370 protein-coding genes, 4 tRNA genes and 3 pseudogenes (2 of these 377 only partly in view) are annotated in these 461,373 nt (G+C 68.9%); 211 read left to right on the forward strand and 166 right to left on the reverse strand.

Annotated features, from left to right (window positions below):
• Window positions 1-619, forward strand: the final stretch of a protein-coding gene (locus GTZ93_RS06755; RefSeq protein ID WP_167547943.1) for a DEAD/DEAH box helicase. 1,982 nt of this gene lie to the left of the window's left edge; only the last 619 of its 2,601 coding nucleotides appear in the window; its start codon lies beyond the left edge, outside the window; the stop codon is at window positions 617-619.
• 23 nt (window positions 620-642) lie between these two features.
• Here GTZ93_RS06755 and GTZ93_RS06760 read toward each other — a convergent pair whose 3' ends face one another.
• Window positions 643-1,503 (reverse strand): haloalkane dehalogenase, encoded by an 861-nt coding sequence (locus GTZ93_RS06760; RefSeq protein ID WP_139914796.1) that lies wholly within the window; start codon window positions 1,501-1,503, stop codon window positions 643-645.
• Between the two features lie 151 nt (window positions 1,504-1,654).
• Between GTZ93_RS06760 and GTZ93_RS06765 the strand changes: the two genes are divergently transcribed.
• Window positions 1,655-2,566 (forward strand): LysR family transcriptional regulator, encoded by a 912-nt coding sequence (locus GTZ93_RS06765; protein ID WP_139914795.1) that lies wholly within the window; start codon window positions 1,655-1,657, stop codon window positions 2,564-2,566.
• A 3-nt stretch (window positions 2,567-2,569) separates the two neighbouring features.
• Here GTZ93_RS06765 and GTZ93_RS06770 read toward each other — a convergent pair whose 3' ends face one another.
• From GTZ93_RS06770 to GTZ93_RS06780, 3 genes are all read right to left on the reverse strand, one after another.
• The gene (locus GTZ93_RS06770; RefSeq protein ID WP_139914794.1) at window positions 2,570-3,253 is read right to left on the reverse strand and encodes a hypothetical protein; all 684 of its coding nucleotides are present in this window, start codon (window positions 3,251-3,253) and stop codon (window positions 2,570-2,572) included.
• Window positions 3,254-3,399: 146 nt separating this feature from the next.
• The gene (locus tag GTZ93_RS06775; RefSeq protein WP_139914793.1) at window positions 3,400-3,888 is read right to left on the reverse strand and encodes an SRPBCC family protein; all 489 of its coding nucleotides are present in this window, start codon (window positions 3,886-3,888) and stop codon (window positions 3,400-3,402) included.
• A 5-nt stretch (window positions 3,889-3,893) separates the two neighbouring features.
• Window positions 3,894-4,229, reverse strand: coding sequence for an ArsR/SmtB family transcription factor (locus GTZ93_RS06780; RefSeq protein WP_139914792.1), 336 nt, complete (start codon window positions 4,227-4,229; stop codon window positions 3,894-3,896).
• A gap of 148 nt (window positions 4,230-4,377) precedes the next feature.
• Here GTZ93_RS06780 and GTZ93_RS06785 point away from each other — a divergent pair, with 148 nt between their 5' ends.
• Entirely contained in the window at window positions 4,378-5,967 is a 1,590-nt protein-coding gene (locus GTZ93_RS06785; RefSeq protein WP_161662686.1) for an endo alpha-1,4 polygalactosaminidase, read from the forward strand.
• A gap of 41 nt (window positions 5,968-6,008) precedes the next feature.
• Here GTZ93_RS06785 and GTZ93_RS06790 read toward each other — a convergent pair whose 3' ends face one another.
• Complete coding sequence (locus GTZ93_RS06790; RefSeq protein WP_139914790.1) at window positions 6,009-6,749, reverse strand: endonuclease/exonuclease/phosphatase family protein; 741 nt, start codon at window positions 6,747-6,749, stop codon at window positions 6,009-6,011.
• Window positions 6,750-6,845: 96 nt separating this feature from the next.
• Window positions 6,846-7,781, reverse strand: a complete 936-nt coding sequence (locus GTZ93_RS06795) for a bestrophin family protein (RefSeq protein WP_126933972.1) — start codon at window positions 7,779-7,781, stop codon at window positions 6,846-6,848.
• A 121-nt stretch (window positions 7,782-7,902) separates the two neighbouring features.
• Here GTZ93_RS06795 and GTZ93_RS06800 point away from each other — a divergent pair, with 121 nt between their 5' ends.
• Window positions 7,903-9,033 (forward strand): hypothetical protein, encoded by a 1,131-nt coding sequence (locus tag GTZ93_RS06800; RefSeq protein WP_139914789.1) that lies wholly within the window; start codon window positions 7,903-7,905, stop codon window positions 9,031-9,033.
• A gap of 309 nt (window positions 9,034-9,342) precedes the next feature.
• On the opposite strand, the gene GTZ93_RS06805 is transcribed toward GTZ93_RS06800, so the two are convergent.
• Window positions 9,343-10,752 (reverse strand): delta-60 repeat domain-containing protein, encoded by a 1,410-nt coding sequence (locus GTZ93_RS06805; protein ID WP_161662687.1) that lies wholly within the window; start codon window positions 10,750-10,752, stop codon window positions 9,343-9,345.
• Window positions 10,753-11,050: 298 nt separating this feature from the next.
• Here GTZ93_RS06805 and GTZ93_RS06810 point away from each other — a divergent pair, with 298 nt between their 5' ends.
• From GTZ93_RS06810 to GTZ93_RS06820, 3 genes are all read left to right on the forward strand, one after another.
• On the forward strand, window positions 11,051-11,377 hold the full coding sequence (locus GTZ93_RS06810) for a transposase (protein ID WP_139914787.1): 327 nt from the start codon (window positions 11,051-11,053) through the stop codon (window positions 11,375-11,377).
• Window positions 11,378-11,428: 51 nt separating this feature from the next.
• Entirely contained in the window at window positions 11,429-12,118 is a 690-nt protein-coding gene (locus GTZ93_RS06815; protein WP_139914786.1) for a lecithin retinol acyltransferase family protein, read from the forward strand.
• Between the two features lie 305 nt (window positions 12,119-12,423).
• Window positions 12,424-13,578 (forward strand): TPM domain-containing protein, encoded by a 1,155-nt coding sequence (locus GTZ93_RS06820; protein WP_121751526.1) that lies wholly within the window; start codon window positions 12,424-12,426, stop codon window positions 13,576-13,578.
• Between the two features lie 14 nt (window positions 13,579-13,592).
• Here the strand turns inward: GTZ93_RS06820 and GTZ93_RS06825 are convergent, their stop codons facing one another.
• Together GTZ93_RS06825 and GTZ93_RS06830 are read right to left on the reverse strand one after the other, a co-directional pair.
• A complete protein-coding gene (locus tag GTZ93_RS06825) occupies window positions 13,593-14,351 on the reverse strand; it encodes a 2OG-Fe(II) oxygenase (protein ID WP_120574738.1) in 759 nt (252 codons plus the stop codon).
• A 70-nt stretch (window positions 14,352-14,421) separates the two neighbouring features.
• On the reverse strand, window positions 14,422-14,790 hold the full coding sequence (locus GTZ93_RS06830; protein ID WP_120574737.1) for a hypothetical protein: 369 nt from the start codon (window positions 14,788-14,790) through the stop codon (window positions 14,422-14,424).
• A 138-nt stretch (window positions 14,791-14,928) separates the two neighbouring features.
• Between GTZ93_RS06830 and GTZ93_RS06835 the strand changes: the two genes are divergently transcribed.
• Window positions 14,929-15,708: a DUF1801 domain-containing protein gene (locus GTZ93_RS06835; RefSeq protein WP_139914785.1), complete on the forward strand. Its 780-nt coding sequence runs from the start codon at window positions 14,929-14,931 to the stop codon at window positions 15,706-15,708.
• A gap of 111 nt (window positions 15,709-15,819) precedes the next feature.
• A complete protein-coding gene (locus GTZ93_RS06840; protein WP_139914784.1) occupies window positions 15,820-19,374 on the forward strand; it encodes an ELWxxDGT repeat protein in 3,555 nt (1,184 codons plus the stop codon).
• An 89-nt stretch (window positions 19,375-19,463) separates the two neighbouring features.
• Here the strand turns inward: GTZ93_RS06840 and GTZ93_RS06845 are convergent, their stop codons facing one another.
• Window positions 19,464-20,657 (reverse strand): macrolide family glycosyltransferase, encoded by a 1,194-nt coding sequence (locus GTZ93_RS06845; protein ID WP_139914783.1) that lies wholly within the window; start codon window positions 20,655-20,657, stop codon window positions 19,464-19,466.
• A 117-nt stretch (window positions 20,658-20,774) separates the two neighbouring features.
• On the opposite strand from GTZ93_RS06845, the gene GTZ93_RS06850 reads away from it, so the two are divergent.
• On the forward strand, window positions 20,775-21,383 hold the full coding sequence (locus GTZ93_RS06850; protein ID WP_139914782.1) for a TetR/AcrR family transcriptional regulator: 609 nt from the start codon (window positions 20,775-20,777) through the stop codon (window positions 21,381-21,383).
• Here the strand turns inward: GTZ93_RS06850 and GTZ93_RS06855 are convergent.
• Window positions 21,346-22,065: a DUF2306 domain-containing protein gene (locus GTZ93_RS06855; protein ID WP_139914781.1), complete on the reverse strand. Its 720-nt coding sequence runs from the start codon at window positions 22,063-22,065 to the stop codon at window positions 21,346-21,348. The two genes, GTZ93_RS06850 and GTZ93_RS06855, sit on opposite strands and share 38 nt — an antisense overlap.
• A 139-nt stretch (window positions 22,066-22,204) precedes the next feature.
• Here GTZ93_RS06855 and GTZ93_RS06860 point away from each other — a divergent pair, with 139 nt between their 5' ends.
• The 3 genes from GTZ93_RS06860 (at window position 22,205) to GTZ93_RS06870 (ending at window position 25,617) form a co-directional block, all read left to right on the forward strand.
• The gene (locus tag GTZ93_RS06860; RefSeq protein ID WP_139914780.1) at window positions 22,205-23,368 is read left to right on the forward strand and encodes a sensor histidine kinase; all 1,164 of its coding nucleotides are present in this window, start codon (window positions 22,205-22,207) and stop codon (window positions 23,366-23,368) included.
• Window positions 23,365-24,012: a response regulator gene (locus GTZ93_RS06865; protein WP_139914778.1), complete on the forward strand. Its 648-nt coding sequence runs from the start codon at window positions 23,365-23,367 to the stop codon at window positions 24,010-24,012. The genes GTZ93_RS06860 and GTZ93_RS06865 overlap by 4 nt, the downstream gene beginning before the upstream one ends.
• A 501-nt stretch (window positions 24,013-24,513) precedes the next feature.
• Window positions 24,514-25,617: a hypothetical protein gene (locus GTZ93_RS06870; RefSeq protein WP_257978885.1), complete on the forward strand. Its 1,104-nt coding sequence runs from the start codon at window positions 24,514-24,516 to the stop codon at window positions 25,615-25,617.
• A 55-nt stretch (window positions 25,618-25,672) separates the two neighbouring features.
• On the opposite strand, the gene GTZ93_RS06875 is transcribed toward GTZ93_RS06870, so the two are convergent.
• Window positions 25,673-26,923, reverse strand: coding sequence for an MFS transporter (locus GTZ93_RS06875; RefSeq protein WP_139914774.1), 1,251 nt, complete (start codon window positions 26,921-26,923; stop codon window positions 25,673-25,675).
• Between the two features lie 103 nt (window positions 26,924-27,026).
• Here GTZ93_RS06875 and GTZ93_RS06880 point away from each other — a divergent pair, with 103 nt between their 5' ends.
• The 3 genes from GTZ93_RS06880 (at window position 27,027) to GTZ93_RS06890 (ending at window position 29,026) form a co-directional block, all read left to right on the forward strand.
• Complete coding sequence (locus GTZ93_RS06880) at window positions 27,027-28,007, forward strand: LysR family transcriptional regulator (RefSeq protein WP_257978884.1); 981 nt, start codon at window positions 27,027-27,029, stop codon at window positions 28,005-28,007.
• An 80-nt stretch (window positions 28,008-28,087) separates the two neighbouring features.
• A complete protein-coding gene (locus GTZ93_RS06885; RefSeq protein ID WP_139914772.1) occupies window positions 28,088-28,480 on the forward strand; it encodes a hypothetical protein in 393 nt (130 codons plus the stop codon).
• 6 nt (window positions 28,481-28,486) lie between these two features.
• Complete coding sequence (locus GTZ93_RS06890) at window positions 28,487-29,026, forward strand: hypothetical protein (RefSeq protein ID WP_139914771.1); 540 nt, start codon at window positions 28,487-28,489, stop codon at window positions 29,024-29,026.
• A gap of 13 nt (window positions 29,027-29,039) precedes the next feature.
• Here GTZ93_RS06890 and GTZ93_RS06895 read toward each other — a convergent pair whose 3' ends face one another.
• Together GTZ93_RS06895 and GTZ93_RS06900 are read right to left on the reverse strand one after the other, a co-directional pair.
• A complete protein-coding gene (locus GTZ93_RS06895; RefSeq protein WP_139914769.1) occupies window positions 29,040-30,173 on the reverse strand; it encodes a 50S ribosomal protein L11 methyltransferase in 1,134 nt (377 codons plus the stop codon).
• Between the two features lie 18 nt (window positions 30,174-30,191).
• Window positions 30,192-30,710: an endonuclease V gene (locus GTZ93_RS06900; RefSeq protein ID WP_257978883.1), complete on the reverse strand. Its 519-nt coding sequence runs from the start codon at window positions 30,708-30,710 to the stop codon at window positions 30,192-30,194.
• 104 nt (window positions 30,711-30,814) lie between these two features.
• Here GTZ93_RS06900 and GTZ93_RS06905 point away from each other — a divergent pair, with 104 nt between their 5' ends.
• Entirely contained in the window at window positions 30,815-32,770 is a 1,956-nt protein-coding gene (locus GTZ93_RS06905) for a DUF4185 domain-containing protein (RefSeq protein ID WP_139914767.1), read from the forward strand.
• 57 nt (window positions 32,771-32,827) lie between these two features.
• Here the strand turns inward: GTZ93_RS06905 and GTZ93_RS06910 are convergent, their stop codons facing one another.
• Both GTZ93_RS06910 and GTZ93_RS06915 read right to left on the reverse strand, forming a co-directional pair.
• Window positions 32,828-33,118, reverse strand: coding sequence for a hypothetical protein (locus tag GTZ93_RS06910; RefSeq protein ID WP_120575358.1), 291 nt, complete (start codon window positions 33,116-33,118; stop codon window positions 32,828-32,830).
• A 74-nt stretch (window positions 33,119-33,192) separates the two neighbouring features.
• Window positions 33,193-34,458, reverse strand: coding sequence for an amidohydrolase family protein (locus GTZ93_RS06915; RefSeq protein ID WP_139914765.1), 1,266 nt, complete (start codon window positions 34,456-34,458; stop codon window positions 33,193-33,195).
• 92 nt (window positions 34,459-34,550) lie between these two features.
• Here GTZ93_RS06915 and GTZ93_RS06920 point away from each other — a divergent pair, with 92 nt between their 5' ends.
• Window positions 34,551-35,123: a hypothetical protein gene (locus tag GTZ93_RS06920; RefSeq protein ID WP_139914763.1), complete on the forward strand. Its 573-nt coding sequence runs from the start codon at window positions 34,551-34,553 to the stop codon at window positions 35,121-35,123.
• A gap of 37 nt (window positions 35,124-35,160) precedes the next feature.
• On the opposite strand, the gene GTZ93_RS06925 is transcribed toward GTZ93_RS06920, so the two are convergent.
• Genes GTZ93_RS06925 through GTZ93_RS06935 form a run of 3 tightly spaced genes read right to left on the reverse strand, consistent with a single transcriptional unit; the run spans window position 35,161 to window position 37,035 of the window.
• Window positions 35,161-35,715: a non-canonical purine NTP pyrophosphatase gene (locus GTZ93_RS06925; RefSeq protein WP_139914761.1), complete on the reverse strand. Its 555-nt coding sequence runs from the start codon at window positions 35,713-35,715 to the stop codon at window positions 35,161-35,163.
• Window positions 35,716-35,722: 7 nt separating this feature from the next.
• On the reverse strand, window positions 35,723-36,580 hold the full coding sequence (locus tag GTZ93_RS06930; RefSeq protein WP_139914760.1) for an SIR2 family protein: 858 nt from the start codon (window positions 36,578-36,580) through the stop codon (window positions 35,723-35,725).
• Between the two features lie 44 nt (window positions 36,581-36,624).
• On the reverse strand, window positions 36,625-37,035 hold the full coding sequence (locus GTZ93_RS06935) for a CHAT domain-containing protein (protein WP_161662688.1): 411 nt from the start codon (window positions 37,033-37,035) through the stop codon (window positions 36,625-36,627).
• Between the two features lie 166 nt (window positions 37,036-37,201).
• Between GTZ93_RS06935 and GTZ93_RS06940 the strand changes: the two genes are divergently transcribed.
• Together GTZ93_RS06940 and GTZ93_RS06945 are read left to right on the forward strand one after the other, a co-directional pair.
• Window positions 37,202-38,773 (forward strand): PKD domain-containing protein, encoded by a 1,572-nt coding sequence (locus tag GTZ93_RS06940; protein ID WP_139914756.1) that lies wholly within the window; start codon window positions 37,202-37,204, stop codon window positions 38,771-38,773.
• A 97-nt stretch (window positions 38,774-38,870) separates the two neighbouring features.
• Window positions 38,871-40,304, forward strand: a complete 1,434-nt coding sequence (locus tag GTZ93_RS06945) for a glycoside hydrolase family 43 protein (protein WP_126933960.1) — start codon at window positions 38,871-38,873, stop codon at window positions 40,302-40,304.
• Window positions 40,305-40,362: 58 nt separating this feature from the next.
• Here the strand turns inward: GTZ93_RS06945 and GTZ93_RS06950 are convergent, their stop codons facing one another.
• A complete protein-coding gene (locus tag GTZ93_RS06950) occupies window positions 40,363-41,085 on the reverse strand; it encodes a TetR/AcrR family transcriptional regulator (RefSeq protein ID WP_139914754.1) in 723 nt (240 codons plus the stop codon).
• A gap of 124 nt (window positions 41,086-41,209) precedes the next feature.
• Here GTZ93_RS06950 and GTZ93_RS06955 point away from each other — a divergent pair, with 124 nt between their 5' ends.
• A complete protein-coding gene (locus tag GTZ93_RS06955; RefSeq protein ID WP_139914752.1) occupies window positions 41,210-42,073 on the forward strand; it encodes an SDR family oxidoreductase in 864 nt (287 codons plus the stop codon).
• Between the two features lie 3 nt (window positions 42,074-42,076).
• Here GTZ93_RS06955 and GTZ93_RS06960 read toward each other — a convergent pair whose 3' ends face one another.
• Complete coding sequence (locus tag GTZ93_RS06960; RefSeq protein ID WP_139914750.1) at window positions 42,077-43,207, reverse strand: hypothetical protein; 1,131 nt, start codon at window positions 43,205-43,207, stop codon at window positions 42,077-42,079.
• Window positions 43,208-43,360: 153 nt separating this feature from the next.
• On the opposite strand from GTZ93_RS06960, the gene GTZ93_RS06965 reads away from it, so the two are divergent.
• The gene (locus tag GTZ93_RS06965) at window positions 43,361-44,173 is read left to right on the forward strand and encodes a GNAT family N-acyltransferase (protein ID WP_121751505.1); all 813 of its coding nucleotides are present in this window, start codon (window positions 43,361-43,363) and stop codon (window positions 44,171-44,173) included.
• 79 nt (window positions 44,174-44,252) lie between these two features.
• On the forward strand, window positions 44,253-44,963 hold the full coding sequence (locus tag GTZ93_RS06970) for an iron-containing redox enzyme family protein (protein WP_139914748.1): 711 nt from the start codon (window positions 44,253-44,255) through the stop codon (window positions 44,961-44,963).
• Between the two features lie 81 nt (window positions 44,964-45,044).
• Here GTZ93_RS06970 and GTZ93_RS06975 read toward each other — a convergent pair whose 3' ends face one another.
• From GTZ93_RS06975 to GTZ93_RS06985, 3 genes are all read right to left on the reverse strand, one after another.
• Window positions 45,045-46,121, reverse strand: coding sequence for a helix-turn-helix transcriptional regulator (locus GTZ93_RS06975; protein WP_257978882.1), 1,077 nt, complete (start codon window positions 46,119-46,121; stop codon window positions 45,045-45,047).
• A 508-nt stretch (window positions 46,122-46,629) separates the two neighbouring features.
• A complete protein-coding gene (locus GTZ93_RS06980; RefSeq protein WP_139914745.1) occupies window positions 46,630-47,208 on the reverse strand; it encodes a hypothetical protein in 579 nt (192 codons plus the stop codon).
• Between the two features lie 144 nt (window positions 47,209-47,352).
• On the reverse strand, window positions 47,353-47,907 hold the full coding sequence (locus GTZ93_RS06985; RefSeq protein ID WP_139914743.1) for a hypothetical protein: 555 nt from the start codon (window positions 47,905-47,907) through the stop codon (window positions 47,353-47,355).
• Window positions 47,908-48,290: 383 nt separating this feature from the next.
• Here GTZ93_RS06985 and GTZ93_RS06990 point away from each other — a divergent pair, with 383 nt between their 5' ends.
• Window positions 48,291-48,605, forward strand: a complete 315-nt coding sequence (locus GTZ93_RS06990; RefSeq protein ID WP_139914741.1) for a hypothetical protein — start codon at window positions 48,291-48,293, stop codon at window positions 48,603-48,605.
• Between the two features lie 55 nt (window positions 48,606-48,660).
• On the opposite strand, the gene GTZ93_RS06995 is transcribed toward GTZ93_RS06990, so the two are convergent.
• Entirely contained in the window at window positions 48,661-50,052 is a 1,392-nt protein-coding gene (locus tag GTZ93_RS06995; protein ID WP_139914739.1) for an APC family permease, read from the reverse strand.
• Window positions 50,053-50,117: 65 nt separating this feature from the next.
• Between GTZ93_RS06995 and GTZ93_RS07000 the strand changes: the two genes are divergently transcribed.
• Complete coding sequence (locus tag GTZ93_RS07000; RefSeq protein ID WP_139914737.1) at window positions 50,118-51,107, forward strand: hypothetical protein; 990 nt, start codon at window positions 50,118-50,120, stop codon at window positions 51,105-51,107.
• A 20-nt stretch (window positions 51,108-51,127) separates the two neighbouring features.
• Here GTZ93_RS07000 and GTZ93_RS07005 read toward each other — a convergent pair whose 3' ends face one another.
• Window positions 51,128-51,532 (reverse strand): RidA family protein, encoded by a 405-nt coding sequence (locus tag GTZ93_RS07005; RefSeq protein ID WP_120575343.1) that lies wholly within the window; start codon window positions 51,530-51,532, stop codon window positions 51,128-51,130.
• A 104-nt stretch (window positions 51,533-51,636) separates the two neighbouring features.
• Here GTZ93_RS07005 and GTZ93_RS07010 point away from each other — a divergent pair, with 104 nt between their 5' ends.
• On the forward strand, window positions 51,637-52,542 hold the full coding sequence (locus GTZ93_RS07010) for a LysR family transcriptional regulator (RefSeq protein WP_139914735.1): 906 nt from the start codon (window positions 51,637-51,639) through the stop codon (window positions 52,540-52,542).
• An 18-nt stretch (window positions 52,543-52,560) separates the two neighbouring features.
• Here GTZ93_RS07010 and GTZ93_RS07015 read toward each other — a convergent pair whose 3' ends face one another.
• Together GTZ93_RS07015 and GTZ93_RS07020 are read right to left on the reverse strand one after the other, a co-directional pair.
• Window positions 52,561-52,974 carry an immunoglobulin-like domain-containing protein gene (locus GTZ93_RS07015; protein WP_139914733.1) on the reverse strand — a complete coding sequence of 138 codons (414 nt, stop codon included), beginning with the start codon at window positions 52,972-52,974 and terminating at the stop codon, window positions 52,561-52,563.
• Between the two features lie 190 nt (window positions 52,975-53,164).
• Window positions 53,165-56,050 carry a YncE family protein gene (locus GTZ93_RS07020; RefSeq protein ID WP_139914731.1) on the reverse strand — a complete coding sequence of 962 codons (2,886 nt, stop codon included), beginning with the start codon at window positions 56,048-56,050 and terminating at the stop codon, window positions 53,165-53,167.
• A 236-nt stretch (window positions 56,051-56,286) separates the two neighbouring features.
• Here GTZ93_RS07020 and GTZ93_RS07025 point away from each other — a divergent pair, with 236 nt between their 5' ends.
• On the forward strand, window positions 56,287-59,001 hold the full coding sequence (locus tag GTZ93_RS07025; protein ID WP_139919307.1) for a LuxR C-terminal-related transcriptional regulator: 2,715 nt from the start codon (window positions 56,287-56,289) through the stop codon (window positions 58,999-59,001).
• Here GTZ93_RS07025 and GTZ93_RS07030 read toward each other — a convergent pair.
• Entirely contained in the window at window positions 58,998-59,258 is a 261-nt protein-coding gene (locus tag GTZ93_RS07030) for a hypothetical protein (RefSeq protein WP_139919306.1), read from the reverse strand. The genes GTZ93_RS07025 and GTZ93_RS07030 overlap by 4 nt on opposite strands.
• Window positions 59,259-59,267: 9 nt before the next feature.
• A complete protein-coding gene (locus tag GTZ93_RS07035; RefSeq protein ID WP_139919305.1) occupies window positions 59,268-60,146 on the reverse strand; it encodes a tetratricopeptide repeat protein in 879 nt (292 codons plus the stop codon).
• A 134-nt stretch (window positions 60,147-60,280) separates the two neighbouring features.
• On the opposite strand from GTZ93_RS07035, the gene GTZ93_RS07040 reads away from it, so the two are divergent.
• From GTZ93_RS07040 to GTZ93_RS07055, 4 genes are all read left to right on the forward strand, one after another.
• Entirely contained in the window at window positions 60,281-61,162 is an 882-nt protein-coding gene (locus tag GTZ93_RS07040) for a hypothetical protein (RefSeq protein ID WP_139919304.1), read from the forward strand.
• 41 nt (window positions 61,163-61,203) lie between these two features.
• Window positions 61,204-62,094 (forward strand): hypothetical protein, encoded by an 891-nt coding sequence (locus tag GTZ93_RS07045; protein WP_139919303.1) that lies wholly within the window; start codon window positions 61,204-61,206, stop codon window positions 62,092-62,094.
• Between the two features lie 150 nt (window positions 62,095-62,244).
• A complete protein-coding gene (locus GTZ93_RS07050) occupies window positions 62,245-64,530 on the forward strand; it encodes a Kelch repeat-containing protein (RefSeq protein WP_139919302.1) in 2,286 nt (761 codons plus the stop codon).
• Window positions 64,531-64,564: 34 nt separating this feature from the next.
• Complete coding sequence (locus GTZ93_RS07055) at window positions 64,565-65,506, forward strand: macrolide 2'-phosphotransferase (RefSeq protein WP_139919301.1); 942 nt, start codon at window positions 64,565-64,567, stop codon at window positions 65,504-65,506.
• Between the two features lie 10 nt (window positions 65,507-65,516).
• Here the strand turns inward: GTZ93_RS07055 and GTZ93_RS07060 are convergent, their stop codons facing one another.
• The gene (locus tag GTZ93_RS07060; protein WP_139919300.1) at window positions 65,517-66,302 is read right to left on the reverse strand and encodes an AraC family transcriptional regulator; all 786 of its coding nucleotides are present in this window, start codon (window positions 66,300-66,302) and stop codon (window positions 65,517-65,519) included.
• A gap of 70 nt (window positions 66,303-66,372) precedes the next feature.
• Here GTZ93_RS07060 and GTZ93_RS07065 point away from each other — a divergent pair, with 70 nt between their 5' ends.
• The gene (locus GTZ93_RS07065) at window positions 66,373-67,317 is read left to right on the forward strand and encodes a DMT family transporter (protein ID WP_139919299.1); all 945 of its coding nucleotides are present in this window, start codon (window positions 66,373-66,375) and stop codon (window positions 67,315-67,317) included.
• 65 nt (window positions 67,318-67,382) lie between these two features.
• On the opposite strand, the gene GTZ93_RS07070 is transcribed toward GTZ93_RS07065, so the two are convergent.
• The 4 genes from GTZ93_RS07070 to GTZ93_RS07085 all read right to left on the reverse strand — a co-directional run bounded on the left by GTZ93_RS07070 (window position 67,383) and on the right by GTZ93_RS07085 (window position 71,282).
• Window positions 67,383-67,847, reverse strand: coding sequence for a protein-tyrosine phosphatase family protein (locus tag GTZ93_RS07070; RefSeq protein WP_139919298.1), 465 nt, complete (start codon window positions 67,845-67,847; stop codon window positions 67,383-67,385).
• A 42-nt stretch (window positions 67,848-67,889) separates the two neighbouring features.
• On the reverse strand, window positions 67,890-68,390 hold the full coding sequence (locus GTZ93_RS07075) for a hypothetical protein (protein ID WP_139919297.1): 501 nt from the start codon (window positions 68,388-68,390) through the stop codon (window positions 67,890-67,892).
• Window positions 68,391-68,403: 13 nt separating this feature from the next.
• On the reverse strand, window positions 68,404-70,209 hold the full coding sequence (locus GTZ93_RS07080) for a peptidoglycan-binding protein (protein WP_161662689.1): 1,806 nt from the start codon (window positions 70,207-70,209) through the stop codon (window positions 68,404-68,406).
• Window positions 70,210-70,427: 218 nt separating this feature from the next.
• A complete protein-coding gene (locus GTZ93_RS07085) occupies window positions 70,428-71,282 on the reverse strand; it encodes a hypothetical protein (RefSeq protein WP_139919295.1) in 855 nt (284 codons plus the stop codon).
• Window positions 71,283-71,438: 156 nt separating this feature from the next.
• On the opposite strand from GTZ93_RS07085, the gene rph reads away from it, so the two are divergent.
• On the forward strand, window positions 71,439-74,081 hold the full coding sequence (rph, locus tag GTZ93_RS07090; protein WP_139919294.1) for a rifamycin-inactivating phosphotransferase: 2,643 nt from the start codon (window positions 71,439-71,441) through the stop codon (window positions 74,079-74,081).
• Here rph and GTZ93_RS07095 read toward each other — a convergent pair.
• The 5 genes from GTZ93_RS07095 to GTZ93_RS07115 form a co-directional block, all read right to left on the reverse strand.
• Window positions 74,045-74,383 (reverse strand): hypothetical protein, encoded by a 339-nt coding sequence (locus tag GTZ93_RS07095; protein ID WP_139919293.1) that lies wholly within the window; start codon window positions 74,381-74,383, stop codon window positions 74,045-74,047. The two genes, rph and GTZ93_RS07095, sit on opposite strands and share 37 nt — an antisense overlap.
• Window positions 74,380-75,216 carry a DUF2092 domain-containing protein gene (locus GTZ93_RS07100; RefSeq protein ID WP_161662690.1) on the reverse strand — a complete coding sequence of 279 codons (837 nt, stop codon included), beginning with the start codon at window positions 75,214-75,216 and terminating at the stop codon, window positions 74,380-74,382. The genes GTZ93_RS07095 and GTZ93_RS07100 overlap by 4 nt, the downstream gene beginning before the upstream one ends.
• Before the next feature lie 113 nt (window positions 75,217-75,329).
• On the reverse strand, window positions 75,330-75,923 hold the full coding sequence (locus GTZ93_RS07105; RefSeq protein WP_139919291.1) for an HMA2 domain-containing protein: 594 nt from the start codon (window positions 75,921-75,923) through the stop codon (window positions 75,330-75,332).
• A gap of 9 nt (window positions 75,924-75,932) precedes the next feature.
• Entirely contained in the window at window positions 75,933-76,172 is a 240-nt protein-coding gene (locus GTZ93_RS07110; protein ID WP_120600028.1) for a hypothetical protein, read from the reverse strand.
• The gene (locus GTZ93_RS07115; RefSeq protein ID WP_139919290.1) at window positions 76,169-79,126 is read right to left on the reverse strand and encodes a cation-translocating P-type ATPase; all 2,958 of its coding nucleotides are present in this window, start codon (window positions 79,124-79,126) and stop codon (window positions 76,169-76,171) included. The genes GTZ93_RS07110 and GTZ93_RS07115 overlap by 4 nt, the downstream gene beginning before the upstream one ends.
• 192 nt (window positions 79,127-79,318) lie before the next feature.
• On the opposite strand from GTZ93_RS07115, the gene GTZ93_RS07120 reads away from it, so the two are divergent.
• From GTZ93_RS07120 to GTZ93_RS07135, 4 genes are all read left to right on the forward strand, one after another.
• A complete protein-coding gene (locus GTZ93_RS07120; RefSeq protein ID WP_161662691.1) occupies window positions 79,319-79,471 on the forward strand; it encodes a hypothetical protein in 153 nt (50 codons plus the stop codon).
• 173 nt (window positions 79,472-79,644) lie between these two features.
• The gene (locus tag GTZ93_RS07125) at window positions 79,645-80,178 is read left to right on the forward strand and encodes a hypothetical protein (protein WP_139919374.1); all 534 of its coding nucleotides are present in this window, start codon (window positions 79,645-79,647) and stop codon (window positions 80,176-80,178) included.
• Between the two features lie 23 nt (window positions 80,179-80,201).
• Entirely contained in the window at window positions 80,202-81,218 is a 1,017-nt protein-coding gene (locus GTZ93_RS07130; RefSeq protein ID WP_169822395.1) for a hypothetical protein, read from the forward strand.
• A gap of 1 nt (window position 81,219) precedes the next feature.
• Complete coding sequence (locus GTZ93_RS07135; RefSeq protein ID WP_139919375.1) at window positions 81,220-82,533, forward strand: Dyp-type peroxidase; 1,314 nt, start codon at window positions 81,220-81,222, stop codon at window positions 82,531-82,533.
• 27 nt (window positions 82,534-82,560) lie between these two features.
• On the opposite strand, the gene GTZ93_RS07140 is transcribed toward GTZ93_RS07135, so the two are convergent.
• Entirely contained in the window at window positions 82,561-83,541 is a 981-nt protein-coding gene (locus GTZ93_RS07140) for a M91 family zinc metallopeptidase (protein WP_139919376.1), read from the reverse strand.
• A gap of 259 nt (window positions 83,542-83,800) precedes the next feature.
• A complete protein-coding gene (locus GTZ93_RS07145) occupies window positions 83,801-84,613 on the reverse strand; it encodes a hypothetical protein (RefSeq protein ID WP_139919377.1) in 813 nt (270 codons plus the stop codon).
• Window positions 84,614-84,753: 140 nt separating this feature from the next.
• On the opposite strand from GTZ93_RS07145, the gene GTZ93_RS07150 reads away from it, so the two are divergent.
• Both GTZ93_RS07150 and GTZ93_RS07155 read left to right on the forward strand, forming a co-directional pair.
• Window positions 84,754-85,575, forward strand: a complete 822-nt coding sequence (locus tag GTZ93_RS07150; RefSeq protein ID WP_139919378.1) for a TIGR02452 family protein — start codon at window positions 84,754-84,756, stop codon at window positions 85,573-85,575.
• 104 nt (window positions 85,576-85,679) lie between these two features.
• Window positions 85,680-87,317: a choice-of-anchor D domain-containing protein gene (locus GTZ93_RS07155; protein WP_161662692.1), complete on the forward strand. Its 1,638-nt coding sequence runs from the start codon at window positions 85,680-85,682 to the stop codon at window positions 87,315-87,317.
• 10 nt (window positions 87,318-87,327) lie between these two features.
• Here the strand turns inward: GTZ93_RS07155 and GTZ93_RS07160 are convergent, their stop codons facing one another.
• On the reverse strand, window positions 87,328-87,576 hold the full coding sequence (locus GTZ93_RS07160) for a LysR substrate-binding domain-containing protein (RefSeq protein ID WP_161662693.1): 249 nt from the start codon (window positions 87,574-87,576) through the stop codon (window positions 87,328-87,330).
• Here GTZ93_RS07160 and GTZ93_RS07165 point away from each other — a divergent pair.
• From GTZ93_RS07165 to GTZ93_RS07175, 3 genes are all read left to right on the forward strand, one after another.
• Window positions 87,575-87,826, forward strand: a complete 252-nt coding sequence (locus GTZ93_RS07165) for an alpha/beta hydrolase (protein WP_161662694.1) — start codon at window positions 87,575-87,577, stop codon at window positions 87,824-87,826. The genes GTZ93_RS07160 and GTZ93_RS07165 overlap by 2 nt on opposite strands.
• Before the next feature lie 62 nt (window positions 87,827-87,888).
• Window positions 87,889-88,722: a HEAT repeat domain-containing protein gene (locus tag GTZ93_RS07170; RefSeq protein WP_139919382.1), complete on the forward strand. Its 834-nt coding sequence runs from the start codon at window positions 87,889-87,891 to the stop codon at window positions 88,720-88,722.
• Window positions 88,723-88,896: 174 nt separating this feature from the next.
• Complete coding sequence (locus GTZ93_RS07175) at window positions 88,897-89,715, forward strand: carbonic anhydrase (RefSeq protein ID WP_139919383.1); 819 nt, start codon at window positions 88,897-88,899, stop codon at window positions 89,713-89,715.
• A 97-nt stretch (window positions 89,716-89,812) separates the two neighbouring features.
• On the opposite strand, the gene GTZ93_RS07180 is transcribed toward GTZ93_RS07175, so the two are convergent.
• The 4 genes from GTZ93_RS07180 to GTZ93_RS07195 all read right to left on the reverse strand — a co-directional run bounded on the left by GTZ93_RS07180 (window position 89,813) and on the right by GTZ93_RS07195 (window position 93,393).
• The gene (locus GTZ93_RS07180; RefSeq protein WP_139919384.1) at window positions 89,813-90,202 is read right to left on the reverse strand and encodes a hypothetical protein; all 390 of its coding nucleotides are present in this window, start codon (window positions 90,200-90,202) and stop codon (window positions 89,813-89,815) included.
• 9 nt (window positions 90,203-90,211) lie between these two features.
• A complete protein-coding gene (locus GTZ93_RS07185; RefSeq protein WP_139919385.1) occupies window positions 90,212-90,847 on the reverse strand; it encodes a glutathione S-transferase family protein in 636 nt (211 codons plus the stop codon).
• A gap of 435 nt (window positions 90,848-91,282) precedes the next feature.
• Window positions 91,283-93,052: a cytidine/deoxycytidylate deaminase family protein gene (locus tag GTZ93_RS07190; RefSeq protein WP_139919386.1), complete on the reverse strand. Its 1,770-nt coding sequence runs from the start codon at window positions 93,050-93,052 to the stop codon at window positions 91,283-91,285.
• A 95-nt stretch (window positions 93,053-93,147) separates the two neighbouring features.
• On the reverse strand, window positions 93,148-93,393 hold the full coding sequence (locus GTZ93_RS07195) for a hypothetical protein (RefSeq protein ID WP_139919387.1): 246 nt from the start codon (window positions 93,391-93,393) through the stop codon (window positions 93,148-93,150).
• Between the two features lie 411 nt (window positions 93,394-93,804).
• On the opposite strand from GTZ93_RS07195, the gene GTZ93_RS07200 reads away from it, so the two are divergent.
• A complete protein-coding gene (locus tag GTZ93_RS07200; RefSeq protein ID WP_139919388.1) occupies window positions 93,805-95,427 on the forward strand; it encodes a sigma 54-interacting transcriptional regulator in 1,623 nt (540 codons plus the stop codon).
• Window positions 95,428-95,953: 526 nt separating this feature from the next.
• Here the strand turns inward: GTZ93_RS07200 and GTZ93_RS07205 are convergent.
• On the reverse strand, window positions 95,954-99,535 hold the full coding sequence (locus GTZ93_RS07205) for a serine/threonine-protein kinase (RefSeq protein ID WP_139919389.1): 3,582 nt from the start codon (window positions 99,533-99,535) through the stop codon (window positions 95,954-95,956).
• A gap of 280 nt (window positions 99,536-99,815) precedes the next feature.
• Here GTZ93_RS07205 and GTZ93_RS07210 point away from each other — a divergent pair, with 280 nt between their 5' ends.
• Entirely contained in the window at window positions 99,816-100,331 is a 516-nt protein-coding gene (locus tag GTZ93_RS07210) for a hypothetical protein (protein ID WP_139919390.1), read from the forward strand.
• 92 nt (window positions 100,332-100,423) lie between these two features.
• Here GTZ93_RS07210 and GTZ93_RS07215 read toward each other — a convergent pair whose 3' ends face one another.
• From GTZ93_RS07215 to GTZ93_RS07230, 4 genes are read right to left on the reverse strand one after another with little or no spacing between them, the layout of a single operon-like run.
• The gene (locus GTZ93_RS07215) at window positions 100,424-100,864 is read right to left on the reverse strand and encodes a S26 family signal peptidase (RefSeq protein ID WP_257979259.1); all 441 of its coding nucleotides are present in this window, start codon (window positions 100,862-100,864) and stop codon (window positions 100,424-100,426) included.
• Entirely contained in the window at window positions 100,861-102,726 is a 1,866-nt protein-coding gene (locus GTZ93_RS07220) for an ABC transporter ATP-binding protein (RefSeq protein ID WP_161662695.1), read from the reverse strand. Before GTZ93_RS07220 ends, GTZ93_RS07215 begins: the two co-directional genes overlap by 4 nt.
• Window positions 102,723-103,244 (reverse strand): TlpA family protein disulfide reductase, encoded by a 522-nt coding sequence (locus GTZ93_RS07225; protein WP_139924203.1) that lies wholly within the window; start codon window positions 103,242-103,244, stop codon window positions 102,723-102,725. Before GTZ93_RS07225 ends, GTZ93_RS07220 begins: the two co-directional genes overlap by 4 nt.
• Before the next feature lie 8 nt (window positions 103,245-103,252).
• Window positions 103,253-103,804, reverse strand: coding sequence for a MauE/DoxX family redox-associated membrane protein (locus tag GTZ93_RS07230; RefSeq protein WP_261778026.1), 552 nt, complete (start codon window positions 103,802-103,804; stop codon window positions 103,253-103,255).
• 659 nt (window positions 103,805-104,463) lie between these two features.
• On the opposite strand from GTZ93_RS07230, the gene GTZ93_RS07235 reads away from it, so the two are divergent.
• A complete protein-coding gene (locus GTZ93_RS07235; RefSeq protein WP_139923946.1) occupies window positions 104,464-105,432 on the forward strand; it encodes a hypothetical protein in 969 nt (322 codons plus the stop codon).
• A 490-nt stretch (window positions 105,433-105,922) separates the two neighbouring features.
• Window positions 105,923-106,795, forward strand: a pseudogene (locus GTZ93_RS43395) (Kelch repeat-containing protein); the annotation flags it as partial.
• Here the strand turns inward: GTZ93_RS43395 and GTZ93_RS42625 are convergent.
• Complete coding sequence (locus GTZ93_RS42625; RefSeq protein WP_257979426.1) at window positions 106,717-106,959, reverse strand: hypothetical protein; 243 nt, start codon at window positions 106,957-106,959, stop codon at window positions 106,717-106,719. The pseudogene GTZ93_RS43395 and the gene GTZ93_RS42625 sit on opposite strands and share 79 nt — an antisense overlap.
• Window positions 106,960-107,568: 609 nt before the next feature.
• Window positions 107,569-107,838, reverse strand: a complete 270-nt coding sequence (locus GTZ93_RS42630) for a hypothetical protein (protein ID WP_257979425.1) — start codon at window positions 107,836-107,838, stop codon at window positions 107,569-107,571.
• Between the two features lie 1,502 nt (window positions 107,839-109,340).
• Here GTZ93_RS42630 and GTZ93_RS07245 point away from each other — a divergent pair.
• Window positions 109,341-109,595: a hypothetical protein gene (locus tag GTZ93_RS07245; RefSeq protein WP_158624542.1), complete on the forward strand. Its 255-nt coding sequence runs from the start codon at window positions 109,341-109,343 to the stop codon at window positions 109,593-109,595.
• Between the two features lie 436 nt (window positions 109,596-110,031).
• Here GTZ93_RS07245 and GTZ93_RS07250 read toward each other — a convergent pair whose 3' ends face one another.
• Window positions 110,032-111,762 (reverse strand): serine/threonine protein kinase, encoded by a 1,731-nt coding sequence (locus GTZ93_RS07250; protein ID WP_139921709.1) that lies wholly within the window; start codon window positions 111,760-111,762, stop codon window positions 110,032-110,034.
• A 124-nt stretch (window positions 111,763-111,886) separates the two neighbouring features.
• Here GTZ93_RS07250 and GTZ93_RS07255 point away from each other — a divergent pair, with 124 nt between their 5' ends.
• From GTZ93_RS07255 to GTZ93_RS07265, 3 genes are all read left to right on the forward strand, one after another.
• The gene (locus tag GTZ93_RS07255; protein WP_139921707.1) at window positions 111,887-113,848 is read left to right on the forward strand and encodes an ABC-F family ATP-binding cassette domain-containing protein; all 1,962 of its coding nucleotides are present in this window, start codon (window positions 111,887-111,889) and stop codon (window positions 113,846-113,848) included.
• A 68-nt stretch (window positions 113,849-113,916) separates the two neighbouring features.
• Entirely contained in the window at window positions 113,917-114,654 is a 738-nt protein-coding gene (locus tag GTZ93_RS07260; protein ID WP_139921705.1) for a phospholipase D-like domain-containing protein, read from the forward strand.
• Between the two features lie 7 nt (window positions 114,655-114,661).
• Window positions 114,662-115,180, forward strand: a complete 519-nt coding sequence (locus tag GTZ93_RS07265; RefSeq protein WP_139921703.1) for a hypothetical protein — start codon at window positions 114,662-114,664, stop codon at window positions 115,178-115,180.
• 5 nt (window positions 115,181-115,185) lie between these two features.
• On the opposite strand, the gene gspC is transcribed toward GTZ93_RS07265, so the two are convergent.
• The 4 genes from gspC to GTZ93_RS07285 all read right to left on the reverse strand — a co-directional run bounded on the left by gspC (window position 115,186) and on the right by GTZ93_RS07285 (window position 120,838).
• Window positions 115,186-116,061, reverse strand: a complete 876-nt coding sequence (gspC, locus tag GTZ93_RS07270) for a type II secretion system protein GspC (protein ID WP_139921701.1) — start codon at window positions 116,059-116,061, stop codon at window positions 115,186-115,188.
• A gap of 162 nt (window positions 116,062-116,223) precedes the next feature.
• Window positions 116,224-117,753: a M35 family metallo-endopeptidase gene (locus GTZ93_RS07275; RefSeq protein ID WP_139921699.1), complete on the reverse strand. Its 1,530-nt coding sequence runs from the start codon at window positions 117,751-117,753 to the stop codon at window positions 116,224-116,226.
• 90 nt (window positions 117,754-117,843) lie between these two features.
• Window positions 117,844-118,545 carry a TFIIB-type zinc ribbon-containing protein gene (locus tag GTZ93_RS07280; RefSeq protein ID WP_139921697.1) on the reverse strand — a complete coding sequence of 234 codons (702 nt, stop codon included), beginning with the start codon at window positions 118,543-118,545 and terminating at the stop codon, window positions 117,844-117,846.
• Between the two features lie 49 nt (window positions 118,546-118,594).
• On the reverse strand, window positions 118,595-120,838 hold the full coding sequence (locus tag GTZ93_RS07285; RefSeq protein ID WP_161662698.1) for an ATP-binding protein: 2,244 nt from the start codon (window positions 120,836-120,838) through the stop codon (window positions 118,595-118,597).
• Between the two features lie 110 nt (window positions 120,839-120,948).
• On the opposite strand from GTZ93_RS07285, the gene GTZ93_RS07290 reads away from it, so the two are divergent.
• The 13 genes and pseudogenes from GTZ93_RS07290 to GTZ93_RS07345 all read left to right on the forward strand — a co-directional run bounded on the left by GTZ93_RS07290 (window position 120,949) and on the right by GTZ93_RS07345 (window position 135,719).
• Window positions 120,949-123,381: a transglycosylase SLT domain-containing protein gene (locus GTZ93_RS07290; RefSeq protein WP_139922989.1), complete on the forward strand. Its 2,433-nt coding sequence runs from the start codon at window positions 120,949-120,951 to the stop codon at window positions 123,379-123,381.
• A gap of 93 nt (window positions 123,382-123,474) precedes the next feature.
• The gene (locus tag GTZ93_RS07295) at window positions 123,475-124,905 is read left to right on the forward strand and encodes a hypothetical protein (protein ID WP_257979499.1); all 1,431 of its coding nucleotides are present in this window, start codon (window positions 123,475-123,477) and stop codon (window positions 124,903-124,905) included.
• A gap of 148 nt (window positions 124,906-125,053) precedes the next feature.
• Window positions 125,054-126,202, forward strand: a complete 1,149-nt coding sequence (locus tag GTZ93_RS07300) for an oxygen-binding di-iron domain-containing protein (RefSeq protein WP_139922985.1) — start codon at window positions 125,054-125,056, stop codon at window positions 126,200-126,202.
• A gap of 13 nt (window positions 126,203-126,215) precedes the next feature.
• Window positions 126,216-127,250: a serine/threonine-protein kinase gene (locus GTZ93_RS07305; protein WP_161662699.1), complete on the forward strand. Its 1,035-nt coding sequence runs from the start codon at window positions 126,216-126,218 to the stop codon at window positions 127,248-127,250.
• A 26-nt stretch (window positions 127,251-127,276) separates the two neighbouring features.
• Window positions 127,277-127,657 (forward strand): VOC family protein, encoded by a 381-nt coding sequence (locus tag GTZ93_RS07310; RefSeq protein WP_139917816.1) that lies wholly within the window; start codon window positions 127,277-127,279, stop codon window positions 127,655-127,657.
• Window positions 127,658-127,790: 133 nt separating this feature from the next.
• Window positions 127,791-127,919: pseudogene (locus GTZ93_RS42635) on the forward strand (IS30 family transposase); the annotation flags it as partial.
• A gap of 251 nt (window positions 127,920-128,170) precedes the next feature.
• On the forward strand, window positions 128,171-129,298 hold the full coding sequence (locus GTZ93_RS07315) for a toll/interleukin-1 receptor domain-containing protein (protein WP_139917818.1): 1,128 nt from the start codon (window positions 128,171-128,173) through the stop codon (window positions 129,296-129,298).
• A 123-nt stretch (window positions 129,299-129,421) separates the two neighbouring features.
• Window positions 129,422-130,807 carry an L-seryl-tRNA(Sec) selenium transferase gene (gene selA, locus GTZ93_RS07320; RefSeq protein WP_390624854.1) on the forward strand — a complete coding sequence of 462 codons (1,386 nt, stop codon included), beginning with the start codon at window positions 129,422-129,424 and terminating at the stop codon, window positions 130,805-130,807.
• Complete coding sequence (locus tag GTZ93_RS07325) at window positions 130,804-131,397, forward strand: HNH endonuclease (protein WP_014396030.1); 594 nt, start codon at window positions 130,804-130,806, stop codon at window positions 131,395-131,397. The genes selA and GTZ93_RS07325 overlap by 4 nt, the downstream gene beginning before the upstream one ends.
• Before the next feature lie 122 nt (window positions 131,398-131,519).
• The gene (locus GTZ93_RS07330) at window positions 131,520-132,566 is read left to right on the forward strand and encodes a MinD/ParA family ATP-binding protein (protein WP_257979137.1); all 1,047 of its coding nucleotides are present in this window, start codon (window positions 131,520-131,522) and stop codon (window positions 132,564-132,566) included.
• Window positions 132,563-134,341 (forward strand): helix-turn-helix domain-containing protein, encoded by a 1,779-nt coding sequence (locus GTZ93_RS07335; RefSeq protein ID WP_139917822.1) that lies wholly within the window; start codon window positions 132,563-132,565, stop codon window positions 134,339-134,341. The genes GTZ93_RS07330 and GTZ93_RS07335 overlap by 4 nt, the downstream gene beginning before the upstream one ends.
• Before the next feature lie 77 nt (window positions 134,342-134,418).
• Entirely contained in the window at window positions 134,419-134,682 is a 264-nt protein-coding gene (locus GTZ93_RS07340; protein WP_120580122.1) for a hypothetical protein, read from the forward strand.
• Window positions 134,683-134,693: 11 nt separating this feature from the next.
• Window positions 134,694-135,719: an RluA family pseudouridine synthase gene (locus GTZ93_RS07345; protein ID WP_139917824.1), complete on the forward strand. Its 1,026-nt coding sequence runs from the start codon at window positions 134,694-134,696 to the stop codon at window positions 135,717-135,719.
• On the opposite strand, the gene GTZ93_RS07350 is transcribed toward GTZ93_RS07345, so the two are convergent.
• Together GTZ93_RS07350 and GTZ93_RS07355 are read right to left on the reverse strand one after the other, a co-directional pair.
• On the reverse strand, window positions 135,700-137,010 hold the full coding sequence (locus GTZ93_RS07350) for an HD-GYP domain-containing protein (RefSeq protein WP_139917826.1): 1,311 nt from the start codon (window positions 137,008-137,010) through the stop codon (window positions 135,700-135,702). The genes GTZ93_RS07345 and GTZ93_RS07350 overlap by 20 nt on opposite strands.
• Window positions 137,011-137,014: 4 nt before the next feature.
• The gene (locus GTZ93_RS07355) at window positions 137,015-138,781 is read right to left on the reverse strand and encodes a HEAT repeat domain-containing protein (protein ID WP_139917827.1); all 1,767 of its coding nucleotides are present in this window, start codon (window positions 138,779-138,781) and stop codon (window positions 137,015-137,017) included.
• Window positions 138,782-138,981: 200 nt separating this feature from the next.
• On the opposite strand from GTZ93_RS07355, the gene GTZ93_RS07360 reads away from it, so the two are divergent.
• Window positions 138,982-139,314: a hypothetical protein gene (locus tag GTZ93_RS07360; RefSeq protein WP_120580126.1), complete on the forward strand. Its 333-nt coding sequence runs from the start codon at window positions 138,982-138,984 to the stop codon at window positions 139,312-139,314.
• Window positions 139,315-139,360: 46 nt separating this feature from the next.
• Here GTZ93_RS07360 and GTZ93_RS07365 read toward each other — a convergent pair whose 3' ends face one another.
• The 7 genes from GTZ93_RS07365 to GTZ93_RS07395 form a co-directional block, all read right to left on the reverse strand.
• Window positions 139,361-141,826 carry an OPT family oligopeptide transporter gene (locus GTZ93_RS07365; protein WP_139917829.1) on the reverse strand — a complete coding sequence of 822 codons (2,466 nt, stop codon included), beginning with the start codon at window positions 141,824-141,826 and terminating at the stop codon, window positions 139,361-139,363.
• Between the two features lie 70 nt (window positions 141,827-141,896).
• Window positions 141,897-142,784, reverse strand: coding sequence for an RNA polymerase factor sigma-32 (locus tag GTZ93_RS07370; protein WP_120557449.1), 888 nt, complete (start codon window positions 142,782-142,784; stop codon window positions 141,897-141,899).
• A gap of 418 nt (window positions 142,785-143,202) precedes the next feature.
• Window positions 143,203-145,272 carry a transglutaminase TgpA family protein gene (locus tag GTZ93_RS07375; protein ID WP_139917831.1) on the reverse strand — a complete coding sequence of 690 codons (2,070 nt, stop codon included), beginning with the start codon at window positions 145,270-145,272 and terminating at the stop codon, window positions 143,203-143,205.
• Window positions 145,269-146,249 carry a DUF58 domain-containing protein gene (locus GTZ93_RS07380; RefSeq protein WP_120579621.1) on the reverse strand — a complete coding sequence of 327 codons (981 nt, stop codon included), beginning with the start codon at window positions 146,247-146,249 and terminating at the stop codon, window positions 145,269-145,271. The genes GTZ93_RS07375 and GTZ93_RS07380 overlap by 4 nt, the downstream gene beginning before the upstream one ends.
• On the reverse strand, window positions 146,246-147,226 hold the full coding sequence (locus GTZ93_RS07385; protein WP_120579620.1) for an AAA family ATPase: 981 nt from the start codon (window positions 147,224-147,226) through the stop codon (window positions 146,246-146,248). Before GTZ93_RS07385 ends, GTZ93_RS07380 begins: the two co-directional genes overlap by 4 nt.
• A gap of 136 nt (window positions 147,227-147,362) precedes the next feature.
• On the reverse strand, window positions 147,363-147,689 hold the full coding sequence (locus tag GTZ93_RS07390) for an STAS domain-containing protein (RefSeq protein ID WP_120579619.1): 327 nt from the start codon (window positions 147,687-147,689) through the stop codon (window positions 147,363-147,365).
• A 221-nt stretch (window positions 147,690-147,910) separates the two neighbouring features.
• Window positions 147,911-148,648: a lytic transglycosylase domain-containing protein gene (locus GTZ93_RS07395; protein ID WP_120579618.1), complete on the reverse strand. Its 738-nt coding sequence runs from the start codon at window positions 148,646-148,648 to the stop codon at window positions 147,911-147,913.
• Between the two features lie 292 nt (window positions 148,649-148,940).
• On the opposite strand from GTZ93_RS07395, the gene GTZ93_RS07400 reads away from it, so the two are divergent.
• The 14 genes from GTZ93_RS07400 to cglE all read left to right on the forward strand — a co-directional run bounded on the left by GTZ93_RS07400 (window position 148,941) and on the right by cglE (window position 165,163).
• Entirely contained in the window at window positions 148,941-149,099 is a 159-nt protein-coding gene (locus tag GTZ93_RS07400) for a lmo0937 family membrane protein (protein WP_120525751.1), read from the forward strand.
• On the forward strand, window positions 149,096-149,665 hold the full coding sequence (locus GTZ93_RS07405; RefSeq protein WP_120579617.1) for a hypothetical protein: 570 nt from the start codon (window positions 149,096-149,098) through the stop codon (window positions 149,663-149,665). The genes GTZ93_RS07400 and GTZ93_RS07405 overlap by 4 nt, the downstream gene beginning before the upstream one ends.
• A gap of 40 nt (window positions 149,666-149,705) precedes the next feature.
• On the forward strand, window positions 149,706-150,359 hold the full coding sequence (locus tag GTZ93_RS07410) for a HupE/UreJ family protein (RefSeq protein WP_139917833.1): 654 nt from the start codon (window positions 149,706-149,708) through the stop codon (window positions 150,357-150,359).
• Window positions 150,360-150,474: 115 nt separating this feature from the next.
• Window positions 150,475-150,888: a hypothetical protein gene (locus GTZ93_RS07415; RefSeq protein WP_223743187.1), complete on the forward strand. Its 414-nt coding sequence runs from the start codon at window positions 150,475-150,477 to the stop codon at window positions 150,886-150,888.
• Between the two features lie 77 nt (window positions 150,889-150,965).
• A complete protein-coding gene (locus tag GTZ93_RS07420; RefSeq protein WP_139917835.1) occupies window positions 150,966-151,736 on the forward strand; it encodes a hypothetical protein in 771 nt (256 codons plus the stop codon).
• A gap of 143 nt (window positions 151,737-151,879) precedes the next feature.
• Window positions 151,880-152,548, forward strand: coding sequence for a 50S ribosomal protein L3 (gene rplC, locus GTZ93_RS07425; RefSeq protein WP_120579614.1), 669 nt, complete (start codon window positions 151,880-151,882; stop codon window positions 152,546-152,548).
• A gap of 330 nt (window positions 152,549-152,878) precedes the next feature.
• Complete coding sequence (locus tag GTZ93_RS07430; protein WP_120579613.1) at window positions 152,879-153,697, forward strand: outer membrane beta-barrel domain-containing protein; 819 nt, start codon at window positions 152,879-152,881, stop codon at window positions 153,695-153,697.
• Window positions 153,698-153,706: 9 nt separating this feature from the next.
• Window positions 153,707-154,918: an outer membrane beta-barrel domain-containing protein gene (locus GTZ93_RS07435; RefSeq protein ID WP_139917836.1), complete on the forward strand. Its 1,212-nt coding sequence runs from the start codon at window positions 153,707-153,709 to the stop codon at window positions 154,916-154,918.
• Between the two features lie 2 nt (window positions 154,919-154,920).
• Window positions 154,921-156,459 (forward strand): tetratricopeptide repeat protein, encoded by a 1,539-nt coding sequence (locus tag GTZ93_RS07440; RefSeq protein WP_121754119.1) that lies wholly within the window; start codon window positions 154,921-154,923, stop codon window positions 156,457-156,459.
• Between the two features lie 259 nt (window positions 156,460-156,718).
• Complete coding sequence (locus GTZ93_RS07445) at window positions 156,719-160,375, forward strand: tetratricopeptide repeat protein (RefSeq protein WP_161662700.1); 3,657 nt, start codon at window positions 156,719-156,721, stop codon at window positions 160,373-160,375.
• Window positions 160,372-161,835 (forward strand): tetratricopeptide repeat protein, encoded by a 1,464-nt coding sequence (locus GTZ93_RS07450; RefSeq protein WP_139923526.1) that lies wholly within the window; start codon window positions 160,372-160,374, stop codon window positions 161,833-161,835. Before GTZ93_RS07445 ends, GTZ93_RS07450 begins: the two co-directional genes overlap by 4 nt.
• Before the next feature lie 159 nt (window positions 161,836-161,994).
• Entirely contained in the window at window positions 161,995-162,279 is a 285-nt protein-coding gene (locus tag GTZ93_RS07455; protein WP_014396056.1) for a hypothetical protein, read from the forward strand.
• A gap of 56 nt (window positions 162,280-162,335) precedes the next feature.
• Window positions 162,336-164,399 (forward strand): TonB family protein, encoded by a 2,064-nt coding sequence (locus GTZ93_RS07460; RefSeq protein WP_139923415.1) that lies wholly within the window; start codon window positions 162,336-162,338, stop codon window positions 164,397-164,399.
• Between the two features lie 164 nt (window positions 164,400-164,563).
• Window positions 164,564-165,163 (forward strand): adventurous gliding motility protein CglE, encoded by a 600-nt coding sequence (gene cglE, locus GTZ93_RS07465; protein ID WP_120580183.1) that lies wholly within the window; start codon window positions 164,564-164,566, stop codon window positions 165,161-165,163.
• On the opposite strand, the gene GTZ93_RS43205 is transcribed toward cglE, so the two are convergent.
• Window positions 165,160-165,975, reverse strand: coding sequence for an AraC family transcriptional regulator (locus GTZ93_RS43205; protein ID WP_139923417.1), 816 nt, complete (start codon window positions 165,973-165,975; stop codon window positions 165,160-165,162). The two genes, cglE and GTZ93_RS43205, sit on opposite strands and share 4 nt — an antisense overlap.
• Window positions 165,976-166,134: 159 nt before the next feature.
• Here GTZ93_RS43205 and GTZ93_RS07475 point away from each other — a divergent pair, with 159 nt between their 5' ends.
• The gene (locus GTZ93_RS07475; protein WP_139923419.1) at window positions 166,135-166,941 is read left to right on the forward strand and encodes a hypothetical protein; all 807 of its coding nucleotides are present in this window, start codon (window positions 166,135-166,137) and stop codon (window positions 166,939-166,941) included.
• Window positions 166,942-167,020: 79 nt separating this feature from the next.
• Here GTZ93_RS07475 and typA read toward each other — a convergent pair whose 3' ends face one another.
• The 3 genes from typA to GTZ93_RS07490 form a co-directional block, all read right to left on the reverse strand.
• Window positions 167,021-168,871, reverse strand: coding sequence for a translational GTPase TypA (gene typA / locus GTZ93_RS07480; protein WP_161662701.1), 1,851 nt, complete (start codon window positions 168,869-168,871; stop codon window positions 167,021-167,023).
• A 166-nt stretch (window positions 168,872-169,037) separates the two neighbouring features.
• Window positions 169,038-169,961 carry an alpha/beta fold hydrolase gene (locus GTZ93_RS07485; RefSeq protein ID WP_139922717.1) on the reverse strand — a complete coding sequence of 308 codons (924 nt, stop codon included), beginning with the start codon at window positions 169,959-169,961 and terminating at the stop codon, window positions 169,038-169,040.
• A complete protein-coding gene (locus GTZ93_RS07490; protein ID WP_120580176.1) occupies window positions 169,958-171,547 on the reverse strand; it encodes a sigma 54-interacting transcriptional regulator in 1,590 nt (529 codons plus the stop codon). The genes GTZ93_RS07485 and GTZ93_RS07490 overlap by 4 nt, the downstream gene beginning before the upstream one ends.
• A 113-nt stretch (window positions 171,548-171,660) precedes the next feature.
• Between GTZ93_RS07490 and GTZ93_RS07495 the strand changes: the two genes are divergently transcribed.
• From GTZ93_RS07495 to GTZ93_RS07520, 6 genes are all read left to right on the forward strand, one after another.
• The gene (locus tag GTZ93_RS07495) at window positions 171,661-172,656 is read left to right on the forward strand and encodes a cation diffusion facilitator family transporter (protein ID WP_120580177.1); all 996 of its coding nucleotides are present in this window, start codon (window positions 171,661-171,663) and stop codon (window positions 172,654-172,656) included.
• A 47-nt stretch (window positions 172,657-172,703) separates the two neighbouring features.
• Entirely contained in the window at window positions 172,704-173,747 is a 1,044-nt protein-coding gene (locus GTZ93_RS07500; RefSeq protein WP_139922720.1) for a hypothetical protein, read from the forward strand.
• Between the two features lie 10 nt (window positions 173,748-173,757).
• Window positions 173,758-174,315 (forward strand): 16S rRNA (guanine(966)-N(2))-methyltransferase RsmD, encoded by a 558-nt coding sequence (gene rsmD / locus GTZ93_RS07505; RefSeq protein ID WP_139922723.1) that lies wholly within the window; start codon window positions 173,758-173,760, stop codon window positions 174,313-174,315.
• Window positions 174,316-174,362: 47 nt separating this feature from the next.
• A complete protein-coding gene (gene coaD, locus GTZ93_RS07510; protein WP_014396068.1) occupies window positions 174,363-174,845 on the forward strand; it encodes a pantetheine-phosphate adenylyltransferase in 483 nt (160 codons plus the stop codon).
• Between the two features lie 69 nt (window positions 174,846-174,914).
• The gene (locus tag GTZ93_RS07515; protein WP_139922726.1) at window positions 174,915-176,108 is read left to right on the forward strand and encodes a pyridoxal phosphate-dependent aminotransferase; all 1,194 of its coding nucleotides are present in this window, start codon (window positions 174,915-174,917) and stop codon (window positions 176,106-176,108) included.
• A 143-nt stretch (window positions 176,109-176,251) separates the two neighbouring features.
• Window positions 176,252-176,440, forward strand: coding sequence for a hypothetical protein (locus GTZ93_RS07520; RefSeq protein WP_139922727.1), 189 nt, complete (start codon window positions 176,252-176,254; stop codon window positions 176,438-176,440).
• 49 nt (window positions 176,441-176,489) lie between these two features.
• Here GTZ93_RS07520 and GTZ93_RS07525 read toward each other — a convergent pair whose 3' ends face one another.
• Window positions 176,490-177,245, reverse strand: coding sequence for a hypothetical protein (locus tag GTZ93_RS07525; RefSeq protein ID WP_161662702.1), 756 nt, complete (start codon window positions 177,243-177,245; stop codon window positions 176,490-176,492).
• A 142-nt stretch (window positions 177,246-177,387) separates the two neighbouring features.
• Between GTZ93_RS07525 and carB the strand changes: the two genes are divergently transcribed.
• The 3 genes from carB to GTZ93_RS07540 all read left to right on the forward strand — a co-directional run bounded on the left by carB (window position 177,388) and on the right by GTZ93_RS07540 (window position 181,844).
• On the forward strand, window positions 177,388-180,639 hold the full coding sequence (carB, locus tag GTZ93_RS07530) for a carbamoyl-phosphate synthase large subunit (RefSeq protein ID WP_120580238.1): 3,252 nt from the start codon (window positions 177,388-177,390) through the stop codon (window positions 180,637-180,639).
• A gap of 116 nt (window positions 180,640-180,755) precedes the next feature.
• Window positions 180,756-180,911, forward strand: coding sequence for a hypothetical protein (locus tag GTZ93_RS07535; RefSeq protein ID WP_161662703.1), 156 nt, complete (start codon window positions 180,756-180,758; stop codon window positions 180,909-180,911).
• A gap of 159 nt (window positions 180,912-181,070) precedes the next feature.
• A complete protein-coding gene (locus GTZ93_RS07540) occupies window positions 181,071-181,844 on the forward strand; it encodes a pentapeptide repeat-containing protein (protein WP_139920656.1) in 774 nt (257 codons plus the stop codon).
• Between the two features lie 9 nt (window positions 181,845-181,853).
• On the opposite strand, the gene GTZ93_RS07545 is transcribed toward GTZ93_RS07540, so the two are convergent.
• The 10 genes from GTZ93_RS07545 to tssK are packed head-to-tail and all read right to left on the reverse strand — an operon-like array spanning window position 181,854 to window position 199,394.
• On the reverse strand, window positions 181,854-183,707 hold the full coding sequence (locus tag GTZ93_RS07545) for a lipase family protein (protein WP_139920655.1): 1,854 nt from the start codon (window positions 183,705-183,707) through the stop codon (window positions 181,854-181,856).
• Between the two features lie 47 nt (window positions 183,708-183,754).
• A complete protein-coding gene (locus GTZ93_RS07550; RefSeq protein WP_139920654.1) occupies window positions 183,755-184,735 on the reverse strand; it encodes a hypothetical protein in 981 nt (326 codons plus the stop codon).
• Window positions 184,735-186,504 carry an alpha/beta fold hydrolase gene (locus GTZ93_RS07555; RefSeq protein WP_139920653.1) on the reverse strand — a complete coding sequence of 590 codons (1,770 nt, stop codon included), beginning with the start codon at window positions 186,502-186,504 and terminating at the stop codon, window positions 184,735-184,737. Before GTZ93_RS07555 ends, GTZ93_RS07550 begins: the two co-directional genes overlap by 1 nt.
• Window positions 186,501-192,350, reverse strand: coding sequence for a choice-of-anchor D domain-containing protein (locus GTZ93_RS07560; protein ID WP_139920652.1), 5,850 nt, complete (start codon window positions 192,348-192,350; stop codon window positions 186,501-186,503). The genes GTZ93_RS07555 and GTZ93_RS07560 overlap by 4 nt, the downstream gene beginning before the upstream one ends.
• A gap of 9 nt (window positions 192,351-192,359) precedes the next feature.
• Window positions 192,360-192,872, reverse strand: a complete 513-nt coding sequence (locus GTZ93_RS07565) for a hypothetical protein (protein WP_161662704.1) — start codon at window positions 192,870-192,872, stop codon at window positions 192,360-192,362.
• Window positions 192,869-196,570: a type VI secretion system membrane subunit TssM gene (locus GTZ93_RS07570; protein WP_139923725.1), complete on the reverse strand. Its 3,702-nt coding sequence runs from the start codon at window positions 196,568-196,570 to the stop codon at window positions 192,869-192,871. The genes GTZ93_RS07565 and GTZ93_RS07570 overlap by 4 nt, the downstream gene beginning before the upstream one ends.
• A 3-nt stretch (window positions 196,571-196,573) precedes the next feature.
• Window positions 196,574-196,888 (reverse strand): hypothetical protein, encoded by a 315-nt coding sequence (locus GTZ93_RS07575; protein WP_161662705.1) that lies wholly within the window; start codon window positions 196,886-196,888, stop codon window positions 196,574-196,576.
• Window positions 196,885-197,523, reverse strand: coding sequence for a DotU family type IV/VI secretion system protein (locus GTZ93_RS07580; protein ID WP_139919668.1), 639 nt, complete (start codon window positions 197,521-197,523; stop codon window positions 196,885-196,887). The genes GTZ93_RS07575 and GTZ93_RS07580 overlap by 4 nt, the downstream gene beginning before the upstream one ends.
• A gap of 11 nt (window positions 197,524-197,534) precedes the next feature.
• Window positions 197,535-198,113 carry a hypothetical protein gene (locus GTZ93_RS07585; protein WP_139919669.1) on the reverse strand — a complete coding sequence of 193 codons (579 nt, stop codon included), beginning with the start codon at window positions 198,111-198,113 and terminating at the stop codon, window positions 197,535-197,537.
• Window positions 198,114-198,140: 27 nt separating this feature from the next.
• Complete coding sequence (gene tssK / locus GTZ93_RS07590; protein WP_121759474.1) at window positions 198,141-199,394, reverse strand: type VI secretion system baseplate subunit TssK; 1,254 nt, start codon at window positions 199,392-199,394, stop codon at window positions 198,141-198,143.
• 309 nt (window positions 199,395-199,703) lie between these two features.
• Between tssK and tssB the strand changes: the two genes are divergently transcribed.
• Genes tssB through GTZ93_RS07605 form a run of 3 tightly spaced genes read left to right on the forward strand, consistent with a single transcriptional unit; the run spans window position 199,704 to window position 202,512 of the window.
• Entirely contained in the window at window positions 199,704-200,264 is a 561-nt protein-coding gene (gene tssB, locus GTZ93_RS07595) for a type VI secretion system contractile sheath small subunit (protein ID WP_120574479.1), read from the forward strand.
• Window positions 200,265-200,314: 50 nt separating this feature from the next.
• Window positions 200,315-201,832, forward strand: a complete 1,518-nt coding sequence (gene tssC / locus GTZ93_RS07600) for a type VI secretion system contractile sheath large subunit (RefSeq protein ID WP_139919670.1) — start codon at window positions 200,315-200,317, stop codon at window positions 201,830-201,832.
• 32 nt (window positions 201,833-201,864) lie between these two features.
• Window positions 201,865-202,512: a hypothetical protein gene (locus GTZ93_RS07605; protein ID WP_120574481.1), complete on the forward strand. Its 648-nt coding sequence runs from the start codon at window positions 201,865-201,867 to the stop codon at window positions 202,510-202,512.
• A gap of 62 nt (window positions 202,513-202,574) precedes the next feature.
• On the opposite strand, the gene GTZ93_RS07610 is transcribed toward GTZ93_RS07605, so the two are convergent.
• On the reverse strand, window positions 202,575-203,174 hold the full coding sequence (locus GTZ93_RS07610; RefSeq protein WP_120574482.1) for a hypothetical protein: 600 nt from the start codon (window positions 203,172-203,174) through the stop codon (window positions 202,575-202,577).
• A 55-nt stretch (window positions 203,175-203,229) separates the two neighbouring features.
• On the opposite strand from GTZ93_RS07610, the gene GTZ93_RS07615 reads away from it, so the two are divergent.
• From GTZ93_RS07615 to GTZ93_RS07635, 5 genes are read left to right on the forward strand one after another with little or no spacing between them, the layout of a single operon-like run.
• On the forward strand, window positions 203,230-204,216 hold the full coding sequence (locus tag GTZ93_RS07615) for a type VI secretion system protein IglI family protein (protein ID WP_139919671.1): 987 nt from the start codon (window positions 203,230-203,232) through the stop codon (window positions 204,214-204,216).
• Window positions 204,217-204,229: 13 nt separating this feature from the next.
• Window positions 204,230-205,174: a type VI secretion system baseplate subunit TssG gene (locus tag GTZ93_RS07620; RefSeq protein WP_120574484.1), complete on the forward strand. Its 945-nt coding sequence runs from the start codon at window positions 204,230-204,232 to the stop codon at window positions 205,172-205,174.
• 14 nt (window positions 205,175-205,188) lie between these two features.
• A complete protein-coding gene (locus GTZ93_RS07625; RefSeq protein ID WP_120574485.1) occupies window positions 205,189-205,575 on the forward strand; it encodes a GPW/gp25 family protein in 387 nt (128 codons plus the stop codon).
• Window positions 205,572-207,203: a hypothetical protein gene (locus GTZ93_RS07630; RefSeq protein WP_139919672.1), complete on the forward strand. Its 1,632-nt coding sequence runs from the start codon at window positions 205,572-205,574 to the stop codon at window positions 207,201-207,203. The genes GTZ93_RS07625 and GTZ93_RS07630 overlap by 4 nt, the downstream gene beginning before the upstream one ends.
• Window positions 207,204-207,206: 3 nt before the next feature.
• Window positions 207,207-208,874, forward strand: a complete 1,668-nt coding sequence (locus tag GTZ93_RS07635) for a type VI secretion system baseplate subunit TssF (RefSeq protein ID WP_139919673.1) — start codon at window positions 207,207-207,209, stop codon at window positions 208,872-208,874.
• 1 nt (window position 208,875) lies between these two features.
• On the opposite strand, the gene GTZ93_RS07640 is transcribed toward GTZ93_RS07635, so the two are convergent.
• From GTZ93_RS07640 to GTZ93_RS07660, 5 genes are all read right to left on the reverse strand, one after another.
• Entirely contained in the window at window positions 208,876-209,262 is a 387-nt protein-coding gene (locus GTZ93_RS07640) for a DUF4280 domain-containing protein (protein ID WP_120594175.1), read from the reverse strand.
• The gene (locus tag GTZ93_RS07645; protein WP_139919674.1) at window positions 209,262-210,944 is read right to left on the reverse strand and encodes an AMP-binding protein; all 1,683 of its coding nucleotides are present in this window, start codon (window positions 210,942-210,944) and stop codon (window positions 209,262-209,264) included. The genes GTZ93_RS07640 and GTZ93_RS07645 overlap by 1 nt, the downstream gene beginning before the upstream one ends.
• Window positions 210,941-211,981 carry a hypothetical protein gene (locus GTZ93_RS07650; RefSeq protein WP_139919675.1) on the reverse strand — a complete coding sequence of 347 codons (1,041 nt, stop codon included), beginning with the start codon at window positions 211,979-211,981 and terminating at the stop codon, window positions 210,941-210,943. The genes GTZ93_RS07645 and GTZ93_RS07650 overlap by 4 nt, the downstream gene beginning before the upstream one ends.
• Before the next feature lie 165 nt (window positions 211,982-212,146).
• Window positions 212,147-214,468 (reverse strand): PAS domain-containing sensor histidine kinase, encoded by a 2,322-nt coding sequence (locus GTZ93_RS07655; RefSeq protein WP_161662706.1) that lies wholly within the window; start codon window positions 214,466-214,468, stop codon window positions 212,147-212,149.
• A gap of 201 nt (window positions 214,469-214,669) precedes the next feature.
• Window positions 214,670-215,044, reverse strand: a complete 375-nt coding sequence (locus tag GTZ93_RS07660; RefSeq protein ID WP_139919677.1) for a DUF1622 domain-containing protein — start codon at window positions 215,042-215,044, stop codon at window positions 214,670-214,672.
• A gap of 273 nt (window positions 215,045-215,317) precedes the next feature.
• On the opposite strand from GTZ93_RS07660, the gene GTZ93_RS07665 reads away from it, so the two are divergent.
• The 22 genes from GTZ93_RS07665 to GTZ93_RS07770 all read left to right on the forward strand — a co-directional run bounded on the left by GTZ93_RS07665 (window position 215,318) and on the right by GTZ93_RS07770 (window position 250,246).
• A complete protein-coding gene (locus GTZ93_RS07665) occupies window positions 215,318-217,276 on the forward strand; it encodes a hypothetical protein (RefSeq protein WP_161662707.1) in 1,959 nt (652 codons plus the stop codon).
• 16 nt (window positions 217,277-217,292) lie between these two features.
• Window positions 217,293-219,614, forward strand: coding sequence for a phage tail sheath subtilisin-like domain-containing protein (locus tag GTZ93_RS43210; protein WP_161662708.1), 2,322 nt, complete (start codon window positions 217,293-217,295; stop codon window positions 219,612-219,614).
• Window positions 219,614-220,177, forward strand: a complete 564-nt coding sequence (locus GTZ93_RS07675) for a phage tail protein (protein ID WP_139921736.1) — start codon at window positions 219,614-219,616, stop codon at window positions 220,175-220,177. Before GTZ93_RS43210 ends, GTZ93_RS07675 begins: the two co-directional genes overlap by 1 nt.
• Window positions 220,178-220,201: 24 nt before the next feature.
• A complete protein-coding gene (locus tag GTZ93_RS07680; RefSeq protein ID WP_120574497.1) occupies window positions 220,202-220,693 on the forward strand; it encodes a phage tail protein in 492 nt (163 codons plus the stop codon).
• Window position 220,694: 1 nt separating this feature from the next.
• On the forward strand, window positions 220,695-221,570 hold the full coding sequence (locus GTZ93_RS07685) for a hypothetical protein (RefSeq protein ID WP_139921734.1): 876 nt from the start codon (window positions 220,695-220,697) through the stop codon (window positions 221,568-221,570).
• Window positions 221,571-221,588: 18 nt separating this feature from the next.
• The gene (locus GTZ93_RS07690; RefSeq protein ID WP_120574499.1) at window positions 221,589-221,801 is read left to right on the forward strand and encodes a hypothetical protein; all 213 of its coding nucleotides are present in this window, start codon (window positions 221,589-221,591) and stop codon (window positions 221,799-221,801) included.
• Entirely contained in the window at window positions 221,798-222,526 is a 729-nt protein-coding gene (locus GTZ93_RS07695; RefSeq protein ID WP_139921732.1) for a CIS tube protein, read from the forward strand. The genes GTZ93_RS07690 and GTZ93_RS07695 overlap by 4 nt, the downstream gene beginning before the upstream one ends.
• A gap of 10 nt (window positions 222,527-222,536) precedes the next feature.
• The gene (locus tag GTZ93_RS07700) at window positions 222,537-222,815 is read left to right on the forward strand and encodes a LysM peptidoglycan-binding domain-containing protein (RefSeq protein WP_120574501.1); all 279 of its coding nucleotides are present in this window, start codon (window positions 222,537-222,539) and stop codon (window positions 222,813-222,815) included.
• Window positions 222,815-224,002: a phage late control D family protein gene (locus tag GTZ93_RS07705; protein WP_120574502.1), complete on the forward strand. Its 1,188-nt coding sequence runs from the start codon at window positions 222,815-222,817 to the stop codon at window positions 224,000-224,002. The genes GTZ93_RS07700 and GTZ93_RS07705 overlap by 1 nt, the downstream gene beginning before the upstream one ends.
• Window positions 224,002-224,376: a GPW/gp25 family protein gene (locus GTZ93_RS07710; RefSeq protein WP_121751450.1), complete on the forward strand. Its 375-nt coding sequence runs from the start codon at window positions 224,002-224,004 to the stop codon at window positions 224,374-224,376. Before GTZ93_RS07705 ends, GTZ93_RS07710 begins: the two co-directional genes overlap by 1 nt.
• On the forward strand, window positions 224,373-228,140 hold the full coding sequence (locus tag GTZ93_RS43215) for a baseplate J/gp47 family protein (protein ID WP_139921731.1): 3,768 nt from the start codon (window positions 224,373-224,375) through the stop codon (window positions 228,138-228,140). Before GTZ93_RS07710 ends, GTZ93_RS43215 begins: the two co-directional genes overlap by 4 nt.
• Window positions 228,137-230,653, forward strand: coding sequence for a baseplate J/gp47 family protein (locus GTZ93_RS07720; protein WP_161662709.1), 2,517 nt, complete (start codon window positions 228,137-228,139; stop codon window positions 230,651-230,653). The genes GTZ93_RS43215 and GTZ93_RS07720 overlap by 4 nt, the downstream gene beginning before the upstream one ends.
• A 361-nt stretch (window positions 230,654-231,014) precedes the next feature.
• Window positions 231,015-234,785, forward strand: a complete 3,771-nt coding sequence (locus tag GTZ93_RS07725) for a phage tail protein (RefSeq protein WP_139921252.1) — start codon at window positions 231,015-231,017, stop codon at window positions 234,783-234,785.
• Window positions 234,782-242,389, forward strand: coding sequence for a hypothetical protein (locus GTZ93_RS07730; RefSeq protein WP_161662710.1), 7,608 nt, complete (start codon window positions 234,782-234,784; stop codon window positions 242,387-242,389). The genes GTZ93_RS07725 and GTZ93_RS07730 overlap by 4 nt, the downstream gene beginning before the upstream one ends.
• A gap of 31 nt (window positions 242,390-242,420) precedes the next feature.
• Window positions 242,421-242,762 (forward strand): hypothetical protein, encoded by a 342-nt coding sequence (locus GTZ93_RS07735; RefSeq protein ID WP_139916140.1) that lies wholly within the window; start codon window positions 242,421-242,423, stop codon window positions 242,760-242,762.
• Window positions 242,762-242,971 carry a hypothetical protein gene (locus GTZ93_RS07740; RefSeq protein WP_120565664.1) on the forward strand — a complete coding sequence of 70 codons (210 nt, stop codon included), beginning with the start codon at window positions 242,762-242,764 and terminating at the stop codon, window positions 242,969-242,971. The genes GTZ93_RS07735 and GTZ93_RS07740 overlap by 1 nt, the downstream gene beginning before the upstream one ends.
• The gene (locus GTZ93_RS07745; protein WP_139916139.1) at window positions 242,968-244,155 is read left to right on the forward strand and encodes a phage baseplate assembly protein V; all 1,188 of its coding nucleotides are present in this window, start codon (window positions 242,968-242,970) and stop codon (window positions 244,153-244,155) included. Before GTZ93_RS07740 ends, GTZ93_RS07745 begins: the two co-directional genes overlap by 4 nt.
• Window positions 244,156-244,159: 4 nt before the next feature.
• The gene (locus tag GTZ93_RS07750) at window positions 244,160-244,354 is read left to right on the forward strand and encodes a hypothetical protein (protein ID WP_120594156.1); all 195 of its coding nucleotides are present in this window, start codon (window positions 244,160-244,162) and stop codon (window positions 244,352-244,354) included.
• On the forward strand, window positions 244,323-245,933 hold the full coding sequence (locus tag GTZ93_RS07755) for a hypothetical protein (RefSeq protein ID WP_139916138.1): 1,611 nt from the start codon (window positions 244,323-244,325) through the stop codon (window positions 245,931-245,933). The genes GTZ93_RS07750 and GTZ93_RS07755 overlap by 32 nt, the downstream gene beginning before the upstream one ends.
• Complete coding sequence (locus GTZ93_RS07760) at window positions 245,930-248,092, forward strand: hypothetical protein (protein WP_139916137.1); 2,163 nt, start codon at window positions 245,930-245,932, stop codon at window positions 248,090-248,092. The genes GTZ93_RS07755 and GTZ93_RS07760 overlap by 4 nt, the downstream gene beginning before the upstream one ends.
• 1,204 nt (window positions 248,093-249,296) lie before the next feature.
• Window positions 249,297-250,028, forward strand: coding sequence for a hypothetical protein (locus GTZ93_RS07765; RefSeq protein ID WP_139916136.1), 732 nt, complete (start codon window positions 249,297-249,299; stop codon window positions 250,026-250,028).
• The gene (locus GTZ93_RS07770) at window positions 250,025-250,246 is read left to right on the forward strand and encodes a hypothetical protein (protein WP_139916135.1); all 222 of its coding nucleotides are present in this window, start codon (window positions 250,025-250,027) and stop codon (window positions 250,244-250,246) included. Before GTZ93_RS07765 ends, GTZ93_RS07770 begins: the two co-directional genes overlap by 4 nt.
• A 209-nt stretch (window positions 250,247-250,455) precedes the next feature.
• Here GTZ93_RS07770 and GTZ93_RS07775 read toward each other — a convergent pair whose 3' ends face one another.
• From GTZ93_RS07775 to GTZ93_RS07795, 5 genes are read right to left on the reverse strand one after another with little or no spacing between them, the layout of a single operon-like run.
• Complete coding sequence (locus GTZ93_RS07775; protein ID WP_139916134.1) at window positions 250,456-251,970, reverse strand: SUMF1/EgtB/PvdO family nonheme iron enzyme; 1,515 nt, start codon at window positions 251,968-251,970, stop codon at window positions 250,456-250,458.
• Window positions 251,970-252,740 carry a hypothetical protein gene (locus tag GTZ93_RS07780; protein ID WP_139916133.1) on the reverse strand — a complete coding sequence of 257 codons (771 nt, stop codon included), beginning with the start codon at window positions 252,738-252,740 and terminating at the stop codon, window positions 251,970-251,972. The genes GTZ93_RS07775 and GTZ93_RS07780 overlap by 1 nt, the downstream gene beginning before the upstream one ends.
• Window positions 252,741-252,755: 15 nt before the next feature.
• Window positions 252,756-253,280: a hypothetical protein gene (locus tag GTZ93_RS07785; protein WP_126932714.1), complete on the reverse strand. Its 525-nt coding sequence runs from the start codon at window positions 253,278-253,280 to the stop codon at window positions 252,756-252,758.
• A 12-nt stretch (window positions 253,281-253,292) separates the two neighbouring features.
• The gene (locus tag GTZ93_RS43220; protein WP_161662711.1) at window positions 253,293-261,305 is read right to left on the reverse strand and encodes a hypothetical protein; all 8,013 of its coding nucleotides are present in this window, start codon (window positions 261,303-261,305) and stop codon (window positions 253,293-253,295) included.
• Window positions 261,306-261,336: 31 nt separating this feature from the next.
• The gene (locus GTZ93_RS07795) at window positions 261,337-263,685 is read right to left on the reverse strand and encodes an AAA family ATPase (protein WP_139916131.1); all 2,349 of its coding nucleotides are present in this window, start codon (window positions 263,683-263,685) and stop codon (window positions 261,337-261,339) included.
• Window positions 263,686-263,831: 146 nt separating this feature from the next.
• On the opposite strand from GTZ93_RS07795, the gene GTZ93_RS07800 reads away from it, so the two are divergent.
• A complete protein-coding gene (locus GTZ93_RS07800) occupies window positions 263,832-264,332 on the forward strand; it encodes a flavin reductase family protein (RefSeq protein WP_120595125.1) in 501 nt (166 codons plus the stop codon).
• A 45-nt stretch (window positions 264,333-264,377) separates the two neighbouring features.
• Window positions 264,378-264,962: a superoxide dismutase gene (locus GTZ93_RS07805; RefSeq protein WP_139916130.1), complete on the forward strand. Its 585-nt coding sequence runs from the start codon at window positions 264,378-264,380 to the stop codon at window positions 264,960-264,962.
• A 72-nt stretch (window positions 264,963-265,034) separates the two neighbouring features.
• Here GTZ93_RS07805 and GTZ93_RS07810 read toward each other — a convergent pair whose 3' ends face one another.
• From GTZ93_RS07810 to GTZ93_RS07820, 3 genes are all read right to left on the reverse strand, one after another.
• Window positions 265,035-267,779, reverse strand: a complete 2,745-nt coding sequence (locus GTZ93_RS07810) for a serine/threonine-protein kinase (RefSeq protein WP_139916129.1) — start codon at window positions 267,777-267,779, stop codon at window positions 265,035-265,037.
• A 30-nt stretch (window positions 267,780-267,809) separates the two neighbouring features.
• A complete protein-coding gene (locus tag GTZ93_RS07815) occupies window positions 267,810-268,772 on the reverse strand; it encodes an SMP-30/gluconolactonase/LRE family protein (protein ID WP_121714372.1) in 963 nt (320 codons plus the stop codon).
• 76 nt (window positions 268,773-268,848) lie between these two features.
• Complete coding sequence (locus GTZ93_RS07820; protein WP_161662712.1) at window positions 268,849-269,670, reverse strand: sigma-70 family RNA polymerase sigma factor; 822 nt, start codon at window positions 269,668-269,670, stop codon at window positions 268,849-268,851.
• 211 nt (window positions 269,671-269,881) lie between these two features.
• On the opposite strand from GTZ93_RS07820, the gene serC reads away from it, so the two are divergent.
• The 3 genes from serC to GTZ93_RS07835 all read left to right on the forward strand — a co-directional run bounded on the left by serC (window position 269,882) and on the right by GTZ93_RS07835 (window position 273,357).
• Complete coding sequence (gene serC, locus GTZ93_RS07825; RefSeq protein WP_139916127.1) at window positions 269,882-270,970, forward strand: 3-phosphoserine/phosphohydroxythreonine transaminase; 1,089 nt, start codon at window positions 269,882-269,884, stop codon at window positions 270,968-270,970.
• Window positions 270,971-271,053: 83 nt separating this feature from the next.
• Window positions 271,054-271,800: a class I SAM-dependent methyltransferase gene (locus tag GTZ93_RS07830; protein WP_167547944.1), complete on the forward strand. Its 747-nt coding sequence runs from the start codon at window positions 271,054-271,056 to the stop codon at window positions 271,798-271,800.
• A gap of 54 nt (window positions 271,801-271,854) precedes the next feature.
• Window positions 271,855-273,357: a lipopolysaccharide biosynthesis protein gene (locus GTZ93_RS07835; RefSeq protein ID WP_139916126.1), complete on the forward strand. Its 1,503-nt coding sequence runs from the start codon at window positions 271,855-271,857 to the stop codon at window positions 273,355-273,357.
• Window positions 273,358-273,360: 3 nt separating this feature from the next.
• Here the strand turns inward: GTZ93_RS07835 and GTZ93_RS07840 are convergent, their stop codons facing one another.
• From GTZ93_RS07840 to GTZ93_RS07850, 3 genes are read right to left on the reverse strand one after another with little or no spacing between them, the layout of a single operon-like run.
• Window positions 273,361-274,353 carry a WecB/TagA/CpsF family glycosyltransferase gene (locus tag GTZ93_RS07840; protein ID WP_139916125.1) on the reverse strand — a complete coding sequence of 331 codons (993 nt, stop codon included), beginning with the start codon at window positions 274,351-274,353 and terminating at the stop codon, window positions 273,361-273,363.
• Window positions 274,350-275,492 carry a glycosyltransferase family 4 protein gene (locus GTZ93_RS07845; protein WP_139916124.1) on the reverse strand — a complete coding sequence of 381 codons (1,143 nt, stop codon included), beginning with the start codon at window positions 275,490-275,492 and terminating at the stop codon, window positions 274,350-274,352. The genes GTZ93_RS07840 and GTZ93_RS07845 overlap by 4 nt, the downstream gene beginning before the upstream one ends.
• On the reverse strand, window positions 275,489-276,010 hold the full coding sequence (locus tag GTZ93_RS07850) for a serine O-acetyltransferase (RefSeq protein WP_158627507.1): 522 nt from the start codon (window positions 276,008-276,010) through the stop codon (window positions 275,489-275,491). The genes GTZ93_RS07845 and GTZ93_RS07850 overlap by 4 nt, the downstream gene beginning before the upstream one ends.
• Window positions 276,011-276,393: 383 nt before the next feature.
• On the opposite strand from GTZ93_RS07850, the gene GTZ93_RS07855 reads away from it, so the two are divergent.
• On the forward strand, window positions 276,394-277,809 hold the full coding sequence (locus tag GTZ93_RS07855) for a sigma-54-dependent transcriptional regulator (protein ID WP_161662713.1): 1,416 nt from the start codon (window positions 276,394-276,396) through the stop codon (window positions 277,807-277,809).
• Between the two features lie 26 nt (window positions 277,810-277,835).
• Here the strand turns inward: GTZ93_RS07855 and GTZ93_RS07860 are convergent, their stop codons facing one another.
• Together GTZ93_RS07860 and GTZ93_RS07865 are read right to left on the reverse strand one after the other, a co-directional pair.
• The gene (locus tag GTZ93_RS07860; protein ID WP_139916122.1) at window positions 277,836-278,768 is read right to left on the reverse strand and encodes an LbetaH domain-containing protein; all 933 of its coding nucleotides are present in this window, start codon (window positions 278,766-278,768) and stop codon (window positions 277,836-277,838) included.
• A gap of 79 nt (window positions 278,769-278,847) precedes the next feature.
• A complete protein-coding gene (locus tag GTZ93_RS07865) occupies window positions 278,848-280,707 on the reverse strand; it encodes a GumC family protein (RefSeq protein WP_139916121.1) in 1,860 nt (619 codons plus the stop codon).
• Window positions 280,708-280,842: 135 nt separating this feature from the next.
• Between GTZ93_RS07865 and GTZ93_RS07870 the strand changes: the two genes are divergently transcribed.
• Genes GTZ93_RS07870 through GTZ93_RS07885 form a run of 4 tightly spaced genes read left to right on the forward strand, consistent with a single transcriptional unit; the run spans window position 280,843 to window position 285,333 of the window.
• On the forward strand, window positions 280,843-282,066 hold the full coding sequence (locus GTZ93_RS07870; RefSeq protein ID WP_139916120.1) for an alkaline phosphatase family protein: 1,224 nt from the start codon (window positions 280,843-280,845) through the stop codon (window positions 282,064-282,066).
• Entirely contained in the window at window positions 282,051-283,238 is a 1,188-nt protein-coding gene (locus GTZ93_RS07875; protein WP_161662714.1) for a glycosyltransferase family 4 protein, read from the forward strand. Before GTZ93_RS07870 ends, GTZ93_RS07875 begins: the two co-directional genes overlap by 16 nt.
• Window positions 283,235-284,443 (forward strand): hypothetical protein, encoded by a 1,209-nt coding sequence (locus tag GTZ93_RS07880; RefSeq protein WP_139915462.1) that lies wholly within the window; start codon window positions 283,235-283,237, stop codon window positions 284,441-284,443. The genes GTZ93_RS07875 and GTZ93_RS07880 overlap by 4 nt, the downstream gene beginning before the upstream one ends.
• On the forward strand, window positions 284,440-285,333 hold the full coding sequence (locus GTZ93_RS07885; protein ID WP_139915461.1) for a glycosyltransferase family 2 protein: 894 nt from the start codon (window positions 284,440-284,442) through the stop codon (window positions 285,331-285,333). Before GTZ93_RS07880 ends, GTZ93_RS07885 begins: the two co-directional genes overlap by 4 nt.
• Here GTZ93_RS07885 and GTZ93_RS07890 read toward each other — a convergent pair.
• Entirely contained in the window at window positions 285,306-286,511 is a 1,206-nt protein-coding gene (locus GTZ93_RS07890) for a glycosyltransferase family 4 protein (RefSeq protein ID WP_161662715.1), read from the reverse strand. The two genes, GTZ93_RS07885 and GTZ93_RS07890, sit on opposite strands and share 28 nt — an antisense overlap.
• Before the next feature lie 170 nt (window positions 286,512-286,681).
• Between GTZ93_RS07890 and GTZ93_RS07895 the strand changes: the two genes are divergently transcribed.
• The 3 genes from GTZ93_RS07895 to GTZ93_RS07905 are packed head-to-tail and all read left to right on the forward strand — an operon-like array spanning window position 286,682 to window position 290,171.
• Window positions 286,682-287,935: a glycosyltransferase family 4 protein gene (locus GTZ93_RS07895; RefSeq protein ID WP_257978948.1), complete on the forward strand. Its 1,254-nt coding sequence runs from the start codon at window positions 286,682-286,684 to the stop codon at window positions 287,933-287,935.
• The gene (locus tag GTZ93_RS07900) at window positions 287,932-288,765 is read left to right on the forward strand and encodes a PIG-L deacetylase family protein (protein WP_139915458.1); all 834 of its coding nucleotides are present in this window, start codon (window positions 287,932-287,934) and stop codon (window positions 288,763-288,765) included. Before GTZ93_RS07895 ends, GTZ93_RS07900 begins: the two co-directional genes overlap by 4 nt.
• Window positions 288,765-290,171 (forward strand): hypothetical protein, encoded by a 1,407-nt coding sequence (locus GTZ93_RS07905; RefSeq protein WP_139915457.1) that lies wholly within the window; start codon window positions 288,765-288,767, stop codon window positions 290,169-290,171. Before GTZ93_RS07900 ends, GTZ93_RS07905 begins: the two co-directional genes overlap by 1 nt.
• Before the next feature lie 43 nt (window positions 290,172-290,214).
• Here GTZ93_RS07905 and GTZ93_RS07910 read toward each other — a convergent pair whose 3' ends face one another.
• The 3 genes from GTZ93_RS07910 to GTZ93_RS07920 all read right to left on the reverse strand — a co-directional run bounded on the left by GTZ93_RS07910 (window position 290,215) and on the right by GTZ93_RS07920 (window position 298,304).
• A complete protein-coding gene (locus GTZ93_RS07910) occupies window positions 290,215-293,286 on the reverse strand; it encodes a Kelch repeat-containing protein (RefSeq protein ID WP_139915456.1) in 3,072 nt (1,023 codons plus the stop codon).
• Window positions 293,287-293,601: 315 nt separating this feature from the next.
• The gene (locus tag GTZ93_RS07915) at window positions 293,602-297,003 is read right to left on the reverse strand and encodes a kelch repeat-containing protein (RefSeq protein ID WP_139915455.1); all 3,402 of its coding nucleotides are present in this window, start codon (window positions 297,001-297,003) and stop codon (window positions 293,602-293,604) included.
• Between the two features lie 140 nt (window positions 297,004-297,143).
• Complete coding sequence (locus tag GTZ93_RS07920; RefSeq protein WP_161662717.1) at window positions 297,144-298,304, reverse strand: acyltransferase family protein; 1,161 nt, start codon at window positions 298,302-298,304, stop codon at window positions 297,144-297,146.
• 340 nt (window positions 298,305-298,644) lie between these two features.
• Between GTZ93_RS07920 and GTZ93_RS07925 the strand changes: the two genes are divergently transcribed.
• The 3 genes from GTZ93_RS07925 to GTZ93_RS07935 all read left to right on the forward strand — a co-directional run bounded on the left by GTZ93_RS07925 (window position 298,645) and on the right by GTZ93_RS07935 (window position 302,395).
• Complete coding sequence (locus GTZ93_RS07925) at window positions 298,645-298,947, forward strand: hypothetical protein (RefSeq protein WP_139915453.1); 303 nt, start codon at window positions 298,645-298,647, stop codon at window positions 298,945-298,947.
• Complete coding sequence (locus tag GTZ93_RS07930) at window positions 298,944-300,752, forward strand: glycosyltransferase family 39 protein (protein WP_161662718.1); 1,809 nt, start codon at window positions 298,944-298,946, stop codon at window positions 300,750-300,752. The genes GTZ93_RS07925 and GTZ93_RS07930 overlap by 4 nt, the downstream gene beginning before the upstream one ends.
• Before the next feature lie 578 nt (window positions 300,753-301,330).
• Window positions 301,331-302,395: a HEAT repeat domain-containing protein gene (locus tag GTZ93_RS07935; protein ID WP_139915451.1), complete on the forward strand. Its 1,065-nt coding sequence runs from the start codon at window positions 301,331-301,333 to the stop codon at window positions 302,393-302,395.
• Window positions 302,396-302,660: 265 nt separating this feature from the next.
• Here GTZ93_RS07935 and GTZ93_RS07940 read toward each other — a convergent pair whose 3' ends face one another.
• From GTZ93_RS07940 to sitA5, 3 genes are read right to left on the reverse strand one after another with little or no spacing between them, the layout of a single operon-like run.
• Window positions 302,661-303,257, reverse strand: coding sequence for an imm11 family protein (locus GTZ93_RS07940; RefSeq protein ID WP_139915450.1), 597 nt, complete (start codon window positions 303,255-303,257; stop codon window positions 302,661-302,663).
• 22 nt (window positions 303,258-303,279) lie between these two features.
• Window positions 303,280-303,630: a DUF2019 domain-containing protein gene (locus GTZ93_RS07945; RefSeq protein ID WP_128796658.1), complete on the reverse strand. Its 351-nt coding sequence runs from the start codon at window positions 303,628-303,630 to the stop codon at window positions 303,280-303,282.
• Complete coding sequence (gene sitA5, locus GTZ93_RS07950; protein WP_139915449.1) at window positions 303,630-304,985, reverse strand: SitA5 family polymorphic toxin; 1,356 nt, start codon at window positions 304,983-304,985, stop codon at window positions 303,630-303,632. The genes GTZ93_RS07945 and sitA5 overlap by 1 nt, the downstream gene beginning before the upstream one ends.
• A 163-nt stretch (window positions 304,986-305,148) precedes the next feature.
• On the opposite strand from sitA5, the gene GTZ93_RS07955 reads away from it, so the two are divergent.
• A complete protein-coding gene (locus GTZ93_RS07955) occupies window positions 305,149-305,496 on the forward strand; it encodes a transposase domain-containing protein (protein WP_390624856.1) in 348 nt (115 codons plus the stop codon).
• A gap of 194 nt (window positions 305,497-305,690) precedes the next feature.
• Here GTZ93_RS07955 and GTZ93_RS07960 read toward each other — a convergent pair whose 3' ends face one another.
• From GTZ93_RS07960 to GTZ93_RS07970, 3 genes are all read right to left on the reverse strand, one after another.
• Complete coding sequence (locus tag GTZ93_RS07960) at window positions 305,691-307,289, reverse strand: DUF262 domain-containing protein (protein WP_139915448.1); 1,599 nt, start codon at window positions 307,287-307,289, stop codon at window positions 305,691-305,693.
• Between the two features lie 84 nt (window positions 307,290-307,373).
• A tRNA-Sec gene (locus tag GTZ93_RS07965) sits at window positions 307,374-307,472 on the reverse strand.
• Between the two features lie 42 nt (window positions 307,473-307,514).
• Window positions 307,515-308,483: an SAM-dependent methyltransferase gene (locus GTZ93_RS07970; protein ID WP_139915447.1), complete on the reverse strand. Its 969-nt coding sequence runs from the start codon at window positions 308,481-308,483 to the stop codon at window positions 307,515-307,517.
• 178 nt (window positions 308,484-308,661) lie between these two features.
• Here GTZ93_RS07970 and GTZ93_RS07975 point away from each other — a divergent pair, with 178 nt between their 5' ends.
• A complete protein-coding gene (locus GTZ93_RS07975; protein ID WP_161662719.1) occupies window positions 308,662-311,061 on the forward strand; it encodes a DUF3857 domain-containing protein in 2,400 nt (799 codons plus the stop codon).
• 5 nt (window positions 311,062-311,066) lie between these two features.
• On the opposite strand, the gene GTZ93_RS07980 is transcribed toward GTZ93_RS07975, so the two are convergent.
• Both GTZ93_RS07980 and GTZ93_RS07985 read right to left on the reverse strand, forming a co-directional pair.
• Window positions 311,067-311,360, reverse strand: coding sequence for a hypothetical protein (locus GTZ93_RS07980; RefSeq protein ID WP_120576624.1), 294 nt, complete (start codon window positions 311,358-311,360; stop codon window positions 311,067-311,069).
• A gap of 29 nt (window positions 311,361-311,389) precedes the next feature.
• Window positions 311,390-312,463, reverse strand: a complete 1,074-nt coding sequence (locus tag GTZ93_RS07985; RefSeq protein ID WP_167547945.1) for a metallopeptidase family protein — start codon at window positions 312,461-312,463, stop codon at window positions 311,390-311,392.
• An 88-nt stretch (window positions 312,464-312,551) separates the two neighbouring features.
• Between GTZ93_RS07985 and GTZ93_RS07990 the strand changes: the two genes are divergently transcribed.
• Entirely contained in the window at window positions 312,552-312,908 is a 357-nt protein-coding gene (locus tag GTZ93_RS07990) for a response regulator (protein ID WP_120576603.1), read from the forward strand.
• A gap of 179 nt (window positions 312,909-313,087) precedes the next feature.
• Window positions 313,088-314,731, forward strand: a complete 1,644-nt coding sequence (gene groL / locus GTZ93_RS07995; RefSeq protein ID WP_139915445.1) for a chaperonin GroEL — start codon at window positions 313,088-313,090, stop codon at window positions 314,729-314,731.
• Window positions 314,732-314,816: 85 nt separating this feature from the next.
• Here groL and sinK read toward each other — a convergent pair whose 3' ends face one another.
• The gene (gene sinK, locus GTZ93_RS08000; RefSeq protein WP_158624395.1) at window positions 314,817-316,334 is read right to left on the reverse strand and encodes a hybrid histidine protein kinase/response regulator SinK; all 1,518 of its coding nucleotides are present in this window, start codon (window positions 316,332-316,334) and stop codon (window positions 314,817-314,819) included.
• 168 nt (window positions 316,335-316,502) lie between these two features.
• Here sinK and GTZ93_RS08005 point away from each other — a divergent pair, with 168 nt between their 5' ends.
• Window positions 316,503-316,892 (forward strand): demethoxyubiquinone hydroxylase family protein, encoded by a 390-nt coding sequence (locus GTZ93_RS08005; RefSeq protein WP_120576606.1) that lies wholly within the window; start codon window positions 316,503-316,505, stop codon window positions 316,890-316,892.
• 14 nt (window positions 316,893-316,906) lie between these two features.
• On the opposite strand, the gene GTZ93_RS08010 is transcribed toward GTZ93_RS08005, so the two are convergent.
• The gene (locus tag GTZ93_RS08010) at window positions 316,907-318,295 is read right to left on the reverse strand and encodes a GGDEF domain-containing protein (RefSeq protein ID WP_120576607.1); all 1,389 of its coding nucleotides are present in this window, start codon (window positions 318,293-318,295) and stop codon (window positions 316,907-316,909) included.
• Between GTZ93_RS08010 and GTZ93_RS08015 the strand changes: the two genes are divergently transcribed.
• From GTZ93_RS08015 to nadC, 4 genes are all read left to right on the forward strand, one after another.
• Window positions 318,294-319,160: a chemotaxis protein CheW gene (locus GTZ93_RS08015; protein WP_120576608.1), complete on the forward strand. Its 867-nt coding sequence runs from the start codon at window positions 318,294-318,296 to the stop codon at window positions 319,158-319,160. The two genes, GTZ93_RS08010 and GTZ93_RS08015, sit on opposite strands and share 2 nt — an antisense overlap.
• Before the next feature lie 117 nt (window positions 319,161-319,277).
• Window positions 319,278-320,540, forward strand: coding sequence for a response regulator (locus GTZ93_RS08020; RefSeq protein ID WP_120576609.1), 1,263 nt, complete (start codon window positions 319,278-319,280; stop codon window positions 320,538-320,540).
• 53 nt (window positions 320,541-320,593) lie between these two features.
• Window positions 320,594-324,091, forward strand: coding sequence for a valine--tRNA ligase (locus GTZ93_RS08025; RefSeq protein WP_139915444.1), 3,498 nt, complete (start codon window positions 320,594-320,596; stop codon window positions 324,089-324,091).
• Between the two features lie 9 nt (window positions 324,092-324,100).
• The gene (nadC, locus tag GTZ93_RS08030; protein ID WP_169820991.1) at window positions 324,101-324,979 is read left to right on the forward strand and encodes a carboxylating nicotinate-nucleotide diphosphorylase; all 879 of its coding nucleotides are present in this window, start codon (window positions 324,101-324,103) and stop codon (window positions 324,977-324,979) included.
• A gap of 69 nt (window positions 324,980-325,048) precedes the next feature.
• Here nadC and GTZ93_RS08035 read toward each other — a convergent pair whose 3' ends face one another.
• A complete protein-coding gene (locus GTZ93_RS08035; protein ID WP_120576611.1) occupies window positions 325,049-325,276 on the reverse strand; it encodes a hypothetical protein in 228 nt (75 codons plus the stop codon).
• A 94-nt stretch (window positions 325,277-325,370) separates the two neighbouring features.
• Complete coding sequence (locus tag GTZ93_RS08040) at window positions 325,371-326,120, reverse strand: hypothetical protein (RefSeq protein ID WP_139915443.1); 750 nt, start codon at window positions 326,118-326,120, stop codon at window positions 325,371-325,373.
• A gap of 249 nt (window positions 326,121-326,369) precedes the next feature.
• Between GTZ93_RS08040 and GTZ93_RS08045 the strand changes: the two genes are divergently transcribed.
• From GTZ93_RS08045 to GTZ93_RS08055, 3 genes are all read left to right on the forward strand, one after another.
• Window positions 326,370-328,646 carry a hypothetical protein gene (locus tag GTZ93_RS08045; protein ID WP_139915442.1) on the forward strand — a complete coding sequence of 759 codons (2,277 nt, stop codon included), beginning with the start codon at window positions 326,370-326,372 and terminating at the stop codon, window positions 328,644-328,646.
• Window positions 328,647-328,740: 94 nt separating this feature from the next.
• On the forward strand, window positions 328,741-329,757 hold the full coding sequence (locus tag GTZ93_RS08050) for an HmuY family protein (protein ID WP_139915441.1): 1,017 nt from the start codon (window positions 328,741-328,743) through the stop codon (window positions 329,755-329,757).
• Window positions 329,757-331,325, forward strand: coding sequence for an MXAN_6640 family putative metalloprotease (locus GTZ93_RS08055; RefSeq protein WP_139915440.1), 1,569 nt, complete (start codon window positions 329,757-329,759; stop codon window positions 331,323-331,325). The genes GTZ93_RS08050 and GTZ93_RS08055 overlap by 1 nt, the downstream gene beginning before the upstream one ends.
• On the opposite strand, the gene GTZ93_RS08060 is transcribed toward GTZ93_RS08055, so the two are convergent.
• The gene (locus GTZ93_RS08060; protein WP_257978946.1) at window positions 331,322-332,320 is read right to left on the reverse strand and encodes a hypothetical protein; all 999 of its coding nucleotides are present in this window, start codon (window positions 332,318-332,320) and stop codon (window positions 331,322-331,324) included. The genes GTZ93_RS08055 and GTZ93_RS08060 overlap by 4 nt on opposite strands.
• A 229-nt stretch (window positions 332,321-332,549) precedes the next feature.
• Here GTZ93_RS08060 and GTZ93_RS08065 point away from each other — a divergent pair, with 229 nt between their 5' ends.
• Window positions 332,550-334,163 (forward strand): LysM peptidoglycan-binding domain-containing protein, encoded by a 1,614-nt coding sequence (locus GTZ93_RS08065; RefSeq protein ID WP_121753553.1) that lies wholly within the window; start codon window positions 332,550-332,552, stop codon window positions 334,161-334,163.
• Between the two features lie 102 nt (window positions 334,164-334,265).
• Here the strand turns inward: GTZ93_RS08065 and GTZ93_RS08070 are convergent, their stop codons facing one another.
• The 4 genes from GTZ93_RS08070 to GTZ93_RS08085 all read right to left on the reverse strand — a co-directional run bounded on the left by GTZ93_RS08070 (window position 334,266) and on the right by GTZ93_RS08085 (window position 338,694).
• Window positions 334,266-335,861, reverse strand: coding sequence for an aromatic amino acid hydroxylase (locus GTZ93_RS08070; protein ID WP_139915438.1), 1,596 nt, complete (start codon window positions 335,859-335,861; stop codon window positions 334,266-334,268).
• Window positions 335,862-335,954: 93 nt separating this feature from the next.
• A complete protein-coding gene (locus tag GTZ93_RS08075) occupies window positions 335,955-336,875 on the reverse strand; it encodes a LysR family transcriptional regulator (RefSeq protein WP_139915437.1) in 921 nt (306 codons plus the stop codon).
• A 14-nt stretch (window positions 336,876-336,889) separates the two neighbouring features.
• Window positions 336,890-337,711, reverse strand: coding sequence for an SDR family oxidoreductase (locus tag GTZ93_RS08080; RefSeq protein ID WP_120576627.1), 822 nt, complete (start codon window positions 337,709-337,711; stop codon window positions 336,890-336,892).
• Window positions 337,712-337,803: 92 nt separating this feature from the next.
• The gene (locus GTZ93_RS08085; protein ID WP_139915436.1) at window positions 337,804-338,694 is read right to left on the reverse strand and encodes a hypothetical protein; all 891 of its coding nucleotides are present in this window, start codon (window positions 338,692-338,694) and stop codon (window positions 337,804-337,806) included.
• A 162-nt stretch (window positions 338,695-338,856) separates the two neighbouring features.
• On the opposite strand from GTZ93_RS08085, the gene GTZ93_RS08090 reads away from it, so the two are divergent.
• Window positions 338,857-341,541 carry a M1 family metallopeptidase gene (locus tag GTZ93_RS08090; RefSeq protein WP_139915435.1) on the forward strand — a complete coding sequence of 895 codons (2,685 nt, stop codon included), beginning with the start codon at window positions 338,857-338,859 and terminating at the stop codon, window positions 341,539-341,541.
• 18 nt (window positions 341,542-341,559) lie between these two features.
• Here the strand turns inward: GTZ93_RS08090 and GTZ93_RS08095 are convergent, their stop codons facing one another.
• The 3 genes from GTZ93_RS08095 to GTZ93_RS08105 all read right to left on the reverse strand — a co-directional run bounded on the left by GTZ93_RS08095 (window position 341,560) and on the right by GTZ93_RS08105 (window position 343,504).
• Window positions 341,560-341,958: a hypothetical protein gene (locus GTZ93_RS08095; RefSeq protein WP_120576622.1), complete on the reverse strand. Its 399-nt coding sequence runs from the start codon at window positions 341,956-341,958 to the stop codon at window positions 341,560-341,562.
• Between the two features lie 83 nt (window positions 341,959-342,041).
• Window positions 342,042-342,386: an antibiotic biosynthesis monooxygenase family protein gene (locus GTZ93_RS08100; RefSeq protein WP_120580272.1), complete on the reverse strand. Its 345-nt coding sequence runs from the start codon at window positions 342,384-342,386 to the stop codon at window positions 342,042-342,044.
• Window positions 342,383-343,504: a cytochrome P450 gene (locus GTZ93_RS08105; RefSeq protein ID WP_139923904.1), complete on the reverse strand. Its 1,122-nt coding sequence runs from the start codon at window positions 343,502-343,504 to the stop codon at window positions 342,383-342,385. The genes GTZ93_RS08100 and GTZ93_RS08105 overlap by 4 nt, the downstream gene beginning before the upstream one ends.
• Before the next feature lie 63 nt (window positions 343,505-343,567).
• Here GTZ93_RS08105 and GTZ93_RS08110 point away from each other — a divergent pair, with 63 nt between their 5' ends.
• A complete protein-coding gene (locus GTZ93_RS08110; protein ID WP_139923906.1) occupies window positions 343,568-344,251 on the forward strand; it encodes an ArsR/SmtB family transcription factor in 684 nt (227 codons plus the stop codon).
• Here GTZ93_RS08110 and proC read toward each other — a convergent pair.
• Both proC and GTZ93_RS08120 read right to left on the reverse strand, forming a co-directional pair.
• Window positions 344,233-345,084, reverse strand: a complete 852-nt coding sequence (gene proC / locus GTZ93_RS08115; RefSeq protein ID WP_139923908.1) for a pyrroline-5-carboxylate reductase — start codon at window positions 345,082-345,084, stop codon at window positions 344,233-344,235. The two genes, GTZ93_RS08110 and proC, sit on opposite strands and share 19 nt — an antisense overlap.
• Before the next feature lie 550 nt (window positions 345,085-345,634).
• Window positions 345,635-346,411, reverse strand: coding sequence for a DUF481 domain-containing protein (locus tag GTZ93_RS08120; RefSeq protein WP_139923644.1), 777 nt, complete (start codon window positions 346,409-346,411; stop codon window positions 345,635-345,637).
• Window positions 346,412-346,555: 144 nt separating this feature from the next.
• Between GTZ93_RS08120 and GTZ93_RS08125 the strand changes: the two genes are divergently transcribed.
• Together GTZ93_RS08125 and GTZ93_RS08130 are read left to right on the forward strand one after the other, a co-directional pair.
• Window positions 346,556-347,443, forward strand: coding sequence for a PhzF family phenazine biosynthesis protein (locus tag GTZ93_RS08125; protein ID WP_139923642.1), 888 nt, complete (start codon window positions 346,556-346,558; stop codon window positions 347,441-347,443).
• A 211-nt stretch (window positions 347,444-347,654) separates the two neighbouring features.
• A complete protein-coding gene (locus tag GTZ93_RS08130) occupies window positions 347,655-348,266 on the forward strand; it encodes an Hsp20/alpha crystallin family protein (RefSeq protein ID WP_161662720.1) in 612 nt (203 codons plus the stop codon).
• Between the two features lie 16 nt (window positions 348,267-348,282).
• Here the strand turns inward: GTZ93_RS08130 and GTZ93_RS08135 are convergent, their stop codons facing one another.
• From GTZ93_RS08135 to GTZ93_RS43225, 3 genes are read right to left on the reverse strand one after another with little or no spacing between them, the layout of a single operon-like run.
• Complete coding sequence (locus tag GTZ93_RS08135) at window positions 348,283-348,978, reverse strand: hypothetical protein (RefSeq protein WP_121754755.1); 696 nt, start codon at window positions 348,976-348,978, stop codon at window positions 348,283-348,285.
• A complete protein-coding gene (locus GTZ93_RS08140; RefSeq protein WP_139923638.1) occupies window positions 348,975-349,640 on the reverse strand; it encodes a hypothetical protein in 666 nt (221 codons plus the stop codon). The genes GTZ93_RS08135 and GTZ93_RS08140 overlap by 4 nt, the downstream gene beginning before the upstream one ends.
• Entirely contained in the window at window positions 349,637-350,314 is a 678-nt protein-coding gene (locus tag GTZ93_RS43225; protein WP_222595318.1) for a Fic family protein, read from the reverse strand. Before GTZ93_RS43225 ends, GTZ93_RS08140 begins: the two co-directional genes overlap by 4 nt.
• Window positions 350,315-350,472: 158 nt before the next feature.
• Between GTZ93_RS43225 and GTZ93_RS08150 the strand changes: the two genes are divergently transcribed.
• A complete protein-coding gene (locus tag GTZ93_RS08150; RefSeq protein WP_139920172.1) occupies window positions 350,473-351,393 on the forward strand; it encodes a diacylglycerol/lipid kinase family protein in 921 nt (306 codons plus the stop codon).
• On the opposite strand, the gene GTZ93_RS42115 is transcribed toward GTZ93_RS08150, so the two are convergent.
• The 3 genes and pseudogenes from GTZ93_RS42115 to GTZ93_RS08160 all read right to left on the reverse strand — a co-directional run bounded on the left by GTZ93_RS42115 (window position 351,383) and on the right by GTZ93_RS08160 (window position 352,989).
• The gene (locus GTZ93_RS42115; RefSeq protein WP_167547940.1) at window positions 351,383-351,586 is read right to left on the reverse strand and encodes a hypothetical protein; all 204 of its coding nucleotides are present in this window, start codon (window positions 351,584-351,586) and stop codon (window positions 351,383-351,385) included. The genes GTZ93_RS08150 and GTZ93_RS42115 overlap by 11 nt on opposite strands.
• A 13-nt stretch (window positions 351,587-351,599) precedes the next feature.
• Window positions 351,600-352,016: pseudogene (locus GTZ93_RS43400) on the reverse strand (Hpt domain-containing protein); the annotation flags it as partial.
• A 49-nt stretch (window positions 352,017-352,065) separates the two neighbouring features.
• On the reverse strand, window positions 352,066-352,989 hold the full coding sequence (locus GTZ93_RS08160) for a PAS and helix-turn-helix domain-containing protein (RefSeq protein WP_161662722.1): 924 nt from the start codon (window positions 352,987-352,989) through the stop codon (window positions 352,066-352,068).
• 286 nt (window positions 352,990-353,275) lie between these two features.
• Between GTZ93_RS08160 and GTZ93_RS08165 the strand changes: the two genes are divergently transcribed.
• Genes GTZ93_RS08165 through GTZ93_RS08175 form a run of 3 tightly spaced genes read left to right on the forward strand, consistent with a single transcriptional unit; the run spans window position 353,276 to window position 354,955 of the window.
• Complete coding sequence (locus GTZ93_RS08165; RefSeq protein ID WP_139920165.1) at window positions 353,276-354,334, forward strand: DUF72 domain-containing protein; 1,059 nt, start codon at window positions 353,276-353,278, stop codon at window positions 354,332-354,334.
• A gap of 38 nt (window positions 354,335-354,372) precedes the next feature.
• The gene (locus GTZ93_RS08170) at window positions 354,373-354,684 is read left to right on the forward strand and encodes a hypothetical protein (protein WP_139920163.1); all 312 of its coding nucleotides are present in this window, start codon (window positions 354,373-354,375) and stop codon (window positions 354,682-354,684) included.
• On the forward strand, window positions 354,617-354,955 hold the full coding sequence (locus GTZ93_RS08175) for a Smr/MutS family protein (RefSeq protein ID WP_139920161.1): 339 nt from the start codon (window positions 354,617-354,619) through the stop codon (window positions 354,953-354,955). The genes GTZ93_RS08170 and GTZ93_RS08175 overlap by 68 nt, the downstream gene beginning before the upstream one ends.
• A 6-nt stretch (window positions 354,956-354,961) precedes the next feature.
• Here the strand turns inward: GTZ93_RS08175 and GTZ93_RS08180 are convergent, their stop codons facing one another.
• The 4 genes from GTZ93_RS08180 to GTZ93_RS08195 all read right to left on the reverse strand — a co-directional run bounded on the left by GTZ93_RS08180 (window position 354,962) and on the right by GTZ93_RS08195 (window position 360,907).
• Complete coding sequence (locus tag GTZ93_RS08180) at window positions 354,962-357,682, reverse strand: SNF2-related protein (protein ID WP_233597378.1); 2,721 nt, start codon at window positions 357,680-357,682, stop codon at window positions 354,962-354,964.
• A 242-nt stretch (window positions 357,683-357,924) separates the two neighbouring features.
• Window positions 357,925-359,250, reverse strand: coding sequence for a DUF58 domain-containing protein (locus tag GTZ93_RS08185; RefSeq protein ID WP_139920160.1), 1,326 nt, complete (start codon window positions 359,248-359,250; stop codon window positions 357,925-357,927).
• Window positions 359,247-360,182 (reverse strand): AAA family ATPase, encoded by a 936-nt coding sequence (locus GTZ93_RS08190; RefSeq protein WP_139920157.1) that lies wholly within the window; start codon window positions 360,180-360,182, stop codon window positions 359,247-359,249. The genes GTZ93_RS08185 and GTZ93_RS08190 overlap by 4 nt, the downstream gene beginning before the upstream one ends.
• Before the next feature lie 56 nt (window positions 360,183-360,238).
• Window positions 360,239-360,907 carry a hypothetical protein gene (locus tag GTZ93_RS08195; RefSeq protein WP_120580225.1) on the reverse strand — a complete coding sequence of 223 codons (669 nt, stop codon included), beginning with the start codon at window positions 360,905-360,907 and terminating at the stop codon, window positions 360,239-360,241.
• 402 nt (window positions 360,908-361,309) lie between these two features.
• On the opposite strand from GTZ93_RS08195, the gene GTZ93_RS08200 reads away from it, so the two are divergent.
• Window positions 361,310-363,406: a peptidylprolyl isomerase gene (locus GTZ93_RS08200; RefSeq protein WP_139920155.1), complete on the forward strand. Its 2,097-nt coding sequence runs from the start codon at window positions 361,310-361,312 to the stop codon at window positions 363,404-363,406.
• Window positions 363,407-363,423: 17 nt separating this feature from the next.
• Here the strand turns inward: GTZ93_RS08200 and GTZ93_RS08205 are convergent, their stop codons facing one another.
• Entirely contained in the window at window positions 363,424-364,545 is a 1,122-nt protein-coding gene (locus GTZ93_RS08205) for an HD domain-containing phosphohydrolase (RefSeq protein ID WP_139920153.1), read from the reverse strand.
• 246 nt (window positions 364,546-364,791) lie between these two features.
• Here GTZ93_RS08205 and GTZ93_RS08210 point away from each other — a divergent pair, with 246 nt between their 5' ends.
• The 4 genes from GTZ93_RS08210 (at window position 364,792) to GTZ93_RS08225 (ending at window position 369,001) form a co-directional block, all read left to right on the forward strand.
• A complete protein-coding gene (locus GTZ93_RS08210) occupies window positions 364,792-365,793 on the forward strand; it encodes an NAD(P)H-dependent amine dehydrogenase family protein (RefSeq protein ID WP_120580222.1) in 1,002 nt (333 codons plus the stop codon).
• A gap of 20 nt (window positions 365,794-365,813) precedes the next feature.
• Window positions 365,814-366,263: a MaoC family dehydratase N-terminal domain-containing protein gene (locus GTZ93_RS08215; RefSeq protein ID WP_014397671.1), complete on the forward strand. Its 450-nt coding sequence runs from the start codon at window positions 365,814-365,816 to the stop codon at window positions 366,261-366,263.
• Window positions 366,263-366,958: a MaoC family dehydratase gene (locus GTZ93_RS08220; protein ID WP_161662723.1), complete on the forward strand. Its 696-nt coding sequence runs from the start codon at window positions 366,263-366,265 to the stop codon at window positions 366,956-366,958. Before GTZ93_RS08215 ends, GTZ93_RS08220 begins: the two co-directional genes overlap by 1 nt.
• A gap of 198 nt (window positions 366,959-367,156) precedes the next feature.
• Window positions 367,157-369,001: an acyl-CoA dehydrogenase gene (locus tag GTZ93_RS08225; RefSeq protein WP_120581455.1), complete on the forward strand. Its 1,845-nt coding sequence runs from the start codon at window positions 367,157-367,159 to the stop codon at window positions 368,999-369,001.
• 82 nt (window positions 369,002-369,083) lie between these two features.
• On the opposite strand, the gene GTZ93_RS08230 is transcribed toward GTZ93_RS08225, so the two are convergent.
• Window positions 369,084-369,539, reverse strand: a complete 456-nt coding sequence (locus tag GTZ93_RS08230) for an ExbD/TolR family protein (RefSeq protein WP_120565608.1) — start codon at window positions 369,537-369,539, stop codon at window positions 369,084-369,086.
• A 15-nt stretch (window positions 369,540-369,554) separates the two neighbouring features.
• The gene (locus GTZ93_RS08235) at window positions 369,555-370,286 is read right to left on the reverse strand and encodes a MotA/TolQ/ExbB proton channel family protein (protein WP_139923631.1); all 732 of its coding nucleotides are present in this window, start codon (window positions 370,284-370,286) and stop codon (window positions 369,555-369,557) included.
• 42 nt (window positions 370,287-370,328) lie between these two features.
• On the opposite strand from GTZ93_RS08235, the gene GTZ93_RS08240 reads away from it, so the two are divergent.
• The 20 genes from GTZ93_RS08240 to GTZ93_RS08335 all read left to right on the forward strand — a co-directional run bounded on the left by GTZ93_RS08240 (window position 370,329) and on the right by GTZ93_RS08335 (window position 391,744).
• The gene (locus tag GTZ93_RS08240) at window positions 370,329-371,159 is read left to right on the forward strand and encodes a DUF4292 domain-containing protein (RefSeq protein WP_139923633.1); all 831 of its coding nucleotides are present in this window, start codon (window positions 370,329-370,331) and stop codon (window positions 371,157-371,159) included.
• A gap of 59 nt (window positions 371,160-371,218) precedes the next feature.
• Entirely contained in the window at window positions 371,219-371,968 is a 750-nt protein-coding gene (locus GTZ93_RS08245) for a GspE/PulE/PilB domain-containing protein (protein WP_121752075.1), read from the forward strand.
• 9 nt (window positions 371,969-371,977) lie between these two features.
• Window positions 371,978-372,988: a GspE/PulE/PilB domain-containing protein gene (locus GTZ93_RS08250; protein ID WP_161662724.1), complete on the forward strand. Its 1,011-nt coding sequence runs from the start codon at window positions 371,978-371,980 to the stop codon at window positions 372,986-372,988.
• Window positions 372,985-374,016, forward strand: coding sequence for an ABC transporter ATP-binding protein (locus GTZ93_RS08255; protein ID WP_139918464.1), 1,032 nt, complete (start codon window positions 372,985-372,987; stop codon window positions 374,014-374,016). Before GTZ93_RS08250 ends, GTZ93_RS08255 begins: the two co-directional genes overlap by 4 nt.
• Window positions 374,013-375,068, forward strand: coding sequence for an ABC transporter ATP-binding protein (locus GTZ93_RS08260; RefSeq protein ID WP_139918462.1), 1,056 nt, complete (start codon window positions 374,013-374,015; stop codon window positions 375,066-375,068). Before GTZ93_RS08255 ends, GTZ93_RS08260 begins: the two co-directional genes overlap by 4 nt.
• Window positions 375,037-375,444, forward strand: coding sequence for a DUF2085 domain-containing protein (locus GTZ93_RS08265; protein WP_120599419.1), 408 nt, complete (start codon window positions 375,037-375,039; stop codon window positions 375,442-375,444). Before GTZ93_RS08260 ends, GTZ93_RS08265 begins: the two co-directional genes overlap by 32 nt.
• 64 nt (window positions 375,445-375,508) lie before the next feature.
• Entirely contained in the window at window positions 375,509-376,156 is a 648-nt protein-coding gene (locus GTZ93_RS08270; RefSeq protein WP_120565707.1) for an RNA polymerase sigma factor, read from the forward strand.
• A complete protein-coding gene (locus GTZ93_RS08275; RefSeq protein WP_139918460.1) occupies window positions 376,153-377,583 on the forward strand; it encodes a zf-HC2 domain-containing protein in 1,431 nt (476 codons plus the stop codon). Before GTZ93_RS08270 ends, GTZ93_RS08275 begins: the two co-directional genes overlap by 4 nt.
• 60 nt (window positions 377,584-377,643) lie before the next feature.
• Complete coding sequence (locus GTZ93_RS08280; RefSeq protein ID WP_120580964.1) at window positions 377,644-377,904, forward strand: hypothetical protein; 261 nt, start codon at window positions 377,644-377,646, stop codon at window positions 377,902-377,904.
• Window positions 377,905-378,136: 232 nt separating this feature from the next.
• The gene (gene cpaB / locus GTZ93_RS08285) at window positions 378,137-378,955 is read left to right on the forward strand and encodes a Flp pilus assembly protein CpaB (protein ID WP_120565598.1); all 819 of its coding nucleotides are present in this window, start codon (window positions 378,137-378,139) and stop codon (window positions 378,953-378,955) included.
• Between the two features lie 78 nt (window positions 378,956-379,033).
• On the forward strand, window positions 379,034-379,879 hold the full coding sequence (locus tag GTZ93_RS08290; protein WP_120580963.1) for a type II secretion system F family protein: 846 nt from the start codon (window positions 379,034-379,036) through the stop codon (window positions 379,877-379,879).
• Between the two features lie 13 nt (window positions 379,880-379,892).
• On the forward strand, window positions 379,893-380,783 hold the full coding sequence (locus tag GTZ93_RS08295; protein WP_120580962.1) for a type II secretion system F family protein: 891 nt from the start codon (window positions 379,893-379,895) through the stop codon (window positions 380,781-380,783).
• A gap of 73 nt (window positions 380,784-380,856) precedes the next feature.
• Window positions 380,857-383,982: an FHA domain-containing protein gene (locus GTZ93_RS42665; RefSeq protein WP_390624857.1), complete on the forward strand. Its 3,126-nt coding sequence runs from the start codon at window positions 380,857-380,859 to the stop codon at window positions 383,980-383,982.
• Between the two features lie 36 nt (window positions 383,983-384,018).
• Window positions 384,019-385,758, forward strand: coding sequence for an FHA domain-containing protein (locus GTZ93_RS08305; protein ID WP_167547947.1), 1,740 nt, complete (start codon window positions 384,019-384,021; stop codon window positions 385,756-385,758).
• On the forward strand, window positions 385,755-387,485 hold the full coding sequence (gene xseA / locus GTZ93_RS08310) for an exodeoxyribonuclease VII large subunit (RefSeq protein WP_139918458.1): 1,731 nt from the start codon (window positions 385,755-385,757) through the stop codon (window positions 387,483-387,485). Before GTZ93_RS08305 ends, xseA begins: the two co-directional genes overlap by 4 nt.
• A 41-nt stretch (window positions 387,486-387,526) precedes the next feature.
• The gene (gene xseB, locus GTZ93_RS08315) at window positions 387,527-387,865 is read left to right on the forward strand and encodes an exodeoxyribonuclease VII small subunit (protein ID WP_121781679.1); all 339 of its coding nucleotides are present in this window, start codon (window positions 387,527-387,529) and stop codon (window positions 387,863-387,865) included.
• Between the two features lie 27 nt (window positions 387,866-387,892).
• Window positions 387,893-388,282: a response regulator gene (locus GTZ93_RS08320; RefSeq protein ID WP_014397650.1), complete on the forward strand. Its 390-nt coding sequence runs from the start codon at window positions 387,893-387,895 to the stop codon at window positions 388,280-388,282.
• A gap of 5 nt (window positions 388,283-388,287) precedes the next feature.
• On the forward strand, window positions 388,288-389,181 hold the full coding sequence (locus tag GTZ93_RS08325) for a polyprenyl synthetase family protein (protein WP_139918456.1): 894 nt from the start codon (window positions 388,288-388,290) through the stop codon (window positions 389,179-389,181).
• Window positions 389,181-391,007 carry a 1-deoxy-D-xylulose-5-phosphate synthase gene (locus GTZ93_RS08330; protein ID WP_139918454.1) on the forward strand — a complete coding sequence of 609 codons (1,827 nt, stop codon included), beginning with the start codon at window positions 389,181-389,183 and terminating at the stop codon, window positions 391,005-391,007. The genes GTZ93_RS08325 and GTZ93_RS08330 overlap by 1 nt, the downstream gene beginning before the upstream one ends.
• Entirely contained in the window at window positions 391,004-391,744 is a 741-nt protein-coding gene (locus GTZ93_RS08335) for a TlyA family RNA methyltransferase (RefSeq protein ID WP_120598235.1), read from the forward strand. The genes GTZ93_RS08330 and GTZ93_RS08335 overlap by 4 nt, the downstream gene beginning before the upstream one ends.
• A gap of 9 nt (window positions 391,745-391,753) precedes the next feature.
• Here GTZ93_RS08335 and GTZ93_RS08340 read toward each other — a convergent pair whose 3' ends face one another.
• Entirely contained in the window at window positions 391,754-393,316 is a 1,563-nt protein-coding gene (locus tag GTZ93_RS08340; protein ID WP_126935824.1) for a hypothetical protein, read from the reverse strand.
• Between the two features lie 459 nt (window positions 393,317-393,775).
• On the opposite strand from GTZ93_RS08340, the gene GTZ93_RS08345 reads away from it, so the two are divergent.
• From GTZ93_RS08345 to GTZ93_RS08385, 9 genes are all read left to right on the forward strand, one after another.
• A complete protein-coding gene (locus GTZ93_RS08345; RefSeq protein ID WP_139918467.1) occupies window positions 393,776-396,274 on the forward strand; it encodes an ATP-binding protein in 2,499 nt (832 codons plus the stop codon).
• Window positions 396,275-396,279: 5 nt separating this feature from the next.
• Complete coding sequence (locus GTZ93_RS08350; protein ID WP_315967317.1) at window positions 396,280-398,166, forward strand: tetratricopeptide repeat protein; 1,887 nt, start codon at window positions 396,280-396,282, stop codon at window positions 398,164-398,166.
• Window positions 398,167-398,178: 12 nt separating this feature from the next.
• Window positions 398,179-399,015, forward strand: a complete 837-nt coding sequence (locus tag GTZ93_RS08355; protein ID WP_120598237.1) for an alpha/beta hydrolase — start codon at window positions 398,179-398,181, stop codon at window positions 399,013-399,015.
• Between the two features lie 53 nt (window positions 399,016-399,068).
• Window positions 399,069-399,410, forward strand: coding sequence for a bactofilin BacN (bacN, locus tag GTZ93_RS08360; RefSeq protein WP_120537550.1), 342 nt, complete (start codon window positions 399,069-399,071; stop codon window positions 399,408-399,410).
• A 63-nt stretch (window positions 399,411-399,473) separates the two neighbouring features.
• Window positions 399,474-399,797, forward strand: a complete 324-nt coding sequence (locus GTZ93_RS08365; RefSeq protein ID WP_014397641.1) for a bactofilin family protein — start codon at window positions 399,474-399,476, stop codon at window positions 399,795-399,797.
• Between the two features lie 3 nt (window positions 399,798-399,800).
• Window positions 399,801-400,514, forward strand: a complete 714-nt coding sequence (locus tag GTZ93_RS08370; RefSeq protein ID WP_161662725.1) for a bactofilin family protein — start codon at window positions 399,801-399,803, stop codon at window positions 400,512-400,514.
• Window positions 400,515-400,638: 124 nt separating this feature from the next.
• The gene (locus tag GTZ93_RS08375) at window positions 400,639-401,901 is read left to right on the forward strand and encodes a ParB/RepB/Spo0J family partition protein (protein ID WP_139923790.1); all 1,263 of its coding nucleotides are present in this window, start codon (window positions 400,639-400,641) and stop codon (window positions 401,899-401,901) included.
• A 3-nt stretch (window positions 401,902-401,904) separates the two neighbouring features.
• Entirely contained in the window at window positions 401,905-402,480 is a 576-nt protein-coding gene (gene pyrE, locus GTZ93_RS08380; RefSeq protein ID WP_120581549.1) for an orotate phosphoribosyltransferase, read from the forward strand.
• Window positions 402,477-403,106: a hypothetical protein gene (locus tag GTZ93_RS08385; RefSeq protein WP_139923792.1), complete on the forward strand. Its 630-nt coding sequence runs from the start codon at window positions 402,477-402,479 to the stop codon at window positions 403,104-403,106. The genes pyrE and GTZ93_RS08385 overlap by 4 nt, the downstream gene beginning before the upstream one ends.
• A 17-nt stretch (window positions 403,107-403,123) precedes the next feature.
• Here the strand turns inward: GTZ93_RS08385 and GTZ93_RS08390 are convergent, their stop codons facing one another.
• The 3 genes from GTZ93_RS08390 to nadB are packed head-to-tail and all read right to left on the reverse strand — an operon-like array spanning window position 403,124 to window position 406,086.
• Window positions 403,124-403,726 carry an LOG family protein gene (locus GTZ93_RS08390; RefSeq protein ID WP_120581551.1) on the reverse strand — a complete coding sequence of 201 codons (603 nt, stop codon included), beginning with the start codon at window positions 403,724-403,726 and terminating at the stop codon, window positions 403,124-403,126.
• Between the two features lie 2 nt (window positions 403,727-403,728).
• Complete coding sequence (locus GTZ93_RS08395) at window positions 403,729-404,493, reverse strand: rhomboid family intramembrane serine protease (protein ID WP_186820045.1); 765 nt, start codon at window positions 404,491-404,493, stop codon at window positions 403,729-403,731.
• Window positions 404,494-404,499: 6 nt separating this feature from the next.
• Window positions 404,500-406,086: an L-aspartate oxidase gene (nadB, locus tag GTZ93_RS08400; RefSeq protein ID WP_139917812.1), complete on the reverse strand. Its 1,587-nt coding sequence runs from the start codon at window positions 406,084-406,086 to the stop codon at window positions 404,500-404,502.
• Between the two features lie 89 nt (window positions 406,087-406,175).
• Between nadB and GTZ93_RS08405 the strand changes: the two genes are divergently transcribed.
• From GTZ93_RS08405 to GTZ93_RS08430, 6 genes are all read left to right on the forward strand, one after another.
• Window positions 406,176-406,865, forward strand: a complete 690-nt coding sequence (locus tag GTZ93_RS08405; RefSeq protein WP_139917811.1) for a transglycosylase SLT domain-containing protein — start codon at window positions 406,176-406,178, stop codon at window positions 406,863-406,865.
• Window positions 406,822-408,588 (forward strand): tetratricopeptide repeat protein, encoded by a 1,767-nt coding sequence (locus GTZ93_RS08410; RefSeq protein ID WP_139917809.1) that lies wholly within the window; start codon window positions 406,822-406,824, stop codon window positions 408,586-408,588. Before GTZ93_RS08405 ends, GTZ93_RS08410 begins: the two co-directional genes overlap by 44 nt.
• 11 nt (window positions 408,589-408,599) lie before the next feature.
• Window positions 408,600-409,289, forward strand: a complete 690-nt coding sequence (gene pgsA / locus GTZ93_RS08415) for a CDP-diacylglycerol--glycerol-3-phosphate 3-phosphatidyltransferase (RefSeq protein WP_139917807.1) — start codon at window positions 408,600-408,602, stop codon at window positions 409,287-409,289.
• 85 nt (window positions 409,290-409,374) lie between these two features.
• A tRNA-Gly gene (locus GTZ93_RS08420) sits at window positions 409,375-409,449 on the forward strand.
• A gap of 30 nt (window positions 409,450-409,479) precedes the next feature.
• A tRNA-Gly gene (locus tag GTZ93_RS08425) sits at window positions 409,480-409,554 on the forward strand.
• Window positions 409,555-409,584: 30 nt separating this feature from the next.
• Window positions 409,585-409,659 (forward strand) — tRNA-Gly (locus tag GTZ93_RS08430).
• Window positions 409,660-409,786: 127 nt separating this feature from the next.
• On the opposite strand, the gene GTZ93_RS08435 is transcribed toward GTZ93_RS08430, so the two are convergent.
• Genes GTZ93_RS08435 through GTZ93_RS08455 form a run of 5 tightly spaced genes read right to left on the reverse strand, consistent with a single transcriptional unit; the run spans window position 409,787 to window position 423,823 of the window.
• Window positions 409,787-411,517: a hypothetical protein gene (locus GTZ93_RS08435; protein ID WP_139917805.1), complete on the reverse strand. Its 1,731-nt coding sequence runs from the start codon at window positions 411,515-411,517 to the stop codon at window positions 409,787-409,789.
• Between the two features lie 11 nt (window positions 411,518-411,528).
• Entirely contained in the window at window positions 411,529-415,233 is a 3,705-nt protein-coding gene (locus GTZ93_RS08440) for a hypothetical protein (RefSeq protein ID WP_161662726.1), read from the reverse strand.
• Between the two features lie 20 nt (window positions 415,234-415,253).
• Window positions 415,254-417,548, reverse strand: a complete 2,295-nt coding sequence (locus GTZ93_RS08445; RefSeq protein ID WP_139917801.1) for a hypothetical protein — start codon at window positions 417,546-417,548, stop codon at window positions 415,254-415,256.
• 9 nt (window positions 417,549-417,557) lie between these two features.
• Window positions 417,558-422,234, reverse strand: coding sequence for a DUF6603 domain-containing protein (locus GTZ93_RS08450; RefSeq protein WP_139917800.1), 4,677 nt, complete (start codon window positions 422,232-422,234; stop codon window positions 417,558-417,560).
• Window positions 422,231-423,823, reverse strand: a complete 1,593-nt coding sequence (locus GTZ93_RS08455; RefSeq protein WP_139917798.1) for an exonuclease/endonuclease/phosphatase family protein — start codon at window positions 423,821-423,823, stop codon at window positions 422,231-422,233. The genes GTZ93_RS08450 and GTZ93_RS08455 overlap by 4 nt, the downstream gene beginning before the upstream one ends.
• Window positions 423,824-424,112: 289 nt before the next feature.
• Between GTZ93_RS08455 and GTZ93_RS08460 the strand changes: the two genes are divergently transcribed.
• From GTZ93_RS08460 to GTZ93_RS08485, 6 genes are all read left to right on the forward strand, one after another.
• Window positions 424,113-424,892 carry an ABC transporter permease gene (locus GTZ93_RS08460; RefSeq protein ID WP_121752067.1) on the forward strand — a complete coding sequence of 260 codons (780 nt, stop codon included), beginning with the start codon at window positions 424,113-424,115 and terminating at the stop codon, window positions 424,890-424,892.
• Entirely contained in the window at window positions 424,889-426,199 is a 1,311-nt protein-coding gene (locus GTZ93_RS08465) for an ABC transporter ATP-binding protein (RefSeq protein ID WP_139917796.1), read from the forward strand. The genes GTZ93_RS08460 and GTZ93_RS08465 overlap by 4 nt, the downstream gene beginning before the upstream one ends.
• A 50-nt stretch (window positions 426,200-426,249) precedes the next feature.
• On the forward strand, window positions 426,250-427,047 hold the full coding sequence (locus GTZ93_RS08470) for a glycosyltransferase family 2 protein (protein WP_257979136.1): 798 nt from the start codon (window positions 426,250-426,252) through the stop codon (window positions 427,045-427,047).
• Window positions 427,044-428,465, forward strand: coding sequence for a glycosyltransferase family 2 protein (locus tag GTZ93_RS08475; RefSeq protein ID WP_139917792.1), 1,422 nt, complete (start codon window positions 427,044-427,046; stop codon window positions 428,463-428,465). The genes GTZ93_RS08470 and GTZ93_RS08475 overlap by 4 nt, the downstream gene beginning before the upstream one ends.
• Before the next feature lie 4 nt (window positions 428,466-428,469).
• Window positions 428,470-430,794 carry a glycosyltransferase gene (locus GTZ93_RS08480; RefSeq protein WP_161662727.1) on the forward strand — a complete coding sequence of 775 codons (2,325 nt, stop codon included), beginning with the start codon at window positions 428,470-428,472 and terminating at the stop codon, window positions 430,792-430,794.
• A 150-nt stretch (window positions 430,795-430,944) separates the two neighbouring features.
• Complete coding sequence (locus GTZ93_RS08485) at window positions 430,945-434,562, forward strand: glycosyltransferase (RefSeq protein ID WP_139917788.1); 3,618 nt, start codon at window positions 430,945-430,947, stop codon at window positions 434,560-434,562.
• Window positions 434,563-434,625: 63 nt separating this feature from the next.
• Here GTZ93_RS08485 and GTZ93_RS08490 read toward each other — a convergent pair whose 3' ends face one another.
• The 6 genes from GTZ93_RS08490 to GTZ93_RS08515 all read right to left on the reverse strand — a co-directional run bounded on the left by GTZ93_RS08490 (window position 434,626) and on the right by GTZ93_RS08515 (window position 440,375).
• The gene (locus GTZ93_RS08490) at window positions 434,626-436,023 is read right to left on the reverse strand and encodes a DUF2142 domain-containing protein (protein WP_161662728.1); all 1,398 of its coding nucleotides are present in this window, start codon (window positions 436,021-436,023) and stop codon (window positions 434,626-434,628) included.
• A 26-nt stretch (window positions 436,024-436,049) separates the two neighbouring features.
• Entirely contained in the window at window positions 436,050-436,460 is a 411-nt protein-coding gene (locus GTZ93_RS08495; RefSeq protein WP_139919175.1) for a DUF2304 domain-containing protein, read from the reverse strand.
• 5 nt (window positions 436,461-436,465) lie between these two features.
• Window positions 436,466-437,164, reverse strand: a complete 699-nt coding sequence (locus tag GTZ93_RS08500) for a glycosyltransferase family 2 protein (protein WP_139919174.1) — start codon at window positions 437,162-437,164, stop codon at window positions 436,466-436,468.
• A 59-nt stretch (window positions 437,165-437,223) separates the two neighbouring features.
• Window positions 437,224-438,135, reverse strand: a complete 912-nt coding sequence (locus GTZ93_RS08505) for a class I SAM-dependent methyltransferase (protein WP_139919173.1) — start codon at window positions 438,133-438,135, stop codon at window positions 437,224-437,226.
• A gap of 64 nt (window positions 438,136-438,199) precedes the next feature.
• On the reverse strand, window positions 438,200-438,739 hold the full coding sequence (locus GTZ93_RS08510; protein ID WP_139919172.1) for a hypothetical protein: 540 nt from the start codon (window positions 438,737-438,739) through the stop codon (window positions 438,200-438,202).
• Window positions 438,729-440,375: a glycosyltransferase gene (locus GTZ93_RS08515; protein WP_139919171.1), complete on the reverse strand. Its 1,647-nt coding sequence runs from the start codon at window positions 440,373-440,375 to the stop codon at window positions 438,729-438,731. The genes GTZ93_RS08510 and GTZ93_RS08515 overlap by 11 nt, the downstream gene beginning before the upstream one ends.
• 114 nt (window positions 440,376-440,489) lie before the next feature.
• Here GTZ93_RS08515 and rfbB point away from each other — a divergent pair, with 114 nt between their 5' ends.
• The 5 genes from rfbB (at window position 440,490) to GTZ93_RS08540 (ending at window position 445,122) form a co-directional block, all read left to right on the forward strand.
• Window positions 440,490-441,515 carry a dTDP-glucose 4,6-dehydratase gene (gene rfbB / locus GTZ93_RS08520; protein WP_120576677.1) on the forward strand — a complete coding sequence of 342 codons (1,026 nt, stop codon included), beginning with the start codon at window positions 440,490-440,492 and terminating at the stop codon, window positions 441,513-441,515.
• Between the two features lie 4 nt (window positions 441,516-441,519).
• Window positions 441,520-442,419, forward strand: a complete 900-nt coding sequence (locus GTZ93_RS08525) for an SDR family oxidoreductase (protein WP_120565563.1) — start codon at window positions 441,520-441,522, stop codon at window positions 442,417-442,419.
• A gap of 72 nt (window positions 442,420-442,491) precedes the next feature.
• Window positions 442,492-443,373: a glucose-1-phosphate thymidylyltransferase RfbA gene (gene rfbA / locus GTZ93_RS08530; protein WP_120576678.1), complete on the forward strand. Its 882-nt coding sequence runs from the start codon at window positions 442,492-442,494 to the stop codon at window positions 443,371-443,373.
• Window positions 443,370-443,915: a dTDP-4-dehydrorhamnose 3,5-epimerase gene (rfbC, locus tag GTZ93_RS08535; RefSeq protein WP_121752054.1), complete on the forward strand. Its 546-nt coding sequence runs from the start codon at window positions 443,370-443,372 to the stop codon at window positions 443,913-443,915. The genes rfbA and rfbC overlap by 4 nt, the downstream gene beginning before the upstream one ends.
• Window positions 443,916-444,060: 145 nt before the next feature.
• Entirely contained in the window at window positions 444,061-445,122 is a 1,062-nt protein-coding gene (locus GTZ93_RS08540; protein WP_139919170.1) for a YihY/virulence factor BrkB family protein, read from the forward strand.
• 53 nt (window positions 445,123-445,175) lie between these two features.
• Here the strand turns inward: GTZ93_RS08540 and GTZ93_RS08545 are convergent, their stop codons facing one another.
• The 3 genes from GTZ93_RS08545 to GTZ93_RS08555 are packed head-to-tail and all read right to left on the reverse strand — an operon-like array spanning window position 445,176 to window position 446,851.
• Complete coding sequence (locus GTZ93_RS08545; RefSeq protein WP_139919169.1) at window positions 445,176-445,661, reverse strand: hypothetical protein; 486 nt, start codon at window positions 445,659-445,661, stop codon at window positions 445,176-445,178.
• A gap of 39 nt (window positions 445,662-445,700) precedes the next feature.
• The gene (locus GTZ93_RS08550) at window positions 445,701-446,321 is read right to left on the reverse strand and encodes a hypothetical protein (RefSeq protein WP_139919168.1); all 621 of its coding nucleotides are present in this window, start codon (window positions 446,319-446,321) and stop codon (window positions 445,701-445,703) included.
• A 23-nt stretch (window positions 446,322-446,344) separates the two neighbouring features.
• The gene (locus GTZ93_RS08555; protein ID WP_139919167.1) at window positions 446,345-446,851 is read right to left on the reverse strand and encodes a winged helix-turn-helix transcriptional regulator; all 507 of its coding nucleotides are present in this window, start codon (window positions 446,849-446,851) and stop codon (window positions 446,345-446,347) included.
• Window positions 446,852-446,948: 97 nt separating this feature from the next.
• On the opposite strand from GTZ93_RS08555, the gene GTZ93_RS08560 reads away from it, so the two are divergent.
• Window positions 446,949-447,608 carry a glutathione S-transferase family protein gene (locus GTZ93_RS08560; protein WP_139919166.1) on the forward strand — a complete coding sequence of 220 codons (660 nt, stop codon included), beginning with the start codon at window positions 446,949-446,951 and terminating at the stop codon, window positions 447,606-447,608.
• 7 nt (window positions 447,609-447,615) lie between these two features.
• Here GTZ93_RS08560 and GTZ93_RS08565 read toward each other — a convergent pair whose 3' ends face one another.
• Window positions 447,616-449,112: a serine hydrolase domain-containing protein gene (locus tag GTZ93_RS08565; RefSeq protein ID WP_257979234.1), complete on the reverse strand. Its 1,497-nt coding sequence runs from the start codon at window positions 449,110-449,112 to the stop codon at window positions 447,616-447,618.
• A 276-nt stretch (window positions 449,113-449,388) separates the two neighbouring features.
• On the opposite strand from GTZ93_RS08565, the gene GTZ93_RS08570 reads away from it, so the two are divergent.
• Complete coding sequence (locus tag GTZ93_RS08570; protein ID WP_257979233.1) at window positions 449,389-450,486, forward strand: serine/threonine protein kinase; 1,098 nt, start codon at window positions 449,389-449,391, stop codon at window positions 450,484-450,486.
• Here GTZ93_RS08570 and GTZ93_RS08575 read toward each other — a convergent pair.
• From GTZ93_RS08575 to GTZ93_RS08595, 5 genes are all read right to left on the reverse strand, one after another.
• Window positions 450,473-451,930, reverse strand: a complete 1,458-nt coding sequence (locus GTZ93_RS08575; protein ID WP_139919165.1) for a hypothetical protein — start codon at window positions 451,928-451,930, stop codon at window positions 450,473-450,475. The genes GTZ93_RS08570 and GTZ93_RS08575 overlap by 14 nt on opposite strands.
• Window positions 451,931-451,960: 30 nt before the next feature.
• Complete coding sequence (locus tag GTZ93_RS08580; protein WP_161662729.1) at window positions 451,961-452,485, reverse strand: IS630 family transposase; 525 nt, start codon at window positions 452,483-452,485, stop codon at window positions 451,961-451,963.
• Between the two features lie 11 nt (window positions 452,486-452,496).
• Complete coding sequence (locus tag GTZ93_RS08585) at window positions 452,497-452,925, reverse strand: helix-turn-helix domain-containing protein (protein WP_139919164.1); 429 nt, start codon at window positions 452,923-452,925, stop codon at window positions 452,497-452,499.
• A gap of 60 nt (window positions 452,926-452,985) precedes the next feature.
• Window positions 452,986-453,660: a ComEC/Rec2 family competence protein gene (locus tag GTZ93_RS08590; RefSeq protein WP_257979232.1), complete on the reverse strand. Its 675-nt coding sequence runs from the start codon at window positions 453,658-453,660 to the stop codon at window positions 452,986-452,988.
• 630 nt (window positions 453,661-454,290) lie between these two features.
• Window positions 454,291-454,947 carry a hypothetical protein gene (locus GTZ93_RS08595; protein WP_139919163.1) on the reverse strand — a complete coding sequence of 219 codons (657 nt, stop codon included), beginning with the start codon at window positions 454,945-454,947 and terminating at the stop codon, window positions 454,291-454,293.
• Window positions 454,948-456,806: 1,859 nt separating this feature from the next.
• Between GTZ93_RS08595 and GTZ93_RS08600 the strand changes: the two genes are divergently transcribed.
• Entirely contained in the window at window positions 456,807-457,043 is a 237-nt protein-coding gene (locus tag GTZ93_RS08600) for a hypothetical protein (RefSeq protein WP_139919162.1), read from the forward strand.
• A 98-nt stretch (window positions 457,044-457,141) separates the two neighbouring features.
• Here GTZ93_RS08600 and GTZ93_RS08605 read toward each other — a convergent pair whose 3' ends face one another.
• Window positions 457,142-458,740, reverse strand: coding sequence for an ABC-F family ATP-binding cassette domain-containing protein (locus GTZ93_RS08605; RefSeq protein WP_139919161.1), 1,599 nt, complete (start codon window positions 458,738-458,740; stop codon window positions 457,142-457,144).
• A gap of 282 nt (window positions 458,741-459,022) precedes the next feature.
• Between GTZ93_RS08605 and tgt the strand changes: the two genes are divergently transcribed.
• Complete coding sequence (tgt, locus tag GTZ93_RS08610) at window positions 459,023-460,192, forward strand: tRNA guanosine(34) transglycosylase Tgt (protein WP_120580612.1); 1,170 nt, start codon at window positions 459,023-459,025, stop codon at window positions 460,190-460,192.
• Between the two features lie 109 nt (window positions 460,193-460,301).
• A protein-coding gene (locus GTZ93_RS08615; RefSeq protein WP_139920791.1) for a nuclease crosses the window boundary here: on the forward strand, window positions 460,302-461,373 show its 5' portion. It continues 113 nt past the right edge of the window; the window shows 1,072 of its 1,185 coding nt (coding positions 1-1,072); the start codon lies at window positions 460,302-460,304; the stop codon falls past the right edge of the window.

Raw genomic sequence — 461,373 nt, forward strand, 5'->3', positions numbered from 1 at the left:
GGGCGAGGCGCCGCATCCCGCGGTGGACCGGCACCGGGTCGCCATCGCCGAGGTGCGCGAGCTGTGGCGGCGCTCGGGAGGAATGACCGCGCCGCTCGGGTTCCCGGAGCTCACCGCGCTCTACGAGGCGCAGCTCGATGGCGTGGACACGCTCGACGACTTCCGGGAGCGCCCGCTGCGGCTGGACCTGGACGCGCTCGTGCCGCCCGTGACGCGCCGGGCACTCCTGGCGCTCCCGGACAACGTGGAGGTCCGCGAGCAGGCGGTGCCGCTGGAGTACGACGTGGAGGAGCTGTCGGACGGGGCCCTGCGGGGCGTGGTGCGGCTGCACCTGCCGGAGAAGCTCGCCCGCACCCTGGTGGAAGAGGAGCTGCCGGTGCTCGACCGCTCCCGGCGCTTCAGCGTGGCCCGGGGCCGGCGGGGTGTGCTCCAGGCCCGCTCGCTCCTGGAGCTCCAGGAGCTGCTTGACCGACCCTGGATGCCAGACGAAATCGCCGAGGCCACCCGCGAGCGTCGGCCCCAGGTGCAGGACCCGGAGCGTGGGGGCAACCGGGGCCATCATCATGGCAAGGGCTCAACGTACGGAGGAAGGCGGGGAGGCGGCAGGCGGAGGCGCTGACCTGGCGCACGGGCCCGGGTTGCTCACCACGCGGAGCGGTCCATCCAGGCCTGGAGTGCGCGCACGATGTCCTCCGGCGCGTCTTCCGGCGCATGGTGCCCCGCGCGACGGAGTGGGACGATTTCGAGGGACCGGAGATTGGCTCGTGCCCACTCGATGATGCTCGGAGCGTTCAGCCCCGTGTCGCCGAACGTCAGCAGGAGCACCGGCTTCACGGACGGCTGCGCGAGCCACGTGTCATAGCGTTCGATGACCGCGGCGACGTCGGCGGGCTCACCATCGATTGGAATCTCCCGAGGCCACTGCAGTACCGGGCGCCGCGACGCCGCATCTGGATAGGGGGCCTGGTAGACGGCCCGATCACCCTCCGCGAGGCCACGCTGGACCCCATTCGCGAAGGACTTCTCGAGGAACGCGTTCTGTTCGAGCACGAGCTGCTCACCGACCCCTGGCGTGCGCAGGGCGCGGAACAGCTGCTCGCCCTGGGGAGGCCAGTCGCTCCAGCGCATGGGGCGGAGGAACGTCTCGAACACGGCTACGCCCCGCACGCGGTCCGGATGCCGCCGCGCCCAATCCAGGGCCAGCACACCGCCCCAGTCGTAGCCGACGAGCACCACGTCCCGCAGGTCGAGCGCGTCGAACCACGCATCGAGGTACCTCGCGTGGTCCGCGAACCGGTAGGAGATGTCCGGCTTGCCCGAATCCCCCATGCCGATGAGGTCGGGCGCGAGGCAACGGCCCCGGCCGGCGAGCGGCGGAATGACGTTCCGCCACACGTGTGAGGACGTGGGGTTGCCGTGAAGGAACACGATGGGCGAGCCCGTCCCGGCCTCGCGGTAGGAGATGAACGAATCCAGGACCTGGACCTGGTGAACCATGGGCATGGGAGTGCTCCGGGAAGGAGGCGGCGAAGAGGCGCGGCATGCGATGAGCACGCCCGCGACGAGACAGCCGAGCAGTCTGTGCATGCACCCATGATGGGGAAGGGGACACCTCCCTGGTAGTGATGGTTCGTGAGGTCTAGGCTCACCAACCGTGAGCATTTCGATCGCCGCCCTCGACCTCAACCTCCTCCTGGTGCTCCACACCGTCCTCACCGAGCGCAGCGTGGTGCGCGCGGCCGAGCGGCTCCACGTCACGCCCTCCGCCATCAGCAACAGCCTGGCGCGCCTCAGGTCCGCGTTGGGCGACCCGCTGGTCACGCGCAAGGGCCGTGGCATCGTCCCCACGCCCCGCGCGCTCGCGCTGGCGCCCGCCATCGCCCGAGGCCTGCGCGAGCTGGAGTCCGGGCTTCACGAAGCCCCCTTCGAGCCAGCCCGCTGCACGCGCACCTTCACGCTCGCCGTCGCCGATGCGGGGCAGGTCACATGGGGACCGCGAATCGCCGCCCGGATGGCTGGAGAGATGCCGAACGCACGCCTCGCCGTGGTCGGCATCGCTTCGCTCGTGGCGCTCGGGGACCTGACCTCGTCACAGGTCGACCTGCACATCGGCCTCGCCGGACGGGGCGCGGGCCTGCACGTCGAACCGCTGCTGGACGAGCGCACAGTCCTCGTGGCCCGCGACGACCCCCCTGGACTCACGAAGCGCCTGGCGGCGCGTGCGCTCGGCTCGCTCCGTCACGTGGGGGTGGAGATGGTCCCGGGCAAGGGCTTCCGGGACCTCGTTGGCGCCGCGTACGCACGCGCGGGCATCCGCCGCGAAGTCGCCATGACGGTGCCCTCGTTCCTGACGGCGGCGGCGATCGTGGCCGCGACCGACCTCGTCGCGACGTTGCCGGAGTCACTCGTCGCGGCGCAGGGCGCGCGCCTGGGCGTTCGCTGCGTCAACGCGCCGGTCCCCGCGCACACCGTCAAGATGGCCCTGTGCTGGCACGACCGCACGCATGCGGACCCGGCGGCGCGGTACTTCCGCCAGTTGGTCCGGCGTGCGGTCCTGGACGCGTGAGCATCAGAAGCTGAAGCCCACCCGCAGGATGTCCATGTTGATGTCCACGATGCGCCCGTTCCTGCGCGTATCACCCCACGGCAGGCTGTACTGGCCGCCGAGGTCCAGCTCCTTGCGCTGCTGGTTCCAGCTGTAGCCCACGGCCGCGCCGAACACCGCGGCGAGATAGAAGTTCGTGCGTGCGAACGTCTTCCGGTAGCCCAGGTCCAGGCCCAGGGTGAGCTGGCCTCCCGTCGTGCTTCGATTGGCGGGCTGGCCCTTGTCGGCGTCGGGCCGGTCCTTCTCGTTGCTCACCATGCCGCTCAGCTTGGGCTGGAGGAAGAAGCCGTCGCCCCGTGCGCGGGGCCACGGCGTCCAGGCCACGCCCGTGGAGACGGTGAGAGCCCGGCCCGTACCGCAGTTGCCGATGTCATCCGTGCAGCGCCGGCGCGCGTACCGGGGCGTGACTTCAATGACCAGGTCGGTCTGGTCCGACAGCTGGAGGTTCGTGCCGACAGGGAGCGCCACGTGGAGCGTGCCGCCCACGAGTGGCCCCGTCAGCAGGAGGGAACCCGTCACCAGTGGCGAGATCCAGAGCGCGTGCGCGGGCCGCTCTCCCACGGAGGGCCGCGGCCCCGGCGGCTCCACGGCCTGGGCCTGGGTCGCGGTGAGGAGAAGGAGCACCGGAATCAGCATCGCCTTGTTCAACGCATGCCTCCTGCTGCGAGTGGGGACGGGCCCTTGCTGGAGCAAGGGTCGTTCCACCCGAGTGGCTGAGGCCCGCTCAGAGTGCCTTCGCGCCCGCGCACGACAAGGTTGTCAGAGCTCGCGCCCGCGGATGCCGGACACAGGTGTCACACGCGCCGTTCGGCGATCGCCGCGAGCTGCGCCGTGACGGTGCCCCAGCCTTCGTGGAAGCCCAGGTCATGGTGCATGTTTCTGTCCGCGCTGTTCTTGTGCATCACGTGGGCGTTGTAGTCGGTGCCCTGCGGATGATCCTTCAGCGTGATGATGGCGGTCATGAGCGGCATGCCGGACACGTCCGCGGGCCGCCAGCCGGCGACCATCACGTTCGTGAACACGATGCGCTTGAGCGAGTCGACGGCGAGGAAGCACGCGCTGAGGTGAGGCCCGAAGTCGCTGGTGGCCGTCTCGCTGAAGTGCGTCACCAGCGCGCCGCCGGGCCGCAGGTCCATCTCCAACACCTTGCACCGCGACGGCGCGGGCACCCACCACTGCTCGAAGCTGGCAGGGTCCGTCCAGGCCTTCCAGACGACAGCGCGCGGCGCCTTGATGATGCGCGAGATGCTCAGGTCGAGCTCGGGATTCAGGGCAGGGGACATTCGACTCACTCCTTGGATGATGCGGCGGTGACAAACTGCTCGAGCCGGTCCGTGCGGGCCTCCCAGAGGGCGCGCTGAGCGGACAGCCACGACTCCACGGCGCCGAAGGGCTTCTTCTCCAGCGCGCACGTGCGCACACGCCCTTCCTTGTGCGTGCGGATGAGCCCGCTGTCCTCCAGGAAGTGGATGTGCTTCATGAAGGACGGCAAGGCCATGTCGAAGGGCTTCGCCAGGTCACTGATGCTGGCGGGGCCCTTTCCCAGACGCGCAATCACCGCCCGGCGGGTCGGATCCGCGAGCGCCTGGAAAATTCCATTCAGCGTTTCCGGATGCTTTTCCACGAGGCTAAGTAACGTCTTCAGACACTTAGCGCAAGAGCTAAGTGATGAAGTGGCCTTTTGTGATAGCCGGGCCCAAACCCCTGGAGGCGCAATGTCGAACTGGAGTGCCTGGCTGTTCCCCTGCCTTGCCTTGCTGACACCTGGATGCATGCCATTGGAGGCGGACGACGTGCGGGAGCCGGAGGCTCAACAGCAGTCGCTGCCGGGCTCGGAGGTCATCGACTTCGCTTCCGCGAGCACGCAGGCGAACACGGACGCGTCGGGCAAGAGCGGCGGCATGGCCGTGCTCAAGGCGAACAGCGCGAACTGCACGGTGGGCGCGTACGCGGACTGCTATGCGCAGTACATCGAGTTCAGCCCCAGCTACACGGGCTCTCTGTCCTTCAATCTCTCCAGCCTCACCCAGGCCGCGCCCACTCCGGCCCAGGTCACCCAGCTCAGCCTGCTGACGAAGTACCAGGGGCCCGGCGTCGCCGCGTCCTACTACCAGTGGCAGCTGTACAGGTTCTCCACCTCCAGCTGGGTCAGCATCGCCAACTCACAGGGGCGCGGCGACTGGGTGTGGACGCCAGCCCTGACGCTCGCGCTCCCCACCACCGAGGCCGCGTCGAACTTCGTGTCGAGCACCGGGGAGATCCGCGCGCGCATCATCAAGGGCGCGGGGACGGACGCGGCGCAGCTGGACAGCCTCCGGCTCCAGGTGGCGTGGGACATCTCCACGACGTGCACCGCTGAAACGGACGCGGCCTTCTGCGCGCGGCAGGGCGCGAGCTGCGGTCAGGTGACCGGCACCGACAACTGTGGACAGGCCCGCACGGTCGCGAGCTGTGGCGCCTGCCAGAGTCCTCAGACGTGCGGCGGTGGCGGCACTCCGAACGTCTGTGGTGAGGCTTCCTCCTGCACGGTGGCGGCCTTCCCCAAGGGCACCACCTGGATGTGGGACCTGGAGCACAACGCCATTCCCACCAACCTCAACGCCCAGGTCTACGTCGTGGACCTCTTCAACACGAGCACCGCGAAGATCCAGGAGTACAAGACCGCCGGCAAGAAGGTGGTCTGCTACTTCAGCGCGGGCTCCTATGAGGACTGGCGGGAAGACGCGAACCAGTTCCCGCAGGACACGTACTGCACCCCCGGGGAGAACTGCGCGCAGTCCGTGCACATCATGGGCGACTGGTGCACGGCCGGCGGCGGCTGTGAGTGGTGGTTGGATCACCGCAAGCAGGGAGTGCGGACGGTGATGACGTCGCGCATGCAGCTGGCGAAGAACAAGGGCTGCGACGCGGTGGAGCCGGACAACATCGACGGCTATTCGCACGACGACGAAATCAACTGCACCGACCAGGCCTGCTGGGGCCTGACGGCGGCGAACCAGCTCGAATACAACCGCTGGCTGGCCACCACCGCCCACTCCCTGTGCCTGGGCATCGCGCTCAAGAACGACGTGGACCAGGTCCCCGCGCTCGCGGACTCCTTCGACTTCGCCATCAACGAGGAGTGCCAGAGGTTCAACGAGTGCGGCGCGTACAAGACCTGGTTCACGAACAAGAACAAGGCGGTCTTCAACGCCGAGTACCGCAAGGACTCGGGCGGGGACATCACCAACTGGACGTCGTGCACGGGCACCGGGGCGACCTGCGCCTGCGGTGAGAGCGGCTTCGCCCAGGGTGACATGCGCACCCTGGTCTTCAGCACCGCGTCGGTCCGTTACGACAACCTCCAGTTCACCTGCTGGTAGCGCGGGCGGGCCGGGGCGGTCCTCCCGCCCCGGCCTTCTCCTCAGTACGAGACGGTCGCGGTGTAGGCGAAGTGGTCGGAGCCGTACTTCTCCAGGCGCTCGGCGGGACCGGTGCCGATGCCCACGCTGACGTAGATCTGATCAATGGGCACGCCGCTGACGCCCGCCGTGTTCAGGTGGTTCATCCCGGGGATGTCCTGCGACAGCGCGCGGTTGAAGTCCCCCACCAGGACGACGGGCAGGCCCCGGCCACGCAGCTCCGCGACGACCTCGCGCACCACGGTGTTGTGCGTCCGCCAGCGGTCCTGACGCTCCGGGTGCTCGCCGTTCCAGGCGCCGGAGATGTAGTGGGTGTTGATGAACGCCAGCTTCTCGCCGGTCGCCAGGTTCTTCAGCACGCCCCAGTTCACGAAGCGCGACGGCGTCACGTTGGCCTCACCGCCGTGCGTGAGGCGGGAGCCGTCGCCCGTCTTCTCGAACTTGTTCTTGCGCCAGGAGATGGCGATGGAATTGCGCGCGTCCAGCCGGCCGTCACCGGGCCGGAAGTGGGCGTAGGCATCCATCGCATCGAGCTTGGAGTGGCCCTCCGCGGTGTCCACCTCCTGCCAGCCGATGATGTCCGCGAGCGGCCTCGTGTTCGCCTGCCCGTGCCACGTGTTGTGCGTCGCGACCGTGGTCGTCGTGGCGGCGAGCGCCGCCGGTGCTGGCTCCTCGGATGGAGCGGGCACGAGCCCCAGCGACAGCAGCAGGCTGAGGACGGCCGACGACAAGAGCTTGAGCATGGTTCCCTCGGAATGCGCGCCAGGGTCATTCCTGGCGCTTCCGTGGGAAGCTAGCTAAAGCAGTTTTCACTGAAAATACTGCGAAGAATGTTTCCGTCAGCCGAGGACGAAGTCCTTGGGGCGCAGCGGCTCCGGCTGGGGCTCTCCCAGCGATTCCAGCATGTTGATCTCGGCCGTGCGGGACATCGCGAGCAGGGGCAGATCGTTGGGAGCTTCTCCGAAGGGCTCCTCCAGCTCCTCGCTCAGGAGGTCCAGGCCGAAGAACGTGTAGGCGATCATGGCCGTGAGCACCGGCGCGAACCAACCCATCGACTCAGCGAGGCCGAAGGGCAGCAGCAGACAGAAGAGGTAGGCCGTGCGGTGCAGGAGCACCGTGTAGGCGAAGGGCAGGGGCGTGAGGCGGATGCGCTCGCAGGCGGTGAAGATGCTCATCATGGAGTGCACCCGTTCGTTCAAGGCGGCCCAGGTGATGTCGGTGAGGCGGCCCTCACGGAGCAGGCGGGCCAGCTCCAGCTGGTGCTCGCGCAGGAGGGCATTCGGGCGGTTGCCGCTGCCCAGGACGCGCGAACGCTCGGGCTCCTCCAGGTGGCGGCCAATGGCCTCTCCGGCGTCTTGCGAGCGAAGGTGCGCGGCGAGCGCATAGGGGAAGGCGATGGTGCGGTGCACCAGTCTTCGTGCCGCCTGCCGTCCCACGACAGGCAGCTCGGCGCGTCCGTCGTCCAGCAGTGCGATGGTCGCGTGGGTGAAGGCGCGCACCTCGATGATGAGCGCGCCCCACTGCTTCCGTCCCTCCCACCACCGGTCGTAACAGGCGTTGTTGCGGAAGCCGAGGAAGATGGAGAGCGCGATGCCGAGCAGCGATAGCGGTGCGGGCGAGGTGATGGGAAGCCGGATGTAGCCCTGCTTGAGCGTCAGGACGACCAGCGTGGCGAGCGCCGCGACCCCCAACACGTGAGGAAGGACGCGCGGGAGGATGGTTCCGCGCACGACGAACAGGAGCTTGAAGAAGCCAGGACGGGGACGGACGATCACAGGCGCGTCTCGTGCCCCAAATCCCCAACTGCCGCAAGCGGTCCTCGCTGTGACGCCGGGAATGACCCTTGTTCATCCCGGGTGCGCCGTCGCCCTAGACTGCCTCCCTCCTGGAGGCTGAATGCACCCGAAGAGATTTCACCGGTTCCCCATGTCCACGTTGCGCTCCCTGACCGTGGGGGTCGCGCTGGTGTGCGCCGCTGGCTGCTCGGACGATGAGGGCGTGGACGTGCCCAATCCGCTGACCAACCCGAAGGACGGTCCCCCGGCCGGCAACCCGAACGCCGAGGCGACGTGCACCGTACCCGCCGAGGCGGGGCTCGCGGATGTGTCCCGGCCCACCACCGTCGTCGGGACGGGGACGCCGGCCAGCTGTACCTCGGACGCCTTCGTCAATGCCGTGGCGAAGGGTGGGGTCATCACCTTCGACTGCGGCCCGGAGCCCGTCGTCATCACGCTGGACCGGACGGCGAAGGTCTTCAACGACAAGGGGCCGGAGATCGTCATCGACGGCAAGGGGCTGGTGACGCTCAGTGGCGCGGGAAAGCACCGCATCCTCTACATGAACACCTGCGACCAGGCCCAGGTGTGGACGACCTCTCACTGCCAGGACCAGGACCACCCGCGGCTGACGATCCAGAATCTCACCTTCGTGGACGCCAGCTCCAAGAGTGAGAAGGAGTACGACGGCGGCGGCGCGGTCTGGGTGCGCGGTGGGCGGGTGAAGGTCCTCAACTCCCGCTTCTTCAACAACCTGTGCGCGGACACCGGCCCGGACGTCGGAGGTGCGGCGCTGCGGGTGTTCGACCAGTACGACGACCGGCCTGTCTACGTGGTGAACACGACCTTCGGCGGCAAGGAGGGCTACGGCGGGGTCGGCTCCAACGGCGGCGGCATCAGCAGCATTGGCGTGTCGTGGACGATCATCAACAGCCTCTTCTCCCACAACCGGGCCATCGGCAACGGCGCGAATCCCGCCCAGCCGGGCACGCCGGGTGGTGGCAGCGGCGGGGCCATCTACAACGACGGCAACACGATGACGCTGTCGCTCTGTGGCACGCGAATCGAACACAACGAGGTCAACGCGCACGGCAGCGCCATCTTCTTCGTGACCAATGACCACTCGGGCGACATCCGCATCGACCGCTCGGTCATCCAGAACAACAAGGGCGGCTCCTGGTACGTGACCTATCCGCAGATCTCGAACCATTCGGACACGCCCATCCGGGTGACGAACTCCACGATTGAGTGATGGCCGCCGTGCTAATGCCTTCGGCACGGTGAATCGCCAGCGAATCCGGAGTTGCTGGCGATTGGCCCACTTCTGCCATGCCTGCGTTTCGCAGAGAGGCTTGTCGAGCGTGGGGATGCGCCGCGTCCCCAGGCACTGACGAGAGATCTTGGCGCGTCCGTTGCCTTCCCGTCTGTCTCGGAGTCCCTGACGCCCACCCTCCTGGTAGAGCCTTACCGCTACCACCACCGATGGGACTGCGGAGCCCGCGCCCCTGGACGGAACGCGGGCTGGTGAGCGCTGGGGCCGGAGGGCGCCTCGGCTCAGGGCTCAGTTCCCGTGACGGGAGATCCGGATGTATTTGTCGCTGAGACCACCCGCGATGAGCTTCCCGTCCGACTGGAAGCCGAGGCCTCCGGTCAGGTCATGGCTGTCCACGAAGCCCTCGTACATGAACCCACCGCCGCCCGCGAAGGTGGAGTCCAAAGGTCCCGTCGGGAGGAACCGCAGCAGGGCCGCGTCGTAGTTGTTCCCGCGAGAGGTGAGGCTCGTGTAGCCGCCCGCGACGATCTTCCCGTCCGCCTGGACTGCCAGCCGGGAGATGATGTTGTTGGTAGGACCGAAGCTGAGGTAGGCCTGCCCATTGCCGTTGAAGGTCGAGTCGAACGCGGTGCCGTTCGCGTTCAGCCGGAGGAGCGCCATGTAGTACTGGCTTCCCGAGGGATAGTAGGCATTGCCCCCGACCAGGATCTTGCCGTCGGTCTGCACCGCCACCGCCATGGCCTGGTCGGTGCTCCCGAACACGTCGATCTTCAGAGCGCCTCCACCTCCGAAGGACGAGTCGAGCGCCCCCGAGGCGGTGAATCGCACCAGGCCAAAGTCCGGCGACGCCCCTATCGCGTAGGTGAGCCCCACGGCCAATACCTTGCCGTCCGGCTGCAGGGCCATGTCCGTCATCGAGTCGTTGCGGCCCGAGGGGAAATCGTAGGTTGCCCGGCCTCCGACTCCGAACGTGCTGTCCAGGGCGCCCGTGCTCGTGAACCGGGCCACCACGAAGTCCAGGTTGGTGTTGTTGGAGGAAGACCCCGCCAGGAGGATCCGGCCGTCCGGCTGGATGGCCACATCGATGGCATGGTCAAACATCACGTAATTATAGATGACCAATCCTCCCGAACCGAACGTCGTGTCGGGAGCCCCGCTGGCCGTATAGCGGACCAAGGCGAAGTCCGTCGCCGCCCCCTGGTCTCGCGTGGACGCAATGACAATCTTCCCATCCGGTTGCAGCGCCCCACGCGCGGAACTGGCATTGCATAAGCCCGAGGCGAGCGTCGTCGTCACCAGGCCCATGCCTCCCGCGAAGGTTGTGTCGACCGTCCCATCGGCGTTGTACCGGGCGGCGTACACGCCACAGCCCGTGTTCGTCCGGAAGCTGCCGGTGACCACGATCCGATCGTCTGGCTGCACCAGGACCGAGTCGGTTCCCAGCGTCGCGCCGCTGAGCTCGTAGAGGGCGATGCCCCCCGCGCCGAACGATGGATCGAAGTCACCCGGCGGGACGAAGGAGGCCAGGGAAGGGCTGCTTCCCGCGAGATCGGCGGAAGCGCTCAGGTCCACGACACGGGACGGAGCGCCCGCATGGAGGGTCAGCGGTGCCTTCGCCGTCTCGGCGAAGGCGGTCGTCACTGGCGTGGACAAGGACAAGGCTGCCGTTGCCAGCAACGACGCGGTTCCTCTCGACATAGACACTCCATTGGGACGCCTACGGGTTATGCAGGAGCGGCGTTCGCATGGCTGTCTGGATTCACCAAAACAGTCCAAGGGCCGTGAAGCCTGCTCATTCATATTAACTTTTGAGAATTGGATTTCAAGATGATTCCTGCAGTCCCAGCTGTGCCAGTCACTCGCATCGCCTCAAGGGTCGTTCATGACTCCGTGGGTCTCAACGGAGGGCACTTGGCTGGGTGGAGATTGATGGGCGGGCTGCCGCTGTTGCTCCAGATATGAAGGGGCATGCGAAAAGCCAAGGGTTGAAAATGGGGTGCGTGCCAAAGCTGGACGCCCAGCCTACTTCCGCTGTGGCACGGCCAATCTTTTCTGCGCGGTGGAGCCCAAGGCGGGGTGGCATTTCGTGAAGGCCACACCCAATAGAAAGAGTCCAGCGTTTGCCGAAGCTCTCCAGGACATCGCCAAGAAGTACCCGGAGGCGAACACCATCCACCTGGTGCTGGACAATCTCAGTACCCACAGCCGCCAGGCATGGCAGAAGTGGGCCAATCGCCAGCAACTCCGGATTCGCTGGCGATTCACCGTGCCGAAGGCCCGAGCGAAGTTCCATTACCAACCCGCAGACTTCACCCGGTCATAGGACCAGGTGCCTGCTCTCTATCGTGCAGCTGAAAGACCGTGAGGACAGACCATGGCGAAAGATTGGGCCAGCACCCTGGTTGAACTGTTGACGTCACCTGTCTCATTGGTAACGGACGTCGTGGATGTTCTCATGGACACGCCTGTTCACGAGCGGTTCTCCAATTCCATCAAAACCGATGTTTTTCAGGATTCACACCTGCGAGACCTGGAAAGGGTCAGCACCGACCGAAAGCTCCGCCCTGGAACGATCCTCCGGGTGGGAAGAACAGGCTTTTGGCACTACGGCGTATATATCGGTGGTGATGAAACGGTTCACTTCACCTCGGAGGAAAGTGACACCTCTGAAGACAACCGAGTCATGCGGACCAACATGTCGAAATTCCTCGGTGATGCCGAGGAATTTCAGACATTGAGATTTCCCAAAAAAGTCTGCGGGCAGCGGGTGTATAACGGGAAAGAGACCTGTGCCAGGGCCATCGAAAAAATCGGCTTGGGTGACTACTCCTTTCTCGGTAATAATTGTCAGCACTTTGCCGTCTGGTGCAAGTCCGGAGTCGCGATTTCCGGGCAGACTGTTGTTGTGAATGGAGGCGAATCAGATTCGCCCGTCTATCGCGCCAGGATTGAAGCTTCCACCTCGGCGATGGGGTTGCTGGGCTGGGTCAAAGTTCCGGACCTCATTGAGGTGTTTGGTATTGAAGTGTCAAGAACCCTCTTTGCCTCCAATTACCTGCCGTAGTTGAGAAGACGCGTGGAACGAGCCCTGTACCCTGGTGGCGCGCAAAGGGGGGCGTGCGGCCACCAGCTCATCAGGACAGTTGAGGAGCGAGGCGCCCGCAGCTGCCATCGTCGGCACACACCACCATCAGAACCTGGGGCGAGGACGTCATGGATGGCAGCCGACGTTGCTCGGCGCAGCTGGCTTTGAGTCTTCGAGTAGCGATGCCCAGGCCCGAGCCTTGCCGGCCTTCTCTGACGCAGGTTGGCGCTTCAGCGCAGGCGTCGTTCCTTCGGGGCATGGCGCCATCTGTTACATTCGGCGCCATGCGTGCATGGCTGGGCTTCGTGGTCCTGTTCTGCGCCCTCGGCACTCCGGCCCTGGGCGTCACGGTGGAAAGGGTGCCCCGGCCCGCCGCGGGCTCCTGGACGGTGGACCTCACGCCGTCCCACGTCCTCACTCCAGCCGTGAGGGCGGAGGTCGACGAGATGGCCCGGTCGCTGAACGACCGCGGGCTTGGCCAGCTCATGGTGGTGATGGTGGACACCACGTCGCCCAGGCGCTCGCATGAGTTCGCGCTGGAGCTCTTCAACCGCTGGGGCATCGGTCATCCCGGAAGGGACGACGGCGCGCTGCTCTTCATCGCGTACGCGGACCGCAAGGCGGAGATCATCCTCGGAGATGGGGTCGATGAGCCCGACGACCAGGTGGCCAGCGACGTGGTGATGGCGGAGGAGATCGTGCCTGCCTTCAAGCGTGGCGACCCGAACGAGGCCGTGCGCGGGGGCGCGAAAGGCCTGAAGGAGCTCATCGAGGACTCGCGGCTCAACAACCCTGTCGCCGCCGCCGATGCCCCGAGCGCCGCCAGTGACGATGTCGAGCTCACGGACTGGGACCGGGAGGCGTTCCTGAGCACTCCACGGATACACGTGAGCACAGCGGAGGAGTCCTCCTCGTCACCGAACGTCGGCCTCTTCGCGGGCGCCGCGGGCGTGCTTGGCGCGGCGGGGCTCGCGGGCAGTGCCTGGCTCCGCCGTCGTCCGCGCAAGTGCCGGACGTGCGGCACCCTCCGGGTGCGGTTGGGCGAAGCCGAGGATGACGCCCACCTGGACGCGGGCCAGCGGTCCGAGGAGTCGCTGGGCTCCGTGGACTACGACGTCTGGTGGTGCAGTCCGTGTGAGGACGCGAGCGTCGAGCGCTACGGCCGGTTCTTCTCGGGCTTCAAGCGCTGCAAGCGGTGCAGCTACGTGACGGGCAAGCAGACCTCGCGCACGCTGCGGAGCGCGACCTACGACCACGGTGGCGAAGTGGAGGTGACGGTGCGCTGTGGGCACTGCGACTTCGTGTCCACCTCGCGCCACTCCACGCCCCGACGTACCCGGCCCTCGTCGTCGAGCTCCTCCAGTTCTTCGAGTTCCTCCCGCTCCTCGTCGTCAGGAGGTGGGCGCTCGTCGGGAGGCGGCTCCAGCGGAAGCTGGTAGGGACTCCCGGCCGCTCAGGGGCGCGGTGTCGCCCAGAGGGCGCTGTGGGCCTCCGGCGCGTCCGGGGATTCCTCCGCCGTGTAGAAGTAGGCCGCGACCGTGGCCCGGCCCCGTCCTTCGGGACACGCCAGCGCGGCGGGGTGGCCGTGCCAGTGGGTGTCGCCGTGCGCCATCACGACCAGCCGATCCAGGACCGGAGCAATGCGGGCCTCGCACCGGGAGAGGTCGGCGTTCCACAGCTCCAGGTCGCCGCCCCATTCGGGCTCCCAGCCCGGGTTCAAGTAGTACAGCACCGTGAGCCGCCGTGTGAGCGCACGCATGCGATCGCGGTTGAAGTCGGCGTGGAGCGCCAGATGGCCCCCGCGCAGCGTGAGGTGCAGCCCGGCGCCCCGGAAGTGCGGATCCGCGATGAGCCCCTTGATGCCGGTGATCGTCTCCAGGAAGTCGAGGAACGACAAGCCCGAGAACTCCGCGAGCAGGTGCCGGAGCGCGCCGTGCACGCCCTCGAAGGCCTTGCGCTGAAGCTGTCCCAGGCGGGCCGCCTGTTCCGGATGATCACGGCGCAGCCAGGGGGCCCCGGTCGCGCCTGGAAAGACGCCGGCCAGCTCCGTCGCCAGCCGCTCTCCCAGGAAGCCGTCGATGACGACGTGTGGATGGGGCCGGGCGGCGCCGTAGGTGTCTCGATGCGCCAACCCGAGCGAGCGGAGCGCCGTCCGGCTGAGGAAGAAGCTCGGGCCCAGCAACGGGCCTTCATCGACGGTTGCGACGCTCACGGGACCTCTTCCTCGGGGGGGGCTGGCCGCCGATGATGCCATGCGCACGAAACGCACGTCTCTTCCGGCCTCACCCGGGGGCGTCGCCTTCGGTCTCGAGGAGTGCCGCGAGGAACAACGCATACGTCAGCTCGGCGACGGGCCGACGCTCCCGCCGGGCCTGGAGGCGCAGCGCCTTGGGCAGGGAGCAGGACTGGCCCCGTTCACCGTCGCGCATCTGGACATAGCCTCGCGGGGAGTAGCCCATCACCTGCCAGCCCATTTGACACAGCGCCCGGCTGAGGTCGTCGGTGAGCTGGTGATGGAGGGCGCGAGCGATGGGGACGGGGCGGAAACGCTCGCTCGACCAGCCTTCCGTGTCCTCGTGCCAGCCGCGCGCGCGCAGGTAGTTCACCTTGCGCGCAAGCGACAGTCCGCCGACGTGGCGCTCGAGTTTCATGGGACCCCTTTGGAGCGGGCGTGGAGCATCGCTCCCTTGCCTGGCGTTGCCATATTCCACACACCCACAGCGTCCCCTACAGTCCAAGATTCTCGTTCCACATCGACCGGGACGAACCGCCCCGGAGGCCCGAAGACCATGGCGACGACGACTCGAGTCCCCCAGACGATTGACGCCTACCTGGCGGCCGTATCCGATCCAGCGGCGAAGAAGACCCTGAGCGCCTTGCGCACGCAGCTACGCAAGCTGCTCCCCAAGGCCACCGAGACCATCAGCTACCAGATGCCCGCCTTCAAGGTGGACGGGGACATCGTGGTGGGCTTCGCGTTCTTCAAGAACAACTGCGGCTTCTACCCCGGCAGCGGCAGCGTGGTGCCGGCGCTGAAGTCGGAGCTGGAGGGCTACACCACGTCGAAGAGCGGCGTTACCTTTCCCCCGGACGAACCGCTCCCGGCGAAGCTGGTGAAGAAGCTGGTGCAGGTGCGGCTCGCGGAGATCGCCGCGAGCGCGAAGAAGCCCGCAGCCGCGAAGAAGTCTCCCGCCAAGGGCTTTCAGGTGGGCGTGGTGCGCACGCTGCCCATGACGGCCCCCGCGCTGTGGAAGTGGCTGACGACCGGGGCGGACGCCTGGCTGGGCGCGGGCGCGACGCTGAAGCCCAAAGCCGGCACGCCCTATTCGGTCCCCAAGCGCCGCGGAGCCCCTTCCGTGAGTGGCGAGGTCCGGTCGGTGATTTCAGGCCGGCGCCTTCGCATGACCTGGCAGCCGGAAGGCTGGACGAAGCCGGCGACGTTGCAGTTCACGGTGACGCCCAAGACGAAGGGCGCCTCCCTGCTCGTGCAGATGGAGAATCTCCCGGACGCGGAGACCCGCGAGGCCATGCGCGAGCGCTGGTCGGACATCCTTGCCCGGGTTGCGTAGAGGCCACCGGGGTGGGGGATTGACGTTGCGTCCACCCACCCTGTACCTCCAAGCCCTCACCGCCGAGACGCCGCCCTGGGGGGCTGGCCGGTGGTGGAAGAGGGGACTCACATGCAGGCCGTGGCGAAGTGGGGGGCTCTCCTGGTGGTCCTGTGGTTGGGCCTGGGAGGGTGCTCGGACGCGGGGCGTCCGGGGGCTGGAGTGTCCCAGAAGCAGAGCTCACGCGCCCAGGCGCTCGCGGCGGGGCAGGCCCGGCTCCTGCGCGACATTCACGCGGGAACGGCCGGCACGACCTACGGAAAGAGCGGGGGCGAGGGCCTGCGTGTGGGCCGCACGCTCTTCTATGTCGCATCCGACCTGAGCAACGGGGGCGAACTCTGGAAGAGCGATGGCACCCCCGAGGGCACGGTCCTGGTGAAGGACATCCGGCCGGGGCCCAACAGTTCGAACCTGGCCTACTTCGTGGAAATGGACGGCATCCTCTACTTCTCCGCCACCGACCACTCCGGCGCCGAGCTGTGGCGCAGTGACGGCACCCCGGAGGGGACCTGGCGGGTCAAGGACATCGCCCCGGGGCCCGACAGCGGCGGGCCGAGCTTCCTCTCCCGCGTGGGCCACCAGCTGTTCTTCATCCGCACAAGCGAACTGTGGAAGAGCGATGGCACCGAGGCGGGCACCGTGCTCGTGCGCTCCTTCGAGGGCTCCATCTATGACACCATCGGGGAACCCACCGTCTCGGGCGGGACGCTCTTCTTCTCCGCGAACGAGCCGGGCTACGGCTGGGAGCTCTGGAAGAGCGACGGCACTCCCGAAGGCACGGTCCTGGTGAAGGACATCCAGCCCGGCGAGGGACATTCCCAGCCCACGAACCTGAGGGATGTGAAAGGGACGCTCTTCTTCACCGCGGATGATGGCGTGCACGGCAACGAGCTGTGGAAGAGCGACGGCACGCCCGGGGGCACGGTGCTCATAACGGACGCGCGCCCCGGGGTCGGTGGCCTGTTCATCTACGATCCAGGGGTCGTGGGCGGGACGTACTACTTCGGGAGCGATGGGCTGAAGGGCGAGGGTGTCGAGCTGTGGAAGAGCGACGGGACGCCCGAGGGCACGGGGCTGCTCAAGGACATCAACGAGTGGGACAACAGCTTCCCTCAGTCCTTCATCGAGCTGAACGGGGTGACCCTCTTCATCGCCGAGGGCAAAGGGATCGGGTACGAGCTGTGGAGGACCGATGGTACGCCCGGGGGCACGGTGCTGGTGAAGGACATCTGGCCCGGGGGGTACTCCTCCTTGTCCTGGTCCTACTTCCGGGTGGTGCTGGACGGGGTCCTCTACTTCGTCGCGAATGACGGCGTGTCCGGCATCGAGCTGTGGCGGACCGATGGCACGTCCGACGGCACCTGGCGGGTGAAGGACATCAACCCGGGCTCCGAGGGAAGCGGACCCAGCAAGATGCTGATGCTGGAGGGCCGCCTTTATTTCTTCGCCTTCGACGCAGCGGTGGGCTCGGAGCTGTGGACGAGTGATGGCACCGAGGCCGGCACCGTACGGCTGACGTACCGGGGCCCCGCGACGGTCGGCTCTACTCCCCAGAGCTTCGTGGACATGGGCGGCACGGTGTTCTTCTCCGCGGATGATGGCGTGCACGGCAACGAGCTGTGGAAGAGCGACGGCACGCCCGAGGGCACGGTGCTGGTCAAGGATGTGTCACCGGGCTCGAATGCCTCGTTGCCGGTGGTGCTCACCCGGGTCGGAGAGACGCTCCTCTTCTTCGCCTACACGCCCGCCACGGGCCATGAGCTGTGGAGGAGCGACGGCTCCGCGGCCGGCACGGTGATGGTGAAGGAGATCCGCCCCGGGACGGAGGGGTGTGAATGCAGCGTGCTCGGGGTCTACCAGGGGATGCTCTATTTCCTGGCCCATGATGGCGTGTCCGGCGTGGACCTCTGGCGCAGCGACGGCACCTCCGAGGGCACGGTGAAGGTGCAGGACTGGCCCTACGGCCTGTCCAGCGGCGTCAACCCCGAGCCGGTCCAGATGGGTGGCGTCCTGTACTTCATCCGTTACACCGCGCTGTGGCGCACGGACGGGACGGACGCGGGGACGTGGATGGTGAAGCAGCTCGCCACGGATACGCGCCGTGATGCCTACCAGCTCACCGCCGTGGGGAACCGGCTCTTCTTCCGCTCGTTCGACTACAGCTACGGCTCCGAGCTGTGGACGAGCGACGGCACGCCCGAGGGGACCGCGCAGTTGAAGGACCTCTGGCCCGGCATCTATGGCTCCAAGCCCTCATCGTTCGTGGGCCTGAACGGAAGGGTCTACTTCGCCGCGAACGACGGCATGTCTGGCAACGAGCTGTGGACGAGCGATGGGACGCCCGAGGGCACGGTGAAGGTGAAGGAGCTGGTGCCGGGTTATGGCGGCACCGGGCCCATGTTGCTGACGCGCGTGGGCGGGACGCTCTACTTCGCCGCCACCGACGCTTCAGGCGCCCCCGTGCTGTGGAAGAGCGATGGCACCGAGGCGGGCACCGTGCGCGTCAAGGGACCCATGCCGGGCCTGCTGGGCACCGGAGACCCGATGTCGTTTCTCGCGCTCGAACCCGAAGGCATGTTGCTGTTCGCCGCCGCGGATGCCGCGTCCGGTGTCGAGGTGTGGAGGACGGACGGGACGGAGGCGGGCACCGTGCGAATCACGGACATTGCGCCGGGGCCAGGCTCTTCGCGCCCGCGCATGTTCACGCGCAGCGGCAACCGCATCTTCCTTTCCGCGAATGACGGCTGGACGGGCTTGGAGCCCTGGCTCATCCCCCTGCGGGCGGTGACCGGCCCCGTACCGCCGACCGTCACCTGCCCCGAGGATGTCACCGCCGAGGCCACCGGTGTCGCGGGCGCGGACGTGAGCCTGCCGGAGGCTCGGGCCTCGGACGACACCGCCCCGCCGCAGGTGACGTACAGCCCCGAGTCGGGCAGCACCTTCCCGCCAGGCGACACCCAGGTGTCGGTCACGGCGCAGGATGAGGAGGGGCTCACGGCCACGTGTACCTTCCATGTGCTCGTCCGCGACACCACCGCGCCCCAGCTGACGTGTCCGGAGGACGTCTCCGTCACCGTCGAGGACGAGGCTGGGAACACCGTGGAGTTTCCTCCCGCCATCGCCGTGGATCTCGTCACGGCCTCGCCCGTCCTGACGTACAGCCGGGCTTCGGGCAGCACCTTTCCGCCCGGGACGACGCCCGTCACCGTCACCGCCGAGGACGCCGCGGGCAACCGCGCCACGTGCGACTTCCAGGTGTCGGTGAACGTGAAGCCAGCCCCCTTCGATGCGGGGACGGAGCCGGACGCAGGGATGGAGTTGGACGCAGGGACGGAGGTGGACGCAGGGACGGAGCCGGACGCGGGGATGGAGCTCGACGCAGGGATGGAAGTGGACGCAGGGACGGAGGTGGACGCAGGGACGGAGCCGGACGCTGGCCCGCAGATGCCGGACGCGGGGACGGAGTCGGACGCGGGGACGAAGCCAGACGCGGGTGTGCCGCCCATCCCGGATCCAGATGGCACAGGGTGCGGATGCGCGGCGGGCAGTGGTGTGCCCGTGAGCGCTGTCTGGGGGATGCTGGGGCTCCTCGGCGCGATGGCGGCCCGGCGGCGCTCCATCTCCTGAGCGCCATTCGAGTGGTGCGGACCCGGGATGCCCTGGCCCGTTCCGGCCGGGGCCCCCGTGCTCAGGTCGCATGGGAACCCCGGGTTCATCTACAGGCGGAACTCCTTCTCCAGCAGCTCCGCCGCGCGCGCGGCTCCAGCCTCCGCTCGCAGCTCCATCCGAAGGGCCGCGAGCCGGGTAGCAACAGCCGGGTCCTCCGTGAGCTGTAGCAGCGCGGAGCGCAATGCGTCGGGCGTGGCGTCATCCGTGTCGATCCGCCGCGCGATGCCGAGCGCGACGAGCTGGTCGGCATTGGCGAACTGGTCCGTCGCCTGAGGCACGGCAATCATGGGCACCCCGCAGTACAGGCCTTCCTGCGAGCCGCCCATGCCCGCATGGGTGATGAACGCATCCGCCTGTTCGAGCACCGCCAGCTGTGGCACCCAGCGGTGGACCTCCACGTTGTCTGGGATTGTTCCCAGGTCCTCCAGCGCCACGTGCTTGCCGATCTGCAGCACGACGTGCCAGCCGGGAAGCCCTCCAAAGGCAGCGAGGCATGCGCGGTAGAAAGCGGGCTGGCGGGTAAAGGTCGAGCCGAGCGACACCAGCAGCACCTTCCGCGCGCCTGGCGGACGCTGCCACGAGCCCTGTGCCGAGCGATCCCCGAAGCACGGCCCCACGAAGGTAAAGCGCTTGCGGTCCACCCGGTCCGCCTGGGGTTGGAGCGCGCGTGGGATGAGCACCAGCCCGCGCGCAGGCTTCCCGACGAAGAGCATGGCGTCGGTCTCCGCAACGCCGCACTCCTTCAGCCAGGCGGAGTAGCGCTGGTAATGCGCCACGGCGCGCGGCTCGGTGCGCAGCATCTCCACCATTGCGGCCATGTCCTGCTCGTAGCCTTCCCAGGCGACGGAGGAGGGTGAGAGCTGGACCGCGGGGATGCCCCAGTTCTCTCCGAGGATTCGCGCCGTGGAACAGCCGATGTCGTAGAGGAAGAGATCCGGACGGTCGTGCTCATAGGCCGCGCGCAGCTGCGGAAGCATGGACATGGCGTCATCCAGGAACATGTCCAGCTGTCCCACCAGGTCGTCGGGCCAGCGTGTATCCGGCGCCCCTTCGCGGGGGAGCAGGGAGCGGTAGGGGCGAAGTTCCGCGCCCGTGCGGCTGATGGGCTCGGCGAAGGCCGCGTCGTTGGCGTACGTCACCCGGTGGCCTCGGGACGCCAGCTCCCGGATGAGCTCCAGGCTCGGATTGACGTGGCCATGGGCGGGGATGCTGACCATCGCGATGTGGGCACGGCGAGACATGGCACTCTCCTGGCGGAAGTTGGCGAGACGAACCGTCTCGTTTCGATAAGGTCCGCCGGGAGTGGGTGAATGTCAAGACGAGACGGTCCGTCTCGTTTGATGGTAGGCTGGCGGCCGATGGCTGACCCGAAGACCCCGGAACCGTCCCGCCGCAGTGAGCGCTCCCGCCAGGCCATCCTCACGGCCGCCGTCGAGCTCGTTGGGGAGGTGGGCTATGCGCGTCTGACGGTCGAGGCGATCGCGGCGCGCGCGGGGGTGGGCAAGCAGACCATCTACCGGTGGTGGCCCTCCAAGGGGGCGGTGGTGCTGGACGCCTTCGTGGAGCTGAGCGGCGGCAACCAGCCCGCGGCGCTGCCGGACACCGGCAACCTCAAGTCCGACCTGAGGGCGGTGCTGCGCGCCACGGTGCAAGAGCTCACGGATCCGCGCTTCGAGGTGCCCTCGCGGGCGCTCACCGCCGAGTCCCAGTCGGACCCCGCGCTGGCCCAGCAGTTCGTGGAGGCCGTGCTGCGACCCCACTTGAGGGCGGTCCAGGAGCGGCTGCGCTCGGCACAGCAAGCAGGCCAGGTCGCGAAGGGGGTGGACCTGGACGTCGCGGTGGAGCTGCTCGTCGGGCCGCTCTTCCATCGGTGGCTGCTTCGCACCGCGCCCCTCACGAGCGCGTACGCAGACACCGTGGTGGACCTGGTCATCGCCGCGCTGCGGCCCCTGCCCAAGGGACGCTAGCGGGACCTGGGGCGGCCTTCCGTGCGAAGCGCTGGCGGTAGTAGCGCGTCCACAGGTTCAGTCCCACCACGCCCACCACCGTGGGCCCCAGGAAGATCGCGAGCTGCAGGCCTTCGATGCCCACGTGCCTGGCGTTCACCACCAGGGCGGCGGTGATGGTGCCGATGCCCGAGGCCACCATGGCGGCCATGTGCTGGAACCACCAGTGCATGCGGTCCTGGGGCGGCCGCATCCAGTACCAGAGCCCGGTCAGCCCGGAGAGGATGCCCACCGGCGCGAAGCCCCACAGCAGCGGCACGCCCATCCGCAGTCCGTACGCCTCGGTGAAGAGCCCCATGCACAGCAGCAGCGTGGACAGGCCCACGTCCAGCGGATGCGTGCTCGCTCCGGTGCGCGCCTTCGTCCGGATCACGCGCACCCCCATGGACGCGGAGGCCGCGCTCAGCACCGCGATGTAGATGAAGAAGAGGTCCATGGGCTGCTCGCCCGGCGCCTGGACGAAGCGCCATCCGGAGATGGCCAGCGCGGAGATGGCCGCGGAGATCATGGCGCCCACGTAGGCCCAGCCCACGCGGCGGTGCAGGGCGCCTCCCTTGCGCGCCACCAGGGGCAGCCAGAGCGTGACGAACGCGACGACTCCCGAAGCGATATGGAGCCAGCGGGCGAGCAGATAGAACGACACGGGTGCCTCCGACGTGCTGCGAGTTCGAGAAGCAAGGTACGTGTCGGCGCGTGTGCCTCCATCTGGCGGAAGTCATACGGCCCGCATGTGACTTCCGGCACATGGCCCCTGCGTCCCGGGTGGCCTAGGGTCCTCCGCCATGCCCGCGCGGTCTGCCGTGACGAAGCCCGCCACCACCCATCGCATGCTGCTCGTCGCCGGGATGCTGACCTGGGCCGTGGTCGGCTTCGCGCACGTCGAGGACCTGGCGCGTGTGCCCGCGCGATGGATGGCTCCGGACACGCTGCTGTGGGGCCTCGCGCTCCTCACCTTCGGTGGGACCTTCTGGTTCCAGACGCGGGTGCAGGGCCGGGGAGAGCTGCCGCTGCTCGTCGCGCAGACGCTCGCGGCGCTCGTCTGCCTTGCCACGGGGGAGAGTGGGCTGGACGGCGCGCTGCTCGCCATCACCGCCGGGCAGGTGCCGGAGATCCTCTCCCAGCGCCGGGCGCTGACATGGGTGGGGGCCCAGGTCCTGGGCATGCTCGTCGTGTTCGCGGTCCAGCACCCGCTGGTCCAGGCCCTGGTGCAGACGCTCCTCTACACCGGCTTCCAGGGCTTCACGTTCGGCACCTCGCTGGTGATGGTCCGGGAGGCCGAGGCCCGCCGCGAGCTGGCCCGGGTCCACGCGGAGCTCCAGGCCACCCAGGTGCTGCTCGCCACGCGTGAGCGCGAGGGCGAGCGGTTGCGCATCGCCCGCGAGCTTCACGACTCCGTGGGGCACCACCTCACCGCGCTCAGCCTCAACCTGGAGGCCGCCGCGTACACCGCGAAGGATACGGCCGCCGCCGAACACCTGCGCCGCGCGCGAGAGACCGCCCGCACGCTCCTGTCCGAGGTGCGGCGCACGGTGACGGAGCTGCGCGAGGCGCCCATGCCGCTCCTGCCTTCGCTGCGCGCGCTCGCGGAGGGAGCCCCTGGACTCTCCGTCCACCTGGACGTCCCCGGCGAGCTGGCTCTGGAGTCCACCGAAGCGGCGCACTCGCTGTTCCGCTGCGTGCAGGAGGTCCTCACCAATACGCTGCGCCACGCCGGGGCCCGCAACCTGTGGATTGTCATTTCGCCCACGGAGGACGGCGGGGTGCGGGTGCATGCGCGAGATGACGGAAGTGGCGCGGCGGGGGTGACGCCCGGCGCGGGGCTCACCGGCATGCGGGAGCGGTTCACCCGGCTGGGCGGGCGCGTGGAGTGGCGCGCGACGGCGGGGCAGGGGCTGGAGTTGGAGGCGTGGCTGCCGGCCACGCAGGAGCGTGGGGTGGGGACATGAACACGGTCCGCCTGGTGCTCGCGGATGATCACGCCCTGGTGCGCCAGGGCTTGCGCAGCCTGTTGGAGCTCACGCCCGACCTGCGGGTGGTGGGTGAGGCCTCGGACGGCGAGGAGGCGCTGCGCAAGGTCGCGGAGCTGAACCCGGACGTGGTGCTCCTGGACGTACGCATGCCACGCATGACGGGACTGGAGGCCCTGCGTGCGCTGCGCCTCACGGACGCGGGCCGGCGCGTGGTGCTGCTCACGACCTTCGACGAAGACGCCGTCCTCATCGAGGCCCTCCGCCTGGGAGTGCAGGGCTTCCTCCTCAAGGACGTGTCCCTGGAGGAGCTGGCGGAGGCCATCCGGCGCGTCGCCTCCGGTCAGACGCTGCTGCCGCCAGGAGTCGCGGAGCGCGTGGCGCGCGGCATGGCGGAGCTGCCCCGCGACTTCCCCCACGCGGACCTGCCGGAGGGACTCACCCGCCGCGAGGTGGAGGTGCTGCGCCTCATCGCGCGGGGACTGAGCAACCGGGAGATCGCCGACGCGCTGGGGACAGCGGAGGGGACGGTGAAGAACCAGACCTCCAGCATCCTCTCCAAGCTGGGCGTGAGGGACCGCACCCGCGCCGTGCTCCGCGCCATGGAGCTGGGCTGCCTCTAGGCGCGGAGCGGTGGGCGGGGCACGGCGCGGAGGAGTCGGCCGGCACCACGCAGATGAAGAGATGGCCCACGGCCTCACCGTCGTGGCCTGCCCCTCGTAGGTCTTCTTGTTCGTGCTGTTGGCTGAAAATGAGGCAGCCCGCACCCACCGCCAGCAAGGGGCATGTCTGGACTTTCGAACCGCGTCCGTCGAGAGCGGCCGGTCCTGGACATGGAGTCTGTCCAACCCCGGACGTCACGACGTGAGGAGGCAAGCGTCCAGGGCACGTGGAAGTCCGGTCCTGGATGGGCGGCCATTCCCGTGGGGGCATTGGGAGGGTCCGCTTGCGCCCATACCCTTTCAGGCCACATCGACCTGAAGCGAGGACCCCCGATGTCAAACCCCCGCTGCTCGTGCCGCTCTCGTTGGATCCGTCTCCCGGTCTTGGTGCTTTCGCTGCTGCTGTGCAGTGCATGTGAGGCTGTGGGTCGGATCGAGTCCCCTGAAGTGCAGGCGCTTCCCATGGAGCCTGCTTCTGCCCCCGAAGAAGATGCGCTTCCCGCGACGCCCCCCACGCTGCCTCCGACTCCCGCGGGGCTTCGGCCCGTCGCGGTCTGGGAGGGGATGTTCGTGGAGGAGTGGGGCCGCGAGCACATGCAGACCTTCCTGCCCTGGAGCAACTCACGCGACAGCTGGGACTTCTACAACCTCGCCTACGGCCTGGACGCCAACACCGCGATGTACCGGGCCACCGGGAAGCGGGCGTACCTGGACCGGGCCCTGCTCTACGTCAACAACCTGGTGGCCTCCGCCCGCGTCTCCTCGGCGCTTCCCCAAAGCCAGTTCAAGGACGGATACCTGGGCTGGTCCTCGACCCTGACGTCCCCCGCCGGGCAGGAGGTGCCGCTCTATGAGAGCTATTGCTGGCGCTACGTGACGCGCATGCTGCGCATCATCCGCGAGACGCCGGACCTCTACGGCTCCAGCAACTACCGCAGGCAGTACGACCGGCTGCTGGCGTTCACGGAGCGGAACATCTTCGACAAGTGGTTCCTGCGCGGGGCGAACGACTTCGTCTACCGCAACCGCACGCACATGGCCGCGCACTGGGCCTTCATCGCCATGGACCTGTCGCGGATGACCACCGACCCGGAGCGGAAGGCCCGCTACCTGGAGGTCTTCAGCAACATCAACCACGGCATGCCGAACTTCCCGTCCTCGCTGCGCGACAAGATCGCGCCCAACCCCGACCACCCGGCGGCCTGGTTCTGGAACGACAAGTGGGACACCAACGCCCAGCCCGGCCAGGACGTGGCGCACGCGAACAACGTGGTGGCCTTCATCGTCGAGGCCCACGACGCGGGCATGGAGTGGACGGACGCGGACATCCGCAGGTTCGTCGCGACGCTCAACACCGTCATCTGGCCCTCGCCCAGGGTGTATGCGGAGTTCGTGGACGGCACCGGGCCGGGGGATGGCTGGTTCAACGACGGGCTGATGAAGCTGGGCCGTTACGACGTCAACCTCCAGCGCCGGCTGGAGCAGCACCGCGTGGGCCAGAACAGTCAGTTCTTCGCCAACGGTGCGCTCAACGTGCGGATGCTGTCCGAACAGGCTGTGCAGTAGGTGGGGGAGGGGGGCCCCGTCCTCGGACAGAGGACGGGGCGCGGTTTCGGAACCGTCAGCGGACCGTGCGGGCCGCCGGGAACATGCGGACCAGCAGGGCCGCCAGCGCGGAAGCCGTCGCCAGCAGCGTCACGCCCACCCAGCCCCACTGGGACAACACGAGGCTGCCGCTCGCCGCGCCCACGGACATGCCGATGAACACGCCGGCGAACAGCAGGGCGTTGAGGCGGCTGCGTGCGGCGGGCTCGATGCCGAAGACCAGCGTCTGGTGCGCCACGAGCGTCACCTGCGCACCCAGGTCGAAGCCAATCGCGCTGGCGCCAATCAGCCACAGCCGGTGATGGGGCTCGAGCCACGGCGCCGCGAACATCGTGGCGAAGGAGAGGACGGTCAGACCGGCGCCCAGGCGGGTGACGACCTCCGGCCCGTAGCGATCCGCGATGCGGCCCGCCACCGGAGCGCCCAACGCCCCCGCCGCGCCCGCCAGACCGAAGGCACCCGCGGCCGCGCTCCCCAGGTGGAACGGGGCGCCATGCAGCATCACGGCGAGGGTGGACCAGAACGCGCTGAAGCCAATGGAGATGAGTCCCTGGGCCAGCGCCGCCCGGCGCAGGGCGCCATGCTTGCGCCACAGGCCCGCCAGGGAGCCGAGCAGGGCGCCGTAGGAGAGCGTGTTGGTCGGATGGAAGCGGGGCAGGCCGCGCCAGGCCGCCACGCCGACGAAGGCCACGCTGGCGGCGGCGACCATGAACATGGCGCGCCAGCCGAAGCGCTCGGCGACCACGCCGCTGATGACCCGGGACAGGAGGATGCCGAGCAGCAGGCCCGTCATCACCGTGCCCACCACCTTGCCGCGCTCGTGCTCGGAGGCCAGGGTCGCCGCGGCCGGGACGATGTCCTGCGCCACGGTCGCCGTCAGGCCCACGGTGAAGCTCACCACCAGCAGCAGTTGGATGTCCGGAGCCAGTCCGCCCAGCAGCAGGGCCACGCTCAGCAGCGCGGCCTTGATGAGGATGATGCGGCGCCGGTCGAAGCGGTCACCCAGCGGCGTCAGCAGCAGGATGCCCAGCGCGTAGCCCAGCTGCGTGAGCATGGGCACCAGACCCACCGCGGTGTCGGAGGCGCCGAGCGTGGCCCCCATCACCCCCAGCATCGGCTGGCTGTAATAGATCGCCGCCACCGACAGGCCGGCGCTCGCGGCCAGCAGCAGGCGCAGACCGTGCGACAGGGAGTTGCTGGCGGCGGAGACCGGTGAGGGGAGGGCGCCATTTCCGGCGGTCCCATGTACGGCGCGAATGAAGGACATGATGTTCACCTCGGGTGATGCGCGATGAGGTGACAGTGCGCCAGAGGGGGAGGGGACGGTAGACGCCTGCTCCGTACAGCGGTTATACGCGTTGCGTATCACCATGCCCAACCTCTCGAAGCCTGCCCGTCGGCGTGGGTCGCCGCCGAAGATTCCCACGTCCGCCAGCGCCGACCGGCTGGAGCTGATGCAGACGTTCATCCGCATCGTGGACGCCGGGAGCCTGTCCTCCGCCGCCGCGCAGCTGGGCACCACGCAGCCGACGGTGAGCCGCCGGCTCCAGGCGCTGGAGCGTTCACTGGGGCTGCGGCTGCTCCAGCGCTCCACCCACGCGATGAAGCTCACCGAGGACGGGACGCGCTGCTACGAACGGGCGAAGGAGCTGCTGGCCAGCTGGGACATGTTCGAGTCCGACCTGCGCGGCGCGAGCGACGAACCCGAGGGCACCCTGCGCGTCGTGGTGCCTCACGCCTTCGGTCAGGAACTGCTGGTGGACCCGCTGACGGAATACCTGGGCCGCTACACGCGGGTCTCCGTCGAATGGCTGCTGCATGACCGGGCCGTGGACTTCATCGCGGACGGCATCGATTGCGCGCTCCACGTCGGCGAGGTGAAGGACCCCAGCGTGGTGGCGATCCGCGTGGCGGAGGTGCCTCGCATCGTCGTGGCCGCGCCCTCGGTGCTGACAGGGGGACGCGTACCGGTGCATCCCGATGAGCTCGCGAGGCTGCCCTGGCTGTCCCTGCGCACGTTCTATCGCAACGAAATCTCACTCACCCATGTGGCCACCGGTGAGGTCCAGCCCATCGTCTTCCAGCCGCGCGTGAGCACGGACAGCCTCTACGCGCTGCGCAGCGCCGCGGTGAAGGGCCTGGGCGTATGCGTGGGCTCGTCCTGGGTGCTTCGAGAGGACCTCCAACGCGGCCGGCTTGTGCACCTGGTACCGCGATGGCAGGCGGCTCCGCTGCCCATGTACCTGCTCTATCCCGCCGCGCGCTTCCATCCGGCGAGGCTGCGCAGGTTCGTGGAGTGGATGCGGGAAAGGATTCCAGCGGCCCTGGCGGTGGCCACGAGCGCGGGATGAGCCAGCTCTTTTCTGGACAGACTTGACATACGGAAGGTGAATCCAGTGCGTAACTCCTACCAGATGCAAAGGACTCCAGGATGCATAAGAAGCTGCTTGGCTTTGGCTTGGGATTGGCGTTGCTGACGGGAAGCACCGCGGCGTGGGCGGGAGGCAAGGGCTACTCCCCCGTCTACATCAGCGTCTTGTCCCGCTACGCCACTGGGAGCATGGGAGATGCACGCAACTCCACGGACACCCTGCAGGGCATCAGCATCACCTTTGATGCCTCGAGCAACTCGGAGTTCGCCTACGTCAATATCAGTGACTCGACCGGTCTCTGGGCCTTCTGCTCCACTTCCAGTTCCACCATGATCTCGGCCATGAAGGCGGTGAACAGCGACGCGCGTGTCACCGTCAGTTGGGATCAGAACGGGGTTTGCACCAGCTTCACCGTGGACAACAGCTCCTGGTCCAGCCCCAAGCTTCCGTAACCGCGCATGTCCCTGCCCACCATCGGACGTCAGTTGGGACTGATGCTGCTCGCCGGAATGGCGGGCATGGGGCTGGCGCGCTGGATCGCCTCCGCGCCGCTGGATGAGGAGGCGCTGCGGCGGCTGGAGCGACAGGAGGCCCGGTGGGAGGCGCTGGCGCGCAGGCTGGAGGCATCCACTCCAGCGCCCCCGTCATGCCCCGGAGTCGCGGCACAGGACGTCGCGGCGACGCGGGAAGACCTGCGCCGGATGCTCCAGGAGGAGCTCCGCACGGCCCTCGCCTGCGTCCCGGCGGGCGAGCCCGAAGCGAAGAAACCGGAGGCCGCGCCCGCGTCGCCGGAGAGCCTGGCCCTCCAGGCGGAGGCCCATCAATGGATGGACGCACGCCTTGCCTCCGGCCGATGGGGCAACGCGCAGCGCGAGGAGCTCCGCGCCTACCGCCAACGACTGACAGGCGCCCAGTACCACGAGCTGTTCAAGAAGCTGGCGGTCGAGGTCAACAGTCAGAGGCTGCGCGTCGAAACGACGGACGGTCCTCCCTTCTGAGGGCGCGCCCTGGCTATCGGGTGGCGGTGGTCACGAGGCCGTAGAGGGTGGTGACCTCCTGGGAGCGCGCGGCGTGCAGGGGGTCCGCCTTGTCCTTCGCCTTGGAGTGCCGTGCCGGGGTGGACTTCCGCCACGCCACCGTCAGGCCGCAGCGCTCGAACTGCTCCTCGATCCACCCGGCCGGACGCAGGCCCAGCAGCACCGCCAGGTCCGAGAGGATCAGCAATCCCTCTCCCCCCGGGTTCAGCGCGGAGGGGAGCCCTTCGAGGAAGCGGCGCAGGAACTGGCTGTCCTCGTCGAACACCGCGCGGTCCACCCGGTTCTTGGGAGGCTCGGGAATCCACGGCGGGTTGCAGACGACGAGGTCCGCCTTTCCTTCCGGGAACAGGTCCGCCTCCGTCACCTGGAATTGCTGCGAGAGGCCAAGCCGCTCCGCGTTCTCCCGTGCGCACGCCACCGCGCGGGAGTCGCAGTCCGTGGCCTGCGCGAACGCCGCTCCGCGCTGCAGCAGCAGGAAGGACAGCACGCCGGTGCCGGTGCCCACGTCGAACACGCGCTTGCCCTTCACGTCCGACACGGCCGCCAGCAGCTCCACGTAGTCCGTGCGTGTGGGCAGGTAGACGCCGTAATGCGGATGGAGCAGCCCCTTCAGCCCCGGGACCTCCAGGCCCTTGCGCCGCCACTCCGCGGCCCCGAGCATGCCGAGCAGCTGCTTGAGCGGCACGACGGTGAAGTCCTCCGTGGGCTCGCCCCAGACCTGACGGCACGCCTCCGCGACGTCCGGCGCGCGCGCGAGGTCCAGGCGGTAGCCTCGGTCCAGCGCGACGACGATGCGCGACAGCGTCGCATGCTCCTGCTGCCGCGCGCGGCGTTCGGCCCGGAATGCCTCCAGCGGTGAGCGGGCCCGCCAGGGCTGTTCGAGCCGCCGGCCCAACGCGCCCAGCAGCTGCTTCGCGTTGTGGAAGTCGCCGGAATAGCGCAGGAACTCGCCCCGGCGGACGCGCTTGAGCGCGGTGTCGGCGCTGAGGCCGTCGTCCACGGGCGACAGGCGAGTGGGCGCGGGCTCGTCACTCTCCGAATGCCAGGTGAACGCGGCTTCGGGCGGAAACTCGAAAGGCGAGGCGGTGGGGCGGCGGGGGCGATCCATGGCCCTGGGGTAGCACGGTCAGGACTCACGGCACAGCCGGTCCACGAACTTCAGCATCGTCGGCAGGCGCGAACTCCCGTGCATCCGCCGGATGTGCTCCGCGGCGGTCGCGGTCTCCATTCCAATGGCCGTGACGAGCAGGGGCCGCAGGCTCCCTCCCCGCACGATGGGCAGCGCGGGCCCGGTGGTGACATAGGGCGTCTTGGCCACGCCGATGACGGGCACCGTGCGACAGAGCGCCTCGTACAGGTGCGCTCCCAGTCCGGGTACGTTCTCCCCCAGCCACACGTAGCCGTCCACGACGATGGCCTCCAGCGGCTCCTGCACGTCGGCGAGCACCCGCAGCAGGTGCGGCAGCTCGCGGCGGTAGAACTGACCGGGCTCGTAGGGGGCCGCGATGGGGCCCCGGTCCACCAGGTGCCCGGCCTCCTTCGCGTCCGTCCACCCGCGGAAGAGGACGCACGCGGCCACGGTGACGTCGGGGCGGTAGTCCACGTCCACGCAGGCGAGCATCCGGTTCTCCTTGGGCGACCCCAAGCTACAGCTGATCCACCGGACACTGGAGTCCTCAAATCAAGGTTAGGTATTTCTTGATTTGGAGCTTTTGCTGTTAATGCAAATTCCTTGCCGGAGGGGTCCAGATGATGAGGCGTGCGGTGGTGTTTCAGGCGGTGTGTCTGTTGGGAGGCGCGGGGACGGCCGGGGCGGTGACGCCCACGAACGTGACGAAGGTGGCGCGGGTGACGGGCGCCACGCCAGCGGGTGAGACGTTGCCCAACCCGAACCAGACGCACACGAACTACGAGGTGTATGGCACGGACCTGGGCATCGTCTGGGACAAGGGCGGCGGTGAGGTGTTCGTCCTGTTCGGGGACACCTTCGGCGCGGGCTGGTGCGGCAACGGCGGGTGTGGCGGCGGCTGGCGCAGCAACGTGCTGGCGCGCTCGGCGGACACCACGCTGTCCAACGGCCTGTCCTTCACCACGATGATCCAGGATCGCACCCGCCACGCGAAGGAGGTGCTGGCGTCCCGGAAGGTGGACAACGACGAGATGACCGTCATCCCCACCGCGGGCGTCAGCGTGGGGACGCGCCACTTCATCCACTACATGTCCGTGAAGCACTGGGGTGACCCGGGGCAGTGGACCACCAGTTACTCGGGCATCGCGTACTCGGATGACAACGGACAGAACTGGGTGAAGCACCCGTCGGCGCGCTGGGTAAACAACGCGTCCTTCACGAATCCGTTCCAGATGGGCGCCTTCGTGAAGAACGGCGGCTTCGTCTACCTGTACGCCACGCCCAACGGACGCTTTGGCAACGTGCACCTGGCTCGCGTGCCGGAGGGCGCGCTGCTGGACATCAACGCGTACCGGTATTGGGACGGCAATGGCTGGTCCGCGTCCCAGGCAGCGGCGCGCCCGGTGGTCATCGGCATCGCGGGGGAGTTGTCCGTCGCCTACAACGCCGCGCTGGGCCGCTTCCTGATGACGTATCTCAACGAGCACCGGCAGGCCGTGGTGATGCGCGACGCGGGCACGCCCACCGGGCCGTGGAGCGGGGAGAAGCTGCTGGCCACCGGCGCCGCCTTCCCCGGTGTCTACAACGGCTTCATCCACCCGTGGGGCAACAGCGCCAGCGAGCTGTACTTCATCACCTCGCAGTGGACGCCCTACAACACGTTCCTGCTGCGCGCGACGCTCACGGCCGACGCGGAAGGCAACAACCTGCTGTCCGAGCCGGGCTTCGAGACGCAGGCCGCGACGCCGACGATGGCGCCCTGGTACCTGGCTGGCGCGGGTGGCATCGACCGGGCGATGGGCAACGCACGCTCCGGCCAGGACAACGGCTACGTGTGCGCGTCCAGCGGCTGGAACGCGCTCAAGCAGAGCGTCGTGGTGCAGCCGTACACGGACTACACGCTCAAGGGCTGGCTGCGCTCCTCGTCCAACACCACCCGGGGCTACTTCGGCGCTCGCGCCGCGGGCAATGGCCCCATCCTGGGGGAGACGCAGTACGGCTCGCTGCCGTCCTGGGCGGAGCGCACCGTCACGTTCAACTCCGGCGCGAACACCGTCGTGGAGGTGTACAGCGGCGTGTGGGCGGACGCGGGCGACACCTGGGCTCAGCTGGACGACGTGAGCCTTACGCGGGGCGCGAACCTGGTGGCTCAGGGTGGCTTCGAACAGCAGTTGTCCACCACCGCGACCTCGCCCTGGTACGTGCAGGGCAATGGCGGCGTCGACCGGGGATTGGGCTTCGCGCGCACCGGCGCCAACAACGGCTTCGTGCGCAACAACACCGGCTGGAACGCCCTCAAGCAGGAGGTCGCGGTGACGCCCAACACCATCTACACGCTGACCGGTTGGGTGAAGACGTCCTCCAACCAGAATGACGGCTACTTCGGCGCGCGCATGCTCAACGGTGGCCCCGTCCTCAACGAGGTGCACCTGACGCAGCCGCTGGGCGGCTACACGCTCCAGTCCGTCACCTTCAACTCCGGCGCCAACCACAGCGTGGAGGTCTACGCCGGAACCTGGGCGAACACGGGCGACACCTGGCTGCAGGTGGACGACGTGGCCGTGGTCCGCGACTGAAGCCTCGGGATGCAGGGCACCTCCGTGCCCTGCATCAGCTGGTGCGCTTCCGGACGCTCAACCCTCGGCGGTCTGGGGCTGCTCGCCGTCCAGGCGCTCGTCGCGACACACCTGGGGGGCTTCTTCGGTGGACATCACCGAGGTCGTGGGCTCGGAGTTCACGCCGACCGTTTCGACGCAGCGGTAGTTCGCCGCACCGCAGTTCGTGTCCTCGCCGTTGACGCTGCAGGCGGTCTCGCAGAGCGGGAACCTCTGCGCGCAGACGATGCTGCACGGGGTCTCCGCGGCGAGGGCCGTCGCGGAGGTGAGCAGGAGGAGGGCAGCGGCGAACGGGGCGGGGATGCGCATGCGGAGCTCCGGGGGAGAAGGGGGAGTGTGGATGCTCGCCCCGGACATGCCGCGTGGGGAATCGTGGCAATCCGCTACTCGGCGGAAGCGCGGACGAAGAGCGCCTTGCCCGTTCGAATCGTGCACTTCACGTCCGCGAACCGCCGGACATCCGTGGAGGGATCTCCGTTGAGCACCACGAGGTCGGCGTCGAAGCCCGGCTTGACGCGGCCCCGGCGCTCGGTGGCGCTCCAGCGCGCAGCGGGGGCGGAGGTCAACGATGCGAGGATCTGCATCGGGGTCAGCCCCGCGTGGGCCATGAGGACGTACTCCTGCGTCGGATCCAGGTCCGTCATGTAACCGACGTCGGTGCCGAACAGGACCTGGCCACCCGCGCTGGAGAACGCCGCGAGCTGCCGTTCAGCGCCCCCCACGAGGCGGTCGCGCACGTCCGTGGGCACGTCCGCCTTGGCGAGCTCGTACCCCCAGAGCTGCAATGTGGGCACCAGGGAGACGTGGCGCGCGACCATCTGGCCGACGAGCGCCTCGCTCCACCCGGTCTTCGGTGAATCGATGGTCGTATGCACGACGACGTCGACGCCAGCCTGCACGGCCGCGCTCACGCCTTCGGGGTCGGTGGGATGCACCATGACCAGACCCCCGCGCTGGTGGGTTTCATCCGCCGCGGCGCGAGCGATTTCCGCCGCCATGCGCCGGATCTCCCCACCGCCCTGGGGCGTGGCGACGAACAGCTTCGTCCCCTTCGCGCCGCCCTCGGCATTCGTGCGGACGACGGCGCGGGCCTCCTCCATCGACGCGGGTTGCGGAAGCTGCGCCAGCAGCTCGGGCGGCAGGTCCCGCAGGTAGAAGGGAATGCCGTTCCGCGGATACAGCGGGGACCCAACGGTGAGGATCGCCGGCCCCTGCAGCTCGCCTCGCTCGATGCGCTGGCGAAGGGCCTCGGTGTTCGTGGGGTCGGAGCCGGTGTCGACGACCGTCGTGAAGCCGAAGCGCGTGGTCATCCCGCTGAGCGGTGGCTGAAGCTCGTCGCGCGGACGGCTGACGGCTCCGGCGAACGCGGCATCCGTGAAGTGGACGTGGCTGTTCTGGAACCCCGCGGTGATCACCCCACCGCTGCAGGTGTCCTCGATCCGCACTCCGGGAGGCGGAGCAACCGGCGCGGAACCCATGGCTTCGATTTTCCCGCCGCTCACGACCACCCAGGCGTTGTCCAACGGGGGCGCGTCCGGAGCGACATAGAGCCGCGTGCCCGTGAGGAGATAGCGATCCGTGGGAGCCGGACGCTGGCTGGACGCACAGCCCGCGGTGGCCAGGGAGAGAATCAGAGTGACCCGTTTCATGTTGTTCACCTCGCTGATCCGAACCGTGCTCCCAAGCGCGGAGCCCGTCAAACGGTCGATGGACTGGACCCGCGCCTGATATGACTTCAGCCATGTCCTTGAAGCACGCCGCGCCCCTCGTCGCGCTCCTGCTGTCCGTGCCTGGCGACGCACCCCGGGCGGGGGCTCCGGTGTCCTCCAGTTGCGCCCAGGCGCCCCTGTTCCAGCGCTACGCGCGCAACGGCATGGTGGAGTCCCTGCCTGGAAACAAGGTGCGCCTGACGGCGGTGGCGGACGTCCACAGCGCGGACTGCGGCACCCCCGACTGCTACTTCACGAAGGTGCGGGCGGTGTTCCACTTCGCGGAAGGCAAGGGCTGCCGTGTGCGCGAAGTGGAGGTCTCCACGGAGGATGGCGGCTGCATCCCGGAGGGCGACCGTGCTCCGCCGAAGCGAGAGGCCTTCTTCCCGAAGGGGCCCGCGGACGTGGCCGAACCGGCGTTGGCGCAACTCACCCTGCGCACGCGCAAGGCGGACCGTGCGCTCGTCCTCCTCCCGAAGAACCTCTTCTACTTCGAGGACGTGAAGGCGGGCGCTCCGCTCCACACGACGCTGCCCACCGGCGAGGAAGGAGATGACGCCTGCTGCTGGGGTGCCTCCATCGCGGAGTCGCACTTCCGCGACTGACGAAGGCAGGAAAAGATGGGCGCCACCTCGGGCCTGTCTACCCGAGCAGCCGTCCCAAGGCCTTCCGCAGCTTCCCATAGGCCTGGGCGCTCCCGCTGCATGCCAGCTTCTCATCCAGGGGCATCTCGCCCATCGTTCGTGTCTGCCCCGCGGGGATGAAGACGGGCTCCCAGTGCAGGCCCGTGCCCTTCTGCATGGGGGCGATGCTGCCCTCGATGCGTCCCTCGAAGACCTGGAGCTTCTGGCCGTCGCAATAGCAGACGCGCTGGATCACATGGGCGGCGCGCGAGGCCCCTGGGGGGATCAAGGTGCAGAGGTCTCCCTGGAGGGCATTCCAGAACGGCTTCACCAGGGGGCCCGGCAGCTGCTTGAAATGGTCGATGTAGAGCCCGCCGTGTTCCACGAAGAGGTGGACCGGTGTCCTCCTGTACGCCTCGAAGGCCTTCTCGCGGACGACGAAGTCCAGGTCGTGGGAAAGCACCTCCGGGACTTCCTGTTTCAGGAGCCGCGGAGGCGTCCTGCTGCGGTGGAAGAAGCGCTTCACGGCCTCGAACTTCTCCGCGTTCGACGTGCTGAAGTAGACGGGGGTCATCCTTCCCTCACGCATGCAATTGGTTGAGCAACTCGGCGACGCTCGCGGACTTGTCGCTTGCATCCAGCTCGATGACGTCGATGTTCCATTCCTCGAGCAGCCGTGGCTGGACGCGGCCCGCGCCAAAGGTGACCCAATAGGACTTCAGCGGGGCGGAGGTTGAGCTCGCGCCGGTTCCTTTCCGGCTCTCCTTCCGGAGCCGATCCATCCGGTGCCAGATGTACCGGATGTTGGGGTCGCTGAAGCTGTAGCCCACGAAGAGGAACACGTTGCCCAGCAGGTCGCTGCGCAGCCGTTGATCCGGCGCGGCCTCCAACCGGTGGCGGTCGAAGAACTGGCTTTCCGTCAGGACGATTGTCTCGGGGTGCGCGAGGTCGCCGTGGAACTTGATGACGCTGCAGGCGGTCGGGTCCACGGGCTTCATGAAGTCCTCGAGCCGGGTCAGCGTGAGGACCTTCCGCTTCTTGTTCCGGTCGCGCAGGGCTCTCTCGATATGGTGCTCGAAGTTCGTCGTGTAGAGGGTCCGGAAGTCACAGCCCGCGAGCGCCTGGTGCTGGATGGACGTGCGCCGCTGCTTGTCGACGTCGCGGTGGTGGAAGCGCTCCCTCATCTCTTGGATGAAGCCCATCAGCCGCTCCGGATGCTCGAGCTCGAAGTAGCCGGCGAGTTGCTGCGCGTTGCCGTGGACCTCGAAGAGCTCCGGAGGGTCGAACCCCAGGTTGCCTCCCATCCACCGCATGAGTCCGCTCCAGGTGGGCAGCCGGAGCGGCGCGGAGAAGCCCGCCCCGAGGAAGGGAATCAGCCGGTGCTCCTGATAGGCCTTCTGGAGCCGGGGCAGAGCCTTCGTGAGCGTCAGCACGGTCATGGCCCGCATCCAACTCCATCCCTGGACCCGGCACCATCACCGCCTCAACGCGCGTCTCCCACGAGCACCCACGCGGCCCACACGCTGGCGGGTTCCTGCCGCTCGCGGGCCAGTCGCCGCGCGACCGTGAGTGCCCGCGCCTTCCGCAAGGCGGGCGGCGTCTCCAAAGGCTCGCGATATGCGCGATAGAAGTCCACGAGGAACCGGGTCGTGGCCTCGTCCTCCGCGACCTTCCAGCGGGTGGCGAGGACCGCGCTGGCGCCCGCGATGAGGAAGGCCCGAGTGAAGTCCAGGCGCTCGTCGCTCAGCTCCGCTTCACCCCGGGCCGTGTCACATGCCGCCAGCGTGACGAGCGTGGCCCGCTGGAGGGGCAGGGTGGCGATCTCCGCGGGTCTCAGCCGGCCATCGTGGGCCTGGGAGGGTTCGAGCTCCAGGTCGGCGCGGGCGATGCGCACTCGCCCGCCTGGAACCCCCAGGGCGGCACGCTGGCATACCTGGCGGAGCTCCCCCGGTGGCCTCTTGAGGATTTCTGGTTAATGCAGTTTGTCTGACTAGTATTGACATTCGTGTTTATGTGCTCGCAATGTCCATGGCCTCGCGTCCATGACTGGGGAGCACACCATGCCGAAGTCGAAGCAACTCGCGTCCTGCCTTGCCCTCGCGCTGGCCACGGTCTCGCCAGTGGCCCTTGCCGACTCCGCGATCTACGGCGGCGGCCCGTTCTATTCCGGCGGCACCGCGGTGATGAACGACCTGCGCGGCTCGGGTTTCACCACCGTGATCCTCTGGAGCTTCCACATCGAGGACAACGGCGACCTCGTCTACAACGACATCCCGGTCGTCAGGAACGGCGCCTATATCGGCGACCCGGCCTGGCCCACGCGGCTGGCCACGCTCAAGACGGCGCCGACCTCGGTCAATCGCATCGAGGTGTCCATTGGCGCCTGGAGCGTCCCCGACTTCGAGCGCATGGCCCGGCTGGTCAACGGCACCGCCGCCGGCTGCGGCAGCACGCTCGTCTGCGGCACCGGCACCAACAGCATCCTCTACCGCAACTTCCAGGCGCTGAAGGCCGCCACCGGCGCCAACGCGGTCAACTTCGACGACGAGAGCGCCTACGACCTCGCTCCCACCACGCAGTTCGGGCAGATGCTCATTGGCCAGGGCTTCAAGATCACCTTCGCGCCCTACACCCAGCAGACCTTCTGGCGGAACCTCAAGGACAACCTCGGCAGCGCGGTCGACGGCATCTACCTGCAGGTCTACGACGGCGGCGCTGGCAACAACCCCGCGAGCTGGAACACCGCGATGGGCATGACCGTCGACCCGGGCCTGTGGTCTCGCCACGGCACCAACTGCGCCAGCGGCGACAGTCCGGCCTCGGTGCGGAGCCGGATGAGCACCTGGAAGAGCAGCGCCGGCATCAACGGCGGCTTCATGTGGCTGTATGACGACATCCAGAAGTGCGTGGCGCAGGGCACGAGCGCGCAGTACGCGGCGGCCATCAACTCGGCGGTCAGCGGCAACACCCCTCCCGTGGCCAACTTCGGCGTCACCGTGAGCGGACTCACCGCGACCTTCAGCGACGCCTCCAGCGACAGCGACGGCACCATCACCTCACGCAACTGGAGCTTCGGCGACGGCAGCGGCTCGACCGCGACGAATCCCAGTCGTGTCTATGCCAGCGCTGGCAATTACAACGTCAGCCTGACCGTGACGGACAACGGCGGCGCCAGCAATACCAAGACCCAGGCCGTCTCGGTCGGCTCGGGCTACGCCAACCTGGCGCTCAACAAACCTACGACCGGCTCCACCGCCTGCAACAGCAGCGAAACGCCCGCCAAGGCGGTCAACGGGAGCGTCTCCGGTGGCACCACCGACAAGTTCTGCTCGTTGGTGTCGGGCGCCTGGATGCAGGTGGATCTCGGCTCGGCGCAGACGGTCAGCAGCTTCACGGTCCAGCATGCCGGCGCGGGCGGCGAAGCGAGCACCTGGAACACCCGGGCCTTCACCCTCCAGACCTCCACCAACGGCACCAGCTGGAGCACCCCGGTGACGGTGACCAACAACACCGCCAACACCTCCACCCACGCCATCAGCGCCACGTCCGCGCGCTACGTCCGGCTCAACATCACCACCCCCAGCCAGAACGGTGACCCGGCGACGCGCATCTACGAACTCGAGGTTCGCTGACCGACCCTTCCCATGCCCGGGACGGGACGGAATCTCGACAACTGGTAAAAGCTGATAAATAGGACTTCCGAGTCTTCGCAAACTCGGAGGTCCATCGATGAAGAACCCCTCGTTGTTTTCCGCCGTCGTCCTCGCCGCGCTCGCGGCGGGTTGTGGTGAAGAGCGTTCCGACGCTCCCCTCGTGGACGAGGCCCCGGTGGGCACGTCCAGCGGGGCGCTCGCGTGCACCACGCGCATCACCTACGGGGACCGGTGGATCCACCCCGGGCACCCGGAGCAGCACGACACCGCGAGCGGTCTGGTGACCTGGGACGGCAGCTGCGTCAACGAAGGCAGCAACTCCTACGCCGTGTTGTCGAACGGCTGGAAGCCGTACTTCACCGGGCCCAACGCCTGTGTGCTGGCGCTCGACACGGACTGTTCCGGCGCCACGACCTGCGCGACGCGCGTCACCTACGGTCCGGCGTGGTTGCACCCCGCGGGACACGCGGCCCAGTACGACGACGTGGGCGGCCGCGTGACGTGGGACCGGGGCTGCACCAATGCCTCTCCCAACTCGTACACGGTGCTGTCGAACGACTGGTCGCCGTACTTCAGCGGCACCAACGCGTGCGGCATCTCGCTGCGCTACACGGGCTGTGGAGGGCTCTACCAGAACCCCGTGGTGCCCGTGGACTGCGCGGACCCGGGCGTCATCCATGACGGCACGCAGTACGTCGCGGCCTGCACGTCCGGGGGCGCGGCCAACGCGTTCCCGCTGCGGACGTCCAAGGACCTGGTCACCTGGACGGCCGCGGGCAACATCTTCCCCTCCGCGCGCCGGCCGACGTGGGCCACGGGAGACTACTGGGCGCCGGAGCTCCACAAGGTGGGCACGCGGTACATCGCGTACTTCACCGCGCGCCACCAGGACGGGAAGCTGTCCATCGGCGCCGCGACGGCCACCAGCGCGCTGGGGCCCTTCACGGACCTGGGCCATCCCCTGGTGCATGACGCGGGCATGGGGATGATTGACGCCACGTTCTTCTACGACACCGCGGGCGTGCCGTACCTGGTGTGGAAGGCGGATGGGAACGCGGTGGGGCAGCCCACGCCCATCTATGGCCAGACGCTGTCGGCGGATGGGCTGTCGCTCACCGGCACGCGCCGCACGCTGATGAGCAACACGCTTGGCTGGGAGGGCGGCGTCGTCGAGGCGCCGTGGGTCGTCGCGCGGGGCGGTTACTACTACCTCTTCTACAGCGGCAACTCGTACGCCAACAGCACCTACGCCGTGGGCGTAGCCCGGGCCACGAGTCCGCTGGGGCCCTACACGAAGCTGGGCAACCCCATCCTCAAGACGGGCGGCGGTTGGGTGGGGCCCGGCCACAACTCGGTGGTCACTGGACCCGGTGGGGACACGGTCATGGTCTACCACGCGTGGAACAGCGCCCACACGGCCCGGGTGATGCTCGTGGATGCGATGACGTGGCCCAACGGCTGGCCCGCGGTTCCGGAAGCTCCGTCCTCCGGTTCGCGGCCCATGCCGTAACGGATTTCACCAGGTGGGGGACCGGCGGCTTCCGGCCCCTACCTGACGACGCGCGCTGTCACCCGGCATCCGTGATGCGCGCCAGCAGTTCGCTCAACAGCGCGCTTTCGCCTGGGGTCAGGACGGTGAGCCGGTCCAGGGAGGCTCGCAGCGTGGTGGCCGCTGAACGGACCTCCGTATTCGCCGGAGGCGCCGTCTCGCTGGAGATGGCGGCCATGACCGTCTCTCGCGCGGCCTCGGACAGTCCGAGGTCGCGTTGCCCTTCGGGCTGGCGCAGGAGCGTGAGCACGGCGCCGTTGCACATGGACGACACGAGGCCGAGCGCCCGCTCTTCACTGACCCTCAGGCGGCCCGCGAGCGCGATGTTCCGGATGCGGCGCCGCAGGACCTCATTCCCCGTGCCGACCACGGAGGGTTGGGGGGCCGGCTCCAGGTCGCTGCACATGAGCGCGAACAGCCCTGGATGGCTGAGTCCGAACGCGACGTGCATGTCCCAGCCCATCCGCAGGTCCTGAAGCGGATCCGGGTGCGGCTTGCGCGCGGCCTTCTTCGCCACGTAGCTCGTCAGCTCGTGCTCGACGACGGCCGATAGGAGCCCGTGCTTGTCGCCGAAGAGCCGGTAGAGCGTGGGTGCCTGCACGCCTGCCGCGGCGGCGACGGCACGCGTGGTCGCTGCGTCGGGTCCTCCAGAGGCGATGAGTTCCGCGGCGGCCGCCAGGATGCGCGCACGCGTATCGGGGCCCTCGGCGTCTTCGGCGGTGACCTTCTCCCGGTCCTTCATGCGCCTGACTTAACACGCGGCTTCCGGAACGACGGTAACGAACGCTTGATAACGGCGATAGCGGTCGCTACGTTATCGTCGGTATCTCGATTTTGTTTCCGTCGATAAGGAAGAGGGGCGCTCGATGATCGTCGTGACCGGAGCAACGGGGCAGCTTGGCCGCCTCATCGTGGAGAAGCTCATCGCCCGCGTCCCGGTGGACCGGGTCGCCGTCAGCGTCCGGGACGTCCAGAAGGCCCAGGACCTGGCGGCACGCGGCGTCCGGGTGCGGAGCGGGGACTTCGCGGAGCCGAAGAGCCTCGCGCATGCCTTCGAGGGCGCGACCCAGGTGCTGATGGTCTCGTCGAACGCGGCCGCGCATGGGGGCGATCCCCTGGCCCAGCATCGCTCCGCCATCGACGCCGCGCGGTCCGCCGGCGCGCGGCGCATCGTCTACACGAGTCACATGGGCGCGAGCCGTACGTCGGCGTTTCCACCGATGCTCGACCACGCGGCGACGGAGCAGATGCTTGCGGAGTCCGGCATGGCGTGGACCTCGCTTCGCAATGGCTTCTACGCCTCGAGCGCGGCGTTCCTGCTGGAGCGGGCCCTGTCCTCGGGCGTGTTCGAGGCCCCCGCGGACGGGAAGGTCTCCTGGACCACGCACGCGGACCTCGCGGAGGCGGCGGCGGTCATCCTCACGAACGAGGGGCGGTTTGACGGGCCGACGCCGCCGCTCACGGCGTCGCAGGCGCTCGACTTCGGAGTGTTGTGTGACATCGCGTCCGGCATCCTCGGACGTCCCATCCGTCGAAGCACCGTGTCCGAGGACGAGATGCGCGCGAAGCTCGTGGCGAGCGGGATGCCCGCGCCCGTGGTCGGCATCTCGCTCGGCCTCTACCGCGCGAGCCGCGACGGCGAGTTCGCGGCGGTCGACCCCACGCTGCGGCAGCTGCTCGGGCGTGAGCCGGTGAGCATGCGCGAGCTGCTCGCCGGCAAGCTGCGCTGATGCTCAGGGCGCGGGGATGAACCGGAGCTCTCCGGGACGCAGCGGCCCCAGGTACTTCAGCCACTTCTCGTACTCGCTGTCGTACGCCGCCCGGCGCACGTAGACGTCTCCGAAGTTCCCCGAGGTGGGCGTGGCGCGCAGCCACAGGTCCAGCGCGCCCGTGTCGTCCATCCGCGCCACGCCGACGTCTCCCGGCGACGGCGTTCCCGGCAACGGGGGCAGCGGCTCCACGCCGTCGTCAGGCTTCGTCTGGAGGCTCTGGATGCGGTCTCGAATCGCGTCCAGCACCCAGGGGTCCATGCCCGGCAGGGCGCGCAGGCGGGGCTCCTGGGCCTCCAGCCGCGCGCTCAGCGTGGGGAGCACCTGGGTGCGGAGGGTCTCCACGGCCCGGGCATCCCAGCCCAGGTAGCGGGTGCTGCTCTGGAGCGCCAGCTGCAACCCGCCCAGGTCCTCCAGGGTTGGCAGGTCCTGTATCCGGGCCAGCCACGTTTCATAGAACGTGCGGAGGAACCACTCCTGGTCATACCGGATGACCGGCACCGTCCTGCCCCATTCCCAGTCCGGCGCGAGCCCCGTCTGCCCCAGGTGCCAGGTGTTGAAGCCGCCCCGCGCGTCGGCGAACTTCGCGAGCTCGGTCCAGCGGGTCTCGGCGTCGGGGCGGGACTCGATGAACGCGCGGCACCGGCGCATGTCCTCGGCCGAAGCGCGCGGATCCGCGGCCACCAGGTCGCACGCCTTGTCCGACGCGCCCCCTTCGACCGCCGCGCGCAGCGCGAGCCGCGCTTCCAGCTCCTGCCGTGCGCGGTGACGCGACGTCGACCACTCGCCCCCCATGATGGCCAGGGCGGCGGTGATGGCGCACGCGACCAGCGCCACCATGGGCAGGCCCATTCCCAGCGGGAGCGAGTCGAACGGGCGGTCCGACAGGAAGCGCCGCCAGCCGACCCAGAGGGTGAGGAGCAGGGGGAGCACCGCGAGCACGAAGGCCAGCCCGTTCAACGCCTGATGCAGCGGCGTGGCGGAGTGCCGGTACGACTCGCTGCTGAAGGCGAGGGTGAAGAAGGTGCCGACCAGCAGCGCCACGCCCAGCCCCAGCTCCACCAGCAGACACACTCCCGCTGCGACCGCGCTCATCCTCGATGCCCCCATCCGTCGCGGTCAGGGCCCCATGCTCCCGGCCGCATGTTTCAGCGTAGTCGAATCCGCGCTCGAACTCGGGTCACCCGCGACGAAATAACGTGTGAGGGCGGTGAGACACCGGCCCGTTTCCCTACCGGGAGAGGACCCATGAGCTGCATTCACTGGCGCTGGCGTGTTGCCACCACACAGCGGGATCTCGATGACGTGGCTCGCATCCGCTGGGCCGTCTTTGGCGGAGAGATGGGATTGCTGCACGCGCAGTGGTCGGTGTCGCGGCGGGAGATGACCTGCATCGACACGCTCGACACCACGGTGCACCTGCTCGTCCATGCCGGCTCGGAGGCCGTGGCGACCATGCGGGTGGCGCTGCCCAACGCGGAGGTGGCGGCGAACCTGGGCGGGACGGTGGGGCTGGAGATGGCTCAGCGGGTGGACCTCTCCAGGGTCATCCAGCCGGGCATGTCGTTCGCGGAGCCGTCGCGCTTCTGCGTGCTGCCGAAGTGGCGCCGCACGGAGGCCGTCACGTGGCTGCAGACGGCCATGTACACGGAGAGCCGGCGGCGCGGGGTGACGCACTGGATTGCGTCCGCGAACCTGGAGACGGACTCGCCCGAGGACGCGCTCTTGTCGTGGCAGGTGGCGGCCAGCCGCGGATGGCTCAGCCCTCGCTGGCGGGTGGACGTGCCCGACCCGTGGCAGGCGCCGGTGCATCCCCGCAACCGCTTCTATACGCCCGAGGAGCGGGCCAGGGCGGAGCAGGGGCAGCTGGACGGACTGCGGCTGCCCCGGTCGCCCTCGCTCTTCGCCAGCACGATGGGGGCTCGCTTCATCTCGGAGCCGCTCTACGACGCGTACTTCCAGTGGTTCACGCTGCCGCTCGTCATGGCGCTGGATGAAATCCCCGCGGACAGCCTGGCGCGCTTCCACGCGCTGGAGTTCGGTGTGAGCCCCGCCGCCTAGGCCGGGGCCGTTCCTTCCTTCCCTTCACCTTCCACACGCAACAACCGGGAGCCCGAAAGGCCCCGGACAGGAGACGTACGTGCAAACCCAGACGAAGCAGCAGACGGCAACGAATTGGCTGGCGGCGCTGGACGAAGAGGCGCGGGGGCTGGTGGCGGCGGTGGATGCGCACCCGGACGCCCGCGGCCTCCTCGACGGCACCCTCGACGTGGAGGGCTACATCCACTACCTCGTCCAGACGTATCACTACGCCCGCTGGAGCACCCCCATCCTCGCCGAGGCGGGCCACCGGCTGAACCGGCTGGGCCGGCACCCGGAGCTGGCGAAGCTGTTGATCCAGAAGGGGGAGGAGGAGCGGGGTCACGACATCTGGTTGCTGACGGACCTGAAGAACCTGGGCGTCCCGGAGGCGCAGGTGGAGGCGGCGGCGCACAACCCCGCGGTGGATGCCTACACGGGGTGGAACTTCTTCACGTCGCTCTCGGGCGTGCCGACGGCGGTGCTGGGGACCGCGTACGCGCTGGAGTACCTGTCGCAGACGCGGGCGGGCGTGTGGGCGGAGCGGCTGCAGGCGGTGTCCACCATCCCCAACATCCGCAAGTCCGTCACGTTCCTGCGCAGCCACGGCGCGCTGGACGGGGGCCACGTGGCGGAGATGCAGAAGATCCTGACGCCGCTGACGGACCCGGAGGACCAGGAGGCCATCCTCTTCTCCGCCCGGGTCGCCCGGAGCGTCTACCCGCGCATCTTCCGTGAGGGCGCCACCGTCGGCCACCCCCACACGAGGTAGAGACAAACAGACGCAAGCTGGGAGAGCCTCCCGTTCGAGCCGTGGCCCTTCGGGAGGCGTCTTCTCTTGCGTTCGACTTTCTCAGACAGGCTTGTTGAGGCGCGCGGCCTGGTAGATGAGGTCCGCGCGGCCGTCGATGCCCAGCTTGTCGAAGATGTTTCGCACGTGGGTCTTCACGGTCAGGACGGAGAGGTCGAGCTCATCCGCGATCTGCTCGTTGTTCCGATTGCGGAGCAGGCACTTCGCGACGGTGACCTCGCGCGTGGTGAGCTCGCACTCCATCTCCGCGGGGAGCGGGATGGAGTGGGGCGTCTCGTTCAGCAAGAGGGCCCATCGCCGGGGGCCTTCCTCGGTAGGCAGTTCGACGAACCGGCACGTGCGGTTGCCATCCTGATGGTTGGAGACCCAGCGGGTGTTCCCAAGCCGGGCGTCCGCGCCCAGCGCAACCAGGGCGTCCAACTGCTCCTTCAGGGCGCGCGGGAGTCCGGAGGAGTCGAGGTCCGACCGGGTGAACCAGCGATCCAGGAGGGCGGCGGCGTGCTCGGAGCGCATCGCCTCCTTGGAGGAGTTCTCCACGACGAGGAAGGCGGAGTCGTTGCGGCGGTAGAGCTCTTCGAGGAGGCTGGCTCCGGTCATGAGGGTCTGGACGTCACTGCAGTTGCGCACCGCGTTCACCAGGTGCGGGTTGAGGCTGGAGAGGACGGCGGCGTTCTCGGTCGTGAAGGCGCGTCGCCGGTTCCGGTAGAGCGCGAGCGCGGCGACGAGACCGGGGCGGATGTGGAGGAGCACGGCCATGATGTGCTCGAAGCGCGGGTCCAGCTCCTGGCTGCGTTGATAGATGAGGGTTCGCTCATACTCCCCGCGGGTGAGGAGCTGCGTGTCGCGGACGGGCACGTTGGGCCGGGCGAAGATGGGGGCCCGGAGGAAGTCATGGTCAATCAGGCTGGCATACTCATCGAGGATGCGGAGCGGGTGGCCCGGGACGTACCACCGGAAGTCCGCCTTGGGCGCGACGTGCATGAGGCATAGCGCCATGGCATCGGCCTGAACGAGCTCGAGGAAGGGAGCGCGTGCGGCCTCGAGGGCCTGGGGGAGGAACAGGGAGCTGTTGAGGGCCACGATGGCCCGGTCCTTGATCCCGTCGGCAGTGCGATTCATGGGACTGAACATCCACCCTCCTGGGGCAACCCTGCGGGTTTGTACGTCGCGACCGCTCATCCATAGCTACGTGCTGAAAACCTGTCCCTCACCCTCAAGAGGTATTGCCCGGCCCTTTCGGTTCGGGCGGGCGCCGCCCCCGCCACAGCCACCACCCCAGCCCCGCGAGCCACATCCAGCCACCGGTGCCCTGCGTCGCGCCGCAGCCACAGCCTGACTCCAACTCCGTCACCTTGACCTTGAACGAGGGTGAGGGGCGGCTCGGCGGTGACGGCATCCGTCGCGGTGGCCGCGAAAGTATACGGGAGACTCCTTCCGCCCTCCGCCACCTGCGTCTCGATGTCCGCCGGGCACTGGAGCGTGGGCGCCGTGGTGTCCTTCACGGTGATGAGGAAGGTGCACGCCGACGGCGGTAGGCCCGCCTCCTCGACCTCCGCGATGACCCGGGTGACCCCCAGGGGGAGGAGGGTTCCGTCGACGGGGCTGTAACGCACCCTCGTTCCAGGCTTCACGTCTTCGTCCAGTCGCACGCCCGCATACGTGGCGACGGCTCCTGCGGCTTCAATGATGGCTGGCGGGGGGCAGAAGAGGGGGGTGAGCGACAGGTGCCAGAGCTCCCGACCCGTCGTCCCATCGCTCCCGGATCCACCTGCCCCGGCGCGGTGCCATCCGTGCTCCAGAGGCCATGCACGCCCATGCTGAAATTGGCGCGTCCACCCACGGCGGGGCCCAGTGGGAGAGTCCCGTCCAGGCGCACCAGGTCATGGAGGTTGTTGGCGACGAAGTAGAGGGCGTTCCCCACCACGAGACCGCGACCCCCAGGCTCCTGGCCTGTGTGGGCTGACGGTGGATTGGACACGCTCACGGTGCCCAGGGTCGTGCCATCCGACCTCCAGACGTCGATGCGGCCGTGGGTGTTCGCGAAGAAGAACCGGGTGTTCCCCAGGGACGTGAAGGTCGAGGGAGAACCCGACTGCGTCCCAGGAGTCAGGTCGCGGACGAGGGCCGCCAGCTCCTTCGCCTGGGCCTGCTGCAATGACGGGAGGACACACAGCAACGGCAGCAGGGCTATGACAGCTCGGCGCATGCCTTCTCTGGGGCGAGGACCCAGCGAACCTTGCCACGGCCGGCTGGATCATCTCCAGAGCTGTCAGTGCGCGCCAGGATGTCGCGATTGACCCTGCACCGCCCGAGGCCTCATGCAAAGGCCTCGGGCGGCGTGAAGCTCACGTCACTGCATGATGGTGACGATCTGCGCCTGGCAGGTGTTCACGTCGATGAAGGAGTTGATGGTGTCCACGGCACAGACGGCGCCGCCGTAGGTGCCGTAATAGATCGTCGCGGTGCAGGTCCCGGCGTTGTCCGCGATGTCCACGCGCCAGACACACGTCTTCGACGTGGACGGGGCCGACGGGTTCACCGTCCAGTAGTACTGCTGGGAGAACGACGGGGCCGGCGCGGGGGCGTTGATCTGGAACCCGCCCAGGGTGGCGGTGGGCACGGGATAGGGCGTGAACACGCCGTTGAACGTGCCGGTCACGGTCTGGAGGCCCAGGGAGATGGTGGCGCCGCTCTGGTTGGAGACGAAGAAGTTCTCCAGCGCCGGGCCAATGGAGGCGCCGCTCCGCACCTGGGGAAGTTCGACCGCGCCCTCGCGAACGCTGACGTACTCGTTGCGCTGGGACAGGTAGTCGGGGAACCCGAGATCGGCCGGAGCGGCAAAGGCAACCGACGGCGCGAGGGACAACAGGGAGGCGGCCAGGAAACGCTTCACGTTCCTCGTCATGGACTACTCCTGAGTTGATTGTGTGGGGTTGGCCGAAGCCGAGGCATTCCTAACACTGGTCTTGATTTAACTGCAAATCAGAACGAGCAAATCAGGTGATTCCCGTGGGTGCGGACGATTGCGCCCGGGTCGTGTTGCACATTGCGTTGGACGCCTGGCTAGGGGGTTTCCACGGGTCTGCCCATACACGTCACCTGGGTTCGGCGTGCCCCCGCTCGCCGGGTAGGCGGGCGAGCGTGGGGCGACCCTACTGACAATCAGCCGCAGGCTTTCGTCAGCTCCCCGATGTCGTTGAGCGACTGAGAGCAAAACAAATACGTGTTGTATTCGTAGTCAAACAACATCATACACTGGCGGGGCAGTTCTTCTCAGACGGAGCACGCATGCGCACGCTGCAGAAGTCCCTCCTGGTTGCCCTGGCTGTTGTTTCCCTTTCACCCGCGGCGGCCCTGGCCGCGAAGCCCCAGTGTGAAGACATCTGCTATGAAAGGCCCTGCAGCATGGTCTGTGATGTCTGGGGACGCACGACCACGTGCGCCGAGAACGCGATGTTCTGGGGCTGCGTGGATGGCATTGGCGGCTCCAGCGACTCCTCCGCCCCGGCGACCCCGGAAGCGGTCCAGCAGGCCGATGCCTCCTCGCTGGTGTGCAGCGAGCAGAACCCGGCCGCTGAGCAGTCCGCCGCCGTCGAGAGCTGAGTCGCGAGCGTGAACCGGGGCTCCTGGCGATCGCGATGGAGCGCCGGGCCTCCCATCAAGGCGCGCCCAGGGCCGGCGGGGTCTCTGTCCGCCGGATGCGCCGGCGCCAGAACAGGAACACGGGCACGCCCGCGCCAAACAGCAACGTGCCCTTGAGCGCGTTGAGCGGGTTGGAGGCCGTGGAGCCCAGCAGGACGTACAGCGCCGCCGCGATGAAGAGGAGCGGGGTGATGGGATAGCCGGGCACCCGGTACGCGGCGCGAGGCACCAGCCCCTGGCGTTCGCGCGCTCGGTAGACGAACAGCGTCGCGGCCGTGGCGCCGAAGATGAGCCAGTCGGCGAAGACGACGTAATCGAGCAGCTCGCCGTACGTGCCCGTGCCCGTGAGGAGGATGGCCCAGGCCGCCTGGAAGAGGATGGCGTTGGAGGGCGTGCGGTAGCGCGGGTGCAGCCGGGCCATCCACGGGAAGAACAGTCCATCCGCGGCCATGGCCTGGTAGACGCGCGGAGATACCAGGATGACGAGGTTGAGGAACCCGAAGGTGGAGAGCGCCACGCCCAGGGTGATGAACGTGCGGCCCGCGGGCCCGATGAGCTGGCCGAGCGCGTCCGCCGCCGGGGCGCTGCTCGCCGCGAGCCCCACCGCGCCGAGCGTGCGCAGGTAGGTGAGGTTCGCGAGCAGGTACACCGTCACCACGCCGATGACGCCGAGCAGCAGGGCGCGCGGCAGGTTGCGCTCGGGGTCGACCATCTCCTCGGCCACGAAGTTCGTCTGTTGCCAGCCGCCGTAGCTGAACAGCACCGGGACAAGCGCCGCCCCCAGCGCGAGCACGAGGTTGTCGGGCGCCACCGGAGCGGCCACGACCTCCACCGCGGCGGGATGGGCGCTTTCGAGCAGGAGCCCCGCGCCCACGAGCCCCGCGAGCGCCAGCAGCTTGAGCACGGTGAAGACGTTCTGCGTGAGCGTCCCGGACCGCACGCCGAAGTAGTTCACCCCGGAGAGCAGGAGGATGGCGCCGACGGCGAGGGGGAAGCGGAAGCCGGGCCCCAGGCCGGTAAGCGCGAGCGTGTAGTTGGCGAAGGTGACGGCCACCGCGGCGATGGCGCCGGTGGCGATCATCAGCATCAGTCCCCACGCATTGAGGAACGCGGGCAGGGGACCAAAGGCATCGCGCAGATAGACATAGCTGCCGCCCGCCTTGGGGATGCGCTGGCCCAATTCCCCGTAGATGAAGGCGCCAATGAGCGCCACGACTCCGCCGAGCAGCCACACGGCCAGGGTGAGCGCGGGCGTGTGCACGCGCTGCGCGACGATGGCCGGGTTGAGGAAGATGCCCGAACCGATGATGCCGCCAATGACGAGCATCACCCCCGAGAACAATCCGACGCGCCGGGCGTAGCCGTCGCGGCGGGCTCCAGCTTCATCCTGTGGGTTGGAGGGGCTCATGGGCCCCCAGCATATCGGCTAGCATGGCTGCTCCCGAACATGTCCATGTTGGAAGGAGGGGCCCCTTGGCGACTTCGGATGTCATCGACCCGGCGCTGGATGCCCTGGCGGTAGAAGGCCCCCTGTCAGGCGTGGAGAGTGCCCTGCGCGCGCTCCCCGCGGCCCAGCAGGCCCGTCGCTTCAAGTACCGCCTGATGTCCGGGGCGCGGTCCCTGGCGCCGCTGGGGGGCGTCATCTTGTGCCTCGGGATTGCTGGCACTGTCGAAGGCCCGCTGTCCGTCGTGGCGGGAGTCCTGGGGCTCGGGCTGGCGGCCACATTGGGGATTCGCGGGATGTTCTCCACCCGCTTTCGCGTGCCCGGGCACGCTGGCGACGATCCGGGCCGCCGGCCGGAGCTGGTGGTCCGGGTGCTTCAGCGCCTCAAGGCGGACCTCGCGCCGGATACGCCTGTGCGCCTGCGGCTTCGTCCCGACCCCCGTCCCCAGGGGCCTGGTTCGAGCCTGTATTTCCTCAAGGGCATCAAGACGGCTCCGCCGGATGTGTTGGACCCGTGGCTCACGTTGGAAACGCGGCTGGCGGATGGCTCGCACCTGCGGCTGAGCGCGGTGGAGCGACGCCGGGTCCGGGTCAGCGACCGTGGACCCAACGGGCCCCGGCGGCGCACGCGGATCAAGGAAAACGATGCGCTGTTCCTGGAGGCCCGGCTGCGAGTGAAGGAGAAGCGGCACCCGCGGCTCGCGGCGCTGTCACTCGACCGGGCCCGGGCGGCTGTGCGCCTTCCTCCCGGCGCGAAGCTCCAGCGGCTGCGCATCACCGGAGAGCACCTGCGGCTCCGGATCCAACTGGAGGAGACCTGGCGTCCCTTTGTCCCGAAGGACACGGGGGAGGAGAAGTCCTCCACCCCGGATGCATCCCGCGCGGTGACGATGATGCTGCTGAGCCTCTACCAAATGCTCCACCTCGCCCGGACGCCCGTGGCCCCCAAGGTCGTCAAGCCGCCGCGCGAGAAGCCGCCACACCCGAGCTCCAGGTCGCGGCGCCGCCGGTCCGGGTGACCCCTGAAGCGGGAAGCGGCTCAGCCCACGATTGCCGTGGCTTCGATCTCCACAAGGACGCCCGGCTCGTAAAGTGCCGAGACCCCGATCAGCGAGGCCGGCGCTGGCGAGATCCGCAGCTCCCTGGCGGCCTGCTCGATGCCGGCGATGAAGTCAGGCATCGCTTCGCGCTTCCAGTCGACCACGTAGAACGTCAGCCGGACGACGTCGTCGAACGTCGCCCCGGCGGCCGCGAGGGCGATGGCGACGTTGCGGTAGGCTTGCGCAACCTGTCCGGCCAGGTCGCCGCGAGCGACCAACTGGCCCTCCGCGTCGTACGCGACCTGTCCCGCGATGTGCACCTGCCGGGTGCCGGTGGCGATGGCCACCTGCCGGTACACGTCGGGCTTCATGATTCCGTCGGGGTTGAGCAGGGTCACGGGCATGGGTGATCTCCAGGGAGAGGTGAGTGCCGGACTCGTATACCGGGCCCATTGACGAACAGCGTTCCCCTCTGCCGCGACGCGGTCGCTACAATCGAGCGCCCTCGATGAAACGCGCCCACCTGGATGAGATCTTCGCCTTCATGTCCGTCGTGGACGCGGGCAGCTTCGTGGGCGGCGGAGAGGCGCTCGGCCTGACGCGCTCGGCGGCGGGCAAGGCCTTGGCCCGGTTGGAGTCCCGCCTGGGGGTGCGCCTGCTCAATCGCACCACACGCCAGCTGAGCCTCACCGACGAGGGCCGTGTCTTTCATGAGCACTGCCTGCAGGTCCTCGCGGCCCTGGACGACGCGGAAGCGAGTGTCGGGCAGCGCACGGGGACTCCCCGAGGGTTGCTGCGGCTCACGCTGCCCGCCGCGTTCGGCAGACTGCATGTCCTTCCCTTGCTGCGGGACTATCTGCGGACCTGGCCCGAGGTGCAGGCGGAGGTGAGCTTCTCCGACCGCGTCTCGGACATCATCGAGGAGGGCTACGACCTGGCAGTGCGCATCAATGCCTCCAGCACCGATACGCGCCTGGTTTCGCGGACCGTGGCCCGATACCCGGTGTTCGTCTGCGCGGCGCCCGCCTACCTGGAGGCGCGCGGCGAACCTGGCACGCCGGAGGATCTGGCGGAGCATGAGTGTCTGGTCTTCAGCAGCCGGACGCGACGGCAGCATTGGCACCTGCGCCAGAAGGACGGCGCCATGGTGAAGGTGGAAGGACGAAGCCGCCTGCGGCTCGACAGTGGCGAGGCGATCCGGGACGCAGCCGTCGCGGGGCTGGGCATCGCCTATCTTCCCGGCTTCCTGGTCAACGAAGACCTGGCGAGCGGACGGCTCAAGGCACTGCTTCCGTCCTGTGAAACAGAGCACGTCCCGATCATGGCGCTCTACCCGAGCAGACGTCACCTGCCGGCGAAGGTGCGGCGCTTCATCGACCTGATGGTCGAGCAATTGAACACGCAGGCGCGCTGAGCCGACCCGCCCACATCATCACGGCTCGATGCGGAAGGGATTGCTGAACACCTGCTCCTGGACGGTTCGTCCGTCGGAGTCGGTTCGGAGGGTGTCCACGTTGTGCGCGATGCGGTACTCGCCGGCAGGCAACTCCGCGGGGAGCCTCAGCGTGCCATGGGCCCGGGCACCGGCCTTCAGCGTGTGCAGCATGAGCTGACATGCCTCGGTCTCGTTCAGGTGCGGAGTGGCGCCCCACCCGCTGTCCTCCCTGCGCTCGAGCCGCACGGTGCAGAGGTTGTAGCCCACCTCGCGAGTGCCCTCGTTGCGCAGCTCGAGCTGGACGGTGTCACCGGGCCGATATGCCGTGGCGTCCGTGGCGAGGGAGACCTCGACCTCCCCACAAGCCATCAGCAGCAGGGTGAGGGTCATCAACGGAACGGTGAGTCGCATCTGCATCCTCCTGGGATCGGGCCTTGGCGCAAATGCAGCTGCCAGGCCATGGGCATCCCATCGTTTTCCCTAGACTGCACTCGCAGCCGTGCCGACAGGCATCTCAGTTATTTGAGAGCGGACACGAAAAAGCCCCACCTCCCCGGGTGGCACCGGAGAGGCGGGGCAGAGGGCCATCCACCTCAGTCCATCACTGACCGTCGAGTCTGCCGTCCAGGTTCCGGTCGAGCGCGATGCGCGTGCCGGAGCCTGGAGGCACCGCGGTGAAGGTCACCTCCTGGCCCAGCGTGTTCGCCAGCGCGCGCAGGGCCGTGGTGGTGAGGTTGGCGGTGCCGTCGTCCGGCTTCCACGTTCCGGCCCCGCGGTCGAAGAGGAATCCCTTCACGCGCGTGCCGATGGCGGCCTTCGCCACCAGGTCGGCCTCATACGTGGAGCCGCCGAGGATCTTCGACACGAATGGAGCCTTGGCGCGGGCGATGAGCAGGTCGATGCGCGCTCCCACCGCGGAGGCGTTCGTCGACGTGAGCGTCACCTGCTGTCCAACGATGGGCGCCAGGTCGGAGTCCACCGCCATCATGTAGGCCTCCACCTCGCGGCGATCGGTGTCGCCGCGGAAGCCCACCAGCGGCCCGCCGATGCTGGTGTTGGAGAAGACGATGGCGCTGAAGAAGCGGAACAGCGTGTCCACCGCGCCGTCGTGCGTGTAGCCGAAGCCGCGGATCTGGTCGCCCGTGGGGCCGGTCTCCGAGTGCTGGAAGAAGCTGCTGTCCGGGAAGCCGAACATGCCGACCTTCGTGTACATGTTGCGCACGTGAGGAATCTTCATGATCTGGCTGATTCCCTCGAAGCTGGCCTGACCGTCGGTGCCGAAGTGGCCCTGTGCGGCGTCGATGGTGTGACAGCCATTGCAGTTGAAGCCGGTGTTGGTGCCAATCGCCAGGCCGTCCACGCGGCGGCTGCCGAAGTAGAAGTCGCGGCCGGATGCCTGGGTGGACGTGAGCGAGTTGTCCAGCTTGCGGATGGGGTTGGGCGGCAGCTGCACCTGGAGCTGGTAGTTCGTGAACTGGTTCATCTCCGCCTCGGTGGGCTGATCCACGCGGCCGAGCAGCCCCGGGAAGGCGACGACGAAGTTCTTGAACGACAGGGCTTCGTCATACGAGCCCGAGCCGAAGAAGCCCGTCGACCGGTCCCCGCGCCAGTGCATGGCGCCCGAGGTGGACATGCCGCGCAGGGTCTGCGTCGTCATGGGCCCCTTCATCGGGTGGAAGGAGTTCTGGTTGCCGGTGCCGTTGACGTCCGAGCTCGGGTGGCCGGTGAGCAGACGGAACGCGCCAATCTCCAGGCTGCTCGCGAGCCGCTTGTCGATGGCGTTGGTCGTCACCGGGTCATCCGGGTTGCCCAGGTCCCAGGCGAGCTCGTCCTTGTCGCCAAAGATGTGGCAGCTGGCGCAGGAGGCCTCTCCGTTGGCCGAGGAGAAGTTCGCGTCGTAGAGGAACGGGCGGCCCTGCACGACGGAGGCGGGCTCGGGGTTGAAGAGGGCCGCCGAGCCCACCTGGCTCTTCGTGGACAGGTCGATGACCTTCACCGCGTTGTCGAAGCGGGTCATCACGTAGAGGCGGTTGCGCGCCTCGTCCAGCACCAGTCCGCTGGGGCCGCCGCCGCTCACGGGGATGTAGTTGGCGCTCGCGGTCCGGGGATTGAAGGTGTCCGCCTCCAGCGCCGCGGTGTCGAACACGCCGACCTTGCTGGAGCTGAACGCGGCCACGTACAGCTTCGCGCCGTCGCTGGAGATGGCCATCTCCGTGGGCGTGGAGAGGCTGTGGTTCTTCGCCGTGGAGTCAAAGCCGGGGGCGCCGGCCAGCTTCGAATAGTCGATGTGCTTGTTCAGGTGGCGCGGAGACACCGTCGTCCCCTTGATGACGGTGATGCGCATCTTCGCGATGTTGCCCTGCACCGTGCTGCCGCCGAAGGTGCCGGGGCCCTCGAAGCGGGTGTGGTTGTTGGCGTCGCTGTTGGTCGCGTACAGCGCGCCCGTTTGCGGGTTGGTGGCCAGGTTGAAGACGGTGGTGCCCACGCCCGTGTAGAACGCCTTCTGCTGCAGGCCGTCCGCGTCGATGGCGAAGACGTCCTTGTCCGGCAGGTTGAAGCGCACGCCGTTGTTCCAGTTGCGGCCGAGCGTGTCCTCCCAGCGGCTGAGGGCGCTGTTCCATTTGACGATGAGGCCCGTCTCCGGCGCCTTCGCACCCTGGGCGTTCGTGGACGGGCCGGGCAGGCCGCCCAGGAAGAGGTTGTTGCCCCACGGGAACGAGTCCGGCTGGACCAGGCACACGCCCGCGCTGCCAAAGCCGTTGCACACGCTGTCCATGTTGATGGTCGTCGTCCGGTTGCCGGACTGCGCGATGGCCGCATAGACCGTCTTCTTGTCCGGGCTGACGGCGAGGCCTCGCGGCGTGTCGCCGAAGAGCGTCAGGATGCGGACGGGCGTGCCTCCCAGCGTCGCCCCCAGGGACGCGGGGTTGAAGACCCAGATGTCCGCGCGGCCCACGCCCGGCGTGGTGAGCTGCGGGTCCCCCGCGCCGGGCACGGAGGCGATGGATGGATCCGTGCGCTGCTGGCCCCGGTGCGCGGTGGTGATGAACGCATTGCCGTTGGCGCCGGCGAACACGATGTCGCGCGGCTCGTCACCCACGAGCAGCGTGCGCACCACGTGCGGCGTGCCGCTCACGCTCACCACGCTGATGCTGTCGGACAGGTGGTTGACCACCCAGACCTCGGTGTTGTTGCGCACGGCGACGGACACGGGCTCCAGGCCCACCGGCACTTCCGCCGCGAGCGACAGGCCCGCGCTGGTGACGTTGAAGACCTCCAGGCGGTTGTCCGGCGTGTTGACGGCGAACAGCTTCGTCCCGTCCGGAGAGAGGGCCAACGGACGCACGTGCGCGCTCTCGAACTCGATGAACGAGGGCGCCTGGGCTGCGGCGGGGGATGCGGCGAACAGCGATGCGGCGGCGCACAGCAGACCGGCTCGGGTGCGCCACCGGTTCTTGCTCGGGCCCACTTGCGGGGTACGGACCATGGGGATCTCCTGGGTGAGCGGGTAAGAGCTGCGCACTCGGTATTACCAGTGAGGCCCGCGACATCGCCCCCTCCGAAGGGAGGGGGTGGGGGAGGGCAATGCACGCATGGGGAGTGTGGGGATGAGACGCACTTCGGTGTTCGCTGGTTGACGTTGGAGGCGTCCCGGCCCCGGTCCCCGCCCGAGTGGCGCGTGGTCTACTTGGGCAATCAATCGGTCACAGGGGGAACGTGCCCATGGGCGATCCGCTCTCGCACCTGCTGCCGACGAAGCTCACGCCGCCGCGGACGGCGTCGGTGCTCGTGTCGCGGAGCGCGGCGCTCCGGAAGATTGAACGGGGTGTTGGCGGCACGCTCGTGCTGGTGACCGCGCCGCTGGGCTCGGGCAAGACGACGTTGCTGACGCAGTGGTACCGCGAGGTGGGCGGGTCGCGGTTGCTCGCGTGGCTGTCGCTCGACGAGCGGGACAACGCGCCCGAGCGCTTCTTCTCCTATCTCGTCGGCGCCATCCGCCGCGCGGCCCCGGAGTTCGACGCGTACATCGCGAGCCAGCTTGACGAGCAGGTGGCGCCCCCGCTCGACCATGCGACGACGGTGGTGCTGCGGAGTCTGTGGAACCTGGGGCGCGAGCTCGTCGTGGTGATTGATGACTTCCACGTGCTGCGGGAGCGCTCGTTGGTGCGGGCCTTCTCGTACCTGCTGGACCACGCTCCACCGCACGTCCACTGGATCGTCTCGTCGCGCAGCCCGCCGGAGCTGGACCTGGCGAAGCTGAAGCTCACGGAGCAGTTGGTGACGCTCGACGGCCGCGACCTGGGCCTGGACGGGGAGGCCATCCACGAGCTGGGCCAGCGCCTGTGCGGCGCCGCGCTCAATCCCGAGGACGTGGAGTACCTGCGCGCGCGCACCGAGGGCTGGGTGGCCGGCGTGAAGCTGGCCCTGCTGACGGCAGGCGAGCACGCCAGCGTGAGCGACGCGCTCCGCAAGGCCGTCGGCTCCAACCACGACGTGGCGAGGTACCTGGCGGACGTGGTGCTGCGGGAGCAGACGGAGGAGGTGCACGCGTTCCTGGTGTTGAGCTCGGTGGTGGACCGGCTCAACGGGGAGCTGTGCAACGCGCTCCTGGGCATCACCCAGGGGCCGGCGCTGCTGGCGGAGCTGGAGCGGGCGCAGCTGTTCATCCAGTCGCTCGACACGCAGCAGCAGTGGTACCGGTACCACCCCCTGTTCCTCGACTTCCTGCGCACGCAGCTCGCGTGCACGTATGGCGACCGCATCCCCCGGCTGCATCGCGAGGCGAGCGCGTGGTTCGCCGCGCACGCGCTGCCGGACGAAGCGCTGACGCACGCGTTCGCTTCGGGGGACCGGAGCTGGTGCCTGGAGCTCACGGCCCGCTGCGCGGAGGAGTGGATGCGCGAGGGAGAGATTGCCTCCGTGCTCCATTGGACGGCGAAGCTGACGGCGGAGGAGACCTTCCACGCGCCGGCCATCTGCGTGGCGCGCATCGCGTGCCTCATCCTGTCCCGAGGCTTCGCGCCCGCCTCCCTGGCCCTGCAGGACGCGCAGCGCCGGCTCCAGACGGCCGCGGCGGACCCGGAGCGCGAGCGGCTGTCGCGACAACTCTCCAGGCTCGCGCTGCTGCACGCCGTCCTGTCGGACTCGGCCCCGGCGTCTGGCATCGAGCTGGAGGCATCACCGGGGGACGAGGACCCGGACGTCTTCATGGCGGGCGCGGTGCTGGCGGCGAAGGCCTACCAGGCGCTCCGGCAGAACCGGTTCGATGCGATGCGCCGGCTCGCGTCCGTCGCGCGCGAGACGCTGCAGGGGCTGAACAATCCCTACATGGTGGGCTACACGGACGTCCTCATCGTGCTGGCGGACCGGGCGCAGGGGCACATGAAGGACGCATCGGACCGGTGCGAGGCGGCGTTCGAGCGCGCGAGCCGGGGACGGCGCAACCCGGTGTGGGTGAACGCGGCGACGGCGCTGGCGAACACCCGCTACGACCAGAACCGGCTGGACGAGGCCGAGGCGCTCTGCATCGAAGTCCTCCCCCTCATGTCACAGGCGGCGGTGTTCGAGACCTTCGCGGTAGCCTACCTGGTGCTGGCCCGCATCAAGGCGATTCGAGGCAAGTACGCGGAGGCCTGGCAGCTGCTGGACTATCTGCACAGTGTGCTCGAATGCGGGCACCAGACGCGCTTCCTGGCCCATGTCTGCGGCGAGAAGATCCGCCTCGCGCTGGTGGAGCAATCCCCCGCGAGGCTGAAGGCGGTGGCGCGGGAGTTCGACCTGGGCGAGCGCATGCGCCGGGGCGAATGGAGCGAGCGGCGCTTCTACGACGAGACCTGGGAGCAACTGGGCGTGGCGCAGGCGTGGGTGTTGATGGCGAAAGGGCGGCATGACCGGGCGCACGGGCTGTTGGAGACGCTGAGAGCCAGCGCGCATGACGCGGGCTGCGTGGCCCGGGAGACGGCGCTGCTGGCCGCGCTGGCGGTGTGTCACTGGCGAGCGGGGGACCCTGCTGCGGCGTTCGCCGCGGTGAACCGGGGGTTCGCGCTGGTGCCGCGGTTCGGCTTCAGCCGGGGCGTGTTCGACGAGACGCCAGGGTTGCAGGAGGTCATCGTCGCGGCGGCCACGCAGCGCAAGCTGAGCCACGTGCTGCCGGCCCGTTACGCCGAGCGGTACCAGGACCTGCTGTCCCTGGGCCCCAGCGGGCCGGCCGGAATCGCGCCCCTGCCGAGCGCGCCTCTGGAGCCGCTGACCGAGCGGGAACTCCAGATGCTCAAGCTGCTGGCGCAGGGATTGAGCAACCAGGAGATCAGCGAGCGCTCCAACGTGGCGCTCTCCACGACGAAGTGGCACCTGCGCAACGTGTTCTCGAAGCTGGAGGTGACGACGCGCACCGCGGCCATCGTGAAGGCGCGGGAGCGGCTGGCGCGGAACCTCTAACCGCGCTCATCCTTGACCGTCGCGGCGTTCAAGAGCCTGGTGGCATCTGAGTTGGCGAGCGACACCAAGCCGGCAATCTCCTCGACATGTCCCTCCCTGGCGCAGAAGACAATGGCGCCCAGCAATCGGTCGGTGGGATTCGAGACCTGGCTCAACTGCTCGAGCACGGGTTCCACCTGGTCGCGTCCGAACTTCCGCTCGATTTCCGCGACGCGGTCCGCGTGACTGAGACCGTACTCCTGCTTCTTGCGTGGCATCCGCCCCCCTTACGCCGCGCGGGAGAGTCCCCGCCGCTCCATGAAGGCTTGCATCTCGGGCCACCGGGCGGAGAGGAGCTCGAAGTCGCCAGGGCGCACGGGCTGCAGAGCCGCGAGGCTCGCGTCGATGGCCGCCGCGTGGCTCGCCGGATCCAGGGCGTCCAGGGCGAAGGCCCGGAGGAGCTTGAGCCGACGGGCATCCCGCCCCACCAGTGAATCCGCTTCGCCCGCCCGCGCATCCAGCGTGGACACGGCGGCGGCCGGGTTGCCATCGCGGCAGAGGAGCGCGACCTCCGGCAGCAGCGCGTAGATGGGTGGCAGGTCGCCGTTGCGCTTGCGTCCCTCCTTCACCCAGGCGCGCGCGGAGGCCAGGTCTCCCTGGGCGAAGCGCACGGTGGCGATCAGGTTGGGAATCCACCGGTACATCGCCGGGATGGAGCTCCGGAGCTTTCCGGAGCGCTCCGCCGAGCCGAAGAGCTCCAGTGCGCGCCCGGTGTCCCCCAGCGCCAACTGGCACTGACCCATCATGGCGACCGACAGCGCCCGCTGTGCCCCCTGGGTGGCGCGGCGGGCAGCCTCCTCGAACCTGCGGGAGGCTTCCTTCTCGTCCCCCGCGCTGTGGAAGGCGATTGCCTGATTGTAGGTCGTCAACCAGCGACGGATCCGCCAGTAGAAGAAGGCGAACAGCGTCAGGAAGACCGTGACGATGAACGGGATGAAGAAACGTGGCTCCCTCAAGGCCTGCCGAGCCGCATCACCGCCGCGGCTGAAATAGTTGTAGGCGACGAGGAAGATGCCGACCCAGACGAGCCATGCGACGACCCGGTGCGGCGCGACGAGTGGAAAGGGTTTGAGGTGGGGCTCTTTGGGCAGGGGCAGTTCGTTCACAGGGCCTTCCACCCTAACACCCCCTGGTCCTCCGTTCAGTCACGCGACTTTCTCGTGAAGGGGGTGAGGGAAATTCCGCCCGGATTTCGTTGATGGGCCATCACCGACACCCCAGACGGGGAGAAAGACGGACCATGAGACTCCGGAAGCAGACCCACCAGTGGACGGGCGCGGCGCTCGCGCTGCTCCTGCCCGCGGCGGCGCTGGCGAACGAAACCCATGTCTACGGCATCGCCAACTTCGGCGGTGCGGGGCAGTGCAATGCCGACTCGCACTCCGTGCATACGAAGACGGCGGCGGCGTTCGCCAACTACTTCAACACGCTGATCAGCTCCGGGCTCTGGACGGACGTCCGCACGATCAACAACTCAAGTGCGCGCGCCGACCTCTGGACCGATGCTTCGAAGGGGGCCGCGGCCGATGCCAAGGACACCCAGGCCAATGCCGGCGTGGACGACGCGGACGTCCTCTTCGTGCACACCCACGGCGGCCACAGCGAGGCGAACCTTCGCAGCTGGCTCGTGATGGGGACCAACGCGGATGCGTGCTCCGCCGTCACGGACACCCACATGAGCTTGGGCAACGGCAAGCTGAACATCGCCGTCGTGAAGGCCTGCCAGTCTGGCGACTACCAGGTCTGGAAGCAGGGTGGGTACCGGACGTCGCTCGTGACGCCCACGAGCGGCTTCAGCATGTGGAATGCCTTTCACGGCAACTCGTCGTGCGGCAACTTCGTGACGGACTACGTGAAGCGCTACGTGGCGAACTCGCGGGGCGATGGCGCGGGCGAGAACTGGATCGACGAGGCCTACGACTGGGACGACGGCTCGGACAACGTCGCGGACAACGACGACTGCCCGGTGTCCATCGTCTTCGGTGAAACCAAGGCGCAGCGCGTGGCGATGTTCGAGGCCGGCGGCTGGCGGGACCGCAAGCCCACCGGGCGCAAGGTCGCCTCCACCATCTTCTACGTGGGGGGCTGCGACCCCTCCGGCGGGCAGATTCTGCCCGAGTGATCACCGCCCCCCTCGACTTCGAACAGAAAGAACGAACCGCCATGAAAAGCCATCTCCTCATCCGATTCCTGACCGTCCTGCCGCTCGCCGCCGTGTCTGGCTGCGACGACGGTGCCTTCATGGATCCCGCCGCCGTCACCACGCAGTCCGCCCGTGCGACCGTGGGCTTCATCTTCGACTCCACGGCGATCGCCACGCCGCCCACCGGAGGAATTCCCACCGCGCTGCTTCCCAGCACCGCGTTTGGTGACGCCGCGTTGCAGGGTTCCCTGGTGGGGACGACCGAGCCCTTCACCCAGACGGACACGCTGGGCTCCCGCGCGGATCTGGAGTCCCAGTCCTGGAAGCTGGAGCGCGACCCGTCCGAAGGCCAGGTGCTGGTGCTGAACAAGGTCGCCAGTGGCCCGGAGACACCGCAGGAGCCCGCGATCCTGCAGCGCACCGCCCTGGCCCGCCTGCAGCGCTGGGGCATCCCCACGTCTGAGATTGGGGCGGTGCGGCAGGTGAAGTCGTTCACCCAGAGCGAGGACCCCGCGGGCCTCGAAGTGCCCGCGCTCCACCGCCACAAGACGTTCGTGATGCGCGCCATCAATGGCATTCGCGTGGAGGGCCACCGCGCGGTGGTCTCCCACGGGCCAGACGGCAGCTTCCAGCGCGCGCTCATCGCCTGGCCGGCCCTGGGTCGCTCGGGCCACCTGCTCCGGACGCGGCTGACGACGGCGCAGATCGAGGAGCGGGCGCGCACGGCGCTTCAGTCCGAGGGCGAGACCACGGGGCCCGTGCACCTCTCCTGGAAGTACGTGCCCACCCAGCTCGCCACGGGCGGATGGGCGCTGACGCTCAAGGTGGCCGCCAAGATGCCCTCGGTTACCAGCACGACGAGCACCGAGGAGCCACGCGTCATCGACGTGGACGTGAGCGCCGTCCCCTGACGGAACCCAAGCAGGCGTCCGCATTCGTCTGACAAACGATGGCGCGTGCGCTAGCGGGGTAATGTCCGGCGCCGCCTCCCATTGCCAATACTCCGCGCCACGCCAGCACGTCAGCTGGCTGCAAGGGATTGGCAAGAGGGGGGCGGTCGCATGAAGATGGCATTCACTCCGTTGGTGCTCGCGCTCGCAGTGTCGTTGTTGGCGGGCTGCTCGGATTCCTCGAAGGACACCGGCTCGGTCCGCTTCGCTGTCTCCGCCAACCAGGCGCTCGCCCCAGACATTATTTACGTCCTGGTCACCTCGAGTGGCCCGGATATCCCCGCAGTGACCGTGGAGCTGACTGCGACCAATGGCGTGTGGGGCGGCATCATTGGCAACATCCCCGCGGGCTCCAGTCGCACCTTCCTGGCCCAGGCCTTCGACTTCTCCGGCAACCTGGCCTACGAAGGGACCGCGACGGGCGTCACCATCAACGCCAACCAAAGCACCCTGGTCGCCATCACCCTTCAGCAGCTCAACCCTCCGCCTCCCTTCGACAATGAGGCGCCCGTCATTGACTCCCTGGTGGCTTCCTCCACCTCCGTGGCGGTGGGCGGCACCATCGCCCTGACCGCCACCGCGCATGATCCCAATCCGGGCGATACGCTCTCCTACGCCTGGAATGCGACCGCGGGTTCTTTCTCCGATACCTCGGCTGCCGCCACGTCGTGGACCGCGCCTGCGTCCACGGGCCTTGCGACCCTCATCCTGACCGTGACGGACTCGCGCGGCCTGGCTTCCAGCGTCTCGCTGGCGGTCAACGTCACCGCGGACGGGGAGGGGGAGGCGGAGCTGTCCATCTCCTTCAACAGTTTCCCGGTGGTGACCGCTCTCAGTGCCAGCCCCACGTCCCTGGCCGTCGGGGAGACGACGTCTGTCTCCGCCTCGGCTTCCGACCCGGACGGTGACAGCCTCTCCTACGCCTGGAGCGCCTCCTGTGCCGGGACCTGGGCGCAGGCCTCCTCCAGCGCTGCTCAATTCACGCCTTCGGCCCTGCCCGCGGGTGCCTGTAACAACTGCCGTCTGACCGTCACCGTCACCGATGGGCGCGGCGGACAGAACACCGGCACCGTCGCGCTGTGTGTCAGCGACACGCCCCCGGCCAATCACTTCCCTCCCGCCATCATCCGCTCCTACCGCTCCTCGGACACGGCCTCCTCGGGCCAGGAGTTCACCTACGAGGTGAATGCCATCGATCCGGAGGGTTCCGCGCTCACCTTCTCTTGGGAGGCCACCGCCGGCTGGCTGGAACTGCCGCTCAGTGACCCCTTCCGCAGCCGCGTCACCTGGACGGCTCCTTCCTGTGCCAGCGCTCCTCCTTCCATCACCGTGACTGTCACCAATGCGTTCAACCTGACCGACACCCAAACCTTCACCGCGACGGGGCTGCCGGCCTGTTCGGGGAGTTGGGCCCTGACGGACTCCCTGGCGGGGCCTCGCGCCGACCAAAGGGCAGCGCTGCTGCCCAACGGCAAGGTGCTCGTCGTGGGAGGGCTCGCCTCGGATGTCGACTACCTCGCGACGGCGGAGCTGTACGACCCGGCCCTGGGGACCTGGAGCAACACAGGCGCCATGGCGGAAGGGCGTTGGCAGTTCACGGCGACATTGCTGCCCGATGGCAGGGTGCTCGCCGTCGGGGGACTCAACTCCAGCGGCTTCCTCGCGACGGCGGAGCTGTACGACCCGGCCACGGGCACCTGGAGCCCCACCGGCACCATGGCCGAACCTCGCTCCAGCCAGACGGCGACGCTGCTCCCTGATGGCAGGGTGCTCGTCGCGGGAGGCAGTGACGTTCCCGGCGCGCCCCCGACGGCGGAGCTGTACGACCCGGCCACGGGCACGTGGAGCTACACCGGCTCCATGGCGGAGTGGCGTCGGAACCACACGGCGACGCTGCTTCCTGATGGCAGGGTGCTCGTCGCTGGGGGATTCACTACTTCAATTGGCAGCACCAGGACGGCGGAGCTGTATGACCCGGCCACGGGCACCTGGAGCAACACCGGCTCCATGACTGAAGCCCGCGCCCTCCAAACGGCGACGTTGCTGCCCGATGGCAGGGTGCTCGTCACGGGAGGCGTGGACGAGTTTGATTCCAGTCTCGCGACGGCGGAGCTGTACGACCCGGCCACGGGCACCTGGAGCCCCATTGCCCCCATGCTCGAACGTCGCGCCCTCCACACCGCGACGCTGATGCCCGGTGGCAGGGTGCTCGTCGTCGGGGGCCGGTTTCCGCAATTGTACGACCCGGCCACGAGCACCTGGATCCCTGCCGGAACCATGGTCGTACCGCGCTCGGACCAGTCCGCGACGCTGCTGCCCGACGGGCAGGTCCTCATCGCGGGAGGATGGGGGGGCTCCCTCGGGTATCTGTCAACGGCGGAGCTATACACACCCTGAGCCCGGAGCCGGCGGCCGGGTGCGAGGTCACGCCATGTCGAAGCCCCAAAGCCCGCCGTCCGAACCGAGCAGTTCCTCCCTCTCCGACGCAGACGACCTCCGGGTGCGTGAGCTCGCGGCCCGGCATGGGCTGTCACTGTCCGGCCCCATCGCGTTCAATGAACTGGGATTGGACTTCCGGGTTGCCATCGCCAGCGCGGGCGATGGCACCCGCTGGGTCCTGCGCATCCCCCGGCATGAGCACGCGACACGCAAGGTCCAGGTGGAGGTGCGCACGCTCGCGTTCCTCAGGGCATCCCGACTGCCGTTCGCGGTGCCGGACTGGCGAGTGGTGGCGACGGACCTCATCGCCTACCCGCTGCTGGTGGATTCCCCCGCCCTGGTGGTCCCGGAGGGCTCCGCCACTCCGGAGTGGAGGATCGACCCGGGCTCGGACGCCTTCACCGGCAGCTTCGCCCGGGCCCTGGCCGCGCTGCACGCGCTGTCAGGGGAAGCAGCGGCCCAGGCGGGGATGCGGACACGGACGCCCCAGCAGGCCCGTCAGGCCGTCGCCGACGACGTGGCGCGAGTCTCGCGGGAGCTCGACGTGAACCCGGCGCGGCTGCGGCGCTGGCGGACCTGGCTGGACGACGACGCGTGCTGGCCGGACTTCTGCGTGCCCACCCATGGCGACCTGTATCCCGGCCACGTCCTGGTGGATGGCTTGGGACAGGTGTCGGGGATGATCGACTGGACCGAGGCGCGTGTGGACGATCCGGCCATCGACATGAGCGCGCACCTCCAGCTCTTCGGTGAGCCCGGCCTGGAGCGGCTCCTCCGGGACTACGCGGCGGCGGGGGGCCGGGTCTGGCCTGGAATCGTCCGGCACGTCGCGGAGCGGCTGTCCACGGCGCCGGTGGTGCTGGCCCTGTTCGCGCTCGATACCGGCAACGAGGACTGGCTGACCGCCGCGAAGGAACAGCTGCTGGCGGATTGACCGTCTCTCCTCACGACGCCACGAAGCCGTGGCCGCGGACCTTGTCCGGCGTGGTGCCCGTCATCCGCCGGAACATCGCGATGAAGGCGGAGGCGCTGCTGTAGCCCAGGTCCAGCGCGATGGCCTCCACCGCGTGTCCCTGCTCCAGCATCGCGAGCGCCTTCACCACGCGCAGCCGCTGGCGCCATTCGCTGAACGACAGCCCCAGGCGCTGCTGGCAGCGACGCTCCAGCGTGCGCTCGGTGGTGTGCAGTTCCTTGGCCCATTCCGCCAGGGAGCGCTCATCCTCCGGGTGTCGCTCCAACGCCGTGAGGACTGGCCGCAGGAGCGGATCATCGGACATGGGCAGGTAGCTCCCATGGGCGGGGGCCAGCGCCAGCTGGTCGATGAGCACCCGGAACAACCTGCGCTCGGCGCTGGTGCGTGGCTGCGCCAGTTCATGGGTGCGCAGGTGTTCCATCAGGGACTTCATCAGCGGGCTGACCGCCATCGCGCACGCCGTCTTGGGCAAGCCCCGGCACCACGCGGGGTCCAGGTAGAGCGAGCAGTGGCTCGCCTCGAAGCGGTTCATGCCCCGGTGCTCCAGGTCGGGCGGCAGCCAGATGCCGTACTGCGGAGGGGCGAGGTAGTGGCTGCCCGCCAGCTTGAGCTCCATCACCCCGCTGTACGCGTAGACGAACTCACCCCAGGGATGGCGGTGCCGCGGATAGGCCGCCTCCGCGGGCAGGATCGCCGCCCGGAAATACACGGGGTGTGGAAGCTTTGAGGTGAAGGGAACCTGCAGCTGCTTCGCCATGGCGGCTTCTCGGGATGGGTTGTCGGAATCTCGCTATATCCATCCGCCCCGTCAGCCGCAGGATGAAGTCATGAGCTCCCAACGAAAACCCGCGGATGGCTTCGCGCTCGCGACCATGGTCGTGCTGTGCGCCATCTGGGGCTTCCAGCAGGTGGCCGTCAAGATGGCCGCTCCCTACGTCCCCAACCTCATGCAGATGGCGCTGCGCTCGGGCGTGGCCGCGCTGCTCGTGGCGCTGCTGTGCTGGGTGCGGGGCGAGCGGGGGCTGCTGCGCCGCGGGCCGTGGCGCGCCGGCATGCTCGTGGGCGTGCTCTTCTCCCTGGAGTTCCTCTTCGTGGCGGAGGGGCTGCGACACACGAACGCCTCGCATATGGGCGTCTTCCTCTACACCGCGCCCGTCTTCTCCGCGCTGGGCCTGCACTGGTTCGTGCCCTCCGAGCGGCTGAAGCGGACGCAGTGGCTGGGAATTGGCGTGGCCTTCGCGGGCATCGCGCTGGCGTTTGGCGGCGGCTGGCTGCGAGGAGGCCTCAGCCCGAGCGTGCTCCGCGGAGATGCGATGGGACTGCTCGCGGGCCTGGCCTGGGGTGCCACCACGGTGGTGATTCGCGTCTCGTCGCTGTCCGACGCACCGCCCACGCAGACCCTGCTGTATCAGCTGGTGGGCGGCGCCGCGCTGCTGCTGCCCGTGGCCTTTCTCACGGGCCAGGCCGGCCCCATCACGATGGTCCCCGTGGCCTGGGCGAGCCTGTTCTTCCAGTGCGTCATCGTCTGCTTCGCCACCTACCTCGTGTGGTTCTGGCTCCTGCGCCACTACCTCGCCTCGAACCTGTCGGTGTTCTCGTTCATGACGCCCCTGTTCGGCATCAGCGCGGGCATCCTCGTGCTGAACGAACAGGCGGACATCTCCTTCGCGGTGGGCGCGGTGCTGGTCCTCACCGGGATCCTCATCGTGAGTGGTGCCGGCCTGCTGCGCTCCGCGTCCGCGTGGAAGCCGGGCGCGAACCCCCAGCTGTGAGCCTGATGTGGCCGGCTCCGCGCTACTCCAGTTCGTCGAGTCTGGCCTCACCCAGAAGTGCAGGATCAGGGCTCTACCAGCGCATCCCCCCAGGCCAAGCGGTCTGGGCCTACGCCCTCCGCGGTGACCTGACGCAACTCTGCGAGCCTTGCGCGCGCAGCCTCGGCGCTCAGTCCGAGCTGTCGCAAGAGCGCATAGCCGAACATGCCCGTGCGGTGAATCCCCGCCGAGCAGTGGATGACCACCTTGCCGCCACCCTCGACGATGGCGCTCAGTTGGCGCAACACCTGCCTGAGCTCCTGGGTCCGCTCGGGGGCCGGGACCGCTCCGCCGTGAAACGGAACCCAGATCCAACCAAGGCCCGCTCGGGTCGCGGCCTCGCCAAGCTGGCGTGCGCCCTCGGCCTCTGCAAGCAGGGTGACGACGTGAGTCACCCCTTCGGCACGCAGCGTGGAGAAGTCCTTGAGCTTGGGGCGATGTGTCAGCGAGATCGCACCGCCGCCAATGGAGACAAGGTGGACATCACTCATGGGGCAGTCCTCGTCACCGGGTGCCGGAGAAGGGCCTTCGCGCTACTCCAGCTCCGAATATGCCTCGTCTAGACCCTCAAGGCTTTCGGCCACATCCTTCGCAGGGCATTTGGGGAGGTGGTCCACCAGCTTGATGACCAGCTCGTCCACCACCTCAAGGCTGACCTCACCCAGCTCGGTTTCACCCGCCTCAACGAATTTCGTAGGCGCCCAGTCCAGGTAGATTCGAACCCGCTCGCCGTCGGCCTTCTCCAGCACGAGCCGCGCGGCATCGTCAGGATGCTGATAGACCCACTTCTTCTCGGAGGATTCGAGCCAGGGAAACACACTGGACCACGCCATCGCGAAGTCGACTCCTGGCACGACGAACAAGGACTTGCTGAAGTCACCCGACTCCGCAGCCGTCACATCCCCAAAGGCATTGGGATGGGAATTCGTACCGAAGAAGATGGCTGTCTGGAAAAGATGGTACCCCACCAGCAAGTCGTCGGCTTCGGACGAGGTGCTTCGCTTGAGCTCCTCGTCAGACAGTACGCACTTCATCCACATGGTGTCCTCACGGAGGAGCAGGGAAGGAGGTGATTATAGCGCCGTCATCGCTAATGGCGACCAGAATGGAGTGAACGGGTTGGCCATCGGGGGTGAATCCCACGGAGTAGGGATACGTCTTCTGCACGCAAAACGAACCGTCAAGACGGACTTTCGTGCCCCACTTGTAGTTGGGACCTATTGTTCCCGTGCGGGCTGAGTCGATGATGGCTTCGAAGATGTCGAAAGATGCCTTGAATTTGCTTTTGCCAGGTTTCGGCGAGTTCGGTCCATGTCCGCCGCCCCACTTGTCGCCATGGATGATGTGATGCAAGCGCTTTCGCGACATTGCCGGAAACCTCCGGAGTCTGTTCGCACGACGTATGTCGACGGGGTTGGCTTGTGTCAGTCTCGAAAGACGAGCCTTCTTATTCGCCTGATGTTCCTGGAGGCGAGCCTTCCCTAATTGGACGCGAGTGTCCTTTAGTTTCGTACGCAGTAATGCTCGGCGTGTCCGAGCCTGAGCCAGCTTCGAGGGATGAAGCCGTGACCAGAAGGATTTCACCTTCCCCTGTGCCTTCACCGCGGAACGGACCCCTGACTTCTTAGCCGCCTGGATCGCCTTGTCCAGGGGCTTCGTGAGGTCTTTCGCCTTCTCCGCGAGCTTCACGAACTTGGGGAATTTCGAGAGGAGCTTGCCAAGCTTTCCAGCCTTGCCTGCCCACTTCACAATGGCGGCTCCCGCAGTAGCGACCGCCAACACGATCTCGACGATGACGTACCCGATAAGCCAGCCCCGGAAGTGCTCGCGGCGAAGGAGATTTGGATCGTTCCAGCGGTTGGCGAGAGCCTGGAGGCCTGCCTCGGTCAGCGTCTTCAGGTTCAACGATGCAGCCAGATCCCACAGGCCCTTCAAGTCCGATAGGATCTCGCCGCTCAGCAAGCTGTAGACGAGCTTCCATACCAACTCCAGCAGATCAATGAACCCTGTGAGGAGATCCCAGACGGATTCGAGCGCGCCGTGAATCAGGCCCGCGGAAAAGGCCAGATTCCCCAGGTAGGCGTTCCCAACGTTCGTGGCGACAGCTTTGACGTCCTGCCACAGTTCATACGAGATGGATCCTGAGCCCACCTTGCCTCGCAGGCTCTTGGCGAACTCCATGCTCGGAATCCAGATGAGGTAGCCTTCACGCGTCTGGGTCTTATCCCAGGCCGCGTCCTCGGTCGGCTTGTAGATTCCGCGGAGCCCCTGGCCCCGATTCGCCTCGACAAGGACATTGGCATAGTAGCGCTCGTCCTGCCCCCATTGGATGGCGGACCCCTTGTAATGCTGCTTGACGATGGCCAGCGCGCCTTCGTTCTTCTTGATTCGATGAAGGGTGGATCCGGGGTCAGGTGGGTTGATGCTGATGTACTTCTTGTAGACGAAGCCGGAGTTTCCATCCTCAGTCGTCACGAAATACCAGTCGCCTGAGAGTTCACGGCTTACGAAGACGCGTGTGTTGAAGGAGAGTTTCTTCTTGAACGTGCCGGCAGGTTGGGGCTGGGCTCGAAGGTTCACTCCATCGCCGTTGGACACCCGGCCAACACCGTAGACTCCTCTGCCCATCTCGAACGGGAAGCCCCTTGGGCTGTTGGCGTTGCCAACTGTTGAGACAGGAGTGGAGATGGTGCTCAGGGCCGCCCAGGTCGAGGGGCCCACGATCCCGTCCGGGCTCAGCTTCCTGTCGAACTGGAACTGTCTGACGGCATAGGCTGTGTCCGTTCCAAAGCAACCATCAATGGGCCTTCGATAGAGTCCAGCCAGCCGGAGGTGATTCTGGAGGTTGGCCACCGCGGACCCCGTAGAGCCCAATCGAAGCAATTCCTCGGAAACCTCAAAGCTTCCTGTGGGTTGGCCCATCTCTCACCCCTGACCTGAAGTCGCGGTGCGTGTGGGCTTGAACTGTATGAAGACGCATCAATGCGAACGAAGAACCCGGGGAGAGGGATTGGGTCTTGTCGCGCAGTGCCCTGGCGCGTTGGGTGAGGCAGGACCTCCGATGAGTCTTTTCAGAGAGCCTTGACGTAACCCGAGACCTTCGGATTGCAGGCGCCGATCTTCTTCAGCGCGGTCTCGGCTGCTTTCTTCTCCGGGTGGATGCTCGTCACGATGAACAGCCCTGGCGTCAGGCGCTTGTGCGGCGTGCTTTCGAGGACCAGGAAGCCGCTCGCGCAGGCTTGAGCCAGCTGCGCGCTGTCGCGGGACGCGATGGCCTCCTGGACCGTCTTGAAGCTTCCGATGATGGCCGCGTAGCGCGCGGGCCGGTTCCGGAGCTCCTTCACCACTTTGTGGCCAGCGGCATCCCAGCGGTAGGCATCCAGCTTCCACTCGTCGGGCTCGGCGGAAAGAAACGCATACTCCCGATAGAAGCCCTCGACCGGTGAGCCCGATGTCAGCGGATACGGGCCGACGTGGGAACTCTCCGGACCCGCGAAGTTCTCATCCCCGTTCCAGGCTTCCGCCACCCCGCCGTCCTTGACCACGTAGAGACGGTGGTGGCGATGGACGTGTTCGAACCCGCCCTGCTGGGTGACGAGGAGTCCCCACTGCCCGGCCTCCAGTCGTACCGGTTGGACGGAGGTTGTGACGTTCTGTTCTTCCTCGCCGGAGGTCCAGCTCTCAGGGGGCGCGGCTTGAATCCCGTAAGCCATGCCTGCGGGCAGCTTCGCCTTGCGCTTCCCGCCAGCTGCGTCACTCGACTCGAGCTCGAGCTGGCAGGTGTCGCCCGCCTTGTGGCAGCCCGTCGCGCGCAGGACGAACATCGCCCCGGTCGTCTCGCTCGCCTTGAAGCGCTTGAGCTCCTGTGCCGCGGGCTCGGCGTTGACCGCCCGCGGAACGCTCGCGCCCAGGAGCATGATGAACACCGAACCCAGCGCGGACTGACTTCCAAAACCCATCTCTCCTGCCTCCCTGATTGCGACCTCAGTGTCCTCCGCCAGAGAGTTTCACGCCGCCGGTCGGGCCTCCAGGGGGCACCCAAGGAGTACAGTGCCGCCCTTTCGCGAGAGGGAGGGGAGCGCATGGGCTGCTACGTGTTGGGTCTCCAGGAGATCGACCAGACGCAGGTCGCGGTCGTGGGCGGCAAGGGCGCGCATCTGGGAGAGCTTTCGCGGATCGACGGCATCCGCGTGCCGGCTGGCTTCTGTGTGACGACGGACGCCTTCCAGCGGATCCTGGCGGAAGCGCCGTCCATCGACGAGCAGCTCCAGCAGCTGTCGCGCCTGAAGCCGGACGACCGGGAGCGGATCCGCGCACTCAGCGCTGAGATCCGCCAGACCCTCGAAGGGACCGCCATCCCTGACGATGTGGCGGCGGCGATCACCCACGCGCTCGCCCGGCTCGGCGAGCACGCCGCCTACGCCGTCCGTTCGAGCGCGACGGCGGAGGACCTGCCCACGGCTTCCTTCGCGGGCCAGCAGGACACGTACCTGAACATCGTGGGGACGGCGGCGATCCTCCAGCACGTCAGCCGGTGCTGGGCCTCGCTCTTCACCGAGCGGGCTGTCATCTACCGCATGCGGAATGGCTTCGACCACCGCAAGGTCCGCATGGCGGTGGTCGTGCAACAGATGGTCTTCCCGCAGGCGGCTGGCATCCTGTTCACCGCTGACCCCATCACCTCCCACCGGAAGGTCGCCTCGGTGGAGGCCAGCTTCGGCCTCGGCGAGGCCCTGGTCTCCGGACTGGTGAACGCGGACTCCTACAAGGTGCGGGACGGTGAGGTCATCGCCAAGACGGTCGCCACCAAGCAACTGGCCATCCACGCATTGCCGGCAGGCGGGACTCAGGAACAGGCGATTGCTCCGGACCGGCAGCAGCAGCCCGCGCTGACGGATGAGCAGGTCGTGCGGCTCGCTCAGTTGGGCCGGCGGATCGAAGCGCACTTCGGCCGCCCCCAGGACATCGAATGGTGCCGGGTCGATGACGCGTTCTTCTTCGTCCAGAGCCGGCCCATCACCACGCTGTTCCCCATCCCCGTGGCCAGCGACCCGGAGAACCACGTCTACGTCTCCGTCGGTCATCAGCAGATGATGACCGACGCCATGAAGCCCCTGGGGCTCTCCCTGTTCCAGCTGACGGCCTTGCGGCCGATGTTCGAGGCCGGCGGGAGGTTGTTCGTCGACGTCACCCAGCTCCTGGCATCGCCAGCGGGCCGCGCGGTCCTCGTGGAGGGCCTGGGGAAATCCGATCCGTTGATCAGGGATGCGCTGCAGACCCTCCTCGGACGTGGCGACTTCATCCGGCCGCTCCCGGACGCGAGTCCCGTCAGGCCTCCGGCTGGCGGCGCACCCGCCCCGATTGAAACCGATCCGGCCATCGTCGACGAACTGATTGGCCGCAATCAGGCCTCCATCGCCGCCTTGAAGCGCGACATCCAGACGAAGTCCGGGGCGGCGCTGATCGACTTCATCCTGACGGACATCCAGGAGCTGAAGCGGCTCCTGTTCGAGCCGCGAAGCCATCAGGTCATCATGGCCGGGATGGAGGCCACCTGGTGGCTCAACGAACAGCTGCAGGCGTGGCTGGGCGAGAAGAACGCCGCCGACACGCTCACGCAGTCCGTCCCCAACAACGTCACGTCGGAGATGGGGCTGGCGCTCCTGGAGGTCGCGGACGTGATCCGCCCGCATCCGGACGTGGTGTCCTTCCTGCGCCAGGTCGAGGACGAGGGCTTCCTGGACAGGATGGACACGCTCGCTGGCGGCCGGGAAGCGCGAGACGCCATCCGCGCCTGGCTCGACAAGTACGGCATGCGCTGCCCCGGCGAGATCGACATCACGAAGCCGCGCTGGAGCGAACGGCCTTCCACGCTCGTGCCCATTCTCCTGGGCAACATCCAGAACTTCGAGCCGGGTGCCGGCGCGCGGCGCTTCGAGCAGGGACGTCAGGAGGCCTGGAAGAAGGAACAGGAGGTGCTGGAGCGCCTGAGGGCCTTGCCGGACGGAGAGGGGAGGGCCGAAGAGACAAAGCGGATGATCGACCGGGTCCGGACCTTCATCGGGTACCGGGAGTATCCGAAGTACGGCATCGTCAACCGATACCTCGTCTACAAGCAGGCCCTGCTGGAAGAAGCCGAGCGCCTCGTGAAGGCCCGCGTGCTTCGCGAGAAGGAAGACATCTTCTACCTCACGCTCCAGGAACTCCACGACGTCGTGCGCACGAGCCAGGCGGATGAGCTGCTCATCCGTCAGCGCAAGGACGCGTTCAGGTCGTATCAATCACTCACACCGCCCCGGGTGCTCACGTCGGACGGCGAGGTCATCGCCGGGGCATACCGACGCGATGACCTGCCGGCCGGCGCGCTGGTCGGCCTGGCGGTCTCCGCCGGGACCATCGAGGGGCGGGCCCGCGTCATCCTGGACATGGCGGAGGCCAGGCTCGAAGCGGGCGACATCCTGGTCACCTCCTTCACGGACCCGAGCTGGACGCCCTTGTTCGTGTCCATCAAGGGCCTGGTGACGGAGGTCGGCGGCCTGATGACCCACGGTGCGGTGATCGCACGGGAGTACGGCTTGCCAGCCGTCGTGGGCGTGCAGCAGGCCACCCGGCTCATCCGGGACGGGCAGCGGATCCGTGTGCATGGGACGGACGGCTACGTCGAACTCCTGTCATCGCCAGACAGGGACTACTCGGCGACGTACACGAGGGTGTCCCCCTGGTAGAAGGGGCGGTAGCGAACGCCGCCACACTGCTGGTAGGCGACGCCGCCCACCGTCGTGGCCGCGCAGCCCGCGGGGAGCGTCGTGACGGTGGCTGCGCCCACCGGCGCCGCCACCACGGTCGTGTTGTTGCCGTAGACGGCGTCCTGACGGGCGGCCGTGCGTCGTGAGGTGCGCCGCGCCACCCGGCGCGACGTGCCGTAGTACTGGGCCAGGGCCACCTCCGGGAGCACCCCTCCCAGGAAGAAGAGCCCCAGCAACATCGCCGCCGCCCGCTGGCGGGGCTTGCGCGTGTGCGTCGTCATTTCGAGCCTCCTTGCTGCGCTCCGCCCTTCGAGTCCGGTGCGAGGAACGACACGCGCGTGGCATCGCGTGGGGGCGTGAACTGGAACTGGTCCGGGGTGAGCTTGGGCGACAGGTTCCACTCGGACAGGGTCACCGAGTACTGCGGTGCTCCCGGCAGGTCTCGCGAGGTGATGACGTACTTGAGCGGCAGGGGCCGCGGGCCGTCCTCGACCCACAGTTCCCAGTCCACGCCGTCGCGGTTGCGGAACGCCAGGTGGTGCACGGGCACGCCGTTCACCTTGGCGCGGCCGAGGTATTTCCCCGAGCGCACGTCCTCGGTGAGGGCGGTGTAGGGATTGCTGACGAGCAGGTCACCCCCGGGCGCATCCAACCCGAGCTTCTGCGAAGCCATGTCCAACGTGGCATCCAGGGTGGAGGGGGCGGGCGTCGTCGCATAGACGTTGGCCTGCTCGCCTTGAACCGTGAGCCGCTGGCCGTCGTAGAAGAGGTGGAGCCTGGCCAGGTCTCCGGCGCGGTCCACGCGGAGCCGGTTGGGCCGTTGCAGGCGCACGTCGCCCGCGCGCTGCAGTTGGATCTTCTGCCCCGAGTCGAGCACTTCATCGAGCGTCCCCTCGGTGCGGACGGAGAACTCGCGCTGCTCGGCCAGGAAGTCGCTCATCTGGCGCAGGATGCGCTGGGCCTGGGAGTCGATCCGATCGTCGGACCCGGTGCGCTCGGCGGTTGCCTGGTCCTGCTGTGCCCCCGCGAGCAGGGGTGTTGTTCCCAGGAGGAGGGCGAGCAGGGGCCCGCACCACCTCTTCCTCAACCTCGCGCTGCTACCTGCGCCTGTCATGAACCCCTCCAGTCCCCAGGACGATGGGGACATGGCCGTGGGGCTCAAAGGCTCACCGGTTCAACCGCCGCGCTGTCTGGTGCCTTGCAAAAGGCCGCCACCGCGGACCGACCTCAGTGGGCGGTCTTGCCAGGCGGGTGCGCGTCGCCGTTGTTGTGGCGCACGTGGGCGGAGGTGTTCCGGATGGCCAACTCCTCCATGGTTGCGAAGGTGCGGAAGGCCCACCAGCCCAGGCTGAACCACGGAGGGGAATCGAGCTTCCCTTTGACGGCGATATCCACCGCGCCCGCCGCCGCGAAGCCCAGCGCCGCCAGCGCGCCCAGGTCCACGTGGCCCTCGGTGGCGCGTAGCACCTCCACGTTGAGTCCCTTGATGAACAAGGTGGCCGCTCGCGCCACGCCGCTGCCCTTCTCGAGGGACCGCAGCAGGGCGTCCCCGTCGGGCAGTTCCTCTCCAGGGCGCACCACCGTGTCCACTCCGGTGCTCCGGCACACCTCCTCTATCAGGCGCTCGACGCCCATTTCCTCGGGGTCGTGCATGCACAGCACGCTGCCGGTGAAGGGCCGCACCTGCACTTCGTTGATGCCCTCCACCCGCAGCAGGTCGTCCGCCAGCGACGCAGCCTCCTTCCCGTCGCGCCGCAACCACGGCAGCCGCAGGCGGATGCGTCCCGGTGACGTGTGGATGACGTGGATGCTCTTCGTCATGTGCGCCCCCTAGGCCCGGGCCTCGTCCGTGGGCCGCGTGCGGCCGCCTCCGCGAGCCCTCGCTTTCGCCTCCGCCATCAGATCCTCGACGTCCTCGTGCTTCATCGCGACGCGCGCGAGCACCATGTCGACGAAGTGGTAGGCCGAGGTGGCCACCTCCACGAGGAGCGGCCGCAGATGCTTGGTCATCAGCACGGTGCTCGCGCCCGCGCCGTAGCCCATGAGAAAGGAGGGAAGGTCGAACTTCATGAAGGTGTCTCCAGGGAAGAGGTTGTGTCAGTCATCCGCCGCGCCCGGTGCACCACCTGCGCGCCCCACGCGGGCGTCGCGCCCACCAGGGCCGGTAGGAACAGTCCCGCGGCCAGCCCGCCGAACGTCAGCGGCGTGGGCGCTGGAAGGCGCAACACCCGCCGCAGCGGAGGGAGGGTGAGCGCCGCCGTGTGCAGGGCCGTGGCACCGCCGACGAAGGCGTACATGCGCCACTCGCCGTCCGCGGGGACATGCCGCCGCGCCTCCCGGGGCGCGCGGCACACGGCCGAATAGCCGAGCTGCACCGCGGTGAGCATCCCGAACGCCAGCGGAGGGCCTCCCAGTGCCATCCCCAGGGCTCCGAAGCCCGCCATCAGCGCGCCGTCCCGCGCCACCCGGCGCACCGCCCGTCTCGTGAGCAGCGGCATCCCCGGTGGCGCCGGAGGCCGGTCGAGGATGGCCGGGTCTCCGGGCTCCAGCGCCAGGGCGATTCCCGGCAGCGTGTCCGTGAGGAGGTTGATCCACAGCAACTGCAGCGGCGAGAGAGGCTCCCGCACCCCCAGCAGGCTCGCGCCCAACACCAGCGTCATCTCCGAGAGGTTGGTCGCGAAGAGGAAGCGCAGCGCCCGGCGCAGGTTGTCCTGGACGATGCGGCCTTCGCCCACCGCGGACATGATGCTGCGCAGGTCCTCGCTGGACATCACCACGTCCGCCACCGCGCGCGCCATGTCGCTGGAGCGCACGCCCACCGCCACACCCACGTCCGCGGCCCGGAGCGCCGGGGCGTCGTTGATGCCGTCTCCCGCCATGGCGACGATGGCTCCCTGCGCGCGCAGGGCCTTCACCAGCTTCCGCTTGTCCTCCGGTGTCACGCGCGCCAGCACCGAGGTGCGGGCGAGCCCGTCCGCAAGCGCCTCGCCCGACAGCTCGAGCAACTCCGCCAGCTCATGCGGGGTGAGGGTGTCCCCCTCCAATCCCACCTGCCGGGCGACGGCCTCGGCCGTGCGGGGCTGGTCTCCCGTCAACACCACCGTGCGGATGCCCGCGCCTCGCGCCTGGCGCACCGACTCCGCCGCGCCCTCGCGGAGCGGGTCCCTCAGCCCCACGAAGCCGATGAAGGTGTACCCCTCCGTCGGCGCGGGGTCTTCGTCCCCGGCGAGCCGCCGCCAGGCCAGCGCCAGCACGCGCAGCCCGTCCGCCGCCAGCGCGTCGTTGCACCTCGCCAGCCGCTGCCGCTTCCGCGCGTCCAGCGGCCCTTTCGAGTCCCGTTCGCAGATGTCCAGCACCTGCTCGGGAGCTCCCTTCATGAAGGCCACCGCGCCATCGCCGGGCGCATGGTGGACGCTCACCACGTAGTGGATGGCCTCGGAGCGCTCGTGGAGGTGGCGGCGGGGAAAGGCGCGGCGCAGCGCGGCCCCGTCCAGCCCCGCGGCATGCGCGGCGGCCACCAGCGCCTTCTCCGTGGAGCTGCCGGACACCTCCAGCGTCTTGCCCCGGTGGTGGATGTCCACGTCGCTGTTGAGCAGTCCCAACGCCAGCGCCAGGGTGGGGGGATCCTCCAGCACGGCCTGGGGGCGCGGACGCAGCGAGGACAGCTCCAGGGGGCCATCCCCCAGGTCCAGCACCTCCAGCCGCATCTCGTTGCGAGTGAGGGTGCCCGTCTTGTCCGTGCAGATGATGGTGACGCCTCCAAGCGCTTCAGCGGCCGCCACGCGCCGCACCACCATGCCGCGCGCGTGCAGCCGCTGCATGGCGCGCAGCAGCGCCGCGGTCGCCACCAGGGGCAGGCCCTCGGGAAGCGCCGCCACGCCCAGCGCCACCGCGCCGCGCAGCACCTGGGGCCCGGAGCGGCCGTGGGCCAGGCCCGCCAGGGCGGACAGCGTCGCCGCGCCCACGGAGGCAGCCGCCACGCGCCGGTCCAACTGACCCATCTTGCGCGTCAGCGGCGTGGACGGCGCGGACTCCTGCGCCACCAGCTCCCGCACGCGCGCCATTTCCGTGTCCGCGCCCGTGGCCACCACCAGGGCGCGCCCACGTCCCGAGGCCACCGCGGTTCCCGCGAACAACATCGGCGTCCGCTCGGCCATCGGCGCCCGTTCATCCACCGGCGCGACCTGCTTGGGTTGCGGCTCGCTCTCGCCGGTGAGGGGCGCCTCGTCCGCGCAGAGCCGGTGCGCCTCCAGGACGCGCATGTCCGCGGGCAGCACGTCGCCCGCGCGCAGCAGCACCACGTCCCCGGGTACGAGTTCCGCCGCGGGCACCGTGAGGAGGACGCCGCCGCGCAGCACCTGCGCCTCACCCGCCTCCAGCTTCTGCCACGACGCGAGCAGCTCCTGGTTGCGGCGCTCGATGCGGTAGCCAATGCCCGCGTTGAGCCCCACCACCGTGAGGATGGCGGACGCCTCCAGCCCGTCTCCCGCGAGCGCAGACGCCCCCGCCGAACCCAGAAGCAGCATCGTGGGCACGGTGGCCAGCTGCGAGCCCATCATGGCCAGGCGCGAGCGCGGTGCCTCCTCTTGCATGACATTGGGGCCAAAGCGCTTGAGCCGCCGGGCCGCCTCCTCGGAAGCGAGGCCTTGATCCGTCCCGTCCAGCCGGGCCAGCACCGCGTCCACGGCCATCGCGTGCCACGGCTCCCGCGGTCCGCGCTGCACGCGTTGCGTCGGGCGGGCCTTGCTCGGAGTGGGGCTTGCTGCGGTCTGTGCGTCGGGCTCCTGGCGCAGCCGGGCCAGCAGCGGGGCCTGCGGCGCGTAGCGCACCAGCAGTCGTCCCGTGCGGGGTTCCGCGCTCACGTCCACGACGCCGGGCCAGGTGGCGAAGGTTCGCTCCATCCGCCTGCAGAGGGAGGTGTTCCACCGCAGGTTGGGGACCTCCAGGCGCAGCCTGCGCGCCGCTGTCGAGTGGCGCACCACCCTCGCGGTCGCGCACTGCCCATCCATGAGGAACACCATCATTCGCGACCCCCACCCGGGTTTCCGAACGTGGGGATGGCGGCCCTCCGGAACAACACGGCCAGGTGGGCCAGCGAAGGCCGTGGGGGTGACACCCGGTCCACCCTCAGGGCGGATGGGCCCGCGTTGGGGGCAGGGTCAACCGGAGGAGCGGCGGCGCCTGACGGCCTTGGGGGGCTCGGGGGGCCGGGCGAGGTGGAGCATCTGGTAGAGGCTCAGCCCGGAGCGCTGTCCACGCCGCGCTACAACCAGGCGACCACCGCGCTGAGCACGGGCGACATCCTGGTCGCGGGCGGCTACCTGAGCCCCAGCGTGCTCAACCCCTCGGTGGAGCTGTACCGCCCGTGACGTAACGGTGACTCACCGCCGCCTTCGACGGGGGGTGAGTCCTTGATGCGTCTGTTCCTCAGCCTCAAGAGGTCTGGCGCTCGAAGCACAGCCTGGCCGCTGGAGGTCGGCGGCCCTTGCATGCGCCGGGCCCCGTCCCGAGCTTGAGCCTTGAGCGTCAGAGGAGCTTCGCGATGGAACTCACACCCCAGGCCATGGCCATTCCCAAGTCGACGGAGCACCTGGAGAAGGGGAAGTACGGCCCCATCTTTCCAAAGACGCCCGCCTGCTACGGCTTCACCATCGTCGCCAACGTCAAGCCGGGGCGCGCCGAGACGCTGCGCGGCTACGGACAGCGATTGGCCGAATCCCTCAAGAAGGAACCCTACCTGCTGGCGCCGCTCAAGCTCCATTACCTGCGCTGGGTGCTCTTCGATAACGATACCCGGTTCATGTATCAGGGCATCTTCGACACCGATTTCGACAAATACACCGAAGACGCGGTCGTCATCTTCACGCGCTCCGGAATCAACACGGCCTTCGAGAACCTCGAGGGCTTCCCCATGGACTGGAAGACCAACACGCAGGCGTTCATCCAGTTCCTCCGGGACCACCAGTGCAACAGCTTCCTCGAATACGGCGAATACCCGTACTTCAGCAGCGATGAGATCAAGAAGGCCCTGAAGCTCAAGGCCGCGTTCACCGAGATGCTCGAGCAGATGCAATAGGACCGCAGCGAGAAGGGCCTGCCATGAGCAAGACGCCCGCACGGACGTACAACCAGGACCACGCGCCGAGGCGCTATTCGAAGGGGCACCGGCGCGTCAGTGTCTACACATCCTGGAGCTACCCCGGAGAAGCCAATCGGGAACCGACTGGAATGGACAACCGGTTCTCGACGATGACCGAGGTCCGCCGGGTGCTCTGGCCCACGTACGAGTCCCCGCAGTGGGCGGACCCGCGGAGGTTCCAGCAGGGAATCTCTGGCTCCCTGGAGCTCTTCTTCTGGGCCTGGGTGCGGTTCCAGAAGCTCGTCGAGGAGGTCACCGGATACGCGGTCCCCATGTTCCAGCGGGTGGACCAGGCGGGCTTCGCCTTGCCGCTCGACGAGCGGGTCCTCGCTGACGCCGACACGCTGCTGGTCTTCAGCCTGGACCACAACGTCACCGAGCAGGTGGCCACGCCGGAGGAGGTTGAAGCGGTCCGAGCATTCCTCGCGCGCGAAGGCACCTGTCTGGTGATGGGCCCCCACCATGACGTCGGGCACTCGGAGGACATGCAGGAGCGCGCCCTCGAATACGCGCACCATGGCGACGCGCTGGTGCCTCGCCAGCAGCGCTTTGGCAACTATGCTCGCTCGTTGATGAAGGGATTGGGAATCCCTGTCGAGAATCGTTGGGGCCTGCGCCCCGCGGTCGTCAAGGGAACGAACCGCAGCGCCCCCCTGCGGGTGCGCGAGGACCTGGACACCCGCGGCTGGCTCGCCGGGGTCCAGAACTTCAACTTCCACATGCACCTGCCGCACTACGCGGTCACGACGGACGACACCCGTTCGGTTCGCGTCCTGGCGACACAGCCCATTGATACGTCCCGGCCCCATCCCTTCACGAACGCGGGGAACACCGAGTTCAACGCCCTGGTGTGGATGCCGCCGGGCGACGGCAGGGCCGGCGACGTCCTGGTGGCGGACTCCACCATCTTCAGCACCCTGTTCGGGGCGGACGAGAGCCTCGAGCGCTTCTGGAAGAACCTGGCCACCGACCACTGACATGCTCGAACTGGACGACATCCAGAGCGGAGTGCTTCGGCCCCGGCCCACGCCGTACGTCGCGACCTACATCCTCCTGCGCATCGACGACCGGAAGGCGGGTCGGGAGCTGATGCGCCGGCTCTGCTCGGTGGTGTCCTCGGCCGCGCATCCGGAGCGGCCGGCCGCGGAATGCTGGGTCAGCGTCTCGCTCACGCATTCCGGGCTCGAGGCGCTGGGCGTGCCACGGGACTCCCTGGACAGCTTCGCGTGGGAGTTCCGGCAGGGGATGGCTGCCCGGGCGAAGGCGCTGGGGGACGAAGGTGAGAGCAGCCCCGAGCATTGGGAGTCACCGCTGGGAACCTCCGACGTCCATGTGGTGCTGACGGCGCTCTCGCCGGACCAGGCCCGGCTCGACGCCGCGCTGGAGCGCGCGGGTGTGGCGCTGCGCGAGCTGGGCGGCGTCCAGGCCCTCTGGCGTCAGGATTGCCACGCGCTCAGCACGGAGCGGGAGCCGTTCGGGTTCAGGGATGGCATCAGCCATCCGGCCGTCGAGGGGAGCGGCATTCCCGGAAGCAACCCCCACGAAGCGCCGCTCAAGGCAGGCGAGTTCGTCCTGGGCTACCCCGATGAGACCGGCAACCTGCCCCCCATGCCCCAGCCCGACGTCCTGGGCCGCAATGGGACGTACATCGTCTTCCGCAAGCTCCATCAGCGGGTGGCCGCGTTCCGGCAGTACCTGAGGCAGAGCGCGAGCAGGCCTGGGGACGAGGAGCTGCTGGCGGCGAAGATGATGGGGAGGTGGCGCAGCGGCGCGCCATTGGCGCTGTGTCCGCACCATGACGATCCCGCGCTGGGCGCCGACCCCCGGCGCAACAATGACTTCCACTACGCGGACGATGCGACCGGCTACAAGACGCCTCCCGGGTCACACGCCCGGCGCGCGAACCCCCGAGACGCGTCCGTCGCGGGCGTGGTGAGACTCCACCGGATGATCCGGCGCGGAACCGCCTACGGCTCCGAGCTTCCCGAAGGCGTCCTCGAGGACGACGGCGCCGAGCGGGGGTTGATGTTCGCCTTCATCGGCTCGCACCTCGGACGGCAATTCGAGTTCGTGCAATCGGAGTGGATCAACGGCGGTGAGTTCCTGGGGTTGGGCGAGGCGAAGGATCCGCTCGTTGGCGCCCACGACGGCAGCGGGGAGTTCACCTATCCAAGGCGGCCCATCCCCCGGTGCCTGAAAGGCCTGTCGCGGTTCGTGGTCACACGCGGAGGCGAGTACGGCTTCATGCCCGGCCTTCGCGCGTTGCGGTGGCTGGCGGACCTGCGGACCTGAACGGGCCACGGAACGCCAGCCAGTGCCTCACTTCTCCAGGTCGCCGACGATCTTCTGGAAGGGCGACGGCTGGCCGGACAGCTTCTGGAAGAAGTTCCGGGCGTCGGTGCCTTCGTCGTAGTTCTTGAAGGCCTGGTCGTTGCTGTTCTTCCCGTCGGGCTTCAGGCCCGAGTAGTCCTGGCGGGACGGCAGGCCGTGCTCGGCGCGGATGGCGTTCTCGGACGGGGCCCAGTTGTTCTTCGTGTGCGGCGTGGGGCGCAGGCCAACGGTCTCGAACTCCTCCGTGAGGCGGAGGCGGTTGTCGACGGTGTCCTTCATGTTGGCCGAGTGCGACGGGTGCTGCTTGAAGACGTCCGCGTTGCTGTGCTTGCTCGCGGCCAGGGGGCTCACCTGGACGCCGTTGGACGCGCGCCAGGCGTGGACCGACTCGTGGCCCAGGCTGTTGAAGCGCTGGCCGCCGCCGTTCTCGTTGTACTTGACGTCGCTGGCCGTGCCGGCGCCGGGCTGGCCGTCGTAGCGGTACGCCGGGCGGGTGGACGACAGGGTGCCGTCGTTGCGCGGGACATGCGAGTTGGGCATCGCCGAGTTGCGGCCCGAGTAGATGTCCATCGCCGTCAGAGGCTTGCTCTGCGTGCCCGTGGCGCCAGGGTTCACGGCCTGGGTGCGGCCGTTGATGTCGTTCAGCATCTGGTTGCCCACGGGCTTGCTCGTGAGGCGGTTGGTGGACTGGCGCACGTCCTGCGTGAAGTCCGCGAACTGAGCGCCAGACTGGCCGTTGTCACGGCGGGTCCGGATGCCCTGGAGATTGGGGTCCACCACGCCGTAGTCCGTGGGCTTGAGGTTGTTCTTGCCCGCCTGCAGCTGCGCTGGCGTCGCCACCGGCTTCGGCTTCGCGGTCTCAGGCTTCGCGGGCAGGCTGTCGCTGCGGGGGCGGGAGGTGGAGGGGGAAGGGGAGCTGGAGCCGAACGACGAAGAGGGCTTGGAGAACGAAGAGGAGCGCAGCTTCATGGGAGGGCCTCGAGAGTGAGTGCAGCGACGGACCACCCCTATTGCACCCCGCGTGCCCACCGTTTCACGGCCCCGGGTTCCGCCGGCCCTTCCTGATTCCAGGGGGTTACGTCGAAGCAACAGGCCTTCCCGGAGGCGGCCCTGGTGACTGGAGTCGAGGGCCTGATGTCTCCAGACATCAGGCCCCCGGTTCACCCCGTAGACATGTCGCTGGGGCCGTAGCGCCGCGGGGAGGTGTCACCCGAGTCGCTGCTTCAGCCTACTGGCACCACGCTGGATACGACGGAGTGATGACGGTCCGCCCCGACTCCGTGATGGTCAGGATGGAACCCTCCGTGGCGCCAGTCACTGCCTTCGCCGTGGCGGTAAAGCCAGTCGTTCCGTTCAGCGTGACCTTGTAGATGAACCGGCAGCCTCCCACCCAGGACGCGTCCGGGACGGCGGCGCGGGTGCCATTCGGACAGCCCTCCGGCATGAAGCCGATCAGCGGCAGGTTGGTGGAGTACTGGTCCCTCTCCGCGAAGTACGACTGCTCCACCACGTGGATGTAGCCCATGTTGAACCGCGCCTCCCGCAGCTCGGCCTCGCAGGTGAAGGATTGCGGCGACTGGCACTCCGCGGAGTCCACGTAGCGGCGCACCCCCTGGCGCTCCAGCCAGAAGAGGCGGCCGGAGACGGGGTGGGTGCCAATCTGGAGGGTGATGCCCGCGGACGCCGTCCCCGTCACGCCCTGCGCCACCGCCGTGAAGCCCGGCGACGGATTCGGCGTGATGCCGGTGACCTTGTAGGAGAAGTTGCACCCGGACACCCAGCCTGCTCCCGGCACGGGGGCGCGGCTGCCGTTCGGACACGCCGCGGGCGCGAAGCCGATGCTGGCGAGGTTCAGCGTGAAGACATCATACTCTCCGAAATACGAGGACTCCGCCGCGTAGATCGACCGCATCTCGCGGATGGCCTCGCATTCCACCGTGCCGCAGTCGACCGGCGTCCCCACGTCCGCCCAGGCGGTCGCGGACACTCCTGTCATTCCCAGGCACAGCACGGACAGCCACTGCTTCAGGTTCGGCTTCATGAGGCGTGAGCTCCTTTTCGGGAAAAAGTCGCGCCTTGGACACGCACGCCCTGTCACAGGTTCCGTTCGCCGGTCACATGTCAGTTCCTGGGGGCAATCTTCGTGTTGTTCGAACACGAAGACTTTCTGGGGAGACGGACATGTCGCTGAAGGGGATTGCGCAGGAGACGGTGGGAATCGTGGAGCGGGGCGAGTACATGGCGCCGTCCGGGCGGCCGGTGCGGTTCCGCGAGCAGGTGGAGCAAGCCCTGCGCGGGACGGTGCTCTACCGGCCCGGAGACTTCGCGCGGCTGCCCCGGCCCGAGCCACGCGTGGGCGGCTCCGCACCGCGCATCGAAGTCACACCCGAGAAGACCGGCGCCGCCGCGCGCCGCTGCGTGGAGGTGGAAGGTGTGGCGGACCTCGTCGCGCTCAACTTCGCGTCCGCGAAGAATCCAGGCGGCGGCTTCCTGGGCGGAGCGAAGGCCCAGGAAGAGGACCTGGCGCGCTGCTCGGCGCTCTATCCATGTCTGCTCACGCAGCGCGAGTACTACGACGCCAACCGCGCGCAGTCCTCTCCACTGTACACGGACCACGTCATCTACTCACCCCAGGTGCCCTTCTTCCGCGACGAGGGACTCACGCTGCTGGAGAAGCCCTTCAGCGTGTCCCTCATCACCGCGCCCGCGCCCAACGCCGGTTCGGCGGAGCGGAATGCGCCGCACCTGTTGCCCCGCATGGGCGAGGCGCTGCACGCGCGGGCCCTCAAGGTGCTCCAGGTGGCGGCGCACCAAGGTCACCGCACCGTGGTGCTGGGCGCATGGGGCTGCGGCGCCTTCCGGAACAATCCCCTCGACGCGGCGGATGCCTTCGCTCGAGCCCTGGACGCGTTCCCAGGCGTCTTCGAGCGGGTGGTGTTCGCGGTGTGGGAGCGGGGAGGGGACGGACCCAACCTGCGAACCTTCCGCGAGCGATTCGCCTGACGCGACGACTTCGTGCGTGTCGTTGCTCCTCTGCGCCGACTTGTCACGATGTCTGGGAGTTGACTAGAAGTCCGCCCCCTATGTTCCGAAAGTCTTTGTCCCTCATGCTTCTCCTCGGCGCGCCCATCCTCTTCGGCGCGTGCTCCGACGAGCCCTCAGCGGCGCTCGTCATCGACCGGAAGTCGTTCGACTTCGGGGATGTGGAGGTGGGGACGGTCACCGTCGAGCAGCTCTTCACGGTGCGCAACGCTTCGCCACAAGACGTGGAGTCGGTGTCGGTGTCCGTCGAGGGCTCCGAGTTCTTCTCCATCACCTCCAACACCTGCGAGAAGTACCTGGCCGCGGGCATGGAATGCGAAGTGCGCGTGAGGTTCGCACCCCTCCTGGCCGGCACGCACGCCTCGCGCCTCAAGGTGACAGGGGCGGACTCGGTGAATCCGGCGGAGCTCCAGGGCACTGCCTTCGTGTGGGTGGACGTGACCTCCATGCCGCCGGGCACCCGCGTCGTGGCGGGGGATGACTCCTTCACGTGTACCCAGCCGTGCAGGCACGCGGTGCGCACGACGGAGCTGACCCTGTACGCCGGCCCGGAAGGGTTCCCGACGTGGAGCAAGGCCTGCGCCAATGCGCCCCGCGGCGGTTGCCTGCTCCGCCTGGATGCGTCGAGGTCCGTCGCCCTGGTGGCGTTCTCGCCTCTCTATCAGTGGGAGGTGCTGCGCAGCAGCCCGCCCATGACCGTGGCGCCGCTGGCCGACGGCAACATCGTCGTGCAGGACGCCCTGGGGGTGACGTCGCTGGACAGGTTCGGATATGAGCGCTGGTCAGTCCCCGTCAGCTCCATGTCGAAGCTCGTCGTCACCAGCGACTGGTACCTCTCGGTGCTGAGCTACAACGGTACGGTGACCCAGTACGACGGCGACGGGCGGGTGCGGTGGACGTACACGCCGCCCCAGCAGTCCTCGAGCGAGGGGCACGTGGTGGCGGACGTCTTCGGTAACACCTACGTGCTGATGACGCAGGGGAGCCATGACACCGCGCTGGCGATGAAGCTCGTCGCGCTGTCGCGCGAGGGCGTCGAGCGGTGGAGCACCGTCATCAGTGAAGCTCAGCTCAACTTCCCCTTCGGCTTGGGCGTCATGGGGGACGGGAACTCCGTCTACGTGGGCGGCACCGCGTACAACCGGGGCACCAACCCACAGGACCTGGTGTTCGTGAAGCGCTTCATCCGGAAGCTCACCCCTGTTGGGGGGACGCAGTGGACGAAGGAGGGCAGCTGGGGCGCCGTGGCCTTCACCCTCTCGGGTGAGATGGTCTCGTTCATCAACAACGGCACGCCGCCGGGAGGCTTCATGGCCTCGTGGTTCGACTCCGCGGGCAACGTGCTGTGGAATACGCAGACGTCACCAGGCCAGGGGCCGGGCCAGGTCGACGCGTACGTTTTCCCCTCCAACTTCAACCTCGCTCCCAGGTTGCTCCTCGGCGGCCATGAGGTGGGTCCCGGCACCAATGTCTACACCTACGGCCGGGGCTGGTTCGCCGATATGGGCGACAGTTCGAAGCTGGCTCCGGGGCCCATCACATACATCGACTCGCCGCTTGGAAATGGGGCCTGGGTCAGCACCCTGGCCTATGCGGACCTCGATCGTCATGTGGTGGTGGGCGGCGGCTTCGGCACTCTCTCGGAACCGGCGGGGGGCTTCATCCGCCTGTACGACCCCCGCACGCTCACGATGGAGCGGTGACGCCTCCGGTTCAGCTGGGACTGGGGGGCCCGGAGAGGGGCCGCGCCTGGAGGAAGTCGATGAGGACGTCGCGGAAGGCGGACACCTTCCGCGGCGCGTGCTGGGCGCGGGGGTGGAGCATGGTCAGGGACGTGGTGGACAGCGTGTAGCGCGGCATCACGCGGACCAGCTGCCCGGAGGTCACGTTCGCCAGGGCGAGGAAGGAGGGGAGCAGCGCGATGCCCGCGCCCGCCTTGGCCGCTTCACGCAGGAAGAGCATGTCGCCGTCCGGACGGCTCGCGGTGGATGCGCCCGCGGTCCCGGGGGCGACCTCCGTGCCCGTCCTCCTGGTGCACGGCGCGAGGGATCCGGTCATCCCCGTGCGGTTCTCCGAGGAGGCCGCCCGGGAGCTCGAGGCGCGCGGAGCCCGCGTCCGCCTGCGGTTGTTCCCCTCGCTCGCGCACGGCGTGGACGCGGCGGTGCTCGACGAGGTCCAGCGGTTCCTGGCGGACACGCTGCCTGCTGACTGAAGTCAGACAGGGCAGGGGCAGATCCTGGGATGGCACGGGCGTCCGGCGCTAGGCTGCCCGGCATGGATTCCCCGCCCGAAGCCGACCTCTCCACCGATGAATTGTTCGCCCGCACGCTCCAGGGCGGCGAAGAGGACGAGGGCGCGTGGAGGGCCATCTGGCAGCTGCACTACCGCGGTGGGGAAGAGGTCTTCCAGCGGGCCGCGGCCTGGCTCCAGTCGCCCTCGCCGAAGGAGCGGGGCCGCGGCGCGAACGTCCTCTCCCAACTGGATTTCCGGCACCGGTCCAGGGAGCGCATCGCCCGCTTCCTGGACGCGCTCCTGCCGGCGCTCGCGAAGGAACAGGACGCCGCCGCGTTGGTGGCGATGACCGCCGCCCTGGGCCACCTGGGCGCTGATCGCCGCGGGCTGCCCGCCCTCCTTTCCCTGCGGGAGCACCCCAACGCCCAAGTCCGGTTCGGCGTCGTCATGGGGCTGTCACGGTTCCGGGACGCCCAGGCGCTCCAGGCATTGATTCAGCTCTCCCGCGACGCCGACGACGCCGTGCGCGAATGGGCCACGTTCGCGCTCGGCTCCCAGGCGCGGGAGATGGACACGCCGGAGCTGCGCGAGGCGCTGGTGGATCGGCTCTCCGAGGCCCACGTCAAGATTCGCGGGGAGGCCCTCTTGGGATTGGCCCTGTGCAAGGACGCGCGAGTCCTCGAACCGCTACGGCGCGTGCTGGAGGGGCCCGTGGTCACCACGCTGGACGTGGAGGCGGCCCAGGCACTGGAGGACGTCTCGCTGCTCCCCCTGCTGCTGGGGCATCGTGAGGCCTGCGACGAGGAAGACGACGACCCCGAGTTCCGCGCGGCCCTCTTCGAAGCCATCCACGTCCTGGAGTCCCTTTCCCGCTGACGGTCGTCACACTTCGCGCCGTCGCCGTTTCGTGACAAAGCGGACTAGCTGGAAATAATCAGAAATCTGCACATATCCGAGCCTCAGGTTATAGGGCGCACCGCGGGGCATTCCGGGTCCAATGCCGGGGTGCTCCTGCTTGTGATTGACGCCTGTATCAAAGGACTCCACACCATGTTGCTCTCCCGCGCCGACTCCGTGCGTGCCCTTCGGGGCGCGTTGCTGTCCTCCCTGTTGCTTGCTCCGAATGCCTTCGCCGCCGACGGGGCCCCCGCCTCGCTCACGACGAGCAGCGAGGATGTGCACTGGGGCTACGACCAGACCCTGAGCCCGGAGCACTGGGGCGAGCTGCCGGGCGACGCGGTCTGCGCGCAGGGCGAGGCGCAGTCGCCCATCGCGCTGGTGACGGCGGGGGCCGCCCACCCTCACCTGGACGTTCCCAGCTTCCACTACGCCACCAGCCGCGTGCGCATGCTCAACACGGGGCACACGGTGCAGTTCACCTACGACGGCGGCAGCACCGTCCGGGTGGGGGCCAGCGAGTACAAGCTGGCGCAGTTCCACTTCCACACGCCCAGCGAGCACACGAAGGACGGCGTGGAGTATCCGCTCGAGCTGCACCTGGTGCACACGGACGCGAATGGAGCTCCCGCGCTGGTCGTCGGAGTCCTCATTGAGGAAGGCGCGGTGAACGCGGCCCTGTTCACGGCCTTCCGGCACCTGCCCCGGCACATGGGGGAGGAGAGCGCGCCGGCGGGGGCTCTCCTCAACGCGAGCGCGCTGCTGCCGCGCGACAAGGCGTTCTTCCAGTACGCGGGTTCGCTGACCACGCCCCCGTGCACGCAGGGGCTCCAGTGGTACGTGATGAAGCAGCCCATCCAGATGTCCGACGCGCAGATCGCCGCGTTCGAGCGGCTGCCGCACCTCAACCCGAACAACCGCCCCCTGCAGCCGCTGAACGGGCGCACGGTCAGCGCGCACTCCGGGCGCTGAAGTCCAGTCGCTCCCGCGACTTTTCGCCGCGCCGTAGGTTGGTCCCCATAGGCAACGCCATGAACGCAGGGCGTACCCACACGGATGGCGGCTCACCTCACACGGGCTCCAGGTCCGCCTCGGTGATGAGCCGCGCCGGAGTGTCCGTCACCGCGTCGAGCAGGAAGGATTGCCATCTGGCGATCGCATAGCCACCGTATCCGTTGCGGTTGAGGTAGGCCTCAATCGCAACGGCCCGCTCCAGCGCTTCGGCGATCTGCCAGCGAACCCCACTGGGAGGGATGCTGGCGCCTTCGCGGATACTGCTCACCTCGAAGGAGATGTTCGAGCCGAGCAGCGCCGGATCCCCTCGGAAGACGCGTGCGACACGCCCTTCAACGACGGCCTCTCCGAACACTTTCGAGGGAAGCACCACGCGGTCAATCTCAACCTGGACGTGGAACTCCGCATCCAAGGCGGCTTGGGTGTAGTCGTCGGGAAGTAGCATGCCCCCAGGCTACTCCGCTTCCGGGGCCGGTGGCGCCTTGAGGACGTCGGTGATGCGCACGTGGCGGGGCTGGGCCTGCACCCGCTCGAACCAGGCGCGGATGGCGGGATAGCGGCCCAGGTCGAACCGGCCCTCTTCCGCCACGTGCGTGTACGCATACAGCGCGATGTCCGCGAGGCTGTAGTGCTCGCCCGCGAAGAAGGGCCGCTTGCGCAGCTCGCCCTCCATGATGTCGAGCGCGGCGTAGCCCTTCTGGATGCGCTCCTCCAGCTCCTTCTCCTTGCCGGAAGGGACACCGAAGAAGGTGAGCCACGCCCGGGCCACGGCGATGTAGGGCTCGTGGCTGTACTGCTCGAAGAACATCCACTGGAGCATTCGCGCCCGCTCCAGCCGGTCGGAGGGAATGAACGGCGTGCCCTCGGCGAAGTACCAGAGGATGGCGTTGGACTCGGCGAGGAAGACACCGGGCTCAAGCTCCACGGTGGGGGTCCGGGCAATGGGGTTCATCGCCTTGAACTCCGGCGTGCGCGTCTCTCCCGCGGAGAGGTCCACCTCCCGCGTCTCGAACGGAATCTCGAGCTGATGCAGCAGGAGGCGGACCTTGTAGCAATTCCCAGAGGGGTTGAACTGGTGGAGCTTGATCATGGGCGGTAAGTCTATGACATTTCGAATAAAGGCGAACGCGGTCCAACCGATGAGGGGCGCATGGAGCAAACCGGCCGGAAGAAGAGGGTGGGGCGCGGCATGACCCTTGCGATTGCATTATTGGCGAGTGCTGTCCTCGGGGCCGCAGCGCTCCTGGTCAATGAGCTGAGAGACCCCTGGGCGCAACCCTGTGATTCTCTCAGATGCAACATGAGCTGCCTTCTCGTCGAGGGAAAGATGCCCAGCCACAAGTGCATCTATGGGGAATGCAGCTGCAGCCACTGAGGCCATGGTTTGTAGGGATTGTGGATGTCTCGCGTTGGCTCCAGGGGCGCCACGCCGTCGCGAAGGGATTGGGGGCGGTTCACGGAGAGTGGCGTAGACGGTCACGCCGAGCCTACCGCCATGTACGACGCGCTGGCTGGAGCCGCGCGCCTACACGCTCTCGTAGAGCTTCAGGCAGCGCTGTGCCTCAGCTTTGAAGTCCGTCCTGGGCGACTGCCGCTCCTTGTCCTGCGGGTAGGGATGCTTGCCCCGTGACGCATCGAGGAGCCCCGCCGTCTTCTGGAGCATCGCGTCCAAATCCGACTTCCGGATGCTCTGCAGCAACTGAAGGGTGTTCTTCCAGAGCTTCAAGAGGAACTGCTGCTCTTCGGTCGTGGTGACCCCATTGATGCGGGGGAGGAGATCGATGAGCCGGAAGAGCGCCTTCAGGAACCGGCGGCGGTAGGCCGGCTGTCCCAGCGCCTGCATGACCGAATTGGCGTACTTGTTCTTGAGGGTCTCCTTGACCTTCTTGTCCTCTCCCAGGGACTGCTTGTGGAGCCGGTCCAACTCCTGGCGCTTTCCCTCCAGCCGGGTCGAGAACCCGGTCGACGAGGACTCGTCGTAAGGGGCCTCCATGAGCAGCGATTCAATGTGTGAATGCCACATCACGGGCGTTGGCTCGGCCTCCACACGCCCCTCGGCCTGGGCGCTGAAGACCTCGTGCACCGCGGGGTCCACCTGGCCGTAGACGACCGCGAGCTTCCGGGTCGCGCCGAACTCCGCCAGCAGCCCCGCGCACATGAAGCAGGGTTCGAGGGAGGTGTAGACCCTGCAGGATTCCAGCTCCTCGCGCATCCCGTTCCGGAGCTCCTGCGTCAGCAGCTTGAGGGTGCTCGTCTCGGCGTGAATGCACGCGCTCTCGTCGATTCCCCAGCTCAGGAGGTCTCCCGCCTCGGACACCAGCAGGGCGCCCACGGTGTGGGGCTTCTCACCATCGAACAACTCCGAGCCCAACACGAACGCGGCGAGCAGGAAGATGTCGTCGAAGAGCTTCTTGCCCGTGGGGGAGAGCTTCTCGTATCCGCGCGTGGAGCCGCTCCGGATGACGAAGTCCCGTGCATCCGCCCGGGGCAGGGCATTGACATACTTCTTCTTGGGCTCGGCTTTGATCGCCTTGCAGACCTTGCTCTCCGGGTCGTCCTTGCCGTTCTCCGAGGCCACGGCCTTGGGCTTGTTGGACACGGTGGGGTCCGCCTTGAAGGCCTTGAGGAGGCCCTTGCGGTTCTCCTTGCTCGGCTGCATGAGATAGAGGACCTGCGCCTCCCAGTCCCTGCAGATGAGCCGGTCGTCCCGCGCCGTGAGCTGCTGGATGCTGATGCCCAGGTCGGACTCCGTGGGCCAGTAGTTCAGATACAGGTAGCAGCCCTTGATCTTGTCCCAGACCTTCGCGACGCCTGAATCCCCATCCAGGACGTTCTGGACCACGTTGACCAGTGGGCTGTGGCCCAGCAGCTCCTCGGAAGCATCGAACGCCAGGAAGTAGAGACCGCTCTTGGGGAAGACCAGCATCGCCGCGGGCTGGCCCTCCGCCAGCTTGTCCAGCCGGATCATCGCCTCATGGTGATAGGTGTACTTGTCCTCGATGGTGACCCCGCGGCCCCCCATCTTGACGAAGTTTTGACCCACGAACTCCCGCTGAGAGTGCAGCGCGCGAATCGTCTTGGTGAACTGGTAGCTGCTCTTGTCCGTCGGGGTGAGTCGCGCCAAGTCCCTGTTGGGAAGGAACGAGGCGATGTGACTCTGGATCTCGAAGGGGAGCGTCTGGGCGAGAGGATTGCCTTCGCCAAACTCGATGACCTGGCCGAAGCAGGAGCAACGCGGATTGTTGCAACGACTGCTGACCAGCGGTTTGCAGCACTTCCAGCAACTGAATGCCATGTCGTGCCTTCTGGAGGAAGCGGGGAAGAGGGGGGCAGAGCCTACGTTGGATGCCGACCAGGCCCCCAGGAGCTTCCTCAACTACAAGATCCGCGTCACCCCGGGTAATTGGGGGCCGTGAACTGGTAGTCGTCGGACCCCACCTTCTGGAGGAAGCGGTTCGGGTGGGCATCTTGTACGGGCCGTAGCGTCACCACGTTCGGAGCTTGGGGCTCCGAGCGGATGATTCGCCCGAGCCCGAGCATTGACACCTTGGCACTCGCCAGCAGGTGGGAGCGCCCGTTGATCGTGACCAGCACGTCCTGGGTGGTCCTGTGAAGGTCCAGGAGCCTCGCCTTCATGAAGGGTCTCCACGGACCTTCGGTCGCTCCGCAGCCTCTGGCGTGCACGCTCATCGCCTACCTCAACGGCGGGCAAGGTGCGTCGGCCACCCCCAGCCTCTCGCTGCCGGCGCCGACTCAACCTGGGACTTATACACTTCGCGCCGCCATCGATTCGTGGAGCGGCTCCTCCTCCCGCAACCCGCAGGAAGGTTGGAATTGAGGGGGCCAGGCCGCAGCCATCGTCGGTGAGGTTCAGGTCAACTGATCGCGACAGTGGAATTCAGGGCTGCAAGTGCGTGAGTCAAGGCCCTGCGTTTCCGAACGGAGACGCGGGGTCTTTTTTCATCCACCGCTTTGGGCAATGGACTCTCAGTGCGGGTCACAATCCGGCGGCGCCTCCGATGCGGCGAGCCGGATACAGTAGCGGGGATGTCCCGCCCTGGTGCCCGCGATCCCCATGTCCCCCTGGCGACGGCTGATGTGTCCACTGCCGCGGATCCGAAGCCGCGCGGGCAGCGACCCTTCGCGCGCCTCGTTCCCGCGCTGACCATCGTCTCCCACACGCACGCCACCCGCATCGGCGAGCGGCTGCTGCTGCACGGGCTGCTTGCCGGCCGGGAGGTCACGCTCTCCCGAAACTCGCCGGACTTCACCCGTCCCGGCGAGCCCCTGGGCCTGCCGCTGGGCGATCCCTTCATGAGCCGCAAGCCGCTCCTGTTCGCTCCCGCGGGCGAGGGCATCCGACTCATCCCGGCCGACGGGGGGCGCTGCACCTGCGCGGGCGAGCCGCTCGACCGCGGCCGGGAGTTCGGCCCGGAGGAGCTGGCGCGGGGAATCCCGCTCGAGTTCACCGGGAGGGTGGTGCTCCTGCTGCACCTGACCGCGCTCCCTGAAATGGACGCACCCACCTCCCTGGGCATGGTGGGCGAGAGCACCTCCCTCCGCCTCATCCGCAGGGACATCGGGCGTGTGGCCGACCTGGACGTGCCCGTCCTGATTCGCGGCGAGACGGGCACGGGCAAGGAGCTGGTCGCCCAGGCGCTCCACGCGCGGAGCCGGCGCGGCGGACGCTTCGTCAGCGTCAACCTCGGCGCCATCCCCAAGGAGCTGGCCGCCGCGGAGCTCTTCGGCAGCGTCCGGGGCGCCTTCACCGGTGCACAGCGCGACCGCGACGGCTTCTTTCGTGCGGCCGAGGGCGGCACGCTCTTCCTCGACGAGGTGGGCGAGGCCTCCCCCGAGGTGCAGGTCATGCTCCTCCGGGTGCTGGAGACAGGGGAGCTGTACCCGGTGGGCGCCAGCACCCCCGTGAAGACAGACGTCCGCCTCGTCGCCGCCACGGACGCGAATCTGGAGGCCCAGATCTCCGAGGGACGCTTCCGCGCGCCGCTGCTCCACCGGCTGGCCGGCTATGAAATCCATCTGCCCCCACTGCGTGAGCGCCGGGAGGACATCGGTCCGTTGTTCCTCCACTTCGCCCGCCAGGAATTGGAGGCGCTGGGGGAGGCCCACCACCTCACCCCAAGCGATCCCTATGCCGAGCCGTGGCTGCCGGCGGCCCTGGCGGTGCGGCTGTTGCTACACCCGTGGCCCGGGAACATCCGCCAGCTGCGGAACGTGGCCCGGCAGCTGGTCATTGGCAGCCGGGGACAGCCCTGTCTGGAGTTGGATCCACGCCTCGCCCGGGAGCTGATGCTTCCCGTGGCGCCGCCGTCTCCAGTCCGCGCTCCCGAGCCGGAGCCCACTCCGGAGCCCACGGCCCGCCGCAAGTCCACCGAGGTGGGCGAGCCGGAGCTGCTCGCGGCCCTGCGCGCGCACGGCTGGGATGTGAAGAAGGCGGCCCAACACCTGGGGATCGCCCGCTCCTCCATCTACGATCTCATCGAGCGCAGCCCCAGCATCCGCCTGGCCGGGGACCTGGGTGTGGAGGAACTCATCCGCTGCTTCCACGCGTGCCAGGGCGACCTGGACGAGATGGCGAAGCGCCTGGAGGTCTCCAAGCGGGCCTTGAACCGGCGGGTCAAGGAACTGGGCCTGGTGCCAAAGCACTCCTGAGCCTGTGGCGGCATGCTGGCCCATCGTGTGCAAATGGCGAGCACCTGCCCCGGTACACCGCCGGGGACGACCCCGGAGAACATCATGGCAACCACCAGGTTGGCGAAAGGCAAGAAGCCGTCCCAGAAGACAGGCAGGGTGACACGGAAAATCGCCGCGATACCTCCACAGCCGCAGGTGATTGATTTCTTGCTCGACTCTCCGTCTCGTCTCAGGGTCAAGCATCCCATCACGATCAACGTCAGGCAGACGCTCCTCTTTGTTGTGTGGACCCCCTCGAAGCTGTCTGCCATTCGTGCTCCTAGAATCACGTGGACGCGGGGGCCCTCGGTCGATCGAGCAGTCATTCAATGTCGGCGGGTCGCCAAGACACCCCAGCTCAACGCCTACGTGGGGGCGTTCACGCCGGAGGTGCCGGGTTGCCACGAATATCAGGTGAAATTGTTCGACGACACGGCGGAAGGGCCCAGGGTCGCCACCGGCACCATCGAAGTATCAGGCGGCGGCGAGCCCGACGGCACGCGCGCTAAGGGCCCCCGCCGGGCCGCCGTGCGGCGGCGAGCAGCCCGCTCCACTCGTGGCTGAGGTTTGGATTGATCGCGAGCGCCTGGGTCAGTTCCTCCAGCGCCTGGTTTTGCCAGGTGAGCCTGTCCCCGGGCCTCGCGGTCTCGTCCAGCTCCAGGCGGATGCTGGCGCGGAGTGCCCGCGCCACGGGCCAGTCCGGCCGGGCCCTCAGCACCTGCTCGGCGAGTTCGAGCCCCCGCTGGAACCGGGGGCCGTCCTCATGGCCCGCGCGCTTCTGTTGTCCCGCCCAGAGGCGGTAGAAGCGGCCGGCCTCCAGGCGATACCCAGGGTCGTCAGGGGACAGCGCGATGGCTTTCTCGAAGGACTTCGCCGCTTCTTCCATGGCCCCGGGCGGGAGTGGCCCATGCCGCTCCTCCCATCGGGCCTGGAGCGCCTGCGCCTTGCCGAGTTGGAGCCACAGCTCCGCGTCCCGCGAGTTCTGCTCCATGGCCGCATGGAGATCCTCCCGGGCGCGCGCGAGTTGGGCGCCAGGGGATCGCGCGTGCTCCACCTCGAAGCGGGCCTGGGCGACGCGCACCGTGCCCACGAGGCCCCGGAGCCAGGCGGCGCCCGGCATCCGCTCACGACCCTGTTCGAGGACCTCCTCGGCCTCACGCGCGCTCGGGCGAGGGTCTTCCCCCCGCGCGAGCAGGTAGTCGCAGCGCCTGGCGAGCAGGGCGCCCAGATTGGCGTAGCCGAAGCCCTGTCCGGGGGCGACCGCGATGGCCTGTTCGAAGCTGGCTCGGGCCTGCTGGAGCACTGGCAGGGGATCTCCTCCCCGATTCCATAGCTCCTCGGCCCGCAGGAGGAGCGCGATGCCCATGCCGTTGTGGAGGTGGGGGAGGCTCGGGTTGATGGCGAGCCCCCGCTGGTACTGCTCCAGGGCGAGCTCCAGCTCCAGCCGGGAATCCTCACCGCGAGCGTACCGCCGCCGGGCCCATTGCTCGTGGACCTGGCCCGCGTAGAAATACGGCACCACGTGCTGGGGATTGAGCGCGCGCGCCTGCTCGAGCGCCTCCGCGGCCTTCTGGAGATCCTGCTCCGGCTCCGCGTTTCGCGGCAGCGATGCCCGGGTCAGCAGCGTGCTCCCCAGGTTGATCCAGTCTTCCGGAATGGGGTCAATCGCCAGGGCCGCCCTGTAGGCGCGAATGGCCTTGTCCCGGTTGCCCTGTGAGGCCACCCCCAGCTGATCCTCGTAGTCGGCCCATGTCTTGAAAACCAGGCCGGAGTCAGCGTGGCAGGCGCGATCCCGGTCCGCCTCGGGGATGCTCTCGAACAGCGCGGCGGCCTTGCCCAGCAGTTCTCGCGGATCCTCTCCCTTCTCGAGCCGGTAACGCGCCTGGAGCCAGGTGCTCCGCGCCAGGGTGTACGTGGCCTCCGAACGCGCGGGGTCCACGGCACGGGCACGCTCGGCGGCCTCCAGGGCCTTGGCGAGGGGCTCCGCGCCAGCGCCTCCCTGGGTGAGCCGATGTTCGGCCAGACGGTGATTCACGCGCGCCATGCGGATCAGGCACGCAGCGTCGTCCGGCATCGCGGTGAGGCAGCGCGACAGGGCCTCCAGGGCCCGCTGGTAGGCGGGCATCACCTCTCCCTTGCCATACAGTTCCACCACCATCGCGCTGTTCTCCAGCCCGGCCCAGGAACGGTACACGGACGGGTCGCTCTCGGCGGTGGCCGCGGCGGCGGCGAAGGAGGTGCGGCCAGACTCGAAGTCGTTCCGGGCGCCCTCAAGGTCTCCCGCGTTCCATCGCGTGAGCGCCCGGGCCTGGAGGATGTCCCCGCGCAGCAGGGGCACCTCATGGAACCAGGGCACCCGGCGGCTGGCGTTCTGCAGCAGGGAGAGTGCGTCGTCGAGGCGACCCTCGTAGAAGGCAACCAGCGCCGACACATATTCCACCGACGGCATCTGGGCGCCCCGGCTCTGCCGGAGCCAGGCGAGCGCCGGATCGCGGTAGCGGCGTTCCGCGTCACGCGTCGAGGACTCTCGCTGCTGTGGGTTGCGCAGCCGCTGTGCCTCCAGGAGCTTCTGCTGGTAGAGCCGCCCGGTCACCAGGGCGAGCGCGTACGCGGCCCGCGGATCATGAAAGCCGTTGCTCCAGGCGGACTCGAGCAGTTCGGCGGCCTTCGTCTCATCCCCCAGCGCGAGGTAGCCGCGTCCCAGCGCGTAGTGTCCAGGGCCCAGGGCTCGTGGGCCGGCGCGTTGGATCTCCGCCTCCAGCTCCGCCATGCGCTCCTTGATGGCCTGGCGGTCCTCGCGCGTGTCATGCAGCCGCGAGAGCGAGGAGTAGCGCACCATGGACTCGATGTGGCTCACCAGCTCGGTGAACCGCTGGACGGTCCGTTCGCGCTCGGCGGCCTCACGGCGCCCCAGCGCGCCCCATCCCAGTGCCACTGCCACGGAGAGCAACGCCGAGGCGCTCACGGAGGCCAGCAGCCGGTATTTGCGCAGCCGCTTGCGTACGCGGTACCCGAAGCCCGTGCGTGCCAGGACGGGCTCGCCGCCGAGGAAGCGCTCCAGGTCCTCCGCCAGGGCGCGTGCCGAGTCGTAGCGAGCGGAGCGGTCCTTCTCCAGGCACTTGAGCGCGATGGCCTCCAGGTCCGCCGGGACATCCGGGTCCACCCCGCGCGGCGGCCGGGGCTCCACGGTCGCGATGTTGTTGAGCACCTCCAGACCGTTGTCGCCGGGGATGGGCGCCTGTCCGGTGAGCAGGAAGTAGAGGCTGGCGCCCAGGCTGTAGACATCCGCGCGGCGGTCGAGCCGGCTCACCTCGCCGCGGGCCTGCTCTGGGGCCATGTAGTGGGGCGTGCCCAGCACCGCCCCGGAGGCCGTCACGGATTCGTTCCACTCGCGTGCCAGGCCGAAGTCCATCACGTAGGGCCTGGGCGTCCCATCCTCGGCGCGCTCGACCATGATGTTGGAGGGCTTGATGTCCCGGTGGATGAGCCCCACGCGGTGGGCTTCGTGCACGCCCAGGGCGGCCTCGCGAAGCACCAGGGCCTTCTGCTCGACGGTGAGCGCGCGCACCAGGGCGCTCAGCGGCTGCCCGTCGATGTACTGCATGGCGATGAAGACCTTCCCGTCGACGTGGCCGACCTCGTACACCTGGCACACGCGCTCATGCTTCACCTTGGCCTGGGCACGGGCCTCGGAGATGAAGCGGCGGGTGTGCGCATCGTCGTCGTCGCGGACGAACTTGAGGGCCACCGGGCGGCGCAGCCGCGGATCATCCGCCAGGAACACGCGCCCCATGCCGCCCTGTCCGAGGAACCGCACGAACTGGTAGCGGTCCCAGTGGGGGAGGGGAAAGGCCGGAGTGCGGGCCTCGGTCGGGGCAGGCTCGACGGGTCTGTGTTCGGGCGTGGCCGGGCCTTCCTTCACGAGCGAGGTCAGGGTCTCTTCGGAGATCCGGCCCCGCTCACGCAGCAGCTCCAGGGGGCTTCGTCCCAGGCGCAGCGCCTCCTCGAGCAGGGCCGCTGACTCCTCGCGGGACAGGATGCCCTCGTCGAGGGCGAGCCATATCTGCGTCTCGTAGCCGTGGTGCATTGGAGGGCATCGTACCCGGTTCCAGGGGGATGGCCGTCGCGGCATGCCGCCGACACGCCGCCGGCCTGTCGCCGCGTCGTCCCGGAGCACAGCTCAGGCTTCACCTCTCAGCAGCCCTCCACGGCCTCATGGGTCCAGCCGATGGCACCTGCGTTGCAATGGCTTGGAGTGCAATCCAATCGACGCAGCGCCTTGCAGTGATAAGGCGCCGCGCTCGCGCGAATTGCCAGCAATTGAAGGCAGCTCAAACACGCAGTTCATTCCTGGAGGATAGGCAACAATGTTTCAGACCTCGAAGAATCCGGCGGACGTCAAGATTGAGAAGGACCGCGGCACCGTGTGGACGCTCCTCAACGGAACCAACGCGCTCGCCAATGACCCGGCCAGCCCGCAGCATTACGTCACCACTCGCACATCCGTTCCCTCGGACCCGAATCAGCAATGGATCATGTCCGCTGCGGACACCAATCCGCAGGCCTTCTACTTCATGAACAAGGCAAGCGGGCTCTACCTGTGCGCACCATTGCCTGGGAGCGGATCCAATCTGGTCTTTCAGATCAAGAAGAAGCAAGGGGTGGTGGGGCCCTATGACTACATGGCGTGGGCGGTCCAGCAGCCCAACGGCTCCCTTCCGGGCTACATCGCGGAAACGGCCTCCCCCGGCCAGGTCATCTCGTGCTCGTTGAACTTCGAGGTCTACATTTCCGGCTGGCAGGACGATCCAAAGCAGCTGTTCCTGGTGTCGGCGCAGGCTTCCCCTGAGGGAATGCAGGGCGCGTACGGCTCTGCGGCCTGAGCGTCGGCCCTGCTCATCCACCTCGGTAATATGACGGTGCCGGAGTGGAGCTTGCCCATGGGGTTGTCGTGGGGGGGCTCCACCTCCGCGCGTCAGCGCCGCACGACGGCGATGAGGGTCTCCGCGTCGATGTAGCCCAGCTGCCGTGAGTCCTGGCTTACTGCATTGTCTCCGGACACCACCACCTTGCCCGGAGGGACTCGCGTCTCGCTGTCGGCACCGAGGGCCGCCCTGGCCCAGTCCGGCACCGGGTCTCCCGCCACGGCGGCCAGCCGCTTGACGAGATAGGGCAGCGCCTGGTCGCCCAGCGTCGCGCGCTGCGCCGCGGGCATCAGGAAGACGACGACATCTGAACGCGCATAGCCGTTCGAACGGTCCAGCCGCCTCGCGACGAGCCGCTGCCCGTCATGCAGCGTGGGCGACATGCTGTTGCCTTGCACCGCGACGACAATCCAGCGGCGTCGCGCCCATGCCGCGCCCCCAGCACCCGCCACGAGCAGCGCGGCCCCCAGGCTCATCGCCGTGAGCATCATGCGACCTCCTTCGGGCCCGCCCGGGATGCGACGCGCTCGTCCTGATAGCCGCTCGCCTGGAGTGTGAACAGGCGCGCGTACTCGCCGCCCGCCGCCATCAGCGCGTCATGCGAGCCCTGCTCGATGAGCTGGCCCCCGGAGAGGACGAAGAGGGTGTCCGCGCCCCGCAGCGCGCTCATCCGGTGGGAGATGAGCAGCCGCGCCCGCCCGGCACCGTGACGCGCCAGGGTCCGGTGGATGTGGAACTCGGCGGCAGCGTCCAGGCCGGAGCTCGGCTCGTCCAGCACCAGCAGGTCGACGTCCTCGCGCATCAGGGCCCGCGCCAGCGCCAGCCGCTGCCACTGGCCTCCGGAAAGCGAGACGCCCGCTGGCATGTCCTCGTCCTCCCCTTCGAGCACGCGGCTGAGCAGCGTGTCGTAACCCGCGGGGAGCGAGGTGAGCTTTTCGTCGATCTCCGCCAGCCGCGCCACCTCGCGGATTCGCGCCGGGTCCTTCAGCCGGTCCAGGTCCCCCAGGCCGATGTTCTCCGCCGCGGTGAAGTCATACGTCATGAAGTCCTGGAAGGTCGCCGTCATCCGCCGCCGCAGCGCCCGGGCATCCAGCTCGCGCACGTCCACGCCGTCCCAGAGGACCTGGCCGCGCTCCGCGTCGTAGAGGCGGCACAGCAGCTTCACCAGCGTGCTCTTGCCGGCACCGTTGACGCCCACGAGCCCCACCGAGCCCCCCGCCGGAATGAAGAGGCTCACCCCCCGCAGCACCCACGGCCCACTGGCGTCGTAGCGGAACCAGACGTCGCGCAACTCCACGCCGTGCCGCAGCCGCGCCACCGGGCGCGAAGCCTCTGGCGCGCGGACCGGCAGGTCCATGATGTCGAGGTAGTTCTTGAAGGTCTGGACGCTGCGGCTCGCGAACTCGACCTGCGAGAGCAGCCCGTTGAAGGCGCCCTGGATGCCCGCCACGGCCGCGAGGAAGAGGGAGACGTCTCCAATCTGGAGCCGACCCTCAATCGCGCCCCGCGCGACGATGAAGGCCCCTGCCGCCGCCACCGCTGCCGTGAGCACCGACAGCGACGCCTGCACGGCCAGCCCCTTGCGCGTAACCGCCATCTCGCGGTCCGCCGCCTTGCGCAGCGACGCCACCATCCGCTCCAGCAGCAGCTCCCCCAATCCGAACAGCCGGCTCTCCTTGGCCGCCCGCACGTCCACCAGCAGCGAATGGTAGAAGTCGCGCCAGCGATACGTCGGCACCAGCGCCGCTGACAGCTCCACCAGCCACCGGCTGCGCACGAGCTGGGCCATCAGGGCCACGCCCCCCGCCAGCACCAGCAAGAGCGCCATGGGGGGCGACACCATCAGGACCACGGCGCTCAGCGTCCCCACCGAGACCAGCATGCGAAGGAGGGCCCTGACGAACTCGATGAGCTGCTGGGGTGCGTCCCGGGCGGCCTCCTCCGCGAGCCGCAGGCGGCCGTGGAAGGCGGGATCCTCGAAGTGGTGCAGGCCCTCCAGGGCCGCCACCTTCGCGAAGAGGGAGCGCTCGACCTCCAGGGTGACACCCCAGCGAATCACTCCGGACAGGTACTCGGAGACGTTGAGGATGGCCATGGCGCCACCGGCCACCGCGGCCGCGCCCACCGCCAGCGTGAGCGCCCGCTGCGAGTCGGCGAGGGCCCCGCGGCCCAGCTCATCCAGCAACTGCTTGGTGAGCCAGCCGCCCACGGCGGCCACGGAGCCGGTGCACAGCGTGAGGAGGAGGGCGAACCCGGACGCCAGCGGCGCCGCGCGCCACTGGAGCGCCACGGCCGCGCCCACCGTGCGCGACACCTCGCGCAGGATGCCCCGCCCGGGGCGCGGCTCGCTCATGACAGGACTTCGTGCAGGTAGTGCCCCGAGGCCGCGACCACGCCCTTGTCGACGAGGACGAGCGTGGGATAGCCCGCCTGTTTGATGGCCCGCGTGACGGAGTCACCCTCGGACAGCAACGCCACCCGGGCCACATGCTTCAAGGACGCCCCCAGCGCCACCGTGTCCGGGTCGCCAGGGTCTCCTTCGATGAACGCCATGAGCGGCATTCCGGGAGGCGATTCGAGCAGCTGCTTGCGCACCGAGGCGCAAGGCCGGCAGCCCGCGGCGAAGAAGCCGACCAGCGTCCTTCCCTCCCGCAGGGCGGCATCCGTAAAGGCCTCGCCCTCCACGGTGGTGGCCTCGAAGCGGCCGACCTCATCCCCCTTCAGCGGCAGTGCCGGGTCGCGCAGGACGACCTGGTTGGCCACCATCTCCTGAAGCGTGCGCAGCCGCCCGACGAGCGCGAGCGTCAGCAAGAGGTTGGCCACCACCAGCACGGCGAGGACGACACCACCCACGACAAGCGTTTCGACCATCGGCTGCCTCAGTTTCGGCGGGTTCGGGACAACGCAGCCAGCGACTGCGGTCCTCGGAACAAGAACACCAGATCATCCCAGCGCGTGACGAAGAGCCCCGCCAGGACCCCGACCGTCCCCGCGATGACGCCCATCCCCACCGCCAGCCCACCCGAGGCGGCCTCGTGGCTCACCGCTCCGACGACCGTGATGGTCAGCAACAGCCCATTGCGAACCAGGTGCGCCGCGCTGACGGGAGCGTTGCTGGCACCGAAGCACCGGCACGCGACCTTCTTTCCCCGGCGAATCACCCACGCGATCCCCAGCGTGAAGCCCACCAGGAGCAGCAGCGCCAGCACATACCCCGCCCCCATGCCCACCAGGAGCAGCAGCGCGGAGGCGGCTTCCGCCAGGATCAACGTGGCCGCCAGCGGCGCCCCAGCCAGGGCGCGCGGAAGACCAAAGCTCTTGAGTGTCTGGATGAAATCTTCAAAAGGTTTGCGTCCGCGCGCCTTTCCCAACGCGGCGAGCGCGAACACCATGGCCAGCATCAGTCGACAGCCTAGATTGACCGCGTTCAACGGAAGCCCTCGCGAAAACCACGGCTGGACGTGAATGGCTCACGTCCAGCCGCGGCCGTGAATCAGGAATCAGCAGACAGTGGACTTGACGCAGGGCCCGGTGCAGCTGTGGGACATCCGCTTGGCGGAACAGCACTCGCCGTGGTTCGGAACACAGGCACCTGCGGGAAGCTCGGACAGGAACAACTTCAGGAAGCGGTCACTCAACGCCTTGAGGATCTTCATGGTGTCTCCCTTTCGGTCTGCGTCGAGGGGAGTCGTTCCCTCGGCGCGACATTCGGGTAGGAGGAGGGCCAGGTGGGCGCGGACGGAGCCTCGGCTGCAAACGAGGCCCCGTCCGCTGTGCCTCGGCGGCTGCACGTTTATTTCTCCGGCGCGGACCGCGCGGCCGCGTTGCACGCGAGGGTGAGTGCGGCTTCGGATGGGAACGTGACCGTCACCCTCCAGCCGGGGCAGGCCAGCTACACGGACACCACGCGCAGGCGGACAGGGATTGCCTCCGGGGAATTCGGGTTGTGGCAACTCCGGTCACATTTCGTCCCGCTTTGCGAGAGGATGTTCTTGGGAGGTCTACGACACCTTGTTCGTGTTCCGGAGTCCATGTGACAGTCTCCGCGCGGCGGCTCACGCCGCTGAACCCAAACCATGGAGCTTTGGACATGCGTCTCCCCAGTGCAACGCCTGAGGTGAAGTCCAAGCAGAACGGGACCGATCTTCTGCGGCGACTCATCGCCGGGGAGCCGGTGCCGGACGTCTACCCCCTGGGAAGCCTTCGGCACGGCGGCCACAACCTCTTCGTCAAGAAGGAGAAGACGGAGGAGGAGCTCGCCAAGGAGAAGCTGGCGAAGGAGAAGAGGGAGGCGGAGGCCGCGGCGCTCGAGTTGGCGAAGGCGAAGCTCAAGCAGGGCCTCATCGCGCAGGGGACACAGCAGGTCCAGGGGTTCGTCGCGGCGTTCCTGCAGAAGCTGGCGGGGCCGCGGCTGGCGGTGTTTCGCGAGGGCACAAAGGATGGCCACAAGCACGAGCGGGGGTACCAGAGCTGGGGCAGCGGCACCTCCAGCCTGGGGAGCGTCTATGAGTTCACCTCCGCCGCGAAACCGCTCGAGGACTACTTCCGCAAGGTCTTCATTGCGATGAAGAACTCCCTGGAGGGGGCCCAGGGGCTCCCGTACCCGTTCCAGATCCGGCTGAGCAAGTATGACACCCAGCACGCGCACCTCTTCTACAACCCGGTGCTCGACGAGATGGGTCTCATCTTCCACTCCAAGGAGTATCCGAAGGACATCCCGAGCCTGAGCGACCCGGGCAAGGCAGGGGACACCTACAACGACTGCGAGGTGCGGGATTCCACCAAACAGCGGTATGCGGAGACCTTCTACGGCCGCAACCTGCTCTGGCTCCACAGCACCCAGTCCCTCTACATGCTGGACGGAGCGCCAGACAGCAGCATCTTCAAGGACCTGATCTGGGTCGGCTGGATCGCCGACATGTTCCTCGAGGACGGTATCCGTGACAGTGACCAGCTCTTCGGCCAGTTCGCCTACAAGGTTGACCAGAGCCTGTTTGGCGTGACGTGGCTCCATATCAACTTCTTTGACTACAACATGTTCGTGGGCGTCGCGGCGTAACCGGGTGCCGCCAAGCGGCGACCCGCCAACGACTGTTGCTTGCGCGTGGGGTCGTCGCTCGTCCCGAGGTGGGTCACGCAGACCTTGTCGCTCTGGGAACCCGCTGGAAGGCCCAGAGCCTGAACATACGCACACAATGGGCGCGCGGCCTGGGGTGGCGTGTAACCCAACGGGGCTCCAGTGACCTGTCCACCGGCCGGGAGCATTGCTTGGGCGGTCCCTCCGCACCCTCCTTCCTCTTCAACAGGGCCCTGTCCCTTTTGTGCGTTTCACGGGAAGTGGGGCATTGTGACTGACTGAAACAAGCCAGTGGGGGGCGCGGCGACAGCCTCCATTCAATGGGAAATTCATGCACGCAATGAGAGCCAGCAGGGTTCTGCTGTTGGGATTGGTATGTGTTGCCTTGAGCTGTAGCAGCAAGGCGCCGGAAGACAAGCCGTTGGCCCGCAGTGCTTCTCCATTGGTGGAGGAGTGGACGGCCACCGGCACCATGGCTGAGTCGCGCAAGTACCACGCAGGCGTGGTGCTGCCGACGGGCAAGGTGCTGGTGATGGGCGGCTACAACGTCAGCGGCTACTTGTCCTCCTCCACCGTTTATGACCCTGCGACAGGCACCTGGACGGCCGCCGCCCCCATGCCGGCGCCTCGGCAGGTGCTCACCGCCACGCTGTTGAGTTCAGGCAAGGTGCTCGTGGCGGGCGGCGAGAACGCGACGGGCCGCCTGGCTTCCACGGCGGTCTATGACCCCGCCACCAACACGTGGGCTTCCGCAGGGAGTCTTGCCTCGGGTGTGGCTCGCGATTCCCTGACGGCGACGCTGCTGCCTTCGGGCAAGGTGCTGGTCGCGGGCGGAGGCAACACCAGCGGCGCCAAGGTCAATGTGGATGTGTATGACCCGGTGGCGGGAACCTGGAGCGTGGGCCCGAATCTGGGAACGGCGCGGCGCAATCACACGGCAACGCTGCTGACGACGGGGCAGGTGTTGGTGGTGGGAGGCGTCGTGAGCGCGAGTCTGGCGACGGCGGAGGTGTATGACCCGACGAGCAATGCCTGGGCGGCGACGGGAGCGCTGGCGACGGCGCGCTACAACCATACGGCGACGCGGTTGCCCTCGGGCAAGGTGCTGGTGGTGGGCGGGCGTGGCAGCGGTGTGGGGGTGGTGGGGACGGCGGAGCTCTACGACCCGAGCGCGGGGACGTGGAGCGCGACGGGCGCGCTGGGGAGTGCGCGGGAGCTGCACACGGCGACGCTGCTGAGCACGGGGAAGGTGCTGGTGGCGGGAGGTCAGAATGGGAGCGCGTTGAGCAGCGCGGAGCTGTACGACGAGGCCAGCGGGACGTGGAGCGCGACGACGCCGATGGGAGGCGCGAGGTACGTGCACGTGGCGGCACCGCTGGAGGGGAAGATTTTGGTGGTGGGAGGAACCGGGAGCGCGAGCCTGGCGACGGCGGAGGTGTATGGGTATGACGCATGCGCCGGGGTGATCTGCAACAGCGCGCCGGGGTCGTGCCACGAGGCAGCGGGCACGTGTAGCAATGGGGTGTGCAGCTACGCACCGAAGGCTTCGGGCGCGGCCTGTGATGACGGGAATGCCTGTACCGGAACGGACGCGTGCAACGGCGCGGGTGTTTGCGCGGGAAGCGCCACCCACTGCGACAGCCCGCCCGGGCAGTGCTACGAGGCGGCGGGCGCATGCAGCAACGGGACGTGCTCCTACACGTACAAGGCGGCCGGCGCGGGGTGTGATGACGGGGATGCATGCACGGTGGGTGAGACGTGTAACGGGAACGGAGGGTGCGCGGGGACGCCGGTGAGCTGCACCAGTCCGCCCGGGCAGTGCTACGAGGCGGCTGGCACGTGCAGCGCTGGAGCGTGCACCTATGCGCCGAAGGCCGCGGGCACCGCCTGCAATGATGGCAACGGGGGGACCCTCAACGACGTGTGCAGCGGGACGGGGGCGTGCGCGGGAGTGCCGGCGTGCACGACGCCTCCGAGCGCATGCCATGACTCCCCGGGCACCTACGCCAACGGGGCCTGTACGTACCCGGTGAAGGCGGCTGGGACGGCATGCGGCGCCGGTCAGGTGTGCAACACGACGGGACAGTGCCTGAGCGGGTGCTGGATTGGAGGGGCGTACTACGCGGCGGGGACCACCCACCCCAGCGTGGCCTGCCAGGAGTGCAACCCGGGCATGACGACGAGCGGTTGGAGCAACAAGGCCGTGGGAAGCACGTGCGCTGCCCCCGCGTACGGAAACTGGGGGAGCTGCGATGGATTCAGTGACACGTGCGATGAGTCGGGGAGCCAGTCGCGCACGGTGACGGCGTCTGCCTGCACCAGCAGTGGGGCATGCGCGGGCACGGGCTCGAGCGAGACGCAGGCGTGCACGCGAAGCACGGGAGGCACGGCGTGCGGTACGAGCTACGGAGGCTGGGGAAGCTGCGAAGGCTTCAGTGACTTCTGCGACACGACGGGGACGCAGTCGAGGACGGTGACGGCTTCGACGTGTGGCTCCGGGACGTGCAATGCGTCGAGCAGCAGCACGGAGACGCAGTCGTGTACACGGGCGGCCCCCAACACGAACTGCGCGGCGCCCAGCTACGGGGCGTGGGGCGCGTGCAGCTTCAGCGATGCCTGTGCGCAGACGGGGACGCAGTCAAGGACGGTGACGAGCTACGGCTACAGCTGCGCCAGTGGGCAGTGCGTGGCGTCCACGAGTACGGAGACGCAGGCGTGCTCGCGCAACACGAATGGCGCCAGCTGCGGTGCTCCCAGCTACGGAAGCTGGGAAAGCTGTGGTGGCTATAGCGATACCTGCGACCAGACGGGAACGCAGTCACGCTCCGTCACTTCGTACACCTGCTCCAACGGGACGTGCGGTTCCTCCTCTAACTCGGAGTCGCAGGCATGCTCGCGAAACACGGAGGGTACGTATTGCGGTACCACCGCCGGCGGTTGGGGAAGCTGCGGAGGATTCAGTGACTACTGCGACGCGTCAGGGTCACAGTCGAGGACCGTGACGGACTACGCGTGCGGAGGTGGATCGTGCAACCCTTCGAGTAGCAACCCTGAGTCGCGGACGTGCACACGGACGGCACCCGGTCCACAGTCCTGCCAGGCTGGCTCCGAGAGTTGGGGCAGCTGCGGCGGGTTCAGCGACTTCTGCGATTCGACGGGTACCCGTTCGCACACCGTGACCAGCTATAGCTACAGCTGTTCCACCGGACAGTGTGTGTCCTCGACCTCGACGGGTTCGGAGTCGTGCTCGCGGACTGCCCCCGGTCCCCAGCCGTGCCCTTCGAGCTATGGGAGCTGGAGCGCCTGTGGTGGATTCAGCAGTGCATGCGACGCGACGGGCACGCAGTCTCGCCAGGTGACTCACTACACCTATAACTGCTCGACGGGACAGTGTACGCCAACCTCCAGCAGCTCGGAGACCCAGGCGTGTACGCGGAATCCCGGTCCGGATGCGTGCGGGGCGCCAGTCGTCGGGCCGTGGGGCACGTGCAACATGGTCACCCCCTGTGGGCAGGGGCTCCAGACAAGGAATGTGACGAGTTACAGCTGCTCAAGTGATGCATGCGTGTCGTCCACGACCACGCAGACGCAGGACTGTTCAGTCCCCGCGATTCCGGGTTGGACGCTGTGCGGCGATGGCTCGTGCTCGACCCTGGAGAACAACAACAATAATTGTGGCGCTTGTGGGAATGCCTGTACGGGCCCCAAGTACAATGTGTGCATGGGCGGGGCCTGCTGCAATTCGCCGACCAATTGTTTGTAGGTCCGCTCTCTTCAGCATGAGGAGCGGTGGCTGTCGGTGAACCCACGCGGAGAGACTTCACCCGTCTCTCCGCGTGGGAGCCCGCGGCCTGATGCGGCGCGGCTAGTAATTGAGCCAGCGGTAGCCCGTGGTCGCCGAGCCCGAGCACAGCAGGGAGTTCGGCTTCTGGGTCGTGGCGTTGCAGCAGTCCTTCGTGGCGTTCGGGGTCGTGCACCGCTGGTTCACGTACTGGCTGCATGACGGCAGCCCGCTGCACGATGCCGGACACGCGGTCGACACGCCGTCGCACGTCACGCCCTGGTTGTTCGTCGACGTGCAGGTGGTCCCCGTACAGGAAACCGACGTTCCCCCAGCGCAAGTCGCCGTACAGGTGGCGAACTGAGACACCGTCCGCGCTTCAGCCTCGGGGGCCATCGTGTCTTCGAGGGCCGGGCCGCCGCAGCCCAGGAGGGAAAGGCCAACCCACGTCGCCATCGCTGCAAGAGAGATCTTCATGAGAAGCCCCTGGAGGTCCTTCGAGTGAGCCTCAAACGCTATCATGGAGACTGCGGAGTCCACCTTGAACCGCGACTGTCAACCATTTCCACGTGCGGCTCTCATGAGCCTTGCAAGACGATTCTCTGGGAACGCATATCCGCCGACGTAGGCATCTGCTCGTCAAAGGCGTTCATCACCCAGAAGACCTTGTTGAGGTGGAATGGGGGGCGTCACAGCACGAGCTGTAGTCGAAAGCGCAACCGCCCGGATGACGAGTTGTGGGGACGCTTCGGCCTGTCGGCGCTTCCAGCTGTGGAGGTGGCGGGACTTGAACCCGCTGCCTACTCGAACACGCCGATGCCCGGGTCGCTGCCGCCGGGCTTCGTGGGCTTCGTGGGCCGGGGCGTCGGAGCGGCACGCACCGGCTCCAACCGCACGCTCACGCGCTGCTCCGCCATGTCCGCGAGCCGGCTGTAGTCCAGGGTCTTCTCCTGGTCCTGATGCCCGGAGAGCTTGAAGCGCAGCTCGGTGACCTTGGAGCGCGGCATGCGCAGCTTGGTGGGCGTGGTGCCGATCTGCGCATCACCATCGAAGATGGCCGCGCCGGACGGCGAGGAGGTGAACTCCACCGTCACGTCCTGCGGCAAGGCCGCCGGAGGAGGCGTCGCCGGCGGATCCTGCACCCGCGTGGACGGCGGCGCTTCCACAGGCGCCTTCGGAGGCGTCATCGCCACGGGGGCCTGCGGCGTCTCACCACCCCCGCGCGCCATCACCACCGCCACGCCCGCGCCAATCAGCAGCAGCGGTACGCCGATGATGGCCGCCTTCACACCTCCGGACATGCCCTTGGGCGGCGGCGGAAGCTCCGGCTCCACGTGGCGGGGGGCAGGGGGACGCGGTCTGCTCGAGGCCACCGGCGCCGGGCTGTTCCCATTGGACGTCGCTCTTGGAGCCGCTGCCTGCGCTCCCGCCGACGTGCCGCCCCGAGGCGGAGCCATGCCCACTCGCGACCCCGTCTTGCCCGTGGCCGGAGCACGGCCCGCGCGGCTGCCGGAACCCAACCGGCTGCCAGAACCCGCGCGGCTGCGGCTGCCCGTTCCTCGCTCGGCGCCGGGCGTGCCGCCCGTGGGGTGCGCGTCCAGCTCCTCGGGGGACAGGCCCTCCACCGCGTCCAGCAGCGAGTCGATGAACTCCTGCGCGTTCTGGTGCCGGTCCTCCTTCTCCGGCGCGAGCGCCTTGGTGAAGAAGGCGTCCAGCTCCGGCGGCACCGGCGCGCCCTGGCGCTTGCTGTTCACCGGGGGCACGGGCTGCGTCAGCGACGCCGTCAGCGCCTTGCGCACCGTGTTCGCGCCGTAGGGCGAGCTGCCCGTGAGGCAGAAATAGAGCACGCCCGCCATCGAGTAGAGGTCGGAGCGCTGGTCCACGGACTCGCCGCCGGCCTGCTCGGGCGGCATGTACTGCGGGGTGCCCAGCACCTGGCCGGTGGAGGTGAGCTGCTCCTCCTCGTCCTGCTCCAGGGCCTTCACCAGACCGAAGTCCAGCACCTTGACGAAGTCCTTCCCGTCGAGCGCCTGGACCATGATGTTGTGCGGCTTCAGGTCGCGGTGGACGCAGCCCTCGTCGTGCGCGTGCGCCAGTCCCAGCGTGGCCTGCTCCAGCAGGTTCACCGCGCGGCGCAGCGTCATGGGCCCTTCGCGCTTCACCAGCTCCTTGAGGCTCTCCCCCTTGAGGAGCTCCATCACGTAGTAGCAGGTGCCGTCCGCGGCCCGGCCGAAGTCGAAGATGGTGATGACGTTCGGGTGGCGCAGGCGGCTGGCGATCTCCGCCTCGCGGCGGAAGCGCTCGAAGAACTGGGGCGCCGCGGCGAGCGACGGGTTGAGCGTCTTCACGGCTACAGGCCGCTGCACGGACGTCTGCGTGGCGCGGAACACCATGCCCATGCCGCCCTGGCCCAGGACGCTTTCAATCTTGTAGCGGCCGTCCAGCACCTGGCCCAGGAGCTGGAGGCTCTGCGCTGAGCACAGGTGATCTTGACCTTCGGTACTACCGCAGTGGGGACAGGGGGCGGCCATGGGTGCCGGGAGTATAGGCAAGCCCCGCCTTCCGCCCAACCGGGGAGATGTGCCCCCTGGGCAGTCAAGCAGGCATCAGAACCGTTCCCGAAGGGCTTGCGGGCTGTTATCTCCCCCCTCCGCCATGAGCCTCGTCATCGCCCAGGACATCAGCCTCGCCTACGGAAAGAAGGTCCTCTTCGACGAGGACAATTTCACCCTCGGTCCCAGGGACCGGGTGGGCCTGGTGGGGGCCAACGGGACGGGAAAGTCGTCCCTCATGAAAATCATCGCCGGGGCGAGCCTGCCGGACGGGGGCACCGTCCAGTACAGCCGCCGGGCCCGGGCGGGCTACCTCCCCCAGGAAATCGCCGGCCTGCCGGAGGGCACGGTGGTGGAGGCGGTCATGAGCACCGTCCCCGGCCGGGACTCCCTGGAGGTCCGGCTGAAGGACACGGAGGCGGCGCTCGCCGGCAGCTCGGACGAGGAGGAGCAGCTGGAGCTGGCCCAGACGCTGGCGGACCTCCACGCGGAGCTGGACGACTTCGAGAACCGCTACGGCCGGCACCACGCCGAGCGCATCCTCAAGGGCCTGGGCTTCAAGGACGCGGACCTGTCCAAGCCCACCCAGGCGCTGTCCGGCGGCTGGCGCATGCGCGCGGCGCTGGCGGGACTGCTCCTCCAGGACCCGGACCTGCTGCTGTTGGACGAGCCCACGAACCACCTGGACGTGCCCACGCTCGCGTGGTTCGACGGGTTCCTGCGCCGCTCCAACAAGGCGATGGTGCTCATCTCCCACGACCGCGACTTCCTCAACCGGCAGATCAACCGGGTGGTGTCCCTGGAGATGGAGGGCGTGCGCGAGTACGCCGGCAACTACGAGGACTACAAGCGCCAGCGCGCGGAGGAGATGGTCCTCCTGCAGGCGCGGGCGGAGAAGGTGGAGCAGCGCCGCGCGGAGCTGCAGGGCTTCATCGACCGGTTCGGTGCGAAGGCCACCAAGGCGAAGCAGGCGCAGAGCCGCGCGAAGATGCTGGCGAAGCTGGAGAAGGTCCAGGTCCTGGAAGAGCGCCAGACGATGAAGTTCCGCTTCCCGGAAGTGGAGCGCAGCGGCCGGGACGTGGTGTTGATGGAGGACATCACCAAGCGCTACGGCGCGCTCACCGTCTACGACGGGCTGAACGCGCGGCTGGAGCGCGGCCAGCGCATCGCCGTGGTGGGCGCGAACGGCGCGGGCAAGACGACCCTGCTCAAGATGGTGGCGGGGGAGCTGGCGCCGGACAGCGGCAAGGTGACGGTGGGGCACAACGTGGTGGTGGGCTATTACGCGCAGCACCACGCGGACAAGCTGGACCGCCGCAACACCATCATCGAGGAGGTGCGGCCCCTGGCCGAGGACAAGCCGGAGAGTTACGTGCGCGGCGTGCTGGGCGCGTTCCTCTTCAGCGGCGACGACGTGGACAAGCCCATCGGCGTGCTGAGCGGTGGCGAGCGCGCCCGCGTGGCGCTGGCGAAGCTGCTGCTGGTGCCGTCCAACTTCCTCCTGATGGACGAGCCGACGAACCACCTGGACCTGGACTCGTCGGAGATGCTGATTGAGGCGCTGAAGCTGTACGGCGGCACGCTGCTGTTCGTCAGCCACAACCGCAGCTTCATCAACAACCTGTGCACGCACGTCTGGGAGGTGGCGGACGGCAAGCTCACGTCGCACGCGGGCAACCTGGACGAGTACCTCTACCACCAGGAGCAGCTGCGCCTGACGGCGGAGGGCGCGGACACGGGCTCGCCGAGCGGGAAGGGCGGGGCGCCGGGTGCGGGTCCGGTGTCGGAGAAGGACCGCAAGCGCCTGGAGGCGGAGGCCCGTCAGCGGCGCTCCGTGGTTGAGGGCCCCATCAAGAAGGAGATCGCGAAGCTGGAGGAGCGCATCGCGAAGGTGGAGGCCGAGCAGAAGGAGCGCGAGGGCCAGCTGGCGGACCCGGTCCTCTACAACGACTTCGCCCGGGCGAAGCCGCTCATGGACGCGCACCGGACGGGCAAGGAGGAGCTGGAGGACCTCTATGCCCGCTGGGAGGCCGCGCAGGAGAAGCTGGCGGCGGCGCAGGCCTGACGCGGGAGGGCTGGACAGGGGAGGGGCCTTGGAATCCAATCCAAGGCCGCCCGAAGTCCGGAGCCTCCATGTTCTTTGGCCGTTCCAACGAAAACCCGACGTTCATTCCACACAGCAAGATTTCAGCGGCGGTCCAGGACCTGATTGAAGGTGCCAAGCGCGAGCTGACGCTGGTGACACCCTATTTCAAGCCCTGGAATCACTTGCAGAATGCCATCCGTGGCCGGCTGAAGGAGCATGTCGCGGTCACGTTGGTCATCCGGGCGGATGAGCTCACCAAGACCTCGGCGCACCTCCAGCCGTTTGCTGCGGAGGGGGCCCGGATCATGAGTCTGGATCGACTGCATGCGAAGCTCTACATGAGCGAGAGGTGCGCCGTCCTGACATCCATGAATCTCCTTGAGACGTCCGCACTGAACAGCTGGGAATGTGCGTTGCAGATCTCAGCCGAGGACTCGCCCACGCTGTTCAAGCAGTTCGCGGAGCAGGTACTTGCTATTCGCAATGCCGCGAACCTTGTGCCGTCTTCGGCGCTCACCGGGACGCCTTCCCCGGCTCCTGCGTCGCAGCCTGCTGCGAAACAAGAGCCCAACCTCATCCAGCACTTCGGCATCTGGAAGACCGACCTGAAGCCCGAGATGATTGAGGCGCGTCGTACCTATCCGCGTGCCTATGAGGGGTGGTCAGACGAGGAGTTGGGTGTCGTGAAGCTGCTCGGGCAGCGCGGAGAAGATGCCGAAACCATCGCCAAGCGATTGGGCCGCCAACCCAGCTCTATTGAGCGGAAACTGAAGGAACTGCTTTAGACCTGCCATGGCCCACATCTCCAAAGAGGTTGCGTACAACCTCATCGTCGAGTTGGGGCTGCCTCAGGTCATCCTGGACATCTTCGAGGGCAATCCACCGGAGGACTGCAGCTACCGGTACGGCCGTCCGGATGAGTACTACCGGATGACCGAAGAGCATCAGGCGAACTACGGCGCGGACGCCGTGGTGCCATTCATGGACAACAGCAACTTCGACGTTCTGTTCGCCTATGATCGACAGCGGCATGCATATCTTCGCTTCTACGTGGAAGCGCCAACGGAGGGCCTCGCCCAGCCCTTCTGCTCATGGCAGCAGCTCATGGCTCAAGAGTTCATCCGTCACTACGAAGATGAAATGGACAACGCCCTCCTTCGTGATTTCGCGAAGCGGTTCGACTTCCATTTCGTAGAGGAGTTGATCGAACTGGGAGAGCGGAACTGCCGGGAGGACGACGAGAGGTGGCTCCCGGAGTGCGAAAAGTTCGTCGCCTGGGTTGGCGAACGAGGGGACAAGGCACTGCCGTAGGCGGGTTATTGAACATCGAAGACCTTCCGGACCGGGGCGCCGCCGCGCTCAATCTGGAGTTCGATGCGCCGGGCGTCCCGTAGCTTCGTGAAGGCCTCCAGCGCCTTGTCGGGGCTGTCCAGGTCCAGGCCGTTGATGCGCTGGAGCACGTCTCCGTTGCGCAGCCCCATCCGTGAGTAGAACGACTCCTCGCGGATGGAGAACAGCTTGAAGCCCACGGGGCGGCCGTCCTTGAAGGCGGGCACCACCCGGGCCTGCATCGACAGCTCGGGCAGGTGCGTGAGTGCTTCGGTGACGTCCTCGCGCGGCACCGCGTAGGTGTCTGGCCCCGTCTCCCGGATGCCGCGGCCCAGGCCTGAGCCTCCGGGCTGCGCGGCCCCCGGATGGGCGTTCACCGCGACGGGCGGCACGCTCCCGAATCCGTCGACGTACTCGAGCCGCCCGTCCACCAGCAGCAGGATGCGCTCCCGCTCGATGGCGAAGACCCTCGCCCCTTGGATGAGGTCGCTGACCATCAGGCTGTGCGCGCTGCCGGCCGGCAGCTCGTGGATGGAGGCCATGGACCACCGGGGATCCTGCGCCACCAGGGTGCCCAGCAGCCGGATGGCCAGCGTGCTCCGGCGCAGGTCCTGCTCTGGCGCTGGAGCCACCTCCACGTGGGGAGCGGATGAGAGCCCCGTCAGCTGCGCCAGTCGCGTCCCATCCAGCGCCGTCGAGGGAGGGACGTTCGATGGCACAGAGGCCGCGGCCCAGGTGTCGCGGATGCCTGGCAGCACGAAGGCGCTGGTCACCTGATTCGCGATCAGCGCGGCTGTCAGGGCACACGAAAAGACAAGCAGGACGAACAGGCCCTGAACGGGCCGCTGCATTCCATCATTCATGACAAAGGCCTCCCTGTTTGGAACAGGGAGGCCTTGAGCAAACCAGGGGCCAGCGGCTCCCCAGAGGGAGCGCGGTGGGCGCTGAAGCCCGGTCAGGGACCTCGTGTCAGGAATCGCGGTGCCAGCAATGACAACCCGTCATGACACGGTGTCCGTCATCCCTCAGTGGCCGTAATAGAAGGACGAGCCCCAGAGGTAGGCGGTCCGGCTGGCGGGAGCCGTGCCCACCAGGCAGTGCGCGCCGTCATAACCGCCGATGACGCAGTGGGGAGTCGGCGTGATGTAGAGGTTGTTCGCCCACTTGAACGGCGTCGAACCCCAGGGCAGCGGCATGACGAAGCAGTTGGCCCCGTCGAACGTCGACGGCGCGGGGCACGCGTTGCCGGGGCCGGGCGTCAGGTAGAGGTTCCCGGACCAGACGAAGTAGCTGGTGCTCCAGGAGGGGTAGGGGAGGATGTAGCAGTTCGCCGTGTCCCAGCCGGAGGGCGCCGGGCAGTAGGTGCCGGGCAGCGCGTTGACGTAGTAGGCGTTGTTGTGGACGAACGCCGTCAGCCCGGAGGGCACGTTCATCACGTGGCAGTTCGCCCCGTCCCAGCTCGCGGTGAGGGGCGCGCCCGTGTGCGACGTGACCTTCGGCGCGCAGGGGTTGTAGGGGTTGTAGGGCGTGGCCGCTGAGAAGAACGCGTACGAGTCCGCGTTGCGGATGGCGCTGCTGGGATCGCTGCTCGCGAGCACCAGGTTGGCGGAGTAGCCGTACTGGACGTCATCCGTCTTCGCCACGACCCGGAAGTGGCTGACTTCATGAATCAGGGTGTCTGCCTTGGAGCCCGCCCCCGTCATGGGCGCGGGCCAGAATCCGGAGCACAGGTGGATCTTGTATTCCTTCCGGGGCTTGACGTAGGCGTAGGCGTTGCTCTGGTTGCAATCGCAGTAGAACTTGAACGTCTCGTTGTCCACGGCGTTCCGAATCTTCCGGAAGTTCTCACGGACGGTGCTGTAACGAGAGCTGTCGTAGGCGCCGAACCATTGGGTGTAGCGAGTCACCGGGTTCCCCGCCACCAGGTAGTCATAGGAGTCGTTCGCGTAGTTGAGGGCGTGCTGCCGGGCGTCGATCAGCGCGTTCTTCTGCGAGCTGCTGCACTGCTTCCACTTCTCGTTGCTGCCACTGACGATCTTGGTCTGCGGCTCGTCGTCGTCCAGGTCGTCCGGATCCAGGGGCGGCTCGCGACCCTCGATGTCGAGGAAGACGACGTTGGAGACCGCCGTCCCCCGGCCCATCCTCGCGTCCAGGAGCTCGGTCTTGAACTGGACCGCGTAGGTCCCCGAGACGGAGAGGTCGTAGTTGTCCCAGAGCGAGGCGATGCCCGAGATGCTCTCTCCCGGCTTCAGCGTGAGGTAATCGCTGTCCGAGGGCGCGTCGCGCCGGTAGAGCCGGCCGATGTAGTCCACCGGCTTGCGCTCCAGGGCGACGGTGAAGATGTCCGCCTGGATGCCATCCACGACAGGCGTCTGGTAGCCGAGGATCCGCACCGGCTCCTTCGATACGTTCGTGAACGTGACCGCGAGGTCCACGGGCGCGTCCGCCGGAAACTTCGCCACCTTGGACGTGAGCTTGATGTCGATGGCCTCCCCGGCGCTTGCGTGTAATGGGATTGAAACGAGCGCGGCCACGATGAGACAGATCAATTTCATCCAGACAGGGTGCAATATCCTGGGTGAAATTTTCAACGTGACAAATGCGTCGTGCGAGACGCTGATTTGTAACCTGAATTGCTACAGCGGCTATTTGAAGATCTTCGACAGGAGCCACACGACGGCGGATTCGGCGGCGCTGTTGTTCAGGTGCCGGGCCCGGCGGCCGTAGGTTTCGCTGGGCTGGGCCTTGGTCAGCTCGTCCGTATACGGCGCGGAACCGTCCGGCGCGCAGCTTCCACAGTACAGCCGCTCCTCCCAGACGAATCCGTAGCGCACGTCCATCCTCCGGCCACACGTCACGCAGGCCGGCTCGTCACCCACGCGCACCTTGGGCAACAGGCTCAGGCTTCGCTTGGGGTCGTACTCGTGCTCGAAGTCAGCGGCGATGGGCTGTGGCTCATGGCGGGCTTCCGGCTCCGCGGTCTTCTGGAGCCGGGCCAGCTCCTCCGCGTTCAGGGCCACACCCCGGCACTTCGTGCAGACGTCCACCGCCACGTCCCGCAGCTCCACCATGGACAGTGGCGCGCTGCCGCACGTGGGGCAGGTGGGCGCCTGGCGCCCGCAGGACGGACAGCCCGGGACGTACTGGAGCGAGGCCTCACAGCCCTTGCAGCGCCCGGGTTTGCCCTTCGCCTGTTCGAAGACGGCCGTCAGCGTGGGCGCGCCGACGACGCGCGCCAGCATCTCCTCCTCGAACCAGGCGGCCCCGCAGGCTCCGCACTCGTCGCGCACCAGCCCCCGGGCGTAGGTGTTGCGCATCGTCGTCTGGCAGAAGGGGCACGCCTGCATGGCGCCCTCAGCCTACCGGGTCTTTCCCGGAAACGGGATGCCGCGGGACTCACCCCGTGCGGCGGCGCTTCTCCTTCTTCGGCTTGGGCTCGGGCGTCTTCGGGGCCGGCGCGGGTTCGCGCAGCTCCTCCGGGACGGGGAGGGCGGGCTGGGAGGGACGCGTGGGCGGCGCGGGGGTGCCGTCCGGCAGCGCGCCCTCCACCTGCTCGGAGGGCAGGGCCGGCAGGCGGATGATGAACGTGGTGCCTTCGCCCGACTTGCTCAGCACGCTGATGCTGCCGCCATGGTTCTTCACGATGCGCTGGCTGATGGCGAGCCCCAGGCCCGTGCCCTTCTGCTTCGTCGTGAAGAAGGGCACGAAGATGTGCGGCTGTTGATCCGCCGGGATGCCCGGGCCGGTGTCGGAAACGCGCACCTCCACGAACTCGCCGCCCGCGCTGCGCAGGTCGCCGAAGCGCTCCGGCTTCTCCGTGCGCACCGTGATGCGGCCCGGCTGCGGCCCCATCGCCTGCACCGCGTTCTGCACCAGGTTGATCAGCACCTGCTTGAGCTGCTCCGCGTCGCCTTCCGCGCGCGGAAGGCGCAGGTCCAGCTCCACCGCCAGCTCCGCCGTGGGCGGCATGTCGTTCTGGATGAGCCGCATCGTGCGCGTCACCACCTCGTTGAGGTCGGTGGGTCCGAAGTTCTGCTTCAGCGGGCGCGAGTAATCCAGGAACGCCGTCACCACGCCGTTGAGGCGGTTGACCTCCTCCACGATGACGTCCAGGAACTCGCCGTCCTCGCCCGGCAGCTTCCGAGGGTCCAGGCACTGCGCCGCGCCCTTGATGGCGCCCAGCGGGTTGCGGATTTCATGCGCCAGGCCCGCCGCCATCTCACCCAGCGCCGCCAGGCGGTCCCGCTCGCGGATCTTCTCGTACAGCTTGGAGTTCTCCAGCACCGTCGCCATCCGCTCGGAGACCTCCAGGATGAGCGCGATTTCATCCGACGCGTACGCCTCTGGCACCCGTTCGTCCCACAGGTTCAGGAAGCCGATGACGCGGTCATTGCCCATCAGCGGCACGCTGATGCCGGCCTTCATCTGGAGCAGCGCGGCGCGCGTGTCGTTGAGCCGCTTCAGTTCGTCGCGGAAGCGCTTGCCCTCCACCGCCTGCACCCGCATCACGGAGATGCGCCGCTCGATGTTCTCCAGCAGCACCGCCTTCTGCCCGCTGGCCACCGCGAAGAGCACGCCGCGCGCGGCCGCCGTGTCCAGCAGCGCCACCGGCAGCGGGCCTCGCGAGTCCAGGAGCCGGTAGCCCGGCCGGTCCTCCGCCATCAGGTACACCGACGCGTGCGTCACGCGCCCCGTCTCGTGCAGCGCGTCCAGCACCACGCGCGCCAGTTCTGAAATCTCGATGACGGACGCCATGCGCACGCGCAGGGTGCTCAGCGTGCCCAGCAGCGCGAAGCGCTCGCGGAAGAAGATGCGCACCACCATCTCCTCCACCTTGGTGCGCAGCGGATCCAACAGGATGAGGATGACGAACGCGGCCACCACCGTGTTGAAGACGAAGAGCGACGTGTTCTCGTCCACCCACGCCGTCAGCACCGTGAACACCGACGCCAGGATGACCGCCAGCACCGTCTGCGAGGCGATCTTCCCCAAGAGCTCGTGCAGGTCCATCAGCCGCAGCCGCAACAGCGTCTGCGCGAGGAAGAACAGGTAGAGCGTCGCGAAGACCGGGCCCAGCGTGGGGAACGGGATGTCGTTGCGCGACAGGAAGTCCAGCCCGTTGAACAGCACCGCCGCGCCCGCGCCAATGGCCAGGTACGCCAGCCGGAACTGCTCGATGCGCGACTCCGTCGTGCGCACCCGGTGCACCAGCAAGGACACGGAAGTGAACAGCGTGCCCAGCACCCAGGCGCCCAGCGCCAGCCGGGCCCACCCATTGTCCGCCAGGGGTGTAACGGCGACGGTCAAGCCCAGCACGCCGGACAGGAGGGCGAGCCGCCGGCCGACCTGGTGGGCTCCCTTGCTGACCCCCAGGAACTCGAGGAAGAAGGCGACCGCCGCCCCGGGCACCAGGGAGACGACGAGCACCGTCGCCCCGAGGGCGATGCGGGACACCCAGGGGTAGTCCTGCGAGGGAAAGATGCTGTGGAAGAAGAGGCTGAGGTAGTACCCGGCGACCGTCAGGGTGAAGACGGAGTAGAGCGTGAGGACCCGGGGTCGTCCGGGGCGCAACAACATGGACACGCCCAGCGCCAGACCGATGATGGAAGCAAGCAGTGCGCTCTGGGTGCGGATATCCATGTGCAGGCGGACAGTCTAACCTCTGTCAGGGGCTGGAAATTTTCCAACCACCCCCAGTTGTCCTCGGGCGTGCCCGAGCGCATCTCCCAGGGTCCCCGAGGCCCCCGCGAATGAAAGTGTCCCTCCAGCATCTCGCCCTCCTCGCCTCCGCGGCCCTGTTGTCCGCGCAGGCTCCCGCCCCCTCGGTCCCCAGCACCGCCCCGGTGGCTCCGGCCGCCACGGCCCCGGCTCCCAGCGACGACACGGATCAGGCCCCCACGACGCGCACGGACAACGCGCCGTCGGAGGCGCAGCTGACGCCGCCGCCGGACGCGGACAAGGCGCCGTTGCCGGTGGGCTACGTGCAGGTGTTCAACCCGGCCTTCCCGGGGATCGTGCCGCCCACGCCAGTGGTGCACCGCGGGCGCCGCTACGGGCTGGAGGACCTGACGCCGTACTTCGCCGACGGCAAGAAGCGGGACGCGAAGGACGCCTTCGACAAGGGCCAGTACACCAAGGCGCGCGCGCTGCTGGAGGGTGAAGGGGACAGCCCGCCGGTGCGCTACCTGCGCGCGCTGTCCGCGGTGCGGGCCGGGGACGACAAGTCGGCGGCGACGGAGATGGCGGCGCTCGCCAACGACTACCCGGCGCTGAAGGACCGCTGCCTCACGCACGCGGGCGTGGCGCTGGAGTCCCAGGGCCGGCTGGACGACGCGGCGGCCAGCTTCAAGCAGGTGCCGGAGGGCTCGCGCATGTACGTGGACGCGCGCCTGGGCCTGGCGCGCGTGCTGCGCAAGAAGAAGGACTACGACGGCGCCATGGAGGCGCTGACGCCGCTCACCCAGCGCATGATGACGGGCTGGGGCCGCAACGTGGGCGCGGAGGCGCTCATCGCCACGGCGGACCTGGCGGTGGAGAAGAAGGACAAGGCGGCGGAGAAGGCCGCGCTGTGGAAGCTGTGGGCAGCCCAGCCCCTGTCGCCCATCGTCAAGCAGGTGGAGAAGCGCCTCAAGGGGCAGACGCCGCCCCTGGACGCCAAGGTGGGCCGCGCGGAGGCGCTCATCGAAGCGCACCGCAACAAGCAGGGCATGGCCATCCTGGAGCCGATGCTCAAGACGATGAAGCTGCCGGACACGCTCGCGTGCCGCGCGCACTTCGCGTTCGGCAAGGGTCAGCGCAAGGAGCGCCAGCACACGGCCGCCATCCAGATCCTCACGCCGGTGGTGGAGCAGTGCAATGACCGCGACCTGCTGGCCCGCGCGCTGTACGTGCTGGGCTCGTCGCGCTCCATCGTGGATCAGCAGCACGGCCCGGACACCTACGAGCGGCTGGCGAAGGAGTTCCCGGACCACTCGTTCGCGGACGACGCGCTCTTCTACGCGGCCGACCTGTACGTGAAGACGAACCGCCCCAAGGAGGCCATGGCGCGCCTGGACGAAGTCGCGCGCCTGTACCCCAAGGGCGACTTCCTGGGCGAGGCGCTCTTCAAGGCCTTCTGGGTGGCGCGCACGTCGAAGGTGGAGGACGGGGGCTTCTCCTTCCTGGACCGCATCGAGGCGCAGTTCGCCAACGCGGACGAGTCCTACGACGTGGAGCGCGCGCAGTACTGGCGGGCTCGCACGCTGGAGGAGCGCGGAAACATCCAGGGCGCCGCGGAGCTGATGGAGAAGCTCGCAGTGGAGCACCCGGCGACGTACTACGGCCTGATGGCGCGCTCGAAGCTGGGCGAGCTGGACCCCAAGCGGCTGGAGGCCGTGTCGTCGTCCATCTTCGACGTGCCGGAGGCCGCCAGCCCCTGGCCGATGTTCGCGGGCCCCATGGGGGACGACCCCCACTTCCGCGCGGGCGTGGAGCTCTTGCGCCTGGGCTTCGCGGACTCCGTGTCGTCGGAGCTGATGCTGGTGAACCGCGCCAACCAGCCGCCGGAGTCCATGCGGCTGCTGGTGATGGTGCTGTCGCAGTCCGGCGACGCGCGGTCGGCGCACGCCATCGCGCGGCTCGCGCTGCGCAAGGACCTGAGCGGGCGCATCACCGCGCAGACGCGGCCCGTGTGGGAGGTGGCCTATCCCAACGCGTTCCGCGATCTGATTGAGAAGCACACCGTGCCCGCGGGCGTGGAGCCGGACCTGCTCCAGGCGCTGATGCGCGAGGAGAGCGCGTTGGACCCCAAGGCCCTGTCCTGGGCCGGCGCGCTGGGCCTCACGCAGCTGATGCCCTCCACGGCGAAGGGCGTGGCGCGCGAGCTCAAGGTGAAGCACTTCACCGTGGACTCGCTGCTCCAGCCGGAGCTGAACATCCGCTTCGGCGCGCACTACCTGGGCGGCCTCATCAAGCAGTTCAAGGGCCACACGCCCTACGCGGTGGGCAGCTACAACGCGGGCTCCGGCGCGGTGAACCGCTGGCGCGCGGCCAGGCCGGACCTGGCGCTGGATGCGTGGGTGGAGGAGATCCCCATCGCGGAGACGCGCGGCTACATCAAGCGCGTGCTGCGCTCCTACAACACCTACCAGCTGCTCTACGGCCGCGTGCCGAAGGTGCCGGTGATGCCCAGTGCATCGCGTTAGTGCGTAATCCTGGCTGAAGCCTGAATTCGAGTTTTCTTTGTGGAGGGGGAAGGGCGGGCCGTGATTTCGTCGGCCGCCATGCTCCCCCTCCGAATGAGAATCGCTCCCCTCGCCGTCGCTGTCTTCACCCTGGTGGCTTTGTGTCTTCCGGCTGAAGCCGAGGCGCAGGCCTGGTCGCTGACGAACGCGCAGCGGCAGGCGTTCCTGCGCTACTACGCGCCGGTCATCTTCAAGCGCGCGAACGCGAACGACAACAAGCACGGCTACGACTGGCTGACGAACTTCGACTTCGACCAGGACGGGGACTTCTCCAACAACAAGCTGCACTGGAAGCAGATCAACCAGTACGTGGACGCGTCGCGCGTGGGCCCCAGCGCGTTCGACAAGTGGCGCATCCGGCCGACGCTCTACACGTCACTGATTGAGTACATGGACGGGGGGAAGAACCTCACCCTCGTGTATCACCTGTATCACGCGCTGGATAAGAACGCGGCGGGCAACTGGCAGCTGCACGACTGGGAGCGCGTCGAGCTCCAGGTTCGCAACGTGGTGGGCAACCCGGGCAGCGGCGAGACCGTGGCGTACGCGGTGGTGACGCAGCACAAGCGCAACGTCGTGCGCCGGGCGGGCAGCGGCGACCTCCAGTTCATGCAGACGGGCACCGGCAGCCACCTGCTCATCTGGCAGGCGGAGTGGTCCGACAAGCTGCTGGCGCCGCACGGGCAGGAGCTGCGCTTCGTGACGGATTCGTACTCGTTCTTCGCGGGCCGGATGGCGTCTGGCGGGAAGGCGGAGGCGGACGTGAACAACGACGACGGGCGCAAGAAGCTGCACTTCGTCTTCGTGCCGGAGGACGACGGGGCGGCGGTGACGGCGTTCAACGCGCAGCCGGTGCGGTACTCGACGGCGGACGCCCAGGCCAGCCGCTATGACAACGGGTCTTCGGCCAATTGGCCCGCGGTGAAGCGCGTCACGTACGAGCTGCAGGACCTGGCGGACATCCTCCCCACGCACTGGGAGCACGGGGGCTATGCGACGCACTGGCTGCCGGACGCGCCGCAGTTCTTCTTCCTGGAGAGCCCGGTGGTGAACGAGGCGGGGCAGGCGGAGGTGAGCGTGGGGATGCAGCGCTTCTTCTCCAAGACGCGCGACGTGGAGGGGCAGGACGACCGCGAGGGCTACCCGTCGAAGAAGTGGCTCTTCGGCACGTTCGAGCTGAACGACAAGGCGTCGGACACGGGCGGTGGCGGGTCCAGCGAGTTCCACGACAAGTCGTGGGCGGGCACGGTGGCGGACTCGCGGGGGCAGACGCGCATGAGCGCCAGCGGCTACCCGGCGTCGGTGAATTCGTACTGGTGGCAGCACGACTACTTCGTGCACTCGGGCGTGACGGACGACACCGACGGGCGAGAGCAGGGCTTCTGGCTGCAGGGCGGGTGGTACCTGCCGCAGAACGGCGGTTTCGACGGACGCTGGGTGCAGCTCTTCGACGACCGGCCGGGCAAGGAGTCCGGCGAGTACTGAATTGGTCCTGATTGCCGGGGGGTGGCAGAGCGAGAAGCGGCGCTCATGTCCCCCCGTGCAGGAGCACTGGAAGAATCTCGGGATCGGAGTGGGACTGGTAGGATTGAGGGGCAGTCCCACCCCCTCGTTTGCGTGAAGGAAACACGCCATGAGTCAGCCCAGCGCCCCCAGCCCTCAACAGATAGACCTCAACCGCACCGCCGTGGAAATCGCCCCGGAGACCTTCTGGGTCGGGAAGCGCGAGCCCGGCGGCATCTTCTTCGCCAACCCGTACCTGCGCCGCTTTCGGGGCACGGACACCCGGACGAAGAAACCCTCTGAGTTCAACCTCCTCATCGACCCCGGGTCGAGCAGCGACTTCTCCACCATCCACACGAAGGTGGTGTCGCTGATTGGGGGGATGGACCGGCTGTCGGCGCTCTTCATCAACCACCAGGATCCGGACGTGGGCTCGTCCGCGAACATCATCTCGGCGCGCTACTCGCCGCGCGCGAGCATCCTGTGCTCCGAGGACACCTGGCGGCTCATCGTCCACTTCAACCTGCCGCGCAACCGCTTCATCCCGACGGAGAAGTTCTCGCAGGGGTTGAGCGTGCCCACGGGCCACAAGCTGCTGCCGGTGCCGTCGCCGTTCTGCCACTTCCGGGGCGCGGTGATGCTCTACGACCCGCAGACGCGGGTGCTCTTCACGGGCGACCTCTTCGGCGGCCTCACGGACAGCAAGGCGCAGGGCCTGTGGGCGGAGGAGTCCGACTGGACGGGTATCCGGGCGTTCCATCAAATCTACATGCCGGTGAACTCGGCGCTGGTGCGCGCGGTGGCGGCCATCCGGAAGCTCACGCCCGCGGTGGAGATGATCGCCCCGCAGCACGGCCGCGTCATCCGGGGCAAGCTGGTGCAGCAGTTCCTGGAGCGCATGGAGCGCCTCCAGGTGGGCCTGGACATCATCGACGAGGCGCAGGACCGCACGCACCTGCAGGCCTGGAGCGCGGTGATTGATCGGGTGCTGAACCTGGCGCGCGGCTACCTGGGGGATTCGGTGGAGGCCAAGCTCACCGCGAGCGATCAGCTGGCGGACACGGCGAAGTTCAACGGCAAGCAGCTGGAGGTGAGCCGCATGGGCAAGTGGACGCTGGAGCACGTGGTGGAGGTGCTCTGCCAGGGCGAGCCCACGGAGATTTCCGGCCCCATCATGGTGGAGGCCACCATCGCCGCCGCTGAATACAACCTGCCCACGCCCCACCTGGACATCGAAGGCGCAGGCGCGCCGGCCCCCGTCTCGCTGCTGGAGTCGTGAGAGGGGAGGGCGGGTGCATTCCAAGGACCGTGACAGCGGAGGGTTGACCTACCTGGGCCCGGAGGCGCTGAACGCGCGGCCGGGCAACGCCGTGGCAGAGGACGGCTCGGAGCCGACGCTGCCGCAGGTGCGGACGCCCGTGTCTCCGGGCGGCACGTTGATCCAGGGCGCGGTGACGCCGCAGCCCCTGGTGCCCACCAGCCAGGGCCTTGTCCCCGGGCAGGTGGTGGCGGGGCGCTACCGGGTGGAGAAGTGGCTGGGGGTGGGTGGGACGTCGGCGGTGTATCAGGCGCTGGATGTGAAGAAGCACCAGCGCGTGGCGCTCAAGGTGTTGGCGGTGCCGTACGCCGACGAGGCGATGGTGACGCGCTTCCGCCAGGAGGTGGACCACGCCCGGGCGCTGGAGCACGTGAACATCCTGCATGTGTTTGACGTGGGCTCGGATGGGGACCGGCACTACCTGACGGTGGAGCTGCTGGAGGGAAGGGACCTGCGTCAGGTGATGATGGAGGGCCGACCTACGTTGGCCAATGCCTTGCGGTGGCTGACGCACGCCACGGTGGCGCTGGAGCACGCGCACGCGCAAGGGGTGCTGCACCGGGACGTGAAGCCCGGGAACCTGTTCATCACGCGCACGGGCGTGCTGAAGCTGATGGATTTCGGGCTCGCCAAGAGCGCGCATGTGATGGGCAACACGGCGCAGGGCGCGACGCTGGGGACACCGGAGTACATGGCTCCGGAGCAAGTGACAGGTGTGCCCGTGTCGCCGGCCACGGACCTGTATGCCCTGGGTGTGGTGGCGTACGAGATGATCACCGGGCAGCTGCCGTTCCGGCATGCGCAGCCTGTCCCGCTGATGCTGATGCACGTGCAGGAGACGCCTGTGCCTCCGAGGAAGCGGTGTCCAGAGCTGCCGGAAGCCTTCGAGAAGGTCGTCCTCACGCTGATGCGGAAGCGACCCGAGGAGCGTTACGCCAGTGCAACGGTGCTGCGCGCTGAACTGGCGAAGCTGTGGCCGCTGGCACTCCAGCACGGGCGCGCGTTATAGGAGGGCTCATCCGCAGGGGGGCCTCCATGTCTGTCAAATTCAATCACACGATCATCGCCGCGAAGGACAAGGTCGCGTCCGCGCAATTCCTCGCGGAGTTGCTCGGGCTTCCGGAGCCCAAGCCCTTCGGTCACTTCCAGGTGGTGAAACTGACGGACGGCGCGTCGCTCGACTACGTCACCACTCAGGACGCGATCCACGGGCAGCACTACGCGTTCCTGGTGACGGAGGAGGTCTTCGATTCGCTGATCGCGAAGATCCGCGACCGGAAGATCCAGCATTGGGCCGACCCGCGCGGCCAGCATGAGAATCAAATCAACACCCATGACGGAGGCCGCGGGGTCTACTTCCAGGATCCCAGCGGCCATTTCATGGAGGCCATCACCGTGCCCTACGGCGGTTGGTGAGCCTCGTGCCTAGATGGAAAGTGGCCTGGGCGTTCATCCAGGGCCGGTTCCGGGCATCAAGGTTCCAGCGTTTGGCAGAAGCCGCCTTAAGGTCCATGCGCAACCTGATCCAGATGCGCAGCTTCGCCTTCTGGACCTGAGCGCCCTCTCCAGCAAGCAGCTCGATGCCATCGCGCACGAACTTAACGGGCGCCCACGTCAAACGCTTGCATGGCGAACGCCTGCCGAAGTATTCGCGTCAGCTGTTGCGACGACTGCTTGAGAGCGCCGACTTTAGCTCAGCCGTTTTCGATGTCAGCTTGCTCGCAGGGGAAACCGAGGCGCTTCTCATGTGCCGATGCGGAATTTCCTGCAGGGGCAGTTCCTCAGTACACTCGCTCCTATCGAATTAGGCTCTTGCGGAGGGAGGAGCCTGTTCGTGTGTTCAGTTGTCCTTGCCAGGTTTTTGGAGCACCTGCTTGGTCGACTATAATGGATGAATTACCGATCTGTCTGCGCGCCCACGAGCATTGAATGTCTTCTAAGTCCCCAAATGCTGTCACTCCGGAACCGGTGTTCATTAGCCATTCCTCTGTCGACGGAGCCATGGCTAACTATTTTGTTGAGCAGCTTCTCGTGGCTGGAGCCGGACTCTCGGCGTCACAAATATTCTGCACTTCGGCAGCAAGTAGCCCAATTTCTGCCGGCACAAACTTTAATCCGAGAATCCGACAGGCAATTTCGCACAGTAGAATTGTCATCGCTCTTGTTTCCCGGAATTATTACAGAAGCCCCTTTTGCATGAGCGAACTGGGGGCTGCATGGGCTGCAGAAAAACTCCTCCCTATACTGGTTCCGCCGGTTGATTTTGGAGATCTGGAAGGGGTCCTCCATGGAGTGCACTGTCTCAGGTTGGAGGATGAGAGGAAAATTTTTGAGATCTACGATCGCTTGCGTGAAGCCAACTGGCATCGACCAAACCCTGCTGGGGTTTACGCAGCGAAAGTCAAGGAGTTCTTGGCTGGCTTAGGTGGCCAACTCGCGAAGTTGCCTTCTCCTGATGTCGTGGACCGCTCTGAATATAAAAAGCTCGAGAATCAAGTGGAAGAGCTTACTTCGAAACTAAAAGCCAGCATTGTCTCGGCTGAGGGTTTGCGTGCGGCGGCAAAGCCCGCTGTGCTCGAGTTGGCCAGGAAAGTCATATTCTCAGTTCCGCCAATTGCGGCCAATGGAACCACTACTGGAGCCGTAAAGCCCTCTGGCGGGGATACTGAATTTAGCGATTTGGTTGAGCGAGTAAGTCGAATTGGAAAGACTGTGCCTAGCGTTATTTTCCGTATGGTCTATGCAAGAGCTGTTGGCAGCGAAGCGCATTTTCGGGTGTTTGAATCCGAGGCCGCTGACTGGGAAGCCGCTGTTGATCAGGGGTTGGTGAGACCTTATGACGATGGCGAGTTCTATTTGAACTTTCAGAGCGCAAGAGTTTCTCAGTTGCATGAGGCACTGCGGGCTGTTGATGATTTTTGGGCTGCCGTGGATGTTGAGTATCGGCTTGACTATGAAGTGTCGTGCCGCCATATCCCGTCTATTCGCGAAATTGATTTTTCGAGAAAGTGGTTCGGGTTTTGGTGGGAGGAAGATCCGGAGGATATTCCGTTTTAATCGGACGGCATGAAGTAATGAGGCTGGAGCACGCAAAAAGGGGGAGCCAAGTTCCAGCACGCATAGAACGAGGCTGGAGAACAGCTGACAGGTCTTGAGTCGAGTAGAGTCTTGACTATGGACGTGAGGATCTCACTAGACGCAAAGAACGCACTGCTGCGCGGCCTTCCGTCCATCGAACAACTCCTGCGGCGGCCGTCGCTGGAGTTCCGGCTCGCGAACCTTCCCCACGCCCGCGCGGTCGCGGCGCTGCGGCTCGCTGTTGAACGCGTGCGTGCCCGGCTCCTCGCCGGTGACCTGCGTCCCTTCGAAGACGCGGACGTGGAAGCGGCGCTCGCGTCCCTCTCCACGCCAAACCTCCGGCGAGTGATCAACGCCACCGGCGTCGTGCTCCACACGAACCTCGGCCGCGCACCGCTAGCTCCAGAAGCCGTGGAACGAGTCGTCGCCGTGGCCCGGGGCTACTCCAACCTGGAATACGACCTGGACGAAGGCGAACGGGGCAGCCGCTACGCCCCGCTCATCGGCCACCTGCGCACGCTTACCGGCGCGGAGGACGCCATCGTCGTCAACAACTGCGCGGGCGCAGTGCTGCTCGTCCTCGCCGCGCTCGCCTCCGGCCGCGAATGCATCGTCTCCCGCGGCGAGCTCGTCGAAATCGGCGGAGGCTTCCGCATCCCCGACGTCATGCGCCAGTCCGGCGCGAAGCTCGTCGAAGTGGGCACCACCAACCGCACCCGCCGCGCGGACTACGCCAACGCCCTGAGTCCAGACACCGGCCTCATCGTGAAGGTCCACCGCTCCAACTTCGCGCTCGTCGGCTTCACGGAAGAGGCGTCCCTCGCGGAGCTCACCGAACTGGGACGCTCCCGTGACGTGCCCGTGTTCCAGGACCTGGGCTCCGGCGCACTCATTCCGCTGTCCGGCCCGGGCCTCACCCCGGAGCCCACCGTGGGCCAGGCCATCCGGGACGGCGCGGACGTCGTCGCCTTCTCCGGCGACAAGCTCCTCGGCGGTCCCCAGGCGGGCGTCATCGTCGGCCGCGCGGACCTGCTCCAGCGCATCAAATCCCACCCGCTCACACGTGCGCTGCGTGTCGACAAGATGACGGTCGCGGCCCTGGAGGCGACGCTGGAGCTGTACCGGGATGGCCGCGCGGACGCGGTCCCCACCCAAAGCCTGCTCACCCAGCAACCGGCTTTGTTGCAATCCCGTGCCGAACGCCTGGCGGCCTTGCTCGCGGCGCTGGGCGTGGAGGGCCGTGTCGTGTCCGTGGATGGACAGGTGGGTGGAGGTGCCATGCCTCTGTCCCGGTTGCCTTCCTACGCTTGCAGCCTCACCGTAGAAGCGCCGAAAGTATTCCTGGAACGTCTGCGCGAAGCCGAGGTGCCGGTTATTGGCAGGATTGCGGATGACGAGGTCGTTCTCGACGTCCGGTGTCTCTCAGAGGAGGACCTGGGGCAGGTCGCGCAGGCTGTGGCGGCCGCCCGTTCGGGAAGCCAGCCATGATCAACAGCGCCGTGCTCGTTTTAAACCGGTACTACCAACCGGTTCACGTGACGTCAGTCAAACGGGCCTTTTCCCTGCTGTATCAGGGCGTCGCCAAAGCCATCGACGAACAGTACCGGCTGTATGAGTTCGAGGACTGGGCCGCCCTCAGCGCCACCCAGGACAGCATCACCACCATCGACCGCACCATCCGCGTGCCGCGCGTCCTCGTGCTCGGCGCGTATGACCACCTGCCTCGCGCCAAGGTGCGCTTCTCGCGCCTCAACATCTACGCGCGCGACAACGACACCTGCCAGTACTGCGCGAAGCAACTGCCCCGCAGCGAGCTCAACCTGGACCACGTCAGCCCGCGCACCCAGGGCGGCAAGACGACGTGGGAGAACGTCGTGTGCTCCTGCGTGCCCTGCAACCTGAAGAAGGGCGGGCGCACGCCGGAACAGGCCGGGATGCGGCTGCTCAAGAAACCCGTGCGCCCGCGCTGGACGCCGCTGTTTCGCGGCGCCATCCGCAAGATCACCTACCGGGAGTGGCTGCCGTTCCTCCACCTCGCGGACGTGTCGTACTGGAACGTCGAGCTGCTCGACGAGTGACAGCGAACGGCTCCCCGGCCGCCTGCTCCCCGAGCCTCCTGGCTCCGGGGCGCGGGCTCCGGGCGCTACAGGGTCGGCCGTGAAATGGCGGGGTGTCGACTCGGGCGGTAGGACGGGCTTTGATGCGAGCCTTCGTGAAGCCCGCCCCCTTGCCTCCATCCGCTCCCGCCCCCCTGGCTGGCACTTCGCCGCGTGCAGGCAATGACGCATCGCCCTCGGGTCCAGCGGGACTCGCGCGGCGCGCCCGCGCGCGGCGGATCATCGCGGTGGGTGGCGGCAAGGGCGGCATCGGCAAGTCGATGGTGTCCGCGAACCTGGGCGTCGCGCTCGCGCAGGCAGGCCAGAAGGTGCTGCTCGTGGACGCGGACCTGGGCGGCGCCAACCTGCACACGTGCCTGGGCGTGGGCCCTCCGGAGTCCACGCTGTCGGACTTCCTCCGCCGTGGGAAGGCGAACCTCGAAGAGGTGATGGTCTCCACCGGCGTGCCGGGACTGTCGCTGATCGCCGGCGCGCAGGACTCGCTGGACGCGGCGAACCTCAAGTACGCGCAGAAGCAGAAGCTCTTGCGCACGCTGCTGTCCCAGACGACGGCGGACTACCTCATCCTGGACCTGGGCGCGGGCACCAGCTTCAACACGCTCGACTTCTTCCTCATCGCGGACCACGGCCTGCTCGTCGTGCTGCCGGAGCCCACGTCCGTGGAGAACGCGTACCGCTTCGTCAAGGCGGCCTTCTTCCGCAAGCTCCAGCAGACGGAGGCGCGCTACGGCATCCAGGACATGGTCGAGGGCGCGCTGTCCACCCGTGAGGGCGCCCTGCGGACGCTGCACGACATCGTCGCGCAGGTGCGGCGCAAGGCCCCTTCGGACGCGGAGCGGCTGGAGCGCGAGCTGGCGGCGTTCCACGTGCGGCTCGTCGTGAACCAGGCGCGCACGGACGCGGATGAGAAGGTCGGCGCCGCGATGGTGTCCGCGTGGAAGAAGTTCTTCGGTATCGACATGGATGACCTGGGCGCCCTGCGCCACGACGATGAAGCGTGGCGCGCGGTGCGCAAGCGCAAGCCGGTGCTCCTCGAGCGGCCCGATTCGCCCGTATCCCAGGGACTCCAGCGCATCGCCGCGCGTATCCTGACGCTCGACGGCATTTCCCCCGAGTCCGCCATCCCATGAAGCCCTTCGCGCAGCAGACCTATTACGAGATCCTGGAGGTGCCGCCCACGGCGAGCGACGCGGACATCCGCGCGGCCCACCAGCGCCTGATGGAGCTGTATTCGCCGGATTCCATCGCGGTGTACGCGCTGGGGGATCCGGATCAGGTGGAAGCGCTACGTGACCGGATGAACGAGGCGATGGAGATGCTCACCGACGCGGACCTGCGCGTCGAGTATGACCGCTCCATCGGGCTGACCACGGAGCGGCTGGCGAAGGCCGCCGCGACGGCGGAGGCCGCGGGTGCGGTGGACTCGGCCGCGCGTGTCGCGGAGGCCCTGGCCACCGCGGCGGCGGCGCTGGCGAAGGCCGCGGGCGCGGTGGATGCCGAAAGGCTGGAGGCGGAGTCGCGACTGAAGGCCGCGACGTCCGTGAACGACGATGAAGGGGAGGCGGCTCGCGCGAGCGGGACGCCTGGAAAGAGCGAGGAGCGGATGCGGGGTGAGGAGTCGAAGCGGCAGGAGTCCTCGGGGATGGACGCGCCCGGCGTGCCCTCCGAGCCGGTGATGGTGGGAGGCGTGGCGGTGGTGGAGGCCTTCCGTGCCTCGTTCACCCGGAGCCTGTCGTTCGTCTACGTTCCCGCGAGTCCGCTGCGCGGCCAGGGCAGGGGAGTCATCGAAGCGCCGGCCCCCGCCGTGGACGCGAAGTCCTCCATCGCCGAGAACGCGCCGGCTGCCTCGGCACCCAAGGACGAGGCACCTGCCCCGGCCGAGACCCCTGCCAATGCGGTCGCGTCCCCTTCGGAAGCCGAGCCTCCGGCTGGATCCGTTTCCGCGCCCGCGAGCTCCTCCGTCGAGCCCCCGGAAGCCGCGGATCCTTCCGCAGCGGTCGCGCCAGACCGCGTGGAGGCCCTCGATGCGCCTGTTGTCTCCGAGGCAACAGAGGTCCCGGCTCCCCAGCCCGTGACGGACCCCCATCCCGTGGCCGCGTCGCCCGTGGCCGAGGTCAGCGCCACGCCCGCCGCGCCGCTCACGCCGGAAGAGAGCGCCACGCCCTCCGCGCCAGTTGCCGAGCCTCACGTGCCTGAAGCGGGCGCCGCGCCGGAAGCCAGCGCCACGCCTGTCGCCGAGCCCCAGGTCCCGGAGGCCGGATCCGTGGCCACCAGCCCCGCGCCCGCCTCGGACGCGGCCGCGGTGACGACCACCCAGGGCGAGTCGGATCCGAACCCCGCCCCGGGCACTCCGACCCTGGACTCCAGTACCACCGCGCTGGCCCGGATCCCGGCCACCGGGGCCTCCCGCGCCGCCGTTCGACCCCTGACGTCGTCTCGCCCCATCGACTCGCGTTCGCCGCAGAAGGGCCCCACGGGGCCGGGCACCGTGAAGAGCCCCACGGTGAAGGGCCCCACGGTCCGCAAGCTCGGGGACGCCCAGGTCCTGGCTCAGGATTCCGCCATCGCGACCGCTGAGTCCGCGCTGGCCCAGGTGGCCGCCAAGGTCCGCGAGGCCCGCCCCCGGGGCGTGGACATCCCCTCGGACGCCGAGTTCAACGGCGAACTGCTCCGCCGCGTCCGCGAGGCCCGGGGCCTCTCCATCCAGCAGCTGGCCGACCGCACCCGCATCTCCGTGCGTCACCTGGAGAACGTGGAGGCGGACCGCTACACCGCGCTCCCCACCACCGTGTACCTGCGCGGCATCCTCATGAACCTCGCCCGCGAGCTGGGTCTGGACCCCCTGCGAGTGTCCAAGAGCTACCTCGCGCTGTTCTCCGAGAAACCCGCCAAGTCGGGCCGTTGACCGGGAGTCGGCCGGGCCCCCTGCCATGCGACGGGAAAAGTTGACTCGCACGGGGTGGGTGCCTAAGTAGTGGCACGATGACGGAAGAGGAAAAGGTCAAGGCGATGCGACTCGCTCGCGCGATCGCCTCCGATATCTCGCTCTACAACGAGCAGAAGATCATCAAGGGCATCGAGCAGGACAACCTTTTCGAGGTCCTCAAGGAGGAACTGGAAGAGGGGCGCGCGCTCTACAAGAGCCGCGTGAGCGTGGAAATCAGCACCCAGGCGAACTTCTTCGAGCGCGCCATCAACGACATCGTGTTGCGCTCCAAGGCGCACGTGAAGTCGAAGATCTGGTAGCGCCCTCCGCCGTGGCCGCACCCGACACGCGCGAGCACCGTGCCCTCCCCGAAGCCCGGGGTGAGCGGCTGGATGCGTACCTGGCCCGCGCGTTCCCGGGCCTCACGCGCTCCCGCCTCCAGGGCCTCATCGCCGACGGCCACGTGCTGTCGGACGGCAAGCCCGCCAAGGCCGCGCAGCGTCTGCGCGGAGGGGAGCTGCTGTCCCTCCACATCCCCGCGCCCGTCGCGGCCATCCCGCAGGCGGAAGCCCTGCCCGTGTCCGTGCTGCACGAGGACCGCGACCTCGTCGTCGTGGACAAGGCCGCCGGCATGGTGGTGCACCCGGGCGCGGGCCACGCGTCCGGCACGCTGGTCAACGCGCTGCTGCACCGCGTGAAGGACCTGGCCGGCGTGGGCGGCGAGCTGCGCCCCGGCATCGTCCACCGCCTGGACAAGGACACCACCGGCTGCCTCGTCGTCGCCAAGCACGAGCAGGCGCTGGTGGCGCTCCAGAAGGCCTTCAAGACGCGCGAGGTCCAGAAGACGTACCTGGCCCTGGTGCACGGCGTGCCGCCCGCGGAAGGGCGCATCGAGACGCTCTACGGCCGCCACCCCATCCACCGGCAGAAGTTCACCGGCAAGGTGAAGGAGGGCAAGACCGCCATCACCCTGTTCCGCGTGCGCGAGGCCTTCGACGGCGCCGCGCTGGTGGAGGTGGACCTGCTCACCGGCCGCACGCACCAGATCCGCGTCCACCTGGCGGAAGCCGGACACCCGCTCTTGTGCGACGCGCTCTACGGCGCCGGCCGCAAGGCGAAGGGCGCGGTAGCGGACGCGCAGGAGGCGGTGGGCCGCCAGGCGCTGCACGCGTGGCGCCTGGCCTTCGAACACCCGCGCACCCACAAGGCGCTGGACCTGGAAGCCCCCCTCCCGGAGGACTTCCAGAAGGCGCTCACGCGCTTGCGCGAGGCGAGCGTCCCCGCGGGCCCGCCCACGAAGGCGAAGCCCGCGGCGAAGAAGCCGGCGGCGAAGAAGGCTACAGGCCGGAAACGCTGATCTGCTGCTGGCGGCGGGAGAGGACCTTGATGGGCTGGATGGCCATCACCCGCATGAAGACGGACAGCAGCTCCGGGTCGAACTTCTGGCGCATCTCCGTCCACATCAGCATCAGCGCCACCTCCGGGCCGTACGCGTCCCGGTAGGGCCTGCGGGAGGTGAGCGCGTCGTACGCGTCGCAGATGGCGATGATCTTCGCGTACACCCCCAGGTTCGTCTTGGGGATGATCATCTGGATGTTGCCGCGCGCGTCCCGCACGGCGGTGCCGTAGTCCGTCTTGTGCTCGAACGTCGTCACCACGCGCAGGAGCGTGGAGCGGCTGAAGCCCTTCTCCATCAGGATGTTGCGCACGCTGATGAGCGGCGCGCGGGCCACCGTCGTCTTTTCGTCCGCGGTGAGCGCGCCGCGCTTGGTGGCCAGCTCCTCCGGCAGCGTCGTCATGCCCGCGTCGTGGAAGAGCGCGATGTAGCCCAGGTCGCGCAGCTGCGGCTTGGTGAGGCCCAGCTCCGCGCCGAACACGATGCACATCAGCGCCACGTTCACCTGGTGGTAGACGAGGTAGTCCTCCTCGCGCTTCTGCGTCGTCATGCCCAGGAAGTGGGTGCGCTGATCGTAGGAGATGTCCACGAAGTCCTGCACCAGGCGCAGCGCCCGCGAGGAGCCGATGGGCTTCCCCGCGCGCACGGACTCCAGGTACTTCTGCAGGAAGAACACCGCGCGGGCGTACACGGTCATCGCGTACTTCTTGCGGTCGACCTTCTGGTCGCCCGGCGTGTCCATGTCCTTGTTCATCTTCTCCTTGAGCTTGGAGAACTTGGCCACGCGCATGTTGAGGAGCTTGCGCCCCTGCAGGCCGTCCTCCTCCGCGGTGGAGGACTGCTCCTTGCTGAAGATCCAGACGAAGTTCTTCAGCTCCTGCACCGTGACGGGCTTGGTCAGCGTGATGCCGCCCACGTCCTTGGCGCGCATCTCCGACAGCAGGTAGCGCTGGTTCTCGATGGAGTTCAGGTCCACCTTCACCAGCATGCCGTTCAGGTAGTACGAGTCCTTGACGCCCGTCAGCTCCAGCCGGCCTTCCTTGCCGATGATCTGGTTGATGATGTCCTGGAGCTGGTGGAGCGGCTTTTCGAAAACGGCGTTCTCCGGGTCATACATCTTCACCGAGCGCACCAGCATGTAGAGGCCGGCGAGCATGGAGCGCGACAGGTTCTGGAGCTTCTCGTTGTGCTCTCGACCGTACTCGCCCAGGTTTTCCTCCTGGGTCTGATTGATCTTCAGATTGTCGGCCATGGTGTCAGCTCGCCTCTTCCGGCAGCGCCGAGTCCCCGAACAGGGCCTTGCGCGTCTGGTACATCGCCTTGCGGGCCGCGGTGAGGACGTCCAAGGGCTGCGCCTTGTCCTCCAACACGCCCTGCAACATCTTGTAGGACTGGATGGAGCCCGCGCCGCCCAGGCCCATGATCGCCAGCAGCTTGTCCTCCATCACGCGCCGCTTGTTCAGCAGTGACGGCTTCACCGTCAGCAACTGCTGCATCATGGACAGCGCGGCGGGCAGGTTGGTGGCCCCGATGGCGGAGTAGAAAGCGGACTTCTCGTCCGTCGTCTTCTTGTCCCAGCCCGGCTCGCGCACCTGCCGCACCAGGTCCGTGAAGGCCCGCTCGCGGTCGAACTCCGGCAGCAGCTTCGCGGCCAGCATGCGCACCTGGGAGACGCCGTCGGTGAGCGCATCCTGGATGATGCGCCGGGCCTCCGCCGTGCGGCCCCGCCCGATGATCTGCATGACCTCCAGCTTCACCACCAGGTTGGGGCTCTTCATCACCTGGCCGAACATCTTCACCCGCTCCGGGTGGTTGCTCTTCTCCAGGATGTAGACCATGTCGCGCACCGTCTGCGGCCGGTCCGACAAGAGGCGCGCGACGAAGGGCTCCGGCAGGTCGCGCGCGAACGTGGCCAGCACGTCGCCAATGAGCAGGCGGTTCTCCGGCAGCTCAATCGTCTCCAGCACGCTAAGCAGCGGCAGCACCGAGTCCACGCCCAGCGCCTGCAGGTAGCGCGTCACGTCCTGCGGCTGCCGCGTGCGCGTCGTCTTCAGCGACTCGCCCAGCCGCGTGAGGCGCTGCTCCTCGCCCATCTTGTGGAGGAAGTTGTTGAGCATGCGCCCCAGGTCCTCGCCGCCTTCGCGCTGGGAGAGCGCGCGCAGCTTGAGGACGATCTGGTTCACCGTGGCGAAGTCGTCCTGGAGCAGCAGCATGTCCAGCAGCTGCAGGAAGATTTCCTCCAGCAGCGCCGCGTCATCCACGCCGCCTTCCACCACCTGGAACACCGCGCCCACCAGCTTGGGGAAGAGGCGCGCGTTCTCCTCTTCGGTGATGTCGCGCTGGATGCGGGCCTTCAGGTCGTCCGAGGCGTGCCGGCCGCCCACGACGAGGCCGCGGATCTGCTCCACGCCGTCCAGCTTCGCGTCCAGGTCCTCCGCGGACACGCGCGCGAAGCGCAGGAAGTCGTCCGAGTTCGTCTGGAGGCGGGAGTAGAGGTAGCCCACCACCTTGTCCACCTCCACCTGGACCTCGTCCTCGGAGGCGCCCTCCATGGAGAAGCCCTCCACCACCACGTACTCCACCTGCTGCATGCCCGCGCGCCACAGCTGCGCGAGCACGTCGTCCGCGCCGCGCTCCGGCTCCGACAGCGCGATGAGCGTGAGGGTGACCAGCTCCTCCAGCGGCAGCCCCGGCCGGAAGATGAGCTGGCGGATGCCGTCGCGGAAGAACTTGTAGGGGAGCGGCGACTCTTCGGAGAAGAGCGGCTCGCCATGCAGCATGAAGTTCTGCTGTTCCACCTTCAGCGAGAGCGGTCCGAACTTCTCCGTGTACGTGGAGATGGCCTCCTGCGCCTTGGAGAGGAACTCCGGGAAGCGCGCCTCGTTGTGGCGGTACATGCCAATCTGCTTGATGCCCTTGAGCAGGTGGAACGCGAACGTCTTCGCCAGCTCCACCTTCTCGCGGACCTCCGGTGACTGCTCCGGCTCCGCGGTCGCGTCCGTGACTTTCTGGGGCTGTGCCATGAATCCTGGAAGAATCCGGAGGGGGTGGAAGGCCCCGGTGGGGGGAGCCTGGAGTGTACTCCCGTCCAGGTCCGGCTCCCAATTCGACAATTGCCCAGAATCCAGGGGGTTGGCGTGACACCTGGGCAACATGGGGCGGACTGGCGGTGAAGCCCCGGTGTGTTACGCAAGGAGTCCCTTTGCAGCCTGGAGTCCCGTCCATGAAGCGACTGGCCGCGTCCGCCCTGGTCCTGGCGTCCCTCACGGGCTGCTTCCGCATGAGCGTGCGCAGTCCGGCGCCGCGCGATGGCGCACCGGAGGCCCAGACGGGTGTGAGCCTGGTGGAGGGGCTGACGACGTCCAACGTGGCCGCGGCGGAGTGCCGGCATGGCCTGTCCCGGGTGGACGTGTACTGGCCGTGGTGGAGCCCGTTCGTCTACGCCTTCACCTTCGGCATCGTGACGCCGCTGCGCGCGGAGTACGTCTGCGCGAAGGGGTCCGCGGACGCTGCCGGCGGCGACACGGAGGTGCCGCCGTCGGTGCCTGGGCTGTGACGTAAACCTCCCCGCGAGCACGAAGCGGGGAGGGTGCTTCAAGCCGTCAGTGCGACGGCGGCGGGGCTTCCGCGCCGCTCTGGCCCTTGACGGCCGAGCGGAACAGGACCGCGGTGAGGACGGCGAAGAACGCCAGGCCCCAGACGTTGGACCACGTCGGGTGCGCCAGCTCGCTCTCGCCCACGGCGTTGAGGAAGGAGCCCACCGCGCCTTCATGCCCGAAGAGGGCGGGCAGGTTGATGGCGCGCGTCCAGGCCCCGTCGCTGGCGATTTCCAGGAACGCGATGAGCACGCCCGCGATGGAGCCGCCCGCGATGTAGCCGGACGACATCAGCGTGCCGGGGGAGAACTCGGACTCCGCCGCGCTGCCACCGCGCAGCTTGTCCACGAAGTGGCGCACCATGCCGCCCACGAAGATGGGGGCGCTGCTGCTGATGGGCAGGTACACGCCCACCGCGAAGGGCAGCGAGGACACGCCGCACAGCTCCAGCATCAGCGCGATGAAGACGCCCAGCAGCACCAGGTCCCACGGCAGCCGCTGCGTGAGGATGCCGTCGATGATGAGCGCGAACAGCTGCGCCTTGGGCGCGGAGTAGCGGGTGAGCGTCTGGCCCTCGTACTCGCTGATGCGGCCGCCGATGCCCGGGTCCACCACGTACTGGATGGCGCCCTGGTCATCCACCAGGTAGCGGCCGGCGGGCACGGGCGTGTCCGCGCCGCGCACGAAGCCTTCCTTGTAGACGCGGTCCGGACCGGCGGTGATGGCGCCCGCGTCCGACAGCTTCAGTGACGGGCCGTTGGCCGGCGTCAGCGTGAGGCCGGACAGCTGCTCGGGCGGCATCGGGCGCCAGCTGCGCAGCTCCAGCGCTCCGTCCACCGGCGTCGCGTCCAGGCGCTCCGCCCACAGCGAGCGCTTGAGCTTTTCGGGCGTCATGCCGCGCTGGGTGAGCGCGTCCTGGGACACCGACCAGCGGTAGGTGTGCTGGGTGCGCGTCTCCTGCGTCAGCTCCGTCACCTGCACACCCGGGTGCGCCTCCGGGATGACCGCAGTGGCGCCCTGGTTGAGCAGCACCAGCACCAGGCCGATGAACATGGCGCTGGTGAGCACGCCGACGAAGAGGGCGATCTGCTGCTTCTTGGGCGTGCCGCCCACGAGGAACGCCGTCTTCAGGTCCTGCGCGGTGGTGCCGCCGTTGGACGCGGCGATGCCCACGATGGCCGCCGTGGTGAGCGCCATGAAGCGGTCCGGCGACGACGTCCACCCGAACAGCAGGTACACGAGGCAGGTGACGAGCAGCGTGGCCACCACCATGCCGGAGATGGGGTTGGATGAGGAGCCAATCTCACCGGTGATGCGCGCGCTCACCGTCACGAAGAAGAAGCCGAAGATGACGATGAGGATGGCGGAGATGAAGTTCACGTGCAGCGGCGGCGCCAGCCAGATGGCGAGGATGAGCAGCGCGCTTCCCACCAGCACCACCGTGATGGGCAGGTCCTGATCCGTGCGCAGCACCGTGGGCAGGGCGCCCTGCGTGCGCGACTGGCGCAGCGTCTCCACGCTGCGCTTGAAGGCGCCCACGATGGTGGGCAGGGAGCGGATGAGGCTGATGAGGCCGCCCGTCGCCACCGCGCCCGCGCCGATGTAGAGCACGTACGCGTTGCGGATCTGATCCGGCGACATGTCCTTGATCAGCATCCCGTTGTGCACCAGCAGCGGCGTCTCCATGCCGCTGCCGAAGAAGGAGATCATCGGGATGAGGATGAGGTAGCTGAGCACGCCGCCGGCGAAGGTGATGCCCGCCACGCGAGGCCCGATGATGTAGCCCACGCCCAACAGCTCCGGGGACACCTCCGTGGAGAGCGTCGCGGCCTTGAGCCCCTTGATGGGCGTGCCGATGGCCTCCTTGAAGAGCTTCATCCCGGAGTAGGCGAACTTGTAGACGCCACCGATGATGAAACCCAGGATGACCGTGCGGGCGTTGGTGCCGCCCTGCTCTCCGACGATGAGCACGTCCGCGCTGGCGGTGCCCTCCGGGTAGGTGAGCTTGCCGTGCTCCTGGACGATGAGGCCCTGGCGCAGCGGAATCATCATCAGCACGCCCAGCACGCCTCCCAGCGCGGCGGTGAGGAACGCGTGCGTGAGGCTGATGTCGTAGCCCAGGATGAGCAGCGCGGGCAGCGCCGCCGCCACGCCGAACGCGAGCGACTCACCCGCGGAGCCCGTCGTCTGGACGATGGTGTTCTCCAGGATGCTGGAGCGTCCCAGGGCCCGGAAGATGGCGATGGAGAGCACCGCCACCGGGATGGACGCGGACACCGTGAGGCCGACCTTGATGGCCAGGTACACGGACGACGCCGCGAACACGATGCCCAGCACCGACCCGAGCACCAGACCGCGGATGGTCAGCTCCGTGGGCGACTGCTCGGGGGGCACATAGGGTTTGTGCGGGGCACCATGCGCCTCCGCGAGGGGGACGCGATCATCGACGACCGGCGGGGAACCGTGGGACAAGCAGGCACTCCTGACAGGAAATCAGGGGGCCCGTTCTAGCAGGGTCTCCGCCGGGGCGCGAAAACAGCCCTCAGCCCTGGGCGGCGAGCGTCTCCGGATCCACCTCCGCCATCAGGGCGGCCAGCTCCGACTTGAGCTTGTCCTTGGCGCGGATCTCCAGCTGGCGCGCGCGCTCGCGGGAGAAGCCGAAGTGCTCGCCCAGCTCCTTGAGCGTCATGGGGCGCTCGTTCATCACGCGCTGCTCGATGATGAAGCGCTCGCGCGGGTCCAGGCGCATCAGGGCGGTGCGGACGCGGTTGTTGATGAGGCCCGCCTCCTCCTTGTCCGCGAACTCGTCGTCCTGGGGCGCCGCCGCGCTCACCACGAAGTCCACGTGGCTGTTGCCGCCGTCCTCGCCCATGGGCGCGTCCAGGGACAAGTCCCGGCCACCCATGCGCTGCTCCATCTCACGCACTTCGCCGGGCTTCACATGGAGCTTGCGGGCAATCTCATCCACGTTCACCACGGTCTCGCCGCTGCCCAGCTTCTCCAGCTCCCGGCGGGTGCGTGCCAGACTGAAGAACAGCTTGCGCTGCGCCTGCGTGGTTCCAAGCTTCACCAGGGACCAGCTCTTCAGGATGTAGTTCTGGATGTACGCGCGAATCCACCACACCGCGTACGAGATGAGGCGGATGCCCTTGTCCGGATCGAACTTCTGCACGGCCTTCATCAGGCCGATATTTCCCTCCTGGATGAGGTCCGACATCTTGATGCCGTAGGAGCGGTACTCGTAGGAGACCTTCACCACGAAGCGCAGGTTGCTCGTCACCAGGCGGTGGCCCGCGGCCAGGTCACCCTTGATGAACCGGCGCGCCAGCTCCTGCTCCTCCTCCACCTTCAGGAGCGAGTACTGGTTGATCTCCGAGAGATACATCGCGAGGGAGCCAGAATTGGACGACTGCTCGGTCGAAGCCTGCATGGATGGATTCTCCAAATCGGGCCTCCTGCCGCGGCGGAGGCGCTTGAAAGGTGCTCTGGGTTCAAGTCCTACAACTTGACGTGTCTGCCCTGAGCAACCGGGATGCCAACCAGGGTTGGATGTATTCGCGTGTGTCTCCGAGGGGTTGGAAGGCGCAGATGGGCGTCCCCTGGCAACGGTCTGTAACCGTTACCCGTGGCCGGTAGGAAAACCGCGGGTCTGCGAGGGGAGAAAATGCACGGCGCGGTGCCCTCGAGCGCACGTCGCCATGACGTTCGCGAATGGGGTTTCGTGAAACGCTTAATGGCGACGGGTGGCGGCTGTGGAGACATTTCTCCACCTCGGCCGGGCGTTCCTGGGGAGGGCGAGCGACCGGCGACGGAAGCCCGCTTCCCTCCAGAGGGCACTTCTCTTCCGCTCAGGAGGCGCGGGCGGTAGGGCCCGCCTGTCCGGCCGGCTTTACTGCTCGACGGGAGGCTTCCGCATCCAGCGCGCGGCGCAAGGTGGCGAGCAGGTGCTCGGCCTCTCCCTCGCGCAGGGCACGGCCGCCGAAGCGGGCCTCCAGGTAGCGGCGGGTGAGGGGCGTCAGCGCCAGCGCCAGCGGATGGCCTTCACGCGCCAGGCGCGTGGTCAGGTCCTCCAGCGTCTCGTGTTCAAAGCGCGGCACATGGGCCTTCTGGAGCGCCGTGTCCACCCGGTCGAGGAAGCGCGTGGCCTCCAGCACCGGGGCGCGGCCCGTCCAGCGGGAGACGAAGCGGCCCGCGCGCCAGATGACGAAGGCCACGACGGCGGCCGTCACCCACGCGCGGGGCGGGGGCAGGCGGCTGGGGCCTTCGTTGGCGGGGGCGCCGGGCGCACGGCGCGGCGGGCGGACCAGGGCGCTCGCCAGCTCGAACTGGTCGCGGAAGGAGTAGTCGACGACGGAGTTGCGCCAGCGCGACTCCACCGCTTCATAGAGCGCGAGCACCTTCTCCAGCAGCACGGAGCCCTGGCTCGTGCGGTTCGACGGGGGCGTCGCGTCCACGGTGACGAAGCCCCGCCCCGGGACGAGCACGTGCGTCCAGGCGTGCGCGTCGCCCGCGCGCACCAGGTAGCCGCCGTCCATGCGCGCGCCGCCATAGAAGCCCGTGGCGAGCCGCGCCCCGATGCCCTGTGTGCGCAGCATCAGCGTGAGCGCGGTGGCGAAGTGCTCGCAGTGGCCCGCCTTGCGCACGAAGAGGAACTCCGCCAGCGGATCCTCCGGCGTGCCTGCCTGCTCCAGCGTGTACCCGTAGTCGCGCTGCAGGAAGGTGGCGAGCTTGCGCGCGGCGGCCAGCGGCTCCTTCTCTCCCTGGAGCACCTGCGCCGCGAGCTGCGCGACGCGCGCGTCCAGGTGCTCGGGCAGCGCCAGGAGCTGGTCGCGCTCCGCCTGGACCAGGCCGTCGGACATGCCCTTCTTCGCGTCCGGCGGCAGGCTGTAGGCCTCGTAGGTGTACGAGGGCGCGGTGACGGTGAAGCGCACCTCGCCCCCGCCCTGGAGCTGCACCGGGCTGTTCCGGGTGCCGGTGGGCGTGTGCGCCATGGCGTTGCCCAGGCGCGAGGGCGTCTCCAGGGCAATCAGCGTGCGGGCGCCGTACGCGGGCAGCAGCTCGATGCGCTGGTGGAGGAGCGTGTCGCTGGCGGGGCGCAGGGTGATCTGCCGCTCCGTCTGCTGCGCGCCGACGACGTTCGTCCACTCCATGCCGTCGAAGGTGTCGTAGGTGCGGCCCACCCAGTAGGCGTCCAGCGCTTCGCGGCCCGGATCCGGCGTGAGCGTGGCGCGCAGCACCACGCGCGGGTTTCCCTTGATGGTGCCCGCGCCGCCCAGCCGCACCGTGTTGGAGTAGCCCGCGCTGCTCACCGCGCCGAAGCCCGGCGCCGAACGGGGCCCCACCATGGCCCAGTTGAGGCGGGGGAAGAGGACGAAGAAGGCCACCGCGCCAGCCACCGCGAACATCACGCCCACGGACAGTGGCCGCAGCACCGCGCGCACCGGCACGGGCTCGCCGTCCGGCACCGCCGCCTCCACCACGCCCAGCGCCAGCGCCAGGCTGGCCAGCACCCCGAAGGCGATGAGGCACAGCGCGTACGTCATGTCGCCCGACAGCGCCGCGCCACCAGCCACCATCAAGAGGCCCGTCAGGTGCGTCTGTCCCTCCGCCGCGGCGTCCGGCGTGGACAGCATCCGCTGCGCGGCGATGAGGCTCGCGAAGGCGCACGCCGCCACCACCGCGTTCATCGCGCCGGCCGTCAGCTGGAGGCCCAGGAGCACCGCCGCGACCAGCAGCCCCAGCGCGGACAGGCGGGAGAAGCGCGCGACGAGCCGCACGTCGCACAGCGCCAGCACCAGCGCTCCGATGAAGACGCCCAGCACCCACACGGGCAGCTGGCCGGACATGGCCATCGCGGCGAAGGCGAAGCCCACCGCCAGGTCGCGCAGAGCGAGCCGCAGCCTCAAGGGGCGCTTCACGCCGCCTCCCGGGAGTCCGTCCCTGCGTCCACGCCCTCGAAGCCCACCCACGCGAGCGCCTGGAGGATGCGCCGCTCCTGCGAAGCCCCCGCCGCCGGCCGCAGCGCGCGCTCCGGCAACTGGAGGCCGACCTCATGTCCCGCGTCCAGCAACTGGTGCGCCTGGGCGGCGACCTCTTCACAGCGGCGCTCCAGCGCGTCACCCGTGAGGCCCGTCTCCAGCGCGAGCTTCCAGATGCGGCGCTCCTCGCGCTCGCGCTCCACCTTCAGGAGTCGCCCCGCCGCGGCGCTCTTCAGCCAGTGGATGCGGCGCGCGTCCTCGTTCGGGGCAAGCTCGCGCAGGCCCGCCACATCGCCGGTGCCGTCCAGGTGGCGCGGGCTGCCTGACTCGCCCCGGGGGCCCTTCTCCGCGGGCCCCGGTTCCTTGCAGGCGTAGCCGCGGCGCGGATACACGAGCAGCGTTCCCTCCAGGGAGAACACGCGCGTCTTGGCGAACAGGCCCAGGGGCCACGTGGTGGTGACGCGCACGCCGGACAGGCGCACGGGGCCCCGGTGCGGCGCGGCCAGGTCCGCCCGGACGATGTGCTCCTTGCCCGCGGACAGGTGCCCCAGCTTCCCGGTGCCGGTGAGCGGGGAGAGGTCCTCGGAGAACGTCAGCGCGAAGCCGTGCCCCTTCTTGCGCGACACCGCCCAGCGGTAGGCGAAGGGCTCGCGCGCGAAGGCCGCGTCCGCGCCCACCCGGCGCACCGTCAGGTCGCGCAGGCAGCGCTCCGACAGCACGCCGGACACCACCACCATGCTGAGCAGCAGGCCCAGCAGCAGGTAGAGCAGGTTGTTGCCCGTGTTGAGCGCGCCCAGCCCCACGCCGAACGTCACCACCAGGTACGTGCGGCCCGTCTTCGTCACCGACAGCGTGCGCGGCGGACGAAGGAGGGCGCGCAGCCGCGCCTTGAGTGGGGGGCGGGCAGGGGCCTTCACCGGGGCGCCGCCACCTTGCGGGCGATCTCCTCCACCAGGTGCGCTGCCTCGTCCCGCGCGGACACGCCCTGCACGGCGCTCCTCAAGAGCACGCGGTGCGCCCAGCAGGGCACCATCATGGCGCGCACGTCACCGGGGGTGACGAAGTCGCGCCCTTCCCACAAAGCCTGCGCCCGGGCCGCGGACCCGAGCGCCAGCACCGCGCGGGTGGACGCGCCGCGCTCCAGGTCGCCGTGCTCGCGCGTGGCCCGAGCCAGCCGCACCACGTAGTCCGCCACCGTCGCGTCCAGCTTCACGTCCTGGGTGAACTCACGCAGCGACGCCAGCTCCTCCGGCCCCGTCACCGCCTCCACCGACGGCAGCGGGGACGCCGCGCCGCGCGTGGTGAGCAGGCGCGCCTCCACGTCCGGCGCCGGGTGGCCCAGGGACAGGCGCACGAGGAAGCGATCCAGCTGCGAGTCCGGCAGCGGATAGGTGCCGGAGAAGTCCACCGGGTTCTGGGTGGCCACCACCGTGAAGGGCGAGGGCAGCGCGTGGGTCTGCCCGTCCAGCGACACCTGGCCCTGGGCCATGCCCTCCAGGAGCGCGGACTGGGTGCGCGGGGGCGCGCGGTTGAGCTCGTCCGCCAGCACCAGCTGCCGGAACAGCGGCCCGGGCCGGAAGGAGAAGGTGGCCGTCTGCGCGTGGAACACCTGCGCGCCCAGGATGTCCGCCGGCAGCAGGTCCGCGGTGAACTGGATGCGGGCGAAGGACAGGGCGCACGCTCGGGCCAGGGCCTCCGCCAGCGTCGTCTTGCCCACGCCGGGCATGTCCTCCAGGAGCAGGTGCCCGCCGGCCACCACGCAGGTGACGACGCGCCGCACCTCCTCCGGTTTTCCCTGCACGGCGCGGCCAAGCTGGGCGGCGAGCCGCTCCATCACCGCGCGCGCGGAAGCAGGGGAGGGAACTGGACCGAGGACGCGAGCGGGCTGGGTCATCTGGGCGCGGACTCTAGCCCAGGCAAACGCCCGCCGGCACCCCTCCAGGCCGCCCGTGTTCCACGCCGGATGCCCGCTTGCCTTGGAGGCGCGGGCACTTGCCGGGGATGCACACGGCCCGGAGGGCCCTTCATCCTCAGACGGAGAGGATGTCCTCGGGCGTGTAGTACGCCCGGTGCGTCGTCGGCGAGGCCAGCACGCCGAAGTAGCGGAACATCCGCTCGTGGTGCGTCGCCAGCCCGCGCAGCTGCACGGCGCCGTCCTTCAGGCCGTGGGTCAGGATGCCCACCGCGCTGTCCTTGAACTCACGCAGGTGCGCGAAGTCCAGGACCACCTCGCTCTGGCCCAGCGCCTGGAGCGAGTTGCGCAGCTCCTGGGCCGTACGGCCGTCCAACGTTCCTTCCAGGCGAAGCGTGATCCGACCCGCCGCCTCCTCCTCCCGATGAATCTGAAGCCCCGTCATGATCCGCGCTCCCGCTAAGGTGTGCACGTGTGTGCCGCCCCGCGATGTGATGGCGGCTGCCGCACGTTTCCGGACCACAGGAGTGGTCCGGGTTCCCACCGTGGGGTGGGGGTGCACAGCCGGAGCCGGACATTGCACCTTCACCTGCGATCAGGTCAGTGCCGGGCATGCAACTTCGGCTGGAGTGTTGGCGACCGGGCGGAGTTCATGTCACGCAGCGGTCAACCCTTGCGGTCGGCTGTCGGCTGCTCGGCACGCAGGCTGATGGCGCGCTCCTGCTGGGCCTTCAGCTTGCGGAACTCCTTCACGACCTTGGCGGGGTAACCGGCCATGAACTTCACCCGGTTTTCCTTCTTGGCCAGGATGCGCTTGGCCAGCCCCGGGCCTGCGTTGTAGGCGACGAGCGCGCCCTCCACGGAGCCGAAGCGGCTGATGAGGTCCGCCAGGTACGCGGTGCCCAGGTTCACGTTCGTCTCGAAGTCGAACAGGTTGGTGTGGCGGCCCAGCCGCCAGCCGGACTTCTCCGCCAGGTACTTGCCCGTGTCCGGCATCACCTGCATGAGGCCCATGGCGCCCACGCCGGACACCGCGTAGTTGTTGAAGGACGACTCGCAGCGGATCAGCGCCACCACCAGCAGCGGATCCAGGTTGTTGCGCTCCGCCTCGCGGACGATGGAGACCGCCAGCCGGCGCTGCTGCCGCTCCGGGAGCCCGGAGGCGCGCACGGCCTCGGCCACGCCCATCTGCTCCGCGCGGAGGTAGTCCGCCTCGTCCTCATAGTGCTGCAACCGGGCCAGGGCGGCCTTGAGCTGTGCGTCCTTCTCCGCCAGCTGCGCCCTCAGGGCCGCGACGTCCGGCGCTTCCCCCTGCGCACCCACCGGAACCTGCACCGGGAACGCCACCGCGTTCGTCCCCATCAGCACCACCGCCGCCGCCATCGCCACCGTCCAACCCCTCATCACGCCCTCCCCTGGCGCCCGACCACACGCGCCCGCTGACTCGCCCACACCCAGCGGCTAAGCAGGCAACGTGCCAGCGTACGTAGCGTGCGCCAGCTGCCTCACGGATCCTTAAGAGAGGGGCTGAAACAGGGCCGGCATGGCCCTCGGCGTCCGGAAAAAATGCCCGGCCTGGGAAGTTTGTTTCCCAACCTGACCCTGCAGAAAGCTCCACCTGTTGCCGCGCTGCCTCCGCGTTCCTAGCTTGCGCCCGGTCTGATTATCCGAGGCCCTGTGTGGCGGGAGGCGTGGCGTGTACTGGACCATGGGCATCATCTTGATGGTGTTGTGGGTGATGGGGCTGATCACCGGTTCAACGGAGGGGCAGTGGGTGCACCTGCTCCTGGTGTTCTCGCTCATCGCGTTCGTGCTGGCCGTCGCGTCGCTGGGGCGCCGGCGGGGGCTGGCATGAACCTGCCGGAGCTGGACATGGCGTGGCTGGAGCTGCCGCGGGACAAGGCGGGCTTCGTGCGGCGCGAATGTCCCCGCTGCCAGCGCTCCTTCAAGACGCGGCCCAGCCGCCACGACGCGGGGATGCTGCAGCGGCTGCTCGCGGGCTACTTCCCCTTCGAAAACCTCCACGAGGCGTACACGCCCGAGGAGCTGCCCGCGTGGCACTGCCTGTACTGCGGCCACCGCGCGCTGCCGGACGCGTGGCTCACGCCGGATCAGTCCGCGCACGTGGAGCAGATGGCACGCGCGTGGGCGAACCACGTGCGGTACGAGCAGCTGGCGTACGTGCAGCGCACGCTGTCCCAGAACCCGCGGCCCACCTTCATCTCCGTGGCGCCGGAGCCGCTGCCCCGGCCGCTGCCTCCGGACGAGGAGATGCTGCGCACGCTCCCCATGGTCTGCTGCGGGGACGAGGTGCAGGCCCAGTGGGAATGGGATCTGCCGATGGTCTGTCCGCGCTGCGGCGCGCACCACGGCGGGCTTTCGGGCCGCCACCAGGTGCAGCTGGAGTTCGTGCACGAGTAGTGGACGGGCAGGGCGCGCGGAGGGCAGGCTCCTTCGCGCGATGAAGCCGTTCCCCCCGGTCCGGGTGGTGTTGCTGGCCCTGCTCCTGCTGGGCCCGGCCGCCGCCCATGCCCACGAAATAGAGGTCGCGCCCGGAGCGGTGGACGGCTTCGCCGGCTGGGTGGGCGAGGGCATCCGCCACATCCTGGCGGGGGCGGATCATCTCCTGTTCCTCCTGGCGGTACTGCTGGTGGGCGGCTCGTTCCGGCGGATCCTCTTGTTGGTGACGTCCTTCACGCTGGCGCACTCGCTGACGCTCGGGCTCACGGCCCTGGGCGTGGTGACGCTGGGCGCGCGGGGCACGCGGTGGGCCGAGGCCGCGATCGCCGCTTCCATCCTCTACATGGCGCTGGAGAACCTGCTCTTGCGCCGGCACGGGCACCGCGCGGGGCTGACCTTCCTGTTCGGCCTGGTGCATGGGCTGGGCTTCGCGAGCGTGCTCGGTGGCTACGGGTTGGGGACGGACGCGGTGCCGGCGCTCGTGGGCTTCAACCTGGGGGTGGAGATGGGGCAGGCGGTGGTGGTGGCCTTCCTGGTTCCCGTGCTGCGAATCGTTCAGCGCAGGCCCCGTCTGCACTCGAAGGTTGTGTGCCTGTCGTCCATTGGCCTCGCGGGAGTGGGGCTTTATTGGATGCTTGCCCGCGCGGTCGGTTGAATTGCACCAACAGCGTTCCTAGCTTGCGTCTCACGAGGGTGGGGGAGGGACGCTGATGGGAGCGAGGCATACCCGGCTGGCAGCCGCATTGGCCGCCGCGTGGGAAGCAGAAGTGGTGTCGGCCCGTCGCATGACGGGGCTGGCGGAGCGCATGAACGACGCGCGGGTCCGGGCGCGCCTGATGGTGCTGGCCGCCTTCTGCCGCGCCCATGCATCACGGCTCCTGGCCCGCCTGGCGGCGCTGGGACGAGGGCCGCTGCCGGTGCCCCCAGAGGAAATCGATCTGGATCCGGACACGGTGCTGGAGCTGCGCCGGGAGGGGGCCTTCGCTCGCGCGTCGGCCGCGCGCTACGAGACAACCGCGGAGATGGCGCGCCAGCACGCGGACCTGTCCTCCGCCTGGGTGTGCGAGCTGAACCGGACCGAGGAGCAGGATCGGGCCCGGGAGCTGCTCGCCCTGGCGGAAGGGGCCCTGGCGGCGGTGCGGCGGGGCGAGTCCCAGGCCGTCGCGGCTCCCGCGGATTCCTGAGGGAGCAAAGAGGGCCGGGCGCGGGGAATGCGCTCGGCCGGTGACAGTCCTGGCGTCTTGGGCGTATGAATCCGCCCATGGCGAAGGAGAGCTACAACGATCTCATCTTCCAGCTCGGCGACCTGGCCCGGGACGTCCTCCCGGGCAAGCCGAACTGCCCCCGCTCCATGGAACGCGTCTACCGCGCCGAAGAGGTGCTGGAGGCGCGCCGGGACGAGCTGGCGGCGCTGGAAGCGGAGATGAACGACGAGGACGTGGCCTATCAGGACTTCCTGGCGCAGCATGAGGACGACTGCGGCGCCCAGAAGGAGATCACCGGCCGTTTCCAGAAGGCCGTGACGGCGGTGGAAGGCAAGGTGAAGGGTCTTCGCAAGACGCTGGCCACCCGCCGCGCCGACCTGCGCTACGCCATCGTGGGCCTGAAGAAGCTGGAGGCGAAGCTCGCGGACCTGGAGATGACCACCCAGGATCCGGTGAAGCTGGACGCCGCCAAGCAGAACCTCAAGAAGAACCGCATCGCCCAGATGCGCCTGGCGCGCGAAGTGGAGGACTGGGAGGCCCAGCTGGCGGCCTCCCTCACGCCCACCCCCGGCCAGCCCGGCGCGGCCGGCATCCTGGCGCACAAGCGCCTGATCGAGCTGGAGGACGCCGCGGAAGAGCAGAAGACGCAGCACGACGCCCGGATGGCGGAGCTCGACCAGGCCATCGCCACCAAGGAGGAGGAGATCAAGGGCGCGGAAGATTATCTGGATCAGGCCCTGTTCCTCCTCGGCGAAGAGGTGTATGCCCAGCGCATCGCGGACGGGCAGCTCAACCCCTTCTACAAGCGGTTGGACGTTGCGCAGTGAGGGGTACGCCCACCCTTGGTGCTTGACGTTGAGGACGTGTTTGCTATCTTGCGCCGCTTCCTGGCGGCCGCAGGTACGCGTGTAGGCCAGTTCATTGAATTCATTGGGCTTTCAGCGCCACGGGCGCTCGCTGTGAGGACGACGTGAAGGGTCTGATTGGCAAGAAGATCGGCATGACCCAGGTGTTCAACGACGAGGGCAACCTCGTTCCGGTGACGGTCATCGACGTCAACACCTGTCTGGTGGTCGGCAAGCGCACCCCGGAGAAGGATGAGTACTCCGCGGTGACCGTGGGCTTCGGCGAGATCCGCGAGAAGCTCTTGAACAAGCCGCAGCTCGGCTTCTTCAAGAAGGCCAGCGCCACGCCGCGCCGTCACCTGCGCGAGTTCCGCGTCACGGCCGAGGAGGCCGCGGGCTTCAACGTGGGCGACGCCGTCAAGGCGGACATGTTCACCAAGGGCGAGCTGGTGGACGTCACCGGCGTGACCAAGGGTCGCGGCTTCTCCGGCGTCATGCGCCGCTGGAGCTTCAAGGGTTCGCAGACCAAGACCCACGGTACGCACGAGTATCAGCGTCACCCGGGCGCCATCGGTCAGCGTAAGACGCCGGGCCGTACGTACCCGAACAAGAAGATGCCGGGTCACTACGGCGTCGACCGCGTCACCACGCAGAACCTGACCGTGGTGGACGTGGACGTGGAGAAGGGCCTCGTGCTCGTGAAGGGCGCGGTCGCCGGCCACAACGACGGCATCGTCATCGTGCGCCCCTCCATCAAGGTGGCCATGCGCGCGCAGCACAAGGCCGCGCGCTGATTCGCAGCCACTGACGCCGGGGCGCTTCACCGCGCCCCGTCAGACGCCCCGCTTCCAGCACCTTCGGGTTGCTGGGCGGGGCGTTCGTCGTTTCCGGGTGCGGTGTCCGCGCGTGCGTGCGGGGCCTGAGGCCGCGTATCCCCGTGGAAACGTTGAGTGCTGGTCGCCCTGGGGACAAAGGGCGAAAACTTTACCGACTGCCGCTGGGATCCGCTTGCGGTGAATGGGCGCCGTGCTCACATCGCTGTCCCACGCCGGAGCCTCGCCGTCCAAGCAGACGGGTTGCCATCCGGATCACCCAACGGCCCACCCCCGGGCCGGGCAGGAGATATGAACGCACGCACGCTTCGCGTCTTCGCCGCGCTGAGCCTCTCGCTGACGGCTCTCGGCGCCGCCGCACAGGAAGACGGCGTCCTGGACTCGGCGGTCGTCCGCAACCGGCTCTACAAGCCCGCGGGCCATCCGGAGCTGTCCCTGTCCGTGGGCCTGCCAGTGCAGACGCACCTGACGGCGCACTACTTTTTCGACGTTGGGCTGGCCTACAACCTGTTCGACACGTTCGCGCTGGAGGCGCGCGCGGGCTACGCCGTCAGCCGCCACACGGGCCTGGCGCGCTCCATCTCCGAGTCCTTCCTGGACCGCGAGGACAAGCGCGTCACGGACGAGTTGGAGGACATGTGGCGGATGGGCCTGCACGGCGTCATCGGCGCGCGGTGGGCTCCCATCTACGGGAAGATCAGCCTCGTCGCGGACATCCCGGTGCACTTCCAGACGTACCTCTGGGCGGGCGGTGGCCTCACCAACCTGAAGCGCCAGTCCGTCATCCAGTGCTCCCAGGTGGTGGACCGGGCCGCGGGCGTCTGTGACAACCGCACGGCCGTGGATGACCGGGGCAGCGCCACGGAGAACTACTGGGTGAAGGAGTCGCGCGTGGCGCCGGTGGTGTCCGCCGCGCTGGGCTTCCGCTTCTTCATCAAGGAGCAGCACGGCATCCGGCTGGAGCTGCGCGACTGGATCTTCAAGGACAGCTACCGCGTGAACCTGCTGCGCGACGACTGGGAGGCCGGCAATCCCACCGGCGAGCCCGCCGGCAGCCCGGGCCTCACGCACCTGGTGCAGTTCGACCTCGGCTACACCTTCTCGTTCTGACCCATTCCTATGCGACCCTTCCGTTCCATCGCGCTCCTCGTCGCCGCGGTGCCTGCCCTCGCGTTCGCGCAAGGCGCCTCCCCGGCGCAGCCGCCGGCCGCTCCGGGTCCGGATGCGACCGCGCCGGCCTCTCCTTCACCGGCTGAACCGCCGGAGCGCCAGCGCACCGAGCGCGACGCGCCGGCAGTGCCCCAGTCCATTCCTGAAGCCGCGCCGGCCATGCCGTCCGCGCCCGCCGTCACCGGTGAGGACGACGCGGACAGCGCGCCGTCCTCCGAGCCGCCCACGGCCCAGGCTCCAGCGGCCACTCCGACCACGGACGCGCCGGTGCTGGACACCGGTGAAGCGCCGCGCACCACGGACGCGCAGCAGCAGCGGCTGGTGAATGGCGCGCCGCTCTACAACCCGAACGTCAACGTCCACATCGTCCAGAAGAAGCGCTTCGCGGACGAAGGCAAGCACGAGCTGGTGCTGTACCCCGGCGTCGTGCAGGTGAACGGCAAGTTCACCAACCACGTGGGCACCGGGCTGAACTACGTCTACCACCTGCAGGAGAACTTCGCCCTCCAGGTGGGCGGTCAGTACAACTGGTACTCCGACGAGAGCGACTTCAACCTGGAGCTCATCGACAAGGTGCGCGAGCAGGCCCAGGCCGCGTCGTCACTGCTGCTCCAGTGGGGCGCGTACGCGGGCGTCGAAGTCACGCCGCTCTACGGCAAGTTCGCCTTCTTCAACAACTCGCTGGCGCAGTTCAGCGTGGTGCTCAGCGGCGGCGCGGGCATCGGCAAGACGCGCCACCTCATCCGCCCGGAAGTGGCGAACGAGGTGGAGGGGCAGACGTTCCAGGTGCCCGCGCGCTTCGGCGACACGGGCAACAAGTTCCTGGGTGAGGTGGGCGGCGGCTTCCGCGTGCAGTTCGGTGAGCACTACGCCCTCCGCCTGGAGGTGCGCGACCTCATCTACACCGCGCGCGTGGACAAGGTGGATGGCTGCAACCTGGCGGACTTCGAGGCGCTGGAGGCCGCGCGTGCCGCCAACCAGCCCTTCGACGGTCTCAGCCTGAGCGGCAGCTGCAAGGTGGCGAAGTTCGACGGCGTGGACCCGAAGACGAAGAAGAACTACCGCGAGGACATCATCCTCGGGAGGGACCTCGTCGCCGAGCCTTCGTCGGACGTCCTCAACAACGTCAGCTTCTACGCTGGCTTCTCGGTGCTCTTCTAACCATGTCCCGACTGCTCCGACTCCTCGTCGTCCTCGGGCCCCTCGCCGTGTCCCCGGTGGCCCTCGCCCAGCAGGACGTGGGCACCTACAACCGCGCGCTCTCCGCCTTCAACGAAGGCAAGCTCGACACCGCGGCCCCTCTCTTCGCGCGGCTGGCGGAAGGGGAGGACGCGGACCTGAAGGGCAAGGCCGAGTTCTACCTGGCGCAGACCTTCGCCAAGAAGGACCTGCCCGTCGCGGCCTTCATCTCCTACGCGGCCATCGTCAACGCTGGCCCCACGCACCCCTCGTACCTCAAGGCCATCGAGGGGCTGGTGGACATGCAGCAGCGGCTGGATGAGCAGAACCTCATCCCCAGCATCCTCAACCAGGCCTACACCGACGAGGTGCGCGACCGCTGGGTCACGCTGCCCAAGGAGGTGCTGGCGCGCATCAACTACCTGGTCGGCACCGCCAGCCAGCGCCGCATGCGCTTCGAGGAGTCCCGCTCGCTCCTGGAGGCCGTGCCCGCGGACAGCCGCGTCTACGCGAAGGCCCGCTACCTGCTGGGCACCGTGCTCGCCGACCCGCGCTTCCCGGGGCGTCCCGGGGAAGGGGAGACGCTGGACAAGGAGGCCATCGCCGCGTTCCAGGCCGTGCTCAACACCCGGGAGCCGCAGGTGGAGCTGCCGGAGACGCGCGAGCTGGCGCTGCTGGCGCTGGGCCGCGTGCACTACCGCCGGGGCGAGTACGCGGACGCGGTGAAGGCGTACGAAGGCGTGCCCCGCTATGCGCGCTTCTGGGACCAGGCCCTGTTCGAGAACGGCTTCGCCCGCTTCCAGAACGAGGACTTCGGCGGCGCGCTGGGCAGTCTCCAGGCGCTGCACGCGCCGCAGTTCGAGGGCGCCTTCCAGCCCGAGTCGTGGATCCTCAAGGCGACCGTCTATTACTACTCGTGCCTCTACGACGAGGTGAAGACGACGCTCGCCGCGTTCGACGAGCGCTATGGCCCCATGGCGAAGCAGCTGGAGCCCTTCACCGGCGAGGACGTGGCGCCCATCCAGGCCTTCAACCTGGTGGCCTCCGAGAACCGCCGCCTGCCGCGCGCCGTCTACCTGTGGATCCGCAACAACGAGCGCATCCGTGAAGTGATGCGGACCCTGTCGCGCGTGGACCAGGAGAAGCGCGCCATCAGCGAGGGCCCGTGGCGCGGGACGCCGTTCGCCGCGCAGACGGTGGCGTCGCTCGAGGACATCCGCACCACGCTGCTCCAGGTGGGCGGCACGCTGGCGAAGAACCGCATCAAGGAGGCCGCGGACAACCTCCGCACCTTCTCCGACCAGGCGGAGATCATCCGCGTGCAGACCGCGCTGGATGAGAAGGACCTCTTCTCCGAGGGCGTGGACCAGAAGGCGCTGCTCACCCGCCAGACGCTCTACCGCCCGAAGATGCCCGGCGCGGCGTGGAACTACTGGCGCTTCCAGGGCGAGTTCTGGATCGACGAGATCGGCTACTACCAGTACACGCTCAAGCGGGGCTGCCCCGCACGGCAGGAGAAGTAGGCAAGTAGGAGCCGGGCACACCCGGCCGCCAGGAGCAGCACCCAAGAGGCCCCGCCACCGTGCGTTTGTCACGGGGGACGGGGCCTCTTCGCGTGATGTTGAGTCCTGGAAGGTGGCTCGGCGTGATCGCGTACGCCGGGGCACAAGGCACGTTCCGGGCCACTTCTCAATCTGGGTACCCGCGTCTACTTTCCGTCGTCCCTCCCAATTGGGCAGAAGTTTTCCCAGGCAGGCGAGGCGCGGTTCTCCAGGAGCTCGCATGAAGGTGGTTCTTCGGTTCGGTGCACTGGCGGTGGGCGTCGCGCTCGCGGCTGGTGGGGTGGGGGAGGCGGCGGAGGAGACGGCACCGCCGCGGAAGGTGGCGACGAAGAAGTCCTCTTCGAAGGCAGCGGCCAGGAAGGCCGAGGCCGCGAGCAAGAAGGACAAGGAGGAGGCGAAGAAGGCGGAGCTGCCACCCGGCGTGGCGCCCCAGGACATGCGCAAGGGCCCGGCGCGGGTGAAGCCCGCCACGGCCAAGTTCGCGGACATGCCGCGCATCGCGGACTCCAAGAAGGACGCGCTCGCGGACAAGAAGCGCGACGAGGCCATTGAAGGCTTCAAGCGCCTCATCCCCAAGCTGCAGGAGACCTCCACGCAGAAGGCGGAGATGCAGTACCGCCTGTCGGAGCTCTACTGGGAGAAGTCCAAGTACCTCTACCAGCTGGAGATGGAGAAGTTCCTCACGGCGGAGAAGGCCTACGACGCCGCCGTGGCGCGCGGTGAGAAGGCCACCGCGCCGGAGCAGGACCACCGCGACTCCGAGCGCTACCGCGCGGAGACGATGCGCATCTACGAGGCCATCCTCAGCGAGTACCCGGACTATCCGGCCCGCGACGAGGTCCTCTTCTCCCTGGGCTACAACCTCTACGAGCTCAACCGCCGCGCGGACGCGGTGGCGCGCTACGAGGAGCTGATCCGCGACTTCCCGAAGTCGCAGTTCGTCCCGGACGCGTACATCCAGCTGGGCAACCACTACTTCGAGAACAACAAGCTCGCGCCCGCGAAGGAGAACTACGAGAAGGCGCGCGCCTCTGGCGTGCCCAAAATCTACGCCTACGCCACCTACAAGCTGTCCTGGTGTGACTTCAACGCGGGCGACCTGGACGCGGGCCTGAAGAAGCTCCACGAGGTGGTGGACTACGCCAGCCAGCGTGGCGAGGAGCTGGGCGACCTGCGCACGGAGGCCCTCAACGACCTCACCGTCTTCTACGTCCAGCTGGATCAGCCGAAGGAGGCGCTCGCCTACTTCAAGCAGAAGGCTCCGGCCAAGCGTCAAGGCCGGCTGCTCGCGAAGACGGCGGCGGGCCTGGTGGACGCGGGCCACTTCGACAGCGCCATCCTGGTGTACCGCACGCTCATCGACGACTCGCCCATGGGCGCGAACGCGCCGGAGTACCAGCAGGCGGTGGTGCGTGCGTTCGAAGGCCTGCGCCAGCGCCAGCAGGTCCGCAAGGAGATGAAGCGGATGGTGGACCTCTACCGCCCGGGTGGCGAGTGGTGGACCGCCAACGCCAGCAACGCGGGCGTGCTGCGCAACGCCTTCAGCGTCACCGAAGAGGCCATGCGCGTGATGGTCACCGAGTACCACCAGGAGGCGCAGAAGACGCGCCAGGTGGAGACCTACCGGCTCGCGCGCGACATCTACAAGCAGTACGTGGACGCGTTCGCCTCCAGCGACAACCCGGAGTTCGTGGCGGACTCCGCCTTCAACATCCGCTTCTTCTACGCGGAAATCCTCTGGGCCCTGGAGGAGTGGGAGGCCGCCGCCGGTGAGTACGACGCCGTGGTGGCGTTCAAGATTCCGGACCGCGACTCCGCGAAGGAGGTCTCCAACGAGGCCTACCGCAAGAGCGCCTCGTACAACGCGGTGCTCGCGTACGACAAGCTGGTCAAGATTGAACGCGGCCAGCTCTCCAAGAGCGACCTGAAGGACGGCCAGAAGGTCGACGAGAAGAAGGACAAGGGCGACGTCGCCAAGCAGAAGCTGGTGAAGCGCGACGCCAAGGAGCAGGCCGAGCAGTCGCTCACGAAGTTCGAGGACCGGCTGGTCGCCGCGTGCGACACGTACAACAACCTCTACCCGGGCAACCAGGATGAGATCGACCTGCGCTACCAGGCCGCCGTCATCCTCTACGACCGCGCGCACTTCGTGGACGCGGCCCGCCGCTTCGGGGAGATCATCGAGAAGTTCCCGGAGGAGCGCCGCTCGCGCGACGCCGCGGACCTGACCATGTACGTGCTGGAGAGCCGCGAGGAGTGGCAGGAGCTCAACACGCTCTCGCGCAAGTTCCTGGGCAACAAGAAGCTGTCCAAGCCCGGTTCGGACTTCGCCCTGCGCGTGTCCCGCGTGGTGGAGGGCAGCCAGTACAAGTACGTGGATGAGGTCGTCTACAAGAAGGAGAAGAACCCGGCGAAGGCCGCCGAGGAGTTCCTCACCTTCGTGACGGAGTTCCCCAAGTCGGAGAACGCGGACCGCGCGCTCACCTACGCGATGGTCATCGCGCAGGAGGCCGGTGAAGTCGACAAGGGCATCATCGCTGGCGAGCGCGTCCTCAAGGAGTACCCGAACAGCAGCTTCGAGCTGAAGACGCGCTACACGCTGTCCGGCCTCTACGAGAAGGTCGCCGAGTTCAAGAAGGCCGCGGCCATGTCCGAGTCCTTCGTGGCCGAGTACGACGCGGCGGTGAAGGCCCGCGAGACTCAGTCGAAGAAGGCCAAGGACAAGAAGGCCAAGGCCACCACGGTCGCGAAGAAGGACGACACGCCGGGCGCCGTGGAGGACGTGGAGTCCAAGCGCGCGCAGAAGGCCGCCGAGCTCAAGGCGCAGGTGGACGCGGCGGGCGAGTGGGTGGCGGACGCGCTCTTCAACGCGGGCGTCTGGTACGACGGCCTGGGCGAGTCCCAGAAGGCCGTCACCGCCTGGAACAACTACCTGGCGCGCTTCAAGGACCGCAAGGACGTGCCGCAGGTGGCCTTCTCCATCGGCCTCGTCTGGGAGAAGGAGAAGAAGTGGGGCGACGCGGCCCGCGCCTTCAACCGGTTCGTGGAGGACTACGGCCGCGACTCGCGCACCGCCGCGGGGCAGGCGTACCTGGCGCGGTACCACGAGCTGCTCTCGTACCAGAAGCTGAAGGACGTGCGCGGCCAGGAGAAGGCGCAGGACGAGCTGGTGCGCGGCTGGAACAAGCTCGCGGAGGGCGTGCGCAAGGACACCGCGGTGCTCAACGCGTACGGCCACGCGCGCTTCCTGGCGCTGGAGCCCACGTGGAAGCGCTTCTCGGACATCAAGTTCACGCGCGTTTCCACCATCCGCCGCGACCTGACGAACAAGCAGAAGGAGATGCAGCGCGTGGAGAAGGAGTACGCGGCGGTGCTCGCCACGGGCTCCGGCGAGTGGGGCATCGCGGCGCTGACCCGCATCGGCCTCGCGTACGCGGACTTCGCTCGCAACATCATGGACTCGCCGGACCCCTCCGGTCTGGATGAAGAGCAGCTCAGCATGTACCGCGGCGAGCTGGAGAACCTGGCGCTTCCGCTGGAGGACAAGTCCAGCGAGGCCCTGGAGAAGGGTCTCCAGAAGGCCTACGAGCTGGGCATCTACAGCGAGTGGACCCTGGCCGCGCAGGATCAGATCAACCGCCTGCGCCCGGGTGCCTACGCCCAGGTGAAGCCGGTGACGTACCGGGGCAGCAGTGATTCGCGCATCGCCTCGGGCGTGCTGAAGGACCTCAACGGCCCCATCAGCGCCTCCGCGGAGCCGAAGCCCGCCGCGCCGGAAGCGGTGCCCGCCGAGGGCGCGAAGCCCGCCGCCACGCCGGAGGGCTCGGAGCCCGCGAAGTCCGAGCCCACCGCGTCGCTCGAGGGGGTGCGGCCGTGAAGACGAACCACAGCATCGACATCAGCAGCCAGTTGAAGGGGATGGGGACGACGGGGATGAACGGCTTTCGCACCAAGCGCATGTTCCTGGCGGGGGCCTTCGCCTTCGCCTTCACCACGGCCTGCGCCACGGGCCCCAGGCCCACGCCCGTCGCGATGAACGCGGTGGAGAAGCCCGCCGTCACGGTCCCCGCCGCCGCGCCCCCTCCCGCTCCGGCGGACAAGGGCGACGCGGACGGCCAGTTCGCGCAGGCCCTGAAGGCCTACGAGGCCGGGGACCTGGACGCCGCTCGCAAGGGCTTCGAGGCCGTCGTCTCCCACGAGCCCAAGGCGCTCAACGCGCGCTTCAACCTGGGCGTCATCGCGGAGAAGCAGGGCCGCCCCGCCGACGCCCGCGTGGCGTACGAGCAGGTGCTCGCCCTGAACCCGGCGCACACGCCGTCCGTGATGAACCTGGGGCTGATGCACCGGCACGCGGGCCAGCTGGACGAGGCCCTGTCGCTGTACATGAAGGCGCTCCAGACGCCGGGCCATGAACACGATGAGCCCGTGCTCAACGCGCTGGCCGCGACGTACCGGCTGGCGGGCAAGCTGGACGAGGCGGAGGCCACCGGCCGGCGCGTGCTCGCGCGCAGCAAGGACAACCCGGAGGCGTACAAGACGCTGGCGCTGGTGGCGTACGACCGGGGCCAGTACCGGCTGGCGGAGCTGCTGGTCATCAACGCGCGCAAGGTGGCGCAGGACGACCCGGCCATCTCCAACACGCTGGGGATGATCTACCTGAAGATGGACGACCGCCCGCGCGCCCTGGCCCAGTTCCAGAAGGCCGTGTCGCTGGATGACACCTTCGCGCCCGGCCACCTCAACCTGGGCGCCCTGGCGCTGAGCTACCGCGACTACGTGGGCGCGGAGAAGGCCTTCACCAAGGCCCTGTCCCTGGAGCCGGACGGCCTGGAGGGCCAGCTGTACCTGGCGTACGCGCTGGACGGGCAGAAGGGCCTGGATCCGAAGAAGGGCGTCGCCGCGGGCGAGGCGTTCGAGAAGGTGCTCGCGCGCTCCGCGGACAAGCCGGAGGCGGTGTGCGGCGCGGGCTGGGCGTACGCGACCGAGCGCGGGGCCTTCGAGAAGGCCATCGCATTCCTGGACCGCTGCAAGGAGCTGTCGTCCACGACGGATCAGGACAAGCAGCTCATCACCGCCAAGGTCAACGGCCTGCAGAACATGCTCAAGAACCCGCCGCCCGCGCCGGCTCCGGCCGCCACCGCGGAGGCCGAGGGCGAGGGCGAGGAGAAGAAGGACGCCGCCGCTAGCGGGGGCGCGGGCTCGTCCGTGATGAACCAGCTGCCCCAGGACACCAGCGCTCCCGAGCAGGAGGCTCCGGCGGAAGAGCCGGCTGCCCCCGCGTCCGACGATGCGTCCGGCAATGGACAGACGGCCCCGACGCCTGCTCCGACGCCCTGAAGAAACAACAGTCGTCCCGGCGGGAGGGATGAGAACTTTCTTCCCGCCTTTAGCCGCCCAGGTGCAAGCGACCGGGCGGCTCCCTTAGAATCCAGGGACTTGGAGTTGGTGCGAGCCCTGCAATGGAATTCGCGAAGCGGGCCTCGGCGGAGACATCACATGAAACGACTGCTGGCAGCGATGGTGATGGTGGGGGGGCTGGGGGTGGCGGCTCCCGCCCTGGCGCAGGACAGCAAGGACTCGGTGAAGATCATCCAGGAGGAGGATCGCACCGTGTACCGCAAGAAGACGGTGATTGATTTCACGGATGTGGCGGTGGAGGGCGAGCTCACCAAGCCGGAGGGCTCCTACGTCCTCAACCGCAAGAAGACGGATTTCCAAAGCCTCATCAAGGTCCGGGAGAACTTCGACCCGGAGCTTCAGAAGTCGGCGGACAATCTCTAGACGACACAGGTGGCGTTGAACGTTTTCGGGACGGGAAGGGAAGAAGGAAGAACTTCATGGCGGCGGCGAGAAAAAACGGTTTGACGCTTCGGATCACCACCCCGGACGGCTCCATCCAGGAGACGGTTTCGGAGGCGGAGAGTGTCATCGTGGGGTCGGGCGCCCAGGCGGCGGTGAAGATTCAGGATCCGCGCGTGTCCAACCTCCACGTGATGCTGAAGGTGGACAACGATGGCTCCGTGACGGCCATCGACCTGGGCAGTGAAGGCGGCACCCAGGTGTCCGGGCAGAAGCTCATCATCCCCACGGCGCTCAAGCCCGGGGACGTGCTCACGGTGGGCACATCAAAGGTGGAGGTGCTCTTCGGTGAGGTGCCCCGGCCGGTGGCTCCGGCGGCGGCGGTGGCGCAGCCCGGCGTGTTCCAGCAGCGCCCGGTGATGCCCCCGGCGGCTCCGGCGGCGCCTCCGGTGGCCCACTCGGCTCCGGTGCCTCCCAACATGCGGCAGGCTCCGCCTCAGCGGCCCGCGATGAACGCGGCGCCCACGAACGTGGTGGGCACGGTGAGCACGCCGCGCTCCGCTCCGGCGGGCGCGCTGGGCACGCAGGTGTCCCAGAACGTGACGTCCACCCCGGTGTTCGGCCCTCCGCCGCCTCCGGTGGCGGCGCGCAAGGCCACGCCTCCCCAGGTGGCCGCGGCCCGCAAGCCGCAGCCTCCGCCGCACCTGCAGGAGCCGCTGCCCCGGGACGCGCAGCCCACGCCGGACGCGAAGGTGCTCCAGGTGTCCATGCTCTGGGGCGACCAGATGCTGGAGGTCCAGCACTTCAAGGACGGCGCGCCGGTCACCATTGGCGAGGGCGCGAAGAACACCTTCACCGTCTTCTCTCCGCAGGTGGGCAAGCGCCACGTGCTCGCGGTGAGCAAGGGCGACAAGCTGGAGCTGCGCGCTCCGGCGGGCTCTGGCGTCTTCGTCACCAACAACGGCGATGTCCGCACGAAGGACGCGCTACGCGCCGCGGGCCAGCTCAACAACGCCGCGTCGGAGCAGGAGCAGCTCTTCACCCTGGGCCTGCATGACCGTGCGGAGGTGTCGCTGGGCACGGTGGCGTTCGTGATGCGCTACGTGAAGCCGTCGCCGGCCATCCTGGCGACGTCGCTTTCGGACCGCGACTTCGGCTTCTTCAAGATCGCCGCCATCTGCATCCTCGCGGCGGCGGCGTTCGTCACCGCCATGCTGCTGACGCCGCACACGGAGACGAAGTCCGCGGACGACGTCTTCGAGTCCCAGCAGCGCGTGGCCAAGTTCCTCATCACCCCGGAGAAGAAGGTGGAGGCGAAGAAGCTCCAGCTCTCCGGCGTGGAGGAGGGGGCCAAGGCCAAGGACGAAGAGGGCAAGTTCGGCAAGGAGGAGGCGAAGCAGGAAGAGGCCGCGCCCTCCAAGCCGGGCACCCAGGTGGTGGACAAGTCCAAGAAGGAGAAGGACCGCCAGGTGGTGGGCAAGGTGGGCCTCCTCGGCGCGCTCAAGGGCATGAAGGGTGGCGCTTCCGACGTGTTCGGTCCGGGCGGCATCGGCACGGGCATCAACAACTCGCTGGGCGGCCTCAAGGGCGGCGCGGCCATGGGTGACGCGCACGGCGTGGGCGGCATGGGTTCGCGCGGCACGGGCAACGGCGGTGGCGGTACGGCGCTGGGCATCGGCGGCCTGGGCACCCAGGGCAATGGCCGGGGCACGGGCGGATCCGGCGGCATCGACCTGGGCGGCCGTGGCAAGTCCGTCACCAAGGTCATCCCCGGCAAGACGACGGTGATTGGCGGCCTGGACAAGGACGTCATCGCCAAGGTCATCCGGCGGCACCAGAATGAGATCAAGTACTGCTACGAGTCGGAGCTGAACAAGAACCCGTCGCTGGCCGGCAAGGTCGCGGTGGCCTTCACCATCGACCCGGCGGGCGCGGTGGCGGACGCCAGCGTGTCCGAGTCCACGCTGGGCAGCTCTCCCGCGGAGCAGTGCATGATCTCCCGCATCCGCCGCTGGAAGTTCCCGGAGCCCAAGGGCGGCGGCGTGGTGAACGTGACGTACCCCTGGCTGTTCTCGCCCTCGGGTGCGGACGCCGCTGAGTAGTCCGGGGCGCACTTCGTAGACTGGAAGACCGAAATGGCGTGGACGAAACGGTCCACGCCATTTTCGTTTTTCCCCGCTGCCGTTTCGTGCCGGGCGTCACTACTGTCCGTGCCACTGCTGCCAGGCGTGCGAGGGAGCAGGAGGACAACGTGACGGGAGGAGTCGTGAGGAAGTCGCTGCTGTTGGCCGCGCTCGCGCTGGCGACGCCGGCCCTGGGGGCCACGCCGCCGGAGGGCGTACCGTTCGAGCCGCGCCGGGGGTTCTTCACCGAGACCGACGTCGGGGTGTTCTTCACGGTGGGCGGCGAGAACAGCTACTCCAACGCGCAGTCGTACGTGCAGTTGGGCATTGGCTATGACTTGACGGAGCGGCTGTCGCTGGGCGCCCACTTCGCGCTGGGCTCCTCCGCGCAGAACTGCTTCGCGGGCTACCTGCCGGACTCCAACGTCTGCGCCCTGTCCGACAACTTCACCGTGGCCTTCGGCGACCTGACGGCCGCGTACCACGTGCGGCTGGCCAACCGCTTCTACCTGACGCCCAAGGTGGCGGCGGGCTACACGCGGTTGGATCCCACGCCGGTGGATCCGGACCAGGGCGACCCGGGCCGCTCCATCAACGCCTTCAACGCGGGCCTGGGCGTGGGCGTGGAGTACGCCACGTCCTTCGACCACTTCTCCGTGGGCGCGGATCTGCTCGGGCGCTACATCTTCGGGCCCAACATCATGACGTTCGCGGTGTTCCCGCGCGTGAAGTACACGTTCTAGCGCGCCACCTGCCGGGCGTATCCGGCGGGTGTGCAGCCCACGATGCGCCGGAAGTCGCGGATGAAGTGCGCCTGATCGAAGTAGCCCAGTTCCAGCGCCAGCCGAGCCAGCTCCGGAGGTGGCGTTTCGCGCAGCCGCTCCGCGGCTTCATGCAGGCGGTAGCGCTGGATGACCCACTTGGGATTCACGCCCACGTAGCGGTTGAACAGCCGCTGCAGCGTGCGCAGGCCCGGGCCTCCGGGCGTGAGCAGGTCCTCCACCTTCGTCACCGCGCGGTCCTCCAGGATGCGCGTGACGAGCCCCTGCACGAGCGCCACGTTCGGATCCGGCGCGGGCATGCGGGCCCGCAGGAAGGCCTCCGCCAGGGCGATGCGTTCGCGGTCCGCGTCTCGCGCGACGTCGGTGGTGAGGATGGCCGCCTCCAGCTCCAGCGCCTCCGGGCCCAGCAACGCACCGGGTGAAGCGGTTCGTCGCGTGAGGGCGGACACGGGCGTCCCCACGAAGGGGAAGAAGCCACCGGGCCGGAACTTGATGCTGAACACGCCGCCCAGCCCCTCCAGCGTGATGGAGAAGCGGCCCGGGTGCGGGCCACCCACGCGCGACGTGCCGTCCTGGAAGGCCCAGTGCACGGAGGGGTGGCTGAGGCTCTGCTGGAGGTAGGGCGGCTGTCCGCGCAGGTCCCATCGCACGGCCCAGAAGTGTTCGACCCACGGGCGCAGGTCCTCCGCGGGCAGGACGCGGACGTGCTCGAAGTGCCGGGGATCCGGGCGGGGATACAGCAGGCCCCGAGGCTTGCCCGCGTTCGACTCCACCCGCCTTGCCGCCTCCTTCAGGACGTCCGTGTCCTGGCGCGCTTCTACTACCGCTTCGACTGACGCCGGACAGGTGCCCCGGCCCGGCGGGCGGATTCAGCTCCGTCGCTCGTGTGCTCACCCTGAAAGTCACCCTCGCGGTTCTTTCCAGGTAATCACATGACCCCCGTTCTCCGTTCCCATGCGCGTGTGTGGGTGCTGGTGCTGTCGTTGCTGTCCGTCCCCGCGCTCGCGCAGGGCATCCCGAACCTGCCGTCCGCGGAGGAGTGCTGGGGCCAGTCGCCGGACGCGGACCACGACGGCGTGAGCGACAGCTGCGAGCTCCAGGTGGCCGCGGCCTTCATGCCCACGCTGTGGATTGCCCAGGGGGAGAAGGGCGTGGCGCGCCGGCCGTACTTCGCGGCGCGGCCGTTGAACTCCGCCCTGCGCACGCTGCGCATCTTCTACCTGGCCGCGTACTCCGAGGACCACGGCATCCCCAGCCTGGGCATCTTCAACGTCTTCGCCCACGACGGGGACTCCGAGTTCCAGGTGCTGGACGTGCACTACGCCGACGGCCGCTGGTACCTGGACCAGGCCTTCCTGTCCGCGCACCTGGAGACGGCGTGCGACGCGTCGGGCTGGTACGGCTACGCGCAGCTCGAGTACGCGGGGGCGTACCGGGGCGCGCCGCGCATCTACGTGGCTGGGAACAAGCACGGCTCCTACAACTCGAAGGCCACTTGCGACCGGGGCTGCTACTTCACCGACAGCTGCTCCCAGGGCCGGCAGGAGTTGTTGGATCCCGGCAACCGGCTCGCGGGCCGCAACGTGGGCTCCATCAGCCTCCCGTTGATCAACGCCGTCACCGTCAATGGACAGACGGAGCGGCTTTGGGACGACGTGGAGTTCAAGGGCTGGGACGACCAGGGGAACCGGAGCAACTCCACGCCGTACCGCGCGCGGCTCGTCCGCTTCGGCTTCTGACGCCGGAACGAAGAAGGGGCCGCCACCCGCGTGTGCGCAGGTGACGGCCCCTGGAAGCTTCAGGCGCTCAGCGGAAAGACTACTCCCCGTCGGCGCGCTCTTCGCGCTTGCGCTCGCGCTCGGCGCGGTAGCGCTCGCCCACGGCCAGCGCCTTCTTGCGCATGCGGATGGACTTGGGCGTCACCTCGACGAGCTCGTCGTCGGCAATCCACTCCAGGGCCTTCTCCAGCCCCATCTCGCGCGGCGGGACGAGGATGACGTTCTCGTCGCGGCCGGCGGCGCGGATGTTGGTGAGCTTCTTCTCGCGGCAGCAGTTGACGTTGAGCTCGGACGGGTGCGCGTTCTCGCCGATGATCATCCCCTCGTACACGGTGGTGCCCGCGCCGATGAAGAGCTGGCCGCGCTCCTGGATGCTGAACAGTGCGTACGGCACCGTGTCGCCCAGGCGGTCGGAGACCATGGCGCCGTTGGCGCGCTTCGGGATGTAGCCGAACCACGGCTCGAAGCCGTCGAACTGGCTGCTCATGATGCCCTCACCGCGCGTGATGGTGAGGAACTCCGAGCGGAACCCGATGAGTCCGCGCGCGGGGATGCGGAACTGGAGCCGGGTGCGGCCCGAGCCCAGCTGCTGCATGTCCGTCATGCGGCCCTTGCGGGGCCCCAGGCGCTCCGTCACCACGCCCACGCTGTTCTCCGGCACGTCGGCGAAGAGCAGCTCCATGGGCTCGTGGAGCTGGCCGTCCACCGTCTTGGTGATGGGCTCCGGGTTGGAGGCCGTGAGCTCGTAGCCCTCGCGGCGCATGTTCTCGATGATGACCGCCAGCGCCAGTTCGCCACGGCCCACCACGCGGAACGCGTCCGGCGTCGCGGTGTCCTCCACGCGCACGGCCACGTTGCGGTAGGCCTCGCGGTACAGACGCTCGCGCAGGTTGCGGGAGGTGACGTACTTGCCCTCCTTGCCCGCCAGCGGCCCGTCGTTGACCTTGAAGATCATCATCATCGTGGGCTCGTCCACGGTGATGCGCGGCAGCGCCACGGGCTTCTCGAAGTCCGCGATGGTGTCGCCGATGCTGATTTCCTCGATGCCCGCGATGGAGACGATCTCACCCGGGCCCGCGTCCGGGATCTCCTGGCGCTTCAGGCCGGAGAATCCGAACAGCTTGACGATCTTGCCCTGCTGCACCTTGCCGCCCTCGCGGACGACGGACACGGGCATGTTCGGGGTGATGCGGCCCGCCTGCACGCGACCCACCGCCAGACGGCCGACGTAGTCGTCGTAGTCCAGGTTGGCGACGAGCAGCTGCAGCGTCGTCTGCTCCGCCGGGGGCGGGGGCGGGGGCGGGATGTGCTTGATGATGGCGTCGTACAGCGGCTCCAGCGTCTTGCCCGGCACGTCCAGCGACGTGGAGGCCTGACCCTGGCGGGCGACGGTGTAGAGGACGGGCATCTCCAGCTGCTCTTCGTTCGCGCCCAGGTCGATGTAGAGCGAGTACACCAGGTCCAGCACTTCCTTGGCCCGGGCGTCCTGACGGTCGATCTTGTTGATGACCAGCACGGTCTTCAGGCCCATGGCCAGCGCCTTGGTGAGCACGAAGCGCGTCTGGGGCAGGGGGCCTTCGGCGGCGTCCACCAGCAGGATGACGCCATCGACCAGGCGCAGACCGCGCTCCACCTCGCCACCGAAGTCGGCGTGGCCCGGCGTGTCGATGATGTTGATCTGCATCCCCTTGTAGGAGACGGCAGTGTTCTTCGCGAGAATGGTGATGCCCTTCTCGCGCTCGAGGTCGTTCGAGTCCATGACCCGCTCGGCCACGTGCTCATTGGAGCGGAAAGTCCCCGCCTGCCGGAGCAGGTGGTCGACGAGGGTGGTCTTGCCGTGGTCGACGTGGGCGACAATGGCGACGTTGCGAATGTTTTCGCGAGAGATCATGCGGACCAACTGACGGAAAAGAAGGTGCGAGGAGAGACGCCCAGAACGGGGGTTTCTCAATCCCACCGGAACCCGGAAGGCGGGGGCTTATATGCCGGGGGCTTCCCACCTGCAATGAAGGCGGGTGTCCAGCAGGCAAACAATCAGCCCCCTGCCTGCTGGGCGCTTATCCCACCTTTGGCGGAATTTCCGCGGTCTCCACTCCCAGACGCTCCCTCAGGAAGCGCTCCACCCGCAGCTCCACCAGGCCTGGAACTTCCAGTGGGGCGGTATGGGTGCCCTCGGAAATCATCAGGAGCTCAGAGGAGGGGATGCGCTCGGCCATCTTCCGGGACAGCCAGCCGGGGGTGAAGCGGTCCTTCTCCCCGGCGACCACCAGGGTAGGTACGTCCACGTGGTCCAGGTGGTCCTCGGCGGTGTGGCTCGCCAGAGAATCCAGGGTTCGCACGAAGACGACGGGGTCCATGCGTGCCAGATGCGTGAAGTAGGGGGCCAGGTCGTTGCGGGCGATGAGGTCCGGGTTCATCTCCAGGCGGATGGCCAGCTGCACCACCAATTCCGTGGTGAGCGCCCCGTGCACGATGCGCGCGGTGTGCCGGGGGAAGCGCTCCACCGCGGCCCTCAAGGTGGGGAAGAGGCGCTTGAGCATCGTGGAGTCATGGAAGGTGTCCAGCGGCAGGCCGTAGCTGCCGCACACCAGCACCAGCCCCTCCACGCGCCGGGCGTAGCGGCGATGGAACTCCAGCGCCACCTGCACGCCCATGGAGTGGCCGAAGAGGACGGCCTTGTCCATGCCCGCCGCGTCCATCACCCGCGCCAGGTCGTCGCAGGTGTACGCCATGCCGATGCGCGTGCGGTCCGTGGGGACGGTGCTCTTGCCGTGGCCCCGGTAGTGCCAGCGCAGCACGCGGTGGCGCCGGCCCAGGTAGGGCAGCAGGTACTTCCAGGCGAAGCCGTCACAGCCCAGGCCGTCGCACAGGACCGTGCCCGGGGCCCCGTCCCCCCGCACCTGGTAGTAGAGGTCCGCGCCGTCCGGCACCCGCAGCGAGTCCTGCCGGAAGGAGACCGCCTGTCCGTGGGGTGCGCTCACGCCTCCACCTCTTCCGTGTCCAGCCCCTCGGGGATGCCCTTGTCCAGCCCGTAGCGGGAGATTTTCAAGAGCAGGTTGGAGCGGCTGATGCCCAGCTCGCGCGACAGCCGGCTCTTGTTGTAGCGGGTGCGCACCAGCCCCTGGTGGATCATCTCCTTCTCCAGGGACTCCACCGCTTCGTGCAGCTTGCCGTGCGCGCGCGGGGCGATGAAGGGCCCGCCGCCGGGGACGACCGCGTCGCGGATGCGGCTGGAGAGCAGGTCCGCGGGGATGACCTCCAGCTCGCCTCCCAGCACCAGCAGCCGCTCGATTTCGTTCTCCAGCTCGCGGATGTTCCCTGGCCACGCGTACGCGCCCAGGATGCCCAGGGCCTCCGGCGCCAGGCCCCGCGCGCGCTGGCCCTCGCGGTGGTGCTTGCGCAGGAAGTGGTCGATGAGGACGGGCAGGTCGTCCTTGCGCTCGCGCAGGGGCGGCAGCTGCAGGCGGATGACGTTGATGCGGTAGAAGAGGTCCTCGCGGAACTCGCCGCGCTTCACCATCTCGCCCAGGTCCTTGTGGGTGGCGGCGATGACGCGCACGTCGACCTCGCGGGAATGGGTGCCGCCCACCGGCAGGAAGGTGCCTTCCTGGAGGACTCGCAGGAGCTTCACCTGGAGGGCGGGGGACATGTCGCCCACCTCGTCCAGGAAGAAGGTGCCCTGGTCCGCGACCTCGAAGAGGCCCTTCTTGTCCTTGAGCGCGCCGGTGAAGGAGCCCCGGGTGTGACCGAAGAGGGCGCTCTCCAGCAGGTTGTCGTTGAAGGCGGAGCAGTTCTGCACGACGAACGGCTTGTCCTTGCGCGGACCGTTGTGGTGGATGGCGCGCGCCACCAGCTCCTTGCCCGTGCCGGACTCGCCGTTGATGAGGACGGTGGAGTCGGAGTGGGCCACCTTCTCCATCAGGCGGAACACTTCGTTCATGGCCCCGGAGCGGCCGATGATCTTCTCGAAGCGGTAGCGGTTGGACAGCTCGGAGGCCATGGACTGGATGGTCTCTTCCTTGCGCGTGAGCTCCACCTCCTGGTTGGCGATCTCCGTGACCGCGAACTCCAGCAGGTCCGACAGCTTGCTCAGCTCCGAGCCGTCCAGCACCGGCACGCGCTCCGCCGCGCCCTCCAGCTCCAGCATCGCCCCGGGCGCGATGTCGCGCATCTTGCCCAGGAGCACCTGTCCGTCTCCGGGCATGAGCGGCTGCCGGGCGAAGCCCTCCACGAAGAGGAAGCCCTCGTACTCGTTGCGGATGTAGAGCGGCGCGCCCACGATGGACAGGCGCAGGTGGCAGTCGTGGAAGAGCGAGCGGCGCAGGTTCTTGGCGGCCTTGAACTTCTCATGCAGCACCCGCACCGACTGGGCACACCGCCGCATCCCCTCCCGCGCCCCCAGCGAGTGGCGGCAGAAGTCGTTGGGCGGCGGGATGAAATCCCCGCGCTGCCAGTCGTGAACCAGGCCGTTGCGATCCGCGAACGAAAGCTCCACCTGCCACCACTTGCGGATGACATCCCTCAACATGACAATGGTGTGCAGATTCTGATGCTTCTCGAAGTCCATCCCCGCGTCCCTCGGCCTGTTGCGGATCAGGACAACGGATCTACGGGGTTGTCCGAAATCAATCCAGCGGCACCTGTCCGAATGAAGGCGCTGTTGGCGTACCCTGGTTCCCTGTGAGCGCACCCCCACATACACACGGCAGGGCCGGGCACGGTCATTCGCACGACCACGACCATGACCACTCGCATCATGGGCATTCGCACGGCCATTCGCACGGTCCCCGCAAGGGCGGGCTGGCGGAGGAGCGGCGCAAGGACCGGCGGCGGCTGCTGTTCGCGCTGGGGCTGACGGCGACCATCATGGTGGCGGAGGCGGTGGGCGGCTTCCTCACCAACTCGCTGGCGCTGCTCTCCGACGCCGGGCACATGCTGACGGACGTGTCGGCCATGGTCCTGAGCCTGCTGGCGCTCTGGTTCGCCGGGCGGCCCGCGGACCTGAAGAAGACCTACGGCTACTACCGGATGGAGATTTTGAGCGCGCTCCTCAACGGGGTGCTGCTGCTGGTCATCACCATCTTCATCCTGATGGAGGCCTGGCAGCGCATGCGCACGCCCGCTCCGGTGGAGTTGGGGCCCATGGCGCTGGTGGCGGGCATCGGCCTGGTGGCGAACCTGGCGGCGCTGGGCTTCCTGCACCAGACGCACTCCATGAACGTGCGCGGTGCGTTCCTGCACGTGCTGGGGGACACGCTGTCGTCGGTGGGCGTGCTGATTGGCGCGGGCGTGATGTGGTGGACCGGCTGGTACGTGGTGGACCCCATCATCTCCGTGCTGATTTCGATGATCATCGTCGTGGGCGCGCTGCGGCTGGTGAAGGACGCGGTGGACGTGCTCCTGGAGGCGGTGCCCGCGCACGTGGACCTGGAGCAGGTGCGCGACCTCATGGGAAAGGTGCCGGGCGTGCAGGCGGTGCACGACCTGCACGTGTGGACCATCTCCAGCGGGATGTACGCGCTGTCCGCGCACCTGGTGGTGGCGGACCCCATGGTCTGCAACAACGACGACATCCTGTCCGCGGTGAAGCACGACCTCTTCGACCGCTTCGGCATCGACCACACGACCATCCAGATTGAGAGCCAGTCCTACGCCCACCTGGGCGAAGTGCACTGACTCACGCTTGCGAAAGGCGCGCGGGGAGGGAATCCTCGCGGGCCTCTATGAGCGTGCTGGACAAGGTGTTGTCGCTGCGGCCGGGCAACGTGGTGGCGCGGGTGGGCCCGGGCTCCCGGGTGCCCCTGTTGGATCCACGAGAGTTGCTTGCGGCGCTGGAATCCACGCCCATGGCGCTGCCGTGCCTGCCGGTGCTGTCCAAGGGCGCGCTGCCGGGCCTGTTGGGCGCGGCCCGCGCGGAGGACTCGGTGCTGGGCCTCTCCTGCCCGCACCCCCTGGCGGACCGGGGCGCGCCGGAGCGCTTCGTGAGGGCGGTGCACGCGGCGGCGCAGGAGGCCGAGCACACCCGGCCCCTGTTCCTCCAGGCCGGCCCACTCCGGGTGAGCTCCACGGACGCGGACGTGCTGGACGCGCTCCATGACGGCATCTTCCGCGTGGTGGACGCGGGCTTCGCGCTGGTGTCGCTGGACCTGTCGCGCCTCACCTCCTACGAGGCCGTGGAGGCGGTGAACGCGCTGGTGGGCCCGCTCAAGGAGCGCGAGCTGTCGCTGGAGGTGTCCCCGCCCCAGCTGTCTTCCGGCGGGCTGGTGGACGCGTGCGCGACGCTGCTGGAGGGGCTGGCGCAGTGGCAGGTCCCGCTGCGCTTCCTGCGCGTGTCGGACGCCCAGCTGGGAGAGGGCGAGCTGGACGTGGAGCTGCTGCGGCAGGTGGTGGAGACGGCCGCGGGGAAGGGCGTGTCGGTGTCGGTGGCGGAATCCTCCACGGGGCCCGCGCGGGGGCTGTCCAGCTACGTGGCCGTGGGTGTGCGCAAGGTGGACCAGGGAGGGCCCTTCGGTCCGCTGGCCCTGCGCGCCTGGCCTCCGGAGGTGCGCGAGGCGGTGGTGGCGCGGGCCCAGGCGGCGGGCATGCCGGCCGGGGAGCTGCTCTCCGTGCTGGAGGAGGGGCTGCCGCCCCTGACGCCCTCGGCCCGGGAGACGCTGGAGGCGCTGTCCTTCGCGGAGGCCACGGAGGCCCTGGTGGCGCTGGGGGCGCACCGGTCCGCTTCGGTGGCCATGGCGTTCCTCGCGAAGCCGGGCGGGGACCTGGGCTAGAAGGGCGCGCATGCGCATCGTTGCAGGCAGCGCGAAGGGTCGGGCCCTGACGGGGCCCAAGCCGTCGTCCGGACACATCCGCCCCACGGCGGACCGGGTCCGGGAAACCATCTTCAACATGCTGGGCCAGTTCCTGGACGGCCAGGCCGTGCTGGACCTGTACGCGGGGACAGGCGCCCTGGGGCTGGAGGCCCTGTCGCGGGGCGCGGGCCGGCTGGTGCTGGTGGACCAGGACCGCGAGGCCCTGGCCCTGTGCCGGAAGAACACCGACGCGCTGGGCTTCGCCGCCCAGGTGTCCATCCTGGCGCAGCCCGTGGTCCGCGCGCTGGAGACGCTGGGCAAGCAGGGGGCGAAGTTCGACCTCGTCTTCGCGGATCCACCCTACGCGGCGCGCGTGGTGGAGACGGTGCTGGAGGCGGTGGTGGCCGCGGGCGTGGTGACGCCGGGCGGCATGGTGATGGTGGAGCACGACAAGCGGGAAGCGGCCCCGGAGGCCCACTCGGGGCTCGCCCTGGAGGACCAGCGCCGCTTCGGGGACACCCTGGTGAGCTTCTACCGGGCCCCGTGACGTGCGCTTGACCGGCCCCGTGGGCCCGCCGAGACTTCAACGCACCCATGCCGGTCGCCATCTATCCTGGTTCGTTCGATCCGCTCACCAACGGGCACCTGAGCCTCATCCAGCGCAGCCTGAAGATGTTCGACCGGCTCATCGTCGCCATCGCGGTGAACCCGAAGAAGACGCCCCTCTTCAGCCAGGAGGAGCGCATCGAGCTCATCCGTGAAGCGGTGAACGACCCCCGCGTGGAGGTGGACGCCTTCCACGGCCTGCTGGTGGACTACGTGCACCAGCGCAACGTGAGCGTCGTCATCCGCGGGCTGCGCGCGGTGTCGGACTTCGAATACGAGTTCCAACTGGCGAACATGAACCGCAAGCTGGCGCCGGACATCGACACCGTCTTCATGATGACGGGTGAGGACTACTTCTACATCTCCTCGCAGCTGGTCCGGGAGGTCGCGACCTTCGGGGGGAACGTGGATGGGCTCGTCCCCCCGAACGTCAACGCGGGGCTGAAGAAGAAGTTCGGCCCGAAACCGTAGCGGCAGGCGGGCGACGCAGGACGTCCGGGAGGCTTGTCCGCTTCGGACGTTCCGCGCTAGGCAGGACGCATGAAACTCGCCCGCCGGCTGCAAGCCATCAAGCCCTCCGCCACCCTGGCCCTCAACGCCCGCGCCAAGGCGCTCGCGGCGAGTGGGAAGGACGTGGTGGTGCTCGCCGCCGGTGAGCCGGACTTCGACACGCCGGAGTTCGTGAAGCAGGCGGCCATCGACGCGCTCCGCACGGGCTTCACCAAGTACACCGCCACCGCGGGCATGCCGGAGCTGCGCGAGGCCGTCTGCCGCAAGCTGGAGAAGGACAACGGCCTGAAGTACGCGGTGGATCAGGTGGTGGTGACGGCGGGCGGCAAGCAGTCGCTCTACAACTGCTTCCAGGCGCTGCTGGACGAAGGCGACGAGGTCATCATCTTCGCGCCGTACTGGGTGAGCTACCCGGACATGGTGCACCTGGCGGGCGGCACGCCGGTCATCGTCCCCACGCGCGAGGAGGACGGCTACGCGCCGGACCCCGCCGCCATCAAGAAGGCGCTCACCCCGCGCACGCGCGCCATCGTGCTCAACAGCCCGGCCAACCCCACGGGCGCGGTGTACTCGCGCGCCACGCTGGAGGGCATCGCGGACGCGGTGCGCGGGCACGACTGCATCATCGTCACCGACGACATGTACGAGAAGCTCCTCTACACGGGGGAGCCGTTCCTCAACCTGGGCAACGTGGCGCCGGACCTGGTGCCCCGGCTGCTGCTGTCCAACGGCCTGTCCAAGTCCCACGCGATGACGGGTTGGCGGCTGGGCTACGCGGCGGGCCCCAAGGCGCTCATCACCGGCATGCAGCTGGTGCAGGACCAGTCCACCTCCAACGCGTCCTCCATCACGCAGAAGGCGGCGCTGGCGGCGCTCAACGGCCCCACGGACACCATCACCGCCATGGTGAACGAGTACCGCGAGCGCCGGGACTTGTTCGTCGCGGGACTCAACGCCATCCCCGGCATCCGCTGCCGGCTGCCGGAAGGCGCCTTCTACGCGATGGCGGACGTGCGGGGCCTGATGGGCAAGACGTACAAGGGCAAGCCGCTGACGGACTCGCTCCAGCTCTCCGAGGCGCTGCTCAACGACTTCCTCGTGGCGGCGGTGCCGGGAGATCCGTTCGGTGCGCCGGGCTACATCCGCATGAGCTTCGTCACCTCGCGCGAGGTGCTGCAGAAGGGCCTGACGCGCCTGCGGGATTTTGTCGCGGCGCTGGGTTGAGGTGAAGAGGCGGTCTGGGACAGTGAATTCCCAGGCCGCTTCGTCGTCTGGAAAGCCACCGGACGCACCGACGAGCCCCCACGCGGGCCAGGTGCGGAAGGCATCGCGCCGGCCGGAGCGCGCTTTCCCTGAAGAACCCACCCATGATGGCCCTGAAGACTCGAAGCAGCGTGCTCTGCGCGCTCCTGATGGCCGTTGTGTTGTCCGCGTGCGATCCCGACGCCGGGTCCTCCATTGAAGCCGAGCGCGATGGCTTCAAGACCGCGTCCGAAATCCTGATCGTGATCCAGGACCCGGATCCCGTGAGCATCACCCTGCAGCCGGCGCCTTGACGAAAGCAGCGGGGCGCCCGGGAGTAACGCCGGGCGCTCCTTGGCGTCTTCAGTCCGTGTACGCGAAGGCGTGCCAGCTCAGGTCCGGGCTGCCGCGGAAGAGGAAGATGGCCGCGTGGCCGGAGAGGTTGCCCACCGCGGCCCAGGTGTCCTTGAGCGCGCGCGGATCCAGGCCCAGGCGCGCGGGTGGCTTGCCGTACTTCTTCTCCATCTCCGCGATGGGCAGCACTTCGATGTCGTAGAGGGTGACCAGGTCCGTGCGGCGCGAGCGCAGCTGCTTCACCCATGCCTGCACCAGCTCGTCGGGCGTGTTGAAGCGCTTGTCCTCCAGCTGGAACGGGAAGATCAGCTCCGTGGACGCGTTGCGCACATCCCCCGTCAGCAGGCTCTGGAAGAGGAAGCGCGCCTCGTTGTGGATCACCGAACGGGCGATGCCCTCGGGGGACAGGTCCTCTTCGGTGGGGCGCGCGGCTTCGCGACCCGGGGCCAACTGGACGGTGCCCGCGGAGGAGGGGGTGGGCGGCGTGGGCGGACGCGCCGTGGGGGACATGGGCACGGAGCCCGGAGGCGGGGTGGGAGCCGGCGTGGGCTTGCGAGGGGCCGGAGTGGGAGCCGCCGCTGGAGCCTGGGCCGCGGGGGGCTGCTGGGCCTCCGGGGGGGCGGGCGTCGGAGCCGGAGTGGGCGCGGCGGGGGCTGGCGCCGGGGTGGGCTCGGCGGGGGCGGGCGTGGCGGCGGCCGGAGCGGTGTCCTGGGCGAGGGCGGGCGCGGAGAGAAGGACGAGCAGGGCCAGGGGCCAGCGACGCATGAAACCTCCGGAGGGAAGCGCGGCAGCGTAGCAGAGGACGCCGGGCCGGGGTCTCCCGAGCAAGCAGGCATCGGACGGTCTCTTCGCATGCCACAACGCACCGCGTGCATGTGGCGGCGGACGTTGGTATGGGGGGCGCCCGATGCCCAAGCGTACCGATATCCGGAAGGTTCTCGTGATTGGCTCGGGCCCGATTGTCATCGGGCAGGCCGTCGAGTTCGACTACTCAGGCACCCAGGCGATCAAGGCGCTTCGGGACGAGGGCGTGGAGGTGGTGCTGCTCAACAGCAACCCCGCCACGGTGATGACGGACCCAGAGTTCGCGCACCGCACCTACATTGAACCCATCACCGTGGAGGCGGCGGAGAAGATTCTCGCCGCCGAGCGCCCGGACTCGCTGCTGCCCACCATGGGCGGGCAGACGGCGCTGAACCTGGCCAAGGCGCTCGCGGAGAAGGGCATCCTGGAGAAGTACGGGGTGCGGCTCATTGGCGCGTCCCTGGAGGCCATCAACAAGGCCGAGGACCGCCAGCTCTTCAAGGCGGCCATGCAGAAGATTGGCGTGGCGCTGCCCAAGAGCGGCTACGCGACGACGCTCACGGACGCCATGGCGCTGGTGGAGGAGATTGGCTTCCCGGCCATCATCCGTCCGTCCTTCACGCTGGGCGGCACGGGCGGCGGCATCGCGTACAACCGCGAGGAGTTCGAGGCCATCTGCCGCTCGGGCCTCAAGGCGAGCCCCAACTCCACCATCCTCGTGGAGGAGAGCGTGCTCGGCTGGAAGGAGTACGAGCTGGAGGTGGTCCGCGACTCCGCGGACAACGTCATCATCATCTGCTCCATCGAGAACCTGGATCCGATGGGCGTGCACACCGGTGACTCCATCACCGTGGCGCCGGCGCAGACGCTGACGGACCGCGAGTACCAGCGCATGCGGCAGGCGTCGCTGGCCATCATCCGCGAGATTGGCGTCGACACGGGTGGCTCCAACATCCAGTTCGGCATCCACCCGCGCGACGGCCGCATGGTCGTCATTGAAATGAACCCGCGCGTGTCGCGCTCCAGCGCGCTGGCGTCCAAGGCGACGGGCTACCCCATCGCGAAGATCGCCGCGAAGCTGGCGCTGGGCTACACGCTGGACGAGCTGCGCAACGACATCACCCGCGACACGCCGGCCTCCTTCGAGCCGACGCTGGACTACGTGGTGGTGAAGGTGCCGCGCTTCAACTTCGAGAAGTTCCCCAAGGCGGACCGCACGCTGACCACGAGCATGCGCTCGGTGGGCGAGGTGATGGCCATTGGCCGCACCTTCCCCGAGGCGTACATGAAGGCGCTGCGCTCCATGGAGCTGGGGCGGGTGGGCCTGGAGTCGCCGGAGCTGCCCACGGAGAAGGAAGAGCGGGAGAAGGTGCTGCACGAGGGCCTGCGCGTGCCCCGTCCGGAGCGCCCGTGGTTCGTGGCGCAGGCCTTCCGCGAGGGCATGACGGTGGAGCAGGTGCACCAGCTCTCCGCCATCGACCCGTGGTTCCTGCGGCACATCGAGGCGCTGGTGCACGAGGCGCAGTCGCTGGCGGACATCGGTCGCCTGGATCACCTGGCGGACGACGTCTTGCGTCAGGCGAAGGCGCACGGCTTCTCCGACAAGTATCTGGGCAACCTGATGGGCTACCCGGAAGCGGAGGTGCGGGCGCACCGGCACTCGCGCGGCATCCGTCCGGTGTTCAAGCGGGTGGACACCTGCGCCGCGGAGTTCGAGGCGTACACGCCCTACCTGTACTCCACCTACGAGGAGGAGGACGAGGCGCCCCCCACGGACCGGCAGAAGGTCCTGATTCTTGGCAGCGGTCCCATCCGCATCGGGCAGGGCATCGAGTTCGACTACGCGTGCGTGCACGCGGCCTTCGCGCTGCGCGAGGCCGGGTACGAGACGGTGATGGTCAACTGCAACCCGGAGACGGTGTCCACGGACTACGACACGTCCGACCGCCTCTACTTCGAGCCGCTGACGATTGAGGACGTGCTGGAGGTGTCCCAGCGTGAGAAGCCGGTGGGCGCCATCGTGCAGTTCGGCGGGCAGACGCCGCTGCGCCTGAGCGTGCCGCTGGAGCAGGCGGGGCTGCCGATCCTGGGCACGTCGCCGGACGCCATCGACCGGGCGGAGGACCGCGAGAAGTTCTCCAAGCTGATTGAGAAGCTGGGCCTGAAGCAGCCGGAGAACGGCGTCGCGCGCAGCCACGCGGAGGCCTTCAAGGTGGCCGAGCGGATTGGCTATCCGGTGATGGTGCGTCCGTCGTACGTGCTGGGCGGGCGGGCGATGGAGACGGTCTACGACGCGTCCAGCCTGGAGCGCTACATGCGCGAGGCGGTGAGCGCGTCGCCGGAGCACCCGGTGCTGATCGATCGCTTCCTGAAGGACGCCATCGAAGTGGACCTGGACCTGGTGGCGGACCGCACGGGGCAGGTGCTGATTGGCGGCGTGCTGGAGCACATCCAGGAGGCGGGCGTGCACTCGGGTGACGCGGCGGCGACGCTGCCTCCGCACTCGCTGTCGCCGGACCTGGTGGAGCGGATGAAGGACCAGGCCATCTCCATGGCGCGCGAGCTGGGCGTGGTGGGCCTGATGAACGTGCAGTTCGCCATCCAGGGGAAGAACATCTACATCCTGGAAGTGAACCCGCGCGCGAGCCGCACGGTGCCGTTCATCTCCAAGGCGACGGGCGTCCCGATGGCGAAGATTGCCGCGCTCTGCATGGTGGGCAAGACGCTGAAGGAGCTGGACCGCACGGAGGAGCCGGAGTTCCGGCACGTGGCGGTGAAGGAGAGCGTCTTCCCGTTCGCGCGCTTCGCCGGGGTGGACGTGATCCTGGGCCCGGAGATGAAGTCCACGGGCGAGGTCATGGGCCTGGCGGAGGACTACGCGTCCGCGTTCGCGAAGAGCCAGCTGGCGGCGGGCGTGAAGCTGCCCAAGAGCGGCCGGGTGTTCATCTCCGTGAAGGACGAGGACAAGCCGGCGGTGGTGGACCTGGCGCGGCGTCTGCGGTCGATGGGCTTCACCCTGACGGCGACGGCGGGCACGCACGACTACCTGCTGACGAAGGGCATCGAGTCGCAGCGGGTGCAGAAGGTGAAGGAGGGCCGGCCGAACATCGTCGACAAGATCGTCGACGGGGAGATCGTCCTGGTCATCAACACCACCTTCGGCAAGCAGGAGATCTCCGACAGCTTCTCCATCCGCCGTGAGGCGCTGATGCACTCGGTGCCGTACTACACGACGGTGCAGGCGGCGCGCATGGCGGTGGGAGCGCTGGAGTCGCTGAAGCGCTCGGACCTCGCGGTGAAGCCGCTGCAGAGCTACCTGTACGGCGAGAACGGCGTGCCCCCGGCGCGCCGGTAGTCCCGTGAAGACTCGCGGCCCCTGGGTGTTGGGGGGCCGCGTGTTTCACTCGCGTCGCGACCCGGGGAAAGCACCCGCCTTGCGATGAGTCGCATGGCCTGGCTGTTTTCACGCATTTGAAGACATGCCCTGGAGGGCTCGGGCTGCCGGAGCACTCCCGCGCCAATGCCCTGCCGGACGCGCCCATGCTGGCCGAGGGCCGTTATCCCCGCTTCGCCACCGAGGGCGAGCTCACGGCGCACTGCTATGGGCAGGAGTCCGCCGCGGCCTGATGCTGGAATGGAGCGGGTTGTAGGTGCCTGGAAGCACATGGCCTCCTGTTCAATCCAGCTCCCTCCGTGGTATCCGCATACTTTTGCGCCCCGCGAGGCCGGGGGCTCGGTCTGCTCCCGAGACGTACGAGTGCTCCCACTGACACGAGGGGTCTTGTCATGACGTCGGCATCTATTCTCCGCTGGCGGTCCCCCTCGTTCCTTCTCTTGATTCCCGCGGCGTTGTCGGTGTGCCTGCTGACCAGCTGCGAAAGCCCCCAGGACAAGGTTGTTCGTGGCTTGATGGAAACCAAGGCGTGCAACGGCTGTCAGTTGGTCGGGGTGCGACTGGAGGGGGCCGTTTTGCCAGGGGCTCAGCTCCGGGACGCCGCCCTGCGGGAAGCACAGCTTGCCCGGGCGAATCTGCGTGGCGCGGACCTGAGTGGCGCCTCCCTGGCTTCGACCGACCTGCGGCACGCCGAGTTGCAAGGCGCCCTCTTCGAAGGGGCCTATCTGACGGGCACCCAATTCCAGGACGCCAATCTGGAAGGGGCGGACCTTCGTGCGGCACGCTCCCTGGAAAGCGCTGACTTCACAGGTGCGAATCTGCGGAAGGCTCAGCTTGCAGGCAGCAGGTTTTTTGGCCCAGCCGGTCCGTATCAGCGCACCGAGCGCTCCCACTTCTACTCTGTCCCCAGCGGTGGGGCGAGCTTGCCTCGGGCGGACCTGCGAGCCGCGGACTTGAAGAACGCGGTCCTCGCATCCTGCAACCTGCAAGGCGCCCAACTTCAGGGCGCCAGCTTGCGCGATGCTTCGCTGGAGGGCGCTGACCTTCGCGGAGCGAATCTCCAGGATGCGGACCTGCAAGGGGCCCAGCTTGAGCGTGCCATCTGGGTGGATGGCACCCGCTGTGGGCCTGGCTCTATTGGCCGCTGCACCCCCGAGAAACCATGACCGTCCGTCTCAGCGTCTCAGGCTGTTGATCTGCTCCTCGATGAGGGCGCGGACCTTGGGATACAGCTCTTGTCGGCTGACGGAATGTGAAACCCGCATGAAGTAGGACAAGCCTCCGTAAGAAACGGGAGGCGTGAACTCCAGCTTGTTCGAAGCAAGGGGGTACGGTTCAGCAGGCTTATAGGGAACGTGCATGCCGCTCGCTTTGGGGAGCGCCTGCATGGACGGAGAAACTCTCAGGGTGACCTCCAATTGCCCGACGCTCCGCTCCTTGAGGATGCCAACATGGGTCTCGAGCACCGCGCACAGCTCCGCGAGGGCCGCGACCGCTGGAATGCTGATCATTCCGCTGGCCTCGCGGAAGAGTCTTCCCGGATCGGTTGGAAGCGCCATCAGATTGGTCGGCAGGTACTTGTTTGCTTTCAGCCAGACCACCAGCCAGTCAAGTGTGCGCCGGATCGTGGTGACGGTTTTCCCCTGTTCGGCGATCAGCGTGCTCACAGGGGCATGATTCGCAAGAAGGGTGAAGACGAGGTTCATCAAATCGGTTCGAGCGGCGGTACTGGCGTACCTGGCTTCACACTTTTCCAGCCGGCCAACGAAGTTGTCGAAGTTGGCATCCAGATGGAACTGCGCGTACGCGTCCTCCTTGGTGATGTCGACGTCGACGATCCGGTTCGCGAAGGGCGATTGCGCGTACTGGGCCTTGGGGGATGAAGTCGTGTTGTCGAATTTGTGGATCTGTTGCTCAAGGACCTGGGCAAGCAGGTCCCATAATGGGCCGCTCAGGGTCTTCGGATTGATTTGAAGGAGTTTGGAGATGGCTCTCAGGGGGCTTGAGACATTCAAGTCGTCGAAAAAGCCCATGAGCGGGTAGCGTCCGCTGGCCTTTCGGGCTTGGAACGCCTTGAGCGCTGGCGACAGACTGGTCTCGACTTTGTTCAGCTCGGCCTGAAGCCGATTGGCGAGATCGTTGCTGATGATCTGTCGATTCTTTGGGGCATCGCCCGTCATCTCGACTGGCACGTCGAAGGTGATGACGTTGTTGAGCGCGCAGATGACCTCGCGGGCCTTGGCAAGGGCGGTCTTGACGCTGTTGAGGGTGTTGATGCAGCTGTCGTAGAGCGCCTTCCCCTTGGCCGGATCCATCAACAACTTCAAGTCAATCCATAGGGAAGGGTCGGCATCCTTGAGTCTCGTGGACTTGACGGCGTCCTCAAACACACGGGTGTCGAACTTTATCTTCTTGAGCTGGGCGCCGAAGTCGTCGAATTCGGACCGCTTGAAGGCATCGTGAAAAGGGAGGAGTGAGAAGTCGGCAACGACCCTCTGGGTCAGGTCGTATTTGTTGTAGACGTTGATGATCTTGCACTCCTTGTGGAGTGCCTTGGTGTTGACGTGGTGTTGCTTCGTGAAGAACGGTGTCGAGAGATAGGTGATGCTGCGGATCTTCCAGCGCTGGGGCCATGCGACGGCTGCCTGGGCCGTCAGCTCGTTGATGACATTCCCGCCATGTGAATGGCCGATGAGATGGAATGCGACTTCCTGGTTGAGGAAGCCCTTGTAGTAGGCGCTTTGTCCGTTGGCGCCACAGAGGCGGTTGGCCAGGTAGGTCCCCGCGATCGTACGGTTGGAGGAACCATTGTCCCCCGTCCATCCGTGAGCCGTGAAGATGTGGACATGGGTGTAACGCTTGTGGATTTCGTCGATGGTCTGCCGCAGGGCGGGGTTTTCCTGCCAGTACCAGTCTGGGTCGTTGATGCTCTTCTTGCGCTGATAACTCGCGGAGCGCGCCTTCAAGTCGCTGTTGACCGGGTCTACTGTTCCGCTCACCAAGACGATGATGTTGGGAATGTCGGACATGGCTTTCCTCGTGTCGTGAACTGGGAACAACAGGGCCAGGTCCGCGCTCACCACTCGCCGCTGGCGCCACCTCCGCCGGAGCGACCGCCCATTCCCTTGAACGCGGTCTCCGTCAGCGGCTGGCTCTTCAACGCGGGGTGGAGATCCAGCAGGTACTGGACCCACTTCTTCGCGTTGAGCTCCCGCGGCGTTTCGAATTCCGCCTTCCGGCGATACACGCCCCGCCATTCAGGTTGGGTTGACCACAGAGAGGCACCGTCATCCGTGCCGTAGGTCTTGGGGTGGCCTACGTTCAGACGGAAGCCCTTGGCGTGGACGTAGTTCGCGAGCAGGTTGCTCCAGAGGGAGATGATGGTCTCGCGGATGTCGACGAAGATCCCGGGATCCACCTCCATGAGCTTGAACAGGAGCAGCGAGGAGCGCTCGACCGCCGAGGACTCCAGGTAGAAGACGGGGGTGGGGCCGCCACTGTAGGGCGTGAACTTGCCGCTCTCGACCTTGCCGACCTGGAGACTTCCTGCGTTCCATCCGGGCATCCCCGGCTGCAAGAGGCCGAAGACCCAGGACCGGCGGCCCGCGAGGAAGTGATACGCATTGTATTGAATCAAGACGGAGAGCGCCGAAAGCGGCAGGATCGACAGGGGCTTCTCCAGACCCTCGGAGAAGTTGCGCTTGAGCGTCTGCGCGGCGAACCCCTTGTTGGGATCCTGCCAGAGGACGTGGACCCAATCGCTGTGGAAGTCAGGCAGGTTGATGCCCAGCGCCGCGAGCTTGACGTCGAGCAGGAAGCGAAGCGTCCGGGTTTGCTCGAACTGCCGGGTCGACCAGGCGACGCTCGCCTGGTTCTCCTGCATGTTCTTACCGAGCCCATTGAAGAACTTGGGAAAGTCCTTGGTGAACTCCGCCACGAGCACCGGGAGTTGCTTCTGCGGATCGCCCTGGAGCCCAGGAACGCTGAAGTGGATCCGGAATTGATTCACATGGAAGTTGCCACTGCCCCTGGCGATCTTGAGCTCCGTAAAGTCCATCACCTACCTCCTGGTGAAGAGCGCTGTGCCGAGCTTCTTCCCAGGCTCCCCTGGTTGATGAGAGGGAGCCTCGTCGCCACGTAGGTGTTGTCGCGGTCCATGGTCAGCCGATCCGGCTGAAGCATCTTCACGTCGAACTTCGGAGGAGGAAGATGCAGCGACTTGATGGCAAGGCCTTGCAGTCCCCCCACTTCATCGAGTGCGACCTTCAGCGTCACAAGCGGAGGAAGGAGTGTGCGAGCGAGTTTGGGCAGGGGAGAGTCGTAAGACATAACCTCTTTCATGAAGGATTTGACCGGAGCCCCCATGATCGCGTCGATCTGCTTCATCACCGACCGGTAGAGTCTCGGGATATTGAGCACCCCCAGGCGCTTCTTGCGCATCTCCTCGACGATGGGGCTGTGGATGTTGTCGCTGGACTGGCCGGATGACTGGGGGCCTACCGTGAGCCGGGTGCGTTTGGTGGTCCCGTTGGGGCCCAGCAATCGCTGGCTGTGGAGAGCCCCAAGCGCCGCTCCCACGCTCTTGGCGGCCTGGGCGTTCCCTCCGGCATATGCGATTGCCACCGCGGCGAGCAGTTGCTTGATGTTGGAGGTCCTCATCACCGCTGGGAACAGCTCCTTCTTGACGACGATCATGAAGAGGATGCCCAGCACGTCGGTGAGGAGATCATCCACCTTGTGCAGAGAGCCATTCTTGAGAAGCCTCCGCAGCTCCGCCGTGGCGGCTCCCTCCAGGATGGTGGCGTTGCCTGCAAGCAACGTCTCGCCTGCGAGTGAGACGACATCTCCCTGGGTGAGATAATGAGTCGCCAGCGGGCCCTTGGGGGCCTTGAGGCGGTTCGCGGTCTTTCTATCGACGCCGGGTGAGTTGAAGGTCACCACCTGGAGAACCGAGTCCCCGAAATCGACCGCCACCCGCTGCGCCATGGCGCCACCCAGGCTGTGTCCGACGACAACGACGTCCTTCCTGCCAATGCGCGTCAGCAGTGTCTGGAAGAGCGCGCGGGTCTGCTTGAAGGCAGTTGCGCCAACCCCCGCGGGGTCCATGTCCGCGACGGCATCAGGTGCCTTCTCGAACTCGGTGCCGCGGACCGCGATGATGGGATGGTTTCCACGGGATGGCTGCAGCCAGTAGGCGAACACGCCATGGGTCTTGTTATGGGGGTCGCTGCCCTCCATCTGGACAATGGTGTAGTACAGGGGCTGTATGCCCGGCTTCTTGGAGTAGGGGCGTTTGGTTGAGACGGCATAGGTCGCCGGGAACTTCAGCTCGGGCATTGCCCAGAGCTCCGGCGTTTCAGCGCGATACAGGAACCTGTCGACCTGGATGCCAGCCTGTGCGCCGCCGCCCTGGTTGTTCAGATAGGCGAAGTCGTGAGCCAGGTACTCGTAGAACTCGTGGTCGGGCGTGAAGTCCTCGGCCCATGGCTCGGGTGGCGCCTTGGGCATGACGATGGGCCGCGTGGCAACCCGGGTGTTGTCCTGGAGGATGTGCTGGGTCTGGAGACGCAGTGCGTTCAGATCAATGTGAAGCGCATTGGAAGGCGACGCGTGTGTCTTTGCCGCTCCCGAGCCGGACGCCACCGCCAACACGTTGGACTCCGGGATGTAGACCTTGTCACCTGGTTTGATGTGGTCAGGATCGGGCCGTGTCTTCCGGAGCGCGGCGTTTCGTGGGTCTTTGTAGACGACGCGCCAGTCCGCGATCCGGTAGGACGCGGCGATGCTGTACAGCGACTCTCCGGCCTTGACGACATGCTGGGTCATGACACCCGCTCCTGCTGGGACTGAGCCCGCCGTCCCTGGCGCGCCAGCCCCAGGCCCAGCAGGAGCAACAGGGCCAGCGCCGCGCCCCCATCCCCGCTGGTTCCACAGGCGCAGCCGCCGCCCGTGCCTCCCAGGGTCCTGGCCTGTGCCTTCAGTGTGAGCGAGGCCTCCGTCGTCGTCTCTCCTCGCAGGCGCAGCTTCAGCGTTCCCTCCGCGGGGCCTCCCACCTCTCCGTGGAAGGTGACGCTCACCGTCGTCTGGGCTCCCGGCGCCAGCTCCGCGTCCAGGGCGCTCGCGTCGATCACGAACGCCGGGTTGGTGTTCTCCACCACGCTCAACCTCGCCGGCGACGCGGACTGGTTCGTGAGCGTCACCGTGCGCGCCGTGCTGGTGGCGCCAATGTCCACCCAGCCCAGATCCAACTCCATGGGCTCGATGGTCAGGAAGCTGGCCACCGAGATGCCCGACAGGGCCACCAGCGCCGCGCGCTCCTGGTCCTTCGTGCCCAGCACCAGCGTCGCCTTCGACGCGCCAATCACTGACGTGTCGTACTTCAGATCCAGCGTCAGCGAGTCACCCTGCGGTAGCGCGCGGCCCTCCGCGCCCAGGACGGGAGACACCACCACGAAGTTCGTGGCCTGGGGTCCCTCCACCTTGGGAGGCATCACCACCAACTCCTGGGTGGTGTCATTGGTGAGCACCACCTTCGTCGTCGCCGGCTCCGCCTGGCGCACGGTGCCGAAGTCCACCGTGCGATTGAGCGCCCGGAACACCGTGGAGAGCCCCCGGCCCGACAGCGACACCTGCGCCTCCGGCGACTCCAGGTCGTTCGTCACCACCAGGAGGTTGGCCTTGGACGTGACGTCCGGACGGGGGACGTACTTGACGAAGACGTCCTTCGATTCCTGGGCTGCCAGCGTGAAGGGGAGCGTGGGCGCCGAATCCAGGCTGAAGTGCGAGGGCTCGGAGTTCTCCGAAGCGGCGATGATCTCCAGCCCCCGCACCACCAACGGCTGGAGGGACTCGTTGGTGAGCTTCACGAAGCGGATCGCCGAGGCGGAAGACTCGGCCACCCGGGCGCCAAACTCGAGCGTGGGAGTGGACAGGCTGAGCTGGCTCGTCCGGCCCTGGCCCCCCAGCTTCACGAGCATGGTGCTCGCCTGGCTGTCTTCGGAGGTGATGCGCAGGTCCGCGTTGAAGCGCCGCTGGGCGTCAGGACGGAACTGGATCGACACATCCAGGCTTCCTCCCGGGGTCAGCGCCAGGGGCAGCGTTGGCTTCTGCAGGATGAACACTCTCGCATCCTCCGCCTCCAGCGAGATCTCCTTCACGGTGAGCGTGTTGGCTTCCGAGCCGCTCCCGGCGTCCGGGGACCCAGCTGGCGCAACATGCGTCAGCCTCAGTCCAATGCCTTCCGAGGTCGCGTTCACCCGGGTTCCTCCAAAGTCCAGAGAACCGTCGAAGGTCTGGCCGTCACGGCGCGCCACCGCGAGCCTTGCCAGCGTGGCCGTTCCCTGAAGGGTGAGCTCCAGCGGAAGCTGGGAGGACGCCTCCACCCGCACCGTGGCCTTGGCCGTCCGGAGTCCGCCCGTCGACCCCTGCGGAGTGAAACGGAGTTTCACCGTGGCACTGCCATTCGCGGGCACCTTGGGCAGCGTCTCCTGCACGGAGAACTCCGAGTTCCCCGCGGGGATCGTCACGGAAATGTTCGCGTCGGTGATACCGGTGTTGTTCACCGTCACCGTCTTTTCCAGGGACGAGCCGAAGTTCACGCGCCCGAAGTCGATGGTAGAGGGCGACAGACTCACGCCACCCACTCCATCCACGATCAGCTTCACGACGGTGGACGACGGATCCGCGTTGCTGGAGATGACCAGGTTGCGCTCGATCTTGAGGAGCTGGGTGGGCTTCGCGGTGACGTAGAAGGCATGCGCGGCGCCGGGCTCCACCGTGAAGGCGGGCACGACGGGACTCAGGGTGGAGGGGCAAACCGCGGTCTTCTGCGTGTCCACGCGCAGGCAGAATTGATCCGGAACGGACACGGAGTAGATCACCAGCGGGGCCTTGCCTTCGTTCTTCACCACCACCGGCTGGGGATCCCCTTCGACCGTGATGGCTTGAGGCGCGAATTCAGGTGTGCCACCGGGCAGTGCCAACACGGGGATGGTGCCCCGGCCCGAGACCGTGATGGTCTGGTCCGTGCTTTCGTTCGAATTGCTCAGCACGTGCACGGCGCCAGTCACTTCCAGCGCGGACTCGGGACGGAAGGTGACATCGAGCTGAAGGGGCACATTTCGCTCAATGGTGACGGGGAACTGCTGGTTGTTCTGCAGCCTGGCTGTGAAGGGACCGCTCCCCGTCGCATTGGTGATGGTGAGGGGGGCGGAGCCGATGTTCGTCAAGGTGACGGTCTGGGTGCTGGAGGACAGCCGAGGGATGTCATTGAAGACAAGCTGATTCTTGTTCATCTGCAGTTGCGCGACCGCGGCGACGCCGGACAGCTTGACGATCAGCCTGGCCGTGGCCGGTGCCTTCGCGGCGAGCTCAAGGTCGCCGAAGTAGTTGCCCGGGCGCTGGGGGACGAACGTGATTTCGATCTTGCGAGTGCCATTCACCGGGATGGTGGAATTGGATCCACCAATCAGATCGATGTTGAAGGTTCCAACGCTGGTGGCCACCTCCGCCAGGTCAACCTCCACCAGCCCTGTGTTGATGATGTCCACGGGCAGCATGAGCGAGCCTCCTGGCTGCGTGGCGGGGAAGACCACGGCAGCCAATGACGTGGAGAACTTGGCCTCCGCGCCAGTCCCCTGCAGTGGGAAGCTGCGCTTCGTCTCGATATTGCTGAGAGTCCCCCGGTAGGTGATCTCCAGGCTGGCTTCGTACTCCTGGTCCTCGATGTTGGGACTGAAGGTCACCCGGAAGGGCTGGGGCCGCTTCGCACCCTTCTCGAGCACGGGCTCGGAGCTGGTGACGTTGTCCACGGAGAACGCCGTGCCGGACGGTTCAATGTGGACATCGGTGACCTTCAGCGGCTCGGACGCGGAGATGCTGTTGCTCACGTTGAGGCTGAGGTTGACGTGGGTGCTCCGGTTCTGCTTGTGGCCGAAGTCGATCTCGCTCGCGGTGAAGATGGCGTTGGGGCCATTGGAGTTGCCCTTGACGACGAGCACGGGCGGAAGTTGCCGGTCATTCGTGGTGTAGAAACGCAGCCGCGCCTCCAGGTCGCCCGTGTTTGTCTTTGGACGGAAGAGCACCTTCACCTTGGTTTCCCCGCCCGGTTGCAGGGTCTGGGGCGGGAAGTCGACGACCTGGAACAAGGTGTTGTTGTCCTCCGGGACGACCTTCGAGAGGAACAGCGCCTGGTTGCCGCTATTGCGCAAGGTCGCTTCCTTCGTGGATTCACCTCCGGGGGCCACGTTGGGCATCACCAGCGGGTTTGTGACCAGGGTCAGCTCCGCGGCGAACGCCCGGCCGGTGATTGTCACGGGGGGCACGGCCTGCGAGGCATCCGTTTGGAGTTGGAGCGTCTTCGAATAGTTGCCCGAAGTGGTCGCGGCGAAGGTCACCGTCACCGGGGCGGTACCCCCGTTCTTCTGGACGGTCAGGCCTTCCGCCGGAATGCCAGAGATCGTGAAGGGGTCCAGGAGCCCGGATGCGACGGGGAACACCTTGATGGGCCAGTTGGTGCCGTTCGAGAGGATCAGCTGCTGGGGCTGGGGCTGATCGCCGACGGTGTAATCAGGGAAGGTCAGCGTGCCCGTGCTGATTCCCAGGGAAGTCTTGCGCGCGGTGCCATGGAGGGGCACGTTGGACACGCAGGTCGTGGTGGGCGACGTACCGAAGGAGAGCACGCCATCCACTGCGCCGCTCTCATTGGCGCCGGGGTTGAAGGTCACGAAGAGCTCACGTGCCGCGGAGCCCGGTGCCAGGGTGAACGGCGTGGTGGGGCTCACGGAATAGGAACTGCCGCCCATCGTCACGGCGGGCGTCACCGTCAGCGCGACCGTCCCCGTGTTGGTCACCGTCACCTTCTTCTGCTCACTCCCCACGTCTCCTGCCTCCTGTTCGGCGAACTCGAACGAAAGGGGGACGATGCCCAGGCAGACATTGCCCGGCGTCTTGGCTCCGGACAGGGAGAGTTCGGGTGCGGCGGGGTCGTTGCTGGTGAAGGTGAGCTTGCCGGTCGTGGCGCTCGTCTGCGTCGGGCGGAACGTCAGCTGGAGGCGCTGGGTGTCTCCGGGCGCGAGGTTGAAGGGGCCCGAGGGATTCACCCGGAAGGGGGAGTCCTGTGGCAGCGTCAGTGCGGTCACCGTGAGCAGGCTGTCTCCGCCGTTCTTGACCGTGACCTCCTGGGGCGCGCTGTCGGTGTCGAAAGGCGTCTGCTCGAAGGCCAGCGTGGTGCGGCTCAAGACGAGCTTCGGGCTGGACGGAGTCGTGCCTGAGAGCGTTACGGATTGATCCGCGACATTGCTCTTGAAGACCAGGGTGTCGGATGGAGTCCCGGTCGGACGCGGTCGGAACGTCACTTTCAGGCGTTGGGTTCCTCCGGGGGCGATGCTGAAGGGGGCCGCGGTATCGACCCGGAAGAAGGAGTTCTGGGCCAACGCCAGTTGGGTCACGGTGAGCACACTGCCGCCTTCGTTCCGGACCGTGACTTCCTGGGGGGCACTGTCGGTGTCCAGGGGCGTCTGCGGGAAGACCAACGCGGTGAGGCTCAGCACGAGCTTGGGCGGGATGACCGCGGGCGTGGCGCCAGACAGGGAGACGCCTGGCACGTCAGTGCCGTCGATGGTGAAGGCGAGGGTCTCGTTCCAGCTGCCCGTCACCGTTGGGCGGAACGTCAACTTCAGACGTTGGGTATCTCCCTTCGCGAGACTGAAGGGACCCACGGTGTCGACGCTGAACGGTGAGTTGGCGGGCAGCTTCAACTGGCTCACCGTGAGCAGGCCGTCGCCGTCGTTCCGAACGAGGACCTCCTGGATATCACTGGCGGTGTTCACAGGCGTCTGCGCGAAGGCCACCGCGGTGCGGCTCAAAACGAGCTTCGCGGGGGACAGCCCCTCACCCGTGAGCAAGGCGTATGGCGGAGTGGGGCACACGGCGGACGCGGTCGTCAGGAAGAGCGCGCTCGAGCGGGGGCCCAGGTGGTCAACGGTCAGGGGGTTGAAGCTCACCTCGAGCGTCGTCGAGCTCGCGGGCGGGATGGTCACCGAGGTGTTGGACACACTGAAGGGGGCGGTGGCGGAAGGCTCCATCGTGAAGTTCACAGTGCCCAGGTTCATCACCGTGACGCTTCTCGATGTCGAAGACCCCAATTCATGGGCGCCGAACGCCACGGACGTTTGTCCGAGGACGATCAGTGGGCCCGAGGCCTTTCCTTCAAGCTCCACGACAATCGTCGGGGCGGCTGGATCATTCGTGTGCAGCGTCAGCGTGCCGCGGAAGGTACCGGGCTGGAGCGGCGAGAATCCGAACCGCACGGTCATGGCTTCCGTGCTGCTCACGGGCGTGATCGGGACGGAGCAGTTGGTTTCACAGCGGTTGGCCGCCGTGTCGTACAGGCCGTTGAAGGTGAAGGCCCCGGTGACGCTCACCCGGTAGATCGTGAGCGCCGTGCTGCCGGTGTTGAACAGCTTGATGGAGTCCTGCTGCGGCGAACAGGAAGGCTGTTCGCCGAAGTCGATGGAGGTGTCCGACACGCTGAGCCCAGGCGTGCCAGTCGCGGGTAGCAACGCCTCGATGGGGGCCTGGGTGGTGCCGAGCTCCGGCGGTTTCTCCGATTCAGGACCGCAGGCAGTGAGGACGCACAGTGCAGCCGTCAGGATGAGCAGGATGCGTTGCATGAGGCGACCTCAGTTCTCGGCGTGGAGGGCCGGGGCCTTGGCGGTGGAGGAGGGTGGGGGCTTCGGGGCGGCGGGCGGTTCGGGCGGCTTCGCCGCGTCGTCGCCTTCCTTGGGGGCCGCAGGCTGGGTGCCCGTGCGGATGCGGCCTTCCAGCAGTTCGATTTCCAGGGAGCCGGGCGCGGGCGTGTTCACGAACTGCTGCCAGGTCCCGTCCGGGGCGGTGAAGAGGAACGACACCGCCACCGGCGTGTTGTCCGGCAGCGGCACCTTCATGCGCTGCAACCTGCCCGGATAGATGACCTCCGAGAGCAGCACGTCCGCGTCCGGCTGGAAGATGCGCGCGGACACCTCACCGTAGGACTCCACGGCGAACTGCTTCGGATCGACCTTGCGCACCAGCATGTACATCGGCCGGCCCTGGTTCGTCCCTGAGGGGGCCTTCACGCTCAGGTGCAGCGTGCTCGGCTGACACGCGGCCAGGAAACACAACGCCAGGGGGATGCAGCCTGCCCACGGTTTCATCGCGGCACCTCGCGGAACGGGATCCAGGGCTCACCCTTGAGCCCGACGCGCAGCTCCATCACCCCGTCCGGGGGCGTGGCGGCTCGCGCTCTCAACGACCACTTGCGGTGCTGCGGGTCTTCCGTGGCCTGGGATGACTCCAGCAGCCGGAAGCAGCTCCACGCCGAACGCGACTTCTCCAGCGACGCGTACTGCACCGCCTGCTCCGTGGGCGCACGCAACTCCAGCATCAGCGACGCCGTCTGCTGGTCCCACCACGCCAGCGGGAACTCCTGCCACGACGGACTCTGGTTGTACGCGAGGAACGTCGTCTTGCCGCACTTGAGCGAACCCAGCGTCACGAAGCTGCCCGGTACGGGCGCCTTCGGCAGCGGCAGCGGCATCACCTGCAACATCAGCGGCCGGGGCCTGCCCTCCGCGTCCCACAGCACGCGGGCCAGCCGCGACAGCTTCCCCAAGGAGGGCAACATCCCCTGCGGGAACGCCAGCCGCGACTGGAGCGCGCTTCGCGGTACCCACTCCGAGCCTCGCTCCTCGCACACCGGTGTCAGCACCCGAGTCACGAAGTCCCAGAAGGCTCCGTCGAGCCGGCGCAGCACCTCCAGGTCTTCCTGCGCCACCTCCTGCGACGCGTCCGGCGTGAACGGATAGTGCTTCAGCAGCGGACGCAGGAACCGGCCCGAGGCCTCGTCCCACTGCCGCTCCAGGGTTCGTTCAATCTCCCGCTGGCCCAGCTCGCGCACCGCGAGGAACGGCTGGCGGAAGGGCTGCCGCAGCTCTCCGATGAGCCCCTGCTGGTCCAGCCACGCGTCCACCTTGCGCAGGTAGGACGTGTCGTCCTCCATCATCATCGCGAAGGCCAGCCTCCCCAGCGGCGTGAGCAGCTCCTGGAGCTTCGCGGCCCCGCCGGCCGGCTGAGCGCTGCCAGTGGCCAGGCCTCCCGTGAGCGACGCTGTCGCCTCCGCGGGCACCATGCCCGGACGGGGCACCGCGTTCAGCTCGTCCGACATCTGGGCCACCAGCGCCCGGTAGGGGTTGAGCGCCGTGTAGTTGCCCGTCTCGTCCGGCTTCATCACCGTGGCGATGGGCTTGAAGGGCGCCACCGCGTTGCGCAGGGATTCGTAGAAGGGCCCCTCCAACGGCTCCAGCGCCACGCTCTGGGCGACGTCGCGCAGCATGTCCACCAGGTCCGAGGACGGCTGCGTGAGACGCGACAGCTCCTCCGCCAGGAGCGCGGGAATCACCGCCTGGAAGCGGTAGCCGCCCACGCGCTGGAACAGGCGGTTGCGGTACTGGACCGCGAACTGGTTCACCTTGCGGCGCACGTGCTCGTGGCGCTGCAACACCTCCTCCACCGGCAGCCCCGAACCCTTGATGCGCGTGGTGAACTCATCCACCAGCGGGCGCAACCGCGTGTCGAATTCCAGCCGGTCCGATGCCAGGCTCGCGCCGCTCCGCGCCGCCACCGCCTCCTCGCCCTCCACCACGCCAAAGGGCATGCGCCCCGTCTTCTCGTGGTAGCGCAAGAGCGCCTGGTGCAGGAGCCGCGAGCTGTCCTTGGGCCGGAACTCGAAGGTGCTCTGGAGCACCGGGACCTGGAGCACCGAGGGGCCGTTGCCCGGCAGCCACAGGCCGTCGCGCACCAGCAGCTCCGCCACGTTCATCTTCTGAACCGCCTTCACGCCCAGGAAGGCCTCTTCCTCCATGCGCAGCACGTTCGTCAGCACTTCGCGGTGGTCGTTGATCCACGCCACCGTCCTGATGGTGGAGGGGATGCCCCGGAAGCGGCTGGTGTCCACTCGCGCCTCGGAGGCGGCCAGGAGCTCCAGCGCGCGCGGCAGACTGCTAAAGCGCGCGCTGTCATCCAGCAGCGTCTGGAGCCTCCGTCGCTCGTCCTGCATGGACTCCAGCTCCGCGTCCAGCTGCTCCAGCGCGCGCGGCTCCACGGCCCGGTTCGCCAGCAGGTCCTGCAACCGCCGCAGGTGCGCCTGCCACGGCATCAACTGGGACTCCTGCGTGAGCGGCTCCGGGTAGGGCCAGCGCGCCCAGCTGGCTTCGGGCGTGTCCGGCGCGGACCACGGCGGATTGCTCATGACGACGTAGTCGGCCACCAGGGAGTCGTTCAGCCCCACCGCCGTCACCCACGAGCGCCCTCCCTCCAACGCCGCCGCGTCCGCGGCAGGCTCCGCCGAGCCGTCCTCCGACACGAAGCCCCAGTTCGGACGCGTCTTCAGGCTGGACAGCACCAGTTGGCCCAGCGGCTCCTCGCGCGAACCGTGCAACGCGGCCAGCAGGTAGACGACCTGCTCCGGACGGCACGTGTCCGGCTGGCGGTGGCACTTCTCCAGGGCGGGCCGGATGTGGGCCTCGCGGATGCCTCGCGCCAGGCGTTGGCGCAGGTCCTCTCGCGCGTCGGTGAAGCTGTAGCGCAACAGCGGCCACGTGTTCATGGCCCGCCACAACGAGTCCAGAGAGTGGCCCGCGGCGACCACCGGTTCCTGCACCGCGGCCCCGGACACCTCCTGCCCCTGGTCGCGGATGCGCTGGACCATCTCCTCGAAGCGCTGCACGCGTGTGCGCGCCTGGCCCAGCCTCCACGCGAAGTGCCCGTACACGGCCAGGAGCGGCAGCGCGCACGCCAGCCCCAGCAGCACCGCCCGGCGCAGGTGGATGTGCAGGTAGCGCTCGTGGACCGCTTTCGCCGTGCTGGCCTCGGCGGACACCGAGAGGACGTCAGGGTCCCTCGTGTCCTTGTCCGCGGACGACAGCGACACCGTGGCGAGCCGGGGCGCATACGCCAGCGTCTGGCCCTCCATCAGCGCCGTCACGAAGCGCGACAGCGCCTCGAAAGGGGCGTGGCCCTCCGAATAGAAGTGCTCCAGCCGTTCGAAGGACTCCACCGGAAGCGACGTGAGACCCAGCGCCAGGTAGTGCTCCTGCGCCTTGAGCAGCGAGCCCACCTGTCCCTCCTGGCCCGACGGGGGCAGGGGGAAGCGCAGCGGCACGTGGTAGGCGCGCAAGAGCTTCGCGAAGTCCGCGTAGCCCTCCCGCTCATCCAGGTGGGTGAGGCACAGGCGCGTCTCCAGCTCGCCCCCGCGCACCTCCGACAACAGGTTGAGCCTGCCTCGCAACAGCTGCGCCGCGCGGCGCACCTCGTCCGGGGGCGTGTCCTGCAGCCAGCGCGCGTCCAGCACCAGCACCGCCAGCGCCTGCTGGCCGCTGCCGAAGCTGTCCTTCCACAGCCGGCGCAGCGCCTCTCGCGCCTGGGGCGACTCGTCCTCCACGAGCTGCGCGGACAGCTCCTGGGCCACCACGTCCGCGCCCAGGTAGATCTGGAGCAGCGAGTCCGTGAGGAGGCTGGGCAGGAACTGCCGCGCCTGCCGCTTCCAGTCCAGGTCCAGCTCGATGAGCCGCGACTTGCCCGCGCCCGCAGGGCCCAGCACCACCACACCTGGCAGGTCCCGTACCGCCACGCGGTGGCGCAGCGGCAGCCCGGCCAGGAACTTCTCGCGCACCTTGCGCAGCCGGTTCTTCGCCAGGGGCTCCGGCGCGGCGGCCCCTCCGGCCGGCGTGCTCTTGCGCTTCGCGCGCCACACGAGGAACAGCGGCACGAAGAGGGCCAGCAGCGCCAGGAGGATCAGCGCGTACGGCTTCCACTTCGGCGGAATGAACGCCGTCAGCTTCTTGAGGACATCCATGGTTCAGCGCTCCCCCCAGCCCAGGACGCGCCCAGCCCGGCCCGAGCGATGCAGGGCCTCCAGGACGTCCTCCAACGTGTCCACCATGCCCGCGAACGACGCGCGCGCCTTCTCCTGCTCCTCCGGTGACAACCGCGCGTCACCCGGCCCCGGCATCAGGCGCGCCAGCGTCTGGCCCAGCTCGTCCAGCATGGGTTCCAGGCCAAAGGTCCCGACCCCCAGGCGCGCGGCGATGAGCCGCCGCACCTCCTGGAGCAGGGCGGGCGCGGCGTCGATGGGGGGCGCGGGCGGAGCCTGGGGGGCCGCTTGTGGCTTCACCGGGTCACCCACCAGAGCAGGCACTGCAGCCCCAGCACGCTCGCGGCGCTGATGGCGTAGTAGCGGGCGGGAAAGGCGTAGAGCAACGGCCCAAGGGACTCGCCGGACGCGGCGGAGGCGGGCGCTGGCGGGGGCGTGACGATGCGCGCGGACAGCCGCTCCTGGTACTCACGCAGCTTCGCCGTATGGCCCAGGTAGCGGCCTCCGAAGCCCGCCGTGATGCAGAAGTGGAGCATCTCGAAGAGCAGCGCGGGCGAGCCCGGCTGATCCAGGCGCTGATCCGCCAGCGTGTAGAAGGCCTCACCGCCGCCGTCCTCGCCGAAGAGGCGGTACTGCAACAGCGGCCACAGCGGCTGCTCCGAGTCCGCGAGCCGCAGGAGGACGCGCTCGTCCACCAGGTACGTGAAGGGCCTCAGCGCGTCCTGCACCTCCTCGTCGCGGGCGTGGGCGCCCAGGCCCGCGCGCAGCCGCTCAATCACCTCCAAGAGCTCGTCGTGGAGCCTGCGCAGGCCCTCGCGGCCCAAGAGCCCCGCCGCCGCGGCCGACCCGGGCGCGGCCTGCGGCAGCCACCCGTCCAATACGGACTGGGCCTGCCGGTACTGCGTGAAGACGACCTGCCAGTGCTCGAGCTTCATCGCGCCCCCCGTCAGCCCACGTTCACCATGCCGCCCTTGATTTCCGCCATGCCGTCCGCCTTGAGCGCCAGCTGCGCCTTGGCGGTCACCTTCACCTGCGGCCCCTCCATGGCGATGTCCTTCTTGCCCTCCGCCTTGACGGACGGGGCATTCAGGGAGAGCACTCCGCTCTTGGCCTCCAGCTGGACGTCGGCGCCCTCCACGCTGAACAGCTTCGCGGCCTTCATCGTCACGGCCTTGTCCGAGGAGAGAGTCGCGTCCTTGGTCGCCGTCTGCGTCAGCTCGTCCTTCGTGGTGACCGTGAAGGCCTTGGCGCTCTCCAGCGCGAACGTGTCGTCGCTCTTCCACGACGAAGCCTTCGTGGACGTCACCTCGATGGTCTCCGCCTTCAGCACGAAGGACTTGCAGGTCACCGTGACGCTGTCCTGCTTCTGCACGATGGTGCTGGTTGCGCTGTCACCCTTCACCTCCAGGGTGATGGACTCACCGTCCATCTTCACCGTCTGGAGGATCTTCCCGTCCTTGTCCTCCGTGGTGAGGGTGAGGCCCTTCTCCTTGTCCATGTCGATGATGCAGATGAGCTTGGGCATGCGCGCCGTTCCCCCGTCGGTCCGCCGTCAGGCCCTGCGCCAGTAGAGGAGCACCTGCGCCCCTTCGAGCGCGGGCGTGGCGAAGAAGGTGAGCCCGTCCTCGCGCGTCGCGGACTGCCATTCCTCGCTCTGGGGCGTCAGTTGGTACCAGTCGATGTCCGCGTCGAAGGCGTGGGGGAACGACGGGAAGGCCACGTGCCGGTACGGCACGCCCTTCAAGGCCTGGCGACGCACCGCCGGCAGCCGCAGGGGACTGGCCAGCTTCACGCCCTCCATGGAGCGGGGCCGGTCGCGCTCCTGCCGGCGCACCAGCAGGTAGAAGTCATCCGGCGCCGGCGTCTCCCTGGGCAGCGGTGTCAGCTTGAAGTGGCCGTCCTGGAAGTCGAAGACCCGGTAGGACAGGGGGCTGGCCTGCGGGCGGAACCCGCGCGTGAGCAGCTCCATCCACCGCGCGATTCCCGGACCCGGCGCTTCGTGCTCGTACGCGGGCAGCTCGTCGTCCGGCTCCGCCTCCAGGTAGCAGCACGTCTCGAAGTACAGCCGCCGCAGCGCCTGCACCAGCGGGTACGGCGGCGGCTGCAGGCCGTGGCGCATGTCCTGGCGCAGCACCTGGAGGCTTCGCACCTCGCACAGCGCCCGCCGCGCGCTGGCCAGCCGGTCGCCTCGCACCAGACCCTCGCGCAGCGACGTGCGCAGCTGCCCCTGCGCCTGCTGGAGCAGGCCGTCCAGCTGCTCGAACAGGGGCTCCAGGAACGGGTGGGGGCCCACGCTCAAGAGCGGCGGCAGGTGCGTGGCGGACAGCTGCCAGGGCCCGTCCGCGTTCCGGGTGAAGACGGCCAGCGACAGGCTGCTCACCGTGTCGTCCACCACCGGCTCCAGCGACAGGCACAGCCTGCGTCCCGCGCGCACCACGCTGGGCGCTTCACCGCCCGCGGGCGCCATGTCCTCGCGGGGCTCCAGCACGCCCAGCAGGTGCAGATACACCGTCACCCGCATGCGCCCCGTCTCCTCGAGCGACAGCGGTGTTACCTCCGCGTTACCCGGCACCTCCACCAGGTGGCCTCCCGGTAACACCGCGGTCAATTCCTCCAGCGCCACCGAGCCCTTGGCGAGCAACACATTGTTGAAACGCAGCGCGCTCACGCCCACCACCGGAAGGCCCGCGAAACCCGCGTAGCGCCGGGCCTCCGTGGAGAGGGATTCCTCCTGCGCCCGGAAGTGTTCGGGCAGCAGGGTCTGCCCCTCCTGCCACAGGACTCGTGCGAGTGTGTCTGGGTTCATGGCAGGGGCGGCGGGAGCGGGTTTCCTGTCACGGGGACCGCCGGGAGCAAAAACTTGCTCGGGCTGGGTGACAGTGTTTAGAAAAAGCTACCGGCCTGGAGCCTGTGACGTCAAGTCAGCCTGGATGATCCACCGTGTCTGGTTTCGTGCCCTGGAGGGCAGGGGATTCCATGGGTTGGGTCCAACTTGTCTCACCGGGTATCGACGCGCCCATCGTGACAGGTCGTGTGTCGGGGGTGTATTGCTTTTGTGTATTGGTATGGTTTATCAATTCCTTCACAAACGGCGGTTCAGTTCTTGGGGGTACTCATGGCCATCACCGACGAAATTCCCAGATCACGCATCACGCTGACCTACCGCACCCAGGTGAATGGCACCCGGGCGGACAAGGCGCTTCCGTTCCGGCTGCTGGTGATGGGGGACTTCTCCAAGGGCACCTCCATTGACCGCAAGAAGGACCTGGATCAGCGGGAGATCCGCAACCTGGATGGCAAGAACCTGAACCAGGTCATCCAGAACATGGGCATGACGCTGAACTTCAGCGTGCCCAACCGCGTGGACAAGAAGGACCCGGTGGATGGTTCGGCGCCGGCGCCGCTGCAGGTGAGCCTCAAGCTGGACTCGATGAAGTCCTTCAGCCCGGTGGACGTGGCGCGTCAGGTTCCGAAGATCAACGCGCTGCTCACGCTGCGCAAGCTGCTGCTGGAGCTGCAGGGCAACCTGGACAACCGCAAGGAGTTCCGCCAGCTGGTGCGCCAGCTCGCGCAGAACCCGGAGGCCGTCCAGAAGCTGAAGACGGAGCTGGCCGCGTTCAAGTCGATGAGCCTGCCGAAGCTGGCCGCGACGAACCCGCAGCCGCCGACGACGTGATGCCGGGCGCAAGCCCCTCCCCACGACCTTCCTGAACGAGAGCTCCTGCCATGCCCACCACTCCTGCGTCTTCCACCACCGCGACGACCGCCGTGGCCGATGTGCCCCTGGACCTTCCGCTGTTCCTCAACAGCGTGCGCCTGGGCTCCGTGCCCACCGCGCGCGACGCCTCCACCCAGACCGACCTGCTGGTCATCCCCGACGACGCCACCCCCGAGGAGCGCTTCGTCTCCAGCCTGGCGGCCATGGTCCACAACATGGACACGGACGAGGGCCGCTTCGACAAGCAGACGGTGCAAGAGCTGGTCGGCACCATCGACGCGCTGGTGTCGGATCAGCTCAATGCCGTGTTGCACGCGCCGGAGTTCCAGGAGGTGGAGGCGCAGTGGACCGCGCTCAACGACCTGGTGCGCAACACCAACTTCAAGGCCAACGTCGAGCTGAGCCTGCTGGATGTCTCCAAGGAGGAGGCCTACAGCGACCTGGAGACGAACGCGGCGGACGTCGCCGGTTCGGAGTTCTTCAAGAAGCTGTACGTCGCTGAGTACGACCAGTACGGCGGCGCCCCCTACGGCGCGCTGGTGGGCATGTACGAGTTCGCCAACACGCCGCAGGACATGCTGTGGCTCAAGACGATGGGGAAGATCGCCGCGGCCAGCCACGCGCCGTTCGTGGCGTCCGTGTCCCCGCGCTTCTTCGGCTGCGACACCATGAAGGAGGTGTCTCAGCTGCGTGACGTGGCCAGCCTGCTGGACTCGCCCAAGTACTCCGCCTGGAACGCGCTGCGTGACACGGACGAGGCCGCCTACGTGGGCCTCACGCTGCCGCGCTACATCGTCCGGCCGCCCTACAACCCGGAGACCTACCCGGCCCCCGGCATGAACTTCACGGAGGCGGTGAAGGGCGACAAGGAAGAGGAGTACCTCTGGGGCAACGCGGCCATGCTGTTCGCGCGCAACCTGGTGCGCTCGTTCGCGGGCTCCGGCTGGTGCCAGCACATCCGCGGCCCCAAGGGCGGCGGCCTGGTGGCGGGCCTGCCCGTGCACCTGACGCACCTGCGCGGCGAGGAGGAGATGAAGCTGCCCGTGGAGATGTCCATCCCGGACTTCCGCGAACTCGAGCTGGCCAACGGCGGCTTCATCCCGCTCATCCACAAGAAGGGGAGCGCGGAGGCCGTCTTCTTCAGCGTCCAGTCCCTCAAGAAGGCCAAGGTCTTCGAGGACACGAAGGACTCGGAGAACTCGCAGCTGGTGACGAACCTGGCCTACACGTACTCCATCAGCCGCATCGCGCACTACGTGAAGGCCATCATGCGCGAGAACATCGGCAGCACGGCCAACGCGGCGTACATGCAGCAGCAGCTGGACCGGTGGATCTCCCGGTACGTCACCACGCTGGTGAACCCGGATGACCTGACGCTGCGCTACTACCCCTTCAAGGCCTACAACCTCACCGTGGCGGAAGTGCCCGGCAAGGTGGGCTGGTACCACTGCAACCTCTCCGTCCTCCCGCACATCCAGTTCGAAGGCATGAACGTGGACCTCCGCGTGGATGCGCGGCTCGGCTGACAAACCCCGCAGCAAAATGGAGGACCGAAACCATGGGTGATGGACCGCTTGGCATTTCGTGTGACTGGCAGCAGACCATCCAGCAGCGCCCCCAGAAGAACATCCCGGTGGGCTACCTGCTGGACATCAAGGGGATGGGCAAGGACGACGGCTCGTTCCCCAAGAGCAGCAGCCTCTTCTACACCCCGTTCGTCGGCGATCCCGCCTACGCCGGTGTGGCGTTGGAGGACGTGGGCGCGAAGAAGGCCGTGCGCGCGGTGGGCCTCATCACCCAGCTCCAGTGGGAGGGCGGCAAGCTCGACCCCATTGACTTCACGGTGCTGATCTCGCCGGAGAACAAGGCGGACTTCACCGGCATCACCAACACGGAGATCCGTCAGCTCAAGTTCTGGATCTGCGAGTGGGACAGCGCCCAGGGCAAGTGGTTCGAGAAGTGCTATCCGCTCGGTGACGAGGCCGGTGGCCCCGCCAACGAGATGTCCGCCCGGCTGAACCAGAAGGGCAGCGAGGTGATGATGCACGTGGGTGATCCGGAGAACGTGGGCGTCACGGACGTCAAGTTCTGCCAGATGACCTTCCAGCTCATCCCGGACAAGGCGCACCTGTGCAACATCCACTACGGGCACAACTCGCTGGACAAGGACGTGTACGCCTGGGGCTACGTCGAAGGCAAACAGTAGTCAGCGGTTGAAGCAGGACGGGGAGGGCGGGAAAGCGCCTTCCCCGTTTCCGCGTTAGGGGGCTACTTGTCAGAGCCCCACTTGGTGACGCGGCGCTCCTGGGAGTTGGTGGCGAACTCCAGGGTGGTGCTCTTCTTGGGCGCGGGCACCACCCGGAACTGGAAGCGGTGGAAGCGGATGTCCAGGTCCTCGGCCAGCGTGGCGGGCTGATTGTCCAGGAAGACCTTGGGGCGGCCCTTCTCCGTGTCCATCAGCGCCTCTGCGGAAGCAGGGCTCTTCAGCTTGGCGGCTTCGAACCAGGTGTCACCCGCTTCATCGAAGTCGATGATGGCCCACGCCAGCTTCAGCCGCAGGTTGTCCAAGGGCTTGGCGAAGTGGTTGAGCACGTTCGCGGCCGTGACGCGGCCCACGTACACGGTGAAGTCCATGGGGCCGGAAGCACCATTCATGGCCAGCCGTTCAATGAGACCAATGCATTGCGCCTTGGGCCCGAAATCACCCACCGTGGGGGAGAACAGGGTGAGGTCCTTCGCCAGGTTGAGCCCCCCGCAGCCGTTCCATTCCAGCAGATATCCCAGCGCTCCACGAAAGCCGGGCCGGTATTGAAACCCGGTCTGCCAATTGCATTCGAGTTCGAGTACGTCGGGCTTGGCGATGGGCATGGGGTGTCTGTCCTTGTGAATGAAAGACATGTAACATGAAGTGGAAAGACAGACCATGAGAGACCTGAGCCTGTGCCTGCGCCCCGTGGAGGGCGGATCGCTGGAGCGCCTGGAGTCGCATGATCCGCGCTTCCTCACGGTGGCGGACCTGGTGCAGCGGGAGGCCTACGTCGAGGCCGCGGACGCCATCGAGGCCCTGGACGGTGAAGGGGTCTACGAGGTCCGGCTGTCGGCCTACTACCTCTTCGCGACGCTGCGCGAGGACGGGCTCGCGCGCCTGCCGGAGGTGCTGGAGGTGCTGGTCGCGCTCTCGCGCGCGGCGGCGGAGGAGGCCGCGCAGGGCGAGGGGAAGGACAAGTCCAAGCCCGCGGTGCTGCTCAACAAGGCGCTGACGTGGCTGTTCCAGATCCTGGTGAGCGCGCTGAAGTATCACCACGGCAAGCGGGACGCCGGCTGGGAGGCGTGGACCAAGGGCTTCACGGACGGCAAGCGCAAGGACGCCCTGCGCGGCATCCAGACCCTGCAGGGCGTGCTGGAAGGCCCCGCGTTCCGCAACGGGGCCCAGGGCCTGGCGGGGCTGGGACAGTGGCTGCGGGAGACGACGCAGGAGCGCGCGGCCGCTCCCGCTCCGGCCCCGGAGCCCGCGAAGCCGGCCGCCCCCGCGAAGGGGCGCGGCGCGAAGACCTCCGCGGCTGCGGCGGCCACGCCGCCATCGCCGTTCCCCCGCACGACGGGGCCGCTGCAGCTGCGGGGATCCGTGCACCTGCTGGAGCTGTGCGACAAGCTCAAGGCCTTCGAGGTGCTGGTGGAACGCGGCGACTTCCAGAAGGCCGCGATGGTGAGCGACGACGTGCTCCGGACGCTGGAGGAGTTCGACCCGCGGCGCTACCTGCCGGAGCTGTTCTCGTCGTTCGGTGCGCTGCTCAACCGCCACGTGGGGGACATCCAGGAGCACTGGGAGCGCAAGGACACGATGGAGTGGCGCACGCTGTCGCAGTTCTACCAGGTGGACCTGGGCGCCTTCGTGGGGCCGGGCGAGTGAGGCGGCTCCGGTCATGATCGGCGCCTCGCCGCTGCTGTCCCCGCTGGAGCGGCGCATCCGCGCCCGCGCGAAGGACTTCGACCTGGGACCGCTGCTGCGGCTCTTGGAGACGCAGGGCTATGGCCGGGACCGGGTGCTCTTTGAGAGCAACCCGGAGCCGGTGGCGTCCGCGTCGCTGGTGGAGGCGGTGACGTTCCACCTTGCCCCGGTGCGCCGGGTGGTGGTGACGCTCAACCTGGGCCTCCTGGCCACGCCGGGCCTGTTGCCCAGCTACTTCCTCCAGGTGGCCGAACAGTTGCCGGAGCCGGAGCCGTTCCTCGACTTCATCCGCTTCTTCGACCACCGGCTGCTGCTGGCGCTGGTGGACGCGCTGCACCCCGAACGGGACGCGAGCCTGGTGGGGGACTGGGAGCGCACGAAGGGCTTCTACCTGCGCATGGTGGGCGTGGATTCGCAGGCCACGCTCCAGTGGCTGTTCCAGCAGGTGTTCCCGGAGCTGCGCGTGACGTGTGTCCGCCGCTCCTTCCGCACGCGCTTCTCCGGCATGCGGCCCGCCTTCGGGCCCACGCCGCTGGATGGCACGGGCATCCTGGGCCAGACGTACGCGACGGACATCGGGGGCTTCCAGGTGGAGGTGTTCGCGGACGAGGAGGCGGACATGCGCGGGCGGGACTGGCCCGCGCGGGTGCGCCACCGCTTCCACCGGCACATCCTGCCGCTGCTCGTGCCCGCGCGGATGCAGCTGGAGGTGGTGCTGACGGTGCTCGCGCACGGGCGGACCGTGCGCCTGGGGCCTCGGGGGCAGCTGGGCTACGAGCGGCTGCCGGGCGCGGAGGGCAAGCCGCTGCGGCAGCTCATCTTCCTGGGCGACACGTCCGTGCCGGTGGCCGCGCCTCCGCGTGTCGAAGGCGACCGGCAGGGCATGGCCATGGGTACGCCGAAAGCAGCTGGACGTTAGGAGGGGAGGGGACCGTGGGCTTTCTGCACCGGAAGTTCCTGGGGGTGGTGGAGACGCCTCGTGAAGCCGTGCTCCGCAACCTGGGCCACCTGCTCCAGGCCAAGCGTGGCGCGGCGTCCGTGCTGCCCGGCTTCGGGTTGACGGAGACGGGGTTCCGCTCGGACGCGGAGCGCCTCGCGGGCCTGGGCCTGGAGATCCGCGAGACGCTGTCGCGCTACGAGCAGCGCGTGGAGGTGGTGTCCATCGACGAGGCGCCCGCCACGGCAGGCGGCGCGCCCGGTCTGGTGGTGCGCCTGCTCCTGCGTGACTCCCACGAGCCCATGGACCTGCTCCTGGACCCGGGCTCGCGCCGCCTGCGCGAACGGCCTCCAGAAGAGGCAGCTGGGGAGGACGACCCATGAAGTTCACCGAACAGCTGAAGCTGACGCTGGACCTCAAGGCCGGCGACGAGTCCTTCACGCTGCCCGCGGGCAGCATCAAGCGCCTGTCGGTGAAGGCGCGCTCCTACGGCTTCGAGGCCCAGGTGGAGTGGTGGGTGATGTGCAAGGAGAGCGGGGACGAGGACACGCTCTTCGCCCCCTTCACCGACACCAAGCCCCTGACGGCGACGCTGACCGTGGACCGCCGCTACGGCGCGCAGTCGGAGGGGCGCGAGGGCGCGGAGGCCCTGCCGCTGAAGTTCATCGGGCGGGTGGAGGAGCGCCACGTCCGCGAGCGCTCGCTGGCGAACGTGAAGGACGCGCCGGTGATGCAGCGGCGCTACCGCATCCGCCTGGTGGACCCCGCGGCGATGCTGTGGCGCCGCCACTTCCCCAGCGGCGTGTGGGTGGACGAGACGCTGCAAGCGGTCATCCAGGCGAACACTCCTGGAGGCCTGGACGTGGCCTACGAGTGGGAGGCGGCGGGGACGAAGCACGGCCTCCACGCGCTGGGGCTGGGCGCGGACGACGACTCCGGCGCCAGCTTCCTGGACTTCCTGCACTGGGTGCAGGCGCGCATGCATGCGGGCATGTTCCTGGACTACGCGGAAGGGAAGTACACGCTCGCGGCCGCGAAGCCCGAAGGCGGCGAGGCGCTGGTGTTCACCCGCGACGAGGTGGCGGAGGTGGACCTGCGCTACCCGGAGCCGCGGCGGGACGCGCTGTCGGTGCTCAACAGCTACGTGGACGCCGGCACGAAGCGCAAGGCGGTGGAGAACGCGGACGCCATCGCTGGTGTCCTCACCGAATGCCTGGTCACCTCCACGCTGGAGGGCACGCTCACGGACCGGGTGACGCTGGAGACGAACCGCCAGCAGCTGGAGGGCCCGGAGGTGCGGCTGTCCTTCGCGGGCTATCCCCGCGCGTCGCTGGTGCTCAACGGGCTCTACACGCTGGGGGACTTCAGCACGCAGGCCGCGACGCACGGCAAGCAGTACCGGCTGCACACGCTGGAGCTGGAAGCACGCGCCGTTGAGGCCGACGCCGCGCACGACCCGGACAGCGACGCCAACGACTACGAGCTGAAGTTGAAGGCCACGCTGGAGGAGGCGGCGGACCCCACCTTCCGGCGCCCTCGCTTCCGGCCGCCGCGCTGGCCCTTCCTCGCGGAGGGGCGGGTGGTGAGCGAAGAGGGCGGGGATCCGGACCGCACGTATCAGATCCGCCAGGACGACGAGACGTCGGTGGAGTCGTACCGGGTGAAGCTGCCCTTGTGGGACAAGGAGGTGCTCGTCCCCTATGAGCCGCACCAGCAGCCCGGGCACTTCTACTTCCCCATGGACAAGGGGACGCGGGTGCTGGTGTCGCTGGGCTACCAGCACGCGCGCATGGACCGCTTCCTGGAATGGCGTCCCGGCGCGCGGCTCCCCAAGGAGTCGCAGGGCAACCACCTGCTCCTGGGCAAGACGGACAAGAGCGAGACGTCCATCCAGCACCTGTACCAGGACTCGAAGCCCATGCTGCGCATCCAGCGCACCCTGGAGAAGGACACCCAGCTCATCGAGGTGACCGAGGGCCGGATGTTCCTGCGCGTGCAGGAGGGGGATTAGGCCATGCGGATGGATGAAGCGCTCTACGCGTCGTTCCTGGAGGAGCTCCAGGCGCTGGAGAAGTTCCGCCTGGGCTACACGGCCCTGCACCCTTCCGCGCCGCTGGACGGCGAGGACGCGGACGTGCGGCGGCTCACGGAGGCCATGGCCCTGTTCACCGCGCGCACGCGCCGGGCGGGGCAGCGCGCGTTGGAGCGGAGCACGCTGCGGTTGTTCCAGCAGCACTTCGCCTACCTGCTCAATCCCATTCCCGCCATGGCCATGTTCCGCGCGGAGCCGGACGCGCGCTTCGTGGACGCCGCGGAGCTGCCCCGGGGCACGCCCTTCCTCCTCAACCCGGGCCTGGGCGGCGGTCCCACCGGGCCGCTCTCCCTGCGCACGCTGGCCCCGCTGCGGCTGTTGCCCGTGCGGCTCACCCAGGCGCGGCTGGAGCGACAGGGCGAGGACGGCGCGCTCCTGCGGCTCGTCTTCGAGGGCGGCTTCCCCCGAAACGATTCACCGGGCGAGGTGCGGCTGCACATCAACCACCTCAACGACTTCCGGGCGTCGCTGGCGGTGTTCTTCCAGCTGAAGAGCGCCGTGCGCTCCGCCACCGTGAGCTTCGACGACGGGGCGATGGAGCAGGAGGTGAAGCCCTTCGACGCGCACTCGGGCCCGGTGCGCTTCGGCGCGCCCCGGCCGGTGGCGGCGGATGGCGAAGCGTCCGAACACCCGCTGCAGCGGCTGAGGCAGTTGCTGCACTTCCCGCAGCAGGAGTTGTTCCTGGAGGCCCGCATCCCGCCGGCCCCCCGCAACTGGCAGGGCTTCACCCTGACGCTGCGCCTGACGGGCCGCTGGCCGTCGGAGCTGGTGGTGGGGCCGGACTCGTTCGTGGCGCACGCGGTGCCGGTGGTGAACCTGCAGCGCGCCATGGCGGCGCCCGTGGAGCACGACGGCACGAAGGAGCGGCACGCGGTGCAGCACCCGGATTCGTCCATGGGCTTCCGGCTGAACGCTGCCACGGGCGTGTACCAGCTGACCCCGAAGGGCATGGTGCCCCTGCGCCCTGGAGCCATCTCCGGAGGCGCGGACACGTACGAGCTGGAGCACGAAGGCCAGGCCCTGGCGCGCACGTCGTGGCTGGCGCTGGACATGCCGGACGCGTTCCTCAAGCCGGTGCGGCTGGGCGTGGACGGCCTGTGGCACCAGCCGCTGCCGCCGCGCTTCGATGCTCGGGGCTACCGGCCGGTGCTGGCGGACCGCTTCCTGGAAGGCGTGCCGTGGAGCCTGGTGGGCGCGGTGGCGCCCGGCGGGGACAACCCGGTGGAGCACGGGCAGCAGGCCCTGTTGCAGCTCCTGGCGCTGCGCACGCAGCGGTTCCTGGGGCGCGAGGACCTGCTGTTCCTCCTGGATGTGCTGGGCGTGCGGACGCAGCGGCACTTCCGGGATCTGCTGCCGTCCCTCACGGAGGTGTCCGTGAAGTCCAAGCCCTTCGCCCGGAGCGCCGCGGGCTTCAAGTACGTGTACCAGCTGGGCTTCGGGCCCATGGACGCGTCGCTGTTGCCGCTGGTGGACCTGTTGTGCGGCCGGCTGGTGGAGCTGTTCGCCGTCTGGAGCGCGGAGGACGTGGTGGAGCTGGAGGTGCGCCTGCCGCAGCGGGAGGCGCCCCTTCGCTACGTGCCCCTGCCGTGAGTCACTTCACCTGGGTCTTCGTCTGGGCGGTCATGTTGATCTTGATCATGCCGCCATAGGCGCAGGTGCACGTGCACGTGTCGGTGAGCGCCGGCTTGCCCTTGATCACCACGGTGGGCGAGCCCGGCGTCCACGGCGCGGGAATCACCGGCAGGCACGGCATGGGCGTGAGGACGCCCATCGCGGCGGCGGTGGCGGTGGCCACGGTGGGGTTCGCCATGGACTTGCACATGACGAAGGGCGGCACGTTCATGCCCGGGACGTTGTCCATGATGGTGGCCGCCGGCGCGGTGGAGTTCACCTTGTTGGCGGGCAGCACCGACAGCGTCGAGGGCGCCATCCCGAAGCTGCACTGGAGCATGGCTCCGGACACGACCTGGATTCCCATCAGCGTGACTCCACCCGGGCGCGCAGTGACGTGAGCGCCTGGAACAGGGGGTCTCCTGATTTCAGCTTCAGGGAGCCCATGAAGTACTGCGCACGGCACCACTCTTCATCCAACGGCCCGTCCTGCTGTCCGTTCAGGCGCCGCGCGTGGAGCGCGAAGCGCTCGATGCGGTCCGGCAGTGCGTCCGCGCCCAGGGCCTGTTCAATGCGGCGGCGCACGTCCGCCTCGCTGACCTCCACGCCGGGAGGCAGGTCGCCGGTGAAGACGACCAGCACGCTGCGATACGCGCCCGCCAGGCCGCTCTCCGGCACGGCCAGCCCCACCGTGTCCAGCCGGGGGCCGGGAGGCTCGCGCAGCGCGTTCGCGACCTCCTCGAAGAGGAACACCCGTCCCTCGCGCCGGGGCTCGCGCACGCCCAGGTGGTGGTACTGGCCGCGCACCCGCGTCAGGACGACGTGCGCGAGCGGCCGTCCGGCGTCCGGCAGGGGGGTGAAGAGCCCCGTGTCTCCCACGGCGTCCTGCCCGCTGTCGGTGAAGTCGCGCAGCGCCCAGGCGCGCCCGGGCGCGGGGGCGATGTCCGTGTGCACGTCCGCCGCCACGCGCCGGTGCGAGCACAGCACCGCGCCTCCCAACGCCGGGTCCACGCACACGTTGCCGCCGGGCACGCTGGCCAGCCCGCAGGCCTTGAGCGCGTCGCGCCAGGCGTAGAAGTCGAAGGGCGCCTGCGGATCCCTGAACCACAGGCCCACGTTCTTGAGCGGAAGGCGCGCGCGGGCCACCAGGTCGCGCACGGCGGGCGTGAGGCCCAGGGCCCGCACGGGGTGCTCGGTGAGCAGCGTGGGCGTGACGTCCAGGTCCGCGGGCTCCACGTGCAGGTACGTCGCGCCGCGCAGGAGCGTGGTGAAGTACAGCGCCGGCAGGTGCTGGAGCGGGTGGAAGCCCGGCGCCGCCAGGTGGTCCCCCGGGTTCAGTCCGAAGGTCAGCAGCCCGTCCACCAGCGCGCTCCGCCACGCGTCTCCGGCGGTGAGCGGCACGGGGACGTCGCTGGGTTTGGCCAGCGGAGAGAAGAGCAGGCCCACCGGCTCGGAGGGCTTGTACGTGTACGACGCGAGCGCGGGCGGCACCTGCGTCTGCATGGGCAGGAGCCGCGAGGCGTGCTTGCCCAGGAGCGGCGCCTGGTGAGGCTCGGCGGCGATGTGTTGGGGCGCGAGCGCGTCCAGCCGGCGCGCCACGAAGGCGCGGGCCCCGGGCGGCAGGAGGCTCACGCACGCGCCCAGGCCCAGCGCGGCGCACAGCGACACCATCAGCTCCGCGCCCGGCGGCAGCATCAGGCACAGCTTCGCGCCCGGCTTCACCCCCAACCCCGCCCAAGCGGTGGCCCGCCGCGAGGCCTGCTCCTGGAGCTGGCGGTAGCTCAGCGTGCGCCAGCCCTGCGTCCGGGAGTACGCGCGCAGCGCGATGCGGTCCGTGGTGGCGTGGCGGGCCACCAGGTCGTGGAAGAAGTCGTGGTGCTGGCCGGTGCGGCTCTTGAAGGGCGTGCTCCGGCCGGCGTGAATGGGGGCCATCGCGGCGGCGAAGCCATCCGGATCCTCCCAGCTTCGCGCAAGCCACGCGGGCACGCTGTCCGGAGGCGGCTGGGTGCCGTCGAACGCGGCGAGGACGATGCGTGGCTCGAAGGTCATGGCGAGGGTGACGGCGCGGGTTCAGGGGGGAGCAGCTCGCGGGTGGGCACCGGCTCCACGCTCGAGTCCGGGACGTACTCCGGCTTCTTCTGGAACTCCTCCAGGCGCAGCTGGGGCACGGGCTCCGGGAGCACCTCCATCCGGGGAGGAGGCTCCTGGCGGAACGACACGCCCAGGAGCACCCGTGCGATGGGCGTGCCCGGCGTGCGTCCCAGGCCAGGCCCCGCGAGCGCGTGCAGCTCCAGGCCCTCCGACAGGGGGATGCGTCCGCCGGCCAGCACCTCCACCGCGGGCTGGTCCATGTCCGCCGCGAAGGCGGCCTTCACCGCCAGCTCGCCGCGCAGCCCCTGTCCGGCCGTCGTCAACCCGGCGCCCAGGCGGACCTCCAGCATCTGTCCGGAGGCGCTCGGCCCGGAGAGCGGGTTGCGCGAGCGCAGCAGCACGCCGGCCTCCAGCGCGGGCTTGAGGAACCCCACCTGCGTGCCAATGGCGGCCAGGGCTCGCACGCGGATGCCCGAGTCCCGGCCCAGCACCGCCGCGCTGCCAATGGGCAGCCCCACGCCCAGGTCCATGGAGAGGTCCACGGGGTGGTCGTCACGGCGCGACAAGAGCCCCAGGCGCGCCTGTATCTCCGGGGTGCCCAGGCCCTGCGAGGCCAGCGGCGTCAGGCCCAGGGGCGCTGGATCATCCCCCTGCTGCCACAACACCACGGGCACCTGCGCGCCCACCTCCAGCCACGGCAGCACGCCGTAGCTGCCCGCCAGGACGGAGGACGCGCGGTTGCGCACGGCCTCCAGGCGGCGCTCGCCGTTGAGGAGCACGAGCGGCAGCTGTTGGTACTGGCCCACCAGCCCCAGGCTCATGCCGCCGGGCACCAGCAGTTCGCCGCTGCGCATCACCGCGGTTCCGCGGCCAGGGTTGATCTCCAGGTGCTCCAATTCAAAGCCGGGAAGGGCGGACTGGGCCCAGGCGGGCAGGGCGCTCAACAGGACCGCGGCGGCGGCGCCGTGCACTGACAGGAATTTGGGCATGGGCATGATGGCGCTCTGACCCGCTTCTGGCGGGACGCGCTCCCCCGGCCGACATCATACCCAGACAGCGATACGAAACATAGGCGTGCCCAGCGGTACGGATGAGCAGGAATGGGTCGGCGCGGCCCTGATGCACGGGGTTGGCGACCTGCTCGGTCCTGGTGTTCCGGGTCAGGGGACCGGCAGCTCCACGATGAACGTCGCGCCATGGCCGGGCTGACTCTCCACGCGAAGGGTGCCGTGGTGGGCTTCGACAATCTGTTTGGTGATGAAGAGGCCCAATCCCAGACCGCCGTAATGCCGTGTCGACACGGCGCGGGTGAATTTCTCGAAGATGGCCTGGAGGCTCCCCGGTGAGATGCCGATGCCTTCGTCCCTCACGCTCAGCCTCGCCCGGTCGCGGACCTGCTCCACGCGAATCGTCACCGGGTGGCCCGGGCCGTATTTCAGCGCGTTGGACAGCAGGCTGCTCGCCACCTGTTCCAGCCGGTGGGGGTCCCAGCGGCCCACGACGCCCGGTGTTTCGTGGACGATGAGCTCGCAGCCCACCTTCGCCGCCTGGGTCTGGAAGCGCTCCACCGCGTCGCGCACCACGTCCGCCAGATTCACGTCCTCCAGTTGCAGCGGTGCGGAGGGGCCGGTGAGTTGTGTCACCTCCAGCAGGTCGTTGATGAGCGTGGTCATCTTTCTTATCTGCCCGGAGATGGTCTCCGCCGTCTTCACCACGCGCTCCCGCAGTGACTCCAGCGTCTGTTCCGCCTGCGCGTCCTTGACCAGGGATTGGAGCTTGAGCTGCAACGGCGTCAGCGGCGTCTTCAATTCATGCGACGCCACCGTCAGGAATTCATCCCGGAGCGACACGGCGTGCTGGAGCTGGGCCTGTGTCTTTCTCAGCTCGGTGACGTCCTGGAGCGCCAGGAGGACCGCCTCCGGATGGCCGTGCTGGGCGGGCAGGGTGCCCGCCTCCATCAGCAGGGAGTAATGCCCCGTGGGCGTGTGCCAGACGACCGGCTCCCCGTGAACGGGATTGCCCAGGATCGCGCGGATGCCGGGGATCTCCTCCATGGTCAGCTCGCGGCCCGCTTCGTCCGTGAAGTGGTGCGCGCCGTGCGTGTAGCTCTCCTCGCGCAGGCCCTCGGGGAAATCACCACCGGCCATCTGCCGGGCCGCCTGGTTCGCGAAGATGATGCGGCCAGTCACTGGCTCCACCAGGATGATGGCCACGGGCGTCTGGTCCAGCATCGCCTCCAGCCACTGCTGCTGGTTCCTCAATGACGCAGCGGACTCCTCCAGCTTCTTCCGGGCCTCCACCCGATCCGTCACGTCGACGGCGAACGACAGCACGGAATCCACCTGGCCCCGCACGTCGCGCAGCGGCTGGTACGCCACGTCGAATGGCCGCGTCGACTGGACCCCGTCGCCCTGGAAGTCGGTGGTGACCGGGACCTCTCTTTCGATGAACGACTCTCCCTGGCGATAGGCCTTCTCCAAGAGCCGCGAGTACTCGACCCCCCGTTCGTCCTCGACGTCCTTGATGGAGGTGCCCAACAGGTCCGCGCCTCCCGACAGCACCTTGTAGAGGGGGTTCACCAGCGTGAAGACCTGCCGCTCGCCGGAGAGGATGGCGATGGAGGCCGGGGCGCTCGTCAGCACGGAGCGCAGCCTCGCGCGTTCGTTCTCCGCCTGGGCCTCCGCCTGCTTGCGCTCGGTGATGTCCTCCGCGGTGGACACCCACTCCCGGATGACACCGTTGTCACCGAACACGGGCACCGCCCGGCCCACGACGTCCCGGTAGCCCCCCGCGTGGAAGCGCAGGCGGAACTCGCCGCGGTAGGACGCCTTCGTGCGCAGGGACTCCACCCAGCTGCGCACCACGCGCTTGCGGTCGTCCGGATGGATGGCGGAAAGCCAGCCCAGCCCCAGGTGCTCCGCGTGGGTCTGGCCCGTGAAGGCCAGCCAGCGCGGCGCGGGCTCCACCACCTCGCCCCGGGCATTGGTGGACCACACCGGCTGCGCCATGGCCTCCACCAGTGAGCGGTAGCGCTGCTCGCTGGCCTGGAGCGCGTCGTGGGCCCTGCGCTGTTCGGTGACCTCCGACACGATGACGCCGATGCCCAGCAAGACGCCGGAGTTGGTGCGCACCGGGTAGTAGCTGACGAGGAAGTGGCGCTCCACGCCCGCGTCCTTGGAGGTGGCGCCCACCACCTCCACCGTCTGCGCGCTCCCTCCCTCCAGGACGCGCTGATACTGGGGACGAAGCGTGGGCCACATCTCCGGGACGATGTCCTGAACCTTGCGCCCCAGGTGCGCGGCGCGCGGGATGCCATTCATGACGGCGAGCGCTTCGTTGACCTGGACGAAGCGCTGCGCCATGTCCACCACCGCGAGGCCCACCGGCGTGCTCGCCACCAGCGTCTCGAGGAGCAGCCGGGAATGCGCGTCGGAGAGGGTCTCGATGGCTTCCGGGTCGAAGCTTGCGCTGGGGCTCTCCACGCGCGCCTCCTTTGACCCCGGCCCTTCCCGGCGAGCTTGGAGGCAGGGCCCCGTGACGCCGCTTCCCACCATGGGAGTGGCCTGACTTGGAGAGTGTGCATTCTCGACCCCGGGGGGCAATCCACACCGGTCCGGAGGCGCGGCTGCCGCCTGGTCGGCACCCAATGACAGACAGGCGGCGGGCCGAGCCCTCCCGCCGGCTCATGCACGCGGAGGGCCGGGCCCCTCCTCGTCAGCTGGCTTGGATTGCCAGGGCCAGCGCCTGTCGATCTCCACCTCCAGGGTGAAGCTGAGGAAGGTCCGGATGAGGACGATGAGGCCCAGGATGAGCACCTGCCGCAGCGTGGGCGCCCCCGCGACCGTGCGGATGATGTCCGCCGCCACGAGCAGCTCCAGTCCCAGCAGGATGGCGCGGCCCAGGTAGTGGCGAAGCTGCCGGTACGCCTCCCCCCGCCGCGGTCCCCGCACGTCCTGGAGGACGAGCGCCACGGACACCACCGTTCCCACCACCATCACGCCCACGCCCGAGGCGTCGAACAATTGGGCGGCCAGGGCCACCAGATCCTCGAATCGCATCCACCGCTCCCTCTCCGGCAAAGGTGGTTTGCGACGCAGCGGACAGCCACCGCGATCCACCCTCCCCTCGGGATGGGAGGCCCGTCGGAATAGACACATAAAATATCAAAGCAATACATGCGTGCAGTGTTGACGGCGGCTGGGTTCCTGATTCATTGTCGCCGCCCTTCGCGTGTCACAGCGGGAGTCGGGCGGTTTCCGAGGGGTGCCGGGGGGTGCCGTGACGCTGCAGCTTGAAACCAGACATGACATTGCCCTGGAGGGTCGTTTCGCGTGATTCGCGAGATCCTCAGCGGACTGCTATGGCAGGGCCGGGTGGCCTTGCGCAGCGGCGACGTGCGCGTCTTCGCCGCGCATGGCTACGTGGATGAAGGCTACCGGCCTTCGCGCGTGCCATTCCTCTCCGTTGTCGGCCCGCTGGGCTTGTTCCCCGAACCCGAGCGAGAGAACGGCCGCACGGGCGTCGCCACCTTCCGTGTGCCGGGCCACCTTGTCGGCAGGCCTCGCGCTTCCGCGGACAGCGTGCCGCCCAATGGCTCGCTCAAGCTGCGCCTGGATGGCCGCGCCACCGTCACCCTCACGGGGTTGCCGGGCGGCTCGTTTGCTTCCACCGCGACGGGCCCCGCGCTCGCTGACGCCATCAACGCGCGGCTGGCGGATGCGCTCACCGGTGGACTCTTCCAGGAGCCCACGGGCGCGCCGCTCACGGACCCGTTGCTGCTGGAGGCGCTCGCTGGCGTCATCGCGCGCTGGGACGTGGAGGGGAGCCGGCTCGCGATCAGCTCCGACGCGGGCATCCCCTCCATGGAGTTCCGCTCCAGCGTGGAGGTGCTGCCCGTCGCTGGTGGCATCGAGGGCCCTCTGGGCCTGGAGCCTCCGGAGCGCTCTCAAGAGGGCAGGGTGTTCCTCAGCAAGATCCGCGCGCCCAAGGCCATGGCCATCGACGTGCAGGTGGACCTGTGGGCGGGCTCGCAGGTGGACCTGGCGTCCATCATGGACACGGTGGCGCTCTCCATCCCCACGCGCGGGCAGCTGGTGCTGCGCCCGTCGCTGCTGGCCGAGGACGTGCCCGAAGGCGCCACGACGGTCCGCCTGCTGACGCGCGGTGAGCCCACCACGGCTCTGTCCCTGGTGCACCTGGAGGCCAGCGACCAGAACCTGGAGCGCGCGCGCGGCGGACGCGTGGACCTGACGCCCGGCGCGTCCTTCCTTCCCACCGCCGAGGGCCTGCGCCTGTCCGGCACCGGCACCGCCTCCGTCCTCGTCTACCCGATGCCCGCCGTGCCCGACCCCTTCCACGCCGACAATCCGGCCCCGGACGGGCTGGCGCTGTCGGTGGGGCTGCGCGTCGCCGCTGGCGCCGTGGCCGCGCAGTCGCTGCCGGTGGCCGTGCTGATGGCGCAGGGGCAGCCCGTGCTGCGGCTCATCGTCCGCTACGAGCAGGTGGACACCCGGCTCATGGGCGAGGTGGTGGCCACCGCGACGCTGGCGCAGGCCACCGGGACGCAGGTCGCGGAGACGCGCTGGCGGCTTCCGGTGGAGCGGCTGGAGGCCGGCGTGGTGCTGCACGCGCGGCTGGAGGCGGGGGAGGGCGTGGTGTGGCTGTCGGCGGACGGGGTGCCGCAGCCGCTCCAGGATGCGGAGGCCACGCCCGCGCCGCCCGTCGCCGCGCCGGGCGTCACCGTCGCCGCGAGCGACATGGTGCTCACGCTGGGGGCGCAGACGGGCACTCCGCTGGACTTCACGGTGGACCACGTGCACCTGGTGGCGGAGCCCGTGGGGCCGTTGGATCCGGCGCTGCGCCGCTCCGTCACGGCGGCCTCGCGCCTCAAGCCCGGTGACGTGGTGGTGCTGGGCTCGAGCGACGACGGCTACCGCGTGGGCAAGCAGCGCTTCCAGGCGCTGGTGCTGGGGCTGGATGGCGACCGCGTGACGCTCAGCCGTCCCGTGGAGGGCGCCTGGGCCCGGGGCCGCACGCTTGTGTTCCAGGAGGAGTGCTTCTTCTTCCAGACGCAGCTGCGCCGCCGCGACGACCTCTTGAACCACCTGTACCGCTGCTGCGTGGACTACCGGGTCTCCGCGCTGATGGACGAGCCGAACGCGCGCAGCACCGCCCGCCTCGTCGAGACGCCGCGGGTGGACCTCATCGCGCGCGGTGCTGCGCGAGGCGCCAGCGGCCATCCGGGAACATCTGTCACCGAAGTCGATACCGCCAGGCGCGGGACCATCTGAAACCAGGAGGATGAACGTGGCTGAGCGACTGCATCCGGGCGTCTATGTCGAGGAAATCAGTGCCGGTGCGCGCCCCATCGAAGGGGTGGGCACGTCCACGGCGGCGTTCGTCGGACGCACGGCGCGAGGCATCCCGGCCCTGGCCTCGTTCGTCACCGGCTTCGCCGAGTACGAGCGGGCCTTTGGCGGACACGAGCCCGGGGAGGCGGGCCTCGTCGCGCAGGCGGTGGAGGCCTTCTTCGATTCGGGCGGGCGGCGCGCCTACGTCGTGCGCGTGCTGCCCTCCGACGCGGTGGGCGGCGTGTCCACGCCCCTGGTCGCCAGAGCGGGCGGCAGCCTCAACGCCCTCACGTTCCTGGCGCGGGGCGCGGGCGAGTGGTCCGACTACTTGCGCGTCAACGTGAGCGACTCCCTCAACTTCCCCAGCGAGGCGTTCCGCGTGGAGGTGATGTGGACGGAGGCCGGGGCCACGCGCCGCCTGGAGACGTTCGAGGACGTGCGCATGGACCCGTCCAGCGAGGACTATGTCGGCGACCGCATCAACGACATCTCCCGCTACCTCCGCGTGCGCGACGAGTTCCAGGTGGCGCTCGCCGCGAGGGCACCCGGCGCGGTGCTCGTCCCGGGCGTGCCTCCCCGGCTCAAGGCCGCCGTGCTGGCCAGCACGAAGTACAGCCTCTATGACGGCGGCAAGCTCCAGGTCTCCGCCTGGGACGAGGCCCAGCCGGACCTGCCCCGCACGACGCTGGACGTCTCCATCACCCAGGCCCTGGTGGTGGCCGCCGTGCCGGCCGCCGCGTTCGTCAACGGCCGAGCGCAGCTGACCGCCACGGAGCTCAAGGCCTTCCTCACCCAGGCCGTTACCGCGGCGGGTCTCACCAACACCTTCGTCATCGGAGGCACGGACTCGCCGGAGATTTCGCTGAAGGTGGCCACCGGGCCCACGCTCACCATCCCCAAGCCCACGGGCGCGACGTACGACCTGGACCCGGAGGACGCGAAGGTCACCGTGGGCTCGCCGAGCGGCACCACGGTGGTGCCCATCCCCATCCTGGCGGTGGACAAGGGCGCGGTGACGCCCGCGGAGTTGAACCACTCGCTGAGCGTGGCGCTGGTCGGCAAGGTCGCGTCGGTGGTGACGGATGCGCAGGGCAACACCGTCATCACGGGCCTGGCCACGGCGGCGGGCACCTCCACGCTGTCGCTCTCCGCCACCGGCTTCACCGGCACCGCCGCCGCCGGCACGGCGGGCACGAGCGCGGAGTCCTTCGACGGGCTCCAGCTCTCCATCAGCGAAACGCTCCAGCCCACGGTGCCTACCATGCTCCGGCAACTGGGCTTCGCGCCGCGCGCACGTGGTTACTCGGATGATTCGCCCGCGAACCCGGTGGTGCGGCCGTCTTCTGTGACGAACCTGCGCCTCCTGGGCGGCGACGACGGCGCGGGCCTCCTGGACACGTCCGACTTCGCGGGCGACGCGAAGCTGCGCACGGGCTTGCACGCGCTGGACACGGAGGACGTCAACATCGTGGCGCTGCCCGGCAAGAACGAGGTGTCGTTCATCGCCGCGGGCGTCGCGTACTGCGACAACCGGGGCGACTGCTTCTTCCTCGCGGACGGCCCCGGCGGCGTGGACAAGGACTTCGCGGTGGTGCCGGACGACGCGAAGCAGTTCGTGGAGGGGTTGCCCTCGCGCTCGAAGAACTCGGCCATGTTCTACCCGTGGATCCGCGTGGCGGACCCCGTGGGCGTGGGCCGCAATCCCACGCGGCTGGTGCCTCCGTCCGGCCACGTGGCGGGCCTCTTCGCGCGCACGGACACCACACGCGGCGTGTGGAAGGCGCCCGCGGGCATCGAGGCTTCTCTCGCCAATGCGCTGGGCCTCCAGTACCCCGTCATCGACGCGGAGCAGGATCTGCTCAACCCGGCGAGCCTCAACTGCCTGCGCCAGTTCCCCGGCGTGGGACTCGTGTCGTGGGGCTCGCGCACGCTGGGGCCGGAACCCGAGTGGCGTTACATCCCGGTGCGCCGCACCGCGCTCTTCCTCAAGGAGTCGCTGAGGCGCGGCCTGATGTGGGCGGTGTTCGAGCCCAACGACGAAGAGCTCTGGGGCCGCATCCGCGTCGCCATCGAGTCGTTCATGCTGGGGCTGTTCCGGCAGGGCGCGTTCCAGGGCAGCACGCCGGAAGAGGCCTTCAGCGTCGTCTGCGACCGGAGCACCAACCCGCAGGAGAACGTGGACGCGGGCATCGTCACCGCGCAGGTGGCGTTCGCGCCGCTGAAGCCCGCGGAGTTCGTGGTCATCGAAATCAGCCAGAAGAGCCTGCTGGCGGCCTGATGCCCACGCCCGTCCCCGCCAACGCCCGCAACCCGCTGCGGACCTTCCAGTTCCGGCTCCGGATGAGCACGTCCGCGGCCGGCGACTACGTGGCGGGAGTGCGCACCGTGTCCGGCCTGTCCGTCAGCGTGGGCGCCTATGAGACGTGGGAGGGCGGCAACAACCTGCACCGCTACGCGCAGCCCCACAAGGTGAACTGGGAGCCGCTCGTGCTGGAGCAGGGGCTGGCGCTGGACGACACGCTGGAGCGCTGGGCGCGCGCGGTGCTGGAGTTCGCACGCACCGGCAAGGCGCCCGGCGAGCCGGTGAAGCGCGACCTCTTCATCGACGTGTGGGACGCCTACGCGCACCCCACGGCCGTGCCGCCGCCCGGAGGCATGGAGGCGCGCATCCGCAGCTTCCACGTGCACAACGCGTGGGTGAGCAAGCTCCACGCCCTGCCCAAGCTGGACGCCATGGCGGGCGAGGTGGCGCTCCTGACGCTGGAGCTCACCCACGAGGGCTGGGAGCCGGTGCCCCGGCCCGTGCTGTCCATGCCCGCGACGAGCCTCCCGACGCCCTGACGTCCCCATTCGAGGAGTGAAGCCATGCCCCGATTCGTCGAATCCACGAAGCGCGACCCGTACCGCAACTTCAACTTCCGCGTGCTCTTCAACAACATCGAGGTGGCCGCGTGCCGGAAGATTTCCGGCATCACCGGCACCGTGGAGGTGGTGAAGTTCCGCTCCGGCAACAGCCCGTCCTCCGTGGACGAGCTGTCCCCGGGCCGGGTGCACTACGAGCCCCTCACACTGGAGGCGGGCCTCACCCAGGACACGACGTTCCGGGACTGGGCCACCCAGCTCATCCGGCACGAAGCCACGCCCGGATTCCGCTCGGCGGAGCCGGACTTCCGGCGCACCGTGGAGATTCTCGTCTTCGACCTGGACTTCAACCGCGCGGTGAAGAAGTTCGTGCTGCGCAACGCGTGGGTCTCGAAGTTCACCGCGATGTCGGAGCTGGCCGCGGAGGCGAACGAGATCCTCATCGAGTCCCTGGAGGTCCAGCACGAGGGCTTCACGCTGGAGCCGGTGGTCTGACGTGCTCCTGGAACCTCCCATCCCGGTGCTGCTGCCGCACGGCCTCTTCGACGAGGACGGCCGCTGCCACCGCCAGGGCGAGCTGCGCCCGCTCACCGGCCGCGAGGAGTGGGCGCTGGCCCAGGCCGGCGAGCGTCCCGGCCCGCGCGCGGTGAGCGGGTGGCTGGCGGCGTGTCTGGGACGGTTGGGGGATTACTCGCGCGTGGACGAGGAGCTGGCGGCCTGCCTCACGCGCGGAGACCGGCACCACCTGGCGCTGCACCTGCGGGCCCGGATGTACGGGGACCGGGCGACGCTGGTGGCGCGCTGCCCCGCGCCTGGATGCGAGGCGATGGCGGACGTGGACGTGCGGCTCTCCGCGCTCTCTCCGGAGCGGGTGGACGCGGCGCCGGAGGTGCTCATTGTGGCGCTGCCAGAGGGACGGGCGGAGGTGCGCGAGCCCACGGGCGAGGACGACGCGCTGCTCGCGGAAGTGCAGGGCACGCGGGAGGAGCGGTCCGCGCTCCTGTGGTCGCGGCTGGTGGTGGTGGATGGGCAGACGCTGACGCCTTCCGCGTGGCTGGCCCTGCCCGCGCGCTCACGGCACGCGGTGGCGCTGGCGTTGGCGGACGGCACGAGCGCGCCGGATCTGGGGCTCCTGGCGCGCTGTCCGAAGTGCGCCGCGTGGTTGGAGCTGGAGCTGGATCCGTTCGCACTGCTGGCTCGCGAGCTGCGGGGTGGGGCGGCGCGATTGGAGACGGAGGTGCACGTGCTGGCCTTCCACTACCACTGGTCGGAGGCGGACATCCTGGCCCTGCCGCGGGCCCGGCGGTGGCGCTACCTGGAGCTGCTTCGCAACGAGCTGGAAGGCCGTCCGCTGGTGGATGGCTGGAGCTGACGAGAGGACGCGCACGCCATGGCCCCACCCCCGGTGCAAGGACAGGTCGGACTCACCCGCCGCGAGCTGGAGCGTGAGCTCGCGTGGATGCTGCGCAGCGTGCCGGACAACCCCAAGGAGTTCGTGAAGCTGTTCACCCAGACGGTGGTGGCGCTGATGGACAAGAACAACGAAGCCATTGCCCGGAGCCTCGCCCAGCGCGAGCCGCCCGGCGCCCGGGGCAACGGATGACGCGCAACCTGGACCCGACGCTCATCGCGTTCGATCAGCAGCTCCAGAAGGGCATGCTGGTGACGCTGCCGCCGTCGTCCGCCGACCCGAAGGCCGAGTCGGGCGTGATCGCGCTGCGCTTCCAGTACAACCCGGAGACGGTGACGCGCACGCGCGCGGGCCAGTGGGAGACGAAGCCCGGCAAGACGCCCGAGCAGACCAAGATTCTCACCGACGGTCAGCGCGGCGGCGGCCTGCACGCCAAGAGCGAGACCATTGCCCTGAAGCTCGTCTTCGACGTGACGGAGGCGCTGCTGCGCGACACGAAGGGGGAGGGCATCCAGGGCGTGCTGCCGGAGCTGGCCATGCTGGAGGGCATGGCGCTGGGCAAGGACCAGACGGGGGACGAGGAGAAGAAGCCCGCGACGAAGCTCGTCTCGCTCAACCCCACGGAGCTGCTCTTGATGCTGGGGCCGCGCACCTTCCCGGTGGTCATCACCGGGATGACCATCGTGGAGCAGCGATTCGACCCGTCGTTGTTCCCACTGCGCGCGGAGGTGGACCTGCGCATGCGCATCCTGGAGGTGGGGGAGAACGCGGCGAACAGCAAGGTGGAGCAGGCGTTCGCGAATCTGCGCGACCAGCGCCTGCGGATGGAGGACCTGGCGGCGGTGAAGGGCGCGGACGCGAGCACCCTCATCGCGCAGGCCCTGGCGCCGCAGGTGAAGCTCAACGGGGCGAGCTGAAGAGACGGCCATGAGCGACCCTTCCTCGCGACACAAGGACCTGCCGACGTACGCGGTGCCGCTGGGGCCGGAGGGCGCCACGGTGTCGCTGTACGTGCCCCGCGTGGCGCCGAGCGTGCCCACGTCCCTGTTGCACAAGGTGGTGGCGGGGGACCGGTTGGACCTGCTCGCGCAGCGCTACTTCAGCGACCCGTATCAGGCGTGGCGCATCGTGGACGCCAACCCCACCTTCGAGCCCGAGGCGCTCCTGGAGCCGGGAACGGTGCTGTTCATCCCGGAGAAGCCCTGATGGCGGATCAGCGCGCGGCGTTCCTCCAGCTGTGGATCGACGGGCAGCCCATGACGGACGCCCGCGGCAGGGTGTCGCGTCTGGAGGTGGACGAGCGCACCGACGACGCGTCCTCCTTCCACCTGTCCCTGGACATGGCGCCCACGAACTCGGGGGACTGGGACGCGCTGGCGGACGGGCGCTTCGCGCTGCTCAAGCGCGTCACCATCAGCTTCGGGCTGGGCGCTCCGGACAGCGAGGCGCCGGACGTGCAGGACGTGGTGTTCGACGGGTACATCACCGCGGTGGAGCCGTACTTCGGCCCCTCCCGCATGCCGGACTCGTCGCTGGAGGTGTACGGGCTGGACGCGTCGTGCCTGATGCACCTGGAGGAGCGCACGCGCTCGTTCAGCGGGCTGTCCGACGCGGGCATCGTGCGGCAGCTGTACGGTGAATACGGCTTCGCGCTGGACGTGCAGGAGACTGCGCCCGTGCGCGACCCGGCGCGGGCGGTGGTGCTCCAGCGCGGCACGGATGCGTCGCTCCTCCGGTGGCTCGCGCGACGCAACGGCTTCGAGGTCTTCGTGGAGCGCAAGCAGGGGCCGGTGGGCGCGGGCGCCAACGCGGCGCCGGAGAGCGTGGGCCATTTCCACCTGCCCCGGCCGGACGGAGCGAAGCAGCCGGACCTGTCGCTCATTCCTCGCTCCACGCCGACCGTCATCGAGCTCAAGGCGCGCTGGGAGAGTCACCGCCCCACGGAGCTGCATGGCGAGCACATCGACGAGCGTACGCGGCGGATCCGCTCCGCCACGGTGACGGCGCCGCGCTTCCCGCGCATGGGACCCACGAGCCGCGCGGACATCCTGAAGGCGCGCATGGCGGCGGTGCTGCCGAAGCGGCCCCAGACGAAGGCGGTGGGCCTGCAGTACGTGGACGTGCCGCACGACGTGCCGGAGGTGGAGAACCTGGCGTGGTCGGACTACCGCGAGGCGGACTGGCTCGCGGAGGCGAACGGCACGGTGCAGGGCCTGCGCTACGAGCGCATCCTCCGCGCGCGGCGCCCGGTGGGGCTCGTGGGGGCGGGCAAGCTGATGGATGGCACCTGGTACGTGCGCGGCGCGCGGCACCGCTGGGTGTGGGCGGAGGCGCTGGCCCGCTACGAAGTGGACGTGGACCTGGCGCGCGACGCGCTCAACGGGGTGGCGTGATGGGGCGCGGCCTGAACTTCCCCTTCCAGCTGGGAGACCTGGGCACGCCGCGCACGGTGGGGCCCTCGCAGGTCATCCGCCAGCAGTTGGAGCAGCTGCTCTTCACGCTGCCCGGGGAGCGGGTGAACCGGCCGCGCTTCGGGTGCGGCGTGCAGCGGATGGTGTTCGGCGCCGCGAGTCCGGAGGCCGCCGCCACGGCCGAGTACATCATCCGCCTCAATGTGCAGGAGTTCATGCGCGACCAGGTGCGCCTGGACGCGGTGAAGGTGAGCGCCGAGGACGCGACGCTCTACGTGGACATCCTCTACACGCTGCTGGCGACGGGCGAGGAACACGCGGAGTTGTTCCGCCGGGACCTGGAGGCGCCGCCGTGAGCGCGCGGGTCCTGACATTGCCGCTGGAGGCGTCGCTCGCGGAGGCACAGGCCGCGTTGGAGACCACTCCGCCGGGCGAGGTGGAGTGGGTGCTGCCCGTGGGCGAGGGCGTGCTCACTGCGGACTTCGTCATCGGAACGCCCGCGCACGCGCTGCGGCTCACGGGCGGCCCGGGCGTGACGCTGAAGCTCGACGGCGGGACGCTCGAAGTCACCGGGCTCGTCACCGGACTGTCGGGCGTGACGGTGGTGGCGTTGGACGCCGGGTTGGTCCTCCTGGGGGCGCGGGTGGAGGTGTCGGACGTCACGGTGAGCGCCACGGCGTCGGGGGATTGCGCGGCGATGAGCGTGGAGACGCCGGACGGCACGGTGGTCATCGACTCGCTCACGGTGACGCAGGCGAAGGGCGAGGTGGCGACGGGGCTCCGGTTGCTGGCGACGGAGGCCCGCGTCACGGGCCTGTCCGTGGACGGCGTGAGGGCCACGGTGGGGGAGGCCTTTGGCGTGCGGGCGGTCTGCCAACGTTCGCAGTGGGCGGACGTGTCGGTGCGCAACGTCATGGGCATGGAGATGGGCGTGGGCCTGGAACTGGCGGGCTTCACCCATGCGGACCTGTCCGGGCTCACGGTGTCGCAGGTCTCCGGGCCGAACGCGACCGGAGCTCGGGTGCTGGTGGCTCGGGAGGAGGGCGAGGGCCTGTCCATGGTGGACGTGTCCGTGAGCGAGGTGGATGCGTTCGGGGTGCAGTGGAGCATCGGGCTCTTGGTGGCCTCGGCGGGCGCGCTCCAGGTGCGTGGCTTCACCGTGCAGCGGGTGCAGGGCGGGTTCCCGATGGGCGTGCTCGCGCTGGGCGGGCGGAGCATCGAAGTGGCCATGGGCCAGGTGGAGGATGTCTCCGCCGGAACGCGCGCCACGGGCATGCGGGTGCTGGGGGGACCTTCGCTGGAGCCGGTGGTGGTTCGTGACGTGGAGGTGAGCCGTGTGTCCGCGGCGCCTGTTCCGGTGTCCGCGCAGCCCGAGGCGTCCTGGTCGGACTGGCTCATCGCCGCATTGGATGCACTGTCTGCTTCGGTCGTGGGGCCGCTGACGCTGCCTGCGTTTCCCACCGATGCGGACGTCGTGGGCCTGCACGTGGCCGCGCCGCTGGGCGGCCTTGAGCCGGTGCTGGACGTGGGCACGCCGGGGGAGATCGCCATCGAGGACTGCTCCCTCTTCGTCATCACCGGCACCGCGTTGCAACTGGAGGGCGGACTGCGCACGGCGCTGGTGCGACGCACCGAGGCCTGGACGTCCGTGCATGCGGGCTGGCTCCAGGCGGAGCAGCTGTTGCTGGCACAGCTCACCTGGCACCGGCATGCGCATGGGCTGCGGCTGGGGCCTGGAGAGATTCGCGCCTACGACTCGCTCTTCACGGCCATCGTGGGCGCGCCGTTCGTGCTGGAGCCGGACGCGGAGCTGTCTGCCTCTCCCGCGCTGTTCGCTCAGGGCGCGGCCCCGCCGTTCCTGGAGGTGGGGCCCCTGCCGTACCGGACGCCGGGGACTCCGGAGGTTCCGCCGGTGTTGCTCACTGGCGGCCTGCCGCCTCCGGAGACCGTGGATCTGCGGCTGGTGCCGGATGCGGCCATCTCGCGCGCGGCCGTGCCGGTTCCGGGCGACGGTCCTCGCGACCCGGCGCCATTCATTGGGGCGTGGGCTCCGGACGTGGTGCCGGGATGTGACGTGAGGGATCCTCAGCCGCGCCCGTGGCTCGCGGCCCCGGAGCGTCCGGCGCCTGGCGCGCTGGTGGACTACCAGGCTCGCGACGCGCAGTCGTTGCTGGCGGTGATGCTGGAGCGGGCCCGCACGGTGATGGCGCCGTGGGAGGACCGGGGGCCCGCGGACTTCACGACCATGTTGCTGGAGGCCGTGGCCGCGCAGCTGGACTCGCTGGCGTACCAGCAGGAGCGCGCGGTGGTGGAGGGCTTCCTGGAGGACGCCCGGTTGCGGCGCTCCGTGGAGGACCACGCGCGTGGACTGGATTACGTGCCGGATCCGGGGCTCTCCGCCACGGTGATGCTGCGGTTCCGGTTGGATCCGGAGGCGCTCGCGGCGCTGGTGAAGGCGCGGTTGGATGAACTGAACCTGTCGGTGCTTCCGCCCGGCACCACCGCGCTGGAGTTCCTTACCGGTGGCGGCGTGCTGGAGATTCCCGCCGAAACGCTGGTGGCGAATGTCTCCACGGACGAGCACTCGCTGGTGTTCGTCACCGAGTCGCCCCTGTCGTACTTCCCCCGGCTGGAGATCGTGACGCTCGCGGAGTCCGTGCAGCCTGGGGACACGGGCGCGACGCTCGCGGGGCTGTACCCGGAGCTGGATCCCGGCCGGTGGCTGATCCTCTACCGGGGCCGCGGCGAGAGCGGGCACGTGGTGCGAGTGACGTCTGTAGCGCTCGCCACCGATACGACCTTCGTCGGGTGGGATCCCCGCAGGTTCGCGCCGGAGGTGTTCCTGGCGCCGGGAGACCCCGCACCCGGGCCTCGCGCGACGGTGCTGGGCAACGTGGTGCCCGCGCATCACGGGCTGCCGGTGACGCCGCTTCCAGAGGGCTTCGAGGCGGACTCGGCGGAGCCCTTCGCGCGCAGCCTCGCGCAGTGGCGTGCGTTGCTGTCCCCGGTCGTGGACGGCAGCGAGGAGCGCGAGTTCGCCCTGCCGTTCCATCCGGTCAGCGTCCAGGCCTTTGGGTATCCACTGCCGGAGGAGACGTCGCGGCGCGGGACGCCCCAGCTCCAGGTGAGCGTGGAGGACGACCCCTGGACGCTGGTGGACGACCTGTCCGTCCAGGGGCCGGGGGATGAGGTGTTCGTGCTGCGCGCGACCCCCACGGGTGGCGCCAGCCTGCGCTGGGGCGACGGCGTCAACGGCGCCGTGCTTCCGCCCCGGGAGACGACGCTGGGACTGTCGCTGCGCGTGGGGCTGGGGACGGTGGCCAACGTGGGGGAGGGCGTGCTCACGCGGTTGCTCCAGGTGCCGTTGGATCCGCAGCGCTCCGCGTCCGCGGGCGAGCTGCTGGCCCAATCGATGGACGACGTGCGCGCGTTGGTGCGCGTGGACAATCCGCTGCCCGCGGTGGGGGGGCGCGACGCGGAGTCGCTCGACTCCATTCGCTATCGTGCACCGGCGGGTGTGTCGCAGCCGCTGTCCGCCGTCACGGTCGACGACTACGTGCGGATGCTCCAGCAGATGCCGGAGGTGGCGGGGGCCTCGGCGCGCGCCGTGGACCGGGACCTGCGCACGGTCATCCGTGTGACGGTGTTGCTGCGCGACGAGGACACGCTCGACCGCGACGAGCTGCTGCGCCGATGGGCGGGGGTGCGCAGTCGCCTGGAGGAATTCCGCCTGCTGGGCGTGGACGTGGAAGCGCTGCCGCCCAAATGGGTGCCGCTCGACTTGGACCTGGAGGTGGATGCCTCGCCGCATGCGCAGGCCGACCAGGTGCGCGACGCGGTGGTGGGCGCCATCGCTGGGGACGGCGGCCTGTTGGATCCGGACCGCTCTGGCCTGAACGGCGATGTGCAGCTCGCGGACCTGTACCAGGCGGTGCTGCGCGTCCCGGGCGTGACGGCGGTGCGGGTGAAGCGCTTCCGCCGGCTGGAGCCCCAATCGCAGGAGCGGCTGGAGGCGGGCGTCATTCCCATTGGACCCGACGAGGTGGCCACTGCTCGGGGTGGTTACTGGCCGGGTTCGGAAGGCGTCCTCACCGTGCAGGTGTGCGGAGGGCTGCGATGAGCCGCGTTCCCTCCACGCACCAGGCGCTGACGCATGAGCAGCTCCGCACCCGGCTGGGCGAGTCGGCGCGCATCGTCTTCACCCGGCTGGACGAGGCGCCCACGTGGAATCCGCTCGCGTACGCGGCGCCATCGTCGGTGGACCTGGGGCGGGGACTGCTGGACAGCGTGGCGCTCGCGCTGCACGTGCTGTGGACGTATCAGCAGGCGTGGGCGGAGGAGGGCTTCCTCGCCACCGCGCGGCTGGAGGACTCCGTCTCCAAGCTGCTCGGGCACATCGGTTATCGGCCGAGTCCGGGCACCGCGGCGGTGGGGCTCCAGCACTTCCGCTGCAAGGCGAACGTGCGCGGCACGCTGTCGCCGGGAACGGCGGTGAATTCAGCGGCGGAGGGGGAAGAGACCGCCGCTGTGTTCGAGACGCTCGCGTCGCTGCGCCTGCTGCCGGAACTCAACGAACTGCGTGCGTTCCTGCCTCCTCTGGTTGGAGCGGGGACAGGAGCTGGAACCGGGACGGAGACGGGCGGAGGAGCGGGAACAGGTGGAGGCACGGGGACGGGTGGTGGGACCGGTGCGCCTTCCGGCGAGGCGGGTGAGCCAGGGGCTCCGGCTCCCACGGGCGGCATCTTCGGGCCCGGCTCGGTGGTCGCGGGGCTCCAGGATCGCATCGAGGTGCAGCGCCACGGTCCGCTGGAGGAACGGCAGGTGGCTCGAGCGAAGCAGGATGCTCGCAAGCTGGCGTCGTTGATGAAGACGTTGGACCTGGGCGGGGATGCGGCGTGCAAGAGCACGCTGGACGCGCTCTGCGAACAACTGTGCGAGGCCCAGAAGGTCGTGGCGCAGGCCGTGCCTCCGCCCGGCCGTCCCGTGGGTGCGTTGTCCGAGTCGCAGGAGATCCTCGCCCGCCAGCTCCGCAACTTGCAGAAGCGGCAGGCGGACGCACTGGCCGCGTTGGAGGAGGCGCTGGCCCCGTGCGCGGACGAGGACCCGGCCGTGCACGCGGTCCGGTTGGACAAGATGGTCACGTTCCTGGATGCCTTCGTGAACAGCCTCATCCAGGAGGCGCGGGATCAACTCGTCATCCTCAAGGGCAGTGAGGCGCTGAACCGGGCGGACCAGGCCTTCGGCGCGGACGCGGGAGTGGCCCGGCCGTTGGGCGTGGCGGCATCCGGTACGGACACGCTCTATCTGCTGCCGCTGACGGATGCCTCCGGGCTCACCTCGCAGGAACCGCCGGTGCGGCCGGGAGACTGGTTCGTGCTGGCCGAGGACGTGGAGCGTCTGGGCCCCGGAGGCGCGAAGGGCACGGAGCGGATCTACCGCGAAGCACTGCGAGTGCTGCGTGTCCGCACGGAGGTTCCGCCCGGCCAGCGAACGCCGATGACGCAGGTGACGTTCCAGCCGCCGCTGTCGCGCGCGTACGCGTTGGACGGCGTGGTGCTGCTGGGAAACAACACGCTCGTCAGCGAGGGCTCCACGGTGGAGGAGGTCGCCGTGCCTTCGCTGGATCTGCGCACGGTGTCGCTGCTGCATGGGCCGGTGACCTGGCTGCGCGACCCGAGCCGCGCGGGAGGCCGCCGGCCGGAGGTGTCCCTGACGGTGGGGGGACGCGCGTGGCATCCGGTGGATTCTTTGTTGGACGCCGCGCCTGATGAGCTGGCCTTCGCGGTGGAGTCGCTGCCGGCCGGGGCCGCGCGGCTGCGCTTCGGGGAAGGGGACCACGGTTCGGCGTTGCCCCTGGGCACGGAGGTGCGGGTCCGCTACCGGGTGGGCAGAGGGACGGGAGGCAACCGGGCCGCGCTGCGGCTGCTGGCGATGGCGAGCCCGCATCCCTGCGTGGAGAAGACGTTCAACCCGCTGCCGCTGGCCGGAGGAACGGATCCGGAGGCACCGGCGCTGGCGCGCGTGCGAGGGCCCGCCACGGTGGGCGCGATGGACCGCGCCGTGTCGCTCTCGGACGTGCAGGCGCTGACGTTGGTGTTCGACGGCGTGCACCGCGCGAACGTGTTCCGGGATGGCGTGCGCCGCCGTTCGTTGAAGGTGGTGGTGGCCGGGCCGGAAGGAGCAGCCCTGGGCGCAGCCGATCTGGAAGAACTCCACGCGCATCTGGCGGCACGGGTGGCGCCGAAGGTGGAGCTGAACCTGATCAACCGGCAGCGTGTGGAAGTGCGGCTGCGGGTGCTGCTGCGCGTGGTGAAGGGGGCTGATCCGGTCGCGGTGCTTCAAGAGACGCGCCTGCGGCTGGGCGTGGACCGAGACCCGGAGCGTGAGCCTGGTCTGCTGGATCCGGATCGCGTGGAGCTGGGACAGGATCTGCAGCTGTCGGACGTATACGGCGCGCTCGCGGAGATCACGGGCCTGCGCTCGGTGGTGGTGCAGCGGCTGCATCGCGAAGGCACGCCGCCAGCACTCTTCGAGCGCATCGTCACCGCGCCCGGCGAGCTGCTCGCCTGGGCCCCGCCGTCCGGAGAAAGCGATGGCGTCGCGCTCACCTACGAGGAGGCCCAGGATCTATGAGCCCCGCCTCGACGCGCCCGACCGGCCCCCGCCCCAGGCCCGCGGACATGGGGTCAGTCTCCGTGGCTGAGAAAGAGGGAACCCTGCGGGGACTCCCGGCTGCGGCGCACCGCATGAACCTGTCCGACAGTCGGACAGGATTAAAGGACCCAGGCCGGGGACCTCCGTGCCAGCCGAGCCGTGAAAACCTGTCCGACAGTCGGACAGGTTTGGAGGACCGAGGCGGGGGACCTCTGCTCCAGCCGAGCAGTGAAAGTTGGGACCGTGTCGGGCGGAAGGTGCACGGCACTGATGTTCGGGCGCTTGGCGTGGCGCGTTACGGCGTGGCCGCGACGCTTCCGGTCGTGGAGGGGCAGGCCCCATGAGCCCTCCTTCTCAGCGGCTGAGCCAGCTCCTCCCGGGTCTCTACTCGGCGCGGGACTTCACGCTCGCGGATCAGCCGCTCCTCAAGCTGCTCGCCGTGCTGGGCATGGAGCTGGATGCGTTCGCGCGCGCGGTGGATCAGCTCTGGGATGATCATTTCGTGGAGCGTGCGGGTCCGCAGGCGCTGCCGTTGCTCGCGGAGTTGATGGGCGCACGGCTGATCACCGACGACCCTCGCGTGCAGCGCGGTGTGGTGGCTCGCGCGGTGGCGTGGCGCCGACGGAAGGGCACGCTCGCGTCGCTGGAGGAGGTGCTCTCCGTCACCAGCCTCTGGGATGCGGAAGTGGACGAGTCCTTCCGTTCGCTGCTGGAGACCCAGGACCTCAACGACTTGCTGCCCTGGCGCGGCCGCAGCGCGGTGATGTGGGATCCCATCGGCCTCGCGGATCCGCTCACCCGCCGCTCGCCTGGCATCGAGCGTCCCCGCGATGGTGTCCCGGAGCGTGGCCCGTTCATTGGCATCGCGCCGGGGGAGACGCTGGACCAGGCCTTGCGTCGGCTGGGGAGCGCGGATGCGGGCCGTGTCGCCGCGACGCCGCGCACGTTGGATCTGCTGGGCTGGGCGCGTCCCGATGTCGCCCTCATCCGCACCGCGCGCTTGACGCTCGTGGAGTTGGAGGAAGTCACCCCGGCCACCGTGCTCACGCTGCCCAACGGTTACCGGGGCTTTCGCGTGGATCCACTGGACCGCGATGGTCCCCTGGTTTGGCTCAAGCCTCTGGAGCGCGCGGATCTCACTGGAGGCCTCACTGCTCGCCATGAGCCCGCGCCTCCGTCGCTCGTCACGGGACGCACGGCGGCGATGCTGCTCACCCCTACCTCGCTGGCCGAGGACGCCGACGCCGCTGAACGCGCGGATGCCATCACCATCTCTGTCGACGGCATTCCGCTGGTGGGTCCGGAGTCCCTGCCGCTCCTGCGCGGACCCCTGCCCACCGCACCCGTGGGGCCCGCTCCCACGCTGCGCTTCGCGGACCGGGGCAGGCCTTCGCCTGGAGACACCTGGCGACTGACGCTGCTGGCCGCGCGTGAGAACTCGGACACGGTGCTCCTGTCCACGGAACTGGTGTCGGACGCACTGAACGCCGTCACCGTCTCGCCGGAAGCGAACCAGCTCCTGGGCGGCACCACGGCGGCGTTGCTCGTGGAGCGGGTGAGCGGTGAGCCGCGCCTGCGCGACGTGGACGGAACGTGGCGCACCCTCACCGTGGGTCTGCGCCAGGGGCCTCCTCGCAGCAATGCCATCCGCGTGGACCTGGCCGGTGCGCCGTGGGTCGCTCGCATCGAGCAACACCTCGCGGATGGCAGCCTGCGCCTTGCCCGCTTCGACGCGAGCGCTGACGGTGCGCCCTGGCAGGTGGCGGAGCTCATCGGCGCGTTGCCTCCAGACGGTCCAGGCATGTCCCTGGCCATCGCTGGTGACGCACTGTTGCTGGTTGCGCCGGACGGCACGGGGAAGCTGGGCGTGTGGTCGGTGACGGGCCTGGACACCGCGACTCCGACGGGGACGCGGTTGGACACCGCGAGCCCACGGCAGCCCTCGGCGCGACTGGCTCCCAGCCTGTGCGTGCGCGGCGGCCGGGTCTTCGTCTTCGGCGGTGACCTGGGCGGTGCGCCCACTGGAGACCTCTGGTCGCTGCCGGTCACGGGCGGACCGTGGCGGCCCCATGCGGTGCGCAACCGCCAGGAGCGCAAGGCCGCGACGCTGCTGAGCACGGCACAAGGACTGATGCTCGTGGGCGGCGAGGCCGTGACGGGAGAACTGGCCGTGCCGGTGATGCTCTGTGATCCGGCCTCCGCGAGCCCTGTCTGGCGCCCCCTTGCCCCACTGCCCATCACCGCGAACCTGCCCGGCACGCTCGTGGCAACCACCACCGCCGACGGCGTGGAGGCGCTCGTCTGGGCGGACACGACGCGTCCTCAACGGATGACGCTGAAGGCAGGCGAGGATGCCTGGGTCGCCGGACTGCTGGAGGCCTCGGGGACGAACCCGCCGGTTCCGGGCGAAGCGCTGTACGTCGACGGGCGCGTGCTCCTCACGGATCCGGCGCCGCTGCCCGCGTCGGAGGTCGTCTTCTCACTGGGCGGGCGGGGCTACCTGGCCTTCCTGCCAGAGTTGGCCCTGCTCCCGGATGAACTCCTGCGTTTCAACGTCGCCAACGACGGCGCCGCGTTCATCGAGCCTCGCGAGGGCCAGCCGCTCCCGCTCGATTCCCGGCCCGGTGGTGCGTACCACTCGCGGGATGCTTCCGTGGCCGGCGGTGCGCGGCGCTACTCGGTGCCAGGACGGCTGAGTCGCCACCCGTTCCAGCTGCGCCAGCGAAGCCTGGGCCCGTGGACGACGCTCGCTCCGAGCATCGCCTCCGGCATCGTCGCGGTGGATCCACGCCTGGGCCGCGTCGTGCTCCAGGACGACGCACCCGTGGGCCGCGTCACCGTCTCCGCGCGGGTAGGGCGGGGCGCCTCATTGGGAGCGGGGCTGCTTCCGCCGGACCGCCGTCCGCCCGCCGCGTGGGCGGAGCCGGACTTCCCATTCATCGATCCGCCGGACCGTCCTGGCGACCGCTCCGGCGCCGGCCTTCCTGTCACCGCGTGGATCTCCCCGGAGCGCGCGGGCGGAGTGCTGGCGGCCGGAGGCCAGGAGCGGCCCATCGTCGCCACCGTCGCGGATGGACTCCAAGCCGTAGCGCTTCCGGCGCTGGCGACTGGAGGCCAGGCGCGCCCCATCGTCGCAAGCGGCTCGCCGTCGGTGCTGACAACCGGAGGCCAGGCACCGACGGACATCGTGAACGTCACGGAAGGAAGCCCATCCGGATCACCTCCGGTGCTGGGCCTCATCGGTTCGCCGCGCCTGGCTCCAGAGCGTCTGTCACAGGGGCTGGACAACGGGCTGTCCCTCTTCGCCGCGGACACGGGCGCGGCGCCCTGCATCGGCGCGGACGAGCACGGCCTCTCGTTGGCGCTCTACCCAGGCTTCGGAGGCAGCGCGGCCACGCGCGTGTGGCTCGCGGGTCTGTGGCTCGCGGGACGGCTGGATCTGGTGCTCGCTCGGGGGCAAGCGGATCTGCGCTGGTGCAACCTGGGCGTCCCCGGACAGGTGGGCCTGTGGATGCCGGGCGGTGGGCACCAGGACATCAGCGCGCGGCGTTCGCTGCCTCCCGCCGACGTGGAGCTGCGCCTCTACGGCTGCATGGTGGGCGCCATCGAACTGCCGCCCTGGGTGCACCTCATCGCCGCGGGCTGCACCTTCGACGCCGGAGACCGCGACGCCGTCGCCATCCGAGCGGCGGGCGCGACCGTGCGACTGCGGCACTGCACGGTGCTCGGGGCCACGGAAGCGGGCGTGCTGGAGGCTTCCTCCTGTGCCTTCGCGGGCGAGGTGCGCACGGACCGGCCGGACCTGGGCTGGCTGCGCTACAGCCTCCTCGCACGCGGCGGACAGCCTCCGGTGTCGCACCAGTCGCGGGTGCACACCGTGTCCTTCCAGTCGAACCGCCAGACGGACCCGGGCTACCTCGTCCTGGGCGACAACAACGGCCCCGACGCGCTCCACGCCTCCGAGCGCGGCGGAGTCCCCGGTGCCCACGACGAGCGCTCCGACCACGAGCGCGAACTCTCCGCGCGCACCGACGACAGCATGCCCATTGGCATCACGCCCTTCCACGCCGACCGCAGCCAGGACGACCTCGTTCGGATGAGCCGACCATGACCGTGAAAGCGTACACCTCCAGGTCCCGCTTCGACGAAGCCCGGCGATTCTCCGGCGTCTATCAGCAGATGGGGCGCATGAGCCTCGACGCTGACTGGAACGAGGAGGTGCGGCTGCGCACCGTGGACTCGCGCCGCCGCTCCGCCGACGTCGCCGAGGGCTCGCCCGACGACGGCTTCCGAATCGTCGACACGTACCTGGTGGATCCCATCCGCAACGTGCTCGGCTGGACGGGGCAGGGCCTGCCCGCGGACGACGAGCGCATCATCCCGCGCGAGCTGCGCCTGGACCGTTACGACTCGGAGACGCTGCCGTTCGTGGTGCGCAGCCGGGGCCACATCGCGCTGCGCCGCACGCTGCCCGCGCCGTTGGATCTCACGGCAGTGCCTCGCTCGGACAGCACCACCTTCACCGCCTCCGTGCTCGTCATCGGCCTGCGCTTCGAACGGCCACTCACCGACGATGAGTTCATCGACCTGCGCGTGGTCGTCGCGGACACGGAAGGGAATGAAGCGGTCCTCTCCGCCGGTCTGGGGCAGCGGCCCACGGGATGGAACGACGTGCGCTTCCCCGTCGCCGCGTTCGCGGGCGTGGACCCGACGAAGCTGAGCTCCTGGGGCGTGCTGGGCCTGCCGCCCGTGGCCCGCACGTGGGTGGCCGCGCTGCGTGTGGAGGACGCGGCGCTGGGCGCCGATATCATTATTAGGGGTGGTGACGGGACGCTGCCGGGCGCGGGCCGCATGCTGCTCGACGGCGTGCGCATCTTCCTGGAGCAGGACCTGCGCTACTCCGTGCAGCTGGATCTACCGGAGGCGGATCCGCTGGCGGCGCTGCCCACGGACGGCTCGCGGCACCACTTCTTCTTCCTCGACTGCTGGGAGCAGACCACCACCCAGTACGACGACGCGTTCCTGGAGGAGCCCGCGCTGGACGGCCAGGACACCACCGTGCGCCTGCGGCTCGTCACCCAGGTGCGCGCGCTCCAGGGGCTGTCTGACACCGACGCGGAGGTCCTGCCCACGCCCACCAGCGGCGCACGCCTCACCACCAACATCCCGAAGGGCGCGCTGCCGGACCGCTTCCCACCAGAGCCGCTGGATCCCTGCCGAGACCGCTGCCTGTCCACGGAGAACGCCTCCACGGGCGAGGGCTACACAGGCTCCGACAACCTCCACTTCCGCGTGGAGTTCTTCCGGGGCGGAGCGCAGCCGGTGGTGCTGTGGTCGCGAGACAACGGCTCCACGGTGCTCCCGCTGACCGCGCCCGCGGCGGCGGATGCGATGACGCTCCAGGTCTCCCCCGCGAGCGCCGCGAAGCTGCGCGCGGGAGACCTCGTCGTCATCGAAGACCGGGTCACCCGGCTCCAGCCGGAAGGCCCGTCGCTGCCAGTGCTGCGGCGGCTGCGAGGCGTCCAGGCGGACACGGGCAAGCTGGAGCTGGCGGACGCGAGCACGGTGCTCACCACGGACCCCGTGCCGCTCCCCGTGGGAGGAACGCTGGGCCGGGCCTTCAGTCCGGAGCAGGGCGCGGTGGTGCGCCGGTGGGACGGCGGCGACCTGGTGGTGCCCAACACGCGCTACCGCTTCGACGATGGCATCACCCTGGCCTTCGGCAACACGGAAGGACGCGCGACCGAATACTGGTCCTTCACCGTGCGAGTGCGCGCGGCGGACGGCGCGGCCCGGGGTGAAGTCGAGCAGCTCACGGACGCGCCCGTGCACGGTCCGGTGCACCACTGCGTGCCCCTGGCGCGAGTGACAGGAGGCGAGACGCGAATCTTCGAGGACCTTCGTCCGCGCTACCTGCCGCTCGCCCAGGTGCGAGACAGGTTGGTGGAGCTCTCCGAGCGCGTCATCGGCCCGGGCGTCTTCACGGTGGTCGTGGGCGACGGCGTGCGCAGCTTCGGCGACGTCGACCAGGACCTGCTCGAAGGCATCACTGGCGACGAGGCGCTCCAGGCGGCGGTGGACCGGATGGGAGGGCAGGGCGGCTCCATCTTCGTGCGAGCCGGCCGCTACAAGCTGGAGCACCCCGTGCTGCTGCGCAACCTGTCCTCCGTGCACCTCCTGGGCGACGGAGAGGCCACCGAGCTGCGCACCCAGGGCTCCGGCGGAGCCTTCTTCTTGGACCGCTGCGGCCTGGATGGCGATGTGCGCATCGAGGACCTCAAGCTGGTGGAGGCCCCCTTCGAGGACGTGGTGATTGGCGGAGGCCTCCAGCCCGTGGTGAAGGCGGTGAAGACGAGCGTGGCCCTGTCGAACGGCCAGCGCTTCGTGCCGCTGGTGGAGGTGGACGACGACCGGGTGCTGGAGGAGGACGACGTGAAGCACCCGTCCGCCGAAGCCGACTTCGTGGACGTGGTCGTCGACCGCATCAAGGCCATCGTCCCGGGCCAGGGCCGCGCGGCGGGCTCCGTGGTGGCCACCCTGGTGCAGCTGCGCAAGCTGCAACGCCAGCATCCAGGCCAGCCGCTGGAGGACGTGCCGGAAGCGAAGCCGCTGCTCGACGCGCTGGCGGCGCTGCCTCACGGCGTGGTGACGCTGGCGGACTCCAGCGGCGTGACGCTGCGCCGCTGCCACATCCAGGCGAACCAGGCCGGCTCCGAGGCGACAGGCGTGCTGGTGACGGGCACCTGCGCTCGCATCGTCATCGACGAGAATCGCGTCGGCGCGGCGACAGGCATCGCGGTGGCGCCGTATGCCCCGTATCTCGCGGAGCGCTTCCTCGCGTCCTTCCCGCGCGCGGGCCTCTTCGTGGACGCGCTGGCCATCACCAACAACCGGCTCCAGCCGCTGGGGGACGCGACCACGGGCATCCACGTGGCGGACGGGCGGCTGGCGGGCGTGGAGGTGCGCGGCAACAGCGTCCAGGGCTTCCAGGTGGGCATCCTGGTGCAGGACCTGGCGGAAGGGGGACTCGCGGGGCCGGTGGACCGCGTGGTGGTGGCGGAGAACCAGATTCTGGGATCCGCGGCCGTGGGCATCCAGGTCGCGGGCGATGGCGTGGACGTCGTGGGCAACGAGATCCGCAACGCCGTGTCGGACAGCCTGTTCCAGGTGGGCATCCAACTGGTGGGCCGGGCGCTGCGCGTGCGCGAGTCGTGGATCTCCCTGCCGGCCGTGCCCGCCGCGTCCGTGCTGGGCGTGGTGGCCGGCATCGTCGTGGGCGACGGCCTGGATGACGGCGCGTCCAACGGCCGCCCCGCCTCGGACGTGGAGGTGGTGGACAACCGCATCGAAGGCGACGGCGAGTCCACGCCGGGCTTCGGCATCCTGCTGGGCGGTCCGCAGCCGGTGTTCGACGTGCGCATCCGAGGCAACGTGGTGCGCGCGCTGGGGGACTCGGCCGTGCGCACCTGGGGCACGGGCGGCGCGGTGGGACGCCTGCGCGTGGAGGACAACCGCTTCGAACAGGTGGCGCTCGCGGACGTGCCGTCGCAGGAGGACAACACGCTGGCGCTGTCCCGCCTGGACCCAGGCCTGGAGGCCGTGCTGAGCGCGGACGCGAAGTCCCGTCCCCGGCCGCTCGTGGAGGCGCTGCTCGCCAACGCCACGACCCGCGTGCGCGCTCCCCTGGACGCGGCGCTGCGCTGGCTGGAGCGGTTGACGCTCCGGGGCGCGGTGGTGCTCGCGGGCGTGGACGAGGCGCAGGTGCGCGGCAACCGGCTGCTCCAGGTGGGGCGCACGGAGGCCTACGGCGCGCCCGGACTCCCGGACGCGGAGGTGCGAGCTGCGGGTATCGCGGTGGTGTCCGGCTCCGGCATCACCGTGGAGGGCAACGAGGTGGACGGCGTGCACGCGCCGGTGACGACGACGCAGCCGCCGCCCGTGACGGGCCCGGTGAAGCTGCCGCCCATCACCGTGGTGCTCCAGCAACTCAGTGTCACGAGCTCCACGGTCCGCCCGGAGCGCGCGGACGTGCACGGCGCCGTGGTGGGCCTGTACGCCATCGTGTTGCAGTACACGGGCGCGAACGTGGACGGACGCCAGAAGGCTGGCCGGGGCCTGTACGGCCCGCTCGACACCCTGGTGGTGGAGCTGGAGGACCTGGGGACCGTGCCCGACTCCATTCTCTCCGCGCTGGAGAACGACGTCGCGGAGCTGCGCGCCGCCCAGAGCTTCAACGACCACACCCAGACCGCGCACGCGGTGCGCTCGTCGCTGAGCCGCGCCTCCAGCTTCACCGCGCCGGACCCCGTGTCCCAGGAGGCGTGGGACATGGTGGCGCAGTTCGATCTGGCCACTGTGTCCGGCAAGGACGCCGTGGTGGCGACGGCGGACCGCATCAAGGGCGCCTTCGACTCGCTGGTGCAGGGCCTGCCCTCCGACACGCAGGAGGGCCTCCTCAAGGCCCTGGCCCGGGTACAGGGCGGGCCGACTGACCTGACCGCGCTGGTCACGCTGGCGGGGGCGTTGAGCCAGGTGGCCCAGCTGCGCGAGGCGCAGGCGCAGCGCGCGAGGCAGCCCGTCATCGGCCAGGCGGTGGGGCCCAAGAAGACCATCATCGGCACCTTCGCCCAGGCCGCGCTGCAACAGCTGCCGCTCCAGCCGGGAACCCGGGACGCGAAGGCCAACACGGACGTGCTCGTGCAGCTGCGCCTGTCCAAGGAGGCCCTGACGGATCAGCTCCAGGAGCTTCACCCCGCGCTGGCCTCGCAGGTGGAGGCGGACTACCGCGACGTGGAGCGCACCGGCGGCAAGATGCAGCCGGTGGTGGACCGCATGCGCGCCACGCTCAAGCAGGTGCTGGACTTCACCACCGGCGTGCTGCCCCCGTCGGACGTCGCGCCGGAGGACGGCACGCGCATCGCGGCGCAGGGGATCACCGCCACCATCGGCCTGTACGCCACGAACCTGGACCGGCAGGCGGCGGGCCTCGTCACGGAATCCGACGACACGGTGGAGAAGCAGCTGCGCGCCTTCGGCACCGCGGTGGGGCAGCTGGGCGAGCTGGTGAGCGGCGACGCGGAGCTGTCCGCGCTCTCGTTGCAGGCGCACCAGGCGGTGGTCGACGCCATCGCCCAGCCGCAGAAGCGCATGGAGCAGGTGGCCATCGCCCGGAGTCTCCTGGACCGCATCCGCGTGCAGACGCTGGAGGTGCTGCCCATGCCCCTACCGCCCGTGCCGCCGAAGGCAGAGCCGCTGGAGCGCTGGGTCTCCGCCCTGGGCGCGCTGGTGCTGGCCGTGCGCGACATGGCGCCGGGGCCGGTGCTCAGCGGCTCGTTGCAGCTCTACCTCTCCCAGTACGACCGCGTGCTGGATATCGCGGGCATCCAGGGGAGGCTCCGCACGCTGGCGCTCCAGCGCGTGAGCGACGCCATCACCGCGCTCACCAGCGGCAACGGCGGCGTGCCCGCGCGCCAGGCCCTGCACCTGCTGGTGGACGAGCCCGCGACCACCGCCGCGGAGGCCGTCGCCAGATCCAGCGCGGTGACGGCCGAGCTGGACGCCGCCGCGGTCCTGCTGCGCGCCGTGGAGCAGGCCCTGGATCCCGACGAGGACGACGCATCACGAGTCGCGCGGCTCCAGGAGTACCTGCGCCAGCGCTCCGACAAGGTCTCCGCGTCGCTCGTCGCCGTCGTCACCGGCATGCAGGAGCTGGACGGCATCCTGGACATGCTGAGCAAGTCGCTGGAGCAGCTGGCGCGCGGCGAGGCCCCGGACCCCGGCGACCTGGTGGACCCCGTCTTCGACACCTTCCCGTTGCCCGCGGACGGCCTCTTCGTGTCCGGCGTGCAGGGCCGCGTTCGGCTGGCGGACAACACCGTGCGCGACACCGTCACCGGTATCACCGCCCTGGGCGCTGCGGGGCACCTGCTGACGGAGGCGCCCACGGATCCAGGCTCGCTGCTGGATGTGGACGGCAATCGGCTGGAGGGCTGCGCGGTGTCGGGCCTGCGGCTGCGGCCGGACCTGTCCGTGACGGTGGTCTCCGACAACCACCTCTTCGCGTGCGCGGGCCTGCCCACCGCGGGCGAGCCCGGCCTGGGCCAGGCGGTGGCCTCGTTCGTGGGCTCTGGCGAGCTGGTGGTGAAGGGCAACGTCTTCCTGGAGAGCGGCAACACGCTGCCGCAGGCGGTGCTCCACGAGGTGGCCATCGACTGGCGAGGCGAGACGGTGGTGCGCGGCAACACCGTGCGCCACGCGGGCGGCGGTGGCGGAGGCGCGGGCGTCCTCGTCGTCACCGACACGCTGCCTCCGGACCTGGTGGCGAAGCTGTCGCGCGTACCCTTCCTCGCCACGGACCCGGTGCCCAAACCGAGCACGGATGGCCGCACGGTCCCCGGCAACTCCGCGCCGTCCTCCATCGCCACGCTCGCGTCGGTGCCCCGCGTGGAGGACCTGGTGCAGCTGGGTTCGTTGAAGCAGAAGTTCGCCGCGGGGCCGGTGCTCAACCGCGCGCTCACGGTGACGGCCGCGGACTTCGCGCCCACCCTGAGCGCCAGCGCGGCGGCCTCGCGCTACCTCTCGGCGACGACGGCGCTCGTGCAGCCCGCGTTGGTGGACTTCCTCGTCAAGCCCATCCCCATCCTTCCGAAGCCGGTGGTGAAGGAGAAGCGGGGCGTGCAGGTGGAGGGCAACGACATCACCGCGCGAGGCCCGGCGCTGCTCCTGCTGGGCAATGGCGGCGCGGTCATCTCCGCGGCCGTGTCCGGCAACGAGCTGCGCAGCGAGGGCGGCGTGGGCGCGGTGTACCTGCGCCGCGCGGACTCCACCGTCTTCAGCGGCAACCGGTGCCAGTGCCTGGACGCCGTGAACGTCGTCGTCCTGCGCGTGGAGAAAGCGCCGGTGACCTTCACCGGCAACGTGGTGCTGGGCGCGGAGACGGTGACGCCGCCCCCGCCGGTGGTGCGTCCCCAGTGGCTGATGCCCTCGGACAGGCTGACGCTCCAGATTCCCGTGGGCGGAGGCTCCACCCTGGGCGTGCCCCTGGACCAGGAGCTGCTCCTGGGTGGCCTCCAGCGCCGCCGCGACGTGGCGAGCGATGCCTTCTCCACGCTGCTCGCGGAGCTCGTCTTCCAACCCACGCCCCTCCCGCCCCAGGCCCGGGCGGAGATCCCCGCCAAGGGCGTGCTGGACAACACCACGATGCAGGACGTCCGCTCGAAGCTGCCCGCGACCATGGACGTGAGCATGGCGGCCCGGACGCTCTACGGCATCGCGGTGACCAAGGACGACTCGCCCACGAGCGCCCTGCGGGACCTGGTGGACCGCGTCGCGATGCACGCGGACAAGCCCGAGGACGTGCAGGGCCAGGTGCGCTCCGTGCTGACCGCGGCGGACGGCGACCCGAAGAAGGCCCTCCAGCTGGTGGACAAGAGCGTGCTCGGCATCGACTCGGCGGCGTCCACGGTGAAGGAGAGCATCCTCAACGTCTCCGTGCTGCACGAGGTGCTGGCGGACTCGTTCTACACGGGCGGCACCACCGGCCCCATCCCGGTGCAGGACGCGGGCATCCGGCCCCTCCCGCCGGAGCCGCTACCGGATCCGTATGCCCACTCCGTCATCATCCTGGGCGGCTCGCGCGTGGCGGCCGTCGGCAACGCGACCACCTCCGGTGTGCACGTCCAGGAAGCCGACGCCGTGGTGGAGCTCAACCCGTAGCGCTGGAAGTCCCTTTCGCGAGGACACCCCCATGCCCGACCCCTTCGCCCTCAGTGGCCTTGTCGCCCTCCAGCGCACCGCGCTGCCCGAAGTCTCCCTCTCCGCCACGCCGGACGCGCCCGACGCGAAGGCCGCGACGCTGGAGAACCTGGCCGGCACGCGCGCGAAGCTGGACCTGGACACCTCCGTGCTCCGGGCGCTGGACGTGCGCATCTCCCGTCTGCCGCCGGTGCCCACGGTGCCCGTGACGCTCCAGGACCTGGTGCGCGCCGCGCGCCGCAGGCTCGCCTCCGAGCGCCAGCGCGACGTGGGCGTCTGGGTGGACACGCGCGTGAAGCTGGCCACGCGGCTGGTGCAGAAGCTGGAGGAGTGATGCGCAAGCTGCTCGAAGCCAGCATGGGGCAGCGCTGCTACCTCTTCACCACGCTGGGCCAGGTGTACGTGGGCCTGGTGGTGGAGCTCATCGACGACGTCGTCCACCTCACCGGGCCGGATGGCGCCACACCCGTCTACATCAACCTGTCGGACGTCTCCGGCGTGCGCCAGTACGACGAGGACGACGACCTGGGGAGCGCGCGATGATCGAACAACTGCTGCAGCAGCTCATCGAACGCACGGAGAGCCGCTACTTCGGCAAGTACCGGGGCTATGTGACGAACGTCTCGGATCCGCTCAACCTGGGGCGCATCCAGTGCGTGGTGCCGCGCCTGATGGGGGACGTGGCCACGGGCTGGGCCATGCCGTGCACGCCATACGCGGGACCGGATCAGGGCCTCTTCGTGGTGCCGGACGTGGGCGCGGGCGTCTGGGTGGAGTTCGAGGGCGGAGACCTATCCCAACCCATCTGGAGCGGCATGTGGTGGGGGCAGCCCGCGCTCGCGGACCTGGGCCAGCCGGACTCCACCGCGCGAGTGGCCCCGGACGTCAGTGAGATTCCCAAGCACGATTACCCGCCCCAGTCCGCGGTGCCGGGCGTGCGGATGCTCAAGTCCGCCACGGGCCACTACATCGTCCTGGACGACCGGCCGGAGACCGCGCGCGTGGAGATCCACGACCGGCAGGGCAACCGCGTCATCCTGTCCGCGGAAGGCCTGGACCGGCTCATCAGCAACGAGCGCACGGTGAACGAGGGCAACCGCTCCGCGGAGGTGGACGGCGACGACCACCTGGAGGTGGCGGGCAAGCAGGACGAGACGGTGGACGGCAGCCACACCCGCGACGTGGGCGGGGACGTGTCGCTGCACGTGACGGGGTCGCTGACGGAAAAGGTGGACGTGGCGGGCTACTCGCGCACGGTGGGTGGCAGCGGCCTGAAGGAGATCGTCGGCGGCCCGCGTGAGGACCGCATCCAGGGCAGCCACACGCGCATCGTCTCCGGCGCGTCGCAGGAAACAGCGGTGGGAGGCTACGGCGTCACGTCCGGCGGCAACGTGAACCTCGCGGCGGGCAAGGCGGTGACGGTGGCCGCGGCGATGCCGGACATGCCGGGCCCGTCGCTCAACGCCGTCTCCATCGACGCGTTGGCAGGCAACGTGTCCATCAACACGATGCTGGGCGTGTGCCAGATGGGAGGCCTCACCGCCATCTCGCCCATGGTGTTGGGGGACGGGCTGGCCATCCACTTCACGATGCTGGCGCAGATCCTCAAGGCGGTGAACCCGATGACGGTGGCTGCGTACGGGCCGCTCCTGGATGTCTGGGCGGCGATGACGCCAATGCTGGACTGGTCCTACTTCGGCTTCGTCAAGCGCATGCCGGTGGGGTGACGCGATGAAGGCTCCCGACTGGAAGCCACTGGAAGCCTCGGTGCTGCGCGAGCGGCTGGAGGAGGTGAAGGCCCTGCTGCTCCAGGCGGCGGCGGTGGGCGTGGCCCAGGACGCCGAGCGGCTGGAGAAGCTGATGGAGCTGGAACAACGCACCCGGGAGGACGCGCGTGGCCGAGTTCAACGACGCCGCTATCGCTGAGCTCCACGGCGCGCTGGAGGCCTGCTGCGAGGACCTGGCGAAGGCATTGGAGGATGCGGAAGGCACGGACGCCACCGGCACTGAGGCCGGGGGCGGGCCCGCGTGGCGGCCGCTGCTGATCGGCGTGCCGCCGGGGTTGGAGCAGCTGGTGGGCATCATCAAGCCGCCGCTGCAGATCATCATCGCGGTGCTCCAGTTCGTGCAGGCGCTGCTCCAGGCGCTGGCGGCCATCCTCCTGGGCCTGCCGGATCCGTTCCGGGCGCTCATCCTCGCGGCCTACGAGCTGCTCAAGGACATCATCAACGACCTGCTCAACGCGGGCGCGTACCTCTACGCCGACGCGCCGGGCATCGGGCCCACGGAGACGAACCTGGCGGAGACGGGCTTCATCCCGAACATCCCCAAGGACTTCAAGGCGGGCTTCGCGCTGGAGCGCCCGCCAGTGACGCCGGACGGCTTCGCGCGCTGGGCGGGGCGGTTCGTCGCGTCCTTCGATGATCCGGGGGACGACTCGCGCCCGACGGTGACGGACGGCGCGCCGGTGCAGGCGGTGTTCATCGTGATGGCGGCACCGTCGCTGGATGCACTCCGGCAGGCGCTGTACCTGCTGGGCAAGCTGCTCAACATCAGCGCGTTCAAGAAGGCGTTCGAGAAATACCCGAAGGGCGCGCTGGATCCGCGCCGCAGCCGGGCGCGTGGCAGGTCGGTGAAGCCGGACTGGAAGTCCGCGCGCATGCGCGACCTGTTCCCGGACCTGGAGAAGCTGCTCATCCTCCCGGAGGCGCTGAGGGCGCTGCTCCTGTCGGTGGACAACCTGGCGACGCTTCTGCGGAGTCTCGCCGCCGCGATGCAGGACAAGGTGCAGGTGTTGATGAAGCTGGCGCAGGCGGTGCAGGCCATCATCGACCTGCTGAACGCGCTCAAGTCCGCGGGCATGTACGCGCTGCCGGTGTCCACGACGGGCGGAGTGGCGGGGCTGAAGCAGGCCTTCCTCACGGCGACGAACCGGCCCCCGGGAGGCTACGTGGGAGGCATCTGCCTGCTGGCGGCGGGGCCCAACCTGGCGAAGGCCGCGATGCTCTGGGAACTGCTGGGCCTGTCCGCGGCGATGGAGCTGGCATCGGGAGACCTCACGCTCCAGGACGTGAAGAAGGCCCTGCTGGAGAGCGAGGCCGCGCAGGTGCTGGAGGCGAGCGGTGACGAGGTGAAGGACGCCTGGGGCAACCTGAAGACGAAGGCCCAGAAGCAGGCGGACAAGTTCGTGAACGCGGTGGAGAAGGCGCCCGAGAGGTTCGTGAAGGCGGTGGGGCGCACGCCCGATGAACTGAAGGCCGCGGCCGAGCGGAGCCGCTCCGCGCTGGTGGAGGTGCTGGACCAGTCGAAGGAGCACGTGGAGGAACAGAAGGAGATCCTGGAGGGCATGGCGTCCACGAAGCACTCCCAGCGCCGGGGAGGGCGTTCACTGGCCATCGGCTTCGGAGGTCCAGGCGCGTCCGAACGTCCGCCGAGTCCGCAGCCCCCCGCGGCTGACACGTCCACGCCGCCACCCGGCACGCCGAAGAAGGGAAACGGCCCGTGAGCGCGGTGACGCGCCTGAGCGCGGAGCTGGACGGCTGGACGGCGGCATGGAAGCAGCTGGAGGCGTTCCTGGACCGCATGGACGGCGTGGCGGATCAGGACGCGCCACACGTCCAGACGGTGTGCGCGCTCCTGCCCGTGTTCAACGTCATCGAGCGGGCCCGTCGTCGCGCGGTGGGCATCGCGCTAGCGCCAGCCCTGGCCGCCGCGCCCCGGGGCGAAGGCCTGCCGAATGTGTCCGTCGGTTCGCTCGTGGGGAGTGAGAGCCGGCTGCCGGGCGCGGAGGAGCTGGAGTTCGCGGTGGGCACCATCGGAGCGGATGGAGACGGGAAGCTCACGGGAGCGGCGGTGCTCGCTGGCACGGTGACGCTGTTCGCGTTCCGCGACGAGAAGCACGGCGGCGAGGTGGCGGTGCGAGTGCCCACGTATGACTTCGGGCCCCTGTCGGCGAGCGGCACCGTGGAGGACGCCATCGACGCGGGGCTGTTCACCACGGACCAGCGGAAGGATGCGGCGGAGAGCGGCGTCGCGGAGCTGGGGACCTGGACGGGCCTGCGCACCACGAGGCGGGCGGAGCTGAAGACGACATCGGAGACGGTGTCCCTGAGCAGCGTGCTGGATGGGCTGAGCGTCTCGTCGACATCCAGCGCCTTTGATCCGGTGGCGTCCGGGGCCTCAACCCGCCAGAGCGAGTGCCTGGCGGACCGGAACGTGCTGCTCCAGGCGAAGGCCACGCTGGAGGAGCAGGGCGCGGCACCTGAGTTGACGGATGCGCTCCAACGCGCGGCGGACTCACTTCAGGCGTCGGCGACGGACTACGGAGCGGTGGCCACGGCGCTCCAGCCGCCACGCACCGTGACTGCGTCCGTGTCGGGGCTTGCGTCGTTGAAGACCACGCTGCGGAGGGCGGATTCACCCGGCATCCCCGGACAGCTGTCCAACGAGCTGACGACGTTGGACATCGAGGCAGGGAAGGGAATGGACGAGGCGGTGGCGTCGCGGCTGGCATATCCGGACGGGTCGCTGCGGATGCTCCGGACGTTGGAATGGTCGCTGCGCTTCCACTGGGTGTTCCGTCAGCGATGGTTCGACGTGCGCAACCGGGCTGCTCTGGCACCGCTGCTGAAGCTCGTGCTGAAGCCATTCTGCGACAGCCTGACGCGAGTGCTCGCGGGACAGTCCACGGGAATCCCGCTGGTGGGACCGGTGGCCCTGGTGAAGGACACGCTCACGCAGGCGACGGTGTTGTCGGTGACGCCCACGGTGGACCTGGGACAAGTGCAGCCGGGACATGTGGCGAACGTGGGAGGGGACCGGCCCACGCTGGCGCTGGTGCTGGGCTGGGAGGTGAAAGGAGCCGAGAAGCGACTGCGAATCGCACCGCTGAATGTGTCCATCGCGACGGACGCGAAGCTGCCGGGTGTCGCCGGGCTGGTGAGGAGTGGCTCGCCCGTGAGTGGAAGCGCGGTGTCCATCTCCACGCAGGAATTGATGGAGGGACACGCGGCGGCGGGTCCGCAGGCGGACGGGGTGGTGCAGGAGATCATCGCTCTGGGAGCGAAGCTGAGCCTGATCCTGGGGCAGGTCGGAGGCGCGCTGGGACTGGTGCCGTCATCGGTGGCCGCGCCGTATCCAGGCCAGACGTTCAAGTTGCTGCCGCCGGTGGAGGTCGGCGCGACGCGACTGTTCCTGGATGGCGTTCCGCTGACGAGCACATCTGGCTCAAGCAAACCGATGCAGGTTGCAAGGCCCGGGGAGCTGTTGCTCGTGCGCGGAGCGGATGATGAAGGAACGTGGTGGCAGGGAGTGGCCACCGTGGACACGGTGGACGTGCGCACGGGCGCGGCGGCCCGAGCGGACGACGAGGTGACAACGACGCCCACTCCGCTGTGCTGCGAGGACGACGAGGAGGTCGTGGTCATCACGCTGCGCGACCTGCAGATGCCCAAGGCGCTGGTGCGCGACGTGACGCTGCGGCGCGACTTCAAGGGCTTCGGAGGCCCAAGTCTCGCCACGGGAGTCATGCTCCCCATCGAGCTGGATTCAGGCACGGCCAACATCACGGTGCAGGACGGCGGCGTGACGAAGACGGTGTTGAGGGACCCGGAGTTGAGAGCCGCGACCACGGTCCTCAAGTCCTGGCTGGGAGTGCCGACATGAGCGAAGCCAGAGACGACCTCTTCGCGGTGGCCGCGCTGCTCGCGGAATTGGACCGGGTGCTCCATCCCCTGGAGAGGGGGGAGCGCGGAGACTTCAAGGTGGATCCACCGCTGCCACCGTCCCTGCCAACGCCGGGTGCGCGAAGGCGGGAAGGGGAGCCAGGCCGCGCGGTGAAGACCGCCTCGCCCTCGACAGGCCCCAGGTCCATGGGGCTCATGGAGTCTGACAACGCGGCACCACTTGTGCTCAAGCGTCCTGAGCGGGTCGAAGTCCCGGCCGTAACGGAACCCATCGCACCCATCCGCCGTCGCGTTCCCCGACCTGTCGGCACGTCGGCACAGCTCAAGGAACCAAGGCCACCGGTCGAACTCGTGACCCGAAGCCCAGATGGGCAACTGCCTTCCACGCTCGCGCTCCCCGTTGTCCCCAGCGCCCCAGAGTTCCAGACGGAGGTCGCGGAGCCACGACCACTTCGTCCTCGCACCGCGGGCGGGGATGTCACTTCACAACGAAGCGACCGGCCCGAACCTGAAAGCCAGAAGGCCCTTGCGGTCCCTCGCGCCGTCGAAACACGCGTGAATGCTGCAAGTCCTCGAAGGAGCCGGGTGCCGAGACCCTCCGTGGAGAGGAACGCCGAACCCCCACGGATCAGCGCACGGGTCCCGGAGTCTCCAACACGCCGCCATCGCGTCGCGCGCGCCACCACCCAAGCGCCACCACAGGCGCTCCCAGTGGAGCAAAGGGAGACGCCCGTCAGGGCATCGCCACGGAGGAGACGGACACCCCGAGCCCTGGACCGACGGCCAGCACCGGACACACGAAAGGTCCCACAGTTCCAGGAGGAACTCGGACCACGTCGTCACGACAGACCTGAGCCACGGACTCCGCATCCATCTCAATCGGAGGAACGGGGCGAATCCATCCTCTCCCCATCACGGGCTACGAGGCACACCACACCAGGCCCGGTGCACATCGAAGTGAAGACGTTGCTTCCTCCGCCGCGAGTCCAGGCACCGCCACGACCCGAAGTCCCTGATGAAGAACCCGTGTGGGAAGAAGCCCCGGGACGCGAACTGGAACCCAGCACACGGGCCTTCTTCATGAACGGTCGCCGACTCACGGCGAGGGACGCTGAAGCGCTCCATCAAGCAGAACAGCGACTGCGGCGCCGGATGGTCGGCCGTTCGCTGTGGAGGAGGCGAGGATGAACGCACTTCCTCCAAGACAGCGATTGGGCCACCTGCTGCGCTCCCTCGCGAAACAGCTTCCGGACCAGCTCGACGGCCTGTTGGAGAACGCCCGGTTCCGGGACGGCGCCTCGGCGCTCCAACGACTGGCGGATCCGGCGCACGTGGAGAAGGCCCTGGAACGGATGTCGCCAGAAGAAGCCGGCTGGCTCGCGGACCTGCTCACAGAGCGCTGGTCCTGGATCGCGGACGTCCAACTTGAGCCCGAAGTGGCCATCGTCGCGCCAGACGAACTCTGGCTGGGCGCGGAACCCATCCGCGTGCCGTTGTCGCTCGCGGCGGTGGGGCTGGACGAAGGATTCGAAGCGGTCTGGGAAGGCGCGGTCCTCCCAGGCCCACCCTCGGCCAGTGCCACGCTCCTCGCGAGACCTCCCGAAGACAAGACACCCGGAGTCGCCCGGGTCCGCGCCCAGGTCCGAGCGAGCGTGAAGGGTCAGCGCTGCGTGCTCATCGCGCAGGCGCAGGTCACATTGAGGCGCCCGTCGGTGGTGGTGAGCGACGACCGGCGCAGGCTGCTGGTCCAGGACCACACGGGACGCCCGGCCGTGGGCTGCCGTCTGGAGATTGGCCCGGACGTGCACCTCACTGGCGCAGGAGGCCTGGTGGACCTGGAAGTCCCAGCGCAGCCCGGTGTGTCGCTCAAGCTGGAAGGCATCCCCGCCGGACGCATTCCCGGAGGCAACCCATGAAGACAATGACGTCCCAGACGCGGAAGACACCCGACCGCAAGCCCGCCATGAACAAGGCCATCGCGCCGTCGCAGCAGCCCAAGACGGACACAGCCAGGGCCCAACTGGGAACCGCGGCCAAGGGGCCCACGATGAAGGCCGCGGCTGGCGGCAGCTTCAAGGCGAAGAGCGCCCCCCGAGTCACGGCGAACCCCAACATCCGGATGCCAAAGAAGTAGCCCGCCCCGACTCGACGGACGAGGACAGTGGCCGGTGGCTCCACGGGGAACGGGCCCCGGGCCTGCGGCCTCGGGAAACCTGTCCGACAGTCGGACAGGTTTGAGGCGCTTCGTCCCCGGAGGTGGCCGCCGGCCTGAAACTCCCCGCCATCCCAGGGGGCCCAGCTTCGTGCGCGGCAGTCCCGGCGTCCTCGCACTGCCAGTCAGCTTCAGGAGGCCAGCACCCACCGCACGGCGCCCACCCCCGCCGACACCTCGCGGCGCGAAGCGCACAGCGGCTGTTCCCGTCCCCCGCACAGCAGTCCCGCCCGCGCCCACTGCGGAAGCGAAGCCACGAGCTTCTCCACGCCCCAGGGGGAAGCCCGCGTAGCCCCGTCGTCCCGCATCGAATTACCCCAGGGGAACAGCCGCCCATCTGGCCCACGGGCCGCCATCTCCCATTCCTCGCTGGAGGGCAGCCGCAGCGCCACGCCTTCAATGCGTGACAGCGCCGAGCACAGCTCCTCTGCCTCCACGAGAGTGCACGGCAGTGGTTCCTCCGCGTCCGGCCCCGCGGTCCCCATCGGCCCCTGTGAAGCCGCCATCGCCCAGGCCGCCGCGGCCCGGCTCACGGGTACCCGAGCAACGAAGAACCCCGGAGACATCACCCGCCGCAGCGTCGGCCCTGTCCCCAGCCAATGCTCCACCGGAGGCACCCAGCGCGCCTCCAACCCGGACCGGCGTAGTCTGTACGTGCCGTCCCGTTCCACCACTGCTTCGGGCAGTCCCACCGGGCGCGGCCCCGGATCCACCGGCGTCGTGAGCGCATGCAACAGCAGCGTGGGGTCGTCCCGAACATCCGCGGGACCCGACAGCGCGCGCAGCAGCGGAGCCATCCGCTCGCGCTTCGGTGAGCCCTCTGGAGGCAGCGGCCGGCCCGCGAGCACATGGACCACCAGGTCCCGCAGGTTCGAATAGAACTGCCGGTCCCTCGGGTCCGCGCCCTCCCGCGTCGACGTAGGCATCCGAGCCTCGCGCAGCGCCGGAAGCACCTCCCTCGCCTGGAGCCGGGCCGCCGCCATCACCGCCGTCACCCGCACCTCCGCGTCCGCGTCCACCAGCGCGGAGCGCAGCACCGCGTCGACGTCCGGATTGGACGCCGCCTGATCATGGATGAGCCAGCGCAATACCTGCCGCCGCTGCTCCTCCCCTGGCAGGTGCGCGAACAGCACGGAGCGGTCCGGGTGCGCCTCCTTCTCCGCCTTCAACCGCGCGAACGCTTCCTCCGTCCCATCCGGCACCAGCGACGCCAGCACGCGCTCCGCGGTCCGAGACACGCTGAACTCCGGATGGAAGCGCAGCGCCGCCACGCGCTCCATCGACGAGCGCTCGCGCAGCGTCTCCGTGGCCAGTAACCCCAGCAACACTTCCCGCGTCTCCGACGAAGCCAGCAGCGCCGCGAGCGCCGGGGCCTCCATCACCGGCACCGCCTTGCGCACGGCCACCCATTCCCCCACGGCGTCAGGTCCGGAGAACTCCAGCACCCGAAGCCGGAGCACCGGGTTGAACGTGTAATGGATCGCCGAGTCCGTCCCGCGCTTCACGTACACCGCGAACTCCGGCTCGCCTGGGATGAGCGGAGGCGTCTGGCTTTCGGACTGGAGGAACCAGCCCAGCGCGGACAGCACCCGGTCCATCACCTCGAAAGAAACCTCAGGCCGGGCGACAAGGGCAGGGGAGCGCATCAGGCCGGTTTCACGAGCGCATGCAGCGACTCACCCACCCGCGCCACCGGCCGCCCCTCCACGCCCACGAAGTACGCCCGAGCCGCCCAAAGCAGGTCACTCCACGAGACCTGCTCCGCGGCCTTCTTCTTCGGAAAGCCCTCCACGAAGGACTCCCACGCGGGCCGCACCGCTTCAGACGGTGCCCCGACCTTCATCGCCGTCGCCAGGTAGCGCACGAAGCCCTGGACGTTGAAGCCGAACTGCTCCCCGGGCGTGAGCGTCGCCGGAAGCGTCCCACCCCCCACCAGCTTCGCCGCCAGGTCCGGTTCCCCCAGGCAGAGCGCCACCAGCCCGCAGCGATAGAGCAACACGTCATCCAGCTTCTTCACCTTCTTCGCCAGGGCCTCCAGCCACGCCTTCGCGGGCGACGCCTGCACCAGCCCCTGCGCGGCCCCGCACGCTTCCGCCGCGTTCACGAAGGACAGCACCTGGAGGGCGACTCGCGGCGGATCCACCGAATCGAAGAACCCCCCGGCCTGCTCGATTCCAGCCGCACACAGCGGCACCAGGGGCGCGGCCGCCGCGCGGGCCTCCTCGGCTCCCGTCAACACGATGAGCGACGCGAGCACATCCGCCAGCGTCCGCAGGTATTGAACGGGCGTGTTCGCCTTCGTCAGCGCGATGGGCGAGAAGCGCTTCATGAGCTCGCGCGCGTGGGTGTTCTCTCCCCACTCGGCGGAGAAGAGCCCGGCCCAGGTGCCTGGAACGTTCACGGGGATTCCAGCCATGTCACTCCGCCTTGTTCACGGCTGCTGCCGTTGCTGGAAGAGGGCCATGTGGTGCTTCCACAGGGCGCGGTGCGCATCTTTGACGGTCGTCGCGGCGCGCTGCAATCGCTCGAAGAGGCCACCGTCCTCCGCCTCCTCGCGGAGCTTCGAGACGAACTTCGTCTCCGTCTTCAGCCCCGCATCCTTGCTCCGCTGGAGCCGCGCCAGGTTGCCCGACTCCCAGGCCTCCAGGTCCAGTTCGCGCGCCAACGTCAGCAGCGTGTCCACCTCCGCCTCCGTGCGGGTGAAGCGCTCCAGGAACCGCTCCACCGTTCCGTATGTCTTCTTCTCCTCCGGCGCGCCGGCCTCGGTGAGCAACAGGCTCTTGGCCACGCCCACGTCCAGCTTGGGGATGCTCCGCAGGGGCGCATCACAGAAGGGACAGGCCGACGGTTCCTGGAGGACGGTCCGCCGGCCTCCGGTCAGGTCCACCCGGTTGTGGACGGTGAACGTGGAGCCGCACACGAAGCAGGTGACGGAGGTGGAAGGAGCGACGCGCATGTCGGAACCTCATCATGGAGGAGGCCAGCGGGGCGGCAAGAGATCGATGACGCGGCGGCCGAAGCTCTCCGCGTCCGTTTCAATGGGCTGCCGGAAGTACCGGGGGTCTCCCGGCCCGTAGTAGTGGCCGCCGGAGCCAGGCAGGTTGCGCCACCACCGGCGTGAGAACGGATGCGACTGTCGGCCTATCGAGTACTGGTAGGCCTGATACGCCTGATAGTAGTGACGCGACTCATGGACGGCGGTGCCCACCGCGTCGCCCACGTCCAGGTTCTCGTTGATGACGATGACGCCACGCCGGCTCACGGGCGCGAGCCGGCCCTGGTGCGTCACGTTGAAGTCCCATTCCATCCATCCGTAGTCCCCAGCCGGCAGGTTCTGGAACTGGACTTGTGGACGGCGCGACCGGGGGATGCCCATTGCGTCCATGGCCGCGCCCACCGACTTCTTGAGGGCCTGCTGCCGGTCCCGGAGCGACAGCGTGCCGAACGTCGAGGGGTCCAGCTCCGGGATGTCCTCCAGCCCCGCTTGCAGGTCCCGCATCTGCGCCAGCTCGAAGCGCTTGAACCGGCGGCTGCTCCAGCTGCGAGAGACGGTGATGTCGAAGTCCCCCCAGCCCAGCACATTGCCGGTGGGACCTATCGTGCGAATGCGCTTCGCGGTCTCGAACGGTTCGATGATCCGGGCGATCTCCCCCGGCTTCACGTTCGGGTCCAGGCTGTGGATGAGCCCCTTCAGCTGTTTGGGATCGATGTTGTACTGGGCCAGCAGGCCTGGCTTGCGCTTCGTGCCCTTGAGCGCTGACTCCACCTTCTTCAGCACCTTCAGCGTGGCCCCGACGCGGCCCTTCTTCAGCTCGTCCCTGAAGACACCCATCAGGGCATCGAGCTCCGCGCGGGGGGCCGAACCGTGGGGCATGACCTCCCGGACCAGCGACATCTTGCGCCACGCGTCCGCGATGCGTTCGACGCGGTCGACGAGCTCCCAGCCCGGCGGAGGCATGGGGGTGATGGGCCCCACGCGCAGCTCGATGGAGACCCGCCACTCGTCGATGGCCTTGGTCAGCGCCTCCAGGTGCGCCGGCCCCAGGCCTCTCGCCCGGGCCCAGGCCAGGTCCGACAGCTGCGCTTGCAGGTCGTCCAGGTTCTTGCGGAGGTTCTCTCCCACCGCAGTGAAGTCCTTGAGCCTGGGGGCGTGCTTGCCGCCCTTCACCTCGACCAGGTGGAGCTTCGCGCTCGTCGGATCCGCGGCGTGGTCGAACTCGACGATGATTTCATCGATGCCACTGCCTTGCTCCGCGCCCCTGGGCTTGAAGTCCAGCCGCCGGAATCGCTCCGTCGGCCCCAGCCGCTCGCCGAGCAGCGCCTCCGTGAACGCCAGGGATTTCTGCTTCTCCACCACCTCGCCCGCCTCGGTGGTGATGAAGCCGCGCGGCTCCCAGCGATTGCCGGAGCGCTTGGACAGGATGAGCTCGATGTATTCCGTCTCACCGCTGGCGCGCGTCACCTCCACCAGCTTGTAGTAGCGGAGCTCCTTGGGGCGGTACTTGACCTCCTGCCACGCGGGGCCGATCTGCGCCACCGTGTCCGACGGATCCAGCACCAGCGTGGTGCGCGCCCGCTGCGCGTCGGTGAACACCTGGCGCGGCGCGCTCTTGATGAACGGGTCATCCAGCTCCGGCCCCCCCTTCGAGAACGGCCCCACCTCCGGGTGGTCGGCGTGGAGCACGGTGTTGGGCCACACGTCGTTGGGCCGGCCTGACTGCCGGATGACCGGCTCCGTGTCCGTCACGGTGAGCACCAGGGCCTTCTTCTTCCCACCTCCGCGCGTCGTGACCGCCGGCGGCTTCGTTTCCGGAACGACCACCTCCGGTGGCTTCGCCGGGGTGAATTCCATCTCCAGCTGCCTGGCCCCCTCCGCCTCCGGCGGAGGCACGGGCGGTTTCTTCTTGCTGAACAGCCGCGGAGGCTCATTCAGGTACTGCGGCTTCGAGCGCACGCCCTGGCCGAACTCCGCCATGTCCAGGGGCGTGAAGGCATCCACCTCCTTCATCCGCTGGCGCAGGTTCTCCAGCGTCTTCTTGCCCTGCCGGATGCGGCGGGTCGCCTCCTCCGGCTCCATGGACACGCCGCGCTTGCCCTCCAGCGACGTGAGCAGCGACTCCTGCGCATCGATCTCCAGGAGCAGCTTCTTGCGATAGAGCTCGAACTGCTTCTCGATGGGCAGCTTGTCCCAGTGCCGCAGCGCCCGTTCGTCCAGGGCCTTGATCAGGTCGCGCGTCGCCTTGTCGTGGCGCTGGAGCAGGTGCAGGCCCTCCTCGCCCAGGTCGGACAGGTCCGCGCCCGCCTTGACGATGATGGTGGGCTTGCCGCGCCGGAACATCGTGACGGCCTGCGCGGACTTGCTGCCGGTGAGGGCTTCGAAGTCCGCCTCGGAGATCAGCTCGATGGGCGTGTTCGCGAACGCCTTTCGCTGCGCGGGCGGGATGTGCTCCAGCAGCTCCTTGCGCATGGCGCGCTGGAGCTGCTGCCGGTCGAAGTCGCCCGACATCTGCTTGAGCAGGCCCTCGTCGAACTCGCGCAGGAACTCCTTCATGTTCCCGGCGGGGTTCTCCGCCTTCCACTTCTTGAAGAGGGTCAGCCGCTCCTTGGGCGTGCCCCGGAAGTTGAGCAGGTCCTGGGTGCGCGGTGGCACGTGGGGCTTGGAGATGCCGCCCAGCGCGCCCAGCCCTCCGGCCATCACCGCGCCCGGCGCCGCCTGCAGGGCGGTGCCGGCCAGCACGTTGAAGAGCGCGTTGCCGCCCTTGTAGTTCGCGTCGTTGAGGACGTTGCCCAGGAACGCGGAGGGCACGGACTGCGCCAGGCCTTCCGCGCCCTGGGCCAGGCCGTGCGCCGTCATCCGCGCCAGCACGCCGCCTTCCTCCGCCATGCGCGCCAGGAACCCCAGCTTGAGCAGCTTCGTGCCCATGCCGGCGGTGGCCGCGGCGGTGAGGGCGTCCACCGCGCCCATGCCCGCGTCGGTGGCGGCCTCCTCCCAGCCGTAGGCGCTGCCCTTCATGGCGGCCTTGGTCACCATCGTCACCGCGGCCGTCGCCACCGCCGTGCCCACCAGCACCGGCGTGCTGGCCATGAACGCGCCGAACGCGGCCCAGAACCCCGCGCCCGCGGGCGGGAAGAAGATGCTGACGATGACGCCGATGATGACCACCACCGCCATCACCACCGCGGTGAGGACCATCACCAGCCGGTCGGTGATGAAGTCCACCTGCTCGCGGTGCATCTGCACCGACTCGTCGGCGTACTCGCCCTGGCGCTGCACGCGCTCGGACTTCTTCTCCCAGTCGTCCTGCCACTTGCGCAGCCCGTCGGCGGTGTAGTTCTTGTCCCCGGGCTTGGGGCGCATCCGCTCGTGCAGCTCCAGCGCGCTCACCTCGGCGTCGAGCGCGGACGCCTGGTCCAGCACCAGCTGGTACTCCGAGGACGCCATGCTGTTGGTGGAGCTCGCCTCGAAGTGCACCCGGCGCCAGGCGCGGTCCGCCTTCTCGCGGGGTGTGACGGGCTCGCCGTAGTCCACCATGTCGAGGATGTCGAAGGCCTCGCGTCCGCTCAGCTCCTCGTCGATGCGCGCGCGGAAGCGCTCGAAGGGCGTGCGCGTGTCGCCAGGGTCGGCGGGGTGGTCCTTGGCCCACTCCTCGGCCATGGCCTGGATCTCCGCCTTCGACTTCCCGGCGAAGACCTCCTTGAGCGCGTCCTCGTCCGTGCCCACGCCCTGCACGGCGTACTGAACGATTTCCGCGTCGGTGAGGTAGCCCTTCTGCAGCATCGCCGCGACGGCGTCCCGGTCCGCGCCGGACGTGTCCATCAGGACGGCCTGCTCGAAGCTCGCCTGCAGGTGCGTGCCCTCCACGTAGGCGCTGTCGTACTCGGCCGCCAGCGCCTTCATGTTCGCCATGGCATCGGCCTGGGCCTGGGCCTTCGCCTTGACGTCCACCTCCTTGTGTTCCTTCGCGATGCGGGCCTGGACCTTCTCCGGGCTCCACTTCTCCAGGAACTCCAGCTCGCTGATGCGGCCCTTGCGGCGGTCCTCCTCGGTGAGCGGGCCTTCGCTGGCGGGCTTGACCTTCGCCTCGTCCAGGCCGCGCTCGATGTCCATCCGTTCCTGGATGTCCAGGTAGCCGTCGCGGCGCGCGTCGGCGACCTGCCGCTTGCCCTGCGCGGACATGGCGTCGCGGATGATCTTGTCGTCCGCGTAGATGATGCTGGTGTGCTCGATGCGGATGCGCGCGGCATCCACCTGGAGTCCCTTGTCGTCGCGCAGGCCCTCGATGAGCTTGAGGTCCTCGCCCTTCATCTCGTCGTGGAACGCGGCGCTGAGCGCGCTCTCGCCCGCGGTGCGCTGGGTCCAATCCGTGCCGTATTGCTGCTCATACGACGCGTCGATGGCCTGGTTGCGCTTGAGCAGCTCCGCGCGGAACGTCTTGGTGTCCCAGCCGTACTGCTGGGCGTCGGCCTCCGTCTCCTTGCGGATGCGGTCGTAGACGCCCTCCATGGCCTTGCGGTCGGTGCCCAGGCCGAAGAACCACCCGCCGCGCATGGCGCGGTCCATCTCGATGGCGCGCGCGTCCTCGGTGCGGCCCTCCACCAGGGCGTGCATCTCGTCCGCGTCGTGCGTCGTGCGCGCGCCGCTGCGCAGCTCGTCGTCCATCTGGGCGACGAGGTCCTTGCCGTACTTCAGCTGGTAGGCCTTCTTGATGGCCTCGATCTGCTCCGGCGTCTTGCCGCGAAGCAGGTTGAAGATGGCGTCCTCGTCCGTGCCCCAGCCGGTCCCGAGGAAGGTGCCCTCCATGGCGTCGTTCAGCTCGACGGCGGCGGCCTTGGAGGCGTTGCCGGAGAGCAGCGCCTCCGCCTTGTCCCAGTCGTGCGTGGTGGTGCTGAAGAAGTCGTCCAGCTCGCTCTTGAGCCGCTCGCGCAGGTTCTCGTTGTGCTCCTGCTGGTAGAGGACCTCGATGTAGTGGCCCTGGAGCGGGTTGAGGTTGGCGAGCGCGTCGAAGATCTTCTTCTCGTCCGTGCCCCACTGGTCCACGCCCTCCCAGACCTTGAGGGAGATGTTGCGAGCGCGGTTGCTGAAGAGGGGCTCCTGCTGGTCGACGACGGTCTTGAGCCGCTCCAGGTCCGTGGACGCGAGCAGCTCCTTCTCCAGGGCCTCCATGAGCGGCTTGCGCCGCTGGCCGATGATTCGCACGGCCAGGCCCTCCGCGAGCGCCTGCACCGCGTCCTTGCCACCCTTGCCGTAGTAGGAGAGCAGGATGGCCTTCTGCTCCTCGCTGAGGGCGTTGTTCCCCTTGATGGTCTCCGCGTCCAGCTCCTCGCCCTGGCGCAGGCGCACCTCCGCGAGGAACAGCATGTTCTGGTCCAACGACGTCTTGTTCTCCGCCGCGCGAGCGGTCTCCCACGCGCGGCTCTCGTCGTGGGCGGCCTCCAGCCAGTCGATGATCCACCCGAGCAGCCGGTCCCAGAAGCCGCGCTCGTAGCCGACCTGCTTCGCGTGCCAGTCGCGGATGACGTCCCGGGCCTCCCTGCCGGCGTCGCGCAGTTCCTGCTGATAGCGCTCCACGCTCTGGTCGATGTCGCGCTTCGCCTTCGTGACGACGGCGCCAATCTCCTTGCGCCGGTCGTCCATCCACTTCTTGGTGGGGCGGTACGCCTCCGTGGCGGTCTTGAGCTTCACCGGATCATCGCCAGCGTCCTTCTTGAGCTCCCACTCGTCCTGGAGGGCGGCGAGCTCGTAGGCGTGCATCTGGTCGCTCGCGGCCTTCGCGAAGGCTTCCTTGAAGCGCTTGCCGTTCTGGTCATACCGGACGACCCAGTTGCTCACCTTGGTGTCCACGGCCGCGATGAGCGCGTCGCGCTTGCGCCGGGCCTCGGTCAGGTCGACGCCGCCCTTGATGGCGGCGGCCTTCGCCTCGGACTGCGCGTCGAGCGACGCGCGCATGCGCGACAGGGAATCAGCGAACGACTTGCCGCCCTCCTCCAGGCTCGTCTTCGCATCCTCGTGGGCCTTGCTGAGCGTGCCGGTGGTGGCGGCGTGTGAGTCCACCAATTGCTTGCGGCGGGCCTCCACCTTCGCGTCCAGGTCCTCCTTCTTGATCTGAGCGGCGTCCGCGACGCGCTGGAGCTCCGCGGCGAAGATGGGGCGTTCGGCGGCGATGAGCGCGATGCCCCAGGACGCATCCAGGCCGCCCGGGACATAGGCCTCGCGGGCCTTCTGGACGGAGGCGTCCGCGTACTTGTCCGGAGCGACGAGCAGCCGAGCCAGCACGTCGCCAATGTCCACGCGAGCGAAGTCAGGGACGTTGATGGGCGCGGGGGCGGCCTGTTCGAGGACGGTGATGCCCTTCGCGGGTTCCTTGGGCTGGACCTTCGCCTTCTTCTGCTTGTCGGCCTCGGCGGTGATCTTCTTCTGGAGACGCGTCCAGTCCTTGAGCTTCTCCGGGTCGGTGGGCTTGGGACCGCCGGGCTTGTAGACGAGGTCGCCGAGCGGGCCCTTGATGAGCATGTGCCCGCCGTCGTCGCGCACGAGCTGCGCGCCAATCTCCGGCACGTGGCCCAGCGGGCTCTTCTGCAGGTCGGGGAGTTTGGCCTCCTTGACGTCCAGCTTCCGGTCGCACTTCGCATCCACCAGCGAAGAGGCCTTGCCGGTGGGATCATCCGGGATGGCTGGAAGGTCCTTCGGCTGCTTCGCCGGGGTGATGGCCTTCTTGCCTTCGTCCTCCAGTTGCTTGAGGCGCGCGGCGCGGACCGCGTTGGGGTCCACGGCGGCCTGGGTGATCTTGAACGTGTAGCGGGGCGCCGGAGGAAGCTGTGGCTCCGGCACCTGCGCCGTGCTGCTGGCGATGCGGCCCTTCCATGCGGCGACCGGATCCGCGTCCGCGCTCACCGCTGGCGCAGCGGGGATGGGCCCCGCCGTGACAGGTGCTGCCGGAGCAGGAGGCGGCGCGGGAAGGCTGGCAGGAGGCTCCACCGCCGCGACGGCACCCGTCGGATCCGGAGCGGTTTCGAGACCGTGCTTGATGCCTTGGACGCCCTGCGCATGGGCCGCGGCCAGCTCCTTCTGCCACTCCATCGCGGCCGGAGGCACGGGCACCCTGGGGCCTGTGTCGACCGTGGCATCCGTCTGGATGGGAGGAGGCTCCTGGGGCCCTGCGCCAGGGGAGGCCTGACGGACGACGATGTGGACATCGCTCTGACTCGACAGCGCGGACACCCGCGTGTCGATGCGCGCGGCGTCGTCCATGCCGCCGGGAGCGGTCCCCGTGGGGATGGATGCCGGCGCGGGAGCTTGCTCAGGCGTTGCCACGTCGCCGCCCGCGCTGGGCGCTTCGACGGTGGTTGCTGCAATGGCATCAGGCGCTGGAGAAGTGCTGCCCCCGAGTCCCGCTGCTTCCGACTCCTCAGTGACCGTAGAGGGTTCGAGGTCTGAAGCACGGGCCTCGGCGAGCCGCGCGGCGGTGTCTCCGAGTTGCTCAGCGGAACCCAGAGGCAGGACGGCCATGCGCGCCGCATCACGCCGTCGAGCATCCTCTTCCTGCTGCTCGAGGGTCGCGGGCTGGGACGCGCCAGCCGCCTGCGCGAGCCCGGTGTTCGGCTGTGGCGCGAGCCCATGGATGCCCAGCTCCGCCTCGACGGCGCCGGGCGTGGAGAGCAGCGCGACCTCCGGTGGGTGGACCGGGCACGGCTCGAAAAGATGCGAGCGCGGACCGCCCAGCGTGCGCCACGCCGGGTCGCTCCACCGGCGCTCCAGGTCGCGAGCGGCATCACGGAGCACAGGCCCGTGGAGAGCAGGGGCCGCGCCCTTCAGCGACGCGAGCCGCGCCGCCAGCTCACGCGCGGGATTGGACGAGGAAGGGCCCCGGGGAACGACACCCGGAGCACGAGGAAGGGCCGCGGAGGACGAGGGAGTGCGCCCGGAGTTCTTCCGGAGCATGGCCTTGGCGGAGGCCTTCGGGCCCTGGTCACGGATGCGCACGGTCCCCCCCGCACCATCAGCGCGAGGAACGCTAGGTCATCTCCACATCGAGGACCAGCGAGGCCCGGATGGGATGTCCATGACTGCTCCAGAAGCGATGGAGCAGGTCAAAGTCATAACTCTCCTGGACGCGAGGTGTGAGCTTGCGGCCATCCAGCTCGTGCGGGAGTCCACGTGAGAGCAACCCATGCAACACGCCAAGCAGCTCATGTTCCTCCTCCGCGCGGTGGGACCACGCGGAGACGATGAGCCCCAGCCGCAGCGCACCGTTCTGGGTGACAGCCAGCCGGTAGAGCGCAAGCGACACGGCGGGCCGCTTCCCCGCGAGCGCCTCCCGGGTGGGAGAGCCGTGGAGGATGTGGACCTCCTTGAGGAAGTGTTGTCTGAGCTGCGAGTCCAGTGCCTCCTGGAACACTTCCGCCACGCGGCGCAAGCGTGTGCCCGCGTCCGAAGGAGCCTCCGCCTCCGGACGCCGCGAGAGCCGGCCCAGCTCGTACAGCTCCAGCGCGACCGCGCGCTCCAGGTGCTCCTGAGACAGCGGAGCACCCGCCTGTTCGGCGAGGAAGATGGCCTTGAGCGCGGCGTTGCGGATGTCGCCGCCCGCCAGCCGGTGCCGCTGCGCCAGGCCCGCCAGGTCGAGCGCCCCCGCGCGAGGCACACCCTCCGGAAGCATCAGCTCCCAGATGCGGCGGCGCTCGTCGACCTCGGGGAAGGGGAACTCGATGCGCGCGTGGAAGCGGCGCAGGAAGGCTTCATCGATGGCCGTCTGCAGATTGGTGGCGAGGATGATCAGCCCGTCGTGACGTTCGATGCGCTGGAGGAGGAAGCCGACCTCCAGGTTGGCGAAGCGGTCATTGGCGTTGCTGACCTCCGTGCGCGCGGAGAACAGCGAGTCCGCCTCGTCGAAGAACAGCACGGCGCCGGAGCGCTCGCCGTGGGACAGCACCTCGTCGATGTTCTTCTCCGTCTCACCCACGTACTTGCTGACGAGCCGGGACAGGTCGATGACATACAGCGGCCGGCCCACCGCATGGGCGATGACCTCCGCCGCCAGGGTCTTTCCCGTGCCGGAGCGTCCAGAGAAAAGCGCCACCGGGCCCGTGTGCAACCGGAAGCGGCGAGACAGGCCACGCTCTTCGGCGACGCGGTCGCGCTGGGCCACGTAGAACAGCAGGCGCTCCAAGGCCGCGCGAGTGGTGTCACGCACCACGAGGTCCTCGAACGTCCGCGATGTCTCCAGCCGGTAGCCATGGCGCAAGGGCACCTGGACCAGCCGAGATGCAGCGGCACGAAGCGCATCCGCGTCACCGCCGGGAGCCGAGTCGAACACGCGGCGGATCTCCTGAAGCCCGCCCCGAAAGCCAGACGCCAGCCGTCCCGCATCCGCCTCCGTCAATGACAGTCCCCGAACCTGGGCCTCCTCCAGCCACAGGGTCCGCCGCTGGACGAAGCCTGGCGCGGGAGCCTCATGGTGCGGCACGGCGAAAGGCTGCGCGGAGTCCGCGAGCACCAGGGCCCGCCCGCCAAACCGTTGGCACAACCCAGACAGCGTCTCCGTGACGGAGAGTGCCAGCCCCCGCTCACCACCGGACATGTCCACGGCCAGCATCGCGCCGCGCACCGACGCCAGACGCCACAGGGCCCGGGCCATGGAAACCGGCTCCGGTGCCCCAGCCCACCGAGCGACAACCAGCGGCACACCGGCTTCGTCAGCGAGGCTCATCGCCACGCCCAGCCGCTCCCCCTCGCCATGCACGACAGCGAACGTCCCGAGTGACGAAGACGGCAGCACCTCCGGTCCATGCCACTCCAGCGAGAGCTCGCCCAGCACGGAGGGCCGGGGCAGCTCCAGCAGGGCCTCGCGGACCTCCGGAGCCAGGTCCACGGGCCGGAGCATGGGAGGAAAAGCGCCAGCGCCCGTCTGCAACAATCCTCCGCCCACCAGGAGTCCGCTGTCGGTCAGGGACGCCAGCAAGCGCTGCGCGCGAGCAGGCGTGCGTCCCAGGACGGTGAGCAGCAGTCGCTCCACGTTCCATCCCTGCGCGGTCTCGTCCTGGAGCACGGCGAACAGGCGCGAATACCGGGGCTCCAGCCACGTCGCGAGCAGGAGCAATAGCGCCTCCTCCTCCACGGTGTCGACGCGAAGTGAAGCCCGCAGCCGCGCGAAGGGAAGGGGAGGCGAAGTCCCCAGGAGCGGCGTCTCCGCGAGCGCCGAGCTGAAGGCGAGCTCGGCGGTGGAAGGGCGCACGGTGGTGCGCACGGCATCCCAGCCATTCTCCTGTTCCCCCCGGAGCTTCGAAGCGCGGGCCTCCTCCAGGTCACACACCTGGACGAGCAGCGCATCCAGACGCCTCAGCGTCTCCCCCCACAACGGATCCATGGGCGCCTCCAGCCGGCCAGCATACGGAGGGCGGGTGGATCCGGCCATGGACGGGCCCGGAGGGCAGGTTCCACTGCGTTGGTATTCCGCCAATGGATTGGAGGAAGTGCTGACCGGGTGGCGGGGCGGGTGGTAGAGACCGGCACATGACTCAGAGTGGTACTGAAGGGGTGTCGGCCCTGGACTTCCGGGAGGCGATGTCCCGGTGGGCGAGCGGGGTGGCGGTGGTCTCCGTCCGTGACGCGGACGGGATCGCGGCGACGACGGTCAGCTCCTTCAGCTCCCTCTCCCTGACGCCTCCGCTGATTGCCCTGGCGCTGCAGCAGTCCTCCCGCACGCTCAAGCGCGTGGAGGCCGCCCGCCGCTTCAGTGTGAGCGTGCTGTCCACCATCCAACGCGACGTGTCGGTCCGCTGCGCGAAGGGGGAGGCCGAAGGCCGGATGTTCGACGAAGGTGCCTTCGTGCAGGACAGCCTGGTGGGTCTGGCGTGCGCTCTGTTGGATGTGCACCGTTACGGCGATCACCTGTTGCTGGTGGGCCGTGTGGAGCGCATCCAGCGGGGAGTGGACGAAGAACCGTTGCTCTACTGGAACCGGGGGTATCGCGCGCTGACGGCGCACCCGGAGCCAGGGCCCGCCCCGAAGTAGCGAACGAGTAGCCGAATCTCACTGAACCCGGAAAGGACGCACCCGATGCCCTTCACTCTGCCCGAGCTCCCGTACAAGAAGGACGCGCTGGCCCCTCACATGAGCCAGGAGACGCTGGAGTTCCACCACGACAAGCACCACGCCGCGTACGTCAACAAGCTCAACGAGCTGACCGCAGGCAAGCCCGAGGCCAGCAAGTCGCTGGAGGACGTCATCCTCAGCAGCGACGGCCCCGTGTTCAACAACGCGGCCCAGGTGTGGAACCACACCTTCTTCTGGAACTGCATGAAGCCTGCCGGCGGTGGCAAGCCGACGGGTGACATCGCGGCCGCCATCGACCGCGACTTCGGCTCCTACGACGAGTTCAAGAAGCAGTTCACCGAAGCCGCCATCACGCAGTTCGGCTCCGGCTGGGCCTGGCTGGTGAAGGACGGCAACAAGCTGGCCATCATGAAGACGTCCAACGCGGACCTGCCGCTGAAGCACGGCAAGAAGGCGCTGCTCACCATCGACGTCTGGGAGCACGCCTACTACATCGACTTCCGCAACCTGCGCCCCAAGTTCATCGAGACCTTCCTCAACAGCCTCGTGAACTGGGACTTCGTGAACGAGAACCTGAAGAACGCCTGATGTGAAGTGAAGTGACGGGAACCGCGCGGCCCGGCTCGGCACGGTCCGGAGCGGCGCGGTTCTCGGATGTGTTCAGTGCCGCTCCGGGGCAGACCGGGCTTGCGCCAGTCCCTCCACCAGGAACAGCCGCGAAAGCGCTTCGTTGTAGCTGTATGCGTAGGACCTTCCGTCCTCGGAGATCGCCAGCGTCATCACGGAGATGAGGCCCGGCTTGATGCCTCCCGCTGGAAGGGTCAGGTGCGGTGTGCTCACGCCGGTCTTCACGTCGACCCTGGAGACGCGCACCGGGAGCGAGACGCTTCGCAGATAGAGCGCCGTTCCGCTCGCGTCCCAGCCCGCCACCCATTGATCCGTGAACCGGCCGGGGACGGTGCCTTGCGCCTCACCCGTCTGGGAGAACAGGCGGAGGCTTCCCTCCGCGTCCACGGTCGCGAGGCGGAGGCCATCGGGTGAGATGACCGTGTGGAAGCCCGTGCCTTCCTCCGTGATGGGCCTGGGGGCTCCGGAGCCGGGTTCGAAGACCCAGAGCCGGGCAGGACGTCCCTCTTCGTGCGCGCGAAGGAGCAACCGCTTCCCATCCGGGAACCAGCGCGCCGTGAGCACCGTGGTGACAGGAGCGAGCGACAGCGACCGAGGCTCGCCCGCGCCCGTGGGCAGCAGCAGGAACTCCATCTGTTCGCCGTAGCGCACCAGCAGCACCTGCTTGCCGTCCGGAGACAGCGCCATGGGGATGCCGTCGCCCAGGCGGATCGGTGGTGCGCCATCGGAGGTGCGCAGATAGGCGCCGTAGGTGGGGCCCTCCACCTCCGCGCCCTCGGTGAAGAGGAAGGTCCGGCCATCGCGGGACATGTCCGTCATGAACGACGAGTCCGACCACGTCAGGTCCCGCTCCGTGCCCGCGTGCCCGAACGCCAGCCCCGTGCGGATCATCGGGTGATCCACCAGGACGGAGCCGTCCTGGGAGATGTCATGCAGCACCATCCGCCCGGCGATCCGATCCACCGGCCGCGTCGTGCCGCGCAGGTCGACCGCGAACAGCTCGGAGTCCGCGCCTGTACGCGAGGCGGTGAACCACACCTCGCTTCCATCGGGAGACCACGCCAGTCCCCGGATGCTCGCCCAGTCCGACGAAAGCTCGCGGGGCGGACCGTCCTTCTCCAGCACCCAGACCCCGCCCCGGTCGTCCTTGGGATGCGCATGGAACAGGAAGGCGATCCGCGCTCCGTCGGGGGAGACGCGTGCGTGGCTGATCCATCCCTGGGATTCGAAGCGCACCGTGCCGGGGGGCTGCTCCAGCCGGAAGTTCTCGCCCACGCGGCGCACCACCGCGAGCGGTCCATCCGCACGTCCCCAGTCCGCCTCCAGCACGCCATCGAGCACGGCTCGGGGCGCGCCGCCCGCGAGCGGCATCAAGCCGAGCGTCCCGCTGCCATGCTCGGCGTCGAAGAACCGGGGCTCGAGCAGCACCGCCAGCTCCCCCTTCGAGGACGCGGCGAGCACATCCGCGTGCTGCCCCAGCGGTTGTGACAGCGGGCGCTCCGTGCGCGCGCTGTAGAGCTCCGCGGGTCCTCCCTCCCACGCCGCGCCATAGAGCAACGTGTGTCCGTCCGCGGAGAACCGGGCGTTGAGCACGTGGCCCCGGCGGAACGTGACGGGGCGGTACGTTGGGCGCGATGACTGCGCCGTTGGCACCGCCACAGTCGCCGTCCGGCGGTCGAACGCCAGGAAGCCAACGACGACGAGCAGCAGCAGCACAGCCGCCGCGGCCGCCAGCAGGGCAGGGCGTGGGAACACCTGGCGCCGCACGGCCAGGGGCGCACCGCGAGCCGCGATGGACTCCAGGGCGAAGGCCAGGTCCTGCGCGGACTGGAACCGGTCGCCTGGGTCCTTCGCCAGACAGCGGGCAATCACCGTTCCCAGCTCACCCGGCAGTACGGGTGGAGCATCGCGGAGCGAGGCGCTCATCCGCTCCACCGGGCTGTCACCGCCAAAGGGAGCCTGACCGCTCACGGCCTCGTAGAGCACCGTGCCGAGCGAGAACACATCCGCGCGAGCATCCACGCCCTGACCGCGGATCTGCTCCGGAGCCATGTACCCGGCGGTGCCCACCACCGCGCCGCTCTGGGTGAGCGAGGCGTCCTCGGTGTGCTCGACGCGCTCGGTGAGCCGGGCCAGCCCGAAGTCGAGGATCCTCGCTCCGCCGTTCGCGCACAGGAAGATGTTCGCGGGCTTGAGGTCGCGGTGGATGACACCCCGCGTGTGCGCGGCCGCGAGCCCCTGGGACAACTGGATGCCCAGCCGCAGTGCCTGCTCCGGTGGCAGCGGCCCACGCATCAGCCGAGCCCGCAGGGTGACGCCCTCCAGCCACTCGGTGACGAGGTAGGGCACGTCCTCGTGGGTGCCCACGTCGAACAGCGTGAGCAGGTTGGGATGGGACAGCGCGCCCGCGGCACGAGCCTCCTGTCGGAAGCGGGCCAGTCGCTCCGGATCCCGGGCGAACCGGACCTGGAGCACCTTCAGCGCCACCTCCCGTCCCAGCCGCCCATCGCGTGCCCGGTACACGTCCCCCATCGCGCCACTGCCCGCATGGTCGACGATGACGTACGGCCCCACCTGCTCCGCGGGCGCGAACGTGCGGGGTGGAGGCGCCGCTTCCACGAACCGGCCCTCCGCGTGCCACGTCGCCGCGACGGCCGCGAGCAGCGACCCACAGGCGTCGCAGCGGGACAGGTGTGCCTCCGCGAGGGCGCGCTGCTCGTGCGGCAGGCGGTCCTCCACGAAGGCGAGAATCGTTTCCTCGGAGGGACATCCCGACATGGTGGGATGCAACTCTAGGAGCGTTCGCGCTCAGGGCAGAAGAGGGGGGACCGCGACCCGGTACGCGCGGAAGGGCAGGGCCGGGGTCCCCGGCGTGCCGAAGAAGAACCCCATCTGCGACTCCAGCACCCACGCGCCGTCCTTCGTGATCGCGGCGGCGGTCGGCTCCACGAAGCCGTTGGCGAGCACCTCCTTCGCGCCAGCGCCTTCACCCAGCGTCACCAGCGAAGCCCGCCCCACCGTGTTCTCCACGACGAACAGCCGGCCCGAATCCACCCACTCGACCCCGTCCGGCGTCTCCAGCGCCGGCGTCACCGGGATGTTCACGGGCGCCGCCGCGCTGCCATCCGGCTGGATATCGATGGAGAACAGCGCGCCCGTGTCGCTCTTCACGACGTAGAGCCGGTTCGCCCCGTCGTAGGCGATGCCGTTGAGCGTGATGAGGCCCGGCTCGGAGGGCTCGTACGCGGCATCCGAGGACCACGTGTCGAGCGCCGTCCCACCCACGGCCAGCCGGAAGACCGCGTTCCCGAACGAGTCCGTCACGTACACGTTGCCCGCGGCATCGACGGCGACGTCGTTGCAGAAGCTGACCTGGCTGGGCATGGCATGGCTGGCCTTCAGGGCACCCGTGGAGAGCGCATACCCGTTCAGGTACGAGGCCTGCGCGGGCAGCAGCAGGTCGTCGTAGGTGCAGGCCCAGAGCGTGTCGTGGGCCTCATCCACCTCGAGCCCGTAGACGCCGAATGAGGCCCGGCCCGGGACGAAGACCTCGGCCCCCAGCGAGCCCGGCTTGACGCGCGCGATGGCGCCGGTGCCCAGGCTGCCCGCGTAGAGCGTGCCGTCCTTCGAGGCCGCGATGCCCTCTGGAAAGAAGGCCTCGCCGGGCCACTGCACCTCGGTGGGGATGGAGGGGGCATCGTCGGGGAACGGCTCGCAGGCGGAGACGGTGGCGGCGAGGGTGACGACGGACAGCCAGGAAGAGACGCGCATGGGGCTTCCTCGGTGAGGCCCGGAAGGGGCCTTTCGACGCCCTGACACCGGCCGGGAAAAACCTTGCAGCGAAAGTTCAGCCCCCCGGACCGAGCAGCCGCGTCAGGCTGAGGTCCACCTGGCTCACGACCAGCGCCGCGATGCTGTCCACCGAGGACGCACCCACCCCCAGGCGTTCGCACAGCCGCCGCGTCGTGGTCTCCGCCACCTGCTCACGCGCGCGGCTGAGCCAACGTGAGACAGTGGACATGTGCACGCGGTAGAGCGCCGCGATGGCGTCCAGGGACAGCGCCTCCACGTGATACAGGCGCATCAGCGTGCGGTCCCGGTCGGACAGCTCACCCAGCGCCGTGCGCACGGCCTCCGTGAAGGCCTCGCGGTATCGCGAGCGCAGGTGTTCGAGCTCCGGCCCCAGCTGTTCACCGAACGCGGACTCAACGGAGTCCTGCGCGGCGGTGTCGGCCCGGGCCTCGGAGCGCTTGAGGTTGAGCGCGATGCGCAGCGCCGCCACCCGCACCCATCCCCCCAGCGCGCCGCCGCCGGTGAACTCCGAAATCTTCGGCTCACAGCCAGCGGCCGCCGTGAACAGCTTCTCCCGGAGCACCTGCCGCACCTCCGCGACGAAAGCGGGCGAGCGGTCCACGCCGGACACGAACGCGCCGACATCGCGCAGGTAGCCGTCCTCGAAGAACTGGAGCGCGGCGCGGTCGTGCCGCAGGCACCCGAAGGCCAGATACAACTCCGAGAAGGCAGGCGAGGCCCCTTCGAGCGCCTCCAGCAGCCCCTTCGGAGACGTCAATCGCTCAGCGACGAACACCACGAAGGCGAGCGCCTCCAGCTCCAGTCCGGGCCAGCGCGACCGGGCGCGCTCGAGCGACGCGCGGAGCAGCTCCTCCAAGCGCGAGGGCTCCGCAAGCGAAGCAGGCGCGTGGCCAGGAGCCGCGAGAAAGGCGGAGGCCAAAGGAGTGGGAGCCGGGGACACGCCTGGGACGCTACCACCCCCACCGGGCGGACGAAGGCCACCGCCCGCCCGAGCCCACGTTGCTCGTGACCCCCGGAGTTCCACCGGCGAGAATGCCGGAGCGGTTCACTTGCCAGAGGACACTGCCATGCGCGTCATCAACTTCAATCCCGGCCCGGCCGGTCTTCCCACGGCAGCGCTGGAGCGGGCCCGGGACGAGCTGCTCGACTTCCAGGGCACGGGGATGTCGATCATCGAGCACAGCCACCGGGGCAAGGCGTTCGAGGCCGTCCACAACGAGACCCTCGCCCTCGTGAAGGAGCTGCTGGCGGTTCCGGACACCCACGAGATCCTCTTCCTCCAGGGCGGCGCCTCGCAGCAGTTCGCGCAGGTGCCCATGAACTTCATGCCCCAGGGCGGCTCCGCGGACTACGTGGTGACGGGAGGCTGGAGCGAGAAGGCGGTGGACGAGACGCGCTACTACGGCACGCCGCGCATCGCCGCGAACACGGTGGACAAGGACAAGCGCTTCACGCGAGTCCCCACCCAGGCCGAGCTCCAGTTGGATCCGAAGGCCGCCTACGTCCACATGACGAGCAACAACACGCTCTTCGGGACGCAATGGCACACGTTCCCGGACGTGGGTCAGGTGCCGCTGGTGGCGGACATGAGCTCCGACATCCTGTGGAAGCCCATCGACGTGAGCCGCTTCGCGCTCATCTACGCCGGAGCCCAGAAGAACATCGGGCCGTCAGGCATCGTCCTGGTGCTGGTGGAGAAGTCCTTCATGGCGAAGGGCCGCAAGGACATCCCGAAGATCTTCCGCTACACGACCTACGCGGAGAACAACTCGCTCTACAACACGCCCCCGACCTTCTCCATCTACCTCTGCCGCAACGTGCTCTCGTGGATCAAGGGCGTGGGCGGCCTGAAGCAGGTGGAGGCCTGGAACCGCGAGAAGGGCGACCTGCTGTACACGGCCATCGACCGCAACGCGGGCTTCTACCGGGCCCCGGTGGAGAAGGCGTCGCGCTCGTACATGAACGTCGTGTTCCGCCTGCCGGATGAAAAGCTGGAAGAGGCCTTCGTGGCCGAAGGCGCCAAGGCCGGCATGGTGGGCATGAAGGGCCACCGCATCACGGGCGGCATCCGCGTGTCGCTGTACAACGCGGTGACCGTGGATCACGTGAAGACGCTCGTCTCATTCATGGACGACTTCGCGAAGCGCAACGGATAGCTCGCTCACCGGTCCACGTGTCTCAATTCGAGACACGTTCCGGTGAAGTTGCTCCCTGTGGCTGTGTTTGATTGTATTGCCCAATGACTCCCACAGGGGCGAAGCGACTCTTCCGGGCCGTGGTGCCCGACGGCATCTATCAGTGGCTGTCTCATCACAAACGCCAGGTCTCCAGGGGGCGGGTGCGGTGGGGCAGCCTGGGCCGGCAGACGCCCATTGGCACGCACTGGGGGCACGACCGCGGTCAGCCCATTGATCGCTATTACATCGAGCGCTTCCTGGCGCGGCACGCGGCTGACGTCCAGGGCCGAACGCTGGAGGTCGGGGACGCGCGCTACACGCGGCGGTTCGGCGCCAGCCGCGTCACCCGCTCCGACATCCTCCACGCGCTTCCTGGGAACCCGGAAGCCACCTTCGTGGGAGACATCGCCCACGCGGTCGACATCCCCTCGGATGCGTTCGACTGCGTCCTCTTCACCCAGGTGCTGCAGTACGTCTTCGATGTCCAGGCCGCAGTGCGGGAACTGCACCGCATCCTCCAGCCTGGCGGCGTGGCGCTGCTGACCGTGCCCGGCATCATCAAGGTGGACTGGGGCGCGATGGAGCAGTGGCCGGACTGCTGGCGGTTCACCTCCCGCTCCGTCCACCGCCTCTTTGAGCAGTCCTTCGGCCCCGGCAACGTGCGGGTGGAGTCCTTCGGGAACGTCCGCGCCGCGGTCGCGACCCTGCACGGCCTGGCCCGGGAGGACCTGCGAACCGCCGACCTCGACGTGCATGACCCCCACTACGAAGTCGTCATCGGCGTCCGCGCCGTGAAGTCCCGGGGCTGAGCCACCGCGTCGGCCCACGCGCTACGGCATACGGGCTGCAATGGTCAGGGGTGCATGGCCCCTGAGAGATCGCTCCTGAGGATGAGCGTCGACGTGCTCGCGTCGTGCGCTCGGCACGTGGTGCAGATCGTGACGGGGCTGGCGACGGTCGCGCTGGTGGTGCGTCTGCTCGGTCCGGAGAGCCTCGGCGCCTGGGGCGTCCTTGGCACGACGGGCTTCCTCCTCGGGTTGTCGGACCTGGGCCTCAGCATCGCCGTCCAACGCACGGCGGCCAGACCGGACGATGCCGCCACGCGCCAGCTCATCCGCCTCACGCTGCTGGTGGTGACGCTCGTCTGTCCCTGTCTCTGCGTCTGTGCGTACGTGTTCTTCCTCCACCTCCCGTCCGCGTCCGAAGCGCTGCGGGCGGACGTGGCCCGCGCCGCGCTTCCGGTCCTCTCGGCAGGACTCGCGGGCTCGCTGGCGGCACCGTTGCGTGCGTTCCTGCTGATGCGGGGCGCCAACACCTCGCTCGCCTGGGCGCGCGCCATCGGAGCCGCGAGCCAGATTGCGTTGACGGCGGCGGTGCTCGGCACCACGCGCTCGTTGCTGGGGCCGGCGCTGGGGCTGTTCGCGGGAGGCACGCTGGAGCTCCTGCTCCTAGCGGCGGTGTCCAGGCGCATCGACCCGCACCTCTCGCTGCGTCCTGGATGGCCGGCGGATCCGGCCCAGGTGCGCAGCGCGTTCCGGCAGGGCGCCGCGGCCCTGGCCATGAACGTGGGCATCGCGGCGGCGGTCCGCGCGGATGTCCTCATCCTGACCCGCTCCGCGTCCCTGAGTTCGGTGGGCGCGTATCAGGTGGCCTCCCGCGCCGTGGAGCAGATCCTCGCCTTCGCGAAGCAAGCGGGCGGATGGCTCATCCATCGCCTCGGAGATGCCCGGCACCGCTCCAGCGCGCTTCGCCTTGGCACGGCCCTTCTGGGCGGCCTGGCCTCCAGCGGTGTCATCGCGCTGGCCCTGGATGGCACCGCCCTGCTGGAGGCCTGGGTGGGCGCGCTCGCGCACGACTCCGTCACCATGCTCGCGGTCGTCCTCCTGGGCACCGCGGCGGTCATCGCGGCCGCCGAGGAGAGCGCGTCCTCGGCCCTGGCCGTGAGCGGTGAGACGCCGTGGCACCTGACCCACCCGGTGCTCATCGGCCACGCGCTGAACGTCGCCGTCTCCATGGCTGGGGTGCGGTACGCCGGTGCGTGGGCCGTCGCCGGGGGCACCGTCCTCGGAAACGGGGTCATCGCCGTGCTCGTCTGGCGCAAGGTCCGCGCCCTGGTCCAGTGGACCGTCCGGGAGGTGCTCTGGGCACTGGCCCCGGTCGGAGCCGCGGGCCTCGTGTCGTTCGTCGTGGGCTGGGGGCTCGCGCCGTTCGCCTCGCGGGGTCCGCTGGGGAGCGCCTGCGTCTGCGCGCTCGTCACGCTGCTGGGGACCGGGATGGCGCTGCTCGTCTGGTGGCGGCGGGATGCACGCCTCGCGGCGGCGGCATCCACTCCGGTGGGCGGCGCGGTGCCGACGTACGCGCCCTGAGGACTACCGCAGCTTCTGCCAGAGGATGCGGAGCAGGAAGAGCGGATTGCCCAGCAGGTAGCGGACGGCCATCCGGCGGGGCTCCTGGAGCAGGCGATACATCCACTCCAAGCCCAGCTCACGCCAGGCGATGGGCGCGCGTTGGATCCGGCCCGAGTAGAAGTCGAACAGCCCTCCCACCGTGAGGATGACGGCCTGCGCGGCCCCGGAGAGGTACTCGCGCGCCCACAGCTCCTGCCGGGGGCTGCCCATGCCCACCAGCACCAGGCAGGGGCCCAGCCGCGAGATGGACTCCGCCAGCGCGCGGGAGCCAGCGGCGGTGAGGAAGCCGTGCGAGACGATGGGGAGCTCCAGGCCCGGGTGGGCCCTTCGCAGGTTCTCCGCGCAGGCCTCCGCCACGCCGGGGGCCGCCCCCACCAGCACCACGGGCCAGCCTCGCGCGGGTGCGTGCTTGCAGAGCAGCGGCAACAGGTCCGTGCCGTTGAGGTTGTGGCGCATGGCCACGCCGAGCAGCGCCGCGCCCACCCGGATGCCAATGCCATCCGGAAGCACCATGTCCGCTTCCGCCAGCGCCCGCGCGAGCGCCACGTCGCGTGCCGCCAGGTTCAAGGCGTGCGGGTGCACGATGGACACCAGCTTCGCGCGGCCACCTTGTCCTTGCGTGAAGAGCTGCTCCACCGCCTGTTCGAGCGTGAGGTTGTCCACGCGGGCGGAGACGATGAACGGGCGCACTTCGGGCTGGGCGCTCTCGGGCGGTGCCAACGCGCGAGCCACCGACGTGCGCAACATCACTCCGAAGTCCGTCGCGGGGGTGCGGCCCTGGAGATAGCGCGCCTCCTCGGCGGCAAGGTCTCCATAAGGCAGTCCGAGCAGCCACCGCGCCTCCACCGGCGACAGGTAGCCGCGCGGCAGCACCTCGTTGAAGCGCGCGCCCACCAGCGGAGCGCGCCCGCGCAGGACGTCTCGCAGCGAGGCTCGGGGAAGGGGTGCCTTCATCGAACACCTCCCACGGCGCGGCACAGGGCCAGCAGGTCGTCGCCCGTGCGGTCCCAGCTGCGCTGGCGGGCGTGCCCTGGACCTTCGCGCCGCACCCGCGCGGCCAGTGGCTCATCCCGCACCACCCGCGTCAGCGCCGCCGCCATGTCCCGCTCGTCGAGCGGATCGCACAACACCCCCAGCTCGCCCACCACCTCTGGAAGCGCACCCGCCCGGGCCGCCAGCACGGGCTTGCCCGCCGCGATGGCCTCCAGCGCTGGCAGGCCGAAGCCCTCGCACAGTCCCACCGCGATGAGCGCCTCCGCGCCCGCGACCAGGCCCGGGATGAGGCCGTCCTCCAGGTAGCCCAGGATCCTCACGCGCTCCTGGAGCCCCAGCCGCTGGAGCTCCTCCCGGATGAGCTGCTCGGCGCCCCAATCCGCGCCGGCCAGCACCAGCTGATGGTCCTGACTCACCGGGGACGCGGCGAAGGCCCGCAGCAGTCGCAGGTGGTTCTTCCCCGGGTGCTCCAGGCGCGACAGGTACAGCAGATACGGCGCCTTCAAACCCAGTCGCTCACGGGCCCACGCGGCGCCAGCGCCGTCTCCGAGCGCGAAGCGGTCCGCGTCCACTCCGTTGGGAATGACGTGGATCCGCTCGGGCGCGCAGGACAGGAAGCTCACCATGTCCCCGCGCGTGGCCTGGCTGACGGCGGCCAGCGCCTCGAAGGACCTCAGCGCCTTGGGCAGAAGCCATCTCACGTAGGTGGTGCGCAGCCGGTCGTACTTGTCCGGCACGTTGAACTGGGCCAGGTCGTGCACCACGCCCACCGTGGGCAGGCCGGGCCGCAGCGCGACGCGGCGGTTGGCTGCGGGCAGCAGCAGCACGTCCGCCCCGGCCCCGCGCGCATGCGCTCCGCAGCGGGCGAGGTACCAAGATGCACCCAGCGCGGGCGTGTCGACGACGGCCGGTGCCACGGCCCGCTCCGCGCCCACGAGCTCCGTGTCATACGCGGCGAAGTCCCGGGCCGTGCCGAGCGCCACCAGCCGGCCTCCGGTTCGCGCAAGCCCTCGTGTCAGCCGGGGCAGCATCGCGCGCACATACGTGCCAATGCCCGAGCGCCCCCAATCCGTTCCCCCCAGCGCGACGGCCAGCCTCACGGAGCGGCCTCCCCGGGACGGGACGCCCGCACCACGCGCGCCGGCACGCCCACCGCCACGGACGCAGGGGGAATGGCCCCACGCACCACGCTGGCCGCGCCCACCAGGCACCCGTCGCCCACGGACGCGCCCGCCAGCACCGTCGTCCCGTTGGCCAGCACCACGCCCCGGCCAATGCGCGTGCCCGCGCCCCGCTGGACGGTGACGCCGTGGAGCAGGGTGCACTCCGGGCCAATCTCCACCCCATCGCCAATGACGATGTTGAAGGGGTGCGGCAGCCTCAAGCCGGGGCCGATATCATCCGTCCACACATCGATGTGGAAGCCCACGCGCAACAGCGTGGACAGGCCCAGTGAAGTGCCCAGTCCGCGCCGGAGCACCGCCCCCCACCGCAGCAGGCCCACCGCCCATAAGGACGGATCCGCCAGGGCCGCGGCTCTGGGAAAGCGCGCCCCCCGGTCCCTGACCGCATCCACCACCCGGGCCCTGTCCGAACGCAGGGCGCGCAACGGCTCCATGCAGGCATGGATTGACTTCGCTGACGCACGCATGGGCGGCTGCCGCTTGCAAGGCAGGAACCATGGCGTCGCACGCGCTGCCGGTGCGTGTCAGGTCGCCTCGGGCCTGTCTGCGTCCCGAACTGGGATGTCTCATCTGGGGACGCCGGGATGTCCCAAACGTAGACAACGCCGGGATTTGTCAAACAGGCCAGAGGACAAGTCGTTGGCCGAGCGCATCCGGATCAACCAGAGGGGATGTCTCGACATGCGGGAATGGTCTGTGCAAACGGATGCGTTTGCTGTCCCGCGTACTCCGATGTGCGAGTGCCCGGCCTCGCGCATCACCGGGACCGGAGGCGTGCTCCCGTCAAGCGCATCCCCCTGTCAGGAGACCCGAAACCGTGAATGTCCTGGACGTGAACCGGCAGTCCCCCGTGGTGATTGTCGACTGGGATGACGTCGCCAGACGTCGCCTGGGCGCCTGGCTGGAGGCGGCGGGCTACGCGGTGCGCGAGTACGCCACCGCGCGCGAGGCGTTGGAGGCGGACAGCGCCGAGTGGCTCGCGGTCTGCCTGGAGCTGGTGTTGGACGACATGGCGGGCCTGGACGTGCTGCGGCATCTGCGCGCGCGGGACACGACGCTGCCCGTCATCGTCCTCACCCGGAACCTGCAGCTCGACACTGCGGTGGATGCCACCCGGATGGGGGCCTTCGCCTTCCTGGACAAGTCCTCCGAACCGGCCCGGCTCGAGCGGACGCTGCAAAGCGCCGCGAAGACGCGCCGGCTGACCTGGCGGGCGCCGAGGGGCGCGCAGGAGGGCGGAGCGGAGCGGCTCATCGGCGCCATCGTGGGACGCAGCGCTCCAATGAGGACCTTGGCGCGCCAGTTGGATCGCATCCTCCAGTCCGACGTGCCGGTGTGCATCTTCGGAGAGACGGGGACGGGCAAGGAGCTGGTGGCGCGCGCCATCCACGAACAGGGCGCGCGGGCCAAGGGGCCCTTCGTGGCGGTGAACTGCGCGGCCTTCTCCGAGGCGCTCCTGGAGTCGGAGCTCTTCGGCCACGAGCGCGGCGCCTTCACAGGAGCATCGGCCCAGCACCGCGGCTGCTTCGAGCAGGCCCAGGGCGGAACGCTCTTCCTGGACGAGGTGGGCGAGATGAGCCCCGCCACCCAGGTGCGCCTCTTGCGCATCCTCCAGGAGCGCACGCTGCGCCGGGTGGGCAGCACCACGGAGGTCCGCGTGGACGTGCGCATCATCGCCGCCACGCACCGGGACCTGGTGGCGGAGGTGAAGGCGGGGCGCTTCCGGGAGGACCTGTACTACCGGCTGGCGGTGTACCCGGTGAAGGTGCCCGCACTGCGCGAGCGGCCCACGGACATCCTCTCTCTCAGCGACCACTTCCTGGAGAAGTTCGGCGGCGCATCACTCGTCCTGGCCGACGAGGCCCGCGAAGCGCTCGTGCGCCACCGCTGGCCCGGCAACGTGCGCGAGCTCCAGAACGTCATCCAGCGCGCCATCCTCTCCTGCGATGGCGAGCGCATCGAGCTGGCGGACCTCCCACCGGAGCTGCGCGTCCTGGTGCTGCCGCCCGTCCCCGTGGCGCCTCCACCGCTTCAGCGGATGTCCGAGGACCTGCCGCCGTCACCCGACGTGGTGGTGCCGCTGCGTGAACTGGAGCGCCGGGAGATCCTCAAGGCCCTCACGGTGACGAACGGAAGCATCACCCATGCGGCCCGGCTGCTCGGGCTGGGCCGGGCCACGCTCTACCGCCGCGTGGCGGAGCTGCGCATCCAGCGGGAGCCGGAGCCGGGGTGACACGCTCCCCGGTGCGCGAGGCGTCGTCATCGGGAGAGCCCCAGCAGGCGCAACGCCGCTCGCGACAGGAGCCGGCGCCGCGCGAGCAACAGGGGATCTCCCAGCGGGAGCAGGGGACCGGTGCCCTCCAGTGAGGCCAGTCCGTCGGGGGTGGCGATGGCATCGCGCACCTCCAGGCCCTCGCCCACCACGGTCTCCTCTTCCACCACGGCGTTCACCAGACGGGTGCCGCGCTCGATGATGGCGCGCGCTCCAATGAGCGCCCCCGGACCGATCCGCGCTCCGGCGCACACGAGCGCCTGGGGGCCGATGAGCACGGGAGGGTTCACCTCGGCGCCGCGCTGGAGGAGGGCGCCGCGCGCCACCCAGACCCCCGGTGCCCGCTCAGCCGCGTGGATGAGGAGCCGCGAGGTTCCTTCCGCCCGCGGCAGCCGCCCCAGCAGCGCCTTGCAGGCCAGCCGCAGGGCCGCGCCCGGAGTCTCCAGGCGCGCGCCCCACCCGGGCAGCTCCTCCTCCGTGACGGGACCGGTGGCAGCGGTGATCAGGTGCACCTCGGCTGGCGCGAAGGGCTCCACGGCCGGTGGTGGCGTCAGCCGGCCCACGCGCACGCCCCGCTCTGGCGCCCGGCGGTAGAAGGCCGCGAGGTCCGCGTTGCCCAGGACGGTGTCCGGCACCACGAGGAAGGGCGCGTGGGCGGGAAAGCCCGCCGAGTCCGCGATGACGCCCGGCGGAAACAGCGAAGCCGTGGGGACGAAGACGACGTTGCGGGCCAGCGACTCCTGCTGTGAGACGAGGCTGCGCAGCTCCTCTCCATGGGCGCCCGCGCCGATGTCGATGGCCACCTTCTCGAAGCCCGACGCGCGCAGCCACTGCAGCTGGCGGGTGACGAGCGGGGGCCCGGCCACGGACAGGAACCCGGCGCCAGGAGCCGCGGCGCTGCGATGGATGACGGCGAACATGGTGTCGTCGGTTCCGTTCCTGGGGGGCCCGCCGGACGGAGGGCTGCCCTGTGATGACGCGCGCGAAGGCGTCTTCCTCTCAGCGCGGCTCCTTTCGCGGGAAGGGCCCTTCCATGCCCCTCGACGCTCCGGAGCCGGACCAGAAGCCCATGACGTCGCCCACGCGATCCGGATGGGTAGCAAGGTCGGTGCCGAGCCCCACCACCACGAAGCCGACGCACGCCTCGCTCCCGAGCAGGCGCCGCAGCGCCCACACTTCGAACACGGAGTGCGCGCCGGAGCTGGCGAGGACGAGCACCCGCGCTCCCTTGCGGACCGCTAGTCGCAGCGCCTGCGGACGCCGAGCCTCCTCCCAAGACACGAGCGTCGCGCCTCGTCCCGGGACGTCATCCCGGGCTGGGACGTCCGTTGCCCCAAGCCGGGACAGCAGCTCCCGGGTCCGCTCCTGCTGCGATTCCCCGAGCGGCAACACCCGCGTCACGCCGCTCGCCTCGTCCAGCGCGGTCCGGAGCTCCACGACGAGCTCCTCCAGGCCTTCAGCGGTGGCGGGCCAGGGAGTGGCGGCCACCACCGGGCCGCGTCCCCAGAACGAGAACTCGGCCGGCGTCCACAGCTTGAAGCCGCGCAGCGAGGAAGCGGTGAGGGCCACCACGGCTAGCAGCGCGAAGAAGGGAGGCAGCAGCAGGGCCACCGCGCGCCGGTAGGACTTCGAGGGACGCGTCGGCGGGGTGGCGGAGGTGAGCACGCGCAGCTCCATCTCGGGCTGGCGCACCTCGCCCTCCACCACCTTCTGACGCTGCTGGAGTTCGGTGAGGCGCGTCTCGGTGATGTGGATCCGCGCGAGCAGCGCACTGGCCTGGCCCTCCAAAGCGGAGAGCCGTGCGATGCGCTCCTTCGCGGCCTCCTCCGCTTCGGCGTAGGCGCGCCACTTCTTCTGGGCCAGCTCCCGCTGCGAACCGGCGTCCAGCAGGCTGTTCTGGAGGAAGGTCCAGGAGGGGTTGGTCCCCACGACGCGGTCGGAGACGGTGCCACCCGCGGGCCGGGACTCCAGGGCCCGCACGGCGGCGGTGAGCTGCACCACCTCGGGATGTTCCATGGAGAGATTGGCTCCGCGGGCGGCGAGCTCCGCGCGCAGCTCGGCCAGCTTGCGCAGCTCGAAGTAGCTCTCGGTCTCCGACAGCACCATCCGGCTGGGCTGCTCACGGGCCGCCTGCTTCAGCAACAGCGCCCTGGCGTCCGAGGACTCCGCTTCGATGCGGAAGCGGTTCTTCTCGGTGCGCAGCCGCGCCGCCTCCTCGATGGAGGACTGCCGGTCGAGCGTGAGCTCCGCGATGCCGTTCTCCTGGCGGAAGCCGTCGTAGTGCGCCCGGGCCTCCTCCAGCTGCGCCTGGACCTTGAGCACCTCCTCGCCCAGCGCCTTCAGCTGCGCCTCGGCCCGAGTCCGCTCCGAGTCCCGCTGATGGTCCAGGAACACCTGGGTCATGGCGTCGGAGAGCCGGACGGCCTCCTCGGGGCTCGCTGCGGTCGCGGAGAGGGTGAGGATGTTGGAGCCGCGGGACACGGCGATGTCCACCCGCCGGGCCAGCGCCTCCAGGGTCACCGGCAGGCCCGTGCGCGTGCGCAGCGCCTCCAGGTTGTTGGGGAGCTTGAGCGTGTCCATCAGCGTCTGGATCTCCCGCTCGGGGTTCGCCGCCGCGCGCGAGCCCGTGGGCTCCCAGACGAGAATGGTGCGAGCGGTGAACTCGCGGGGCATCACGGTCTTGGCCAGCAGCACGCCCAGGACGATGCCCGCGACGAAGCACCCGCCGATGATCCGCCAGCGGCGCCGCAGCACCCGCGCGATGCGCAGGGGATCAACGGGATACCCGGAGCGCACCGACTCCTGTCGCACGGGCGCCGTCTGCGTTTCGGGCTCCGGGCCCTCTTCCAGCGAGAACATCCGGTGAGGACGGCTGCACGGTGGATGCCAGTGTCCAGCCAGCTTGGGTGGGCGCGGGTGGCGGAGCTCTTGCAATGCCAGACACCGTCGCGGACGGCGGGAGCGCTCGGAGCCGTCTCACATTGAGACAGAACCATGTCCCGGGAAGAGATGACACCAGGAGGAGACAGCGCCGGGGCACGGCACTTCCGGCCGCGTCGTGTGCTCGTGGTCTTCGTCGATGCGCTGGGCCCGTCCCAGCTGGAGACCTTCGAAGGGCTGCGTGGGTTGCCGCACCGGGGCCGCCTGCGCGGCATCCTCGGCTATTCATGTGGAGCCCTGCCGACGATCCTCACCGGCGCGCCGCCGGAGCGGCACGGGCGGATGTGCCTCTTCGCGCACGCGGAGCGCGAGGACGAAGGCGTGCTGTCGCCGCTGAGGTGGCTGGGGCTGTTGCCGCGCCAGGTGCATGAGCGGGGCATGCTGAGGCGTGCCGCGGCGCGGGTGCTGAAGAGGACGGAGGGGCTGACCGGGTACGTGGACCTGTACCGAGTCCCTCCGGAGCTGTTCCGCTGGCTCGACCTGCCGGAGCGTGAGGACCTGTTCAACGCCGAGCGCATCGGCGGGGTGGAGACGTTCCTCACGAAGGCGAGGCGCGCGGGCCTGCGCGTGTTCGCGGCGCCGTGGCAGATGCCGGAGGAGGAGCGCTGGGCGCACACCTGCGCGGTGTTACGGGCGAGCAAGCCGGACCTGGCCTTCGCGTACGCCACCGCCCTGGACGGCGCCCTGCACCGTACGGGCAACGGCAGCCAAGACGCGCTCGCGACGGCCCGGCGGCTCACCGAGCGGATCGAACAGACGGTGGATGCGATGCGCGCGGGCGGAGGTGACGTGACGACGGTGATGGTGGGGGACCACGGGATGGCGGACATCCACGAGGTGGTGGATCCAAAGCGGATGCTCGGGGAGCTGCTAGGTACGCGGCTGTTCGTGGACAGCACGATGCTGCGGGTCTGGGGTGATGAGCGGACGCGCGAGAAGGCCCGCGAGCGGATGGTGGCGCACGGGCTCCCGGGGAGATGGCTGGACACGGAGGCGCTGGTGGAGCGACAGGCGCCGGTGCGGGGTGCTCCTTACGGACAAGCCCTCTTCGTGCTGCGGGAAGGAGCCCTGTTCGCCCCCAGCTTCGTGGGCGGCAACGTGCGAGGCATGCACGGCTACGACGTGGACAGCCCCTCGGCGTATGCCGCCATCGCCTCGGATGCGCCGCTGCCCCGGGACCGAGGCGCGCTGATGGACGTGGCCGGATGGGTGTGCGCGATGCTGGGGCTGGAAGGGGAGACGAACCCGGACGGGAGGCCGCCATGGGCCGCGGCTTGAGGGTCGCATGGCTCAACGACGCCGCCACCCCCGTGGGCGGCGCCGAGCGCTACGTGCGAGAGACCGCGCGGGAGCTGCGCGGGCGGGGAGTGACGTCGCTGCTCTTCTACGACGTGAACGTCTCGCCGGATCCGCACCCGGTGATGCGGGAGCCGTTCGAGGGCATCTTCCCCATCGTCGACCTGGCGCGGCAGCTGAGGGAGCTGGCGCCGGACGTCGTCTACGTGCACCAGCTCGCGAGCCTGAACGCGCAGCGCGCACTGTTGGATTCGCCAGCGCCGGTGGTCCGCTTCTTCCACGACCACCGGCTGTTCTGCCTGCGCGAGCACAAGTACACGACGCTGGGAAAGGAGCCCTGCACGAAGCCGGTGGGCGCGGCCTGCTACCCATGTCTCGGCTTCGTGGGCCGTTCAGGGGACTGGCCCGGGCTGAAGTGGGCCTCGCTGGGGAGGTTGCGGGAGGAGCAGGCGCTGGCCCGGAGTCATCACGCCTTCGTGGTGGGCTCGCGGTACATGGCGGACCACGTGGCGGCGCATGGCTTCCCGCGCGAGCGGACGCACGTCATCCCGCTGTACGCGCAAGCTCCGCTTCAGTCGCAGGTGCAGGTGGAGCGAGAGGAGGACCTGCTCCTGTTCGTAGGGCAGCTGACGACAGGCAAGGGCCTGGATGTGCTGTTCCACGCGCTGACACGCACCACTCAGCCGTGCCGACTGGCGGTAGTGGGAAGGGGCCGGCAGGAGGAGGAGCTGCGCGCGAAGGTGGACGTGCTGGGGTTGTCGAAGCGGGTGGCCTTCCTGGGCCCGATGGCGCCCGAAGCGCTCTCCGAGCAGTACCGGCGGGCCGCGTGTGTCGTCTTCCCCAGCCGAGCGCCGGAGACGTCCGGACTGGTGGGCATCGAAGCACTGGCGCACGGGACGCCAGTCATCGCCAGCCAGGTGGGCGGAGTGGGGGAGTGGCTGACGGAAGGCGAGACGGGGCTGGGCGTGCCGCCAAATGATCCGGAGGCGCTCGCGGAGGCGATCGACAGGCTGATGGCGGCGCCGGGCCTGAGGAGGACGATGGAGGCACACGCGCGAAGGACCTACGAGGAGCGCTTCGTCCCCGAGCGGCACGTGACGAGGCTTCTGGCTCTGCTGGAGTCGGTGGCGGGCGCGGGAGGGAGGGCGGCGTGAGGGACGGACGCTTCACGTTGAAGGGCTCGCCCGAGGTGGAGGCGAGGATCTCCCAGGTGGTGTCAGAAGCGGCGGCCGTCATCCACGGGCACGTGCGCCCGGACGAGCTGCGGACGCTGGCCCTCATTGGCGGCTACGGGCGCGGTGAGGGAGGAGTGGAGAAGAGGGACGGCGTCGAACGGCCGCACAACAACCTCGACTTCCTCCTGGTGCTGGAGCGAGCCCCGCGAGAGGGGCTGAAGGCGCGGCTGGACCTGGTGCTGGAGCCGCTGCGCGAGCGGCACGGGCTGGGGTTGGACCTGGGCGTGACGACGGTGCGGGCGCTGCGAAGGTCCCCGTGTCAGGTCATCTGGTACGACATGCGGTTCGGCCACAAGACGGTGGCGGGGGATGCGTCGTTCCTTCCGGGGCTCGAGCACTTCACGCGAGAAGCCATCCCACCCGACGACGTGCGGAACCTGGCGGTGAACCGGGGCACGCTGCTGATCATCAACCAGGTGCTGCGGGACCAGGGCGCACTGGGCGAGGACGCGCGCCGCACGATCCTCCGGCACACGGCGAAGGCCATCATCGGCTACGGCGACGCGCTGCTGTACTTCCTGGGTGCATACGACTGGAGCTACGCGGAGAAGCGGCGGCGGATGGCGCTGCGGCACGACGTGCCGGCCGGATTCCGCAAGCTGTACGACGAGGCGAGCGCCTTCCGCTTGGAGCCGGACTACGCGCGCTTCGCCCCAAGCGAGCTGGGGCCCTGGATGGACGAGGGGAGGGCGAGGCTCGCGGAGGTGCACCTTACGTGTGAGGCCGCGAGGCTATCGGTGCCCGGGCTGAAGTGGTCCGGATACGCGGAGCGGGCGTTGAAGCACTCCCTCAAGGAGGGCGGCCTCCAACCGAAGGTCTGGCTGCGTCGGGTGCGCAACGGCGTGAGGTTCCGGCCAAAGGCTTCACCCGAGCTGGGGCTCCGAGCGCGGTTGGGGCTAAGGCTCGGAGGGCCGCGAGGGGGGTTGGCGGCGGCGTTCCCCTTCGTGGCGTTCGAGGTGGGCGGGCCCCAGGACGCCGAGTTCGCGCGGCAGCTGCTGCGAGCCGCGAGCCGCGAGCCAGCGGACTTGCGGCGCGCCTATCTGAGGTACTGGGGCGAGTCGGGAGACCCCAACTTCGCGCACGTGGCGAGGAAGCTCGGCCTGCGCCTGGGGGACCAATCATGAGTCGCAAGGTCACTGTCATCATGCGCTCGAAGGACTCTGCCTGGGTCATAGGCCAGGCGCTCTCCGGCCTGTTCTCGCAGGCGCGCAAGGACTTCGAGTTGCTCGTGGTGGACTCGGGCTCCAGGGACGCGACGCTGGACATCGTCTCGCGCTTCCCCTGCCAACTGATCCGCATCGACGCCGGGGCGTACTTCCCAGGCGTGGTGCTCAACCGGGCCATCCGCGAAGCGCAAGGCGACATCATCGTCTTCCAGAACTCCGACGTGGTGCCGCTGACGCCGCAGGCGCTGGACCGGTTGCTGGAGCCCATTGAGCGCACCGATGCGGACGCGACCTTCGCGCGGCAGCTGCCGAGGCCGGAAGCGCACACGTGGGTGCGAAGGGATTACGAGGTCGCGTTCCCGGAGCAGGGAACTCCGCCGCCGTGGATGACGTACTCGCTGCCGTTCGCGGCGATGACGCGGGATGCGTGGCTCAAGCACCCGTTCTACGAGGACGCGTGGGGCTCCGAGGACACGGAGTGGGGACACCGGGCGCGAGGCGACGGGCTCCGGGTGCGCTACGTGCCGGACGCGTGGGTGATGCACTCGCACAACTACACGCTGAAACAGTTGTACGGGCGCCGCTTCATCGAAGGAGAGGCGGATGCCTTCATCCGGGAGGAGCCCGCGTCGCTGACGGGACTGGCCCGGAAGCTGGGCGCGTCATGGGCAAGGGATGCGGTCGTGCACATCCGGGCGCGCGACGCCGCGGGCCTGGCGCTCTCCGTTCCCCGGAGGCTCGTGTACCACTGGGCTTATTGGAAGGGACACCAGTGGGGAGAGCAGCGCCTGCGGAGCGGGAACGCGGACGCGAGCGTCGGTCAGCGGGTGGTGCTGCGGAGGCAGTGAGCTTGAGCCGCATCGAGTAGCAGTTCCTCGATGCCGCGAACGTAGGCGTCGAGTGACGCGTGTTCTCGCACGATGTCGAGCGCCCGCTGGACGAGCACCTCCTGTGCCGCCGCGTCCCGGTGGAGGGCCGCCAGCGCCTCGGCGAAGGCTTCACCCGTGCACGCCTTCACCAGCAGCGAAGCGTCGTGCCGATCAAGGAAGTCACGGGCACCGCCGCTGGGGGACGCCGCCACCGGCAGGCCGCAGGCCATGGCCTCCAGATACGTGAGGCCCTGGCCCTCGTGCTCCAGCTTTGACGCGAACAGGAGCGCATCCGCATCCTGATACAGCGGAAGCAACTGCTCGCGGGGAAGTTGCCCGGCCCATGCCACGCGTCCGTCTACCCGCAGCACCCGCGCCCGTTGCCGCAAGGACGTGAGATAGGCCGGATCGTCCGCCGCGCCCGCGAGCGTGAGGGTGGCCTTGACGCCGCGCTTCTCCAAGGCCGCCAGGGTGTCGATGGCCGCATCGGGGGCCTTGCTCGGATGGAGCCGGCCGACGAAGAGCAGCCGAGGCTCCGGGCGCATGGGCCGGAAGGGACGAGGGGTGAAGCGCGACAGGTCCACGCCCTGTGGCCGCACGACACCGAAGTCCAGCGGCACACCCGCCGCGAGGCACGTGCGCCGGACCGCGTCCGAAAGCCACGCGACCCCTGCGGGCTGGATGCCGGTCCAAGTTCGTGAAGGCACCAGCAGCGAATCGAGCACGCTGCCCAGCCGAGCCCAGGGCCGCGCGTCGCGCCCCACGCTGAACGCCACCGGCCAGTCGTCGTTCACCGTGACGATCGCGGGGACGCCTGCCTCGTGGAGCACCCGCAGCGGCGCGAGCCCCAGTCTCCGCAGGCTCATGACCAGCACCGCATCCGGCCTGCCATGGTCCTTCAAGTAGCGGCGCACCGCCGCCGTGTTCCGCGCACCAGCCGCGAAGTGACGGAGGCGATCCCGTCCCGCGGGCCGGCCGAAGCGGCGAGCCAGGCGCAGGGACCGCAGCACGCGCCCGTTCTCGGAGCCATCGCCGCTGGTGAGGACGTCGACCTCGTGGCCGCGTCGCTCCAACCCCTCCACCACATCTCGTGCGAGCAGCTCGTAGCCGCCGAGGACGTCGGGCGGGTACAGGTTGGTAAGGACGGTGACTCTCACGGGCAGGCCCTTCAGCTTGCAGGGGACATGCCTCCCCGCGAGCTGACTCCTTGCCCATGCACCGCCCGGATGTCTCGCATTGAGACGTCTCGGAATGGGAATGGGGAAGGAGGGACGCCGCGGGTGGGGCGCGGAGTGTCTGGTCCATGAATTGCGTCTTGCCCGTGCATATGACGGCTGTGGAGCGCCCCGGGCGGCGCGTGGTGCATGTCCTTCGCAAGTACGACCCGCGTGAGTGGGGCGGGACGGAGACGCACGTCGTGGAGGTAACGCGGCGGCTGGCGGCGTTGGGCTGGGGGCCGGAGGTGCACGCACCGGCGGGGCCCTCGGAGCCGGATCGAGCGCTGGGCCCCGAGGTGCCGCTGCTGCGCTATCAGGCCTTCTGTCCGTTCCTGGGCCCGGCCGAGAAGCGAAGGGCGCTCGTCGCCAATGCCGGCAACCTGGCCACCTTCGATGAGCCGCTCCGGCTCGCGAAGGACGCGGGCCTCGCCCTGGCGCACCTGCACACGGCGGGGCGCATCGGCGGAGCCGTGCGGACGGCCATGCGTCTCACGAGGCGCCCCTATGTCATCTCCGTGCATGGGCCACTGCTGGCGCGGAAGTCCTGGCTGGAGCAGGACACCGCGCGGCGGCTGTCAGGGCTCATGGATATGGGCCAGCCCATTGGATGGCTATTCGGCGCCCGGCGCGTCATCCAGGACGCCGCGCGAGTCATCACCTTCAACGAAGAGGAGCGTCGCGCCCTGTCCGAGGTGGTCGGGGACCGGGCCGTGAGATTGGATCAGGGGGTCGACCTGAAGCGGATGGCCACGGGAAGCGCGCAGCGGGCGAGAGAGCGTTGGCCCCGGTTCGCCCGCGCACGTGTGGTCACCCTGGTGGGGCGCATCTCTCCGCAGAAGAACCAGGTGCTAGCGGTGAGGGCCTTCGCCGTGGGGGCGCCCGAGGATCATCACCTGGTCCTCGCCGGCGCGACGGTGGACGCAGCCTATGGAGAACAGCTGAAGCAAGAGATCCAGGCACTGGGGCTCGGCGAGCGCGTCCATGTCCTCGGCAACCTGGACGCGGCCCGCGAGGTTCCGGATCTGCTGGCGCTCTCCAGGCTCGTGCTGGTGCCCTCGGCGCACGAGGCCTTCGGACTGGCGGTGTTGGAGGCGTGGGCGGCGGGGAGGCCGGCATTGCTGGCGGTGCACTCGGGCCTGGCGGATCTCGCCGGAGCCATTGGTCCGGAAGGGCTGAGCGTGCCGACCCTGGAGGTGGAGGACTGGGCCCAGGCGCTGCGGCAGGCACTCGCCAACCCCGTGCGGCTGGACGTGGCGGCGCGAGCGGGTGCCGCGCAGGTGCGTCAGCGCTTCAGCTGGGACGTGGTGGCGAGCAAGGTCGCGGAGCTCTACCAGGCGGTCCTCGAGGAAGGAGCGCGGCGATGATGGACGGAAGCCCGGTGAGGAGGGGACTTCGTCGCTTGCAGCGGCTGGCGCTGGGACGGCGAGCCCGCACGTTCAACGAGGACGAGCTCCGGTGTCCCGCGATGGTGTTCGCGCCGCACCCGGATGACGAGACGCTGGGGTGTGGGGGCGCCATCCTCCAGAAGCGGCGCGCGGGAGCGGCGGTGCGGATCGTCCTCCTGACGGACGGCGCCAGCTCACACGCGCACCTGATCTCACGCGACGAACTGAAGGCGCAGAGGGCGCAAGAGGCGCTGGGCGCGGCGAAGGTTCTAGGTGTGGAGGAGGCGGACGTCTTCCTGCTGGGCTTTCCCGACGGCGCGCTGGACTCGAACCGGGAGGCGGCAGTGGCCAGGGTGGAGGACCTGCTGCGGAGGCACCGGCCGGAGCACCTCTTCGTCCCGTACGCTCGGGGCGAACACGCGGACCACGTGAGCACGAACCACCTCGTGCATGAGGCAGTGGCAAGGGTAGGGCGGCCCGTCACGGTGTTCGAGTACGCGGTATGGGCCTGGAGGCACTGGCCCATGGTGGGCTTCGGAAGGACACGAAGGCAGCAGCGGTCGGTGCTCGCGGGGACGGTGTCGACGAGGCTGGGACTGCGGATCCTCAAGGACTTCCGGACGAAGGTGTCCCTCCGGGGCGTGGTGGAGCAGAAGCGAGCCGCGCTGGCGCTGCACGCCTCGCAGATGGAGCGCCGAGACGCGGAGCCTCGCTGGCACACGCTGCACGACGTGGACGGAGGCGAGTTCCTCCCGTGCTTCTTCGAGGAAGAGGAGCTCTACCGGCGCATCGACATCGCGGCGCGCTGATGGAGACGAAGTTCCTCCTCTTCCTGGGCCTGTGTGCGGTCGTCATTCCCGCCGGGATTCACGCCGTCGGGAGGTCCGAACGCCTGAAGCACCTCTGCGTCATCCTGCTCGTCTGGGGCACCACCCACGCCTCGGCGGTGTCCCTCAACTTCTTCAGCCGAGCCTGGTATCGCGGCACCACGCGTGGCTTCGAGTTCAGCTGGCTCGACTTCCTATGGATCTTCCTGTGGGTGGACGAGCTGCGGCACCGCAAGCCAGGCCAGCGGCGCGAGTGGCCCCACGGGCTGGCCATCATGGGAGTGTTCCTCGCGTACAACGCGGTGAACGTCCTGCTCTCCGAGCCCCGGTTGTTCGGCCTGTTCGAGCTGTCGAAGATGTTCCGCGCCATCATGGTGTACGTGACGATCGCGGCCTGCGTGAAGAACGAGCGGGACCTCCGGCGCCTCGTCGCGGCGCTGGCCATCACGGTCATCTACGAGTGCTTCTGGGTGATCCACTCCCGGGTCGTGTTGGGGCACAGCCGGGCGGACGGGACGCTGTTCCACCCGAACACCGTGTCGATGTTCAACCTCATCGCGGTCCCGGTGCTGCTCGCGGTCGCGCTCTCGGACGTAGGGCCACGCCTCAAACGTCTGTGCGGCGTGGCCACCTTCCTGGGCTCCATCTCGGTGCTGTGCACCGTGTCGCGAGCGGGACTGGTTTCGCTAGGACTGCTCCTGGTGGCGGTGGCCTTGACGTGTGGGGCGTTGAAGCCAACGCCGAAGACAGCAGGGGTGGCGCTCCTGCTGTTGCTCGCGGCCATTCCCGTGGGCCTCAAGCTGGCACCGGCCTTCCAGGCCCGCTTCGATTCCGAAGGAGGACTCTCCAGTGAGTTCGGGGGCAAGGAGCACGAAGGGCGCGGCGCCTACGTCCACCTCGCCCGGTTGATGCAAGAGGACCATGTCTTCGGAGTCGGGCTGAACAACTGGTCCTACGCGGTGTCCAACCAGTACGGCCGGATGATCGGCTTCGGTTACATCCCCTACACCGGCACGGAGGAAGCACCGCCCAAGGGCCCCATCCCGGCGGGCTCGAACGTGGACGCGGCCCAGGCCCCCCCGGGACACAGCCTGTATCTCATCACGCTGGGAGAGACAGGCTGGCCCGGGGTCATCCTCTTCGCGGCGGTCTGGCTGAGCTGGTTCAAGATGGGAGCCAGCTTCTTCCTCAAGCGTTCGCCCGCGCTGCGCTCACGCTTCGGAGTCGGAGTCTTCTTCGGACTGCTGGGCGCCTTCGCCCAGAGCTTCTCCGAATGGGAGTACCGCCAGACGCCACTGCTCTTCCTGCTGCACATCCTCTTGGGCGCATTGGCGGCCGTGTACCCGGCCCGTCCGTCGGTGATGGCGAAGCGGGCCTCCGCGACATGACGGCTCCGTGTTGGAGCATGGAGCCGTCAGCGCGGGATGGCTCCTACAGGCACACCCACTGGTATCTGGGGCTGCTGCCGACGGCACAAGCAGAGCCCAGCTGTGCGCAGGGTCCATCCGGGGAGAAGTTGTTGCAGTTGACGGTCCGGCAGGCGCGGGAGCCATCGTCGCACGTACCCGTGTTGACCCATCTCGCACCGGAACTGACGCACGTTCCGCCGCTGCACGTCTGGCCACTGCCACAGGTCTGGACATCGGTGACGACTGTGCCAATACAGCCGCCGCCGGCGATGCAAAGGCCGCTGGTGATCCTCTGAATGGTGTTGCCGCTGCAGGTGTAGACGTCATAGGGCGTGCACGTCGTGACGTCGGTGGTGGCGGAGGAACCATTGCAGCCATTGCCAAGGCAAATGCCTCGGGTGGTCTTCTGAACGGTGTTGCCGTTGCAGGTGTAGGTGTCCACGGGCGAGCACGTCCTGACGTTGGTGGTGCTGCTGCCACCGCAGCCGCTGCCGCTACAGAGGCCGTTGGTGGTCTTCTGGACGGTGTTGCCGTTGCAAGAGTAGGTGTCGAAGGGGGAGCACGTCGTGACGTTGGTGGTGGTGCTGCCACCGCATCCACCACCGCTGCAGAAGCCGCTGGTGGTCTTCTGGACGGTGTTGCCGCTGCACGAATAGCTGTCCACCGGGGAGCACGTCTGGACGGCGGTGTCCGTGGAGCCGCAGGAGCCGCCGCTGCAACCGGTGCCGGTGGTCCTGCGGACGGTGTTGCCGCTGCAGTAGTCGTTGCTCGCGGTGGAGCACGTCTGGACGAGGGTGTCGGTGGAGCCGCAGTTGCCGCCGCTGCAACCGGTGCCGGTGAGCTTCCGGACGGTGTTGCCGCTGCAGTAGTTGCTGCTGGAGGTGGAGCACGACTCGATGAGTTGCTGGGAGGATGTGCAGGCCCCGTTGGAGCAGCCGCCGTAGACAGTCTCGTAGGCGCCGTTGCCGCTGCAGTAGGGTCCGCTGCTGCCGGTCTGGCATGTCTGCACGAGGACGTCGGTGGACTGGCAGGAGCCGCCGCTGCAGGTGCCAGTGCCAGTGGTCCGCCGGATGTCATTGCCGCTGCAGTAGTTGTTGCTGGCGGTGCTGCAACTCAGGGGGGAGCCGCCACAGGAGCCCGCACCGTTGCAGACATCGCCCGTCGTGCACGAGTTGCTGTCATCGCAGCTGGCGCCCGCGGCCTTCGGCACATAGGAGCAGGTGCCGTTTGTGCAGGTGCCTGCGGACTGGTAGCACTGATTGGGAGGGTTGTTGCAGCTCAGTTCCGAGCCGCGACAGATGCCCGCACCGTCGCAGACGTCGCTCGTCGTACACGAGTTACTGTCATCGCAGAGGGTGCCCGCGGCCTTCGGCGGGTAGGTGCACGCTCCGTTGGAGTACGTGCCCGGGGAGCCATGGCAGGCGTCCGGCGGTGTCGTGCAGGCCGGCACTCCGGCGCAGACGCCCGCTCCGCTGCACACGTCGTTGATGGTGCCCCCATTGTTGTCATCACAAGCCGTGCCCGCCGCCTTCGGAGCATACGTGCACGCCCCGTCGCTGCACGTCCCCGCCAACTCGAAGCACTGGCTCGGCGGGCTGTTGCAGCCCATGGGCGTGCCTGAGCATCCGCCCGCCCCATTGCACGTCTCGCCCACCGTGCACGCATCCCCGTCGTCACACGCGGCGCCCGTCGCCTTGTACGAGTAGGAGCACGTCCCCTCGCTGCACGTTCCCGCCGTCTCATAGCACTGCCCCGGAGGACTGCCGCACTGGGTGGCACTTCCCGCGCAAACCCCCGCGCCGTTGCACGCGTCCGCGGTGGTGCACGTATCCCCATCGTCGCAGGTGACTCCAACGGCCTTCGGCGCATAGCTGCACACCCCATTGCCACACGTCCCCGTCGCCTCGTAGCAGGGCCCTGGTGCGCTGTTACAGGTCACCCAGGTGCACGCGTCGTAGCCATACAGCTCCGCCGTCTTCAGGCTCGTGCCGCTGGAGCCCAGGCCGCCCACCACCAGCACCTTGCCCTGCGCCCCCAGCGACACCGCCACATGCGAATACCGAGCACCGACCATGGGAGTCGCCGCGCTCCATTGCCGGGTGACAGGGTCGTACACCTCCGTGCTCGCGAGTGCGGCCGTCGCGGCGCTGCCAAACATTCCGCCAGTCACCAGCACATGTCCCGTGCTCAGCAGGGTGGCGGTGTGCAACTCCCTGGCCGTGCCCAGCGCGCCCGTCGCACTCCACTGTCCGGTGCTCGGGTCATACTCCTCGGCCGTCACCAGCAGGCCGGTGCCGTTGCGGCCACCCACCACCAGCACCTTGCCCGAAGGCAGAAGCGTCGCCGTGTGGTTGTAGCGCGCCGCCGCCAGGCTGCCCGTCGCCGCCCAGGTGTTGCTTGTAGGGTTGTACACCTCCGCCGACGCGAGGCTCATGCTCTCTACGCCGCCCGCCACCAGCACCTGGCCCGAAGGCAGCAGCGTCGCCGTATGGTTGCGACGCGGCACGCCCAGATTGGGGCCGGCACTCCAGCTTCCGGAGGCCGGGTCATACAGGTCCACCTTGAAGTAGGCCCCCGTATTGTTTCCACCGCCGGCCACCAGCACCTTGCCCGAGGGCAGCACCGTCGCCGTCACGGCAGCCCGAGCCACGCCCGTGGCGAAGCTCCCCGCGGAGGCCCATGTATTCGTGGCGGGGGAATACACCGCCGCGGAAGCCAGGCGGCCCGTCGCATTCTCTCCGCCCACCACGAGCACATTGCCCGAAGGCAGCAGCGTCAGGGCGTGGATCTGCCGGGCCTCCGGCATGGACGCGGCCGCCGTCCAGGAGCCCGTCGCGGGGTCGAAGAGGGTGGAGGAGGAGAGATAGCCACTGGCGTTGTAACCGCCCGTCACCAGCACCTTGCCAGACGGCAGCGCGACGCCTGCGTGGTACTTGCGAGCCTCCGCCATGGGCGCGGTCTCGGTCCACCCCTCTACCGTCAGTGGCGAAGCCTGGTGAGCCAGCGTCTTCTCTTCCGGTGGTTTGCTACTACAGCCCACGACGACACAGACCAGCCCCAACAGCAGAGCCCTGCTGACTCTCCACGCGTCCATGACAACTCCAGGGAATGGAGGCGCACAGAGGGGCCTCCATGAAATTTGGTTTAGCCCGCCAGCATGGCGATCCGCTTTTGAAACACAATCATTTCGCCATGCGGCCGACGCTCTACATGAGATCGTGCATTGGCCCCAATCACGACCATGGAGTCGTCCCCTGCGAGCCGGGTGTCGACAGACTCATCCACGCCGAGCTCTTGGGCGCCGCGGAGCACCCCGTCGAGGCGAAGCCTCCGTGCGTTGGGGGCGCACGGAGGCTTCCACGCTGAATTCAACAGGTGTGAGTGGGCGGACTGCTACTCACACATTCATTCAGTACGGTGCGCACTTCCATTCGTTACGACCGGTGGGACCGCCGTAAGCGAAGCAGGTGGAACCCACCGGCCTGCAGTCCTGACCGTCCGGGTTGACGGGGGGCCAGCATTCATTGGATGGGCACCGCGTGCTGCACGAACCCACCAACTGCCAGAGCCCATCGTTGGAAACGCATGCGCCGTCGCTGCACATCTCGAACTGGCTGTTGCACGTCTGGACCAGGGTGTCCGTGGAGCCGCAGGTACCACTGCCGCTGCAACCCGTGCCAGTCGTCCTCCGGACGGTGTTGCCGCTGCAGTAGGTCGTGCTCGCGGTGGAGCACGTCTGGACCAAGGTGTCGCTGGAGCCACAGTTGCCACCGCTACAGCCGGTGCCAGTGGTCCTCCGCACGTTATTGCCGCTGCAATAGGTCGTGCTCGCGGTGGAGCACGTCTGGACGAAGGAGTCGGAGGACCCGCAGGAGCCGCCGCTGCAACCGGTGCCGGTGCTCTTCCGCACATCATTGCCGCTGCAGTAGTTCGTGCTCGTGGTGGAGCACGTCTGGACGAGCTGCTGGCTGGACGAGCAGGAGCCTCCGCTGCAGCCGCCATTGACGGTCTGGTAGACGCTGTTGCCGCTGCAGAATGGGCTGCTGGTGCCCGTCGCGCACGTCTGGACGAGCGTGTCGGTGACGCCACAGGAGCCACCGCTGCAACCGGTGTAGGAGGTCTTCCGGACGGTGTTGCCGCTGCAGTAGTTGCTGCTCCCGGTGGCGCAGTTCTGGACGACGGTGTCGGTGGAGCCGCAGGAGCCGCCGCTGCATCCAGTGCCGGTCAGCTTCCGGACGGTGTTGCCGCTGCAGTAGTTGCTGCTGGAGGTGGAGCACGACTCGATGAGCTGCTGGGTGGACGTGCATGCACCGTTGGAGCAGCCGCCGTAAACGGTCTGGTAGGCACCATTGCCGCTGCAGAAGGGGCCGCTGGTGCCTGTCTGGCACGACTGCACGAGGACGTCGGTGGACTGGCAGGAGCCACCGCTGCAGGTGCCCGTGCCGGTGGTCTTCCGGACGTCATTTCCGCTGCAGTAATTGGTGCTCGCGGTGCTGCAACTCAGCGCCGTGCCGCCGCAGGTGCCGGAGCCATTGCACACGTCACCCGTCGTGCACGCGTTGCTGTCATCGCAGCTGGCGCCCGAGGACTTCGGCACGTAGGAACAGGTGCCGTTGGAGCAGGTGCCGGCGGACTGGTAGCACTGATTGGGCGGGCTGTTGCAGCTCAGCGCCGAGCCGCCACAGGTGCCGGTACCGTTGCAGACGTCGCCGGTCGTGCACGCATTGCCGTCATTGCAGCTGGCCCCCGAGGCTTTCGGCACATAGGAGCAGGTGCCGTTGGAGCAGGTTCCCGCCGCCTCGTAGCACTGGCTGGGCGGGCTGTTGCAGCTCAGCTCCGAGCCGCCGCAAGTACCGGCCCCGTTGCAGATGTCGCCCGTCGTGCACGCGTTGCCGTCATCACAGATCGCACCCAAGGACTTCGGCGCATAGCTGCAAGTGCCGTTGGAGCAGGTGCCGGCGGCCTGGTGGCACTGGCTGGGAGGGCTGTTGCAGCTCAGGGCCGCACCACCGCACGTGCCAGCACCGTTGCAGACATCGCCCGTCGTGCAGGCGTTGCCATCATCGCAGAGGGTGCCCGTGGCCTTCGGCGGGTAGGTGCACGCTCCGTTGGAGTAGGTGCCCGGCAAGCCATGGCAGGCATCCGGCGGCGTCGTGCAGGCCGGGACGCCCGCGCAGACGCCTGCTCCGCTGCACACGTCGTTGATGGTGCCGCCATTGCCGTCATCACAGGCCGTGCCCGCCGCCTTCGGCGCATAGGAGCACGCGCCCTCACTGCACGTCCCCGCTGCCTCGAAGCACTGGCTCGGAGGGCTGTTGCAAGTCACCGGCGTGCCCGCGCACCCGCCCGCTCCGTTGCACGTCTCATCCACCGTGCACGCATCCGCGTCATCACACGAGGCACCGGCTTCCTTGTACGAATAGGAGCACGTCCCGTCGCTGCACGCCCCCGCCGCCGCGTAGCACTGCCCCGGAGGACTGCCGCACTGGGTGGCGCTTCCCGCGCACACGCCCGCGCCGTTGCATACGTCCGTCCCGGTGCACGCATCCCCGTCGTCGCAGGTGGCCCCAGCCGCCTTCAGCGCGTAGCTGCACACGCCATTGCTGCACGTCCCCGCCGCCTCGTAGCAGGCCCCCGGAGCGCTGTTGCACGTCACCCCAGCGCACGCGTCGTACCCGTAGACCTCCGCCGTCTTCAGGCTCGCGCCGGTGGCGCCAATACCGCCCACCACCAACACCTTGGCCTGCGTCGCCAGCGAGACCGCCACATGCGAATACCTCGCACCGACCATGGGGCCCGCCGCACTCCACTGCCGGGTGGCCGGGTCGTACACCTCCGAGCTCGCCAGTGCGGCCGTCGCTGCGCTGCCATACATGCCGCCCGTTACCAGCACCTTGCCGGTGCTCAGCAGGGTTGCTGAGTGCAGCTCCCTGGCCGTGCCCAGCGCGTCCGTCGCGCTCCACTGCCCGGTGCTCGGGTCGTATTCCTCCGCTGTCGCCAGCAGCCCGCTGCTGTTGCGGCCACCCACCACCAGCACCTTGCCCGAAGGCAGCCGCGTCGCCGTGTGGTTGTAGCGCGCCGCCGCCAGGCTTCCCGTCGCAGCCCACGTATTGCTCGTCGGGTCATACACTTCCGCCGTCGCCAGGCTCGCGCCCCCGACGCCGCCCGCCACCAGCACCTGCCCGGTCGTCAGCAGCGTCGCCGTATGGTCGCGCCGCGCCACTCCCAGACTCGGGCCGACACTCCAGGTTCCCGCCACTGGCTCATACACATCCACATTGAACTTGGGGCCGCCGGAGTTGCCACCGCCCGCCACCAGCACCTTGCCCGAAGGCAACGGCGTCGCCGTCAGGGAGGCCCGTGCCACGCCCGAGGCAAAGCTCCCCGCGGAGGCCCAGGTATTGGTGTCAGGGGAATACACCGCCGCGGAAGCCAGACGGCCCGTCGCGTTCTCTCCGCCAACCACGAGCACCTTGCCCGAAGGCAGCAGCGCCGCGGTGTGGATCTGCCGGGGCTCCGGCATGGAGGCGGCCGCTGTCCACGCGCCAGTCACGGGGTCGAAGAGGGTGGAGGAGGACAGATACCCGCTGGCGTTGTAGCCGCCCGTCACCAGCACCTTGCCGGAAGGCAGCACCACGCCCGCGTGGTACTTGCGGGCCTCCGCCATGGGCGCGGTCTCGGTCCACCCCTCCACCACCAACGGCGAAGCGCTTTGGGCCAGCGGCTTCTCTTCCGGTGGCTTGCTGCTACAGCCTGCTGCGACAAAGACCAGTCCCAGCAGCAGGACCCTGCTGGCTCTCATCACGTCCATGACAACTCCAGGGAATGGAGGCGCTCAGAGGGGGCCTCCATGAACTTTGGTGTAGCCAGCCAGCATGGCCGTCCCGCTCTGAAACACAAACATTTTGGCGACTGGTCAACAGTTCATTTGGGTTCATACGTCGGCCCCTTTCATGGTCGATGCCTCCACCCGAGGTGGCCGGGTGCCAGGGGACTCATTCGCGCCGAGTTCGGCGTGTCCAAAGGGACACCACGCAGGCCGATGCTCCAGCGGAAGGCCCGATTCCTCTCCAGGAGGAGGTAGAGGCCCAGGGGCCCCATCAGCCCTCCGAACACGCCCAGCGCCAGGTGCAGCGCGAGCGGCGCTCCTGGCAGCACCTTTCCCAAAGCCAGCCTCACTCCGGACACGAAATAGATGTGGAAGAGGTAGAGCGGCATGCTGATCGAGCCCAGGTAGACAATCCACCTCGCCAACCCCTTCCACGTCGCACCCAGGCTCCGGGCAACACCCAGGAGGAAGAAGGCCAGGGTGAATTGCAGGCAGAAGCCCAGCGGCCCCGTGATCAGGCGCGGATCCAGATGCCCCTCCGCGAGCCCCGAGACATGGAAAGAGACCAGCAGCCCCAGGAACCCCGAGGGCACCAGTCCCTGGAGCGCCAGAGGCAACTGGGACAGCCGGGTGCGCGCCAGCGCCAGCCAGGGGGACAGGCTCATTCCCAGACCGAAGAGGCAGTTCCAGAAGAGGATGAAGCGGAGGTATCTCATCCCAATGTCAGACATCGGAGATTCCAGGAGCTCGACAGCGGCATACGACAGCCAGGACAGTGCCAGGTAGCTCAGTCCGTTCCAATTGTACCGGGCGGGCACGATGCGCTGATACACCCACGCCAGACAGGTACAGCCCACCAGGGCGTGAATGAACCAGAAGATGGCGTATGGAGGGAACCAGGCGGCAGGGAACCGGCCCAGCAGCGCCAGCCATCCGCCAGGTGTTCGCGGGCGCGCCTGGGTGAGCTCATGGGCAAAGAGGAAGACGGGCGCCCACACCAACATCGGGACGACGAGCTTGCGCAGCTTCTTGTGCGCGAACTCCCGGAAGGACCTGTCCGGCGCGCCGAAGAGTGACACCGCCACGCCCGAACCGATGATCATCACCGCCATGTTGAAGCTGTGGATGAACTCCGAGGCGAACCGGAGCTCCGCTCGCTCCGGGGAGAAGAGCTTGCGCACCCCCTGGAAGGGCTCCACGCCGATCACATGGACCAGCACCACGAGCATCAGGCTCATGCCGCGGACGAAGAACAGTTCCTCGGAGAGTGTCTTGCGAATCACCGGCTTGCGCATTCACATGTGTCCCACGTGCTTCCTGCTGCCTGTTCCTCCATGCAGTTATCGTGCTCCATGCTTCACGGCCTCACCGCCGGCTGATTGTCCCTGCTGTCTCATGCTGGGACGTCAGGCTGTCTCGGATTGAGAGTCCATCGAGGATGGCTCGCTCCCTCAAGAGGGTCGCCCGTCTTGGCTGTCCAGGGTCGAAATGAGGGGCCGTCCCCGAAACGGACGAGCAGGACTCGAAGGCCCGGATTGAGCTGCCGCTGGCTGGAACGGCAATTGCTCGGTCAGGCTCGTGCCTTCTTTCATGGGTCCCTTCAAGGATGGAGCGAGGGAGCCCGTGAAGATGCGGGTCCTCTTCACCGCCTGGTTTCCGCGCGAGGAGCGACGGTGGCTGGGCGAGTTCCTCTCACCGGAGCGCTTCGCGTGCGCCTACGTGGGCCTGGAGGAGCCGGTTGACGCGACCCGGAAGCGCCCGCCCGCTCAGAAGACGCACCAGGACAAGTCGAAGGAGCCGCTGCTGCGGACGCTGAGGCTGCTCGGCAGGATTCTGAAGGCTCAGCTCAGTCCGACCGCGAGGGTAGGGGGGTGCAAGGAATGGCTCCACTCTCGTGCCCACCTGCCCCGGACCTGGCGGAAATGAGACTTCTCTGGCCAGGCTCGTGGTTTCCCCCCGTCCAGCCGCTTGGGCCGCGGCGTGATGACGACAATCGCCTGCGCTTCGTCGTCCGTGTGGTGGTCATTGCCTCCCTTGCCCTGGCCTTCGCGCGCGGCGTCGTCTTCAAGCGTGTCGAAACAGGTGACGAGGGCGTCAATGGCACGATGGCCCTCAACATGTGCCGTTCGCTGGCGCTCGTGGTGCGGCCCTCGTACATCCCTGGTGGCTCGGAGGATTGGGTCGGCTTCGATCTGCCAGGCATCGGCAACACTCCATTTCACTCGGTGCTCCTCGCACTCGGAGGCTGTCCCCTGGGCGGCCAGCCCGAAGCCATGGGGCTCGTCTCATTCGCGGCGCTGGTCGCCACCCTCTGCTTCACCTACCGGCTCGTCGCCCTGTGGGAGCGTCGCGCGGCGCTCCTGACGACGCTCCTGCTCGCGCTCTCTCCTACCGTCCTGTGGCAATTCCGGCTGATGGAGGCCGAGCCTGTCCTCGTGGCGTGGGGCATGGCGGGCACGTACTGGATTGCGCGAGGGGAGCTCACCGGGAGGAATTGGCACTCCCTGCTGGGTGGCGCATGCCTCGGCCTTGGCTTCTTGACGAAGCTGTGGCTCGTCACCCCCTTCGTGCTGGCTTCGCTAGGGCTCCTTGCCATCGTGCGTCTCCAGCGGCGTCAATTGGCGCTGGTTCCTGTCGCCTGCCTCACCGTCGGCTTTCTTGCCACGGCGTCCCTCCACCTCGCTTTCGTTGCTCTGCGGTCACCCACGGATGTCGCCCTCTGGCTCACCCAGGTCTACTTCGCACCCTTCCTGGGGCAGAGCATCGGAGGGTCGAAGCTGGCTGGGGCGGGCGTGCCCACGGAATGGAGTCATCCCTTCTGGTACTACCCGGCGATCCTCTACCGGGAGCATTTCTTCCTCTGCCCCCTCCTTCTGGCTGCGCTCCCCGCCTTGAAGCGGCGTGCGCCGACCGCGGCCGGACTCTTCGGCGCCATCGGCTTCGGGCTCGCAAGCCTGGTTCCCCTCTCGCTCCCCGCCATCAAGGAGTCGCTCTACATCCTGGGCGTCTTGCCATTCCTCTATGGCCTGGCCGGGCTTGGTGCTTCGGCGCTCCTTGCCGGGGAGGGCACCCTCGAACCACGGGGGGCATCGGGCCGTCGAGCCCTCAGGGTCGCGGGCGTCTTCTCGGCCGCGGCGGTGCTCCTCATCGGGGCGGCTCATGCTCGGGGGCTGAAGCGCGATGACATCACGCCTGTCTATGTTGGCGCGCACGCGCTCGGGGTGGGGGGCGCCTGGCTCCTGGCGTATGCGGCGGCTCGCCTCGAGCGCGCGCGAGCGACGGCGCTCATCGGTGGCCTCTCCGCGCTGGCACTGGCTGGTTTTGGGGCGTACGAGCTCACGGCGCCTCAACCACCGTACAAGGAGATCGCGGAGATCCTTCGCCCCTATTTGGAACCACTGCCGCCCGGGCATGAGAGCTTCATCTCGCCCCGGTACAAGGTTCTTCAGCTCTACCTGTTTCGCAATGGTCGCTACTGGCAGTCCTTCTACACGGAGCTCCGGCCGGAGACGCTCGTGGCGAGCATCGCGTCCGGCGAGTACTGCGCCTTCGTCTTCGGCCCGGAGGAGCGTGAAAACCCTCGGCTCGTGCAGGTGGAGCGGGACATCGCGCTGCAGGCCCTGGACTTGAGCGCGGAGTTGCCGGAGAGCGTACGTGGGGGGTTCCGCGTCTTCGTGAACCGAGCATGCGTGCAGGAGGGCGCGAAGGGATTACGCCACGCGGAGGGATGACGCCCGCATTCAACGCCGGCTGTCTTCAACGCGCCTTTCCCACCCACGCCACATGACCAGCGATCGCTATAGCTGCTCCATGACTGCTCCTGTTGAGTCATGACATGACGTCGAAGCACCACGGCCCGTTCTGGAAAGTCCAGAGCGGGCCGCGGTAGGTCAAGGGCTGGAAGGTGGCGGCGTGGTTGGCGCTCTGTCCAGCGTCGTCAACGTTCCGGCCGGACCTTCAGTCCGCGCGGGCCTCCGCGCTGCTCAGGCCCCGGTGCTTCACCCTGCTACAGGTGTTCGCCTTGCTCCGGAATTGGTGTTCGGCTTGTCCCGGAGCCGGTGTTCGGCTTGCTCCGGAATCGGTGATCGGGATCGTCCGGAGCACGCATCCACCCTGAAGGGATGACGTTGAACCCAGAGGTGTCGCGGGCGCGTGACAGGTGGGCAGAGCCAGGGCGCTTCCTGGGGCAGGGAGAATTTCATGCGAGGGTGGCCCGGATGCGCGTTAGCCTGGAGTTCGCTTTACCAGCCACATCCCGCGCAACCATCGTTGAGATCCCTGCGCCTGCTCGGCGCGGAGAGGGAGAACCATGCAGCGCTTTGTCCTCTTGGGTCTTGCACTGCTCACGGCCTGTGCAACGCCTGTCCATCAGGCCGCATCGCCTGTCCAGCCCAGCCCGGTCTACGTGTTCGAAGGCGTGGAGGTGTTCGGCTCACGCAAGGTGCCCAAGGGCAAGCTGCTGGAGGTCATTGGGATGCCTGCGCCCGGCGCGCGCTTCAACCTCGAGAAGGGGGAGTTCACGCCGTACCTCATGGAGAGCAAGCCGCGGCTCCTGGCGGCCTACAAGTTCGCGTTCTGCAGGTACTCGATGGTGGCCTACCCGCCGACGCGGACGTTCCGGGTGACGGTGGATCTGGTCGATGCCGGAGATGAGTGGCGCATGCCCTTTTCACCCGCGCCGCAGGGCGATATCCCGGAGCCGGAGGGCCTCCTCACGGCCTGGGATGAATACCAGACGGCCTACTGGAAGCTGAGCAGGGAAGGGGCTGTCCCCGAGTACGGCAAGAGCAAGTGCCATGCCCTCAACTGCCATGGAGGATTCGACCACCCCGAGCTCGCGCCGCTGGAGCAGCGCTTCATGGATGGTGTTCCCCGCAATCTCGACACGCTGGTGCGGGTGCTGCGTGAGGATCGCAACGACTCCAAGCGAATGGCCACGGTCATGCTCCTGCCCTACATCAACTCACGCGAGCAACTGGTGAAGCTCGTTCTCCCGTCGGTGCGCGACCCCTACGAGGGTGTGCGCAACGAGGCGCTGCGCCTGCTGGGAACGATGCAGGAGGGACAGCCGCGGGTCATCATCCCGCTGGAGCCCGTGCTCGAAGCGCTCTGGTACCCGCTCGAGACCGACCGCAACAAGGCAGCCTGGGCGCTCGTGCACATCGTGGAAACCGAAGGCGCCGCCCAACAGCGGCAGATTCTCGACAAGGCGGGCGCGGTGCTGGTGGAGATGGCTGGAATGCAGCAGAAGACCGATGCCGAGCCTGCTCGCAAGGTGCTCGCCATCCTGGCGGGGCGGGACCTGGGTGACGAGCCGGCGGCCTGGCACCGTTGGGTCGAGCAGACGCTCGGCTCGAACAGTGCCCATCGGTGACGAAGATGCTGCGAAGGCGGCAGTACGGGGGGCGTAACCCCTGGAACGCATTGGCGGTAGGGCACGGGAATCGAACTCGCCAGGGACTGCTCTCGCAGCCCCTCACCGGTTTTGAAGCCCCGCCACCCCGATCCGCGAGGTGCCCGGGGGGATTGAGGGTCGGCCGGTTTCCCTCTGGCGCGGGGTGGACCGCGAGTCCGTAAAGGTCCACCCGCGTCCGTTCATCTTGGGTACAGCTTGGGTACGCGGGTAGGGACGGCAGGGGTCAGGGGGCATTGGCTGCACCGGGGCCGGTCACGTCCGTGAACTTCGTGCCGGTGATGACCGCGCGCTCCAGGGCCTCCTTGATCTCCTCGGACACGATCAAGGCCACGGTCCAGCCCCAGGTGCGGAACACCTTGGCGCCTTCCACCTTCGCCGGGTCGATGCGCATCCCGGACACGGAGGAGTACGTACCCACCTTTTCGGGCATCCCGTCCTCCGGGGTCCAGTAACGCACCTCCTCGCACGCTGCATCGTCGATGCACTTCACCAGCCGGGTGGCGTTGAGGATGAAGTGCTGAGCGGGCTGGGAGTCGATCTCCACCGGGATGAGCTGCACGTCGTCGGGTGCCAGCTCGGTGAAGAAGGAGGCCACCCGGGCGTGGACGACGGGGATGCTGAATGCCGCGTGGGAATAGTCGAGCGGTTTGCCGGAGATCTTGATGGGGATCCTGATGCGCTCGTCCGAGTGAGCCCGCTGCCCGATCCTGAACTGCCACGGGTCATCGAGCTTGCGCCCTTCCTGATCGAGAGGATGCCCCAGCTCCCACCGGCCGGAGAGGTACACATCATCGCTCAACTTGAAGAACCGCGTCGGCATGAAGTCGTCCATCCGAGGCGGGCTACTCTGGATCGAGCGCCCAGGTTCCTTCTTCCCAGCGCTTCAATGCCTGCCCGGCTTCAAAGGGAACGAGCCCCTTGCCCTTGGCGGCTTCCTCCAGAACCGCCTTCGCTTCGGCCGTCCGGTAGCGGAGCAGATGGGCGGCGGCCATGACACGCACATCCATGCGCTCATGCTTGAGCAGGACGAGGAGGGCATCACGTCCTGCGTTTCCATGGGCCAGGAGCGTATCGACGGCGGCACCGTACTTCCTGGCGTGCTTGTTCCCGGTCTTGGCATCTCCCCGGAAGATGGCCTCGGTCTGTGCCGCCACGTTCAGGGCGAACTGCTCGACCAATCTCTCCAACGTCATCACCAGACCCCCTTCGCCACGTTCTCCATGGCCAGCAGCCCGAAGTCACGCTGGGCCTCGTAGGACTGCGTGCTCAACCATTGCCTCACGGTCAAGGTGCTGGAGCCCGTGATACTACGCCGGATCGACGAGTAGAGCGCGCTGACGTCGGTGTGCAGGATCTTGTCCAGTGGGATGAGGTTCTCGGTGTTGTGGAGGGCCTGGGGGCCGAAGCGCTTCACGTTGCCCGGGGTTTGCTCGACGATGTGGTGCCACTCCTTGTTCTTGCCCGCCGGGCCCATGGCCTTCTTGAAACCACTGAACGAGCTCCAGGCCCTGTAGCCCAAGGGACGCGCCTTGGCGGAGGCGCTGCCGCCCGTGGCTTTGGCCGCCATGGCCACCGCGCCGGGCGCGAGGGCGATGGTGACGGTCTCGGCGCTCACGGCCACCGTTCCCACGTCCGCGACCGCCGCGAGCCTGATGCCCATTTGCGCTTCAGCCTGGACCGCCGCCTGCGCGGCGCCTGGGAGCATTGGCACCTTCGACCCCAGCCCCGCCGCCGTGTTCCCAATGGCGGCCGTGGCCAACATGGCGAACGCGCGCGCCGCGTTGCGGCCCATGACCTTGCCGTAGCGCTCACCCGCCTCGCGGAGTTCGTCAAACGTGGTGGCCCGCTCCGCCTCCTCCACCAGCTGCTTGAAGCCCAAGATGAGGCTCCAGAACGTATCGACCCCGACGTAGGCAATGAGGGAGGCGGTCATCACGGCGGCCACGCCCTTCGAGAAAGGCTCGGGCACCGCGAGCAAGATGCAGTACGTGGTCCACGTCCAAAGAACCGCAGCCATCATGGCCTGGGGATCAGCCATCTCTTTGAAGGCGTCCATCATCTCGTCCCGCACGACGCCTTGGGCCAAGGCCATGGCCAGGGCGTAACGGCCATCCCCGGTGACAGTAGGGCTCTCCACCAGGAGGCGCAGGCAATCGCCGGGATTGCTCGTTCGCTCGCACCAGCGCAGGTATGCGCGCGTCAGATCCACCTCTGTCGAGGGGAGATCACCGTCCAGGTGTTCGCCCGGTCCCAGCGGGATGACACGGTGGCTGCGCGGCTCGTACAGGTATGAACCGCTGCGCGGATCCATCTCGAAAAACCGCCGGGCCGTTTCCTGGGGATGAGTGGACGGACGTACGTTCCGGGCGAGCGCTTCTACGGCTTCAACGAAGTCGTCTTCGTCCAGCGCCACCGGGGCGGTATCGCCGCTGCGTGGGGTAAGGACGATGGACTCGCCGTGGCCCGTGTGCAGGCGCACGGACTTCGTGGTGCCGCTGCATCCAGCCAGCATCACGAGCAGTAGGAGAATTGACCATCGTGGCAGCATGCGGAGCCCTCCTGGCGCGGGCCCCCTTCGCTCGGGAGCGTATCGGCGGCGCAAGGCCTAGTAATACCAGATAGAGCTGACAGATGCTCCGGGCTGACGCCGTCTGTGGTGGAGCGTGTGCGGCCGACGGCGTGCCTTCTGGAACGTCACGCCGAGAGAGAGCGTGCGCTGTCAGCCCGGTCACCACAGCTTGAGCGTGAAAGGCCCCACCGAGCACCGGACGGTTACCTTCGTCTCCGACGCGCGCCTGCCCTTGGACAACAACCGCTCCGAGGCAGCGCTGCGCAAAGCGGCGCTGGGCCGGAAGAACTTCCTCTTCGTCGGCCATGAGGCCGCGGGCGAAAACCTCGCTGGCCTCTACGCCCTCGTCGCCACCTGCGAAGCCAACGGCGTCAATCCCGAGGCCTACCTCGCCGACATGCTGCTGCGCGTCCAGACGCACCCGCTTGCGCGCGTCGGCGAGCCGCTGCCGCACGAATGGGAGCGGCTTCGCGCCGCCGACGCTTCCTGACGCCACCTCACCACGGCATTTCTCCCCGCTGGGACTCGCGGCGCCCGCCGAGCACGGCCAGGGCCTGCCTTCAAGCTCGCCAACACGTCATTGGCCGGACAGTTACGATGGATATAACATTTAGCTTGTTCTGGGGCCCCTCTCTGCGGTGGCCCGAACAGCGAGGGGACCAAGGGGCCGGTCTTGCCGAAGTGCTATTCACCAACAGGGGTGTCGATTGGTGGAACACCTTCCTTCTGTTGGGGGACCTGTGCAGAGGCGTTTGCCGGCTGTGCGGCAAGGTGAGTTGGAGTCAAGGAAGGGCTTGCATGAAGCATAGCTCTTAAGTCGTTTTCGATTTCAGAGAGTATTTTGAGATGAAATATGGCGAACTGGTCGGGATTGAGTCCTTGAGGAGAGGCTGCGCCCGAGAGTCTCTTGAAGACGTCCGCATGCTTCCTTCGTTTGACCGCTACTTTGTTGCCCTTTCCATGATCGACGTCGTGTCTGATTTCTGTGCGAAGCGTGTTTACATCTATGAAGGAAGAAGGTGGCGACTCGCCGAGTCGCTCCCCAGGGCCTTCCCACAAAAGAAAGTAAAGGTTGTCGATCAGCTTTTCATATTCTGCGACGTCCGAAATCAAAACTCCAAGGCTTCTCTGTGCCTTCAGGGTTTTGTTTGTTGGCTTGAAGAGGTCTTTGCCGGTGGCGGATTGAGATTTTGTGTTTATCTGCTCAATCAGTTCTGCGATTTGTTCTGCCTTGGCGAGGACGTCGGCCTTAGGAGTCGTTTTGGCGATGGCTGTGGCGCCAAAAGCACTGGCCAGTTCAGGGTTTTTGGTGAGGAGCTTTTTGGTGAGGATGCGCTGTCGGGCCTCTGGGCCGGATTTGATATTGGCGTTGATTGTCTTCTGGAATTCGAGGTAGTCGCGATCGGTGGCCTTGACCCCTAGTTCTACTTGCTTGGAAAGCTCTTCTGTGAAGGCTTCGGCGAAGCTGGAGAACACCGTCTCGTGTCCAACGGCCTTTCCTGCTGAGACGAGCGTTGCCGCAAGGGTGAAGATTGATTGAACTATGGTCCGGTTGTGTAGTGCTGGGGAAGGGGCGGGAAAGGATTTGTCGAGAAAGGCTAGTGTTGATGTGATTCTTTTGGCGACCGCTGATTTTCTTGAGAATGTCGAGTTGTTTTCGAATATCAGCTTGAGGTCGTCAAAGCGAAGGCCTGTTGTGATCCCCTTGATTTCGATTGCGCAGGCCTTGGCGGCAATGTCGAGATGTGAGTGGCGGTAGTCCTCGACTTGGCATTTTGACTTGAAAAAACTGTGCTTTGATACGTCGAGTGCGAAGTCGCGCAATTCGCTGTGAATGGCGTTTAGTCTCTCGCTGCTCGTGAGCGGAAGTCCGAGTTGGAGTCTTTGAAAGAACTCCTTGAGGTCTGATTCAATGGCCCCGGTGATTACGTCGTACTCGATCTCGAAGTCATCGAATTTGTCTGCTATCGCAGTTGGGAGTTCTTTGTAGAGTTTCCCTCCCATTTGAGTGGGAGAGTCCATAGGGATCTCAAGCTCATTTCCAAAGAAGCGCCAGATGGCCTGAAGGCGCTGCTGCCCGTCGACCACTTCGTACTGGTCGCTGTCGTTGGACTTCTTGACAAAGTAGAATTTTGGCAGCTTCCATCCGCGTAGGATGCTGTCGATAAGATTCTGCTGAAGCTTTTTGTCCCAGACTTTCCCGCGTTGCCAATCTGGAATCTCATAGCGACCGCGCCGTGCATAAATCTTGTCGAGAGACCTCTTCTCTGATCTCATTTCCATGCTCGTGACCTCCTAAAAACGCTGTTGTGAGTAGAGCGTCCCGCAACCCGTTCAGGGCCGCGTCAGAAAAACCCAAGGAAAACATGGCGGTAGGGCACGGGAATCGAACTCGCCAGGGACTGCTCTCGCAGCCCCTCATTGGTTTTGAAGACCAAGCCGGCCACCAGGTCCGGAGGCCCTACCGCTTCCGATTACCGCCGCTCCGCCCCAGTCCGTCAACCGCCGTCACGTCTTGCGCGCGGACACCACGGCGTACTCGTCGCAGTTGAACAGCGCGGGCCACTGGAGTTGCTCCGGTGTCATCCGCATCGCCTTGTGCACGTCCGCGCGCACCTGGTGCAGGGACGTGCTCCCCGGCTGCCTCTCCAGCTGCGTCATGCCCCGCAGCGCCACCAGCGCCGTGTTCACCGCCGGGTACACATCCTCCGCGATGGACTCCACCTTCGCGTCCTGGAACCCCGCCCGCCGCAGCTCCTCCCGGTATCGCTCCGTCGACCAGACGTTCTCCTCCGGGAAGGCAATCAGTCCCCGCCAGTAGCGGTAGCGCAGCCGCGCTCGGAGTCCTGCTCCAGCCTCACGGTCCGTCTTCTGCGCCATGTCCGCCATCACCAGCCGGCCTCCCGGCTTCAGCACCCGGAAGGCCTCGCGCAGGAAGTCCTGCCGCATCCGGAAGTGCATCGCGGACTCCAGCGCGAACACCACGTCGAACGCTCCCTCCGGCCCCGGCAGCGCCGTCGCGCTCCCCACCTCCAGCCGGACCACGCCCTCCAGCCCCGTCAGCTTCACGCGCTCCCGGCCCACCTTCACCTGGTTCGGCGTGATGTTCACCCCGACGATGCTCGCGGGCTTGAACTCCTCCGCCCACAGCAGGTCCTGGTCCGCGTACCCGAAGCCGCAGTCCAAGACGGCATCCCCAGGCCCCAGCTTCGCCGTCCTCGCCAACAGGCGCGCCATCTCCGCCTGGGCGGACCGGAACAGCTCACCCACGCGCTCCACGTTGGTGTCGTCCACCTTCTCCACGTGCTTCCAGTAGCCCAGGTTGATCCAGAAGGGCTCCCGGCCCGTCGTCACCCGGATGTCGCTCGGCGCGGGCATCCCCGCCACCCAGGCTCCCGTCTCGTTCGTATAGAAGCGCTCCGGGTCCGCCAGAAACGCACTCTTCAGCCGCGTCGCGACCTGCCTCACGTTGACCATCGCCAGCCTCCTGGGCCTTCCATCCGACGGCCGGAACCCTAGTCCGTGTCTCGGCAATTCCAGGCCTGGCCTGCATGACGGTTTTCACTGGTGAATGAAGCGGGGCCGCTCGTCCGGTGTCCCAGGGGACGCCTTGCCCGGCGCGTCATCCGAGCTTCATGATGAGCGCTCTTCCGCCATGCGCCGAACCTTCCGTCCCGTCCCCCTGGCACCGGGCTTCCCACCGGCGCTCGTCCTGCTGCTGTGTCTGTGTCTGTCCTTGAGCGTCGGGGCAGCCCCGGCGGCGACGAACGCCAGGCCGTTCCGCGTCGGGCCTCCCGCCGCGTGGGTGAAGCCGCTTCCCATTCCTCCAGACCCCGGCCCGACTCCCGAGGGCGAGGAGGAGACCAGCGTCTCCCGGCTGCTGATCGAGGAACAGGTGCGCGTGTCCGGCCCATCGCGCGTGCACTACCTGCACTCGGCCCAGAAGGTCCTCTCGCCGCGGGGCATCGACCGCGTCACGGACATCCAGTTCCGCTTCGATCCGACGTACCAGAAGCTCACCGTCCACGGCATCTGGCGCATCCGCGACGGCCGCCGCGAGGACGTCTTCCAGCCCGCCGAGGCCCGCGTCATCCAGCAGGAGACCGAGCTCCAGAACCGGCTCTACAACGGCAACCTCTCCGTGGTGCCCTTCCTCCACGACGTGCGCGTGGGCGACACCGTGGAGGTCGCGTACTCCTTCGAAGGCGCCAACCCCGTCTTTGGCGGACGCTTCTCCGACGTCGTCGGCGTGGGCCATTCCTATCCCGTGGTCCACTTCGCCTACCGGCTGCTGTGGCCGGAGGGGCGGGGGCGCACGCTCTTCATCCGGGACTTCGCCGCGCCGGGCCTGTCGCGCTCGGAGTCGATGCTGAACGGCGAGCGTGAAATCATCCTGGAGCGCCGCCACGTGCCCGCGGTCCGCCACGAGGACAACGTCCCCGGCTGGCAGCCCGTCTACCCGTGGATCCAGTTCAGCGAATACAAGGACTGGAACGACGTCGCGCGCTGGGCCTCCACGCTGTTCCAGGTGCCCGCCCGCTCGAAGTCGCTGGAGCAGGAGGTCCGCCGGCTTTCGAAGGAGCCCACCCCGGAGGCGCGCTTCCTCGCCGCGCTTCGCTTCGTCCAGGACGAGGTGCGCTACCTGGGCATCGAGATGGGCCCCAACTCCCACCAGCCCCATCCGCCCGACGAGGTCCTCCAGCGCCGCTTCGGCGACTGCAAGGACAAGTCGCTCCTCTTGGTGTCGCTCCTCAAGGGGCTGGGCATCGACGCGCAGCCGGCGCTCGTGAGCACGGACCTCACGCAGCTGCTGGACGGCTTGCGTCCCACCGCCACCGCGTTCAACCACGTCATCGTCCACGCCACCGTGGCCGGCCGCGAGCTGTGGGTGGATCCCACGGCGACGCTGGAGCGCGGCGGGCTGGACAGCTACGAGCCGCCCTCCTACGGCCGGGCCCTCCTCGTCGCCCCCGGCACCACGGCGCTCTCCGTCATCCCCACGCCCACGCTGACGGAGCCCTCCCTCTTCGTGGACGAGACCTACGTCGCGATGGGCCGCGACGGGGCCGCGACACTCGACGTCGTCACCACGCGCACGGGGGCGGCCGCCAACTCCATGCGCCGCGCGCTCGCGGGCACATCCCTGTCCGAGGTGTCCCGCCTCTACTTCAACTACTACGCGAAGACGGACGCGGACATCTCCATCGCGAAGCCCATGTCGGTGGACGACGACACCGTGACGAACGTGCTCGTCACGCAAGAGCACTACCGCATCGAGGACTTCTGGACCTCGGACGGTCGCCGGGAGTTCCGCGCGCATGGCCTGCGCCAGCACCTCGCCGTGCCGAACTACTCCCACCGCGCCTTCCCGCTGGAGGTGGAGCACCCCGTCTTCGCCCGCCACCGCATCACGCTGAAGGCCGGCGAGCTGCCCCCTGTCAAAACGGAGTACGAGGTCGTGGACGGTCCGGCCTTCCGCTTCGTGGCCGACACCCGCGCCGAAGGCAAGACGCTGCTGCTCGACTACAGCTATCGCAGCACCGCGGACTCGGTCCCGCCCGAGCGCATCGCCGAGTACGTGAAGGCCCTGCGCGCCACCGAGGCCCAGCGCGGCTACGCCATCCAACTCAGGAGCCGGGCCGCCCGCCACCAGGCCTCATCCGTTCCGTCCGGCGAGGCGGGTGCCATCCTCCTGGGCGTCATCGCGACGTGCCTCGTGCTGTGGTTCGTCATCGCGCAGGGCGGCCCGGTCGCGCTCTGGCGCAAGGGCCGCGCCTGGGGCCGGCGCCGCGCCTTCGCACGCAAGTTCGACGCGGACCACCGGGGCGACAGCGCAGGAACCGCCATCCCCATCACCAGCCCCCAGGAGCTGCTCTCCACGCTGGGCCGGCTGCGCTGCGCCTGCGGAGCCACCAGTGAGGCCCCACGGGAGTCGCTCCGCCACGAGGCCGTCGTCCTGGGCGACCGCCACCTCACCCTGGTGCAGTGGCAGTGCCCCACCTGCGCCCGAGCCCGCCGCGCCTACTTCGAGGACATGGGCTCGCGCGCCGCCTGAGACGCCTACTGGCAGATGCCCGGGCAGTCCGCGCTGCCCCCGGGCTGGCACGTGTCGGACGGATCATCCACGCAGGTGTTTCCGGACACGTTCCCCGCGCAGCCCCCGAAGAGGCCGCCGCAGCACTCGACATACCCCTCCGGCACGTCACACGGCGTCGGGAAGGACTGGCACGTCTCGCTGTCCGAGCGCGCGAACACCACCACCTGCGGACACGTGCGCGGCTCTTCGTCGTCGTCGCCCAGACAGCCCGTCAGACCCAGCACCGCCATCAGCCCCAGCTTCGTCCATGCATGCATGGCGCGCATCAGGGCAGGGGAGAACGGCGCTAGTCCAGCCCCCGCTCCCACAGGTCGTCTTCATCCAGACCCATCAAGTGACCGACTTCGTGCATCACCGTGATGCCAATCTGTTCGATGAGTTCCTCGCGGGTGCGTGCGAAGCGCTCCAGGTTCTTCTGGTACAGCACGATGGAGGGCGGGAAGTGATCCGCCGCGTCCATCACGCTGCGCTCGCCCACGGGCGTGCCCCGGAACACCCCCAGGATGCACGGTGACAGTGGCGGCTGCTGACCCAGCAGGTCCTCATCCGACGGCAGGTCCTCCACCGCCAGCGTCACGTTGTCCATGTACTGCTTCACCTGGGAGGGCAGGGCGCGCATCGCGTCCTCCACCGCGCGGTCGAACGCCGCCTCCTCCAGGGCCACCGGCGGCGGCAGCTCCTCCGGGGCCAGCGCCTGCGCCCGGGAGAAGCGCTTCTTCGCCTCCTTCGCATCCTGGCGCCGCTCCGCGACCAGCCCCAGGTAGTGGTGCGCCCAGGCCTCGTCCGGCGCGTCCTTCAACACCCGCTCGAAGGCCTCCTGCGCGGGCGCGAAGCGGCACAACTCGAACAGCGCGATGCCCCGCTCCAGCTGCGCGTCCGTCGAGCGCGGCATGTGCGTCAGCGCCTGGTCCAGGATTTTCAGCGCGGACTCACATTCCCCCAGCTGGTTGAGGCCCATGCCCTCCAGGAGGAGGAACTCGTAGACGAGCTCCACGTCATCGGCCCGCTGCGCCAGCTTCCGCCCGCGGCCGCACCACTCCAGCCCTTCCTCCACCGCCTCGCGGTCCTCGCCGGTGCGGCAAACGAGGAACTCCGCCGCGCCAAAGAGGATCTCCAGGTCTTCCGGGGCCATCTTGAGGGCGGCGCCATAGGCCTTGCCCGCGTCCTCCAGGCGACCCACCTCCACCAGCGCGGCGGCCCGGTAGTGCAGGGCTTCTGGTGAGTCCGGAACGTCCCGGAGCAGGGCGTCGGCGCTGGTGAGCGCGGCCTCGAAGTCCCGCGCCTCGAAGGCGTCAGCGAGCCCCTCCAGCCGCGCGTCCACGCCTCGCGCCTCCCCTTGCTTCGCCATGCGCTTCGCCATTCGGGCCGGCAGCTAAGAAGCCGTCCTTCGCGTTGTCAACGACCGGCGTCGCTGTTACCTTCCAGCGCCCCGTTTTGGCCCGAACCCCGTGAACATCCTGGTCGTCGACGACGATTACGAGCTGTGCACCATGCTCTCTCGCTACCTGGAGATGCATGGCTACACCGTGTTCTCGGCGTCGGACGCGCTCCAGGCCCTGGACATCATGGAGCGTCACCCCGTGGGGCTGGTCATCACCGACTACCTGATGCCCCACCTGGACGGCATCCACTTCACGGAGATGCTGAAGGCGGACCCCCGCTTCCAGCGCATCTCCGTCCTGATGATGACCGCCAGCACGGACGCCAACATCTCCGACCGGGGCCTGCGCAAGGGCGTCGCCATCACCCTGCAGAAGCCCCTGGACATGGGGCAGCTGCTCAACCTCGTGCGCTTCGCGGAGTAGGGCCTTCCCGGGCGGCCCGGGCCCCCCACCCGGGCGGGCCAGTAGGCGTCCTCAGGCCCACACGTCTGCCCCTTTCCGTTGACATCGTCGATGCGGCCCTTATGTTGGCGCTCGACATGGCCGAGTGCTAACGGCCATCCCCATTTGTAGAAATTCCCCAAGTATTATCGGAGGTTACGATGGCAGCGAAGGAAATCTTCTTCCACCAGTCCGCGCGCGATTCCATCCTGCGCGGCGTCCGGATCCTCGCGGATGCGGTCGCGGTGACGCTCGGTCCCAAGGGCCGCAACGTGGTCATCGAGAAGAGCTTCGGCTCGCCCACCATCACCAAGGACGGCGTCACCGTCGCCAAGGAGATCGATCTCGAGAACCGCTTCGAGAACATGGGCGCGCAGATGGTGAAGGAGGTCGCGTCGAAGACCTCCGACAAGGCCGGCGACGGCACCACGACGGCGACCGTGCTCGCGCGCGCCATCTATGAGGAGGGCCTGAAGCTGGTGGCCGCCGGCCACAGCCCCATGGACCTCAAGCGCGGCATCGACAAGGCCGTGGAGGTGGTGGTCGCCGAGCTGAAGAAGATGTCCAAGACGACCACGGACAAGCAGGCCATCGCGCAGGTGGGCACCATCTCCGCCAACGGGGATGAGACCATCGGCCAGACCATCGCGGACGCGATGGAGAAGGTCGGCAAGGAGGGCGTCATCACCGTCGAGGAGGCCAAGGGCCTGGAGACGACGCTCGACGTGGTGGAGGGCATGCAGTTCGACCGTGGCTACGTGTCGCCGTACTTCGTCACGAACCGCGATCGCATGGAGGTCGTCATGGACGACCCCTACATCCTCATCAGCGAGAAGAAGGTCTCGTCGATGCAGGACATGATTCCGTTGCTGGAGCAGGTGGCGCGCTCGGGCAAGCCGCTGCTCATCATCGCGGACGACATCGAGGGCGAGGCCCTGGCCACCCTGGTGGTGAACAAGATCCGCGGCGTGCTGAACGTGGCCGCGGTGAAGGCGCCGGGCTTCGGCGACCGCCGCAAGGAGATGCTCAAGGACATCGCCACGCTGACGGGCGGCATGGTGGTGAGCGAGGAGCTGGGTCACAAGTACGAGAACCTGACCCTCACCGACCTGGGCCGCGCCAAGCGCATCACGGTGGACAAGGACAACACCACCATCGTGGACGGTGCCGGCCAGAAGGCGGACATCGAGGGCCGCATCAAGCTCATCCGCACGCAGATTGAGACGGTCACCAGCGACTACGACCGCGAGAAGCTCCAGGAGCGCATGGCGAAGCTCGTGGGCGGCGTGGCGGTCATCAACGTCGGCGCGGCGACCGAAGTGGAGATGAAGGAGAAGAAGGCCCGCGTGGAGGACGCGCTGCACGCGACCCGCGCGGCCGTCGAAGAGGGCATCGTCCCCGGCGGCGGCGTGGCCTACATCCGCAGCCTCAAGGCGCTGGACGGCCTGAAGCTGGGCGGCGAGCAGGACTTCGGCGTGGACATCATCCGCAAGGCGCTGCAGGAGCCCCTGCGCAAGATCTCCAGCAACGCCGGCGTCGAAGGCGCCGTCGTCATCAACAAGGTCAAGGACGGCACCGGCGCGTTCGGCTTCAACGCCCGCACGGAGACCTACGAGGACCTGGAGAAGGCCGGCGTCATCGACCCGACGAAGGTCGAGCGCACCGCGCTGCAGAACGCCGCCTCCGTGGCGTCCCTGCTGCTCACCACCGAGGCGATGATCGCCGAGCGCCCCAAGAAGAAGGCCAAGGGCGGCGCGGGCGGCGGCGCCATGCCGGAGTACGGCGGCGACGACATGGACTACTGAGCCGACGTAACGGCTCCGTAGCTTCGTAGGGTTTCCGGCCCCGGTGGGCTCCGCGAAAGCGGGGCGCCCGGGGCCGGAGTCTTTTTCAGGAAGCGGTCTTCTTGAAGGCCAGGCCCAGCTCGCGGCTGAGCGCCGTGGTGTCGGAGAGCAGCTTGGGCAGGCACGCGGCGGCCCCGGCGCGCAGCGACGCCAGCGCCGTGTCCATGGTGAGGTGCTCGGCCAGGACGACGAAGGGCGCGCCCTGGCTCAGGGCCCGGGCCAGCTCCAGCGCCTTCTTGCCGTAGGCCGGCGCGAAGTCCCAAGACACCACCACGCCCATGGGCGGCTCCATGGTGGCCACCTCCGCGCCCGCGACGACGCGCGCCTCCAGGCCCAGCAGCGTCAGCGCCTCTGAAATCAGCCGCGCGGTGGCCGGGTTGTCCTCCAGCACGTCCACCCGGCGCACGCCAGCGCTGGGGGCGGGGACAGGCGGCGCGGCCGGTGTGTACAGCGCCTGCCGCAACAGCGCGCGCACCTGGCGGATGTCGTCGAAGGGCTTGAGCAGGTAGTCCACCAGGCCCAGCTGCAGCGCCTGCTGCGTCGTCACCAGCGAGGGGTAGCCCGTCATCAGGATGACGCGCGACGCGGGATCCAGCTTCCGCGCGTGCTGGGCCAGCTCCAGGCCGGAGATTCCGGGCAGGTTCTTGTCCGTGACGATGAGGTCCACGCGCGACGAGCGGAGGATTTCGAGCGCGGCCTCGCCCGTGGCCGCTTCAATGACTTCGCACTCCTTGTCCATCAGGTCCTTGAAGACCATCCGGATGATGCCCTCGTCGTCCACCACCAGCAGGCGCTTGCGCGGCGGGCGCGGCGCGTCCGTGGGCGGGAAGAGCACGCGGAACACGGTGGCCGGGGGCGGCACTTCGCGCAGCGTCGTGGGCGGCACCAGGGCAATCTGCGCGTGGTGCTCCTGCGCGATGCGACGACAGACGGCGAGCCCCAGGCCCGTGCCGCGTTTGCTGGCGGAGACGTAGGGCTCGAAGATGCGCGTCTTCAGCTCGTCCGGGATGCCCGGTCCCCAGTCGGACACGTAGAGGGCAGCGGAGGCGCCATCGCGCGTGAGCGTCACCTTCACGCGGCCCCGGCCGGACATGGCATCGCGGGCGTTGTTGAGCAGGTTGAGCGTGAGCTGCTCAATCAGCCGCGCGTTGCCCTGGATGGTCAGGTCCTCGGGGGCCTCCACCTCCAGTGAGATGCGCGCCGAGTCCGGGTTGACGCTGAACACCTTCGCCGCCGCCCAGATGGGCGCGGCCAGGGACAGCCGCTGCTGCGGGGCCGGCCGCTCGCTGGCCAGGCGGATGAAGTCGGAGACAATCTGCTCCATCCGCTCCACCTGCGCGAGCAGCAGCTTCAGCGGGCCGCTGGAGCCTCCTTCCTCGGCGAGCAGCTGGGCGTAGGCCTTCGCGCCCAGCAGGGGCTGGCGCAGCTCGTGGAGGACCTCCGCGGCGACCTGATGGGTGTGGGCGTTGGCGCGTTGCAGCGCCACGGCCGCGACCCGTGCCTTCTCCAGGTCCCCCGCGTCCAGGGCCTGGAGCAGCTGCGCGAGCGGCGAGGGGGTCTCCATGCGCGGGAGCATGGCGGAGGCAGGTGTTCACGCGCAACGCACCCCCAGCGGGATTCGGTTGACCGCGCTCGCGACCGAACGGATGCTCGCGCACGTCCTCCAGCCCGGCCTGACGGAACGTCGTTGCCCGCTCGCCTGTTGGGGACTCTCCCTGTCGCTGAGGTCCTCATGCCGCAGACGAACCCGTTCCACTCGCTGGTGCCCCGGAAGCTGACGGACTCCGAACTGGCCCGCTCCATCCGGCTCAACATCGAGGCGGAGCTGGACGCCATCAACCTCTACGCCGCGCACCTGGACGCGACGGACAACGAGGAGGCGAAGGCCATCCTGCGGCACGTCATGGACGAGGAGCGCGAGCACGCGGCCCTCTTCTGGCAGCTCATCGCGCGGTTGGATCCGGAGCAGGCCCAGCACGACCGCGAGGCGTCGCAGAAGTACCGCCTCATCACCACCGGCGCGTCTCACGAAGAGGTGGAGGCGGTGGGCGAGGGCGGCGGCGGCGTGCCCGCGGAAGTGGAGCTGCCCAAGCACCTCACCGTGGGCAGCCTGCGCAAGTAGCGCGCGTCCGGCGTTCAGCCCTGGCCCTGCGGGGGCGGGGGATTCTGACGGCGCTCGGCCGGGGTGGCTTCCAGGTCCTGCGCCGCCATGTAGACGACGTTCCGGGTGCCGCGCTTGCCCCGGTACATGGCCCGGTCGGACAGGTCCAGCAGGTGGTCCTTGTCCTGGGCGTGCTCCGGGAAGCTGGCCACGCCGATGCAGGTGGTGAGCTTGAGCGCCAGCCCCTCGCGGCCCAGGAACTGATGGGTCTCCATGGTGCGGCGGATGCGCTCGGCGACCTTGAGGGCCCCGCCGGAGTCCGTGCCGCGCAGGAGCACCACGTACTCGTCACCGCCGAAGCGCGCCACCACGTCCGGGTCGCGCACGCAGCCCTTGAGCACGCGCGCGGCCTCCACCAGCACGCGCGAGCCCACCAGGTGCCCGTGCGTGTCGTTGATGGCCTTGAAGCGGTCCAGGTCCAGGAACAGCAGGGAGAAGGGGCGCTCCGTCTGCAGGGCCTCGTTCACCTCGCGGTCCAGCACCAGGTGCAGGTAGCGCGTGTTGAACAGGCGGGTGAGATCATCGACGTAGGCCAGGTCCTCCACGGCGGCGAAGCGGCCCAGGTTGCGCAGGGCCAGCGCCCAGTTGCGCACGAGGAAGCCCACGGTCTCCGCGTGGTGCTCCGCGGGCGCGTTGTCGTGGAAGAGCACCGCGTGGCCCAGCACCAGCTCGCCGTCCACGGCGGGGAAGGAGAGGGTGCGCGGCCAGGGAACTTGAAGTCCGTCGAGCTCCACCTGCGTGCGCGTGCCCGAAAGCCGCTCGATGAGCAGCGGGACGAGCGCCTCGTGCAGGTCCACCGGCAGCCCGCGCATGCCGTGCGAGCGGAAGCCCGTGCCGCCGGGGTCCCGCTCCAGGAGCATCACCGCGGAGGCGTTGGCCATGGACTCCAGCGCGTCGGACGCGGCCGTGGACAGCCGCTCGCGGTCGAGCGTGGTGGCGATGCGCTGGCCCGCCTCCAGCAGCGCGACGTGCTGGCGCAGGGACGCGTTCTCACGCATCAGGTCGCGCGTGGTGAGCGCGCGGCGCAGCGCGTGCTCCAGGGCCTCCGGCGCCACGGGCTTGACCAGGTACTCCGCCGCGCCGCTCTTGATGGCGCGCACCGCGGGGGCCACCTTGTCCAGGCCGGTGATGACCAGCACCTCCACGCCGGGGTAGCGCTCGCGCACGTGGCGAAGCACCTCCATGCCGTCGCCGCCGGGGAGGATGAGGTCCGTCACCACCGCGTCGAACCGCGCCGCGGAGAGGGCTGCCTTCGCGTCCGCCACGGTGGGCACCGCCGTGACCAGGTGTCCCGCGGCCGTGAGGTAGTCGCCGTAGAGATTGCGGGCGATCTTTTCGTCGTCGACGAGGAGCAGTCGCGCCATGACTGTTCAGGGCTTAGCACCCAACGCTGGAAGGCTGCTAGGGTCCCGGGCCGTGCCCTTTGAAAGCGGACGGCGGCTCTGCCTGCTGGTGGAGGCCGGAGAGACGCGCTACGCGGTGGAGGCCACCTCCGTCATCGAGGTCGCGATGCCGGGCGCTCGCGGCGCGAGTCTGCGCGGCGTACTGGAAGTGAAGGACCTCGCCGCGTTGCTCGGCGGCCTGCCTGAGGAAGTGCCGGGCATGGTGGTGGTCCTGGACGTCAGCCCCACGCTCGCGGTGCGGGTGCGCGCCGTGGTGGAGGTCGCGGACGTCGCGAGGGATCCGTTCTTCCTGCTGCCTCCGGGCCTGGCGGACTCGCTGGCGCCGCTGAGCCGGGGCGCGGTGCTGCACAAGGACCGGCTGTACCTGGAGCTCATCGTGGAGGCGCTGCCGCACCGGGCGGGCCCCCGGGCGACCCCGCCGGAGCCCCGGCCCGTGCACTATGCGGACGCGCCCCCGGAGCGGGCGCTGGTGCTGGAGTCCCAGGGGGTGCTGTTCGGCGTCCCGCTGGGTTGCGTCTCCCAGGTGGTACCCCGGGGCGAGGCGTTCAGCGTGCTCCCGGTGCAGAGCGGGCCGGTGGCGGGCGTCTATCCCCACGCGCAGGCGCTATGGCCCATCTGTTCGATTCCAGCGCTGCTGGGTGCGCCGGCCCAGGCGGAGGAGCTGTTCGTCCTCACGGAACTGGCGGGGCGGAACGTGGGGCTGGCGGCCACCCGGGTGCTTGGTGTGCTGCAGAAGTTCAAGCCGGCCGAGCTTCCCGGAACGTTCCGGGCGCCGGGGCTGCCGGATCCGGTGATGTTACTGGACCTGCAGCGCATGTTTTCTTGATCGGCCCAACGCGCGAATCCTAAGCTTCTCCGATTGACACAGGGCGTGCAGGCAGGCTTGCTCGCCCGAAATCTCAAACGAATTCAGGGGGGTATGCGCCCCCCGAGGCCGGAGCCGATGCCCAAGAATCTACTGATCGCCGACGACTCGCTCACCATCCGCAAGGTGATCGGGATGATCTTCGCGACGGAAGACTTCCAGGTGACCGCGGTGGACAACGGGCTGGACGCCATCTCCCGCACGCGCGAGCTGCGTCCGGACGTGGTGCTCGCCGACGTGATGATGCCGGGCAAGAGCGGCTACGAGGTCTGCGAGGCGCTCAAGGGCGACCCCTCCACGCAGGCCATCCCGGTGCTGCTGCTCGCCGGCACCTTCGAGGCGTTCGACGAGAACCGCGCGAAGGCCGCCCGGGCGGATGACCACATCACCAAGCCCTTCGAGAGCCAGATCCTCCTCGACAAGGTGAAGGCGCTGGTGGGCCAGAAGTCCAACACGATGCCCGCGTCCGCCGCGACGCGCATTCTGCCCCAGACCTCCGCCCCGAGCGCTCCGGTCAGCGCGCCGCCCGCCGCCGCCGTGCCGCCGGGTGCGCGTCCCGCGGGTGCGCCGCCTCCGGGCGCCATGCCGCCGGGTGCGCGTCCTCCTCCGGGTGCGCCGCCTCCGGGCGCGCGTCCTCCGGGCGCCGGTGTGCCTCCTCCTCCGGGTGCGGCGCGTCCGCTGCCGGGCGCTGTTCCTCCGGGCGCGCGTCCTCCGGGTGCGCCGCCTCCGGGCGCCATGCCGCCGGGTGCGCGTCCTCCGCCGGGTGCGCCGCCTCCGGGCATGGGCGCGCGTCCTCCGGGTGCGCCGCCTCCGGGCGCCATGCCGCCGGGTGCGCGTCCTCCTCCGGGTGCCGTGCCTCCGGGCGCGCGTCCGCCGGGTGCGCCGCCTCCGGGCATGGCCGCGCGTCCTCCGGGCCCTGGCGCCCCGAACATCCCGGGCGGCTTCCCGCGTCCTCCGGGCGCCGCGCCGCTGCCGTCCGCGCCCCCGCCCGCCGCGGTGCCTCCGGCCGCCCGTGCCCGGGATCCGTTCGGGCTGGGTGCTCCGGCCGCCCCTCCCGCGGCGCAGGCCCGCACGGAGAGCATCCGCATCGAGGACTCGCTGCCCGAGCCCAGCGGCGCGGAGGAGATCTCCCTGGACATCGGCGGTCCCTCGCCGGCGACTCCGCCCGCGCGCGCCCGTCCGGCCGCGGATGGCGGAGAGGCGCTGCTTCGCGAGGCGCTGTCGAAGGCGTCCCGCGAGGTCATCGAGAAGATTGCCTGGGAGGTCGTTCCGCAGCTGGCGGAGACCATCATCCGGGAAGAGCTGGAGCGGCTCATCAAGGACCGCGAGACCCAGCATTGATTCGCAGTCCCCTCTGATTCCCCGCCGGCCCCGTCGGGGGCCGGCCGCTTGCAATGACTGACACGACTGAACTGTCCAAGGCCTACGAGCCCTCCGAAGTGGAGGCGCGGTGGTACAACCACTGGCTGGAGCGCGACTACTTCCGCGCCGAAGCCCCTTCCTCCAAGCCGCCGTTCAGCATCGTGCTGCCGCCGCCCAACGTGACGGGCAGCCTGCACATCGGCCACGCGCTCACCGCGACCATCCAGGACATCCTCACGCGCTGGAAGCGGATGAGCGGCTTCAACGCGCTCTGGCTGCCGGGCACGGACCACGCGGGCATCGCCACGCAGATGGTGGTGGAGAAGGAGCTCAAGAAGACGGAGGGCAAGAGCCGCCACGACCTGGGCCGCGAGGCGTTCCTCGAGCGCGTCTGGACGTGGAAGGGCAAGTTCGGCGCGCGCATCGGTGAGCAGCACCGCTACCTGGGCGCGTCCCTGGACTGGAGCCGCGAGCGGTTCACCATGGACGAGCAGTCCTCGGCCGCGGTGCGCGAGGTGTTCGTCCGGCTGTACGAAGAGGGCCTGATGTACCGGGCCCAGAAGCTGATCAACTGGTGCCCGTCCTGCCGCACGGCCCTCTCCGACCTGGAAGTGGAGCACGAGGAGAAGAACGGCTCGCTCTGGCATATCCGCTACCCGGTGAAGGGCACGGAGCGCTTCCTCACCGTGGCGACGACGCGCCCGGAGACGCTGCTGGGCGACACGGCCGTCGCCGTGCACCCGGAGGATCCGCGCTACCAGGACCTCATCGGCAAGAGCGTGGCGCTGCCGCTCACCGACCGTGAGATTCCGGTCATCGCGGACGGCGAGCTGGTGAACATGGAGTTCGGCACCGGCGTGGTGAAGGTCACGCCCGCGCACGACTTCAACGACTACCAGACGGGCCTGCGCCACAAGCTGCCGATGCTGTCCATCCTGGACGAAGCGGCGCGGATGACGAAGGACACCGGCAAGTACGCGGGCCTGGAGAGCCGGGAGGCGCGCAAGCAGGTGCTGGCGGACCTGACGGAGCTGGGCCTGCTGGAGAAGGAGGAGCCGCACAAGCTGAACGTGGGCACCTGCCAGCGCTGCACCACGGTGGTGGAGCCGCGCCTGTCGCCGCAGTGGTTCATCAAGATCGAACCGCTGGCGAAGCCGGCCATCCAGGCCGTGGAGGAGGGCCGCACGAAGTTCGTCCCCGAGTCGTGGACGAACACGTACTTCCACTGGATGAACAACATCCACGACTGGTGCGTGAGCCGCCAGCTGTGGTGGGGCCACCAGATTCCCGCGTGGTACTGCGCGGCGTGCACCCCGGCGGAAGAGCGCTCGAAGGACACGGCGGACGTCATCGTGTCTCGCACGGCGCCGGAGTCCTGCCCGAAGTGCGGCGGCAAGGAGCTGACGCAGGATCCGGACGTGCTGGACACCTGGTTCTCGTCCGCGCTGTGGCCGTTCTCCACGCTGGGCTGGCCGAAGCAGACGGCGGACCTCCAGACCTTCTACCCGACGTCCGTGATGGAGACGGGCCACGACATCATCTTCTTCTGGGTCGCCCGGATGATGATGATGGGCCTGCACTTCATGAACGATGTGCCCTTCCGCACCGTGTACCTGCACGCGATGGTGCGCGACGAGAAGGGCGAGAAGATGTCCAAGACGAAGGGGAACGTCATCGATCCCTTGGACGTCATCCTCGGCGCGAAGGCGGAGTCGCTGCAGCCGTCCTTGCGCAACCGCTTCCCGCAGGGCATGCCCGCGCACGGCGCGGACGCGCTGCGCTTCACGCTGGCGTCGCTCACGCAGCAGGGCCGTGACATCAAGCTGTCGATGGACCGCCTGGGTGGCTACAAGGCGTTCTGCAACAAGCTGTGGAACGCCAGCCGCTTCGCCCTGATGAACATGGGCGACTTCAGCCTGGACAAGACGCCGCTGGAGGGCCGCAAGCTGACGCTGGCGGACCGGTGGATCCTCTCCCGCCTGCAGAAGGCCACCGAGGAGACGCGCGCGTCGCTGGAGGCGTTCGGCTTCGCGGAGGCCGCGTCCACGCTGTACCAGTTCCTGTGGGCGGAGTTCTGCGACTGGTACATCGAGCTGGCGAAGGGCTCGTTGTACGGCGACGACGCGGAGGCCAAGGACACCACGCGCGCGGTGCTGGTGACGTGCCTGGACCGCATCCTGCGGCTGATGCACCCGTTCATGCCGTTCATCACCGAGGAGATCTGGCAGAAGCTGCCGATGTCCCGGCCCACGGAGAGCATCTGCATCGCGGCGTACCCGGCGCCGGAGACGGCGTGGGTGGACGCGGCCGCGGAAGGCGAGATGGCGCCGGTCATCGCGGCCATCGAGGGCCTGCGCACGCTGCGCGGCGAGAGCAACCTGCCGCCGTCCGCCAAGGTGAAGGCGGTGGTGCAGAGCCCGGACGCGACGACGCGCGAGCTGTTGGAGCGTTGGCGCGCGTACCTGATGCCGCTCGCGGGCCTGTCCGAGGTGGTGGTGGGCCCCCCGGGCGCCAAGCCTCCGCAGGCGGCGGCGTTCGTGAGCGGCAACCTGGAAATCTACGTGCCCCTGGCGGGCCTGGTGGACCTGGACGCGGAGCGCGACCGCCTGAAGAAGGAGATCGTCCGCTCCGAGCAGGAACTCACCGGTTTGCAGCGCAAGCTGGACAACCCGAACTTCGTGGCCCGTGCTCCGCCGGACGTGGTGGAGAAGGACAAGGCCCGGGTGGCGGAGCTCCAGGAGCGCACGGTCAAGCTGCAGGATCACCTCCAGCGCATCGCCCCGGAGCCCCCCATGTCCGAGACGCCGTCGCCGTTGCCGGGCAGCACCGAGTCCGAAGCCCCTGAAGCGTCCGAGTCCCCCGCGCCCGAGAGCGCCCATGTGAAGGTGGCCACCGAGCCGCAGGCACCGAAGGACGATGCGGTGAACCTGGGCCAGGAGCTGAAGGGCGAGATTGAAGCCGAAGAGGCTTCGCAGGCGCCCCAGGCCGCGGATCCGGTGGTGGAGGAGGCCCTCAACAAGCTGCGCGAGGGCACCAAGGAAGGACTGTCCCCGGCGGACCACCACGACCTGGGCGTCGCGTACATGAGCATGGGCCTCGTGGACGACGCGATGCGCGAGTTCGACCGGGCCAAGGAGGGCGGCGACGCCCGCGAGGCGCCGGAGGGTTCGGCGAAGCCGGTGAAGAAGGCCCCTGCGAAGAAGGCCTCCTCGAAGAAGGCGGCGGTGAAGAAGGCCCCTGCGAAGAAGGCCGCGGCGGTGAAGAAGGCCCCTGCGAAGAAGGCCTCCGCGAAGAAGGCGGCGAGCAAGAAGTCCGCCGCGAAGAAGGCCCCTGCGAAGAAGGCTTCCGCGAAGAAGGCAGCGGGCAAGAAGACGGCCGCGAAGAAGGCGGCGGTGAAGAAGGCTCCTGCGAAGAAGGCTTCGGCGAAGAAGGCTTCGGCGAAGAAGGCGGCGGGGAAGAAGACCGCCGCGAAGAAGGCCGCGGCGAAGAAGACCACTCGGGGCAAGCCGGCTCGCAAGGCGCGCCGGTAGGAGGTGGAAGTGCAGCAGGATTATCTCGATCGGCTCATCGCGCTGTCCCTCGACGAGGACCTGGGTGCTGCGGGGGACGTCACCTCGCTGGCGGTGGTCCCCGCCGAAGCGGAGGGCAGCGGTGAGCTGGTCGCGAAGGAGCAGATGATCGTCGCCGGCCTGGACGCCTTCGTCCGCGTCTTCCACATGGTGGACGCGGAGGTGGAGGTGGAGGTCCTCAAGCGCGACGGCGAGGAGATCAAGCCGAAGGTGGTCGCCGCGCGCGTCCACGGCAAGCTGCGTTCGCTGCTGGCCGCGGAGCGCACGGCGCTCAACCTGGTGCAGCGCGCCGCCGGCATCGCGACGCTGGCCCAGCAGGCGATGACCTCCGTGCGAGGCTCGAAGCTGCGGGTGCTGGACACGCGCAAGACGCCGCCGGGCATGCGGGGCCTCGCGAAGCACGCGGTGCGCATGGGCGGCGCGTCCAACCACCGCTTCGGCCTCTTCGACGGCATCCTCATCAAGGACAACCACATCGCGGCGGTAGGTGGCGACATCACCGAAGCGGTGCGCCGCGCGAAGCTGAACGGTCCCCGGCTGGTGAAGATTGAAGTGGAGGTCACCAACTTCAAGCAGCTGGAGGAGGCCATCGCCGCGGGCGCGGACGTCATCATGTTGGACAACATGGACGACGCGCAGATCCGCGAAGCGGTGAAGCTGACGGCGAGCCGCGTGCCCATCGAAGTGTCGGGCGGCGTCACGTTGGATCGGCTGCCCCGGCTGGCGAAGCTGGGCGTGGACTTCGTGTCGATGGGCGCGCTGACGCACTCGGCGCGGGCCATGGACCTGTCGCTGGAGATCGCGACGACGAAGAAGTCCACGCGCAAGCCCCGCTCCGCGCAGGGCTGAAGCGGTCAGCGGTCTTCACGAATCCGTAGAAGAGCGCCTCCGAGTCCTGGGACTCGGAGGCGCTTGTGTTTACGGCTGGGTGCAGCGCCAGACCCCGCAGGAACCGCCGCTCGTGCCGCACTCCATCTGGGTCGAGCACGGCTTGCAGGTGCGCGAACAGATCATCTGGACCGCAGACGTCTGGTTATCAGTCGTCTCCGCCGTGGAGCCGGGAACCATGGCCAGGGCCGTGCCCGCCATGATGCCGATGATCAGCGCGAATCCAGGAATCGTCTGCTTCAGTCGCGATGCCTTCATGCTTCCTCCGGGGTGGGGGCCACCGGGTCAAGAGCATCCTGGCCCGCTGACAGGAAGGCATTCGAACAGACGCCGCGACGCAATCCAAGGTCACTCAGTCGCGGATCCAGTGGAAGGTCACGCGGTCGCCACCGGTGAGATGGTCACCCAGACCGCCCAATGAATACATCTCCGTGTGGATTCCGAAGAGCTTGGCCTTGCTGAAGATGAAGCGCGTGCTCGAGGCCTGCACGATGGTCGTCCACTGCGAATTGGTGTCGCAGTTGTTCGTGGAGGCATTGGGCCAGTTGCACCAGGAGCTGCCGTTGTGGTTCCAGACGCGCCAGTCATCACCGCCGCCCACGAGGGCGACCTGCTTCCACCACGTCACGTTGGAGCCGGAGTTGAGCCGGAACTCGATGACCTCCGGCCCCGCCACGTTGTGCTCGACCTCCGCGAGGATGACGTCGCCATCGGGCAGCTCGGCGTAGGCCACCTTCTCGCGGATCTCCCGGTCGCACGTGATGCAGGAGTTCTGGATGTCGCTGGGCGACGTGCAGCCGCTCACGCTGTACTCCCCGGAGTACAACGGATGGGTCCCGCAGAAGTAGCACGAGTGGGTATAGGGCCCGGTCACGCACTCGGCCACGTACTGCACCGTCGTCTTCCCGAAGTCGTTCCAGGAGAGGGCCGTCGTGGCCATGGCGGTGACGGTGCGACCTTCGTCCTGCGACGGAGCGACGGGCGCCTGCTCCTGGGGCGCGGCTTCGGGAACGGGCATCTCCTCCGTGGCGGGGCCGCAGCCCACGCCACCCAGAAGTCCAAGGACGAGGAACGACGACGCGAGCCGTGCGCGCTGAAGCATGAGGGTTTCTCCAGATGAGGCAGAGCGGGCGCCGTCGTGGCGCTCCGCATGTCTGTCTGCCTGCGAATACGGAGAACCCCCGGCGCGCTGGTTGTTCGAAATGCGCTCCAGTCTGGAACACCGCGCACCGGAGTGGAGCGAGTGTCCGCGCCAGTCCGGTGCGGTGCGGAGCCGTTCCAGGGCGAGCGGTGACGGCATGGGGCTCGCAATGACTCGCGGCTGAACCCCACTCCCGCGAGCAGGTGTGCCATGCCGTCCGCCCCCAGCACCGAAGCCATCCAGCGCATCTCCCTGAAGAACCGCGAGTACGCATACATCGAGGACGCCAACCGCGGCGTCGTGCTGATGGAGGTGGGCCCGCGCGTGCTGACGCTCGAAGCGCACCTGACGCTCGTGGCGAAGGAGCGGATGGTGGAGCTGGGCGCCGGCAGCTGGTGCGTGGTGCGCAACCCCGTGGTGCGTGTGGACGGCCAGGTGGCGCTGGACGACTTCGGCCAGGCCCGCGTCGCGGTGGGCGACCGCGAGGTCCGCGTGGGCCCGAAGGTGTTCCCGCTGTACCCCGGCGAGGAGCTGGAGGGCGACATCGTCCCGGAATACGTCCTGGGCGTGTCGGAGGCGCTGCGTCTGCGCGCGCTCACCGCCTTCACGGACACCCACGTCCCGGACGCTCCCCGCCGCCGTGAAGCGGGTGACGAGTGGCTGGTGCGCGGCCCCGGCCGCTACGTGCCCGGCGAGTCCGTCACCGTCGTGTCGCTGGAGAAGGCCCGCGTCCTCAAGGAGACCGAGTACTGCGTCATCCTCAATCCCGTGGACCGCGCCACCGGCCGCGTCCAGGAGGGCCGCCGCAAGGTCGTCTCCGGTCCGGATGTCTTCTTCCTCGAACCCGGCGAGGCGCTGGAAGGGGACGTGCGCCGCAAGCATGTCCTGTCGGAGCTGCAGGGCCTGAAGCTCCAGGCCCTGGACGACCTCTCCGAGAACGAGGGTGGCGAACCGCGCGCACGCAAGGCCGGTGACACGTGGATCGTCCGCGGCCCTCGCACCTACGTGCCCAGCGAGAAGGTCCTCATCCACCGGGAGATTGCCGCGCTGTCATTGGGGCAGGGGGAAGGCCTGTACGTGCGCGACCTGCGCTCGGGCAAGGTGTCGCTCGTCCAAGGGCCTTGCCAGTTCATGCCGGAGGCACACCAGGAACTGCACGAGAAGCGCCTGTCCCCGGACGCGGAGGCCCTGCTGGGCCTCACTCCGCCGCTGCCGCTCGCGGAGGCGAAGGACGCCCGCGCGCCACGGCCCACAAGCGCGACGGAGAAGGGGGACCGCACTCGCGCCATCGTGCTGCGCATCGAGGACAACACGGCGGTCCTCATCAACGACTTCGAGTCCAATCACGCGCGCGTGGAGTTCGGCCCCGCGAAGGTGATGTTGCGTCCGTACGAGGACGTCACCGTCCTGGATTTGTCCGGCAGCACGCCCAAGCGCCCGCGTCAGCTCAAGGTGCTGATGCTGCGGCTGGGGCCGGACTTCGCCACGGACCTCTTCGAGGTGGCCACTCGCGACCACGCGCGGCTGCGCATCAAGCTTTCGTACAAATGGCAGTTCGACGTGCAGGGGGACCCGGAGAAGGACAAGGCCATCTTCCGGGTGAACGACTTCATCGGGTACGTGTGTGAGAACCTCGCGTCGCGCATCCGCCAGGTCGCCGCGGAGAACGAGTTCGAGACCTTCCACAAGAACGCCAGCGTGCTCATCCGCCGCACCATCTTCGGCATGGATGACGCGGGCCGCGCTCGCAAGGACCGCCTCTTCTCCGAGAACCAGCTGCGCATCATCGACATCGACATCAAGGACATCGCCCCCGTCGATGAGAAGACGGCCCTGAAGCTGCGCGAGGCCATCGACACCAACATCCAGATCCAGCTGGACGCCTCACGCCAGGAGGCCCAGGCCGCCGCGGAGCTCAAGCGCATCCGCAGCGAGGAGGAGAAGCAGCTCGCGGACATCGCCAGCCACCGCAAGTCGGAGGCGGAGCGCCAATCCCTCATCGAATTGCAGAACCGCAACCACCAGCTGGAGACGCTCAGCCGCGCCAAGGTGGAGGCGGAGGCCCAGCTGGAGCGCGCCCGCGTGGAGAGCGAAGAGGCCCTGGCCCGCGCCGAGTCCGACGCCCGCGCCTCGCGCATCCGCTCCGAAGCGGAGATCGAGCGCGAACGGCTCACCACCCAGGTGGCCCTGGATCGCCAGCAGCGCCTCAATGACCTGGAGGTGGAGCGCCAGTCGCGCCTCGCGGAAGTGGAAGCCGGCCAATTCCGTCAGCGCGTGGAGTCCCTGGGGGGAGGGGAGAACTTCGTGAAGGCCGTGGCCGCGCAGGCCCAGGCCGCCGTCGTCGGAGGCCTGGACAAGGTCGTCTTCCTCCCCAGCGGCTCCAACCTCAACCTCTTCGACGCCATGCAGGGACTCCTGGGGCCCGGCGGACAACCCCGCCTGTCCGCCCACAACGCCCCGAAGCCGCCCGGCGACACTTCGGCCTGAAAATGGGCCGTCGATATTGAAAATGAGAATCGTTATCGAATAGAGATCGTCCCCATCGAACGGCGGCGGGTCTCCGCGGCGAAAGGTGACGACGATGAGCAACCCCGAAGGGGCGGTCCGGAAGCGCGGTGCACGGTGGTTCGGCATGGGGGCCCTGGCGGCCCTCGCGCTGGCCGTGGTGGCGCCGGGATGCAGCAGCGACGAGTGCGTGGATGCGTTCGACTGCCGCGATGAGGGCGCGGCCCCCGCGGGCAAGGCATGGACCTGCAACGCGGACAAGAAGTGCGAGCAGCGCACCCTGACGCCGACCGAAGAGCCTGAGACGGACGCGGGCACCACCACTGACGCCGGGACGACCCCCGACGCGGGCACCACCACCGACGCGGGCACGGGCGGCGAGACGGACGCGGGCACGGAGACCGACGCGGGCACGCCTCCCGCGGATGGCGGCGCGGAGCTGTGCCGCAACGCCGTGGCCTGCACGGAGCAGAGCATCGACAAGCTCCGGCTCCGCACGGTCGGCTCCGACGGCGGCGTGATTGAAGAGGGCACGACGGCGGGCGAGCACCTCACGTACCTGGATGGCCGCGGGGGTGGCACGGCGGTGCCGGACTCGTACACCTACGCGCGCTTCACGGCGACGGGCCTGGAGAAGGTCTACATCGATGATCAGTCCTCGCTGGATTCGACCGCGTGGGACGTCGCGGTGCGCCGGTACGTCGTCCGCTTCAACAGCGGCGTGTCCGGCCCGTCGTGCGTGACCGTGGCGCAGACGGCGGACGGCACGACGTTCGAGTCGGTGACCTCCGTGCCCACGGATGCGCAGTTCGTTGCGGAGAACTACTACACGCCCGACACCTGCACGTTCACCGGGGACTCGTTTGGCCTTCAGAGCCCGGCGACCCAGACCCTCTCGTACTGGGACTACGCTTCCTGCCTGCAGATGACGAACAAGGTCTACCTGGTCCAGCTGGCGGACGGCCGTCACGTGAAGCTGCAGGTCAAGGACTTCTATGAGCCCGCGATCCAGGAGGAGTGCAACACGACGGGCAAGGTGAGCTCGACGGCCAGCTCAGGGTCGATCCGCCTGCGGTGGTCCTTCCTGCCGTGATGACCCTCGGGGTTCCCACGCTGCTCCTGCTGCTGGCCGGCGCGGGAACCCCGCGTGGCCTCCCGCACGAGCGGGAGGCCGTACAGAAGCTGGTCGCCGAGTCCGGGCGGCCCACCTCGCCTGGCGCGCCATCGCCGCGCTACGAGCCCGAGGACACGGTGGAGTCCGTCGTGTCTCCGGGCGGGCGCTTCCGCATCCACTTCACCCGCCAGGGCACCCACGCCGTGCCGCCAGCGGACGCGGATGGCAGCGGCGTGCCCGACTTCGTGGAGCTCGTCGGGCGCACCTACGAACGCGTGGCGACGTTCTACGTGGACCTGGGCTTCCGCCTGCCGCCCGACGACACGAATCCGGCCGGGGACGACGGCGGCGACGGCCGCTTCGACGTGTACCTGGTGGACTTCGCGAGGATTGGCGACGGCGCCTTCCGGCAGGAGACCTGCCTGGAGGGCGTCACGCGCTGCACCGGCTTCATGCTCCAGGAGAACGACTTCACGGGCTACAACTACCCGTCCGACGCAGAGGCCGTGGAGATCCTGGCCAGCCACGAGTTCTTCCACGCGGTGCAGGCCGCCTACCGGCCTGACCTGGGCGGCGTCGCCTCCGAGGGCACCGCCGTCTGGGCCACCGAGCGCTTCGAGCCCGCGCTCGACGACCTGGAGCACTTCACCCGCGGCTACATGCTGACTCCGGACAGCACGCTGGTGCTGGACCCCGCGGGGCCCGGCGTGACCTTCATCTACGGCGCGGGGCTCTTCTTCCAGTTCGTGGGCGAGCGCTACGGTGACGGCGCGCTCGTCGCGCTGCTGGAGGAGTCCGTGCGCCAGCCGGAGGCCCGCTGGCCGGTGCTGCTGGACACCTGTCTGCGCCGCGACTTCGCCTCCAGCTTCGACGCGGCCTTCGCCCAATTCGCCACCTGGAACCTGGGCACCGGCCCGCGCGCGACGCCGGGGTTCGGCTACGCGCGAGGGGAGGGCTATGCACCGGTGGCGAAGACGGCGGCGGAGCTCCCCACCACGATCGACCGCGTGCGCGTCGCGGCGGCGGCCTCGCGGATCTTCGAGGTCCCCGGCGGCGCTTCCTTCGTGGGCGCCTCGTTCGAGCCCGAGCCGGGCATCGACCCGGCCACGGTGCACCTGGTCGTCGCGGCCGTCACGGATGACGCCGTGCTGCGGGTGGCGACCGTGGACGGGCCGGACGCCCTGCGCGCCCAGGTGGCCGCGGATGACGCCACGCGCGTGATGGTGGCGGTCGTGGATGGCCGGATGGAAGGCCTGGGTCGCTATGGCCGCCTGTGCATCGCTGCCACTGGCCAGTCCGCGTCCTGCGCGCCCCTCGAGTCGACGGATGCCGGAACCGACGCTGGGACCCCCGATGCCGGCGCGGACGCGGGCACCGCCGATGCGGGGACCGTGGACGCGGGCAGGCCCGTGGATCCCATCGATGATCCGCGCACGCCCTCGGATGACGGTGGCTGCCAGGCCGCGGGTGGCCCCCTGTCCGGTGCGCTCGTCGCGCTGCTGCTCGGCGGGGGCCTGCGGGCCCGGCGGCGTTCACGGGCGCGTTAGCGCTCGAACTCGTCGCACCCCGTCTCCTGCTTGGACGGGAAGGCGGACTTCTTCTCCTGGCGCACGTAGTCGTGGCTCTGGGAGAAGAGGTCCGGGCTGCTCACGGTCACGGTGCCCTTCGCGGCGTCGGCCGTCTTCCACTGGAGCGCCTCCGGCTTGCCGTCCGCGGCCGTGAGCCCCAGCACCCAGGCCCCGGCGCCCTTGCCGGCCTCCACGGACGTCACCTTCATCGTCGTGGCCTCCTGGCCCAGCTGCACCTCCACCTCGCCCGTCGCGGGCTTGACGGTGAAGCTGCGCGTCGCGGCCGAGCAGGGCTTGAGCACCACGAAGCCCTTGCCCTGACGCGTCAGCTCCACCCACGTCCCCGCGAACGGCTGGAGTTTGTCCGCGGCCACGGGAGCCTTCGCGGCCGTGGGCGCGCCTTCCGCCGCACAGTCCAGGTCCTCGCGCTTGAGCAGCCCCGCCGTGGCCTTCTGGGGCCCCTGGAAGCGCGCGGCGAGGAAGTCCGGCTCCACCGGGTCGACGTAGGCCTCCACCGCGTCCCCGGACACCACGAACGCCTTGCGCGGCGTGTTGGCCGCGTCAGAAGCGTGGAAGCCCGCCTTGGACACCTTCACCTTGCAGATGCTCAGCGGCTTGGAGGTGCTCCGGGCGAACGTGTCCTTGCCTGAGTAGCCGGCGCCGCAACAGGACGGTGACGGACCCGACTCCAGGACGAATTGCTTGGGATTGACGCGCAGCGTCCAGGCGTCTTCCTCACCCGCCTGATGAAGTGACCAATTCGTGGCTGTCTTCTTCTGGACGACCAGGGCGCAATCGCAGGTGCCCGCGCTGCTGCCCTGCGGGAACGAGCCCGAGAAGTGCACGAGCGTCTCGTTGCTGCCCTCGACGATGGCGAGCGTCCCGCTCTTGTTCGAATAGACCCCCGTGAGTCCCTCGGATCCCTGAGCCGAGGCGTCCGGGACCGCGCCTGTGACGCAAATGGCAAACGGCAATGCCAAACTTTTGAATTCCGGTTGGATCCTGGACATCGGACTGGTCCTCATGGGCAGGTTCTTCAGCCTCAGCGGATCGATCCGCTGAAACTGAAGCTGCTGGAATCACTGGTTTCACACGATTGTGACTGGGAATGCGAAACTGATCGCATTGCCTTTCGATAATCCGGGCAATCCAAGCACGTCCGCGGCGCCTTTGGTCGCGGCCAGACATCGAGGGGTCTTCTCCGTGACCGTCTCCAACATCCGCGTCAATTCGGGCGACACGCTTTCCGGCCTCGCGAAGCGCTACAACACGACCGTTGACGCGCTGGCCAAGGCGAACAACATCAAGGATCCGAACAAGATCCTGGCCGGCCAGACGCTGAAGGTGCAGGACGGCTTCGACACGAAGGGCACCAACAAGTCGAGCGCGGGGACGAAGACGTCGGGCGACAGCTTCACGCAGTCCACGGACGGCGCGAAGGCGACCACGCCCGCCGCGAACACGAACTCCAGCAGCGCGACCAACGGGGAGTTGGGTGGGCTGAGCCGCAAGTACGAGGCTCGCGGCCCCGGCACCGTGTCCACGGGCAAGGGTGACAAGGGCGGCGTGTCCTACGGCTCCTACCAGTTCGCCTCCGCGAACGGGTCCGCGCAGTCGTTCGTCAACTCGCTGAAGAAGACGAACCCGGAGTTCCACAAGGCGCTGTCGGGCAGCAAGCCGGGCACTGCGGAGTTCTCCGCCGCGTGGAAGCAGCTGGCCGCGAAGGACCCGAAGGGCTTCGACAAGGCGCAGCACGACTACATCAAGACCACGCACTACGACGCGGGCGCCGCCAACATCAAGAAGGCGACGGGCATCGACCTGGACAAGCGCTCCGCTGCGCTGCGGGACGTGGCCTGGTCCACCTCCGTGCAGCACGGCCCGGGCAAGGCGGACGACATCTTCAAGAAGGCGCTCAACGGGCGCGACCCCGCGAAGGTGAGCGACGAGCAGCTCATCAAGGACATCTACGCCGAGCGCGGCCGCACCAACGCCAGCGGCACCCTGGTGCACTTCTCCGGCAGCTCCAAGGACGTGCAGAAGGGCGTGGCCAACCGATTCAAGTCGGAGGCGAAGGACGCCCTCGCGATGCTGAAGCAGGAGAAGTCGGGCACCACGACCAAGCCGGCCAACACCAACACGGGCGTGGTTCCCCCGTCCGTGAACAACGGTTCGAAGCCGGGCACCACGGAAGGCAAGCCCACGACGCAGGGCACGAACACCTCCAAGCCCACCACGGAGGCGGCCCCCGCGAACACGGAGCAGGTGGCCCCGTCCAAGGACAAGCCGGCGGTGCACGTGAAGGTGCCGTACTACAGCCAGTTCGAGAACGGCCACGGCTACACCGCGAGCGACACGGCGTGCTTCAAGGCCGCGACGGCGATGGCGCGTGACTCCGGCGCGACCGTGCTGGGCCCGGACCGCCGCATTCAGGTGGGCAAGAGCGAGAACGGCGTCGGCGCGCTCAACGTGGACTCGAAGAAGGCCGCCGAGGGCCGCAGCTACATCGACAAGCAGCTGGAGGCCGGCAAGCCGGTGGTCGTGGGCGTGAGCCACAAGGACGCGAGCTACAACGCGGACGGCCTCACGGACCACTTCGTGACCATCACGGGCCGCGGCGTCGACGACAAGGGCCGCACCTACTACACGTTCCACGACCCGGGCACGAAGAACGCCAGCACGGGCAAGGACACGAACCCGAACAACCGCTTCTACGTGGATGACAAGACCGGGAACATGTACCGCCCCGGCAAGGCCGCGAACGGCTACGTGACCGAGCGCCACTACGACGTGGCCATGGTGCGCATCAACAAGTAGCCCCGGCGGCGAAAGCCCCGGAAGTGATTCGGCCCGGCGACCTCGTGAAGAGGTCGACCGGGCCGTTGTGCGTCATCCGTCTGGGATTCGAAGCGCCGGGCCCTACGCCTGCGCCGCCTCGCGCCGCGCGGGCACCTCGCCGCGCAGCTCCGCGACCTCTGCGCGCAGGAGCCAGTCGGTGGGGAAGTCCGTGGACGCGCGGGCGATCTGCTCCAGCCGCTCGGAGGCCAGCTGTCCCGTCTCGCGGATGCGGCGCACCTCCGTGTAGAGGGCGGCCAGCGACGGGGGCAGGGCCTGCGCCTTGCGCTCGCGCGCCTGGGCCTCGCCGTCGCCCGCGGTGAAGGCGTCCATCTCTCCGAACCACTCGTCCCACGTGCCCGGGTCGGCGGGGCCGCCCGCCACGGACGGCAGCCGCTCCGTCAGGTACAGGCGCGCCATGGACGGCAGCGTCAGCTCCTGGCCGGCCAGCGTGCCGCGCAGGGCAATCACCTCTCCGCCGCCCACCGCGAAGCCCTCCAGCACCAGCCCGCTGTCGAGCGTGAGCGTGAAGCTCCCGCGCTCCGGAAGGGTGCCCTGGCCAAAGGCGACCAGCGCCGCGCCGCTGAACGGCTTGTCCAGGGCGTGCCCGTTCATGGACGTGAGGATGGGGCCCTCCAGCCGGGCCAGCGCGGTGGACAGGCCCGGGGCCACGTCCTTCGCGGCGGGCAGCAGCTCCACCACCTTGCCCGTCACCTCGCGGCCGTCCGCGAGCACCAGGTGGTTGACCGTGCGCGCGCGCAGCGCCTCGTTGAGGCCCAGGTCTCCGCCGCGCTTCCACGCGAGCGTGGACTCGAACTCGGCCAGGACTTCGAAGAGGTGCTCGAAGTCGCGCGCCACGAAGAGCTGCGGCTGCATGCGGGTGATGTCGTAGTCCGTGTCCGCGCACGCCACGCCCAGGGGCAGCTTGTGCACGGCGGACGTCAGGCAGTGCCGGGCCTCGCCGATGCTGGACAGCAGGCCCGCGCCGTAGATGCGCGGGTGCTTCAGGTCGCCAATCAGCCCGTACTCCGCGGTCCACCAGTACAGGCGGCTCGCGCGGGTGCTCTCGCTGATGTAGCGGTGGCTGGCGTTGGCGGCCTCCAGGCGGGCCTGGGCGTGGGCGATCTCCTCCTCCGTCGCGGTGGGGTCCTCCTTCACCACGGAGAGGTTGCGGATGGCCTCGAAGACGGCCTGGTCCTCCACGCTGGCGATGGCCTTGAAGCCCACCAGCCCCACGGCCTTGAGGTACTGGGCATAGCGCGCGTTCGCGATGATGGGCGCGTGGCCCGCGCTCTCATGGACGATGTCCGGCGCGGGCGTGTACTGGATGTGCTCGTGCGTGCGGATGTCCGCCGCGATGGCCAGCACGCCCAGCGCCTGCAGCTCCGTGAAGACGGCCGGCGGGATGAAGCCGCGCACCGCCACGCAGGACCAGCCCAGCGTGGACAGCTTCTCGTTCATCTCGTCCAGGCTGGGGATGGCCTCCGCGCCAATGCCCGTGGCCTCCAGGCCCTCCAGGTAGACGGGGTGCGCCTTGTCGCTCAGGTGCTCGCGCAGCTGCCCCAGGATGTGCCGCCACACCGCCTGATCCCGGGGCGTGTACGCCGCGTAGTCCTGGCCCACCACGTAGCGGCGCAGGTGGGCGGGAAGGCGGGCAATGGTCCGTTCCGTGGGCGTCATCGCGAGCGGCTCCTTCAGGAGATGCAGGACTCCTGAAGAATACGCACCCCACTGCAAGACGGAAATCCGGCAGAATTCGACGTCTTCGTCGGATTATCGTCGTTTATTCAGGCGGCGACGCACCCCGTCGAGGATGGCCTGGACGGCGGGGCTGAGGCCTCCGGAGGGCCAGACGGCTACCACCTCCACGACCTGGGGCTCCAGTTCGCGCAGGGGCCAGACGTGGAGATCCGCGGGGAACGGCTGGGTGGGGCGCACGTCCGGGGCGATGGTGCAGGCCTTGTACGCGCGAAGCAGCTCGTAGAGGTGGAGGAAGCTCTCCACCCGGCCGACCTCGGTGACGGAGACGCCGTGCGCTGCGAAGCGCGCGCTGTTGGCTCCGCCGTAGGGGTCGTCCCGCAACCAGTCCACGAAGCGCTGACCCTGGAGGTCCTTCACATCCAGGGTGCGGCGGGAGGCGTGCGCCTTCGCGAGCGGGGAGTCGGGCCCCGCGATGACCGCGAAGGACATGCGCAGCAGGGACTCGGTGTCCACGCCCTCGTGCGGAGGCAGGGGGGTGAAGTCGAGCGCCAGGTCCTGCTGCCGCGTCTGCACCTGCCGCATGAGCTCGTGCGAACCGCCGAAGCCCACCACCAGCTTGAGGTCGGCGGCGGCGGCGTCCTGCGCGATGCCGCCCAGCAGCGACATGGACAGCGTGGGGTTGAGGCCCAGGCGCAGGGTGGGCTCCACGCGGGCCAGGTCCATCAGCCGCTTCACGTCCAGCTGGTGCAGCGGCGTCTGGGTGCCCGCGTAGAGGCGCTCTCCACGCGCGGACAGTTGCAGGCGCCGGCCAGGCCCCCGCTCCAGCAGGGCGGCGCCATCCGCGAGCGCTTCCTCCAGGGCGCGGATGTGCTCGCTCACGACGGAGCGGGCGACGCCCAGGTGCTCCGCGGCGGCGTCGATGCTGCCTGCCTCCACGGCGGCGGTGAAGGACTCGAGCCAGACCAGATGTCGCTGGAGCTTGCGCGGGGGCATGGGGCCAAGACGCGCTAGAGGAAGAAGTCGGGCAGCAGCTCCGCGCCGGGAACGGACTGGTACTTGTCCAGGTTGGTGACGCCGGCGGCGCGCAGCACTTCATCGTCGATGCAGAAGTTGCCGGTGAAGGAGCGGCTGGGCTTGGTGAGGATGGTGTAGGCGGCGTCGGCCATGATCTCCGGCGTGCGGCTGCCCTTGATGGTGTCGTCGCCGCCCAGCAGGTTCTGCACGGCGGCGGTGGCGATGACGGTGCGGGGCCACAGCGTGTTGACGGCAATGCCGTCGTCCTTGAGCTCCTCCGCCATGCCCAGCGCGCACAGGCTCATGCCGTACTTCGCGATGGTGTAGGCCACGTGGGGGCCGAACCAGCGCGGCTCCATGTTGAGCGGCGGCGAGTTGTTGAGGATGTGCGGGTTGGAGGACTTCTTGAGGTACGGGATGCACGCCTGCGAGCACGCGAAGGTGCCGCGCGTGTTGATGCCGTGCATCAGGTCGAAGCGCTTGAGCGGCGTCTCCAGGGTGCCGGTGAGACTGATGGCGCTGGCGTTGTTCACCAGGATGTCGATGCCGCCGAAGGTCTCCACGGCCTTGGCGACGGCGGCGTGGATCTGCGCCTCGTCGCGGATGTCCACCACGCAGGGGAGGGCCTTGCCGCCGGCCTCTTCAATCTCCTTCGCCGCCGTGTAGATGGTGCCGGGCAGCTTGGGGTGCGGGTCCGTGGTTTTCGCCGCGATGACGATGTTGGCGCCGTCGCGGGCCGCGCGCAGCGCGATGGCCTTGCCGATGCCGCGGCTGGCGCCGGTGATGAAGAGGGTCTTGCCTTGGAGGTTGGACATGGGCCGCATCCTGACCCACTCCACCGCCGCGTGCATCTGGAAGACACCCGGTGGACCGGGGCCGCGAGGAGCCCCGGTCCCCGGACTGTCGGTTACTGCGTGATGCAGGTGACCGTTTCGAGCATGGTCACATTGGAGTTGCCGGTGGTGCCCCAGTTGCCCACGCCGTTCGTGCCCACGACGAATGAGTAGGCGGAGCCTCGGATGGCGGTGGTGAAGCTGCTCGCGTCGACGTGGTTGAGATCCTGGCAGAAGCGGCGGGCGGTAGCCGCCGGGGTGCTGTAGTTGCCGGACGGGAAGTTGGGCTGGACGGTGCCGATCTGGTAGCCGTTGACCTTCGGCGTCGTGTACGTGAGCACCGTCGCGTCGAAGCAGGTGATGGTCTCCAGCATGGTCACGTTGGAATTGCCGGTGGTGCCCCAGTTGCCCACGCCGTTCGTGCCCACGACGAATGAGTAGGCGGAGCCACGGATGGCGGTGGTGAAGCTGCTCGCGCCGGTGTGGCCCTGGTCCTGGCAGAAGCGGCGGGCGGTATCGGCGGCGCTGCTGAAGTTCCCGGTGGGCTGGTTGGGGAGGTACGTGCCAATCTGATAGCCATTGACCGCGGGAGTCGTGTAGGTGACGCCCGAGTTGGAGGTGAAGCAGGTGACGGTCTCCAGCATGGTCACGTTGGAATTGCCGGTGGTGCCCCAGTTGCCCACGCCATTCGTACCCACGATGAACGAGAAGGCGGAGCCACGGATGGCGGTGGTGAAGCTTTGCGCGCCGCTGTGGCCCTGGTCCTGACAGAAGCGGCGGGCGGTGTCGGCGGCGCTGCTGAAGTTCCCGGTGGGCTGGTTGGGGAGGTACGTGCCAATCTGATAGCCATTGACCGTGGGCGTCACATAGGTCTGGTAGGTGTCAGCGCTGGCCGACGACGCGAAGCCCACGACGAAAAACAGGGACACGAAGAGGGAGAGAAGACCGCTGCTGCGACGAAACATGTTTTTCCTCGGCTTGTAGCTGAAACGGGGGGAGCAGGACCGTAGCGGCTCGCGGGGTTGAAATCACTGATTCACGGATTGGAGACATTTCAAGAATGCTGTGGGTGCGAGCCGAGACGTAGGCGCGGTGCGCGACCCGCGCATGGTCTACGCTGCGCCCCCATGCGACTGCTCCCACTCCTCGCCCTGGTGGTGTTGACCGTCCGCTGCGCCCACGCGCCGGAGGCCGCGCCGACTGCTTCCGCGCCGCCCGCCGTTTCGTGGCCGGAGGCCCTGCCCCCCGCGCTGCGGTTGCCAGACACCGTGCGGCCCGTGCACTACGCGCTGGACCTGAAGCTCGTGCCCTCGGAGGACACGTACCCGGGCAGCGTCACCATCGACGTGGAGGTCCGCGAGCCCGTGCGCCAGGTGTGGCTGCATGCGCAGGACGTGGACGTGACGCGGGCTCGTGTCACCGTGGCGGGTCGCACGTTCGATGCGAAGCCTGTCACCGCGCCCGAAGGACGTCTGGGATTGCTCCTGCCGGAGGAACTGCCGGTGGGCAAGGCGCAGCTCCTGCTCGACTTCACCGGCAAGGTGGACCGTGAGCGCAGCCAGGGCATCTACGGGGTGGAGGAGGGCGGTGAGCCCTACCTCTACACGTTCTTCGAACCCATCGACGCGCGCCGTGCCTTCCCGTGCTTCGACGAGCCGACCTTCAAGGTGCCGTGGCGCCTGCGCTTCACCGTGAAGGCCGGACACGTGGCGCTGGCCAACCATCCCGTCGTGTCGCGCGAGCCTCTGGCGGACGGACTGGAGCGCGTCACCTTCGCGGAAAGCAAGCCGATGCCCAGCTACCTCGTGGCCTTCATGGTGGGGCCGTTCGACGTGGTGGAGGCCGGCACCGTGGGACGCACGAACGTGCCGCTGCGCTTCATCGTCCCCAAGGGCCGGGGCGCGGAGACGCGCTACGCCGCGAGCATCACACCTCGCATCGTGAAGGGACTGGAGGACTTCTTCGACCAGCCCTATCCGTACGAGAAGCTCGATGTGGCGGTCGTGCCCCGGTACTGGGGCACCATGGAGCACCCGGGCATCGTCGCGCTCGGGCAGCCGCTCACGCTCATTCCGCCCGGTGAGGAGACGCTGGCCCGCCGCAAGTCGTACGCGGTCATCGCCAACCATGAGCTGGGCCACTACTGGTTCGGGGACGTCGTCACCTGCTCCTGGTGGAACGACATCTGGCTGAACGAGTCCTTCACCGCGTGGTTGGACCGGCAGACCGTGGACCGGCTGGAGCCGTCCTGGGACTACCAGCAGGAGCGCGCCATGTCCGCGACCCGCTCCGCCCTGGCGTCGGATGAGCTGGCGTCGGCGCTGCCCGTTCGCAAGCCGGTGGAGAGCAATGACGACATCGTGGGCTCGTTCGACAACGGGACGACGTATGACAAGGGCTCGTCCGTCATCGCCATGTACGAGGCCTGGATGGGGCCCGAGCGCTTCCGCGACTTCCTCCGGGGCTATGTCCGCAAGCACGCGTGGAAGGTCGCGACGATGGAGGACTTCCTCGCGGACCTGTCCCAGGCGGCGGGGCCGGAGGTGGCGCAATCCTTCGGCGGGTTCATCGAGCGGAGTGGGGCGCCTCGGATCACCGCGCGGCTGTCGTGCCCGGCGGGCGGTGCTCCGTCCGTGAAGCTGTCGCAGGAGCGGTACCTGCCCGTGGGCTCCAAGGCGGACTCGCGGCAGGAATGGCAGGTGCCCGTGTGTCTTCGCGTGGGCACGGGCACGCAGTCGTCGCGGGTGTGCTCGATGTTGCAGGGGCCGTCCGCGGAGGTCGCGCTGCCCTCGAAGCAGTGCCCGGCGTGGGTGCTGCTCAACGCGGGCGGCACGGGTTACTACCGCAGCGGTTACACCCGCGAGCAGTTGACGAAGCTGCTCGCGACTCCGGTCGCCGCCTTCACTCCCGCGGAGCAGATGGCGCTCTGGGCGGATGTGGATGCGGCGGTGAGCCGGGGCGACCTGCCGCTGGGGGAGGCGCTGAAGTCGGTGCCTGCCTCCGCGAAGTCGACGAACCGGCTCGTGGTGCAGAGCGGTGCCTCGCTGCTGGAACTCGTGCGCCTGGAGCAGCTCACGCCCGAGGAGCGCCAGCGCTTCCGCGCGTGGGTGGCCTCGCTCTACTCGGCGCGCGCGCGGGCCATGGGTTGGGTGCCGAAGCCGGGCGAGGACGACTCCGTGAAGGATTCACGCTCCCTGTTCCTCCGGCTGGCCGGTGGTCTGGGCGATGACCCTCGGCTGGTGAAGGAGGCGCTGCCCCTGGTGCGCGCATGGCTGGCGGACCGGAAGTCGGTGGACCCGGAGGCGTTCAGTGCCGCGCTGCCCCGAGCGGCGACGCACGGCGATGCGGCGCTGTTCGACGCGCTGCTGAAAGCGGCGAAGAAGGAACAGGACCGCACCGAGCGCTCCCGGCTGCTGATGTCGCTGGGCTACTTCCGGAACCCGGAGCTGTTGTGGCGGGCGCTGGGGCTCGTGGTGTCGCCGGACTTCGATGTGCGGGACTCGCAGAGCATCCTCCGGATGGCGTTGATGTTGCCGGAGTCGCAGTCGCTGGCGTGGAACTTCTATCAGACGCACTTCGATGCGCTGACCCAGCGGCTGCGTTCGGATGAGCTGGGTCGGCTGATTGGCCAGACGGGGAGCCTCTGCGATGACATCCACCTGGCGCAGGTGGAGACGTTCCTCACGCCCCGCGTGGACAAGATTGAAGGCGGACCGCGCGCGCTCACCCGGGCCCTGGAGTCCATCCGGCTGTGCATCGAGTCCCAGAAGCTCCAGTCCCCGAGCGTCAAGGCGTTCCTCCGCGCCCGGTGAGCCCCACGGCCTGAAGCCTCACGGACCGTAGGGACACATCTTCAGCATCTGCGCGATGGGCGGGCGGCAGAGCTCCAGGAGCTGTGTCTCGTCCAGGAACGAGGAGGTCCGCGCCTTGAAGAAGCAGGCCGCGGGATCATCCGAGGGCTGGGCGTACTGGCAGAGCTGGAGCGCCTGCGGGTCGGCGAGGAAGCCCTTCTCCTGCACCCGGAGGAAGCACTGTGCCGGGGTGTCGGAACGGGCACCCTGGCAGAGCTGCGCCGCGATGCTCTCGCTCACCGAGCTGCCCTGGCGCGCCGCTTCGAAGCAGGAGTATTGCGACGCACCCTCGGGTGGGCCTTCCATCTGCCCCACCGCCGGAAGCCCGAGCAGCGCGGCAGCCAGCCCCCAGGCACCTCTCCAATGGCCTCGCTTCATCGTTCACCCCCCAAAGAAGGTGGGGGAGTCATGGCCCGCATGGGAGGGACGGGCGGGAAGACAGCCGCCGTGCGCCGGCCGCGTCAGTCGTGCACGGTGCGACTGTCGGCGGGCACGGCCGCCCGGTCCTTCAAGCCGTAATCCCTCACGACGTGCGCCACCCGCAGGCGGTAGTCGCTGAACACGCCTCCTCGGCCTTCGCGCTGGGCTTCACGGTGGGCCTCCTGGCGCCGCCACTCCGCCACCGCCGCCTCGTCGCGCCAGTAGGACAGGGACAGCAGCTTCCCAGGTGTGCTGAGGCTCTGGAACCGCTCGATGGAGATGAAGCCGTCGATGTCCGCCAGCAGGGGCCGCAGCTCCGCCGCGAGGTCCAGGTATCGCTGCCGATGCGACTCGTGTGTCCAGACCTCGAAGATGACAGCAATCATTCCAGTCCTCCCAGGACGCGGGCATTGGTGGAAGCACGCCAGGTGACGGGGCCCGACAACGGTGACAGGTCCAGGCCGCTCGCGAGCACACGCTCCGCCGCCGCCTTGGCCATCGTCGTCGCGAGCAGGGGTCCAGGACAGGCATGCGAGCCCAGGCCGAAGGTGAAGCTCTGGCGCCGCGCGCGCTTTGGCAGGAAGGCGTCGGGCTGGGGATTCTCGAGTGGATCCCGATTCGCGGCGGCGAGCACGACGACCACGGTCGTACCGGCCTCCAGCGCCTGACCCGCGATGGTCGCGGCGGCATGGGTGAAGCGTCGCGTGTTCTGGACCGGGGAATCGTGTCGAGCCGCTTCCTGGACCACGTCGTCCATCGTGCACGCGCCATGTGAGAGCTGCTCGCGCAACTCGGGCACGTGAGCGAAGGCCCGCAGCGTCGCGCCCAGGAGCCCGGCCGTCGCTTCATATGCCTGGGTGAGCAGGCCCACGGCGTTCGGGATGCGCAGGTCCTCCGAGCCATGGCCTTCCAGAAGCCGCGTCGTGAACGCGGTCCTCGCCGTGGACTGGAAGCAGGCCGCCACGCGTTCGTTCAGCCTCGCCGCACCCTCACTGCCCGCAGGAGGACCGGCGGCCGAGCGGACATAGGCATCCACGTCCTGCACGCTCGCCTCCAGCGTGTCTTCCGGGAAGCCCAGCAGCGACCCCAGCACGAACACGGGAAGCTGGAGGGCGGCGTCCGGCAGCCGAGACAGTGATGGCGTCGCGAACAGCCGTGCCGCCCAGCGGTGGCTCTCCGCTTCGACCTCACACAGCGCCTCCGGCAATGCGCGTGAAAGCGTCTGCTTCACGGCGGGGTAGGGGCCTCCGTCGTTCATCCGCACCAGCCGGCCAAAGAGGGCCCCGGCGGCGGTGCCCACCAGATGCGGAGGCACTCGCTCCGACAGTGGCCGGACCCGGCAGTGCTCGCTCGTGAGCACCGCGCGGACGGTGGCCGCATCCGCCGCGATCCATGGCCCGAAGCCGGGGACGCGGTGCAGTCCTCCCCGGGCGCGAAGCTCCGCGTAGTAGGGGTACGGGTCGGTGTGGGTGACGGCCTGATACGGGTCGGTCGGCGGTGTCATCGGTCCTCGTGGCCGGGCACTCTGCTGCCGTTGCCGTGTCCGTGTGTTAGAAAATGGTTCGCCATGGACCGAACGATGAATGCAGGGCCGGACCTCACGACGCTGGCCACGGCCGTGGGGGACGCCACGCGGATCCGGATGCTGGAGCTGCTCATGGAGGGACGGGCGCTTGTCGCGAAGGAACTCGCGTTCGGCACAGGCGTCAGCCCCGCGACGGCGACCGCGCACCTTCAGCGGCTGGAGCAGGCCCGGCTGGTCCGCGCCACCCGGCAGGGGCGCAACAAGGTGTTCCGGATCGCCACGCCCACCGTGGCGCGGATGGTGGAAGCGCTGATGACCGTGGCGGTCCGTGGACCCCGTGTGTCAGTGACTCCGGAACCCCTGCGTGCCGCGCGCTACTGCTACGACCATCTTGCGGGCAGATTGGGCATGGGCATCACCGACGCGCTCCTGCGGGCCGGGCATCTCGCCCTTCGTAAACGCGCATTCGCGCTCACCCCGAGTGGCGAGGCGTGGTTCCAGGACTTCGGAATCGACCTGGCGCCCGTGCGCGAGCAGCGGCGCCGCTTCGCCCACCGCTGCCTGGACTGGAGCGAGCGGCGCGACCACCTTGCAGGGGCGCTGGGCGCGGCGCTCGCCGCCCGGGTGTTCTCATTGGGATGGGTGGAACGTCAGCCCGACTCTCGCGGCCTCATCGTCACGCCTGGAGGCCAGCGGGGGATCAAGCGTCACTTCGGCGCGCTGTAGGCCGCGGCGTTCGCGTCCGCGCGCTCCCGGGTGCGCTGGATGGCGACGGAGACCGCTTCGCCCACGACGCGAGGGAGGCCGTGAGAGTCCATCGCCATCAGGCCCGCCTCGGTGATGCCTCCCGGGGTCGCTATCTCCGTGATGAGGCGAGGGGTGGTGGCGCCGGGTTCGGCCAACAGCTTCGCCGCGCCAATGAGCGTTTCCTTCGCGAGTGCCGCCGCCTCCGCCGCGTCCATTCCGTGCGCCATCGCGGCCTGGGCCAGGGCCTCCACGAAGCGGAAGACATACGCGGGGCCCGTGCCGCACACGCCCGTGCAGACCGTGAGCGCTTCCTCGGTCATCCACATGGGCCGTCCCGTCGCCGCGAAGACGGACTCGGTGGCCTGTCTCGCGGTCTCCGTCGTCCGAGTTCCGGCCGACAGGGGCGTCACGCCTGCTCCCACGCGCACGGGCGTATGGGGCAGGGCGCGGATGACAGAGACGCTGGAGGGCAACGCCGCTTCCAACTGCGCGAGTCGCACGTCCGCGGAGAGCGACACCACGGTCTGCCCAGGTTCCAAGGCAGGCGAGATGACCGCCATCAGGTCCCGCAGCTGCGCCTGGCGCACCGCCAGCACGACTACGCCCGCGCCCCGCACCGCCTGCGCGTTGTCCACGAGGACGTGCACGCCGTGCCGGGAGCGCAATTCCTCTCCGCGCTCGGGCCGGCGCACCGTGACGCGAAGGTCCGAAGGACGTACGTGGCCGGACCGCAACAGTCCCAGGATGAGGGCTTCGGCGATCTTGCCGCCCCCCAAAAGGACGACGGGGGCGGGAATGGAGGGGGACGCCATGGCTGAAGCCTAACCTCAGGTAGGCCGCCAGGAGTTCGCCAACAGGGTCCGTGACCCTGTGGTCTCCGCGACGGGGCGCGCCTTGGCGGGGTGCGGCAATGGGGACCGACGGGATGCAGGCGCGGACGGCGTGGTGAGCCCACGAAGAGAGGCGCCCGCCCGGGGCCGGTTACCTCCAAACTTGTCCGACAGTCGGACAGGTTTTCGCCGCATGGGGCCCGGGGCCGTGCTGGCCCGACGGGTGACGTCGAGTCCATGTCAGACCCCTGTGGTTGGATGGCGATGCTGGGGCGAAGAGGGGATGGGGATGGTGCGAGTGGGGAGCGTGGTGGATGTGGGGGCGCAGTTCGAGCGCGGGCTTTCGCTGGGGGGACTGACGGCCCGTGCGCGATTCGGATCGGAAGCGAAGCTGGCGCGGGGCATGGTGGTGCAGCGCCCCAGGCGCACGCCGCGCGCGGTGACCGTGGATGAGCCGTTGATGCTGGAGAAGATGCTTCCTCCCGAGCCTGGCTTCCGCGCCCGGTTCGTCAACGCGCTACTTGCCACCCACTCAAAGCTTCACACCCACCGTGGTGCGCAGCTGCGTGTCCAGGGCGGGCACTGTCGCGGGCGGCGCGCTGTCGTAGGTGAGGTTGAAGCCGATGCCCACTGTGACGCGGGGATTGGGTGTCACCGCGAAGATCGTCTCGTTGAGCACGCGCAGGTCGGAGGGACGGGTGACTCGCGGCTGGATGTAGACCGTCTCCACGAGGTTGATGTTCTCCATCAGCCTTATCCGTCCCAGCAGGTAGCTGGAGACTCGAGGATCCGTGTAGCGGTCTCCCGCGTCCGGCTCGCCGTCCTTGCGCAGCCGCTCGTGCTCCAGCATCAGCGCCACCCCGAAGGTGAGCCCCAGGCGGTCCTCGTTGAGCAGGATGAAGCGCGGTCCCGCGCCCAGCAGGATCCGGAGCTGGAGCCGGCGGAACTCGTTGTATTCGTGCTGCGCGAAGATCTCGCCCGACACCGTGTCCGTGAGCTTGCGCCGGTAGCGCACGTGCTCCAGCACCTGGCTGACGATGCGCTCGCCGCTGGCGAACGAATACTCACCCCGGATGACGCCCAGCCAGACGTCACGCTCGGAGCGCAGCTGGCCCACCAGGGAGCCCCGAATGGAGAACAGCTCCGTGCTGCCCGTGCGCCAGTCGCCGCCCAACTCGATGGCCGCGGCCGGCCCCGGCTCCGCCTTCTCGTCGAAGAGCGCCTGCACGTTGACGATCTGTGCCGCCGCGCCGCTCGCGTGGAGCAACACCACCAGCACCACCCACCCACCCGACTTCAGGAGATTCATGCACCCTTGCTGTGCCTACTCTGGCGCTCCCGTTCAACCCTGTTGTGGGGGCTCCGGTGCGTCGGTCCAGCGCTTGACGCCAACGGTCCAGGCGGAGCATGCCTGCGCTGTTTCCCAGGCCCTTGCCCTGTCCGGAGTCCGCCCATGCAGGTTCACATCATCGATGCCTTCACCCGCACCGCCGGTGCGGGAAATCGCGCGGGCGTGGTGCTCGACGCCTCGGCGCTGGATGTCCCCACGATGCAGCGGACCGCCGCGGCCGTCAGCGCGTCGGAGACCGCGTTCCTGCTGTCCCGGCCCGGCGACGCCACCGTGCGCCTGCGCTACTTCACGCCCGTGGATGAGATTCCGTTCTGCGGCCACGCCACGGTGGCCACCTTCCATCTGCTCGCGGAGAAGGAACTCCTGCGAAGCCCGGGGACGTACACGCTGGAGTGCCCCGGCGGCACGTTCGGCATCGAGCTGGAGCCCCAGGGCACGCGTGGGACTCGGGTGTGGATCGCCACGCCCCCGCCTCCCGCGCAGCCCAACCCCGTGGCCCTGGACGCGCTGCTGGCCACGTTGGGCGGGACCGCGTCGCAGGTGGACCCGTCACTGCCGGTGATCCGCCAGGGCCACCGGTTGGTGGTGCCCCTCCGGCGGCTCGCGGACCTGGAGGCCCTGACGCCGCGAGGCGCGGCGATGAACGCGCTGCTGATGCCGCACGGCTTGCGCGGCGTCTACCTCTTCACCCGCGAAGCGAAGGAAGAGGGGAGCGTTGCCCAGGCGCGCTACTTCGTCCCGGGCTTCGGCATCCTGGAGGACCCCGTGACGGGCTCCGCCGCGGGACCGCTCGCGGCTTACCTCGCCGAGCACGGGAGCCTTCGCCTGCCGGAGCACGGCGGCACGGTGTCGAGTCGCATCGAACAGGGCGACACGATTGGCAAGCCGGGTCGCATCGACATCCAGGTCACCGGCCGACCAGGCCACATCGAGCGCGCCCGCGTCGGTGGAGTGGCCCTCTCCGTGATGGACGCCACGCTGCTCGCATAGCGAGGCTCACGTGCATGACGGACCGCGGGGCCGGGCCCCTTGATGGCCTCGCCGCGCACCTCCAGGTTCGAGGTTGGGATGATTCCATCCCCGCTTGAGTGACCGGTGCGGTCCGGCGGCCAGGCGGCAGCCGGCTCCACCGGGGGAGGACGTCATGGCAACCGATAACAGGAACCCAGGCGCGCAGGGGGGGCCCTCCTCCTCGCCTGTCATGAAGAACGCCCAGGCCGAGGTGCCGAGCGCCACGTCGCCGGGACAGGACCCGAGGACAGGCGCTGGCATCAGCCGCCGCGAGTCGCAGGCACCGGCCATCGGCAGGGAAGCCGCGCCCGCGAGTCCGTTCGGGCTGCTGCGCCGGATGATGGAGGACATGGACCAGCTCGTCTCCGGCTTCGGAGGCCGGGGCCTCACCGCTCGGAGCGGCCTGCTGGACGAGGGCCTCTGGTCACCGCAGGTGGATGTGCTGGAGCGGAACGGGAACCTCATCGTGAAGGCCGACCTGCCAGGAATGCGGCGGGAGGACATCCACGTCGAGGTGCTGAAGGACCTGCTCATCATCGAAGGCGAACGCTCCTTCGAACTGGAGGAGGAAGAGGAGGCCGAGGGCATCTGGAGCCTGGAGCGCAGCACCGGTCAGTTCCGCCGCGTCATCCCGCTCCCGGAAGGCATCGACACGGAGTCGATCCAGGCGAACTTCGAGAACGGCGTCCTGGAGGTCTCCCTGCGGCTTCCGGGGGAGCTGCCCCAGGGCAAGCGCATCGAGGTGAAGGGAGGCTCGCGCGAGCAGGCCCGGCGGATGACGCGCGGCAAGCCCATCCACTGAGGGAGGGGCGCGCGGATCAATGCGTGTGCCGGCGGCCCTCGTCTTCCACGACGGCCGCCGCCACCTTCTCCGCCGAGTCACGCAGCTCCGCTTCGGGCGGCGAGTGCCAGGACTCGAAGGCGAACAGCTTCCGCATCAGCTTCCCGGCCTGATAGCCGGGGCGCAGTTCGATGGCGTCGAACATCCAGGACAGCGCTTCGTCCGCGAAGGTGTACCAGGACTCCTCGCAGCCCGTGGCGTCCATGGTGAGGTTCATCGTGGTGACGAGTCCATCCGCCAGCGCCAGCGTCCGGATGTCATTGTCGCCGGGGCCGGACGGCAGGTCCCGCTTCAGCGCCTGGAAGTGGGCATCCAGCTTGAACAGCCATTCGCGCGACTGCTCCAGCGCGTTGATGATGAGCTGGATGTTGTATTCCACGCCCATGTTCGGGGTGGGCTTCTGTCTGAAGAAACGGTGGCACCAGCAGTAGCCGCCGAAGCTCTCATTGCCCAGATACAGACCCGTCTCCGTGTACCAGGGCCCCAGGTTCTGGTTGAGCATCCGCTGGATGTGCTTCGCCATCGTGTCGTGCTGCTCGTCCGTGAGCTTGCGTGTCCCCGGGGGCACGCGCGGCGCCAGGTATTCGCGCAGCAGCCGGATGAGCTTCTCCGGCTCATACCCGTCCAGGCTGTCTCGGATGAGCAGCCAGTGCCCCAGCGCCGAACGGCTCATACGGCCACCTCCGCCACCCGCGCCGCGGCGTCCCGGAGGACCTCCGGAGGAGGCGCAATCCAGGACGTGAAGACGAAGGCCGTGTCCAACTGCTCCTGGGTGGCATCCGACAAGGGCAGTCCCATCGCCTCGATGCACCACGACATGGCGTCCTGCGCGACCTGGTACCAGGTCTCCTCGCAGGACGTCGTCTCCGCCGTCAGGTCCACGGTCCGCACCAGCCCTTCCGCGAGCGCCTTCGCCCGGAGAGCCTTGTCGTCGGCCGCCAACTCGAGCTGACGGCGCGCGGCCTGATACACGCCGTCCAGCGCGTACAGAAACGAACGGATCCGCTCCAGCGCCTCCAGCATGAGCTGGATGTTCGCATCCACGTCCATCGTCCGATGCGGCGGGTTCTGGTTGAAGAACGAGTGACACCAGCAATAGCCCCCCAGCACTTCATTGCCCAGGGGCAGGCCGCTCTCGATGTACCAGGGCCCCAGCTCGGCCTGGAGCAGGTCCTTCACGGCGTTCTGCGCCTGCTTGAGCCGGCTTGCGTGGATGCTTCCGGACCGAAGGGGGGCCAAGGCCTCCCTCAGCCGGGACGCCAGCGATTGCGGTGCGTAGGCATCCAGGCTGTCGCGGATGCGGCGCCACGTGAAAGCCGAAGCGTCACTGCTCATTCGGGCACCTCGTTGGGGCACGGGGCGTCCGGCCCCGCGATGGTCCGGGCCAGCAGCCTTGCCAGCCGTGTGTAGTTCACCGCGTCTCCCGGACGCTTGGGCCACAGCACCACGGGCGCCAACGGTGGCGTGGGCAGCCGGCCCCGGCGCAGCATGTATTCCAGCCACAGCCGCGCCGCGCGGGCGTTGCCGTCCGGGAAGGGGTGGAAGAAACACAGGTCCAGGTACAATCGCGTGGCATGCGCCACTGGATGACGCTCTTCCCTCGCGTCCGCTTCCACCTTGGCGCGGAAGGCCGCCTCCAGGCCGGGCGCTTGCGCATAGCGGTGCGCGCCTCCCCGCGCGAAGGCGTCCCCGGTGCGGAAGCCCGTGGGCGCGCCCAGGAGCTCCGACTGGACCTCCACCATCCGGGCGAAGGTCAGCGGCTCGCCCAGGTCCGCGAGCCGCCGCACCCGGTCCAGGGCCCGTTCGAAGCGCTCCTTCCGCGCAGGGCCCTGGGCTTCATGGGCCGGTGCGTCATGACGGTGCAGGAAGTCCTCCTGGGCCCCTGTCTCCCGGAAGGGCTGTCGCGCCGCCGCCGCCAGGTCCGCCCGGAGCGTGGGCAGCGCCCAGTCCAGGGCGCGCGTGGCCTCCCGGTGGGGCGCGAGTTGCTCGGTGGGGGACGGGGTTTTCACTCGGGGGCTGGGACGAAATAGGGGGGCGGAGAGCCCCGCATGGACGGGGCCGGGTGACAAACACCCCGGGCGATGAGGCCCTCCCGTGGGTCACGGAGTGGAGCCTGGGCTCACAATTGCGTAAACAGGCCGTTCTCGCAGCAGGGAGAAGGCACTGAATGAAGACGTTCCTCGTGGTCAACCCGCGCAGCGCCAACGGGCAGACGGGGAAGCGATGGGTGGAGATCTCCGCGCAGGTGGGCAAGGTGCTCGGTGACTTCGGGTACGGCTTCACCAGCGGCGGCATGGATGCGGCGCGTCTGGCGCGGCAGGCCATCGATGATGGCTATGAGTGCATCGTCGCGGTGGGCGGCGACGGCACCCTCAACGAGGTCACCAACGGCTTCTTCCGCGACGGGCAGGTCATCAACCCCCGGGCCACGCTGGGCCTGTTGCCCCGAGGCACGGGCGGCGACTTCCGCCGCACCTTCGGGTGGGACCTGGAGCTGACATCCGCGCTGGAGCGGCTGCGCACGGAGACGACCGAGCCCTTCGACGTGGGGCGGCTGGAGTTCACCGACAACGACGGCAAGCCGGCCACGCGCTTCTTCGCCAACATCGCCTCGCTCGGCGTGAGCGCGGTGGTGGCCCGCGAGGTGAACCAGGGCAGCAAGGCGCTGGGCGGCAACCTGAGCTTCATGTGGGGCACCGTGAAGGGCCTCATCAAGTACCAGGAGCAGCAGGTGCGCCTCACGGTGGACGGCGGTGAGCCGGAGACGGTGAGCGTCACCGCGGTGGCCGTGGCCAACGGCCGCTACTTCGGCAGCGGCATGTTCGTGGCGCCCGAAGCGGTGACGCACGACGGCCTCTTCGACGTCACCATCTGGTCCAACTACGGCCTGTCCGACTTCGTCCTCAAGTCCAAGGGCGTCTACAACGGCGACCACGTCACCTGGAAGGGCACGCGGCGGCTGCGCTGCCGCACGATCCACGCCGAGCCGCTGACGGGCGACGTGTTCCTGGACGTGGACGGCGAGACGCCGGGTCGGCTGCCCTGCACCATGACGCTGTTGCCGGGCGCCATCCGCCTCAAGGTGTAGCGCCGGAGCGGGGCGAGCGCCGCGCGTCCTCCACGGGCGCGCCGACGCCAGACGAGGCGGGCGTGGGGCGGTACCAGCTCGTCTGTCCAATCAGGTGCCGCGTGAAGCCGTCCTCCACCAGGGGCGAGGCCTCCGCGGCGCCCAGCACCAGGTAGCCGTCCGCGTGGAGCATCCGCCGCACGCGGGCGAGCACCGCGCGCCGCGTCCGCCGCCGCCAGCAGCGTGGACACCCGCTCGCGGTCCAGCACCAGTCGCCGGTCGCGCGCCAGGCCGAGCATCTCCTCGGCTGCGTGCATCAACGCTTCCAGGCGGCTGAAGCCCAGGAAGCCGCAGGTGCCCTTCACGGTGTGCAGGGCCCGGAACAGCTGCGCCAACAACGGCTGCGAGCCCGGCCGCGCCTCCAGCTCCAGCACCGTCGCCTCGATGCTCTGCACGTGCTCGCGGGACTCGAGGAGGAACTCCCGCATCACGTCGTCCCAGCCCGGAGTGTCACCCACGGACAGGACGCTTCCGGACGGAAGTCCACACAGACTGTATGTGTTTGATGAGACGGATTTGACTGGCGCTGCCCATAGGCAACGGCCCCCCCGACCCACAAGACTCCGGAGTCGAAGTCCCAGCATCCTCCAAAGTCAACGGCCTGAAAGCTGTCCCAGAGGGAAGGCGCCCTGATCAGAAGAACAGTCGGAGCAGGTCGTATCGCGTCTCCGCGCCCAGTTTGCGGAGCAGGTTGGCCTGGTGGAATTTCACAGTGCGCTCGGTAATCCCTAACACGGTCGAGATGTCGGTCGGCGAGCGGCCGAGCGCGAGATATCGCAACACATCGCCTTCCCGCTCGGACAGCCGCGCGGCGCTGGCCATGCGCCGCACCTTCGCCTCGAAGAGGCCGCTGAGTGTTTCATCACCGATGGTGTGAACGCTGACACGCGCGGTGCCAGCGCCCGTGGGCGTGGCGGTGATGACCTCGTAGCCCTCCGCATGCTCGGAAGCCTGCCGCACGATGGTGTGCGGCCAGGAGGTAGGCGCGGCCATCGTCAGCGGACAGTCCAGGCAGGGCGCGTCGCGGTGGGCGAAGGCGCCGAAGCACGGCCGGCCCACCATCTCCTCCTGCCGCGCCTCTCCGGACGTCCACACCGCCTTGAGCGTCCCGAACGACGACAGCTCGGTGGAGATTTCGTAGCTCAGATCCCGACGTGCTCCGTGTTCCCGGGCCGGCTCCGGGAAGACGGTGCGCTCGGGGATGGAGAGGGGCGGGGCGGAGCGCGTGATGATGGCCACCAGCCGCAGGGGAGGGCGGCCCACGGCGGCCACGTCCAGCTCCACCGACAGCCGCTCGCCGTCGCGCGTGAGCACCTCTGTCTCCAGCCGCGTCTCCGCGCTGGTGAAGATGGCCCGCAGCGCCTGTCCCACCTCGCGTCCGTGCTCGCGTGGCGTGCAGACATCCGTCCAGCGGCGCCCCAACAACTCCTCGCGGGGCCGGCCCAGGAGCGACGTGAACGCGCCGTTCGCCAGCTCGATGCGGCCGCGCCGGTCCATCACGACGATGGGGCGTGTGTCCCGCTCCGCGAGCAGCGATGCGGTCAACGACCAGTCCATGAGGCCCCCCGGCCGTTGCAATCCAGTCCAAGTTTTACATAGGTAGTGCTGAATTTCTTGGTTTAAATAGCTTACAGCGATGTGACTGCGTTTGCATTTGGACAAAGGTCCAATCACATACCGTGGTGATTGGAGGGGGACTGTCCGTGTGTGGCCGTCCGCCTGGGGGGCTTGCCAGAAACCTGGAACGTCCTCCTGAATCCGGGCAACCTGCTGCATCACCTGGGCTCGGGGATTACTCCCAGGGGTTCCCCGCCGTCCCCACCGTGGGAGAGGAGCTGCACGCATGAGCGCACCGCGACGACCCGCGCAGTTCGACCTCTTCACCGGCGCGGTGGAGGAGCCAGCCGCGTCGTCGCGGCGCAGGACCCAGCCGGTGGGACCCGCCGAGCCGTCCGACAGCCTGCGCATGTTGGGCGAGCAGCTCCCGCGCGGTGTCTACCTGGGCACGTCGTCATGGACCTTCCCGGGTTGGAACGGGCTCGTCTACGACCATGAGGCCAGCACGACCCAGCTGGCGCGCGAGGGCCTGGCTGCCTACGCGCACCACCCGGTGCTGCGCACGGTCGGCATTGACCGGACGTTCTACGCACCGGTGCCAGCCACGACCTTCGCTGAGTACGCGCAGCAGGTGCCGGACGGCTTCCGCTTCCTGGTGAAGGCCCACGAGGCCTGCACGTTGGCGCGCTTCCCCGTGCACGAGCGCTACGGCGCGCACCGGGGGCAGGTGAACGAGCGCTTCCTCCAGGCGGCCTACGCCGTGGACCACGTGGTGGCGCCGTTCCTGGAAGGGCTGGGCGACAAGGCCGGACCGCTCGTCTTCCAGTTCCCACCCCAGGACCCCGCGGCGCTGGGTGGCGCGGGCCGCTTCGTGGAGCGGCTGCACGCGTTCTTCTCCGCGCTGCCCCGGGGGCCGCTGTACGCGGTGGAGGTTCGCAACGAGGAGCTGCTCACGGAGGGCTTCGCGCAGGCGCTCGCGGACACGGGCGTGAGCCCGGTGCTCGCGGTGTGGGCCCACATGCCGCCCGTCGCGCGGCAGGCGAAGCTCACGCGCGCGTTCGAGGCCCGCGCCGTGGTGGTGCGATGGATGCTGCCGCCGAACCTCGGCTACGAGGAGGCCTACGCCCGCTACGCGCCGTTCAACCGGCTGGTGGACGAGGACGTGGGCACCCGCGACGTGCTGGCCCGCGTGTGCATGGCGGCGGTGCGGCGCGACCGTCCCGTCTTCGTGACCATCAACAACAAGGCGGAAGGCAGCGCCCCCCTGTCCGCCGTCCGGCTCGCGGAACGCGTCGTGTCACACAAGGAGGAGGGCGGCCAGAGAGGCGCCGTTCACGCAACATGACTTGCGCGCGAGCACGGCGCTTGCTTACGTGAATGCTCATGATGGTGATGACCCTGGCCGCGCTGTTGATGCAGATGACCGCCTCCGGTGGAGCCGGCTCGGAGGGCAAGCGTGCGGGCAACCATCACGACCCGGCTGGCGAAAGCCACCCGCGAGCGGTGAAGGAGGACATCTCCTCGCTCAAGGGGGAGATCACCAGCCTCAAGGAAGAGTTCCGGCTGGCGCGCGAGCGTCAGCGCCTGGCGGCCGAGGAGAAGCAGCGCCAGGAGGAGGCACGCTACGGTGTCACGCCGAAAGCCACTCCCGCCCCTGCCGCCGGAGGGTCCGGAGCCTCCGCCCACGCCAGATGAGCTGGGAGCAGTAGAAATTCCGGTCGATGGAAACCTCGACCTGCATCTCTTCCAGCCTCGCGAGGTGAAGGAACTCGTCACCGAGTACCTCTGGGCATGCCGCCAGAAGGGCGTGCTCGACGTGCGCATCATCCACGGCAAGGGCACGGGCGCGCTGAGGCGCACCGTGCAGTCCCTGCTGCCCACGTTGCCGGAAGTGGAAGGCTTCCAGACAGCCTCCGAAGCGGACGGAGGCTGGGGCGCGACGTGGGTGCGGCTCAAGCCCCTGTGACGGGGCTCAGGACAGCCAGAAGTACGCGGAGGCGATGAGGGTGCGCTTCTCCGTCACGCGCGCCTTGTTGGCCAGCTCCGCCATCTGCCGGTCCTTGGAGGCGTAGCGCTTCTCCTCCTCGTTGCGCAGCGACGCCAGCTTGCGGCGGTAGTCGCGCTCCTGCCGGTCCGAGTGCGCCCGGGCCTTCGCGCGCTCCGCGACGTCCTCGATGCCGGAGACTTCCTTGCGCGCGTCGAACCACGCCTGACGGGCGGACTCCACCACCTCGCGGGACTCCATCAGGCAGTCCTCGACGTAGCGGTCCGCGCGCTCCTTGGCCTTGTCCAGCTCCAACGCGTTGCGCCGCTCCGCTGCCCGAATCAGCTCATCCTTGGCGGTCATGAGCGACTGCTCTTGCATGAGCTGGACCGACACCGGCGCGGGCTGCCGGCGCTTCTCTTCCTTGGCGTCGAGCTTCGTGAAGTGGACACCGTCCGTCAGCGGCAAGGCGCGGAAGCCGCCGTCCCGGTCCTTCACCAGCACCAGGTGGACCAGCTTCTCCTCCGGCTTGAGGCCCGTCGTCTCGAACTTGTAGACGAACCACCAGCCCTCTCCGCCGGCCAGCCGCGCCAGCCGTGAGGGGAGCCCCGCGGCGTCCAGCTGCAGGTAGCTGACGGTGTCCTGGGTGCGGTCGCGCACCGCGTAGGCGGCCTTGGCCACCTGGAGCCGTCCGGAGGTGCGGCTGCCCAGCACGGAGCCGGTGAGTGCCTTCGCCTCCTGCTGGCGCTTGGCCACGACCTCCTTGGCCGCGTCTCCCGCCACGCGCAGCCGGCGGCGCACGTCGCCGTCGAAGCGCTCCAGCACCACCGAGCGCATCGACGTCATGCGCTGGTTGATGGTGCCCTCCAGCTCCTCGCGCAGCTTGTCGAAGGCGACGTTGATGTCCTTCGGGTCGCGGCAGGACTGGTAGATGTCCAGCACGCGGCGCTCGAAGTCGACGCCGCTCTCCAGTGCGCCCAGGATTTCGTCGGACGCGCCGAACACGCCGTCGAAGAGGTTGAGCTTCTTCTCCAGCAGCTCGAACAGGCGCGCGTCCGCCGCGTTCTGCCGGTTGAGGAAGTTCACCACCAGCACGTCGCGCTGCTGGCCGTAGCGGTGGCACCGGCCGATGCGCTGCTCCACGCGCTGCGGGTTCCACGGCAAATCGTAGTTCACCACCAGGTTGCAGAACTGGAGGTTGAGGCCTTCGGCACCGGCCTCCGTGCAGATGAGGATCTGCGTCTTGTGGCGGAACTCCTCCACCAGCGCCCGGCGCTCCTCGGGCGTGCCGCCGGCGTCGCCGGACAGGAGCGAAATCTTGTCCTTGTAGCCGTGCTCCGACAGCAGCCTGAAGAGGTACTGCTGCGTGCGCTTGGACTCCGTGAAGATGAGCGCCTTCTCCGGCCAGGAGTGCGTGCGCATCACCGCGAAGGTGCGGTCCAGGGCGCGCTTGAGCGCCTCACCCTTGGCGTTGATGCGGATGGAGTCCGCGAGGTCCGCGTACTGACGCAGCTCCCAGACCTCCTGCTCCAGCGTGCGGACCTGGGGCGCCTTGGCGGGGTCGTCGGACCACTCCTCGCCTTCCTCCACGAACTGCTTGGCCTCTTCCGGCTCGAAGAGCGACAGGGCCTGCTGTCCCAGCCGCGCGGCCGACAGGCGCTTCTCCAGGTTCTCAGAAAGCCGCCGCAGCGTGGGCGCGATGGCGAACGTGGAGGAGGCCAGGAGCTTGCGGTAGCACAGCGTCAGGAGCGTCTTCTTGCCCGGCTCGATGGCCGCGGCCTCCGAGCGCTGCAGGTACTCACTGACCTTCTCGTAGAGGTCGTGCTCCTCGGGGGAGGGGAGGAAGTCCTCCACGATGCTGCGGCGGTTGGTGTAGCGCACGTACTCGCGCACCTGACGGCGCAGCGTGCGTTGCACCACCGGGGCCAGCCGCTCCTTGAGCTCGCACGCGGCGGCCTCCGTCATTCCGCCGCCCTCGTCGGCGCGGTAGCGGCTACGGAAGGCGTGCTCGGGGCCCAGGATCTGCTCGTCCAGGAGCGACATCAGGCCGAACAGCTCCATCAGGTCGTTCTGGAGCGGGGTGGCGGTGAGCAGCAGCTTGGGGCGGCCCGCGAGCGACGCGCGCAGCGCCTGGCCCGTCTTGTTGTTGGGACGGTGCGCGTTCCGGAGCCGGTGGGCCTCATCGATGATGATCAGGTCCCACGGAATCTCCGACACGAGCGCGGAGCGGTTCGCCGCGAACGGGTGCGAGCAGATGACGGGGAATGGCTGATCGAAGCAGTTGTTGTGCTTCTTCACGTCGCGGCCGTCGACGAGGACGCTGTCCAGGTCGAACTTCTCGCGCAATTCAGCGTTCCACTGCGCGCGCAGCACGGCGGGGGCGAGGATGAGGATGCGGTTCTTTCCCTCCGCCATGAGCTGGGCGATGACGAGGCCCGCCTCGATGGTCTTCCCCAGGCCCACCTCGTCCGCGAGCATGCAGCCGCCGCGCGACAGCGCGTCCAGCGCGAACATCGCCGCTTCGACCTGATGCGGGTTGAGGTCCACCTTCGCTTCGGCCAGCGCGTTCGCCAGCCGCTGCTGCGTGTCACCGCTGCGCGCGAGCAACTCCTCGGCGAGGAGCCGCTCGTGGAAGGGCGTCAGCCCCGCCTCCACCAGCTCCTCCGCGGCGCGGGCCGCGATGGCCGCGGCGTCTGCTTCCACTTCCAGCTTCAAACCCCTCGCTACCTCCGCCAAGTCCCGCCTCCCGTCCGGTTTGGAGCGTGCGCGCGTGCGCGCGAACAGTTGAGGCGCGCCATTGTGGGCAGCGATCGCCATCTGTAAAGGGGGTCCTCCCCGAGGCCGAAAACTCGGCCTCCGCGCGATTGGCAAGCGTGCTGTTCGGCGGAACGACACATGCGCGCGCGCGCGTTGGAATGTCTCAAAGGGCTTGACGAATGCGTCGTGAGCGCTCAGAGCCGCCCGCGCGCCTTCACGTCCAGGTACACGTTGAGTGCAGCGGCGCCGAATCCGCGTGCCGGTGCGCGCACCACCAGCGCTCCCGCGTCACGCAGCGTGGTGGCGGTGCGGCGGTACTCGGACTCCATGCGGGAGGCGGCCTGCCGCGCGTAGGCGGATGTCGCGTCGCCGGGCACGTCGGTGGCGGCGGCCTCCAGGTCCTCGTCCAGCAGCGACGCGACGACGGGCAGGTGCCGGGGGCGCAGGGCCAGCGTGCGCGTGAGGAGCGCGGAGGACGCGTCTGGATCCACCAGGTCGGTGAAGAGCACCACCAGCGCGCGGCGCGTCTGGCGGGCGAAGGCGAAGTCGAACGCGCGGCCGTAGTCGCTCTCCTCCAGGCCGGCCTCCGCGCGGTAGAGGGACTCGGTGATGAGGCGCAGGTGCTCCGCGCCCTTGCGCGGGGGCAGGAAGGTGCGCACGTCGCTGGCGAACGCGAGCACGCCCACGACGTCGCCCGCGTCCAGGCTCACGCGCGCCAGCCGCAGCGCCGCGTCCACCGCGTGATCCAACTTCCGGCGCCCCTGCACCCGGCCCGCCATGTGACGGCCGCAGTCCAGCAGCAGCAGCACCGGCTGGTTGCGCTCCGGCTGCCACGTGCGCACCAGCGTGTGGCCGTGGCGCGCGGAGGACTTCCAGTCGATGTGCCGGTAGTCATCGCCGGGGCGGTACTCGCGCAGCGATTCGAACTCGCGGCCCTCCACGGACTTGCGAAGGAGCGTGCGCGCGGACACGGCCTCCGACGCGCGCGCCAGCGTCAGCGCCTCGCGAGAGAGGGCGCGCAGGTCCGGATACACCTTCACGTCCTGACCCGCGGGCAGCCGCACCTGCCGCGAGCACAGACCCAGGGGCCCCATCAGGCGCAGGTTCACGTCGCCGAAGCGCGCATCGCCCCGGGAGGGAGGGTGCACGCGGTACGTCAGCCGCGTGGTGTCTCCCGGCTCCAGCGTGAAGGGCTGACGGTGGCCGTGGCTCTCCACGTCCAGGGGCGGCTCGTCGCGCAGCTCACCGCGCACGGGCCTGTCCGTTCGCGAATGCAGCTCCCAGCGCACGGTGTTGTCCACGCCGGAGGAGAGGATGGGCTCCACCTCGCGGCGTGCGTCGACGTCACGGGCATGCGGCGCGCGCAGGAAGTCCACCGCGCACAGGAGCAGGACGGCCACGTCCACCGCGAGCGCCAGCCATCCGAAGGCGGGGCTCGCCACCGCGAGCGCGGCGGGCACCAGCGCTCCGGCGAACAGCGCCACGGCGAGGCCGCTGGGGACGGGGCGCCCGAGGCTCACCGGGGCACTCGCACCCGTTCGAGCATCTGCCTCAGCACGTCATCAGGGGTGACGCCCTCCACCTCCGCCTCGGCCTTGAGCAGGAGGCGGTGGTTGAGGACGCTGGGCGTGACGTCCTTCACGTCGTCCGGGGTGACGAAGTCGGTGCCCCGGAGCGCCGCGTGCGCCTTGGACGCCGCGAGCAGGGCCTGCGCGGCACGGGGGCTCGCGCCCAGCCGCACGCGGGGATGTGCACGGGTGTCGCGCACGAGCTGCACCACGTACTGGAGGATGGAGTCGTCACACGCGACGCGCGCGGCGCGGTCCTGCAGCTCCGTCAGCGTGGCGGCGTCCAGCACTCGGGACACGGCGGGTGGCCGGCCCTCGCGCTGGTGGAAGGCGCGCAGGAGCGAGGTTTCGGCGTCGCCATCCGGATAGCCCACGCGCACGCGCATGAGGAAACGGTCCAGCTGCGCCTCGGGGAGGGGATAGGTGCCCTCCAGCTCCAGCGGGTTCTGCGTGGCGACGACGAAGAAGTGCGGCGGCAGCGCGTGCGTCACGCCGTCGATGGTGACCTGCCGCTCCTCCATGGCTTCGAGGAGCGCCGCCTGCGTCTTGGGCGGCGTGCGGTTGATTTCATCCGCGACCAGGACCTCCGTGAAGACGGGTCCCTTCATCAGGCGGAAGGTCTGCTCCTGCGGCTGGAAGACGTTGGTGCCCAGGATGTCCGCGGGCATCAGGTCCGGGGTGAACTGCACGCGGGAGAAGGACAGGCCCAGCGCCCCCGCCATGCTGCGCGCGGTGAGCGTCTTGGCGACCCCGGGCACGCCCTCCAGCAGCACGTGGCCGCGCGCGAGGAAGGCCGTCACCAGGTCGGCCAGCACGCGGGGCTGGCCCACGACGGCCGAGCCCAGCGCGTCGAGGAGGCGGGAGAGGGGCGTGGCGTCGGACATGGTGGCGGGCGACGGTAGCCCGCCTCCTGTCCGGCGCGGCAGCGAAATCCTCGGGCCTACTCCTGGCGCTTCAGGCCCATCAGGGTGCCCAGCACCGCGATGACGCCGCCGAGGATGCCCAGGAAACAGCCGATGCTCGGCGACGAGTTCATCATCTCCGCGTTGCCCATGGGCGACGGCACGAGGGTGGTGTCCGAGGAGAGCTTCAGGAACACCAGCGACCAGACGAGGGTCACCACGCTGCAGACCATCTGCGCGCCCCACGGCAGCATGGGGTTCACCCACGTCATCACCTCACGCGCCCGCAGGCCCACGAAGACCATGGTCGCGACGGCGAAGATGAAGGAGATGAACCCCAGGCTGATGAGGCCCAGGAAGTCGCCGCCCTCCGCCGTCTCCTTCCACGGAATGAAGCAGGAGAGCACCACCAGCGCCGCGCCCCAGAACGCGATGCGGTCGCCGCCTTGCAGCTCGCCCAGGAACGAGCGCGCGTCGTCCAGCAGCACCTCCGGATCATCGATGGGCGAGCGAGAGGACTCCAGCTCACGGGCCTCGCGGGACCAGGGATCCGCCACCGCGTCGCCGGCGTCGTCCTCATCCTCCTCGACGGGAGCGGGCGCCGGGGCGCGGCGGGCCGACGCACGGGCGGGAGCGGCCTTGGCGGCGCCACCGCCCCGGGCGGGAGGAGCGGCACGTTGGGCCTTCTCCCGGGCGATGTCGTCCATGCTCCGCACGTTGGTGGCGTCGTCGCTCGGTGGCGGCGCGGCGGGGCGTGCGCCCGTCCTGGCGCGGGCCGGGGCAGGGCGTGCGCGAGGCTCCGGAGCGGCGCGGGCCGGAGGGGGCCGCGAGCGCGGCGGCGGCCGGACTCCGGTGCTCTCGTCATCGCCGCCAGAGTCCCCCTCATCCCCGGCTCCCCCGAGGAAGGACTCGTCGATGATGTGGTCGCAGTGGGGGCAGATGGCGGTGTCTTCCGCGACCTTGCGATTACAGCCTGGGCAGTTCAGGGCCGGTGCTCCGGGAGGGGGGAAACGGCCCGATATCTTCCCGGCCCCAGCGCGCGGCTGTCAAACCCGTTCAGCGCCATAACCCCTGGATTTTCGCGGGGAATTGACCTAGCCCGTTCGAGCATGGCCCGCCTGCCCGCCGCCGTGTCCGCCGGTTTCCTCCTCGTGAGCGCCTGTGTCCGGTCGGTGCCGACGCCCGACGTGTCTCCGCCCCCGGTCGAGCCCTCGAAGGCCATCGCGCAGATCCAGGACTGGGAGGACCGCCGCTCCCTGGGAGGCGGGGACCTGGTGCGGTTCGCCACCTCCGCGCCGGATTGGGCCGTGCGCGTGCGCGCCCTCCGGGCCCTGGCGCGGATCCAGGACGTGGAGACGCTGGAGGCCGTCCTCGTCGGGCTGACGGCGCGGCGCACTGCCGTGCGCGACGAGGCCGCCTTCGCGGCGGGGGAGCTGGCGCAGTCGTGGGAGCCGCTTCCGGAGGCCGCACGGACGGCGCTCACGGAAGCGCTGGTGCGCGCCGAGGCCTCGGAAGCCTACGCCCGGGTGCACGACACGCTGCTGGAGTCCCTGGGCAAGCTGGCCACGCCTGGCGCCGTGGAGGTGCTGACGGCCCGGCTGTCTCCGGCCAATGGCCCCTGGTCCGAGGCCGCGGCGACGGCGTTGGGCGTGGCCGCGCGCAAGGCCGGACCCGCGGCCGTGGCGAACGTCCCCCTGGAGACGATCCGCGCGCTGCTGGATCCCCGCTTGCGGAGCGAAGTGAACGTCGCCGGGGCGTACCTTCTGGCTGCGTCGAAGCGGCTGGACGGCGTGGATGCGCTCCGCTCCTGCGTGGCCAATTCGATACCGGATGTGATGGCCCCGTGCGTGAAGAGCCTGGGCGACCTGGGCAGCCCGCGGGACGCGCTGGCGCTGAACCTGATGTTGGGCGAAGCCACGTCCCGCGCGTCGGCGGAGGTGGCGCGTGCGCTGGCGAAGCTCGCCGCGAAGTGCGAGGCCGGCTCACCCTGTGCCCCGCTGAGCGCACTGGAAGGCCAGTCGCACCTGGCGAAGCAGGTGGCGGAGGGGAAGGCGGCGAAAGGCCACGTGTTGCTGGCGGTGGCGCAGCAGGGACTTCCGCTCCAGGGCCGGCCGGTGTTGTCGCGCATGAGGAGTGCGCTGGCGGAAGCAGACCGCACCGCCGTGTCCGACGAAGCCCACACGGACCTCGCCTGGCTGGACTGCCGGTTCGCGGCGGCGATGGACCGACAGCTGGGCACTCTGGAGCAGGTCCTCCAGTGCGGCTACGGCCGCGTCCCCGAAGCCCGATGGCTCGCGCTGGGACTGCACGAGGTGGCGCAGTTCAAGGGGCAGCCCACCGGCGCTGCGTTCGCGGTGCCCTACCTGGACCACGTGAGCCCCATCGTGCGCGGCGCCGCGCTGGACGCACTCGCTGAACGCCCCGTGCCCGAAGCGCTGGCGCCCATTCGCGCGCTCATCGGAGGAGGGGACGCGGTGGTGGCGGGACTGGCCGCGTCCGCCGCCGGCAAGCTGAAGGACGCCGAAGCCCTGCCCGCGCTGGAGGCCCTGGCCGACCGCATCCCCAAGGAGCCGGACCTGGCGGAGGCGGTGGCCGGTGCGCTCGTCGTGTTGAAGGGCCGCGCGGCGGAACCCCGCCTGCGCGAATGGCTGACCCATCCACACGCCAACGTGCGCCGGATCGCGGCCGAGTCCCTCACCACGCTCACGGGAGCGCCGGTTCGCTCTTCCCGCGTGGAGCTGCCTCCGGAGACGTACCGTCCGCCGGCAGCGCCCTCCGGCACGACGCTCACGCTGCGCACGCGCAAGGGCGACATCACCGCCCTGTTGGATCCGGATGCGCCGCTCACGGGCGGCAACCTGATGGCGCTCGCGAAGCAGGGCTACTTCCGGGGCATCACCTTCCACCGTGTGGTGCCGGACTTCGTCGCGCAGGGCGGAGATCCGCGCGGAGACGGGGAGGGTGGGCCTGGCTATTCCATCCGCTGCGAGATGACGCGCCGCCCGTATGCGCGAGGCACCGTGGGGATGGCGCTGTCGGGCAAGGACACTGGCGGCAGCCAGTTCTTCTTCACCCACTCACCGCAGCCGCACCTGGACGGCCGCTACACGGCCTTTGGTGAAGTGATTCAAGGCATGGACGTGGTGGACGCGCTGCTGGAGGGCACGATCATCGACGATGTCATCGTCGGCACCCGCGCCCCCTGAAGCAGGACCCTCGCGCGTCAGGCCCCGGCGGCGCGCGCGGGCACCGGCTCGCCCTGGGCGTTGAGGTTCGCGCCCGTCCAGCGGTGGCTCTCCGCTTCCTCCATCGTCTCCACCTCACGGCGGATGCGGGCCCACTCCGTCTCCGGCAGGCCGAGGAACGCCTCCGCGAGCATCGGGTCGAACTGCGTGCCCGCGCAGCGGCGGACCTCGTCGCGCGCCACGCTCATGGGCCGCCCCTTGCGATAGGGCCGGTCGGAGGTGATGGCATCCAGCGTGTCCACGAGGCAGAAGATGCGCGCCCCGATGACGATCTCCTCGCCCTGGAGCCCCAGCGGGTAGCCCTTGCCGTCCCAGCGCTCCTGGTGCTGCAGGACGATGAGCGCCGCCTCGTGCAGGTAGGGCATCTTCGCCAGCATCCGGTAGCCGAACTCCGGGTGCAGCTTCATCTCCACCCATTCCTCCGGCGTGAGCGGCCCGGGCTTGAGCAGGATGGAGTCCCGCACGCCAATCTTCCCGATGTCGTGCAGGAGCGCGCCCTGCTCCACCACGTCCAGCGCCGGTCCGGTGAGGCCGATCTCCTGCGCCAGCCGCCGCGCGTACAGCGACACGCGCCGCGAGTGCCACTGCGTCTCCGTGTCGCGGTAGTCCAGCGCGCTGATGAGCCCGTCCAGAAGCCCCGTGGTGCGCTCGATGACCCGGCGCTCCAGTCCCTCGTTGATGGCCAGGAGCTCCGCGTTCTTCTCCGCGACCTCGCGTGTCAGCCGCTCGTTGGTGGCCACCAGCCGGTGGTGCTCGAAGGCCTGCCGGATGCTGCTGGTCAGGTCGCTCAGCGACCACGGCTTGCCCAGGAGCCGGAAGACCTCGCCCCGGTTCACCGCCTCCGACGCCGTCTTGAAGTCCGCCGCCGCCGTCAGCATCAGCCGCACCGCGCGAGGGTTCTTCTCCCGGAGCGCTGACAACAGCTCGATGCCGTTGAGGTACGGCATCATGAAGTCCGTGAGGACGACGTCGAATCCCTGCTCCCGCGCCGCCACCACCGGGTCGCTGTGTGTCACGACCTCGTAACCCTCCGCCTGGAGGATCCGGGACAGCGCGGCGAGGATGAGCACGTCGTCGTCCACCACGAGGATTCGGGCCATGGGCTGATACGCTCCGAGCGAGTGGGCTGCGGTTTTCTCAGACTCTTATAGCCGGTCCACAGACAGCCAGACAGGCCCCCCCAAGCTTTCCAGTACCGCCAAACTACCGGAATTCTTGAGGTTTCCCTGAAACAGGCGGTCGCTGGATTCCACGTCCTGCTTGCCTGCCCGTCGAGCCGTGTTCTATGGTGGCCGCCTACCCAACGTAAATGGCTGTAACCCCTTGGAATTCGGGAGCAATCTCCGATGGCTAGAGCCCCTGATGGGCCGGTGCCGGTGGTGGTGATGGGGCTGGGGTTTATCGGGCAGGAGATTGCCAGGGCAGCCCTGTCGTCCACCGAAGTGGAGTTGATGGGCGCGGTGGACTCGCAGCCCTCCCTGGTGGGTCGTCCCCTGGGCGACGTGCTGGGGCTGGCCGGACCGCGCTTCAAGGTCGCGGACTCGCTGGAGCGCGCCGTGGGGCGCCGCAAGGGCGTGGTGGTGCTGCACGCCACCAGCTCGCGGCTCTCCCAGGTGATGGATCAGCTGCTGGACGCGCTGAAGCTGGGCCTGCCGGTGGCCAGCACCTGCGAGGAGCTGGCGTTCCCGCACCTCAAGTACCCGGAGCTGGCGGAGAAGCTGGAGCGCGCCGCGGAGAAGGCGGGCGTCGCCATCGTGGGCACGGGCGTGAACCCGGGCTTCGTCCTGGACCGCCTGGTGGCCACCGCCGGTCAGGTGTGCGGCCCCGTGCGCAAGGTGCTGGCCAGCCGCGTGGTGGACGCGCGCACGCGCCGTGAGGCCCTGCAGCGCAAGGTGGGCGCGGGCCTGACGGAGGAGGAGTTCTTCGACCTGGTGGACCGCGAGGAGCTGGGCCACGTGGGGCTGGTGGAGTCCGCGGCGCTGGCGGCGGTGGGGCTGGGGCTGGACTGTGACGACTTCGAGGAGGAGGTCGCGCCCGTGTTCGCCGAGGAGGACATCACCGGCGGTGCATTTGTCGTGAAGAAAGGCCGCGTCGCGGGCATGTTCCAGTCCGTGGTGGGTTTGGAGGAGGGGCAGGAGCGGGTCCGCCTGGAGCTGACCATCGCGGTAGGGGCGGACAACCCACGGGATCGCATCGAGATCGACGCGGACCCCAGGCTGGTGCTTGAGATACCGGGGGGAGTGGCGGGCGACCGGGCCACCGCGAACGCGCTGGTGAATGCCGCGCCACGTTTGACGGCCGCGGAGGCCGGGCTCCTGACGGTGCTCGAGCTTCCGTCAGGTCGCTGAAGGTTCATCAGGAGAGGGAAATGCTGGACAAGAACGCGATTGGCCGCGCCTCGCCGCCGACGCTCAACGAGGTGGAGAAGGGCGCCATCCGGCGCTTCGCCGAGGCAATCGGCGACTACAATCCCATCTACTACGATGAGGAGTACGCCCGGGCCTCGGGCTACCCCACCATCGTCGCGCCGCCCACGTTCCCCGCGTCGTTCCATTCCGCCGCGGACCTCCGGGAGCTGTTGGGGGTGGGCATCAAGAGCCTGCTGCACGCCGAACAGGGCTTCGACTACGAGCGGCCCATCTTCGCGGGGGACCGCATCTACGTGTCCACCCGCGTGTCGGACGTCTTCGAGCGGCCGGGCATGTCCGGCAAGATGGACATCGCGGTCATCGAGGACGAAGGCCGGGACGAAGAGGGCAACCTCGTCTTCCGCGCCCGCCGGACCCTCGTGGTGCGTGCCGCCAAGGAGAACGCCTGATGCCCGCGCGCAAGCTCTACTTCGAATCCATCCGCGTCGGTGACGAGCTGCCGGCGTTGGCCAAGGCCCCGGTGGACCGCGTCCAGCTGTCGCGCTACGCGGGCGCCTCCGGCGACTACAACCCCGTGCACGTGGACGAGCTCTACGCCAAGAGCGTGGGCATGCCGTCCGTCTACGCCCCCGGCATGCTCGTCATGGGCATGTTGGGCCAGCTCATCAGCGACTGGGCCCGGGGCGGCCAGCTGCGGCGCTACAACGTCCGCTTCATCAAGATGGTGTGGCCGGGCGACACCGTGGTCTGCAAGGGCCGCGTGAGCGACCGCCACGGCTCCGGCGGCCGGTACTTCGTCGAAATCGACCTCTGGGCGGAGAACCAGAAGGGCGAGCTCGTCATGAAGGGCGGCTCGCAGATCCAGCTCTTCTATTCCCTGGAGGACGAGAACCGGCAGCGCTCCGGCCAGTCCCCCATCGTGGTGGAAGTGCCCCGCGAGAGCCTGGTCGTCCCGGCCCCCGCCACCCCGGAGGCCGCCACCAGCGCCCCGGCGCCCGCCGCCCCGGAACGCGACCGGGACGAGGACGACGACGAGGAGACGGACGAGCCCCGCAACGGCGCCTCGTCCAAGAAGACCGCGCCCCGGGAGAAGCCCGCCGCCAAGACGGCGTCCCTCCCGGCCGCGAAGAAGGCCAAGAAGTAGGCTTTCCAGGGGCGTTCCAAGGCGAATTCCCGCGTTCCAGAAGGGCGGCTTCGACCGCTCGTCAACGCGGGGTGTCATCTTGGGTTGACTCAAAAATCAGTCGACGCCACACTTCCTGCGTCACATGGGCCGCTGACCCTTACTTTTTCCCGCCCTGCGGGAAGCAGGCAGGCAGCGAGCCCCTACGCAGGAGTGGCCATGTCCGCCGGCATCAACACCTACAAGACCGACCTTCGAGAGATCTTCTTCACGCTGTTCGAGCAGTTCGGCTTCGGCCAGGTGGCGGGCACGGCCCCCTATGACGCCTGGGGCCCGGACGAGGCGAAGGCGGTCCTCACGGAGACGTACCGCTTCGCGCGCGAGGTGCTGGGGCCCCTCAACTCGGTGGGTGACCGTGAGGGCTGCCGGTTGGAGAACGGCTCGGTCTTCACGCCCAAGGGCTTCAAGGACGCGTGGAACAAGCTCTACGAGCAGGGCTTCAAGACGGTGGCGGTGAGCCCCGACCACGGCGGCCAGGGCGCGCCGATGATGCTCCAGGTGACGGTGGAGGAGATCCTCTCCGGCGCCAACACCGCGTTCAACATGTACCCGGGCCTGGCCTTCGGCGCGGCGGAAGTTGTCGCGGAGTGCGGCACGCCCGAGCAGCAGAAGCAGTTCGTGGAGCGCATGCTCAACGGCACCTGGGGCGGCACCATGTGCCTCACGGAGCCGCACGCCGGCTCCGACGTGGGCGCGGCCAAGTCCACCGCGAAGCGCAACGGGGACGGCACCTACAGCATCAAGGGCACGAAGATCTTCATCTCCGGCGGCGACCATGACATGGCCGGGAACATCATCCACCTGGTGCTCGCGCGCATCGACGGCGCGCCGGCCGGCACCAAGGGCCTGTCGCTGTTCATCGTCCCCAAGCTGCGCATCAACGCGGACGGTTCCTCCGGCCAGGCCAACGACGTCACCGTGGGGTCCATCGAGCACAAGATGGGCATCAACGGCTCCGCCACCTGTGTCCTCAACTTCGGTGAGAACGACGGCTGTCTGGGCGAGCTCGTGGGCACGGTCGAGCACGTGGGCATGAGCCAGATGTTCAAGATGATGAACGGCGCGCGCATCGCCGTGGGCATCCAGGGCGTGAGCCTGGCGTCGGCCGCGTACTACAACGCGCTGGACTACGCGAAGGACCGCAAGCAGGGCTCCCACTTCACCAAGTGGAAGGACCCGTCCGCGCCGCGCGCCTCCATCATCGAGCACCCGGACGTCCGCCGCATGCTGCTGGACATCAAGGCGCACGTGGAAGGCATCCGCGCGCTGGTCATCAAGCTGGCCATGCACCTGGACAAGGCGAAGCAGCTGGCGGGCAAGGACGACGACGCGGCCACCTACCACAAGGGCCAGGTGGAGGTGCTGACGCCGCTGGTGAAGTCCTACGGCTCCGACCAGGCCTTCCGCCTCTGCGCGCAGGCCATCCAGGTGTACGGCGGCGCCGGCTACATCCAGGACTATCCGGTGGAGCAGTACACGCGCGACTCGAAGATCTTCTCCGTCTACGAGGGCACCAACCACATCCAGGCCATGGACCTGGTGGGCCGCAAGATGGGCCAGGCGGGCGGCGCGCACTTCCAGCAGTTCATGGGCGATGTCGGCAGCTTCGTTGAAGCGCACCGCGAGCACCCGGTACTGGGTGAGGCCGTGAAGACGCTGGCCGGCGCGCAGGAAGGCCTGATGTCCAGCGCGATGGCGCTGTTCGGCTGGTCGCAGGACGCGGGCCGCTTCCCGCTCATCCCCCTGTCCGCCAACCGCTTCCTCAACATGATGTCGGAGGTCGCCGTGGGCTGGCTGCTGCTGGACGCGGCCGTCATCGCGGAGAAGGCCGCCGCCAACGTGGCCGCCGACCACCCGGACAAGGCGTTCTACGAGGGCAAGAAGTTCAGCGCCCTGTGGTACGCGCGCAACGTGCTGCCCAACGTGGAGTACGCCGCGCGCCTCATCGCCACCGAGGACACGTCCCCGATGGACATCACCGACGCGGCGTTCGGCGGCGTCTGAAGCGGCACCTGACACACCTGAAATGAAGAAGGCCCTCCGGCACGTGACGCGCCGGGGGGCCTTTTCCTTTTCGGGCCTGAGCCTAGTCGCCTTCGCGCACGCCGATGGCGAGCTGCGCGAGGCCGGCCTTCTTCGCCAGCTCCATCACCTGCACCACGGTGCCGTGGGGGACGCCTTCGTCCGCCTGAACAATCACCACGGTGTCGGGGTTCTGGTTCTTCGCGTTGTCGAAGGCCTGCTTCAGCTCCGCCTCCGCGACGACGTTGCCCGCGAGCACGAAGCGTCCGTCCGCCAGCACCGCCACGGACAGGTCCGTGGTGCGCGCGGTGACGTCCGCGGCGCCGCCCTTGGGCAGGTTCACCTTGAGGCCCGCCTTCGCGCCGCCGCCCGGGCCCTGCTGGGTGATGACCGAGCTGGTCACCATGAAGATGATGAGCAGCACGAGCATCACGTCCGTCAGCGGCGTGATGTTGATCTCCGCGAAGCCCGCGCCCTCCACCTCGTCATCGCCCGAGCCGGGCGTCTTTCCCATGGCCATGGTGGGCGTGTCTCCTTACGAGGCGGGCTGCGGATCCGGGCGGGCCGCCGGGGGCGTGGTGCTTTCGCGCGGGGGCGGCGTGGTGTCCGGCAGCGGGCCGCCGGCCGAGCGCTCCTTGAGCACCTCCGCGAACTCGTCGCCCAACAGGCGCAGCTCCACCAGCACGCGGGACAGCCGAGCCTGGAAGTAGTTGTAGAAGACCATCGCCTGCACGGCGACGAGGATGCCCACGGCGGTGGCGACGAGCGCTTCGGAGATGCCCGTCATCACGGCGGCGGAGCCGCCAGTGCCGCCGGCCTCCACGTCCACGCCCAGGTCCTTGAAGGAGCGCATGATGCCGGCCACGGTGCCGAAGAGGCCCACGAAGGGCGTCGTCGAACCGATGGTGGCGAGCAGCCACAGGTTGCGCCGCAGCTTGAGCCCCACCTGGGCGCGCTCGCGCTCCACGGCGGACTCGATGCCGTTGCCGCCAGTGGAGCGGGAGCGCTCCCAGCGGTCGAACCCGGCGAGGAAGATGTCGGCCGCCACGGCGTCGGAGCGCTCGGCGGCGGTGCGGGCGGCGGCCACGTCACCCCGGAGGAGGTGCTTCTGGACGATTTCGCCCAGGTTGCGGGAGCGCTCGCTCACGCCCCAGAGGGCGATGAGCCGCTCGATGGCCACGCCCAGGGCCACCACGGAGGCGCCCAGGAGGAGGGCGAGGGTGACGCCGCCCAGGCGAAGGTAATGAAGTAGATCGTTCAGGCTCATGATGGATGACCGGGCAGGCGGCCCTGGCTCACACTAGGACATATGAACCGCGCAGCCGCCGCAATCTTCCTGGCCCTCCTCTGTTCGGCCTGCCCCAAACGTCTCGAGTTCGGTCCGGAGGGCCGCATCGAGGACGCCCAGACGCTCTACCAGCACGTGCGCGAGCGGCAGGCGAAGGTGGTGACCCTGGAGGGTGACGCCAAGCTGCACGTGGACTCGCCCCAGGGCAGTGGAACGCTCTCCACGTATCTCTCCATCACCCGGCCGGCCCTCATCCACCTGGAGACGTACGACTTCTTCAACCGCCCGGTGGCCTCGCTCGTCTCCGATGGCGAGCGCTTCGGGGTCTACCAGGCGGGGGAGAACACGTACCTCCAGGGCCCGGCGAGCGCGGAGAACGTGTCCCGCTTCCTTCCTGTCGTCCTGCCGAGCGAGGAGCTGGTGGCGGTGATGCTGGGGCAGGTCCCCCTCCTGCCGCCGGAGTCCATGACCCTGGATCTGGACGAGAAGGAGCGGGTGTACGTGCTCAAGCTCCAGCGGGGGCCCGCGACGCAGACACTGCGCGTGGATCCCAAGCACCTGCGCGTGGTGAAGAGCGAGGTCCGGGGCGTGCCGGGCTACGACCTGGCGTTCGAGGACTTCCAGCAGCGGGGCGACCAATTCTTCCCGGGCAAGGTGCACCTCATCGCCGCCACGGCGGACACGAAGCTGGACCTGAAGTACACGGACATCCGCCTCAACGGCCGCCCGGACCTGACGCTCTACGAACTGGGCGCGCCCCAGGGGGCGAAGGTGGTGGACGTCGACGCGCGGGGCCAGGAGGTCCGCTCGGAGGGGGCGGTGTCCCAGCCGCCCCCCGCGCCGGGTTCCTGAGCTTCCAGGCGTCGAAAGGCAGCGTCCCGGCGCAAACCGGGTACTATGGCGCGCACGACATGGCACAGATCAAGCTTGGAGAACTGCTGATCAAGGCGAACGTCCTGCAGGAGAGCCAGCTCAAGGCGGCGCTCGCCGAGCAGGCCAAGTGGGGCGGGAAGCTGGGCGAGATCCTCGTCCGGATGAACCTCGTCTCCGAGGACATCCTCGTGCGCGCCTTGTCGAAGCAGCTGGGCATGCCGGCGGTGAACCTGGACTCCGTGCAGATGGTGCCGCCGCACGTGAAGGCCAAGATTCCTGCGCAGACGGCGCGCGACTTCTCTGTCGTCCCGCTGCAACTGCGCGACGACGGCAAGACGCTGGTGGTCGCCATGTCGGACCCGCTCAACGTGCGGGTGCTGGACGAGCTGCGGGCCCTGTCCAAGTGCCGCATCGTGGCCAACGTGGCCGGGCGCACCTCCGTGGCGCGGGCGTTCGCGCGCCTCTACGAGGAGACGGCGGAGCTGGAGGACGCGGACACCAACTTCAAGGTGGTGGACGCGCAGGGCCGCACCGTCGTGAAGAACCTCAAGGACCTGGACCCGGCCGCCGCCGTCGCCATGTCCCCCAAGCCCGCCGCCGCGCCGCCTCCCCGCCAGGCCCCCCCGCCGGAGGCGCCTCGCGCGGCCTCAGGCAGCCCCTCGGAGCTGCTCAAGAGCGTGGAGGATGTCCAGCGCAAGGAAGTCGCGGCGCTGAAGGCCATGGTCGAGCTGCTCATCGAGAAGGGCGTTTTCTCCCGCGAGGAATACCTCGCCAAGGTCAAGCGGTAGCCCCCGGCCATGCGCAAGAAGATTGGTGAACTCCTCGTCCAGGCCGGAGTGGTGACGGACGAGCAGGTGAAGCAGGCCCTCGCGTCCGGACGGCGCGGCCAGGGCCGCAAGCTGGGTGAGGTGCTGGTGTCCATGGGCCTGTGCACGGGCCGGGACATCGCGCGGGCGCTGGCGGCGCAGCACGAGCTGCCGTTCGTGGAGATCCCCGAGTACATCCCGCATGCGGTGTCCTCGCTGGTGTCCATGGACTTCCAGACCGAGCACCGGGTGCTCCTCTTCGCTGCGGAGCAGGACGGCCGCAGCGAGAAGATCCACGTCGCGGTGGAAGACCCGGGCAACCTGATGCTCGTGGACGAGCTACGCTTCCAGTTGCGCAAGCCGCTCAAGGTGTTCGTCGTAGCGCCGGACGATCTGGAGCAGGCGCTCGCGCGCGGCCGGGGCGAGCCCCTGGACATCGTGGAGGCTGAACCGATGGACATGGACGAGGACGATTCGCCGGACATCCTGCCGCCGCCCCCTCCCTCGGCCGCGCGCCCGCCTCCGCCGCCGCGCCCGCCCGCGCCGCCGACGCTGGACTGGGACCTGCCGCCGCCTCCGCCGCACGACGGCGACGCGTCCGCCGACGGCGCGGAGGTGCTGGAGGACATCCTGGGCTCCACGCCCCGTCCCAAGGTCCCCAAGGCCCCGCGTCCGCCGCCTCCTCCCGCCGCTGCCCGTCCGCCGCCTCCTCCGCCTCCCGCGGAGCCGGAGGACCCGAGCAAGCCGCGCGTGCCGGTGGTGCTCTTCGGCGGCGCCGCGCAGGGCGTGAAGCCGTCCGTGGCGCTCACGCCCAAGCCGGACTTCTCCGAGGAGGACCTGGCGGTGCTGGACGACATCGACCGCATCTCGCGCGGCGAAGAGGCCAGCCTGGACACGGAGAAGGTGAAGCCCGCGCGCATGGTCGCGAGCCTCATCCGCCTGCTCATCCGCAAGGGGCTCATCCAGGAGGCGGAGTTCCTGGAGGAGCTGGCCCAGAAGTGACGGGTGTCGCGCCGTCCCCCGGGGCCTCTGCCGGTGCCCCGCTCCTGGACGTGCGGGGGCTCGTCACCCAGCTGTCGCTCCCGCGCGGCACGGTGCGCGCGGTGGACGGCGTGTCCTTTTCCGTTCCTCCCGGCGGCACGCTGGGGGTGGTGGGGGAGAGCGGCTGCGGCAAGAGCCTGACGGCGCTGTCGGTGATGCGGCTGGTTCCGCAGCCGCCCGGCCGCGTGGTGGGCGGCGAGGTGCGCTTCCGGGGCAATGATTTGCTGGCCCTGCCGGAGAAGGAGATGCGGCGCGTGCGCGGCCGGCACGTGGCCATGGTCTTCCAGGAGCCCATGACGTCGCTCAACCCGGTGTTCACGGTGGGCGAGCAGATTGGCGAAGGCGTCCGGCTGCACCTGGGGGCCACTCGGGCGCAGGCGCGTGAGCGCGCGGTGGAGATGCTCCGGCAGGTGGGCATCCCAGCACCCGGCGAGCGCGTGGACGCATACCCGCACCAGCTCTCCGGAGGCATGCGCCAGCGCGTGATGATCGCCATGGCGCTCGCGTGCGACCCGGCGCTGCTCATCGCGGACGAGCCCACCACGGCGCTGGACGTCACCATCCAGGCCCAGATCCTGGAGCTGCTCAAGCGCCTGCAGGCCGAGCGGAACATGGCGGTGGTGCTCATCACCCACGACCTGGGCGTGGTGGCGGGAAGCTGCGACGCGGTGGTGGTGATGTACGCGGGCCGCATCGTGGAGCAGGCCCCGGTGCGCGAGCTGTTCGCCCGGCCCGCGCACCCGTACACGGCGGGCCTGCTGCGCTCCATCCCGTCGCTGCACGACGCGGGCGCGGCGGCCGAGGGCGGGCGTCAGCGCCTGAAGGCCATTCCCGGCATGGTGCCGTCGCTCACCGCGCTGCCGTCCGGGTGCGCTTTCCGGGACCGCTGCGACCGCGCCTCGGAGCTGTGCGCCCGCGTCACGCCCGCGCTGGAGCCGAAGCGCGGAGGCCAGTCCGCCGCCTGCCATCACCCGGTGCCCGCGCCATGAGCGAACCGCTGGTCCAGGTGCGCGACCTGAAGGTGCACTTCCCGGTGAAGGGCGGCTTGTTGGGCCGCACGCGCGGCACGGTGCGCGCGGTGGACGGCGTGTCCTTCGACGTCGCCCGGGGCGAGACGCTGGGCCTGGTAGGGGAGAGCGGCTGCGGCAAGAGCACCCTGGGGCGCGCGGTGCTGCGCCTCATCGACCCGACCTCCGGCTCCATCCGCGTGGCCGGGCGTGAGCTGACCGGCCTGTCGCAGCGCGAACTGCGACCGCTGCGCCGCCAGATGCAGCTCGTCTTCCAGGATCCGTACGCGTCGCTCAACCCGCGCATGACGGTGGGGGACATCCTCGCGGAGCCCTTCGCCATCCACGGGCTCGTGAAGGGCAAGGCTCGCGAGGACGAGGTGCTGGCGCTGCTCGACGCCATGGGGCTGCCCCGCGAGGCGCGGCACCGCTACCCGCACGAGTTCTCCGGCGGCCAGCGTCAACGCATTGGGATTGCACGTGCCATCGCGTTGCGTCCGGAGCTGGTGGTGGCGGACGAGCCCATCAGCGCGCTGGACGTCTCCATCCAGGCGCAGATCGTCAACCTGCTGGTGGACCTGCAGCGCGAGCGCGGGCTCACCTACGTCTTCATCGCGCACGACCTGAAGATTGTTGAGTACGTGTCCACGCGCGTGGCGGTGATGTACCTGGGCCGCATCGTGGAGGTGGCGCCGTCCCGGTCGCTGTACGCAGGACCGCGCCATCCGTACACGCAGGCGCTGCTGTCCGCGGTGCCCGTGCCGGATCCGGAGCGTCCCCCCACGCGGCTGCTGCTGCCGGGAGAGCCGCCTTCGCCCCTGTCGCCGCCGACCGGCTGCGCGTTCCATCCGCGCTGCCCGCATGTGATGGAGCGCTGCCGGCGCGAGTCACCCCCACTGTATCCCCTGGGTGGAGGCCACGCCGCGGCGTGCTTCCTGGCCGAAGGGGATTCGCGCAACGTGCAGGAAGGGCCCGCTGTTTCCACGTCCGGAGGAGGTGCCGGTGTTCTGGCTCAGCCATCATCACCCGGATGAGTACAACCGCACGTACGTGCTCGCGGGCGTGCGCGTGTGCGCGCGGTGCCTGGGCACGTACCCGGTGCTCGCGGGCGTGTTCCTCGCGCTGTTCGCGCTGAAGGCGCCGCTCCAGTGGGAGTGGGACGTGCCGGTGGTGCTGGGGCTCACGCTTCCCGCGCTCGTGGACTGGGCGGTGGGACGCTTCCGGCCCGCCTCGGGTTCCAACGCGGTGCGCACGCTGACGGGCATCCTGTTGGGAGTGGGGCTCGGCCGCTCGCTGTACGTGCACGTGCAGCGCCCACTGCCGGCGGTATTACTTGCGCAGGCACTTCTGGTGACAGGGGTGGCGGTCCCTGTCATTCTCGCCACTTACCGGCGGCCACGGCCGGAATAGACCTTTCGCGCACGGCTGTCCGTTACAGGCCTTGGGCGGTGAAGGGGATGGCACCCGTGGCTTCATGGGCACTGGGGGAAGTTTGGCACCCGAAACCTCAGACGAGCAGCTGATGCTCGCCTTCCAGGCGGGAAACGCGCGTGCGTTCGATGCGTTGGTGCGCAAGCACCGCGCGCCGGTGTTCAACTTCATCCTGCGCTTCGTGGGGCACCGGGCGCGAGCGGAGGACGTGCTGCAGGAGACCTGGCTCAAGGTGGTCCGTAGCGCCCGGGAATACGAGCCCAAGGCCCGGTTCACGACCTGGCTGTACACCATCGCGAGGAACCTCTGCGTGGACAGCACGCGCAAAGAGAGCTACCGCCAGACGACGTCCCTGGAAGCCCCCTCGGCCGGTGCCGACGGCGACGAGGGACGTCCGTTGGGCGAGGGGCTGCCGGACGCCGGGGCCAGCCCGGAGCGCGGCGCGCACAACGCCCGCCTCCGGCCCCTGCTGGAGCGGGCCCTGTCCGCCCTGCCGGAGGAGCAGCGCGAGGTGTTCGTGCTGCGCGAGTACAGCGGCATCCCGTTCAAGGAGATCGCCGAGGTGACAGGCGTGTCCGAGAACACGGTGAAGAGCCGCATGCGCTACGCGTTGGAGGGCCTGCGCCGCCGCCTGGGTGAGCTGGGCGTGGACGGCGACCTGTCGGAGGATGGAAGGACGGTGGCGGGATGAGTGCCCAGAATGCCCACGCGCACGAGGACCGGCTCCTCGACTTCGCCTACGGCGAGCTGCCTGCGTCGGAGGCCCATGTGCTGGAGCAGCACGTCCAGGGCTGTGCGCGCTGCACGAAGGCGCTGGCGGACATCCGCGGCGTGCGCACCACCATGGCGCAGCTGTCGTCGGAGCCCGCGCCGGACGCCGGCCTGGAGTCGCTGCTCGCGTACGCGCAGCAGTCCGCGCGCCGAGCCGCCGCGGGCCCCGAGCCGAAGCCCTCGCGCTGGCGCCGCTTCCTGCTGCCCGCGGTGGGCCTGGCCACGGTGGGCACCTTCGGCCTCCTGACGTTGACGGTGAGCGAGAACCTGGACCTGGCGCCGAACCTGTCGCAGCGGGCTCCCAGCCCGACGATGGCCGCGGCGAAGCAGGAGTCGCCGCCGCGGGAGAAGCGCGCCCCGAGCGCCCTGGCCCCCGCTCCTTCGAGCGCGACCCTCGAAGTGGACGTGCCCGAGGGTGCCTCGGACGAACTGGCGGCCGCGCCCGCGCCGGACGTGATGAAGAACCAGGTGGAGGCCAAGGTGCAGCGCAAGGGCACCGCCGCGGCCCGTCCGTCCGACTGGATGAACTCGGGCAGTGGTGGCGCGCTGCTGGAGCGCCGCGCGGAACCCGAGGCTCCCAAGAAGAAGATGTCCAAGGCCGTCCGGGACGCGGACGACGAGTTCGCCGCGCTCTCGCAGGCGACGGCCGGGGTGGCCGAGCAGGAGGCGCCTCCGAAGGAAGAGCAGGCCAACGACGGCTCCCTCGCGAAGGATGAGCCCGCGGCGCGGCGCTCCTCGGGAAAGCTCAGCGACAAGGCCATGGGCGCGAAGGGCGACTCCCTGCGGCTGGGTGAAGCGGCCTATGGCCGTGGGCTCAGGACGGATGACGACCAGGGAGTGGCCGCGGGCGCGGCTCCGCCGCCTCCTGCCGTGGCCTCCGCGCCCGTGGTCCAGGCCGTGCCCATGGCCCCCGCCGCCGTGGGCTCCATCGGCGGTGCGACGCCTCCGTCCACGCCCAAGCGGGAGTCCGCCCAGGCCCAGGCCGCGAAGCCTGCCTCCGCGGAGAAGTCCGCCGCCAAGGAAGCGATGACGGCGCGCGACCTGTCCGCCCAGGCCCAGGCCGCGGCGAACCAGGGTGACCGCGCCCGGGAGGCCCAGCTGCTGCGCGCCGCGCTCGCGGCTGGAGCCAGCGGCAGCGAGCGGCTGGCCCTGCTCTCACGGCTCTGCGAGTCGGAGTCCGTCCAGGGCCGGACCCAGGAGGCCGCCGCCGTCTGCGGGCAGATCGTCACCGAGGCCCCCGGCTCCAGCGCGGCGCAGTTGGCCCAGCGCCGCCTGCGTCAGGCCTCGCCCGCCACGGCTCCGGAGTCTGATCCGGCCAGGGCCGCCCCTTCCCAGCCCGCGCAGTAGGGGAGGGCGGCAGTCCACATGACCGATGCTTCCGGGGCCTGGGTCCTGGATAATGGGAGCATGACGTCGGACGTGCACGCTCCCCCCGTGAACAGCCCCCGGAAGTCGCCGCCGCGCTCCCCGCGCCGGGCCCGCCGTGGCCAGGCCATGGTGGAGTACTCGATGATCAACTGGGTGTTGATCGTCGGGCTCGTCGTTGGCGCCACGGTGAAGATCCGCTGGACGGACGACCGGCAGACCAACGTCATCGACCTGTTCCTCGAGGCGTACCAGATCTACTACGACTCGTTTTACTTCGTGCTGAACCTGCCGTTCCCCTGAGGGACGGAAGGCCGCGGATCAACTCACTGCGTCGAGCCGTCCTCCCCCCTGGGCGGACAGGCTCCGCGAGCTCCGGGCGTCCCGGGATTCCGCTTTGTCACGAGAGGTGGTTTTGACACCTGCTCTGGGGCATGGCTAACATCTTGCCTCGTTCGCGCCCTGGCATCGCCCCCTCGTCCAAAGCAGTCCTGCCGCCACGACGGCGCCCCACCGTTCTGGAGGACTTTGAACCATGTTGAAGGGTAAGACCCCACTCGTCGTCGCACTGGTGCTCGGTTTGCTCGCGGGCATCGTGGCCTACTCGGCCATCAAGAAGAAGGAATCCGATGTGCGCCGCGGGTGGAACCTGGTTCCCGTGGTGGTGGCGGGCCAGGACATGCCCGAGGGCTCGGTCATCACGTACGAGATGATCTCCCAGCGCTCGGTGCCGGAGCAGTTCGTCACCTCGTCGGTGGTGAAGCCGGACTCCGCCAACTACATCGTGAACCAGAAGGTGCTGGTGGCGCTGCAGGCCGGCGACCCCATCCTCTGGAGCCAGTTCGAGACGACGAAGGCCGCCGAGCGCCTGTCCACGAAGGTGCAGAAGAAGGCGCGCGCCATCACCATCGAGGCGAAGCAGACCACGTCCGTGGGCGGGTGGATTCGCCCGAACGACCACGTGGACATCATCGGCACGTTCCGCGATCCGCAGACGGACGAGAGCGTCGCGGTGACGCTGCTGCAGAACATCATCGTGGTCGCCACGGGTAAGATCACCGGCACCACGAACATCAACCTCATCCCGGAGAACCAGCGCGAGTACTCCAACGTCTCGCTGATGGTGCTGCCAGAAGAGGCGGAGATCCTGGTGCTGGCGGCGGAACTGGGCCAGCTGACGTTGTCCCTGCGCAACGAGGACGACGTGGACCTCATCGAGGAGCGTGGCCGCGCGACCATCAGCACGCTGCTCTCCGGTGAACGCACCCGTGTGCTGGAGCAGAAGCGCCGGGAGATCATCCAGATCATCAAGGGCAGTGGCGGCGGCGAGAAGGCCTCGGCCGGCTCTCCGTAGTCCTGCGCGCGGGGCCGCTTCGCTCACGGCTGAAGCGGCCCTGCCGACCCCTCCCTCATCCCCCGGGGATTCGCGCCCATGCTCGCAGGTATCGTCCTCCTTCTCGTCACCGGCTCGGTGTTCTTCTTCAGCCTGGTGATCTTCAGCGTCCTGTCGAAGGCGTATGAGCAGTACCAGGAGCGGTACGTCGCCAAGTCGATGAACGACTTGAGCGACATGTTCCTCTTCATCGACGCGCGGCAGATGTTGATCCTCAACATCGCCTGCATGTGCCTCCTGGGCATCCTCAGCTACATCGTCTTCAACCCCATCCTCGCGGTGCTCGCGACCATCTTCGGCTTCTTCCTGCCGATGCTGCTCGTGAAGCACTACCGCAAGCGCCGCATCAAGAAGTTCAACGTGCAGCTGGTGGATGCGCTGCAGGCCATGGCCAACGCGTTCAAGGCGGGCCTCACGTTCCCCCAGGCCATCGAGCACGTGGCGCGCGAAGCGATGCCGCCCCTGTCCCAGGAGTTCGGCCTCTTCGTGAAGGAAGTGAAGCTGGGCGTGCCGCTGGAAGAAGCGCTCGTCAACATGGGCAAGCGCGTGGGCAGCGACGACCTGGAGCTGGTGGTGGTGTCCACCAACATCGCGCGCCAGCTGGGCGGCAACATGGCGGAGATGTTCGAGACCATCTCCACGGTGATCCGCGAGCGCTTCCGTCTGGAAGGCAAGATCGACGCGCTGACCTCCCAGGGCAAGCTTCAAGGGTGGATCGTCGCGGCCATGCCGGCGGTGCTGGGCATGGTTCTCAACTACATGCGTCCGGACCTGATGGAGCCGATGATGAACCACATCTTCGGCTACATCCTGGTGACCATCATCGCCATCATGGAGATCATGGGCATCCTCATCATCCGGCGCATCGTCAACATCGACATCTGAAACGAGGCGCACCGTGCAGGAAGTCCTGACATTTCTGCTGATGGGCGGCTCGGCACTGCTGACCGCGGGCGCGGTGGCGTTCCTGGGCATCGGCCTGTACTCCAACCTCCTGGAGCGCTTCCTCACGGAAGTCCGCGACGAGTCCGCGGGCGGCATGAAGGGCGCGGGCTCCGTCGCCGTCCGCAAGCTGGGCTCGATGAACCGGCGCTTCATGTGGCCGGGCTACGAGTCCAAGACGCGCCGCAAGCTGATCAAGGCGGGCGAGCCGTCGCAGTACAAGCCCGAGGACATCATGGCGCTGCAGGAGATCAGCGCCTTCTTCGCGCTCCTGGCCGGCCTGTTCGTCGTCAACGGCATGGGCATGAACCTGGCCTGGTCGCTGCTGGTGATGCTGCTGGGCCTGTTCTATCCGCTCATCTGGTTGAACGATCAGGTGAAGCGCCGTCACCTGGCCATCAGCCGCGCGCTTCCGTACAACCTGGACCTGCTGACGCTGTCGGTGGAAGCGGGCATGGACTTCACGGGCGCGCTGGCGAAGGTGGTGGAGAAGGGCCGCCAGGGTCCGCTGCGCGAAGAGCTGCAGCTGGTGCTCAAGCAGCTCAAGATGGGCAAGACGCGTGAAGAGGGGCTCAAGAGCATGATCGTGCGCGTGGACCTGCCGTCGCTGACGACGTTCGTCACGGCGCTGATCCAGGCGGACAAGATGGGTACGAGCCTGGGCAAGGTGCTGCGCATCCAGTCCACGCAGATGCGCATCGACCGCACGCAGCGCGCCGAGAAGCTGGCGGGCGAGGCGCCGGTGAAGATGCTCTTCCCGCTCATCGCCTGCATCTTCCCGACGGTGTTCATGGTGCTCTTCGGGCCCATCGTGTTCCAGTTCATGTTCGGCAACGTCGGGGGCTAGTCCTCTGCCCATCCTGCTCACCATCACCCAGGGGCTCCAGGTCGGACGGGAGCTCGCCTTCGAGCAGGCCGAAGTGAAGATCGGCCGGACCTCGGAGAACGACCTGGTGCTGCATGACCACGGTGTCTCCCGGCGTCATGCCCGCATCACGGCGAAGGATGGGCGCTACTTCGCCGCGGACGTTGGCAGCGCGAACGGCACGCAGCTGAACGGCCAGCCCCTGGCCGGTGAGAAGCAGCTGCGCGACGGCGACCGCATCACCGTGGGCCCGGTGGAGTTCACCTTCGTGTGGATGCCGCCGGAGGATGACGACGACGTCACCCGGCCCATCCGGCGGATGCTCGCGCCGCCCCACGCGAACGTGTCGCCGCAGGGCATGGGGCAGGCCTCGCTCGCGGAAATCGAAGCGGCGCCCACGAGCTACCAGCAGTCGATGCCGGCCATGGCCCGGCCTGCATCCCCGCCGCGCCCGGGAATGGCGGTGCCCGTGGTGAAGGGTGGGGCCACCCCTGCGATGCCGGTGCCGGCCGCCACACCGAAGCGGCCCTCCGCTCCGGATCTGCCGGCGGTCAGTGCCCCCGCGCCGGTCCGGCCTCCACCGGGGCCTGTGCTCAGCGCTTCCGTGCCGGGTGCGGCGACTCCTCCCAAGCCTCCCGCCGGGCCTCCTGTGCTGGGAGCTTCCTCGCCGGCATCCGCTGCGCCTGTCCGGGCTGCATCGGGAGCTCCCGTCCTGGGGGCTTCCGCGCCGGCATCCGCTGCGCCGGCCCGGCCTGCACCGGGAGTTCCCGTGCTGGGGGCTTCCTCGCCGGGTGTGGCGACTCCGCCCAGGCCTCCTTCGGGCCCGCCTGTGCTGGGTGCCTCCGCGTCGGCTGCTTCGGGCAAGGTTCCCGCCGCGCCTCCTGTGTTGGGTCCTTCGGCGCCGGGAGCGACCGCGCCCGCCAGGACTCCGTCAGGGCCCCCGGTGTTGGGGCCTGCCGCTTCGGGCGCGGGTGCGCCGGCCAAAACTCCCGCTGGCCCCCCGGCGCTGAGCGCTCCGGCCGCGAACAAGGCTCCGGGACCTTCCGCCTCCGTCCGAGCCTCCGGGCCGGGACTGTCAGCGGTCGGTGCCTCGGGACCGGGCCGGTCATCCGCGCTGGAGGCTGCCCCGGCCCCCTCGCCCCCCACCGCGAGCGAACTTCCCGCGGCTGGAACTCCTGTCTCGACGGCGACCTCCGCGCCGGGGAGGGTCGCCGCTTCAGCTCCTGTCGAGCCCGCGGCTCCCGCCAAGCGGAACGGCGTCGCGAACCTTCCTGGTGTCGGTGCGCCCGCGCTGAACCGTCCCTCGCTGGGGCTTGGCGCCGCGCGCGCGTCCGCTGCTCCGGTGTCCCGGGACGCCGCGGCTTCCGCGCCCGGCCTGCCGTTGATGTCGCCGCCGGGGCTCATGGCTCCGCCGCCTCCGGCTCGGCCTTCCGTCGTACCGCCTCCCGTGGACCTGGCCCCCGTGGTGCCGGATGAACCCGAGGAGCGCACGCTGATGGCGATTCCCACGGCGGACGCACCCTCCGTGGCGCTGCCTCCCGTGCTGCCGCTCCCGGAGCTGGACGAGCCCGAGGAGCGCACGCTGATGGCGATCTCCACGGTGGACTCGCTCGTGCCCGCTGCGGTGCCGTCCCCCGTGCTGTCGCTCCCGGAGCTGGACGAGCCCGAGGAGCGAACGTTGATGGCGATTCCGGCGACCCTGGAAGCGCCGCCCGTAGAAGCCGCGGCGCCGCCACAGGAGGCCTCGCCCGCGCTGCCTCCGCCGATGATGGAGGAGCCCGAGGAGCGGACCGTTCTCGACCTCCGGCCCATCACTCCGGTCAGTCCGCTCGTGGCCCCTCCGGTGCGCGTCGCGAGCGCTCCCGTCCCCGCGCCCGACTCCAGCGAGCCCTCGACCTTCGTCGGCCAGGACGATGACCTCTTCGCGACCCCCGAGGAGACCCGGGCTTCGGGGACCTTCACGGGCCAGCTCGCGCCTGGCCCCGTGGCGCCTCCTCCGGCCTGGAGCCCTCCCGTCCCGCCGCCTTCGCCGGAGCCGGTGACGTTCGTCGGCCGGGACCGGGCCGCGCCTGCCCCGACCCTGGACCCCGGCCCGCTGCCGGGCGAGTTCCCACTGGCCCCCGTGCCCTCCTCGGACGTGGAGGGGGACGCCACCCAGCCCGTGCCGGCCGACCTGGAGGACTCCTTCGTCCAGCCCGTGTCCAACGGCCCGGTGACGGTCGTCGCGAAGGTCGAGCCCTCGTCCGCCGCCGACAAGGCCCGTCAACGGCGTCAGCTGGGCAAGTCACTCCAGGGCCGGTTCATCCTCTTCTGGAAGCGCCAGTCGCTGCCCAAGCGGATCGCCTTCGCGTCGCTGGCGGGCGTGGCCGTGCTGTGCGTGGTGACGCTGCTCGTGGCGCTCGCGGTCCCCACGGCCATCCGGCTCCCGGGCAGCGAACCCTTCAAGCTGGGCATGGAGCCGGTGACGGACTCCTTCGGCCTGGGCGACGGCGTGCGCTGGGTCCACGCGGACGACAAGCTCTTCGACTTCCGCTTCGTGTCCCCCACGCGCGCCGTGGCGGTGCTGCACTACCAGGCCAGCAGCATCGCCCGGGACGAGGTCAACCTGTCCCTCAACGGCGTGTCCCTGGGCTGGGTGCCCCCGGACACTGCGCAGACGGCCGAGCGTGAGCTGGAGCAGATCCTCCCGCCCAGCCTCCTGCGGCGCAACGCCAACAACCAGCTCCTCTTCGACAACGCCCTCAACCCGCCCGGCCGCGACCCGTGGCGCATCTGGAACCTGCGGCTGGAGATCATCCCGGTGCCGGAGGCGCCGCCGGATCAGCTGGTCGCCTCCGCCCGGGAGGCCGCGACGGCGGGGGCCCGCTTCTACGAGCTCAAGGATGTGGGCGCGGAGAACCTGTTCAAGGCGTGGCGGGAATACCGCGCCGCGTGGATCACCCTGGAAGCGCTGGACGACAAGCCGGAGCTCTACGAGGACGTCCGGGAGCGGATCGCCCAGATTTCAATGGAGCTGGACCACCGCTGCAGCCAGCTGATGATGCAGTTCCAGCGGGCGGTTCAGTTCCGCAGCCGACGGGATGCGGTCGCGACCCTGGAAGACGTACGGAGACGCTTCCCTACGGCCGAGCATCGCTGCCACAATCTCGCGCTGGAAAAAGCCTATGAGCACGAGCTTTAGGGCCCGTGCCCCCCTCAGCAGGACGCGGTGACCGCCATGTCGAACGCACCTCCCCCCGCCCGCCGACGGCCTACGTCCGGTACGCCCTCCTCCGGGAGCGGTTCGCGCGCGCCGGTCCGCCGGTCGACCTCCGGTGCCGCCGCGGCCCGCCCCGCGAAGCTCGTCGTCGTCGCCGGCCCCATGGAGGGTGAGGAGTTCGCGCTCTCCGAGCTCGAGTACACGGTCGGCCGCTCCGCCGACAACCCCATCTGCATCCAGGACACGTCCGTCTCCCGCAAGCACGTGACGCTGCGCAAGGAGTCCTCGGGCTGGATGGTCAGTGACATGGGCTCCGGCAACGGAACCATCCTCAACGGCGAGCCCATCGCCGAGGAGACGCTCCTCGCCAACGGCGATGTCATCACGCTGGGCGACTCGGAGCTGCGCTACGAGGACACCGCCAACAGCACCGCGAAGGTGCAGGCCCCCACCGGCTCCCGGCCCCGTCCGTCCACGGCGGCGGGCCGCGGTCCCACGGCCGTGCCCACGCGTCCCGCCCGGGAGGGCCGCGCGCGCCCGCAGACGTCGCGCGCCGCCGCCGCCGCGGAGCTCACGCCGGAAGCGCAGCGCAAGCGCATGCGGATGAAGCTCGCGGGCGTCGCCGTGCTGGTGCTGCTCTTCGCGGGCCTGGGTGTCGCGCGCTCGCGCATGCGGCAACAGGCGGAGGAGCAGGGCCGCATCGAGGCGGAGCAGCGCGAATACCGCGCGCAGCTGGGCGGCCTCTTCCAGGAGGCCAAGAACCTGGTGCGCGAGGGCCAGTGGGAGCAGGCCAAGGCGAAGCTGGAGGAGCTCCACACGCGGGCGTCGGACTATCCCGGCGTCGAGGACTACCTGAAGGCCGCGGAGCGGGAGATTCCCAACCAGAAGCACCTGGGCACGGCCCAGGCGGCGCTGGACAAGGGCGAGCTGGCCAGCGCGAAGGCGTCCATCGAGAAGGTGACCAGCGACACCCAGCAGTACGAGCAGCTGAAGACGGCACGCAAGAACCTGACGGACGCGGCCGACAAGCGCACGAAGGAGGCCAAGGGGCTCCTGGACACCCGCGCGCTGGAGAACGTGCAGAAGGCCAAGGCCATCACCGACGACGTGCTCGCGACCTTCCCCGAGCACCGCGACGGCAAGCTGGTCAATGACGACGCCGTGCGCGTCATCGCGGACCTGACGCGTCCGGACCCCGTGCGCGTGGCCGCGACGCCCAAGCCGTGGGAGCCCGCGGTGGACCGCTTCCGCGACGCGGACATCACCGGGGCGGTGGCCATCCTCAACGCGTGCTCGGCCAAGACGTCCCAGTGCAAGCAGCTGATGGCGCAGATGACGGAGTTCGGCAACCTCTACAAGAAGCTGGAGGACCTGGACGCCAAGGGCCTCACCCGCCTGCTCGCGCTGGACAAGGAAATCACCGAAGGGCGCACGAGCAAGATGGCGCGCAACGCGGGCACCCGCGCGGGCAACATCTATTACAAGAGCGCCGCGGGCGCGAAGGCCGCCGGCCAGTGGTCGCGCGCCATGGAGTTCGCTCGCCGTGCCCTCCAGGCGGACCCCAGCCACACGGGCGCCGCCAACATCGTCAACGACCTCAAGGGCAAGGCGAAGGACCTGTACATGCAGGCCTACTCCATCAAGGACTCCAGCCCGGAGGACGCGCTGCCCAAGTTCCGCGACGTCGTCGCGATGACGCCGCCCGACGACGAGCTGCACGGCAAGGCCCAGGGCTGGGTCGAGAAGCTGTCGCGATGAAGAAGCGCAAGGGGCTGGAGCCGCCCCCGGCCGAAGAGCCGGGGCAGGGCGACCTGTTCGGCACGTCGCTGCTACCCCCCTTGCGTCCCGCGCCCGCGAAGGCCGCCAGCGGAGGCAAGACGCCTCCGGCCCCCCCGGCTCCCCTGGCTCATTCGACCGCGCCGGTGGCCGAAATCGCCGCGACGCCCCCTGCCGCCGTCACCCCGCCGCCGCGCCCGGAGCGCACGGTGTTGTCGGTGGGCGAGCTCACCCGGCAGATCAAGCAGACGGTGGAGACGCGCTTCCCGCGCGTGATGGTGCGCGGTGAGGTGTCCAGCTTCCGGGGCGCCAACGCGCGCGGCCACTGGTACTTCACGCTCAAGGACGCGGACGCCTCCATCGACGCGAAGGTGTGGGCGTCCATGGCGGGGCGGATCCGCTTCGCGTTGCGCGACGGCATGGAGGTGGTGGCCGAGGGCAGCGTGGACCTGTACGAGCCGCAGGGCCGCTACAGCCTCATCGTGTCCCGGCTGGAGCCGGTGGGCGAGGGCGCGCTGGCGCTCGCGTTCGAGCAGCTCAAGCAGCGGCTGGCGGCGGAGGGGCTCATCGGCGACCGGCGCGTGAGGCCGCCCCGGCCCGTGCCGTTTCTGCCCCGGCGCATCGGCGTCGTCACCAGCCGCACCGGCGCGGCGCTCCAGGACTTCCTGCGCGTGCTGCACTCGCGCAACCCCCGGCTGGGCGTGCTGCTGGCGGACGCGCGCGTGCAGGGCGAGGGCGCCGCGGAGGACGTGGCGCGGGCCATCGAGCGGCTTTCGCGCACCGACGTGGACGTCATCGTCGTGACGCGCGGCGGAGGCTCCGTGGAGGACCTCTGGACGTTCAACGAGGAGCGGGTGGCGCGCGCCATCTTCGCCTCGCCGGTGCCGGTGGTGTCCGCCATCGGCCACGAAATCGACTTCACCATTTCGGACTTCGTCGCGGACCTGCGCGCGCCCACGCCCAGCGCGGCGGCGGAGCGGCTGGCGCCGGTGCTCGCGGACCTGGAGCTGACGCTGGCCACGCAGTCCGGCCGCCTGCGCCGGGCCATGGAGCGCCGGGTGCTGGAACTGCGTCAGAGCCAGGGCCAGCTTCGCGCGCGGCTGCCGGATCCTCGCCGCGAGGTGAACCATCAGCGCCTGCACCTGTCCGAACAGGTGGAGGCGATGATGCGCGTGCTGCGCCCTCGCGCGCGCGCGCACCGGGAGACCTTGCGCGCCCTGCAGGAGCGGCTGCAGCGGGCGCGGCCCCAGACGCGGCTGTCGGAACAGCGGGCCCACCTGCTCAAGCTGGCCATGCGCCTGTCGGAGGCGGCACGCGCGGGCGTCACCCGCCGGCGGGGCGCGCTGGCGGACGCGCGGCTGGGGCTGGAGCGGCAATCCCCCACGGCGCGGGTGGCGGCCGAGCGGGCGAAGGTGGCCCAGACGCGCTCGCGGCTTCTGGAGCTGCAGCGGGGCATGCTGGCGTCCGCGCAGACGCACTTCGGACGGTTGGGGGGCCGCCTGGACGCCCTGAGCCCCCTGAAGGTGATGTCTCGCGGCTACGCGGTGACGTTCCGCCAGCGGGACGGCGTCGTGGTGCGCTCCACGGCGGACGTGGTGGTGGGGGACGTGCTGGGCATCAAGCTGGCGGCCCACGGGGCGAAAACCCTGGGCGGGTGTGAAGAAATCGAAGCCACCGTTACCAGCCTGAAAGGCCCGGTGGACTGCTAGCGGGCCACCCTCTACATTCCGCGCCCCGCTCGGGGAGGTGGATGGCCGTGGCGAAGTCGGACAAGAACCCCAAGGTGGAGCCCGCTCCGGAGCAGTACGGAGACGTGGTGTCGCGCCTGGAAGACACGGTGGCGCGGCTGGAAAGCGGCGACCTGTCGTTGGAAGAGTCGCTCAAGGCGTTCGAGGAGGGCATCCGCCTCGTCCGCCGGGGTGAGAAGCTGCTCACGGAGGCCGAGCAGCGAATCGAACAGCTGCTGGTGGACGAGGACGGCCAGGACGTGGCGGCGCCGCTGGCGGTGGCGGCCCGGCCCGCTCCGCAGGCTGCCCCCCGGACGACCGCGCAGGCGCGTCCGCCACCGGAGGACGATGTCCCGTTCTAGGTATCAGGGGAAGGGTGGAGGCCGGGCATGTCGAAGCCGAAGATTACGATTGTCGATGACGACCGCGACACGCGCGAGCTGCTCGCCGAGGCCCTGGGGGCCGAGGGGTTCGAGGTCATGTCCGCGGCCAATGGCCTGCGGCTCGTCGCGTCGCTGGAACTGCACCGGCCGCACGCCATCCTCCTGGACGTGAACATGTCCTGGATCAACGGCTTCGAGCTGTGTCAGGCCGTGAAGCAGAACAAGCAGTTCCGGGACATCCCCATCATCTTCATCAGCGGGCGGGGAGACCCGGAGGACAAGCGGCGAGGCATGGAGGTCGGCGCGGCCGACTACTTCGTGAAGCCGCTGGAGCTGGACGCGCTCGTCAAGCGCATCCGCGAACTCATCCCCGCCGACGTGGCGAAGGAGCCCTGACGCCGATGGCCGCTTTCAACCTGGACCCCTTCATGCGCACGCAGCATTCGCGGGTGGAGGCGCTCCTGCTCGAACGCGCGGACCGCCTGGGTCCCGCGGGCACGCCGCCCCGGCTGGCGGAGTCCATGCGCTACTCGCTGCTCGCGGGCGGCAAGCGCCTGCGCCCGGTGCTGTGCCTGGCCTTCGCGGACGCGGTGTCCAAGTCGAGCACCGAGGCCGCCGTGGTGGCGGACGCGGCCTGCGCGCTGGAGTACGTGCACACCTATTCGCTGGTGCACGACGACCTGCCCTCCCTGGACAACGACGACCTGCGCCGGGGCCTGCCCACGAACCACAAGGTCTACGGCGAGCCGGTGGCGCTGCTGGCCGGGGACGGGCTGTTGACGGAGGCCTTCAACGTGCTCGCCTCGGGGCCGGAGCCGGTGCGCGGCATCCTGTGCGCGGAGCTGGCGCGCGCGGCGGGCGCGAGCGGGATGGTGGGCGGGCAGGTGCTGGACATCGCGGCGGACCGGGCAGCGGCCCTGGACTACCTCCTGCGGCTGCACCGGATGAAGACGGGCGCGCTCATCCTCGCGGCGTGCCGGATGGGCGTCCTGGCGGCCGGGGGCGACGCGGCGGCGCTCGCCAGCGCGGTGACGTACGGTGAAGCGGTGGGCCTGGCCTTCCAGATCGCCGACGACGTGCTGGACGTGACCTCCAGCGCGGAGGCCATGGGCAAGCCGGTGGGCGCGGACGCGGAGGCCGGGCGCTTCACCTTCCCGGCGGTGGTGGGCCTGGACGAGTCCCGCCGCATGGCCGACGAGCTGGTGGCCCGGGCGGAGGCGGCGGTGCGCCCGCTGGAGGGCGTGGACGGTCCGCTGGCGGCGCTGGCGCGCTACTCGGTGGAGCGGAAGTCCTGATGGCGGACGTGCTGTCCGGTGTCGCGTCTCCCGCGGATGTGCGCGCGCTCCCCGAGGACGCGCTGCCCGGCCTGTGCGAGGCGCTGCGCGAGGCCATCATCACCACGTGCGGCCGCGTGGGAGGCCACCTGGGCGCGTCGCTGGGCGCGGTCGAAGTGGTCGTGGCCCTGCACCGCGTCTTCCACACGCCGCAGGACGCGCTCCTCTTCGACGTGGGGCACCAGGCGTACGCGCACAAGCTGCTCACCGGCCGGCGCGACCGGATGCACACGCTGCGGCAGGCGGACGGCATCGCGCCGTTCCTGGATCCACGGGAGAGCCACCACGACGCGCTGGCGGCCGGTCATGCGTGCACGGCCATCTCCGCGGCGCTGGGTCTGCTTGCCGGCCGGCGGCAGCTGGGGCACTCGGGCCACGTGGTGGCGGTGGTGGGCGACGGCGCGCTCACCGGGGGCCTGAGCTTCGAAGGGCTCAACAACGCGGGGGGCAGCCCGCTGCCGCTCGTGGTGGTGCTCAACGACAACCAGATGTCCATCAGCGCGAACGTGGGCGCCATCCCCGCGCTCCTGCGCACGCGCAACGCCCGCGCCTTCTTCGAATCGCTGGGCTTCACCTACCTGGGCCCGGTGGACGGGCACGACCTGGGCGCGCTCACGCGGGCGCTGCGCGAGGCGAAGGCGTCATCACGCCCGGTGGTGGTGCACGCGCTGACGAAGAAGGGGCGCGGCTTCCCGCCCGCGGAGGCGGACGAGCAGACGCGCGGCCACGCGATGGGGCCGTACGAGTGGCGCGACGGAAAGCTGGTGCGCTCGCGCGGAGGACGGCCCACGTACAGCGAGGCCTTCGCCCAGGTGTTGGGTGACGCGCTGGAACGGGACCCGCGCGTGGTGGCCGTGACGCCCGCGATGCTGGAGGGCAGCGCGCTCACCGGCTTGAAGGCGCGCTTCCCTGACCGCGTGCACGACGTGGGCATCGCGGAGCAGCACGCGGTGACGTTCTGCGCGGGGCTGGCCGCGGCGGGCGCGAAGCCGGTGTGCGTCATCTACTCCACCTTCCTCCAGCGCGCGTACGACCAGGTGGTCCACGACGTGTGTCTACCGGGGCTGCCCGTCGTCTTCGCGGTGGACCGGGCGGGGCTCGTGGGCGCGGACGGCGCCACGCACCAGGGCGCCTACGACGTGTCCTTCCTCCGGCCGCTGCCGGGCCTCACGCAATGGGCTCCGGTGGTGGGGGAGGACCTGGGGCCCATGCTCGCCACCGCGCTCCAGGCCTCCGGGCCCTCCGTGCTGCGCTTCCCGCGCGGCACTCTGCCGGACCTGCCGCCGGAGTTGGCACGGGACGGGACTGAGGCGCACGACGCGCGCGCTGGCGCGGAGGGGGGCAAGAGTTCCACGGCCTCGCGGCTGACACCGGCCGCGCTCCCCATGCCGGGCGCCCGCTGGCTGAAGCGTGTGCCCGGCTCACGGCTGACCTTGGTGACACTCGGACCTCTGGGTTTGTCCGCGCTGGAGGCCGTGCGGAGCGAGCCGGACTGGAGCGCGCTGGACGCGCGCCGGGCGTGGCCCTTGGATGAAGCCGCGCTCCTGGAGGCCGCTGCGGGCGGGCACGTGGTGGTGGCGGAGGAGGGCACCGTCCGGGGCGGCCTGGGCAGCGCGGTGCTGGAGCTGTACGCCGCGTCGGGCGTGTCTCCCCGGGTGACGCTCCTGGGCATGCCGGACGTCTTCCTGCCGCATGGGGACGCGCGGGTGCAGCGCACACAGCTGGGACTGGATGCGGCGGGCCTGCTGCGCGCGGGCCGTGCGCTGCTGGGAGAGGAGAACCGGTGAAGCCGAAGAAGGAACGCCTGGACGTGCTGGTGGTGGAGCGCGGGCTCGCCGAGTCGCGCACCAAGGCCCAGGCGCTCATCCTCGCCGGCCAGGTGGTGGTGGCGGACCAGCGCGTGGACAAGCCCGGCTCCCTGGTGCCGGTGGAGGCCGAGCTGCGCCTCAAGGGCGAGGTGATGCCGTACGTGTCGCGCGGCGGCCTCAAGCTGAAGGGGGCCATGGACCGCTTCGGCCTGGACGTGACGGGCCGCGTGGGCGCGGACATCGGCGCCAGCACGGGCGGCTTCACCGACTGCCTGCTCCAGCACGGCGCGGTGCGGGTGCACGCCATCGACGTGGGCTACGGCCAGCTGCACGAGAAGCTGCGCGTGGATCCGCGCGTGCGCTCCCGCGAGCGGGTCAACGCGCGCTACCTCACGGACGAGGACCTGCCGGAGAAGGTGGGCGTGGTCGTCATCGACGTGAGCTTCATCTCGCTCACCCAGGTGCTGCCGTCGGTGCTGCCGTTCCTCTCACCGGGCGGGCTGCTCATCGCCCTGGTGAAGCCCCAGTTCGAGGTGGGCCCGGAGCGCGTGGGCAAGGGCGGCGTGGTGCGCGACCCGGAAGCGCGGCAGGACGCCATCGACACCGTGACGGCCTTCGTGCGCGAGCACGGGCTCAGCGTGCGCGGGTTGATGGACTCGCCCGTGCCCGGGCCCGCCGGCAACGTGGAAGCGCTCCTCGTCGCCGACAGGCCCTGAGGCCCGCCGTCACGGCTTGACGGCGCGGTATTCAGGCAGCGTGAGGGCCTGGACCAGGTTGTTGCCCACGCGCATCCACAGCCGCCCGCTGTCATCCACGGAGCAGGACAGGCTGCTGGAGACCTCGTAGCGGAACAGCTCGCCCTGTTCGGCGGAGTCCACCGCGACAATTTCCTGGGGCAGGGCGCCCGCCACGTTCGGGCCGGTGAGCAGGTAGAACTCCGCGCTCGTCGGCTGGCCCAACTGCACCTGGAGGATGCGCAGCTGCCCGGACGCGTCCACGGACGTGCCGCCCTTGTTCATGACGAGGCCGCTCGTCGAGTTCAGGAACCACACGCGCTGGTCTCCAATGGCCGCCACCTTCGAGCCGCCATTGAACGGCAGCAGGAAGCGGATGGGCACCGGGAAGGTGGTGCTGGACCACCGGTACGCGTTGCCCTCGCAGCCCGCGGCCTCCGTGGAGCAGGCCTCGATGCGCGACTGGTTGTTGTTGAAGTCGAAGGACATGAAGAGCGTGGAACCATCCACGCTGAACGACGCGGGCGGCGGCGCGCTGATGAGGCCGTTGTACTGGTAGATGATGCGCGTGCTCACCGGCTGGAGGTCCTGGCTCGTGGCGTTCGCGTCCAGGGTGGCGACCTCGATCTGCAAGGCGGGCCCGCCGCCACCCGCGGTGTTCGGATAGGCCACCAGCACCTGCTGGCCCTTCTCCTTGGGCGGGGTGATGGGCTGCAGCGGCGCGTTCTCGAACATCCACTGGAAGGAGCCGCCGGACGACGTGTGCTTGAGGCGCGACACCGTGTACAGGTCGTTCACCAGCGCGTCGCCGTTGGCCATCACCGACAGCTGCTGCAGCTTGTACGTGGCCGCGGTGCGACCGGAGGTGGCGAAGTTGGAGTCCACCGCCACGGCGCCCGAGCCCGGCGTCCACACCCACCGCTTGCCGCTCGTCGGGTTGATGCTGGTGATGACCGTCGAGGAGCTGCACGGGATGCCCAGCTCCACCGAGTTTCGCACCACGCCCGTCGAGTCCACGCGGAAGAGCGTGCCGGAGCCCGTGGTGGGGTTGCCGCACCCGATGAAGGCGACGTTGGTGCCGCTGCCCTCGGCGATGAAGAAGTCCGTCACCACCTGGCCGTTGGGGTCCGGATCCTTGATGACCTTCGTCACCGGCAGGAACGTGGCCGCCTGCGGCTGGGACGAGTTTGTCCGGCCGTCGGAGCACGTCGCCCGCGCGTTGAGCGACAGGCTCACGGCGAGGCCGCGGGTGTACTTGATTTCATTCGAGGCCAGCTCGAAGTCCATGGACCCGCTGGTGTAGGGCACGGTCTTCAGGAACGTGTCCTTGTCGTAGATGTCCACCCGCGACACGGCGTCACACCCGGACACGATGACCCGCACCGTCAGCGACGGGGCCGCCGTGTTGGGCTGCGGCACGGTGAGGGTCACCGTCGGCGGGTCCGGAGTGGGAGCCGGCTTCTCACCACCACAGGCGGCGAACACGGAAGCGCAGAAGGTCAGCGAGGCCAGGAAGGCCCGCGGCGCGAACGGGCGCGAAGGGACGGAGTGCATGGTTTCGCACTCTACCGCGCTCCCCCGGGAAGCGGGCGGGGCCACGTCCCTTACCGCGCCCGTCCCCCGGAATCCTGATCGCGAGAGCCCTGAAAACCCCCGCCGGCGCTTGCCCGCCCACCCTGCCTCCGGCCGGGCGGCGAGGGTGGTGCTGGAAGAAAGTGACAGTATGACTGTTTTCGTGGGATTCCACCGCTACATAGGGGTGGGCGGGCGGTTTCCGGTCACCGGACCGTCACGCGTGTGCGGGATTCCGGAGGAAGAACACCGGTCCGGGGTATACGTCGCGCGCCTTTTCCCACCCCTCTCGCTTGAGGAGAGCCCCGTTCAACCGCTGGCCCGCGGACGGGTTAGACGGCATGATCCGGAATCGACCATGACCCCTTTCGCACCCAACGGGTTTTCGCGACGTCGTTCCCAGTCTGGGCGGGGCGGAGGCGCGCCGTGAGGATCGAGATGTTGTCGTCTGAGCAGAGGGGGCGGGTGCTGGTGCTCGCGGCCAAGGCCGCGGGTGACGCGTTGGTGGAGCGGCTCACGGCGAGTGGCTACCAGTGCGCCTCCACGGAACGGGAGACCGGGCTGGCGGAGATGGTGGATCAGCTCCAGCCGGAGGTGGTGCTCCTGGCGGTGACGGCCAAGCGGGCGGCGGAGTTGCTGGAGACGGTGCGCAAGACGGACAAGCTCCAGCGCCTGCCGGTGCTGGTGGATCAGGGCCGCGCGCGCTCGGCGGAGGCCTTCAAGCGGCTGGCGGTGGACGACTTCGTGCGCGGCGCCGACGAACTGGTGCCCCGGCTGGAGTCCGCCCTGCGCGCCTGGAGGCTCAAGGAGCGCGAGGAGCGCATCCGGATGCGCATGGGGATGCTGCTCGAAATCACCCAGGCGGCCACCAGCTCGCTGGAGCTGGAGGAGATCCTCCGCATCGCGGTGGAGAAGGTCGGCCAGGTGACGGGCACGGACCGCTGCTCCGTGGTGTTGGTGGAGGGCAGCCACGCGCGCACGGCCACGGTCGTCGCGACGCAGGAGGACCCGAGCCTCGTCCAGCTGGACATCGAGGTGGCGCGCTACCCGGAGCTGCGCCGCGCGCTGGAGACGCGGCAGCCCGTCCTGATTGAAGAGGCGCAGCGCGACCCGCTGATGGCGGAGGTGCGCACGTCGCTGCTACCGCAGGGCGTGAAGTCCATCCTGGTGCAGCCGCTCATCTGCCAGGACGACCTGCTGGGCGCGCTCTTCCTGCGCGTGTCCAAGGGCGAGGCGTCCATCGGCCGCGACGAACAGGAGTTCGCGGAGGCGGTGGCGGGCGTGCTCGCCAACTCCATCCGCAACGCGCGCCTGCACACGGCGGTGAAGAAGAAGCGCGAGGACCTGGAGCTGGCGTACGTGGAGCGCTACCGCGAGCTCAACGACGCGAACCGCCGCCTGAAGGAACTCAACCGCCTCAAGGATGAGATCATCGCGGTGTGCAGCCACGACCTGCGCGCGCCGCTCCAGGTGCTCCTGGGGCACGGCCGGCTGCTCCTGGAAGGGCCGCTGGAGACGCAGCAGAAGCAGTCCGCGGAGGCGATGATCCGCCAGGGCCGGAAGATCCTCACCCTGGTCGAGTCCCTGCTGGAGAAGGGCAAGGGCGAGGCGGCGCGGCTGTCCATCGAGCCTCGCGTGCTGGACGTGGCGCAGCTGTGCCGCGACGCCGTGGCGGAGCTGGAGATCCTGGCGGCGGAGAAGGCCGTGTCGCTGCGCTCCGAGTGCCCCGACAGCCTGATGCTGATTGGCGACGAGGTGAAGCTGCACGAGGTGCTGCAGAACCTCATCAGCAACGCCATCCAGCACGCCAGCGACCCGGGCGTGGTGGTGGTGCGCACGCAGCGGCTGTCGCGGCCGGACGGCGACGCGGTGCGGGTGATGGTGAGCGACAACGGGGTGGGGATTCCCCCGGACGAGCTGCACCTCGTCTTCGACCGCTACCGTCACGGGCCCAAGGGCACGGGGCTGGGGCTGGCCATCTGCAAGGAGTTCGTGGAGCTGCACGGCGGTGAAATCTGGGCGGAGAGCCCGGCCGACGGTGGCTGCACCTTCGTCTTCACGCTGCCCCTGGCGCAGGAGGCCGCGCGCAACCCCCGGCCGCAGCCCGCGCCCGGCGCCGCGCCCGAGCAGCCTCGCGTGCTGGTGGTGGAGGACGAGCCCGAAATCGCCGCGGTGCTGTCGGAGGTGCTGCGCTCGAAGTACCGCGTGGAGGTGGCGCGCGACGGCGCGGAGGGCCTGGCGAAGGCGCGCGCTTCACGGCCGGACCTGGTCGTGATGGACGTGTTCCTGCCCAAGCTGGACGGCCTGGACGCGGCCATGGCGCTCAAGTCCTCGTCGGACACTGCGCACATCCCGGTCATCCTCCTGTCCGCCCACCAGGGCGTGGCCGACAAGGTCCGCGCGCTCAACCTGGGCGCGGTGGACTACATGGCCAAGCCCTTCAACGCGGTGGAGCTGCTCAACCGCACCGAGCGCGCCCTCAAGCTGAGCCGGGGTGAGAAGGATCAGCAGGACAAGACGAACTCGCTGCAGCGGCGCACCGGCAGCGATCCGGTGACGGGCCTGCTCGACCGCCGCGGCCTGCTCCTGCGCTTGGAGCAGGAGGTGGCCCGCAGCCGCCGCTACCACCGCGCCCTCACGCTGGCGGTGCTGCGTCCGGACCGCGACCTGGACGCCATGCCGCCCAACATGGCGGAGGTGATGCGCAAGCGCGTGCGCCACCCGGACTCCATCGCCCATCTGGGGCTGGGCGTCTTCGCGGTGGTGCTGCCCGAGTGCAACGCGGACGCGGCGCGCACGGTCATCAACCGCCTGATGCCGGACGTGGAGAACGTGACCTCCATCGAGTACCGGGCCGCCATGGCGGACGTCAGCCAGGACAGCGATCCGGTGGAGAAGCTGCTGGAGAAGCTGGGAGCCCCCCCGCCCGAGGCCCACTAGCCCGCGTGCGCCCGCTCCCGCTCCTCAGCCGTGCCGCCGTGATGTGCCTCGCGCTGGCCGCCGGAGGTTCGGGGGCCGCGCCCGCGAGGAAGGCCCCGGCCCCGCACGTCGACCGCGAGGCGATGCGCGAGGCCATGGATTCGAGCGACCGTGACGACGAGCCGTCCGCGTCGTCCGCCAGCTACGCGCACTACCTCCAGGCGCGGCTGATGCACCTGGAGGGCAACCACCGGGCCTCGGTGGACGAGCTGCGGCTGGCGCTCGCCACCGACGACGGCAACCCGACCCTCCTCACCCAGCTGGGCGAGGAGTACGCGCGCCTGGGTGACCTGGAGCGCGCCGAGCGCGAACTTCGCCGGGCCGTGGAGAAGGCCCCCACGCACTACGCCGCCCACGTGCTCCTGGGCCGGGTGTTGCTGGAGTCCGGCCGCACGGCGCGCGCGAAGCAGCACCTGCGCCGCGCGGTGGCCCTGCGTCCCCGCGAGCCTGAGGCGTACCTCGTCCTGTCGCAGCTGTACCTGGACGCGAAGGCCCCCGACGATGCGGTGAAGGTGGTGGAGTCGCTGGCCCACGCGCTGCCGGGAGAGGCCTCCGGCTACCGGCGGCTGGGGCTCGTCCTGGCCGAGCGCGGCGACGCGGCCCGCGCCGAGCGCCTGCTCGCGAAGGCCTCCGAGCGCGACCCGGGTGACGTGGAGGTGTGGTCCACGCTGGCCCGTCTCTACGAGGACTCCGGCCGTCCGAAGGAGGCGGAGGACGCGCTGGCCCGCGCGCTGGAGGCGGATCCGGACAGCCGCGAGGTGCTGCTGTCCGCGGGCCGTGCCGCGCTGAAGGGCGGGTCGGCGACCCGGGCGCGGGCTTACTTCGACCGGTTGCTGTCGCTCTCCGCGTCGCCGGAGTTGGCCGTGCGGGTGGCCTTCAGCTACCTGGCCTCCGGAGAGCCCGCCGCCGCGAAGGAGGTGCTGGACGCCGCGCGCAAGGACGCGCCGGACGAGCCCCGCCTCGCGTACTACGCCGGCCTGGTCGCGGAGCGCACCCGCCGCTTCTCCGTCGCCGCCGCGGACTTCGCGAGCGTGCCCCCGGACTCGGAGGTGTTCCCCGACGCCCGCGTGCGCCAGGCCCGCTGTCTGTCGCTGGTGGGAGACCACCCGCGCGCGCTGGTGCTCTACCGCATGGCCATGTCGGAAGCGCCCGACGACGTGGAGGTACACGTCGGCTACGCCCGGGCGCTGGAGCGCAGCGGGGACGCGACGCGAGCGGAAGGCGTGCTGCGCGAGGCGCTGGCGGGGGAGGGCGGGGCGCTGGCGTACGACGCGCTGGCCACCCTGCTGGAGCGCCAGGGCCGGGCTCCGGACGCGCTCGCGCTCTTGAGGGACGCTGTCGCGAAGACGCCGAGGAACCAGGACCTGCAGTTCGCCCTGGCCACCCTGCTGGAGCGCCAGGGCGACGTGGCCGGAGCGCTGTCGCGCATGCGGGGGGTGCTCGCGTTGAAGCCGGACCATTCCGCCGCGCTGAACTTCATGGGTTACGTGATGGCGCAGCGGGGCCGGGACCTGGACGAGGCGGAGCGGTTGGTGCGCCGCGCGCTGGCGCTCCGGCCGGACAACGGGGCCTACGTGGACTCGCTGGGGTGGGTCCTCTTCCAGCGCGGCGACGCGAAGAAGGCCGTGGAGGTCCTGGAGCGCGCGGTGGAGCTGGCCCCGGACGACCCCGCCATCCTGGAGCACCTGGGGGACGCGTACCTCAAGGCGGGCCGCGCCCCGGAGGCCGTCCGGACCTGGAAGCGCGCGCTGGAGGTGCTGACGCTGGAGCCGGAGGCCGCCGAGCCCGCGGACCAGCGCACCACCCTGGAGCGCAAGTTGAAGGCGCTACCCTCGACCGCGCCGGGCCGCTAAGGTCCCGGGCTCATGGCCCGCCACGACGAAGGCTTCTTCACCGGGAAGGACAACACCCGGCTGTTCTGGACGCTCGACCTGCCGGACGCGCCCCCGCGCGCGCACGTCGCCATCGTCCATGGCTACGGCGACCACATCGGCCGCTACCGGCCCGTCATCGACGCGCTGGTGCAGGACGGCTTCGCCGTGCACGGCTTCGACTACCGGGGCCACGGCCGCGCGGACGGACGGCGCGCCTACGCCGCGAAGTGGACCGAGTTCCTCGACGACCTGGACGGCTTCTGGCAGCGCGTGCGCAAGGCCGCGGGCAACGAGAAGATCTTCCTGCTCGCCCACAGCCACGGCGGCCTGATGGCCGCGCACGCCCTGACCGGGAGACTGGAAGGCCTCTCCGGCGCCATCCTCTCCGCGCCCTACCTCAAGCTGGCCATCAGCCCGCCGGCCGCGAAGGTGCTCGCCGCGCGCATGGTGGGCACCTTGGTGCCGTGGATGAAGGTCCCCTCGGGCCTGGCCCCGGAGATGCTCAGCACCGACCCGGACATCCAGAAGGCAGTCGGGGCGGACCCGCTCTACGTTCCCTTCGCCACGCCCCGCTGGTTCGTGGAGTCCACGGCCGCCCAGGCGCAGACGCTCGGGCTGGCGCCGAAGATTCAAGTGCCGCTGTTCGTGCTGTGCGGCCAGGAGGACGGGGTGGCGCTGCCAGCGGCGGCGCGGGCCTTCTTCGAGGCGGCGGGGACGGCGGACAAGAAGTTCAAGGAGTACCCCGGCATGCGGCACGAGCCGCTCAACGAGCGGGACCGCGCGACGGTGTTCCAGGACATCTCCGGCTGGATCTCCGCGCATCTCTGACATAATCAGGTCGCCCCGCTCCCGACGGAGCAGGCGCTGGCGAGGATCACCTCATGGCACAGGGTGAAACGGGCATCATTGGCAAGGGCATCGTCATCAGGGGCAACCTCACGGGCGGAGGGGACCTGGTCATCGAAGGACGCGTGGAGGGGCAGATCGCCCTGAAGAACCACCTCACCATCGAAGGCACCGGGAAGGTGCAGGCGGACATCCGCGCCGAGGAACTGACCATCAACGGCGAGGCGAGCGGCAACATCGACGCCTCCACGCGCGTGGCCATCAACGCCTCGGCGAAGGTGGCCGGCGACATCAAGGCCCCACGGGTCGTCATCGAGGATGGTGCCGTGTTCAACGGCTCCATCGAGATGGACGTGAAGTTGCCGGACGACATCTAGCATCCACCGGGGACCGACCCACGGCCCCCCAGGCGCACAGCTTCGAGAAGGCGGACAACACTCATGGCGAATACGATCATTGGCTCGAGCATCGTCATCGATGGGGAGATTTCCGGGGACGAGGACCTGGTCATCCAGGGCACCGTGAAGGGGAAGATCTCCCTCAAGGAGAGCCTCTACGTGGAGGGCTCGGGCGTCGTCGAGGCGGACATCGAGACGCAGAACGTGGAGATCGCCGGCCGCGTGACGGGCAACATCGCCGCCACCGACAAGGTCGAGCTGAAGACGGACTGCCGCGTGGTGGGCGACATCAAGGCCCCGCGCATCCTCATCGCCGACGGTGCCTCCTTCAAGGGCAACGTCGACATGGACATGAAGGAGCGCTGATCCGTGGCGACCGCGAAGGATCTTGCAGGCAACTCCGTCGACAACACCGTGGTGGGGCCTTCCATCCTCATCAGCGGTCGGCTCACGGGTGACGAGGACCTCACGGTCCGCGGGCGCGTGGAGGGTGAGCTCACCCTCAGCCGCACCCTCATCGTGGAGCCGTCCGGCGTGGTGAAGGCCAACGTGGCGGTGAGGAACGCCATCGTCAGCGGCGTGGTGGTGGGCAACATCAACGCCACGGAGAGCGTGGAGCTCACCCGCGAAGGCCGCATGGTGGGCGACATCCGCGCCCCCCGCGTCATCATCGTGGACGGGGCCAGCTTCCGCGGCCGCGTGGACATGGGAGACGTGGAACCGGGCCGGCTGCCGTCCGAACGCCCCGCCGTGGCCCGTCCGCAGGCGGTGACGCGTCCCACGGTGCGTCCGGGCGCCACCCCGCCGCGTCCTCCGACGCCGCCGGCCGCTCCGCCTCGCGCCGCCCCGACGCCGCCCCCGCCTCCCGCGCGCACGCAGCCCGCGTCGGCGCCGGCCACCGTCGTGGCCCGTCCGTCGGCCAAGCCGCTGCCGCCGCCCCCGCCTCCCGCCGCGACCACGACCCGGGCTCCGGAGCCTCCGCGTCCGGCAGTCACTGAGCAGGCGAGCAGTGCCGGCGCGCCCCTTACCCGCGTGATGGGTGCTGGCGCGAAGAAGAAGGTCGTGGTGAAGAAGTCCCGTTAGAGCCCGCCCGCCGCGCCGTCGTTTCCGGCGGCGCGGGGGTGGAACAACCGGGGGTGCCACCATGGACGCCGAGCACAGGGCCGAGGGACAGGAAGGGATGCCGGGCACACCTGGAGAGAATTCGATGCCGTCCCAGCAGGAGGGAGCGGCTGACGCGTCCGCGCCGAAGCATGGCGAGGGCGCGAGTGGAGACGTGACGCCGGAAGGTGCCCCCCAGGCCGAAGCGGGTGGGGCGCAGACCGACCTGCCTGGAGAGGGTGGGCAGGCCACCGCGAGCGCGACCGAGGCCAGCACGGCCGCCGGAGCCTCCAGTGAGCCGGAGACACGCACCGAGGGCGGCGAGTCGCCGGGCCGCACCGGGGAAGAGACTCCCGCCGGGGACGCCGCGACGTCGGGTGGAGCATCCGCCCAGGGCGGCGAACCGGAAGGCTCCGGGGCGACCGTGCAGGGCGAGAGCACCAGCACCCCGGCGGACGCGGAGGCCTCTTCGGGCCCCGGCCGCTACGTGGAGCTGTCCTCGGGCGAGAGCGTCCAGGACGCCTCCGGCACGGGCAGCGACGGTGGCGGGGAGGCGAAGGACGTGGTGACGGAGCCGAGCTCCGGTCCGGTGTCGGGCGCGGATGACGCGCTGCTGAGCGCCGGCATCTGGGACGTGGCGAGCCGTGCGAGCCAGGAGGACGCGGGCTCCATGGGCTCCGGAGACGGTTCGGAACACAGCGCCAACGACGGCGCGGCGACTTCGGATGGGGAGCCCCACGCGCAGGCCATCGAGCCGCGCGTGATGGGACAGGTGACGGCGATGGTGCTGCCGCTGGAGCGACTGGAGGAGGACACCACCTTCCGCCTGCGGGACGAGGGCGACGTGTCCGAGCTGGCGACGGACCTGGCTCGACTGGGCCAGCTGTTCCCGGTGGACGTGCGCCCGCGCGGCGAGGAGCGCTACCAGCTCATCTGCGGCTTCCGGCGCGTGGCGGCGCTGCGCTTCCTCAAGCGCGACCAGGTCCAGGTGCGCGTGCACGAGGAGCTGTCCGACGAGGACGCGCTCCTGTTGTCCCTGGCGGAGGCCATCCACGCCTCGCCGGTGGAGCACGACGTGCTGGAGGCCAAGCGCGAGTCGCTGGAGGCCGAAGGCCGGCTGACGGCGCCGGTGCGCGACATGCTGGAGAAGGCGCTCGCCACCGAGGAGACGCTGGCTCCGGAGGGCGTCGAGGAGGAGATCGACGCGGACGAACTGGCGGCGGACGTCGCGCAGCGCATGGGCGTCCTCAATCAGGAACTGTCGCTGCTCGCGGACGTGTTCGCCGCGCTGGACGAATCGCGCAGGGCGGAGTTGCTGATGCAGCTGCGCTACTCGGCGCAGCTGGTGGCGTACCTGGAGGGTCTGTAGGCCATGGCGGAAACGCTCGAACGCGACCGCGCCCGGCTCCTGGAGGTGCTCACGCAGCGCTCCTTCGAGCGCAGGCGCGTGGTGCTCTCCTCCGGCAAGGAGTCGGACTTCTACATCGACTGCAAGCGCACGGCGCTGCTCGCCGAGGGCCACTACCTCATCGGCCGGCTGCTCCTGGAGGCCATCCGGCGCGACGCTCCGTCGGCGGTGGCCGCGGGCGGGCTGACGCTGGGCGCGGATCCGCTCGCGTCCGCGGTGAGCCTGACCAGCTTCCTGGAGGGCGGCGGCCAGAAGCCCCTGCACGCGTTCATCGTGCGCAAGGAGCCCAAGGGCCACGGCACCGGCCAGTGGATTGAAGGCCTGTCCGCGCTGAGCCCCGGCGCTCCGGTGGCCATCGTGGAGGACGTGGTGACGACGGGCGCGTCCACGATCAAGGCGATTGAGCGCGCGAAGCTGGAGGGCCTGACGGTGCTGGGCGCCTTCGCGCTGGTGGACAGGCTGGAGGGCGGACGCGAGGCCGTGGAGTCCGCCGGCCACCGCCTCACCACGCTGTTCACGCGCAAGGACTTCATCCCGTGAGAAGGCTGCTGTTGGCCGCGGTGCTGCTGGGCGTGCTGGGCGGCTGCTCCACCTCGCCCCCCATCGTCGGTGAGCCCGCGCCCACGCTGGATGACCCGAAGCAGGAGTCCGCCTACATGGCGGTGTTGGACCGGTACTCGGACCGCAAGGAGATCTACGACGGCTTCGACACGCGCGTCTTCGCGGGGGCCACGTTCCAGACGCCTGCGTTCCGCGAGGCCCGCATCCACCGCCGCGCCATCTTCCAGACGCTGCCCGCGGCGAAGGTGGAGCAGCTGCTGTCGGAGGAACTGGCCGACGCGGCGAAGTTCCACGAGTTCTTCCTGGCGGTGCACGTCAACGACTACCGCTACGACGACTTCGCCCACCGCAACAGCATCTGGCGGATCGCGCTGGTGACGCCTGGGGGCGAAATCACGCCCATGGAGATCCGCCGCCTGGGCCGGGCGGACCTCAACGTGCGCGCCTACTACCCCTACGCCAGCCTCTTCTGGGTGGGCTACCGCGTGCGCTTCCCCAAGACCTTCACCGACGGCCAGCCCGTCATCCCCGAGGGCACCGAGCAGGTGATGCTCCGCGTCGCCTCATCGCTGGGGAACGCGGAGCTGAAGGTCCACGCGCGCTGAACGCGGCGGGACGGCCTTCAGGTCTGCTGGCCGTCCTTCAGCCACTTCGACGTGAGCGGCATCGTGGGCCCCGCGAGCAGGCGGTCCAGGAGCGCGTCCGGCGAGGCATTCACCGCGAAGGGCACGCCCTGCGTCTCCGGGACGAAGCCCGCCTCCACCATCTGCTTCGCCATCGCGAGCAGCGGCTGGAAGAAGCCGTCCACGTCCAGCAGGCCCATGGGCTTCCGGTGCAGGCCCAGCTGCGCCCAGGTGACGATTTCGAAGAGCTCGTCCAGCGTGCCGAAGCCGCCGGGCAGGGCGACGAAGGCGTCCGAGCGCTCGGCCATCATCGCCTTGCGCGAGTGCATGGAGTCCACCCGGTGCAACTCCGTCAGCCGCGGGTGGGCCAGCTCCTTCGCGTCCATGAAGTGGGGGAGCACGCCCACGGTCTTGCCGCCGTTGGCGATGACCGCGTCCGCCACCGCGCCCATCAACCCCACGCTGGCGCCGCCGTAGACGAGCGTCAGCCCCCGCTTCGCCAGCGCGGCCCCCATCCTGGAAGCGGCCTCGCGGTACTCGGCGCGCACGCCGGAGCGCGAGCCACAGAAGACGCAGACGCTGCGCACGGTGGGTTCAGCCATCGTCAAAAGCCTCCAAGGCGCCCGGGATGGGCGGCGACCACGGCCAGCGCCGCGGCGATGAACAGCAGGACGGGGATGGCGCGCGCGTAGACCTTCGGGCCCATGCGCAGCGCCATGCCGCACGGCAGGCCGAAGACGAAGCCGCCCAGGTGCCCCGCCCAGCTCACCCCGGGCAGCAGGCTGATGACCGCCACCTGCACGAGCCAGAACATGTGATCCCTGCGGCCCTGCTGGTTGAGGATGGGCAGCATCGCGCCGCCCCAGCCGAGGATCATTCCGGACGCGCCCACCGTCACGATGTCGAAGTTGAAGAAGAGCGCGAACGCGGAGCCGCCCAGCGCGGTGACGAGCGACAGGCCCAGGAACCTCAGGCTTCCAATGCCGCGCTCCAGCGACGCGCCCAGCGAATAGACGGCGAGCATGTTGAAGAGCAGGTGCATCGCGCCGCCGTGCTCGAACACCATGCCCAGCAGGCGCCAGTACTCGCCCGCCTGGACCCACGGCCCGTAGAGCGCCAGCGGCCCCACGATGCCGTAGTTCGTCCCGTCGATGATCAGCGGCCGGCCCAGGGACCGACTGAGGACGAACATCCCCACCGCGCCCGCGATGATGGCGAAGCTGACGTAGGGCGTGGGCAGCGCGGGCCGGGGCTGCTGGGGGCCCGGGGGCGGTCCGTCCCCGCCCTGTCCACGTGGCGCGGGGGCCTGCTCATCTCCCAGCCCGGAGGGGCCGGGGAGGTCATCCAGCATGCGGCGCGGACGGGACATGGGTTCTCACAGCTCCCGTGAAAGGACGGTGTCGCGCGTGCCCTGGTGCTCGTCCGTGTGGGGGTAGTCCAGGGTGTAGTGCAGGCCCCGGCTCTCCTTGCGGCGGCTGGCGCAGTCCACGATGAGGTGCGCCACCTCCGCGATGTTGCGCAGCTCGATGACGTCGCGGGTGACCTTGAAGCGCCAGTAGTAGTCGCGGATCTCCTCGCGCAAGAGCTCCAGCCGCCGCCGCGCGCGCATCAGCCGCTTGTCCGTGCGGACGATGCCCACGTAGTTCCACATCAGCCGGCGGATCTCATCCCAGTTGTGGGTGACGACCACGCTCTCGTCGGAGTCCACCGCGCTGCCGGAGTCCCAGGCCGGCGGGTCCTCCTTCGGCAGCGTCAGCGAGGACAGCTCCTCCGAGGCCAACTGCACCGCGCGGTGGCCGTACACCAGGCCCTCCAGCAGCGAGTTGGAGGCGAGCCGGTTCGCGCCGTGCAGGCCCGTGCAGGACACCTCGCCGATGGCGTAGAGGCCCGGGATGTTGGTGCGCCCATGCAGGTCCGTCACCACGCCGCCGCACTGGTAGTGGGCCGCGGGCACCACGGGGATGGGCTGCACCGCCATGTCGATGTTGAAGGCCTTGCAGGTGGCGTAGATGTTGGGGAAGCGCTCGGTGAGGTACGCGCGGCCCAGGTGCGTCATGTCCAGGTAGACGCAGTCATTGCCCGTGCGCTTGAGCTCCGCGTCGATGGCGCGCGCCACCACGTCGCGTGGGGCCAGGTCCCGCATGGGGTGGTAGCGGTCCATGAACGTCTGGCCGCCCTTGAGCCGCAGCTTGCCGCCCTCGCCGCGCAGCGCTTCGCTGATGAGGAAGCTCTTGGCCTCCGGGTGGAAGAGGCACGTGGGGTGGAACTGGTAGAACTCCATGTTCGCCACGCGCGCGCCCGCGCGGTACGCCATGGCCACACCGTCGCCCGTCGCGACGTCCGGGTTGGACGTGTAGAGGTACACCTTGCCCGCGCCGCCCGTGGCCAGCACCGTCACCTTGGAGAGGAAGCGCTCGATGGAGCCATCCTCCATCAGCGCGTACGTGCCCAGGCACCGGCTGCCGGCCGGGGTGTGCGGACGCCGGTCCAGGATGAGGTCGATGGCGGCCGTGTTCTGGAAGAAGGTGATGTTGGGCTGCGCGTCGCACGCGGCCAGCAGCGCGCGCTGCACCTCGCGGCCGGTGATGTCGCCCGCGTGGATGATCCGGCGGGCGGAGTGGCCACCTTCGCGCGTGAGGTCGAACTCGCCGCCGCGCTGGTCGAACGCAGCGCCCAGTGCCACCAGCTCCTTGAGGCGCGCGGGGCCCTCCCGCACCGTCACCTCCACCGCGTCGCGGTGACACAGGCCCGCGCCCGCCACGAGCGTGTCCTCGATGTGCGAATCGAAGGTGTCCGTGGGGGAAAGCACGCCAGCGATGCCCCCCTGGGCGTAGGCGGTGTTGCCTTCGCCGCGCTCGCGCTTGGTGAGGACGGCGACCGTGCCGTGCCGTGCCGCCTGGAGGGCGAACGACAGTCCGGCCACGCCGCCGCCCATGACCAGGAAATCGAACCGATGGGGCATGGCCAACAGCCTTAATGGCGGTAAGTGCTGGAAACAAGGCGTTTTCTTGAGGACTTTCCGGGCGTTGTCTAAGGTTTCGCACCGCCGCCATGCGTGTCCTGCCCGCCCTCGTCGTCCTGTTGACCGCCGCCCTGCCGGCCGCTGCCTCGGACGGCATCTACAGCTACGTGGAGAAGGACGGCACCATCGTCTACACGAACGTGCCGCCTGGAGGCGCGCGCAAGGCCCGCAAGCTGTCGGGGACCTTCACGCCCGCGCCGGCCAAGTCCGCTCCCGTGCGGGGCCGTTCGCGGACGCCCACGGAGTTGGATCCGCACATCACCAACGCGGCGCTGCGCTACCGCATCCCGCCGGCGCTGGTGCGCGCCATCATGCACACGGAGAGCAACTTCAACCCGAACGCGCTCAGCCACAAGGGCGCCAGCGGGCTGATGCAGCTCATGCCGGGCACCGCGTCGGACATGTACGTGAAGGACATCTTCGACTCGAAGGACAACATCGAGGGCGGCGTGCGCTACCTGCGCGTGCTGGCCAACATGTTCGACGGCGACATGGTGAAGATGGTCGCCGCGTACAACGCTGGGCCGGACGCGGTGAAGAAGTACGGAGGCCAGGTGCCGCCGTACGCCGAGACGCAGGATTACGTGCGCAAGGTCCTCCAGCTCTACCAACACTACAAGGAGCGCGAGCGGCTCGCCCAGGCCGAGGCCAGCAGCCGTGAGCCCACACCCGAGAATGACGACGCGCACGAAGGGGACGAAGCCGCCGGGCCCCGATGACGAGGAGTTCCTGCAGCAGCTCCATCGCGGGAGCGAGCTGCTGGGCGCCGGCAAGGTCACCGAAGCGAAGGACTTCCTGGAGCGTGCGCACCAGCTCCAGCCTCGCCACGAGAAGGCCCAGAACCTCCTGGGCCTGACGTATTTCAAGCTGGGCCTCTTCGACCGCGCCGCCGACCTGTACGAGATGCTCGTGCGGGACAACCCGGTGGACCCGACGCTGCGCGTGAACCTGGGGCTCGTCTACCTGAAGACGAACGCGCTCCAGCGCGCGGCGCGCGAGTTCGAGACCGCCACCGACCTGGCCCCGGACCACAAGAAGGCCCACAACTACCTGGGTCTGACCTTCGCCCAGATGGGCGAGTACGGCCGCGCGCGCGAGCACTTCCTCCTCTCCGGCAGCGACGCCATGGCGGAGAAGATGTCGCGCGCCATCGCGGGGGAGGTCTACAGCCGTCCTCCCGCCGCCCCCATGCCGGCCCGTCCGCGCCAGGAGGAGGAGGAGGAGGAGACCGCCGCGCCGCCTGCGTCCGCCTCCGGCGAGAGTGACTGGGGGGCCCAGTTCGGTCTGGATGAGGCGCCGCGCAGTCCTCGCGCCGCCGCCGCGCCGCCGCCCCAGGTCGCCGCGAAGCCTCCGGACGACGACATGCGCTTCGCGGAGGACGAGGGCCCTCCCGCTCCCACGGATGACCACGCCTTCACCTCGGGAGCCGCGACCCAGGTCCAGGAGGACGAGGACCCCAGCCTGGCCGCGGGCGAGAGCCTCTTTGACGAAGACGCGGAGCTCGCCGCCACCACGGACGCGGACACCTCCGGTGACGACGTCGAGGTCGCCGACGAGCTGCCCCCCACGCCGGTGTCGGAGGAGATCGAGGTCTCCGAGGAGCCGCCCGTCCTCGCGTCCGACCTGGAGTCGGAGCCCGGCGACGCCTTCGCGGAGACCTTCGCCGCGCTGGCCACGAGCGAGCCGCCCCCGGCGACCCGGCCTGCCGAGCCGATCCAGCTGACCCGGTCCATCGGGTCGCTCCAGGTGACCCACTCCGCCGAGCCGCCTTCGTCGCCTGAGGCCGGAACGGGCGCGAGTCCGCCGGTGCTCACCGCGTGGGTGCCCTCGGTGGCGCTGCCGGGCGCGGTGGAGGGCCAGCCCTTCACCCAAGGTGCGTCCGCGATGGCGCTCGCGGTGGAGGGCGAGCTGCTCACGCGCCTGGAGGGGCTGATCGCCGTGCGCGGGCAGGTCACCTTCGAGCCGGAGATGAAGCGCTTCCGGGGCCGGGCCACGGACAAGCCCTTTGGCGAGGGCGACCAGTCCATGGTGCGCGCCCGGGGGCAGGGGACGCTGCACCTGGAGCCCGTGTCCGGGCGGCAGTGGGTGGCCGTCTCCCTGGACGACGAGTCCGTCTACCTGCGCGACGCGTGCGTCTTCGCCTTCGAGGAGCCCGTCGTCTTCGAGAACGGCCGCGTGCCGTCGGACCTGGCCCAGGACCTGGACCTGGTGCACCTGCGCGGGCAGGGGCGGGTGCTGCTCAGCCTGACGGGCCCGCTGCGCTCGGTGCCGGTGGCCATGGACCAGCCGGTGACGGTGCCCCTCACGCACCTGGTGGGCTGGGTGGGCAACCTCACGCCCCGCGTGGTGCCGCTCGTGACATCCGCTGCCGGGGAGACACTGAAGGCGGCGGTGGAGCTGGGCGGTGAAGGATTTGCCCTCATCGCACTCGGGGTCCGGTAGAACGCGCGCTCATGGCCACCGAGCGAGCCCTCAGGAAGCAGCGCAAGCGCGAGGAGCGGGCCCGCCGCCGCGCGTCCCGCCGTCCCAGCATCCTGGTGCAGGAGTTCTGGAACCTGCCCAACATGCTGACGCTGGGGCGCATCCTCCTCATCCCCGTGTTCGTCTGGCTCACCTACGACGCGGACCCCCTGCACTCGCTGCTGGCCGGCCTGGTGTTCGCCGTGGCCGCCATCACCGACGTGATTGACGGCTACCTGGCGCGCCGCTGGAACCTCATCACCGTCGTCGGCAAGTTCATGGATCCGCTGGCGGACAAGCTCATCGCCATGGCCGCCCTGGTGATGATGGTGCGCCTGGGTCGCATCGCCGCCTGGGTCGTCATCGTGCTGCTGGCCCGCGAGTTCATCGTCACCGGCCTGCGCACCATCGCCGCCAGTGAAGGCATGGTCATCGCCGCGGGGCAGGAGGGGAAGTGGAAGACCTCCCTCCAGCTGGTGGGGATCATCTCCCTGTGCGTCCACTACGTGCACCCGCTCGACATGGGCTTCCGCGTCGTCACCGTGGACTACAACCAGGTGGGCAAGGTGCTGGTGTACCTGTCGGGTGCGTTCTCCGTGTGGAGCGCGGTCGTCTACTTCCGCGCGTTCCTCAACATGCTCGCCCGCCGGGGCAGCACGGATCCGGATGCGAAAAGTGTTTGACGTGTCCGGGAGGCCTCTGTATATCGCACCCCACCTCCGGCGCTGCACCGACCGGCGGGTGGCAAGCAACACAGCGTTACCTGATGCGGGAATAGCTCAGCGGTAGAGCATCGCCTTGCCAAGGCGAGGGTCGAGGGTTCAAATCCCTTTTCCCGCTCCAAACGAAGCACGCAGCACTGCAGTCCCTGATGCGGGAATAGCTCAGCGGTAGAGCATCGCCTTGCCAAGGCGAGGGTCGAGGGTTCAAATCCCTTTTCCCGCTCCAAACGAAGCACGCAGCACTGCAGTCCCTGATGCGGGAATAGCTCAGCGGTAGAGCATCGCCTTGCCAAGGCGAGGGTCGAGGGTTCAAATCCCTTTTCCCGCTCCAATCAAAGGCCCTCTGGGAAACCAGGGGGCCTTTTTCTTTTCCCCACCGGCCTTCCACGAAGGGGCGTGAGGGCGGCCGGGCGGGCTTCCATCGCCTCGTGCGTCCGGTTGGCGCCCTCCGGCCGCGGCTAGGGCCACATCTGGAACGGGCCCTTGATGGCGCAGACCGTCACGCGGGTGGCGGTGTTCTCGCCTTCGGCTCGGTGCTGCACCGAGACGCCGGAGTTGGACGCGGCGGTGAGCCATGCGGCCGCGGGGTACGCACTCAAGGGCGTGATGTCCGCGGAAGAGAAGGTCTCAGAGGCCTGCCACGTCGTGGTGCCTGGCACGTTCGTGCAGAACATGCTCGCGGACCTGGTGCCCACCTTGGCGGACGACTGGTTGAAGACGGGGCCATTGCAGAACAAGGCCTGGAACTCCACCCACACCCTGGCCACGTACGTGGCGACGACCGAAACCGTCACGACGATGTCCTGCCCGTTCGACGCGGGGGCGATCGTGGCGGTGACGTCGCCGAACTGCACCAGCTGCACCGTCACGTCGAACGTCTTTTGCGTGACCGTGCCGTCCACCCAGGTCGCCTTCAGGACGTAGGGCGAAGCCAGGGTGGCGGGTGGGGGCAGGTCGATGCCAGGGATGCCGGTGTCGGGGAGATCCCTGGCACCTGGCGTTATCGGGAGCCGTGCCTTGACCGTCGGCCCCGCCAGGCTGAAGTCGACGCCTGCGCCCTGCACGGACACGGACTGCACGTGCGCGACGTCCACATTCAGGAACGTGGTCGGATGGTGGACATCGACGCTCGCCGGCGACGCCGAGAAATCGATGATGTTGAGCGGGATGAAGCCCGGTATCGCACTGTCGAGCTCGTGCACCGAGGAATGGAGCTCGTGCGTCGCGGCGTTCGCGTTCGCGAAAGCGTACGCCACGAGATGGGTGCCGCCATGGGAGAGCACCAGCGAAGCCGAACCGTTGCCTGGCTCATGTCTCGTGCGGACACCGTTGACCTCGATGTAGATGCCATCGGCATCGCGAGTCCGCCACGTCACCGTGGTCGGCGTCGCGTAGTCGAGCTCGACCGGGTCGCATGTGAACTCCAGCATCTCGGGCAGGGTCACCTGGATGGGAATCTGGAGCGTGCGCGTCGCCGAGGCCTGCGTCGTAGGGTCGGTGTAGGTCGCGTAGACCGTGAAGGTGGTGTTCCCCATGAGGGGCGGCGAGGTCCACGGACCTGCTTCGACCCGAACAGGGCTGCCGTTGTCGGTGGCGACGCTGTAGAGGGCGTCGGCGGATCCCGCCCAGGTGAGCGTGACCCCCTCTCCGACCCGGACCTTCACCCGGTCCGCGGCCAGATTGGAGAAGAAGAACTGGCTCGGGAACTTGACCGCATCCCAGGACCTGCCGCCGGTCGGCTGCTCGGGGACCTCCGAGCCTCGACCCGCGGCAGCCCACTCCTTGAGCACGATCTTCGCGGTGCCAACCACGACGTTCACGGGAATCTTGGCGATCGTGATGCGCAGTGATTGGTCGGATATTTCGACGGGACCGCCGTCGGGTGTGAAGACGAACCAGCCGTTGGTCAGGGCCGGGGTCCACGTGTCCGTGCCAGTCGACGTGAGGGTCGCGCAATCCCTGGTCAACGGCGACGCGCTCAGGTTCCATGCCTCGGGCTTTGAACTGTCGACCGGCACATGGATCGCGATCTTCCCGACCTGGATGACCTGTCGCGGCGGCGCGTTGACGGCGAACGTCAACGACGCCAGCGTCGGGGTCGCCGGGTCCGTGCTGACGTGAATCGTCGCTGGATCCACTTCCAGACCATACGTCAACAGCGGCGGTGGCAGCGTGGGGTCACCTGGCATCGAAACCTCTCCTATTGCGAATCGTCGGTCAGTGAGATGCCGCTCAGTTGCAGCTGTCCTTCCCGCAGGGTCGGTGCGGTCGTCACCACCGGCGCCGACGCGTCCGTCGGCGCGAGCGGACGCTGCTGCCATTGCTGCCGCGAGTCCTGCTCGAGCCATTGCCAGCGGCCCCGGCGTTCGGCGGGCTTCGGCAACTGCAGGCCCGACACGGGAACCGTGGCCCCATCGGGCAGCACGGATTGCTCGTGGACCAGGGCCGGACCGACCCGGAACGTCGCGGACATGCCCGCGAGCGCGGCATCCACCCAGCCACGAGGCAACGCGAGTTCCTTGACCGGCAGGATCCCGCATTGCGCGTGAACGCTCCCCCGTGGATCGATCAGCATCATAAGTGACGCTGGCGTCCCTGCGCCCTTGGCCGCGAACGACAGCTTCACGGAGGTGTCCGGGCCCATCTGCTTCAGGTAGCCGGCGGGCTCCGGCTCGCCGTTCCCCGACGCAGGGACGTGGATGGCATTGAAGGTCGTGTAGACGCCCTTGTCGAAGTACCCGACGAGGCCGTCCTCCTGATAGCCGAGATCACCCAGGCGTACCGGAAAGCGGTAGCCCAGCAGGGCCGGGTCCGGCGGTGTCTTCTCGAAGGTGTATGGCCAGTCGAGATCGCGCACGACCTCGGTCTCCAGCTCCAGTGAGAGCCGCGTCTCCACCAGGGCCAGCGGCCGGCCGAGGAGCACCGAGAGGTACGCGTCACCGCGCGCGCCCATTGGATCGATGGACCAGAGCGTTTCGTCCACGCCCCTGAGGAACTCCGCCAGCACGGCTCCGCCACGCTGCTTCAACGTGACCAGGACCTGGATGAAGTCATCCTGCGTCTGCTCGGGGTCTGCGGGCAGTACCGGCAACGGAGAGCCCGGTGCCGGCAGCCACTCCGCGCGGCTGGAGTCCATCGCCGCCCGCAGCTCGCCATAGGCGATGCCTTCCGCCGAGTACGCGGTCAGCGCTCCGTCCAGGTGATTGGGCAGGAGCCAGCCGACGATGGCCGTGGCGCGGTCGCCGCACACCAGCTCCATGTTCAGCCTGGCGGGCTGCAGCAGTCGCGGCGGCAACTGGGCGAAGCGCGACGAACCGTCGAGTGGCACCGCGGGCGTGAGCCCGTCCGACAGCACGGGCGCGAACACCTGCACGTCGACCTGGCCCGGCAGCGGATACGCGAACCGAGGCAGCGCATCCGCTGTCGACGACGGCACGACGACGTCGCACGCCTGGCCGAAGGCGTCGATCAGCGTGAGCTGCTGGAGTGCAAGCTGGCCGGCCCGCATGCCCTCGAAGCTCGACGGCGGCGGAAACGTGTCCTCATCCGGATCGGACCGTTGTGGATTCGGCGGATGCCGGGCCTCGTCGCCCACGAGCGCGCCAATCGTCTCCGGACTGTCTTGCAGGGGCTGGTTGACCGAATGGGCGGTGGCCATCGCGGAGCGGCCCTCGAGCTGGGCCTGAAGCCCGCTGAGCCGCTGGGACATCAGCTGCCACGAGTCGAGACCGTCGAACAGGTTGTCGAGCGCCCGCAGCGACGCCGTCGCCGGGCTGTCCGGGTAGTCGCTGACGAACTGCGCGATGCGTGTCCGGAGCTCGGTGGCTGGCCGAGAGGTGAGGATCGACCGTCCGGTGTACGTCCGCGACTGCCGCGTCGTCGGCTTCGGGTTGACGAGTTGGTAGTCGAGACCGTCGAAGGCCCAGTTCGACGTCTTGCCGTCATCCTGCATCAGCGGGATGGGGACCCATTGCACCTCCCAGTCCAGGTACATCGGCCGCCACGGTTGCCTCCACGGGAAGGGCGGTGACAGGGCCGGGGCGACACCGGCGCCCATGACCGTTGGCGGCGGTGGCGCGTCCGAGACGGACGGTCGTGCCTGGCCCATCGCCTTCGCGGCCCACCCGAGGTTGCCGGGATCGAGCAGGAGGAACTCGGCGAAGAGGGCGGGCGCCATGGCGGGAAGGTTCGTCCACGGCGGCGCGGTGACCGCCGCCAGCAGCGACGCGGCGTCCGCGGCGAACGTCCCGCCGGTGGCCGCGCTTCCGGCGACGGCCTGGGTGACGACCTCGGAGGGCCAGCGGCACGGCAGGAGCTCGGGCGCGGGCATCTCCGTGGGCCCGGTGTTCGACAGCACCACGACCGGGTCGACCGCCGACCAGAAGCGCGGGTTCGCGCTCGCCTTGAGGACTCGCGACGCGGGCAGCTTGCCGGCGGCGAACGCCGCGATCGCGTCCACGCTCGACTTCGTCGAGGTGGCATCCGGCACGAGCGGACTGAGCGCGGCGATCCGGTCCAGCTGCTCCTTCACGCTTCGGGCGAGGCCCTGGATGGCCGGAGCGAACTGAACCGGCGTCGTCCCCCAGGGATCCGACAATCCGTCGGACTGATCATCGAGCGTCTTCTTGAAGGCCATGTCGAACAGCTGCTGCTGGAGATGGCGCAGCGTCCGCGTGGCCTCGTCGAGCTGCGTCTGCGTCTCGTTCAGGCCCTGGAGCCAGGCTGCCTCCGCGGCCCGTGCTTCCGCGCTCTGCCGCACGCGCGCCGCGCCATCGGGCGTCGACTCGGCGTCGACGATCGTCCACGTGGTGCCCCCCGGCGTGGACGCGAACCAGCGGCTGCGAATCGTCTGTTCGACCATCGCCTCCGCGCCGGGGTGTTGCAGCATCGGCAGCACACCGTACTGGAATGCCTCCAGCAGGTCGGCCGCCGCGTCCGCGGTCAGGCCCTGCGGGGGCGTCGTCATCGCCGATATCGCGGCACGCGCGAACGCGACCATGCCGTCGATGCTGGTGTTGCCGAGGGCGACGGTCGGCCGGAGCGTGTCCTGTCGCGAGACAGGCGGCGCCGTGCCCGGCCATGGAACGCCGAACACGGCGCCGTGATACAGCGACGCGCAGGTGCTCGGTCCAGTCTTGTCCGTCATCGCGCTGACGCTCCACTTGAGCGCCTTCAGCGCGGCGAGGAAGTCCGGCCGCCCGTCATCTGGCGCCGTGGCGCGAACGTCGTCCCTGGTGAGAGGCGGAACCGCGCGTCCCGGCGTCAGGATGTCCCACGCAGGCTGTGAGTACCAACCGGTGACGAAGTAGCTGAGGGTGCCATCGGCCATGGCGTCCTTCGACAGCGGGTCGAAGATCGAGAACACGTCCGCGTTGAACGGCTGGTGCGTCGCGAACGCCGGGTTGCTCTCGGCCACCGCTGTCAGGAAGTAATCCTCCTGTGGGGCGGGCTCCTGCCACGGCGTCGCCGCATCCAGGTGGATGCGACGGCCAATCGACGTGGGCATCCTGGTGACGGGATGGATGTACGGCGACGTGCCCTCCGGGCCAAGGAAGTCGCTTTCGACGATCCACGCGGTGATGGCTGGAGGTGCCGCCGGGTCGGCTGTCTTCGCGCGGAACGCACGCACGACCAGCCAGCGATTGGGCACCTTGCGGAAATCGATCGACTTCCCGTCGTGGGTGCCGTGTCGCAAGCCTTTCGGCAGCGTCCACATCACGTAGGCGCCGTGGTTGACGTAGTGCTGCTGGGAGTCCATTCGGCTGGCGAAGGTGCCTCCGGCATCGTCGCCCAGCGGAGGCGGCGAGGGATCCTCGCCGGGTGCCAGGTTCGAGTAGCGCATGCCCGCGCGCACGAAGCGCATGCCAGGGTTGTTGACGACCATCGCCTGGACGTCGGTGGGCACGAGCAGCGGCCCGGGGGCGTTCATGGCCGCTCCGGTGCGGGAACAACCTGCGGTGGGCGCAGCGCGAACACGATCTCCTCCGGTCCCTTGACCATCTGCAACGCGAACTGAGCCGGCCCCACGGTGACGGGGTACCCTATCGCGCTCAGCGCCTGTTCGAGCCTGTTCACCAGATCATCGCCGTGCGACGCGCGGAGGTTGAGGACGCGCCGGCCGCCGGACCGCAGCGTCGGCGTGTCGACGCCGGGGTGCTGCGGGTCATAGATCGACACCGGCTTGTCCTGGTGCTCCTTCGCGACCCCGTCAACGACCCCTCGCGGCTGGATCTGACCTTCGTCGTCCACCCCGAACTCCAGTCCTTCGCAGGGCTCCGAGAGGATGACGGTGTCCGGGATGCCATTGAACACCGCGATGAGCACATCGGGCGCCAGATGATCGAGCCGGAGCAGCGGAACCTCCGTGCCGGCCGCCATGCCCTTGACGCCAACGCCGGGCCAGCCGACGACGAGCGACGAGCGCACGAGCAGGCCGGTCGTGGTGTCGGCGAATGCCGTCGGCGCGGGCCGCCGCAGTCGCGTGGCCCTCGCGGCCAGGGCGGAAGCATGGGCCATCCGCTCGAGCTCGGTGGTGAGCGCCCCCTGCAGGGCCGACTCGTGGCTCGTGCTGAGACCGATGGAGAGCGCGCCGTCGATCATCGCGTCGATCCAGCGGGTATCGACGAAGAAGAAGCGGATGGACTCCGGTGGCAACATGCGGAAGTCCGGCACGAGGTGCGCGAAGGGCACGCCGACGAGCAGGCGGCGGTCACCCAGCCAGGCCGAGACCGTCGGAGCATCGGGATCGTCGCTGAGATTCGCCGCGATCGTCGCGAGCGCGTCGGGCCGCGCCAGCATCGCCTGCATGGCGTTGGCCGGCGATCCGCTCGAAGGCGCGCGCCGTCGCGGTGCCGGTGGCGCGGCCCCGCCCGGAACGCTCCCGAACCCGTCGAGCGCGGTCGACGCGAACAACGTGGCCAGCGGTGAGTGCGCGTGCGCGCTCGGGGCGACTGGCGTGGACGTGTCCTGGTGCACCATGCGGCTGACGGTGTTGCGTGCGCGCTGACGCATCCGCGACAGGGCCACGGCGAAGGTCTCGCTGGACAGCGCCAGGCCGCGGCCGCACTGCCAGGCGGCTGACAGGCTGTGATCGAAAACGCCGCGGGTCGGATCGAAGATGGCGCCGGCGGAGGCGCTCGGCATCGGTGCGCGGGCGCCGGCGGCCGGGAGGTTCGGCACGAGCGGTCCCCGATACCAGGCGAACGCGTCTTCTCCCGTCGGGGCGTGGTAGCCGAGCGCGACATAGCCGTCGGACAGCCGCTGCCGCGCGGTCATGACGGCGGCATCGGCGCCGTCGCTGGCGGGCGGCACCGGCAGCCGGAGCGTGAGCGCGGCGGGATCGCGCCGCGTGGCGCCAGCGAAGGCGAGGTTCCTGGCCAGCCCGCTGAACCGTTGGGATGGGTCGGGCAGGCACGAGAACGTCCAACTGCAGAGCGAGACCATCTTCACCCGCGATTCTCGCGGTTGGACGGGGGTGTCGCCGCTCAACAGATCTCCGAAGCCCTCCAGCGACACGAGGTGGACGATGGCCTTCGCGCCTCGCGTCGGCGTACCGGGCCGCGGAAAGCGGTTGGCCACGACGACGGAGAACCAGTCGTGATCGAGCAGGTCCAGCAGCTTCTTGTTGCTGACGTCGACCTGTCGCGAGTGCGCCAGGTACGGCAGCTCACGCGCCGTTGGCACGATGGCGGCGAACGTCGCGTTCGACATCGTGATCACCCGGCAGGCGAGCACCTGTTCTTCATCGGTGGCGGTCAGCACGGGGATTCGCGTGTCGGCTGAGCCCATCTGAAGGAGCGCGCCGACGGTGGTCGTGCTGGCGTAGTTGGCGGTCTCCGCCGCCGTGGCATCGCCTGGGGGACCCTCGGCCACGAGCTCGCCTTCGTCGAAGACGAGCAAGGCCACCCAGGGGACCGTCCTGTCGAACGAGGAGACAAGGCGCTCCCACGGCAGCAGTCGCTTGCCGAGGACGAGGTGCGGCAACACCTCCGCGTACTGGCTGGTCGAGCCCTTGGGCGGGAATCGGGCGTGGAGGTCCGCCGGATCCAGGGTGAAGCGCGGTCCGTCCACGATGAGGGTCTGCGACACCGACTCAATCGCCGTGTCGGGCGCGTCCAGCGTGTGGTCGATCTTCAGGGTGTACTGACCGGCCTGGACCCCTGGCAGGTATGCGTCCACGAACAACATCTGCCCGAGCGGGGTATCGAACGGATCGCTCATGTCGCGGGCTCACCCAATGGAGGCGGCGGTAAGGGGAGTGTCAGTGAGCAGGACGTCGGCCTGCGCCGCGAACAACGACAGGGGATCCGACGTCGGGGGGGCCGCGTTCAGGCTGGCAAGAGCCGCGACGAGCGCCTGTTGCGCCGTGCGGACGTCGTCATCCACCGCCTTGCGGATCGCCGCCAACACCCCTGGGTCCGCCGTGGGCGCTGGCGTCGACGGCCGCTGGGTGGAGACGTCCAGGGGCAGCGCGCCAGTGCCGAGCTCGGTGACGAGCGTCGCCGGTTCGACGGGGCCCGCCATGTCACCGGAGAGCCCCGAGCGCGGCGCGGTGAACGAGACGCCGGTCGGCAGATCGGGGATCATCACCGCGGTCGGCAACGGCGCGGCGCCGGCAGCCAGCGGTGCTCCCCAGAGTGCTTCCGGCAGGCTGCACGTGACGACCGTCGGCGCCCAGTTCGACAGGTCGCAGTCTCCTTCCGGCGAGCTCAGCCTGACCGTATGCGTCGCCGTCACGCCGGCCAGACCCATCGGGCGGATGTTGATCGACGCAGGAGCGGACGACGGCCGCGGGAAGGTCTTGTTCGCGGTGCTCTCCGACGAACCTGGCACCGTGTAGGAATACTGCAGGCAACTGGCCGGCACCGCGGAGTGGGTGGTGAACATCAGCTCGTCGGCGCGGACGATCCAGATGTCGCCGTCGCGGCGGATGAGCCCACGACCGATCTCGCGGGTCAGGATCGCCGGCTCGCGCGAGTCCGCTTGGGCGGCCGTAGGCGCCGCCTGACCCGTGGCGGTCGGCAGCAGCGTCTTCATCCGTGACCAGTCGAGCCGCAGGGCGGAGCTGTCCGGCGGATCCGCACCGAAGGAGATGTTGAAGGAGCAGATCGCCAGATCGATGTGGACCGTCCCGCCGGTCGGCGGTCCCCAGAGCGTCAACGTCGCGTCCAGTTCCACCGAGAGGGTGACGCTGGTGAAGCCCAGGTTCAGCCGATACGAGGCGCCGATGCCGACGCCGATGTCCGCCTGGAAGAAGAACGGCTTCCAGCGGATCATGATGTCGGCATAGGCGGTGAACCACGCCCGCAGGTCGCCGGCATGGAAGAGCACCTCGAGGCTGCCGCCCGCCATGATCGCGGTGGGCGTCAGCGCGAAGTACGACCCGCCCTTGACCACGACGGCGCTGCTGACCGACCAGTTGTAGCCGACCCGTGCCGGCCGCGGGTACCAGTCCGGGATGGTGAACGCCGGGTGGTAGCCGCCGATCGCCAGCACGAAGTCACCGGCATACTGGCTCTTGCCGAACCACAGACAAAAACCGAAGCCGCCGGTGAGTCGCAGGGCGCGCGTGAGGAGGAACGAGTTCGGCGTCAGCGAGGCGAGCACGCTGAACGTACCGCCGTCGACGTCGAGCGTCGCCTCGAGCTGCAGCTCCGCGTATGCATAGGCCGAGTCCGGCGATGCGCCCTGCGGCAGGCTCGCGCTGGCCAGCCCCAACAGCGCCACCTCGAAGCCGTGGCCGAACGTCACCACCACCAGGGCCCGTCCCAGGATCAGCTCGAACGACCGGAACATCACGCCCGCCGCGATCCAGCCATCCCCCGCCGAGGGGGTGAGCACGGCCGCCTTCCCGCCAGTGCCGTCGAGGGCGTCGAGCACGTCGAGCGGCGCGGACGCCGACCCGAGCACCATGGGATCCACGAGCCCCGCCACGAACGGGAATTGATCCACCGCGTCGACGGCGGGCAGAAGCAGCCGTGAGTTGTAGCCAAAGCCGCCCATCAGCCCGACGACGAAGAACGGCGGTGGCCCGCCGAGCGCGCCAACGACCTGCGCGAAGATGAACAAGGAGGGGCTGCCGCCCGTCTCCGCGTAGCCCGCCACGCCGCTGATCAGGTAGGGCGGCACCTCGATCGTCACCGCCCCGGCGTATTCGTGGGTGACGCCTGCGCGCTTCGTATCGACGCGGAGCAGCGCGCCGTCGATCGCGACCGGCCCCGCGTCGAAGGCCACCGAGAGACCGTCGAGTTGGACCTCCGGCTCGAAGGACGCCAGGGGCGACCCGAGCCCGAGCCCGTCGAGCCCGAGCGTCAGCGGGCCGAAGGAGAGCGCCGCGTCGAGTAGGAAGAACAGGCTGCCGCCCGAGTACTGCAGACCGATCCGCCGGAGTGAGATCGGGCCGAGCGTCTTCTGGAGATCGAACCACTTCGTGGTCCCGCCCGAAGCCCCGGCGGGCGCCGCGGAGGAGGAAGCGGCCCTGACGCGCGCCGTCGCCTGCCGGCCGCCGTCGCTCGGGTCGGAGAGGCCCAACCGCACGGGGTGCACCGCGTCGCCGCAACGCACGTCCGCGCTGACGCTGACGCCCGCCGGCAGGTCTCCCGACGGGAACGGCGTGACGCCGGAGGGCAGCTGGGGGTTGAGCGCCGCGACCTGCGCGGCGCTCAAGGCCGAGGAGCAGTACGTCACCTGCAATCCGTCGATGGACAGATCGAGGTCCGGCGGCAGCATGTGGCCCACGACCGGCAGGTCGGACAGCCCCACGGTCATCTTCAGGTCGAGCCCGAAGGCGAACGACGCGCCCGCGTCGGTGTCCCCCGTCTTTCGGGCGAAGACCAGCTTGGCGTCTTCCAGGTCGATGTCGATGTCCGCCGGCACGTCCGCCGCCAGGGCGGGTGACACCGCGGCAATCAGCCTTTGCAGGCTGATATGGGACGGGGCTCCCGGTTGCTGGCTGTAGCTGGCGATGAAGCTCGTCGCCGCCGGGTCCTTGTCGAATCCCAGTGTGAAGCGCAGCGGCCCCACCTGCAGCGTTCCGCCGAACGCGTAGGTGTATTCCGCGTCCTTCTTCGTCAGGTCGATCGACAGCAACAGCTTGATCGGCTCGGACTCCACAGTGGTTTCCAGCGAGCAGGCGAATGACGCATTGCCGGAGTGCGTGTCGACGTGCACCTGCACGGCATCCAAGGTCACGTCGGCGAGCGCTCCCGGGACAGTGACGGGTACGCCAGTGCCAGCCACGAAGGCCTTCGCCAGTCCCTCCACCAGCTGTCGGATCGGAAGGCGGGTGCCGGGATCGGTCTGCCCATCCAGGACCCAGCCGTCCCCATCAGCGAGCCGGCTCACGACGATCTCGCACGCCAGCGCGGGCGCCGCGTCGGGATCCGGATCGGCGGTGCCGCCCACCGGCGAACCCAGCGTGAACGTGCCGCCAATCGTCGCCGAGATCGACGGGGTCGCCTGTCCGTCGTATCGGGCCTCGATGGTCCGGATCGTGACGTTCGGCAGGGCGCTCGACGAACCCTCGAGGCTGGCGACGAAGCCGTACTGCTGCTGTGCCGGCGCGACGTCGATCGAGAACGCGTCGACCTGGACCTCCGGCAGGTAGCTGAGTCCCGGCAGGAAATCCGGGAGGAGGGTCGACAGCGGCATGGCCTGGTCCGTGTCGCTGGTGACGGTGAAGACGAAGCTGTCGTCAGCCGACGACTGCGCGGTGACCCGCAGCGGACAGGGGTGCTCAAGGGATGCGGTAGCGCCGAAAGAGAGCGAGGGCGTGCCGTCCGTGCGTGTGAACGTGAGCTCGAGTTCCTCGATCGCGATGGCGCTGAAGGTCTGGAACGGCTTGAACCCCTTGAGGTCCACCGAGAGCGTCGCGGTCGCCCGCTGAATCGCCCCGGCCTGCGGATCAACGCTGAACGCGAGCCGGGTCAGCGAGATGTCCTGGGCGACGGCGTGAACCTGGGAGCCAAGCTCCGACGGCAGCGCGGACAGCGGGTCCACGGGGAAGAAATCCTCGAGCGCGGACAACGCGTCCAGTGTGACGTTGGCGAAGGTGACGTCGCACGAGAGCAGACGGGAGTCGGCGGTGGGGAGGTTGGCGACCAGCTGACCTGTCGCGCTGTTCGGCAATGACAGCGTTGCCTTCAGCGACATCAGCGGAGTGACGCCCGATACGGGGGCCGGCGGGGCTCCGGATGCCGATGGAGCATCGTCGTCGTCATCGTCACCGGGGGCGTCTTCGTATTGGACCTGCTCCGTGGCGAATCGGCACGACACGTCCGCGAGCGTGACCTTGCCGAACGAGACGGGGAATGGGCTGGTGGACAGCTCGAACAGGGGCAGCGTCAGGTCCGTCACGGCGCCGTACAGCACTGGAGCGGCCTTCGGGTCGACGAACGGCTGCAACAACGGAAGGCTGGCGGCCATGTCGAAGGGACCGACGAGGCTCAGGCCGCGTGGCAGCGCGACACGGGTCACCGGGTCGACGTACGGGCCCGACGCAATCACGAACCGCAGGTTCGCCGTGCTCAACCCGCGAAGGGCTGACGAGGCGATGATCGGAAAGCGCGCCGCCCCCGGCGCGAACACCTGGTCCAGCGTCCAGGCGCCACCTGGCGTGACGTCGAGGACCAGGGAGATTCCGGTGTCGTCGGGCGTCAAGGTCATGGCGAACCCGCAGCCCTGGAGCTGCTGGAACGCGCCCACGCCGCCGACGAGCACGCTCTTGCCGTCGGCGCTGGGAGACACGGTCGCGGAGGCAAGGGCGACCACGCCGCCGTCGAAGTATTGCCCGAGCAGCGTTGCCAGCTCGCTCGAACCGGCGAGCGTGCCGGTGAAGGCAAGCCCCCCGTCGCTCGGGTTCCGCGCGGCGTTCAGCGCCTGGGTGAGACTTGCGACGTCCACCGTCATCTGCACCACCAGAACTGACGGTTGTTGGCGTAGATGTTGACCGCCTGGGGAGTGGTCCCGCCAAAGGAGTAGGCAGTCGGCGTCGCGGCGCCGACGCTCCACACGTTGAGGTTGGCCTTGAGAACAAAGGCCACCAGCCCTGCTTCCGGCAGGACCATGGCTCCCTGATTGAGCAGGCGAAGATATCTTGTGTATGCGCTGCGAAATCCTGCATCCAGGAAGAGGTTCTGGGTCGTGTCGACGGTGGGGCCAAGATGGATGGCTTCGACGGAGTCTCTCAGGCGGAGCTGCATCGCGGCGAATACCCACTGCTGGATAGCGCTCGACGGAAAGCGCTTGTCCTGCTCGTAACCCTTGAGCTCCTTGACCACCTGCTTCCGCAGCTCCGCGGCTTTTGAGGTGAAATGAGGACTGTCGCCGAACGACAGACCCTCCACCGCATGGAACAAGGAATTCCCATCCTCGTTGGAGGTCAGCACCGGCCGTGGCGCGGATGTGGCGTCTGGAAATTGAAGGGTGATGTCCGCCCACACGGGCAGGTGATCGCTCAGACCGGAGCCGCCTTTTTGTGTGGCATAGACGCGATTGAAGACCCACTGACGCCATGCACCGCGATCCGCATTCACGACATGCGGCCCCAGCGCTTGGAGCTCGTCCTCGATGATGTCGATCGCGTCGGAGGTAGGCGGGGCGCCTGGCGCCGGAGCGGAGTATTGACACTTCGCCACGAAGCCGTTGGCGTGTGAATTCAGGACGAAGATGTTGTCGTAGGCACTGCGCTGTTCGGGAGCGCCATCGCGGTCGCGGCCGTACATGGTCGTGACCGTCCGCGCTGCTCGTGTCGGCGTCCCGGGCCAACTGACACACGCGGTGTAGTGGGTGAGCAGGCTTTTGTAGGCTGCGTCAGCCACCGGGGCGTCCATCTTGCAATTGAAGTCACCCAACACAATTGTATCAAGGGTGGGGAGCGGGGCGAAGTCTGGCCAGTAGGTCGGTAGGGTGCGGCCATCCCTTCGCCAGACACCGCCGCCGACTTCAGGAAGCCTGGCCAGTTGTTCGACGCCCTTCACCTCGTCGGTGCTGGACTTGGTCCTGCCGTCAGGAAGCCGCGCGTGATACGAAATCACGTTGAGGGGCAGCCATGTTTTACCACTGCTGAGCAGGAAGGTCGCGAGGGCAGGGCGACGGCTGGACCACGCTCCGCAGTCGATGTCGAGGATCTCTGGAGGAGACAGCAGGTCGATGCTCATCTGCCCGTTCGCCGCGGCTTGTTTCCACAGATAGGCATAACCGTCGCGCATCGCGCGGCCGTACCCCTTGCTCGCTCCCGACAGTGTCCAACGCCAGCCGGCGTCCCGGTCCAGGGCGCCAAGCAGCTCCGCGAGCCTGGCGACCTGCATGTGAGAGGCAAAGGACAGCTTCGCGCCGATTCGATTGGGTACGCTCTTGCCGATCTGGATCTCCTGCAGCGCGACGATGTCCGCCCCACTGCGCTGGAGGACCTTCGCCATGGACAGGAGGTCGTCGCCCGACTCCTCGTACAGCGCGAACGTGCGCAGGTTCCAGGACAGGACGCGGAGCGTGGGCATGGCCTTGATCGAGTGTTCGTGCGCGATGTCCGGCGGAGCGGACAATCTAGCGTGGGCACGCTCGACGGCTCAAGCGGAGCGGCTCCGGCGTCCGCGTTCCAGGTCCTGCTCACCCCAGCTGTCCGAGGGGGCTTGGAGCTCGGCCGCGCGCGTCGTGGACGCTTTCGGGTGGGATAGGGTGGGACGAGACGGAGCGTACGACGTCGGCCGACCAGACGGGCTTGCGCGCGGAGGCTGGGGCCCCCTTCACCTCCCACCTTCTGGCGGCATGAGGTATGGATGGCGCCGCATGCTTCGCAACCTCCGTGAGCTCTACCAGTACCGGGGCCTCCTGCTCAGCCTGACCCAGCGCGAGCTGAAGGCGCGGTACCGGAACTCGGTGCTCGGCTTCTTCTGGACGTTCCTCAACCCGATGCTCCAGATGGGCGTCTACTCGCTGCTCTTCACCGTCTACATGCGGCAGAAGATCCCCGGCTACACGTTCTTCGTCTTCATCGGTCTGCTCCCGTGGATCTGGTTCTCCACGTCGCTGGGGACGGGGGCCAGCGCCATCAGTGATCGGCGCGACCTGCTCACCAAGGTGCGCTTCCCCGCGCAGGTGCTGCCGGCCACGGTGGTGGTGACCAACCTGTGCAACTACGTGCTGTCCCTGCCGCTGATGGTCGCGCTGGGGCTGCTGCTGGGCTACGTGCCCAGCTGGCACGTGGTGGCGTTCCCGGTGGTGCTGCTCACCCAGCTGTGCATGACGGTGGCGCTGGTCTACATCGTGTCCGCGCTCAACGTGACGTTCCGGGACCTGCAGCAGATCATCGCCAACCTGCTGACGATGTGGTTCTTCGTCACGCCGGTGTTCTACCGGGTGGACTCGCTGCCGGAGGTGGCCCGGGGGCCTATCGTCCTGCTCAACCCCATGGCGGTGATGGTGACGTCGTACCAGTCCATCTTCTACGAACACCAGCTGCCGCAGCCCGGCCCGCTCCTGATGTGGATGGGCATCTCCCTGGCGCTGTTGTGGATCGCGGCCGGCATCTTCGAGCGCCGTCGCGAGGACTTCGCGGAGTTCATATGACCAGCGCCATCGCGTCTCCGGACGCCATCGTGCTCCGCAACGTGGTGAAGAGCTTCCGGAAGAGCACCATCCGGCGCGAGTACACCACCATCAAGTCGGAGCTCATCCGCCTCCTGCGTGGCCAGCGCGACACGGACGGCAAGTCCATGATCGAAGCGCTCCGGGGCATTGACCTGGTGGTGCCCCGCGGCAAGACGGTGGGCATCATCGGGCGCAACGGCTCCGGCAAGAGCACGCTGCTCAAGCTCATCTCCGGCATCTACACGCCGACCACGGGCACCATCGACATCAACGGGCGCATCAGCGCGCTGTTGGACCTGGGCGCGGGCTTCCACCCGGACTTCTCTGGCCGGGAGAACATCCTCATCAACGGCATCATCCTGGGGATGTCGCGCGCGGAGGTGAAGGCGCGCATGGAGGAGATCATCTCCTTCAGCGAGCTGGGCGACTTCATCGACGAGCCGGTGCGCACCTACTCCAGCGGCATGTACATGCGCCTGGCGTTCTCCGTGGCCACGCACGTGGATCCGGACATCCTCATCATCGACGAGATCCTCGCCGTCGGTGACGAGCACTTCGGCAAGAAGAGCCTGGCGAAGATGACGGAGTTCAAGCGGGCCGGGAAGACCATCGTCATCGTCACCCACGACCTGGGGACGCTGGAGCGCTGGTGCGACCTGGGCGCGTGGATCGACGCCGGGCGCATCCGCGAGTTCGGTCCGCCCGCGGACGTCATCCGCAGCTACCGCCGCGCGGTGGCGCTGGCGGAAGAGCGCGGCATGTCCATGGAGGCGCCCGCGTTGGCGTCGGACGGTGGTGCGCTGCCATCGCTGGCGGCACCCCAGGCCGAACCGTCTCCGCTCACCGTGGACGCGGTGCGGCTGCTGGGCCGGGACGGCGCGGCGGTGGAGTTCGTGGACACCGAGGACGGCTTGGAGCTGAGCGTGGCGTACACCGCGCGCACGCCCGCGCCGGAGCTGGGCCTGGGGCTGGAGCTCTCCCGGGCGGACGGGGTGCTGGTGCACGCCACGGACACGTTCGCGGAGGACGTGCCCTTCTGCGCGGCGGCGGCCGGCAGCGGGACGGTGCGCTTCGTGGTGGACCGGCTGGGCCTCACCGCGGGGCGCTATGCGTTCACGGTGGTGGTGCGCGACCGGGCGGGGCAGGTGCTCGAGAAGCGCGAGGCGGTGTGCTCCTTCGAGGTGCGCTCCAGCGTGCGGGACGGAGGCCTGACGCGGCCTCCGCACCGGTGGATCGTGGAGGGCGCCGCGGCTCGCGTGGCGCCAGTGCGAGACGTCGGCTCGTGAGCGGCCCTGCTTCGGCGAATGGGGGAGGGCCGGGCATCTGGCTGGGTATCGTGCTTTACCGGAACCCGGAGCGGGAGCTGGAGCGACTGTGGGAGTCGCTCCGGTGGAACCGCGAGGTCCCGGGTGCGCCCGCGTTCCGGGTCGTCTGGATGGACAACTCGCCGGACGACACGCTGCGCGCGCGGGTGGCGCGGCTGGACGCTAAAGCGGACTACCGGCACGCCGGGAGGAACCTGGGCTTCGGGGCCGCGCACAACCGGCTGATGACGGAGGCCTTCGGCTCGGGTGGGGCGCGGTACTACGTCTGTGTGAACCCGGATGGACTCCTGCACCCGGACTGCGTGCGGGAGCTGGCGCGGGTGGCGGATCAGCGGGCGGACACGGGGCTGGTGGAGGCCCGGTTGTTCCCGGACGAGCACCCCAAGCCGTACCATCCTGCGACGGGCGAGACGCCCTGGTGCAGCGGCTGCGTGCTGCTGGTGACGAAGAAGCTGCACGCGACGGTGGGTGGCTTCGACGAGCGCTTCTTCATGTACTGCGAGGACGTGGACCTGTCGTGGCGGGCGAGGGCCTCCGGGCTGTCCATCCGGGTGGCGCCCTCCGCGCTGGTGCACCACTACACCGTCACCCGGGAAGAGAGCCCGGTGCGCGAGCGGATGGTCCGCCGCAGCGCGGCCCTGCTCGGGGCGAAGTACGGTGACGCGGCCTTCACGAACGCCCGCCTGCGGGAGTACGCGCAGCTGGGCGGCGAGCCATTCCAGACGCCCGACATCCTCAAGCCCGGGCGGCGGCTCGCGGGCATCGCGGACTTCAGGCACCATCTGGAGTTCGCTCGGAGGCGCTGGTGAACGCTCTATCCGAAGGGGCGCCTCCGTCCGCCGTGTCCGCGCGGTGGATGGAGCTGGTGCTGTCGCGTGCGCACGCGGGCGCGTCGGTGTGCCTGGTGGGCGCGTCGCCAGCGCTGGCGGAGGCCCTGCGGGCTCGGGGCGGCTCCGTGCGGGAGCTGCCCGGGCCGGAGTGGAAGCGGGGCAAGGGACCCGCTCCGACGCTCGTGGTGCTGGAGGGCGACGCGGTCGAGCGGGTGCTGGAGGAAGGGCTGGAGGCGCTGCGGCGCGAGGCACCGGGGGCGGAGTTGGTGTTCAGCCTGCGCAACGCCGGTTCGGCGCGGGCGCTGATGGGCGCGCTGACGGGCGAGGCGCCGGTGCGCGCGGGGCTCTCCGAACAGCGGATGCTGCGGCTGCTGTCCGAGGCCGGCTACCGCGTGGCGCATCGTGAGGTGGTGCCGTGCGCGTCTGGGGGCACGGCGCTGGCGGAGGACACCGCGCAGGCTCTGCGGGCGTTGCTGGCCCAGCTGTCGCCGTCCACGCAGGTGGAGGAGGGGCTCTACGTCGCGGTGCCGGATGGGCCCGTGCGCGCGCCAGTGGCGGGGCTGCTCAGCGTCGTCGTCACGGTGGATCCGGGGACTCGGGACGCGGCACTCGATGAGGCCCTCTTCGCGCTGGCCTGTCAGGAGCAGCAGCCGCTGGAGCTGCTGCTCGCGGCGCCCGAGGGCGTGGACTTGTCCGCCGCGGAGGCTGCGCTGGAGCGCTACGGCAGGCTGGGGTCGTTCCAGGCTCGCACCGTGCGCGCGCCCTCGGGGGCTCTGTACGCGGAAGCCGTGCGCGAGGCCCGGGGACAGTATCTGGCGTTCGTGGATGCTCGGTGCCTGGTGTACCCGCGGCACTACTTGGAGTTGGTGCGCGCGCTCCAGACGGGCCGCGAGGCCTGGGCGTTGGCGCGGGCGTTCCGCACCGAGTGGGCGTCCGGTGCGGGGACCCCGCCGTATGTACGCGCGAAGGTGCCGTTCCCGCTGGGTGAGCGGCTGGAGGTGGAGCACCTGGTGATCCACCCGGAGCTCGTCCACGCGATGGTGATCGACCGGAGTCGCATCGGGCCCTTCCCGGTGGCGATGGAGTCGGGACTCGGGGACCTGCCCGCGCGGCTGGGGGCGCTGTTTCCTCCGGTGTTCCTGGGCGGCATCGCCTCGTGCGAGGTACGCGGGCCGCGCGAGCCGCCGGCCGTCGCCGTGGCTCCGGGGACCTGGCTGGTGCGCCCCCTGGATGCCTGGGTGGATGTCGTGGCGCGGATCCGCGAAGAGACGCTCCAGGCCCGGGAGTTCCGCCACCGGGTGGTGGACATGCTGAATGCCCGCGTCCACGGCATCCCCTGGGTCCACGGCACGCTCAAGGCCCTGGCGAACCGGCTCAAATCCGGCAGCGGGCGCTGAGACGATGGGCACCGCCGACAGTGACGGCCCAAGTGGCTCGTGGGAGATGCCGGACGTCGAGGCAGCGACGTTGGATCAGGCCGACCGGAAGTCATCCTCTGCTTCGGAGGCCGCGACGTTGGAGCAGTCCGACCGGAAGCCCTCTTCCTCCGCGCGGGCCGCGTCAGGACCTACCGGCGGACGGGCGCATCCGCCGCGCGATAGCTTCGTCGAGGTGCTGGGCTTCGACGTGCCGCGGTCGCACCGCGCGCGCTGGGGCCCGGTCATCACCGCCGCCAAACGTTTGGGGACGCGGGGGCTTTCGCCTTTGCAGCGCTGGGTGCTGGACCGCCAGCTGCGCTTCGACCTGCGGCTGAGGGCGTTGATCCGTCAGCCGGAGCGGACACTGCCGGAGCTGGCCCGCGAGGAGCTCGGGCGACTCGCGGATCCGCGGCCCGTGGGCTTGGTGGGCCGGTGGCTTCCCTCCGTGCCCGGGCTGGAGGCGCAGCGGGCCTGGAACCTCGCGGTCGTGGCCCTGCTATCCAGACCTGGATGGCCCCTCCGGACCGAAGGTGCCGCGGAGGCACTGGACGCGCTGGAGGCCCGCTGCGACGTGCTGGCGCAGGAGGCCGGTGCGGTGGGCCTGCCTTTGTGGCGCGAGCTGTGGCGGCGGCAGGTCGCCTTCAATCACGCGACCGTCCGCCTGTTGCGGCGCCTCCTGGGCGTGGCCCGTCCGGCCGTGCTCCTGCCCGCGCCGGTGGGGTACACGCGCGACGCCCTGGAGCGAGAAGCCCACGAGGTCCGTGACGCGACCGCCGCGCTGGCCCGGCTGGAGCGCCGGCCGCTGATCAGTCTGGTCACGCCCGCCTGGGAGACGCCGGTGGACGTCCTCCGCGCATGCGTCGCGTCCGTGCGCGCGCAGGTGTATCCGCACTGGGAACTGTGCATCGTCGACGACGGCTCACGCTCGGCGGCGGTGGCGGACACGCTGCGAGAGGCCGCGGCCGGCGACGCGCGGATCCGCTTCGAGCGGCTGGAGTCGAACCAGGGCATCGCCCGCGCGACCAACGCCGCGCTGGCCCTGGCCACCGGCGAGTACGTGGGCTTCCTCGACCACGACGACCTGCTGGCGCCGCACGCGCTGGCGGAGGTCGCGCTGCGGCTGGGTGAAGCGCCGGACGCGGACGTCGTCTATTCGGACGAGGACAAGGTGGACGCGCAGGGGCTGCGCTTCGCGCCCTACCTGAAGCCGTCGCTGTCTCCGGAGTTGCTGCGCGCGGTGAACTACGTGTGCCACTTCCTCGTGGTGCGTGCATCGCTGCTGCGTGAGGTGGAAGGCATCCGCTCGGGCTTCGAGGGGGCGCAGGACCACGACCTGCTGCTGCGCCTGATGGAGCGCACGCGGCGCTTCGAGCACATCCCCCGCGTGCTCTACCACTGGAGGACGCTGCCCGGCTCCACGGCCACGGACGCCAGCGCGAAGCCCGCGGCCTCCGAGGCGGGACGCAGGGCCGTGGCGGAGCATCTGGCGCGCATGGGGGAGGGCGGCTCGGTGGAGACGGTCTCGCCAGGGCTGTACCGGATCCGCCACCCGCTCGTGGGCCGTCCCCGGGTGTCCGTGCTGCTGTCAGAAGCGCCCACCGAGGCCGAGCTCACGGCGCTCCTCGCCTTCACGGACGACCTGGACGTGGAGGTCCGCGTCCCTGTTTCGTCTCCAGCGGCTTCCTCCACCGGCAACGCCATCCGCGTCCAGGTGGACGCGGCCGCGACCCCGGGCGCCGTGGCGAACCAGTTGCTGCGCGAGGCCCGGGGCGAGCTCATCCTCGTCCTGGAGGCAGGTACGCTCCCGACCGGACCGGGGTGGCTGCGGGAGCTCGCGTCGCAGGCCTCGCGCCCCGGCGTCGGCGTCGTGGGCGCGCGCATCGTCTCTCCCTGGGGACTGGTGCTGGAGGCCGGGCTGCGCTTCGACGCCGAGGGCCGGGTGCTGCGTCCCTTCGCGGGGCTGTTCGATCCCACGCTCGGCGCATTCGGCGGCTCGCATTGGCCGCGGGACGTGCGCGCCGTCTCCAGCGCCTGCGCGATGATCCGCCGCGAGGTCCTGGAGTCGCTCGGAGGTTGGGACGCGGCCTTCACCTCCAATGAGGGACGGGGCGTGGACCTGTGCCTGCGCGCGGGCGAAGCCGGGCTGCGCGTCCTCTACGCACCCCACGCGCGACTCGTGCGCACCCGTTCCCAGGACGACGCACCCGAGGCCACCCACGACGCTGACCGGCTCCGTGACGCGTGGGCCCGCGCGGGACGGGCCGACCCCACCGCACATCCGCGCCTCGGCTTTCTCCAGACACCGTAGAAATGAACAGCGAACGCGCCTCCTCCCATGGGGAGCGGGCGGGCTGCCAGCCTTGACGCTCCCGGAGGGGGGTGACATGGAGGACATCCGCCAAGGAGAGGGGGGCGTGCCTTGCCTGCAGCGAGGGTCGGCCTTCCGGACGCCACCAACATGCATCCACAGCTCAATCCCCTGGAACACCCCCTCTGCCTCACGCAGCCCCTGCGGCTGCTGGCCTCCTCAGCCTGGGTGGAGCACGTCCCGTTCGCGATGTTCCTGATGGACCTGCTGCGTCCCGCGACGCTGGTGGAGCTGGGTGCGCACACCGGCGTGTCCTACTCCGCGTTCTGCCAGGCGGTGGACGCGCTGAAGCTGGAGACGCGCTGCCACGCGGTGGACACCTGGCAGGGCGACCCGCACGCGGGTTTCTACGGGGCGGACGTGCTCGCGGACCTGCGCGCGCACCATGACCCGCTCTACAGCCGGTTCTCCCAGCTGCACCAGATGACCTTCGACGAGGCCCTGAGCCAGTTCGCGGACGGCTCCATCGACCTGCTCCACATCGACGGCTGCCACGAGTACGCGCAGGTGAAGGCGGACTTCGAGCACTGGCGCCCCAAGATGAGCGCGCGCGGCGTCATCCTCTTCCACGACACCCACGTGCACGAGCGCAACTTCGGCGTCTGGCAACTGTGGGAGGAGCTGAAGGGCCAGCATCCCTCCTTCGAGTTCGAACACGGCTTCGGTCTGGGCGTGCTCGCCGTGGGCCCGGAGCAGCCGGAAGGGATGCTCGCGCTGACGAGCACCCGGGACGCGGAACGTGAACACGTGCGGCAGGCCTTCGCCACGCTGGGCGGGCGCCTGACGCTCCTGCTGCACCGGCAGCACCTGCGCGACGCCTACGGCCAGAAGGAACAGCAGGCCGCGGACCACGCGCGCCAGGCGCAGCAGCTCCAGGCGGAGCTGGACGCCGCCCGTGAAGTGGCACGCGACACCGCCAGCACCCTGCGCGAGTTCGAAGGCCGGCTCGCACGGCAGGGCCTGGCCCAGCGGATGCTCCAGGAGGAGCTGGGCCGCAAGAACGCCCGCATCTACGAGCTGGATGCGCACGTGGCGCGCCAGGGCTCGGAGCTGGCGCACATCAACGGCAGCCTCGCGTGGAAGGCCATCAACCGCTACTGGGCCATGCGCGAGCGCGTGCTGCCCCCCGGCACGAAGCGCGGCCACCTCTACCAGAAGAGCAAGGGCACGCTGCACAAGGTGGGCGCGAAGCTGATCAAGCTGCCCGCGAAGCAGGGAGCGCTCAAGGCACTGCGCGCCGCCAAGGCCGCCCTCACGCCGGCCACCCCCGCCGCGCCCACCGCCTCCATCTCCGCGGCCGTGGCCCCGAGCGCACCGCTCGCGCCCCCGGCTCCGTGGACCGCGCCGCTGACGCAGCTCTCCCAGTCCAGCCTGGGCCGGCGCATCCTGATCATCGCGGAGCTGTCGCTGCCCCAGTGCAAGCGCTACCGCGTGGATCAGAAGGTCGCCATGTTCCACCGGCTCGGGTACGACGTCACCGTCCTGCGCTGGAACGACCACGAGGAGTGCAAGGCCGCGCTCCAGTTCCACGGCCTGGTCATCTACTACCGGGTGCCCGCGTTCCCTGGCGTGGAGGAGCTGCTGGCGGAGACCAAGCGCCTGGGCGTCCCGCACTTCTTCGACGTCGACGACCTCATCTTCGACGTGGAGGAGTACCAGAAGAACACCAACGTGCAGCGGCTGCCGGAGAACGAGCGCGAGCTGCTGCTCAACGGCGCGAAGCTCTACCGCAAGGCGCTCAGCCTGTGTGAGCACGCCATCGCCAGCACGCCCACCATCGCGGAGCAGATGGCCCGCGTCATCTCCGGCAAGGTCTACGTCGTCGAGAACTGCCTGGACGACGGCATCCTGGAGCTGGCCCGGGAGATGGAAGCGCGCCCGCCCGCGGTGGACGCGGACACGGTCACCATCGGCTACGGCAGCGGCACCCGCACGCACGACGCCGACTTCGCCATCGCCGCGGACGCCATCCTCGCGGTGATGGAGCGCCACCCGAACGTGCGCCTGGCCATCCACGGCTTCCTGGAGCTGCCGGCGGGCTTCGAGCGCTTCTCCGACCGCGTCTTCCGCATCCCGTTCCTGGACGCGGACGACTACCTGCGCGCGCTCGCGTCCTGGCAGATCTCCATCGCGCCGCTGGAGACGACGGTCTTCAACGACGCCAAGAGCAACATCAAGTTCATCGAGGCGTCCATCTTCCGCGTGCCCGCGGTGTGCTCCGGCTCCGGGCCGTTCCGGGAGATCATCGACCACGGCCGCAACGGCTTCGTCGCCACCACCCGTGAGGAGTGGGAGTCCGGGCTGTCCGCGCTGGTGCAGGACGCGTCGCTGCGCAAGCGCATGGGCGAGGAGGCCCACCGCAGCGTGATGGCGCGCTACCACCCGGCGGTGGTGGCCACGGAGCGGCTCCAGCCCATCCTCCAGCACCTGCCGCCCGCGCCGCCTCCGCGCCTCAAGGTCCTGGAAGCCAACATCCTCTTCGCGCCCTTGAGCTTCGGTGGGGCGACCGTCGTCACGGAGCAGCTGGCGCACCAGCTGAAGGCGGAGGGCTGCGACGTCACCGTGTTCACCGGCATCCTGAACTCGCCGCTGCCCGCCTATTCGGTGGTGCGCTACGAGGCGCTGGGCCTGCCGGTCATCGCCACCCAGGTGCCGGCCCTCACCGACCGCGCCCAGGAGTACCAGAACCCGCGCATGGGGGAGACCTTCACCCAGGTGCTCAAGGCGGTGCGCCCGGACGTGGTGCACTTCCACTCCATCCAGCTCCTGAGCTCCGCGCTCGCCACGGCGTGCGCCGCGGAGGGCATCCCGTACACCATCACCGTGCATGACGCGTGGTGGCTGTGCGAGCGGCAGTTCATGGTCCGCGAGGACGCCACGTACTGCGGCCAGAAGGGCATCGACCTGCGCGTGTGCACCAAGTGCGTGCCGGACTCGCGCTTCACCTTCAAGCGCACGTTCGCCCTGCGCAAGGTGCTGGACGGCGCGGCCCTGCTGATGGCGCCCAGCGAGTTCCAGCGCCAGCTCTACATCGCCAACGGCGTCGTGCCGGAGCGCATCGTCGTGAACAAGAACGGCGTGCTGCTGCCCACGCGTGCGCGCGCCCCGCGCCCCGCGAACGCCCCCGTGCGCTTCGCCTACCTGGGCGGCCACGCGGTGCACAAGGGGTACTTCTGGCTCAAGGACATCCTGGAGTCGGTGCCGGAGTCCGCCTGGGTCCTGAAGATGACCGACATCCAGCTGCGCATGGGGTCGGCCTCCATCGACGCGAAGGAGTGGAAGGTGAAGGGGCAGGTGGAGGTGGTGCCTCCGTATGATCAGGACGGGATGGACGCCTTCTTCGACGGGGTGGACGTGCTGCTGATGCCCTCGCAGTGCAAGGAGAGCTTCGGCCTGACGGTGCGCGAGGCCATGGCCCGTAACGTGTGGGTGGTCACCACGGCGTCAGGCGGCGTCAGCGAGGACATCGTGGAGGGCGTCAACGGCAACGTCGTGGACATGGCGGACGCCGACGGCTTCCGCCGCGTGCTGCGCGACCTGGTGGCCCACCCGGAGCGTCTGTCGCGCGCCCCGAACGCCCAGCGCACCACCGTGCGCGACTACGAGACCCAGGCCAAGGAGCTCCACGGGCTCCTGTCCGGCCTGGTGAGTCCGGCGGCCCGAGGCGCGGCCCGCGAAGACGCCAGCGCCACGGCCATTCAGCGCTGAACCGGACGGAGCCACCCCGCCTGGAGGCGGGGTGGCTCCTGGAAGTGCGGAAGCCTTCAGGCCCTACGCCGGGCCGTAGTAGCGCTGGTACACCGTGGTGAGCGTCACCGCCGCGGTGAGCAGGATGAAGCAGGCGATGAGCACCGGCTTGAAGCGCGTCAGCGTGCGCGGTGCCCAGGCGGGCGGGGCCATCGCCACCACCAGCAGCGGCGTGTAGGGCAGCAGGTAGCGGCCCTGCACTCCGTCCACGTGGTTCGCGCCCGGCGCAGTCCACGCCAGGTACAGCATGGCCTGGATGGCCAGCACGCCCGCCACCGCCACCCCCAGCGCCACCACGCGCTCGCGCCAGCCCACCTTCGGCGCGGCCCCGTCAGCGTCCAGCACCATCACTCCCAAGAGCAACGCGGCCAGGGCGAAGAGGGCAGGGCGGGGCACCGGCGTGTCCAGCCAGCCCAGCACGCCGCCGCCCTGGTGCAGGAAGTCCGGCAGCCGCCTCCAGAAGTCACTCACCAGCACGCCCAGCACCTGGAAGGGGTGCGCGCGGATGTGGGCCACCTGCGCCACCACCTCACTGGGGCGGAAGATGTCCCGCACGGTGGAGGACCACGCGAACTGGAGCAGCGCGGGCACGGCGACGATGGCGGCCAGGGCCAGGGCGTAGCGGCCGCGCGTCCCCAGCCGGGTGAGCGGCAGCAGCAGGAACACCAGCGACAGCGGCAGGTAGGCCTGCTTGCACAGCGCCACGAACACCGCGCTCGCCAGCAGCAGCCCCAGCTGCTTCGCGCCCAGCGGCCCCGGGTGCGCGAAGGTGTAGTGCAGCGACAGCGCCACCAGCAGCAGGCACGCTGACATCGTGATGGGGTCCGCGGACACCGACGCGCGCTGGAAGAGCACCATGGGCGTGAGCGCCAGCAGCGCGAAGGCCCACCGCTGGAAGGGCATCAGCCGCAGCGCCAGCGCGGTGAGCAACAGCGCCACCAGCACGTTGCCCAGCCGGCCCGCCCACAGCACCGCCACCGGGGACGCCTCCAACAGCCGCGCGGGCACCATGCCCAACGACTGCGGGAAGTAGACCAGCGGGAAGTAGATGGCGGACGCGGCGAAGCGCCACTCCTGGGTGTCCTGGGGCGCCAGCGCCGCGTGCATCGCGTCGCTCAGGCGCTGCCGGTCCTGGCGCACCTCGGGATGGCCGCCCACGCCGTCGGACACCTCCTGCGCCACCCGCACGATGCTGCGCGGAAGCTGCCCGCCCGCGTCCCCCACCGGGATGCGCGTGGCCGTCAGCTGTCCCTCGGAGACCTGGTACGCGCGGTAGAAGTGCGCGGGCTCGTCCGCCACCTGGAACGGGGGCGTGAGGAAGCTCAGCACCGCGCCCAGCACGGCCGCCACGACGAGGAAGGCCACGACGGGCGCGATGAAGAACGGACGCAGCGGAGATGGGGGCGGTGAAGACGGAAGCATGGCGAAGGGATGGGCCCGGTGGGCCCTCAGACGGCGTGCGAGTCGCGACGGGCGGCGACGGCGGAGGAGACGACTTCAGGACGGGGCTGCGCACGCGCGGCGCGCTCGGCCTCCGCGGAGGTGAGCAGGGCGACCTCCTGGGCCAGCCGCTTGAGCTGCTGGCGCTGGTCGGCCACCTGGAGGCTCAACCGGTACACCAGCCACATGAGGCACGTCAGGGCGATGAAGAAGAGGGCGGACGGGGCGTAGTAGATGCCCATGGCCGTCGCCAGCGCGTCGATGCCCTGGCGCCACAGCGACAGGCCCGCGATGGCCACCGCCACCAGCAGCCACGCGAAGGTGTGCCGCTCGCTGGTGCGCCGGCCCCGGGCCGACCACAGGACGCTGAAGGCGAAGGCGGCCGCGAAGGCCACGCCGATGAGGCTGGAGCGAAGCATGGGCATCAGACGGGACGGACCCGCTCCATGAGCAGGGCGAAGGACACCTTCGCCATGTAGAAGGCCGACTTCCACGGCGTCAGCGAGCTGGTGCCGGTGAGGCGCGGGCGCATGCGCACCGGCACCTCCGCGATCGCGAAGCCCTGCCGCGCCGCCATCAGCACGCTCTCCGGCTCCGGGTAGTCATGCGGGTGGACGCGCGCGAAGAAGCGGATCGCCTGCGGACCGAAGCCCCGGAAGCCGGAGGTGGGGTCGGTGATGCGGTGGTTGCTCAGCGTGGACAGCAGGCCCGCGAGGAACTGGTTGCCGAAGCGGCGCAGCCACGTGGAGCGGAAGCTGGTGACGCCCGCGAAGCGGCTGCCGATGACCAGCTCCACGCCCGACTGGAGCGCCTCGCGCAGCGCGGGCACGGACGCCGGGTCATGCTGCCCGTCGCCGTCCATGCGGATGACGTGCTCGTACCCGTTGCGGGACGCGAACAGCAGGCCGCTGGCCTCGCCCGCGGCGACGCCCAGGTTGAAGGGATGGCTGAGCACCCTCGCTCCGCAGTCCCGCGCGCGCTGCGCCGTGGCGTCGCGTGAGCCGTCGTCGACGACGAGCACGTCGAACTCCGGCAGCGCCTCGCGCAGCTCCGCCACCGTCGAGCCGATGCACTCCTCCTCGTTGAAGGCCAGCAACACGATGAGGCCCTGTCGGGTGTCCATTCAGCCCCCTCCTGCGTCTTCCGGGCTTCTACCGTTACCCGGCACGCCGGAACAACCCGCTACGCCCGGTTCCCGCTCACGCGAGCGATGAAGATACCCGCGTCCTCCAGGCTCAGGCCTCGGGCCACGGCGCCGAGCCCCTGGCCCGCCAGGGAGACGAGCGGCCTTGGGAGCTTCCGCAGGGCATGCGCCCTGTCCGCCAGGCTGCCGGCCTCGAAGTCCAGGTCCCCGAAGGCGTCCACGCGCTCCAGGCCCACGCGCGGGAGCAGGGCCTCCATGGAGTCGTGGGTGAAGTAGCTCTCGTGCGGAGGAAAGGTGCCGGCCTGGTAGAGCTGCTCCAGCAGCCCCGACGAGGCCACGCCGGCCATGGCACGGGAGACGCGGTAGAGCAGGCCGCTGGCCACCGGCACCTTCAGCACCACCCACTCCAGCTCGGGCGCCAGCTGTGTGACGAGGTGGCGCACCATGTCCGTCAGGTGCGCACCCGGGAAGTGCTCCACGACGTCCAGTAGCGTGAGGATGCGCGGACGGAAGGGCAGGTCCTGGAGGGGCAGGGGCCACTGTCCGCCCTCCGGAAGGGGCAGGCGCATGGCGGGGATGCCCGCGTCGCGCATCAGGTTGACGGACAGCTCGGAGATGTCCGCGCCGGCCAGCTCCTGGACGCCCGCCTCGCGGCAGCCCTCCAGGAACCAGCCCCGGCCCGCGCCGAAGTCCAGGAGCCGCGTGGGCTGGGGGATGTGGCGGCGCAGGCGCTCGACGATGCTCCGGGCCTGGCGCTGGCGCGTGACGCGCAGCGAGTCCATGAAGCCGCCGCTGTCGTATTGCGCGTGGTAGTCGGCGGTGTTGCGCGGCGCGCGGTGGGTCGCCACGCGGTGGCCACAGCTCGCGCAGGTCTCCACGTCCAGCCGGGGTCCCTGGAAGGACGGTCGGAGCGAGGACGAAGCGCAGGCGGGACAGGAGGGGGCGGACATAGGGGGCGGCACCCTACCGCTTCCTCGCGTCCCCCGTCACGTGTCCGCCAGGCTCCCAGGCCGGCTAGCGGCCCCGTCGCCGCGAAGGCCCGCGGCGCGGCGGTTCCTGCGTGGGCTCCGGCGACGGCTCTGGCGACGGCTTCGGCGAAGGCTCCGGCGTCGCGGCAGGCTGGCGCGACGTCAGCTGCTCCAGCTGGCGCTCCACCTCCTGGCGCCACAGGGACTGCGTGCGCGCCTGGACCCGCTGGTGCTCGTGGATGAGCGCGAGCGCGTCCAGGATGGCCTCGTTGAACTCCACCTGCCGCCGGAGCGCCTCGTTGATGAAGGGCTGGAACGCCAGCCGGAAGGCGCGCTTGGCCATCACCAGCGCGGGCCCCACCACGGGCCGGTGGGACGAAGGCGGGTCCGCGTAGCGCGCGTCGCGCTTCATCCGTGCGCCCTCCAGGAACGGGGGCCACGCGGGGCTGGTGGCCGGGCCCTGGGTGGCGGCGAGGCGTCGGCGCAGCGCCTCCACCTTCTCGGGCTCTGGCGTGGGCAACCGCTCCAGGGACTCCAGCACCGCCTTCACGGTGGGGTCGCCGGTGATGAGGTCCTCAGCGCGCATGCGGGTGTCCTCCCACGTCCAGCTCTCTTGCCAGCTCCGCCGCCAGCGACGTCAGGTCATGCCCCGGAGTGAGCTCCCACAGCCTCTTTCCCAGGACCTGTTTGACGCCCGCGTCCGGCGCGCGGCGGGGCTCCCAGATGCCCGCGACGCGCGTGTCCGGCGGCAGCCGCGACACCGTGCGCCGGGCCACCTCCTCACCGGCACCCGCGAACAGCAACGGCCCCGGGGCGCACCGCACGCCCGTCTCCAGCGACGACGACGGCGGGCTGACCCCATCCAACCCGAAGCACGGCTCGTCCGGCGTGAAGCGCCGCACCCGTGTCACGCCGTCGCGCTCATCGCTCGGGGCCAGCTGCAGGGGCATCACCTGACGGCGCACCGTCCACAGGCTCGCGTCCGGCAGCCGGTCCACCACCGCGCGCGCCAGCTGGGACATGGGCGCATCCGGCGCGGCGTCGAAGCCCGGGCACACCACGGTGACGGCGGGCGCGGCGGGCGGACGGGCCGGGGGCGCATCCCCCTGGAGGAAGGGCATGAGCGCCTCGCGCACGCGCTGGGCCACGGACTGCTGGTCCAGGGACGCCAGTCGCTGGCGCTGCGCCTCCACCACCCGCGAGCGCAGGGCGGGGTCTCGCTCCAGCACCGCCAGCAGCCCCGCCACCTGCGCGGGGTCGTCCGACAGGGTGGTGAGGCCCGCGCCGCCCATGGTCTCCGGCACCGCCGCGGCGCCGTAGGCCACCACCGGCACGCCCCGGTACATGGCCTCCAAGAGCGGCACGCCGAAGCCCTCGTGGCGGCTCATGGAGAGGTACGCGGTGGCGGAGGCGAAGCACGCGGACAGCTGCGCGGCGTCCACGCGCCCTAGGAACACCACGCGATCCGGGCCCAGTTGCTCGCGCAGCGCCAGCACGGACGCGTCATAGGGCGCGCTGCTGTAGAGCGTCCCCGCGACCAGCAGCCGGCTCTTGGGCTGGTACAGGCGCTGGTAGGCGGTGAAGACGCGCAGCACGTCCTCCAACCGCTTGCTGGGCACCGTGCGGCCCACGAAGAGCACGTTGGCGCACCCGTCCTCCACCTGCTCGCGCAGGGCCGTGTCCGGCGGCACGTTGAACGCGTTCCAGTCCACCGCGAAGGGCAGGACGCTCGCGTCCGGGTAGCCCGCGGCGGACAGCTCCTCCACGCTGAAGTGCGAGTACGCCCAGGCGTGCGTCACGTGCTCGCGCAGCTGGAGCAGCTCCTCGCGCGCCAGCATGCAGCCGCGGGCGACGTGGCGGTCCGTGCCCTCGAAGAACCGTTCGGGCGTGACGTTGTGGTACAGCAGCGCCTTGCGGCCCTTCGCCTTGGCCACCAGCGGCACCAGCCGCGACTCGAAGCTGTGGTGGACGAGCAGCGCGGTGTCCCGGCCCGCGTCGCGCGCGTAGTCGAGGGCGGGGCGCACCTCGTCGCGACACGCCTCGTCCCACTGCTCGGCGTAGATCTCCGACGCGTATCCCCATCCGCGCAGGAGGTTTCGCAGGTAGCGCACCTGGTTGCCCACGGCGTCGCCCCAGGCCAGCCGCGGCACGAGCTGGTGGATTGCTCCGGCGCTCGAGGACGCGGTCCCTCGCTTGCTGTTCCAGAGGCTCACGTTGGGCATGGCATTTACCCCTGGCCCGGACCGGCCACAAGTGGTCGCGCGCTTGCCTTGACGGGGATCCTTCCCTCCGCTACGGAGGGCGCTTTCTCTCGAAGTGCGAGTGGTGGCTTGTCAATGAACGTCCTGGTGACAGGGGGCTGCGGCTTCATCGGCTCCAATCTGGTGAAGTACCTGCGCCGCGAGCGGCCTGACTGGAAGATCATCAACCTCGACAAGCTCACGTACGCGGGCAACCTCGAGACCCTCGCCGACCTGGAAGGTGACCCGAAGCACGTCTTCGTGCGCGGCGACATCGCCAACCGGGAGCTGGTGGAACACCTCATCGTCCAGCACGGCATTGACGCCGTGATGCACCTGGCGGCCGAAAGCCACGTGGACCGCTCCATCCTGGGCCCGGAGGTGTTCATCAACACCAACGTGCTGGGCACCCAGCAGCTGCTGGAAGCCTGCCGCGCCCGGGGCGTGAAGCGCTTCCTGATGGTCTCCACCGACGAGGTCTACGGCTCGCTGGGCCCCACGGGCGCCTTCACGGAGACCTCTCCGCTGCAGCCCTCCAGCCCGTACTCGGCCTCCAAGACGTCCTCGGACCTGATCGCGCTGGCCTACCACCACACGTTCAAGATGGACGTGGTGGTGACGCGCTGCTCGAACAACTACGGCCGCTACCAGTTTCCGGAGAAGCTCATCCCGCTGATGGTGGTGAACGCGCTGCACGACAAGCCGCTGCCCGTCTACGGCGACGGCGCCAACGTGCGCGACTGGCTCCACGTGGAGGACCACTGCCAGGGCCTGCTGGTGGCGCTGGAGAAGGGCCGCGCGGGCGAGGTCTACAACATCGGCGGCGGCTCCGAGCGCCGCAACATCGAGATCGTCAAGGGCATCCTGGGGCTGCTGAAGAAGCCCGAGTCGCTCATCCAGTACGTGGCGGACCGGCCGGGCCATGACCGCCGCTACGCCATCGACCCGACGAAGATCCGCACGGAGCTGGGCTATCAGCCGAAGCACACCTTCGAGCAGGGGCTGGCGGACACGGTGACCTGGTACATGGAGAACCGCGCCTGGTGGGAGCGGGTGACCAGCGGCGCCTATCGCCAGTACTTCGACACCCAGTACAAGGCCCGTCTGCAGGGGCGGGGCTGACGCCATGCGCTTTCTCGTCACGGGAGCCAACGGCCTGGTGGGCAGCCGCGTCTGCGCGCAGCTGACCGAGCGCGGTCACGAAGTGGTGGGCCTGGGGCGCGGTCCCCGGCGCACGGGCGGCACGCACGGCTACGTGGAGGTGGACCTCACGCGCGAGCAGGACGTGGCCGCGGCCATCGCCCAGGCCCGTCCGGAGGCCATCATCCACCCCGCCTCCATGACGGAAGTGGACGCGTGTGAGAAGGACCCGGACGCGGCCTACGCGGCGAACGTCCACGCCACGGCGGCGGTGGCCCGCGCGGCGAAGCTCGCGGGCGCGCACCTGGTGCACGTCTCCACGGACTACGTCTTCGACGGAGACGCCGGGCCGTATTCCGAGGACGCGCTGCCCAACCCGCGTGGCGTGTACGCGCTGACCAAGCACATGGCCGAGCAGGCGGCGCGCGTGTTCGCGCCGGGCTGCGCCATCGCGCGCACGGCCGTGGTGTACGGCTGGCCGGCAGCGGGGCGTCCCAACTTCGGGGCGTGGTTGGTGGGGGCGTTGGAGAAGGGCCAGCCGGTGAAGCTCTTCGAGGACCAGGTGGTGTCCCCCAGCTTCGCGGACAGCGTGGCCGCCATGCTGGTGGAGCTGGGTGAGCGCCGGCTTGGTGGCGTGTGGAACACCTGCGGCGGCACGGTCATCGACCGGGTGGGCTTTGGCCGGGCGCTCTGCGAGGTGTTCGGCTTCGACGCGTCGTTGATCACGCCCACGCGGATGGCGGACCTGAAGCTGGCCAGCCCCCGTCCGCTGCGCAGCGGCCTCAAGACGGACAAGGTGCGTACGGAGCTGAAGGCCCAGCCGCTGGAGTTGGCGGAGTCCCTGGCGCGCTTCCACGCGGCCTGGAAGGCGCACCGCGCCGGTTGAGCATCGCGCGCGTGGCGGCCGGGCCGCGCGCATCCGTTTCGCGGCCGCGCCGTGGAACACAGGGGAGCACGCATGAAGGGAATCATTCTGGCCGGGGGTTCGGGCACGCGCCTGTATCCACTGACGCGCGTGGTGAGCAAGCAGCTGTTGCCCGTCTACGACAAGCCGATGATCTACTACCCGCTGACGACGCTGATGCTGGCGGGCATCCGGGAGATCCTCGTCATCTCCACGCCGCAGGACCTGCCGCGCTTTCGCGAGCTGTTGGGCGACGGAGAGCAGTGGGGCATCCGCCTCCAGTACGCCGAGCAGCCGCGTCCGGAGGGCCTGGCGCAGGCGTTCGTCATCGGCCGCGACTTCGTGGGCAACGACCCCGTGTCGCTCATCCTGGGTGACAACATCTTCTACGGCCACGGCATGGGGGAGCTCACCCAGCGCGCGTCGAAGCGCACGCAGGGCGCCACGGTGTTCGGCTACTACGTGAAGGATCCGGAGCGCTACGGCGTGGTGGAGCTCAACGCCCAGCACAAGGCCGTCAGCATCGAGGAGAAGCCGACGAAGCCCAAGTCGCACTACGCCGTGACCGGTCTGTACTTCTACGACAACCAGGTCATCGACATCGCGGCGAACCTCAAGCCGGGCAAGCGCGGCGAGTACGAAATCACCGACGTCAACGCGGAGTACCTGCGCCGCGGCCAGCTCAACGTGGAGCTGATGGGACGCGGCTACGCGTGGCTGGACACCGGCACGCACGAGTCGCTGATGCAGGCATCCAACTACATCGAGATCATCGAGCGCCGTCAGGGCCTCAAGGTGGCCTGTCCGGAGGAGATCGCCTTCCGCATGGGCTACATCGACGAGCAGCGGCTGACGGCGCTGGCGGAGCCCATGCGCAAGAACGAGTACGGCCAGTACCTGTTGGACCTGGTGGAGAAGCGGGGGGCGGTGTCGTGAAGGTGACCCCGCTGGCGATTCCGGACGTCCTGCTCATCGAGCCGAAGGTGTTCGGCGACGACCGGGGCTTCTTCCTCGAGTCCTTCCACGCGAAGCGCTACGCGGACGTGGGGGTGGTCGGCCCGTTCGTGCAGGACAACCTGTCGCGCTCGGTGAAGGGCACGCTGCGAGGCCTGCACTTCCAGGAGCCGAACGCGCAGGGCAAGTTGGTGCAGTGCCTGGCGGGCGCGGTGTGGGACGTGGCGGTGGACATCCGCAAGGGGTCCCCCACGTTCGGCCGCTGGGTGGCCGCGGAGCTGACGGGCGAAAACAAGCATCAGCTCTGGGTGCCCGCGGGCTTGGCGCACGGGTTCTGCGTGGTGAGCGACTCGGCGGACTTCTTCTACAAGTGCACCGCGCTGTACTCCCCGGAGTCCGAGCAGAGCGTCGCCTGGGATGATCCAGACCTGGCCATCCCGTGGCCGGTGAAGCAGCCGCTCTTGTCGGCGAAGGATCAGCGCGCGCCCCGGTTGAAGGACGCGCCCGTGCTGCCCGTTTTCTAACGCGAAGGGCGGCCGGGCAGGCGTGGCGCGGGGGCTTGTCATTCCCCGCCCCCTGCGCGGTAAGCAGGCAGGGGGACGAGCACCGTCCCAAGGGAGGAAGCCAGCCGGGGGATGGAATGCCCAATCTCCTCCAAGGAGGAGACGCATGGTCCTGCCCGGCAGGGGAATGAGTTGGAAGGAGTTCTTCAAGTCCCTCAAGAATGAGTGGGGGCGCGACAACGTGGGCAACGTCGCGGGAGCGCTGACGTTCTCCGCCATCATGGCGCTGTTCCCGTTCCTGCTGTTCCTCGTGTCACTGGCCGGTGTGTTGATTGATCCGCACCAGGCGCAGCAGCTCATCCAGGAGCTGTCGAAGGTGGCGCCCCAGGAGGTGACGAAGATCCTGGGCGAGCGGCTGGAGGCGCTGGCGAGCAGCAATCCGGTGGGGCTCTTGACGATCGGTGGCGTGGGCGCCATCTGGGCCGCCTCCGGCGGTGTGGTGGCGCTGATGGATGCGCTCAACACTGTCTACGGCGTGACGGAGAAGCGCCCGTTCTGGAAGAAGCGCGGCCTCGCGCTGCTGACGACGCTGGGGACGGCGGTGACGGTGGTGCTGGCGGCCCTCGTCGCCATCGTGACGCCGGCGATCGCGAACCGGCTGGGCGAGCCGTTCACCGGCATCGTGCTGTGGCTGCGCATGCCGGTGGCAGGCCTGCTGATGATGATGCTGCTGGCGGTGCTGTACTACGTGCTGCCGGACGTGAAGCAGAAGTTCAAGTTCATCACGCCGGGCTCGGTGGTGAGCGTGCTCATCTGGGTGATCGCCTCGTGGGGCTTCTCGAAGTACGTGGCGAACTTCGGCTCGTATGACGTGAACTACGGCGCCATCGGCGGTGTCATCGTGATGCTGCTGTGGATGCAGATCTCCTGCATGGTCGTGCTGCTGGGTGCGGAGATCAACGGCATCCTCGAGCACAAGTCGCCGGACGGGAAGGCTCCGGGTTCGCGTGATCCGGACGCGCCGGGACCGAACGTGACGAAGACGGAGGCGGAAGAGAAGGGCGCGAACCTCCCCGGTTCCACGGACTTCCGTCCGGTTCCGCCCCAGCCGCGGTACGAGAACCGCCCGGTGCCGCTGAGCAAGACGCCGCTGGCCGCCGCGGCGAAGTGGGCCGCGGGCGTGGGCCTGGGCGTGTTCCTGATGCGCCGCAAGTCCACGGCGCGGTAGGCCTGTGGGTCAACGGCGGGCGGTCCTCGAAAGGGGGCCGCCCGTTGTCATTTTCACGGCAGCGGTGACGTGACGTAGTCCGTCCCGTCGGAGTGGCAGCCGTGGCAGGCCGAGTGGGCGCGGCCGTAGTAGTTCCGGGTGTAGTCGGGGCCGAAGCCCTCGTAGAAGATCCAGGTGTCCTTGCCGGGGCCTTCCGAGACCTTCACGTCCAGCGCGTGGCCTCGGAGTGTCTTCCCGTCGTCCTCGAAGAGCTCCTTCACCAGGATGCTGCCCACGGGGTGTGTGGCGTTGCCGTCGCGCAGCGAACGCACGACGACGTCGTTGAAGAACACGCGGACCTTGCTGCCGTGGGGCGCGCGCGTGTCGTGGACCGAGGGCTCCGCGAGCCAGGAGGCGTACTCGCCCGAGCGGACGAAGGCGGTGATGCCGGTCTCGGATGTGTCGATGCCCTGGACGACGCCGAGGCCCTCGTCCACGGAGGAGGAGGGGCCGCAGGCGGCGGCGAACAGGACCATGAGCGGCAGGATGTGGGCGCGCATGGTCAGGACTACGCCGGGGGCGCGGAGGCGGTTACAGCCTCATTGCGGCGCGTAGTTGTGGCTCAGGTCGAAGACGAGGGCCTTCACGATGGGCGTGATGGAGAGCTCGATGCGGCCCCGGTTCAGGTCCGCGCGGGTGACCTGGTAGGAGAGGCCGCCGAACGCGTCATCGAAGGTGAAGTCGTCGTTGTCGAAGATGGAGATTTCGAGCGGGTAGCGCAGCAGGTTGGACGTGATGACCTGGCAGCCGCCGGAGCGCCATTCGGGGTCCCAGCTCTCGTCCTCCTCGGTGCGGGAGCGCTCGGGAGCGCCGGGACACTTCATCTCCACGACGACGTCCGGAGGAGAGCCGTCGGAGTCCCAGTCCTCGCCCGTATCCGGGTCGACGTCCGCGATGGTGGCGTACCGAGGCTGGATATAGGTGCGCATCACGCCCACGTAGCAGGTGTGCTGGTCGAGCCGGCAGACGCTGCCCTCCGCGCAGGGTTCACAGGCGCTGCCATTGGGGCCGCATTCCGAGTCGCTCCGGAACGAGATGCACTCATTGAACGAGGAGCAGCAGCCGTCCGCGCAGTTCTCCGGGGTGCAGTCGTAGGGACCGCAGGCGGGGAGCCACAGCGCGCACATCAGGACGAACATCCACCAGCCGATGACTTTCATGAGCGCGGTGAACGCTACCCGCTTCAGGTCCGTCCGTCCCGAGCGTTGCGAGCGACGGCCTTCTCGTAGGCGGCCTGAAGCTCGCGGAACACCGAGCGGGAAGGGCGCGGCGCGTCCAGGTGCAGGTGGCGCAGCTCTTCCATGAATGCGTTCCAGAGGGACGGGCCGCCCTTTTCCAGCAGCTCCGCGCGCACCGACAGCTCTTCGCTCACCTGCGTGTGCCGGCGGCCCCAGGCACCCATGTGCGCGAGCAGGGGCACCAGTTGGATGGACGCCTCCGTGAGGCTGTAGATGCCTTTCTGCTGGTGGTTCGGATCCGGGCGTCGCGACAGCAGGCCGGACGCGGTCAGGCGCTTCAGCCGGTCCGCGAGGATGTTGGAGGCGATGCCTTCCTCGCTCTGCGAGAGCAGGTCGCCGTAGCTGCGCCGGTTCCCGAACATGACGTCGCGGATGACGATCAGGCTCCAGCGGTCGCCAAGCTGTTCGAGCGTCAGGTTGATGGGGCAGCCGGAGCGCCCTGTCTGCGGCATGGCCGTGCTCCTGGGGTTCCTGCTTGCAGTATGCAAGCGGTCCAAATACGGTTCAACCCGTTGTGAAACGCAAGTGGTCGAAAGGAGAGGTCCGACGATGTCGCTCGCGGTCTACGGTCACTATTTCTCTTCGTACACGCAGAAGGTGCTCATCGCGCTGTATGAGAACGGCACGTCCTTCGAGTTTCGAAGTATCAGCCCGGAGACACCGGAGCATTCAGCCGAATGGCTGCGCCGCTGGCCGCTGCGCAAGTTCCCGCTGCTGGTGGACGGTGACCGTCAGGTCGTCGAGACGAGCATCATCATCGAGTATCTCCAGCTGAAGCATCCCGGGTCGGTGCGCCTGCTGCCCGAGGATCCGCTGGCCGCGCTGGACGTGCGGTTCCTCGACCGCTTCTTCGACCTGCACGTCATGAACATGGTCCAGCACGCCGTGGACGGCGCGCTGACGGGGGACCCCGTGAAGCGCCAGGACGGGATGAAGCTGGCGGTGGAGAAGCTGGAGCGCGCCTACGGTTGGATTGAAGGCCAGCTGGGCGGCAGGACCTGGGCCGCGGGCAACGACTTCACGCTGGCTGACTGTGCGGCCGCGCCGTCCTTGTTCTACGCGGATTGGACGCACCGGATTCCCGAGTCATGTCCCCAGCTGCGCGCCTATCGCGCGAGGTTGCTCGCGCGTCCGTCCGTGGCTCGGGCGGTGGATGGAGGGAGGCCATACCGCCCGCTCTTCCCGCTGGGAGCGCCGGACCGGGATTGAGATGGGGTCAAGGCCGCGGGGGCGTGGAGACCGCGGCCATGATGTATCGGGGCAGGAGTTCCTCGCGGAACTTCCGCCAGAGGGCGACGTGGTTGTAGTTGCCCGCCGTGAACAGCACGACGAGGTCCAGCTCCGGGACGACCATCACCAGCTGGCCACCGTTGCCGCTGGCTTCGTACTGCGAATACACACGGCCGCCGACGCGCAGGTCATGGCGCCACCACGTGTAGCCATAGGTTCGTCCGTCCGGCATCGTCGCCTGGTTCGCGACGGAGCGTTCCACCCAGCGCTGGCTGACCACGCGCTTTCCGTTCCAAGTGCCACCGGAGAGGTAGAGCTGCCCGAGCTTCAGGGCATCGCGCGGGCGCATGTAGATGCCGCCGCCGAGGTACTGCTCGCCGTCGGGCATCAGGTCCAGGTGGTAGCCGCGCATCTGGAGGGGCGTGGCGACGTTCTTCGTGAAGAACTCGGGGATCCAGGTGCGGGTGGTGTTGCGGAGGACGCCGCCCAGCAGGTTGATGTTCGCGGAGCAGTACACGGCCTTCCCGTCGCCGGGAGCGCGGACCATGGGGAGGTCCAGCGTGTACTTGTACCAATCCGGTACGGAGTCCTCGAACCGGTCCTCGTTGCCGGGTGAATCCGGATTGTCGTCGTCACAGGCCAGGCCCGTCGCCATGGTCATCAAGTGCGCGACGGTGAGCTTGCGCTTGCGCGCATCCAGGTTGGAGAGCTTGCCCTTGTACTCGGGGAAGAGTGAGGCGACGGGCGTGTCCACGGTGAAGGGGGCACCCTGGTCCAGGGCAATGCCAGTCAGCAGGGACGCGTAGGACTTCGAGGAGGACCGCAGGTCGTGGGGGCGCTCCTTGTCGAAGCCCTGGAAGTACTCTTCGACGATGAGCTTTCCATGGCGCGCGATGAGCAGGCCCTGGATGGCGGGGACTGACTCTGGGCTCGGTTCCTGGTCGAGGATGCGCTGCACGAGCTGCTGGAGCGGCTGGACGTCCATGCCGACGTCGGCAGGGGATGCCGTGGTCCATCCGTCGTCCTCCGCGATGGGCTTCTGGTAGGCGTAGGGGCCTGGGGCGGGCGTGCGGGAGTGGAGGCCCACGGCCTGCGAATGGTCCCGGCGGGTGAAGTCGAACGTCGTATCGAAGGGAGGGTAGGGGAGCGACAGCCGTCCGGACTGCGCGTCGAACGTGCCTTCGATCTGGGTGTCGCCCTTGGTGGACGTGAGCCGGACCGTGCGGCCCTGGAGGTCGACACGGAAGAGCATCCGGTTCCCGAAGTTCCGCTCCGGATTGCGAATGAACGCTGTCACGGAGCCGTCAGGCTGCTTCTGGACGACGAGGTACAGCGAGAACCGGTCCTCCAGCGGAGCCACCGTGCCGCGCCAGACACCCGGCTGAAGTGTGCGCAGTTCCACCGGACTGGCGAACTTCATCCCGCTCATGAGCACGCGCGGCTGGATCCAGTGGCCGGTGATGCTCTGCCCATTCTCCGCCAACGTCGCTCGGAGTTCGCCTCCTGAGAAGACGACGGAAACCTTCCGGTTCTCAACCCGCGCAGGAACATCGAATCCGGCGATGCGCGCGCGCCAGGTGTTCCCTTCCCGAACCAGCGTCAGTTCGCCTCGGACTTGAGGACCCAGGACGCGCTCACTGCCCCAGATGCCCACCAATTGCTCGGCTGGAATGGAAACAGCGCCGACATGGACAGGGAGCAGCGCCAGCAGAAGCCCAAGGAAGCGGTAACGGGTCATGGTCTGCTATTCATACGTCTCGTGACATCCCACGTCGGCAAATACCAGCGCATCCGCCTGCTCACCGAAGGCATCATCGAGGATCATCTGGCCAAGACTGCTGGCCCGCAGGGCGTCGAGAAGACGCTGGTGCTCCAGTGCCTGCGCTCGGACATGGCCGAGCAGGTGGATTTCCCGGAGATGTTCCTCGACACGGCGAGGGACGCCGCCCGGCTCACTCACCCGCACCTCGCGAAGGTCTTCGATTTCGGTGAAGCGGACGGCACGTATTTCCTAGCCAGGGAGCACATCGATGGGCCTGGTCTGCGCAGGGTGATCAAGCACGTGGCGGCCGAGCGGATGACCCTGCCGGCGACCCTGTGCGCGCGCATCATCTCGCAAGCCTGCGAGGGGCTCGCCTATGCCCACGACCTCACCGACCCCAAGACGAGCCAGCCGCTGCGGCTCATCCACCGCTGCATCCGGCCGTACAACATCCTCTTGTCGCGCCAGGGGGAGACCCAGGTGGTGGACTTCGGCATCGACCATTTCCGGGCGCGGTGGACCCCCCAGCACCACATCCCCGATATGAGCAAGTACAGGTACATGGCGCCCGAGGAGATCAGGGGCGTGCCGGTGGACCGGCGGGTGGACGTCTACGCGCTGGGTCTGGTGCTCTACGAACTGCTCACCACGCGCAGGCCCTTTGAATCCACGTCCGACTGGGACTTGTTTCGGGCCGTCGTATCCGAGCCCATCGTGCCCGCCGAGCAGCACCGGCCGGACCTGCCCGATGCCCTTCGATCCATCCTCGCCCGGGCGCTCGCGAAGGATCGGGATCAGCGCTACCCGGACTGTCACGCGTTCCGGAAGGACCTGGAGGATTTCATCCGCTCGGTGGGTGAGCCGGTGACCCCGCGGCAGGTGGCCCAGCTCGTCCAGCAGGTCTCTCCGAGCGACGACCCGACCGCCATCGCCCCGGCTCCGGACGGCCCGGAGAGCCAGGCACGGCCCCGCGTGGGACGAGGCTGGATCCTCGCGGCGGCAGTCGGCCTGGCGGTCCTGCTCGGAGGCGGCGCCCTGCTCTGGAAGATGGGCGCCGCGCCAGAACCCGGGAAGGTTCGCGCTACTCCACCGTGAGCAGGAGCTGGGCAGATGCTGGATGGCCCGTCACCGCAAGGACGCGAGACTCCTCTTTGGTCTGCCACTGCCACTCTTTGCCCTGCGACTGCCAGGAGCATGGCTCGACGGTGATGGTCAGCGGTCCTGAGCCCTCGCCCCGGGGCTTGAAGGTCACCTCCAGCTCCGCGGTGGCCCCTCCCTCCAGTCCGGCGGTAACGCCCACGACGTTCACGCGGAGCTCCTCCACCATCGGGAGTGGCTGACCGCGATACCGCACGCTCACGTCCACCACGCGAGCGCCGACGAGCACCCCGGACACCCGGATCCGCACCGCCTCACACGCGGTCCCGTCATTGCGCACCACCGCCCGCCACGTCTCAGTCACGGGCGAGGACACGGTCAGCGGCGCCGAGGTGTACTCGGTCCAGTGGATCGCGGGCGTCTTGTAGCCCACGTGCATGAGCGGCGCGCCCGGGCTCACCGGACGGTTCGAGGCGTCGAGGCGCAAGGGGTGTCCGGGCTCAGCGGTGAGCAGGAAGAGCGCGTCACTGTCCTCGGGGCCCACCCACCACCGATCAGCCCCCGCGGGCGTCACGGACACGAAGCGGGGCCATTCCCCCGCGAGCGTCTCCATCACCTGGAGCCCGGGCAGGGACACCAGGAGGACCTTGTCCTGGACGAAGAGGAGCGCCCGGTCCGCGTCGAGGACGCACACCCCGGCACCGCCCCAGGTCAGTTCATCCGCATCGTCTTCATCGTCCTCATCATTCGCCTCCGGGATGGAGGCGAGCAGGGTGCCGTCGAGCGCGAAGTGGAGGAGCACCGTCTGCCGGTAGTTGATGACGAGCAGGAGGAGCACGCCGTGAGGAGTGGCCTGGGCCCGCCAGATGTCCTGCTCATGGCCCGGCTCCACCTGGAGCGCGCCCTCTGGCTGAGCTGCCCCCGCGCGGAGCACGTAGACGCGGCCCCGGCCCTTCTCCACGACGGTGATGCCAAAGGGGCTCGTGTCGAGGAACGCCCCATCGGGAGACTGACGGTGGGGGCGCCCCTCGCTATATCCGTACCCGTGCGTGGCGCGCACGGGCCTGGGCAAGGTCATGGGCTGCCACTGCTGCCCGGACTCATCGGTCGTGAAGAGGGTGGTCATCTTGAGGGCGCCGTCCACCACCGTTCCAATGAGCCGGTCCCCATCGGAGATGAGATCGAAACATTCCTTCGGGATGGCATGGACGGGAGCGCTCGCGCCGGCCCCCACGGAGAAGACACGCCGATCCCCGCTCCCCACCCAGACGTCCTTTGCCTCGTCGAGCGCGGCGAGCACCACCGGCGCGGACGGATACTCCGGCACGTCTCCGCCTACCTCCCGGCGCACGCCTTCGGCTCCGTGGAAGACGATGAGCCGATGCGGTCTGAGATCGAACAACCACTGTCCATGGGCCAGAAGACGGCGTCTCGGGTGCATGGTTCTGCATCATGCCCGCTAACGCCGGGATCAGTTGAGTTGAAGGAAGGAGAGGCAGTGGCGGAACCAAGCCGCGAGCTTCGCGAGCGGAGTGCCCGCGCGTAACTGCCTCACCGTCTGTGCCAGGTCCTCAATGGCCCGAGGCGCAAGCCGACGAAGCTGCCGCTTCAGGTCTGCCCACCACAGCTCGATGGGATTGAAGTCGGGGCTGTAGGTGGGCAGGTACACCACGCAGGCGCCAACGGCTTCGACCGCTTGGCGCACACCGGCCACTTTGTGGGCACCCAGGTTGTCCATCAGCACCACATCGCCTGGATGGAGCCAGGGGCAAAGCCGCTGGCGGACGAAGCGCACGAAGATGCGGCCATTGATGGCTCCTCGGTGAGTCACCAACTTGGGCCGGCAGCCCACGCGGATGGCCCCCACGAGCGTCAAGGTCGTCCAGCGGCCTCCAGGACGCACGCCTCGGGCGCGTTGGCCCACAGGAGCCCAGCCGTACTCGCGCGCCATGGAGGTATGACAGAAGGACTCGTCGAGGAAGACGAGCCGCCGCACGTCCACGACACTCAGGAGCGCGGCGAGGACGCGCCTGCGCCAGAGGTTATGAGGCGCGTCGCGCTCGCAGGCGGTGAAGGACTTTTCTTGTGTGAGAAGCCCAGTCGATGCAGAGCCCTCTGCATGGAGGGGCGGCTGGTGACGATGCCCGTGCGGGCCGTCAACGCGGCCATCAGTTCGCGCACCGTCGCGTCCGGCTTCTGAGTCACCAGTCGCTTGATCACGATGGTCACCTTGCCCCGAATAGGCGAGAAGTTGCCGCCACCTTTGGGACGCGGCACGACGTCTCCTGTCTCTCGGTACAGCCGCAGGACGCGGCTGACCGTCGCCTCGCCAATGCCCAACAGGTGGGCAATTTGCGCATATGCCAAGCCCTCGTCGTGGCAGTCTCTCACGATGGCTCGTCGCAGCTTCTCCGGGGTGGGATGCCCTTCGCTCATCCCCAGAGAAGATCAAACCTCGACGATCGCGTCAAACGAGCCCCGGGTTAGTCACGAGTGCTACAGTGTATACTCGGTTTCGACAGTGATGCTGCCAATGTAGTTCGAGAAGGTTGTGCATTCTTCGTCATCTAAGTCATCTTTTGTGTAACTTGGGTTGGAGACGTAAAAATGCACTTTGTCGCCGACGCATTCCATTGTGATATCGCCGGCGCTGTTCTGAGTGATTGTCTTGTAGCCCGTGTAGTAGTTCAGATGTCTTGACGGCGCTTCGCCGAGCACGATTATCTGGGGGTCGAGCTGCTCTAACCATGAGTCTGGAATCTTGCCGGAGTCGCGCCCATGATGGGCGGCGAAGACCACGGTCGTCTTCTCAAGCTTGATGCTGTCGGCGATGTTCTTCATGAATTCTGTCTCGAGATCGCCGAGCCACATTATGGAAGCACCGTTCTGAACAGAGTAGCGAATTACTGCTGATGTGTTGTTGTAGCTCTCGCCCGCATCGCACGATGCCAGTGCTTCTTGGAAGTGCTTGTTTGATGTGTCAGGCCAAAGGATGTTGATGCCGGAGGAAGATCGTTCGTTGTCGTCCAGGTTCATCCATTTTCGACTACATCCCTTGTAGATATAGAATGCCTTGTCGCTATCTCTGAGTTGGCAGTAGCGCTTAAACGATACGGTCTCCTCGTCCTTGGTGGCCTGATTTTTCACTACGTAAAAATTCCAGATCGGCATTGCTTTATCAAGTAGCTCAATGCCTCCGAAGTGATCTTGATCGGGGTGAGTGCAGATGAACCGGGTTATTTTCTTGCCTGCTGATTTTTTCTTGATTTCACTGATGATGCCATCGGCATTGTTTCGGTTAGATTGCAGTCGATGATGGTGAAGTTGTCGCTGTTGTGTTTTATGTAAAACATGTCACCATTGCCGACGGAGAAGCTTTTGATGATGGACATTTGTCCTCTCTGTTGTGGCTGGGGTGTGATTTGGCTGGGTGTGAAGTGTTTGTGGTCGGCGATTGCTTCGTGTGTTGCCTGTGTGTGTGCTTAAGATGGTCGCTTTTTTGTCCTCTTGTGGCTGTGGCTGTGGCTGTGGCTGTGGCTGTGGCTGTGGCTGTGGCTGTGGCTGTGGCTGTGGCTGTGGCTTGGTTCGGGTAGATGACGTTGTGTCTGGTGTGTGTGTTGTCGGTCGCCGTGCTTCCCGGGTGGACGAGGCCTTGCTGCATTAGATGGCAGTCGCATCCCTATTCGTGAGCCTTCCGGCGGAAAGTCGATCTTGAGCCGCGCGCTCTTTGATTGAAGTTCTCGGTGTCTGCCCGGTCGATAGAGAAGGCGTAGACTTGGCTCCTGCGCTTGTTCGGGCGGATCAGGGTTTCGGAGGCAACGAGGGAGTCGCGGAGGCTGGGGCTAGTGTCTTCAGTTCCATCGCAAGGAAGACCTCATAGAGGGCCTGTTCAGCGAGTGGTTGATAGCGACGGTAACGGCTGTAGAACGCAACAGCAGTTCCCACGCTAAGCGCTATAATGGCGGCAACCTGCCAGGCCTGAAGGCTGTTATATCTCTCTCCTAGCGTAATCGCGCCCCCAACAACCGCTGCGACCATGAGCCCTCGCGACATGTCGCGGAGAGCCACGAACTTGTCGTAGACTTCCCGCTTGCCCTCAACTTGCGTCAAGCAAATGCCCAGCAGCGCAGAGTCCGGTACCTGCACCTGGGCAGCGGACAGTCGCTGTCCTACGATGCGTGCCACTTGCTCTCGGAGTGCGTTACAGGTCTTGTAGTCTTTGTTGGCTGCACGAGGCGGATCGATTCTTCGAGTGACTAGGTCGCCGACGCCCTGGTTGAGAATTCCTGCAATGTAGGCAAAGACGACCAGCGATTCTGTGCTGGATAGATTGATGTGCCTCTGGAGGGTGACTCCCCATGGCCAGATTGCCATGATCACGGATCCGGGCACTAGGACGGCCAAAAGCTCGTAAAACCAGCTCTTGAGGACATTGAAGACTTTCGAAATGAAGTCCATGGAATCTCAGACTTGAGAGGAGAGAAGGTGGACTCCTGCTGCTGCGCTGATCAAGGCAGCCCTCTATCGCTAGCAATCCTAGCTACGTCAGCCAGTTCTCCTGCGTCAGGCAGACCGCCATCGGCGTCCACCTGACGTGACCGCGCAGCGGAACTCCCGGTGGACCCTGGAGAGGCGATGGTGATGGCCAAGGGTGGTGGCTTGAGTTCCGGCCTGATCTGAGCTGAAAGCAGCACAAGCCCTGCGCCAAGGCCAATAAGGAACACAAGAACGGTGCCCTTACGTGGTGCAGGTGCAGAGAGACCTTCCTCCTGCTGTTGGGCAGGTGCTGTAGCGACAGGCGCAGGCGTAGCATGGGCGGCGAGCGCCTGCGAAGTCCGGGCCGACGTTGGTGGAACAGGCGGCGTTTTCACCGGTGCAGCGGTCTCAGCGGAGGCGGGCGAAATTTGGACCGGTGCGGTACTCGTGAGCGGTGTTGTTACCACCGCAGCGAACGCAGTGGATGCGTGAGGCTCTTGTGCAGGCGTAGCAGGAGTGGACGCAGGCGGCGTGGGCGCCGATCGCGCTGCTTGAAGGGTTGTGTCTAGCGAAGCTGTAGTCGGGGCAGAGAGGACGGACGGTGGCTGAGCAGACGCGGCAGATGCGATGGGCGCAGGTGGCGGTTGTGCAGCGACGAGCGTCGGGGAAATGTTTTTGTCTTCCAACGTAACAGGGCGCGGGGCCACAGACTCGAAGTCGTGCACCAACCCTGCCAAGCCCACGACGGCACAGCCCAAGGCGATGGCTAAAATTGCGGCCTTGAGAAACATCACCTCTTGCAGTGCGGAAAGGCTCACGACGGCGTAGAGGTGTGAGACCAACTCTGGACTTGCCGCTTCTTGTTCCCCAAGCGCCGTCAGCGCCCGGGATGCCCCACTGCTAAGCCGGGATGCAATGCATATAAAAGAGACCAGGATGAAGACGGCAAGCATCACGCTGGGCCATCGCTTAGGAGCCATTTCTATCATGTGTTGCCTGGTTGCATTGGTGCCATGCGCAGTGGTTTCGTAGTGTTGGGCTCTTGCGAGTTGAAGGCGAGCCTATGTGGGCGTCAAGAGCCGTACCCTTTCTAGTGGGCTGTTGAAGATGTCTGTGTTGGAGTCCTGAGAGTCGCCTCGCATGTGCGCGTGGCTGCTTTATGGATCTGTCTGTGGCAGCGGAGAGTCGGTAAATTTAGACGCATGCGGCCGTCGGTCGCGTCATCCTCAGTAGGTTGCATGCGGCTCCGAAGAAATAGGCGGCCAGTTGCGTTCTCGGTTCGCCTTTAAAGATTGTCTTGCGGATGCCGCCCTCCGTCTTCATTTAGTCCCAAATCTCCTCGACTCATTTGTGTTCCCGCTGGCCGGTAGCCCGCGCTCGCTGGCGTAGGCATGCCGATGGCAGAGCGGCGTCGAGCGCTGGCTTTCTGTGGAACGAGCTGCGTGACGGCCAGATGGTAACAATCCGCCACGAGGGCCTGCGTGTTGTTAGAGTTTACGCTACGAGCTCACTTGGACTCGTTCTCCCGCTTGGAGTGTCAATGTCTTCCGGTAATTCCGCCACTTTGGCAGTCCGATTTAATTCAGGCTGGCCGTGGCGTTTGCGAGCCGCCTCGGGGGTTCTAATCAAGCTGACGCGGAAGTACTTGTTAATGCGTTGTGTGACACTCCACGGCCTTCGCGGCCTTACTTCTGATACCAGTTTGTCCCGCGCTGCGGACTGACGTATGGCCCCTCCCTCAGTACGGTGTGGCCGTCGAAGCTCACAATGCAGGTCGTCCGGTCCACGAATTGAACCGAGGCGATCCGTGCTTCAGCACAAACAATGGGGCTGGAGGCGCCATGGCCGCACCTGTGAAATCGAACCTCTTCACCTCGCTGGGCAGCCGCTTCACAGAGACGCCCGACCTCACTGGTCGTGGTGATGAGCTTGACCCGGTCAGCGTCAATCCAATCATTCATCCAGGTGCGATTTGGGTCGTCTTTGTGGTGGACAACCAAATGGAGCATGCGTTCCTCGGTCTGAGCGGCTTTGGCCATACGAGGGGTTGTCATGCCAGGGCCTACGGAAAAAATTAATGCCTCGAACGGGGGATTGACACCCGTACGAAAACGCCGCCTCGCTTCCGGACTGACCGGAAGCGGGCGGCGTGGGCACTGCCTGAAGTCGCGAAGAACTACCGGCGCTTGAGCGCCGCGTCCGCGTGCTTCTCCATGAACTCCGAATACGGGCCGTTGAAGTCGAGCACTTCCTTGCCCGCCTCCAGGCTCCAGATGCGGGTCGCGACCTCGGAGATGAGCTCCTGGTCGTGCGTCACGCAGATGACCGTGCCGTCGAACTTGGACAGGCCTTCCGCCAGCGCCGCGATGGACTCCAGGTCCAGGTGGTTCGTCGGCTCGTCGAGGATCAACACGTTGTCCTGCGTGATCATCAGCTTGGACAACAGCACTCGCACCGTCTCACCACCGGAGAGCGTGTCCGTCGCCTTCATCCGCTCCTCACCCGAGAAGAGCATCCGGCCCAACACGCCTGAAATCTCCTCGTTCGTCAGCTTCTCGCTGATCTCGCGCAGGTAGCCGAAGCACGTCGTGCCCTTGTGGATGACGCCGTGGTGGTCCTGCGGCAGGTAGCCCACCGTCGCCTGGTGGCCCCAGGTGATGGTCCCCGCGTCCGGCTCCAGCTGGTTGGCCAGCATCTTCACCAGCGTGGACTTACCCACGGCGTTGCGGCCAATCACGCAGATGCGCTCACCCTTGCAGACCAGGCCCGTGAACGGCTTGATGACCGGCACCCCGTCGAAGGACTTCTTCAGGCCCTCGAACATCAGCGTCTGACGACCGCTGATCACCTTCTGGTCGAACCGGATGAACGGCCGCGCGATGTTCGAGCGCTTCAGGTCCTCCGTCTTCAGCTTGTCGATCTGCTTGATGCGGCTCTGCACCTGCGACGCTCGCGTACCGGCGTGGAAGCGCGCCACGAAGTCCTGCAGCTGGGCGATCTTCTTCTTCTTCTCTTCCGTCTCGGACTCGACCCGGGTCCGCAGCTGCGACTTCTGCCGGACCATGTCGTCGTAACCACCCGTGTACTGGATGATGGTCTCGTAATCGATGTCCGCGATGTGCGTGCAGATGGAGTTCAGGAAGTGCCGGTCGTGGCTGATGGTGATCAGCACGCCCTCGTACACATGCAGGAAGTTCTCCAGCCAGCGGATGGAGTCGATATCCAGGTTGTTCGTGGGCTCGTCGAGCAGCAGCCCTTCCGGCTTGCCGAACAGCGCCTGCGCGAGCAGCACGCGCAGCTTCAGGCCGCCCGTCAGCTGGCGCATGGGCTCTTCGTGGAAGGACTCCTCGATGCCCAGACCGGCCAGCAGCGTGGCCGCGTCGCTCTCCGCCGAATAGCCGTCTTCTTCCGCGATGACGCCTTCCAGCTCACCCAGCCGGTTGCCGTCCTCCTCGGTGATGTCGGACTTGGCGAGGAGCTTGTTCTTCTCGTCCATCGCCGCCCACAGGTGGCGGTTGCCCATCAGCACCACGTCGATGACGCGGTCGCTCTCGTAGCGGAAGTGGTCCTGGCGCAGGATGCCCAGCTTCCGCGGGCGGATGATGTCGCCCATGTCCTGCTCCTCGTCTCCCGCGAGGATCTTCATGAACGTGGACTTGCCGGCCCCGTTCGGACCGGTCAGGCCGTAGCGGCGGCCCGGCGAGAAGGCGACGTTGACCTCCTCGAACAGCTTCTTGGGCCCATAGGCCTTGGAGACGTTGATGACGTTGAACATGGCGGCGGCTTGTAACGGAAATGGCGCGGCGACCCAAGACGCGCGGTAAATCGAAGCCCGGCGGCGTACCGGAGGACCCAATGTAACCGCCGGACCGCCCCGGAAATGCCGCCTTCCCACCGGGTTTCCACCCCCCAGGCCACCCCCTCATCCCCGGGGCTGGGTAGGGAAACCGGGGCCTCCCGAGGGCGGGGAGGGGAGAGACGGCCTCCAGGAGACCAGGCGGGCGTCCCCAGGAACCGGGTGCCCCCGGACGGGCAGGCTGGGTATAAGGCCCGTCCAATGGCCGTCCGCTTCGAACTCCTGAATACCGACCCCACCGGCGCCCGCACGGGCATCCTCCACACCCGCAAGGGGTCCTTCCCCACGCCGATGTTCATGCCGGTGGCCACCCACGCCGGCTTCCGCCACCTCGCCATGGAGGAGGTGAAGGAGACGGGGGCCAAGGTCCTCCTCGCCAACACCTACCACCTGATGCTCCGGCCCGGCCCGGAGGTGTTCGAGCGCTTCGGCGGCATCCACCCCTTCATGGGCTGGGACGGCGCCGTGCTGACGGACTCGGGCGGGTTCCAAATCTTCTCCCTGCCGGAGGACCGGCTCATCACGGAGAAGGGCGCGCACTTCCGCAGCTTCTACGACAACAGCCGCCGGCTCCTCAGCCCCGAGTCCAGCATCGCCATGCAGCAGGCGATCAACTCGGAGATCATGATGGTGCTGGACGTGTGCATCGACTCGCGCACGGACGAGGCCGGCACCCGCGAGGCCATGGAGCGCACCCACCGTTGGGCCGTGCGCAGCCTCGCCGCGAAGGAGTCGAAGCCCACGGGCCAGGCGCTGTTCGGCATCGTCCAGGGCGGCGTCCACCCGGCCTTGCGCGATGAGAGCGCCGCGTTCCTCACCCAGCTGCCCTTCGACGGGTTCGCCATCGGCGGACTGGCCGTGGGCGAGACGAAGGTGGAGCGCGACACGATGACCGAGCGCGCCACCGCGTCCCTGCCGCAGGACAAGCCTCGCTACCTGATGGGCGTGGGCACGCCCACGGACCTGCTGGAGGCGGTGCTGCGCGGCGTGGACATGTTCGACTGCATCATCCCCACCAAGATGGCGCAGCAGGGCTACGCGTACACGTTCCAGGGACTGGTGCGCATCACCCGCACCGTGTACCAGTTGGATGACGGGCCGCTCGACCCCGAGTGCGACTGCTATGTGTGCAAGCGCTACACGCGTGGCTACCTGCAGCACCTGATGCGCGGCAAGCACCACCTGGGCTCGCGCTTCCTGTCCGTGCACAACGTGCGGCACTACCAGCGGCTGATGGAGCGCGTGCGCGAAGGCATCCTGCGCAACGGCTACGCGCAGACGTACCGCGAATTGAAGGCCGCCATCGCCACGCCCAAGGACCTCAAGGACGAGGCCCTGGCCAGCGCCGCGACGTTGAAGGACGTGGGCTGAAGTCCGGGCGGGTGGCCCTCCGCCCGCCCTCCGGCCGGGTTGTGATGGGCCGCACGCGGGCGGCGGTGCGGCGGGACGTGGCGGGTTAGCCTGCGGTGCTACCTGCCGCATGGACCCGCGCGTCGCCACCCTCCTGAGTCACGTCCGCTCGAGCGCGGAGAACCGGCCCGGCGTGTACCGGTTCTTCGGTCCAGCCGGGGAGCTGCTCTACGTGGGCAAGTCCGTGCGGGTGCGCACGCGGCTCCTGTCGTACTTCCGCGCGGACGAGGGCGAGAAGGCCTGGGAGATCGTCGCCCAGGCGCACCAGGTGGAGTGGGAGTACACGGCCAGCGAGTTCGCGGCGCTGCTCCATGAGTTCCGGCTGATCAAGAGCCACCGGCCCCTCTACAACGTGGAGCACAAGCGCGACCGCGCGCACTGCTTCCTCCAACTCACGCGCGAGGCCGTGCCCCGGCTGCGCGTGGTGGGCCAGCCCGGTGGCGGTGGGCGCGCGGAGTACTTCGGGCCCTTCCATGGCCGGCACACCATGGTGGACGTGGTGCGCGCGGTGAACGACCTGCTGGAGCTTCGCGACTGCCCGTCCGAGACGCCCATGCGGCTGGCGGATCAGATCCAGCTCTTCCCCCTGAAGGACGACCCGCGGTGCATGCGCGGGCAGACGGCGCGGTGCCTGTCGCCGTGCGCGGGCGGGTGCACGACGGCGGAGTACCTGGCGCAGGTCGCGCTGGCTCGGGCGTTCCTCAACGGCGAGTCGGACCGGCCGCTGGTCATCCTGCGCGAGCGCATGGCGATGGCGGCGCGGCGGCTCCAGTTCGAATACGCGGCGGAGCTGAGAGATCGCGCGGAGCGGCTGGAGAACGTGCAGGCGTGGATCGTCGAGCTGGGGCGCACGCTGCGGCGGCTGTCGCTGGTCTACACGGTGCGCGGGCACGGCAGGGAGGACCGCACGTACGTACTGCGGCGCGGGCGGATCCGCGCGGAGGTGCCCACGCCCCGGACGACGGAGGAGCAGGCGGCGCTGGACGCACGCGTGCGGGACATCTTCGACGTGCCGGAGCCCGAGGCGATTGGCCTCCGCGCGCAGGAGGCCCAGGAGGTGATGCTCGTCGCGAAGTGGTTCCGCCTGCACCCGGCGGAGCTGGATGCGACGGTGCCTGCCCCCGCGCGGGCCGGGAGCGACG

Source organism: Corallococcus exiguus (assembly GCF_009909105.1).
Lineage (GTDB): Bacteria > Myxococcota > Myxococcia > Myxococcales > Myxococcaceae > Corallococcus > Corallococcus exiguus.

Bases quoted from the DNA above. Each gene is read 5' to 3' on its own strand.
- GTZ93_RS06905 (WP_139914767.1), top strand. From the start codon at position 30,815: ATGATGAGGCGTGCGGTGGTGTTTCAGGCGGTGTGTCTGTTGGGAGGC.
- GTZ93_RS07155 (WP_161662692.1), top strand. From the start codon at position 85,680: ATGCTTCTCCTCGGCGCGCCCATCCTCTTCGGCGCGTGCTCCGACGAG.
- GTZ93_RS07850 (WP_158627507.1), bottom strand. From the start codon at position 276,010: ATGGAGCCGTTGCGCGCCCTGCGTTCGGACAGGGCCCGGGTGGTGGAT.
- GTZ93_RS06885 (WP_139914772.1), top strand. From the start codon at position 28,088: ATGCATAAGAAGCTGCTTGGCTTTGGCTTGGGATTGGCGTTGCTGACG.
- GTZ93_RS07160 (WP_161662693.1), bottom strand. From the start codon at position 87,576: ATGCTCTTCCTGCGTGAAGCGGCCAAGGCGGGCGCGGGCATCGCGCTG.
- GTZ93_RS08025 (WP_139915444.1), top strand. From the start codon at position 320,594: ATGACTGACACGACTGAACTGTCCAAGGCCTACGAGCCCTCCGAAGTG.
- tssB (WP_120574479.1), top strand. From the start codon at position 199,704: ATGGCCATCACCGACGAAATTCCCAGATCACGCATCACGCTGACCTAC.
- GTZ93_RS08015 (WP_120576608.1), top strand. From the start codon at position 318,294: ATGACTGTTCAGGGCTTAGCACCCAACGCTGGAAGGCTGCTAGGGTCC.
- carB (WP_120580238.1), top strand. From the start codon at position 177,388: ATGCCCAAGCGTACCGATATCCGGAAGGTTCTCGTGATTGGCTCGGGC.
- GTZ93_RS06805 (WP_161662687.1), bottom strand. From the start codon at position 10,752: ATGTCGAGAGGAACCGCGTCGTTGCTGGCAACGGCAGCCTTGTCCTTG.
- GTZ93_RS08110 (WP_139923906.1), top strand. From the start codon at position 343,568: ATGGACCGAACGATGAATGCAGGGCCGGACCTCACGACGCTGGCCACG.
- GTZ93_RS07185 (WP_139919385.1), bottom strand. From the start codon at position 90,847: ATGATCAAGCTCCACCAGTTCAACCCCTCTGGGAATTGCTACAAGGTC.
- GTZ93_RS06980 (WP_139914745.1), bottom strand. From the start codon at position 47,208: ATGCGCCGAGCTGTCATAGCCCTGCTGCCGTTGCTGTGTGTCCTCCCG.
- GTZ93_RS06940 (WP_139914756.1), top strand. From the start codon at position 37,202: ATGCCGAAGTCGAAGCAACTCGCGTCCTGCCTTGCCCTCGCGCTGGCC.
- GTZ93_RS08070 (WP_139915438.1), bottom strand. From the start codon at position 335,861: ATGACGCCCACGGAACGGACCATTGCCCGCCTTCCCGCCCACCTGCGC.
- GTZ93_RS07100 (WP_161662690.1), bottom strand. From the start codon at position 75,216: ATGACAGGCGCAGGTAGCAGCGCGAGGTTGAGGAAGAGGTGGTGCGGG.
- GTZ93_RS08455 (WP_139917798.1), bottom strand. From the start codon at position 423,823: ATGCCCACGCTCCGCGTCCTGTCCTGGAACCTGCGCACGTTCGCGCTG.
- coaD (WP_014396068.1), top strand. From the start codon at position 174,363: ATGCCGGTCGCCATCTATCCTGGTTCGTTCGATCCGCTCACCAACGGG.
- xseA (WP_139918458.1), top strand. From the start codon at position 385,755: ATGAAGAAGCGCAAGGGGCTGGAGCCGCCCCCGGCCGAAGAGCCGGGG.
- GTZ93_RS07280 (WP_139921697.1), bottom strand. From the start codon at position 118,545: ATGCAGGCGTGCCCCTTCTGCCAGACGACGATGCGCAACACCTACGCC.
- GTZ93_RS07695 (WP_139921732.1), top strand. From the start codon at position 221,798: ATGACGCGCAACCTGGACCCGACGCTCATCGCGTTCGATCAGCAGCTC.
- GTZ93_RS08600 (WP_139919162.1), top strand. From the start codon at position 456,807: ATGGCCGCACCTGTGAAATCGAACCTCTTCACCTCGCTGGGCAGCCGC.
- GTZ93_RS07070 (WP_139919298.1), bottom strand. From the start codon at position 67,847: ATGAGTGATGTCCACCTTGTCTCCATTGGCGGCGGTGCGATCTCGCTG.
- GTZ93_RS07250 (WP_139921709.1), bottom strand. From the start codon at position 111,762: ATGGCCGCCCCCTGTCCCCACTGCGGTAGTACCGAAGGTCAAGATCAC.
- GTZ93_RS07410 (WP_139917833.1), top strand. From the start codon at position 149,706: ATGAAGCCGTTCCCCCCGGTCCGGGTGGTGTTGCTGGCCCTGCTCCTG.
- GTZ93_RS07785 (WP_126932714.1), bottom strand. From the start codon at position 253,280: ATGCGCGTCGCTCCTTCCACCTCCGTCACCTGCTTCGTGTGCGGCTCC.
- GTZ93_RS08050 (WP_139915441.1), top strand. From the start codon at position 328,741: ATGAGCAACCCCGAAGGGGCGGTCCGGAAGCGCGGTGCACGGTGGTTC.
- GTZ93_RS07030 (WP_139919306.1), bottom strand. From the start codon at position 59,258: ATGCCACGCAAGAAGCAGGAGTACGGTCTCAGTCACGCGGACCGCGTC.
- GTZ93_RS07520 (WP_139922727.1), top strand. From the start codon at position 176,252: ATGATGGCCCTGAAGACTCGAAGCAGCGTGCTCTGCGCGCTCCTGATG.
- GTZ93_RS08290 (WP_120580963.1), top strand. From the start codon at position 379,034: ATGCTCGCAGGTATCGTCCTCCTTCTCGTCACCGGCTCGGTGTTCTTC.
- GTZ93_RS07350 (WP_139917826.1), bottom strand. From the start codon at position 137,010: ATGGCCGACAATCTGAAGATCAATCAGACCCAGGAGGAAAACCTGGGC.
- rfbA (WP_120576678.1), top strand. From the start codon at position 442,492: ATGAAGGGAATCATTCTGGCCGGGGGTTCGGGCACGCGCCTGTATCCA.
- GTZ93_RS07045 (WP_139919303.1), top strand. From the start codon at position 61,204: ATGAAAAGCCATCTCCTCATCCGATTCCTGACCGTCCTGCCGCTCGCC.
- GTZ93_RS07235 (WP_139923946.1), top strand. From the start codon at position 104,464: ATGCGTCTCCCCAGTGCAACGCCTGAGGTGAAGTCCAAGCAGAACGGG.
- GTZ93_RS07710 (WP_121751450.1), top strand. From the start codon at position 224,002: ATGGGGCGCGGCCTGAACTTCCCCTTCCAGCTGGGAGACCTGGGCACG.
- GTZ93_RS07860 (WP_139916122.1), bottom strand. From the start codon at position 278,768: ATGTTCGCCGTCATCCATCGCAGCGCCGCGGCTCCTGGCGCCGGGTTC.
- GTZ93_RS07285 (WP_161662698.1), bottom strand. From the start codon at position 120,838: ATGGATATCCGCACCCAGAGCGCACTGCTTGCTTCCATCATCGGTCTG.
- GTZ93_RS08490 (WP_161662728.1), bottom strand. From the start codon at position 436,023: ATGCTTCCGTCTTCACCGCCCCCATCTCCGCTGCGTCCGTTCTTCATC.
- GTZ93_RS08390 (WP_120581551.1), bottom strand. From the start codon at position 403,726: ATGGCTGAACCCACCGTGCGCAGCGTCTGCGTCTTCTGTGGCTCGCGC.
- GTZ93_RS07700 (WP_120574501.1), top strand. From the start codon at position 222,537: ATGAGCGACCCTTCCTCGCGACACAAGGACCTGCCGACGTACGCGGTG.
- tgt (WP_120580612.1), top strand. From the start codon at position 459,023: ATGGCCGTCCGCTTCGAACTCCTGAATACCGACCCCACCGGCGCCCGC.
- GTZ93_RS06990 (WP_139914741.1), top strand. From the start codon at position 48,291: ATGCGCACGCTGCAGAAGTCCCTCCTGGTTGCCCTGGCTGTTGTTTCC.
- GTZ93_RS06945 (WP_126933960.1), top strand. From the start codon at position 38,871: ATGAAGAACCCCTCGTTGTTTTCCGCCGTCGTCCTCGCCGCGCTCGCG.
- GTZ93_RS08305 (WP_167547947.1), top strand. From the start codon at position 384,019: ATGTCGAACGCACCTCCCCCCGCCCGCCGACGGCCTACGTCCGGTACG.
- nadB (WP_139917812.1), bottom strand. From the start codon at position 406,086: ATGCCCCATCGGTTCGATTTCCTGGTCATGGGCGGCGGCGTGGCCGGA.
- GTZ93_RS06835 (WP_139914785.1), top strand. From the start codon at position 14,929: ATGGCGACGACGACTCGAGTCCCCCAGACGATTGACGCCTACCTGGCG.
- GTZ93_RS07705 (WP_120574502.1), top strand. From the start codon at position 222,815: ATGGCGGATCAGCGCGCGGCGTTCCTCCAGCTGTGGATCGACGGGCAG.
- GTZ93_RS07870 (WP_139916120.1), top strand. From the start codon at position 280,843: ATGTCCCGGGAAGAGATGACACCAGGAGGAGACAGCGCCGGGGCACGG.
- GTZ93_RS08210 (WP_120580222.1), top strand. From the start codon at position 364,792: ATGGCTAGAGCCCCTGATGGGCCGGTGCCGGTGGTGGTGATGGGGCTG.
- GTZ93_RS07335 (WP_139917822.1), top strand. From the start codon at position 132,563: ATGAAGCCCTTCGCGCAGCAGACCTATTACGAGATCCTGGAGGTGCCG.
- GTZ93_RS08215 (WP_014397671.1), top strand. From the start codon at position 365,814: ATGCTGGACAAGAACGCGATTGGCCGCGCCTCGCCGCCGACGCTCAAC.
- GTZ93_RS07735 (WP_139916140.1), top strand. From the start codon at position 242,421: ATGCCCGACCCCTTCGCCCTCAGTGGCCTTGTCGCCCTCCAGCGCACC.
- groL (WP_139915445.1), top strand. From the start codon at position 313,088: ATGGCAGCGAAGGAAATCTTCTTCCACCAGTCCGCGCGCGATTCCATC.
- GTZ93_RS06960 (WP_139914750.1), bottom strand. From the start codon at position 43,207: ATGAGCGCGGTCGCAGCGGGAGTGTGTCTGCTGGTGGAGCTGGGGCTG.
- GTZ93_RS07875 (WP_161662714.1), top strand. From the start codon at position 282,051: ATGGGCCGCGGCTTGAGGGTCGCATGGCTCAACGACGCCGCCACCCCC.
- GTZ93_RS07170 (WP_139919382.1), top strand. From the start codon at position 87,889: ATGGATTCCCCGCCCGAAGCCGACCTCTCCACCGATGAATTGTTCGCC.
- GTZ93_RS07540 (WP_139920656.1), top strand. From the start codon at position 181,071: ATGACGTCGGCATCTATTCTCCGCTGGCGGTCCCCCTCGTTCCTTCTC.
- GTZ93_RS08170 (WP_139920163.1), top strand. From the start codon at position 354,373: ATGATGGTGATGACCCTGGCCGCGCTGTTGATGCAGATGACCGCCTCC.
- GTZ93_RS07275 (WP_139921699.1), bottom strand. From the start codon at position 117,753: ATGAAATTGATCTGTCTCATCGTGGCCGCGCTCGTTTCAATCCCATTA.
- GTZ93_RS08150 (WP_139920172.1), top strand. From the start codon at position 350,473: ATGAAGACGTTCCTCGTGGTCAACCCGCGCAGCGCCAACGGGCAGACG.
- GTZ93_RS07435 (WP_139917836.1), top strand. From the start codon at position 153,707: ATGCGACCCTTCCGTTCCATCGCGCTCCTCGTCGCCGCGGTGCCTGCC.
- GTZ93_RS08095 (WP_120576622.1), bottom strand. From the start codon at position 341,958: ATGAAGCGAGGCCATTGGAGAGGTGCCTGGGGGCTGGCTGCCGCGCTG.
- GTZ93_RS07630 (WP_139919672.1), top strand. From the start codon at position 205,572: ATGAAGTTCACCGAACAGCTGAAGCTGACGCTGGACCTCAAGGCCGGC.
- GTZ93_RS08020 (WP_120576609.1), top strand. From the start codon at position 319,278: ATGCCCAAGAATCTACTGATCGCCGACGACTCGCTCACCATCCGCAAG.
- GTZ93_RS07130 (WP_169822395.1), top strand. From the start codon at position 80,202: ATGAGCAAGACGCCCGCACGGACGTACAACCAGGACCACGCGCCGAGG.
- GTZ93_RS06915 (WP_139914765.1), bottom strand. From the start codon at position 34,458: ATGAAACGGGTCACTCTGATTCTCTCCCTGGCCACCGCGGGCTGTGCG.
- GTZ93_RS07815 (WP_121714372.1), bottom strand. From the start codon at position 268,772: ATGCGCGTCTCTTCCTGGCTGTCCGTCGTCACCCTCGCCGCCACCGTC.
- GTZ93_RS07095 (WP_139919293.1), bottom strand. From the start codon at position 74,383: ATGACGACGCACACGCGCAAGCCCCGCCAGCGGGCGGCGGCGATGTTG.
- GTZ93_RS08055 (WP_139915440.1), top strand. From the start codon at position 329,757: ATGACCCTCGGGGTTCCCACGCTGCTCCTGCTGCTGGCCGGCGCGGGA.
- GTZ93_RS08205 (WP_139920153.1), bottom strand. From the start codon at position 364,545: ATGGCCCGAATCCTCGTGGTGGACGACGACGTGCTCATCCTCGCCGCG.
- GTZ93_RS06910 (WP_120575358.1), bottom strand. From the start codon at position 33,118: ATGCGCATCCCCGCCCCGTTCGCCGCTGCCCTCCTCCTGCTCACCTCC.
- sinK (WP_158624395.1), bottom strand. From the start codon at position 316,334: ATGGAGACCCCCTCGCCGCTCGCGCAGCTGCTCCAGGCCCTGGACGCG.
- GTZ93_RS06875 (WP_139914774.1), bottom strand. From the start codon at position 26,923: ATGTCCTTCATTCGCGCCGTACATGGGACCGCCGGAAATGGCGCCCTC.
- GTZ93_RS08005 (WP_120576606.1), top strand. From the start codon at position 316,503: ATGCCGCAGACGAACCCGTTCCACTCGCTGGTGCCCCGGAAGCTGACG.
- rfbB (WP_120576677.1), top strand. From the start codon at position 440,490: ATGAACGTCCTGGTGACAGGGGGCTGCGGCTTCATCGGCTCCAATCTG.
- GTZ93_RS08085 (WP_139915436.1), bottom strand. From the start codon at position 338,694: ATGTTTCGTCGCAGCAGCGGTCTTCTCTCCCTCTTCGTGTCCCTGTTT.
- GTZ93_RS07555 (WP_139920653.1), bottom strand. From the start codon at position 186,504: ATGACCCAGCATGTCGTCAAGGCCGGAGAGTCGCTGTACAGCATCGCC.
- GTZ93_RS06895 (WP_139914769.1), bottom strand. From the start codon at position 30,173: ATGGATCGCCCCCGCCGCCCCACCGCCTCGCCTTTCGAGTTTCCGCCC.
- GTZ93_RS06815 (WP_139914786.1), top strand. From the start codon at position 11,429: ATGGCGAAAGATTGGGCCAGCACCCTGGTTGAACTGTTGACGTCACCT.
- GTZ93_RS07005 (WP_120575343.1), bottom strand. From the start codon at position 51,532: ATGCCCGTGACCCTGCTCAACCCCGACGGAATCATGAAGCCCGACGTG.
- GTZ93_RS08120 (WP_139923644.1), bottom strand. From the start codon at position 346,411: ATGAATCTCCTGAAGTCGGGTGGGTGGGTGGTGCTGGTGGTGTTGCTC.
- GTZ93_RS06850 (WP_139914782.1), top strand. From the start codon at position 20,775: ATGGCTGACCCGAAGACCCCGGAACCGTCCCGCCGCAGTGAGCGCTCC.
- GTZ93_RS07565 (WP_161662704.1), bottom strand. From the start codon at position 192,872: ATGAAACCGTGGGCAGGCTGCATCCCCCTGGCGTTGTGTTTCCTGGCC.
- GTZ93_RS07945 (WP_128796658.1), bottom strand. From the start codon at position 303,630: ATGACGTTGGAGAGATTGGTCGAGCAGTTCGCCCTGAACGTGGCGGCA.
- GTZ93_RS08560 (WP_139919166.1), top strand. From the start codon at position 446,949: ATGTCGCTCGCGGTCTACGGTCACTATTTCTCTTCGTACACGCAGAAG.
- GTZ93_RS07075 (WP_139919297.1), bottom strand. From the start codon at position 68,390: ATGAAGTGCGTACTGTCTGACGAGGAGCTCAAGCGAAGCACCTCGTCC.
- GTZ93_RS07725 (WP_139921252.1), top strand. From the start codon at position 231,015: ATGAGCCCTCCTTCTCAGCGGCTGAGCCAGCTCCTCCCGGGTCTCTAC.
- GTZ93_RS07740 (WP_120565664.1), top strand. From the start codon at position 242,762: ATGCGCAAGCTGCTCGAAGCCAGCATGGGGCAGCGCTGCTACCTCTTC.
- GTZ93_RS07745 (WP_139916139.1), top strand. From the start codon at position 242,968: ATGATCGAACAACTGCTGCAGCAGCTCATCGAACGCACGGAGAGCCGC.
- GTZ93_RS06890 (WP_139914771.1), top strand. From the start codon at position 28,487: ATGTCCCTGCCCACCATCGGACGTCAGTTGGGACTGATGCTGCTCGCC.
- GTZ93_RS07310 (WP_139917816.1), top strand. From the start codon at position 127,277: ATGTCTGTCAAATTCAATCACACGATCATCGCCGCGAAGGACAAGGTC.
- GTZ93_RS07500 (WP_139922720.1), top strand. From the start codon at position 172,704: ATGAGCGTGCTGGACAAGGTGTTGTCGCTGCGGCCGGGCAACGTGGTG.
- GTZ93_RS08330 (WP_139918454.1), top strand. From the start codon at position 389,181: ATGGCGGACGTGCTGTCCGGTGTCGCGTCTCCCGCGGATGTGCGCGCG.
- GTZ93_RS06775 (WP_139914793.1), bottom strand. From the start codon at position 3,888: ATGTCCCCTGCCCTGAATCCCGAGCTCGACCTGAGCATCTCGCGCATC.
- GTZ93_RS08160 (WP_161662722.1), bottom strand. From the start codon at position 352,989: ATGGACTGGTCGTTGACCGCATCGCTGCTCGCGGAGCGGGACACACGC.
- sitA5 (WP_139915449.1), bottom strand. From the start codon at position 304,985: ATGCTGCCACGATGGTCAATTCTCCTACTGCTCGTGATGCTGGCTGGA.
- GTZ93_RS07675 (WP_139921736.1), top strand. From the start codon at position 219,614: ATGCCCACGCCCGTCCCCGCCAACGCCCGCAACCCGCTGCGGACCTTC.
- GTZ93_RS07135 (WP_139919375.1), top strand. From the start codon at position 81,220: ATGCTCGAACTGGACGACATCCAGAGCGGAGTGCTTCGGCCCCGGCCC.
- GTZ93_RS08075 (WP_139915437.1), bottom strand. From the start codon at position 336,875: ATGCCCCCGCGCAAGCTCCAGCGACATCTGGTCTGGCTCGAGTCCTTC.
- GTZ93_RS08325 (WP_139918456.1), top strand. From the start codon at position 388,288: ATGGCCGCTTTCAACCTGGACCCCTTCATGCGCACGCAGCATTCGCGG.
- GTZ93_RS07810 (WP_139916129.1), bottom strand. From the start codon at position 267,779: ATGTCGGGATGTCCCTCCGAGGAAACGATTCTCGCCTTCGTGGAGGAC.
- GTZ93_RS07020 (WP_139914731.1), bottom strand. From the start codon at position 56,050: ATGGTCCGTACCCCGCAAGTGGGCCCGAGCAAGAACCGGTGGCGCACC.
- GTZ93_RS07775 (WP_139916134.1), bottom strand. From the start codon at position 251,970: ATGCGCTCCCCTGCCCTTGTCGCCCGGCCTGAGGTTTCTTTCGAGGTG.
- GTZ93_RS06930 (WP_139914760.1), bottom strand. From the start codon at position 36,580: ATGACCGTGCTGACGCTCACGAAGGCTCTGCCCCGGCTCCAGAAGGCC.
- GTZ93_RS08105 (WP_139923904.1), bottom strand. From the start codon at position 343,504: ATGACACCGCCGACCGACCCGTATCAGGCCGTCACCCACACCGACCCG.
- GTZ93_RS08045 (WP_139915442.1), top strand. From the start codon at position 326,370: ATGCCGTCCGCCCCCAGCACCGAAGCCATCCAGCGCATCTCCCTGAAG.
- GTZ93_RS07225 (WP_139924203.1), bottom strand. From the start codon at position 103,244: ATGGTCGAAACGCTTGTCGTGGGTGGTGTCGTCCTCGCCGTGCTGGTG.
- GTZ93_RS06830 (WP_120574737.1), bottom strand. From the start codon at position 14,790: ATGAAACTCGAGCGCCACGTCGGCGGACTGTCGCTTGCGCGCAAGGTG.
- GTZ93_RS07420 (WP_139917835.1), top strand. From the start codon at position 150,966: ATGGCGAAGGAGAGCTACAACGATCTCATCTTCCAGCTCGGCGACCTG.
- GTZ93_RS06790 (WP_139914790.1), bottom strand. From the start codon at position 6,749: ATGCTCAAGCTCTTGTCGTCGGCCGTCCTCAGCCTGCTGCTGTCGCTG.
- GTZ93_RS07315 (WP_139917818.1), top strand. From the start codon at position 128,171: ATGTCTTCTAAGTCCCCAAATGCTGTCACTCCGGAACCGGTGTTCATT.
- GTZ93_RS07060 (WP_139919300.1), bottom strand. From the start codon at position 66,302: ATGGCGAAGCAGCTGCAGGTTCCCTTCACCTCAAAGCTTCCACACCCC.
- GTZ93_RS07770 (WP_139916135.1), top strand. From the start codon at position 250,025: ATGAAGACAATGACGTCCCAGACGCGGAAGACACCCGACCGCAAGCCC.
- GTZ93_RS08230 (WP_120565608.1), bottom strand. From the start codon at position 369,539: ATGGCCATGGGAAAGACGCCCGGCTCGGGCGATGACGAGGTGGAGGGC.
- GTZ93_RS07570 (WP_139923725.1), bottom strand. From the start codon at position 196,570: ATGGATGTCCTCAAGAAGCTGACGGCGTTCATTCCGCCGAAGTGGAAG.
- GTZ93_RS07580 (WP_139919668.1), bottom strand. From the start codon at position 197,523: ATGAAGCTCGAGCACTGGCAGGTCGTCTTCACGCAGTACCGGCAGGCC.
- GTZ93_RS07645 (WP_139919674.1), bottom strand. From the start codon at position 210,944: ATGACCTTCGAGCCACGCATCGTCCTCGCCGCGTTCGACGGCACCCAG.
- GTZ93_RS06920 (WP_139914763.1), top strand. From the start codon at position 34,551: ATGTCCTTGAAGCACGCCGCGCCCCTCGTCGCGCTCCTGCTGTCCGTG.
- GTZ93_RS08250 (WP_161662724.1), top strand. From the start codon at position 371,978: ATGCGCAAGAAGATTGGTGAACTCCTCGTCCAGGCCGGAGTGGTGACG.
- GTZ93_RS06955 (WP_139914752.1), top strand. From the start codon at position 41,210: ATGATCGTCGTGACCGGAGCAACGGGGCAGCTTGGCCGCCTCATCGTG.
- rph (WP_139919294.1), top strand. From the start codon at position 71,439: ATGGGCTGCTACGTGTTGGGTCTCCAGGAGATCGACCAGACGCAGGTC.
- GTZ93_RS08410 (WP_139917809.1), top strand. From the start codon at position 406,822: ATGACGACGCGCACGAAGGGGACGAAGCCGCCGGGCCCCGATGACGAG.
- GTZ93_RS08465 (WP_139917796.1), top strand. From the start codon at position 424,889: ATGACCAGCGCCATCGCGTCTCCGGACGCCATCGTGCTCCGCAACGTG.
- cpaB (WP_120565598.1), top strand. From the start codon at position 378,137: ATGTTGAAGGGTAAGACCCCACTCGTCGTCGCACTGGTGCTCGGTTTG.
- GTZ93_RS07390 (WP_120579619.1), bottom strand. From the start codon at position 147,689: ATGACGGGGCTTCAGATTCATCGGGAGGAGGAGGCGGCGGGTCGGATC.
- GTZ93_RS07290 (WP_139922989.1), top strand. From the start codon at position 120,949: ATGAAAGTGTCCCTCCAGCATCTCGCCCTCCTCGCCTCCGCGGCCCTG.
- GTZ93_RS08340 (WP_126935824.1), bottom strand. From the start codon at position 393,316: ATGCACTCCGTCCCTTCGCGCCCGTTCGCGCCGCGGGCCTTCCTGGCC.
- GTZ93_RS07910 (WP_139915456.1), bottom strand. From the start codon at position 293,286: ATGGACGCGTGGAGAGTCAGCAGGGCTCTGCTGTTGGGGCTGGTCTGT.
- GTZ93_RS08575 (WP_139919165.1), bottom strand. From the start codon at position 451,930: ATGCACCCGAGACGCCGTCTTCTGGCCCATGGACAGTGGTTGTTCGAT.
- GTZ93_RS07975 (WP_161662719.1), top strand. From the start codon at position 308,662: ATGCGCCGAACCTTCCGTCCCGTCCCCCTGGCACCGGGCTTCCCACCG.
- GTZ93_RS07620 (WP_120574484.1), top strand. From the start codon at position 204,230: ATGATCGGCGCCTCGCCGCTGCTGTCCCCGCTGGAGCGGCGCATCCGC.
- GTZ93_RS07175 (WP_139919383.1), top strand. From the start codon at position 88,897: ATGTTGCTCTCCCGCGCCGACTCCGTGCGTGCCCTTCGGGGCGCGTTG.
- GTZ93_RS07900 (WP_139915458.1), top strand. From the start codon at position 287,932: ATGATGGACGGAAGCCCGGTGAGGAGGGGACTTCGTCGCTTGCAGCGG.
- GTZ93_RS08595 (WP_139919163.1), bottom strand. From the start codon at position 454,947: ATGGACTTCATTTCGAAAGTCTTCAATGTCCTCAAGAGCTGGTTTTAC.
- GTZ93_RS07190 (WP_139919386.1), bottom strand. From the start codon at position 93,052: ATGGCATTCAGTTGCTGGAAGTGCTGCAAACCGCTGGTCAGCAGTCGT.
- GTZ93_RS07115 (WP_139919290.1), bottom strand. From the start codon at position 79,126: ATGATGGTGTTCCTCATGGATGGGCAGTGCGCGACCGCGAGGGTGGTG.
- GTZ93_RS07935 (WP_139915451.1), top strand. From the start codon at position 301,331: ATGCAGCGCTTTGTCCTCTTGGGTCTTGCACTGCTCACGGCCTGTGCA.
- GTZ93_RS08195 (WP_120580225.1), bottom strand. From the start codon at position 360,907: ATGGACGACATCGCCCGGGAGAAGGCCCAACGTGCCGCTCCTCCCGCC.
- GTZ93_RS06965 (WP_121751505.1), top strand. From the start codon at position 43,361: ATGAGCTGCATTCACTGGCGCTGGCGTGTTGCCACCACACAGCGGGAT.
- proC (WP_139923908.1), bottom strand. From the start codon at position 345,084: ATGGCGTCCCCCTCCATTCCCGCCCCCGTCGTCCTTTTGGGGGGCGGC.
- GTZ93_RS07640 (WP_120594175.1), bottom strand. From the start codon at position 209,262: ATGGGAATCCAGGTCGTGTCCGGAGCCATGCTCCAGTGCAGCTTCGGG.
- rsmD (WP_139922723.1), top strand. From the start codon at position 173,758: ATGCGCATCGTTGCAGGCAGCGCGAAGGGTCGGGCCCTGACGGGGCCC.
- GTZ93_RS08275 (WP_139918460.1), top strand. From the start codon at position 376,153: ATGAGTGCCCAGAATGCCCACGCGCACGAGGACCGGCTCCTCGACTTC.
- GTZ93_RS07010 (WP_139914735.1), top strand. From the start codon at position 51,637: ATGAAACGCGCCCACCTGGATGAGATCTTCGCCTTCATGTCCGTCGTG.
- GTZ93_RS08585 (WP_139919164.1), bottom strand. From the start codon at position 452,925: ATGAGCGAAGGGCATCCCACCCCGGAGAAGCTGCGACGAGCCATCGTG.
- GTZ93_RS06820 (WP_121751526.1), top strand. From the start codon at position 12,424: ATGCGTGCATGGCTGGGCTTCGTGGTCCTGTTCTGCGCCCTCGGCACT.
- GTZ93_RS08500 (WP_139919174.1), bottom strand. From the start codon at position 437,164: ATGGACACCCGACAGGGCCTCATCGTGTTGCTGGCCTTCAACGAGGAG.
- GTZ93_RS07490 (WP_120580176.1), bottom strand. From the start codon at position 171,547: ATGGACTTCGAGAAGCATCAGAATCTGCACACCATTGTCATGTTGAGG.
- GTZ93_RS08555 (WP_139919167.1), bottom strand. From the start codon at position 446,851: ATGCCGCAGACAGGGCGCTCCGGCTGCCCCATCAACCTGACGCTCGAA.
- GTZ93_RS07750 (WP_120594156.1), top strand. From the start codon at position 244,160: ATGAAGGCTCCCGACTGGAAGCCACTGGAAGCCTCGGTGCTGCGCGAG.
- GTZ93_RS08590 (WP_257979232.1), bottom strand. From the start codon at position 453,660: ATGCCGATCTGGAATTTTTACGTAGTGAAAAATCAGGCCACCAAGGAC.
- GTZ93_RS06985 (WP_139914743.1), bottom strand. From the start codon at position 47,907: ATGACGAGGAACGTGAAGCGTTTCCTGGCCGCCTCCCTGTTGTCCCTC.
- GTZ93_RS08270 (WP_120565707.1), top strand. From the start codon at position 375,509: ATGGGCACTGGGGGAAGTTTGGCACCCGAAACCTCAGACGAGCAGCTG.
- GTZ93_RS07980 (WP_120576624.1), bottom strand. From the start codon at position 311,360: ATGCATGCATGGACGAAGCTGGGGCTGATGGCGGTGCTGGGTCTGACG.
- GTZ93_RS07430 (WP_120579613.1), top strand. From the start codon at position 152,879: ATGAACGCACGCACGCTTCGCGTCTTCGCCGCGCTGAGCCTCTCGCTG.
- GTZ93_RS07635 (WP_139919673.1), top strand. From the start codon at position 207,207: ATGCGGATGGATGAAGCGCTCTACGCGTCGTTCCTGGAGGAGCTCCAG.
- GTZ93_RS07475 (WP_139923419.1), top strand. From the start codon at position 166,135: ATGACCCCCGTTCTCCGTTCCCATGCGCGTGTGTGGGTGCTGGTGCTG.
- GTZ93_RS07885 (WP_139915461.1), top strand. From the start codon at position 284,440: ATGAGTCGCAAGGTCACTGTCATCATGCGCTCGAAGGACTCTGCCTGG.
- GTZ93_RS08605 (WP_139919161.1), bottom strand. From the start codon at position 458,740: ATGTTCAACGTCATCAACGTCTCCAAGGCCTATGGGCCCAAGAAGCTG.
- GTZ93_RS07220 (WP_161662695.1), bottom strand. From the start codon at position 102,726: ATGAGCGAGCCGCGCCCCGGGCGGGGCATCCTGCGCGAGGTGTCGCGC.
- GTZ93_RS08235 (WP_139923631.1), bottom strand. From the start codon at position 370,286: ATGAGCCTGAACGATCTACTTCATTACCTTCGCCTGGGCGGCGTCACC.
- serC (WP_139916127.1), top strand. From the start codon at position 269,882: ATGCGCGTCATCAACTTCAATCCCGGCCCGGCCGGTCTTCCCACGGCA.
- GTZ93_RS07660 (WP_139919677.1), bottom strand. From the start codon at position 215,044: ATGCGATTCGAGGATCTGGTGGCCCTGGCCGCCCAATTGTTCGACGCC.
- GTZ93_RS07180 (WP_139919384.1), bottom strand. From the start codon at position 90,202: ATGCTACTTCCCGACGACTACACCCAAGCCGCCTTGGATGCGGAGTTC.
- GTZ93_RS08445 (WP_139917801.1), bottom strand. From the start codon at position 417,548: ATGAGCGATCCGTTCGATACCCCGCTCGGGCAGATGTTGTTCGTGGAC.
- GTZ93_RS06880 (WP_257978884.1), top strand. From the start codon at position 27,027: ATGCCCAACCTCTCGAAGCCTGCCCGTCGGCGTGGGTCGCCGCCGAAG.
- GTZ93_RS08245 (WP_121752075.1), top strand. From the start codon at position 371,219: ATGGCACAGATCAAGCTTGGAGAACTGCTGATCAAGGCGAACGTCCTG.
- GTZ93_RS06925 (WP_139914761.1), bottom strand. From the start codon at position 35,715: ATGACCCCCGTCTACTTCAGCACGTCGAACGCGGAGAAGTTCGAGGCC.
- GTZ93_RS07140 (WP_139919376.1), bottom strand. From the start codon at position 83,541: ATGAAGCTGCGCTCCTCTTCGTTCTCCAAGCCCTCTTCGTCGTTCGGC.
- gspC (WP_139921701.1), bottom strand. From the start codon at position 116,061: ATGAATGATGGAATGCAGCGGCCCGTTCAGGGCCTGTTCGTCCTGCTT.
- GTZ93_RS08510 (WP_139919172.1), bottom strand. From the start codon at position 438,739: ATGCGCGCTGAGGACCTCATCACCGGCGACCCCACCGTGAAGGCGGTG.
- GTZ93_RS07040 (WP_139919304.1), top strand. From the start codon at position 60,281: ATGAGACTCCGGAAGCAGACCCACCAGTGGACGGGCGCGGCGCTCGCG.
- GTZ93_RS08035 (WP_120576611.1), bottom strand. From the start codon at position 325,276: ATGAAGGCATCGCGACTGAAGCAGACGATTCCTGGATTCGCGCTGATC.
- GTZ93_RS07125 (WP_139919374.1), top strand. From the start codon at position 79,645: ATGGAACTCACACCCCAGGCCATGGCCATTCCCAAGTCGACGGAGCAC.
- GTZ93_RS07065 (WP_139919299.1), top strand. From the start codon at position 66,373: ATGAGCTCCCAACGAAAACCCGCGGATGGCTTCGCGCTCGCGACCATG.
- tssK (WP_121759474.1), bottom strand. From the start codon at position 199,394: ATGAACCCAGACACACTCGCACGAGTCCTGTGGCAGGAGGGGCAGACC.
- GTZ93_RS07940 (WP_139915450.1), bottom strand. From the start codon at position 303,257: ATGCCGACGCGGTTCTTCAAGTTGAGCGATGATGTGTACCTCTCCGGC.
- GTZ93_RS08355 (WP_120598237.1), top strand. From the start codon at position 398,179: ATGGCCCGCCACGACGAAGGCTTCTTCACCGGGAAGGACAACACCCGG.
- GTZ93_RS07385 (WP_120579620.1), bottom strand. From the start codon at position 147,226: ATGACCCAGCCCGCTCGCGTCCTCGGTCCAGTTCCCTCCCCTGCTTCC.
- GTZ93_RS06865 (WP_139914778.1), top strand. From the start codon at position 23,365: ATGAACACGGTCCGCCTGGTGCTCGCGGATGATCACGCCCTGGTGCGC.
- GTZ93_RS07780 (WP_139916133.1), bottom strand. From the start codon at position 252,740: ATGGCTGGAATCCCCGTGAACGTTCCAGGCACCTGGGCCGGGCTCTTC.
- GTZ93_RS08525 (WP_120565563.1), top strand. From the start codon at position 441,520: ATGCGCTTTCTCGTCACGGGAGCCAACGGCCTGGTGGGCAGCCGCGTC.
- GTZ93_RS08495 (WP_139919175.1), bottom strand. From the start codon at position 436,460: ATGCTTCGCTCCAGCCTCATCGGCGTGGCCTTCGCGGCCGCCTTCGCC.
- GTZ93_RS07300 (WP_139922985.1), top strand. From the start codon at position 125,054: ATGAGTCAGCCCAGCGCCCCCAGCCCTCAACAGATAGACCTCAACCGC.
- GTZ93_RS08100 (WP_120580272.1), bottom strand. From the start codon at position 342,386: ATGATTGCTGTCATCTTCGAGGTCTGGACACACGAGTCGCATCGGCAG.
- GTZ93_RS08225 (WP_120581455.1), top strand. From the start codon at position 367,157: ATGTCCGCCGGCATCAACACCTACAAGACCGACCTTCGAGAGATCTTC.
- pgsA (WP_139917807.1), top strand. From the start codon at position 408,600: ATGGCCACCGAGCGAGCCCTCAGGAAGCAGCGCAAGCGCGAGGAGCGG.
- GTZ93_RS08395 (WP_186820045.1), bottom strand. From the start codon at position 404,493: ATGTCCCGTCCGCGCCGCATGCTGGATGACCTCCCCGGCCCCTCCGGG.
- GTZ93_RS07865 (WP_139916121.1), bottom strand. From the start codon at position 280,707: ATGTTCTCGCTGGAAGAGGGCCCGGAGCCCGAAACGCAGACGGCGCCC.
- GTZ93_RS07025 (WP_139919307.1), top strand. From the start codon at position 56,287: ATGGGCGATCCGCTCTCGCACCTGCTGCCGACGAAGCTCACGCCGCCG.
- GTZ93_RS07210 (WP_139919390.1), top strand. From the start codon at position 99,816: ATGTTTCAGACCTCGAAGAATCCGGCGGACGTCAAGATTGAGAAGGAC.
- GTZ93_RS07525 (WP_161662702.1), bottom strand. From the start codon at position 177,245: ATGCGTCGCTGGCCCCTGGCCCTGCTCGTCCTTCTCTCCGCGCCCGCC.
- GTZ93_RS08320 (WP_014397650.1), top strand. From the start codon at position 387,893: ATGTCGAAGCCGAAGATTACGATTGTCGATGACGACCGCGACACGCGC.
- xseB (WP_121781679.1), top strand. From the start codon at position 387,527: ATGGCCGTGGCGAAGTCGGACAAGAACCCCAAGGTGGAGCCCGCTCCG.
- GTZ93_RS06860 (WP_139914780.1), top strand. From the start codon at position 22,205: ATGCCCGCGCGGTCTGCCGTGACGAAGCCCGCCACCACCCATCGCATG.
- GTZ93_RS07405 (WP_120579617.1), top strand. From the start codon at position 149,096: ATGAACCTGCCGGAGCTGGACATGGCGTGGCTGGAGCTGCCGCGGGAC.
- GTZ93_RS07800 (WP_120595125.1), top strand. From the start codon at position 263,832: ATGACTCAGAGTGGTACTGAAGGGGTGTCGGCCCTGGACTTCCGGGAG.
- GTZ93_RS08260 (WP_139918462.1), top strand. From the start codon at position 374,013: ATGAGCGAACCGCTGGTCCAGGTGCGCGACCTGAAGGTGCACTTCCCG.
- GTZ93_RS08130 (WP_161662720.1), top strand. From the start codon at position 347,655: ATGAAGAACGCCCAGGCCGAGGTGCCGAGCGCCACGTCGCCGGGACAG.
- GTZ93_RS07370 (WP_120557449.1), bottom strand. From the start codon at position 142,784: ATGCAGGCTTCGACCGAGCAGTCGTCCAATTCTGGCTCCCTCGCGATG.
- GTZ93_RS07905 (WP_139915457.1), top strand. From the start codon at position 288,765: ATGGAGACGAAGTTCCTCCTCTTCCTGGGCCTGTGTGCGGTCGTCATT.
- GTZ93_RS07055 (WP_139919301.1), top strand. From the start codon at position 64,565: ATGTCGAAGCCCCAAAGCCCGCCGTCCGAACCGAGCAGTTCCTCCCTC.
- GTZ93_RS08220 (WP_161662723.1), top strand. From the start codon at position 366,263: ATGCCCGCGCGCAAGCTCTACTTCGAATCCATCCGCGTCGGTGACGAG.
- GTZ93_RS07830 (WP_167547944.1), top strand. From the start codon at position 271,054: ATGACTCCCACAGGGGCGAAGCGACTCTTCCGGGCCGTGGTGCCCGAC.
- GTZ93_RS07550 (WP_139920654.1), bottom strand. From the start codon at position 184,735: ATGGACTTTACGGAGCTCAAGATCGCCAGGGGCAGTGGCAACTTCCAT.
- GTZ93_RS07765 (WP_139916136.1), top strand. From the start codon at position 249,297: ATGAACGCACTTCCTCCAAGACAGCGATTGGGCCACCTGCTGCGCTCC.
- GTZ93_RS07960 (WP_139915448.1), bottom strand. From the start codon at position 307,289: ATGGAAATGAGATCAGAGAAGAGGTCTCTCGACAAGATTTATGCACGG.
- GTZ93_RS08190 (WP_139920157.1), bottom strand. From the start codon at position 360,182: ATGTCCGACGCCACGCCCCTCTCCCGCCTCCTCGACGCGCTGGGCTCG.
- GTZ93_RS08485 (WP_139917788.1), top strand. From the start codon at position 430,945: ATGCATCCACAGCTCAATCCCCTGGAACACCCCCTCTGCCTCACGCAG.
- GTZ93_RS08040 (WP_139915443.1), bottom strand. From the start codon at position 326,120: ATGCTTCAGCGCGCACGGCTCGCGTCGTCGTTCCTCGTCCTTGGACTT.
- GTZ93_RS08460 (WP_121752067.1), top strand. From the start codon at position 424,113: ATGCTTCGCAACCTCCGTGAGCTCTACCAGTACCGGGGCCTCCTGCTC.
- GTZ93_RS08140 (WP_139923638.1), bottom strand. From the start codon at position 349,640: ATGAGCAGTGACGCTTCGGCTTTCACGTGGCGCCGCATCCGCGACAGC.
- GTZ93_RS08090 (WP_139915435.1), top strand. From the start codon at position 338,857: ATGCGACTGCTCCCACTCCTCGCCCTGGTGGTGTTGACCGTCCGCTGC.
- GTZ93_RS08480 (WP_161662727.1), top strand. From the start codon at position 428,470: ATGGGCACCGCCGACAGTGACGGCCCAAGTGGCTCGTGGGAGATGCCG.
- typA (WP_161662701.1), bottom strand. From the start codon at position 168,871: ATGATCTCTCGCGAAAACATTCGCAACGTCGCCATTGTCGCCCACGTC.
- GTZ93_RS07050 (WP_139919302.1), top strand. From the start codon at position 62,245: ATGAAGATGGCATTCACTCCGTTGGTGCTCGCGCTCGCAGTGTCGTTG.
- GTZ93_RS07395 (WP_120579618.1), bottom strand. From the start codon at position 148,648: ATGAGGGGTTGGACGGTGGCGATGGCGGCGGCGGTGGTGCTGATGGGG.
- GTZ93_RS07680 (WP_120574497.1), top strand. From the start codon at position 220,202: ATGCCCCGATTCGTCGAATCCACGAAGCGCGACCCGTACCGCAACTTC.
- GTZ93_RS08135 (WP_121754755.1), bottom strand. From the start codon at position 348,978: ATGAGCCGTTCGGCGCTGGGGCACTGGCTGCTCATCCGAGACAGCCTG.
- GTZ93_RS07985 (WP_167547945.1), bottom strand. From the start codon at position 312,463: ATGGCGAAGCGCATGGCGAAGCAAGGGGAGGCGCGAGGCGTGGACGCG.
- GTZ93_RS07835 (WP_139916126.1), top strand. From the start codon at position 271,855: ATGGCCCCTGAGAGATCGCTCCTGAGGATGAGCGTCGACGTGCTCGCG.
- GTZ93_RS07145 (WP_139919377.1), bottom strand. From the start codon at position 84,613: ATGAAGCCGAACCTGAAGCAGTGGCTGTCCGTGCTGTGCCTGGGAATG.
- GTZ93_RS06870 (WP_257978885.1), top strand. From the start codon at position 24,514: ATGGAGCCTGCTTCTGCCCCCGAAGAAGATGCGCTTCCCGCGACGCCC.
- GTZ93_RS08280 (WP_120580964.1), top strand. From the start codon at position 377,644: ATGACGTCGGACGTGCACGCTCCCCCCGTGAACAGCCCCCGGAAGTCG.
- GTZ93_RS07610 (WP_120574482.1), bottom strand. From the start codon at position 203,174: ATGCCCATCGCCAAGCCCGACGTACTCGAACTCGAATGCAATTGGCAG.
- GTZ93_RS07015 (WP_139914733.1), bottom strand. From the start codon at position 52,974: ATGCGACTCACCGTTCCGTTGATGACCCTCACCCTGCTGCTGATGGCT.
- GTZ93_RS06950 (WP_139914754.1), bottom strand. From the start codon at position 41,085: ATGAAGGACCGGGAGAAGGTCACCGCCGAAGACGCCGAGGGCCCCGAT.
- GTZ93_RS07650 (WP_139919675.1), bottom strand. From the start codon at position 211,981: ATGCCCATGCCCAAATTCCTGTCAGTGCACGGCGCCGCCGCCGCGGTC.
- GTZ93_RS07195 (WP_139919387.1), bottom strand. From the start codon at position 93,393: ATGAAGGCGAGGCTCCTGGACCTTCACAGGACCACCCAGGACGTGCTG.
- bacN (WP_120537550.1), top strand. From the start codon at position 399,069: ATGGCACAGGGTGAAACGGGCATCATTGGCAAGGGCATCGTCATCAGG.
- GTZ93_RS07255 (WP_139921707.1), top strand. From the start codon at position 111,887: ATGAGCCTCGTCATCGCCCAGGACATCAGCCTCGCCTACGGAAAGAAG.
- GTZ93_RS08550 (WP_139919168.1), bottom strand. From the start codon at position 446,321: ATGAAAGTCATCGGCTGGTGGATGTTCGTCCTGATGTGCGCGCTGTGG.
- GTZ93_RS08165 (WP_139920165.1), top strand. From the start codon at position 353,276: ATGAGCGCACCGCGACGACCCGCGCAGTTCGACCTCTTCACCGGCGCG.
- GTZ93_RS06995 (WP_139914739.1), bottom strand. From the start codon at position 50,052: ATGAGCCCCTCCAACCCACAGGATGAAGCTGGAGCCCGCCGCGACGGC.
- GTZ93_RS07615 (WP_139919671.1), top strand. From the start codon at position 203,230: ATGAGAGACCTGAGCCTGTGCCTGCGCCCCGTGGAGGGCGGATCGCTG.
- GTZ93_RS07330 (WP_257979137.1), top strand. From the start codon at position 131,520: ATGCGAGCCTTCGTGAAGCCCGCCCCCTTGCCTCCATCCGCTCCCGCC.
- GTZ93_RS08515 (WP_139919171.1), bottom strand. From the start codon at position 440,375: ATGCCCAACGTGAGCCTCTGGAACAGCAAGCGAGGGACCGCGTCCTCG.
- GTZ93_RS07440 (WP_121754119.1), top strand. From the start codon at position 154,921: ATGTCCCGACTGCTCCGACTCCTCGTCGTCCTCGGGCCCCTCGCCGTG.
- GTZ93_RS07720 (WP_161662709.1), top strand. From the start codon at position 228,137: ATGAGCCGCGTTCCCTCCACGCACCAGGCGCTGACGCATGAGCAGCTC.
- GTZ93_RS08540 (WP_139919170.1), top strand. From the start codon at position 444,061: ATGGTCCTGCCCGGCAGGGGAATGAGTTGGAAGGAGTTCTTCAAGTCC.
- GTZ93_RS07105 (WP_139919291.1), bottom strand. From the start codon at position 75,923: ATGACGAAGAGCATCCACGTCATCCACACGTCACCGGGACGCATCCGC.
- GTZ93_RS07915 (WP_139915455.1), bottom strand. From the start codon at position 297,003: ATGGACGTGATGAGAGCCAGCAGGGTCCTGCTGCTGGGACTGGTCTTT.
- GTZ93_RS08200 (WP_139920155.1), top strand. From the start codon at position 361,310: ATGGCCCGCCTGCCCGCCGCCGTGTCCGCCGGTTTCCTCCTCGTGAGC.
- GTZ93_RS06800 (WP_139914789.1), top strand. From the start codon at position 7,903: ATGCACCCGAAGAGATTTCACCGGTTCCCCATGTCCACGTTGCGCTCC.
- GTZ93_RS08505 (WP_139919173.1), bottom strand. From the start codon at position 438,135: ATGTCCGCCCCCTCCTGTCCCGCCTGCGCTTCGTCCTCGCTCCGACCG.
- GTZ93_RS07355 (WP_139917827.1), bottom strand. From the start codon at position 138,781: ATGGCACAGCCCCAGAAAGTCACGGACGCGACCGCGGAGCCGGAGCAG.
- GTZ93_RS07545 (WP_139920655.1), bottom strand. From the start codon at position 183,707: ATGTCCGACATTCCCAACATCATCGTCTTGGTGAGCGGAACAGTAGAC.
- GTZ93_RS07325 (WP_014396030.1), top strand. From the start codon at position 130,804: ATGATCAACAGCGCCGTGCTCGTTTTAAACCGGTACTACCAACCGGTT.
- GTZ93_RS07165 (WP_161662694.1), top strand. From the start codon at position 87,575: ATGTCGCCGTCCGGACGGCTCGCGGTGGATGCGCCCGCGGTCCCGGGG.
- GTZ93_RS07340 (WP_120580122.1), top strand. From the start codon at position 134,419: ATGACGGAAGAGGAAAAGGTCAAGGCGATGCGACTCGCTCGCGCGATC.
- GTZ93_RS07205 (WP_139919389.1), bottom strand. From the start codon at position 99,535: ATGCACCACGGCTACGAGACGCAGATATGGCTCGCCCTCGACGAGGGC.
- GTZ93_RS08375 (WP_139923790.1), top strand. From the start codon at position 400,639: ATGCCGTCCCAGCAGGAGGGAGCGGCTGACGCGTCCGCGCCGAAGCAT.
- GTZ93_RS06975 (WP_257978882.1), bottom strand. From the start codon at position 46,121: ATGAATCGCACTGCCGACGGGATCAAGGACCGGGCCATCGTGGCCCTC.
- GTZ93_RS07360 (WP_120580126.1), top strand. From the start codon at position 138,982: ATGAAGCGACTGGCCGCGTCCGCCCTGGTCCTGGCGTCCCTCACGGGC.
- GTZ93_RS08125 (WP_139923642.1), top strand. From the start codon at position 346,556: ATGCAGGTTCACATCATCGATGCCTTCACCCGCACCGCCGGTGCGGGA.
- GTZ93_RS07215 (WP_257979259.1), bottom strand. From the start codon at position 100,864: ATGATGCTCACGGCGATGAGCCTGGGGGCCGCGCTGCTCGTGGCGGGT.
- GTZ93_RS07260 (WP_139921705.1), top strand. From the start codon at position 113,917: ATGTTCTTTGGCCGTTCCAACGAAAACCCGACGTTCATTCCACACAGC.
- GTZ93_RS08010 (WP_120576607.1), bottom strand. From the start codon at position 318,295: ATGGCGCGACTGCTCCTCGTCGACGACGAAAAGATCGCCCGCAATCTC.
- GTZ93_RS08240 (WP_139923633.1), top strand. From the start codon at position 370,329: ATGAACCGCGCAGCCGCCGCAATCTTCCTGGCCCTCCTCTGTTCGGCC.
- GTZ93_RS07895 (WP_257978948.1), top strand. From the start codon at position 286,682: ATGACGGCTGTGGAGCGCCCCGGGCGGCGCGTGGTGCATGTCCTTCGC.
- GTZ93_RS06845 (WP_139914783.1), bottom strand. From the start codon at position 20,657: ATGTCTCGCCGTGCCCACATCGCGATGGTCAGCATCCCCGCCCATGGC.
- GTZ93_RS07460 (WP_139923415.1), top strand. From the start codon at position 162,336: ATGGCGGCGGCGAGAAAAAACGGTTTGACGCTTCGGATCACCACCCCG.
- GTZ93_RS06785 (WP_161662686.1), top strand. From the start codon at position 4,378: ATGCCATTGGAGGCGGACGACGTGCGGGAGCCGGAGGCTCAACAGCAG.
- GTZ93_RS07605 (WP_120574481.1), top strand. From the start codon at position 201,865: ATGGGTGATGGACCGCTTGGCATTTCGTGTGACTGGCAGCAGACCATC.
- GTZ93_RS07690 (WP_120574499.1), top strand. From the start codon at position 221,589: ATGGCCCCACCCCCGGTGCAAGGACAGGTCGGACTCACCCGCCGCGAG.
- GTZ93_RS07455 (WP_014396056.1), top strand. From the start codon at position 161,995: ATGAAACGACTGCTGGCAGCGATGGTGATGGTGGGGGGGCTGGGGGTG.
- GTZ93_RS07200 (WP_139919388.1), top strand. From the start codon at position 93,805: ATGTCCCGCCCTGGTGCCCGCGATCCCCATGTCCCCCTGGCGACGGCT.
- GTZ93_RS07585 (WP_139919669.1), bottom strand. From the start codon at position 198,113: ATGCCCAAGCTCATCTGCATCATCGACATGGACAAGGAGAAGGGCCTC.
- GTZ93_RS07930 (WP_161662718.1), top strand. From the start codon at position 298,944: ATGAGACTTCTCTGGCCAGGCTCGTGGTTTCCCCCCGTCCAGCCGCTT.
- GTZ93_RS07970 (WP_139915447.1), bottom strand. From the start codon at position 308,483: ATGGTCAACGTGAGGCAGGTCGCGACGCGGCTGAAGAGTGCGTTTCTG.
- GTZ93_RS06840 (WP_139914784.1), top strand. From the start codon at position 15,820: ATGCAGGCCGTGGCGAAGTGGGGGGCTCTCCTGGTGGTCCTGTGGTTG.
- GTZ93_RS07795 (WP_139916131.1), bottom strand. From the start codon at position 263,685: ATGGATCCGTTGTGGGGGGAGACGCTGAGGCGTCTGGATGCGCTGCTC.
- GTZ93_RS07805 (WP_139916130.1), top strand. From the start codon at position 264,378: ATGCCCTTCACTCTGCCCGAGCTCCCGTACAAGAAGGACGCGCTGGCC.
- GTZ93_RS07560 (WP_139920652.1), bottom strand. From the start codon at position 192,350: ATGCAACGCATCCTGCTCATCCTGACGGCTGCACTGTGCGTCCTCACT.
- GTZ93_RS08435 (WP_139917805.1), bottom strand. From the start codon at position 411,517: ATGCCAGGTGACCCCACGCTGCCACCGCCGCTGTTGACGTATGGTCTG.
- GTZ93_RS07730 (WP_161662710.1), top strand. From the start codon at position 234,782: ATGACCGTGAAAGCGTACACCTCCAGGTCCCGCTTCGACGAAGCCCGG.
- GTZ93_RS07840 (WP_139916125.1), bottom strand. From the start codon at position 274,353: ATGAAGGCACCCCTTCCCCGAGCCTCGCTGCGAGACGTCCTGCGCGGG.
- GTZ93_RS07150 (WP_139919378.1), top strand. From the start codon at position 84,754: ATGTCGCTGAAGGGGATTGCGCAGGAGACGGTGGGAATCGTGGAGCGG.
- GTZ93_RS08545 (WP_139919169.1), bottom strand. From the start codon at position 445,661: ATGCGCGCCCACATCCTGCCGCTCATGGTCCTGTTCGCCGCCGCCTGC.
- GTZ93_RS07110 (WP_120600028.1), bottom strand. From the start codon at position 76,172: ATGAAGTTCGACCTTCCCTCCTTTCTCATGGGCTACGGCGCGGGCGCG.
- GTZ93_RS07265 (WP_139921703.1), top strand. From the start codon at position 114,662: ATGGCCCACATCTCCAAAGAGGTTGCGTACAACCTCATCGTCGAGTTG.
- GTZ93_RS08365 (WP_014397641.1), top strand. From the start codon at position 399,474: ATGGCGAATACGATCATTGGCTCGAGCATCGTCATCGATGGGGAGATT.
- GTZ93_RS07445 (WP_161662700.1), top strand. From the start codon at position 156,719: ATGAAGGTGGTTCTTCGGTTCGGTGCACTGGCGGTGGGCGTCGCGCTC.
- GTZ93_RS07295 (WP_257979499.1), top strand. From the start codon at position 123,475: ATGAGAATCGCTCCCCTCGCCGTCGCTGTCTTCACCCTGGTGGCTTTG.
- GTZ93_RS08405 (WP_139917811.1), top strand. From the start codon at position 406,176: ATGCGTGTCCTGCCCGCCCTCGTCGTCCTGTTGACCGCCGCCCTGCCG.
- pyrE (WP_120581549.1), top strand. From the start codon at position 401,905: ATGGCGGAAACGCTCGAACGCGACCGCGCCCGGCTCCTGGAGGTGCTC.
- GTZ93_RS08080 (WP_120576627.1), bottom strand. From the start codon at position 337,711: ATGTCCAACCTCCAAGGCAAGACCCTCTTCATCACCGGCGCCAGCCGC.
- GTZ93_RS07515 (WP_139922726.1), top strand. From the start codon at position 174,915: ATGAAACTCGCCCGCCGGCTGCAAGCCATCAAGCCCTCCGCCACCCTG.
- GTZ93_RS06760 (WP_139914796.1), bottom strand. From the start codon at position 1,503: ATGCCCATGGTTCACCAGGTCCAGGTCCTGGATTCGTTCATCTCCTAC.
- tssC (WP_139919670.1), top strand. From the start codon at position 200,315: ATGCCCACCACTCCTGCGTCTTCCACCACCGCGACGACCGCCGTGGCC.
- GTZ93_RS08450 (WP_139917800.1), bottom strand. From the start codon at position 422,234: ATGACGGTGGACGTCGCAAGTCTCACCCAGGCGCTGAACGCCGCGCGG.